422 protein-coding genes, 2 tRNA genes and 3 pseudogenes (2 of these 427 running past the window's edge) are annotated in these 461,373 nt (G+C 55.4%); 187 read left to right on the top strand and 240 right to left on the bottom strand.

Features of this window, described 5'->3' with window-relative positions:
- Positions 1–600, bottom strand: partial view of an autoinducer binding domain-containing protein gene (locus ACEPPP_RS16645; protein ID WP_374088484.1) — the 5' portion only. Its footprint begins 111 nt before the window's first position; 600 of the gene's 711 nt are visible here — the first part of the coding sequence; its start codon is at positions 598–600; its stop codon lies beyond the left edge, outside the window.
- A 397-nt stretch (positions 601–997) separates the two neighbouring features.
- Between ACEPPP_RS16645 and ACEPPP_RS16640 the strand changes: the two genes are divergently transcribed.
- The 5 genes from ACEPPP_RS16640 to ACEPPP_RS16620 all read left to right on the top strand — a co-directional run bounded on the left by ACEPPP_RS16640 (position 998) and on the right by ACEPPP_RS16620 (position 4,157).
- A complete protein-coding gene (locus tag ACEPPP_RS16640) occupies positions 998–1,681 on the top strand; it encodes a class I SAM-dependent methyltransferase (protein WP_374088483.1) in 684 nt (227 codons plus the stop codon).
- Positions 1,682–1,826: 145 nt separating this feature from the next.
- A complete protein-coding gene (locus ACEPPP_RS16635; protein ID WP_374088482.1) occupies positions 1,827–2,312 on the top strand; it encodes a YbhB/YbcL family Raf kinase inhibitor-like protein in 486 nt (161 codons plus the stop codon).
- Between the two features lie 364 nt (positions 2,313–2,676).
- On the top strand, positions 2,677–2,805 hold the full coding sequence (locus ACEPPP_RS16630; protein WP_374088481.1) for a hypothetical protein: 129 nt from the start codon (positions 2,677–2,679) through the stop codon (positions 2,803–2,805).
- Positions 2,806–2,818: 13 nt separating this feature from the next.
- Positions 2,819–3,514: a CTP synthase gene (locus ACEPPP_RS16625; RefSeq protein ID WP_374088480.1), complete on the top strand. Its 696-nt coding sequence runs from the start codon at positions 2,819–2,821 to the stop codon at positions 3,512–3,514.
- A 61-nt stretch (positions 3,515–3,575) separates the two neighbouring features.
- Positions 3,576–4,157: a peroxiredoxin gene (locus ACEPPP_RS16620; protein WP_374088479.1), complete on the top strand. Its 582-nt coding sequence runs from the start codon at positions 3,576–3,578 to the stop codon at positions 4,155–4,157.
- A gap of 475 nt (positions 4,158–4,632) precedes the next feature.
- On the opposite strand, the gene ACEPPP_RS16615 is transcribed toward ACEPPP_RS16620, so the two are convergent.
- From ACEPPP_RS16615 to ACEPPP_RS16600, 4 genes are all read right to left on the bottom strand, one after another.
- Positions 4,633–5,907, bottom strand: a complete 1,275-nt coding sequence (locus ACEPPP_RS16615; RefSeq protein WP_374088478.1) for a hypothetical protein — start codon at positions 5,905–5,907, stop codon at positions 4,633–4,635.
- Between the two features lie 499 nt (positions 5,908–6,406).
- Positions 6,407–9,589 carry an efflux RND transporter permease subunit gene (locus ACEPPP_RS16610; RefSeq protein ID WP_374088477.1) on the bottom strand — a complete coding sequence of 1,061 codons (3,183 nt, stop codon included), beginning with the start codon at positions 9,587–9,589 and terminating at the stop codon, positions 6,407–6,409.
- Positions 9,586–10,767 carry an efflux RND transporter periplasmic adaptor subunit gene (locus tag ACEPPP_RS16605; RefSeq protein ID WP_374088476.1) on the bottom strand — a complete coding sequence of 394 codons (1,182 nt, stop codon included), beginning with the start codon at positions 10,765–10,767 and terminating at the stop codon, positions 9,586–9,588. The genes ACEPPP_RS16610 and ACEPPP_RS16605 overlap by 4 nt, the downstream gene beginning before the upstream one ends.
- Before the next feature lie 62 nt (positions 10,768–10,829).
- Positions 10,830–12,026, bottom strand: a complete 1,197-nt coding sequence (locus ACEPPP_RS16600) for a PepSY-associated TM helix domain-containing protein (protein ID WP_374088475.1) — start codon at positions 12,024–12,026, stop codon at positions 10,830–10,832.
- Between the two features lie 301 nt (positions 12,027–12,327).
- Here ACEPPP_RS16600 and cysC point away from each other — a divergent pair, with 301 nt between their 5' ends.
- Positions 12,328–12,945, top strand: a complete 618-nt coding sequence (gene cysC / locus ACEPPP_RS16595; protein ID WP_374088474.1) for an adenylyl-sulfate kinase — start codon at positions 12,328–12,330, stop codon at positions 12,943–12,945.
- Here the strand turns inward: cysC and ACEPPP_RS16590 are convergent.
- From ACEPPP_RS16590 to ACEPPP_RS16485, 22 genes are all read right to left on the bottom strand, one after another.
- Entirely contained in the window at positions 12,926–13,633 is a 708-nt protein-coding gene (locus ACEPPP_RS16590; RefSeq protein WP_374088473.1) for a 4'-phosphopantetheinyl transferase superfamily protein, read from the bottom strand. The two genes, cysC and ACEPPP_RS16590, sit on opposite strands and share 20 nt — an antisense overlap.
- A gap of 238 nt (positions 13,634–13,871) precedes the next feature.
- Positions 13,872–14,948, bottom strand: coding sequence for a sigma-54 interaction domain-containing protein (locus ACEPPP_RS16585; RefSeq protein WP_374088472.1), 1,077 nt, complete (start codon positions 14,946–14,948; stop codon positions 13,872–13,874).
- A gap of 254 nt (positions 14,949–15,202) precedes the next feature.
- Positions 15,203–15,514, bottom strand: a complete 312-nt coding sequence (tatB, locus tag ACEPPP_RS16580) for a Sec-independent protein translocase protein TatB (RefSeq protein ID WP_374088471.1) — start codon at positions 15,512–15,514, stop codon at positions 15,203–15,205.
- Positions 15,515–15,523: 9 nt separating this feature from the next.
- A complete protein-coding gene (locus tag ACEPPP_RS16575) occupies positions 15,524–15,739 on the bottom strand; it encodes a Sec-independent protein translocase subunit TatA (RefSeq protein WP_374088470.1) in 216 nt (71 codons plus the stop codon).
- A gap of 90 nt (positions 15,740–15,829) precedes the next feature.
- Positions 15,830–17,446, bottom strand: a complete 1,617-nt coding sequence (locus ACEPPP_RS16570) for a PepSY domain-containing protein (protein ID WP_374088469.1) — start codon at positions 17,444–17,446, stop codon at positions 15,830–15,832.
- 32 nt (positions 17,447–17,478) lie between these two features.
- On the bottom strand, positions 17,479–18,144 hold the full coding sequence (locus tag ACEPPP_RS16565) for a cytochrome c (RefSeq protein ID WP_374088468.1): 666 nt from the start codon (positions 18,142–18,144) through the stop codon (positions 17,479–17,481).
- A 2-nt stretch (positions 18,145–18,146) separates the two neighbouring features.
- The gene (locus ACEPPP_RS16560; RefSeq protein ID WP_374088467.1) at positions 18,147–18,734 is read right to left on the bottom strand and encodes a peroxiredoxin; all 588 of its coding nucleotides are present in this window, start codon (positions 18,732–18,734) and stop codon (positions 18,147–18,149) included.
- 6 nt (positions 18,735–18,740) lie between these two features.
- Positions 18,741–19,142: a hypothetical protein gene (locus ACEPPP_RS16555; RefSeq protein ID WP_374088466.1), complete on the bottom strand. Its 402-nt coding sequence runs from the start codon at positions 19,140–19,142 to the stop codon at positions 18,741–18,743.
- Positions 19,143–19,239: 97 nt separating this feature from the next.
- The gene (locus ACEPPP_RS16550) at positions 19,240–20,706 is read right to left on the bottom strand and encodes a DUF1501 domain-containing protein (RefSeq protein ID WP_374088465.1); all 1,467 of its coding nucleotides are present in this window, start codon (positions 20,704–20,706) and stop codon (positions 19,240–19,242) included.
- 27 nt (positions 20,707–20,733) lie between these two features.
- The gene (locus ACEPPP_RS16545; RefSeq protein ID WP_374088464.1) at positions 20,734–23,091 is read right to left on the bottom strand and encodes a DUF1549 and DUF1553 domain-containing protein; all 2,358 of its coding nucleotides are present in this window, start codon (positions 23,089–23,091) and stop codon (positions 20,734–20,736) included.
- Positions 23,092–23,131: 40 nt separating this feature from the next.
- Positions 23,132–23,590 (bottom strand): rhodanese-like domain-containing protein, encoded by a 459-nt coding sequence (locus ACEPPP_RS16540; RefSeq protein WP_374088463.1) that lies wholly within the window; start codon positions 23,588–23,590, stop codon positions 23,132–23,134.
- A 354-nt stretch (positions 23,591–23,944) separates the two neighbouring features.
- Positions 23,945–24,898 carry an SMP-30/gluconolactonase/LRE family protein gene (locus tag ACEPPP_RS16535; RefSeq protein ID WP_374088462.1) on the bottom strand — a complete coding sequence of 318 codons (954 nt, stop codon included), beginning with the start codon at positions 24,896–24,898 and terminating at the stop codon, positions 23,945–23,947.
- Between the two features lie 67 nt (positions 24,899–24,965).
- Positions 24,966–27,713, bottom strand: a complete 2,748-nt coding sequence (locus tag ACEPPP_RS16530) for a TonB-dependent receptor (RefSeq protein ID WP_374088461.1) — start codon at positions 27,711–27,713, stop codon at positions 24,966–24,968.
- A gap of 452 nt (positions 27,714–28,165) precedes the next feature.
- On the bottom strand, positions 28,166–28,885 hold the full coding sequence (locus tag ACEPPP_RS16525) for a hypothetical protein (RefSeq protein WP_374088460.1): 720 nt from the start codon (positions 28,883–28,885) through the stop codon (positions 28,166–28,168).
- A 12-nt stretch (positions 28,886–28,897) separates the two neighbouring features.
- Positions 28,898–30,727 (bottom strand): putative porin, encoded by a 1,830-nt coding sequence (locus ACEPPP_RS16520; protein WP_374088459.1) that lies wholly within the window; start codon positions 30,725–30,727, stop codon positions 28,898–28,900.
- A 189-nt stretch (positions 30,728–30,916) separates the two neighbouring features.
- Positions 30,917–31,588, bottom strand: coding sequence for an energy transducer TonB (locus ACEPPP_RS16515; RefSeq protein WP_374088458.1), 672 nt, complete (start codon positions 31,586–31,588; stop codon positions 30,917–30,919).
- 5 nt (positions 31,589–31,593) lie between these two features.
- Positions 31,594–31,998: a biopolymer transporter ExbD gene (locus ACEPPP_RS16510; RefSeq protein WP_024298153.1), complete on the bottom strand. Its 405-nt coding sequence runs from the start codon at positions 31,996–31,998 to the stop codon at positions 31,594–31,596.
- Complete coding sequence (locus ACEPPP_RS16505; RefSeq protein WP_374088457.1) at positions 31,995–33,821, bottom strand: DUF2341 domain-containing protein; 1,827 nt, start codon at positions 33,819–33,821, stop codon at positions 31,995–31,997. Before ACEPPP_RS16505 ends, ACEPPP_RS16510 begins: the two co-directional genes overlap by 4 nt.
- Before the next feature lie 168 nt (positions 33,822–33,989).
- On the bottom strand, positions 33,990–44,372 hold the full coding sequence (locus tag ACEPPP_RS16500) for a filamentous haemagglutinin family protein (RefSeq protein ID WP_374088456.1): 10,383 nt from the start codon (positions 44,370–44,372) through the stop codon (positions 33,990–33,992).
- Between the two features lie 30 nt (positions 44,373–44,402).
- Positions 44,403–46,010 (bottom strand): ShlB/FhaC/HecB family hemolysin secretion/activation protein, encoded by a 1,608-nt coding sequence (locus ACEPPP_RS16495; protein ID WP_374088455.1) that lies wholly within the window; start codon positions 46,008–46,010, stop codon positions 44,403–44,405.
- A gap of 460 nt (positions 46,011–46,470) precedes the next feature.
- On the bottom strand, positions 46,471–48,153 hold the full coding sequence (locus ACEPPP_RS16490) for a PKD domain-containing protein (protein WP_374088454.1): 1,683 nt from the start codon (positions 48,151–48,153) through the stop codon (positions 46,471–46,473).
- A gap of 10 nt (positions 48,154–48,163) precedes the next feature.
- The gene (locus tag ACEPPP_RS16485) at positions 48,164–49,789 is read right to left on the bottom strand and encodes a hypothetical protein (protein WP_374088453.1); all 1,626 of its coding nucleotides are present in this window, start codon (positions 49,787–49,789) and stop codon (positions 48,164–48,166) included.
- A 670-nt stretch (positions 49,790–50,459) separates the two neighbouring features.
- On the opposite strand from ACEPPP_RS16485, the gene smbP (ACEPPP_RS16480) reads away from it, so the two are divergent.
- From smbP (ACEPPP_RS16480) to ACEPPP_RS16465, 4 genes are all read left to right on the top strand, one after another.
- On the top strand, positions 50,460–50,792 hold the full coding sequence (gene smbP, locus ACEPPP_RS16480; RefSeq protein WP_024298160.1) for a small metal-binding protein SmbP: 333 nt from the start codon (positions 50,460–50,462) through the stop codon (positions 50,790–50,792).
- A 1,016-nt stretch (positions 50,793–51,808) separates the two neighbouring features.
- Positions 51,809–55,207: an SdrD B-like domain-containing protein gene (locus ACEPPP_RS16475; RefSeq protein ID WP_374088452.1), complete on the top strand. Its 3,399-nt coding sequence runs from the start codon at positions 51,809–51,811 to the stop codon at positions 55,205–55,207.
- A 410-nt stretch (positions 55,208–55,617) separates the two neighbouring features.
- Positions 55,618–58,803 (top strand): efflux RND transporter permease subunit, encoded by a 3,186-nt coding sequence (locus ACEPPP_RS16470; protein WP_374088451.1) that lies wholly within the window; start codon positions 55,618–55,620, stop codon positions 58,801–58,803.
- Positions 58,804–58,921: 118 nt separating this feature from the next.
- Entirely contained in the window at positions 58,922–60,127 is a 1,206-nt protein-coding gene (locus ACEPPP_RS16465) for an efflux RND transporter periplasmic adaptor subunit (protein WP_374088450.1), read from the top strand.
- A 517-nt stretch (positions 60,128–60,644) separates the two neighbouring features.
- On the opposite strand, the gene ACEPPP_RS16460 is transcribed toward ACEPPP_RS16465, so the two are convergent.
- The 3 genes from ACEPPP_RS16460 to ACEPPP_RS16450 form a co-directional block, all read right to left on the bottom strand.
- A complete protein-coding gene (locus tag ACEPPP_RS16460) occupies positions 60,645–61,112 on the bottom strand; it encodes a hypothetical protein (protein WP_374088449.1) in 468 nt (155 codons plus the stop codon).
- A gap of 60 nt (positions 61,113–61,172) precedes the next feature.
- A complete protein-coding gene (locus ACEPPP_RS16455; protein ID WP_374088448.1) occupies positions 61,173–61,442 on the bottom strand; it encodes a hypothetical protein in 270 nt (89 codons plus the stop codon).
- A 147-nt stretch (positions 61,443–61,589) separates the two neighbouring features.
- Positions 61,590–62,228: a hypothetical protein gene (locus ACEPPP_RS16450; RefSeq protein WP_374088447.1), complete on the bottom strand. Its 639-nt coding sequence runs from the start codon at positions 62,226–62,228 to the stop codon at positions 61,590–61,592.
- 511 nt (positions 62,229–62,739) lie between these two features.
- On the opposite strand from ACEPPP_RS16450, the gene ACEPPP_RS16445 reads away from it, so the two are divergent.
- The 10 genes from ACEPPP_RS16445 (at position 62,740) to ACEPPP_RS16400 (ending at position 77,986) form a co-directional block, all read left to right on the top strand.
- Complete coding sequence (locus tag ACEPPP_RS16445; protein WP_374088446.1) at positions 62,740–64,212, top strand: MBL fold metallo-hydrolase; 1,473 nt, start codon at positions 62,740–62,742, stop codon at positions 64,210–64,212.
- 513 nt (positions 64,213–64,725) lie between these two features.
- On the top strand, positions 64,726–65,691 hold the full coding sequence (locus tag ACEPPP_RS16440) for an IS110 family transposase (protein ID WP_374087657.1): 966 nt from the start codon (positions 64,726–64,728) through the stop codon (positions 65,689–65,691).
- Between the two features lie 231 nt (positions 65,692–65,922).
- The gene (locus ACEPPP_RS16435; protein ID WP_374088445.1) at positions 65,923–66,567 is read left to right on the top strand and encodes a CerR family C-terminal domain-containing protein; all 645 of its coding nucleotides are present in this window, start codon (positions 65,923–65,925) and stop codon (positions 66,565–66,567) included.
- Between the two features lie 9 nt (positions 66,568–66,576).
- Positions 66,577–67,848, top strand: coding sequence for an MdtA/MuxA family multidrug efflux RND transporter periplasmic adaptor subunit (locus ACEPPP_RS16430; protein WP_374088444.1), 1,272 nt, complete (start codon positions 66,577–66,579; stop codon positions 67,846–67,848).
- 2 nt (positions 67,849–67,850) lie between these two features.
- Entirely contained in the window at positions 67,851–70,985 is a 3,135-nt protein-coding gene (locus ACEPPP_RS16425; RefSeq protein WP_374088443.1) for an MdtB/MuxB family multidrug efflux RND transporter permease subunit, read from the top strand.
- The gene (locus tag ACEPPP_RS16420) at positions 70,985–74,110 is read left to right on the top strand and encodes a multidrug efflux RND transporter permease subunit (RefSeq protein WP_374088442.1); all 3,126 of its coding nucleotides are present in this window, start codon (positions 70,985–70,987) and stop codon (positions 74,108–74,110) included. Before ACEPPP_RS16425 ends, ACEPPP_RS16420 begins: the two co-directional genes overlap by 1 nt.
- A gap of 17 nt (positions 74,111–74,127) precedes the next feature.
- Positions 74,128–75,627 carry an efflux transporter outer membrane subunit gene (locus tag ACEPPP_RS16415; protein ID WP_374088441.1) on the top strand — a complete coding sequence of 500 codons (1,500 nt, stop codon included), beginning with the start codon at positions 74,128–74,130 and terminating at the stop codon, positions 75,625–75,627.
- Positions 75,628–76,004: 377 nt separating this feature from the next.
- Complete coding sequence (locus ACEPPP_RS16410) at positions 76,005–77,117, top strand: Fic family protein (RefSeq protein ID WP_374088440.1); 1,113 nt, start codon at positions 76,005–76,007, stop codon at positions 77,115–77,117.
- 93 nt (positions 77,118–77,210) lie between these two features.
- Positions 77,211–77,492, top strand: coding sequence for a DUF1778 domain-containing protein (locus tag ACEPPP_RS16405; protein ID WP_374088439.1), 282 nt, complete (start codon positions 77,211–77,213; stop codon positions 77,490–77,492).
- Positions 77,492–77,986, top strand: a complete 495-nt coding sequence (locus ACEPPP_RS16400) for a GNAT family N-acetyltransferase (protein WP_374088438.1) — start codon at positions 77,492–77,494, stop codon at positions 77,984–77,986. The genes ACEPPP_RS16405 and ACEPPP_RS16400 overlap by 1 nt, the downstream gene beginning before the upstream one ends.
- 212 nt (positions 77,987–78,198) lie before the next feature.
- On the opposite strand, the gene ACEPPP_RS16395 is transcribed toward ACEPPP_RS16400, so the two are convergent.
- The 5 genes from ACEPPP_RS16395 to ACEPPP_RS16375 all read right to left on the bottom strand — a co-directional run bounded on the left by ACEPPP_RS16395 (position 78,199) and on the right by ACEPPP_RS16375 (position 82,642).
- Positions 78,199–78,510 (bottom strand): YkgJ family cysteine cluster protein, encoded by a 312-nt coding sequence (locus tag ACEPPP_RS16395; RefSeq protein ID WP_374088437.1) that lies wholly within the window; start codon positions 78,508–78,510, stop codon positions 78,199–78,201.
- A gap of 48 nt (positions 78,511–78,558) precedes the next feature.
- The gene (locus ACEPPP_RS16390; RefSeq protein WP_374088436.1) at positions 78,559–79,587 is read right to left on the bottom strand and encodes a hypothetical protein; all 1,029 of its coding nucleotides are present in this window, start codon (positions 79,585–79,587) and stop codon (positions 78,559–78,561) included.
- 10 nt (positions 79,588–79,597) lie between these two features.
- Positions 79,598–80,161 carry a hypothetical protein gene (locus ACEPPP_RS16385; protein WP_374088435.1) on the bottom strand — a complete coding sequence of 188 codons (564 nt, stop codon included), beginning with the start codon at positions 80,159–80,161 and terminating at the stop codon, positions 79,598–79,600.
- A gap of 22 nt (positions 80,162–80,183) precedes the next feature.
- Positions 80,184–81,746 (bottom strand): hypothetical protein, encoded by a 1,563-nt coding sequence (locus tag ACEPPP_RS16380; RefSeq protein WP_374088434.1) that lies wholly within the window; start codon positions 81,744–81,746, stop codon positions 80,184–80,186.
- Between the two features lie 431 nt (positions 81,747–82,177).
- Entirely contained in the window at positions 82,178–82,642 is a 465-nt protein-coding gene (locus ACEPPP_RS16375; RefSeq protein WP_374088433.1) for a hypothetical protein, read from the bottom strand.
- Positions 82,643–83,853: 1,211 nt separating this feature from the next.
- Here ACEPPP_RS16375 and ACEPPP_RS16370 point away from each other — a divergent pair.
- The 6 genes from ACEPPP_RS16370 (at position 83,854) to ACEPPP_RS16345 (ending at position 88,373) form a co-directional block, all read left to right on the top strand.
- Positions 83,854–84,678 carry an energy transducer TonB gene (locus ACEPPP_RS16370; RefSeq protein WP_374088432.1) on the top strand — a complete coding sequence of 275 codons (825 nt, stop codon included), beginning with the start codon at positions 83,854–83,856 and terminating at the stop codon, positions 84,676–84,678.
- Positions 84,679–84,688: 10 nt separating this feature from the next.
- Positions 84,689–85,459, top strand: a complete 771-nt coding sequence (locus tag ACEPPP_RS16365) for a MotA/TolQ/ExbB proton channel family protein (protein WP_374088431.1) — start codon at positions 84,689–84,691, stop codon at positions 85,457–85,459.
- On the top strand, positions 85,459–85,866 hold the full coding sequence (locus ACEPPP_RS16360; RefSeq protein ID WP_024298182.1) for a biopolymer transporter ExbD: 408 nt from the start codon (positions 85,459–85,461) through the stop codon (positions 85,864–85,866). Before ACEPPP_RS16365 ends, ACEPPP_RS16360 begins: the two co-directional genes overlap by 1 nt.
- Before the next feature lie 289 nt (positions 85,867–86,155).
- Positions 86,156–87,046: a dienelactone hydrolase family protein gene (locus ACEPPP_RS16355; RefSeq protein ID WP_374088430.1), complete on the top strand. Its 891-nt coding sequence runs from the start codon at positions 86,156–86,158 to the stop codon at positions 87,044–87,046.
- Positions 87,047–87,065: 19 nt separating this feature from the next.
- Positions 87,066–87,782, top strand: a complete 717-nt coding sequence (locus ACEPPP_RS16350) for a cytochrome b/b6 domain-containing protein (protein ID WP_374088429.1) — start codon at positions 87,066–87,068, stop codon at positions 87,780–87,782.
- Positions 87,783–87,908: 126 nt separating this feature from the next.
- Entirely contained in the window at positions 87,909–88,373 is a 465-nt protein-coding gene (locus tag ACEPPP_RS16345; protein WP_374088428.1) for a cytochrome c, read from the top strand.
- Positions 88,374–88,498: 125 nt separating this feature from the next.
- Here the strand turns inward: ACEPPP_RS16345 and ACEPPP_RS16340 are convergent, their stop codons facing one another.
- The 5 genes from ACEPPP_RS16340 to ACEPPP_RS16320 are packed head-to-tail and all read right to left on the bottom strand — an operon-like array spanning position 88,499 to position 95,876.
- Positions 88,499–90,757: a methyl-accepting chemotaxis protein gene (locus ACEPPP_RS16340; RefSeq protein WP_374088427.1), complete on the bottom strand. Its 2,259-nt coding sequence runs from the start codon at positions 90,755–90,757 to the stop codon at positions 88,499–88,501.
- Between the two features lie 12 nt (positions 90,758–90,769).
- Complete coding sequence (locus tag ACEPPP_RS16335) at positions 90,770–93,967, bottom strand: response regulator (RefSeq protein ID WP_374088426.1); 3,198 nt, start codon at positions 93,965–93,967, stop codon at positions 90,770–90,772.
- Positions 93,964–94,479: a chemotaxis protein CheW gene (locus ACEPPP_RS16330; RefSeq protein WP_374088425.1), complete on the bottom strand. Its 516-nt coding sequence runs from the start codon at positions 94,477–94,479 to the stop codon at positions 93,964–93,966. The genes ACEPPP_RS16335 and ACEPPP_RS16330 overlap by 4 nt, the downstream gene beginning before the upstream one ends.
- Positions 94,480–94,515: 36 nt before the next feature.
- Positions 94,516–94,989 carry a PleD family two-component system response regulator gene (locus tag ACEPPP_RS16325; RefSeq protein WP_374088424.1) on the bottom strand — a complete coding sequence of 158 codons (474 nt, stop codon included), beginning with the start codon at positions 94,987–94,989 and terminating at the stop codon, positions 94,516–94,518.
- The gene (locus ACEPPP_RS16320) at positions 94,962–95,876 is read right to left on the bottom strand and encodes a response regulator transcription factor (protein WP_374088423.1); all 915 of its coding nucleotides are present in this window, start codon (positions 95,874–95,876) and stop codon (positions 94,962–94,964) included. The genes ACEPPP_RS16325 and ACEPPP_RS16320 overlap by 28 nt, the downstream gene beginning before the upstream one ends.
- A gap of 737 nt (positions 95,877–96,613) precedes the next feature.
- Between ACEPPP_RS16320 and ACEPPP_RS16315 the strand changes: the two genes are divergently transcribed.
- Positions 96,614–96,862 (top strand): ComEA family DNA-binding protein, encoded by a 249-nt coding sequence (locus tag ACEPPP_RS16315; RefSeq protein ID WP_374088422.1) that lies wholly within the window; start codon positions 96,614–96,616, stop codon positions 96,860–96,862.
- A gap of 197 nt (positions 96,863–97,059) precedes the next feature.
- Here the strand turns inward: ACEPPP_RS16315 and galU are convergent, their stop codons facing one another.
- The 17 genes from galU to ACEPPP_RS16230 form a co-directional block, all read right to left on the bottom strand.
- The gene (gene galU / locus ACEPPP_RS16310; protein WP_374088421.1) at positions 97,060–97,941 is read right to left on the bottom strand and encodes a UTP--glucose-1-phosphate uridylyltransferase GalU; all 882 of its coding nucleotides are present in this window, start codon (positions 97,939–97,941) and stop codon (positions 97,060–97,062) included.
- A gap of 337 nt (positions 97,942–98,278) precedes the next feature.
- Complete coding sequence (locus tag ACEPPP_RS16305; protein WP_374088420.1) at positions 98,279–99,571, bottom strand: adenylosuccinate synthase; 1,293 nt, start codon at positions 99,569–99,571, stop codon at positions 98,279–98,281.
- A 10-nt stretch (positions 99,572–99,581) separates the two neighbouring features.
- The gene (locus ACEPPP_RS16300) at positions 99,582–100,772 is read right to left on the bottom strand and encodes an ATP phosphoribosyltransferase regulatory subunit (RefSeq protein WP_374088419.1); all 1,191 of its coding nucleotides are present in this window, start codon (positions 100,770–100,772) and stop codon (positions 99,582–99,584) included.
- A 95-nt stretch (positions 100,773–100,867) separates the two neighbouring features.
- Complete coding sequence (gene hflC / locus ACEPPP_RS16295) at positions 100,868–101,728, bottom strand: protease modulator HflC (protein ID WP_374088418.1); 861 nt, start codon at positions 101,726–101,728, stop codon at positions 100,868–100,870.
- Complete coding sequence (hflK, locus tag ACEPPP_RS16290) at positions 101,725–102,945, bottom strand: FtsH protease activity modulator HflK (protein ID WP_374088417.1); 1,221 nt, start codon at positions 102,943–102,945, stop codon at positions 101,725–101,727. The genes hflC and hflK overlap by 4 nt, the downstream gene beginning before the upstream one ends.
- A gap of 235 nt (positions 102,946–103,180) precedes the next feature.
- Complete coding sequence (hflX, locus tag ACEPPP_RS16285) at positions 103,181–104,449, bottom strand: ribosome rescue GTPase HflX (protein ID WP_374088416.1); 1,269 nt, start codon at positions 104,447–104,449, stop codon at positions 103,181–103,183.
- A 111-nt stretch (positions 104,450–104,560) separates the two neighbouring features.
- Positions 104,561–104,800: an RNA chaperone Hfq gene (gene hfq, locus ACEPPP_RS16280; protein ID WP_374088415.1), complete on the bottom strand. Its 240-nt coding sequence runs from the start codon at positions 104,798–104,800 to the stop codon at positions 104,561–104,563.
- A 248-nt stretch (positions 104,801–105,048) separates the two neighbouring features.
- Entirely contained in the window at positions 105,049–105,822 is a 774-nt protein-coding gene (locus ACEPPP_RS16275) for an alpha/beta fold hydrolase (RefSeq protein ID WP_374088414.1), read from the bottom strand.
- A gap of 365 nt (positions 105,823–106,187) precedes the next feature.
- Positions 106,188–106,550 (bottom strand): roadblock/LC7 domain-containing protein, encoded by a 363-nt coding sequence (locus ACEPPP_RS16270; RefSeq protein WP_374088413.1) that lies wholly within the window; start codon positions 106,548–106,550, stop codon positions 106,188–106,190.
- Positions 106,551–106,582: 32 nt separating this feature from the next.
- On the bottom strand, positions 106,583–107,227 hold the full coding sequence (locus tag ACEPPP_RS16265; protein ID WP_374088412.1) for a hypothetical protein: 645 nt from the start codon (positions 107,225–107,227) through the stop codon (positions 106,583–106,585).
- Position 107,228: 1 nt separating this feature from the next.
- Positions 107,229–107,765 carry an ATP/GTP-binding protein gene (locus tag ACEPPP_RS16260; protein WP_374088411.1) on the bottom strand — a complete coding sequence of 179 codons (537 nt, stop codon included), beginning with the start codon at positions 107,763–107,765 and terminating at the stop codon, positions 107,229–107,231.
- 21 nt (positions 107,766–107,786) lie between these two features.
- Positions 107,787–108,908, bottom strand: a complete 1,122-nt coding sequence (locus ACEPPP_RS16255) for a hypothetical protein (protein ID WP_374088410.1) — start codon at positions 108,906–108,908, stop codon at positions 107,787–107,789.
- Between the two features lie 72 nt (positions 108,909–108,980).
- Entirely contained in the window at positions 108,981–109,736 is a 756-nt protein-coding gene (locus ACEPPP_RS16250; protein ID WP_374088409.1) for a FimV family protein, read from the bottom strand.
- A 202-nt stretch (positions 109,737–109,938) separates the two neighbouring features.
- Positions 109,939–110,799, bottom strand: coding sequence for a 23S rRNA (adenine(2030)-N(6))-methyltransferase RlmJ (locus tag ACEPPP_RS16245; protein WP_374088408.1), 861 nt, complete (start codon positions 110,797–110,799; stop codon positions 109,939–109,941).
- Between the two features lie 3 nt (positions 110,800–110,802).
- Positions 110,803–111,597, bottom strand: a complete 795-nt coding sequence (locus ACEPPP_RS16240) for an RMD1 family protein (protein WP_374088407.1) — start codon at positions 111,595–111,597, stop codon at positions 110,803–110,805.
- A 99-nt stretch (positions 111,598–111,696) separates the two neighbouring features.
- On the bottom strand, positions 111,697–112,110 hold the full coding sequence (locus ACEPPP_RS16235) for a hypothetical protein (protein WP_374088406.1): 414 nt from the start codon (positions 112,108–112,110) through the stop codon (positions 111,697–111,699).
- Between the two features lie 361 nt (positions 112,111–112,471).
- On the bottom strand, positions 112,472–115,717 hold the full coding sequence (locus ACEPPP_RS16230; RefSeq protein ID WP_374088405.1) for a fibronectin type III domain-containing protein: 3,246 nt from the start codon (positions 115,715–115,717) through the stop codon (positions 112,472–112,474).
- A gap of 578 nt (positions 115,718–116,295) precedes the next feature.
- Between ACEPPP_RS16230 and ACEPPP_RS16225 the strand changes: the two genes are divergently transcribed.
- From ACEPPP_RS16225 to nhaD, 3 genes are all read left to right on the top strand, one after another.
- Entirely contained in the window at positions 116,296–116,433 is a 138-nt protein-coding gene (locus ACEPPP_RS16225; RefSeq protein WP_374088404.1) for a hypothetical protein, read from the top strand.
- Between the two features lie 160 nt (positions 116,434–116,593).
- On the top strand, positions 116,594–119,410 hold the full coding sequence (gene uvrA, locus ACEPPP_RS16220) for an excinuclease ABC subunit UvrA (RefSeq protein WP_374088403.1): 2,817 nt from the start codon (positions 116,594–116,596) through the stop codon (positions 119,408–119,410).
- Positions 119,411–119,658: 248 nt separating this feature from the next.
- Positions 119,659–121,221 carry a sodium:proton antiporter NhaD gene (gene nhaD, locus ACEPPP_RS16215; protein ID WP_374088402.1) on the top strand — a complete coding sequence of 521 codons (1,563 nt, stop codon included), beginning with the start codon at positions 119,659–119,661 and terminating at the stop codon, positions 121,219–121,221.
- Positions 121,222–121,314: 93 nt separating this feature from the next.
- Here nhaD and tatA read toward each other — a convergent pair whose 3' ends face one another.
- The 3 genes from tatA to ACEPPP_RS16200 all read right to left on the bottom strand — a co-directional run bounded on the left by tatA (position 121,315) and on the right by ACEPPP_RS16200 (position 124,063).
- Positions 121,315–121,524 carry a twin-arginine translocase TatA/TatE family subunit gene (gene tatA / locus ACEPPP_RS16210; RefSeq protein ID WP_374088401.1) on the bottom strand — a complete coding sequence of 70 codons (210 nt, stop codon included), beginning with the start codon at positions 121,522–121,524 and terminating at the stop codon, positions 121,315–121,317.
- Positions 121,525–121,650: 126 nt separating this feature from the next.
- The gene (locus ACEPPP_RS16205) at positions 121,651–122,709 is read right to left on the bottom strand and encodes an AI-2E family transporter (RefSeq protein WP_374088400.1); all 1,059 of its coding nucleotides are present in this window, start codon (positions 122,707–122,709) and stop codon (positions 121,651–121,653) included.
- A gap of 16 nt (positions 122,710–122,725) precedes the next feature.
- The gene (locus ACEPPP_RS16200; RefSeq protein ID WP_374088399.1) at positions 122,726–124,063 is read right to left on the bottom strand and encodes a hemolysin family protein; all 1,338 of its coding nucleotides are present in this window, start codon (positions 124,061–124,063) and stop codon (positions 122,726–122,728) included.
- A gap of 313 nt (positions 124,064–124,376) precedes the next feature.
- Between ACEPPP_RS16200 and ACEPPP_RS16195 the strand changes: the two genes are divergently transcribed.
- The 5 genes from ACEPPP_RS16195 (at position 124,377) to ACEPPP_RS16175 (ending at position 130,549) form a co-directional block, all read left to right on the top strand.
- Complete coding sequence (locus ACEPPP_RS16195; RefSeq protein WP_374088398.1) at positions 124,377–125,483, top strand: FAD:protein FMN transferase; 1,107 nt, start codon at positions 124,377–124,379, stop codon at positions 125,481–125,483.
- A 26-nt stretch (positions 125,484–125,509) separates the two neighbouring features.
- Positions 125,510–128,197 carry an MMPL family transporter gene (locus tag ACEPPP_RS16190; RefSeq protein ID WP_374088397.1) on the top strand — a complete coding sequence of 896 codons (2,688 nt, stop codon included), beginning with the start codon at positions 125,510–125,512 and terminating at the stop codon, positions 128,195–128,197.
- A 39-nt stretch (positions 128,198–128,236) separates the two neighbouring features.
- The gene (locus tag ACEPPP_RS16185) at positions 128,237–128,875 is read left to right on the top strand and encodes an NAAT family transporter (protein WP_374088396.1); all 639 of its coding nucleotides are present in this window, start codon (positions 128,237–128,239) and stop codon (positions 128,873–128,875) included.
- A gap of 16 nt (positions 128,876–128,891) precedes the next feature.
- Positions 128,892–129,956, top strand: coding sequence for a magnesium/cobalt transporter CorA (gene corA, locus ACEPPP_RS16180; RefSeq protein WP_374088395.1), 1,065 nt, complete (start codon positions 128,892–128,894; stop codon positions 129,954–129,956).
- A gap of 167 nt (positions 129,957–130,123) precedes the next feature.
- Positions 130,124–130,549, top strand: a complete 426-nt coding sequence (locus tag ACEPPP_RS16175) for a hypothetical protein (RefSeq protein WP_374088394.1) — start codon at positions 130,124–130,126, stop codon at positions 130,547–130,549.
- 51 nt (positions 130,550–130,600) lie between these two features.
- On the opposite strand, the gene ACEPPP_RS16170 is transcribed toward ACEPPP_RS16175, so the two are convergent.
- Both ACEPPP_RS16170 and ACEPPP_RS16165 read right to left on the bottom strand, forming a co-directional pair.
- Complete coding sequence (locus ACEPPP_RS16170; protein ID WP_374088393.1) at positions 130,601–132,199, bottom strand: FAD-dependent oxidoreductase; 1,599 nt, start codon at positions 132,197–132,199, stop codon at positions 130,601–130,603.
- A gap of 50 nt (positions 132,200–132,249) precedes the next feature.
- Positions 132,250–132,984: a ComF family protein gene (locus ACEPPP_RS16165; protein WP_374088392.1), complete on the bottom strand. Its 735-nt coding sequence runs from the start codon at positions 132,982–132,984 to the stop codon at positions 132,250–132,252.
- A gap of 24 nt (positions 132,985–133,008) precedes the next feature.
- On the opposite strand from ACEPPP_RS16165, the gene bioB reads away from it, so the two are divergent.
- From bioB to ACEPPP_RS16135, 6 genes are all read left to right on the top strand, one after another.
- On the top strand, positions 133,009–134,010 hold the full coding sequence (bioB, locus tag ACEPPP_RS16160; protein ID WP_374088391.1) for a biotin synthase BioB: 1,002 nt from the start codon (positions 133,009–133,011) through the stop codon (positions 134,008–134,010).
- Positions 134,011–134,259: 249 nt separating this feature from the next.
- Positions 134,260–135,426 (top strand): 8-amino-7-oxononanoate synthase, encoded by a 1,167-nt coding sequence (gene bioF / locus ACEPPP_RS16155; protein ID WP_374088390.1) that lies wholly within the window; start codon positions 134,260–134,262, stop codon positions 135,424–135,426.
- A 38-nt stretch (positions 135,427–135,464) separates the two neighbouring features.
- Positions 135,465–136,256 carry a pimeloyl-ACP methyl ester esterase BioH gene (gene bioH, locus ACEPPP_RS16150; protein WP_374088389.1) on the top strand — a complete coding sequence of 264 codons (792 nt, stop codon included), beginning with the start codon at positions 135,465–135,467 and terminating at the stop codon, positions 136,254–136,256.
- A complete protein-coding gene (bioC, locus tag ACEPPP_RS16145; RefSeq protein ID WP_374088388.1) occupies positions 136,253–137,059 on the top strand; it encodes a malonyl-ACP O-methyltransferase BioC in 807 nt (268 codons plus the stop codon). Before bioH ends, bioC begins: the two co-directional genes overlap by 4 nt.
- Before the next feature lie 4 nt (positions 137,060–137,063).
- Entirely contained in the window at positions 137,064–137,732 is a 669-nt protein-coding gene (gene bioD, locus ACEPPP_RS16140) for a dethiobiotin synthase (protein WP_374088387.1), read from the top strand.
- Positions 137,733–137,807: 75 nt separating this feature from the next.
- Positions 137,808–138,107: a hypothetical protein gene (locus ACEPPP_RS16135; protein ID WP_374088386.1), complete on the top strand. Its 300-nt coding sequence runs from the start codon at positions 137,808–137,810 to the stop codon at positions 138,105–138,107.
- Between the two features lie 15 nt (positions 138,108–138,122).
- Here ACEPPP_RS16135 and ACEPPP_RS16130 read toward each other — a convergent pair whose 3' ends face one another.
- Both ACEPPP_RS16130 and ACEPPP_RS16125 read right to left on the bottom strand, forming a co-directional pair.
- Positions 138,123–138,959: an NAD-dependent epimerase/dehydratase family protein gene (locus tag ACEPPP_RS16130; protein WP_374088385.1), complete on the bottom strand. Its 837-nt coding sequence runs from the start codon at positions 138,957–138,959 to the stop codon at positions 138,123–138,125.
- Between the two features lie 2 nt (positions 138,960–138,961).
- Positions 138,962–139,903 carry a YbgA family protein gene (locus ACEPPP_RS16125; RefSeq protein ID WP_374088384.1) on the bottom strand — a complete coding sequence of 314 codons (942 nt, stop codon included), beginning with the start codon at positions 139,901–139,903 and terminating at the stop codon, positions 138,962–138,964.
- Between the two features lie 206 nt (positions 139,904–140,109).
- Between ACEPPP_RS16125 and ACEPPP_RS16120 the strand changes: the two genes are divergently transcribed.
- A complete protein-coding gene (locus ACEPPP_RS16120) occupies positions 140,110–140,511 on the top strand; it encodes a DUF1499 domain-containing protein (RefSeq protein ID WP_374088383.1) in 402 nt (133 codons plus the stop codon).
- A gap of 12 nt (positions 140,512–140,523) precedes the next feature.
- Positions 140,524–141,921 carry a deoxyribodipyrimidine photo-lyase gene (locus ACEPPP_RS16115; protein ID WP_374088382.1) on the top strand — a complete coding sequence of 466 codons (1,398 nt, stop codon included), beginning with the start codon at positions 140,524–140,526 and terminating at the stop codon, positions 141,919–141,921.
- Here the strand turns inward: ACEPPP_RS16115 and ACEPPP_RS16110 are convergent.
- The 10 genes from ACEPPP_RS16110 to rpsU all read right to left on the bottom strand — a co-directional run bounded on the left by ACEPPP_RS16110 (position 141,871) and on the right by rpsU (position 151,462).
- A complete protein-coding gene (locus ACEPPP_RS16110; RefSeq protein WP_374088381.1) occupies positions 141,871–142,728 on the bottom strand; it encodes a type II CAAX prenyl endopeptidase Rce1 family protein in 858 nt (285 codons plus the stop codon). The two genes, ACEPPP_RS16115 and ACEPPP_RS16110, sit on opposite strands and share 51 nt — an antisense overlap.
- A 14-nt stretch (positions 142,729–142,742) precedes the next feature.
- Positions 142,743–143,489 (bottom strand): 16S rRNA (uracil(1498)-N(3))-methyltransferase, encoded by a 747-nt coding sequence (locus ACEPPP_RS16105; RefSeq protein WP_374088380.1) that lies wholly within the window; start codon positions 143,487–143,489, stop codon positions 142,743–142,745.
- Positions 143,490–143,564: 75 nt separating this feature from the next.
- Positions 143,565–144,416, bottom strand: a complete 852-nt coding sequence (metF, locus tag ACEPPP_RS16100; protein ID WP_374088379.1) for a methylenetetrahydrofolate reductase [NAD(P)H] — start codon at positions 144,414–144,416, stop codon at positions 143,565–143,567.
- A 69-nt stretch (positions 144,417–144,485) separates the two neighbouring features.
- The gene (ahcY, locus tag ACEPPP_RS16095) at positions 144,486–145,775 is read right to left on the bottom strand and encodes an adenosylhomocysteinase (RefSeq protein WP_374088378.1); all 1,290 of its coding nucleotides are present in this window, start codon (positions 145,773–145,775) and stop codon (positions 144,486–144,488) included.
- A 25-nt stretch (positions 145,776–145,800) separates the two neighbouring features.
- Positions 145,801–146,961, bottom strand: a complete 1,161-nt coding sequence (gene metK / locus ACEPPP_RS16090) for a methionine adenosyltransferase (protein ID WP_374088377.1) — start codon at positions 146,959–146,961, stop codon at positions 145,801–145,803.
- Positions 146,962–147,032: 71 nt separating this feature from the next.
- A tRNA-Ile gene (locus tag ACEPPP_RS16085) sits at positions 147,033–147,109 on the bottom strand.
- An 11-nt stretch (positions 147,110–147,120) separates the two neighbouring features.
- Positions 147,121–148,935 carry an RNA polymerase sigma factor RpoD gene (gene rpoD, locus ACEPPP_RS16080; RefSeq protein ID WP_374090938.1) on the bottom strand — a complete coding sequence of 605 codons (1,815 nt, stop codon included), beginning with the start codon at positions 148,933–148,935 and terminating at the stop codon, positions 147,121–147,123.
- A 78-nt stretch (positions 148,936–149,013) separates the two neighbouring features.
- A complete protein-coding gene (gene dnaG / locus ACEPPP_RS16075) occupies positions 149,014–150,738 on the bottom strand; it encodes a DNA primase (protein ID WP_374088376.1) in 1,725 nt (574 codons plus the stop codon).
- A gap of 25 nt (positions 150,739–150,763) precedes the next feature.
- A complete protein-coding gene (locus tag ACEPPP_RS16070; RefSeq protein WP_374090937.1) occupies positions 150,764–151,213 on the bottom strand; it encodes a GatB/YqeY domain-containing protein in 450 nt (149 codons plus the stop codon).
- A 15-nt stretch (positions 151,214–151,228) separates the two neighbouring features.
- Complete coding sequence (rpsU, locus tag ACEPPP_RS16065) at positions 151,229–151,462, bottom strand: 30S ribosomal protein S21 (protein WP_374088375.1); 234 nt, start codon at positions 151,460–151,462, stop codon at positions 151,229–151,231.
- Between the two features lie 112 nt (positions 151,463–151,574).
- Between rpsU and tsaD the strand changes: the two genes are divergently transcribed.
- Positions 151,575–152,585, top strand: coding sequence for a tRNA (adenosine(37)-N6)-threonylcarbamoyltransferase complex transferase subunit TsaD (gene tsaD / locus ACEPPP_RS16060; RefSeq protein WP_374088374.1), 1,011 nt, complete (start codon positions 151,575–151,577; stop codon positions 152,583–152,585).
- Positions 152,586–152,609: 24 nt separating this feature from the next.
- Positions 152,610–153,053: a hypothetical protein gene (locus ACEPPP_RS16055; RefSeq protein ID WP_374088373.1), complete on the top strand. Its 444-nt coding sequence runs from the start codon at positions 152,610–152,612 to the stop codon at positions 153,051–153,053.
- A 50-nt stretch (positions 153,054–153,103) separates the two neighbouring features.
- On the opposite strand, the gene ACEPPP_RS16050 is transcribed toward ACEPPP_RS16055, so the two are convergent.
- Entirely contained in the window at positions 153,104–153,952 is an 849-nt protein-coding gene (locus ACEPPP_RS16050; protein ID WP_374088372.1) for a symmetrical bis(5'-nucleosyl)-tetraphosphatase, read from the bottom strand.
- A 4-nt stretch (positions 153,953–153,956) separates the two neighbouring features.
- A complete protein-coding gene (gene apaG / locus ACEPPP_RS16045) occupies positions 153,957–154,334 on the bottom strand; it encodes a Co2+/Mg2+ efflux protein ApaG (RefSeq protein ID WP_374088371.1) in 378 nt (125 codons plus the stop codon).
- A 190-nt stretch (positions 154,335–154,524) separates the two neighbouring features.
- Here apaG and mpl point away from each other — a divergent pair, with 190 nt between their 5' ends.
- From mpl to ACEPPP_RS16020, 5 genes are all read left to right on the top strand, one after another.
- Entirely contained in the window at positions 154,525–155,880 is a 1,356-nt protein-coding gene (mpl, locus tag ACEPPP_RS16040; protein ID WP_374088370.1) for a UDP-N-acetylmuramate:L-alanyl-gamma-D-glutamyl-meso-diaminopimelate ligase, read from the top strand.
- Between the two features lie 41 nt (positions 155,881–155,921).
- Positions 155,922–156,845 carry a hydroxymethylbilane synthase gene (hemC, locus tag ACEPPP_RS16035; RefSeq protein ID WP_374088369.1) on the top strand — a complete coding sequence of 308 codons (924 nt, stop codon included), beginning with the start codon at positions 155,922–155,924 and terminating at the stop codon, positions 156,843–156,845.
- Positions 156,842–157,630, top strand: coding sequence for a uroporphyrinogen-III synthase (locus ACEPPP_RS16030; protein WP_374088368.1), 789 nt, complete (start codon positions 156,842–156,844; stop codon positions 157,628–157,630). Before hemC ends, ACEPPP_RS16030 begins: the two co-directional genes overlap by 4 nt.
- Positions 157,631–157,697: 67 nt before the next feature.
- Entirely contained in the window at positions 157,698–158,843 is a 1,146-nt protein-coding gene (locus ACEPPP_RS16025) for a uroporphyrinogen-III C-methyltransferase (RefSeq protein ID WP_374088367.1), read from the top strand.
- The gene (locus tag ACEPPP_RS16020; protein WP_374088366.1) at positions 158,840–160,102 is read left to right on the top strand and encodes a heme biosynthesis HemY N-terminal domain-containing protein; all 1,263 of its coding nucleotides are present in this window, start codon (positions 158,840–158,842) and stop codon (positions 160,100–160,102) included. Before ACEPPP_RS16025 ends, ACEPPP_RS16020 begins: the two co-directional genes overlap by 4 nt.
- Positions 160,103–160,165: 63 nt before the next feature.
- Here the strand turns inward: ACEPPP_RS16020 and ACEPPP_RS16015 are convergent, their stop codons facing one another.
- The 4 genes from ACEPPP_RS16015 to ACEPPP_RS16000 all read right to left on the bottom strand — a co-directional run bounded on the left by ACEPPP_RS16015 (position 160,166) and on the right by ACEPPP_RS16000 (position 164,283).
- Complete coding sequence (locus ACEPPP_RS16015; RefSeq protein WP_374088365.1) at positions 160,166–160,978, bottom strand: hypothetical protein; 813 nt, start codon at positions 160,976–160,978, stop codon at positions 160,166–160,168.
- Positions 160,979–161,130: 152 nt separating this feature from the next.
- Positions 161,131–161,340: a SlyX family protein gene (locus tag ACEPPP_RS16010; RefSeq protein WP_374088364.1), complete on the bottom strand. Its 210-nt coding sequence runs from the start codon at positions 161,338–161,340 to the stop codon at positions 161,131–161,133.
- 8 nt (positions 161,341–161,348) lie between these two features.
- On the bottom strand, positions 161,349–162,731 hold the full coding sequence (hemN, locus tag ACEPPP_RS16005; protein ID WP_374088363.1) for an oxygen-independent coproporphyrinogen III oxidase: 1,383 nt from the start codon (positions 162,729–162,731) through the stop codon (positions 161,349–161,351).
- 133 nt (positions 162,732–162,864) lie between these two features.
- Positions 162,865–164,283 (bottom strand): diguanylate cyclase, encoded by a 1,419-nt coding sequence (locus ACEPPP_RS16000; RefSeq protein ID WP_374088362.1) that lies wholly within the window; start codon positions 164,281–164,283, stop codon positions 162,865–162,867.
- Between the two features lie 297 nt (positions 164,284–164,580).
- Here ACEPPP_RS16000 and ACEPPP_RS15995 point away from each other — a divergent pair, with 297 nt between their 5' ends.
- From ACEPPP_RS15995 to ACEPPP_RS15960, 8 genes are all read left to right on the top strand, one after another.
- The gene (locus ACEPPP_RS15995; protein WP_374088361.1) at positions 164,581–166,080 is read left to right on the top strand and encodes a phenylacetate--CoA ligase family protein; all 1,500 of its coding nucleotides are present in this window, start codon (positions 164,581–164,583) and stop codon (positions 166,078–166,080) included.
- Between the two features lie 130 nt (positions 166,081–166,210).
- Positions 166,211–166,783, top strand: a complete 573-nt coding sequence (locus ACEPPP_RS15990; RefSeq protein WP_374088360.1) for a hypothetical protein — start codon at positions 166,211–166,213, stop codon at positions 166,781–166,783.
- 148 nt (positions 166,784–166,931) lie between these two features.
- Complete coding sequence (locus ACEPPP_RS15985) at positions 166,932–167,147, top strand: DUF2905 domain-containing protein (protein ID WP_374088359.1); 216 nt, start codon at positions 166,932–166,934, stop codon at positions 167,145–167,147.
- Between the two features lie 192 nt (positions 167,148–167,339).
- Positions 167,340–168,059 carry a rhomboid family intramembrane serine protease gene (locus ACEPPP_RS15980; RefSeq protein WP_374088358.1) on the top strand — a complete coding sequence of 240 codons (720 nt, stop codon included), beginning with the start codon at positions 167,340–167,342 and terminating at the stop codon, positions 168,057–168,059.
- A gap of 90 nt (positions 168,060–168,149) precedes the next feature.
- Entirely contained in the window at positions 168,150–168,476 is a 327-nt protein-coding gene (locus ACEPPP_RS15975) for a hypothetical protein (protein ID WP_024298260.1), read from the top strand.
- A gap of 156 nt (positions 168,477–168,632) precedes the next feature.
- On the top strand, positions 168,633–169,367 hold the full coding sequence (locus ACEPPP_RS15970; protein WP_374088357.1) for a DUF5765 domain-containing protein: 735 nt from the start codon (positions 168,633–168,635) through the stop codon (positions 169,365–169,367).
- A gap of 95 nt (positions 169,368–169,462) precedes the next feature.
- The gene (locus tag ACEPPP_RS15965) at positions 169,463–169,804 is read left to right on the top strand and encodes a hypothetical protein (RefSeq protein WP_374088356.1); all 342 of its coding nucleotides are present in this window, start codon (positions 169,463–169,465) and stop codon (positions 169,802–169,804) included.
- Positions 169,805–169,924: 120 nt separating this feature from the next.
- On the top strand, positions 169,925–170,815 hold the full coding sequence (locus ACEPPP_RS15960) for a carbon-nitrogen hydrolase (RefSeq protein WP_374088355.1): 891 nt from the start codon (positions 169,925–169,927) through the stop codon (positions 170,813–170,815).
- Between the two features lie 87 nt (positions 170,816–170,902).
- Here the strand turns inward: ACEPPP_RS15960 and ACEPPP_RS15955 are convergent, their stop codons facing one another.
- On the bottom strand, positions 170,903–171,466 hold the full coding sequence (locus tag ACEPPP_RS15955) for a thioredoxin family protein (RefSeq protein ID WP_374088354.1): 564 nt from the start codon (positions 171,464–171,466) through the stop codon (positions 170,903–170,905).
- 185 nt (positions 171,467–171,651) lie between these two features.
- Between ACEPPP_RS15955 and ACEPPP_RS15950 the strand changes: the two genes are divergently transcribed.
- The 4 genes from ACEPPP_RS15950 (at position 171,652) to ACEPPP_RS15935 (ending at position 176,134) form a co-directional block, all read left to right on the top strand.
- Positions 171,652–172,830, top strand: a complete 1,179-nt coding sequence (locus ACEPPP_RS15950) for an NnrS family protein (protein ID WP_374088353.1) — start codon at positions 171,652–171,654, stop codon at positions 172,828–172,830.
- A 7-nt stretch (positions 172,831–172,837) separates the two neighbouring features.
- Positions 172,838–173,836, top strand: a complete 999-nt coding sequence (gene pdxA, locus ACEPPP_RS15945; RefSeq protein WP_374088352.1) for a 4-hydroxythreonine-4-phosphate dehydrogenase PdxA — start codon at positions 172,838–172,840, stop codon at positions 173,834–173,836.
- 1 nt (position 173,837) lies between these two features.
- Positions 173,838–174,653 carry a 16S rRNA (adenine(1518)-N(6)/adenine(1519)-N(6))-dimethyltransferase RsmA gene (gene rsmA, locus ACEPPP_RS15940; RefSeq protein ID WP_374088351.1) on the top strand — a complete coding sequence of 272 codons (816 nt, stop codon included), beginning with the start codon at positions 173,838–173,840 and terminating at the stop codon, positions 174,651–174,653.
- 443 nt (positions 174,654–175,096) lie between these two features.
- Positions 175,097–176,134 (top strand): hypothetical protein, encoded by a 1,038-nt coding sequence (locus ACEPPP_RS15935; protein WP_374088350.1) that lies wholly within the window; start codon positions 175,097–175,099, stop codon positions 176,132–176,134.
- Between the two features lie 122 nt (positions 176,135–176,256).
- On the opposite strand, the gene ACEPPP_RS15930 is transcribed toward ACEPPP_RS15935, so the two are convergent.
- The 4 genes from ACEPPP_RS15930 to ACEPPP_RS15915 are packed head-to-tail and all read right to left on the bottom strand — an operon-like array spanning position 176,257 to position 178,478.
- Positions 176,257–177,363 (bottom strand): peptidylprolyl isomerase, encoded by a 1,107-nt coding sequence (locus tag ACEPPP_RS15930; RefSeq protein WP_374088349.1) that lies wholly within the window; start codon positions 177,361–177,363, stop codon positions 176,257–176,259.
- A 3-nt stretch (positions 177,364–177,366) separates the two neighbouring features.
- Positions 177,367–177,639 carry a BolA family transcriptional regulator gene (locus ACEPPP_RS15925; protein WP_024298270.1) on the bottom strand — a complete coding sequence of 91 codons (273 nt, stop codon included), beginning with the start codon at positions 177,637–177,639 and terminating at the stop codon, positions 177,367–177,369.
- A complete protein-coding gene (locus ACEPPP_RS15920) occupies positions 177,636–177,938 on the bottom strand; it encodes a YciI family protein (RefSeq protein WP_374088347.1) in 303 nt (100 codons plus the stop codon). Before ACEPPP_RS15920 ends, ACEPPP_RS15925 begins: the two co-directional genes overlap by 4 nt.
- Before the next feature lie 3 nt (positions 177,939–177,941).
- Positions 177,942–178,478 (bottom strand): septation protein A, encoded by a 537-nt coding sequence (locus tag ACEPPP_RS15915; protein ID WP_374088343.1) that lies wholly within the window; start codon positions 178,476–178,478, stop codon positions 177,942–177,944.
- Positions 178,479–178,863: 385 nt separating this feature from the next.
- On the opposite strand from ACEPPP_RS15915, the gene ACEPPP_RS15910 reads away from it, so the two are divergent.
- The gene (locus ACEPPP_RS15910) at positions 178,864–179,163 is read left to right on the top strand and encodes a DUF1244 domain-containing protein (RefSeq protein ID WP_374088341.1); all 300 of its coding nucleotides are present in this window, start codon (positions 178,864–178,866) and stop codon (positions 179,161–179,163) included.
- 14 nt (positions 179,164–179,177) lie between these two features.
- Here the strand turns inward: ACEPPP_RS15910 and haoB are convergent, their stop codons facing one another.
- The 6 genes from haoB to ACEPPP_RS15880 form a co-directional block, all read right to left on the bottom strand.
- Positions 179,178–180,194, bottom strand: coding sequence for a hydroxylamine oxidation protein HaoB (gene haoB, locus ACEPPP_RS15905; protein WP_374088340.1), 1,017 nt, complete (start codon positions 180,192–180,194; stop codon positions 179,178–179,180).
- Positions 180,194–181,864: a multiheme c-type cytochrome gene (locus ACEPPP_RS15900; protein WP_374088338.1), complete on the bottom strand. Its 1,671-nt coding sequence runs from the start codon at positions 181,862–181,864 to the stop codon at positions 180,194–180,196. Before ACEPPP_RS15900 ends, haoB begins: the two co-directional genes overlap by 1 nt.
- Positions 181,865–182,015: 151 nt before the next feature.
- A complete protein-coding gene (locus ACEPPP_RS15895) occupies positions 182,016–182,516 on the bottom strand; it encodes a YcjF family protein (RefSeq protein ID WP_374088336.1) in 501 nt (166 codons plus the stop codon).
- Between the two features lie 125 nt (positions 182,517–182,641).
- A complete protein-coding gene (locus tag ACEPPP_RS15890) occupies positions 182,642–184,141 on the bottom strand; it encodes an ExeA family protein (RefSeq protein WP_374088334.1) in 1,500 nt (499 codons plus the stop codon).
- Positions 184,142–184,168: 27 nt separating this feature from the next.
- Positions 184,169–184,951, bottom strand: a complete 783-nt coding sequence (locus tag ACEPPP_RS15885; RefSeq protein WP_374088332.1) for an OmpA family protein — start codon at positions 184,949–184,951, stop codon at positions 184,169–184,171.
- Positions 184,952–185,335: 384 nt separating this feature from the next.
- A complete protein-coding gene (locus ACEPPP_RS15880) occupies positions 185,336–186,292 on the bottom strand; it encodes a radical SAM protein (protein WP_374088330.1) in 957 nt (318 codons plus the stop codon).
- A gap of 192 nt (positions 186,293–186,484) precedes the next feature.
- Here ACEPPP_RS15880 and ACEPPP_RS15875 point away from each other — a divergent pair, with 192 nt between their 5' ends.
- On the top strand, positions 186,485–186,961 hold the full coding sequence (locus tag ACEPPP_RS15875; RefSeq protein ID WP_374088329.1) for a hypothetical protein: 477 nt from the start codon (positions 186,485–186,487) through the stop codon (positions 186,959–186,961).
- 141 nt (positions 186,962–187,102) lie between these two features.
- Here the strand turns inward: ACEPPP_RS15875 and ACEPPP_RS15870 are convergent, their stop codons facing one another.
- From ACEPPP_RS15870 to sodC, 7 genes are all read right to left on the bottom strand, one after another.
- Positions 187,103–187,399, bottom strand: a complete 297-nt coding sequence (locus ACEPPP_RS15870) for a hypothetical protein (protein WP_374088327.1) — start codon at positions 187,397–187,399, stop codon at positions 187,103–187,105.
- Positions 187,400–187,427: 28 nt separating this feature from the next.
- Entirely contained in the window at positions 187,428–187,616 is a 189-nt protein-coding gene (locus ACEPPP_RS15865; RefSeq protein ID WP_374088325.1) for a DUF6538 domain-containing protein, read from the bottom strand.
- Between the two features lie 96 nt (positions 187,617–187,712).
- Positions 187,713–187,802, bottom strand: a tRNA-Ser gene (locus tag ACEPPP_RS15860).
- Positions 187,803–187,988: 186 nt separating this feature from the next.
- A complete protein-coding gene (locus tag ACEPPP_RS15855; protein WP_374088323.1) occupies positions 187,989–189,356 on the bottom strand; it encodes an efflux transporter outer membrane subunit in 1,368 nt (455 codons plus the stop codon).
- Positions 189,353–191,305 (bottom strand): MacB family efflux pump subunit, encoded by a 1,953-nt coding sequence (locus tag ACEPPP_RS15850; RefSeq protein ID WP_374088322.1) that lies wholly within the window; start codon positions 191,303–191,305, stop codon positions 189,353–189,355. The genes ACEPPP_RS15855 and ACEPPP_RS15850 overlap by 4 nt, the downstream gene beginning before the upstream one ends.
- Entirely contained in the window at positions 191,302–192,507 is a 1,206-nt protein-coding gene (locus ACEPPP_RS15845; protein WP_374088320.1) for an efflux RND transporter periplasmic adaptor subunit, read from the bottom strand. The genes ACEPPP_RS15850 and ACEPPP_RS15845 overlap by 4 nt, the downstream gene beginning before the upstream one ends.
- Positions 192,508–192,664: 157 nt before the next feature.
- Positions 192,665–193,186, bottom strand: coding sequence for a superoxide dismutase [Cu-Zn] SodC (sodC, locus tag ACEPPP_RS15840; RefSeq protein ID WP_374088318.1), 522 nt, complete (start codon positions 193,184–193,186; stop codon positions 192,665–192,667).
- Positions 193,187–193,484: 298 nt separating this feature from the next.
- Between sodC and ACEPPP_RS15835 the strand changes: the two genes are divergently transcribed.
- A complete protein-coding gene (locus ACEPPP_RS15835) occupies positions 193,485–194,204 on the top strand; it encodes a DUF2490 domain-containing protein (RefSeq protein WP_374088316.1) in 720 nt (239 codons plus the stop codon).
- Positions 194,205–194,212: 8 nt separating this feature from the next.
- Here the strand turns inward: ACEPPP_RS15835 and ACEPPP_RS15830 are convergent, their stop codons facing one another.
- From ACEPPP_RS15830 to ACEPPP_RS15800, 7 genes are all read right to left on the bottom strand, one after another.
- A complete protein-coding gene (locus ACEPPP_RS15830) occupies positions 194,213–196,525 on the bottom strand; it encodes an NADP-dependent malic enzyme (RefSeq protein ID WP_374088314.1) in 2,313 nt (770 codons plus the stop codon).
- Positions 196,526–196,657: 132 nt separating this feature from the next.
- Positions 196,658–197,512 (bottom strand): RNA polymerase sigma factor RpoH, encoded by an 855-nt coding sequence (rpoH, locus tag ACEPPP_RS15825; RefSeq protein ID WP_374088312.1) that lies wholly within the window; start codon positions 197,510–197,512, stop codon positions 196,658–196,660.
- Positions 197,513–197,595: 83 nt separating this feature from the next.
- Positions 197,596–198,600: a permease-like cell division protein FtsX gene (ftsX, locus tag ACEPPP_RS15820; RefSeq protein ID WP_374088310.1), complete on the bottom strand. Its 1,005-nt coding sequence runs from the start codon at positions 198,598–198,600 to the stop codon at positions 197,596–197,598.
- A complete protein-coding gene (gene ftsE / locus ACEPPP_RS15815) occupies positions 198,601–199,257 on the bottom strand; it encodes a cell division ATP-binding protein FtsE (protein WP_374088308.1) in 657 nt (218 codons plus the stop codon). It abuts the gene before it with no gap.
- Between the two features lie 8 nt (positions 199,258–199,265).
- The gene (gene ftsY / locus ACEPPP_RS15810) at positions 199,266–201,287 is read right to left on the bottom strand and encodes a signal recognition particle-docking protein FtsY (protein ID WP_374088306.1); all 2,022 of its coding nucleotides are present in this window, start codon (positions 201,285–201,287) and stop codon (positions 199,266–199,268) included.
- An 8-nt stretch (positions 201,288–201,295) separates the two neighbouring features.
- Positions 201,296–201,892 carry a hypothetical protein gene (locus ACEPPP_RS15805; RefSeq protein ID WP_374088305.1) on the bottom strand — a complete coding sequence of 199 codons (597 nt, stop codon included), beginning with the start codon at positions 201,890–201,892 and terminating at the stop codon, positions 201,296–201,298.
- A 4-nt stretch (positions 201,893–201,896) separates the two neighbouring features.
- Positions 201,897–202,598 (bottom strand): SURF1 family protein, encoded by a 702-nt coding sequence (locus ACEPPP_RS15800; RefSeq protein WP_374088303.1) that lies wholly within the window; start codon positions 202,596–202,598, stop codon positions 201,897–201,899.
- Between the two features lie 89 nt (positions 202,599–202,687).
- Here ACEPPP_RS15800 and ACEPPP_RS15795 point away from each other — a divergent pair, with 89 nt between their 5' ends.
- Positions 202,688–202,969: a twin transmembrane helix small protein gene (locus ACEPPP_RS15795; RefSeq protein WP_374088298.1), complete on the top strand. Its 282-nt coding sequence runs from the start codon at positions 202,688–202,690 to the stop codon at positions 202,967–202,969.
- A 54-nt stretch (positions 202,970–203,023) separates the two neighbouring features.
- Here the strand turns inward: ACEPPP_RS15795 and ACEPPP_RS15790 are convergent, their stop codons facing one another.
- The 5 genes from ACEPPP_RS15790 to ACEPPP_RS15770 all read right to left on the bottom strand — a co-directional run bounded on the left by ACEPPP_RS15790 (position 203,024) and on the right by ACEPPP_RS15770 (position 208,431).
- Entirely contained in the window at positions 203,024–203,896 is an 873-nt protein-coding gene (locus ACEPPP_RS15790; protein WP_374088296.1) for a cytochrome c oxidase subunit 3, read from the bottom strand.
- A gap of 11 nt (positions 203,897–203,907) precedes the next feature.
- On the bottom strand, positions 203,908–204,453 hold the full coding sequence (locus tag ACEPPP_RS15785; protein ID WP_374088294.1) for a cytochrome c oxidase assembly protein: 546 nt from the start codon (positions 204,451–204,453) through the stop codon (positions 203,908–203,910).
- Between the two features lie 147 nt (positions 204,454–204,600).
- Positions 204,601–206,223 carry a cytochrome c oxidase subunit I gene (ctaD, locus tag ACEPPP_RS15780; RefSeq protein WP_374088292.1) on the bottom strand — a complete coding sequence of 541 codons (1,623 nt, stop codon included), beginning with the start codon at positions 206,221–206,223 and terminating at the stop codon, positions 204,601–204,603.
- Positions 206,224–206,295: 72 nt separating this feature from the next.
- Positions 206,296–207,819, bottom strand: a complete 1,524-nt coding sequence (coxB, locus tag ACEPPP_RS15775) for a cytochrome c oxidase subunit II (protein ID WP_374088290.1) — start codon at positions 207,817–207,819, stop codon at positions 206,296–206,298.
- 450 nt (positions 207,820–208,269) lie between these two features.
- Entirely contained in the window at positions 208,270–208,431 is a 162-nt protein-coding gene (locus tag ACEPPP_RS15770) for a hypothetical protein (protein WP_374088288.1), read from the bottom strand.
- 462 nt (positions 208,432–208,893) lie between these two features.
- On the opposite strand from ACEPPP_RS15770, the gene ACEPPP_RS15765 reads away from it, so the two are divergent.
- The 3 genes from ACEPPP_RS15765 (at position 208,894) to ACEPPP_RS15755 (ending at position 211,486) form a co-directional block, all read left to right on the top strand.
- Complete coding sequence (locus ACEPPP_RS15765; protein WP_374088286.1) at positions 208,894–209,364, top strand: hypothetical protein; 471 nt, start codon at positions 208,894–208,896, stop codon at positions 209,362–209,364.
- A gap of 175 nt (positions 209,365–209,539) precedes the next feature.
- The gene (locus ACEPPP_RS15760) at positions 209,540–209,764 is read left to right on the top strand and encodes a hypothetical protein (RefSeq protein WP_374088285.1); all 225 of its coding nucleotides are present in this window, start codon (positions 209,540–209,542) and stop codon (positions 209,762–209,764) included.
- 111 nt (positions 209,765–209,875) lie between these two features.
- Positions 209,876–211,486: an NAD(P)/FAD-dependent oxidoreductase gene (locus ACEPPP_RS15755; RefSeq protein WP_374088283.1), complete on the top strand. Its 1,611-nt coding sequence runs from the start codon at positions 209,876–209,878 to the stop codon at positions 211,484–211,486.
- Positions 211,487–211,506: 20 nt separating this feature from the next.
- On the opposite strand, the gene ACEPPP_RS15750 is transcribed toward ACEPPP_RS15755, so the two are convergent.
- The gene (locus ACEPPP_RS15750; protein ID WP_374088281.1) at positions 211,507–211,860 is read right to left on the bottom strand and encodes a hypothetical protein; all 354 of its coding nucleotides are present in this window, start codon (positions 211,858–211,860) and stop codon (positions 211,507–211,509) included.
- Between the two features lie 157 nt (positions 211,861–212,017).
- Between ACEPPP_RS15750 and cysD the strand changes: the two genes are divergently transcribed.
- The 3 genes from cysD to cysN all read left to right on the top strand — a co-directional run bounded on the left by cysD (position 212,018) and on the right by cysN (position 214,921).
- On the top strand, positions 212,018–212,926 hold the full coding sequence (cysD, locus tag ACEPPP_RS15745; RefSeq protein ID WP_374088279.1) for a sulfate adenylyltransferase subunit CysD: 909 nt from the start codon (positions 212,018–212,020) through the stop codon (positions 212,924–212,926).
- Between the two features lie 93 nt (positions 212,927–213,019).
- Positions 213,020–213,223 carry a hypothetical protein gene (locus ACEPPP_RS15740; RefSeq protein WP_374088277.1) on the top strand — a complete coding sequence of 68 codons (204 nt, stop codon included), beginning with the start codon at positions 213,020–213,022 and terminating at the stop codon, positions 213,221–213,223.
- Positions 213,224–213,298: 75 nt separating this feature from the next.
- Entirely contained in the window at positions 213,299–214,921 is a 1,623-nt protein-coding gene (gene cysN / locus ACEPPP_RS15735) for a sulfate adenylyltransferase subunit CysN (RefSeq protein WP_374088276.1), read from the top strand.
- 96 nt (positions 214,922–215,017) lie between these two features.
- Here the strand turns inward: cysN and ACEPPP_RS15730 are convergent, their stop codons facing one another.
- The gene (locus ACEPPP_RS15730; RefSeq protein WP_374088274.1) at positions 215,018–215,659 is read right to left on the bottom strand and encodes a phospholipid-binding protein MlaC; all 642 of its coding nucleotides are present in this window, start codon (positions 215,657–215,659) and stop codon (positions 215,018–215,020) included.
- A gap of 152 nt (positions 215,660–215,811) precedes the next feature.
- On the opposite strand from ACEPPP_RS15730, the gene hemB reads away from it, so the two are divergent.
- From hemB to ACEPPP_RS15705, 5 genes are all read left to right on the top strand, one after another.
- On the top strand, positions 215,812–216,816 hold the full coding sequence (hemB, locus tag ACEPPP_RS15725) for a porphobilinogen synthase (protein WP_374088272.1): 1,005 nt from the start codon (positions 215,812–215,814) through the stop codon (positions 216,814–216,816).
- 91 nt (positions 216,817–216,907) lie between these two features.
- Complete coding sequence (locus ACEPPP_RS15720) at positions 216,908–217,423, top strand: hypothetical protein (RefSeq protein WP_374088270.1); 516 nt, start codon at positions 216,908–216,910, stop codon at positions 217,421–217,423.
- A complete protein-coding gene (gene aroE / locus ACEPPP_RS15715; RefSeq protein ID WP_374088268.1) occupies positions 217,424–218,260 on the top strand; it encodes a shikimate dehydrogenase in 837 nt (278 codons plus the stop codon).
- Positions 218,261–218,280: 20 nt separating this feature from the next.
- A complete protein-coding gene (gene dinB / locus ACEPPP_RS15710; RefSeq protein ID WP_374088266.1) occupies positions 218,281–219,369 on the top strand; it encodes a DNA polymerase IV in 1,089 nt (362 codons plus the stop codon).
- 297 nt (positions 219,370–219,666) lie between these two features.
- Positions 219,667–221,466 (top strand): ABC transporter transmembrane domain-containing protein, encoded by a 1,800-nt coding sequence (locus ACEPPP_RS15705; protein ID WP_374088264.1) that lies wholly within the window; start codon positions 219,667–219,669, stop codon positions 221,464–221,466.
- Positions 221,467–221,635: 169 nt separating this feature from the next.
- Here ACEPPP_RS15705 and ACEPPP_RS15700 read toward each other — a convergent pair whose 3' ends face one another.
- Positions 221,636–224,380 (bottom strand): NACHT domain-containing NTPase, encoded by a 2,745-nt coding sequence (locus ACEPPP_RS15700; RefSeq protein WP_374088262.1) that lies wholly within the window; start codon positions 224,378–224,380, stop codon positions 221,636–221,638.
- 197 nt (positions 224,381–224,577) lie between these two features.
- On the bottom strand, positions 224,578–225,459 hold the full coding sequence (ubiA, locus tag ACEPPP_RS15695) for a 4-hydroxybenzoate octaprenyltransferase (RefSeq protein WP_374088260.1): 882 nt from the start codon (positions 225,457–225,459) through the stop codon (positions 224,578–224,580).
- 92 nt (positions 225,460–225,551) lie between these two features.
- On the opposite strand from ubiA, the gene arsC reads away from it, so the two are divergent.
- From arsC to ACEPPP_RS15655, 8 genes are read left to right on the top strand one after another with little or no spacing between them, the layout of a single operon-like run.
- The gene (arsC, locus tag ACEPPP_RS15690) at positions 225,552–225,899 is read left to right on the top strand and encodes an arsenate reductase (glutaredoxin) (protein ID WP_374088258.1); all 348 of its coding nucleotides are present in this window, start codon (positions 225,552–225,554) and stop codon (positions 225,897–225,899) included.
- Between the two features lie 2 nt (positions 225,900–225,901).
- The gene (gene wrbA / locus ACEPPP_RS15685) at positions 225,902–226,501 is read left to right on the top strand and encodes an NAD(P)H:quinone oxidoreductase (protein ID WP_374088256.1); all 600 of its coding nucleotides are present in this window, start codon (positions 225,902–225,904) and stop codon (positions 226,499–226,501) included.
- Between the two features lie 5 nt (positions 226,502–226,506).
- Positions 226,507–226,851, top strand: coding sequence for a DUF2069 domain-containing protein (locus tag ACEPPP_RS15680; protein ID WP_374088254.1), 345 nt, complete (start codon positions 226,507–226,509; stop codon positions 226,849–226,851).
- A gap of 3 nt (positions 226,852–226,854) precedes the next feature.
- Positions 226,855–227,556, top strand: coding sequence for a DnaA regulatory inactivator Hda (gene hda, locus ACEPPP_RS15675; protein ID WP_374088252.1), 702 nt, complete (start codon positions 226,855–226,857; stop codon positions 227,554–227,556).
- Entirely contained in the window at positions 227,540–228,511 is a 972-nt protein-coding gene (locus ACEPPP_RS15670) for a ketopantoate reductase family protein (RefSeq protein WP_374088250.1), read from the top strand. The genes hda and ACEPPP_RS15670 overlap by 17 nt, the downstream gene beginning before the upstream one ends.
- The gene (locus tag ACEPPP_RS15665) at positions 228,498–229,016 is read left to right on the top strand and encodes a DUF2380 domain-containing protein (RefSeq protein ID WP_374088248.1); all 519 of its coding nucleotides are present in this window, start codon (positions 228,498–228,500) and stop codon (positions 229,014–229,016) included. The genes ACEPPP_RS15670 and ACEPPP_RS15665 overlap by 14 nt, the downstream gene beginning before the upstream one ends.
- A gap of 52 nt (positions 229,017–229,068) precedes the next feature.
- Entirely contained in the window at positions 229,069–230,673 is a 1,605-nt protein-coding gene (locus ACEPPP_RS15660) for an NAD-binding protein (RefSeq protein WP_374088246.1), read from the top strand.
- Complete coding sequence (locus ACEPPP_RS15655) at positions 230,670–231,365, top strand: NAD-binding protein (RefSeq protein ID WP_374088245.1); 696 nt, start codon at positions 230,670–230,672, stop codon at positions 231,363–231,365. The genes ACEPPP_RS15660 and ACEPPP_RS15655 overlap by 4 nt, the downstream gene beginning before the upstream one ends.
- Before the next feature lie 159 nt (positions 231,366–231,524).
- On the opposite strand, the gene ACEPPP_RS15650 is transcribed toward ACEPPP_RS15655, so the two are convergent.
- The 11 genes from ACEPPP_RS15650 to ACEPPP_RS15600 form a co-directional block, all read right to left on the bottom strand.
- The gene (locus ACEPPP_RS15650; protein ID WP_374088242.1) at positions 231,525–233,066 is read right to left on the bottom strand and encodes a cation:proton antiporter; all 1,542 of its coding nucleotides are present in this window, start codon (positions 233,064–233,066) and stop codon (positions 231,525–231,527) included.
- Between the two features lie 288 nt (positions 233,067–233,354).
- A complete protein-coding gene (gene fliG / locus ACEPPP_RS15645; RefSeq protein ID WP_374088241.1) occupies positions 233,355–234,362 on the bottom strand; it encodes a flagellar motor switch protein FliG in 1,008 nt (335 codons plus the stop codon).
- Positions 234,355–234,969: a FliO/MopB family protein gene (locus ACEPPP_RS15640; RefSeq protein WP_374088239.1), complete on the bottom strand. Its 615-nt coding sequence runs from the start codon at positions 234,967–234,969 to the stop codon at positions 234,355–234,357. Before ACEPPP_RS15640 ends, fliG begins: the two co-directional genes overlap by 8 nt.
- A complete protein-coding gene (gene fliN / locus ACEPPP_RS15635) occupies positions 234,969–235,319 on the bottom strand; it encodes a flagellar motor switch protein FliN (protein ID WP_374088237.1) in 351 nt (116 codons plus the stop codon). The genes ACEPPP_RS15640 and fliN overlap by 1 nt, the downstream gene beginning before the upstream one ends.
- A 60-nt stretch (positions 235,320–235,379) precedes the next feature.
- Complete coding sequence (gene fliM, locus ACEPPP_RS15630; RefSeq protein ID WP_374088236.1) at positions 235,380–236,348, bottom strand: flagellar motor switch protein FliM; 969 nt, start codon at positions 236,346–236,348, stop codon at positions 235,380–235,382.
- 361 nt (positions 236,349–236,709) lie between these two features.
- Positions 236,710–238,155 (bottom strand): efflux transporter outer membrane subunit, encoded by a 1,446-nt coding sequence (locus tag ACEPPP_RS15625; protein ID WP_374088234.1) that lies wholly within the window; start codon positions 238,153–238,155, stop codon positions 236,710–236,712.
- The gene (locus tag ACEPPP_RS15620) at positions 238,152–239,132 is read right to left on the bottom strand and encodes an efflux RND transporter periplasmic adaptor subunit (protein WP_374088232.1); all 981 of its coding nucleotides are present in this window, start codon (positions 239,130–239,132) and stop codon (positions 238,152–238,154) included. The genes ACEPPP_RS15625 and ACEPPP_RS15620 overlap by 4 nt, the downstream gene beginning before the upstream one ends.
- Complete coding sequence (locus ACEPPP_RS15615) at positions 239,122–239,868, bottom strand: ABC transporter ATP-binding protein (RefSeq protein WP_374088230.1); 747 nt, start codon at positions 239,866–239,868, stop codon at positions 239,122–239,124. The genes ACEPPP_RS15620 and ACEPPP_RS15615 overlap by 11 nt, the downstream gene beginning before the upstream one ends.
- A gap of 2 nt (positions 239,869–239,870) precedes the next feature.
- Positions 239,871–241,031, bottom strand: a complete 1,161-nt coding sequence (locus ACEPPP_RS15610; RefSeq protein WP_374088228.1) for an ABC transporter permease — start codon at positions 241,029–241,031, stop codon at positions 239,871–239,873.
- A 33-nt stretch (positions 241,032–241,064) separates the two neighbouring features.
- Positions 241,065–241,670 (bottom strand): NUDIX domain-containing protein, encoded by a 606-nt coding sequence (locus ACEPPP_RS15605; RefSeq protein WP_374088227.1) that lies wholly within the window; start codon positions 241,668–241,670, stop codon positions 241,065–241,067.
- Positions 241,667–242,794: a sorbosone dehydrogenase family protein gene (locus ACEPPP_RS15600; RefSeq protein WP_374088225.1), complete on the bottom strand. Its 1,128-nt coding sequence runs from the start codon at positions 242,792–242,794 to the stop codon at positions 241,667–241,669. Before ACEPPP_RS15600 ends, ACEPPP_RS15605 begins: the two co-directional genes overlap by 4 nt.
- A gap of 112 nt (positions 242,795–242,906) precedes the next feature.
- Here ACEPPP_RS15600 and htpX point away from each other — a divergent pair, with 112 nt between their 5' ends.
- The 11 genes from htpX to pqqA all read left to right on the top strand — a co-directional run bounded on the left by htpX (position 242,907) and on the right by pqqA (position 254,389).
- Positions 242,907–243,782: a protease HtpX gene (gene htpX / locus ACEPPP_RS15595; RefSeq protein WP_374088223.1), complete on the top strand. Its 876-nt coding sequence runs from the start codon at positions 242,907–242,909 to the stop codon at positions 243,780–243,782.
- 200 nt (positions 243,783–243,982) lie between these two features.
- Complete coding sequence (gene cysM / locus ACEPPP_RS15590; protein WP_374088221.1) at positions 243,983–244,873, top strand: cysteine synthase CysM; 891 nt, start codon at positions 243,983–243,985, stop codon at positions 244,871–244,873.
- Entirely contained in the window at positions 244,803–246,935 is a 2,133-nt protein-coding gene (locus ACEPPP_RS15585) for a C4-dicarboxylate ABC transporter (protein WP_374088220.1), read from the top strand. Before cysM ends, ACEPPP_RS15585 begins: the two co-directional genes overlap by 71 nt.
- A gap of 12 nt (positions 246,936–246,947) precedes the next feature.
- The gene (locus tag ACEPPP_RS15580; RefSeq protein WP_374088218.1) at positions 246,948–247,532 is read left to right on the top strand and encodes a YdbL family protein; all 585 of its coding nucleotides are present in this window, start codon (positions 246,948–246,950) and stop codon (positions 247,530–247,532) included.
- Between the two features lie 3 nt (positions 247,533–247,535).
- Positions 247,536–248,870: a 23S rRNA (uracil(1939)-C(5))-methyltransferase RlmD gene (rlmD, locus tag ACEPPP_RS15575; RefSeq protein WP_374088216.1), complete on the top strand. Its 1,335-nt coding sequence runs from the start codon at positions 247,536–247,538 to the stop codon at positions 248,868–248,870.
- Positions 248,870–249,358 carry a L,D-transpeptidase family protein gene (locus ACEPPP_RS15570; RefSeq protein WP_374088214.1) on the top strand — a complete coding sequence of 163 codons (489 nt, stop codon included), beginning with the start codon at positions 248,870–248,872 and terminating at the stop codon, positions 249,356–249,358. The genes rlmD and ACEPPP_RS15570 overlap by 1 nt, the downstream gene beginning before the upstream one ends.
- On the top strand, positions 249,348–250,166 hold the full coding sequence (gene truA / locus ACEPPP_RS15565; RefSeq protein ID WP_374088212.1) for a tRNA pseudouridine(38-40) synthase TruA: 819 nt from the start codon (positions 249,348–249,350) through the stop codon (positions 250,164–250,166). Before ACEPPP_RS15570 ends, truA begins: the two co-directional genes overlap by 11 nt.
- Positions 250,167–250,936: 770 nt before the next feature.
- The gene (locus tag ACEPPP_RS15560) at positions 250,937–252,925 is read left to right on the top strand and encodes a PQQ-dependent dehydrogenase, methanol/ethanol family (RefSeq protein WP_374088209.1); all 1,989 of its coding nucleotides are present in this window, start codon (positions 250,937–250,939) and stop codon (positions 252,923–252,925) included.
- A 22-nt stretch (positions 252,926–252,947) separates the two neighbouring features.
- Positions 252,948–253,835 carry a substrate-binding domain-containing protein gene (locus tag ACEPPP_RS15555; RefSeq protein WP_374088207.1) on the top strand — a complete coding sequence of 296 codons (888 nt, stop codon included), beginning with the start codon at positions 252,948–252,950 and terminating at the stop codon, positions 253,833–253,835.
- Positions 253,836–253,875: 40 nt separating this feature from the next.
- Complete coding sequence (locus tag ACEPPP_RS15550) at positions 253,876–254,238, top strand: cytochrome c (RefSeq protein ID WP_374088205.1); 363 nt, start codon at positions 253,876–253,878, stop codon at positions 254,236–254,238.
- A 76-nt stretch (positions 254,239–254,314) separates the two neighbouring features.
- Positions 254,315–254,389, top strand: coding sequence for a pyrroloquinoline quinone precursor peptide PqqA (pqqA, locus tag ACEPPP_RS15545; RefSeq protein WP_205434686.1), 75 nt, complete (start codon positions 254,315–254,317; stop codon positions 254,387–254,389).
- Positions 254,390–254,762: 373 nt separating this feature from the next.
- Here the strand turns inward: pqqA and gstA are convergent, their stop codons facing one another.
- Positions 254,763–255,371 carry a glutathione transferase GstA gene (gene gstA, locus ACEPPP_RS15540; protein WP_374088204.1) on the bottom strand — a complete coding sequence of 203 codons (609 nt, stop codon included), beginning with the start codon at positions 255,369–255,371 and terminating at the stop codon, positions 254,763–254,765.
- A 93-nt stretch (positions 255,372–255,464) separates the two neighbouring features.
- Between gstA and ACEPPP_RS15535 the strand changes: the two genes are divergently transcribed.
- The gene (locus tag ACEPPP_RS15535; protein ID WP_374088202.1) at positions 255,465–256,082 is read left to right on the top strand and encodes a DsbA family protein; all 618 of its coding nucleotides are present in this window, start codon (positions 255,465–255,467) and stop codon (positions 256,080–256,082) included.
- A gap of 583 nt (positions 256,083–256,665) precedes the next feature.
- Positions 256,666–256,941 (top strand): type II toxin-antitoxin system HicB family antitoxin, encoded by a 276-nt coding sequence (locus ACEPPP_RS15530; RefSeq protein ID WP_374088201.1) that lies wholly within the window; start codon positions 256,666–256,668, stop codon positions 256,939–256,941.
- Positions 256,942–257,089: 148 nt separating this feature from the next.
- On the opposite strand, the gene ACEPPP_RS15525 is transcribed toward ACEPPP_RS15530, so the two are convergent.
- Complete coding sequence (locus ACEPPP_RS15525; RefSeq protein ID WP_374088198.1) at positions 257,090–258,022, bottom strand: ISAzo13 family transposase; 933 nt, start codon at positions 258,020–258,022, stop codon at positions 257,090–257,092.
- A gap of 13 nt (positions 258,023–258,035) precedes the next feature.
- Positions 258,036–258,254 carry a hypothetical protein gene (locus ACEPPP_RS15520; protein ID WP_374088197.1) on the bottom strand — a complete coding sequence of 73 codons (219 nt, stop codon included), beginning with the start codon at positions 258,252–258,254 and terminating at the stop codon, positions 258,036–258,038.
- A gap of 248 nt (positions 258,255–258,502) precedes the next feature.
- On the opposite strand from ACEPPP_RS15520, the gene ACEPPP_RS15515 reads away from it, so the two are divergent.
- The 3 genes from ACEPPP_RS15515 to smbP (ACEPPP_RS15505) all read left to right on the top strand — a co-directional run bounded on the left by ACEPPP_RS15515 (position 258,503) and on the right by smbP (ACEPPP_RS15505) (position 260,514).
- On the top strand, positions 258,503–259,186 hold the full coding sequence (locus ACEPPP_RS15515; RefSeq protein ID WP_374088195.1) for a transposase: 684 nt from the start codon (positions 258,503–258,505) through the stop codon (positions 259,184–259,186).
- A gap of 110 nt (positions 259,187–259,296) precedes the next feature.
- The gene (locus ACEPPP_RS15510) at positions 259,297–259,902 is read left to right on the top strand and encodes a transposase (RefSeq protein ID WP_374088193.1); all 606 of its coding nucleotides are present in this window, start codon (positions 259,297–259,299) and stop codon (positions 259,900–259,902) included.
- 231 nt (positions 259,903–260,133) lie between these two features.
- On the top strand, positions 260,134–260,514 hold the full coding sequence (smbP, locus tag ACEPPP_RS15505; protein WP_374088191.1) for a small metal-binding protein SmbP: 381 nt from the start codon (positions 260,134–260,136) through the stop codon (positions 260,512–260,514).
- Positions 260,515–260,805: 291 nt separating this feature from the next.
- Here the strand turns inward: smbP (ACEPPP_RS15505) and ACEPPP_RS15500 are convergent, their stop codons facing one another.
- The 7 genes from ACEPPP_RS15500 to ACEPPP_RS15470 all read right to left on the bottom strand — a co-directional run bounded on the left by ACEPPP_RS15500 (position 260,806) and on the right by ACEPPP_RS15470 (position 267,407).
- Entirely contained in the window at positions 260,806–262,203 is a 1,398-nt protein-coding gene (locus tag ACEPPP_RS15500) for a DcaP family trimeric outer membrane transporter (protein ID WP_374088189.1), read from the bottom strand.
- Positions 262,204–262,214: 11 nt separating this feature from the next.
- The gene (locus ACEPPP_RS15495; RefSeq protein WP_374088187.1) at positions 262,215–262,679 is read right to left on the bottom strand and encodes a hypothetical protein; all 465 of its coding nucleotides are present in this window, start codon (positions 262,677–262,679) and stop codon (positions 262,215–262,217) included.
- Between the two features lie 204 nt (positions 262,680–262,883).
- Positions 262,884–264,239, bottom strand: a complete 1,356-nt coding sequence (gene chrA, locus ACEPPP_RS15490) for a chromate efflux transporter (RefSeq protein WP_374088185.1) — start codon at positions 264,237–264,239, stop codon at positions 262,884–262,886.
- An 86-nt stretch (positions 264,240–264,325) separates the two neighbouring features.
- Positions 264,326–264,796, bottom strand: coding sequence for a hypothetical protein (locus ACEPPP_RS15485; protein ID WP_374088183.1), 471 nt, complete (start codon positions 264,794–264,796; stop codon positions 264,326–264,328).
- A 172-nt stretch (positions 264,797–264,968) separates the two neighbouring features.
- Positions 264,969–265,487: an O-acetyl-ADP-ribose deacetylase gene (locus ACEPPP_RS15480; RefSeq protein ID WP_374088181.1), complete on the bottom strand. Its 519-nt coding sequence runs from the start codon at positions 265,485–265,487 to the stop codon at positions 264,969–264,971.
- A 111-nt stretch (positions 265,488–265,598) separates the two neighbouring features.
- Positions 265,599–266,210, bottom strand: coding sequence for a hypothetical protein (locus ACEPPP_RS15475; RefSeq protein WP_374088179.1), 612 nt, complete (start codon positions 266,208–266,210; stop codon positions 265,599–265,601).
- Between the two features lie 168 nt (positions 266,211–266,378).
- Positions 266,379–267,407: a hypothetical protein gene (locus tag ACEPPP_RS15470; protein WP_374088178.1), complete on the bottom strand. Its 1,029-nt coding sequence runs from the start codon at positions 267,405–267,407 to the stop codon at positions 266,379–266,381.
- Positions 267,408–267,599: 192 nt separating this feature from the next.
- On the opposite strand from ACEPPP_RS15470, the gene ACEPPP_RS15465 reads away from it, so the two are divergent.
- From ACEPPP_RS15465 to ACEPPP_RS15450, 4 genes are read left to right on the top strand one after another with little or no spacing between them, the layout of a single operon-like run.
- A complete protein-coding gene (locus ACEPPP_RS15465) occupies positions 267,600–267,836 on the top strand; it encodes a TIGR02647 family protein (RefSeq protein ID WP_374088176.1) in 237 nt (78 codons plus the stop codon).
- A 34-nt stretch (positions 267,837–267,870) separates the two neighbouring features.
- On the top strand, positions 267,871–268,605 hold the full coding sequence (locus ACEPPP_RS15460) for an O-methyltransferase (protein ID WP_374088174.1): 735 nt from the start codon (positions 267,871–267,873) through the stop codon (positions 268,603–268,605).
- A 6-nt stretch (positions 268,606–268,611) separates the two neighbouring features.
- Positions 268,612–269,754 (top strand): HupE/UreJ family protein, encoded by a 1,143-nt coding sequence (locus tag ACEPPP_RS15455; RefSeq protein ID WP_374088172.1) that lies wholly within the window; start codon positions 268,612–268,614, stop codon positions 269,752–269,754.
- A 22-nt stretch (positions 269,755–269,776) separates the two neighbouring features.
- Entirely contained in the window at positions 269,777–270,949 is a 1,173-nt protein-coding gene (locus ACEPPP_RS15450; RefSeq protein WP_374088170.1) for a tetratricopeptide repeat protein, read from the top strand.
- Between the two features lie 80 nt (positions 270,950–271,029).
- On the opposite strand, the gene ACEPPP_RS15445 is transcribed toward ACEPPP_RS15450, so the two are convergent.
- Complete coding sequence (locus ACEPPP_RS15445) at positions 271,030–272,148, bottom strand: DUF4331 family protein (RefSeq protein ID WP_374088168.1); 1,119 nt, start codon at positions 272,146–272,148, stop codon at positions 271,030–271,032.
- Positions 272,149–272,392: 244 nt separating this feature from the next.
- On the opposite strand from ACEPPP_RS15445, the gene ACEPPP_RS15440 reads away from it, so the two are divergent.
- Both ACEPPP_RS15440 and ppdK read left to right on the top strand, forming a co-directional pair.
- Positions 272,393–272,830 carry an NUDIX hydrolase gene (locus ACEPPP_RS15440; protein WP_024300065.1) on the top strand — a complete coding sequence of 146 codons (438 nt, stop codon included), beginning with the start codon at positions 272,393–272,395 and terminating at the stop codon, positions 272,828–272,830.
- Between the two features lie 82 nt (positions 272,831–272,912).
- Entirely contained in the window at positions 272,913–275,663 is a 2,751-nt protein-coding gene (gene ppdK, locus ACEPPP_RS15435) for a pyruvate, phosphate dikinase (protein WP_374088166.1), read from the top strand.
- A gap of 58 nt (positions 275,664–275,721) precedes the next feature.
- Here the strand turns inward: ppdK and ACEPPP_RS15430 are convergent, their stop codons facing one another.
- Positions 275,722–276,624, bottom strand: coding sequence for a TIGR01777 family oxidoreductase (locus ACEPPP_RS15430; RefSeq protein ID WP_374088164.1), 903 nt, complete (start codon positions 276,622–276,624; stop codon positions 275,722–275,724).
- 171 nt (positions 276,625–276,795) lie between these two features.
- On the opposite strand from ACEPPP_RS15430, the gene ACEPPP_RS15425 reads away from it, so the two are divergent.
- The gene (locus ACEPPP_RS15425) at positions 276,796–277,470 is read left to right on the top strand and encodes a transaldolase family protein (RefSeq protein WP_374088163.1); all 675 of its coding nucleotides are present in this window, start codon (positions 276,796–276,798) and stop codon (positions 277,468–277,470) included.
- Here ACEPPP_RS15425 and ACEPPP_RS15420 read toward each other — a convergent pair whose 3' ends face one another.
- Positions 277,471–278,511 carry an MJ1255/VC2487 family glycosyltransferase gene (locus ACEPPP_RS15420; RefSeq protein ID WP_374088162.1) on the bottom strand — a complete coding sequence of 347 codons (1,041 nt, stop codon included), beginning with the start codon at positions 278,509–278,511 and terminating at the stop codon, positions 277,471–277,473.
- 173 nt (positions 278,512–278,684) lie between these two features.
- Between ACEPPP_RS15420 and ACEPPP_RS15415 the strand changes: the two genes are divergently transcribed.
- Positions 278,685–278,852 carry a GxxExxY protein gene (locus ACEPPP_RS15415; protein ID WP_374088160.1) on the top strand — a complete coding sequence of 56 codons (168 nt, stop codon included), beginning with the start codon at positions 278,685–278,687 and terminating at the stop codon, positions 278,850–278,852.
- Positions 278,853–278,886: 34 nt separating this feature from the next.
- Here the strand turns inward: ACEPPP_RS15415 and lplT are convergent, their stop codons facing one another.
- Both lplT and ACEPPP_RS15405 read right to left on the bottom strand, forming a co-directional pair.
- Positions 278,887–280,194 carry a lysophospholipid transporter LplT gene (gene lplT / locus ACEPPP_RS15410; protein WP_374088158.1) on the bottom strand — a complete coding sequence of 436 codons (1,308 nt, stop codon included), beginning with the start codon at positions 280,192–280,194 and terminating at the stop codon, positions 278,887–278,889.
- Between the two features lie 14 nt (positions 280,195–280,208).
- Positions 280,209–281,003, bottom strand: a complete 795-nt coding sequence (locus tag ACEPPP_RS15405) for a UDP-2,3-diacylglucosamine diphosphatase (protein ID WP_374088156.1) — start codon at positions 281,001–281,003, stop codon at positions 280,209–280,211.
- Positions 281,004–281,521: 518 nt separating this feature from the next.
- On the opposite strand from ACEPPP_RS15405, the gene ACEPPP_RS15400 reads away from it, so the two are divergent.
- Together ACEPPP_RS15400 and ACEPPP_RS15395 are read left to right on the top strand one after the other, a co-directional pair.
- Entirely contained in the window at positions 281,522–283,498 is a 1,977-nt protein-coding gene (locus tag ACEPPP_RS15400; protein WP_374088154.1) for a diguanylate cyclase domain-containing protein, read from the top strand.
- 145 nt (positions 283,499–283,643) lie between these two features.
- Positions 283,644–284,726 carry a hypothetical protein gene (locus ACEPPP_RS15395; protein WP_374088152.1) on the top strand — a complete coding sequence of 361 codons (1,083 nt, stop codon included), beginning with the start codon at positions 283,644–283,646 and terminating at the stop codon, positions 284,724–284,726.
- A 73-nt stretch (positions 284,727–284,799) separates the two neighbouring features.
- On the opposite strand, the gene ACEPPP_RS15390 is transcribed toward ACEPPP_RS15395, so the two are convergent.
- From ACEPPP_RS15390 to rlmB, 13 genes are all read right to left on the bottom strand, one after another.
- Positions 284,800–286,290, bottom strand: coding sequence for a L,D-transpeptidase (locus ACEPPP_RS15390; protein ID WP_374088150.1), 1,491 nt, complete (start codon positions 286,288–286,290; stop codon positions 284,800–284,802).
- A gap of 719 nt (positions 286,291–287,009) precedes the next feature.
- Entirely contained in the window at positions 287,010–288,245 is a 1,236-nt protein-coding gene (ccmI, locus tag ACEPPP_RS15385; RefSeq protein ID WP_374088148.1) for a c-type cytochrome biogenesis protein CcmI, read from the bottom strand.
- On the bottom strand, positions 288,242–288,700 hold the full coding sequence (locus ACEPPP_RS15380; RefSeq protein WP_374088146.1) for a cytochrome c-type biogenesis protein CcmH: 459 nt from the start codon (positions 288,698–288,700) through the stop codon (positions 288,242–288,244). Before ACEPPP_RS15380 ends, ccmI begins: the two co-directional genes overlap by 4 nt.
- The gene (locus tag ACEPPP_RS15375; RefSeq protein WP_374088144.1) at positions 288,697–289,224 is read right to left on the bottom strand and encodes a DsbE family thiol:disulfide interchange protein; all 528 of its coding nucleotides are present in this window, start codon (positions 289,222–289,224) and stop codon (positions 288,697–288,699) included. The genes ACEPPP_RS15380 and ACEPPP_RS15375 overlap by 4 nt, the downstream gene beginning before the upstream one ends.
- Positions 289,217–291,172: a heme lyase CcmF/NrfE family subunit gene (locus ACEPPP_RS15370; protein ID WP_374088143.1), complete on the bottom strand. Its 1,956-nt coding sequence runs from the start codon at positions 291,170–291,172 to the stop codon at positions 289,217–289,219. Before ACEPPP_RS15370 ends, ACEPPP_RS15375 begins: the two co-directional genes overlap by 8 nt.
- A 78-nt stretch (positions 291,173–291,250) precedes the next feature.
- Positions 291,251–291,463, bottom strand: coding sequence for a type II toxin-antitoxin system HicB family antitoxin (locus tag ACEPPP_RS15365; protein WP_374088139.1), 213 nt, complete (start codon positions 291,461–291,463; stop codon positions 291,251–291,253).
- Between the two features lie 5 nt (positions 291,464–291,468).
- Positions 291,469–291,630: a type II toxin-antitoxin system HicA family toxin gene (locus tag ACEPPP_RS15360; RefSeq protein ID WP_374088137.1), complete on the bottom strand. Its 162-nt coding sequence runs from the start codon at positions 291,628–291,630 to the stop codon at positions 291,469–291,471.
- A 111-nt stretch (positions 291,631–291,741) separates the two neighbouring features.
- Positions 291,742–292,185 carry a cytochrome c maturation protein CcmE gene (gene ccmE / locus ACEPPP_RS15355; protein WP_374088136.1) on the bottom strand — a complete coding sequence of 148 codons (444 nt, stop codon included), beginning with the start codon at positions 292,183–292,185 and terminating at the stop codon, positions 291,742–291,744.
- Positions 292,182–292,346, bottom strand: a complete 165-nt coding sequence (gene ccmD, locus ACEPPP_RS15350) for a heme exporter protein CcmD (RefSeq protein WP_374088135.1) — start codon at positions 292,344–292,346, stop codon at positions 292,182–292,184. The genes ccmE and ccmD overlap by 4 nt, the downstream gene beginning before the upstream one ends.
- Positions 292,343–293,107, bottom strand: coding sequence for a heme ABC transporter permease (locus tag ACEPPP_RS15345; RefSeq protein WP_374088133.1), 765 nt, complete (start codon positions 293,105–293,107; stop codon positions 292,343–292,345). Before ACEPPP_RS15345 ends, ccmD begins: the two co-directional genes overlap by 4 nt.
- 153 nt (positions 293,108–293,260) lie before the next feature.
- Positions 293,261–293,935 (bottom strand): heme exporter protein CcmB, encoded by a 675-nt coding sequence (gene ccmB / locus ACEPPP_RS15340; RefSeq protein ID WP_374088132.1) that lies wholly within the window; start codon positions 293,933–293,935, stop codon positions 293,261–293,263.
- Positions 293,935–294,555: a cytochrome c biogenesis heme-transporting ATPase CcmA gene (gene ccmA / locus ACEPPP_RS15335; protein ID WP_374088131.1), complete on the bottom strand. Its 621-nt coding sequence runs from the start codon at positions 294,553–294,555 to the stop codon at positions 293,935–293,937. Before ccmA ends, ccmB begins: the two co-directional genes overlap by 1 nt.
- Positions 294,552–295,295, bottom strand: a complete 744-nt coding sequence (gene rlmB / locus ACEPPP_RS15330) for a 23S rRNA (guanosine(2251)-2'-O)-methyltransferase RlmB (RefSeq protein ID WP_374088129.1) — start codon at positions 295,293–295,295, stop codon at positions 294,552–294,554. The genes ccmA and rlmB overlap by 4 nt, the downstream gene beginning before the upstream one ends.
- A gap of 176 nt (positions 295,296–295,471) precedes the next feature.
- Between rlmB and mutL the strand changes: the two genes are divergently transcribed.
- The gene (mutL, locus tag ACEPPP_RS15325) at positions 295,472–297,298 is read left to right on the top strand and encodes a DNA mismatch repair endonuclease MutL (protein WP_374088127.1); all 1,827 of its coding nucleotides are present in this window, start codon (positions 295,472–295,474) and stop codon (positions 297,296–297,298) included.
- Between the two features lie 209 nt (positions 297,299–297,507).
- Here mutL and ACEPPP_RS15320 read toward each other — a convergent pair whose 3' ends face one another.
- The 10 genes from ACEPPP_RS15320 to tssA all read right to left on the bottom strand — a co-directional run bounded on the left by ACEPPP_RS15320 (position 297,508) and on the right by tssA (position 308,891).
- Positions 297,508–297,960 carry a hypothetical protein gene (locus ACEPPP_RS15320; RefSeq protein ID WP_374088125.1) on the bottom strand — a complete coding sequence of 151 codons (453 nt, stop codon included), beginning with the start codon at positions 297,958–297,960 and terminating at the stop codon, positions 297,508–297,510.
- A gap of 190 nt (positions 297,961–298,150) precedes the next feature.
- Positions 298,151–300,835, bottom strand: a complete 2,685-nt coding sequence (gene tssH / locus ACEPPP_RS15315; protein WP_374088123.1) for a type VI secretion system ATPase TssH — start codon at positions 300,833–300,835, stop codon at positions 298,151–298,153.
- Between the two features lie 39 nt (positions 300,836–300,874).
- Positions 300,875–301,939, bottom strand: a complete 1,065-nt coding sequence (tssG, locus tag ACEPPP_RS15310; RefSeq protein ID WP_374088122.1) for a type VI secretion system baseplate subunit TssG — start codon at positions 301,937–301,939, stop codon at positions 300,875–300,877.
- Positions 301,903–303,792 (bottom strand): type VI secretion system baseplate subunit TssF, encoded by a 1,890-nt coding sequence (gene tssF / locus ACEPPP_RS15305; RefSeq protein WP_374088121.1) that lies wholly within the window; start codon positions 303,790–303,792, stop codon positions 301,903–301,905. Before tssF ends, tssG begins: the two co-directional genes overlap by 37 nt.
- A 3-nt stretch (positions 303,793–303,795) precedes the next feature.
- Positions 303,796–304,299 (bottom strand): type VI secretion system baseplate subunit TssE, encoded by a 504-nt coding sequence (tssE, locus tag ACEPPP_RS15300; protein ID WP_374088120.1) that lies wholly within the window; start codon positions 304,297–304,299, stop codon positions 303,796–303,798.
- 6 nt (positions 304,300–304,305) lie between these two features.
- The gene (locus ACEPPP_RS15295) at positions 304,306–305,103 is read right to left on the bottom strand and encodes a type VI secretion system accessory protein TagJ (RefSeq protein ID WP_374088118.1); all 798 of its coding nucleotides are present in this window, start codon (positions 305,101–305,103) and stop codon (positions 304,306–304,308) included.
- 115 nt (positions 305,104–305,218) lie between these two features.
- A complete protein-coding gene (locus ACEPPP_RS15290; protein WP_374088116.1) occupies positions 305,219–305,701 on the bottom strand; it encodes an Hcp family type VI secretion system effector in 483 nt (160 codons plus the stop codon).
- A gap of 97 nt (positions 305,702–305,798) precedes the next feature.
- A complete protein-coding gene (gene tssC, locus ACEPPP_RS15285) occupies positions 305,799–307,289 on the bottom strand; it encodes a type VI secretion system contractile sheath large subunit (RefSeq protein ID WP_374088114.1) in 1,491 nt (496 codons plus the stop codon).
- Positions 307,290–307,291: 2 nt separating this feature from the next.
- Positions 307,292–307,819, bottom strand: a complete 528-nt coding sequence (tssB, locus tag ACEPPP_RS15280; RefSeq protein ID WP_374088112.1) for a type VI secretion system contractile sheath small subunit — start codon at positions 307,817–307,819, stop codon at positions 307,292–307,294.
- A 34-nt stretch (positions 307,820–307,853) separates the two neighbouring features.
- Positions 307,854–308,891, bottom strand: a complete 1,038-nt coding sequence (tssA, locus tag ACEPPP_RS15275) for a type VI secretion system protein TssA (protein WP_374088110.1) — start codon at positions 308,889–308,891, stop codon at positions 307,854–307,856.
- 591 nt (positions 308,892–309,482) lie between these two features.
- On the opposite strand from tssA, the gene ACEPPP_RS15270 reads away from it, so the two are divergent.
- From ACEPPP_RS15270 to ACEPPP_RS15235, 8 genes are all read left to right on the top strand, one after another.
- Entirely contained in the window at positions 309,483–311,027 is a 1,545-nt protein-coding gene (locus tag ACEPPP_RS15270; RefSeq protein ID WP_374088108.1) for a DNRLRE domain-containing protein, read from the top strand.
- Between the two features lie 222 nt (positions 311,028–311,249).
- Positions 311,250–312,422 carry a DNRLRE domain-containing protein gene (locus ACEPPP_RS15265; protein ID WP_374088106.1) on the top strand — a complete coding sequence of 391 codons (1,173 nt, stop codon included), beginning with the start codon at positions 311,250–311,252 and terminating at the stop codon, positions 312,420–312,422.
- 285 nt (positions 312,423–312,707) lie between these two features.
- Positions 312,708–314,549 carry an excinuclease ABC subunit UvrC gene (gene uvrC / locus ACEPPP_RS15260; protein WP_374088104.1) on the top strand — a complete coding sequence of 614 codons (1,842 nt, stop codon included), beginning with the start codon at positions 312,708–312,710 and terminating at the stop codon, positions 314,547–314,549.
- Positions 314,539–315,102 (top strand): CDP-diacylglycerol--glycerol-3-phosphate 3-phosphatidyltransferase, encoded by a 564-nt coding sequence (gene pgsA, locus ACEPPP_RS15255; protein ID WP_374088102.1) that lies wholly within the window; start codon positions 314,539–314,541, stop codon positions 315,100–315,102. The genes uvrC and pgsA overlap by 11 nt, the downstream gene beginning before the upstream one ends.
- 85 nt (positions 315,103–315,187) lie before the next feature.
- On the top strand, positions 315,188–315,787 hold the full coding sequence (locus tag ACEPPP_RS15250) for a TetR/AcrR family transcriptional regulator (protein ID WP_374088096.1): 600 nt from the start codon (positions 315,188–315,190) through the stop codon (positions 315,785–315,787).
- A gap of 33 nt (positions 315,788–315,820) precedes the next feature.
- Positions 315,821–316,525 (top strand): TIGR00266 family protein, encoded by a 705-nt coding sequence (locus ACEPPP_RS15245; protein WP_374088094.1) that lies wholly within the window; start codon positions 315,821–315,823, stop codon positions 316,523–316,525.
- Positions 316,526–317,003: 478 nt separating this feature from the next.
- Positions 317,004–319,286, top strand: coding sequence for a bifunctional SulP family inorganic anion transporter/carbonic anhydrase (locus ACEPPP_RS15240; RefSeq protein ID WP_374088092.1), 2,283 nt, complete (start codon positions 317,004–317,006; stop codon positions 319,284–319,286).
- A 117-nt stretch (positions 319,287–319,403) separates the two neighbouring features.
- Positions 319,404–319,802, top strand: a complete 399-nt coding sequence (locus ACEPPP_RS15235; protein ID WP_374088090.1) for a hypothetical protein — start codon at positions 319,404–319,406, stop codon at positions 319,800–319,802.
- A gap of 31 nt (positions 319,803–319,833) precedes the next feature.
- Here the strand turns inward: ACEPPP_RS15235 and ACEPPP_RS15230 are convergent.
- Positions 319,834–320,496 (bottom strand): annotated as a pseudogene (locus tag ACEPPP_RS15230) (ATP-binding protein); the annotation flags it as partial.
- A gap of 118 nt (positions 320,497–320,614) precedes the next feature.
- Here ACEPPP_RS15230 and ACEPPP_RS15225 point away from each other — a divergent pair.
- The 7 genes from ACEPPP_RS15225 (at position 320,615) to ACEPPP_RS15195 (ending at position 328,870) form a co-directional block, all read left to right on the top strand.
- On the top strand, positions 320,615–321,301 hold the full coding sequence (locus ACEPPP_RS15225; RefSeq protein ID WP_374088088.1) for a TnsA endonuclease N-terminal domain-containing protein: 687 nt from the start codon (positions 320,615–320,617) through the stop codon (positions 321,299–321,301).
- Positions 321,294–323,237, top strand: a complete 1,944-nt coding sequence (locus tag ACEPPP_RS15220) for a Mu transposase C-terminal domain-containing protein (RefSeq protein WP_374088086.1) — start codon at positions 321,294–321,296, stop codon at positions 323,235–323,237. The genes ACEPPP_RS15225 and ACEPPP_RS15220 overlap by 8 nt, the downstream gene beginning before the upstream one ends.
- Positions 323,234–324,130 carry a TniB family NTP-binding protein gene (locus ACEPPP_RS15215; RefSeq protein ID WP_374088084.1) on the top strand — a complete coding sequence of 299 codons (897 nt, stop codon included), beginning with the start codon at positions 323,234–323,236 and terminating at the stop codon, positions 324,128–324,130. The genes ACEPPP_RS15220 and ACEPPP_RS15215 overlap by 4 nt, the downstream gene beginning before the upstream one ends.
- A complete protein-coding gene (locus tag ACEPPP_RS15210) occupies positions 324,088–325,221 on the top strand; it encodes a TniQ family protein (RefSeq protein WP_374088081.1) in 1,134 nt (377 codons plus the stop codon). Before ACEPPP_RS15215 ends, ACEPPP_RS15210 begins: the two co-directional genes overlap by 43 nt.
- Positions 325,214–326,650: a hypothetical protein gene (locus ACEPPP_RS15205; protein WP_374088077.1), complete on the top strand. Its 1,437-nt coding sequence runs from the start codon at positions 325,214–325,216 to the stop codon at positions 326,648–326,650. The genes ACEPPP_RS15210 and ACEPPP_RS15205 overlap by 8 nt, the downstream gene beginning before the upstream one ends.
- A gap of 473 nt (positions 326,651–327,123) precedes the next feature.
- A complete protein-coding gene (locus ACEPPP_RS15200; RefSeq protein ID WP_374088075.1) occupies positions 327,124–327,744 on the top strand; it encodes a hypothetical protein in 621 nt (206 codons plus the stop codon).
- Entirely contained in the window at positions 327,713–328,870 is a 1,158-nt protein-coding gene (locus tag ACEPPP_RS15195) for a helix-turn-helix domain-containing protein (protein ID WP_374088073.1), read from the top strand. Before ACEPPP_RS15200 ends, ACEPPP_RS15195 begins: the two co-directional genes overlap by 32 nt.
- Here ACEPPP_RS15195 and ACEPPP_RS15190 read toward each other — a convergent pair.
- The 3 genes from ACEPPP_RS15190 to ACEPPP_RS15180 form a co-directional block, all read right to left on the bottom strand.
- Positions 328,867–329,097, bottom strand: coding sequence for a hypothetical protein (locus tag ACEPPP_RS15190; RefSeq protein WP_374088071.1), 231 nt, complete (start codon positions 329,095–329,097; stop codon positions 328,867–328,869). The genes ACEPPP_RS15195 and ACEPPP_RS15190 overlap by 4 nt on opposite strands.
- 116 nt (positions 329,098–329,213) lie before the next feature.
- Positions 329,214–329,621 (bottom strand): hypothetical protein, encoded by a 408-nt coding sequence (locus ACEPPP_RS15185; RefSeq protein ID WP_374088070.1) that lies wholly within the window; start codon positions 329,619–329,621, stop codon positions 329,214–329,216.
- Positions 329,622–329,862: 241 nt separating this feature from the next.
- Positions 329,863–330,177, bottom strand: a complete 315-nt coding sequence (locus ACEPPP_RS15180) for a hypothetical protein (protein ID WP_374088068.1) — start codon at positions 330,175–330,177, stop codon at positions 329,863–329,865.
- Between the two features lie 220 nt (positions 330,178–330,397).
- Between ACEPPP_RS15180 and ACEPPP_RS15175 the strand changes: the two are divergent.
- Positions 330,398–331,421, top strand: a pseudogene (locus tag ACEPPP_RS15175) (IS5 family transposase).
- Between the two features lie 201 nt (positions 331,422–331,622).
- Here ACEPPP_RS15175 and ACEPPP_RS15170 read toward each other — a convergent pair.
- From ACEPPP_RS15170 to ACEPPP_RS15145, 6 genes are all read right to left on the bottom strand, one after another.
- Positions 331,623–332,153, bottom strand: a complete 531-nt coding sequence (locus ACEPPP_RS15170; RefSeq protein WP_374088066.1) for a hypothetical protein — start codon at positions 332,151–332,153, stop codon at positions 331,623–331,625.
- Between the two features lie 7 nt (positions 332,154–332,160).
- On the bottom strand, positions 332,161–332,661 hold the full coding sequence (locus tag ACEPPP_RS15165) for a hypothetical protein (protein ID WP_374088064.1): 501 nt from the start codon (positions 332,659–332,661) through the stop codon (positions 332,161–332,163).
- A gap of 861 nt (positions 332,662–333,522) precedes the next feature.
- The gene (locus ACEPPP_RS15160) at positions 333,523–333,768 is read right to left on the bottom strand and encodes a hypothetical protein (RefSeq protein WP_374088063.1); all 246 of its coding nucleotides are present in this window, start codon (positions 333,766–333,768) and stop codon (positions 333,523–333,525) included.
- 17 nt (positions 333,769–333,785) lie between these two features.
- Entirely contained in the window at positions 333,786–333,935 is a 150-nt protein-coding gene (locus tag ACEPPP_RS15155) for a hypothetical protein (RefSeq protein WP_374090936.1), read from the bottom strand.
- Positions 333,936–334,295: 360 nt separating this feature from the next.
- A complete protein-coding gene (locus ACEPPP_RS15150; protein ID WP_374088061.1) occupies positions 334,296–334,730 on the bottom strand; it encodes a transposase in 435 nt (144 codons plus the stop codon).
- 2 nt (positions 334,731–334,732) lie between these two features.
- Positions 334,733–335,551 carry a transposase gene (locus ACEPPP_RS15145; RefSeq protein WP_374088059.1) on the bottom strand — a complete coding sequence of 273 codons (819 nt, stop codon included), beginning with the start codon at positions 335,549–335,551 and terminating at the stop codon, positions 334,733–334,735.
- Between the two features lie 1,837 nt (positions 335,552–337,388).
- Here ACEPPP_RS15145 and ACEPPP_RS15140 point away from each other — a divergent pair.
- From ACEPPP_RS15140 to ACEPPP_RS15115, 6 genes are all read left to right on the top strand, one after another.
- Entirely contained in the window at positions 337,389–338,120 is a 732-nt protein-coding gene (locus ACEPPP_RS15140; protein ID WP_374088057.1) for a metallophosphatase domain-containing protein, read from the top strand.
- Positions 338,117–338,797, top strand: a complete 681-nt coding sequence (locus ACEPPP_RS15135; protein ID WP_374088055.1) for a hypothetical protein — start codon at positions 338,117–338,119, stop codon at positions 338,795–338,797. The genes ACEPPP_RS15140 and ACEPPP_RS15135 overlap by 4 nt, the downstream gene beginning before the upstream one ends.
- A gap of 52 nt (positions 338,798–338,849) precedes the next feature.
- A complete protein-coding gene (locus ACEPPP_RS15130) occupies positions 338,850–339,314 on the top strand; it encodes a hypothetical protein (protein WP_374088054.1) in 465 nt (154 codons plus the stop codon).
- Between the two features lie 47 nt (positions 339,315–339,361).
- The gene (locus ACEPPP_RS15125; RefSeq protein WP_374088053.1) at positions 339,362–339,886 is read left to right on the top strand and encodes a helix-turn-helix domain-containing protein; all 525 of its coding nucleotides are present in this window, start codon (positions 339,362–339,364) and stop codon (positions 339,884–339,886) included.
- Positions 339,825–340,586, top strand: a complete 762-nt coding sequence (locus tag ACEPPP_RS15120) for a transposase (protein WP_374088051.1) — start codon at positions 339,825–339,827, stop codon at positions 340,584–340,586. The genes ACEPPP_RS15125 and ACEPPP_RS15120 overlap by 62 nt, the downstream gene beginning before the upstream one ends.
- Positions 340,587–340,896: 310 nt before the next feature.
- Positions 340,897–341,547: a hypothetical protein gene (locus ACEPPP_RS15115; protein ID WP_374088049.1), complete on the top strand. Its 651-nt coding sequence runs from the start codon at positions 340,897–340,899 to the stop codon at positions 341,545–341,547.
- Here ACEPPP_RS15115 and ACEPPP_RS15110 read toward each other — a convergent pair.
- Positions 341,514–341,795, bottom strand: coding sequence for a WGR domain-containing protein (locus ACEPPP_RS15110; RefSeq protein WP_374088043.1), 282 nt, complete (start codon positions 341,793–341,795; stop codon positions 341,514–341,516). The genes ACEPPP_RS15115 and ACEPPP_RS15110 overlap by 34 nt on opposite strands.
- Before the next feature lie 1,119 nt (positions 341,796–342,914).
- Between ACEPPP_RS15110 and ACEPPP_RS15105 the strand changes: the two genes are divergently transcribed.
- Positions 342,915–343,472, top strand: coding sequence for a recombinase family protein (locus tag ACEPPP_RS15105; protein ID WP_374088041.1), 558 nt, complete (start codon positions 342,915–342,917; stop codon positions 343,470–343,472).
- A 543-nt stretch (positions 343,473–344,015) separates the two neighbouring features.
- Here ACEPPP_RS15105 and ACEPPP_RS15100 read toward each other — a convergent pair.
- The 3 genes from ACEPPP_RS15100 to ACEPPP_RS15090 all read right to left on the bottom strand — a co-directional run bounded on the left by ACEPPP_RS15100 (position 344,016) and on the right by ACEPPP_RS15090 (position 345,562).
- Positions 344,016–344,651: a DUF4304 domain-containing protein gene (locus ACEPPP_RS15100; protein ID WP_374088039.1), complete on the bottom strand. Its 636-nt coding sequence runs from the start codon at positions 344,649–344,651 to the stop codon at positions 344,016–344,018.
- Between the two features lie 77 nt (positions 344,652–344,728).
- Positions 344,729–345,019 (bottom strand): hypothetical protein, encoded by a 291-nt coding sequence (locus tag ACEPPP_RS15095; protein WP_374088038.1) that lies wholly within the window; start codon positions 345,017–345,019, stop codon positions 344,729–344,731.
- A 105-nt stretch (positions 345,020–345,124) separates the two neighbouring features.
- On the bottom strand, positions 345,125–345,562 hold the full coding sequence (locus ACEPPP_RS15090) for a hypothetical protein (RefSeq protein WP_374088036.1): 438 nt from the start codon (positions 345,560–345,562) through the stop codon (positions 345,125–345,127).
- Between the two features lie 640 nt (positions 345,563–346,202).
- Between ACEPPP_RS15090 and ACEPPP_RS15085 the strand changes: the two genes are divergently transcribed.
- The 3 genes from ACEPPP_RS15085 to ACEPPP_RS15075 are packed head-to-tail and all read left to right on the top strand — an operon-like array spanning position 346,203 to position 347,306.
- The gene (locus ACEPPP_RS15085) at positions 346,203–346,634 is read left to right on the top strand and encodes a hypothetical protein (protein WP_374088034.1); all 432 of its coding nucleotides are present in this window, start codon (positions 346,203–346,205) and stop codon (positions 346,632–346,634) included.
- A complete protein-coding gene (locus tag ACEPPP_RS15080) occupies positions 346,627–346,941 on the top strand; it encodes a HipA N-terminal domain-containing protein (protein ID WP_374088032.1) in 315 nt (104 codons plus the stop codon). Before ACEPPP_RS15085 ends, ACEPPP_RS15080 begins: the two co-directional genes overlap by 8 nt.
- Positions 346,938–347,306, top strand: a complete 369-nt coding sequence (locus ACEPPP_RS15075; protein WP_374088030.1) for a hypothetical protein — start codon at positions 346,938–346,940, stop codon at positions 347,304–347,306. The genes ACEPPP_RS15080 and ACEPPP_RS15075 overlap by 4 nt, the downstream gene beginning before the upstream one ends.
- On the opposite strand, the gene ACEPPP_RS15070 is transcribed toward ACEPPP_RS15075, so the two are convergent.
- Complete coding sequence (locus ACEPPP_RS15070; protein WP_374088028.1) at positions 347,277–347,726, bottom strand: helix-turn-helix domain-containing protein; 450 nt, start codon at positions 347,724–347,726, stop codon at positions 347,277–347,279. The two genes, ACEPPP_RS15075 and ACEPPP_RS15070, sit on opposite strands and share 30 nt — an antisense overlap.
- Between ACEPPP_RS15070 and ACEPPP_RS15065 the strand changes: the two genes are divergently transcribed.
- The 3 genes from ACEPPP_RS15065 to ACEPPP_RS15055 all read left to right on the top strand — a co-directional run bounded on the left by ACEPPP_RS15065 (position 347,725) and on the right by ACEPPP_RS15055 (position 350,432).
- A complete protein-coding gene (locus tag ACEPPP_RS15065) occupies positions 347,725–348,378 on the top strand; it encodes a hypothetical protein (RefSeq protein ID WP_374088026.1) in 654 nt (217 codons plus the stop codon). The genes ACEPPP_RS15070 and ACEPPP_RS15065 overlap by 2 nt on opposite strands.
- Before the next feature lie 912 nt (positions 348,379–349,290).
- A complete protein-coding gene (locus ACEPPP_RS15060; RefSeq protein ID WP_374088024.1) occupies positions 349,291–350,055 on the top strand; it encodes a hypothetical protein in 765 nt (254 codons plus the stop codon).
- Positions 350,046–350,432, top strand: a complete 387-nt coding sequence (locus ACEPPP_RS15055) for a hypothetical protein (RefSeq protein WP_374088023.1) — start codon at positions 350,046–350,048, stop codon at positions 350,430–350,432. The genes ACEPPP_RS15060 and ACEPPP_RS15055 overlap by 10 nt, the downstream gene beginning before the upstream one ends.
- 412 nt (positions 350,433–350,844) lie before the next feature.
- On the opposite strand, the gene ACEPPP_RS15050 is transcribed toward ACEPPP_RS15055, so the two are convergent.
- From ACEPPP_RS15050 to ACEPPP_RS15035, 4 genes are all read right to left on the bottom strand, one after another.
- Positions 350,845–351,135, bottom strand: coding sequence for a hypothetical protein (locus ACEPPP_RS15050; RefSeq protein WP_374088021.1), 291 nt, complete (start codon positions 351,133–351,135; stop codon positions 350,845–350,847).
- 95 nt (positions 351,136–351,230) lie between these two features.
- Positions 351,231–351,749: a hypothetical protein gene (locus ACEPPP_RS15045; protein WP_374088020.1), complete on the bottom strand. Its 519-nt coding sequence runs from the start codon at positions 351,747–351,749 to the stop codon at positions 351,231–351,233.
- 189 nt (positions 351,750–351,938) lie between these two features.
- Complete coding sequence (locus tag ACEPPP_RS15040; protein ID WP_374088018.1) at positions 351,939–352,340, bottom strand: DUF5071 domain-containing protein; 402 nt, start codon at positions 352,338–352,340, stop codon at positions 351,939–351,941.
- A gap of 274 nt (positions 352,341–352,614) precedes the next feature.
- Positions 352,615–354,216 carry an FAD-dependent oxidoreductase gene (locus ACEPPP_RS15035; RefSeq protein WP_374088016.1) on the bottom strand — a complete coding sequence of 534 codons (1,602 nt, stop codon included), beginning with the start codon at positions 354,214–354,216 and terminating at the stop codon, positions 352,615–352,617.
- 604 nt (positions 354,217–354,820) lie between these two features.
- Between ACEPPP_RS15035 and ACEPPP_RS15030 the strand changes: the two genes are divergently transcribed.
- Positions 354,821–355,312 carry a recombinase family protein gene (locus ACEPPP_RS15030; RefSeq protein WP_374090935.1) on the top strand — a complete coding sequence of 164 codons (492 nt, stop codon included), beginning with the start codon at positions 354,821–354,823 and terminating at the stop codon, positions 355,310–355,312.
- 143 nt (positions 355,313–355,455) lie between these two features.
- On the top strand, positions 355,456–356,655 hold the full coding sequence (locus ACEPPP_RS15025; protein ID WP_374088014.1) for a cation:proton antiporter: 1,200 nt from the start codon (positions 355,456–355,458) through the stop codon (positions 356,653–356,655).
- A 314-nt stretch (positions 356,656–356,969) separates the two neighbouring features.
- Here the strand turns inward: ACEPPP_RS15025 and ACEPPP_RS15020 are convergent, their stop codons facing one another.
- The 7 genes from ACEPPP_RS15020 to ACEPPP_RS14990 all read right to left on the bottom strand — a co-directional run bounded on the left by ACEPPP_RS15020 (position 356,970) and on the right by ACEPPP_RS14990 (position 366,113).
- On the bottom strand, positions 356,970–358,226 hold the full coding sequence (locus ACEPPP_RS15020) for an acetyl-CoA carboxylase biotin carboxylase subunit family protein (RefSeq protein ID WP_374088012.1): 1,257 nt from the start codon (positions 358,224–358,226) through the stop codon (positions 356,970–356,972).
- 43 nt (positions 358,227–358,269) lie between these two features.
- Entirely contained in the window at positions 358,270–358,662 is a 393-nt protein-coding gene (locus tag ACEPPP_RS15015) for a VOC family protein (RefSeq protein ID WP_374088010.1), read from the bottom strand.
- An 18-nt stretch (positions 358,663–358,680) separates the two neighbouring features.
- Positions 358,681–359,811 carry a pyridoxal phosphate-dependent aminotransferase gene (locus ACEPPP_RS15010; protein ID WP_374088008.1) on the bottom strand — a complete coding sequence of 377 codons (1,131 nt, stop codon included), beginning with the start codon at positions 359,809–359,811 and terminating at the stop codon, positions 358,681–358,683.
- Entirely contained in the window at positions 359,789–360,805 is a 1,017-nt protein-coding gene (locus ACEPPP_RS15005; RefSeq protein WP_374088007.1) for a hypothetical protein, read from the bottom strand. Before ACEPPP_RS15005 ends, ACEPPP_RS15010 begins: the two co-directional genes overlap by 23 nt.
- 20 nt (positions 360,806–360,825) lie before the next feature.
- A complete protein-coding gene (locus ACEPPP_RS15000) occupies positions 360,826–361,893 on the bottom strand; it encodes a pyridoxal phosphate-dependent aminotransferase (RefSeq protein ID WP_374088005.1) in 1,068 nt (355 codons plus the stop codon).
- Positions 361,894–361,947: 54 nt separating this feature from the next.
- The gene (locus tag ACEPPP_RS14995; RefSeq protein WP_374088003.1) at positions 361,948–363,372 is read right to left on the bottom strand and encodes a coproporphyrinogen-III oxidase family protein; all 1,425 of its coding nucleotides are present in this window, start codon (positions 363,370–363,372) and stop codon (positions 361,948–361,950) included.
- Positions 363,373–364,391: 1,019 nt separating this feature from the next.
- Complete coding sequence (locus ACEPPP_RS14990; RefSeq protein ID WP_374088001.1) at positions 364,392–366,113, bottom strand: hypothetical protein; 1,722 nt, start codon at positions 366,111–366,113, stop codon at positions 364,392–364,394.
- 461 nt (positions 366,114–366,574) lie between these two features.
- Between ACEPPP_RS14990 and ACEPPP_RS14985 the strand changes: the two genes are divergently transcribed.
- Positions 366,575–367,495: a DNA/RNA non-specific endonuclease gene (locus ACEPPP_RS14985; protein WP_374087999.1), complete on the top strand. Its 921-nt coding sequence runs from the start codon at positions 366,575–366,577 to the stop codon at positions 367,493–367,495.
- Positions 367,496–367,800: 305 nt separating this feature from the next.
- On the opposite strand, the gene ACEPPP_RS14980 is transcribed toward ACEPPP_RS14985, so the two are convergent.
- The 3 genes from ACEPPP_RS14980 to ACEPPP_RS14970 form a co-directional block, all read right to left on the bottom strand.
- Positions 367,801–368,613, bottom strand: a complete 813-nt coding sequence (locus tag ACEPPP_RS14980) for a hypothetical protein (protein ID WP_374087998.1) — start codon at positions 368,611–368,613, stop codon at positions 367,801–367,803.
- A gap of 90 nt (positions 368,614–368,703) precedes the next feature.
- Positions 368,704–368,997: a hypothetical protein gene (locus tag ACEPPP_RS14975; RefSeq protein ID WP_374087996.1), complete on the bottom strand. Its 294-nt coding sequence runs from the start codon at positions 368,995–368,997 to the stop codon at positions 368,704–368,706.
- Between the two features lie 359 nt (positions 368,998–369,356).
- The gene (locus ACEPPP_RS14970) at positions 369,357–370,517 is read right to left on the bottom strand and encodes a PLP-dependent aminotransferase family protein (protein ID WP_374087995.1); all 1,161 of its coding nucleotides are present in this window, start codon (positions 370,515–370,517) and stop codon (positions 369,357–369,359) included.
- 162 nt (positions 370,518–370,679) lie between these two features.
- Here ACEPPP_RS14970 and ACEPPP_RS14965 point away from each other — a divergent pair, with 162 nt between their 5' ends.
- The gene (locus tag ACEPPP_RS14965) at positions 370,680–371,087 is read left to right on the top strand and encodes a MarR family winged helix-turn-helix transcriptional regulator (protein ID WP_374087994.1); all 408 of its coding nucleotides are present in this window, start codon (positions 370,680–370,682) and stop codon (positions 371,085–371,087) included.
- Positions 371,088–371,391: 304 nt separating this feature from the next.
- On the opposite strand, the pseudogene ACEPPP_RS14960 reads toward ACEPPP_RS14965, so the two are convergent.
- The 3 genes and pseudogenes from ACEPPP_RS14960 to speE all read right to left on the bottom strand — a co-directional run.
- Positions 371,392–372,240, bottom strand: a pseudogene (locus tag ACEPPP_RS14960) (YifB family Mg chelatase-like AAA ATPase); the annotation flags it as partial.
- A gap of 18 nt (positions 372,241–372,258) precedes the next feature.
- On the bottom strand, positions 372,259–372,522 hold the full coding sequence (locus ACEPPP_RS14955) for an accessory factor UbiK family protein (RefSeq protein WP_024300020.1): 264 nt from the start codon (positions 372,520–372,522) through the stop codon (positions 372,259–372,261).
- Positions 372,523–372,659: 137 nt separating this feature from the next.
- Entirely contained in the window at positions 372,660–373,511 is an 852-nt protein-coding gene (gene speE / locus ACEPPP_RS14950) for a polyamine aminopropyltransferase (protein WP_374087990.1), read from the bottom strand.
- 83 nt (positions 373,512–373,594) lie between these two features.
- On the opposite strand from speE, the gene speA reads away from it, so the two are divergent.
- From speA to ACEPPP_RS14930, 4 genes are all read left to right on the top strand, one after another.
- Complete coding sequence (speA, locus tag ACEPPP_RS14945) at positions 373,595–375,433, top strand: biosynthetic arginine decarboxylase (protein WP_374087988.1); 1,839 nt, start codon at positions 373,595–373,597, stop codon at positions 375,431–375,433.
- Positions 375,430–376,293, top strand: a complete 864-nt coding sequence (locus tag ACEPPP_RS14940) for an NAD(P)-dependent oxidoreductase (RefSeq protein ID WP_374087986.1) — start codon at positions 375,430–375,432, stop codon at positions 376,291–376,293. The genes speA and ACEPPP_RS14940 overlap by 4 nt, the downstream gene beginning before the upstream one ends.
- A gap of 511 nt (positions 376,294–376,804) precedes the next feature.
- Positions 376,805–377,995, top strand: coding sequence for an HD-GYP domain-containing protein (locus tag ACEPPP_RS14935; RefSeq protein WP_374087984.1), 1,191 nt, complete (start codon positions 376,805–376,807; stop codon positions 377,993–377,995).
- Between the two features lie 289 nt (positions 377,996–378,284).
- Positions 378,285–378,503: an AbrB/MazE/SpoVT family DNA-binding domain-containing protein gene (locus tag ACEPPP_RS14930; RefSeq protein WP_374087982.1), complete on the top strand. Its 219-nt coding sequence runs from the start codon at positions 378,285–378,287 to the stop codon at positions 378,501–378,503.
- Between the two features lie 149 nt (positions 378,504–378,652).
- Here ACEPPP_RS14930 and ACEPPP_RS14925 read toward each other — a convergent pair whose 3' ends face one another.
- The 5 genes from ACEPPP_RS14925 to mtgA form a co-directional block, all read right to left on the bottom strand.
- Positions 378,653–379,345, bottom strand: coding sequence for a hypothetical protein (locus tag ACEPPP_RS14925; protein ID WP_374087980.1), 693 nt, complete (start codon positions 379,343–379,345; stop codon positions 378,653–378,655).
- A 121-nt stretch (positions 379,346–379,466) separates the two neighbouring features.
- Positions 379,467–380,744: a DEAD/DEAH box helicase gene (locus ACEPPP_RS14920; RefSeq protein ID WP_374087978.1), complete on the bottom strand. Its 1,278-nt coding sequence runs from the start codon at positions 380,742–380,744 to the stop codon at positions 379,467–379,469.
- Between the two features lie 35 nt (positions 380,745–380,779).
- A complete protein-coding gene (gene moaA / locus ACEPPP_RS14915; protein ID WP_374087976.1) occupies positions 380,780–381,787 on the bottom strand; it encodes a GTP 3',8-cyclase MoaA in 1,008 nt (335 codons plus the stop codon).
- A gap of 124 nt (positions 381,788–381,911) precedes the next feature.
- A complete protein-coding gene (gene msrB / locus ACEPPP_RS14910; RefSeq protein ID WP_374090934.1) occupies positions 381,912–382,946 on the bottom strand; it encodes a peptide-methionine (R)-S-oxide reductase MsrB in 1,035 nt (344 codons plus the stop codon).
- Between the two features lie 139 nt (positions 382,947–383,085).
- The gene (gene mtgA / locus ACEPPP_RS14905) at positions 383,086–383,817 is read right to left on the bottom strand and encodes a monofunctional biosynthetic peptidoglycan transglycosylase (protein ID WP_374087974.1); all 732 of its coding nucleotides are present in this window, start codon (positions 383,815–383,817) and stop codon (positions 383,086–383,088) included.
- Positions 383,818–384,011: 194 nt separating this feature from the next.
- On the opposite strand from mtgA, the gene ACEPPP_RS14900 reads away from it, so the two are divergent.
- Positions 384,012–384,461 carry a host attachment protein gene (locus ACEPPP_RS14900; RefSeq protein ID WP_374087972.1) on the top strand — a complete coding sequence of 150 codons (450 nt, stop codon included), beginning with the start codon at positions 384,012–384,014 and terminating at the stop codon, positions 384,459–384,461.
- A gap of 105 nt (positions 384,462–384,566) precedes the next feature.
- On the opposite strand, the gene rmuC is transcribed toward ACEPPP_RS14900, so the two are convergent.
- Complete coding sequence (gene rmuC, locus ACEPPP_RS14895; RefSeq protein ID WP_374087970.1) at positions 384,567–385,994, bottom strand: DNA recombination protein RmuC; 1,428 nt, start codon at positions 385,992–385,994, stop codon at positions 384,567–384,569.
- 143 nt (positions 385,995–386,137) lie between these two features.
- Between rmuC and ACEPPP_RS14890 the strand changes: the two genes are divergently transcribed.
- Complete coding sequence (locus ACEPPP_RS14890) at positions 386,138–386,680, top strand: hypothetical protein (RefSeq protein WP_374087969.1); 543 nt, start codon at positions 386,138–386,140, stop codon at positions 386,678–386,680.
- A 106-nt stretch (positions 386,681–386,786) separates the two neighbouring features.
- On the opposite strand, the gene ACEPPP_RS14885 is transcribed toward ACEPPP_RS14890, so the two are convergent.
- The 12 genes from ACEPPP_RS14885 to prmB form a co-directional block, all read right to left on the bottom strand.
- Complete coding sequence (locus ACEPPP_RS14885) at positions 386,787–388,670, bottom strand: potassium transporter Kup (protein WP_374087967.1); 1,884 nt, start codon at positions 388,668–388,670, stop codon at positions 386,787–386,789.
- Between the two features lie 146 nt (positions 388,671–388,816).
- Positions 388,817–389,911: a threonine synthase gene (gene thrC, locus ACEPPP_RS14880; RefSeq protein ID WP_374087965.1), complete on the bottom strand. Its 1,095-nt coding sequence runs from the start codon at positions 389,909–389,911 to the stop codon at positions 388,817–388,819.
- 7 nt (positions 389,912–389,918) lie between these two features.
- Positions 389,919–391,229, bottom strand: a complete 1,311-nt coding sequence (locus ACEPPP_RS14875) for a homoserine dehydrogenase (protein WP_374087963.1) — start codon at positions 391,227–391,229, stop codon at positions 389,919–389,921.
- Between the two features lie 40 nt (positions 391,230–391,269).
- Positions 391,270–392,454, bottom strand: coding sequence for an alanine transaminase (alaC, locus tag ACEPPP_RS14870; RefSeq protein ID WP_374087961.1), 1,185 nt, complete (start codon positions 392,452–392,454; stop codon positions 391,270–391,272).
- A 58-nt stretch (positions 392,455–392,512) separates the two neighbouring features.
- Positions 392,513–393,283, bottom strand: a complete 771-nt coding sequence (kdsB, locus tag ACEPPP_RS14865; RefSeq protein WP_374087960.1) for a 3-deoxy-manno-octulosonate cytidylyltransferase — start codon at positions 393,281–393,283, stop codon at positions 392,513–392,515.
- A complete protein-coding gene (locus ACEPPP_RS14860; protein ID WP_374090933.1) occupies positions 393,280–393,468 on the bottom strand; it encodes a Trm112 family protein in 189 nt (62 codons plus the stop codon). Before ACEPPP_RS14860 ends, kdsB begins: the two co-directional genes overlap by 4 nt.
- Positions 393,461–394,459 carry a tetraacyldisaccharide 4'-kinase gene (lpxK, locus tag ACEPPP_RS14855; RefSeq protein ID WP_374087958.1) on the bottom strand — a complete coding sequence of 333 codons (999 nt, stop codon included), beginning with the start codon at positions 394,457–394,459 and terminating at the stop codon, positions 393,461–393,463. The genes ACEPPP_RS14860 and lpxK overlap by 8 nt, the downstream gene beginning before the upstream one ends.
- A complete protein-coding gene (locus ACEPPP_RS14850; protein WP_374087956.1) occupies positions 394,456–394,893 on the bottom strand; it encodes an ExbD/TolR family protein in 438 nt (145 codons plus the stop codon). Before ACEPPP_RS14850 ends, lpxK begins: the two co-directional genes overlap by 4 nt.
- Complete coding sequence (locus tag ACEPPP_RS14845; protein ID WP_374087954.1) at positions 394,890–395,507, bottom strand: MotA/TolQ/ExbB proton channel family protein; 618 nt, start codon at positions 395,505–395,507, stop codon at positions 394,890–394,892. The genes ACEPPP_RS14850 and ACEPPP_RS14845 overlap by 4 nt, the downstream gene beginning before the upstream one ends.
- Before the next feature lie 59 nt (positions 395,508–395,566).
- Positions 395,567–396,727, bottom strand: a complete 1,161-nt coding sequence (locus ACEPPP_RS14840) for an MFS transporter (RefSeq protein ID WP_374087952.1) — start codon at positions 396,725–396,727, stop codon at positions 395,567–395,569.
- 70 nt (positions 396,728–396,797) lie between these two features.
- Positions 396,798–397,886 (bottom strand): chorismate synthase, encoded by a 1,089-nt coding sequence (aroC, locus tag ACEPPP_RS14835; RefSeq protein WP_374087950.1) that lies wholly within the window; start codon positions 397,884–397,886, stop codon positions 396,798–396,800.
- Between the two features lies 1 nt (position 397,887).
- The gene (prmB, locus tag ACEPPP_RS14830; protein ID WP_374087945.1) at positions 397,888–398,820 is read right to left on the bottom strand and encodes a 50S ribosomal protein L3 N(5)-glutamine methyltransferase; all 933 of its coding nucleotides are present in this window, start codon (positions 398,818–398,820) and stop codon (positions 397,888–397,890) included.
- A gap of 89 nt (positions 398,821–398,909) precedes the next feature.
- On the opposite strand from prmB, the gene ACEPPP_RS14825 reads away from it, so the two are divergent.
- The 3 genes from ACEPPP_RS14825 to ACEPPP_RS14815 all read left to right on the top strand — a co-directional run bounded on the left by ACEPPP_RS14825 (position 398,910) and on the right by ACEPPP_RS14815 (position 402,235).
- Positions 398,910–399,791, top strand: a complete 882-nt coding sequence (locus ACEPPP_RS14825) for an HDOD domain-containing protein (RefSeq protein WP_374087944.1) — start codon at positions 398,910–398,912, stop codon at positions 399,789–399,791.
- 44 nt (positions 399,792–399,835) lie between these two features.
- On the top strand, positions 399,836–400,717 hold the full coding sequence (locus ACEPPP_RS14820) for a globin domain-containing protein (RefSeq protein WP_374087942.1): 882 nt from the start codon (positions 399,836–399,838) through the stop codon (positions 400,715–400,717).
- Positions 400,718–401,269: 552 nt separating this feature from the next.
- Positions 401,270–402,235 carry an IS110 family transposase gene (locus ACEPPP_RS14815; RefSeq protein ID WP_374087657.1) on the top strand — a complete coding sequence of 322 codons (966 nt, stop codon included), beginning with the start codon at positions 401,270–401,272 and terminating at the stop codon, positions 402,233–402,235.
- 23 nt (positions 402,236–402,258) lie between these two features.
- Here the strand turns inward: ACEPPP_RS14815 and ACEPPP_RS14810 are convergent, their stop codons facing one another.
- The 6 genes from ACEPPP_RS14810 to ACEPPP_RS14785 all read right to left on the bottom strand — a co-directional run bounded on the left by ACEPPP_RS14810 (position 402,259) and on the right by ACEPPP_RS14785 (position 406,905).
- The gene (locus ACEPPP_RS14810) at positions 402,259–402,774 is read right to left on the bottom strand and encodes a hypothetical protein (protein WP_374087941.1); all 516 of its coding nucleotides are present in this window, start codon (positions 402,772–402,774) and stop codon (positions 402,259–402,261) included.
- On the bottom strand, positions 402,758–404,062 hold the full coding sequence (locus ACEPPP_RS14805; protein ID WP_374087939.1) for an AAA family ATPase: 1,305 nt from the start codon (positions 404,060–404,062) through the stop codon (positions 402,758–402,760). Before ACEPPP_RS14805 ends, ACEPPP_RS14810 begins: the two co-directional genes overlap by 17 nt.
- Before the next feature lie 142 nt (positions 404,063–404,204).
- Complete coding sequence (locus ACEPPP_RS14800; protein WP_374087937.1) at positions 404,205–404,711, bottom strand: CinA family protein; 507 nt, start codon at positions 404,709–404,711, stop codon at positions 404,205–404,207.
- 33 nt (positions 404,712–404,744) lie between these two features.
- Positions 404,745–405,521, bottom strand: coding sequence for an acyl-ACP--UDP-N-acetylglucosamine O-acyltransferase (lpxA, locus tag ACEPPP_RS14795; protein WP_374087936.1), 777 nt, complete (start codon positions 405,519–405,521; stop codon positions 404,745–404,747).
- Between the two features lie 5 nt (positions 405,522–405,526).
- Complete coding sequence (gene xerD / locus ACEPPP_RS14790; protein WP_374087935.1) at positions 405,527–406,411, bottom strand: site-specific tyrosine recombinase XerD; 885 nt, start codon at positions 406,409–406,411, stop codon at positions 405,527–405,529.
- Positions 406,408–406,905, bottom strand: coding sequence for a methylated-DNA--[protein]-cysteine S-methyltransferase (locus ACEPPP_RS14785; protein ID WP_374087934.1), 498 nt, complete (start codon positions 406,903–406,905; stop codon positions 406,408–406,410). Before ACEPPP_RS14785 ends, xerD begins: the two co-directional genes overlap by 4 nt.
- A gap of 493 nt (positions 406,906–407,398) precedes the next feature.
- On the opposite strand from ACEPPP_RS14785, the gene ACEPPP_RS14780 reads away from it, so the two are divergent.
- Positions 407,399–409,972 carry a hypothetical protein gene (locus ACEPPP_RS14780; protein WP_374087933.1) on the top strand — a complete coding sequence of 858 codons (2,574 nt, stop codon included), beginning with the start codon at positions 407,399–407,401 and terminating at the stop codon, positions 409,970–409,972.
- A gap of 123 nt (positions 409,973–410,095) precedes the next feature.
- On the top strand, positions 410,096–411,970 hold the full coding sequence (locus ACEPPP_RS14775; RefSeq protein WP_374087932.1) for a GMC family oxidoreductase: 1,875 nt from the start codon (positions 410,096–410,098) through the stop codon (positions 411,968–411,970).
- 262 nt (positions 411,971–412,232) lie between these two features.
- Here the strand turns inward: ACEPPP_RS14775 and ACEPPP_RS14770 are convergent, their stop codons facing one another.
- Positions 412,233–412,664: a hypothetical protein gene (locus tag ACEPPP_RS14770; protein ID WP_374087931.1), complete on the bottom strand. Its 432-nt coding sequence runs from the start codon at positions 412,662–412,664 to the stop codon at positions 412,233–412,235.
- A gap of 230 nt (positions 412,665–412,894) precedes the next feature.
- Here ACEPPP_RS14770 and ACEPPP_RS14765 point away from each other — a divergent pair, with 230 nt between their 5' ends.
- Genes ACEPPP_RS14765 through ACEPPP_RS14745 form a run of 5 tightly spaced genes read left to right on the top strand, consistent with a single transcriptional unit; the run spans position 412,895 to position 416,011 of the window.
- Positions 412,895–413,167, top strand: a complete 273-nt coding sequence (locus tag ACEPPP_RS14765) for a hypothetical protein (RefSeq protein WP_374087930.1) — start codon at positions 412,895–412,897, stop codon at positions 413,165–413,167.
- Positions 413,168–413,170: 3 nt separating this feature from the next.
- The gene (locus ACEPPP_RS14760; protein ID WP_374087928.1) at positions 413,171–414,097 is read left to right on the top strand and encodes a malate dehydrogenase; all 927 of its coding nucleotides are present in this window, start codon (positions 413,171–413,173) and stop codon (positions 414,095–414,097) included.
- A 13-nt stretch (positions 414,098–414,110) separates the two neighbouring features.
- Positions 414,111–414,806: a VIT family protein gene (locus tag ACEPPP_RS14755; protein ID WP_374087926.1), complete on the top strand. Its 696-nt coding sequence runs from the start codon at positions 414,111–414,113 to the stop codon at positions 414,804–414,806.
- 7 nt (positions 414,807–414,813) lie between these two features.
- Positions 414,814–415,119 (top strand): GIY-YIG nuclease family protein, encoded by a 306-nt coding sequence (locus ACEPPP_RS14750; RefSeq protein WP_374087924.1) that lies wholly within the window; start codon positions 414,814–414,816, stop codon positions 415,117–415,119.
- Positions 415,112–416,011 carry a carbohydrate kinase gene (locus ACEPPP_RS14745; RefSeq protein WP_374087922.1) on the top strand — a complete coding sequence of 300 codons (900 nt, stop codon included), beginning with the start codon at positions 415,112–415,114 and terminating at the stop codon, positions 416,009–416,011. The genes ACEPPP_RS14750 and ACEPPP_RS14745 overlap by 8 nt, the downstream gene beginning before the upstream one ends.
- A gap of 324 nt (positions 416,012–416,335) precedes the next feature.
- Here ACEPPP_RS14745 and ACEPPP_RS14740 read toward each other — a convergent pair whose 3' ends face one another.
- Positions 416,336–416,821 (bottom strand): hypothetical protein, encoded by a 486-nt coding sequence (locus tag ACEPPP_RS14740; protein WP_374087920.1) that lies wholly within the window; start codon positions 416,819–416,821, stop codon positions 416,336–416,338.
- Positions 416,822–418,201: 1,380 nt separating this feature from the next.
- On the opposite strand from ACEPPP_RS14740, the gene ACEPPP_RS14735 reads away from it, so the two are divergent.
- Together ACEPPP_RS14735 and ACEPPP_RS14730 are read left to right on the top strand one after the other, a co-directional pair.
- A complete protein-coding gene (locus ACEPPP_RS14735; RefSeq protein ID WP_374087918.1) occupies positions 418,202–418,378 on the top strand; it encodes a hypothetical protein in 177 nt (58 codons plus the stop codon).
- A 1,167-nt stretch (positions 418,379–419,545) separates the two neighbouring features.
- Positions 419,546–420,670, top strand: a complete 1,125-nt coding sequence (locus ACEPPP_RS14730; RefSeq protein ID WP_374087916.1) for a LuxR C-terminal-related transcriptional regulator — start codon at positions 419,546–419,548, stop codon at positions 420,668–420,670.
- 261 nt (positions 420,671–420,931) lie between these two features.
- On the opposite strand, the gene ACEPPP_RS14725 is transcribed toward ACEPPP_RS14730, so the two are convergent.
- From ACEPPP_RS14725 to ffh, 9 genes are all read right to left on the bottom strand, one after another.
- Entirely contained in the window at positions 420,932–421,528 is a 597-nt protein-coding gene (locus ACEPPP_RS14725; RefSeq protein ID WP_374090932.1) for a DUF4304 domain-containing protein, read from the bottom strand.
- Between the two features lie 132 nt (positions 421,529–421,660).
- Positions 421,661–422,104: a hypothetical protein gene (locus ACEPPP_RS14720; RefSeq protein WP_374087915.1), complete on the bottom strand. Its 444-nt coding sequence runs from the start codon at positions 422,102–422,104 to the stop codon at positions 421,661–421,663.
- A 97-nt stretch (positions 422,105–422,201) separates the two neighbouring features.
- Positions 422,202–422,567 (bottom strand): hypothetical protein, encoded by a 366-nt coding sequence (locus tag ACEPPP_RS14715; RefSeq protein WP_374087914.1) that lies wholly within the window; start codon positions 422,565–422,567, stop codon positions 422,202–422,204.
- Between the two features lie 59 nt (positions 422,568–422,626).
- Complete coding sequence (locus ACEPPP_RS14710; RefSeq protein ID WP_374087913.1) at positions 422,627–423,049, bottom strand: DUF4279 domain-containing protein; 423 nt, start codon at positions 423,047–423,049, stop codon at positions 422,627–422,629.
- Between the two features lie 270 nt (positions 423,050–423,319).
- Positions 423,320–423,661 carry a 50S ribosomal protein L19 gene (gene rplS / locus ACEPPP_RS14705; RefSeq protein WP_326498894.1) on the bottom strand — a complete coding sequence of 114 codons (342 nt, stop codon included), beginning with the start codon at positions 423,659–423,661 and terminating at the stop codon, positions 423,320–423,322.
- A gap of 8 nt (positions 423,662–423,669) precedes the next feature.
- A complete protein-coding gene (gene trmD / locus ACEPPP_RS14700) occupies positions 423,670–424,413 on the bottom strand; it encodes a tRNA (guanosine(37)-N1)-methyltransferase TrmD (protein WP_374087911.1) in 744 nt (247 codons plus the stop codon).
- Positions 424,414–424,421: 8 nt separating this feature from the next.
- Positions 424,422–424,934 carry a ribosome maturation factor RimM gene (gene rimM, locus ACEPPP_RS14695; protein WP_374087908.1) on the bottom strand — a complete coding sequence of 171 codons (513 nt, stop codon included), beginning with the start codon at positions 424,932–424,934 and terminating at the stop codon, positions 424,422–424,424.
- Positions 424,935–424,942: 8 nt separating this feature from the next.
- Complete coding sequence (rpsP, locus tag ACEPPP_RS14690; RefSeq protein ID WP_326498897.1) at positions 424,943–425,194, bottom strand: 30S ribosomal protein S16; 252 nt, start codon at positions 425,192–425,194, stop codon at positions 424,943–424,945.
- A 253-nt stretch (positions 425,195–425,447) separates the two neighbouring features.
- Positions 425,448–426,806 carry a signal recognition particle protein gene (gene ffh / locus ACEPPP_RS14685; protein WP_374087905.1) on the bottom strand — a complete coding sequence of 453 codons (1,359 nt, stop codon included), beginning with the start codon at positions 426,804–426,806 and terminating at the stop codon, positions 425,448–425,450.
- A gap of 202 nt (positions 426,807–427,008) precedes the next feature.
- On the opposite strand from ffh, the gene ACEPPP_RS14680 reads away from it, so the two are divergent.
- The 4 genes from ACEPPP_RS14680 to ACEPPP_RS14665 all read left to right on the top strand — a co-directional run bounded on the left by ACEPPP_RS14680 (position 427,009) and on the right by ACEPPP_RS14665 (position 429,115).
- Complete coding sequence (locus ACEPPP_RS14680) at positions 427,009–427,803, top strand: inner membrane protein YpjD (RefSeq protein ID WP_374087903.1); 795 nt, start codon at positions 427,009–427,011, stop codon at positions 427,801–427,803.
- Positions 427,803–428,033 (top strand): DUF1289 domain-containing protein, encoded by a 231-nt coding sequence (locus ACEPPP_RS14675; protein WP_374087901.1) that lies wholly within the window; start codon positions 427,803–427,805, stop codon positions 428,031–428,033. Before ACEPPP_RS14680 ends, ACEPPP_RS14675 begins: the two co-directional genes overlap by 1 nt.
- Positions 428,034–428,059: 26 nt before the next feature.
- Positions 428,060–428,668 (top strand): MBL fold metallo-hydrolase, encoded by a 609-nt coding sequence (locus ACEPPP_RS14670; protein ID WP_374087899.1) that lies wholly within the window; start codon positions 428,060–428,062, stop codon positions 428,666–428,668.
- Positions 428,669–428,800: 132 nt separating this feature from the next.
- Positions 428,801–429,115: a hypothetical protein gene (locus ACEPPP_RS14665; protein WP_374087897.1), complete on the top strand. Its 315-nt coding sequence runs from the start codon at positions 428,801–428,803 to the stop codon at positions 429,113–429,115.
- A gap of 106 nt (positions 429,116–429,221) precedes the next feature.
- On the opposite strand, the gene ACEPPP_RS14660 is transcribed toward ACEPPP_RS14665, so the two are convergent.
- The 3 genes from ACEPPP_RS14660 to ACEPPP_RS14650 form a co-directional block, all read right to left on the bottom strand.
- A complete protein-coding gene (locus ACEPPP_RS14660) occupies positions 429,222–429,932 on the bottom strand; it encodes a DUF3313 domain-containing protein (protein ID WP_374087895.1) in 711 nt (236 codons plus the stop codon).
- 184 nt (positions 429,933–430,116) lie between these two features.
- Entirely contained in the window at positions 430,117–430,518 is a 402-nt protein-coding gene (locus ACEPPP_RS14655; protein WP_374087893.1) for a hypothetical protein, read from the bottom strand.
- Between the two features lie 206 nt (positions 430,519–430,724).
- The gene (locus tag ACEPPP_RS14650; RefSeq protein ID WP_374087891.1) at positions 430,725–431,072 is read right to left on the bottom strand and encodes a glycine zipper 2TM domain-containing protein; all 348 of its coding nucleotides are present in this window, start codon (positions 431,070–431,072) and stop codon (positions 430,725–430,727) included.
- Positions 431,073–431,324: 252 nt separating this feature from the next.
- On the opposite strand from ACEPPP_RS14650, the gene rapA reads away from it, so the two are divergent.
- The 3 genes from rapA to ACEPPP_RS14635 all read left to right on the top strand — a co-directional run bounded on the left by rapA (position 431,325) and on the right by ACEPPP_RS14635 (position 436,154).
- Positions 431,325–434,144: an RNA polymerase-associated protein RapA gene (rapA, locus tag ACEPPP_RS14645; protein ID WP_374087889.1), complete on the top strand. Its 2,820-nt coding sequence runs from the start codon at positions 431,325–431,327 to the stop codon at positions 434,142–434,144.
- A gap of 65 nt (positions 434,145–434,209) precedes the next feature.
- Positions 434,210–435,037, top strand: a complete 828-nt coding sequence (locus ACEPPP_RS14640) for a S1 RNA-binding domain-containing protein (RefSeq protein ID WP_374087887.1) — start codon at positions 434,210–434,212, stop codon at positions 435,035–435,037.
- A gap of 88 nt (positions 435,038–435,125) precedes the next feature.
- Positions 435,126–436,154, top strand: a complete 1,029-nt coding sequence (locus tag ACEPPP_RS14635) for a glycosyltransferase family 4 protein (RefSeq protein WP_374087885.1) — start codon at positions 435,126–435,128, stop codon at positions 436,152–436,154.
- A gap of 224 nt (positions 436,155–436,378) precedes the next feature.
- Here the strand turns inward: ACEPPP_RS14635 and ACEPPP_RS14630 are convergent, their stop codons facing one another.
- Positions 436,379–437,959: a peptide chain release factor 3 gene (locus tag ACEPPP_RS14630; protein ID WP_374087883.1), complete on the bottom strand. Its 1,581-nt coding sequence runs from the start codon at positions 437,957–437,959 to the stop codon at positions 436,379–436,381.
- Between the two features lie 140 nt (positions 437,960–438,099).
- Between ACEPPP_RS14630 and ACEPPP_RS14625 the strand changes: the two genes are divergently transcribed.
- The 7 genes from ACEPPP_RS14625 (at position 438,100) to ACEPPP_RS14595 (ending at position 443,146) form a co-directional block, all read left to right on the top strand.
- Positions 438,100–438,366, top strand: a complete 267-nt coding sequence (locus ACEPPP_RS14625) for a DUF4160 domain-containing protein (RefSeq protein WP_374087881.1) — start codon at positions 438,100–438,102, stop codon at positions 438,364–438,366.
- The gene (locus ACEPPP_RS14620) at positions 438,359–438,628 is read left to right on the top strand and encodes a hypothetical protein (protein ID WP_374087879.1); all 270 of its coding nucleotides are present in this window, start codon (positions 438,359–438,361) and stop codon (positions 438,626–438,628) included. Before ACEPPP_RS14625 ends, ACEPPP_RS14620 begins: the two co-directional genes overlap by 8 nt.
- A 202-nt stretch (positions 438,629–438,830) precedes the next feature.
- Positions 438,831–439,031, top strand: coding sequence for a hypothetical protein (locus ACEPPP_RS14615; RefSeq protein ID WP_374087878.1), 201 nt, complete (start codon positions 438,831–438,833; stop codon positions 439,029–439,031).
- A gap of 53 nt (positions 439,032–439,084) precedes the next feature.
- Positions 439,085–439,288 carry a hypothetical protein gene (locus tag ACEPPP_RS14610; protein ID WP_374087877.1) on the top strand — a complete coding sequence of 68 codons (204 nt, stop codon included), beginning with the start codon at positions 439,085–439,087 and terminating at the stop codon, positions 439,286–439,288.
- Between the two features lie 44 nt (positions 439,289–439,332).
- Positions 439,333–440,613, top strand: a complete 1,281-nt coding sequence (locus ACEPPP_RS14605; protein WP_374087875.1) for a hypothetical protein — start codon at positions 439,333–439,335, stop codon at positions 440,611–440,613.
- Positions 440,614–440,618: 5 nt separating this feature from the next.
- Entirely contained in the window at positions 440,619–441,827 is a 1,209-nt protein-coding gene (locus tag ACEPPP_RS14600) for a hypothetical protein (RefSeq protein ID WP_374087874.1), read from the top strand.
- Positions 441,815–443,146, top strand: a complete 1,332-nt coding sequence (locus ACEPPP_RS14595) for an IS4 family transposase (RefSeq protein WP_374087872.1) — start codon at positions 441,815–441,817, stop codon at positions 443,144–443,146. Before ACEPPP_RS14600 ends, ACEPPP_RS14595 begins: the two co-directional genes overlap by 13 nt.
- A 192-nt stretch (positions 443,147–443,338) precedes the next feature.
- Here the strand turns inward: ACEPPP_RS14595 and ACEPPP_RS14590 are convergent, their stop codons facing one another.
- The 3 genes from ACEPPP_RS14590 to ACEPPP_RS14580 form a co-directional block, all read right to left on the bottom strand.
- Positions 443,339–443,797: an RES family NAD+ phosphorylase gene (locus ACEPPP_RS14590; protein WP_374087870.1), complete on the bottom strand. Its 459-nt coding sequence runs from the start codon at positions 443,795–443,797 to the stop codon at positions 443,339–443,341.
- Positions 443,797–444,225, bottom strand: a complete 429-nt coding sequence (locus tag ACEPPP_RS14585) for an antitoxin Xre/MbcA/ParS toxin-binding domain-containing protein (protein WP_374087868.1) — start codon at positions 444,223–444,225, stop codon at positions 443,797–443,799. Before ACEPPP_RS14585 ends, ACEPPP_RS14590 begins: the two co-directional genes overlap by 1 nt.
- Positions 444,226–444,489: 264 nt before the next feature.
- Positions 444,490–445,548: a PHB depolymerase family esterase gene (locus ACEPPP_RS14580; RefSeq protein ID WP_374087866.1), complete on the bottom strand. Its 1,059-nt coding sequence runs from the start codon at positions 445,546–445,548 to the stop codon at positions 444,490–444,492.
- 369 nt (positions 445,549–445,917) lie between these two features.
- On the opposite strand from ACEPPP_RS14580, the gene ACEPPP_RS14575 reads away from it, so the two are divergent.
- Positions 445,918–447,918, top strand: coding sequence for a LamG-like jellyroll fold domain-containing protein (locus tag ACEPPP_RS14575; protein ID WP_374087864.1), 2,001 nt, complete (start codon positions 445,918–445,920; stop codon positions 447,916–447,918).
- 115 nt (positions 447,919–448,033) lie between these two features.
- On the opposite strand, the gene yegQ is transcribed toward ACEPPP_RS14575, so the two are convergent.
- On the bottom strand, positions 448,034–449,374 hold the full coding sequence (gene yegQ, locus ACEPPP_RS14570) for a tRNA 5-hydroxyuridine modification protein YegQ (RefSeq protein ID WP_374087863.1): 1,341 nt from the start codon (positions 449,372–449,374) through the stop codon (positions 448,034–448,036).
- A gap of 198 nt (positions 449,375–449,572) precedes the next feature.
- On the opposite strand from yegQ, the gene ACEPPP_RS14565 reads away from it, so the two are divergent.
- From ACEPPP_RS14565 to ACEPPP_RS14555, 3 genes are all read left to right on the top strand, one after another.
- On the top strand, positions 449,573–450,049 hold the full coding sequence (locus ACEPPP_RS14565; RefSeq protein ID WP_374087861.1) for a putative lipoprotein: 477 nt from the start codon (positions 449,573–449,575) through the stop codon (positions 450,047–450,049).
- A gap of 31 nt (positions 450,050–450,080) precedes the next feature.
- Positions 450,081–452,039, top strand: a complete 1,959-nt coding sequence (locus tag ACEPPP_RS14560) for a hypothetical protein (protein ID WP_374087859.1) — start codon at positions 450,081–450,083, stop codon at positions 452,037–452,039.
- Between the two features lie 218 nt (positions 452,040–452,257).
- Positions 452,258–452,764: a DUF1993 family protein gene (locus tag ACEPPP_RS14555; RefSeq protein ID WP_374087857.1), complete on the top strand. Its 507-nt coding sequence runs from the start codon at positions 452,258–452,260 to the stop codon at positions 452,762–452,764.
- A 59-nt stretch (positions 452,765–452,823) separates the two neighbouring features.
- On the opposite strand, the gene ACEPPP_RS14550 is transcribed toward ACEPPP_RS14555, so the two are convergent.
- Entirely contained in the window at positions 452,824–453,903 is a 1,080-nt protein-coding gene (locus tag ACEPPP_RS14550; protein WP_374087856.1) for a tryptophan 2,3-dioxygenase family protein, read from the bottom strand.
- A 186-nt stretch (positions 453,904–454,089) separates the two neighbouring features.
- Here ACEPPP_RS14550 and hppD point away from each other — a divergent pair, with 186 nt between their 5' ends.
- The 6 genes from hppD to ACEPPP_RS14520 all read left to right on the top strand — a co-directional run bounded on the left by hppD (position 454,090) and on the right by ACEPPP_RS14520 (position 461,175).
- Complete coding sequence (gene hppD, locus ACEPPP_RS14545; protein ID WP_374087854.1) at positions 454,090–455,145, top strand: 4-hydroxyphenylpyruvate dioxygenase; 1,056 nt, start codon at positions 454,090–454,092, stop codon at positions 455,143–455,145.
- A complete protein-coding gene (locus ACEPPP_RS14540) occupies positions 455,145–456,260 on the top strand; it encodes a homogentisate 1,2-dioxygenase (protein ID WP_374087852.1) in 1,116 nt (371 codons plus the stop codon). Before hppD ends, ACEPPP_RS14540 begins: the two co-directional genes overlap by 1 nt.
- A complete protein-coding gene (locus ACEPPP_RS14535) occupies positions 456,230–457,237 on the top strand; it encodes a fumarylacetoacetate hydrolase family protein (protein ID WP_374087850.1) in 1,008 nt (335 codons plus the stop codon). The genes ACEPPP_RS14540 and ACEPPP_RS14535 overlap by 31 nt, the downstream gene beginning before the upstream one ends.
- A complete protein-coding gene (gene maiA, locus ACEPPP_RS14530) occupies positions 457,228–457,875 on the top strand; it encodes a maleylacetoacetate isomerase (RefSeq protein ID WP_374087848.1) in 648 nt (215 codons plus the stop codon). Before ACEPPP_RS14535 ends, maiA begins: the two co-directional genes overlap by 10 nt.
- A gap of 45 nt (positions 457,876–457,920) precedes the next feature.
- On the top strand, positions 457,921–459,153 hold the full coding sequence (locus ACEPPP_RS14525; RefSeq protein ID WP_374087846.1) for an aminotransferase class V-fold PLP-dependent enzyme: 1,233 nt from the start codon (positions 457,921–457,923) through the stop codon (positions 459,151–459,153).
- A gap of 66 nt (positions 459,154–459,219) precedes the next feature.
- Positions 459,220–461,175 carry an acetoacetate--CoA ligase gene (locus tag ACEPPP_RS14520; protein ID WP_374087842.1) on the top strand — a complete coding sequence of 652 codons (1,956 nt, stop codon included), beginning with the start codon at positions 459,220–459,222 and terminating at the stop codon, positions 461,173–461,175.
- A gap of 58 nt (positions 461,176–461,233) precedes the next feature.
- Here ACEPPP_RS14520 and ACEPPP_RS14515 read toward each other — a convergent pair whose 3' ends face one another.
- Positions 461,234–461,373, bottom strand: the 3' portion of a protein-coding gene (locus tag ACEPPP_RS14515) for a hypothetical protein (protein ID WP_374087840.1). The gene runs 763 nt beyond the window's last position; the window shows 140 of its 903 coding nt (coding positions 764–903); its start codon lies beyond the right edge, outside the window; it ends in the stop codon at positions 461,234–461,236.

The raw sequence follows: 461,373 nt of genomic DNA, 5'->3' as shown, positions 1-461,373 counted from the left end.
GAGAATGCTCGCGATCTCGCTAGCCGTCTTGCCGTCGGCCGTCCAGCGCAGCACCGAAATCTCGCGGTTTGACAATTTCACTTGGCTTTCCGGCATCAGTTTCGGCGCCAAGCAGCGCGACAGGCCGGCGTGCGCCACCTGGGTCAGCCAGGCCATTTTGAATGTCTTCGCCGACAGTTCTGTGGCAGAGATCGGCTCATCCGAGCGCGCCAGCGTTAACATGCCTGCCGTGCCATGGAAATCATGGATGGCTTGCGCCCAGCCATAACGCAAGCCATGGGAGCGCGCCTCCTCCCATAGTTCACCCGCTGGACTAAATAGCTCATCCGTCCAGATGACAGGCAGGAGCGAACGCATCGCGTGATGTACGGTCGGGTCGACCGCAAGATAATCTTTGGCTTGATATTGCGCTTGCCAGGCCGTCGGATAATTATTGAGCATGACGGTTTTGGGCTGATTAACCGGGATCGGCATACGCAAACCATAGGCGCAATAGTCAAAGCCCAGCTCCTTGCTGAAGGAAAGCAGGGTTTGAAAAAGCTGCTGCTCGGACTGAATGGACTGCAATGCTTGAAGTTGATTCTCTTGCCAGGTGTTCATGGATGGCGTCGCTTACCAATATCGGATTTTACGAGTGGATCAATGATGAGGCCGGTGACACGGAGCGAAACAGAGGGTAACGAAGCGTAGAGGCAAAGCTTGGTCAAATGCTTTTTCGAATGCACGCCCAGCGGCATCAATGCCATTAAGTTAAGAGCAGCTTCGCTCCTTCTCCCTCCGGGAGAAGGTTGGGATGAGGGGATCAAAATAAAGTATTTTTCCTTATTTTTGATCCTCCTCACCCCAACCCTCTCCAGCAGGAGAGGGAGCTTTCTTCTTAACTTAACGGCATAACCTGTCATTATTCACAGTTGTTTCTGGTCACAAAATCCAGTCTAATAAGACCTTCAGGATAGAATATCCTTATTCCGCCGAACTGCACAGGAGGATCATCCCGATGGGTTTTACACTCGCCAAAGTCGTACCGTGGGGACGTTCATATGACGAATACGTCCGCATGTTCAGCCTGACCGAGGCCGATCTTGGGCTTCGCATTCTTGGCTGCGGCGACGGTCCGGCGAGCTTCAATGCCGAACTCACCCAACGCGGCGGCACTATCGTCTCGATAGATCCGGTCTACGTTTTTGACGCAGAACAGATCAAGAACCGTATCTCCGACACGTATGATACCGTGATGTCGCAAATGGTCAAAAACCAGAGTGATTACGTTTGGGAAGCCATTCCCTCAATCGAGCGGCTCGGGAGTCTTCGGATGTCGGCGATGGAAATCTTCCTCGCCGACTTCGAGGCGGGCAAGCAGGAAGGCAGATATATCCCGGAGGAGTTGCCGTCGCTGCCTTTTGCAGATGAAGAATTCGACATCGCCTTGTCGTCTCATTTCCTGTTTTTATACAGCGCCCACTTGTCAGCCGCGTTTCATCTTCAGGCTCTCCGGGAAATGCTGCGCGTATCCTGCGAGGTGCGCGTGTTTCCCTTGCTGATGCTCGATGGCACGCCATCGCCTCACCTGGCTTTCGTGAGTGAAAGTCTTGCAGGCGATGGCTTCGAGATTGAGGTCAAGCGCGTAGCTTACGAGTTTCAGCGCGGAGGCAATGAAATGCTGGTTATCAAGCATCTCTAGCGCGGGACACAACCGGACTTGCTCAAACCCACGTTCCACGTTATCTATCTCATTTTAACCCGCAAAGGAAATGACTATGCTTCACCCTCGCATCCCGTTCATTATTGGTTTTTTCTTGGCTTCAACGGCAGCGCACGCAGGGAGTTTGACACTTAAAAGCCCAACCCTCAAGCCTGGAGCGACCCTGACTAAGGAACAGGAATTTAACGGATTTGGCTGCGCGGGAAAAAACCAGTCGCCTGCACTCAAATGGACGGCCGGACCGAAAGGCACCCAAAGCTATGCGATTACGGTGTATGACCCTGACGCACCCACGGGATCGGGCTGGTGGCATTGGGTGGTTTACAATATCCCCGCGCAGGTGACCGAACTGGCGGCCGGCGCTGGCGATGCAACCGGAAAGCTGCTGCCGGCGAATGCGATCCAAGGCCGTACGGATTTCGGCACGCATGAATTCGGCGGCGCCTGTCCGCCAGTCGGCGATAAGCCGCATCGCTATATTTTCACGGTGCATGCGCTCAAGATTGAAAAAATCGATGTCCCGGCAGAGTCGTCGGCTGCGTTAGTCGGCTTTATGATTCATGGCAACTCGCTCGGAACAGCCAGTTTCACGGCCAAGTATCGGCGCTAACACATGAGTAAGCATCATCATTTTCATGTAGCACTATGAGCACCCTCACCGTTCGTCAAGCCGTTCTATCCGACCTTGAAGCACTCGCGCCTCTTTTTGATGACTATCGCCAGTTTTACGGCCGCCCAAGCGATTTGCAGGCGGCAACAGCGTTTTTGTCGGCGCGCTTCAATCATGGCGAGTCGGTCTTGTTCATTGCGCATGAAGGCATTCACCCTATCGGTTTTGCCCAGCTCTATCCGAGCTTTTCATCGGTAGCGCTGGCGCGGACATTTGTACTGAACGATCTTTTCGTTTGTGAGAGCGCCCGCAGAAAGGGGGGGCGTCAAAACTGCTGGCCGCCGCCATTGACTACGCGAGAGCATTGGGCTCGGTTCGCGTTTCGCTGTCAACGGCAACCCACAATGAAGCGGCCCAAAGCCTTTATCAATCCGCCGGCTGGAAGCGTGACGAGCAGTTCCTGGTCTACCACGTTGCCCTTCCGTTCCCTTAGGACACCCAGGAAAATGAATTGCACGGTTAAATCAATTGCCTTGCTCGGTGAATACACATCGACATTTCCGCCCCACGCTTACACGAATGCGGCTATCCAGCATGCCCAAGACCTGTTGGAACTGGAAATAACAGCGAACTGGGTTTCAACCGAAGACATAGGGCTCAAGCTGTTCGAACATTATGCGGGCATCTGGATTGCGCCTGGAAGCCCCTATAAAAACATGGAGAAAACGCTATGGGCTATTCGTTACGCCAGGGAAAACAACATTCCCTGCTTCGGCACCTGCGGCGGGTTTCAGCATATGGTGATCGAGTATGCCCGGAATGTCCTCGGTTTCAAGGACGCGCAGCATGCCGAATACGATCCCTACGCTTCAAACCTTTTCATTTCTGAGCTTGCTTGTTCGCTGGCCGGACGCGAAATGCGGCTGAGTCTTGCGCCGGGTTCGCGGATAGCGGCAATCTACGGCGTGAGCTCGGCGCAAGAACACTACTACTGCAACTTCGGAGTCAATCCGGATTACGTGGATGCATTGCAGCAAGGACCCTTGCAGGTTTCCGGCTCCGATGCCGAGGGTGAAATCCGTGTGATTGAGCATCCCGAGCATCCATTTTTCATCGGCACGCTGTTCGTGCCCCAAATGCGCTCTACGCCTGAAAGGCCGCATCCTCTGGTTAGCGCTTTTTTGAAGGCTGTAGGGCTGTGAATGGGTTTTGACATGGGGCGACGGAAATATCCTGGCTACCAAAATCCTAAAGAGAGTGAAAATGCCAAATCATAATGAACTGCCCAAAGATTTTCTTCGCAGCATCCCGAATGACCTCCCCGTTCCGCTTGATGATGGCGCCTGCGACCATCTGGAAGGGCTGATGCTTCCCTCGGTCAACCTGCCTGTAACGACTGGCGGCACCGTCAACCCTTCCCTGCTTAGCGGTTGGATCGTGATTTACTGTTATCCGATGACCGGGCGGCCGGGGCGTGCGATTCCTGACGGCTGGGTTCAGATACCGGGAGCCGCAGGCTGTACTCCCCAAGCTTGCTCCTTCCGTGACTATTATCGCGAGTTGTTGGCTTTGAATGCGACTGTATTCGGGATCAGTACTCAATCCCCGGAAGATCAGCTTGAAGCCGCGAACCGCCTGCATCTTCCATTCGGTCTATTGAGCGATGCCTCTTTTCAGTTTGCCCAAGGACTGCGCTTGCCGATGTTTGAAATAGACGGCATGCGTCTGACCAAGCGCGTGACGCTGATCGCCAAAGAAGGGAAAATCCGGAAATGCTTTTATCCCATATTTCCGCCTGATAAGAACATAGAGGACGTACTCGCCTGGCTACTGAAACATGTTTGATCCGTCCAGTACTTTCCCTCATACGCGGGACATTACCGAAGATCATTTACTTGTCGACTTGATGACTGTCCAGGTATATGATGTTTCCAGCCGGAACTTGCAGATAACTCTGAAAGCTAGTCCTTTCCCGGGCCGCGTGACGAGAGATTTCCAGTTCCTGCTTCAAAAGCCGCGCCTTACGTGCTAACGGAAAAAATCCTGCTATTGTCGTAGAGGCGGTCTTTGTTCTTCGATCTGACAAGCCTTATTAGGAGGTGAATAACATGAAGGTCAAAACGCATTTAAAAGCTGGTTTACCGCCTGGCCCTTGCTAAAGCCGGCAGCCGCCTCAGGGATGAGGCGGCGTTCTCTCAAACAGGCCAATGTAGCCATTACTTTGAAAACCCGATCCAGCATTTATTGAAGAGGTTGTCCGATTTTCCGGTGCCGGCTCCAAGGAACCGCTGCTAGAATCGGAGTGACATCGGTTGGACGCCTAGGGATAAGTCACCCCCGGTCCGGTATCGCCGTTACCGAATGCGGTAAACGCGGCGTAGTGGCCGTAGATCCAGACGTCATCAATTAAGCCATCGCCGAAACCCCAGGACAAAGTGGTTTTCCGGTGGGTCAGATCGGTGTTATACCAACCGGTATAATTGGCCGCGGCCTGCGGATCGTAGTTCGGATTGACGGCATACGGCGATACCGGGGCAACGCTATGGCGATTCAGGCCAGGGCAAGTCATTTCGACCGTCCACAAGCGCCCTATGCCGGGTACGCCAATATCGATAGCGGCCCCTGTCCATGCGGGATGATTGGCCGGCACGTCGTACTGATCGCTTCCCGAACCGGTGCGGTCAGTGGTATGAAAAGTACGAAACGTGATCAGACCGAGCACCGAATTGGGCAATAAGGTCGGCAGTACCGGCAACTTGCGGGTCACCACCTCGCGGATACCTGAAGTAATGGCATTTAAATTCACCGGCGGGATATAATCGATCGCGAAAGCATGGCCCGTACCCGTCGGCGAACTCCCCACGGACAACACCGGTAAAAGGCTGGGACCATAACCCGCGCCACCCGGCGAAGGCTGTGCAGGCTGGCCTTGGCCGAACAGCCCCGCCAAAATCGCTCCGAGCTGACCGCCTCCGGCAGGCAAGTCAGCCGGCAAGGTGCTTACCGGGCCCAAACCGTCCAGTCCTCCGCCAAGCAGCCCGCCCAGATGTTCGGCGACCAGCGGCAAGTCTTCGGCTTGGTCCTGGGGAACACGTTCCGACAACATACGGGTGACCGTCAGCAAGTCGGCTAACACGGCTGCCGATTCAGCCGGGTTCAGGTTTTGCAGTTCCGCCAGCGCGTCGGTAGGCGACTCATCCAGCAGCGCCAACCACTCGGCAAAGTCCTTCCCGGTGGGGAAAAACTGGCTGAGCCGATCGGCCGCGCTGCCAATCGGCACGGGATGGCCCGCCAGCAGATCGAGCGGGCTCAGCACACTGAACTGATAAAGGTTCAAGATGGCCTGTGCATTCGCCTGCGCCTGAGCGGACAAATTCGGCAGCAGCGAGGCTGCGGCCTGCAGATCTGCTACAAGCCGCTGTTGATCGGACTGGCCGGATGAAATTAAGGCAGAGGTTGACGCGGTAGCACTGCTGCCTCCCAACAGCCCGCTGCCTGTCAGGGGAAGACCGAAAAGGCCTTGCGCCGATACGTTGGAGATGGATACGGTTAATGAGGCCGCAATCGCTGCGGCCAGGATCTTAGGTCTGTTCATAAATGCTCTTCGTCGTGATTAAAAAGTGAATAAATCGCCGGGGGAACCCGTGTATTCCAGGAGCGTGAGCCCTCTCGGCCTCGCCGCCTGTCTTATAAATCGCCCCGCAGTTTAGTTTATTAGCAGATACTGTACCTATTACCCAAATCTTCCGACAAATAAATATAATCAACTGATTATATTCATTAAAAATACCTATTAAATGCTGATGGCCACAGGCGCTAGCAGCACCACGCCTGCCAAAGTTGCTGATTTTCCAGCAGCATGTGCTGATGATGTGTTGACATATAAGCAGCCAACAGACGGGAGATCGAAGTCACGCCATGGAAGGCTTTAGACGAAGGAGAGACAGGCACACTACATCGATAGAGCTATCGGCGCCTGTGTTTTTTCTCGTTCCAACACGCCGCGTTGGAATGCAGTCACGACGCGCCGGCGCGCCCGTCCAGGATTCCCACGCGGCGCGCGGGGAGCAGAATTAACGGCCGGGCAATTCCAGCTAGACCCGGCTTGGTTCTTTCGTCTTTAGAGCCTCGACGGGATGTTTTTCCCGCCCGCCCAGAATCGCATAACCCACCGGCGTCAAAATCAGACTGGCGGCCATGCCGATCAGCAGACCGGCCGACAGCGACAAAGTCATCGGAATCAAAAACTGCGCTTGCGGGCTGGTTTCGAGCAGTGTCGGCAAAAAGCCGGCGAAGTTGGTCAGAAAGGCGAGCAGGATCGGCCGGAAGCGCGAGGTGCAGGCCGCGACGATCAGGGTTTCGACCGGTTGCTCCTCATCGCCGTGCTGGCGGATGTAATCGAGCAACACCAGGCTGTCGTTGACCACGACCCCGCTGGCCGCGATCATGCCGACCAGCGACTCCATCGACAACGGCAGACCGGCGGCCCAGTGCGCGAGCACCGCCCCGCACCAGGCCACCGGCGCCGCCAGCAGAAAGATCAGTGGCTTCGTGTAGGAGCGGAACGGCACCGCGATCAGCGCATAGATGACCAGCAAGGCGATCATCGTGTTCTTCCCGAACGCGAGCAGCATCGCTTCCTGCTCCTGGCGCTGCTGGCCGATCGTGATCGTCACGCCCGGAAACGCCCTCTGCAAGGCCGGAAACGCCTCTTTCTCCAAAGACGCATAGATGCCGTTCGCGTCGGCCAGGGTCGGATCGACGCGGGCCTCTACCTTCAACACGCGCTGCCGATCTTCCCGGTTGATGCGGGAATAGCCCTGTATCAGCTTGACCTCGGCCAGATCAGCCAAAGCCGCGCTGGCGCCGTTCGGCAAACGGATCGGCTGGGCTTTCAATTGATCCAGCGAGCGGCGTTCGTCCAGCGGATAGCGCACCATCACCTTGACCTCCCGGCGGCCGCGCAGGAAACGGTGCACTTCCTCGCCGTAATAACCGTGGCGCACCTGGTCGGCCAAGTGTTCCAGGCGCAGACCGAGGCGCTCCGCCTCCGGTCTCAGGCTCAAGCGGATTTCCGGTTTGCCGGGCTCGGAGGAATCGATCACATCGTAGACGCCGGGGAAAGCCTGGATCCGTTGCTTGAGCGCCGCGACGGCCGGCGCCAACACCTCGGGATCGGCAGCCCCGAGCAGCAGTTCGATGTCGTAGGGCTCGTCGCCTTCCTTGAAGATGAAATCGACCTTGCCGCGGCCGATGTCGCCGATCCTTTGCCGCCAGTCGCGGATGAACTCCTCGACCTTGATCCGCTGCCGACCTTCGGCGGACAATTCCAGCCAGATGCCGGCGCCATGATCCCAAACCATCGTTTCGACGCCGACGATCACGCTGCGATCCTTCGCGTGCGCCGCTTCGACACTGTCGGCAGCGGGCTGGCCTTTACCGGCGACGCCGTCCAGTTCGTCGCGCAACGAAAACAAGGCATTTTCGACCCGGGTCGCCAAGGCCTCGGCCTCGCTGTAAGGCGCGCTTTGCGGCAGCTGCATCGACACCCAGAAGCTGTCCTTGGTCACGTCCGGGTTGATCGACCGCCTGACCCGGTCGCTCCAGACCAGCGCGGCGCACAGTATCAGCAAGGCCGCGAACAGGGCCACCGTCAAATAGCGCCAGCTCAAAGCCATGTGCAGGAACGGCCGGTAAACCCGCTCGACGAACCGGTCCAGTCCCCGATTCAGACGGCCGCGCAAGCGTTGCAGACGGGTAGGACGCGATCGGCTCTCGACTTCGGCGACCAAATGCGAAGGCAGGATCAGCAGCGCCTCGACCAGCGAAAACACCAGGGTCAGGATCATGATCAGGCAGATCGGCCGCATCATCTGGCCGGCCCAGCCGGGCAGGAACAGGCCGGGCAGAAACGCCACCAGCACGATCAACACCGACAACGCGACCGGCAACGCGATCGCTTCGACGCCGTGGATCGCGGCCTCCAGCGGCGTCTCGCCGCCCTCGATCTGCCGGCTGTGCACGCTCTCGCCGATGATGATCGCGTCATCGACCAGGATGCCCATCGCCAATAAAAAGCCGAACAGCGACAGCATGTTCAGCGAAATATCCAGCGCCGGCATCAGACAGAACGCCCCCAGCACCGAGGTAAAAATGCCGACGCCCGCCCACAGGGCGACACGCAATCGCAAAAACAGGGTCAACACCAGGCACACCAGCACGAAACCGCTCAAGCCGTCTTCCAGCAGGGTGCCGATGCGTTCGTCATAGGCCTGCGAGTCGTCCCACCAGGTAATCAGGCGCAAGCCTTCCGGCAGCCTGGCGCGCATCGCTTCCACAGAGGCCTTGACCTGGCGCGCGACCGCCACGCTGTCTTGTTCGGTATGGACCTCCCAGCCCTGTGCGGTCTGGCCGTTGTGGCGCCAGGTGGATAAGCGCTCTTCCAGGCCGTCCTTGATCGTCGCGATTTGATCCAGCCGCACCCGGCTGCCGTCCGGCAGCGTCTTGATCACCAACGCGCCGACCGCATCGGCATCCTTGGCGCGGCCGTTCACGCGCAGCAGCAATTCGCCGTCGGTATTCTTGATCAGGCCGCCCGGCAATTCGACCGAAGCCTTGCGGATCGCCTGCGTGACCTCGTCCAGGGTCATCTGGTATTGGCGCAATTGCTCGGGCGCGACTTCGATGCCGATTTCGTAAGCGATCTCGCCGTAGTTGCGGACCCGGCTGACGCCCGGAATCCCCGCCAGTTGGTCCTGGATTTGGTCGCCGTAACGCTGCAAGGTGAAGGCGTCCGTCGCGCCGTGCAGCGCCACCCAGATCACGCCGTCGTCGTCCTTGCGGTCGGCCGGCAGCACGTCGATTTTTTCCAGTTGCTTCGGCAGGCGCTGGACCGACTGCACCCGGCCGCGCACCAGCGCCATCACTTGTTCGCGGTCGCGGTCCGGCAGGATTTCGACGCCGATCTTGCAGGTGTCGCCCCATATTTCGCCATGCAGGTGCTTGATCCCCGGCAGGTCGTGGATCGCTTCTTCAAGCGGAATGCAGACCGATTCCTCGACTTCCGAAGTCCCCGCGCCGGGAAAAACCGCGGAGACCTCGATCTGATGCGGACTGAAACGGGGAAACACCTCCTTATCCACGCCGATGACCCCGAGCACGCCGCCGGCCAATATCAACAGCATCAACAGATTGGCCGCCACCGGATTCGCGGCAAACCAGGCCAGAAGGCCGGCGTTCTTCGGATGCTTTTGCAGCTGAGCGATCATTTTATTCATCGGGCAGTCGACGGTTCGGATCCGGAGAGGCTGACCCGCATGCCTGCGACCGGCACCGGCATCTCCGAAATCACCACCCTGTCGCCTGCTTTCAGGCCGGATGAGACGATGACCCGGTCCGCTTCGGTGCGCAGCACCTCCAACGGGCGAATTTCGAGGCGCAGGTCCTGATCGACCAATTTCGCTTGCTGCAGGCTGTTCAATGCGCTGCGCGGCAACGCAAACAAGCCGTCGCGCCGCACGCCTTCGATTTCGGCCTGCACGAACAGGCCGCTCAAGAGGGGCGGGCGCGGTGGCGTCGCCTGATCGGGATGTTCGACTTGCGCAACCAGGTAGAGCTGGCCGCTGGCGCTGTCCAATACGGATTCGCTGCGGACGATGCGGCCTTGCCAGTGCTGACTTTTGCCGCCGACTTCGGCGCGCAAGGTCACCGCCGGCCAATGCCCCTCCGCCTGCGCCCCACGGCCTAGCGGCAAATCCAGGAAAGCCAGTTGATCGAGGCCGATCGGCAGCCGGATTTCGGCGATGTCGCTGGCGAAAATCCTCGCCGCCACGCTGCCGGCTTGCAGGTATTGGCCGCGGCCGGCCTGCCTCCTCAACACGCGCCCTGCGAACGGGGCTCGCAGTTCGCAGCGGCTGCGGTCCAACCTGGCCTTGGCCAGCTCGGCTTCGGCGGCTTTCAATTTGGCCTCCGCCTCGGCCAATTGCGGCTTGCGCAGGGCCAGATCGCTGGCCTCGCCTTCGCCCAGCGCCTGCCATTCGCTCCGGGCCTGCTCGGCCTGAGCCTCTTCGCTGATCAATGCCCGTTTCGCTTCGGCCACTTTCGCCTGCGCGGCGACGACCGCATAGTCGTAATCGCGCGGATCGATCGTCAGCAGTAATTCGTTGGCGTCGAAAGCCCCGCCGGAAACCAGCGCCGGATGCATTTGGACGACTTTGCCGCCGACTTCCGCGATCAGGTCGATTTCCTCGCGCGGCGCCACTACGCCTTGCGACATCACGTTCAGCCGCAGCGTTTGCGGTTCGGCCAACAGGATCTCGACCTTCGGCGCCGCCGGAGCTTCCGCCTGCGGCATCACGTGCGGGCGCTGCTCGATCAGCGCCCAGGCGGCACCGATCGAAGTCAGTACGACCAGGACCGGCAGCAGGATTTTGAAGAAGGGTTGTCGGTAATTCAAACGGCGCGCCTTGTGACGAAAAAAGTGATACGGTGATGCCAATTGGCCGGCATTGTTCTGCGCTAAACCTGCCGCCGTTTTTTCGACCAGATCACGACCCCGGTCACCGACAACATCACGATGATCAAGCCCAGCAGGCACACAAAGACGCGATAAGGCATGCCGAAGACATTGGCCATGTGCAGAGCCATCAGCCAGGACGTCGCGGTGTTGCCGTTAAACTGACCGCTGGGCAACAGCAGCAGTTTTTGTTCTCCGCTATTGGCATCGAGCACGACCCGGGTCTGGCCGGCATGATCCTGAACATCGGCACTGCTGCGCACGGTGTAGACATAGAAGCCTTTGGCACGGTTCAGCCATATCCCCACCGGCGCCTCGATGCTGAAACCTTGCGCCGCCGCGGCTCGGGCCATCGCCTGATCGCCCAGGCGGCAAGCCGCCTTCAGATCGATCGCGGGATTTTCCAGCGGCTGCGGGAGATCGGCAAACTCGGTCCAGGGCTGATGATACTCGCTGATGGACTGCATCACTTTGTTGTACACGCTGTCGCCGAGATTCATATATACGCTGGACCAGGCGAAAACCAGCAGCACGCCCCACACCCAGAGGCCCCCGGCGCGGTGCAGGTCAAAATTGACCCGCACGGCCGAAGCACCCCATTTGACTCCCCAGGCCCGGCGCCACCGCCGCCAGAACGCCAAGGCCGCCGAGGCGTCTTGTTGCGGCGCCCATAGCTTAGCCGGCAAGGTCAAATAGAACCCGACGAAACAATCGAGCGTCCAAACCAGCGCGGTAATGCCCAAAGCCCACATGCCGACCTCATCCAGGGCCAGATTGAAATGCAGCTTGTAGATGAAAGGCATCAGGTTGATCATGCCTTGCGAGATGGCCCCCCAAAGGCGGCGCCCCAATTCTTCGCCGGTGTAGGGATCGATCAGCAATTGATCGTAATCCAAGGCATAAGGCTGCCCGGTTTGCACATTTTGGCGCGGCGCGACCGAAACTTGCGCGGCATCGGGATTGATCCACAACGCCTCGACCCGAGCCTGTGGCGCAAGGCGTTCGGCACTCTCAATCAGCGCTATCGGATCGAGCGCTTTACGGTGATTCGCCTCGACATATAATTGAGGATTGACGGCCCGTTCCAGTTCGGTGTAAAAAGCCAGCAAACTGCCGGTCAAGCCGACGACGATCAAAAACACGGCCATCGCCAAACCGGTGTAGCGGTGAACGATCACCCAGAATGGGCGGAATTTCATAACGGCTCCCAAAATTTTTAACGACGCTCGTCCTATAGACGAACAAGCCGCCCCAAAACCGCACCTCCAATTTAATAAATTTAACTCATGTTGCCCTACCCCAGCGAACGAACCCGTTTTACAATTGCCCGATTTAACGCTATTGACCTGCCCGAAGCAGATTTTTGTTGTGTGACCGGGGCTGAACAATTTGCCTTGATGCAAGTCCTATGAAAGTCTTAATAGCCCGCGATTTACGACTGGCTTGCCCGACTCAACGCCCTATCCAGTCCCAAAAACTATCGATCAGCTAAGCAGGCTTATGCGCAACGAAAACAACAATGTCGTCTGGCATCAATCGCAAGTCACCCGCGCCTGTCGGGAGGCGCTGAACGGCCATAAATCGGTGATCTTATGGTTCACGGGCTTATCCGGCGCCGGCAAATCCACCCTTGCGCATGCGGTCGAAAAGCGGCTGTACGAACGAAAATGTCACACCTTCGTGCTGGATGGCGACAATGTCAGGCATGGGCTTTCCAGCGATCTCGGCTTTGATGAGGCCGACAGAAAGGAAAACATTCGGCGAATCGCCCAAGTGGCGAAACTGATGCTCGAAGCCGGCCACATTACCCTGACCGCCTTCATTTCGCCTTTCAGACTGGAGCGGAATATGGCTCGGCAAATCGTCGCCGAAGGGGATTTTATCGAAATTTACTGCAAATGCGCCTTGACCGTCTGCGAGCAGCGCGACGTCAAAGGCCTCTATCAAAAAGCCAGGCTCGGACAAATCCCGAATTTTACCGGCATCTCCTCCCCTTACGAAGCCCCCGAAAACCCCGAGTTAATCATCGATACCGATCGATCGAGCATCGACGAATGCGCCCAGCGCGTACTGGATTATTTGCAGGGAAAAGGCATCATCACAGCCGCTTGTACGTAAGCGTTGGCTGGAACCGCCCCGGCACAGTCAAAGCCCCGCTCAGGCCGCTCGCCAATTCCAGATCCAGCAGGCTCCAACCTTCCGGCCCGCCATAGCCGGCCGGCAATGACAAAAACCGGCTCGGCCCGCTGGTTGCGGTCACCACTTGGGCGACATCCAGCCCAAGCCCTAAACCGACCGCTTTAATAAAGCTTTCCTTCCGAGCCCACGAGCGGAAAAAAAATTCCCGTTTTTCTGCCGCGGGCAAAGCCCGCCAAAAGCAACGCTCGGCATCGGCGAAGCACAGCGAGAGCACCGCTTCGTAATCGACCGCATCGTTCCAAACCTCGATATCGACACCGACATCCTGAACCTGGCTGACACCCACCAATAACTGGTCGCCGGAATGCGCCAGATTGAATTTAATGCCGTGCGTTTCATCGTCAACGATATAGGGCTTGCCGTGCGTCTGCGCGGCCAAATCGATCGCTGCCGGCGGCCGTGGCAGATAGGTCGCCAAAATCAGCCTGAGCTTGCCGTGGCTGACCACATAACGCCTGCGGTCCAGCTCGCGCCGGAAACGCTTCGCCTTGGCCTGTTCGCCGCTATCCAGCAGCGCCTCATAATCGCGGACATCATTAGCGTTGACGGCGTCGAGCGGCTCTAACCACAGGTCGACGGCTGCGGCCCGAGGGCTGTCGATTTTCATTGCACATCCCGAGAAAGAAAAGAGTTTGCAAACTTAACCCGATCGGCGGTGAAAATTCAAGCTTGGCAGAGCCCGACGTGCCGCATTGGAACGGAGAGGCGGAATTTCGGGAATAAATTGGCAGGCATGAAAAAGCCGCCGGTCCTGCGGACTCGGCGGCTTATCGACAGCTTAGAGTGCCGTCAGCTTGGCTCTCTTGAAGCAAAAGTCGAAGGCTGCATTGCGCAGCGCGGGATGCCTACGCCACCACCGCTATCGTATCGTCGGCGGTTCTTCTCTGTCCGCTCGGCAGCATGCCGTACATACCGAGTTTATGCCGCAAGACGTTGCGGCTGATATTCAACAGCTTTGCGGTCTGCACCTGGTTTTCCTCGCAAAACTCGAAAGCGGTGCGGATGACCGTCTCCTCGATCAAATCGTACAACTGCGGCGGCGCCTGTTCGCACAAGCGCAATAACGCATTTTCCAGCGACGTGGTCGATATTGACGGCGCGGTCTCGACCGCTCTGACGCCTGACAATTTGAAATCCTCGGGCCGGAGGCGGTTTCCCGGGCAGACCAGGAGCGAGCGGTGAATGGCGTTTTCGAGTTCGCGGATATTGCCGGGCCAGTCGTAATTCAACAGCAACTGTTCGGCGGCGGGCAGCAGATTGATCTCGCCATAGCCCAGGCGGTCGGCATAGATTTTAAGAAAATGCCGGGCCAGCGGCAAAATGTCGCCGGGACGATCGCGCAGCGGCGACAGATGAATGGTCGCGACGTTGAAACGGTAATACAGATCGGCGCGAAAATGCGAGGCCGCCACCGCTTCTTCAAGGTTGACGTTGGTGGCGGCGACGATCCTGACGTCCACCGGCACCGGCTGCCGGGAGCCGACCCTGACCACCTCGCGCTCCTGCAATACCCTAAGCAGCTTGGCCTGCAAACCCAACGGCAAATCGCCCACCTCATCGAGAAACAGGGTGCCTTTGTCGGCGACCTTGAACCAGCCATCCTTGCCGGCCAGCGCCCCGGTAAAGGCGCCTTTTTCGTGACCGAACAATTCGCTTTCGATCAGGTTTTCGCTCAGCGCCGCACAGTTCAATGCGCCGAAAGTATTCCGGTTACGCTTGCTCAGCGCGTGAATGTGACGCGCGACCAGTTCCTTGCCGGTTCCGGTTTCGCCGATGATCAATACGGTGGCATCACTGGGCGCGATGCGCTCGATCTGTTCCAGCAGACGGCGCGAAACCGGATCCTCGAAAACCATCGCGGTTGCCCGCAACGACAGCGAAAGCGAGCGCGACTGCAGCTCGTCAAAAGCCAGTAATGTCATCAGTGTCCCCCTTTATTAGAATCGGCGACGTTGCCACCGAAAAAAATAGTCTTTTAATAAGCCAATCTCTCCAGCGGGCAAATCCGCCCTGACCTGTATGATAGGGGCTTTATCCTCTGCTTAAAAACGATATTATTAGAATTGCATATGCAATTATGGCATATATAAGGATCGCCACACCGCGCTGCGGCTGGGTCTTGCAAGAAAGCCTCAGCGGGGCAAATGTCCGACAAGGCACGCCGCGGCAGCCGCCGTCATGCGACCGGCTTACCGGTATCGCCGCGGGCTGCCGGGGCCGCCAAAGCCTCCATCGCCTCGTTGATGTCGATGATCGCGGCCTCGCCGTCAGCTAACGTTCTTTGTAATTCGTCGGCGATAAAGCGTTGCCGGAGTTCTTCGCCCTGCAACTCAAGCTGCATTTCCGCCTTGACCGCCGCGACCGTTCGGCGCGACTTGCCCAGCCAAAAACCGGCAAGACGCGCGACCGCAGGCAGCTTTTCCGGGCCGATCACGACCAGCGCCACCAGAGCGACCACCAGCAATTCGGATAAGCCGACCTCGAACATAGAGCCGTCTCAGACCTTGGATTTTTGCGGCACGACGATGCCGTCTTCCAGCGCTTCGCCGTCGCGGCGGACGAGGGAGGGGTTCTCCTCGCCGTCTTTGACCGCGTTGCGAAAGCCCTTGATCGCCTCGCCCAGATCGGAACCGACCGTTTTCAGACGCCGGGTACCGAATACCAAAATGATGATAGCCAATACCATTAACAGATGGGGAATACTCAAGCCCATGTTTTTTACTCCAAATTTAAAATGTTGATTTGATGGTTCCCACGCAGAGCATGGAACGATGAAAAACCTGGCAAATTTTCGGAAAATCGGTCAGGCCGCGTTTTCGGTCCGCAGCTTGCCGCCGGCCGCTACGGCCCTCGGCACCGCCTGTTTTTTCGGCGCCAGCGACTTTTTCAGCCGCCGCCAGCCGATCACCACCGAACTCGCGCCGAGCACCAGGCCGAACGAAATCCAGACCAGCATCCAGACATCCCAGATCGGCCGGTAGTACAGCCAGCCGAAATCCCAATGGTGCAAGGCCGAATACAGCCAACGGAAGACGCGGCGGCTGCGGTCGACTTTGCCGATCAGGCGGCCGTCTTGCGGATCGAGGTAGACCAAAGTGCCGCTATCGTCGCCAAGTTTCGCGAGAATCACCGGCAGCGGTTTTTCGGCCAAGCCTTGATGGTGCCGCGGGTAATAGTAGCTGTCGTAATCGTTCAATTCCTCCAAGCCGGCTATCGGGGTCTCGCCCGCCAGCCGCTGCACGGCCGCCCTGATCGCCGCCTCGCCGAAGCGCGGGCTCGCGCCGTTCACTGTTTGCGGCAGACGCTCGCCGCCTCGGGTATTGGCGAGCAATAACGCTTCCTCGCCCAGTCGCCGCCAACTCAACTCGACGACGCCTTCCGCATCGGCCAGCGGCGCCGGCCGCCAGTCGCGCATCGCGGCCGGCACCTCGCCGCCCAGGAAACGGCTCAAGTCTGCCTGGCTGTAATTTTCCTCGGTAAATAATTTCCCCGGATTGGTATCGAGAAAACCGCTGAGGGCCCAGCACAGCGCGACGCTGCCGCCGAGCAGGCCGCTCCAGAAATGCCATTTGGCCCAGAATTCGCGGTAAGGCTGGGTGCGGCCCTGCGAATAAGTCGGCTTGCCGCCGAAGCCCGGCCGCCAGCGCAGCCAGCCGATGATCAGGCCGGTCAGCGACGCGATCGTCGCGAACAAGCCCAGGCCCAGCTGGATGTTATGCCGGTATTCGCCGAGGCCTATCGCCTCCAGCGGCTTTAAGAGATGCAGCCAGTTGCCGCCCCAATAAAGCGCCCGGTCCAGGCGGGTCGAGGCATGCAATACCTCGCCGGTGCGCGCGGAGATCAGCAGTTCCCTGCCGTCCTCTGTCCCGATATGGTGGAACGGACGCAGGGTGTCCTGATTGCGCAGGATGATCGCTTTTTCGACCGCCTCCAAATAGTTCGGAGCAACGGCTTCACTGCCTTCGGCCTCGAACCAGTTCTTGGCGATTATCAATGCCTGCTCGGCCGAGGTTTCGCGCAGCGCTCCGTCTAAGGCGGACAAGGCAAAACGCATGCCGTGCGTATCCTCGACCAGCCACACCGGCTCGCCGGCTATCCTGAGCAGACGGGCCTCGGCGATCGCCAGCGGGATGGGGGCTTGCTTGCCCGGCGCCTCGGCGTTGCCGGCGGCTTTGACCCGGCGCTCGGCCGCCGCCGCTTTCCTTTGCTCGACGCTGCGCTCCCAGACTTCGCCGAGACTCAGCCAGCCGGCCTCCGGCGCCAGGGTTTCGGCATGGGCCAGTTGCTGGGTACGGCTCTGCGTGGTCGGCGTCGAATACATGATCGCGATGCCTGTCGAAAACCACGCTAACATGAACAAGGCCAGCAGAATGCCTAGCCAGCGATGAACTTCATAGAGCAGCCAGTTCAAAAGCTTCATGATTGTGATCCTAAACGTTGGTATGGTGAAAACTACGGCGGCTGGAGGCCAGACAGATAATCGGCCAAGGCGTCGATTTCGTCGTCGCTCAGACGCTTGGCGACTTCGTTCATCACCCCGTCGGGGCTGTTATTGCGTTCACCGAGCTTCCAGCTGACCAACTGGGCGCGCAAATACACCTTGCGTTGGCCGCCGAGCACAGGAACAACCGAGCCGTTGTGATCCGCCCTGCCCTCGCCGTTACTGCCGTGGCATTCGGCGCAAGCCGGAATCTTTCGGGAGGCATCGCCGTGCTCGAACAGCGGGCGCGCCGCCGCCTTGCCGCTGCCGTCGCGGCCCCGCATCGGTTTTTGCGCGGCGAAATAGGCCGCAATATCGGCGATGTCGGCCGCATCGAGATCCTCGGCCATCACCGACATCACCTCATGTTGCCGCGTGCCGGTCTGAAAATCGAAAAGCTGCTTGGCCAGATAGCCGGCATGTTGACCGGCATGGTTCGGAATCCTCGGATCGCCGCTGTTGCCGTCGACACCGTGGCATTCCTGGCAGCGGCCGGCATCCGACTTGTCCTTGCCGGCAGCCGGATTGCCGCTGCCTATGCGCGAAGACAATCCCTCGCCGCCAGCCTCGGCCGAGGCGGCCTGCATAGCCGCCCACAACACGATCATGCCCAACGTCATCCCTTGCGAAAACCGCATCCTCAGATCGCCTTCTGCCCGGCCTTCAGTTGCTGCACGATTTCCAGGGCCTTGGCGACGTTTTCCTTCGGTTTCAGGCCGCCGATAGCCGCCGCGATCTTGCCGTCCGGGGTAATGATGAAAGTGGCCCGCTCGGCGAAACCGTGATGGATTTCGACGCCGCGCGTGTCGGTCTTGCCGGGCGCCGCATCACGCACGGCCACGTCGAAGGCCTTCGCGATCTTGCCGTCGGCATCCGCGACCACCGGAAACTTGCCGGCGCAATACTCAGGGTCGGCGGAAAAATCGTTCAACCTGTCGATGCTGTCCAGCGAGACGCCGACGATGCTGGCGCCGGCCGCGGCGAACTTGTCATGATCGACCGCGAACGTGTGCGCCTGGATGTTGCAGCCGCCGGTATAGGCCGACGGATAGAAATACACCACCACCGGGCCCTTTTTCAGGGTGTCCTGCAGCGAATAATTCAGGGCCTTGCCGGCCAGCGACGCCTGCGCCTCGATCGCCGGAGCCGGGTGGCCTTCGGGTAATACGGCCAGCGCCGGCACGGCAAGCAACTGGGAGAGCATAATTTTCAAAAATAAGCGTTTCATATTCGTTTACAGAGGTTTGTATTTGTCGTGGCAGGCGCCGCGGCATTGTTTGGAAAAATCGGCCGCGACAGTGGCCGCGGTATCGGCGTCGCCGGCGCTCAGCGCGTTCTGAATCGCCTCGGCTTTTTTCTGGTAATCCTGCGCATTGGCTACCGCATCGCTGGCATCGCCGCGTGCGGCAAAATAGCCCTCGACCAGCTGGAAAGCGTCTTGCAGTTCCTTGGATTCCTTGCTGGCGGCAGCGAAGTCCTTGGCTGCGATGTTGTTCTGCACGTTTTGCGTCTTGGTTTCGACGTCGTTCATCAATTCTTCGAAATCGAAATCGCTCTCGGCCCGCGCGGCCCCGCCGGCCAGCGCGAAGGTGAGTGCAAGGGTAATCATGGTGTTGCGCATCTTGAATGTTCTCATCCTTTATTCCCTGCCGCACCACCGGCCGCCGGCCCAACCCGAAGGGCTGAACCGGCCTTGATCGACCGGCAGCGCAAGCTTTGTTTTGGCTGCGTCCTCAGGCAATCAATTCCTTGATCACCTTGCCGTAAACCACGGTCGGCCGTTCGGAACGGCCCTGGTATTTGTAGATCAGTTTCAGGTGATCGAGCCCCAGCTGGTTCAGGATCGTCGCATGCAGGTCGTAGGTATCGACCTCGGTACCCTTGACCGCCTGCACACCGAGTTCGTCGGTGCCGCCGTGGGTATAACCCGCCTTGATGCCGCCGCCGGCGATCCACTGGGTATAACCCCAGGGGTTGTGGTCGCGGCCGTCGCCCGATTCGCTCCACGGCGTGCGGCCGAACTCGGAAGTCCAGACCACCAGCGTCGAATCCAACAGGCCTTTCTCCTTCAAATCCTTCAACAGGCCGGCGATCGGCTTGTCGACGATCTTCGCATGCTTGCTGTGGTTGTCCTCGATGTTCTGATGAGCATCCCAGTCGCGGCTGTCGCCCTTGATGTCGGTCGGGCCGGAGACCACCTGAATGAAGCGCACACCGCGCTCGGCCAGACGCCGGGCACGCAGCAGCAGCTCGCCGTAAGGCTTGGTCAGTTCATCGTTGATGCCGTACAGTTCCTTGGTCGCATCGGATTCCTTGCTGTAATCGACCGCTTCCGGCGCGGTTTCCTGCATCCGATAGGCCAATTCGTAGGATTCGGTGCGGGCTTTCAGTTCGCTGTCCTGCGGATACTGCGCGCCGTGTTTTTGATTCAAGTGCTTCAGCAAGTCCAGCGCATGGCGTTTTTCCGCGACGGCCAGGTATTCCGGGTTGTTCAAATGCAGGATCGGCGAATTGCCCGGACGGAACGGGGTGCCCTGATAAACCGCCGGCAGGAAGCCCGACTCCCAGTTGGTGACGCCGCCCCGGGGTTCGCGCTTGTCGTTGTACAGCACCACATAGGCCGGCAGGTTCGGGTTCGCCGAGCCCAGCGCATATTGCACCCAGGCGCCGAGCGTCGGACGGCCGGGGTTCAGGCCGCCGGAGTTCAGTTTCATGATCGAAATGTCATGGGTCGCGCCGATCGTGACGCTGGATTTGATGAAGGCGATGTCGTCGGCGTGTTGCGCCAGATTCGGCAAGAAGTCCGAGAACCAGGCGCCGCTCTGGCCGTGCTGTTTCCAGGTGCGCTTGGTCGCTATCAATTTGGTCACGCCGCCCTGGGTACTGGTTTTGATGCCTTGCAGAAACGAAGCCGGCACGCCGGTTCCGGCCAGCTTGACCAGTTTCGGTTTGTAATCGTACAAATCCAGGGTGCTCGGCGCGCCCGCCATGTGCAGCCAGATCACGGTCTTGGCCTTGGCCGCGAAATGCGGCGCTTTCTCCGCCAGTGGACTGGCGGCACCAGCCAAAGCCTGCAGCCCGGCATCGTCGGCCAAGGCGCTGGCAATCACCCCGCCGCCCGGTATCATGCCGGTCACGGCCAATCCGCCCAATCCATAGCCGGTGTTTACTAAGAAATCTCGACGCGATTTGTTTTTCATGTGGTAAACCTCTTCAAATAATTTTTTTTAAAACCGGTAAATGAACTCGTTCGAATTGGCCACCGCATGCACCAAATCCACGAACGCCGCCGCCCGGATAGGATCGTCCAGTTTCTTGTCCTTCAGGCCGGTCGGCACGTTGATCTCGAACTTGCCGTCCGCCGCTTTTTCGCGAATCACGCCTTCCTGCTCCTTCAAAAACGTCAGCAACGTCTCTTTTTCGGTGTCGTCCGCATTGCGGGAGAACAGGATCTGATACAGACGATCGATCCTGGCGGATTCATCCTTGCCGCCCTCGTTGATGACCCGGCCGGCCAGCGATTTCGACCAATCGAAAATCAGCTCGCTATTGAACAGGGTCAGTGCCTGCAACGGGGTCGTGGTCACCTCGCGCTTGCTGTGTGCCTCCTGCGGCGACGCCATGTTGAACGAATCCAGGATCGGATACGGGATGCTGCGGCGCGTGAACACATACAGGCTGCGGCGGTTGTGGTCGTGAACGTCCTTGGAGGTTTTCCAGGCCGGATCGTTGTTGAAATTGGCATCGGCCGTGTTGATCACCTTGGGCAGCGGCGGATACACGCTCGGCCCGCCGACCTTGTCTTCCAGCTTGCCTGCCGCGACCAGCAACGAATCCCGGACCTGTTCGGCTTCCAGACGTTTGCGCGGGAACACCGCCAGCAACTGGTTGTCGGCGTCGGCCTGTTGGACGTCCTCGCGGTAATCGGACGACTGGCGGTAAACGCTGGACAGCAGGATCTCGCGATGCAGTTTCTTGACGCTCCAGCCGTCCTTCACGAATTTGTCGGCCAGATAATCCAGCAGTTCCGGGTTCGTCGGTTTTTCACCGGCCTTGCCGAAATCGCTGACCGTGGCGACGATACCCTTGCCGAAATATTGATCCCACACCCGGTTCACATAGACGCGAGCGGTCAACGGATTGGTCGGACTGGTCAGCCATTTGACCAGGGCGGCGCGGCGGCCGGACGAGAACGGCAACGGCTTGATGTCCGGTTTTTCGTCGGTAATCGCCGCCGGGAACGCCGGCTGCACTTCTTCCTGAGGTTTTTCGTGATCGCCGACCGCAAAGACATAGCTCGGCGGCGCGTCGGGATGGCCGAGTTCGGTCATCGCCGAAATGGTGTCCGAACTGGTGGCTGGTTTCAGATCGTTGAATTTTCTGAGCTGTTTCTCCAGCTTGTCCAACTCCGCCCATTGCGCGGCGATCTTCTTGTCATAGGTTTTAGGATCGGTGCTTTCGCCTTTTTCCTGGAAGAAAGACTGCAAGCTGCGTTCGTCGGTCACGTTGGCCAGGCGATGATTGACCCAACGATCCTGCGCGTTCCATTTTTCTTTCGGTTTGAAAATCGCTTCACGCGAATCGGTCAGGTAACGTTCCTTGTGATACTTCAGCGCTTCTTCCCGGTGGGTGTCGATGATCGCTTTTTGTTTGGCGCGAATGTCCTTGGTCGCCTCCTCCCATTTGGCGTACTGCTTTTCGTATTCGCGCTCGACGTCGCCTTTCCTGGCCGGGATGTTGTCGACCGGTGCGACGTTCGCAAAGAACGCTTGCAGCGAGAAATAATCCTTTTGACTGATCTTGTCGAACTTGTGGTTGTGGCAGCGCGCGCACTCGACCGTCTGCCCCAGCACCACCTTGCCGACCGTATCGGTGATGTCGGTGGTGATCTGGTACTTGCGCTGCACCAGGTCGCGCGAGTTCGCGTTGTCCGGGAACTGCGCCATGAAACCGGTCGCGATCAGGGCCTGCTCGTCCCCCGGCCACAACTCGTCTCCCGCCAATTGCTCCTGAATGAAGCGATCATAGGGTTTGTCCTGGTTGAACGCGTTGATCACATAATCCCGATAACGCCACATGTTCAGCCGGTTGTTGTCGTTCTGAAACCCGGTGCTGTCCGCGTAGCGGGCCAAATCCAGCCATTTCCGTCCCTGGCGTTCGCCGTATTTCGCCGAGGCCAACAGGCGGTCGACCAGTTTCTCGTAAGCATTCGCCGACTTGTCGTTCACGAAGGCATCGACTTCTTCCGGCGTCGGAATCACGCCCCAGGCGTCCAGGGTCGCGCGGCGGATGAACGCGGCCCGATCGGCATCCTTCGACGGCTGCAAACCCTTGGCTTCCAATTTAGCCAAAATATAGGCATCGATCGGCGTCCTGACCCAATCCTGCTGCTTGACGGCCGGAACCGCCGGCGCCTTGACCGGCTGATAAGACCAGAATTTCGACTTGGACTTCGCCGCCGGCGCGTTTTCCTGGGCGGGCGCCGCTTTGTCCGCGGCCGCGGGTTTGTCGTCCGCCGTCGGGGCATCGATACTGAGCGCCACCGCAACCCCCCAAACGGCAAGGTAAGATAATTTTCTTTTCATAGATCTACTCCAAAACTAACGAAGACGGTGCGTCAGGGTTCTACTTGGCTTTCGGCGCCGGCGGCACGATTTTGGTAATCTTGCCGCCTTCTTCTTCATAGTTTTGCGAGCCTATCGCGCCGACCACCTTGAAGCCTTTCTCGGCCAAAAAATCCGCCGCGGCTCCGGCACGGCCGGCATGATTCGAAACGGTCACGATTGATCTTTCCTTAGGAATGGAGGGCAGCGCCGCTTCCAGTTCCTTGGCCTGAACGCTCAGATAAACCGGAAAGCTGCCGATCTTGCTGACTTCATCGGGGCGGCGCACGTCGATAATCAACAACTCCTCCGGCTTGGCCAAGAGGGCATCGATTTGCGCACGGTTAAGCTTCGGTGTTTTGTAACTGTAAGGTTTGGCTTCCGGTTTATTGCCGTGCGCGTGTTCCGCCGCGGTCGCCAAACCGAACGGACCGGCCAGCATCACAGTCAGCAGAAATAGTGTGGTGGTATTCTTGATCATCGCTTTCTTCTCTTTTCTTTTTGGGTTCTTGGCAAAAGCGCGCCGAGGTGGAGCGCAGGGATCGTGTTGTACTCAGATCATTTTGCAACATGCGTGCCAGACTCACCGACTCTCGCCGACCTGAAAAACAAAATAATTACCTATTGATTTACAAAGGATTTTTCACGGACACACGAAGCGAAAGATCGCCACATGCTGATTTGAAGGATGGGTACGCCAGCGCAGTGATGAAATAACAGCAGCCCGACAACACCCCCTGTTGCTGGGCTAGCAAGCAAAAAAAACGGGTCAAGGAATCAATCCTCGACCCGCCAAGAGAGCACACTACGGGACTAAAAAAACGATGCCACGGGATTACTTGGCCCGGCTGCTGATGCCTTGCGCCAACAACGGTATCTTGTAAGCGGCGCCGCGTCCCACCACGTACAGGGTTTTCTTGTCCTTACCCGCAAATGCCAGATTTTGCGGCTTCTTCGGCAGAGGAATCACACCCAGCGCTACGCCCTTCGCATCGAACACCTCGACGCCGGCATTCGAGGCCACATACAGCCTGCCTTCGTTATCCAGGGCCAAGCCGTCGGCGCCGCTGGACCAAGTGTTGTCTTCACCTTTTGCCCAGCCTTCCAGCTTGGCGAAATTGCGCCGATTCGCAATCGAACCGTCGGCCGCGATATCGTAGGCCAGTATGTGTTCGCCCAAGGTATTGGCGACATACAGCACCTTTTCATCCTTGCTCAGCTGAATGCCGTTCGGGCGTTCGATGTCGTTGGCCAGACGTTTCAACTCGCCGGAGGGGCTGATGGTGAACACACCGGGATGCGACGGCGGCGGATTCGGTTGCTCCTTGGTCGGGCGGGTGCCGCTGTCGGTAAAATAAATCGCGCCGCTATTCGCGCGCACCAGATCGTTGGGGCGCTGGAATTCGACGCCTTCGAATTTTTCGGCCAGGGTCTTTTTCTTGTCGGCCGGATAGACGATACCGACCTGGGTTTTCACCGTCTGCACCGCATACAATTCGCCGCCGGCACCCCAGGCCAAGCCGTTGGCGCCATTCGAATTTTTGAGAAACACCGAGACCTTGTCGTCAGGCCCGATACGCACGATGTTGTTGGCCTGGGTTTCGGTGAACAACAGGCTGCCGTCGCTATGCGCGATCGGCCCTTCGGTGCCCTTGAAGCCGTCCTTGATCAGTTCGATCACCACGCCGCCGGCCGCGACGCCGGGAATCGCCGGGGTCACCGGATCATCGGCCTGAGCGGCGGCCGCAAACAATAAAACGCCTACCGTCGGAATGAATTTGCGTAACATGAAAAATCTCCAATTGCTGTTTGTCTGAATAGGCTTGGGCGGCATCAAGCCGCCCAAGCCGAAAGTTTTAGAATCTGGCTCTGAAATGTACGCCGTAGTAACGCGCTTCGCCGTAAGTCGCGCTCGACGCGCCGGTGCTGGACCAGTTGCCGACGTTGGTCAGATAGAGGGTGTCGAAGATATTTCTGCCGACCAGATCCAGGTTGTATTTGCCGTCCTTGGTGCCGAGGCCGATACCGCCGTCGGTCACGTGATAAGCCGGCTGTTTGCCCGATGCGGAGAGGCTGGCGTTGTAGTTGGCCTGGGATTTGAAACTGTCCACCAGGAAAGCGTGCCATTGCAGGCCGTAATCGTCGCCTACGCCGAAGCCTAAAGGCACCCGGTAATCGAAACCGAAGTTGGCGGTAAATGCCGGTGCATTCGGCAGGGTCAGGCCGGTTTGGTCGCAAACCGGCTTATTGGCTTCAGGCGGGCAAGGCGCGTTCTTGAAGTCGGTATAAACCGCGTGGTTGTAGGAACCGTTCAGGAACAGATTCAAACCGCGCGCGACATCCCAACTCGTCTCCAATTCGATACCGCGCAGCTGGATGCCTTCGATATTGCCCAGCGTGGTCCGGAACTGACCCGGACGCGCTTCATCAGGCAACACCAACTGGGATTGAAAGCCATTCACGTCGGTTTGGTATAGATTCAAGTTGACCACCAGCTTGCGGTCGAGCCAGCTGCTCTTGATGCCCAATTCGTAATCCATCACGTCCTCGGGATCGACGTTTTCGACCGCTCCGGTATTGGAGTTGAACTGCGCGGCGCCGGATTTTTGTCCGCCGGCCACCGAGAAATAAGCCATGACATCCTTGGTAATCTTATAACTCGGGTTAACCAACCAGTTTTGCGAGTTCTGATCGAAACCCTGGCGGTCGGCCGTCCAATTCGGCGTTATCCGGCCGTTGCGAATGGCCTGCGCATCGGTCAGGTTTTGCGCGCTGGCACCGATCGAGGAAGCCAAGGCAGCCAAATCGGCGCCGCCATACGAACGATGGTTTCCAGAGTTCGATCGCTGTTCAAAGGTATTGCGCAGACCCAAGGTCAGCGTCGCCGCGTCGGTAATATGCCAGTTCAGCTGGCCGTAGCCGGCATAACTGTCGGTGGCCGGATTCAGGGCAGCCGTATCGAACACTTCGCGTAACGAGGCCTGCATCATCTGCCGGCCAATGGCCGACGAATTCAGGCGGCCGTATTGCGCATTGGAGGCATAGAAAGCGCCCGCGTCATCGCCGTAATGGTTTTGGCTGAAGGTATCCGCGGTGCTGCGCATCGTAAAGAGACCAGCCTGATAATCGATTGGCCCCGGCTCCTTGGAAGCGATACGAAATTCCTGCGACCATTGTTCGTTTTTGACGGTGACCCCGCCGATGCGCATGATGTCCGCCACCGAACGGTCGCCGTCATGATGCGGTTCGAACAACGAATCCCGGTACGCCGAAACCGAGGTGAAGCGATGCCCCAGCACATCCCAGTTGATTTCGGCGGACACGCCCTCGCCATCGGCGCGGGACACCTGCTTGTTGTCTTGCGCGACTTTCCGCGGATCACCGATTATGGTAACCGGTTGCCCGGAACGCTTGAAGATATCGAACCAATCGCGCCCGAGACGAGAGCTATAAGTGATTGGCCGCGCCGTACCATCGGCAAATGTTGCAGGATCGTCCAGGTTCGGGTTAACACTCATACTTTGCGTGGACGAGCTGCGATCCACGATCAGACGCGCGGACAATTCGTCGCTCGGCGTCAGCAAGAACTGCAAGCGGCCGCCCAGCGCATTGGTTTCCTGCAGCTTGCCATTGGTGATCGCCACATCGAGGTTTTCGACCCAGCCGTCGCGCCGGTCGATATAGCCGGAAGCGCGGTAAGCGAGCAAGCCAGGGAGAATCGTGCCGGTCGCACCGAACTTGCCTTGCAGCGAGTTGCGATTGCCGGCAAAGCCGTCAGCGTAATAACTTGACTTAAAGCTAGGCGCCTGGCTCACGACGTTCACCAAACCCAGGTTGCTGTTCTTGCCTTGCAAGGTTCCCTGAGGCCCCCGCAACACCTCGACGTGATCGATATCGGCATAGTTGGTCCAGGTCGAACCGACCCAGGACTGCCAGACGTTGTCGATCATCACGCCGACGCTGGATTCCATCGATTCGTTGCCGCTGTTCTTGCCCAAGCCGCGCAAGGCGATACTGGTCTGCCGCGCATTGGTGCTGGTCACGCCGAGGTTGGGCACCCGGCGCGCAAAATCCGCAACGCTGACGATGTTGTCCCGCTTCATCTGCTCCCCGCTGATCACCGCGACAGGGATCGGCACTTCCTGCAATTTTTCTTCCTTACGCCGCGAGGTGACCGTCACTTCCGCCAGATTCTTCGGTTCCTCCTCCTTCACTTCCTCGGCTTTGACCTCCGGCTCGGCGGCCGCCACGGCATTGCCCGGCGCAGCCCCGCCGGGAACGGCGCTGGCTGCCGCCGGCGTATCCAATGGCGCTTCGGCGGCGCCTTGGTTAATCAATTCCTGCTCGCGCTGCTTGGAAGCTTCCAGTTCACGGGTCAAGCGCTCGACCTGGGCTTTCAGGTCGGCAACCGAGGGATCGCCGCCGGCGGCCTTGTTTTCCGCCTGATTCACCGGGGCCGCGGACACCTCGTGAGCCGCCAGCAGGGATGCGCCGGCGACGGCCAACGCCACGCAGGACACGAGTTTGCGATGGCGGCTGATCGAGGGCGGAACACCCGGCCGCTCGGCGCCTATCGAAGGTACGCCTGTTCCATGTTCTTTCACTAATTCACCTATGCGTTAAAGGTTGATAAAGCCATTAATCGCCAAGGCAAACCGTGTCTCGATAGACTCCCGCGTCCTTGGCTGTTATGAAGCTTTATCGCAAACGTCGTGCCAATCGCCGTTCGATGCGCGAACGAGGCCGGTAAAAACAGGTAAATGAATGATATTGAAATTATTTTATTCGTTGATCAGGCATTGAAGGCACGTTTGCCGCAATAGACCGCATGGCCCTGCTCTGCTGATTTGCCCGCATACCCTGTTGCCAATCTGCACTTCAAACAACAACAGCCGTCCTATTCCCCACAGCGCCAAGGATGTTTTGCAGATCGTTGGTATCGGTCCTGCCACTTCTACACCTACGGCTGCAGGATAGTGAGCTGTAAGGCAGGCAAAAAAAAACGGGTTGAGGAAAATTCCTCAACCCGCCACAAGAGCACAGGCTTTCTTCGACTCTATTCAGGCACGGATCGAGGATCGCCATTGGCCTCGCCCGCCGCATTCGCCTCGCTTTCGAACGGCGTCACCTTCAGGTCTTGCAGCCGGAATTGATAGGCCTCGGCCACATTCTCGGCTTCAACCTGCCCTATCCCGGTAAACGGCTCGGCCTCGGCGAGCTTGTCCCAAAAGCCCTGGTTCCGGTATTTATCGAGAATTTCGCGATTGACCCCGATCAGCGCTTGATTGTTGGCGCTGCATTGTCCGATCCATTTTTCACGCTCCTGCACGGCCGCCACCAACAGTTGATTGTCGTTTTGAATCGCTTTGGCCTGTGCCACGATCTCCTTGAGTTTGTCCTGCAGATTGCGCTCCCGCGTACCGGCCCGCTGCAATTGCTCCTGCAGCGAGCCGTTGTCTCTCCGCGAGTCTTCCAGTCCGGCCCGATACTGTTCGACCTGGCCCTTCAGGGGCTCAAGCTGCGCAACCTCGCCGCGCAGCTTTTCCGCCTCGTCTCCGAGCGCTTTTTTTTCCGCTTCGAGCGCGGCTTTTTCCTCGCTCAATTGCCGCAGCATGCCCTGGGCTTTGCGCAAGGCCTGCGCGGCCGCATCGCTTTGCTTGGGCGCCGCCTGGAGTTCCAGGCTCCAGGCCATAGCCGCCAAACACAGCAGCCACGGCAAAGCGCCCCTGGCGGCCCCCTGTTGCCGCCTGTTTTCAGGATTCAAAAATAGGCCCATCAGATGTCACCCTTAGAAACGCACATTCAAATCGACCGCGGCGGTGTCGATACTCAACTTCGGCCCGTCGATCGAATCGGTGCTGCTCCAGCGCAGGTTGACCCAGGTATTTCTCGCCAGCCCGTAGCTGCCGCCGATCCACCAGCCTTTGGCGTCGGTGCCGCCGCCATGAAACAGCGACTCGGTAAACGCATCCAGCACCGCATCGCGCTCTATGTACCGGTAGGAGAGAAACACGTTCCAATCCATGAAACGCCTGATGTCCGGATCGCCGACATCCAGCCGGATCTGAAAGGCATCGGTTTGATCGGTATTATCCGCCAGCAGCCCCGGAAACTCCCGTTCGATGCGTGCCGCGTCATAGCCGACGTTTTTCGCGTAATCGGCCGTCAGCACGACATGGGTGCCCGAGAAATCGATGTCGTAGATGCCGGTGAAGTTGAATATCCTGAAATCCGAGGCGAGGCCATACAGGCAGCCCTGGCCGATCGCGCTTTGCGCATTCGTGCAACGAGGGTTGAAACCGTCGTTGACATTGATCGGCACCATCGAATTGCCTTTCTGGATAAATTCGGGCGCCGTCCAGTCGTATGCGAAGCTGCCGTTCGCATTACGCCGGGCGCGAACGTTTTTGTAGCCGTAATAAGCGGCGGCGACCTTCAGGCGGGAGGCGTCCTGCACCAGCCAGTCGGCGCCGATTTGGCCGCCGTACAGCCATTTATCGGACGTCGAAAGATTGATTTCCTGGATCGGAAAGACGCCCAATGTCGCGAAAACGGTGTCCGGCGTTTGCGGGCCGAAGTTGATGCCGGAACGGCCGCCAAGATCGTTGGTCAGCGCCGCCTTATAGGTCTTGACCCTGGTGGAGTCCTGGTTGAAGCGATAACGGAAGGTTCCGGCAAAACCCTGGAAACTCAAATCGGGATCGTATACCACGTCGGTGGAAACCCAGGGATTCGCGAAACGGCCGCCATAGAGCGTAAACCAGTCGTTGCCCTTTTTATCGACGAAGTCATATTGCAGAAACCCCCGATCGATCGCAAATTCGAAGGATTGCCCGGTATTGCCCAAGGCCTGGTCATTGGAGACCGGGTTTCTGATGTTGCTGGTCGCCAGCCGGAGGCCCGCTTTCAAATGATCGGCGATCTTCATGTCCAAACCGAGGCGAAAGCGTTCCGAGAAGCGAAACCGGTCCTTCGTGGTATTCAGGAATTCCTTGCCATGGCTGCGCGCCGGCAGATGGCCGCCCTCCTCGTTGATGGCCAGGTAATCGAGGAGCGCCCCGTTATCCTCCTGGAAGAAATCATCGGCCCCGCGCACACGCATGTCGAAAGTCAGTTTGGTATTGGCGACCCATTCCGGCAATGCTCCGGGGATTCCCCATTTCTCGTCCTTGGCGTCCGCCTTGACCTCCTTGACCACCTCGTCCTTCAAGTCGGCGCGCACCTGCTGGCGGATTTCTTCCTTGACGAATTCAGGCACATAACCGACATACACCGATTTGGATTTGCCGGCCCCAGCCCCAGGACCTTTCTCGGCAGCCGCGGCATTGTCCGCCAACGTCTCCTCCGCTTGTTCCTTGACCAGCTGTTGTTTGGCTTCCGTTTGCGCTTTTGCCTTCGCCTTGTTCAGCAACCGTTCCGCCTTGGTTTTATCCAGCAAGCCCTGTTCGACGAACAGTTCGACCAGATTGACCGCGGTGTTCTTCAGCTCCAGCAACTCTTCGCGCTCACCGTCCATCTGCTTTTTGAGTTTCAAAAGATCCTCTTTGTCATCGGCCATCGCAGGCGACAGAAAAGCGCCCGCCAATACGGCGGCCAGGGTGTTTCTTACAACAATCATCGTTATTCTCGGTGATACTTAAAATTATTGATTTGCTCGTTCCCAAGCTCCAGCTTGGGGATGCCGAACGCGGGACGGAGTTTTTAACTCCGTCCCCATCGTTTTGGCGTTGCTGCTATGTTGAAGCTTCGTTGAAACCTTGCGGACGGCGCAGCATGCCCCGCCCGGCGAGGCGCTTCGCTCAATTTTTCATATTCGCGAAGTGACCTTGATCTTCAGCGGTTGCGGCATGTTGTCCGGCGGCGATTTCGCTAAGGAAAAGTGCAGTTTCGGCAAGGCCGAGCGAATGCTTTGGTCCACGTCGGACTTGCCGCTGCCGGAGGCGAGTTCGGCGCGCTCGACCCGGCCGTCCTTGCCTATCCAGACGTTCAGCAACACGCTGTAAGCGGCCTTGCCGGCGCTGGTGTCGGCCAGCAGCCCCTGCATCTCGTCGTCCAGTCGGCGTTTGACTTGGCCGCCGTACCAGAGAATCGCGCTGCCGCCGCTGCCGCCCAGGAGCCCTCTGCCTCCCTTCTTGCCGACCAGTCCGAAACCGTCCGACCCAGCCCCGCCCTCGGCATCCACGCCCAACTCCTCGCCCGGCGGCTGTTCCGCCTCGTCGGGCTCGGGCGCGGGTTCCGGCTCGGGCTCAGGTTCCGGGAGTTTTTCCGGCTCGGGTTCGGGCTCCGGCGGTTTCTGCTCCGGCGGCGGGGGCGGCGGAGGCGGCGGCTGAAGCACGGTGATCTGTTGCACCTGCTTCTTCGCCTGCAGCGGTTTTTCGAACAGTCCCTGGATGTAGTAGACGCCGACCGCGATCAGCAGGGTCAGCACGCCGCCGATGATCAGCGGCAGCCGTTTCAGCCATTTCTTGCGTTGATCCATAACCCTTACTTCACCAGTTTCTGTGTGACCAGGCCCAGCTGGCTGATTTCGAGCCGCGTCACCACATCGAGCACCTCGATGACTTTTTCATACTGGATCGAGGCATCCGCCTTCAGCACGACAGGCAGGTCCGGCGTCGCCGCCTTGTATTGCGCGAGCCGGGTTTCCAGTTCCTGGATCGAGACCGGATAGGTGTCGAGATAGATCGTGCCGTCCGGGGCAATCGAGATCGCCTTGGTTTTCGGCTTCGACAACGACGGCGTGCTGCTGGCTTTCGGCAGGTTGACCGTGATGCCCTGCACCGTCGCCGTCGTCATGATGATGAAGATCAGCAGCAGCACGTAAGCCACGTCAAGCATCGGCGTGATGTTGATGTCATCGTAGACTTTGCCTTCCTCTCCTACTTTCATGACTGCGTGGCCCTTTGCCTGTCGGCGCTGCGTAACGAAACGATCGCCAGAAACTCGTCGGTGAAAACGTGCATATCGGCGGTGACATCCTTGATCCGGGTCAGCAGATAGTTGTAGGCGAACAGCGCCGGAATCGCGACCGCAAGCCCCGCGACCGTCGCCAGCAGCGCGCCCGAAATGCCGGGCGCGATCGAGTTGATGTTCACGTCGCCGGACGCGGCGATCACCGCGAAGGTGATCATGACCCCGAGCACGGTGCCGAGCAGTCCCAGAAAGGGGCCGCCGGAGATCGCGATCGTCAACAGCACCATGTTCTTGTTCAGTTTCTGACCTTCCCTGACGACCGCCGCATCCAGGCGGGCACGCACCACGTTCAGCGCTTCCGCGCTCAACACCGCGTTGGCACCGCCGAAATGCTGGTTCAGCTCCTGTACGCCGGCATGGTAGATGTGGTAGATCGGCGAACCCTGAAAATGATCGTGTTTGCCGGCGACCGCCGCCAGAAACTCCGATTGCCCGTTCTCGCGCTCGTCCTCGGTTTCTTCCGCGTCCAGTTTTCCCAGATCGGAGGTAGAAATCGTTCGGTATTGCACCAGGAAATCTTCGTTTTCCTTGCGGGCCCGGTTCAGGGTCAGGGTCTTGCCGACCATTACCAGGAGGCTGATCACGAACATCACGCCGCACAGGGCGATCACGACCCAGCCGTCGACGGTCAGGCTTTGCAGGATGATCGCGAAGTAATTCAGATCGTCGCCTGAACCTGAGGACTCGTCCTGGCCGAAATTGAGCACCGCGAAATCCGGGCTCTGGCTGCGGAATTGCAGCTTGATCCAGTCCGCGCTGCGCGCCTGCTTCGCGACCTGCGCCTCATCGAGAAGACCGCTCAAGTTCTGGCCCTGCTCGTTGCCGCCAAGAGACACGGACGGCGTCATCGCGGCCAGCTGGATCGGCGCCGTGCCGACAGCTTGCCCGTTCAGGTAAAGCTCCAGCGCATCCTTTCTGGCGATCAGCGCCAGATGCTGCCACTTCGCCGGCTCGACATTGGCCGCGGCGGTCTGCTGGGCAGCGCCGCCCGCGCCCTGGTAGCGGGCGATAGCGGATGTGCCCTGCACGGCCAGTTCGATGCGTCCGGCCGCATCCTTCGCCTCAAACAATGTGGCGTTGGTCTGGGCCTGATCGATCTTGACCCAGGCGCTGAAAGTCAGGCCGCTGTCGGGCGTGACCTTCAGCGCCGGGTTCGCATTGACCGTAATGCCGCCCTGGCCGTCGAATTTTGCCGCGGCGCCGATGAAACCGGCCGGATCGACCGCCGCCTTCGAGCTGGCCGCATGCAGCGCATAGGCGGTCGCATCCTGCGGCAAGGCCTCGCCTTCCCGGAAATGGAAGACCAGGGCCTGGTTCACGTCATAGAGGCCCTGCGCATCGGAGCCGTCCGCCGCGTTCGCGTTGCCGTAATACATCGAGAAGCTGTCGGTGCTGACGCCGCCGCGCACGACCGGCACCTTGACCCAGACCAGGCCGAGTTCGGTCAAGGTATCGATCTTTTCGACCTGATGCTTCAGTGCGGTCTTGTCGTCCAGCATGAAGCGCACGTCCTTGCCGTTCTCCGCCAGATCGAGAAAGAAGCCGAAATTGCCGGTATGGAGGCGCACCAGCAGAGGGAAGTCGTTCACCGTTTCCTGAATATCGGCGCCGGTCGCTCCGGCATCGACGCTGAATTGCTTGCGCGATTTCCATTCGTCGTTCCACCACGCCTGTGCGCACAGCGGAATCAGGATCAGGGCCAGTCCCAACCGGAAGCGGCCGATAAGAGATTTGTTCATCGAAAATAAACTCATAAAAATTGAATGCTCGTGAAATTGTGAACCGGTACAACTTCCGTTTATGGTTCCCACGCTCTGCGTGGGAACCTGCTCAAGGACGCTCTGCGTCCCGAACCGCAGGAACGGTTCAGTCTGCATTCCCTCGCGGAGCGTGGGAACGATGAAACCCTAAGTCCCGCAGCCCGGCTTGCCGTCGCGGATTTCGGCGACGGTACAATCGCCGTAACCGACCACATCGGTGCTCAGGATGCTGACGACCGACTTCTGTTTCTCCTTTTGCTCGTCGTCTTGCCCGCCGTTGCTGCCGGCATTATCGTTGGCCGATTTTGCCGCGCTGGTCGCGGCGCTGTCGGCACCCGAGGGCACGACCGGCGCCGGCGCCGCCGTGGGCACGCCCACCGTGCCGCCTGAGGCCTGAATGTTCGAGGCGCCGACTACCGCGGTCGCGGCAATCACGATCTGGCCGCCGCTGATGCCGGCCTCGCCCGCGTCGACGATGCCTTGCGGCGCCGCCAAGGTGACCTGGCCGTTGCCGATCGCCTGAATACCGCTGCCGGAAACGATCGGCGGGAAGATCGTGACGATGTTGCCTTTCTCGTCGACCAGCGTGACCGGCGGCGGCGCGGCGATCGCCGATTTGGCCCCCTTGCCGGCGTCGATGCTGCCCTTGGATGACCAGACGGTAATGTCGCCGCCTTTCAGGGTGAACACACGCGACTGATTGACGTTGAAATCCCGCTCGATCAGCGCGTTCAAATCGCCTTCCTGCTGCACGACGATGCCGAGCTCATTGGCGGCCTTGCGGATACCCGCCAATTGCCCCGCCAGACCCACGTCGATCTTGCCGCCGGGAACCGCCATGTTGATGCCGCCGCCGTCCAGCGTCTTGATCTGGCTGAAGACGAGGCTCAGATCGCCGTCGTAGTGATCGCCCGGAAACAACGCCTCGATCGCATCGAAGCCGCGTTGATAAAGTTCGACCCGCTCGCCTGCCGGCGCCGCCGCCGCGGCGGCGGCCGACTGCTTGATCTCCTCGAACAAAACCCGTAAAAACGTGTGCAGATGTTCACGCTGCCCCTGCTCGTCGAGACCGGCCAGCGCCTGCAGTTCCGCCCGGTATTCGGGGTTCGCTTGATAGCGTTCGATGAAGCCCGCGTAATCGATCGCGTCGGAAAGCCCGGCCAGAACGTTGATCGCCGCGCCGTTAGGACTCAGGGCCGGATTCACGATGTTGCCGATCGTCCGGATGCCCGCGGAACTGCCGAGATTGATGTCGCGGCCCGCCAACACCTGCAACTGGCCGGGCCCTCCGACCTCGATCTTGTTCGGATTGGAGAGCACGACCCCGTCCGGGCTGATCTGGGTGTTGAACGCAATATCCCGGCCCGCCTGAATCAGCGTCATGTCGTCGCTCGCCAGATTTTGTCCGGACAGGCTCAGGTTCTTGATGTCCCTGCCGGCGCTGAATTCGGACGCCTTCGGCAGGAAGAAGATCACCTGCGCGCCGGGAGTGAACGCGATGTCGCCGAGATTGGCCCTGATCACCGGTTTGCCGGCGCTGCCTTGATGCACCGGCGCCGCGGCATGGATGATGTTCGCGACAGGACTGAACGGATCGAGCCGCTCCCGCGTCCTGATCAGGCCGTCATGCAGACTGCCTTCCAGCGACCGGACCGGCGACAGCATGTTAGGCAGTAACGAGACATCGGCATCGGACATGTTGATCGCGACCGTCTCGCCGGCGACCGCCGATGACCGGACGTTGCGTCCTGCCAAGAGCTCCAGTTGCCCTTGCGCCGACGGAAACAGCGTCATCGAGCGGTTGATGCCGATGTCGCCGGACAGCGCGGCCGCCTTCACGGTGCCGGGATAAACCGAATATTCGAAGCCGGCGCCGGCCGTGTTCTGGAAGTTGATGTTGCCGGCGGCCGCCAGAAAAGCAACCGAGCTGTCCTGCCCATAGGTGAAGAACCGCGATTCTCCCCCGACGATCTGGGTCTGTTTCAGCAGGGTCGGATTGTAGACGCCGCCGATATTGATATCCTGGCGCGCCCGGATGTCGAAGCGGGCATCGCCGAGCTCGAAGACCGCGCCTTGTCCTGCGCCATTGTTCGCGATGCCGCCGCCGGCCTTCAGGGCGGCCGTGCCCTTACCGGTAAAGAATTCGCCGCCGACGATGTCGTTGCCGGCTGCAAGCGAAAGATCGCCGCCGCCGTTGACCGCGATGCCGTTCTTGACCCACTGATTCGGCGTGCTGCCGACCGTGCCGAGCGGCTTGCCGGTGGTCGGGATCATCACCGAAAGGTTCCGGATGTCGCCGCCGGCTTCGACCTTGACATTGCCGCCACCGAGCGCGCCGACGTTCTGGTTGAAGTTTCTGATACCCTTCGCGGCAGGGATGCTGCCGGTCTGGCTGCTCCGGTCGCCGCTGACATTGATGCCCCAGAGCGTCGGCGTTTTATTTTCCGTCAGGGTGCCGCTCCGGACCAGCCAGTCGGTCATCTTTTGCCCGGTGTTTACACCTTCGATATTGCCGCCCGCCCGCAGGGTGATGTCGCCGCCCTGCGTCGGAAACTCGGCCTTTTGAAACAGCGTGCCTATCCGCGTTTCGTCCAGATAGCCGAAACGAAGCAGCTCGTTCATCAGTTCCGGGTCCTGGCGGTTCAGGTAATCCGCATCGCTCTCCCCGTCCAGACGCGCCGGCAGCCCCGGTATTTCGCCGCGCAGCAGTTGATTGCGGGTGTATTTCGCGGTCGTGCCGATCGTATAAACGGCCGCGGCCGCCGACGCATCGGACGGATCGGCGACAAAGCGCAGATCCTTGCCCGCGTCGATCCCGATCGAACCGGTGCCGGTTCTGACCTTGACCTGGGTCTTGATCAAGGTATTCGAATTCGGCGTTGTGGGATTCCGCGCCAGGTAGGAACTGGCCAGATTGACGTTGCCGCCCGCGACCAGGTTATAGCTCCATGACTGCCCTTCCTGGAGCATGTCCTGATAGACCCGAGTGGGTTGGCCCGGAAGCGAGGCGATCGCGAAAGCATCGCTCAGCGAGGCATTGAGGTTCAGGTCGTTGCCGGCGCTCAGGGTCAAAAATCCCGGCAGGGCGGCTTTGCCCTCCGCATCGCGATAACGCCAGTCGATTAAATCCCAGGCATCCGCCAGGGTCAGGTTTTGCCCGCCGCGAATTTCGAGGCCCGGCAACAGATCGATCGCGGCGCCAGAAAGATTCTGGATGCCCGGCGCGTGATTCATGAAGTCTGCGGTATCGGCCTTCCAGGACGCGATACTCGCGCTCGTGATCACCGATTGATTGTCGTAAACCCGGGTTGCCTCCAGCACGCTGCGGTCCGCACCGACACCGGTAATCGCGGTATTGACCGCGGTGATGTTTACCGCATCGCCGTCCCTGCCGGTACGCAAATGCAGCGCCCCGCCCTGGCCGACTTCGCCGCCGGCCACATCGATCGCGCCGCCTGCGGCAAGATCCAACAACCCGCTACCGGTGTCGTCACGGTGGACCGTATCCAAGGTGACACGGCCGCCCTCGCTGCCTTGCAAGGAGGAGCTCGCATCGATTCCTGCACCGCTGCCGAGGGTAATGCCGTTTCTGCCGTAAACCGCGACATCGCCGCCCTGGCCGCCGCTGACGTCGACCGTTCCGTTCAGAGCCACCTTGCCCTGATCCGCCGCGAGGTTGAATTGACGCGCGACCACGTTATCGCCGGCCGCGACGGTCACATCGCCGCTGCGCTGACGCAAAGACACTTCGCCGGCAATTCCGGAAGCCGCGAGCTTGCCGTTCAGCTCGGTAAAGCCGCCAGCCCCGAAGGTGTTTACGTCCAGACGCAGGCTTCCCTGGCGCTGTTCGGCATTCGCGACCTCATCCCCCAACGCGCTGACCAACCCGTTCCAGACGAATTGCCCCTTCGCCGCACGCACGTCGAGCAGACCCGCATCGCCGGCCTGTTTGCCGCCTTCGACCGCGCCGGCGATATGTATCTCGGCGCCGTCGGCCAGATTCACGTTGCCCGCGCTCGACGCCAGCACGACGGTGCCGGCCGGCGAGAACTGCTCGATCGTGCCGAACGGGATAGTTTTTCCGGCAACATCGATCACCGTGCCCGCATTCAAATTCACATTGCCGCGCAAGGCCTCGAGTTCCAGAATCCCGGACGGCAGATCGAAGCGTCCCGAACTGTCTATCGCATCGGCCGTAATCGACCAGTGCGCGCCGAGTCCGCCTGGCGCAAGAGAAGTCGTGGTCGCCGGCGAAGCCAAGGTGACGTCATGCCCTGTCGCATCGATCCGGGTCGTGGCGCCATTGCCGCCGATAAAATGTCCTGCGTTCAGGGCCAGGTCGCCGTCGACGCGCCAACTGCCTGGCGCCGCCAGAGTGCTGTTGCCGGTCACGGGATCCAGGGTTTGTCCCAGGCCCTTGACCGCAGTGTCCGCGTTGACCGTCACCTGATTGAAGCCATCGACCGCATAGTTGCCGCTGCCGAGTTCGAATTCGCGGGTATTGAACACCAGGCTGCCTGAACCGGTTCCCGTGTGCGCCGAGCTTGAACCGCTATTGAACAGGCGGATGCTGTCGGCGGAGAATTCGGCGGTAGATCCGGCATTGTTGAAGCCATTGATCGTCTCCGCGCCGATCTTCAGCCGTTTCGCCTGGATGCCGACCGCGCCGTAAATATCCAGATCGCTCGCGCTGATCAACTGTAATTCGTCCAGGTTGAACGCGGTGTTAGACAGCACCAGGCCCGGCGTGTTGACCGGCGCCTCGCCGAGGCTGATGCGGCTCGATTTCAATGCCAGCGAACCGCCCTGCATGTCGATGTCGCCGTCGAATACGGTATTCCGGGTCGAATCGAGCAGCATCGAACCGCCGGCGGCGAGACGCACGCCGTCTTCGACCACCAGCGTGCCTGTGTTCCCGGTCACGGCCTTGTCGCGCACGACATTCGCCTGGCCAGAGGAAGATACCCGCAGCAGGGCGCCGTCGCTATTGGCAGGCGCATTCGGCGCCAGCTGATTGTCCACCAGCAGATCGAGACCCGGCTTGCCGGTGCTGCCGGTGCTCTCGATTACCGCGCCGCTGTCCAGTTTGATTTGATCGCGCGCGGCCAGAATCAGCTCCTGCCCGCTCAATTGCGCGTCGCCGGCCACGTTCAGCGTCTGCGTCGACACCTTCACCCGCTGCCCGTTCTTTTCCTTGCTGCGCACGCCGCCCAGCAACAGGCTCGGTGCGTTCAGGTTATTCAGGTCCTCGTCGAAAAGACTGACCGTGCCGGCCGGGCTCGATGCGGCATCCTCGCGACGGCCGACCACGCGGAGACGATCGGCGCTGATGTCCACCTGTCCGCCCAGGCCGTTCAGACCCGGGGCCGCGGCCAATTCGGCGCCCAGCACCAGACTGTTGCGCACGTCGATCGACAGGCTGCCGGCGTCCTTCGGCAGTTGCGGCGCCGCGGTGCCATCGGCGGCCGCCTTGTCGGCAAAAAACGTATTGGCCGAATAATCCTTGAACTCGGACCGGGTCCGGGCGATATCGCCTTGTTCGACCGCAAAACCCTGCCAACGCACATCCTGGATGCCGGCGCTCGGATCGCCGTAGCGTCCGGCGACGATGGTCGCCCCGGCAAAGTCCTGCTGAACCTGTCCGGGCTGCAAATCCCTGAATCCCTGCCTTGGAGTGACCAGATAGGCGCCCGGCAACAGGGCGTAATGCGCCGGCAGCAAGGTGTACCAGCCGGCGCTGACTCCCGAGCCTGCGCTCAGATAAACGCTGTCGCCGACGTTCAGGCCGCTGCCCGGAAACTCCAACGGGTCGAAAGGCGTCAAGGCATTGCCGAGCCCCGGCATGATCGCGAATTGCTCGGTAAAGCCGGCGCTGTTCGGATTCAGCACATCGGTGCTGCCGCCGGGTCCCGGGATGAATTCGTAAGCGTACAGGTCGCCGCCGCCCGACAAGTCGACCTTGGCGCCGTCCTTAAGCGCGATGTCTTTCCCAGACAGCGTCAACCGCTTTTCCGGCGGCGTGTCGATCAACAAATTGATCGAACCGGTCGCATCCAGGGGATAGAGCCAGTTCAGTCCGCCCGACACCTGGCCGAACGGCACGGTCAAATCGCCGCCCGCGACCGAGGTCAGGCTGCCCGGCGCGAGTTCGAGCGTCTTTTCGGCATTCAGCGCCAAGGTGCCGAACGGCGCCTTCAGCGTGCCCGCCTGGATGATGTTCGGCGCATTGACGGTCAGATTGCCGCCGGCCGAAAGCACCGGCGCCGAGGCGCCGCCGCTGTTTTCAATGCGTACGGTCTCGTCGCCGCTGCCGCCGACGTTGATCGTGTAATCGGTCAGGGTGGCCGGATACACTTGGCTCGCCGCGATCGTCAAATCGCCGGCCAGCTTCAATTCGCCGAGAAAATCCTTGGTATCCTTGAGGCCCCGAATGCCGATAGCGCGCACGTCGCCCGCGCTGGCCAGCTTGACCTGGCCGAATCCGTTGAAGCTCAAGCCGCCGACCAGATCGATGCCCTTTGCATTGACGGTCAATTGCCCGCTGCCGCCCACCGCATCCGGCGCCAGTTTGCTTGAAAACAGCCCGTTGCCCAGCTGCGTGTCCAGGCGGCTTTGCGTGGAGCCGAGCGCGGCGTAAGCGGTATTCAGGGTCACCTGTCCCCCCTCGGTCTTGAGGCTTGGGGAATCCAGGAGGATGCTTCTCGCGGCATCGAGGCGGACATTGCCCTTGAACAGGATGCTGCCGGTATGGGTATTGCCGGCGACCGCATCGGTCTTGAATTCCAGGTTCGCCGCGCCCGAACGGTTCAGTTGGGCGCTGCTCAGCAAGGCGCGGCCGTTGAAGGCGCTATCGATCGCATCGCCGAGACTGAGATCAGCCGGAATGGACGCCGTTGCCGACTCGCCGATTTCAAGCGCGCGCGCCTTGGTCACCGCCTTATCGTCCGGAAAACCGCCACCCGGAATCGGAAAATCCGGCTTTTGGCGGAGGCCTCCGTTCAGTTCGACCGCCAGCGTTCCGCCGGGGGCGCCGTTGCCGCCTTGCGCCTTGAACGCGCCGTCCGCCAGGATGCCTTCGCCCGCCTTCAGGCGGATCGAGCCGCCGGCCGATGAAACCGCCTTGGACACCACCTCGATCTGGGTTCCCCTATCCGGGATTTCCCTGAAATCCAGCTTGCGGGTCGTTCCGGACACATCGATCTCCGAACCGGCGTAGGTCACGATATAGCCGCGATTCGCGGTCAGCGTCACCTGGCCGCCCGCCAGCACGTCGCCCATGCGCAGGCCATAGGGATTCAATTCGGCCTTATAGACGCCGCGCGCCGCCAATCGGCTTTCGGGCCCCAGCCAGATGCCCTGGGAGGCGAAGAACCCCGAATCGCCGGCGGACGGAATGTCCAGGGTCAGAAAAATATTACCCCCCGGCGCGTCGATCGCGCCGTCGACGAATATCGAGGTATCCGAATGCAATGCTACATTACCCTGCATGTCGGTCTTGATCGAAGCGCCCTTGCCGATGCTCAATGCTTCATTCCGATTCTGACTTGCCAATTGGGTCAGAGACAGCGTCAGATTCGTCGGGGTGCGCAAGAATTCCGGCAGGGTCACCACCGAACTGACCTTTGTGATCGGGGTTCCGGTAGGCTTCAGGTAAGCGGTGCCCTTCAGCTGCAAATTGCTTTGCAAAGGCCGCACTTGCACGTTATCGGCCACCTTCAGGCCGTTAACATTGGAGGTGATGTGGTAATCGCCGAAGCCGCCCTGCTGAAAAAATTCGGGGTTCAGCACCAGGGGCGTCGCCGCGGAATCCGGGCGACTGGGCACATCGTCGGCGGAACCGATGACCACCTCGTGGGTGCCGATATTCAGTTGGCCGCCGTGATGCAAGGCCCATCCCGCCAGACTGCCGTCCAGCGTCAGGCTTGAAACCTTGCCGCCCGCCTCGTGCGTTTGTGCGAGTAAATCGATGGTGCCGCCCTTGCCGTCCACCAGCGAACCATCGGTCTGCATCCAGGCGCCGCCGCTGACGTCGATCTTGCTGCCCTGGCCGAGGTACAGATCGCCCTGCTCGGTGATCAGGGAGACATGGCCGCCGTCTATCGATACCGGCGCCAATGCCTTACCGTCCCGGACAGTCAGCCAGTCATTGACCCATAAGCCGCTCACGTCGATCGAGGCATGGGGCCCCAGCGTGATGTCGCTCGGCAGCAATCCCGAAGTACTCAAGGCTATCGGTTTGACAGTCACCTTGCCGGAACGGCTGGAAATCGATCCGAACAGCTCAAACCCGGTCGATGCCAGGCTCAACGCCGCCTGATCGACCATGTCGATATGGGCGTCTTCGTCGATCCGTATCGCACCGTTGGTTTTGATATCGATGTTCCGAACGCCGGCGCTTTTGAACAGGCCTGGGTCGATGTTCAACGCGATAGGATCCACCGAACCGTCGGCTTTCCTGGGCAGGGGATCATCCCTACCCAGGGTTGATGCGAGCGGATTGTGGCCGAAAACGATATCCTGCTTGCCGAAAAGATTATCGTTGTTCAAATCGATGCTCAGCGCACTGCCCGGAGCGCGCTGTTCGGGCGTTCTCTGGTAGGGGCCATCGACCGTGGTGCCGTCGAGCACGCCGTCCAGCAGCGCTTCATAAGCGCTGATGTTCAATTTGCCGCCTGCCTTGCCTTCGACGTACCCTTTTTCGTAGCGCTGCGTCAGAGACGCCGCCGGCCAGCGTTGCCTGATCGCCCAGGGCGCATATTTGACTTTATCGCCATTCAGCATGGCTTCGTAATGTCGGTTCGGATCGGCTGCTGAAATATCGAAAACCTCCCCGTCCGCCACCAGTTTGGTGGTGCTGATGAGCCCGTCCCGGTAACTGACCGAGCCGCCGGAAAAATCGAGCACGCTGCCCTGCTTGGCAACGACATCTCCGCTCGACTTCAGATCGATGGTGCCGCCCGAGGTGCTGCGCTCGTCGATATTACGGGCGATGCGGTCCGCCGCGCCTTTGATGTCCGCAATCGGGATACTGGCCTGGGTCAAGGCGCCGGTCTCCGGATCGTAGGCCATGTCGGCGTCGCGCAGATCGACCGAGACCTTCTCGCCGGCCAGAATGCCGTCGCGCTGCAACGGCGAGTCGCGCAGCTCGTTCTTGCGCAGTTCCACCTCGACGACATTCCGCTCCATCGCCAGACTGACGTTTTTGACGCCGGAAACGTCGACCTTGCTGCCGGCTTCCAGATAGATCCTGGCATTGCCCTTGACCGTGGGATTCGCCGGATTGTCCTCCGCCTGAATCGAGACATTTCCGGATTTCGCCTGGACCACAGACTGGTCGCGCAGCCTTACCTGATGCCCGCTGATTTCTATTTTCGAGCGCGGCTGGGCCTGCGCGTCGATAGCGGTCGCGGTTTTATCGGCGTCCAGGTCGACGCTGGTCAGGCTGCCCTTGTCCAAGGTCACGGTCGCCCGGGTGCCGAGGCCGTCGCCCTGATCGGCAGCCCTGACCGTGGCTTTGGGCAACAGCTTGCCGCCGGTAGCCGAGGGGCTTTGGATGCCTTCGCGCGCCAACAGCCTGACGGTGCCGTTCAACTGCACCGAGGTGGTGGCGGAGGCGATGCCTTTCTGGTTGACCGCGAAGCCCAGCAGGCTGGCGTTGCCGCGTTCTGCCAGCACCTTGCCGACGTTATTGACTTCCCCGCCTTTATTGACTTCGACCAGCAAACCGCGCACATCCGAATCGCCGCCGGCTTCCTGCAGATAAACCTTGTCCTGCGCGCCGGCAAGTATCGTTTGCCCGTCCGGCGTTTCGATCGTGCCAGCGTTGGTCACGCTTGGCGCGGCGATGATCACCCGGCCGCCTGCGCCTTTCGTTTTGATTTGCGCACCCTGGTCGATGAATATCTGAATCTTGATCTTGTCGCCGTTCTGATCGCGCAGGTATTGGCCCTGATCGTTTTTCAGGTAAATTTCGCCGCCGCCCTGCAACGCGGCGCTATTGTCGATATCGAAAACCTTGGTGATGCCGCGCTGAAACACCTCGTCGCTGATGCCCAGCGTGGTCGCGACCAGCGAGTTCACGTTGACCTGCGAGTCCTTGCCGAAGACGAAACCGTTCTGATTGACCAGATAGACCTGGCCATTGGCTTCGAGCGAGCCCATGATGCGGCTCGGACTCTGGTCATGGATGCGGTTCAGCGCGATCGAGGTCGAACCGGGCTGGTCGAAACGCACGCTGCTGCCGGCGTCGATGTTGAAGCTTTTCCAGTCCAGCGTCGCCTTGTCGGTGATTTGCTTGATGTTCAGGGCATTGCCGGCAATGGCGCCGGTGGCCTGCCCCTGGGTCGCAATATCGATAGGCGTCTGAGTCAAAGGCCCGGTGTTCAGCGGCACGGGCAACTCGGCGCGCACGGGCGGCACTTTGGCGCCAAACGCCAAACCGCCGGCGATCAGCATCCGGATCGCCAGCACCAACGGCTTGAGCCGAAAAGCCTGTTCATTGATTCGGGGAGTAGAATAATGTTTCATCATCCAATACCTCGGGTAAGCCGTGGTGCCCTGTTAAAATTCATAAGCGAAGCGAAAATCGATGCGCTGATTGCCCACATCGACCGTACCCTGCCGATACAGCGGATAAGCCCAATCCAGCTCGCCGGTCAAATGTCTGAATAACTGCGCGCGAAGGCCCAGCCCCGCGCCGGCCAGGCGGTAGTAATCGGGGTTGCCTTCCAACGGCTTCTGAATCCACAGATAGGCATAATCCATAAAGGCATGCAGGCGCAGATTATCGACGGCATCCCAGCCTTGCCGTTTCAGCATCGGCGATTGCAATTCCAGCGATAAATTCACACCGTCATCGCCCAGCTGTTGGGTCTGAAAATAGCCGCGCACGCTTTGCTGGCCGCCGGCCGAGAACTGCTCGTTACTGATCAGGGGACTGTAAGACAACTGCCCCGCGGCCCGGGCGGCGAGGCGGAAATCCCAGAACAAGGCGCGCAGATGTTTCAGATTGCCCGTCAAATAGGCATAGTTGGTCGGCGCATCCTGACGCCGGCTTTCGAACTCCATCTGATTATTTCCGAGCCCCCGGATAGAAAAATTGCCGGCAACGCCGAGGGTGGTGATCGCGCCATCCTGCCGCAAGCTGCCGTCATAGCCGATCTGGAAGGCGGGATAAGTGACCGGAGTCGGCTCCATGTCCTGGCCCTGCAAAGTCACGCCCTGATTGAAATTTTTGTAATCGAAACCCAAGGTCAGGCTTTGGGTGATATTCTCCTGCAGGCCAAATGGCTTGACCAAACGGGCGCCGTAGATGCTGCCGCTGCCGACGACCGTCAACCCGCCCACCGTAGTACCGGTCTGCACATTGGAGCTGATACCTATCCCGTATAAGGCCAGACGCGTATCGGCCCAACCTGTCGGCAGCACATAGGTGCCCGACCAGACTTCGACTTCGTCATAATTTTCGGGAGAAACCTGGTATTGCAGCGAGGCGCTATGGAAGCGCTGCCACAAGTTATCGTAACGCAGCGAGCCGATCAGGCGCGTCCGCGTGGTGTTTTCCGGGTTGCGGCCGTTCACCTCGAGACTGCCGTGCAACGGCACCTCGTCCTTCACGCGCAATTCGACCTCGGTTTTGCCCGGCGTGGCGCCGGCGCGAAAGACCGGCGTCACCTGGCGGTCCGGCGCTTCCTGATTCAAGGCGGCTAATTGTTGCTGCACCTCGGGCATGTGGGGCACCTGGCCGGCAGCCAGGGCGGGCACGCCGGTTCGAATCTTGCCCAAGGCGTAATAGCGGGAACCGGAAATTTTTAGCCGCTCGACCGTGCCTTCGACCACTTGCAGGCGTACCGAGTCGTTGACCACGTCCTGTTCCGGAATCTCGACCACGACCGTCGGATAGCCGTTTTTCCTGTACACTTCTTCGAGCGTTTGCCGGGCTTTCTCGACATCGGCTATCGATTTTCCGGGCCCGAGAAACGGGTACACGGTTTTTTCGATCAACTGTTGATCCAGCACCGTATTACCGTCAACCTGCAACATCAACAGATCGAATGCCGGCGCTGCTTCGGCGGTTTTGGCGGGCTCGGCATGAACTTCGGCCCCTGCCGGCGGGAATAATGAAAAAACGCTCCATGTCAGCAATGTGCGTCCAATGAATTTATGCATAGATTTCAAATAACCATAATATATGAGTCATTTAGCACATTGCGTGCCAATATCTATTTAACTGATAATCAATGAGTTTTGTAAAAAGCACCCGACTTTTGTGCTGATACAACAACAGCGACTGTTGGCGAGCTGTTGATGAAGCAGCAACTCGCTAATGATTTTTGGCTCCTCGCGACGGCTGAATCGGCCGGCAAGATATGAAGCGGCGATGGCATCCGGGTCGCAGGGTCTCGACTCCGGAATGCCATGCATGAGTGATAAGCTCCGGCCATTGCGGCCGGAGCGATAGAACGAATTACCTCCTTTCCTGCATGCCACCGCGGGGACCGAGGCGGGAAGCCCCGCGGCCTAGCTACACTCCTTCATGCCGCGACCTTGCATCGCGGCCTTTGACTTTCATTGAGTCCCAGATGCCGATGCAATCGGCAATGCCGCCGGACATCCTGTCCGGCCCGTGCTAATTGACGCTCGGCTGCTGACAATCCACCAGCGGCGCATCCACCGGATTCACCGTCACATTCGCGGTCAGCGTCTTCGTATGAGAGTCCGCGTCGGTAATGGTTGCGGTGATCGTATAAGTTCCCGGCTGTTCATAGAAATGCTCGCCGGTCGCCGATACAACGCCTTGATTGAGCGTGGCCGGGTTGTCGCTCAGACCATCACCCCATGCGAATTTAACGGTATAGGGCTGCGCGCCGCCTGTAATATCGACCTTCGGTTTAACCGCCGTATTAAAGGCCACGACCGCTTGCGTCAGACTCAGCGTGCCGTCCAATGCCGGCGCTTGCGGCTCGGAAACGGTAACTTGAAACGTTTGCGCCTTGTTGCCGCCATCGTTATCGGCCACGGTAATCGTCAGACTGTATTGCCCCGCTACGGCATAGACGTGATTGGCCGATTTGGCGACGACGCCAGCAGCCAACGTCTCCTGCTCGCTCTGGCTGCCGTCGCCCCAGTTAAATGTGACCGTGTAAGGGCTCGTGCCGCCGGTGATAGTCTCGGCTTTCGCAGTGATCTGTTCTCCCTTCACGACCGCGTTCGCGCTGACGCTCAACGCGGCATCCAAAGCCGGCGCGGTCACCTGAATGGTTTCAGCCGTACTGGATTTTTGCGTGCCGTTCGCGTCGATGACCGTGACTTTCTGGCTAAAGCTGCCGGCATTCAGGTATTGATGGCCGACTGATTTCGCGGTCACGCCGGCGCCCAGTTGCACCTCTTCGGCAGCCGAGCCGTCGCCCCATTCGAACTTGACCTTGTACGGACCCTTGCCGCCGCTGATGTTGGAGGCTCCGGCGGTGGCCGTGCCTCCCTTCGTCAGCGCTTTTTTATCCAACGCAAACGCCGCATTCAACGGCTGTACGTCGGCGACCTTCACGGCGACCCTATCGCTCGCCTTGGCCTTGTCGTTGTCGGTCACGGTCAACTCAAATTCCAACTGCGCAGCCTGAGACGGACTGACAAACGACGCTTGCGCGGTTTTGGCATCGAGCAATTTGACTGTCGGATCGCCGGGCTTTTTTACCTGCTTCCACTGGTACTTGACGATCTGGCCGCCGCGCCCGGCATCCGGATCGGTGCTGAGGCTGGCCAGCGTCACGTTTTTGGAGTATTCCGCTTCGATGTCGGACCCGGCATTCGCGACCGGCGCCGCATTCTTCGGCTTGACTGTCAGGACGGTGGTCTTGACGGCGGTCAACCCCTGAGCATCGGTGACCGTCAGTTGGAAAGTGAACTTGGCGGGCTTGGTCGGTTTACCGGTCTTTTGGATCGAAGGCGCCGTGAAGCTCGGCTTCGAGGTATTGGCGCCGTTGACCGTGATGGCCGGCGTCCCTTTGGTTTGCGTCCAGGCATAAGTCAGGCCTCCGCCTTCCGGGTCCGCGCTGAGACTGCCGTCCAGCGCGACCGGCGATCCTTCATCAACCGGCGCAACCTTGACGATACTCGCCTTGGGCTTTTTATTGCCTGCGGCTTCCGCCAAGGGCGAAAGCGCCAGCGCAAATACCAACAGCCAAAGTCCAATCGCCAATCGGCCGCCCCAGCCAAAACCGGGGCGAGAATCGCCATCGAGACGACCCGACGGCGCATTGTAGAGCGACGGGAAAACCCGCTCGCTAGGATGAGCATGAAAAAATAGCGACATGTTGAATTCCTTATTTCAACTGAATTTGAAGACCACCCGTGGCCTGATCATCGGCAACCGGCACGATTCCGGTTTGAGTCGAACCGGTAGCCGTGCAGTAATGGGTCAATGGAACGACTGGCTCGTCAGGATTGAAAGGAATGGATGCCTTAAAGCCTCTAGGATCTTTGGTCGTCGCAAAGATGCCGCTGAGGCCGAACGGCAACTGCGTATTCACGGCTTTGGCGACGGTCGGACTGCCCAAATCGTCGGCGAACGCCTTCAGCAGCGCCTTTTTGTCGGCCCACTGCGCATCTCCGGCTTTATCGGTACGATAAAGCACGACGCCTTCCGCCCAATGCGGATAAACCCCCGCCGCAACGTTTTCGATCGTCGGCGCATAACCGTCAATCCGCACATAGCGCCACGGATTCGTACCGGCATCCTTGTCGCCGCTGTTGACCGCAATACCCCAGATTTTTTGCAAGCCAGGATTCAAGCCGGAAGCATTGGTGCCGTTATTCCAGTCTTTCAGCAAAGCATTGGTCGCGTTGACGCCGCCTGGAGACTTGACGACCGGCGCCGCAAGCGCTTCATCGCCATTCGGGGTGTTATCCGCCGGCTTATTGGCGTTGGCGGTGCCCGGATAATTAAGAAACTTCGCATAAGCGACCGCGCCGATCGCGGCGCCTTTGTTACGCCGGCCGACCCCGACAGGCGTTTTCCCATCTTCATTTTTGAACGGCGCGGCAATGCCGGCATCGAAAGCGACATCGATCAGGCTAACCGCTTGGTTGGTAGTTTTGTCGACGATCTTGACCTGCTCCCAATTGCCGATTTTGCCGGCCAGAATGGAAGCCACGAAGTTCCGGTTCAGATTGGGCAGCGAATTGGCATCGTAAGCCCCTATCGTTACCGTGCCGGGCAATGAGCCTGCTCTTTTTTGCGCCGCCTGCAACACCTTATACAGATCTTCGGTCACCGCGATGCCATAGACCAATCCACCGGTAGAAACCTGAGTAAATCCTGCCGGCACTTGGTTCAGATTGAGCGGCCAATTCGGCTCTGGCGCGCCGGTCGTCAATTCATTGACTTGTTCAGGGTAATTTTCGGTATTGGGTTTCAATAGAATATCCGGGTCCACGCCCAAAAATCCGCCATCGGAAACCACTTTTGTTAAATAAGCGGCTGCATTGGCACCGCTGATGGCTTTTTTCCATTTCTTGCCGCCGGCCGCGCCATCAACTTCCCAATCCGCCTCATTTAACCCAACGATTTTGAGGTGCTCCAATGGCAACCCTTCGCCGTCATTGGCAAACAGCGGCACCACACCATAGCCTGCGGCCCCGTAGGACCGTTTTTCGAAAATAATCTTCTTGCCAGCCAGACCGCCGGGAAGATTGGCATTGCCGGTAAAGTAAAACGCCTGCCAGCGCCCGCCGATGCTGGCCCCGTTAACATCACTGAAGGTATCCAGAGACCCCGGCGCCGCCAGAGTTTCAGAGACAACCCGGGTAATGGCCTGGTCCTGTGCAGCGCCGCCGGAGGTATAAACGACCAAATCCGGCGCGCCATCCGTCCACGGCGTCAAGGCGCTGGCGGACTGAGCGCCGCACAGCATGGAAACGGCCAAGGCCAGTTTGTGTGATTTTTTCATAAGGCATACCCTTTCAAATGCAATTAATACGGAAAATAGATGCAGACCTCAAAAACAAGAGTCAGCTACCCGATTAAGTCTTATGAAAGAATCATGCCAATCTATAACGTACTGTTTGTATTAAATATTTATTTGAAATACCTCTACGACCTGTTGCCGTACAGACATCCCCTGCTGATCTCCTGCTGATATGCCAGCAACTTTTCATCGCGCACTGTTCCGGCAAAGCCATCTGCCCTCGATAGAAACCCTATAAAATCAACTAGTTGAATATTTGTGACGGCTTTCACACTTCATCCATGCCATTGGCCTGCCGTTAAATTGGAAAGTCAAATGCGATCGCGCAGATCGCTCCCGTCAACACATTGACCTCAAGACACTGCGTTCGCGCACCTCTTCCGCCCCCTGCTGCTGCTCCGCATACAGTCATCCAGCAAACCCTGTTCGAGACAAAACAGCACACTCGTCTTGATAACCCTATTTTTCATTAAAATCATGCCTTTAAATGTTGGCATACAAATTGAATAGCTAACTATAGACAGCAAGATATGCCCTTAGCCTTTGATTGCACTCCGCGAGTCAATTTTTAAAACCGACCGCTTCCATTGATAGGCAGTATCTGACGTCTAGTGATTTTTGAATTAACCCCACAATCCATAGAGGTGATTTTATGAAAAAGAATATCGCGATGATTTGCGCCTTGTTATTTGCCAGCACCGGCGCGTTTGCCGAGGAACATGCCGCCGAAGCCTTGAAACACGCAGGCCACGCGGTCACCCATGGCCAAGCCGGACATGCGCCGCAGTTGGTCGAACATGCCGAAAAAGCATTGAAGCATGCACAGTCAGCCGAAAGCGCCGCGAGCGGCGAAGCCAAGACGCATGTCGTTGCCGGCATTAAAGCCTTGGAAGAATCCATCGCCCACGGCAAACAAAACCATGCCGAGGTTGCGACCAAACACGCCGAGGAAGCGGTCACCCATCTGCAAGCCGGTAATAGCTGAGCATTACGGGTTAAAACCTGTTGATGCGCTTGTCGAGTTAAACCTTCAAAGTCTCCTTCTCCCCACGGGATGGGCTTTCTCCCATCCAGAAGCTTTCAATTCAGCCTCACGCTGCCATAAATCTTGCGGACGGGTTCGCCCAACCCGTCCAGCCAAAGCATCACAACTAATCAATAATCACCGCCTGTATTCGCTCATGCCCCCAGGTCTCGGGCCTTCAGGACCAATTGCCCACCCTTGGGGCCATTCAAGGCAGCCTGTATGCCGGCGACGACCGCCAGGGCGATTTCTTCCGGCGCTTCCGCGCCGTTGCAACTCTGTAGCCCCGATTAGCGATAGCGTAACCGGAGGAATGTTGTCACCTCACATGCGTGCGATTACGCTACACTAATCGCACCTATGGCCCTGTGACGCCCCGTATCATGTTGACGCCTATCCCAGCACGACGATCAAGGACAAGGGCTACGGCGCTAGGCAAACCGACGGCACTTTAGGCGCGGCGGTGTTAACCGACGTGATCGAGCGTTAACGATTGTTGAGTCAAAGACACCTTCTGCTTCCCGACTGCTGATCCTTCAGCAGCCGCATTTTTCGCGAATTCGACCGCACTCTTAGCACTGCCAAACGGCAAAAACACAAACCGACAAATGTTATGAAACTTGCCTTGTCGCCCATATATGCTTTTTCCTCGCATCACTGCGTACGCTCTCGTACAGACCCCGCCGTCTAATTGGCTTAAGCTTCAAGTTTGGCTCACATAACATTGTGTATTGTAACTTTCGATACCTTGTCGATCTGCGATTGTATGATCGAAAAATAAACCTAATAGAGAAAACGGCTTTGCTCTATTAAGTTTGTAAATTACAACAAAGCCTTAAGTTTATTTATATAAGCGCTTAGCAACAACCTAACAGGCATCCGTCGCTCAAGAATCTTGCGTTTAAAGGATTAGTCAGAAATATGAATACTGCCTGACTTGCTGTTAAGCGTTTAACTTTAGAATTCAGGAGTACGTCATGAGACGCTCTATTCTTCTTGCAGCTTTTTATTTTGTGTTCGCTCAACCGATATTTGCGGCCATCGGAATCGATGTAAACAAATCCACAGATCGAAGCACTTCCAGCACGACCATCTCTTCACCCACATTTTCGACAACGTCAACAAACGAATTGCTGCTGGCATTCGTCGCTACTGATGCACCGAATTCCGGCAATAACACAACAGTCTCCAGCATTACCGGAGGCAGCCTGACGTGGGTATTGGCGCGCCGCACCAACACCCAGCGGGGTGCGGCCGAAGTGTGGCGTGCATTCGCTCCCAGTATGCTAGCCAATGTTTCCGTCACGGCCAACCTGTCTAGGAGTACGGCCGCGTCCATCACGGTTGTGACCTTCACCGGCGTGGACACTTCAGGCACAAACGGCTCAGGAGCGATAGGAGCCACAGCCAGTGCGAATGCCGCCTCAGGCGCGCCAACGGCAAGTCTGACTACGACCCGCAACGGTTCATGGGTGTTCGGAGTCGGCAATGACTGGGACAACGCGATCGCTCGCACTGTCCCCCCAAATCAAACCATGGTGCACCAGTATTTGGCTACCATTGGCGATACCTATTGGGTACAAAGCCAGACATCTCCGACTTCGACAAGCGGAACGGTAGTTGCCATCAACGATACAGCACCGACCGGAGACCGGTACAATCTGAGCATCGTCGAAGTCCTTCCGCTTGTGAGCAGCGGCGGATCCACCTTCAGCCTTTCGGGAGCGATCAGCCCGACCGCCAGCGGCAGCGGAGCGACGGTGACACTATCACAGAGCGGAACGACGATCGCGACGGTGACGGCGGATAGTTCGGGTAACTACAGTTTCGCAAATGTAGCGAATGGCACTTACACAGTGACGCCGAGCAAAGCGGGATTCACATTCAGCCCGACGAGCCAGCAGGTCACGGTCAACGGGGCCAATGTGACCGTTCCTTCTTTCACGGCTACGCCAGTGGCAGTGACTTGGAGTATTTCAGGAGCTATTACGCCGACTACCAACGGCAGCGGAGCGACGGTGACACTGACCCAGAGCGGAACGACGATCGCAACGGTGACGGCGAATAGTTCGGGTAACTACAGTTTCGCAAATGTAGCGAATGGCACTTACACAGTGACGCCGAGCAAAGCGGGATTCACATTCAGCCCGACGAGCCAGCAGGTCACGGTCAACGGGGCCAATGTGACCGTTCCTTCTTTCACGGCTACGCCAGTGGCAGTGACTTGGAGTATTTCAGGAGCTATTACCCCGACTACCAACGGCAGCGGAGCGACGGTGACTCTGACCCAGAGCGGAACGACGATCGCAACGGTGACGGCGAATAGTTCGGGCAACTACAGTTTCGCAAATATAGCGAATGGCACTTATACGGTGACGCCGAGCAAAGCGGGATTCACATTCAGCCCGACGAGCCAGCAGGTCACGGTCAACGGGGCCAATGTGACCGTGGCAACCTTCACGGCGCAAGGAACGCCGTCTTCCCTGCTCTATCCGGATCTCTCGGTCATCATCCCGACGACGGGCACGAAGGCGATGACAATTGCGGGAACCGGAAGCAGTAGGGAGTTTCGATACACCCATGACACCTTCAATGGAGGACCTGGTCCGCTTGTTATCCAGCCTGCCTTTAATTCTGCCTCCGGTAATTACCAGGGGACCCAGTATATCTATTCACTCAGCTCCTCCAATGTCTGGTCGATCGCCAGTGAAAACCCCGTGGCGGGGGCATTCATCTTCCATGCGGCCCATGGACACTTTCATTTTCCTTTAGCGGCCTTCGGGCTCTACTCGGTAGACCCGTTAACTGGCGGCCTGGGGGCTTCCGTGGCACCCAGCGTGAAAGATGGATTTTGTATCAATGACTCCTTCATCTACGACGCATCGCTTCCCCATGCAGGAGAAACCGGCACTTTTGGATCGTGCTCGGATCCGACTACACTGCGCGGGCTGCATATCGGAGCGGTCGACGAGTACGATTTAAACGACCCGGGCCAATCCATCCCCATCCCGAATTTGCCCGACGGTACCTACTGGTTTAAGGCGCTGGCTGATCCAGAGAACTATCTGGCGGAGAGCGACAAGACCAACAACGAAACCGATGTGAAAATTACAATCACCGGCAACAATGTCCAAGTGCTGGAGAGTCGTACCCCCGTTTTAAATACACCGCCGGCCATCACATTGTCTTCACCTTTGTCCGGCATCCTTGTATCCGGCACCGTTACACTGACGGCCAGCACGGCGACGACGAGCGGCGTACAATACCTGCTCGACGGCCTGCCTTTTGGTAACATCGTTTCCGGCGGTCCCTCGTACAACCTGTCCTGGAATACAACAACCGTGCCGGACGGGGCCCACTGGCTGGCCGCCCAAACCACAGACTCAACCGGCATCATAGGCACTTCAGAAGTTGCCGTGGTGACTGTTAACAACGCGGCCAGCAGCGTGCCTGTTGTACAACTTTCAGATCCGGTGAATGGCTCGGTTCTATCCGCGACTGTCACTCTTAATGCGACTGTTGCCAGCAGCCAGCCCATAGCAAGCGTAGCGTTCTTTGTTGACCCGGTGGAAGGCGCCGTTAATGAACCTGTGGGTACAGTAACTGCCTCCCCCTACATGATTTCCTGGAACACAACCACGGTGCCGGACGGATCGCATGTGATCACTGTTACAGCCACCGACAATCTGGGTAACGTCGGCAGCTCGGCACCGATTACGGTGAGCGTGAATAACAGTCATCCAGCAAACACGATCACAAAAGATGTTTCGGTTTCCGTGGACGGCCAGGGCGCCATGACTACACCGTCTTTCTCTACTCCTACGGCAAATGACCTGCTTATCGCCTTCCTGGCTTACGATGGCCCCTCCAATTCTCTGCAGACTGGCAATGTAACCGGCGCCGGTCTGACCTGGACACTCCTCGAACGCAGCAACACCCAGGCAGGCACGTCGGAAATCTGGTCGGCTCGGGCAAATGGAACGCTCAGCAACGTGACCGTCTCCGCGCAACCCGGAAACGGCAGCGGCTTTCATGGGTCTTTGACCGTGATCGCGTTTACCAGCGCCTCCGGCACCAGTGTGGTAGGCCGAGCCGGTGCGCCGTCGGGCGAACCGGACATTTATGTTCCCGGCGTAATCGCCGGTGACTGGGTGTTTGCCGTCGGCAACGACTGGGACCGCGCGATTGCCAGGACTCCAGTGAGCGGCCAGGAGCTCGTCCATCAGAGAGTTGACACGGCGGTCGGCGACACCTTTTGGGTGCAGTCGACAACGGCACCATCCACCGCCAACGGCTTGGTCGATATCCACGACACCCAGCCAACAAATGACCGATGGAACTATGCCGTCGTCGAGATCGTGGCAACGCACCAATAATGCCAGCCGCACCGAACATGTATTTTGTGCCTAAATTTTTCATGTGTAGAGATGCTCACGACTTTTGAATTCGACGGTTAACACTGTTATCGGATGCGGCTCGGTTAAGAAAAAGCTGGCGGCTTGCCGTGAAGACACGGGCCCGCCGGCTTTTGTTTATATCGATTTGATATTACTGGCGCTTGCCCAGCAAACAACACAGATATTGTTGGTTCACGAACACCTTCTGTATCCCGCCTGCTGCTTTTTCAACAAGACCGCTCTTTCGATAACCCTCCCCTCCGCCAAATCACCGCCAAACGGCAGACAATAAGGCCCAATCCCCCGCTTGGTATGTAATTTGCGTATAGATAAAGCACAAGCTTTTTCAACTCAGGCTCAATCACAACGGATCGTTCAAGCCCTCCTTCATGTGGATCGTTCAAATCGGCCTCCGCCGCCCCTATACCTTCGTGGTGGCGGCCCTACTCATTCTTTTGTCCACGCCTTACGTACTGCGCAAGATGCCGACCGACATTTTTCCGGCCATCGACATTCCGGTCGTCGCGATGCTGTGGCAATACAACGGCATGCCCGCGAAGGAAATCGCCGACCGGCTGACCGGCTCGGTCGAACGCTCGATGAGCCTGATCGACGGCATCGAGCACAGCGAGTCGCTGTCTTTCGCCGGCGCGGCGGTGATCAAGGTGTTCTTCCATCCGGACACCGATATCCGGACCGCGATCGCGCAGGTGATGTCGAGCAGCAACTCGGTCTATCGCTCGCTACCGACCAATGTCGCGCCGCCGCAGGTGATCCAGTATTCGGCCTCCGATCTGCCGCTGGTGCAGCTCGGCATTTCGAGCAGCACGGTGCCGGAAACCGAGGTGAACGATCTGACCAACAACATCGTCCGTACCGAGCTGCAATCCAAACGCGGCGTCGCGGTGACCAATCCGTTCGGCTCGAAGAGCCGGCAAATCACCGTCGATACCGACGTGCCGGCCCTGCTGGCCCGTGGGCTGACGCCGACCGACCTGTCGGATGCGCTGGCCGCGCAGAACCTGATCCTGCCGACCGGCACGATCAAGATCGGCTCGACCGAGTACGATGTGACGCTGAACGGTGCGATCGCGGCGATTCCGCGCCTCGGCGAGCTGCCGGTGCGCACCGATCACGGCGCGACGACCTTGATCCGCGATGTCGCGATCGTCCGCGACGGCCCCGCGCCAACCACGACGATCGCCCGCCAGAACGGCGAGCGCGGCATACTCAATTCTGTCTTCAAGATCGGCAATGTGTCCACGCTGGATGTGGTCGAGCATGTCCGGCAAGCGATTCCGAAGATGCTGGAACTGATGCCGGAAGGCATCAACATGCGGTTGATGTTCGACCAGTCGCTGTTCGTGAAGGCGGCGATCGGCAACGTACTGCACGAGGCGCTGATCGCCGCCGCCCTGACCGCGGCGATGCTGCTGCTGTTTCTCGGCAACTGGCGCACCACCTGCATCATCGCGGTCTCGATTCCGCTGGCGATCATGGTCTCGCTGATCATGTTGTATCTGATCGGCGAAACGATCAACCTGATGACGATGGGCGGCCTGGCGCTGGCGGTCGGCATCCTGGTCGATGACGCCACCGTCGAGATCGAGAACATCGAGCGGCAGATGCTGCTGGGCAAGAATCCGCAGCAGGCGATTCTGGACGGCGCCGCCGAAATCGCGATGCCGGCCTTCGTCTCGACCCTGTGTATCTGCATCGTGTTCGTGCCGATGTTCTTCCTGACCGGCGTCGCGCGCAGCCTGTTCGTGCCGATGGCCGAGGCGGTGGTGTTCGCGATGCTGGCGTCCTATATCCTGTCGCGCACGCTGGTGCCGACCCTGGTGATGTATGTGATGGCCGGCCATCACGGCCGCCTGGACGCGCCGCCGAGCAATGCGCTGGCGCGCGCTTTCAGGAGCCTGCATCATGCTTTCGAGCACGGTTTCGAAAGCTTCCGCGGCCATTACGTCGTGCTGGCCAGCCATCTCTTGAACCATCGGCGGCGTTACGGCACGGGGATTCTGGGATTCTGCCTGTTATCGCTGGGCCTGACGCCGCTATTGGGCCGGGACCTGTTTCCGGCGGTGGATGCCGGCCAGATCAGGCTGCACGTGCGCGCGGCATCGGGCACCCGGATCGAGGAGATGCCCCGGCAGATCGACGCGGTCGAGGCGTTCATCCGGACAAGCATCCCGCCTGGAGAGCTCAGCGACATGCTTGACATCATCGGCGGCCCGTACAGCACCCGCAACACGCTGTTCGGCAACTCCGGCACCGTCGAGACCGCCGACACCGAGATCATGATTTCGCTGACGCCGGGCCGGCATGCGCCGAGCGCCGACTACATCAAGGCCCTGCGCGCCGAATTGCCGCGCCGCTTCCCCGCCCTGGAATTCTTCTTCCAGCCGGCCGACCAGGTCAGCCAGACGTTGAATTTCGGCGTGCCGGCGCCGATCGACGTGCAGTTCATCGGCGGCAAGCCCGACGAGGTGATACCGCAGGTGCGGGCGTTTCAGAACCGGCTGCGGCAGATCCCCGGCATCGTCGATGCGCATATTTACCAGCGCCTGGGCCGGCCGGCCCTCGACCTGGAGATGAACCGCCAGCAACTGCAACAGCTCGGCCTGTCTCCGCGGGACGTGGCGCAAAACCTGCTGCTGACCTTGAGCGGCAGCATGCAGACCGCACCCTCCTACTGGTTGAATCCGGCCAACGGCAACACCGTCAACATTGGCGTGATGGGCAATCCCTTGACGCTGGACAGCCTGGACGCTCTGCTGCGCACGCCGGTTGGCGGCGGCAGCGACGGCCAGCCGCAACTGCTCGGCAATCTGGTCAAACTGAAACGCTCGCAACTGCCGGCCATGGTGACCCATTACAACGCGAACAATGTCTTCAATATCTACGCCAGCGTCGAGGGACGCGATCTCGGCTCGGTCAGCAACGACATCGACAGACTGATCGCAGAAAGCCGCGCCGCCCTGCCCCGCGGCGTCGAATTGACGGTGCGCGGCCAGATCGAAACGCTGAACGGCTCCTTCATCGGCCTGGCCTCCGGTCTCGCGGTCGCGATCGTGCTGCTGTATCTGTTGCTGGTCGTTAACTTCCAGTCCTGGCTCGACCCTTTGATCATCGTCAGCGCCTTGCCGGCGGCTCTGGCCGGCATCGCCTGGACTTTATACCTGACCGGCACGACGCTGAGCATACCGGCCTTGACCGGCAGCATCATGGCGATGGGCGTCGTGACCGCCAACAGCATCCTGCTGGTGTCCTTCGCCCGCAGCCGGCTGAGCGCCGGGGTGCCGCCGACGACGGCCGCCCTCGAAGCCGCCGCGACCCGGCTGCGGCCGGTGCTGATGACCGCCTTCGCGATGATCGTCGGCATGCTGCCGATGGCGATCGGCTGGGGGGAAGGCGCCGAGCAGAACGCGCCTCTGGGCCGCGCGGTGATCGGCGGCCTGACCTTCGCGACCGCCTCGACTCTGCTGTTCGTGCCGATCGTTTTCGCCGCGCTGCACCAATGGCTGCAACCTGTCCATCCGCACCTAATACCCATTTATTCGGAAACAACCTAATAGCCAACCCCGTAGGATGTGCCGACGTAAGGAGGCGCATCAATCGCGAATGATGCGCTTCGTTCCTCAGCACATCCTACGAAGCTGACCGAGTGCTCATTTAATAGGAAATAATCTTATGCCTAGTCACACCTCGCCCGCATTCGCCCTGCCGCCCACGACCCATCCCCGGCGCACCCTGAATATCGCCGGCAAAGCCGGATCGGCCCTCCTGTTGCTGCTGCTCGGCGCCGGCGTCTGGCGCTATGCGGTGAATCAGAGCGCAGCGGAAAGCCTGGCTCAACGCACCGCCGACAGCCTGCAGCGTAGCGTGATCGCGGTGCATCCGCGTCCCGGCGAGGCCTCGCGCAAACTGGTATTGCCGGCCAGCCTGAAAGGCTATACCGAAACCCAGGTTTTCGCGCGCACGAATGGCTACCTGAAAGCCTGGCACAAGAACATCGGCGATACGGTCAAAAAGGGCGATCTGCTGGCCGAGATCGACGTGCCGGAACTGGAACACGAACTGGCGCAGGGCCGGGCCGCACAGGCTCAAGTCAAGGCCCGCCTGGAGCTGACGCGCTCGACATGGGAACGCTGGCGGCAGCTGAGCGAGACCGACGGCGCGCCGAAACAGGAGGTCGACGAAAAACGCGCCGCCTTCCTGCAGGCGGAGGCCGACATGGCCGCCGCTACGGCGAATGTGAAGCGCCTCGAAAACATCGAAAACTACCGCCGCGTCGTCGCGCCGTTCGACGGCGTGATTACCCGCCGCGCGGTCGATGTCGGCAGCCTGATCGGCGCCGGCACCCAGGAGTTGTTCGCGCTGACCCAGACCGACCCGCTGCGCCTGAGCGTCTGGGTGCCGCAAGCCTATGCCGACGACATCGAGGCCGGCCAGAGCGCGTCGGTGCGTCCGCTCGGAACGCAAAGCCAGGCCATCAGCGCCCGCATCGACCATGTCGCAGGCGCTCTCGATCCAGTCACCCGCTCCCGGCAGGCCGAGATCAGCCTGCCGAATCACGCCGGTCAATTGCTGCCGGGCGCCTATGTCGAAATAGCGATCGACATCGCGCAGAAGGCAAGCCCGCTGCTGGTACCGGCCAATGCGCTGGTGATGGACAAGGACGGCACGCACACGGTCATCGTCGATGGCCAAGGCAAAATCGATCTGCGCCCGGTAAAAATAGGCCGCGATTTCGGCCGCGAGGTCGAGATTATGGAAGGCATCGCCGCGAACGACGTGTTGGTCGCGAGCCCGTCGGATCTGTTGACCCAAGGCGAGACGGTCAGCGTCGTGGAAGCCGAGGGCAAGTCCAACGAGAAGCTGGCGTCGAGATCGTGATGACTTTACCCTACTGGAGAGGCTTATGCTCGTTCCCAAGCTCTTGCTTGGGAATGCCGCCCTGGAAGCTCCAGCTTCCAGTCTTTCGTGATACGGGAAGCTGGAGCTTCCAACACCAGATTCCCAACCTGGAGATTGGGAACCAGATTTGTAGGTCGGGCACGCTTTTTTGTGCCCGACATCTCAAAGCCAGTTTATTGCAACGTTGTTTCCTGACTGATCACCAGAACGTCGGGCAACGATAAAGCTGTTGCCCGACCTACCAGGCTGTTGGCGTATGTCCTTGATCGGCGGTTTTATGAGACATTGCAGACGGTGATGCTTGTGTCAGAAGGTTATTGGCTTTAAGGGTAATATACAAATTTAGGGTAACTAGTACCCCAATCTCAGGGGGAATCCTCCGATAAAAGCTGATATTTCGCAGTATTAGCCTTGAAAAATTCACTCCTAACTGGGTAGTGGAAATTTAGAGGAGTTTTTCGCCATCCTGCTAGGCCCGATAAACCATGTAACCATCTTACACTTGTTGCAGGCTTGGAAAATCGGAAGAATTTATATGTAGTTCTTGTAAATTTTTTTTAGATTTATTTTTTTTCTTTAATTTGTCAATGAAGTTATTGTGATAATTTGCCATCCATGTATATTTTTCTGTAAATTTATTGTGCTCATTCAATCCTGCTATGGACTCCAAAATTATTTCGCGATGTTTTTTTAAAAACACCAAATAAAGATCAGGATTCTCATATTCAGTTACAATTGCTCTTAAGTAGTCAATGAAAAATAATCCATCATCGCTCTGTCGAATCATGTCTTTGATATAAGAAGATTCCTGTTTCAATGAGTGACTGACATTTCTAAGTAAATTGTTATTTTTAAATTCACTAATTAGTAAGGGATCAACAACAACTCTCGGATAGTTGGCAAATTTACTTTCTAAATCGTAGGCTCTTATAAACGCAGGCCCAAAAATTTGGTTGACATCCATATAAATATCACCGAAAGTTATTCCGCCGCGTATTAAAATATTGCTACAGATTAAATCAACTTAGGCATGTAAAAGGTCAAGCAGCTCATAAAAAAGCAAGCCAATCTGAAAGCGAATGTTCTCCTTGGTGTTAATTTTTCTAACACGAATTATGGAGTCAGAAAAAACCTTTGTTTCTGGCGCATAAAGCCACTTATCTGGATTATCCGGTGTTGCTGCCTTTTCAACAATCTTTAATATTTCGTGAATTTTTTGTGAGCTTTCACATTTTACAAGCTCTCTAAAACCTAAAATATCTATAAAGGTTACAATCGCTTTTTCATACTCCATAATTTTATCTACAATATTAGAGTGTTAGGTTATTTCTATTTTACTTTAAGCGTAGTGGCTTTACCGCACAATTCAGTAAGTTATTTATTTTGATAATTTTTTTGACAAAATATGATTTTTTCTAATTAAATAAAAAAATGACAGTCTTTATTTATGCAACAAAACCACATACACTGTGTTTTCCCATATGATGCATAGTAGCCCAATAAAGCCACCAGCATAGAAAATCGTACATATATATAGCCAATAGGGCCTTGTCGAAGACAAGATCAGCCTGAACGACGAAAATATATCTGGTAAATTGTCCCTAGAGGAGTGTTTTAGCGAATCCATACCTTTCCACCACCTATCTATTAGTTCAGTCCTCTGCCACGAATCTGATATATCATCATCAGGGGTATATCTCACTACCGTTTCTTTGAGTGCAGTGTCTGGAAAATAGTCCTTGATCTGACGCAACTCTCTTTTGGTTGCCTCTATCAGAAGGTACAAGCTGCCTTCTTGCTCCTCGAAATCTGCATAATTCCTGAAACGCTTTATGATCTCCGGAGCCCGGAGGCTATAAATTAGATTGCCGACAGCAAAGCAAAGTGAGCAATAGAAGAATACTTTCCAACTAAAGGGAAGCGCGAGTGGAACATTGACGCCTGGCGCAATAGAGCCAAGCGAGATGTGATCGACGGAGCCAAGTAGTTTTGCTGCAATAGGAGTGAGCAACATCCATACAGACATAGATTGAACCAACTTGCTCCTGCCCACCGACGAAATCTCAAGCCATCCCCACATTGATGTTTCTCCTAGTTTTAATAAGTGATTAATAGTTTCATTAATTATCTAACTCTGGTCAATTGACTTTGTTGAACTTCACCGGGACACTAACTGTATAACTTACTGTTTCATATGATATACGGTTTCTTTTTGTCTTGATGACAGTCAGCTATGTGAGATCAATTTGCCAATCAAATTATGACTGTAAAAGACTAGTTTGGGTCGAACTCGAACATTCGATGTAAGATTCCGTCGGGACTTATTTTGGAAGCTGCCAGATCAAGTTCATATTTTTACAGATAAATTCATTTCCGTAAATCCCCTCTATTGCTGTCTCTACAGAAGCAACCGCCCAACAGCTTCTGCTGACAATTCATCAATGGTTCGCCGCTACCGGCTTAACGCATCCAGCTTCCCTGCCGGCACATAAGGCTACTCGGCAACCAGCGCCTTCTGGTACGCGTCTTGCTACAGGAGTGTTTTCACTTTCAATTTTTCCTTCGTCCTTAAATCCCCATCAGGAGATTCCATGTCCAAATCGTTACACGCAGTTGCCGCCCTGACGACGGCACTGGCCGCGGCCGGCTGCGGCACGCAGCAGGCCCAACACCTCGATCTGGCCACCGCCGCCGGCTCCGACGCGATCAAATCGATCGAATTTTCCGGCACAGGCCGCTGGTATCAATTCGGCCAGGCGCCGAATCCCGGCTTGCCGTGGCCGCCGTTCGAGGTCCAGAACTACAGCGCCGACATCGATTATCAGACCGCCAGCGCGAAGGTAGAGATCAGCCGCAAACAAATCATCGAACCCGGCCGCCAGCGTCCGGCGCCGACCCTGCAAAAGATCGATCAATACATCAGCGGCGCTACGGCCTGGAATGTGACGCCACCAGCCGCGAATGCGCCGAATCCGGCGCCGACTGTCACCGCACAACCGGCCGCCGTTGAAGAACGCGCGGCCGAAATCTGGGCTAGCCCGCAAGGCTTTTTCAAAGCGGCGCTGCAGAACCACGCCCAGCAGCAGTCCGTCAACGGCGGCACCGAGGTCGCGTTCACCACCGGCGGCAAATACCGCTATGTCGGCTTTATCAACGGCCAGCACCAACTGGAGAAAGTGCAAACCTGGATAGACAATCCGGTGCTCGGCGATACCCTGGTCGAGACCCGTTACAGCAATTACAAGGATTTCGGCGGCATCCAGTTTCCGGGCCACATCTCACGCAGCCAGGGCGGCTACCCCGTGCTGGACATCGACGTGGCCGAGGTCAAGGCCAATCCGGCCGTCAATATAGCAATCCCTCAGGAAGCTGCTACGGCGCCTGCCGTCAAGGTCGCCGTGAACAAGCTCGCGGACGGCGTGTACTATCTGACCGGAGGCACCCACCACAGCGTCGCGATCGACCAGAAAGACCACATCGTGCTGGTCGAAGCGCCGCAGAACGAAGCACGTTCGCTCGCGCTGATCGCCAAATTGCAGGAAGTGATTCCGAACAAGCCGATCAAATACCTGATCAATACCCATGCCCATTTCGACCACTCCGGCGGCCTGCGTACCTTCGTGGATGCCGGCGCGACGATCGTAACGTCACAGCCTAATCAGGCTTATTATCAAACGGTCTGGGCGGCGCCGCATACGCTAAATCCCGATCGCCTGGCGAGATCGAACAAGCCGGCCCAATTCGAAAGCTTTAACGGCAAGCACGTGCTGTCGGACGGAAAACGCAAGATCGAAATTCATGCGCTAGCCGGCAATAGCCATAACGATGCTTTCGCGGCGGTTTATCTGCCCAAGGAAAAAATCCTGATCGAGGCCGACGCCTATACCCCGACCGCGGCGAACGTACCGCCGCCGTCATCGCCGAATCCGTACTCGGTCAATCTCTTCGACAACATCCGCAACTTGAAACTGAATGTCGAACGGATCGCCGCCCTGCACGGACCGCGCATCGCCACACTGGCTAATTTGCGCGCCGCTATCGGCCTGCAAACCAGTTCGAGATAAATTGACGCCTCGGCCATCACTCTGGATGCTTAACGCTTCCGGAGTGATGGCCTTTTTTTATATTTCGCACGGTCAAGATTGACCTTGTTCCCAAGCTCCGGCTTGGGAACAAGGTCCGGGAAGCTCCAGCTTCCCGTCTCGCCAAGCAGGAGCTTGGCGAGACGGGTTCCCAACATTGACGTTGGGAACCAGAAAAAATGTAGGAGCCAAAAAAGGCGGGTTCGGCGCACGGAAAGATCTGCCGAACGCGAAAGATAAGAGCAGGCGCGCCGAACCCACCCTTGTATTATAAATCCCGTGTTATTTAAACGGGTTTAAGCTATAAAAGCACCGTGTAACACACCTGAGGGGCACCTCAGGTTTGAGTAGCTGGATGCCGTACCCAGCCTTGGAAAACCAAGTCCGTGACGTAGATCATGCAGCAGCTACTCGCCTCGATCAACGATCGGACAGTATCTTTGGCCCGGCTTGCCGGTAGCCCGCATTCACAAGGTAGATCATTTGAGGTTTTCTATGTCTTTGTTTCATCTCGGCATTGATGTTGCTAAAGCCAAGTTGGACTGCGCCTTGCGCTTGCCCAACGGCAAGTTTCGCAGCAAAGTCATTGCCAACTCCAACGCCGGCTTTGCTCAATTAACCGACTGGTTGGCGTCGTATCAAGCAACATCCGTCCATGTCTGCATGGAAGCCACTGGCATTTACTGGGAAGACGTTGCCCAGTGCCTGGCGACGGCAGGTCTCACTGTCAGTGTCGTCAATCCGGCGCAAATTAAAGCCTATGCCGCCTCCCGGCTCACCCGTAGCAAAACCGATGCGGTCGATGCCCGGCTGATCGCCGATTTCTGTGCCGAGCGTCGACCCGAATCTTGGCAGGCTCCAAGTCAGGAGGAAATCGCTTTGCGTGCTCTGGTACTGCGTCTGGAGGCGCTGCAGACCATGCGTACACAGGAAAGCAACCGTCTTGGCGTTTCCCGCGATGCCGTCCATGACGATATTCAGCAGCATCTCGATTGGCTCGACAATGCTATTAAGCAACTGATTAAAAACATTAACGAGCACATCGACAAATACCCTGATCTCAAACAAAAACGAGATTTGCTCGACAGCATCCCCGGTATCGGCGAGCGCACCAGCGCCATCATACTGGCGTTTTATGCCAACACCGACCGCTTCGCCAACGGCCGCCAAGCTGCTGCTTTTGCCGGGCTCGATCCACGCCAATACGAGTCGGGTAGTAGCGTGAGAGGCAGACCCAGGTTGTCCAAGGTCGGCCATGCCTTTCTGCGTAAAGCGCTTTATATGCCTGCGATGGTCACCCTTTACAAAACCGCGTGGGGCAAGCGTTTTAAAGAACGCCTGACCAGCACCGGAAAGCCACCTAAGCTCATCATTGGCGCCATGATGCGTAAGCTCGTTCATGTCGCATTCGGCGTCTTGAAATCAGGTAAATCGTTCAACCCTGTTCTTCATGACGCTTGACTCGAATAACAGTATCTACATTCTAGTCACTCATTTTCGCAAACTGTTGCTCAGGCAACACCCTTCCGACAGCCGCTGCTGCCCCGACAGCAGTTTTCCGAATGCAATTAGAATAAAAAACAATCAAAAACAAAAGTTTAATAGATGGCACGAAGCCTGCTTAGTCTAAAGCTGATTTGAATTTCAAATTTCAATTATCTGCCTCAAGCTTTATGACTCTATTCAATCCGCATGACTGATCTGAAAAAAAAATCGGAGCGCACGCGCAACCGACTGTTGACCGCCGCCTGCCGCATCTTTGCCGAGAAAGGCTTCCAGGAAGCGACGATCGCGGAAATCTGCGAACAGGCTCAAACCAACATCGCTTCGGTCAATTACCACTTCCGCGACAAGGAGACCCTGTATCTGGAATCCTGGCGTTTCGCTTTCACCCACGAACTGACCCGGCATCCGCCCGACGGCGGCGTCGCCGGGGATGCCGCTCCGGAACAGCGTCTGGCCGGACGGATATACTCGCTGATTCAGCGCGTCGCCGACCGCGACGGCTATTCATTCGCGATCATGCATAAGGAAATGGCCCGCCCGACACGTTTGCTGGCGGACATTCTGGAAAAGGAAATCGATCCGCAGCGCCGGCAACTGTTCGGCCTGCTGAGGGAGTGTCTGGGCCATGCCGCCGACGACCGCCATTTGCAGTATTGCCATGACAGCATCATGGGCCAGTGCTTTCAATTATTGCGCTTGAAACAAATCCAGCACGTTCGCCCCCAGCCCAGCCCCTCTGCCGATTTGAGCGACATCCAGGCCTATGCCGACCATGTCGTGCAATTTTCACTGGCCGGCATCGAAGCCATTCGCACCCACACTCACAACTAGCCGATACCTATGAACACCCTCGATGAGCCGCTGTTATCGCCGCCCGGCAGCCGCTTGCGGCGTTTACTTTTTCCCGCCACCCTGTTGACGATCGCGCTGACTGCCGCCGGCTTTTATATAGGGCACAGCACGGAGAGCAAGGCGGCCACACCCGAAAGCGGCGCCGGCAAGCCCCAGCGCGGCGGCGAAGGCGGCGTACCGGCGGTGTCGGTCGAGACGGTCACGCAAGCCGATTTCCCGGTGTATCTGAACGGTTTGGGTACGGTGACGGCCCTGCGCACGGTCACGGTCAGACCCAGGGTCGACGGCGAACTGGTGCGCGTCGTCTTCAGCGAAGGCCAGATGGTCAAGCAAGGCGATCTCTTAGCGGAAATTGATCCGCGTCCGTTTCAAGTGCAGTTGCAGCAGGCGGAAGGCCAGTTGCTGCGCGATGAAGCCTTGCTGAAAAACGCTGAACTCGATCACGCGCGTTACCAGACGCTCTTGGCCCAGGACTCGATCGCGGCCCAGCAGGTGATGGCCCAGGAAACCCAGGTCAAGCAATACCGGGGCAGCGTCGAAATGGACAAGGCCCAGGTCAACAACGCCAAATTGCAGCTCGGCTACGCCAGGTTGACCGCGCCGATCGCAGGGCGCGTGGGCCTCAGGCAAATCGATCAGGGCAATCAGGTCAGGGCCGGCGATGTGAACGGTCTGGTCGTGATCACACAGCTACAGCCGATCAACGTGGTCTTCACCCTGCCGGAAGACAAGGTGCAGCCGTTGGTCCGGCGCCTGCGTTCGAACCAGACGATTCCTGTCGAAGCCTATGACCGCGCCGGCAAGGTCCGGCTCGCCGTCGGTAAATTGCTGGCGATCGACAATCAGATCGATCCTGGCACCGGCACCCTGAAGCTGAAGGCGCAATTCGACAACAGCGAAGGCACCCTGTTCGCGAACCAGTTCGTGAATATCAAGATGCTGCTGGACACCCTGCATGATGCGGCGCAGGTATCCAGCGCCGCGGTGCAATACGACAGCCAGGGCGCTTTCGTCTATGTGGTCGGCCCGGATGCCGGCGTGCAGCAACGCCGCGTCACCTTGGGCCCGAGCGCCGCCGACAAGGTCGCGGTATTGAGCAATCTGAAAGCCGATGAAGCGGTCGTGGTGCAAGGCTTCGATCGCCTCCGCGACGGCGGCAAGGCCGACATCGCCGAAAGGGACGGCCAGGCGGTCGCCGCGCGCCAGGAGTCGTCGATCGCCCCGGAAGCCCAGCCCGGTAAACGCGAGCAACGCAGCTGACGATGAATCATTCAGGCCAGGGCTCGCCCACCTTCAACCCGTCGCGGCCCTTCATCCTGCGCCCGGTCGCGACCTCATTGCTGATGGTCGCGCTGCTACTGGTCGGCATCCTCGCCTATCGGCTATTGCCGGTCTCGGCCCTGCCGCAGGTCGATTATCCAACCATCCAGGTCGTGACCCTGTATCCCGGCGCCAGCCCGGACGTGATGACCTCGATCGTCACCGCTCCCCTGGAGCGCCAGTTCGGGCAGATGCCGGGCCTGACCCAAATGTCCTCGACCAGCTCCGGCGGCGCCTCGGTGATTACCTTGCAGTTCGCGCTCGAACTGGACCTCGACATCGCCGAGCAGACCGTGCAGGCCGCGATCAATGCGGCCGCGACCTTTCTGCCGGACGACTTACCGCAGCCGCCGATCTACAGCAAGGTCAATCCGGCCGACACGCCGATCGTGACCCTGGCGGTCAGCTCGAAGACCCTGCCCTTGTTCAAGGTCCAGGATCTGGTCGATACCCGGATCGCGCAAAAACTCTCGCAGTTGCCCGGCGTCGGCATGGTCAGCCTCAGCGGCGGCCAGCGCCCGGCCGTACGCATCCAGGCCAATCATCAGGCGCTCGCCGCCTACGGCATCAGCCTCGAAGACCTGCGCCGCGCGATCGCGGCGACCAACGTGAATCAACCGAAAGGCATGTTCAACGGCCCGCTGCGCTCGGCGATCATCGACAGCAACGATCAATTACGCTCGGCCGCCGAATACCGCGAATTGGTGGTCGCCTATAGGAATGGCGCGCCGGTGCATCTGGCCGAGGTCGCCAACGTGATCGATGATGCCGAGAATACCCGGCTGGCGGCATGGGCCAATGCGTCGTCGGCGGTGATCGTGAACATCCAGCGCCAGCCCGGCGCCAACGTGATCGAAGTCGTCGAACGCATCCAGGCCTTGCTGCCGCAATTGCAGGCAGCCTTGCCCACCAACGTCGAGGTGCTGCCGCTGACCGATCGCACGGTCACGATCCGCGCCTCGGTGCATGACGTGCAGTTCGAGCTGCTGCTCGCGATCGCGCTGGTCGTGATGGTGATCTTCCTGTTCCTGCGCAACGTGCCGGCCACGATCATTCCGGGCATCGCGGTGCCGCTGTCGTTGGTGGGCACCTTCGCTGTGATGTATCTGGCCGATTTCAGCATCAACAACCTGACCCTGATGGCGCTGACCATCGCGACCGGCTTCGTGGTCGACGACGCGATCGTCGTGATCGAGAACATCTCCCGCCATATCGAACGCGGCGAATCGCCGATGAAGGCCGCGCTGAAAGGCTCGGAGCAGATCGGCTTCACGATCATCTCGCTGACCTTTTCGCTGGTCGCGGTGCTGATACCGCTGCTGTTCATGGGCGACGTGGTCGGCCGGCTGTTTCGGGAGTTTGCGATCACCCTGGCGGTCGCGATCCTGCTGTCGGCGGTCGTGTCGCTGACCCTGACGCCGATGATGTGCGCCCGCTTGCTGCGCCAGGGCCTCGAGCACGATCAGGGCCACGGCGACGGCTGGTTCGATCGCCTGATCGCCGCTTACGGCCGCAGCCTGGCCTGGGTAATGCGGCATCAGGCCCTGACCATGACCGTATTCGCCGCGACCGTGGCATTGACCGTGGCCTTGTATGTCTTCATTCCGAAAGGCTTTTTTCCGGCGCAGGATACCGGCCTGATCCAGGGCTTTTCGGAAGCGCCGCAAAACGCCTCGTTCGCCGCGATGAGCGAATACCAGCAGGCGCTCGGCAAATTGATCGTAGAGGACCCGGCGGTCGAGAGCCTGTCGTCGTTCATTGGCGTAGACGGCATCAACACGACCCCGAACGCCGGCCGCTTCCTGATCAATCTGAAGCCCCGGGACGAACGCGGGGTCAGCGCGGCCGAGGTGATCGCCCGGCTGAAGCCGAAGCTGGCCGAAGTCAGCGATGTGAAGCTGTACCTGCAAGCGGTGCAGGATTTGACCATGGAAAACCGGGTCAGCCGCACGCAATACCAGTTCACCCTGGAAAGCCCGAACATCGACGAACTGAACCTCTGGACTCAGACATTGGCCGCGAAACTGTCCGCCCACCCCGAATTTGCCGAGGTCGCCAGCGACGTGCAGGATCAGGGCCGGCAAGTCTATGTGAACATCGACCGCAGCACCGCGAGCCGCCTCGGCATCACTCCCGCCGCGATCGACGACACCCTCTACAGCGCCTACGGGCAACGCCAGGTATCGACCATCTTCACCCAGTCGAACCAGTACCGGGTAGTGCTGGAAATCGATCCCGAGGCCCAGAAGGGCCCTGCCTCGCTGAACGATCTGCGCATCCCCTCCGGCAACGGCAGCCAGGTGCCGCTGTCGGCGATCGCCGAAATTTCCGAACGGCCGACGCCGCTGGCGATCAACCATCTCGACCAGTTTCCGGTCGCAACCCTGTCGTTCAATCTGGCGCCGGGCGCGGCGCTCGGCGATGCGGTGCGCGTGATCGATCAGGTCAAAGAGGACATCGGCCTGCCGCTCGGCATCCGCACCCGTTACCAGGGTGCGGCACAGGCGTTCAACGCCTCGCTCGGCAATACCCTGTGGCTGATCCTGGCCGCCATCGTGACCGTCTACATCGTGCTCGGCGTCTTGTACGAGAGCTACATCCATCCGTTGACGATCCTGTCGACATTGCCTTCCGCCGGCGTCGGCGCCCTGCTGGCCTTGATCCTGTCCGGCGGCGACCTCGGCATCATCGGGATCATCGGCATCATTCTGCTGATCGGCATCGTCAAGAAAAACGCGATCATGATGATCGACTTCGCGCTGGAGGCGGAGCGGAAGCACAAGATGCCGCCCGGCGAGGCGATTTTCCAGGCCTGCCTGCTGCGCTTCCGGCCGATCCTGATGACCACCTTGGCGGCGCTGCTCGGCGCGTTGCCGTTGATGCTGGGCAGCGGCGTGGGTTCGGAATTGCGCCATCCGCTCGGCATTACGATGGTCGGCGGCCTGCTGGTCAGCCAGTTGTTGACCCTGTACACCACGCCGGTGATCTATTTGTGGATGGACACGCTCGCCCGGCGGGTGAATGCCGTCTTGCGTCCGAATCCGGTCGAAGCGATTGAGAACGACGGGGGTCTGTGATGAATTTTTCGGCCCTCTTCATTCGCCGTCCGGTCGCGACCACGCTGTTGACCCTCGCGGTCGCGCTGGCCGGTGTGTTGGCGTTTCTGAATCTGCCGGTCGCGTCCTTGCCGGAAGTCGATTTCCCTACGATCAGCGTCAGCGCCGAAATACCCGGCGCCAGCGCCGAAACGATGGCCGCAACGGTCGCGACACCGCTGGAGCGGGCGCTCGGACGGATCGCCGGCATCACCGAGATGACCTCCGAAAGCGGCATGGGCAGCACCCAGATCACCCTGCAATTCGACCTGAGCCGCGACATCAACGGCGCGGCCCGCGACGTGCAGGCCGCGATCAATGCGGCGGGCAACCTGTTGCCGAGCAACATGCCGAGCCTCCCGAGCTATCGCCGCGACAATCCGGCCGACTCCCCGATCATCGTCTTGACCCTGACCTCCGACACCCTGGATCTCGGCCAAATCTACGACGTGGCCGCCACGCTGCTGGCGCAAAAAATCGCGCAGACTCCGGGCGTTGGCGGCGTCGACATCCGGGGCGCATCGATGCCGGCGGTGCGCGTCGAACTGAATCCCCATGCGCTGAACCAGTACGGCATCGGCCTGGAGGATGTCCGGAATACGATAACTCAAAGCAATACGACCCGGCCGAAAGGTGAGATCGAGCACGCGGACCGACGCTGGCAGGTCCAGGCCAACGACCAGGCGCGGAAGGCGGCCGATTATGCGCCCTTGATCGTCAGTTACCGTAACGGCGCGCCGGTCACGATCGCCGATCTCGGCAAGATCGAGGATTCGGTCGAAAATCTCAGCAACACCGGCGTCAAGGACGGCAAGCCGGCGGTGCTGCTGGTGGTCAAGAAACAGCCTCAGGCCAACGTGATCGAAGCGGTCGACCGGATCAAGGCGATGGTGCCGCAGCTCAGGGCGTCGATTCCGGGCGCGATCGACCTGCAAGTCGCCTCCGACCGCTCGTTGACGATCCGGGCATCGCTCGTCGAAGTCGAGCACACGATGCTGTTTGCGATCATCCTGGTGATTCTGGTCGTGCTGTTGTTCTTGCGCAATTTGCGCTCGACTCTGATCCCGATCATCGCGGTGCCGGTGTCGCTGCTCGGCGCCTGCTCGGTGATGTATCTATGCGATTACAGTCTGAATAACCTGTCGCTGATGGCGCTGACGATAGCGACCGGCTTCGTGGTCGACGATGCGATCGTGGTGCTAGAAAACGCCAGCCGCCACATCGAAAAAGGCATGGCGCCGTTCAAGGCGGCGCTGCTGGCCGCCAGGGAAGTCGGTTTTACCGTGCTGGCGATGAATGTCGCGCTGATTGCGGTATTCATTCCTATATTGCTGATGGGCGGCTTGGTCGGAAGGTTATTCAGGGAGTTCGCGGTGACCTTGTCGGCCGCGGTGCTGGTCTCCCTGCTGGTGTCGTTGACCGTGACGCCGATGCTGTGCGCCCGCTGGCTCGGCAAGGAAAGCCCGAGGCACGGCCGCATCTATCGGGGCATCGAACGCGCCTTCGTCGGCCTTCAGCGTTTTTACGGCCTCAGCTTGAGTTGGGCCCTGCGTCATCGCCGGGTGATGCTGGCGGTCTTCGTCGCCATCCTGGGGCTGAACGTGTATTTGTACAAGATTATCGACAAAGGCTTTTTTCCGACTCAGGACGGCGGCAGGCTGATGGGCGTCGTGCAGGCCGATCAAAGTGTTTCGTTCTGGGCCATGCAGGACAAGTTTTTCGAGTTTGCGAAACGGGTACGGGCTGATCCCGCGGTCACCAACATCAACGGTTTTTTCAGCAGCCAGCGCAGCCTGAATAACGCGATCGTGTTCATCGACCTGAAGGATCATGACCAGCGCGATTCGATCGACAGCATCATGCGCCGCTTCCGAACCCAATTCAACCGGATTCCGGGCGCCACCTTGCAGGTTTTTCCGGCGCAGGAATTGCGCATCGGCGGGCGTTCATCCCCGTCGCTGTTCCAGTTCAGTTTGCAGTCCGACGATCTGGATTTATTGCGCGAGTGGACGCCGAAAGTGCAGAGCGCCCTGTCCGAATTGCCCGAGCTGAACGATGTCAGCAGCAACCAGCAGGAAAAGGGCGAGCAGATCGGGCTGGTGGTCGACCGCGAACTGGCGGCCCGATACGGGGTCGATCCGGCACTGATCGACGCCAGCCTGAACGACGCTTTCGGCCAGCGCCAGGTATCGGTGATCTACGAGCCGCTGAATCAGTACCGGGTGGTGATGGAGTTGGCGCCGGAATACTGGCAGAGCCCGGAGGCGCTCAAGCACCTGTATGTCAGCGTGCCGGGTCAAACACCGGCGAACGGCGAGGCCGTCCGGCCCCGGCAGGTGCCGGTATCGAGCCTCGCCCATTTCGCGCCGAGCAACACGCCGTTGACGGTCAGCCATCAGGGCCAGTTTGCCGCGACCACCTTGTCCTTCAACCTGCAACCCGGCGTCTCGCTGTCCGCCGCGACGCAGGCGGTCAACCAGGCGATGCGCAAAATCGGGGTGCCCGATGCGATTCAGGGCAGTTTTCAGGGCGCGGCCAAAGCCTTTCAGCAATCGCTGAACAACCAACCCTGGCTGATCCTGGCGGCCCTGTTGAGCATCTATCTGGTGCTCGGCGTGCTGTACGAAAGCCTGATGCATCCCTTGACGATCCTGTCCACCCTGCCCTCGGCCGGCGTCGGCGCGCTCCTGACCCTGATGGCCAGCGGCACCGAATTCAGCATCATCGCGCTGGTCGGGGTGATTCTCTTAATTGGCATCGTGATGAAGAACGCGATCATGATGATCGATTTTGCGTTGCTGGCCGAGCGCGAACACCATCTGGATTCCCGCGCCGCGATTTTCGAGGCCTGCATGCTGCGTTTCAGGCCGATCATGATGACCTCGATGGCCGCGCTGTTCGGTGCGCTGCCGTTGGCGCTGGGCAGCGGCTACGGCGCCGAGCTGCGTCAGCCGCTCGGCATCACGATTATCGGCGGCCTGATCTTCAGCCAGTTGCTGACCCTCTACACCACGCCGGTGGTCTATCTGTATCTCGACCGCCTCCGCTGCGGCTTCCTCGCCCGATTTATTAACCGTCCCGCCGAGAAAGCGGGAGAACCCGCTTGAGTTTGACTGAGATTTGCATGAATTTGCGCATTAGCTCCTTGATGATTTTACCCCTGATCAGCCTCCCGCTTGCCGGCTGCATGGTGGGTCCCGACCATGTCCGCCCGGAGGCGGCCGTTACCGACGCGTTCAAGGAGGCGAAGGGCTGGAAGCCCGCGCAGCCGCGCGATACCGCGCTGCCGCAAAAATGGTGGCAGATTTTCAACGATCCGAAGTTAAATGAACTGGTCGAACAGGTGGCCGGCGCCAATCAGTCGGTGGCTCAGGCCGAGGCGCAATACCGCCAAGCCCAGCATCTGGTGCAATCGTCGCAATCGTCCCTGCTGCCGGTCGCGACCTTGACCGGACAAGTCAGCCGCTTCCAGGCCGCCTCGGGCCAAAGTATCGCGGTGCCCGGGATCAGAAACCTGTTCGGCCTCGGCGCCGGCGCAGTCTGGGAGCCCGACCTGTGGGGCAGGATTCGCCGCCAGGTGGAGGCCAACACCGGCAGCGCCCAAGCCAGCGCCGCGGCCCTGCATGGGCTGATCCTGTCCAGCCAGGCCACACTGGCGCAGAACTACTTCCAGCTCAAGACGCTGGACGCGCAGAAAGCCCTGTTCGACGAAACCGTGGCCGCTTTCGCAAAGACGCTCGAAATCACCAAAAACCGCTATGCGGTCGGCGTTGCCGGCAAGACCGATGTGGTGCAGGCCGAGGCGCAGCTCGAATCGGCCCGCGCCCAGGCCGTCAATCTCGGCGTGCAGCGGGCCAGGCTCGAACACGCGATCGCGGTGCTGATCGGCAAGACGCCGGCAGAGTTATCGCTGCCGGCATCGCCGTTACAGGTCCAGCCGCCTTCGATTCCGGTCAGCTTGCCGTCCGAACTGCTCGAACGCCGCCCCGACATCGCGGCCGCCGAACGTCAGGTCGCCGCCGCGAATGCCAAGATCGGCGTCGCCAAGGCCGCCTATTTCCCGACCTTGAATCTGGCCGTCAGCGGCGGCTTTCAATCCGGCGACACCGACACGCTGCTCACGATGGCGCGCCGCTACTGGGCGTTGGGACCGGCCGGCGCGGCGCTGACCATTTTCGACGGCGGCGTCAAGAACGCCCAGTACCAGCAGGCCATCGCCGCCCACGACGCTACCGTCGCCGGCTACCGGCAGACCGTGCTGACCGGCTTCCAGGAAGTCGAGGACAACCTGGCCGCCTTGCGGATTCTTCAGGAAGAAATCCAGGTGCAAGACAAGGCCGTTCAGGCCGCCGAACAGGCAGTGGCGCTGACGCTCAATCAGTACAAGGCCGGCACCGTCAGTTATCTGAACGTGATGACCGCGCAGACCGTCGCATTGTCCAACCAGCAAACCGCCGCGCAACTGAAGGGCGAACAATTGAACGCCTCGGTGTTGCTGGTCAAGGCCCTGGGCGGCGGCTGGAATGAGCGTTTGCTGCCGACGAAGGATGAGGCCGATGGCGACCGCGAATGGACCGATTATTTGATCTTGCCGGTGGATTTATTGGGATTCAGTCAAAAATAAGGAAAAATACTTTATTTTCACATCATTCCCACGCTCCGGCGTCACTGCCATTAAGTTAAGGGCAAAACTCCCTCTCCCACCGGGAGAGGGTCGGGGTGAGGGGAATAAAATAAGGAAAAATACTTTAATTTTATCCCCTCGGCAATAGCTCCTGCATTGCTCTACCTCCTGCATCCTTGCAGTCGTCATCCTAGCCTTCTCCTTTATGCCCTGTGGGTGCGGAGGGAGAAGGAACCGGCAATCCTTAACTTAACAGTGACGCTCCGACGTGGGAACGATGCAAGGGTTGTCTCACGATGAAGGCATGAGTTATAAAACTTCTTTCTATAACTCACAATTTTGCATATGATGAGTTATAGAAAAAGAAGGTATAACTCATGACGTGGAACTGGCAACAACCCGACTGGCCTGATTTTAGCTATGACAAATCCCGCATTCAGGAAAGCGAGAAACATCTGCTGTTGGGTGCCGGCCTCAGGTTCGGAGCCTTCAAGCACCTCGATGAAGAAGACAAGCAGCAATTAACCGTCGAGCTGATCAGCAATGAAGCGTTAAAGACTTCGGCGATCGAAGGCGAATCGCTTGACCGCGATAGCCTTCAATCCTCCATTCGCCGCCAATTCGGACTGGCGACCGACCATCGCAAAATACCCCCTGCCGAGCAAGGCATTGCGGAAGTGATGGTCGATTTATATCGGGGTTTTGAGATTCCCCTGTCCCATACCCTGCTGTTCGATTGGCATCGAATGCTGACCCAAGGCCGCCGTGATTTAACCGACATCGGCCGCTACCGGACTCACCCTGAGCCAATGCAAATCGTATCCGGCGCCGTCTATGCCCCGAAAGTGCATTTCGAAGCCCCGCCATCGCAGCAAGTGATGGCGGAGATGGAACGATTCATCACCTGGTTTAACGACACGGCGCCGAGCGGAAACCGGCCGTTGCAGGCTTTATTGCGCGCCGGCATTGCCCACCTCTATTTTGTCAGCATCCACCCCTTCGAAGACGGCAATGGCCGGATTGCGCGGGCGCTTGCCGAAAAAGCACTGGCCCAATGCCTGGGGCAACCGACGCTCATCGCGATAGCCGCCACCATCGAACGTAACAAAAAAGCCTATTACGAGGCCCTTGAACATGCGAACCGGCGCAACGAAATCACCGGCTGGCTGATCTATTTCGCTGACTTGGTTGTCACCGCCCAAGCCTATACCCAAACCTGGATCGAGTTTCTGATCAAAAAAGCCAAACTGCATGATCGCTTACGCGGCCAATTGAACCCGCGTCAGGAGAAGGCGCTGTCCAGGATGTTCCGTGAAGGACCGGAAGGTTTTACGGGCGGGCTCAGCGCCGAAAAATACATCAGCCTGACCGGCGCAACCCGGGCCACCGCGACACGGGATTTACAGGACTTGGTCGGCAAGGGTGCGTTGTTACGCACGGGGGAAAGGAAGCATACTCGCTATGATCTGAATCTTGAATTTACCGTATAAATTTCAGCACGTCTGATGAGTTCGAAACAATCCTTCTTGCAATGTACTCACATCCGGCGTACAACTATGCCATAAACCCTTATGGAGTGTCTGATGGAAAATTCTACCGCCAAAGAAAGTCGCCTGAATATTCGCTGCGATGCCCGTGCGCGCGAACTGCTCGACAAAGCCGCCACTTACGCCCATGTCAGCATTTCAGAGTTTGTGTTAACCCACGCCTTGGCCGCCGCCGAGAAAATCGTGCAGGCTCATGAAAACATCACGTTACAACCGGAAGATTTTCATGCCTTTCTGGCAGCGCTCGATACACCAACAGAGCCCAATCCGGCATTGAAAAAGGCATTCAAACGCCATGCGAAGCAGGTTTCGGGGTGATGATTTTCAGTATTCGTCCGTTAGACAAAACGGTTGATACGGCTTCCTTTAATTGTGGACAACCCGTACTTGACGAATACATCCGACGCTATGCTTCACAAGATATTAAACGCAATGTTGCCAGGGTGTTTATTGCCACGCCGGAGCATGACAACGCCCAATTGGCAGGATTTTATACCTTGAGCGCAGGCAGCGTCAGCTGCGCTGATTTGCCGCCGTCATTGAGTAAAACACTGCCAAGGTATCCCGTGCCGGTCGCGCTTATAGGACGGCTCGCCGTCGACACCCGCTTTCAGAGAAAAGGTTTGGGATCCATTCTTGTAGCGGACGCCTGTCAGAAAGTAGCAAAAGCCAGTATATCGTTGGCAATGGTCGGAATCGTTGTGCATGCTAAAGACACAACGGCTGCCGGTTTTTATCGGCATTTCGGCTTCAAGCCCTTGCCGGGCGGGCCTGATTGGTTGCTGTTGCCGGCAACAGCATTTCGAGCCTAAGCGATTTACGGAAATTAGTTTAAGCGATTTGAGATTTTTGCCGTTGGCCGGTCGGAGCCGAAGTCAGCAGTAAAGGTTGGGCAACGGCTTTATCGTTGCCCAACCTTTACACATGGGTAACGATGTCAGCATCCAAATCTATAAAGGCTTGGTATTTCAAAGCATTAATAAAGTCGGGCATTAAAAGCATGCCCGACCACAGCTGATCCCAGTTATTCCGGTGATTCAGACCTTGATGCGTTTTTCTGCTGCGTTTGCAGAAGTTCGCAGACCTGAAGATTCAGCATGACGAACTCATCCCAGGTGTACTGTCGGGCATAGTGAAGCGCATATTGCCTATCTACTCGGCAGATGTCAGGGCGTTCGGAGTAAATGCTGCAACCCTTGCTGACGGCGGCATAGTGCCGACAGGTGCCATCACCGCGATCAAGGAAACGAGTTTCCTCGGCCAAATGAACATGCTGGCAGCACAGGCCGCATTGTGTACAGGGAAAGGTCACGGCTGATTGGGCGTGGCAGGGCATAGTAGTGACGGGCGAAGGCGGCCCGCACGAAAGTGCGGGCCTGGCTTTTCAGGATGCAGAGGCGTCCAGAGCAGGCTTCTGGCCGTTCGTCACGGCCGCGATGTCTTGTATGCGTTTCTCGGTAGACAGAACCAGGTTACCATCCTGATCGAGGATCGGGGTGTCGATCATGGCCTTGAGCAGTTGGGCGAATTTGACCGAACTGAGTACGGTCTGTTTGTCCTCATCAGAAAACGTCCGAAAGTTTTCACCACGGTTTTCGATCGCCGCTTTCATGTCATGCACTGCATGACGCAAGTGAGCGGTGATATAGGAGAAGGTGCTGTTTGCTAGCGAAGTGACCTGCTCAATGGCCTGAAGCTTGCCAGCCATCAGTTCCGACTGATCGCGAATAGTTTTGGCCTGCTCCAGATTACTGCGCGCATTGTTCAGTGCTTCCTCACCCTTGTTGCCCAGGATATGGCCGAAAATGGCCAGGGCAGGGCCGGCAACGATACCGCCCAACACCATCATGCCGCCGGCCATGCCGTAGCCGCCGGCAGCCAGGGAGCCTCCGCCCAGCCAAGCCAGTGTCGCGTTGGTGGCCGCGACGCCGCCGAGCGAGGAAATGGCGGTACCCGTGCTGGCGGTTGCCAGCAGCATGGTGCCATTGTAGGCACCGAAGGCCAGTGCAGCCCCGCTACCCATGCCGGCTCCCAAGCCAAGTCCGGCATCCTTGAGTGCCTGATAATCCTGACGCAGGCCATTCAAAGTGGTTGTAGAGAAGTCGCCTGCGTTGAGTTTTTCCAGCTCTGGAGTATTCGTCACTTCGACATTCTTCAGGCGACCGAAGGTGTCGATGAAGTCCGCCACGACGCCATTGAAGGCGCGCAGCTTGCGTTGTCCGTAGTCTTCCAGCGTCTTGTTGGTGGACTGGCGGTGCTGTTCGACCTTGCGGTTGGCGGCATTGACCATGCTCTCAGCATCATTGTTCATGTCTTTCGCGTTGCTGTGGTCGATTGCACCGCTGACGCCTTTGGTAACACCGTAGAGTCCGGCTGCGGCTGCGGCTGCGGCGATAAGGATTGGAATGGGCATGTGTTTTCTCCTATTCTAGAACGATGGAAATGGTTTTGCTGATTTCGTTGTTTAGTGCTTCGGCGCGTTCCAACAGATCGTCGAAGATGAAGTCTTCCAGCTGGCAGTGAAGTTGCACTTCTTTGAGCAGAGCCTGTTCAATGTTGGAAATGTTGCCGTCGCGCAGGGCTGCCAGAATCAGCTCGAAAAGTATGATTCTGGCGGTGGATGGAAAGTTAAAACTCTTTCCTTCGAGATGCTTTTTCAAGACAGTTGTGGCAGCATGCAGTCGGCTTTCTGCTTGCTCGATCTTGCTGATGGGGAGCTTTTTCAGCTCTTCTATCAACTGCCGTTCAACTCGTTCTGATTTTCTGGCCGACCAGAACGAGCTGAACCCGGCAGAGCGTTCGAAGTCGGCGATCAGTTCGTCTTCCTGTTCGTCTTTCTGAATGCTGATGTCAGTGAGGTCGGAATTGGACGTTAGTTCATCGGAGGGTTTCCCTCCCCAGAGTAATGGATTGTCAGAAAGTGTCAGCAGTTTGGTCAAGTCCAGCAGCAGCTCTTTTTCGGATTCCGGCAGTAATTTGATGAGCATGGTCAGGTTTCTCGCTTTCTGATTACAGGGCCAAGGGTTGGTCGGAGTCCATGAAATCTTCAAACTCCGACATGGATTGGAATTGCAGTTTTTTTCCCAGCAGGGTGGCGTATTCGTTGATGGCGGCGGCCAGATCGTCAACATGGCTGGCACCATTCGACACGACGGCAAACAGACATTCGGTTTCCTGGCGTAACTGCGGAATTTCACGGCGGGTGAAGGCATCCAAGGCTGCCTGCTCTGCGGCAATACGGTCACGGGCGGCAGCTTCGATGGCTCTGATGCGCTCCAGTTGCTGGCGGGAAAGTTCCACGCCACGCGCAGCATCCAATGCGCTTTGATAAAAGAAAGAAGAAAGGGTGTAGCCGATCATCCCGCCAATGGCAGCGCCGACGAAGGGAACGGGAATCGCCAGTTGCCCCAGTGCGGCCATCATGCTGCTGGACAGCATACCGGCACCTTTTTCTCCTACTTCGCTCAGAAGTTGCGCTTCGCTGATTTCCCCGGTGACGTAGCGTTTGACGGAATTGCCTAGCGACAGACAGATATTGACGGCCAGTGCCGGGGCATTGGTGCCGGCCAATACGCGCAGGGTCTGATTGCTCGACTGTTGCAGGCCACTCTTGATCGTCGAACCGACAAAGGCGGTGCCATAACCGAGTGCGCCAGCCTTGGCAATATCCGTCGTGACATCCAAAGCCGCTTCACTGAACTGTTTCTTCTCCTGGGCCACGCTGAACGCATTGGTCAGTAGGGAGATGGCGCCGCCGATAACCGCGCCATATTTCGCGCCTTCGACTCCGGCGCGATGACTGGTACGGGCGATGTCCAGCGCAGTGGCCATCTTGGGATGCTCGCGATAGAAGATTGCGTCTTCAGTGGTTAGGCCGGAGTCGAAAACATTTTCGGCAAGTTGGTCATAATTGTCGGCATTCCTACGTAACCGCTCGACTACTTCGGGTGGTGCATCTTTCCCAGCTGCCATTTCAGCCTGATCCCGCAGTTCCTGTGCTTTCTTTCGGCAATATTCGGCGGCGTCTCCGTACTGTTCTGACGGAAGTTCCAGCTTGATGCCGCGATAGCGGGCAAATTCGCCGTCGCCATTTTGAGTATCTTCTGCGATTTTCTTGAAAAGAGCATTGCGGTCGCCGACAAACTTCATCTGGCTTTGCGAGCCTTCGATGATATTTCCATCAAGAATTTGTACGCGATCTACAATATTGTGATTTTTTCCGTACTGCGGGAGATCATCACTGCGCGTTGTTCGGATTTTGGAGCCGTTGATGATGGCTTCGGAATTGTCACGGCTAGTGGTAGCGACTTCGGCCGAAAAGCCAGCCTGCTGCTTGATGTTTCGTTCGGCATAGTCCGGGTGAACCTTGCCTTCGGAGATGTCCTTCAGACCTTTGGCAAAACGCTGTCCGGTTTCGTTGTCGATGCCCGTATAGCCTTTTATGTATTCCGCATTGGCGTTGCCGTAGCGCGCAACGGTTTCACTAGTGGACAGTGCAACCGTGATGCGCTCCTTATCTCTGATGATTTCATCGTCTTGTTCGGGAGTGTTTTTTTCACATGCGTTACTCATTGCGAATCCTTTGGTTGGGGTAAGCCGCATAGGGTACGCACCGCGTACCATTTTCAAAGCTTTCCGATGAGCCAAGCCTTCAAAAGGTACGCGGTGCGTACATTGCTTATTGAGACATCGCTCTCTCCATAAAAAAAGCCTAGCGTTAAGTATAGACATCTATCCGGGTGTATATGAAATTTCCGTTATCTGTGCATAACGACACTTTAGCAACCAACCAAACTAGCCAAGGGGCGCATTGCGCCCCTTTTTTGATGCCAAATCACAACAAAAACTTTGGCAACCGAATAGATATTTAGCTTTCGGATTTATTGAATGGTGCGCGGTGCGCACCCTACCGGGCTGAGGTGTTCTGCTCGGTCAAATCTAGAACGATTCTCTGGATTCCACAAGTTTTTTTTCAATTGCCTGGCTAGCCCTGCTGGGAGCAATCATTGACCGCCACGATTGAAATTATCACGATTGATATTATATTGATGCTCAATACCTTCGTTTAAATTATAACCTTCTTCATTGAATAGCTCGCAGGTAAAAAATAAATGCATATCTATAATCCGAGCAATTTTTTTTATCTTGTTACTTTCAATGATAATGGTTGAAAGTCTACGATTGTTATCAACAATCTCAACTACAATTGTTTTCGGGTTAGTAGGGTCTTCTTTTAGCGCGCCAGACACGATATGCTGAGCAGATTCCATTGTCAGCACTGGATTCGTAGTAGGCAGCTCAGCAATTTTATCATTTTCAAGTGACTGCGCGTCAAAATAACCAATATCATAGACAACCTTAAACATCAGACCAAGCATAATACCGCCAAAGAAAATAGAAAGAGCAATTTTCAATCGCCTTCTAATGCGAGGATTTGATAGTCTTTTTATAATAACGCGAATTTTCATATTAATTTATTTATATTTTTTCCATGCATCATCAATTATCGCCTAATTCTAAACAATATACTCACGGTTTCCCTATAAACGATCACAGTTTATCAGCCATATAGACTGATATACATTTAACAATCGTCTGTTGTCCAGAACTAACCAGCCCATCAAGAAACTGCCTTGGAGGGCGGGTTAGAGTCGGTCTGAGCCAGTAGGTTAAATTCTAATTTGGAATCCGTGGATAGCTGCTTTGGACTTTCAGTGCGCAAAGTAGCTCCTGGCCCAATGCCGTTAAGTTAAGAAGCAAGCGCCCTCTCCTGCTGGAGAGGGTTGGGGTGAGGAGGATCAAAAATAAGGAAAAATACTTTATTTTGATCCCCTCGGCAATAGCTCCTGCATTGCTCTCGATCGCTGTTCCGTACGCGATTCTACCTCCCACCTCCTTGTGGTCGTACCTCCTGCATCCTTGCTGTCGTCATTCCAGCCTTCTCCTTTATGCCCTATGGGTACGGAGGGAGAAGGACACTGCCATTAAGTTAAGGGCAAAACGCCCTCTCCTACCGGGAGATGGTCGGGGTGAGGGGAATAAAATAAGGAAAAATACTTTATTTTGATCCCCTCATCCTAGCCTTCTCCCGGAGGGAGAAGGAACCGGCAATCCTTAACTTAATGGCATTGGCTCTTAGCCCGGCCGTCAGAATCCAATGGAATCAGAGTGTAACCGAAGGGCACCGGGTTTCCTATACCCTTTGTATTCAATTGAATACGCTAAACGCATTGGAACTCGCCTGTAAGTCGTATTCGCCGCCCATTCCATGATGTTGATTTATCAACACCATGCCAGCAACGGCTAGGGAAAAACTGATGCTAAGCAAGCAGTTTAATATCATCGAAAGCGAAAAAACCCAATCCTGCTGAGCCGCACGCAGCACAACAGACCCCGTCACTCATAAAAAACCCCTTAAACAACAAAACATTACAGATTTACTAAAGCGCACTACCCAACGCAATGCCCAAGCTGGCACGTCTCGTGCTTTAACTCTACGCATAACGCCCGAATCAAGACCGACAGGCACATAGATAAACGGCGTTGTTAATTTTGTGTTTGCACAGCGGATTCGGCCAAGCCGAATCGACTTCAGCCGGGAGCTACTGCCCGATGGACATCGGGGCGATCGGAACCGACGAATCCCTGTGCAACAGTTACTTAAACGAGGAACATCGCAATGAGCAGTCCTTTAGCATTTAACAATCCATTCGTACCACCCGCACCCTCGCTGGATTGGGAGCCGGCCGGCGCTGCTGCGCTGAAACCCGCCGCGCCGTCGGTCACGAATTTTTCGACGACACCGCTGGCTACGGCGCTGGCCGATTTCAAATACACCGGCGACAACCGCGACCGCAAGCCGTTTGACTACCTGTTGCTGGGGCTGCTGTCGATCGCCATCCATACCGGCGTGGTCCAGCGTTTCGATGGCGCCTCGCTTGGGCAGGAGATCGTCGAGCCGGCCAAGCCATTGCCGACCAAAGTCCAAATCACCCTATCCAGGCCCAAGCCGGTAGCCCCGCCACCGCCAGTCGCAAAGCCCAAGCCACCGGTAGTTAAACCTAAAGTCGTGCCGTTAAAGCCGAAGCCGCAGAAACTGAAACCGACGCCGAAAGTGGTCGAACAGGCCCCCATTCCGGACCCGACTCCGGTGATCTCCAACGCGCCGCCCGCACCGATAGCAGCCCCACCCGCGCCGCCGGCGCCGGTCGTGCAGGAGAAGATTACCGCGCCGACCGCCGGAGCGGACTACCTGCACAACCCGGCCCCGGAATATCCTGAAGTCGCTATGGAAAGAGGCTGGGAAGGCAAGGTGCTGATGAAGGTTCATGTTCAACCCAACGGCAAACCGGACAGTATTAATGTGATCAAGTCCAGCGGCCAAAAGGTGCTGGACGATGCGGCGGTGAAAACCGTCAGGCAATGGTCTTTCGTACCGGCCAAGCGCGGCGACACCCCGATCGCCGGCTGGGTTACCGTTCCAATCAATTTCAATTTATCCTAAGGAGACTTCCATGTCCGATATAGCAACCGGCTTCATCGTCGACGCCACACTAAACACCTTGATCGGCGCATCCGTCGTGACCTGGGCGCTGATCCTGATCAAGGGCATCCAGCATGCGCGGATTTCATACCACAACCGCCGTTACAGCAAGGAGTTCTGGAGCGCACCGAGTATTCAGGCCGCCGCCCAGCTCGATCATCAGAAAGGCCCTGCCGCGCGGGTCGCCGGCATCGGTTTTTTGACGCTGATCGAAACCGAGTCCGGCGCCTCCACCCATGACCTCGAACACACCTGGGACCGGCAGGAACTGCTGGACCGGCGTCTGCGCCAGCAAATGCAGAAGGAACGCGGCTCCCTCGAAAGCGGCCTGGCGATCCTGGCCACCATCGGCAGCATCTCGCCGTTCGTCGGCCTGTTCGGCACGGTCTGGGGCATCATGGGCGCCCTGACCAGCATCAGCAAAAGCGGCTCTGCCAGCCTGGAAGTCGTGGCCGGTCCTATCGGCGAAGCCTTGATCGCGACCGCCGTCGGCATCGCGGTCGCGGTGCCAGCCGTCGTCGGCTACAACTTCTACATCCGCCGCAACAAAGTGGTCTGGGCCTTCCTGGATGACTTTGCGATCGACTTCGTGCATCTGGCGTTGAAAGCCTCGTTCATCATCGAACGCTCCGGCAGCAAACCGGCGCCAAGTGCGCGCCTGACAGAAATCAGCGGCGGTAAAAAAGCGTCAGCCAAAGACATCCATGATGATCTGATCGCGGCTAAGGAGGCGCACGCCTAATGGCCTTTAAAACTCAAGAAGACGACGGCGACGTGATGGGCGAAATCAACGTCACGCCGCTGGTCGATGTGATGCTGGTGCTGTTGGTGGTATTCATCGTGACCGCCCCCCTGTTAACCAACGCGGTGCATGTGAATCTGCCGAAAACCGCCGAAACCGCACCGCCGGAAGAAAAAGACCCTGTCTATCTGAGCGTGGATGCGCAAGGCAAGGTGTTCATCGACAAGCGCGAAATCGCGGTCGACGCGGTCGAGAACGAATTGAAAACCCGGCAGGCGGCCAACCCGGAGCTGGCGTTGAATCTGAATGCCGACGACGGCGTGCAATACGGCGTCGTCGCGAAGGTGATGGCGGCGATCGAACGCGCCGGCGTGACCAAGCTGTCGGTTCTGACCGCGCCGAGTTGAAACGAAGGCGCTGCTATGCGTACCTTTTCGCTGTAAAGGGTACGCGTGGAGTGTCCCATACGATTCATCAGTATCATTAAGGATTCGCTCAAAAATAACTTCCGCTTATGGTTCCCACGCTCTGCGTGGGAACCCGCTAAAGGACGCTCTGCGTCCCGAACCGCAGGAGCGGTTCAGGCGGCATTCCCACGCAGGGCGTGGGAACGATGAGGGCAAGTTTCGGGAAGTTAATTTCGAGCGAATCCTTAATGACAGTGATCCGACTCATTTAATATTCAAGGAGATTTTCATGGCGCGCAAAACAGCCAACGACTTCCACCCGGAAGCGCTAAAACTGTTCGACAAGTACGTTCACGGCGACATCTCGCGCCGGGATTTTTTAGCTTCAGTTCCGAAGTACGCCCTCCTGGGCTTGAGCGCCGAGGCGCTGCTGGAAGCGTTGAATCCGCGCTTCGCCCACGCAGAGCAAGTGCCCGGAAACGATCCGCGCATCGTGACTCACTTCGTCGAATACCCCTCCCCGCTCGGCAACGGCAAGATCCGCGGCTATCTGGCCCAGCCGGCCAAGGCCGAAGGCAAACTGCCGGTCGTGCTGGTGATCCACGAAAACCGGGGACTGAATCCGCATATCGAAGACATCACCCGCCGGCTGGCGCTGGACAACTTCATCGCCTTCGCACCGGATGCGTTGTTCACGCTGGGCGGTTATCCCGGCGACGAAGACAAGGCGCGGGAACTGTTCAAAAACCTGGACAAAAGCAAGATCCAGGCCGATTTCCTGGCGGCGGCGCAGGAACTGAAAAAACTGCCGGAAGGCAACGGCAAGGTCGGCGCGGTCGGTTTCTGCTACGGCGGCGGCATCGTCAACTACCTGGCCACCCAACTGCCCGACCTGGCGGCCGGCGTCCCTTTCTACGGCGCGCAGCCGTCGGCGGAAGAAACCGCCAAAATCAAGGCGCCGCTGTTGCTGCATTATGCCGGCGCCGACGACCGCATCAATGCCGGCTGGCCGGCTTATGAAGCGGCCTTGAAGAAGGCCGGCGTGAGCTACGAAGCCTTCGTTTACCCGGGCGTGCAACACGGCTTCAATAACGATACCACCCCGCGTTACGACGCGGCGGCCGCGAAGCTGGCCTGGGACCGAACCCTCACTTTCTTCAACAAACATTTACGCGGCTAATCCGGCACGGGAGGATGTCATGAAAATCGAAGCGCAAATCTGGGATTGGCCGTTGAGGCTGTTTCACTGGCTGCTGGTCGCGTCGGTCGTCGGCGCCTACGCCAGCGGCAAGGCCGGCGGCGAATGGACCGACTGGCACGGACGCTGCGGCAGCATGGTGCTCGGCCTCCTGGTGTTCCGTCTGCTCTGGGGCTTCGTCGGCAGCCGGCACGCCCGCTTCAGCGACTTCTTCCCTACCCTGCCGCGGCTGATCGCCTACCTGAGAGGCCGCTGGCAAGGCGCCGGCCACAATCCGCTCGGCGCGCTGGCGGTACTGGCCTTGCTCGGCATCCTTGCCGCACTGGCCGGCACCGGCTTGTTCGCGAACGACGACATCGCGTTCGAGGGACCGCTGTTCCACCTGATCGACAAGGACTTCAGCGACAAACTGAGCGGCTGGCATATCAAGATCGTGAATGGGCTGATCGTCATCGTTGGCCTGCACATCACCGCGATCCTGTTCTATCAGCGCGTCAAAAAAACGAACCTGATCCTGCCGATGCTGACCGGCAAAAAACAACTGCCGCAGACCCTGGTTCCGGCAGTTCCCCAAACCGCCGGCGCCCTGCCGCTGATCCTGAGCCTGCTGATCGCGGCCTCGACCGTCTGGGGCGTTTGGGGCGGCAATGTCATCGAATACCTGGCGCCGCTGGCCGGCGTACAAACCGCTACAGCCGATGCAAAAACAGCAAATTAACCCACAGCTGTAATCTCACCGCGCCCCAGGAATCACTCTTTGGGGCGCGTCTTTATCTTATCTCTAACCACCTTTGCACATCATTTTTAACCTCAAATTTTGAGTCCATCACAAGGAGTTATCTAGATGAAAATCAAACTGGCAATTGCCCTGGCGCTCGGCGCCGCCACTGCTGCGGCATGGGCGGGAGACGTCGAAGACCAGATCCGCTTCCGCCAATCCGCCTACTCTTTCCTGAGCTGGAATACCGCGAAAATCAAGGCTCAGGCCTCCGATCATCCGGAGACCTACAACAAGGATGAAGTGATCGCCGCCGCCAATGCGATCGCAGGGGTCGCCAATTCGGGTGTCTTCGAGAAACTATACGGGGCCGGCACCGATAAAGGCACCGGCTGGAAGACTAGCCGGCTGAAGCCGGAATTTTTCGAAAAACAGGACGAAGCGAAGGAATTCAATTCCAACTTCATCAAGGAAGCGAACGAATTGCAAAAGGTCGCGGCTAGCGGCGATGTGGCCGCGATTAAAACCCAGTTCGGCAAGCTCGGCGCCACCTGCAAAGGCTGCCACGACCTGATCCGCATCCGCGAATAACCCCACCTACCCGCCCTTGCCGATGCAGGGCGGGTATCCTTCACTTCGCACCTATCTTTTCAAACTATGCCGCCGCAAGATGCCTAAAGTCGGCGGCAAACCTTTCAAACAGCGGAAGCCGTTGCTCAGGCAATTACCTCGTCGGCCTTGGGCAAGATAAATACCCCGACGGATTGTAACAGGCCGCTGGAATAATCGACCAGTCGTTCGGTTTGCTGGCCCTGGTCCTGCAAGTGCTCGAAAGTTTGTTCGGTGCTTTTTTGAATCTGGATCGCGCGCTCCCGCAGCTTCCGGGTCGTTTCGACCTGAGTCTTCGAGTTCGCCGCGATCCTCTGCACCAGTTGCACCAGATTGGCGGTGGTTTCGCGGGTCTCGCGCATTTCATTGCCGGCCTGCTGCGCCAGCGTCGTTCCCTGCACCACCTGGCTGATCGCATCGTTCATCGTGGTGATCGTGTCGGCGGTTTCGATCTGGATATTATTGACCAGACCGGAGATTTGCGCGGTCGCCTCGCGCGCGTTTTCGGCCAGCTTCTGCACTTCGTTCGCGACCACCGCGAAACCCTTACCCGCCTCACCGGCCGATGCGGCGTGCATCGACGCGTTCAACGCCAGAATATGGGTCCGTTCCGCGATGCCGTTAATAATACTGATCACGCTGCCGATTTCTTGCGAACGTTCGCCCAGCCGTTTGATCCGCTTTTCGGTCTCGCGGATGGTATTGCGAATGGTGGTGATGCCCTGCACGGTGCCCAGCACGGTTTCTTGCGCCTTGTCTGTCGTTTGAATCGCTTTTTCGGCGGCCTGATTGCATGACATCGCCAGCCTTGCGATATTCAACATCGTTTCCGATGCATGATTCAGCTCGGAAGCCGCCTGCTCGACCTCGCGTTTTTCTTCGGCGGCGATGTGAATCACGCTATCGGACTGTGCTTTGACCTGCTTCGATACCTGCGAGACGTCTTCCGCGATGCGCAGGATGCGGTTCAATACCTGGGCCGTTTCGCTCGACAGCAGATTCAAGGCGTCGCCGACCGGGCCGGTCACGTTTTCGGCGACCGGCAGCCTGATGGTTAAATCCCTTTGCGCAAGCTTGGCCACACCTTGCAGCAAATCGATGATCGAGTCATTCAGAATTTCGTTCTCCTGCCGAATTTGGGCGCTGACCGCTTCGCGCTGGTCGATCATGATGTCGAACTGGCGACCCAGAACGCCGATTTCATCGAAGGTCTCCAGATTGGCGCGCACGTTATTGTCGCCGCCCGCCAGCTGTTGCATCACGCCGACCAGGTAATTAACCGGATGGGTGATGGACCTGACGATATAGAAGACAATCCCTGCCGCGACAAGGATGAATCCGAGAATCATGCACGAAACCATCATCAATTGCTGTTTCGCCGAGTCGATTTGCGTGGTGAACAGATGATCGAGTTCAGTGAATCCGACGTCCATCGTTTTGAAAACTTCCTCGATGGCTCTGGAATACTGGTTGTAATAATCGGTCGAAGCATAGCCGATCGTCTGCTGACCGATGATCTCCTCGTCGGAGAGCTTGAGCACCTGATCAACCAGACCTGCTGCGGCCTTGCGTTGTGCGTCCAAAGCCTTGCTCGGTTGCTGGGTCACCTTCAACGACTTGGCAAAGTTCCGGTCGGCGCTGATCCAGTGCGCATTGGCGATGTTGGTCATGATGCCAAGGCGGGCACGGTCCTGTAGGGTGACAGTCTGATCTGCCCTGTTTTTTTCCTGCTCCCTGGCCTTGGCCGCCTTGGCCAAAAGCCCCGTTCCCCAGCCCCTCGCCTGCCCCAGGTATTCGGATAGCGTGGGGCTGTCCACCAACACGGCCTGCACCAGAAAATGGGTTTCCGCGTTCGGGTCCTGCGACAATCCGTAATAATCGATGGACAGATCCAGGATGTCCAACACCTTCGCGATCAATTGGGTATGGGCCTGGAAATTTTCCTGCGGCGTGACCGAGCGGCCATCCACCGCTTGCGCGATGTTCGGCCAGTTATTTTTGATGCTGCCCCAGATTTTCAGCAGCTCCTGATCACCGATAGCCTGGCTCATCGCGTCGAACGCCACGAGGTGCTGCGCGGTGAGCGCCTTCGTAGCCCTTTCTTCGGCCGCCAGCGCGCCATTGCCGTTTAGCAGGCCCGTCGACGAGCCGCGATGTCTCGGCACCGAATTGACCAGGCCGAGCAATTCCTTGACGACCTTCAGGCCTTGCTGCTCGCGCACGGCCACCTCGATGCGCTGTTGCTGTTCGTTCACGAAATAGGTGAATCCCGCGCCCACGAGGGTCAGTGCAATCGCACCCAGAACGGCGAACTTCTGCCACAGGAGAAAGCGGCCGAATACATTTAGCTTGGCTATTTTGATCATAATGCTTCCCGATTAGATTAAGGAGGGATTCGATGGTAATAAATGCATGATGTGGGTCAACAAGTCGTCGTCTCGCACCGGCTTGGCGAGATAGGCGTCGATGCCCGCTTCTTCGGCCATTTGCCGGTGTTTTTGCGTGGTTCTCGAGGTGATCATGATCACCGGCAGCCGTGTTTGGCCTGTCTGCTTGCGGATATGCGCGGTCAATTCGATGCCGTTCATGCGCGGCATCTCCAGATCGGTCAGCACCAGTTGCGGCTTGAACTGCCGTAGCAATTCCACCGCTTCGATGCCGTCGCGCGCGCTGCGAACCTTGTAGCCGGCATCAACTAACAGTTGCTCCAGAGCACGGCGTTGACTCAGCGAATCGTCCACCACCAGGATCGTCGGCAGCGCCGCTTCGGTCACCGCGCTCTCCAGCGCCGCGAATTCGATAGCGTCGATCGGCCTGATCGGAGCGCGCAATAATTCAGGCAGATCGAGCACCGGCGTCACGGCGCCGTCGCCCAGAATCGTCGCGCCGATGAAACCCGGAATCTTGCCGAGGTAATTGCCCATGGGTTTGATCACGACTTCCGCGGTATCGATGACCGAATCGACCAGTACTGCGGTAGTCTTCTCCTCGTGTTGAATCAACAGGACGGCGCCTGGGGGACGCGGTGGTTTGCGCTGTTCAGGAATATGCAGCAGACGGTCGAGCCTTACCGACGGGTAGGATTGACCGCCTAAAACGAGAGTATCGGAGTGATCCTCGGCAAGACGTTCGCAATCGCCGATATGATGGACTTGCGCGATGCCCTTGCCGGCAATCGCCACCCGAAACCTGCCCGCGTTGACCAAGAGCGCATGGGTCAGGCTCAGCGGCAGCGGCACCCTGAGTTCTACCGTCATGCCCTGCCCTGTTGCCGAGTCCATCGTCATCGTTCCGCCCAGGGCGACGATCCGGGCGTACACCGCGTCCATGCCCACGCCTCGGCCGGAGGTTTGGGTCGTCACGGTGCGCGTCGAAAAATTCGGCCGCAGAATGAAGCGTTGCAATTCCGCTTCGGAAACCGGCTGTCCGGGCGTCAATGCGCCGCGCTTTTCGGCCGCCGCTTGAATCGCTGCGTAATCCAAACCGCGGCCGTCATCACGGCAACGGACCCGAAGCCTATTGCCTTCCTGGGCAAAATCGATCACAAGCCGGCCATTCTGCGGCTTACCGCTCGCCACGCGGGCTTGCGCATCTTCGATGCCATGATCGACCGCATTGCGGATGAGGTGCATCAAGGGTTCGACGAGCGTATTGAGCAGGTCGCCGTCGATCAGCACGCTCTCGCCCGTCAGCGTCAGATCGCATGACTTGCCGGTCAGACGGCAGGTTTGCCGGAGGCCTCTTTGCAGGCGCGACGCAATCGAGGAAACCGGCGCCAGACGCGTTTGCATGATCGTTTCCTGCGCATCGATCGCATCCCGTTGCTGATCTTCGAGCACTTCGCCGAGCAGGCCCAATTCCTTTTCGATGTCCTGGCCGATTTCCCTCGCATCGAGCGCGGCCTCGGCCATGCGGCGGCTGACGGTATGGAGTTCGTTATACTGATCCATTTCCAACGCATCGAAACCCGCATCGGCCGCCACGGATGTCCGTCCCGTTAAATCCTTCAGATCGATCAAGCGTTCCAGTTCCTCCCCCAGTTGCCTGAGCAGGGTAAACTGCATCCGCATGCCCTGTAACTGCTTGCTGAGCCGGCGCGAGCTTTCTTGCGCCTGGCCGTTCAGGATGATGCTCTCGCCCGAGAGTCTGAACAGCTTTTCGATCTGGTCTGCGGCGACCCGCACCATGGCCGCCTGCGCCTCCGAATTGTCAATGCTGGGACCTGCATCGACCGAAGCGGCCGCGCTTTCGGCATAGGTCTCTTCGGAGGAGGCATCGGGCAGGCCATCCAGATCGATGCGGTTCGCCCAATCCAATATGTCCTGGAGTACGGCTGTGGCGTCGGCCGGCGGCGCGCCGAGTCCCAATAGCGCTTCGCTCATGCCTTCGAGGCAGTCGGCGGCATGCATCAGCGCATCGGTCAAGCGCCGGTCTGGCAACTTTTGCTCCCTGGCGCAGGCGATCAAAATATCTTCCAAATGGTGGGTCAACACCGCTATTCCCTTGACGCCTACCGTGTTCGCAGAACCCTTCAGCGTATGCGCGGCACGCTGGGCAAGGTTGACGTCTTCTTCGCCGCCGCCCGCCTGCAGGCGCCGCACCGCTTCGGAAAATTGCTGCGTATGCAGCGGCAACTCTTGCAATAAAAGTTCCAGCAGTTCCGAATTGACATCGTCCGGCAAGTCCAGTGCAATATCTTCGGCGGTGGCGGCTTGCGGACGGACGGGCACGGAATCCGAGATCACGGAAGCGCCTTCGGAACGCATTTTCAGCAGCATCTCGGCCACCGCTTCAAACGACATCGGCAAAGGCCACTGCCGATCCGCTAATCCTGCCACGAGCAATTGCCCGGCATTATCTTCATTGAAAACGGGTAGATAATCCTGAACCTGGCTCAGCCATCCGAACAACAGTTCGAGAGGCTCATCACCAAAGCTATCGGCTTGTTCCAGAAATCGCCCGATGTTTGCATTCACATGCGCGCAAATCTGCGCCAGCCCGGTAAACCCTGCGGTATTGGCCGCATTGAAAAAACGCTCCAACGCCTCTCCGGCTTGCTGCAAGCCCTCCGCCACCGAAGCGCTATCGTCTTTCGCGATGTCCAGCAGAGAATTACGAATCGTTTGGCATTGCAGCAACAATAAATCGATGATTTCCTGCGCGACGGCCGACAAATTTCCGGAAAACTCCACGGCCATTTCGGAGGCCATTGCGTGAATATCCGCCTCATCATTGGCGCAAAGTTGCAATTCGAGATCGTTGAATTCATCTTCCACCAGCGGAACTTTCAATTCCGGACGGCGCAGATAGTGAATGATCGCTTTTGCCGTTCGCTTGCAATCAGTGCGGTATTTTTCGACCAGATCGGACCAATCGGCCAACAGTTGTTCCACTCCGCCGCCAAGATCTAAATCCTGGTCTTGCCGAAGCTCCCGCAGCGCTTCGGCGAGGATTAAATTGGCATCTTGCAGGCCAAACCAGCCCTCCTGTGCCGACTGATCGGCAAGGTGTTCAAGCAGGCAGACTGGGTCGCCGGCAAGTAGAGTTTCCGCTACGCAGGGAGTTGTCGGGGTCATTCCGTACTTTCCTCCACGGCATATTGGTGACCGCCCAAGGCCTTGAACAAGTCTTCAAAGTTGATGTTGAACCAAACCTGTCCGTCTTGTTCATAACCGCCCGACACGAATCGCCGCTCAATTCTCGAAAGCGTCGAAAGGTCGCTTGCGGTCTGAAAGCATGCGCTGCTCTTTATCACCGGCAAACCGTCTATCCATAGCGCCGCCGTGGTATCTCCCCTGCCCAGCACAAAGAGCCGCCTTTGTTTGGGATCTGAGACTTCCTCACTTAACACGGTGTGTAAATCGAAGACCGGCAGCAGATTTCCGCGCAAATTCAACAGGCCGCTTAACCACGGGGCGGTATTTGGCAACGGATTGACCGGTGTTTTATCCAGCACTTCACAATAAATCGACGGGGATACCAGAAAGCCGACGCTGCCTATCCGGATACCGAAAACGCATTTGTCTTGCGCCGTGGGCAATGTCGGATTCGCATCGCCCTCGTCGACCATGATAAATTCTGTTTTCATTGCTTGTTACTCCGTTCATCAGGTTAAGACACTGCGTCAAATGGAGAGCGCCGCCAGTTTTTCAGTAATCTCCTTGGGCTCGTAAGGCTTGGCAATCAAATCTTTCGCGCCCTGCATTTGCGCCCAGACTCGGTCGGCTTTTTGGTTCTTGCTGCTGACGAAGAAAATCGGAATGTCTTTGGTTTCCGCATCGTTGCGCAAAGCACGGCAAGCGGCATAACCGTCCATGCCGGGCATCACGATATCCATAAAAATCACGTCGGGTTTTTCGGCTTTAGCTTTCTTCAGCGCTTCATCGCCGTTATTTGCAGTAACCAAAATGCAATCCGAATGTTGCAAGGCGTTTTTCAGATGGGCGAGGTCTGTGATCGAGTCGTCACAGATCAAAATTTTTAGAATGGACATGCTGACTCCTTGGGTTTGAGTGTTGAAAAATGAATCATTGCAAAGTTTGAATGGCCGGAGCGGTCGCCGAAGACGTGTTAGGGTCTCGCCTGCCTTTCCAGCCAAGCCAGTACCCTGGCCCCGAGTTTTTGAAATGCTTCCGCCTGCACCGGCTTGGTTAAATAAGTCGTGCAGCCGGCCATGACGCCCTTGACCTCATCCAGGGGAGACGTTTTTCCGGACACCATGATGATGGGCGTTTTTTTGTATTGCGCTTTCTTGCGCAGTTGCGTGCAGGTTTCGTAGCCATCGATCCCCGGCATCATCACATCCAGAAATATCAGGTCGTATTGAGCCGTCTCGGCTTTCGCGAGCGCGGCTTCTCCGCTGTCCGCAAATTCAACGGCTCCAATCTGAGGTAATGTGGCGAGATTCAATTCGAGCGATTTTTGGATGGCGGCGCTATCGTCGACGACCAGGGCGCGATAGCCGGCATGGCCGGAAAGCGAAGGCGAAGTTGGGGTTTCGCTTAGACCGGACTCTGCCGTCGACCTGTCTTGCGGGTCAACCTGCCGCGAAAGGGAATCATCGTCCGCCGTCGGTAGACCGGCTAAAGCCGGTTCGATAGGTTTAGGCACGCTCACCTGATCGAGCACCGCGAGGACTCTGGCGGCGCTCAGCATCCCGCGAATATGACGAGCGGGAGCATCCTGAAGAGGCCCCCGGCTGACCGCGACCACCTGCGCTTGAGGATACGAGGCCAGGATCAGGTCTTTTTCCTCCCGTGCGCCGGGATTGTCATAATTCACCAGAAGAATATCGCCCTGAATCTTGTCGCCGCGGCTAACGGCCATGTACTTGCGCCCGTCCGGCCGCTCCATTTGCAAAACTCGCTTGAGCTTTTCTTCATCGGCTGTTTCGAATCCCAACAGCGCGACGCTCAACCGACTTAAACCGCACGGCTCTTTATTATCGGGCGCTGGATCGTTTTGCTCGATGAATGCAATCGTCATTAGGCCTGTCCTCTTGCGAAGTCTTAAATCGAAAATTGCCTCATTGCCGAGGACATAGCCAGCACTTTACCTATGCCTGACAAGCATAATGTGATTTTTGTGGTATTAAATTTCCTGGCGTTTTGTTTTTCAGTCTAGCTTGTATAATTATTCTTTTTTGAAGCACGACTCCATTCTGAGAAGTCGCTCACAAAAAACATTAGCCGGATTCGATGTGCAAAATGATTATTGAAAGCCATGGGGCTCAAGGGGCTGTCAAGAAGATGTGATTTTCCCGAATGCATCGATGAGTCAGCGAACGACCACAGAGGTCAACGGAAAGCACCGCCTGCCGACAACCCGGTGAAGGCCCACGAAAAATTAAAGCAATATCGGCGCCAACCTCAACTAAATTCATAACAAATTGATTTTACAATGATTTATTTTTACAAATGAATCTATAGCCTGAAAAACTAGAGCTACAGTGGTGCATCGTTCCCATGCATTGCACCATGCTAATGCAAATCAACCTCCGTAGGCCGCCATTCCACCATTTTTGCCTATTTACCGAGCTTGTGTCCGAACAGTCTGGGGGCCGAAGAGTACAAAAAAAATGTGACGCGGTTGTAATTTTTTGAGCAACTTATTTGAAAATCCAGCACAGGTTTCTACACTCTTTCTTGAGTGGCTTATCGGTCGTGGCTTTCCCGGTCAACCAGCCATTCTTATTTAACTTTCAATTATTTAAGGGGAAATTTATGAAAAGAATCTTGCTTCTGATGACTGTATTTTCCTTCAATGCGATGTCTGCTCCCGTCAACATCAACAAGGCCGATGCAAAGACCATTTCGGATTCGCTGACCAACATTGGCCTTAAAAAAGCGGAAGCCATCGTCAAATATCGCACCGAAAAAGGGGCTTTTAAAACGGTCGAGGAGTTGACCAATGTGACCGGTATCGGCGAAAAGACGATCGAAAAAAACAAAAAGGATATTCTGCTGCAATAAGCTGAATCCCTGGCCAATTGCAGTATAAGGATATGTCTTTGGGAAATCGGCGTTATCTGCCAACTCAACCTAATTGTAAGATAACGCCACCTTTTTTACAGAATGGATCTGTCTGGGAACAAAAGCATAAAGACTGTAGCGATTCCCGTGATCCCGTTATTGAGGGTGGTCGGAAACTGGCCGCCCACCCGATACCCCTACAAATTTCGCGAAAGGTCTTTCAAATAATCCAAAAACCCGTCTTTAAGCTCGGGGTGCAAGAGTCCATATTCGACCGTCGCGATCAAAAAGCCGAGCTTGGAGCCGCAGTCGTAGCGTTTGCCTTCGAACTCGTACGCCAACACCTGCTCGTCGGCCATCAGCGCGGCGATGCCGTCGGTCAGCTGAATCTCGCCGCCGGCACCGCGGCCGGTGGTTTCGAGTTTTTCGAAAATCTTCGGCCTCAGAATATAGCGGCCGACGACGGCCAGATTGGATGGCGCATCTTCGGGTTTCGGCTTTTCGACGATCAGTTCGATCGGGCTGGAGGTGCCGGACGTCTCGCCGGTTTTGACGATGCCGTAGCTGCCGGTTTCTGAAGGATGCACGCGCTCGACGCCGAGGATCGAAGTCTGTTTTTCGTTAAACAGTTCGACCATTTGCGCCATGCAGCCGCGCGTGCCGTCCTCGATCAGGTCGTCCGGCAGAATCACCGCAAACGGCTCGTCGCCGATTACCGGCTTCGCGCAATGCACCGCATGACCGAGCCCCAACGCTTCCGACTGGCGGATGAACACGCAGGACACATGCGACGGCAGAATGCCGCGCAGCGATTTCAGGATTTCGGTCTTGTTTCGCGCTTCGAGTTCTGTTTCGAGCTCATAGGCCTTGTCGAAATGGTCCATGATCGCATTTTTGGTACGTCCGGTCACGAAGACCATCGTGTCGATGCCGGCCGCGATCGCTTCCTCGACCGCATATTGGACCAGCGGCTTGTCCACGATCGGCAGCATTTCTTTCGCGGTGCTCTTGGTCGCAGGCAGGAAGCGCGAGCCCAATCCGGCCACGGGGAATACGGCTTTGGTAATTTTTTTGTTCATATAACTCCCGAATTAATAATCAAAGTATGTACAGGGTACCGGCTTTCGGCGTATCAAGATGAGTCAACCCGCATTCGATCATACCCATCACATATGCATGCTTTGCTTGGCAACGAGGCAAGATCCAAGTTTACCGGCTGACCGTCCCCTAAAAACAGAGGTCATGATAAGCTGAGTTTCCTGAATCGGAACTTAATCGAAATAAGGGAAGAAGATGCGCTCACTCATGGCAACGAATCGATCCCATCGGCCATTTTATCGCGAACGGAATGGCACGGAATTTAGGCAAGCTTTGACGGGCCATTCCTTTCGGCTTGGCGGAACGGCCCGCAATGCCTTAAGCGAACGGATGTTCCAGAATGATCGTCTCGTCACGGTCAGGGCCCGTGGAAAGGATCGTCACCTTCACGCCGACCAGCTCTTCCAGGCGTTTGATATAGGCTTTGGCATTTTCCGGCAATTTGGCATAGTCGGTCACGCCGGCCGTGGTGTCGGACCAACCCGGCATTTCCTCGATCACCGCCTCGCATTGCTGGTATTGATCCGCGCCCAATGGCGCCGTTTCGGTAGTGCTTCCGTTCAGGCGGTAGGCGGTACAAATACCGACCTTATCCAGGCCGTCGAGCACGTCCAGCTTGGTCAGGCAGATGCCGCTGATGCTGTTCAGGCGGACCGATTTCCGCATCGCGACCGCGTCGAACCAGCCGGTGCGGCGTTTGCGGCCGGTCGTAGCGCCGAACTCATGGCCGACCGTGCCCAGATGCTCGCCATAGGCATCGTGCAGTTCGGTCGGAAACGGGCCGTTGCCGACCCGGGTCGCGTAGGCCTTGGTGATGCCGAGTACATAATCCAGGTCGAGCGGGCCGACGCCGGAGCCGGTCGCGGCGCCGCCGGCGGTCGTGCTCGATGAAGTCACATAAGGGAAGGTGCCGTGATCGAGATCGAGCAACGCGCCCTGCGCGCCTTCGAACAACAGATTCTTGCCCTGGTCCTGATATCGGTAGAGCGCTTCGCTGACATCGGTCAGCATCGGCTTGACCTGTTCGCCGAGCGCCAGCGCCTCGTCCAAGGTCTTCTGGAAATCGACCGTGTCGGCATGATAGTAATTAGCCAGCATGAAATTGTGATATTCGAGCAATTCCTTCAGCTTGTCCGCAAAATCAGCAGGATTCAACAGGTCGCCCGCCCGCAAGCCCCGGCGTCCGGCCTTGTCTTCGTAGGCCGGACCGATGCCGCGCCCGGTCGTGCCGATCGCTTTCGCGCCGCGCGCCTTTTCGCGCGCCTGATCGATCGCGACATGGACCGGCAGAATCAGGGTGCAGGATTCGCTGATCAATAAGCGATTGCGCACCGGGATGCCGGCTTTTTCGAGCAATTCGATTTCTTCGATCAAGGCGTTCAGCGACAACACTACGCCGTTGCCGATCATGCATTGCACGTTGTCTCTGAGGATGCCCGAAGGAATCAGGTGCAGGACGGTCTTTTCGCCGCGAATGACCAAGGTGTGTCCCGCATTATGGCCGCCTTGAAAACGCACCACGGCTTCCGCTTGCTCGGTCAGCAGATCGACCAGCTTGCCTTTACCTTCATCGCCCCATTGCGTGCCGATGACTACGACATTTTTTCCCATTTTTATTCCACTAAGCTAAGTTTCTGACGAACCAGGTTCGATTGTCTTGTTCAAGGATCGCGGTACAGCCCATCGCCGCGCCGTCGCCGGCCTGCCCCGGCAATTGTTGGATCACCGTATGTCCTGCCGTGCGCAAATCGCGGATTTTCTCGGCCAAGGCGGCATCATCGAGACAGGGCGCGAAAATTTTGCGTTCCGGCGCGACATTATCGTTTGCGCTGCTCAGCGCCGCCAATAATTTCAGGTCGGCGCTGAAACCGGTCGCCGGCCGAGCCCGCCCGAACACGCCGCCGATGTTGTCGTAGCGGCCGCCGCGCGCAATCTCGCGGCCGACCGCCGGCGTAAAGGCCGCGAAAACGACGCCGGTATGATAATGATAGCCGCGCAATTCCGCCAGATCGAAGCTGACCGGCAAAGACGGAAACAAGGTCGATAGCCTTGCGGCAATCGTTTCGAGATCGTCCAGCGCCTGTTTCAATTCCGCGTCCGCTTTCGTAAACACCTGACGAGCCTGAGCGAGGATTTCAGTGCCGCCGTTCAGCAGCGGCAAGGCCAGGAACATCGCTTTCAGATCCTGATCGAGCGCGTAGCTGTCGATCAATTCGGCAAGTTCCGGTCTGGCTTTGCGCTGCAGCACATCGAACAGTTCGCTTTCCTGCGCCGAACTCAAACCGGCCTGGCGGGACAAGGCGCGGTAAATACCGACATGCCCCAGATCCAGATGCACATTCAGCAATCCAGTCAGCGCGAGCATTTCCAGCATCAGCCGGATCACCTCGATATCGCTGTCGATGCCGGCGTGGCCATACAATTCGGCGCCGATCTGCATCGGGCTGCGCGTTTTTTCCAAAGGATCGCCGCGTGTATGCAGCACCGTGCCGTAATAGCACAACCGGGTCGGCCATTCGTGCTTCAGATGATGCGCGTCGATGCGCGCGACCTGCGGGGTCATGTCGGCTCTGACGCCGAGCATCTCGCCGCTGATCTGGTCTGTCAGCTTGAAAGTTTGCAGGTCGAGATCGTGCCCGGAACCGATCAATAACGAATCGAGAAAATCGATGAACGGCGGGATCACCAACTCGTAACCCCAGCAGGCAAACCTGTCGAGCAGCCGGCGTCTCAGACTTTCCAGGTGTTTGGCGTCAGCCGGCAGGATTTCTTCGATACCGTCCGGCAGGAGCCAGGAGTCTTTTTGTTGCATGTTTTCTAAGTCCACTCAAACAAAACGCCCCGCACGGGCGAGGCGTTTGTTAATGTTATCGATGCCGTCGTAGCGGCCCTGTTCAACCCAATCCGTTATTTCTGTTGCTTGAAATAGCGGAAGAAATCGGAATCCGCATCCAGCACCAACGTCGAGGATTTGTTGAAGGTCTTTTTATACGCATTCAGGCTGCGGTAAAAAGTGAAAAACTCGGGATCGGCTCCAAACGCTTTCGCGTAGATTTCGGCCGATTTCGCATCGCCTTCACCGCGCAATTTTTCGGCTTCTTTAAACGCATTCGCTTTGGTCACGACGCTTTGCCGGTCCGCATCGGCGCGAATCTTTTCGGCCGCTTCCGAACCTTGCGAGCGGAATTCGCGCGCGATCCGGTCACGTTCGGCTTCCATACGGCGGAACACCGAACTGCTGACTTCCGGCGGCAAATCGATGCGCATTACCTGGATGTCGATGATTTTCAACCCCAGGTTTTTGGCCAAGGCCTGCGAGTTGTTGATCAAGATGTCGCGGATCACTTTACGATCGGTCGAAACCAATTGCTTGATGTCGCGTTTCGCGAATTCGCCGCGGAACGCATCCTTGATGATCGGATCCAGCCGATTGTTGGCCTGATACACGTCACCCGCCACCCGCTGATAGAAGCTGCTGACATCATCGACGCGCCATTTGACGAAAAAATCGACAAATACGTTTTTCTTTTCGGCGGTCAAAAAGCCTTCCGGCTTCGAAACCATCGTCTGAATACGCCCATCGAATTTTTTAATGTCGTTGAACGGAAACGGCCATTTGAAATGCAGGCCCGGCGCAAAGTCGTATTCAACGATTTCGCCGAACTTGAATTTGATCGCTTTTTCGGTTTCGTTGACCGAAAACACGAACATCGCGCCGATCAAGCCCAGCGCGGCGATACCGATGAAAATCTTATTGAATGTCGTCATTGGCGTCCCCTTGCGTCGCGTCCACGGCTTGAAGGCCTTACCGTGATCGGTTCTTCCGCTTCCGCGGGTGCAGACTCGGCTTTTGCCGGCGGAGGTGTCACGCTCTGGGTTTCGATTTCGGGTAACTTTTGCGCCATCTTATCCAACGGTAAATAAAGTATGTTATTGCCGCCTTTCGCATCGATCATCACCAGATTCGATTCTCCCAATACCGACTCCATCGTGTCGATGTAGAGGCGCTTCCGGGTCACTTCAGGCTGTTTCAGATATTCGCCGAGCATTTTCGAGAAACGGTTGGTTTCCCCTTCGGCCTGGGCAATCACCCTGTCCTTGTAACCTTCGGCTTCCTGCAGCATTCGGGCCGCCGCGCCGCGCGCCTTCGGTACGATGTCGTTCGAATAAGCCTCCGCTTCGTTGATCAGACGCTGCTTGTCTTCGCGCGCCTTGATCACGTCCTGGAACGCCGCCTGCACCTGTTCGGGCGCTTGCACATCCTGCAGGTTCACACTGGTAATCTCGATGCCGGACTCATAACGGTCCATCACTTCCTGGATTTCCTTTTTGACCTGTGCCACGACCTCGGTGCGGCCTTCGGTCAACACAAAATCCATGTCCGAACTGCCGATCACGCCGCGTTCGGCGCTTTCGGTGACTTGTTTCAGAGTCGTTGCCGGATCGACGACATTGAACAGAAACTTTTTCGCGCTGTTCGACAGATTGCTGACCTTATACTGGACGACCAGACGCACATCGACATAGTTCTCGTCGCGGGTCAGCATCAAGGCTTCTTTCGGCTCGGACCTATCCCCGGCCTCGCCGAAGCTCGAAAAACCGACCGCCAAGGTGCGGTTTTGCTCGACATTCACTATATCGACCCGCTCGATCGGAACAGGCAAATGCCAGTTCAAACCCGGACGGGTTTCTTCGACGTATTTGCCGAAGCGAGTGACCACGCCGATATTGCCGGCATCGACCTTATAAGTGCCGCTGAGTATCCATATCGTTGCTACGGCGCCCGCCGCGAGCAAACCGAGATTTTTTCCCGGACCTCCCGCCGATTCCTGTCCCTCGCCGCCGCCACTGCCACTGCCGCCGAAAAGATTGTTTAACTTGTCCAGAGCCTTGCGTATGGCCTCATCAAGATCGGGCGGGCCCTTTTGATCGCCCCGACCGCTCCACGGGTCTTTATTGTCGCCTCCAGGTTCATTCCAGGACATATGTTTGCTCCATAACAGGATATTTATTTTAAAATTAACGACTTATCACGATAACAGATAAACGCCGAGGACAAAGCCCAGCCGAGGGTTTTCCGAGGTAACTGGGCAAGCCGATTCCTTGCGGCCGCCGATATGAGGGGCATTTTAACGTAATTACGGAAAAAACACGAAAACTTCAAGGAAGATGAGCCCGTCAACCCGCGCGGCCGGCCTCCCGTTTTTCGGTTTGCGCGGCTCAGGACGATAGCACTTCCTTGCTCACCGCCGCCAGAAACCCGGAATACTTGGGGTCGATCTCGATAATCAGTACAGACTGTCCATCCTCTTCGATCTGTTGCTCAAGGATCGTCGCGTAAGCATGGATTTTTGCCCGGATATCCCCCTGCTCCGGCCGTAAATGACAGCGCAGCCTGATTTTATTGACGGCAAAAAGCTCGGCCAATGCCTGAAACAGCAAATCCGATCCTTCGCCACCCATCGCGGACAGCCAAACCCGAGCCGGCCGGCCCGATGCATCGCGGTCGATCCGGGGACGGGCGCCGTCGAGTAAATCGATCTTATTGTAAATTTCCAGCTGGGGAATTTTATCGGCGCCGATTTCCTGCAAGACCTGATTGACCTCTGCGATTGTATCCTCGCGGTCCTCCGCGTGCGCATCGATCACATGCAGCAGCAAATCCGCTTCGCTGGCTTCCTGCAAGGTCGATTTGAACGCCGCGACCAGCTCGTGCGGCAAATGCCGGATGAAACCGACCGTATCGGCCAGCACGATTTCCGAATTGTTCGGCAAACGGCAATTGCGCAAGGTTGGGTCGAGGGTGGCGAATAACTGATCCGCCGCATAAATATTCGCCCCGGTCAGCCGATTGAACAGGGTCGATTTGCCGGCGTTGGTGTAGCCGACCAACGATACGGTCGCAATCTCGGCCTTCTTGCGTTTACCTCGGCTTTGGTGGCGCTGCTTCTCGACTTTTGCGAGACGCGCCTGAATCTGTTTGATGCGCTCGCCGATCAAGCGGCGGTCGGTTTCCAACTGAGTTTCGCCGGGACCGCGCAGGCCGATACCGCCTTTTTGCCGTTCCAAGTGTGTCCAGCCGCGCACCAGGCGGGTCGAAAGATGTTTGAGTTGCGCCAATTCGACCTGCAGCTTACCTTCAAAGGTCTGGGCGCGCAGCGCGAAAATATCGAGAATCAGGCCGTTTCGATCGACGACGCGCACACCGAGCGCGGCTTCGAGATTGCGTTCCTGACTCGGCGTTAAGGGATGATTGAACAGGACGATGCCGGCTTCATGGTCGGCAATGGCCTGCTTGATCTCTTCGACCTTGCCGGTGCCGACAAAATATTTCGGATCAGGGTTTTTGCGGCTACCCGTCACCACATGCACCGGTTCGGCGCCGGCCGATTTGGCCAGTTCCTTCAATTCCAGAAGATCTTCCTGCCCGGAATGCAGGATCAGATGAACAAGTATGGCCCGTTCACCCGAATCGGGGCGATCAAACAATCAACAACTCCAGCGCCGGAAGGACCAACTGACGGCAGACAACATGGCACACGACAACGCTTCGTAAAATTCGCGTGATACGAAACGACTCAACACCGAAGCGAACAAGGATTACTCTTCTTCGCTTTCGGCTTCAGGAATCATCTTAACGGCTTTTCCGGGCACGATCGTCGAAATGGCGTGCTTATAGACCATTTGGCTGACCGTATTTTTCAGCATGATCACATATTGATCGAACGAATCGACCCTGCCCTGCAATTTGATCCCATTGACCAGGAATATCGACACAGGCGTATGTTCTTTCCGTAACGTATTCAGAAAATTATCCTGTAGATTTTGGCCTTTTGACATCCGATTTCTCCTTATTATGTTTATTAGATGATATTTAAGATAACGGTAAATACAAATCAACACAATGGATAATTTAAGAACATTGGTGTTCCTAATGATTTTTTTCCAAGATGATGCACCCGTATGGCGCCCGATGATTGAAGGGCTTACATCATCTCTTGCTATTTTATCCTAATTATCTGGTCATATTATGGCATTTTTACCGTTTGCGCCGGCACAGGGCCATCAGCCAAGCCACGGGCAACCCTTCATGCGCATAAAAAATCCTGCACTGCCGCCAAAAAACTTCCCGGCTGCTGGACATGCAACCAATGCCCGGCACCTGCCAGTGTCTTCAATTGTGCCAGAGGAAACAGCGGAAACACGGCCTCCGCTTTCACAAAATTCGACTCCGCGCCGGCAATGAACAGGGCGGTTGCCTGATAGGGCGCCCGGTTTCCGGCATCCGGGAAAGCCGTGATATAGGGCGCCGAACGATCGAAAATATCCAAGTCGACGCGCCAGCGATAATGACCGTCGAGCAGCACCAGGTTTTGCAATAAAAATTGCCGGTAACTCAAGTCGGGGATGGCCTCAGCAAGCTTTTCCTCCGCCTGTTTCCGGTTACTGAGTGCAGCCAACGGCAGTGTTTTCAATGCCGACAGGATCTTTTCGAAGCTATGCGAGTAAGCCACCGGCGCAATATCGGCGATGATCAGTTTATCGATCACATCGGGAGCGTTCAGTGCCAGCCACATCGCGATCTTGCCTCCCATGCTGTGCCCCAGCAGGCTGGCACGGGTTAATCCGCGCTGTAGCATAAACCGGCGCACATCTTCCGCCATGGCGGGATAATCCATCAGCGGATGATGGGGCGATGCGCCATGATTGCGCAGGTCGAGCAGAAACACGCGATGCGAGTCCGCCAGTTTATCCGCGATGAATTTCCAGTTACGCGAGGAAGCGAAAAACCCGTGCAGTATGATCAGCGGTGCGGCGTCAGGGCGGCCCAATTCACTGTAAGCTAAGTCGACAACTGCCATCAAAACACCATGAAGCGGAAGCCAGAGAGCCTGACCGGCCCGGAATGTGAAATGACGCGCGGGTTAATCATGAAAGACAGCAGAAACCTAATGCGCTTTAGTAAACCAAAGAAATTATCCGCAAGCAAGCAAATCCTGTTGCGGCCCGCTAAATAGTCGAGGCAATCGCCCCAATCCGGGGATTTCCTCCAGAAATGACAGTGCATGTGAAGCGTATCCCGAGCCACCTCCCTGTGGCACCCCATGGACTCATGCGAAGCAGGAAACTGCGATGAAAATCAAGAAATTCGAGATTAGCGCCGCCTTCATCGGACGACGGGGGCGCACGATACGCAATCGATTTCTTGGGCCGCCAGGATTACCGGCTAGAGTAAAGCGGTGATGCTTTCCGCCGCGCGTTTTACATCCAGGAAAATCAGACCCAATTTTGCATTCGGCTTGGCCAATACGGTCAATACCGCATCATCACCGGCATAGGTCATCAAGACGTAGCCCTTTTCACCTTTGATCAGCACCTGCTCGAGAGTGCCTCTGGATAATTCATGCGCGGTCCGGTCGCCTAGCGAGAGCATCGCGGCGCTCATCGCGCCGACCCTATCCTCATCCATTCCGGCCGGTAAAACCGACGCCATCATCAGGCCATCCGTCGAAATGATGCCCGACGCCTCAATATCCGCTGAAGTTCCATTCAAATCTGTCAAAACAGATGTAAGCATGTCTGCCCGCATTTTTCTTCCTCGTTAACGATAAAAATAAATTATTAAGATGCCTTGGCCGCGTAACGGATTGCCAAAGCCCAAACCAAACTCACAAATTCCGGCTGATTGAAATGAGGGATGCCGGAAATGACTAACACAAAACGATTTTTGCCGATGAACAGCGGCCAAAAACCCATTTGGCTGTTGCCGAACACATCGACAATCGCCCAAGCCTGACTCGCCTGCCCGAGGTTATTCACCAAAACCCCGGAGCGGCGCGCATGCACAGTGGCAATCTCGGCGCTCAATGCCGACAACTCTTCTGCCACTTCATGCGGAAACCCATGGCTGGCCAGATAAAATCCCTCCATATCGGCCAGCAGCACCTTACCGTTCTCGGTAATCGTGCTTAGCATATCCGGCAGAATCTTGTCGAGCTGATCCGCCGGATAGGTCAATTCTTCGTTCAAGCCCTGCACCCATCCCAGCTTTTGGCAATGATGCAGCAATTCGATGCATTTTTCCGCGTCGTCGATGCCGGTCAATAACTGAAGATTTTCGATCGTCAGCGCCTTGGTCGCCGGCTGTAACAGCATCTGCCGGATAAACTGGCGCGGCTTGTCCATCTCGTTCGAAGCCACCGCATAGTAGGCGCCCGACGGCGTTGGGTACAAAAAAAGCCCTTCTGTTAAATGATAGCCGCTCATATTATTCAGCCAAACCCGGATCCAGTGAATAAAGCAGGGATTGCACCAGCAGCGACACATCGTTTCTGACTCTGGCATCCACGGCAAAAATCGGCGGTTTAAAATCCGCATCCTTTAACTGCATATGATAATCGGCTATCGTCGGCTTACTGCTCAGGTCCATTTGTGTCACGCCGATCGCCACACCGGTCTTCGAGATAAAATCGCCGAAGGAATCGAGGAAGAATTTCATATCTTTGAACGGGTCCGCACGGGTATTATCCAGCAACAGCACCAAACCGATGCCGCCGTTGATCAATATATCCCACATAAAGTCGAAACGCTCCTGCCCCGGCGTGCCGTACAAATGGATTTTCTCTCCATCCGCCAGGTTCATCACGCCATAGTCCATCGCCACCGTCGTGGCGGCCTTTCGGGTCTTAGTCATGTCGCTGGCGGCAGCATCGGTCTTGACCGGTGGAATATCGCTGATCGAGTGAATTGCCGTGGTTTTGCCGGCGCCTACCGGCCCTGTAAAAATAATTTTGTACTGACTCATGTTCGTGTCGTTCCGTTGTGCTTAGTTACCACGCAATTTATTCATGATACGGCTCAATAAGCCCTGCCCCTTGCTCGGCTTCACCGCCGGCGGCTGAATCAAATGATCGGCTTCTCTCTTTGCCTGTCCCATCAGGCCTAAGGCACAGGCGGCGCTGGCGAATACAAACACATATTGCGGCTTGATATTGAGCACCTGTGCGACATTGGTCAACGTCCTTGGCCCTTGTATCAGTAAGGCTGCGATTCTGAGCGCATGCGGCGTAATCAGCAACCGCGTAAAATTGGGCCAACTTTTCAAATAGACCGGCTGAGTATAGTCTATTGTCCGCGGATAACGGCCTTTTGAAGTCCAGCAGGCCAATTTCCATAAAAAGGCATCCATGCTCTGAAATTTGTCCAGCGAGCCGCCGAGGCCCATCGTGTGCGAATTGACCGGAGTGATCGACATCTTGGATGTCGAACTCGAATTCAACTTGATGCCCGCGAACGCCCGCAACTGCGGATCGTCAGCGTCAAGCCAAACCTCCAGGGTATGCGGAAAAATCATGATCGGTTTCCAGCCCGATTGCAGTTGTAAAATCTGTCCCTTGGCCCGGCAAACCATGAAGGCCGATTGAATATAACCCTGAAAATAATCTTTCGGGTCATACGCCGCATTGGCAAATTGTGCCGGATCGTTCACATCAATGTCCGGAAGCGAACCGATATAAGCCTGAAAGCCTTTTTCATCGAAGCGCATCGCCGTCTGATGCTTGGACGTTTTGTTGCGTTCCTCCTGATCGATCACATAGGTCTTGAGCGGTGGCGGTTCTGACTCCTCTTCTTCTTCGGCGTCAACCGTGACCGGAACGGCTTGTTTTACGGCTTTTTTCCTGGCAAGATCCTCCTGCAACAATTTTGCTTCTTTCAGCGCCGACAACATGTCATCGGTCTTCACCGGTTTTCTGACCAGAAGCGCTCCGTCGTGCTTGAAATCCTGCAGCGACAGCACGATCGTCGGCCTTTGCCTTTCTGCCTGCAGGTGCTGGGCCAATAAAATTTTTGCAGGCGGCGGGTCGCCGTCAAAAATATCAACCTCAGCCTCGGCTTCGCTGACAACGATCGCAGCTCCCCGGCACGGACCTTGCAAAAACATCATCATGGTTTTGCAGCTACGGCTATCCATGCCATGCAGGGCAACTTTTAATGGTCTCTTATTATGTTCCGACATTGATCAAACCTTTAAAAAATCTTGCAACTGCGCCCACTCAGGCGGCAGACTCGCGCCAAGACGGTTCAGCTCGTCCTGCGTTCGCTTAAATCCTGTCCGGTCGCGGGTCGATCGGTACAGCGACAATAATTCGTCGTGCAACTCAGCGTGCTCCGGACGCATCAAAATGGCCTGTTCAAGCACACGGGCCGCTTCATCCAACTGGCTAAACTCGATATAGTCCCTGGCCAGTTGCAAAGGATCAAGCTCGGTTTCGCCTGCCTCCTCGACCACTTGCACGAGAGGCAAGGAAGACTGCAATCCCTTGGTAAACAGTGAAAAACGGTTGCGGGGCAAGGTTTCGATGGCGGCGTCATCGCTTTTCAGAAAATACCTCAGGGTTTGAAACTGACTTTCGGTCAGCCTTGACCTGGACCCGAATATCATGCGCTTGCTCAGTTCGCGGCCCGCGTTGTTCAGCACGATCAGCAAATCGATCAGCGCGGCATACAACTGCTCATTCATATAATGGTTAAAGCAATAATGGATGCGTTCCACATGCGCCCGCAACGACTTGGGCGCTCTAGAGACGCGGAAAGCCAAACGCTCCAAACGTTTATCCGCCGACAACTCGGGCCACTCGCGGAATCCGGCGGTAAATTGATCAAAAATAAACTCTAACACTGGAGATTCTTCAAAACTGTGATCGCTAACGGTAATCAAGGCAGACCTCATCACATGGACAACTGTGTTATCAAAAGAATAGTCTGATATTAACAATTTTCAATTCAGCTACCGATAAAACACCCGGCCGCCATGGATGTTGCGAATTCGATCACAGAAATTAAATCTTAATTTGTTACTCTCTCGGTTTTGCCTATGCATTCAAGCTCTGTCGCCATAAACCTGGCAGCTAGGACAAGAATCGCTCGCCCCATTGAAAGCGCAGGCAGATTTGAAAATTTTGGACTTATTTTTCGCGCTATGGCGCCGGCTCGACGCCTTCCTGGGCCAGACTGACGATCCGGTGACCGCCCTGGCCTTCGGCGCCCAATAGCTCGGCCAACCACGGCAATGCCAGGCGCATTTCGGACGCCAGCGTCCATGGCGGATTGATCACGATCATTCCGCTGGCCGTCATGCCATGACCCTTGCTGTCCGGAGCGACAGCCAGCTCAAACAGCGTCATATCGGCGATGCCGCTGTCCTGCAGCGCCCGTTCCAAACGAAGGATACGCTGCCGTTCGACGACCGGATACCAGAGCACATAAATTCCGGTCGCAAAACGTCTGTGCATCTTCTTCAGGGTTTCGACGACCAAGCGGTAATCATTAGAAAGTTCGTAGGAAGGATCGATCAGCACCAGCCCGCGCCGCTCCTTCGGCGGCAACAAGCCCAGGGATTCGGTCAAACCGTCGGCATGAAAAGTCCTGATACGGCGGTCTTTTTTGACCAACTCGTGCAGAAACTTGAATTCGGTGGAATGCAGATCGTATAAGAACAGCTTGTCGTCCTTGCGCATCAAACTGGCGGCGATAGAGGGGGAGCCGGGATAATGCAGCAATGCCTTCCCCTGGTTAAACTGCCCGATCAGCTCGACATAGCGCCGCACGCCTGCCGGCAAATCGTCCCGCCGCCACAATTTCGCGATGCCGCTGTCGAACTCGCGGTTCTTTAACGCCCACTCGCTGTCCAGCGCATACATGCCCGCACCCGCATGCGTATCGATATAGCAAAACGGTTTATCCTTCTTTTTCAGATGCTCGATGCAGTGCGCCAGCACCAAATGCTTCAGCACATCGGCGAAATTGCCCGCATGGAAGGCGTGACGATAGCTCAGCATGGCTTACAGCACCTTGTCGTAAATGGTCATGCCGATCTCGAATGCGATCAGCCAGATGATGATCCATTCCAGCCGCGAAGAATGGCGATGGTTTTGCTCATCGGCCAGCATTTCGAACAATTCGTGAATCGTTTCGAGCTTTTTCGACAGCACGTCGGTACGGGGCGCAATTTCCAAATACTTGGCCGCGATCGTGTAATAGTCTTCGTATTCCGGGTACTCCCAGAAAAACTCCGGAATATCGAGCAAATCGTAATTGACGATGATGTCGCTCTTGGTTAAAAACAACTGGCCGCGGATTTTCGCAATGTCGCGGCGACTGATATTGATGCGGCCTTCCTCGGCCAACGACTTCGGTATGTAACTGGTGTTTTCGATCGTGCGCAGCGCCTGGGTTTCGAAGGAAGCCAGCTTGATCGACTGCGCCATGCCCTGCGACAAGGCAAACATCAAAATCGGATCGGACGATTCGAGTTCGATGTGGTCCTCGACGATCCGCGTGACCGGACAATCGAAGGCAAAAGTAAAATGATCCTCTTCGACTGACGGCAACGCCTGCTCCGCGTTGGCCAGCAACAGCCGATGGATCACCGCCTGGCGTTCCGGGCTGACATTCCAGTGCACTACCGCGCCGTAGCCCAAAATGACCGTGTAGGTGTCATTCTCTTCGACCAGCAAGGCGCCCTTGATCAGACGAATAAGACTCGAATCCGAAAGCACTTTCGCCAGCGCATCGATATGAAAGCGGTGCGCCAGGCAATAGGCGACGCACCGTCTGACAGGGGGATTAGCCGACATCGGAATTTCTCATTGGCAAGTAAACCCGGATAGATTAGCCGAGTGCCGACAAATCGGCAACTTTTGCGCACGAGACTACACGCCAGATACGAATGCTTGTCATTCGATGATCACGAGCCAGCCTTTCGCTTCTTCGCAATGCGAGGATTTGGCGGAAGCCTTCACATCGATGCGGGCCGCCGTGTTGGTCAGATTGGCCGGCAGCCTGCCCTTGACCAGAAAGTAGGGTTCCTTGAACTCAGCGGTCAACTCCACAGGAATTTTTTTGACCGTCGCGGACAACTGCTCGGGGCTGTCGATATTGAAGGCATAAAAAGAAAATTCAGAACCCGGAGCGACCTTCGCCAGATGCGGCGGATTAAAACGTTCCAGGCTCGCTTTCTGGCACTGGCTCGCACTGCCACCGCCGCCTGCCATACTGCCATGCCCGCTATGATGCTCCGACGCCTGCACTGCGGGAATAGAAAGCCAGGATGAAACGGCGATGACTCCTAATAATCTCAATGACTTCATAAGTTTTCTCTTTTATTGTAATTATAATGCCGATAGTTCAGCTGAAATGGCAGGATTACCGTAAACGATCATTCCTTCGCAGCAATTATAATCCCAACCTCCCCTTTAACCGATACAACTTATTAAAATCCTCGGAAATACAGGTGCTGAACAGAGAACTCAGCGCCATCCCTCAACTAAATACCGCCTAGTTTTGGCAGTCATGCGGAGCTAACCGTCATCTAGCAATAGTCTTGACGCGAAGCGAGTGCCCTGACGAACATGCAAAAAAAGGGCGCATTTAAAAAATGCGCCCTTTAACTCCAGACGGATCAGCTTTTTGGCAAAACCGTCCGACGATCAAGCCCTCAGTCAGACGGGCTTATTTATTTTCACCCTCTTCTACTATTTCATTATCCTCATAACAACTCAAACTCCGCAGGCTTGCAGGATTCTGGCCTTGGAACCACAATTGCCCATGGACATATTGCTCATACTGCGCATCAAAGAACAGAGTTGATACAAACACATTAGCATGCTTGTTCTCAGCATCCTTTGAGTCGTCTTCGACTACCCTTAACTTACAGTTTGCAAACTCGGTTACGGGAGTAGACAGGACACTAGCATCTTTTCTCTTGGCAACCGCCTTATCCACGCTGTATGGATGATCCAACTGGTCACTCATGATCAACACACCGCTGCCTGGCTGATCGCGTTTGTTGCTGTTATCAACAGACGGAGTGTAGATAGCGAGATAACCAATTGTTTCAGCCACATGTTCACGCTTGCGATTGGCTTCCTGCTCCTGCAACACGGCAACAAATTGTTTCTTGTTGACAGATTTCAGACGCGCAGTCACCGCATTTTCCCCGTTTGCCGTTTGTACGGTTAAGAACACTTTTGGCGCTTTATCAAATGGCGAGATAAAGGTTTTTGTCGCCTTGTTCCCTTCCTTGCGCGAAACGCCTAAATTAAAGGTGCCCACCTCCCAAACACTGCCATCGGCCAGTACATGGCGTCCCGATTCCAACAGCAAGGCCGACGCCGATTCAATTTTGGCATGCGCAGGATCACCGTCACCCCAAGGCTGGAACCGAATGTCAAAGCCGGAACCCACGTTTCTCACACGCACCACACCCGGCTGGGCATCGCGGTTAGAAGGCGGCGCCACGATAATAACCGGCTTGTCATATACCTCATTGGAAGCATAGTGCTGCCACTCGGAACTTAAACGCGTCGGTATGCTTTCCGATTTGAAGTCCGGGGTCAGGCATGGAATGTTAACGACTTCGGTGCTTGCGGCATCGGAATCCAGGTGATCGCTATTCCTCGTTGCCTTCACGACAAAGGTGTGATCACCGCACGCAATGGGTCTGAATACGGACGAGGTGACATCTGCTGCGGTTTGAACCGCCGGCGTTTCGCCGCCATCGACAAACACCTTGAACAGGTTTTCGTCGGTGCTGTTGTCTTGCCAGCTCAGGTAGACTTTGCCGGCATGTTTCTTGACCGCGGTCACCGGTGTCGGCGCGCAAGGTGCCGTTTTCACGGTCATCGTGGTAGCGCCCAACGATTCAGACTCAAGATAAGCCGTGACGGTATACTGGTATTCCGTACTGCAGCTTAAGCCGGGGATGACCACGCTGGTTTCATTCGCTCCGACCGTCGCAATAGGGTTTTGCGGGTCTGCGCTGTTGTAAATCTTAAAGCCGGTTTCATTGGTGCTGTTGTCTTGCCAGGAGACGGTCACTTGGGTGCTGTGCACTTCGGACGCGGTCGCATTGCTAGGTTCTGTTGGGGCGATGCTCACCGCAACGGTTTTGGCGCCGGTGAGGGTGTTGGCTTCGCCTTCGAAACCGCCGTATTCGACAGCATAACCAGAGCTTCCTGAAGTTTCATTATTATCATTGGCTTTACCACCCAGATTGCTCCAGAAATGAGCAACATTTTCAGTACCCCCCCCAGTATTAGGTTCGCCATCTCCCCACGGTGAATATTGCTCGTTCACCGGGCCTTGCCCCGCAATGTAAAACTCGGTGCCCGCTTTTGCATTCGCCTCCCCTTCCGGCCCGGTCACCCAGAACCAATCGCCGAGTTTGGCTCTGGCACTTGCGCCTATCCAGACGATGTCTTTACCGGCGCTATGCCCTTCATTGAGGGCAAATTCGTGTTCAGCTGCACAGCCGACAGTGGTCAAATAGCCTTGCAAGCCAAAATGCGTTTGTGCTTCGGCGCGGTTTTTTGCATCCAGCCAAATGCGGCCGGGATCGCTCACAAAATCATAATAATGGTATTCATTATGGCCGCACGGTTTAAAGGGCGGCAAACTACCCAGCGAAAACAGGATTTCACGGTTACCGCCGGTTCCGCTGGTGGTGGTGAACGTTACCGAACGCAAAACGTCTTGATACTCGGCTGTCGAGCCTTCCCCGGTAAGAGTCAAAACACCTTTTTCCGCATCATACGAACCGGTAATTCCGCCTGCCGCTGTAAAACCTAAGGTATCGCCGGCGACGAACCCCGAACCGAAGTTCACCACCGCCCCATCGAGCGTCGTCTGGCCGTTCTCCGAGACGGTTAAATTGGCATCGACGACAGCATCATAAATGCCCTTCGACGGGGTAGCACCGCCGCTTGCGCTTAAGGCGGCTGACGGCGGAACCAGTCGTTTGGCTGCGGTAAAGGAGTCTGTGTCGCCCTCAAAACCGCCGTATTCAACCAGATACCGTGAAGTGAATCCTGCGCCACTTTCAGGCAAATCATTCCATTTAGTTGGCGGATTACCCAAATTAAAAAAGGCCTGGGCATAATGTTCTGTACCACCCGACACGTTATCCGGCTGGCCGCCAAAATCGGGGCTCCATTCGGCAAATCGTCCCTCCACCGACGCACCGCTGGCGCCTTGGCCTCTGTAGAAAAGCGTACCCGCTTCGGGGCCGGTCACCCAAAGCCAATCACCCTCAACCGCCGCATCGCTGGCGCCTATCCATGCGCCAGTATTAGGTAATTTGCTTACCGTAAAGTCTTGCTCATCCTGGCAGGTGATGGTTGTCAAATAACCCGCCAAGCCCTGATTGCTTCTAGCCTCGGCAGCCGCTTTTGCTGCTGTCCAGCTTAGGTTCTCCGCCACCGACTCATAGTAATGGTAGGTCGAACTGCCGCATGGTTTAAATGGCACGGCGGTCCCCAGCGAGAAGACGATCTCGCGCGCTTCACCCTTTGTATTACTGCTGAATTTGACCGAACGTAAAACGGCTTGATACGCAGTATCCGTGCCTAAACCTGTAAAAGTCAAAATACCTGTATTCGAATCGTACGAACCGGTAATACCTTCTACCGCTGTAAAGCTTAAGGCATCACCCGCAAGAAAACCCTTGCTAATGACAACAACCGCGCCATCGAGAGGGACTTCCGGATTATTATTCGTTACCGTTAAACCGCCATCCACGACAATTTCAGGTCCGCCGTTGAGTACGGTATTGCCTTGAGACAAGGTCAAGACTGGCGCATCTGCAACCACCGCATTAGCACCCGCGGAAAAACCCGCCAAGGGCGCCGCCAGCAAAGCGGTAATCGCGGCGACTAAATGCCGCTTCTTACCTTGATGTTTTTGATCAATGCTAGACATATTTCAATCCATAAAAAAATTAATTGAAAGATAAAAATTTTTATCCATTCCCGATGCTTGATTCTTTAATTCCTCTGGGTAATAAAGAATAAACACTTAAGTTCTCACAAAAGGCCGACAGGTGTTCTCTAGAGAATCCAGTCAACCGAGGCTCAGGAAGCCACGAATACCTGCTTAATTATTATTAAATGCTTAAATCAGCAAAAACACCCTAGCAACTATTCTTCTAAGTTATTGAATTTATTGACTTACAATCAAAACTAGCGTGAAAACTAATTCTGATATGATTATTCTACGTTATTGGGGACGACAACTCCATGCCTAAATAAGTAATTTTCACCTTAAATAAAACTTAATTTACATACACTTATATGCGCCACCCCTCACAAATCCAGCATTCTTCCTGAACAGGAGGCCACATATGATGTGTGATAGCAAAATACAATTCGTTCTATGCCAATACTTGATTTTAACTTAAATTAATCAAGTATTCCCGAAAGGAATTCTTTGTCCTCGCTTAACAATAAATCGCCATGCTTTTATAATCACGGCATTTTCAAGGACAGCAAAGCGCCGGAATGAGAGTCGTATGCATCGAACTGAGTCAAAGCGATCGGGAGTTGTTACGCAACCTCATTGCCGAGCGTTTCGAGCAAGCCCGGCTCGAAATCGCCGACCTGAGGATTCGACGGAAAACCACGGTTCCTACACACTGAGATCATCCTTAGAATTCGAGCCCGTCCTTCCGGGAGTGCCGGAATTCACGACGGATATCACTGCGGCATCCGCAAACTCATTTCCCCGCTGCCAGCTGGTTTGAATTAGCCCCCTTTTGATCGTATAGTATGAGGCTGACCAGATACACGGAACTACTTGATGGACACCATTAGCATCCGCGGCGCCCGTACCCATAATTTAAAGAATATCGACCTCGACCTGCCTCGCGATCAGTTGATCGTGATTACCGGGCTGTCGGGGTCCGGCAAATCGTCGCTCGCATTCGACACGATCTACGCGGAAGGCCAGCGGCGCTATGTCGAATCGCTGTCCGCCTATGCCCGGCAGTTCCTCGCGATCATGGAGAAACCGGACGTCGACCATATCGAGGGACTTTCGCCGGCGATCTCGATCGAACAGAAATCGACCTCGCACAATCCGCGCTCGACGGTCGGCACGATCACCGAAATCTACGATTATTTACGGCTGCTGTATGCCCGCGCCGGCACGCCGCGCTGCCCCGAGCATCAGGTGTCCCTGGAGGCGCAGACGATTAGCCAGATGGTCGACCAGGTGCTGGCGCAGCCCGAGGAGCAGCGCTGGATGCTGTTGGCGCCGGTGATCAGCGAGCGCAAAGGCGAGCACAGCCAGCTGCTCGAAGACTTGCGCGCGCAAGGCTTCATCCGCGCCCGTATCGACGGCGGCGTATATGAACTGGAAGAAGCGCCGGCGCTGGATCTGAAAAAGAAACACACGATCGAGGTGATCGTCGACCGCTTCAAGATTCGCGGCGACATCGCCTTGCGGCTCGCCGAATCGTTCGAGACCGCCCTGCGCATCGCGGACGGCATGGCGATCGCGGCCTGCATGGACGACGGCACCGAACTCTTGTTTTCCGAGCGTTACGCCTGCCCGCACTGCGGCTACAGCCTGACCGAACTCGAACCGCGCATCTTTTCGTTCAACAATCCGAAAGGCGCCTGCACCAGCTGCGACGGCCTCGGCGTCCGCGAATATTTCGACCCCGAACTGGTCGTGCACAATCCGGACATCAGCCTGGCCGGCGGCGCGATTCGCGGCTGGGACCGGCGCAACGCCTATTATTATCAGATCATCTGCGGACTCGCGAAGCATTACGGCTTCGACCCGGAGGTACCGTTTTCGCAATTGCCGAAAGAAATCCAGGCGATCATCCTATACGGCAGTGGCGACGATGAAGTCGAGTTCAAGATGGTCGGCGAATTCGGCTTCTCGAAAAAGAAACGCCACCGCTTCGAAGGCATCATCGCGATCATGGAGCGCCGCTACCATGAAACCGATTCGCAAATGGTACGCGAGGAGCTCGCGAAGTATCTTTCGCAGAAGCCGTGCGCCGTCTGCGACGGTGCGCGGCTGAATCTGTCGGCGCGCAATGTGTTTGTCGAAGACCTGCCGATCCACCACCTGACCCGCTTTCCGATCCGCAAGGCGCTGGCTTTCTTTGAACAGTTGAATCTGCCCGGCAAGCGCGGCGAAGTCGCGGCCAGGATCATCAAGGAGATTCAGGAACGGCTCGAATTCCTGGTCAACGTCGGCCTCGACTATTTGACCCTCGACCGCAGCGCCGACACGCTGTCCGGCGGCGAAGCCCAGCGCATCCGACTGGCGAGCCAGATCGGCGCGGGCCTGGTCGGGGTGATGTATGTGCTCGACGAACCGTCGATCGGACTGCATCAGCGCGACAATCAGCGCCTGCTCAATACGCTGTTTCGCCTCCGCGACCTCGGCAATACGGTGATCGTGGTCGAGCACGATGAAGATGCGATCCGCGCCGCCCAGCATATTGTCGATATCGGCCCCGGCGCCGGCATCCACGGCGGCCGGATCATCGCCCAGGGCACACTCGAAGACATTCTGGCCAATGCAGCCTCGCTGACCGGGCAATACCTGTCCGGCAAGATCGGCATTCAGGTGCCAGAAACGACCACCCCGAACGACAAGGACAAACAGATCGTGGTCCGCAACGCGCGCGGCAACAACCTGAAGCATGTCGACATTGCGTTTCCGATCGGCCTGTTGACCTGCGTGACCGGCGTCTCCGGCTCCGGCAAATCGACGCTGGTGAATGACACGCTGTATTGTCAGGCCGCGCGCCTGATCAATCGCGCCGGCGCCCTGCCCGCGCCTTGCGATGCGATCGAGGGACTGGAGCATTTCGACAAGGTCGTCGACATCGATCAGAGCCCGATCGGCCGCACGCCGCGCTCGAACCCGGCCACCTATACCGGCCTGTTCACGCCGATCCGCGAACTGTTCGCGGGCACCCCGGAAGCGCGTTCGCGCGGCTATACCGCCGGCCGTTTCAGTTTCAACGTGAAGGGCGGCCGCTGCGAAGCCTGCAAGGGCGACGGCGTGATCAAGGTCGAAATGCACTTCCTGCCCGACATTTTCGTGAACTGTGAAATCTGCCACGGCAAGCGCTACAACCGCGAGACGCTCGAAATCCGCTTCAAGGGCAAGACGATCCATGAAGTGCTGGACATGACCGTCGAGGACGCGGCGCAATTTTTCAGCGCGATTCCGTCGGTTTCGCGCAAGCTGCAAACCCTGACCGAAGTCGGCCTGAGCTACATCACGCTGGGCCAGAACGCGACCACGCTATCCGGCGGCGAGGCGCAGCGGGTCAAACTGGCCAAGGAATTGTCCAAGCGCGACACCGGCAAGACACTCTATATTCTCGACGAACCGACCACCGGCCTGCATTTCCACGACATCCAGCAACTGCTGACCGTGCTGCACACCTTGCGCGACCACGGCAACACCGTGATCGTGATCGAACACAACCTGGACGTGATCAAGACCGCGGACTGGGTCGTCGACATGGGTCCGGAAGGCGGCGACGGCGGCGGCACGCTGGTCGCCGAAGGCACGCCTAAAGACATTGCCAGCAATCCGGCCTCTTTCACGGGGCATTATCTGCGCCGTTTTTTCGAGTGACCTGAGCAGGACCTTCCCTCGTCTTACCTCTCTAAACAAACCCTAGTTTACGACTATTCACGCGCAGACAAGCGTCCCGTTAGCGCGATGACGCACACGCCGCAATTTAATATAATAAACCCAGCATTTCTGTCATTTATCTCGGACCTATGTATTCTGAAATTTTATTCCGTTTATTTGCCTTCCTGACAAATTCGAATACTGGCGCCAACTCACTCCCCCGCTGTCGCCAGAGTAACCGGCCCGGAATGGTTGTCCGCTTTTCATATTCTGCCAAAGCGCTCCTGATCGTTATCGGGATGTTGTCGCCGGCGCTCGCGTTCGCCGCCGAACAAAATGCCGAACAGCCATTGGATCTGACCCATCACTGGGCCGGCTACATGATCGTGCTCCTGTTCACGATCGCTTACATCCTGGCGATGCTCGAGGAGGTGACCGAGCTGCGCAAATCGAAACCGATGGTGTTTGCAGCCAGCCTGATCTGGGTGATTATCGCCATCGTTTACGCCGGCGGCAGCATGACCGAACACGCGGCCACCGCGTTTCGCACGACGCTGGAGGCCTATGCCGAACTGTTTTTGTTCATCCTGGTGTCGATGACTTACCTGAATGCGATGGAAGACCGCGGCGTATTCGAACGCCTCAGGGTCTGGCTATTGAATAAAAACTTCAATTATCGGCAATTGTTCTGGATTACCGGCTTTCTGGCATTCTTGATTTCCTCGGCCTGTAACAACCTGACCACGGCCTTGTTGATGGGTTCGGTGATCCTGGCGCTGGGCAAGGACAATCAACGCTTTGTCGCCCTGTCCTGCGTAAATGTCGTCGTCGCCGCCAATGCCGGCGGCTCATTCAGTCCTTTTGGCGACATCACGACGCTGCTGGTCTGGCAAAAGGGCGTCGTTCCGTTCGGGGATTTCTTTTCGTTATTGATTCCGGCAGTGATCAATTTCGTGGTACCGGCCGCAATCCTGTACTTTTGGATACCCGAGGCCTGCCCGGTGCCGATCGAGGAATCGCAACCGATGCAGCGTGGCGGCATCGTGATCATATTCTTGTTCATCCTGACCATCATCACCTCGGCCTGTTTCGAAAACTTCCTGCACCTACCGCCGACCGCCGGCATGATGATGGGACTGACTTACCTGAAGTTCTTTAGCTATTACCTGCAAAAAATCCCGCCCAAACTCACCACGGCGGAAAAAGACGCCGAAAAATACGAAACCGAGAAGCAGCACGAACAAGAACTGGCGGTCAAAAATCTGACCGTGGTCAAGGAAGGCTATATCGATTATTTCGGCCCGATGAAAATCATGAACCGTATGGAAGAATGGGAACACAAGAGAGAACGGCATTTTGATCTGCCCTTTGATGTTTTTTCGAAGGTTGCCAATCTGGAATGGGATACGCTGCTGTTTTTCTACGGCGTGATGCTTGCAGTCGGCGGATTGAGTTTTGTCGGCTATCTGGAGCTGACATCGCAGCACCTGTACACCGGCATGAACCCCACCATCGCCAATATCCTGGTCGGCTTCGCTTCCGCCTTCGTCGATAACGGCACGATCATGCTCGCGGTGTTGACCATGGCGCCGGATATTTCGCAGGGCCAGTGGTTGTTGGTGACGTTGACCGCCGGCGTCGGCGGCAGCATGCTGGCGGTCGGCTCGGCCGCTGGTGTCGGTCTGATGGGGCAAACCAAAGGCTTATATACATTCACCAGCCATTTAAAATGCACTCCGGCCATCATGCTCGGCTTTTTTGCGAGCATAGCTGCGCACTTCCTGATTAACGCCCGTTACTTTGTAGAGTGACCTCTACTCTGTCGGGTTCGGCTCAGGCCTCGGCAATTGCTCCTGCATTGCCGAGGAGCAAATCTCTGCCCATGCAGAAGAACCCGACACCAATCATTCGTCTTTCTTGCGATCGGTCACTTCACCATCGAGCTCCGAACCCGATCCAGCTTCGTCCTTATCACTTTCGCCGTCCTTGATCGCCGAACGGAAATTTTTGATTGCGGCGCCGATGTCGGAGCCGGCGTTTCTGAGGCGCTTGGTACCGAATAAAACGATCGCGATACCCAGCACGATCAACAATTTGGTAACGCTGATTCCCATCTTTTTATCTCCTTCGTTTAATTAAAAAGTCCTCCACGACTCACTGTTCTTTGCTCCCTCACTGCACCGAAACAACGTGGATTGTTTCTGCTTTATTTTACCGCATCAGCCGATTAACGCGCTGCGTTATGCATCAGGCTGCTGCCTGATCCAGGCCTGCCAGACCGACAGCAGCACCGCCAGAATCACCGGTCCCAAAAACAAACCGATCGGCCCGAACGCGGACAAGCCGCCGAAAACGCCGAACATCACGACCAGGAAGGGCACCCGACTGGCGCCGCTGATCACCAACGGACGAATCACATTATCGACCGTGCTGACAGCCATAAATCCCCAAGCCAAAAGGCCCAGCCCCTGCCAGAGTTGATCGGAGGCGATCAATCCTAATCCCAACGGCACCCAGACCAAGGTCGCGCCCATCGGCACCATGGCCAAGAGCGCCGTCACCGCGCCGAACAGCACGGGCGCCCTGACGCCGGTAAAGGCATAGCCTATGCCGGCCAGGATGCCCTGCCCCAAGGCGGCCAGCACCAGGCCATAGACGACCGCACGGGTCGTATGACCAGCCGCCTGCAGATACACATGCTGGTATTTGCCGAGAAAACGCACCAGGCCCTGGTGCAGTTGCTGGACCGCCTGATCGCCGTCGCGGAAGCAAAAAAACAGCATTACCAGCATCACGCAGAGCTTCAGCACGTATTGACCGATGCCGCCGATAAATTGGGCCGCTTCGCCGAGCCACTGCTGCGCCCAAGCGGAAATCTGCGCGGCCATGCCGGCCTGATCGCCGAGCAGCTGATCAAACTGCTCCTGCAGATAGGGTCCAAGCCAGGGTATCTTGACCAGAAATGCGGGCAGACGGTAGGCGGGGTCCTTAAGATTGCTCACGACCGCCTGATAGGCCACCTTGATTTCGCCCTGGAGCAGATCGGCCAGTCCGTACAGCGCGAGCAGAATGATCGCCGAAATGACGCCCGACATGACCGCAGCGCTCAGCGTGCTGCGGTGATCGAGCCTGCGCCGCAACCAGCGGTAAGGAGGCCACATCACATAGGTCACGATCAAGGCCCAGGCGATCGTCTGCAAAAACTCGCGCAGCACCAGGTAACTCAGCCACACGAGACCGGTCAGCAAAATGCCCGGTATCAGGAAACGGGTCGGCTTGTCGGGTAGCAAAGCGTTCATCACTAGACTGCCGGCTTCATTCCGGCGGATGCTCAAGGCTATCCGGCGTATTCGGAAAGATATGGATTTGCAGGATACGCGATTCCTGCATTGCGTCGATCACCACCTCGAACTGGCGGAACTCGACGCGCTGGCCTTCGACCGGAATATCGCCGAGTTGGGCCAGAATCAGGCCGCCGACCGACACCTCGTTGTCGAGTTCGAGTTCCTCGTTTTCGATATCGATACCCAAAATCCGTTCGAGAGAAAAAATCGCCAAACTGCCTTTCGCGACGATCGAACCATCGTCGAGCCTCGTCCACTCGGCGTCGCTCGGACGGAACTCGTCGCGAATCTCGCCGACCATCGCGCTCAAAAGATTGTCCAGCGTGATGAAACCCTGCGGCATGCGGTTTTTCTGGCCGACGATCGCGAAATGCGCGGCGCCGGCGCGGAAATCGCGGAACAATTCGAGCGCAGGGGTGTGCGCTGAAACATAGTGTACGGGACGGAGATATTGGCGCAGGTCGTCGATCGTCTTGCCTTCCTGCTGGGCGAAAAATAAATCCTTCAAATGAATCACGCCGAGCACATCGACGCCATTCATATCGAAATAAGGATAGCGGCTAAACCGCTTTTCACAGACCGCCCGCAGATTGTCGTCCATGCTCATCTTCGCATGCAGCGCGGCCAGTTCATGCAGGGGACGCATCAAATCGGAAACCTCCAATTCGCTGAAATCGAGCGTGCTCGCCAAAATATTCCATTCGTCCTGGGTAAACATGCCGCTCTGGCGGTTGCCGCGCAAGATCAGCTTCAGTTCCTCGGCGCTATAATACGGATCGTGGCCGTGCATCTGTTTGATGCCGAACAGCCGTAGAGTAAGGTTCGCGCTCGCATTCAACATCCAGATCGCCGGATACATCAGCAGGTAAAAGCCGTAGAGCGGCGCGGCGCTGATCAGTCCGGTCTTTTCGGGACTACGGATCGCGAGCGACTTCGGTGCCAGTTCGCCGACGACGATATGCAAAAACGAAATGACCGAAAACGCGACCAGGAAAGCGATGCTGTGCAGCAACTCCGGAGAATGGATGCCGAGGCGGCTCAGCGCCGGCGCGATCAATTCGGCGAAGGCGGGCTCGCCGATCCAGCCGAGACCGAGCGATGCGAGTGTAATCCCGAGTTGGCAGGCGGACAAATAGGTATCCAGCCGCGCATGGACTTTCGCGAGCATGCGCCCCTGCCAGCCTTGCATCTTCGCAATCGCGCGAATGCGCGTCGGACGCAGCCGGACCAGGCCAAACTCCGCCGCCACGAAAAAACCGTTCAGGGCGACGAGCAAAATAGCGACGGCAATCAACAGCAGATTATTCATAGTCGGATAAAAACTCATGCCGAGTTTTTCAGAATGCCGCCCTCGAACGATCGATAAGCAAGCGGCTTGAGGTCAAGAGGAATGGCATCCTGCCATGCTATAAAAACGGATGATCCATTGACGACGCGCGGCAAATTCCGCGTGTTCAATATTTTAAAAAACCTTAATACTGTTCGGATTATAATAAACCCTACGGCCAAATGCGAGGCCTCAGTCGAAAAGCATCCCGATCCGGCATGGATGAAAGCATGCCGGTTTTGTTTGCGTCCGCCGAAAACTCGCATTCAACCCCATTTCGAAAGACAATCCACCCATGATTAAACCAGCACGCGACGATTTTGCCCCGACACGTTTCGCCGCAAAATCCACGCTCGATCGACATCGCTCTTCATTGAACCCCGATATTTCGTCCGTCTTGTCCCGCATCGCCGCGGCGCTTGCGCTCGCCGCACTTGCCGGCTGTACGAAAGCACCGTCCGTGCAGCAGTTGAAAGGCTTCGCGCAAGGCACCAGTTACCATATCAGTTATTGGTCCGCCTCCCCTATCGATGCGCCAGCGGTCAAAAAGGCGGTCGACAACGAATTCGCCGTTATCGACAAGCTGCTGTCGAATTACCGGCCCGATTCGGTGATCGAGTCGTTCAATCGTAACGAGACTCAGGCAGTCGGCCCCGAAATCGTGCAATTGGTGCGAATAGCGGAATCCGTGCATAAAGCTTCGGAAGGCTGCTACGATCTGACGATCAAGCCCTTATTCACACTCTGGGGTTTTAACGGCGAAACACCTTCCATTCCGAACGACAAGGCGATCGCCGATACCTTGCAGCTGATCGGCATGCCGCAACTGACCGTCGTTGACGAGACCCATCTGAGCAAGAAACAGGCTTCGCTGCAAGTCGATCTGTCGTCTATCGCGCAAGGCTATAGCGTCGAAAGCCTCAGCCGCGTGCTCGAAAAACACGGCATCACCGATTATATGGTCGAGATCGGCGGCGAGCTGAAAACCCGCGGCCAGAAGCCGGACCAAACCGCCTGGCGCATCGCGATCGAAAAACCGCTGCCCGGCGAACACAAGCTGCATAAAATCCTGACGATGCCGAAGGATGCGCCGCTCGCGATCATGACCTCGGGCACCTACCGGCATTTTTTCGAAGCGAACGGCCAGCGCTACGGCCATATCCTGGATGCGCGTACCGGCCGTCCGGTTACGCATGACTTGGTCGGGGTGACGGTCGCGCATGCCGACCCGACCATCGCCGATGCCTGGTCCACCGCGCTCTTGTGCCTCGGCCAGGAACAGGGACTCAAATTGGCGAATGCCGAACATCTTGCCGCACTATTCATCCGGCTGCAAAACGATCAATTGCTCGAAACCCGAAGCGAAGCGTTCGAGCGTTTAAACCTTGTCACCCGTCCATAATTGCCTGGATCTAGGATAACTGCTTCATGTCTTCTGTAAATAGCGTACAACACATCATCGCGTCGGTCGGAAACCGCATCCTCGGCAACCCGTTTAAAACCTTCCTGATCATCTGCCTGCTGGTGGGAGGGACCATACAATACACTGCCAACCATTTGAGCATCAATACCGACACGGCCGAACTGATCGCGCCCGATGCGCCGTTTCAGCAAAACCGCCGCAAATTCGAACAAAACTTCTCGAAAGATTTGCATACACTGTTGCTGGTGGTCGAGTCGGACACGCCCGAACTGACCAAATCGGCGACCAAACGCCTGGGCCGCTTGCTAGCCGCGGACAAGACCAATTTCGATTCGGTCTATGTGCCGAACGACAACGAGTATTTCCACCGCAACGGCCTGCTCTATCTCGAACAGGACGATCTGCAAACCTTGTCGAACAGCCTATCGCAGGCGCAGCCCTTCATCGGCCGGATTTCGAAGGAACCGAATCTGACCGGTTTTTTTTCGATCCTCGAAGATGCGCTGACCTCCGCGAACAAGGATCAAAGCGTACCGATCGACCTGACTTCGCTAATCGATAAGATCAATGCCTCCCTGCATAAGCGAATCAACGGCCAGAATAGCCTGTTGTCCTGGGAAAACCTGATCGCCGAACAGAAAATCACCCAGGCGAGCGCGAACAAAGGCTTCATCAACGTGCTGCCCAAGTTCGATTACAGCTCGATTCGGCCGGCCGAAAACGCGATCGAAGCGATCCGGAAAGCCTCGGCCACGATTCAGGAGCCGAACCTGCCTGCGGTCAAAGTCTGGGTGACCGGCGAAGTCGGCCTGGAAGATGACGAACTCTTGGGGATGAGCAGCGGCACCTTCAATGCGAGTATTTTCTCGGTGGTGCTGGTTTTCGTGATTCTATTGAAGGCCTACCATTCGCTCGCGCTGACCTTGACGACCCTGTTCACGCTCGCCCTGGGCATGGTGTTTTGCGGCGGCTTTGCCGCGTTTTCGGTCAAGGAGTTGAATCTGATTTCGGTTGCCTTCGCGGTCTCGAATATCGGTCTCGGCGTCGAATATGCGATCCATTTCTGTTTGCGCTACCGCGACAACCTGCTGCATCATGTCGACAGGGTCCGCGCGATCCGCAGCACCCTGCTCAGCACCAGCCCATCGCTGTTATTGTGCGCAGGCACCACCGCAATCGGGCTGTATGCCTTCATTCCGACCGATTATAAGGGCGTCTCCGAGCTGGGACTTTTGGCCGGGACCAGCTTGTTCATCTGCCTGCTGGTCACCTTGACCGTCTTGCCGCTGCTGCTCAAGTTCGTGCCGGTTTCGGTGCCGACGGATGCCGATTCTACGCACCCGCTACTGGCGACGCTGGCGGAAAAATTTGCCCATCTGACCCTGCATTACGCGAAACCGATTGCGATCGGCACCGTGGTGCTGAGCGTGGTGTCGATCATTCTGGTATTCAACGTCAAGACCGACTTCAATCCGCTGAACCTCCGCGATCCGAAAACCGAGTCGGTGATCGCATTCAAGAGCCTGATGAAGGACAAGGACACCTCACCGATGACCCTGACGATTCTCGCGGAAAATGCGGACAAGGCCAAGGCCTTGCAGCAGCAGCTCGCCAAGATCGATACGGTCGACAAGACGATCAGCCTGTTCGATTTCGTGCCGGACAATCAGGAAGACAAACTCGCGATCATCGATGAAATCGCGCTGATGCTCGGCGCGCAACCGCAACGCTTCCCCGAATTGCAGCCGGATCTGGCGCCGGAACCGGGCATCGTCAAACTGATCAAGGCGATCGACACGGTGCTGCCCGGCAAAACGAACGCGAAGGAAATCGCGTCGCTGACCCAATTGCGCAAAGAATTGAGCGATATTCTGCTCGAACTGGACGCGCGCCAGGAAACCAGTCGCCGCCAGTTCATCGAACAGGTTCAGATCACCCTGCTCGGCACCTTGCCGAAGGTGATGAACGAACTCTACGGCAGTTTGAACGCGAGCGAAGTCACGCTCGAAGACGTGCCGCAGGACATCAAGGACAGATGGCTCAGCAAAACCGGCCTGTACCGGATTCAGATCGTGCCGAAGTATGATCTGAACGATCTCGACAAAATGGCCAAATTCATCACCGACGTGCAGGCGATCGCGCCGGAAACGACCGATTTGCCGATCATGTATTGGGAGTCGATGAAGGAAGTGATCAACGCCTTTCAACAGGCGATCATCATCGCGCTGATCACGATCGCGCTGCTGCTGTTGGCGATTCGGCGCAACCTGACCGACACCCTGCTGGTGATGACCCCGCTGATTCTGGCCGGCCTCTTTACGATGGCCAGCACGGTGCTGACCGGCACGCCGATCAATTTCGCGAACATCATCGCCTTGCCGCTGCTGCTCGGCCTCGGCGTCGACAACGGCATCCACATGGTCGAAAAACTGCACCACTCGCTGTCGGAGGAACAGAACATCTACCAGTCGAGCACCGCGCGGGCGATGTTCTACGGCGCCTTGACCACCGCGTCGAGTTTCGCGGGCCTCGCGTTTTCGCCGCATGAAGGCATAGCGAGCATGGGTCTAGTGATCACGATCGGCATCTTCTGGATCATGACCTGCACGTTCGTGGTGCTGCCGGCGCTGAGCAAACTGGTGTTCAAGCACAGAGTCAATCACCCGGCCGCCAAGCGGTCAAAAACGGCCTAGGGCAACACAGCGGACTGCTATCTGTCGGCGCAAGAAGACATGATCGAATACACGGACTACATCAAAATCCTCATCGCCCTGATCGCCGTGGTCGATCCATTGGGCGTGATGCCGATCATCGCCGCGCTGACAGCCGGCAAACCTGCGGAGATGAAGTCGATTGCCGGGACGGTCGCTTTTTCGGTCACCGTCATCTTGCTGCTTGCGTTATTTGCCGGAGAAAACCTGCTGTATTTTTTCGGCATCAGCATCAGCTCTTTCAAAGTCAGCGGCGGCATTTTGTTGATGTTGATGGCGATTTCGATGCTGCATGCGAAGACCAGCGAACTGGTGCATAACCGGGAGGAAGCCGAAGCCAGCGCAAACCGCCAGTCGAGCGCGGTCGTTCCGATCTCGATGCCGCTGTTGGCCGGCCCCGGCGCGATCAGTACGGTGATCCTCTATGCGCAAACGGACGATTCGCTCTGGCATTATCTTTTGATTAGTTTGGACATCGTGACGGTCGCCCTGATCTTATGGATCGTGATTCGCTTCATTCCCTGGCTGACCCAACATCTGAGCCGGACCGGCATCAATATTTTCACGCGCCTGATGGGTTTGGTGCTTTCCGCGCTGGCCGTCGAATTCATCGCCGGCGGCTTGAAAGGTTTGTTTCCGATCTTATCCGCCAACCCCTAATCCACACGCTGCCGACATGATTGAATCGCTCAGTTACGCCTCCGAAAAAGCCGGCATGGAGCCGGGCTCGCTCGTGCATGTCGGCGATGTGCACGATCACGTCTCAAGCATCACGGTGATCAATTACAACGGCTCGCTGCTCGAAAAGCGCACCCTCGCCTCGGTCGACGAGATACCGCCTTACGACACCCCCGAAACGGTCACCTGGGTGATCGTGAACGGTCTCGAAAATGTCTCGGTGATCGAGGCGATCGGACGGCATTTCAACATTCACGCGCTGGTGCTCGAAGACATTCTGAATACGCATCAGCGGCCCAAATTCGAGGAATTCGAGAATTATCTGTACATCGTGTTCAAGGCGATCGCGTTGCAGAACGGCGATGCCTCGGTCGAATACGAACAAATCAGCCTGCTGCTGTTGAACAACATCGTGTTCACCTTCAAGGAAAAACCCGACGACATTCTGGACCCGATCATCAACCGGCTGAACGTCCCGCAAAGCCATATTCGCAGCCAGGGCGGCGACTACCTCGCCTACGTGATCATGGATACGGTGATCGACGAATATTTCGCCTTGCAGGACACCTTCGACGAATTGATCGAAACGGTCGAAGACGAATTGTTGACCAACCCGACCCACCGCACGATGACGGCTATACAGAAGATCAAACGCGAACTGATTTTTTTACGCCGCTCGATCTCGCCGCTGCGGGAAATGCTGGCCGCGATCCATCGCAGCGAATCGCCGCTTCTAAACGAGCGCACTCAACATTATTTCACCGATGTCTACGATCACACGATACGCATCATCGAAGCGCTGGAATCCTACCGCGACCTGATTTCCGGCATGCTGGACATCTACCTGTCCAGCATCAGCAACAAAATGAACGAAACGATGAAGGTGTTGACCGTGTTCTCGACGCTATTCATCCCGCTGACCTTCATCGCCGGGGTGTACGGCATGAATTTCGACTACATGCCCGAGCTGAGATGGAAATGGGGTTATCCGCTGTTATGGGTGATTTTCATCGTGATATCGGGTTTCCTGCTGATGTTCTTCAGGAAACGCAAGTGGCTTTAACCTCGTTCCTGCGCGCCGCGTAGGAATGCCGTTCGCACCGCGCCTGCGGTGCGAACTGTTGAGGATGACTAGAAATCCAAAACCGATGCTTTTGTCGCAAGGCTTGATGAGGCCTTTTATCCCGCCCATCCTTGCTGGTTTAACAATGGTATAAAAGTTGCGCGCCCATGAAATTAGTCAACCTATTTTTCGAATCAATGCATATGCAACCCGGGGATCAACAACGATATGTGATATCTGAGTTTTCAAAACGGGTAGAGGATAGCGGCTTGAAACTTTGGAAGCCAGGTGATCCAATACAAAATCGAGGAAAAAGATTTTTAGTCAGTGTTGCAGAATTTAGTCGAGAGGATCTTGAATTGCTGGATGCACTTTCTGAATTGTCTGATAGAAGTCAGCTTGACATATTTATGCTGAGTAAATGTAAATCTCAATCTGACATTGAACTTTATGTTCCTGATGTGGGGCCGGTTTATCAGTCTCCAGTTGTTGGGATTTGGGAGGACGGGGTTCTCGTAGCAAAGGCATCTGGCTGGCAAGCTAAGCAAATTTTAACAAAAGAGATCAACGCGATAAGGCTTGCTAACTTATAGGATGCTGCCCATTAGATCGATTGGTTTCGGCTAGCGCCTCTACCCATCCGTTTAGCTGCCTCCTAAACTGTAGGCTTGCAAAACACGCCGGCACTCCGACTCGATCTTTTCCTGACTCCAGCCCAATTCGGGCGCGACCATCCCCGCAATCCGCCGCAGATCTTCCGGCTTCAGCTTCGCCAGAATCAGCAAAGGCAGCCGGCGCCGCAGCAAATCATCGAGATGCACGATCATTTCGCTGCGCGCGCAAAACAAGAGATCGGTCACGATAAAGGGCGCCTCCGGCACGATCCGACTCGCCGAATCGGGATGACTTTCGCATAACGCTAAGACATCCGTGACGCGGCTGCCGTGGCGAAAAAGCAGCCAATACGCGCTTTCCTTGTCTATCCCCAACGCCAGGGCGCGCCGGGTCATCGCTTCAGACCAGGCCGGAACATCGCCCCCCGGCGACCACGGCAGCGGCTTGCCGAAGGTTCCGCATGCCTGCCGCACGCCAAGATTCTCGCAGAGTTTATCCACGATATGCGCCGCATCGCTTCTGGCCGAGGTCAGCTTACCGCCGATCGAGGTCAACAGGCCATTGCCCGAGGCATGCAATTCCCAGTCGCGGCTGACCGCGGACGGGGAAGACCGATCGCTTTGCTTCAACACACGCAGCCCCGCGAAACTGCCGATGATGTCTTCCCGAGTCCAGCTCACGTTCCCGGCGACACCGTTCACCTCACTCAGCAAATAATCGATGTCCTTATTTTCCACCCTCACCGCATCGAGATCGCCGTCATAATCGGTATCGGTCGTGCCGACCAAGGTCCTGCCGTACCAGGGAATCATGAAAAACACCCGGCCGTCGGCCTTCGCGGTCAGCAGTAAAGCCTCCCCGTCCAGGATGTTCGGCAGAATCAGATGCACGCCCTTGCTCAGGCGGTAATTGCGCTTACCGTGCTGCAACAGGCCGGCCCATTGCCCGGCCGTATTCACGAACTGTTCCGCCTGCACCGCAACGCTTTCACCGGTGAGTTGATCGGTCACTAACGCCGCGGAAAGCTTGTCGTTCCGCTCGATAAATTCAGCCACCCTGCAATAGTTCAGGCAGACCGCGCCGGCGCTTTCGGCACCTGCGACCAGTTCCAGCACCAGGCGCGCATCGTCGGTTTGCGCATCGAGATAGGTAAAGCCGGCTTTCAGACCTGCGGTTCGCAAGAACGGAAAGCGCGCAGAAAATTCACTGTTATCGTAACGCTTAAAACCTTGTTCATCATTGATCGAGCCAGCCAGTCCGTCATACAGGGTCAAGCCGACAGCCAGCCGGAAACTGCCGAGCCGGCTATCCCGGTAAACAGGCACGCCGAAGCGCAAGGGCCGCACCCGATGCGGCGCCGCCGCCAGCAGCATCTGCCGTTCGGCCAGCGTTTTGCGCACCAGCTTGAAATCGAAATTTTCGAGATAGCGAAGGCCCCCGTGCACCAGCTTGCTCGATGCGCTCGATGTCGCATTCGCGAAGTCGCCCCGGTCGACCAGCGCGACCTTGAGGCCGCGCAAGGCCGCATCATAAGCGGTCCAGGCGCCGTAGATGCCGCCGCCGCAAATCAGCACATCGAAAGTCCGATCATTCAAACGGGAAAAATCGCGCCGCATCATTTGGCTCATGTCCTCTACGTAAATTGCGTGGTTTTGCTCATCATAATACAGATGCCGAATCAGGCGCGTGCGCAAACCCAGACATCGACCCGCTCGACACCCTGATTTTTGAGCAGCACCGCCATCTCATGAACGGTCGACCCGGTGGTCATCACATCGTCGAGAATAGCGACATGAGGGCATGGAACCGGCCTGACCAGCTCGAACGCATTCTTGATGTTCCGCCGCCGCTGCTTGGAGGTCAGTCCGGATTGATGCGGCGTATCGCGCCGCCGACGGCAGCTGGTCAAATCGAGCGGAATCCCGGTTTCGGCGGCGACATTCCTTCCGATTTCGATCGCCTGATTGAAGCCGCGCTCGCGGTAGCGCGCCTTGTGCAAAGGCACCGGCATCAGGCAATCGGGCCTCTGTGCATTTTGACCGACGTGCTCGGTCAGCAATTGGGCGAGCAAACGCGCATTGGCATGGCGGGCGCTGAATTTCAAGCCGGTGATCAGATAACGGATGCCGTCCTGATACAGGAAAGGCGCATGGACTTTATCGAAAGCGGGCGGACGGCCGATGCAGCGTCCGCAGGACCGATCGGCCTCGGCAGCGACGGCGTCCATCGGATTTGCGCAGCACGGGCAGCAGCACGCATTGGCCGGCAATTGCAGCCGGCAGTGCGAACACAGATCGCGCCCCGCCTGTCCCGGATTCCCGCACAGGATACAGGTTGGCGGAAACAGCAGTTGCTGTATAATATCGAGCCAGTTGTTCACCATTTTTGCCCGAATGGGTTGATCAGTTTTCAATTTACCACCCCGGAGATCTCTCGCATGACCGCCCATCCAGCCGCCAGCGCCCTCGAAGCCGCCGCGCCGATCCGCCATGACTGGCAACTCGACGAAGTGCGGGCACTGTTCGCCCTGCCTTTCAACGACCTGATCTTCAAGGCGCAATGCGCGCACCGGGCCTATTTCGATCCGAACGAAGTGCAGGTCAGCAGCCTCCTCAGCATCAAGACCGGCTCCTGCTCGGAAGATTGCGGCTATTGTCCGCAGAGCGCCCGCTACGACACCGGCCTGAAACCGGAGGCATTGATGCCGGTCGAGGACGTGCTGAAAGCCGCCGAGCGGGCCAAGGCCGAAGGCGCCAGCCGTTTCTGCATGGGCGCGGCCTGGCGCAAACCGAAGGACAAGGATATTGAGAGAGTAGTCGAAATGGTGCAGGGCGTCAAAGCGCTGGGCATGGAAACCTGCGTGACCCTCGGCATGCTGACCGACGAACAGACCGCGCGCCTGAAGGAAGGCGGTCTTGATTATTACAATCACAATCTGGATACCTCCGAAGAGTATTATTCCGAAGTGATCACGACCCGGACTTATCAGGACCGCCTCGATACGCTCGCGCGCGTTCGCGACGCCGGCATCAACGTCTGCTGCGGCGGCATCGTCGGCATGGGCGAGGGCGACGGCGACCGCGCCAAGCTGTTGCTCGAACTGGCCAACCTGCCCGCGCACCCCGAGAGCGTGCCGATCAACATGCTGGTGCAGGTCGAAGGCACGCCGTTGATGGGCACCGAAGCGCTGGACCCGTTCGTGTTTATCCGGACCATCGCGGTCGCCCGGATCATGATGCCGAAATCGCGGGTGCGCCTGTCCGCGGGCCGCACCAGCATGAGCGACGAGATGCAGGCTTTGTGCTTCCTGGCCGGCGCCAATTCGATCTTCTACGGCGAAAAACTCCTGACCACCGACAACCCGATGACGAACCACGACAAGGCCTTGTTCGACCGGCTTGGCGTGCGTATGGGCGGATCGAGCTACGCGCAGCAATAATATCGCATCGTTCCCACGCTCCGCGAGGGAATGCCGTCTGCACCGCTCCGGCGGTGCGTGACACAGAGCGTATTACGGCCGGACGGGATATTCATCCCGTCCGTAACGTTTGAGGCATGGGCACGCCTGATGAATTGCGCCCATGAGCGCTTCGAAAAGTTTGGGCCGGGGTTGCAAACCCCGTCCCGCTCAGAAGCCTCTCAAGCACGCCCCCGTTACCGAAAAACGCCAGCCTAGCCTGATTTTCCGATGAACACTTTTCAGACCGATGCCGAAAACACGCTCGAAGCCGTCGCCGCGCAGGGCCTGTACCGCAAACGGCGGATCATCGCCTCCCCGCAGGGCGTGCATCTGACGGCCGACGGCCGCGAGCTGATCAATTTTTGCAGCAACGATTATCTCGGCCTCGCGAATCATCCAGACGTGATCCGCGCGTTCAAGAACGCCGCAGGCCAATACGGCGTCGGCAGCGGCTCGGCGCATCTGGTCTGCGGCCATAGCGCCGCGCATCACGCACTCGAAGAGGAACTGGCCGAGTTTTGCGGCCGCGAACGGGCGCTGTTGTTTTCGACCGGCTACATGGCGAACCTCGGCGCGATTTCCGCGCTGGTCGGCAGCGGCGATACGGTGATCGAAGACCGGCTGAACCATGCCTCGCTGATCGACGGAGGCCTGTTGTCCGGCGCACGCTTCAAACGCTATCGGCATGCCGATCTCGAACATCTCACGAACACGCTCGCTGAAGCAAGCGGCAAAAAACTGATCGTGACCGACGGCGTCTTCAGCATGGACGGCGATCTGGCTCCGCTGCCGGCCATCGCGAGGCTCGCGCAAGCACAAGATGCCTGGCTGCTGGTCGACGACGCGCACGGCCTCGGCGTGCTCGGCGAAAAGGGCGGCGGCGTGCTCGAACATTACGGATTGGATCAAGGCGACGTGCCGGTCTTGGTCGGCACGCTCGGCAAGGCTTTCGGCACCTTCGGCGCCTTCGTGGCCGGCTCCGATGCCCTGATCGAGCTGATGATCCAGAAGGCGCGCACCTATATCTACACGACCGCGCTGCCGCCCGCGGTGGCGGAAGCCACGCGCGCGAGCTTGAGAATTGTCCGCGCCGAAAGCTGGCGGCGGGACAAATTGAAGCGATTGACCGCACGCTTCCGGCAAGGCGCCGAGCAAATAGGCCTCGAACTGATGCCGTCGCCCTCGCCGATCCAGCCGATTCTGCTCGGCGACAGCCGGAAAGCCAGCGCGCTCAGCGAAGCCTTGCTGGATGCCGGCATTCTGGTCGGCGCGATCCGGCCGCCGACCGTGCCGCAAGGCAGCGCGCGGCTCAGGGTGACTCTTTCGGCCGCGCACGAAGAAGCGCAGGTCGACAGATTGCTGAATGAACTGGACAGACTCAAAAGCTTGGCATGATTCCCCTATTGAGCGGGCACCGACACTGAAATGCTTTGATGACACACATTCATACCGAAACCTACGGCCACGGCAAACCGATCGTGATGCTGCACGGCTGGGGCATGCACACGGGCATCTGGCGGCCCTTCGCGGAAGCGCTGGCCAAAGACTACCGCGTCACCTGCATCGACCTGCCGGGACACGGGCGCAGCGGCAGGCTTGCCGCTTTCGATCTGGAGCATCTGGGGCCCGCGCTGCTGGCCGCGGCCGGCGACGCACCGGCCTGCTGGCTGGGCTGGTCGCTCGGCGCGACGATTGCGCTCGACATCGCCTCCCGCTTTCCTGATCACGTGGAGCGCCTGATCCTCTTGGCCGGCAACCCACGCTTCATCCGCACCCATGATGCGGCCGATGATCCCGACCATTGGCCGGGCGTCTCGCCCCGCGTCCTGGACGCCTTTTCCGGCCAGTTGACCGAAGATGCCCAGCAGACGCTGCTGCGCTTCCTGGCGCTGCAAGTCCATAGCCTACCCGATACGAAAGCCCTGTTGAAGACATTGAAAACGGCCATTTTCGAATGCGATCCGCCCGACAATGCGGCGTTGCAGCAAGGCCTGCACATCCTGAAAGAAGCCGACTTGCGCCCGGCATTGGCGGCGTTCGACCGGCCCGTCTCGGCGATTCTGGGCGGCAGGGATACGCTCATTCCGCATGCGGTCGGCGCGCAGTTGCAGCACCTGCAACCGGACCTGCAATTGCACCTGATCGATAAAGCCGGGCATGTGCCCTTCCTGAGCCATCAGGACCAACTGATCGAGATCATTGCAGGCTTCATGGAGTCCAAATGAACGCGGCGCTGCTCGACAAACCCCGGATCAGGCAATCCTTCGCCGCCGCCTCGGCGACCTATGATCAAGCCGCCGCGCTGCAACGGCACAGCGCGAACGATTTGATGCGAGAGGCCGAGAATGAAGCCATTCGGGGCTGCGTGCTCGACCTCGGCTGCGGCACCGGCAATCTGGCCGAGCTGTTGTTAGCCGCCGATCATCAACCCGATAGCGTGATAGCACTGGATGTTGCAGCGACGATGCTCGAAGCCGCGCGTTGCAAGCTGAACCGAAAAGACGGCGCGCAGCCTGCGCTGCATTATGTCTGCGCCGACGCCGAACGGCTGCCGTTCGTGGCCCACAGCCTGGACGGCGTCTATTCGAATCTGGCCCTGCAATGGTGCGAGCGGCTGGAGTCTGTGCTCGCCGATTTGAAGCGGGTGCTGAAGCCCGGCAGCCCGCTCCTCTTCGCGACCTTCGGCCCCAGGACCCTGCAAGAACTCAAAAGCGCCTGGTCGGAGGTCGACGAGCTGCCGCATGTGAACGCCTTTCACGGCGAACAGGAACTGATGCGCTTCCTGCGGGCGGCAGGCTTCAGCGCCTGCCGGATTCGGCAAACCCTGCATACGCCGCGCTATGCGTCGGTCATCGAACTGATGCGCGAACTGAAACGGATCGGCGCGCATAACGTGCACCTAGACCGCCCGAAAACCCTGACCGGCAAGGCTCGGATGCAGGCGATGTATCGCGCTTACGAGCGCCATCGCAGCGAAGGGACGATTCCGGCCACCTTCGAAATATTGAACGTTTCCGCAAGAGCCTGACCGCATGCAACAAGGCTATTTGATCACCGGTACCGACACCAACGCCGGTAAAACCTGGGCGACATTGGCGTTGATGCAGGCCTTCAAGAGGCAAGGCAAAACGGTCGTCGGCATGAAACCGGTCGCATCGGGCTGCCGAATTGAAGGCGGCAAACTCAAAAACGAAGACGCCCTGCTGCTGCAGGCCCATGCGAGCATCTCCGTCGATTACGAGCTGATCAATCCCTATGCCTACGAACGACCGATCTCGCCGCATCTGGCCGGCAAGGACAACCCGGTCGATTTGGCGCTACTGAAGTCACGCTTCTTGCAATTGCAAGCGCTGGCCGACATCGTCTTGGTCGAAGGCGCCGGCGGCTGGTATGCGCCGATCAATGCGCGGGAAGACATCAGCGACCTCGCGCTGGCCTTCGGGCTACCGGTGATCCTGGCGGTCGCGGTCAAACTCGGTTGTATCAATCACGCCAAATTGACCGCACAGGCGATCGCCTCGAAAGGGCTCCGATTTGCCGGCTGGATCGCGGTCTGTAACGACCCGGACATGGTTTGCGCGGAAGACAATGTCTCGACGATCCAAAGCGCGCTGGATGCGCCTTTGCTCGGCGTCATCCCTTATCAGCCATCCGCCGACTTAAACGCCCTGCACCGTTTTATCAACCTGGATGCGCTTTAGGCCCGCCAATGCGGCGGATTCGTTTTTGCTAACCCTTCAAGGCCTCGCTCAACTCGAAAAACAGCAGTCGACTCCATGAAAAAACAAATCACTCACATTTCTTATCATCAGACCGGCAAGATGATGGCGGCGCTGTTCGCCGCGTCGATTACCCTATTTTTCATCGTGCTGGTGCTTATTTTGTTCCTATCGCACCCGGAAAGATTTAGCGAAGGCAGTCAGTTATTGCTGCGTCTAGCAGTCGCCGTGTCGGTCATGCCGGTGGTCAGCGGTTTGTTCGGCTATGTCTTCACGCTGCTGGTCTGTTTTTTATACAATCAAATCGCCAGATGGGTCGGCGGGATCGAATTCACCGTCGGCGAAAGCAAAGAGTAATGACGCGATTCGGGCTCAATCCTGCGCCGGCTTGACCCAGCGATAACCCTCCTTGTAACCCGGATAGCGGAAGCGGTAGCCCAACGCTTTCAAGCGGGCATTATCGCAGCGCTTGTTCATCGATGCGTCATCGCCGACGGGTTTGATAACCGGCGGCGGACAGTGCTGGCGTTCGGCCAGCCAGGAGACGACCTCCCACATCGGCGCGGGGTCGTCGTCGCTGGCCAGATAACAGCTCTCCACCGGCATTCCTGCCAAGCGGCGGGAGCACAAAAATTCCAATACGCCGACGCAATCGTCCTGGTGAATCCGGTTCGTGTAGTAAGGCGGTGTTTGCTGGATTGCTGGAGTCGCCGCCGCCAATCGGACCAGATGTTCGCGGCCCGGCCCGTAAATGCCGGAAAAGCGCACGACGATATTGGCCGGATTCGCCGCCAGCACCTGCTTTTCCGCCTGCCGGATCAGCCGGCTGTTCAGATCATCCGGTTCCGCAGCGGATGTTTCATCGACCCACTCGCCGCGCCACTGCGCGTAAACGCTGGTCGATGAGACGAATAGCATCGGCACGCCGGAAAATCGCTCCAGCACGTTGTTCAAGCCGGTTTGGTAGACCGCGCGGTAGCTTTGCTCGTTGCGGCCGTCGGCCGAGACGATGAAAAACACCTGGTCGAAATCGGCTTCCAGCTTTGCCAAGGTTGCAGCCTCGGCAATATCCGCCGCCAAATAATGGATTTCATCGTCAACCGCCGGCGGCTGCCGTTTCAGGCCGGTCACACGATGGCCCTGCCCGGCCAGCTGACGGCCCAGCGCAGCGCCGATGCCGCCGCAGCCTATGATTAAAATTTTGGCCATCGTCATAACGCGTTGATCAGCCGCAATTCCTGCGGATAAGGCGACATATAGTAGGACTCCTCGATGTAAGGGTCGGGGGCTTTGCGGAAATGGTGCTTCAGCAAGGTCAGCGGCACGATCAGCGGAATTTCGCCGTGCCGGTAGCGCTCGATCACCTCGACCATTTCGGCCTTGTCGTCCGCGCTCAGTTCCTTTTTCAGATATCCCTGGATATGCTGCAAGACATTCACATGCTGGCTGCGGGTCGGCACATGCTTCAGCATTTTCATCAGCCGGGCGATATAGCGTTCGGCGACTTCGGCCAGGTTCTCCTGGCCCAGGTCGGCCAGCATTTGCCCGAGTTCGCGGTAATCGCCGTGGCTCATGATGATCAATTTGTGGCGGGCATGGAAACGGGTCAGGCTTGGCGCGCTGATGCCTTCGGCGACCAGCTTCTTCCAGCGGTAAAATACATAGACGCGCTGAATGAAATTTTCGCGCAATCCCGGATCGCCGAGCCTGCCCTCCTCCTCGACCGGCAGCAAGGGATTCAACCGCATCATCGCCTCGGCGAAAATGCCGACGCCTTCCGGCCGCGGCGGCTGGGCTCCTCCGGTATAAACCTTCACCCGCTCCATGCCGCAGCTCGGCGAGCCTTTTTTCAGGATATAGCCGCATAACTCGGCATACCGCTCTTTGAGCTGATCCGCATAATCTCGCAAGCGCTCGGTCACGTCGCGCTCAGGGTCCTTGACGCCGACGCAGCGGATCTTGCCTTCGATGTTTTCCAGATGCAGGGTCGGCCTCGGCACGCCGAGCCCGATCGCGACTTCCGGACAAAACGGATGAAACTCGAAATATTGGCCGAGCGTGCCGGTGATATACGAGTCGTGCTTGTGGCCGCCGTCGAAACGCACTTCCTGGCCGAGCAGACAACTGCTGATGCCGATAGGGATTTTGTTCATTGCGAGTACCGGTAATTTGCAAACGGGAATGGTTCGGTTACATTATGTTCAGGACATTATACGCGATGGAATTTCTTTGTCCGCTTACGCTACCATAGCCGCTCGAAAAGGCGATTTTTGGCAGCACCACAATTTCCCTCGCCGAGCGAATATAACGCCTGAACCTTATGCCACTCAAATTATTATTCTCTGTAGGATTGATCATCATGACACTAAGCATGCCAACCGAAGCGAAAGAAGCCGAAAAAACACTGCCTCCGTGTCCGAACAGCCCGAACTGCGTGTCGAGCCAGGCGGCGGACAGCGATCATTTTATCGCGCCGTTCAAGATCAAGGGCGGACCGGAGGACGCCTTTTCGGCGCTCAAAAAGGCGCTGAGCGAACAAAGCCGCACGGTGGTTACCGAAGCGACCGGCACGACGCTGCATGCGGAGGCGGCCAGCCTGATTTTCCGCTTCGTCGATGACGTTCACGCGATACTCGACGCCGACGCCGGCGTGATCCAGATCCGATCCGCATCGCGCGTCGGCTACAGCGACTTCGGCGTGAACCGCCGGCGGATCGAGGCCTTGCGCACGGCACTGCAACAGGCCGGCGTGATCGAATAGCCAAGCCGTTCGATGCCCCGCTACCGGATCTCGCTGTTCATTTTTCGGCGCGACCTTCGGCTTGAAGACAATTGCGGCCTGAACGCAGCGTTGCAGCTGTCAGAACGAGTGTTGCCCGGTTTCATCTTCGATCCCCGGCAAATCGAGCCACATCCCTACCGGAGCCTGCCGGGCCTCCGCTTCATGCGACAGGCGCTCGCCGACTTGCAGCGGCAATGCCTTGCCATAGGCGGCGAACTCGCCCTTTTCCATGGCGAGCCCTGTGGGGTGATTCGAGAGCTTTTCGCCAAACAGAAGATTGAAGCGGTATTCCTCAACCGAGACTACACGCCGTTCAGCCGCCGCCGCGACGATGAGATCGCAGAGACTTGCCGTGAACTCGGCATCGTCCTGCATGTGCTGCCGGATGTGCTGCTGAACGAACCCGAAGACGCCGTCAAAAGCCACGGCACGCCCTACAAGGTATTCACCGCCTTTTATCAAAAGGCGCGACAGATTCCGGTCGAGCTGCCGAGCGCCTTGGCCGGCTCGAACTTTATGAATCTCGATACCGGCGTAACGCTCGAACAATGCGTTTTACCTGAAGAGCAAACGCCGAATGTGATACCCGGCGGCCGCCGCGAAGCGCTGGCGCTGCTGAATCAACTCGGCCGGCTCGCCGATTATCAACAGTCGCGCGACGTCCCTGCGCGGGAAGCTACGAGCAAGCTGTCGGCCTATCTGAAATTCGGCTGCTGTTCGGTACGCGAAGCGTATTATGCGATCTTGACTCAATTGGGCGGCGAACATCCGCTGCTGCGCCAGTTATACTGGCGCGACTTTTTCACCCATATCGCCTATCATTTTCCATTCGTGTTCGGGCGGGCCTTTGTGCAGAAATTCGAAGCGGTCGAATGGGATGATCACCGCGACCGTTTCGAGGCCTGGCGTGAAGGCAGGACCGGTTTTCCGATCGTCGATGCCGGCATGCGCGAGCTGAATACGACCGGCTTCATGCACAACCGGGTCAGGATGATCGTCGCCTCGTTCCTGGTCAAGGATCTGCATATCGACTGGCGCCGGGGCGAACGCTATTTTGCCCGGCATCTGGTCGATTACGATCCCTGCGTGAACAACGGCAACTGGCAGTGGGCGGCCTCGACCGGCTGCGACGCCCAGCCTTATTTCAGGATATTCAACCCGTGGACCCAGCAGCAGAAATTCGACCCTGACTGCCGCTATATCAAGCGCTGGCTGCCTGAACTTCGTCAGTTTCCGACCGAAACGATTCACCGTTGGGATAAAAAACACAGAACCTGCGGCTACCCGGCGCCGATCGTCGACCATGCGCAAGAGAGCCGCAGCGCGAAGGCAAGGTTTCTAAAGGCCGCGAAAACGCCGATAAGCCCAATAAGCGAGCAGGACGAGTGACAACCAGCCGGCGACCAGCCAGCCGATCACGTTGTCGTAATGGCCGACCAGAAAACCGTAAGGGGATTTGAAATGGGTGAGGAACAAGGGTTTGCTGATTTTGATCTGCCAGACCCAGGCCGCGTGACAGCCGATGCACAGCCCCAGATTTGCGGGCGCGCGCGTCCTGATGATGCCTAAAATAATGCCGACCATCAGCAGGGACAGCCAGTCCGGCAAATAGAGCGGCATGAACAGGCTGCCGAAGGCTTCGGCGAGCAGCGTGAAGCCGCTCGCCAGGGTCGCCTGAGCGCTCGGAATCTCAGAGTGGCTGCGCAAGAAATGCAGCGAGGCGTAATAGAGCGCGCTGACCAGAATCGCAGTACAGAGCGGCATTTTTCTGCGCATCGAGCAAATCAGCAAGCCGCGAAACAGCGGCTCTTCGACCAACGAAATCAGCAAGGCCAACAGCAAAGCCAGGCCCATTTTCTGGGCGAGCAACAAGCCTGTCCAGTGCTTGGCCGGATCGAGGCTATGGATGCCCAGCTGATATTCGAGCCACAGCACCGGCAGCAGCGTCAGCAAACCGAACGCGAAGCCTTGCGGAATTTGCTTGAGTAATGTTTTCCCTGAGGCGAAACCCAAATCGGCTCGGTTGATCTTGAGCCAGCGCATCGCCGGAAAGATGCTCAGCACCAGGAAGATCAGCGTGGTCTTCGAGATGACTTTGGATAGGGTAAAGCGGTCGCCGACGATCTGGATCAGGAAATAGCCGAGCAGGCAGGACAGTACCGAAACCGCCAGCAATACCGCCAGCGGGACGAGCATATAAAGACCGCGCTTCAGCATCCTTTCGGACCGAGGCGGAAATCTCCCCACAGCATCTGCACCGCGGACAGGGCCGCCAGCGAGGCGGTTTCGGTGCGTAAGATCCTGCCGCCGAGCCGTACCGGAATGAAACCGGCGGCCTTCGCGGCCTCCCGCTCATGTTCGGCGAAGCCGCCTTCGGGGCCGGTCAACAGGGTCACCTTCATTTCTTCCGGCTGCAAGTCGGCCAGTGTGACTTCCGCATAAGGATCCAGGAACAGTTTCAACCCTTGCTGTTCGCCGACCCATTGATGCAGCCGGGTGATCGGCGACAACTCGGGCAGCACACTCCGGCCGCTCTGCTCGGCCGCATGCTGGATGATGCGCCGCCAGTGCGTAAAACGCTGGATGCGCTTGTCGCCCTTCAACTGCACCAGGCAGCGCTCGGTCTCGATCGGGGTCATTTGATTCACGCCGAGTTCGACGGCCTTCTGCACCGACAAGTCCATTCGGTCGCCGCGCGCCATGCCGAGACCGAGACAGATCGTCAGCGGCGATTCGACATCGCGCGGCTGCCGCTGTTCGAGCGCGACCGCCACCCGGCTCCGGCTGACTTCGAGCAGCACCGACAGATAATCGGCGCCCGAGCCGTCGAACAAGACGATCTTGTCGTCCTTCGCGAGCCGCAGCACGGTTCTGACATAGTGCGCGCTGTCATCGTCGAGTTCGATGTGCTGGCCGCAGTTTAACGCTTCGGAAACATAAAGTCGGGAGATTCGCATCGCAATCAGGGTGAGCTTGGCTACGGTTCGGCCGGTCAGGCGCGCCGCCCGATCAAGGGGCGGCCCGGATTATGGCTAAGGCCAGAATTTCAGATTTTCGAGAATCGCGAGCGTCGGCCCCGATTGATTCATCGTATAGAAATGCAGGCCGGGCGCGTCCTGCTCGAGCAGTTTCTGGCATAACTCGGTCACCACGTCCAGACCGAAAGCCTGGATCGAGGCGCGGTCGTCGCCGAGACACTCGAGGCGTTTCCGCAGCCAGCGCGGAATGTCCGCACCGCACATTTCCGAGAAACGGAACAGCTGCGCATACTGCGTGATCGGCATGATGCCCGGCACGATAGGAATATTGATGCCGTTTTGCTCGCAGCGGTCGCGGAAATAAAAATACGCTTCTGCGTTGTAAAAATATTGCGTGATTGCGGCGTTCGCGCCCGCATCGACCTTGCGCTTGAAATTCACGAAATCGACGTCTGCATTCAGCGCCTGCGGATGTACTTCCGGGTAGGCCGCGACATGAATTTCGAAGGTGTCGCCGGTTTCCTTGCGGATGAACTCGACCAGTTCGTTCGCGTAGCGAAATTCGCCGGCCGACAGCATGCCGGACGGCAAATCGCCTCTCAGCGCGACGATCTTGCTGATGCCCTTGGCCTGATAATCTTTCAGAATCGTGCGGATATTGTCTCTGGTCGAGGCGACGCAGGACAGATGCGGCGCGGCCGCGATACCCTTGGCCTGAATTTCGACGACCGTCTCGAAAGTCTTCTCGCGCGTCGAACCGCCCGCGCCGAAGGTGACCGAAAAAAAGCCCGGATTCAGCCGGGCGAGCTTTTCGTGAACGACCTTCAGGCTAGCCGCGCCCTCTTCGGTCTTCGGCGGGTAAAACTCAAAACTTAATACCTTCGGATGCGTATAGCGTGGTTTCATTCGATGCGCCTGGGCGAAGACGGGCTGCAGAAACTGCGGCGGCCCGTCCTACAGTGGAGAGAGAATGGATCAATAACGGTAATAGTCGCCTTTGTACGGACCTTCGACCGGTACATTGATGTAGCGGGCCTGTTCCTCGGTCAAGCGGGTCAGATGCACGCCGATCTGCGCCAGATGCAGGCTCGCGACTTTTTCATCGAGCTTCTTCGGCAACACGTAAACCTTGTTTTCGTATTGGTCGGCATGCTTCCACAGTTCGATCTGCGCCAACACCTGGTTGCAGAACGAATTGGACATCACGAAGCTCGGATGGCCGGTCGCGCAGCCGAGATTGACCAGGCGGCCTTCTGCCAGCACGATCAGGCGCTTGCCGTCCGGGAAGATCACATGATCGACCTGCGGCTTGATGTTTTCCCAAGTGTATTTACGCAGCGAAGCGATGTCGATTTCCGAATCGAAATGGCCGATGTTGCAGACGATCGCCTGATTCTTCATCGCCAACATGTGCGCGTGCGTGATTACGTTCACGTTGCCGGTCGCGGTCACGAAAATGTTCGCATGCGGCGCGGCTTCTTCCATCGTGACGACCCGGTAACCTTCCATCGCGGCCTGCAGGGCGCAGATCGGATCGATTTCGGTGATCCAGACCGTCGCGCCGAGACCGCGCAGCGATTGCGCGCAGCCCTTGCCGACATCGCCGTAACCGCAGACGACCGCGATCTTGCCCGCGACCATCACGTCGGTCGCACGCTTGATGCCGTCGACCAGCGACTCGCGGCAACCGTACAGATTGTCGAACTTGGATTTGGTGACCGAATCGTTCACGTTGAAGGCCGGCACTTTCAGGGTGCCTTTCGCGACCCGCTCGTGCAGACGCAGGACGCCGGTCGTGGTTTCCTCGGACAGGCCTTTGACGTTCACCATCAGCTCGGGATACTTCTCGTGCATCATCAAGGTCAGATCGCCGCCGTCGTCGAGAATCATGTTCGGACACCAGCCGTTCGGGCCTTCGATCGTCTGCTCGATGCACCAGTCGAATTCGGCTTCGGTCTCGCCTTTCCAGGCGAACACAGGAATGCCGGCCGCGGCGATCGCGGACGCGGCATGATCCTGCGTCGAAAAGATGTTGCAGGACGACCAGCGCACTTCGGCGCCGAGTGCGGTCAAGGTTTCGATCAGTACCGCGGTCTGGATCGTCATATGCAGACAACCGGCGATACGCGCGCCCTTCAGCGGTTGCTCGGCGCCGTACTCGGCGCGGAGCGCCATCAGGCCCGGCATTTCGGTTTCGGCGATAGCGATTTCCTTGCGGCCCCAATCCGCAAGTCCGATATCGGCGACTTTGTAATCTTGGCTCATGTCTCGCTCCGTTACCTTGTTGTGATTAAATGCCGGCCGCGTCGAGCAATGCCTCGACCTTGTCGGTTCTTTCCCAGGTGAAGGTGTCCTCGGTGCGTCCAAAATGGCCGTAAGCCGCGGTCGGCTGATAGATCGGCTTCAACAGATCCAGCATCGCGATCAGGCCCTTCGGTCTCAGATCGAAAATCGAGCGGACGATGTCGACCAGGCGGTCTTCGCTGATCTTGCCGGTGCCGAAGGTTTCGATCGTAATCGAAGTCGGCTCGGCGACGCCGATCGCATAAGACACCTGAATCTCGCAGCGCTCCGCGAGCCCCGCCGCGACGATGTTTTTCGCGACATAGCGCGCCATGTAGGCCGCCGAACGGTCAACCTTGGAAGGGTCCTTGCCGGAAAACGCGCCGCCGCCGTGACGCGCCATGCCGCCGTAACTGTCGACGATGATCTTGCGTCCGGTCAGGCCGCAGTCGCCGACCGGGCCGCCAATCACGAACTGGCCGGTCGGATTGATGAAAAATTTGGTATCCTTATGGATCCATTCCTTCGGCAACACCGGCAGGATGATTTCGTCCATCACCGCTTCATGCAAGGCATTGTTGCTAATTTCCGGCGAATGCTGGGTCGATAAGACCACCGCGTCGATCGCCACCGGCTTGTGATTTTCATAGCGGAAGGTGATCTGGCTTTTCGCGTCCGGACGCAGCCAAGGCAGCGTATTGTTCTTGCGCACTTCGGCCTGGCGCTTGACCAACAGATGCGAATACTGTATCGGCGCCGGCATCAGCACGTCGGTTTCGTTCGACGCATAGCCGAACATCAGGCCTTGATCGCCGGCGCCCTGTTCATGATTTTCGGCCTCATCGACACCCATCGCAATATCGGAGGACTGTTTGCCGATCGCATTCAGAACCGCGCAGCTATTGCCGTCGAAACCGATGTCGCCGTGATCATAGCCGATGTCGCAAACGGTCTTGCGCACCAAGGCTTCCAGATCGACCCAGGCGTTGGTCGTGATCTCGCCGGCGATGATCACCATCCCGGTTTTTACCATCGTCTCGCACGCGACGCGTGATCTGGGATCCTGCGCCAACAGCGCATCCAGTACCGCATCGGAAATTTGATCCGCGACCTTGTCTGGATGCCCTTCCGAAACCGATTCCGAGGTAAAAATGAAATTGTTGCTCATAGAAGTGCCTATTAAAAAATGATATGTAGCCTGATACGCAAAAAGGCTGCAAGGCAGCCTTTTTAATGATTTGGTGGGCCCTGTAGGACTTGAACCTACGACCTGCCGATTATGAGTCGGACGCTCTAACCAACTGAGCTAAGGGCCCGTGTCCGTTTTTTAGTCGCCGTCGAGGAAGCAGCGCAGCTGTTCCGACCTCGATGGATGCCGCAACTTACGCAAAGCCTTGGCTTCGATTTGGCGTATTCTTTCACGCGTTACGTCAAACTGCTTGCCGACTTCCTCGAGCGTATGATCGGTGTTCATGTTGATGCCGAAACGCATCCTGAGCACCTTCGCTTCGCGCGCGGTCAGTCCTGCCAGCACATTTTGTGTCGATTCACGCAAGCCGGCAATTGTAGCAGATTCGACCGGCGATAGCACCCTCGAATCTTCGATAAAATCGCCCAGATGCGAATCTTCGTCGTCACCGATCGGCGTTTCCATCGAGATCGGCTCTTTCGCGATCTTCAGCACCTTGCGCACCTTGTCCTCGGGCATTTCCATGCGCACGGCCAATTCTTCCGGGGTCGCCTCGCGGCCCAGCTCCTGCAGAATCTGCCGGGAGATACGGTTCAGCTTGTTGATCGTCTCGATCATGTGCACCGGAATCCGGATCGTGCGCGCCTGATCCGCGATCGAACGGGTGATCGCCTGGCGAATCCACCAGGTCGCATAGGTCGAGAACTTGTAACCGCGGCGGTATTCGAACTTGTCGACTGCCTTCATCAGTCCGATATTGCCTTCCTGGATCAGATCGAGGAATTGCAGGCCCCGGTTGGTATATTTTTTCGCGATCGAAATCACCAACCGCAGGTTCGCCTCGATCATTTCCTTCTTCGCGCGCCGCGATTTAGCTTCGCCGATCGACATGCGCCGGTTGATGTCCTTCAGGCCGTTGATCGTCAGGCCGAATTTGGCTTCGATCTCGCTCAGGCTCTTGATCGCCTTGCGCAGGTCTTTCTCGTAAGGCTTCAACGCCTCGGCGTATTTGCCGCCGTCCGCCAGACAGCGCTCCAGCCAGGCCGGGTTGCTCTCGTCTTCGGTAAACAGCGCGATAAATTCAGGGCGCGGCATTTTCGCATGCTTCGTGCAAATTTCCAGTATCGTCCTTTCCTGATCACGCACGCTTGCTACGCCGTCCGGAATGATGCCGGACAGTTTTTTCAAGTACTGCGGCGTCCACTTGAACTCCATGAACAGATCGGCCAACACATCGAAGGCCTGCTCGGTTTCCGCGCTCGCGTAGCCGTATTTTTTACAGGCAGCGGTCGCGACCTGCAATTGCGCCCGGAGCTTGTCGACCTTCTCGTTGACTTCTTCGAGATTCAGGCCTTTCAACTCTTCGTCGGCGGCCCCGGCGGCGTCTTCGACATCCTCCGCGCCGGCCTGCGCCACACTCAAGTCATCGGTTTCGCTGTAATCGGCAAAGCCGGTGATCAGATCGTTCAGGCGAATGCCGCCCTCTTCGGTCGAAATCGAATCATAGGATTGCAGGAAGTCGTCGACCACGACGCAGGAGCGCGCCAAGGCCTTGACCAACTGTTGCTGGCCTTCCTCGATCCGTTTGGCGATTTTCAATTCGTCCGCGCGGGTCAACAGTTCGACCGAGCCCATTTCGCGCATGTACATGCGTACCGGGTCGGTGGTCCGACCGAACTCGCTGTCGACCGACGCCAGCGCGGCAACTTCTTCCGCATCCTCGTCATCGCTGGTGACCGCCGCCGCATCGGTAATCAATGAATCTTCATCGGGCGCAACCTCATAGACCTGGATGCCCATGTCATTGATCATGCCGATGAAGTCATCGATTTGTTCAGGATCGACGATATCGCTCGGCAAGTGATCATTAATCTCGGCATAAGTCAGGAAGCCCTGAATTTTGCCTTTGGCAATCAATTGTTTAATCTGAGACTGTTGCTGTTCTTGATTCATCATTCACTCACCGGATATGTAATTCAGCAGAACTACACGTAACTATTAATTCTACTATATAAATTTATGGCTTGGCATCTACTTTTTAAATGCCAATAATTTCCGCAAAGACTCTTTTTCATCGGGGGTCAACATCTTTTTGGACAAGAGCCGCTCCAGCTCATTTTCCGCCGACTGCTTGATCAAGCTCGCCAAGGCATCGCAAAAAACGCTCTCGATGTTATCCGGAGCGATCAACAGATCCAGAAAAGCCAGCGCCTTGACCGACTTTTCCTCGGACGAGTCGCGGTAGGACTCGAGCAATACCGCCGTGTTGGCAGGTTTTTGCGCCAAAATGGCCTCTACGATATGCCGAAACAATTCGACGCCGGGAAATACCAACGTACTCCAGTCGATTTCCTGTAATTCGGGGCGCATCGCCAATTTTGGATTTTGCACCAGCAGCGCAATCGCCATCCGTGCTGAGGTCATTCTGCCTTTCGCATGCGGGTTTGCAGGCCGAACATTGCGATTAAGTGTAGCTTCATTCTGCAAAACATCCAGATGACTGATGTCGGACAAAGTTTTGAGCCTCGCAAACATCATCTCCCGAAAAATCCCCGCCGGCAGCTTTTCGAGATACGGACGGGTCTTGCCGACCAATTGCGCGCGCCCTTCGAGACTGGTCAACTGCAAATCCCTGCCAGCCTCGGCAAAAAAATAATCGGACAAGACCTGAGCCTCTCGCATCCGCGCACGAAAGCGCTCGACGCCCTCCTTACGCACCAGCGAATCCGGATCCTCATCCTGCGGCAACAGCATGATGCGTACCTGTCGCCCGTCGCGAAGACAGGGAAACACCGCATCCATCGCCCGCCAGGCCGCCTCCCTTCCGGCCCGATCGCCGTCGAAGCAAAATACCAACTCCGCCGAGAAGCGGAACAGCAGCTCCGCATGCGCCTGCGATGCCGCGGTACCCAACGCGGCCACCGCATTGTCAATGCCGTATTCGGCCAACGCGACCACATCCATGTAGCCTTCGACCAACACAATCTGTGCCGGTTTGCTGTTTTTTTTCAGCAGCTCATAAAGACCGTAAACCTCTCTGCCTTTATGAAATAGGGACGTTTCCGGAGAATTCAAATATTTCGGCAAAGAATCGTCCAACACGCGTCCACCGAAGCCGACGATGCGGCCGCGTTTATCGCGAATCGGAAACATCACCCGGCCGCGAAAGCGGTCATACACATGACCCGCCTCATTCTTGACCGACAAGCCGGCATCCAGCAGGGCCTGTTGATTGAAGCGCCCGGACAAGGATTGCCAAGCATCGGGCGCATAACCCAACCGATAATCGCGCAACACCTGCTCTCCGACACCCCGACGGCGCAAATAATCCTGCGCGGCGGCGCCCGCTTTCGCATGCAGCTGCTCCGTATAAAACTGAGCCGCCTGCTCCATCAGCTGATACAGATTATTCAGATCGTCTTTTTTTTGCGGCGAAGTTTGCGCCGAAAAGGACTCCCTCGGCACATCGACACCGACAAACGCGGCCAGATCTTCGATCGCTTCGACAAAGTCGAGCCGATTGAATTCCATCAAAAACGTAATCGCGTTACCGCTGGCGCCGCAACCGAAGCAATGATAAAACTGTTTGTCGCGGTTAACTGAAAAACTCGGCGTTTTTTCGGTATGGAAGGGGCAACGGGCGACAAAATTCGCCCCCGTTTTTTTGAGAGGAAGGTGCGCATCGATAAGATCAACGATATCAACCCGCACCAGAAGGTCATCAATGAACTGACGAGGTATGCGTCCCTCGGACATAGAATAAAAGGGTTGAACGAGAGGATTAGCCTCCCAAACCAGCCTTGATTTTTTGGCTGACCACCGCCATGTCGGCGCGCCCCTGCATTTTCGCTTTCAACAGCCCCATCACCTTGCCCATGTCCTTCACCGATTCGGCGCCGGACTCGGCGATCGCTTCCCGAACCAGGGCGTCGATCTCGGCATCGCTCAGCGCCTCGGGCAGGAATTCCTGAATGATTTTGACTTCCGCTTCTTCCGCATCCGCCAGATCGTTGCGGCCGGCATCGCTGTACTGCTTGATCGACTCGCGCCGCTGCTTCAGCATCTTGTCCAGGACCTGAATGGCTCGGTCGTTATCGAGCGTGATGCGCTCGTCGACCTCGACCTGCTTGAACGCCGCCAGAATCAAACGGATCACGCCCAGCTTGAATTTGTCGCCGCCTTTCATGGCAGCTTTCATTTCGTCCTTGATCCGATCCGTCAATAAATCCATCATCCGAACCTGCAATTAAACAGCAGGACGGCCGCGACGCAGATTTTTCAACGCATAACGCTCGCGCGCCAGCTTTTTCAGGTGACGTTTGACTGCCGCCGCCCCTTTACGTTTACGTTCCGTGGTCGGCTTTTCATAAAACTCGCGGCGACGGACTTCGGCCAAGACACCGGCTTTTTCGCAAGCGCGTTTAAAACGGCGAATGGCGATATCGAAAGGTTCGTTTTCTTTAATTTTGACTGACGGCATTATACGTTTCCAGATTTCCAGTTGTGTTAATATGAATAAAACAAGGGCGTTAGCACACCCGCTCTAGTAAACTCCTAATTATACCTTTCTTTTGACCACTTTTCAAAATTCGATGATCGTTTTAGGCATAGAAACCTCCTGCGACGAGACCGGCGTTGCGCTTTATCACTCCGAACGCGGCCTGCTGGCCGACCTGTTGTACAGCCAGATCGATCTGCACAAGGAGTATGGCGGCGTGGTGCCGGAACTGGCCTCGCGCGATCATATCCGAAAACTGGCGCCGATGGTCCGGCAGGCGCTGCAAGACAGCGGCCTGACCCGAAACGACATCGACGGCATCGCCTATACCGCAGGCCCCGGCCTGATCGGCGCCCTGCTGGTCGGCGCGGCGACCGCGCGCGGACTTGCCTGGGCCTGGCAGGTGCCGGCGGTCGCGGTGCACCACATGGAAGGCCATTTGCTCGCGCCGATGCTGGAACCGAAACCGCCCGAGTTCCCTTTCGTCGCGCTGCTGATTTCCGGCGGCCATACGCAGCTAGTGAAAGTCGAAGGCATCGGCCGCTACGAAATTCTCGGCGAATCACTCGACGACGCCGCCGGCGAAGCCTTCGACAAGACCGCCAAGATGCTGGGACTCAGCTATCCCGGCGGCCCCAAGCTGTCCGCCCTGGCCACCCGCGGCCACACACGCCTTCACTTTCCGCGCCCGATGACCGACCGTCCGGGCCTGGATTTCAGCTTTAGCGGCCTTAAAACCTTCGCCTTGAACACGCTGCAAGCCAGCGAACGCAGCGCACAGGACAAGGCCGACATCGCCCTCGCCTTTCAGGAAGCGGTGGCCGACACGCTGACGATCAAATGCCGGCGCGCCTTGCAGCAAACCGGACTCAAGACGCTGGTGGTCGCCGGCGGCGTCAGCGCGAACACTCAAATCCGCGCCTCGCTGAGCGCGATGGCCGCGCGCGAGAAGGCCGCGATCCATTTCCCAAGACCCGCATTCTGCACCGACAACGGTGCGATGATCGCCTATGCGGGTTGCCAGCGCTTATTGGCCGGGCAACGCGAAGCGCTCGCGATCAAGGCCAAACCACGCTGGCCGATCAGTGACTTATCGAGTATTTGATATTTCACCTGAGGAAATCATGAAATGAAAAATAGATTATTTTTCTTATTGGCCTCGACCGTTATCGGCATAGCGTTTATCGGCCCGACTTCTGCATACAGCAATGCAAAAAAACCGCTCCTCAAACAAATCAAAGCCTCAGGAAACGTTTCTCCTCTCTATCAATACAGCACTGAATGCACGATTTATCCCAACAAGATTGTTTTACAGAAAAGCACTGGCGGCATTACCAGCCTATCGACAATCAAACATGCATTAAAGGGCAATATTCGTGAGTTAATTACCGCGGCAAGTGCCGGAGAAATTACTCAAGAACCCGGCCCTACTGATGGTCCGACCGAAAATGATATTGCCTATAATAAAAAGGGAGAAGCTACGCTTCTTAAACAAACAGGTTCTGTCATGCATACGAACAATGCGCCGGAAGCCGACACACTGATAAATTTCCTGAATATAAGCTGCGAGTAAACACTCCGCAAAAGCGAGTAAATGCGTTCAACCTTTTATGTTTTCACGTCTTAAATAATGCCGGCCGCATCCGAATAGGCCTTGCCGGGCCGTCGGTAGCCGGGACAGGCGATGCCGATGCTTTCGACAGGATCGCCGAGGCGCAGCGCGGTCAATTGCCCTCCCCACAGACATCCGGTATCGATCCCGTAACAATTGTGGCCTTCGTAATAACCGACTTGCGACCAATGTCCGAAGACGATCCGCAAATCGGCATTCTTGCGGTTTGGCGCGGTAAACCACGGCATCAGGTGCGAAGGCTGCGAGCCGGGCCGGCCGTCATGGGTAAAATCGAGACGTCCGTCCGCATCCAGAAAGCGCATCCGAGTGAAGCAATTGACGATGAAGCGAAGCCGCGGCACGCCTTCCAGATCGTCCGACCAAAGATCCGGCTGATTGCCGTACATTTCCTGCAAAAAAAGCCGGTAATCGTCGCTCCTCAGGGCCTGTTCGGCCAGCGCGGCCATCGCTTGCGCCTTTTCCAAATCCCATTGCGGCGGCAGACCCGCATGCAGCAGGCAGAATTCGCCGTTCGTATGGAACAACGGCTGACGCCTGAGCCAGTCGATCAATTCATCCGCATCGGGGGCTTCCAAAACCGGCCGAAACGTGTCTTTTTTGTGCACGATGCCGGAGGCATGCGCGGCCACCAGGTGCAGATCATGGTTGCCGAGCACGGTCACCGCCTGCTCCCCGAGCGACTTCACGAAGCGCAAGACCTCCAGCGATTTGGGCCCGCGGTTGACCAGATCGCCCGCCATCCAGAGCGTGTCGGTTGCCGGATCGAACTGGATGGTGTCGAGCAGTCTTAACAGGTCGTCATAGCAGCCCTGCACATCGCCGATTGCGTATATCGCCATCGGCTTAATGCAGCGTCCGTGGAATCGACAAGGTAAAACGCGGAATCGGCGCATTGAAATGATCGCCGTCGTCCGTACGCATCGTGTATTCGCCCTGCATCGTGCCGACCGGCGTTTCGATCATCGCGCCGCTGGTATAACGGAACGACTCGCCCGGTTTCAGATACGGCTGCTCGCCGATCACGCCGTCGCCGCGGACTTCCTGAATTTTGCCGTTCGCATCGGTAATCAGCCAATGTCGGGTCAACAACTTCGCAGGCGCCGCTCCTGCATTCGTGATCGTGATCGTGTAGGCAAACACATAGCGGCTTTCCGCCGGCGCGGACTGCGCTTCGATGTAATGCGGAGTGGCTTCAACAAGAATTTTATTTTTTTCGCTCATGTTCGGATCATCATTGACATCATGACCGGCAAGCCGGTTTCGCTCGGGAATTGGCGTTATTTGATCTCAACTTGGCCGCTAACGCAAGCCTTGAGACGACAAAGAAGTCAGCGCGGTTTTACCAATCCGCCCTCACTACAGTATCATAAGCAGTCTTAACCCTCGGCAAAACAGCGATCAGGACAAAACCTTGCACATTCACATACTCGGCATTTGCGGCACTTTCATGGGTGGCTTGGCGGTAATCGCCCGGCAAATGGGCCATCGGGTCACCGGCTCCGACCACAACGTGTATCCGCCGATGAGCACGCAGCTGGAATCCCAGGGCATCGTGCTGATGGAAGGCTACCGGGCCGAAAATCTCGATCCGAAACCGGATCTGGTGGTCATCGGAAATGCGCTCTCGCGCGGCAACCCGGAAGTCGAGGCGGTGTTGAACCTGGGCCTGAACTATGTCTCCGGCCCCGAATGGCTCGCCAAACATGTCTTGCAGGACCGCTGGGTGCTCGGCGTCGCCGGCACGCACGGCAAGACCACCACGAGCAGCATGCTGAGCTGGATACTCGAACATCAGGGTTTCAAGCCCGGCTTCCTGATCGGCGGCATTCCGCTCAATTTCGGCGTGTCGGCAAGGCTTGGCGAGTCTTCTTTTTTTGTGGTCGAAGCCGACGAATACGATTCGGCGTTTTTCGACAAGCGCTCGAAATTCGTGCATTACCGGCCGCGCACCGCGATCCTGAACAATCTCGAATACGATCACGCGGACATTTTCCCGGACCTCGACGCGATCAAAAAACAGTTTCATCATCTGGTCAGGACGATTCCGGGCCAGGGTCTGATCATCGCGCCCGAAAACGAACACAATATTCGCGACGTGCTGGCTATGGGCTGCTGGACGCCGGTCACAGAGACTTCGATCAACGGCCAATCGGCATGGAATGCGGCGCTGATCAAGGCCGACGGCAGCCGCTTCTCGGTGCTCCACAATGGCGATAAACAAGGCGAAGTCGATTGGACGCTGACCGGCGAACACAATGTCTCGAACGCGCTGGCCGCAATCGCCGCCGCGCACCACGTCGGCATTCTGCCCAAGGATGCGATCAATGCGCTGGCCCAGTTCCAAAATGTCAAACGGCGCATGGAAGTGATCGCCAAACTGCACGGCGTGACGATTTACGACGATTTCGCGCACCATCCGACCGCGATCGCGACGACGCTGGACGGCCTCAGGAAACAGGTCGGCCAGGAGCGCATCATCGCGATCGTCGAACCGCGCTCGAATACGATGCGGCTCGGCATACACACCGAAACCCTGGCCAAATCATTGAACCAGGCCGATCAGGCGCTGATCTATCAGCCGAAAGAACTGAGCTGGGACTTGAGCCAACTGAAACGGTACGCGGCGAATATCGAGATCTGCGAAAGCCTCGAGCAAATCATCGACAAACTGAAGCGCGAAGCGCGCCAAGGCGGCCATTTCGTGTTGATGAGCAACGGTAGTTTCGGCGGCATTTACGCGAAGCTGCTGGCGGAACTGAGCCGGTAGCTTTTCAACGCTTTTACACTCAACAGAATTTTTCCCGAACCATGAAACTGATCCGAATCGCAACGCGCAAAAGCCCGCTCGCACTATGGCAGGCCAATCATGTCGCCGCACTTCTGGAGCAACACTTTCCGGACATCAAAACCGAACTGGTGCAAATGACCACCAAGGGCGACAGGATTCTGGACGCGCCGCTCGCGAAGGTCGGCGGCAAGGGCCTGTTCGTGAAGGAACTCGAACAAGGCATGCTCGAAGGCGAGGCCGACATCGCGGTGCATTCGATGAAGGATGTGCCGGTCGAATTTCCGGAAGGCCTGCATCTGGCGGCCATTCTGCAGCGCGAAGACCCGACCGACGCCTTCGTATCGAACCGTTTCGACCGTCTGAACGACTTGCCGGCCAACGCCCGGATCGGCACCTCGAGCCTGCGCCGGCAATGCCAGATCAAGCAGCGTTTTCCCGATGCCGAAATCCTGCAACTCCGGGGCAACGTGAACACCCGGCTCGCCAAGCTCGACGCCGGCGATTTCGACGCGATCATCCTGGCCTCGGCCGGCCTGATTCGCTTGGGTATGAAGGCCAGGATCAAGGAGCGCCTCGATCCGGCGATCAGCCTGCCGGCGATAGGCCAGGGCGCGATCGGCATCGAATGCCGCAGTAACGACGAGCAAATCAACGCCCTGCTCGGCGCCCTGCACGATGCCGACACCGCGCTCTGCGTGAAGGCCGAACGCGCGATGAACGCCCGCCTGCAAGGCGGCTGCCAGGTGCCGATCGCAGGATTCGCCGAAAAACACGGCGAACGCCTGTTCATGCGCGGTCTGGTCGGTGCGCCGGACGGTTCGGTGATTTACCGCAGCGAAGGCTGGGATGATTTGGATCAGGCCGAAGCCTTGGGCAGAAAAATCGCCGAAGACCTGCTCGCGCAAGGCGCGGATCGAATTCTCGCGGCGCTATACCAGGAATGAAATCGCTGAACGGCGCGCACATTCTGGTGACCCGCCCAGGGCACCAGGCGGGCAATCTTTGCAGCCTGATCGAACGGCAGCACGGCGTCGCGGTCGCGTTTCCGACCCTCGAAATCGTTGCCGCGAACGACCGCGACCGGATAACCGCGACGCTGGCAAACCTGCATCGATTCCAATGGCTTGTTTTTATTAGCGCAAATGCAGTAAATTTTGCACTGCTCGCGAATGATGGCAAAATAGACCAATTTCGCGGCGTGCGGATTGCCGCGATCGGCCAGGCGACCGCAAGAGCGCTCGCCGCCGCCGGCTTGAAGGCCGATCTCTTGCCCGAACACGGCTCGGATAGCGAGGCCTTGCTGGCGATGCCGCCGATGCAGTGCGTTGCGGGACAGCGCCTCCTGATCGTGCGCGGCGCCGGCGGCCTCGAAACGCTCGGACAGGAACTCAAGCAGCGCGGCGCGGAGGTCGACACGCTGGATGTTTATCAAAGAAGGGTTCCGTCTGCCGATCCCGCGCCGGTGATCGATTTACTCAGACAAAACCGGCTCGACCTGATCACCGCGACCAGCGGCGAAGCGTTGCGTAACTTATTGATCATGCTCGGTGAAAAAGACCGGAGCCAGGCATTGGCGATCCCGCTGGTAGTCGTCAGCGAGCGCATCCGGCAGATCGCGAAAAACAGTGGATTTGGACGAATTTATGTAACGGATAGCCCTTCGGATACAGCAATTCTTGAAAAAATAATAACTTGGGCAACAGGTGAGAAAAGTGGCCGAACTGAATGAACAAATAGAAGGGAATGCGGAAAATTCGAAAAAAGCGCGGAGATCCCGGAGCGGATTATGGTTTGGCGTGATTATCATCCTGATCATCTTCGCAGTCGCCGGCGCCGGCTATTATTTTCTGATGCAGCTCAGAGACCGCCAATCCAACCTGGGCGGCGAAGTCAAGGGCGAGATGGCGAAGAAAATCTCCGACTACCAAGCCCAGCTTACCGCGATCCAGGAGCATTTAGCGACGCTCGAATCGACGATCGCTCATAAGGACGATCATTTCACCGCAAGACTGGACGAGATCTCGAAGCAACAGAGCGAGAAACTGGCCAGCACGCGCAAGGATTTGAGCGAGGAAATCGCCCGCCTGCAGCGCCAACTCGGCAAGACCCGCGGCGACTGGCTGATCGCGGACGCCGAATATTTGCTTGGCGCGGCCAATGAGCGCCTGCAATTGGTCGGCGACGTGAATACCGCGCGCGAAGCGCTCGAAGCGGCCGATCAGCGCCTGCGTGAAAGCGGCGACGCGGCCGTCTTCAAGGTGCGCGAGGAAATCGCGAAAGAAATCGCCGCGCTCAAAAGCGTGGCCGCGGCCGATATTGTCGGCCTATACGCCGCCTTGCAAAGCCTGCAGGATACGTCCGAAAAACTGACCTTGCTGCTGCCCTATGCCGGTAAAACGCTGACACCTTCGACCGAAATCCACAGCCACGCCGACAGCAAGGAACCTGCCCATGAACTGCTCGATTCGGCGATCGAAAGCCTGCACGGCATCGTCACGATCCGGCATACCGACCAGCCGATCAAGGAAACGCTGACGCCGGAAGAAGCGCAGTTCATCCGCGAGCAATTGCGCGCGAAGCTCGAAACGGTCAAGATCGCGCTGGTGCAGCAAAACGAAGCCTTGTATCGGGCCGGCCTGCAGGATGCGAAAAAATGGACCGAGCTGAATTTCACGCCGAACCCGGAAACGCGCAAATTCATCGGCGAGCTTGGCCGCTTCCTGGCGATCAATATCCGCAGCCATTTCCCGGACATCAGCACCTCGCTGAAACTGCTCAGAGACATCACCAAATTACGGGTCGAAACCGACAAAGCCCTGCTGGCGGCGCCGGCCGAAAAGCCGAAAGCGCCTGAAGCGAAACCGCTTCCGGAAGCCCCGGCGGCGGCCACACCACCGCCCGCGCCGGCCGCCCCCGCCCAACCGGAACCGACTAAAAAATGAAAAAGATCCTTTATTTTCTAGGGCCGCTGTTCATTACGGTTGCCGCCGCGTTCGCGGTTTATTATGGCTTCAAGAGCCTGGAAACCCCCGGCTATGTGCTGGTCGGCATCGGCCACTGGTCGATCGAGACGACGCTCGCCGCTTTCGCGGTCGCGCTGGTGATCGGCTTTTTTCTGTTTTATGTGCTTTTCCGTTTCCTCGGCTGGCTGGTCCGGCTGCCGGGCCAACTTAAACAGCGCGGCACCCACATCAGATTCAACCGCTCGCAGGAAGCCTTGATCGCAGGTCTTGTCGATTCGGCCGAAGGCAACTGGGAACAGGCCGAAAAAATCCTGATCAAACATGCCTCGCACAGCGGCGCGCCGTTGATCCATTATCTGACCGCCGCGCGCGCGGCGCAGTCGCGCGGCGCTTTCGACAAGCGCGATGAATATCTGCAAAAAGCCGCCGACCAGGCCCCCGGTTCGAATATCGCGATCGGCCTGACCCAGGCCGAACTGCATCTGTCCGGTAATCAGTTCGACCAGGCGCTCGAAACCCTGACCAAGCTGCACTCGATCAATCCGACCCACGCCAGCGTATTGAAATTGCTGCATCAGACCTATCAGAGCATCGGCGACTGGGAAGCGATCCGGAAGCTGTTGCCGTCGCTGAACCAGAACAAGGTGTTGATGGAAGCCGAAGTCAAGCTGCTCGAAACCGAAACCTTCAGCCGCCTGTTGAAACAGGCGGCCGAGATGGGCGATGCGAAGCAGATCGCCCTGCTCTGGTCAGAAACCCCGACCCACATCAAAAAAATGCACGGCATGGCGGCGATCTATTTTGCCGCGATGATCGAGGCCGGCGCCGGCAACACGATCGAAGCCGAACTCGCGCACACCTTGTCGGTCAACCTGGACGATACCCTGCTGGTTTTATACGGCAGCGTGCAATCGCACGATGCGGCGAAACAACTGGCGAACGCCGAACAATGGCTGGTCGCGGGGCCGAACAACGCGGTGTTGCTGTCGCTGCTCGGCAAGCTCAGCCTGCAACAGGGCGAGCATGAAAAAGCCGAAGTCTACCTGAGCCAAAGCCTCGCCAGCGATCCGACCGTACAGGCCTATCAGCTGCTGGGCGATTTATATTTCGCACAAAACGAAAAAGACAAGGCCTGCGCGAGCTATAAATCCGCGCTGGAATTGTCTTCGAGTGAAATCGTGACGCGCCTGGATCAAATCGCCGAATTTGGCGAGCAGGCAGCCGAACCGCTAAGCTGAATTCGTCCCCACCAGGGTCACGTCACCGTCAACTCGGCGACGCAACCCTGGCGCGCAACATCCTCAAGCCGACGCAATCCGGTTTTTACCGTCCCAGAACGGCGATTTCTTGATCTCTTTCGACAAGAATTCGATGAATTGCCTGACCAGCTTGCGGTTATAAGCGATCAGCTGCTTTACCTGCGCCTTCGACGCCCCGCCGACTTCGTCCGTCAACCGAGGAAAGTCATGGATGAAGGCCAGCCAGGGCTCGACTACCCGCATCTGAAACAATACCGCAATATCCGACGGCAACTCTTTTGCCAGATGCGCGAGGCGCTGGTAGTTCCGAACGCCCGGTCTTAACACGTCCTCTTCCAGTTGCTGGACAACCGCCGCGTAGCGAATCGCGGTCTGCTGACTGACGTGATGCAGGGCGAAACGCGTCGGCTCTATGATCGTTTCCTCGAGATAGCCCATGGCCCGATCGGGAGAGCGCTGAATCAGATTGACCGTGGCCTGGCTATTCTCCCGAATCAAGCGTTGCTTCTGCTTGATGATCTCCCGCGTCTGCTCGACAAAACCCTGCAGCACACCGATGTTGCGCCGGATTTCGATCAATACCGGCCGGACCATTTTGTCGTCGATGCCGTTTCTGATTTGATCGCGCAATTCGTAGATCTTCTCCAGCGTCGATTTTTCGAGCTCCTTTTGCGCCGCGGCCAGCTTCATTTCGAGATCGCTGATATAGGAATCGCGCTCTGACAAGGTCGTTTTTAAAAACGCGATGGTTTCTTTGTTCAACTCCAACTGCATGGTCAGCGTCGAGACTTGATCTTCCAGCCGGTTCAATTTGACCAGCAAGTCGCCCTGGACGGTGTCGCCATTCGATTCCATACCATTCCCCCCTCTGTGATGATGATGTTGTTATTATATTTTTTGTTCGGAACACCGGCATTGATAACAAGCGCCCCCAAAAAAGTCAAGCCGTAATAAACAATTAGCGTCGCAGCGAACCAAATCAAGGCTTGCCGGGACTTGGCCTGGCCTCAATAATGCGGAGGGATTTCATGCACCGTTTCGCCGGGGCTCCGGGCTTCGGTCAGCAGGTTTTGCATCTTGTCGTTCAGTTGGCGGTAGGCCGCTTCGAGCCGGTCGATTTGCTGCTGTTGCTGGCTGACGATCTGATTCAAGGCCTGGAGTAAGTCATCCTGATAGGCGACCTTGATTTCGAGTTCTATGATCCGTTCTTCGTTCATCGTTTGCTTCATATCACCTTGGAAAATTGCTGCTGCGTTTTTTGCGCCAGATAACGGTCGAACACCATGCAGATATTGCGGATCAGCAAGCGGCCTGCCGAGGACACGGTGATGCCGGCGGCCGACAGCATGAGCAAGCCGTCGGCCTGCATCGGCCGCAAGGCTTCGAGTTCGCGCGCGAAATAGCCGGCAAAATCGATCGCGAATTCCTTTTCGATCGCGGCGAAATTCAGGCCGAAATGACAGATCAGTTGCGTGATCACCGCACGGCGCAGTTTGTCGTCCTGATCGAGATCGACGCCCTTGAATACCGGCAATTTTTGATGGTGGATCAGCCGGTCGTAGGTTTCGAGGTCTTTCACGTTCTGAATGTAGGCATCCCCTACCCGGCCGATCGAGGTGATGCCGAGGCCGACCAGATCGCAATCCGAATGCGTCGAATAGCCCTGAAAATTCCGGTACAGCTTGCCTTCGCGCTGCGCGACCGCGAGTTCGTCGCCGGGTAGAGCGAAATGATCCATGCCGATATACACATAACCGGCCTCGGTCAGCCTGAGGCCGACCATTTGCAGGATCGCGAGCTTCACTTCCGGCGACGGCAGCTCGGCATCATTGATCTGGCGCTGGGTTTTGAAGCGCGCCGGCATGTGCGCGTAATTGAAAACCGACAGCCGGTCGGGCTCTGCGGCCAGAATCTTGTCCAACGTTTTGGCAAAGGTCGCGACCGTTTGCAGCGGCAGGCCGTAGATCAGGTCGATATTGGTCGAGCGGAAGCCTTCGGCGCGCGCGGCTTCCAGGACACCGAGCGTCTGCTCCTCGCTTTGCAGCCGGTTGACGGCCTTTTGCACATCAGGGTCGAAATCCTGTACGCCCAGACTGATCCGGTTGAAGCCGAGCTCCCGCAGCAGCCTGATCGTGCTGTCATGGGTTTCGCGCGGATCGACCTCGATCGAATATTCGCCGCCGTCGTCGTCCCGCAACTTGAAATGCGCGCGCGTGACATCCATCAGCCGCCGCATCTGCGCATCGCCCAAAAAAGTCGGCGTGCCGCCGCCCCAATGCAGTTGATTGACGACCCGGCTGTTATCGAACAGCGCGCCCTGCATCGCGATCTCCTTGCAGAGATTGTCCAGATACGGCGCCGCGTGCCCGCGATTCTTGGTCACGATCTTGTTGCAGGCGCAATAAAAGCAGACCGTATCGCAAAACGGCAGATGGAAATACAGCGACAGCGGCCCGCCCGCCTGATTCGACTTGGCGATGTGCCAGCGGTAATCAGTATCGCCGAAACCCTCGTGCAGTTCGAGCGCGGTCGGATAAGAGGTATAACGCGGCCCGGCCTTATCGTAACGGTTGATCAGGTCCAGGTCGAAGATGATTGATTGATCCATGAAAGAGAAGTCTGGTGGCGGTGGGCGAAAAATGCCGGCAATGAATGAACAACCCGAGAAGACGTGTGCCTATTGTAGACGCAGTCGTTACCGAACGTCCACGCTCAAAGCAAACGACTATCGAATACACTTATCAATTGGCCTTCACCCGATTGCGCCCGGAGGCTTTCGCAGCGTAGAGCGCGGCATCGACAATCTTCAGGAAATCTTCCAGAGACTGACTATCGCGGTACTCCGCCACACCGAGGCTGACGGTGATGCGTTGCGGTATGCCGAAATCAAACAGCTGAACCTTCAACCGTATCGTTTCCGCCAATCGCAACGCCCCTTCAAGGTCCGTTTCGGGGCACAGCAGCAAAAACTCCTCGCCGCCCCAGCGCCCAAGCAGATCATTTGTCCTGACCGTATAGCCAATCAATGTCGACAATTCTTTCAGCACCTGATCGCCGGCATGATGGCCGAAATTGTCATTGATCGCCTTGAAATGATCCACATCGAGCATGATCACCGAAAAATTGGAATGATAGCGCCGAGCCCTGGCGATTTCCTTGGCAAAGACATGATCCAGAAATCGCCGGTTCGCAATACCGGTCAGCGCGTCGGTATTCGATAACTGCTCAAGCTCCTTGTTCAAAGCCTGCAATTTGGTCCTGTAGCGACGGACGACACATTCCCGTACAATCAAAAGCACGACCAAAACGCCGAAACCCAAGACAACATAGCCGAGCAATCGGTGATCGCGCTTCTTTTCATAGGCGATGGCTATCCATCTGTTCAAAATCGTCAGTTTATCCGTCTCGGTCAGCGACGCGACCGCCTTTTCGAAGATGCGCAGTAACAGGGGCTGATCGTTTCTGACCGCAACCGACATCGTATAAAGCACATCGGTGACGCCGGCGACTTTGATGTTCAATATCCCATGTTTTTGGCTTTGATAGGCGATCGTCGCGACCGTATCAAGATAGCCAAACACCTTGCCGCTGGCGACCCATTCGAGGCCGCTACGGGCATCACTGGCTTCGAGAATTTGCATACTCGGATATTTTTTCTTCAGTAGATCGAGTGCGGCAAAACCTTTAACGGTGACGAAGGTCTTGTGCAGAATAGTCCGAAAATCGGCAATGAACGGCTGATCGTTGCGCGTGGCGATCACGATCGGATAGACATTGAACGGGCGCGTAAAAGCCAGATACGCCAGGCGCTGATCGGTCTTCGTCGCGCTGGACAGGATAGAGCATTTCCGCTGCTGCGCATAGTCCAGCGACTCCTGCCAATCCGCCGTTTTTACCAAACGAATTTCTTTGCCTATCCGTTCGGCAAAAATTTTCTGGAAATCGGCGTTGATGCCGATATAGTCGCCCTGGTCAGTCACAAAGTCATAAGGCATCCAATCAGGATCGACACAGACGCCGATATAGTCGATATGTTGCAAAAATTCGATTTCGCCGGCATCCAAGGGCAATGTGGAAACAGCGTTTTTCGGCACAAAGCGATCGGCCGCCCACCCGGGAAAGCACAACGCAAAAATCAAAATCAGAACCTTGATGCGCATTTTTGAATGCCGTGCCTTAAGTTTCAATTACGACAGACAACTCAGTATAGCCGATATTCTTTGCGCTTGCACCCGCAGCCCGAGGACTGGAATTCGTGGCGGCCTTGCGGGTCTATCGATACCAACGCACGCGTAACGGCCGTCCTTGACAAAAACCCAAGCCCCCTATTTGATATAGCCGCGCAATCCAGCAAGCGCCTGTGGCGCGACTGTCTAGGGCGCATGTTTTCCAGCCACCGGATGACACTTTGTCCGATAAAACCCTTTTCCCGCTGCCGCCGAATTTAGGAGAGCCTGATGCAGACCAACCGTCCCGCCGCCGTAATCGAACGGCTTTCGGCCTTTTTGAACACCCCGCTCGATACGCTCTTGCAGCAGCGACTGGCCACCGATCCCCGGCAACAGGCGCTGCATCTATTCAAAAAGACGGTCGCCAACGTGCCGGCTTACCGGCAATTTCTTCAGGACCAAGGCTCCGATCCGAACGGGGTCGCAGGTTTCGAAGACTTTGCAAAGCTGCCGCTCTCGGACAAGGCGAACTATATGCAGAAATATCCGTTGCCGTCGCGCTGCCAAGGCGGTCAGATCACCGCCTGCGACCGCCTGGCGGTCTCTTCGGGATCGACCGGAGTTTCGACTTTCTGGCCGCGCGCGATGACCGACGAACTGGACATCGCCCTGCGCTTCGAGCAGGTCTTCCGCCACAGTTTCCGCGCCGATCGGCGCGACACGCTGGCGGTCGTCTGCTTTCCGCTGGGCAACTGGGTCGGCGGCGTGTTCACGACCTCGTGCTGCTGGCACCTCGCGCAAAAGGGCTATCCGTTGACCGTGGCGACGCCGGGCAACAAACCGGATGAAATCCTGCGCGTCGTGCGCGAATTGGGGCCTCATTTCGAACAGACCGTGCTGCTCGGCTATCCGCCCTTCGTGAAGGACGTGATCGATGCCGGTGCCGCGCAGGGCATCGATTGGCGACTCTACAAAATCAAGTTCGTCTTTGCCGGCGAAGTGTTCAGCGAGGAATGGCGCAGCCTGATGCTGCAACGCGTCGGCTCGACGGCGCCCCGCTACGACTCCGCCTCGCTCTACGGCACCGCGGACGGCGGCGTATTGGGTAATGAGACGCCGCTCAGCATCGAGATCCGCCGCTTCCTGGCCGAGCATCCCGCCGTCGCCCGCGAACTGTTCGGCGAATCGCGCCTGCCGACCCTGATCCAATACGACCCTTGCAGCCGTTACTTCGAACTGATCGACGGCGCCACCCTCGCGGTCACCGGCGACAACGGCGTGCCGCTGATCCGCTATCACATCGCCGACCGCGGCGGATTGATCGGCCACGCCGACTTGCTCGCTTTCCTGAAAATGCGCGGGCTGCCTGCACTCGAAGACGAAGGCCTCCCCCTGCCCTTTGTCTGGGTATTCGGCCGCGCCGATTTCACCGTATCGTTCTACGGTGCGAACATCTATCCGGAAAACGTGGTCGTCGGCCTGGAGCAGGCCGAGTTGACACGCTGGGTCAGCGGCAAATTCGTGATGGAAGTCAAAAACGACCGCGACGGGGCCGAATTCCTGGCTGTCGCGGTCGAACTGCTGCCCGGGGCCGCGGCGGACACGGACAAAGAAGCCGCCATCGCCGCATCGATTCGCAGCCAATTGCTCCGGCTGAACAGCGAATTCGCGAACTATGTACCGCCAGCCAAGCAAATGCCTCGGATCGCATTACGGCCTTTCGGCGATCCGGATTATTTTCCTGTCGGCGTCAAGCACCGCTATACGCGGCGGAATGCGGCTGGATGACTCCATCCTCAGGGGCGTAATCATGACCCCAGCGAGGTTCACCCTGCACAATAAGCAAAGTAAAAGTTTGCATTCCTCTGCTTTGTCATTATAATATCGATTCGATACCTATAATGCTCGGAGGTCACTCATGCAATTTATCAAGACTATCACTCTGCTGGCCGCTGCAACCGGTTTGTGCCTGGCAAGCAGCGCGGCGATGTCCGAAACCGAAGGCTATCTGTCGATCTGGCGCTCTTCGGTCAAAGTCGCGGGAAAGGGTGACAATAAAACCCTGGCACTGGAAATCCAGACCGCGAAACCGATCCCGGTGGACGGCAAATCCGGCGCCTTCGGCTATGCGGCGTTGACCGACAATGCGAATAATCTGCTCGTCGTGGTCACTCACCTGCCGATCGACGACAGCTCGCACGAAAATCAGGAAAGCGGCTTCCACACCCATGTGCTCGATTTAAAACAGCCGACGGCCGCCTGCGCGGGCGCCAACTTCGAAGTCGATCTGGAAAACTCGGGTAAAAATGCCGCCTTCGACGCCGATTATCAATGGAAGGTGAACGGCAGCAAAATTTCGGTCGAAAACGTGCCGGTCAAGGATTTAGGCGATGCCGGCGTTGACACGATCGTTGCGTTTACCCTGAAACCGGTGCTGAATGCCCAGCAAAAACCGACCAACCTTTGCGTGACCGTGACCGATAAAGGTTAATTGTCGCCCCGACCGATGGCGGTATGAGCATCTGACTCAGGATTTCAGGTAAGATAACGCTTGTCCACGGCAAAAACAGCCAGCCGATGTCGCTGGCTGTTTTTTCGCGCCGCCGTTTTTACCGCCTGTCATTCTTGCGAGGGTCTTTATGCCGATCGGTAAATTGTTCACGCTTATCGGTATCGCGCTGACCGTGATCGGACTTGTCCTGACTTATCTGCCCGGCCTCTTCGCCTGGTTCGGCAAATTACCGGGCGACATTCGTATCGAAGACGGCAAAAAATTCATCTTCATTCCGATCACCTCGATGATCGTGATCAGCCTGCTGCTGACGCTGCTGGCCAATTTATTTTTCCGCAAATAACACCTTCCCCGCCGCCGGGAAAACCAGCGGACACTTCGACATCCATCCTTATACGCCCGACTTCGAGAACCTTGGCGCGCCATCGCTTTAACGATTGAATTCGCCATCTTGGCCGAACGGGAACTTTATCCTCTCATCAGCGGCCTTTTGCATTACTATATCAATTATCAGTAGCATTCACGGAGTTAACTCATGATTCCCATTCGAGATACCGCTCCCTGCCTTACCCGCCCCGTGGTCACCTGGGGACTTATCGTTGTCTGTTCAGGCATTTTTGTCTGGCTGCAGTTTTTGCCCTATGCGGTCAGCAATCCGCTGATTGCCCGTTTCGGCATGGTGCCGCTGCGTTATTCGGATCCGGCATGGGCGGAACGGGTGGGCTTGCCTTTCGACGCTTACCTGTCGTTTCTGACCAACCTGTTTTTGCACGGCAACTGGTTCCATTTGATCGTGAATATGTGGTTTTTATGGATCTTCGGCGATAACGTCGAGGATAGGATGGGACATTGGTCTTTTTTGGTCTTTTATTTGCTGTGCGGCCTGATCGCCACGGGCCTGCAATGGTATTTCGATCCGCGCCTGGAAATTCCGGTGGTCGGCGCCTCCGGTCCGATTGCCGGCGTCCTGGCGGCATACTTCTTTCTTTATCCGCTGGAGCGCGTCATTCTGTGGTTGCCTATCTTCTTGTTGCCGATCGTGGTCAGCGTCCCCGCCATCGCCTTTTTGGGCGTCTGGGTGATCATTCAATTGAATGAAGCGACGACGTCGCTCTTGTTCGAAGGCGGCGCGGCCAAGATGGCGTGGTGGGCGCATCTGGGCGGCTTTATTGCGGGCTTCCTGCTGTATCGGTTTTTCCTGAAGAAGCCGCAGGGCGGAATAAAAATGGATGATTCGAGCAGCTTTAAGATATAATTCCCGATTAAAAAAAGAAAGCGCGTCGATGCGCTGCGGATTCTTTTTTGACTAAAGCTTACTTAGTGGAATCAGGAAATTACGAGTCATATGAAAAAGATTAATGTCGCCTTGGTCAGGTTGCTCCAGTTCGTGGTGTTCGTCGTGTTCACCTTCGTGGTCATCACCTATTTCGGGGCGATGATTTTACTGCCTCTGGATGCGGTCACCCTGCTGATCAAGCTGTTCGGCCTCGTCGGCCTGCATGGCTTCATCGGCGCGGCAATCGCGATTCCGGCCGTCGCCTACCTGGGCTTGATCGTCTATCGGACGCCTGGCCTGTGCCCGATGATCATCGAAACCGGCGTCGATCTGGTCAAGATCGGCAAAGCCAAAGTCGAAGCGTTCAACGCGATCGCAAATTCGGTAAAAGCCTAGTTTTTCACCCCTTGCCCGGGGGAAAAGGCGTGACGGAGTTGTCCGCCACGCCTTTTTTATTGGGCGCATCAAAAAACATTACCACTTCAGGGGAATAAGATATTCTCCGCGCCGTTTGCTTTGCATTGTATCAACTCTTAATTGATGAGGATCGTTATGTGTTTTAGTGCAAATATGTCGTTGGGCCTGGGCATCATCGGCTTCGCCGCCTCGGGCGTCACGTTTATGGATAAAAGCGAAACCTTGCCGGTGCGCGCGGCCCGGGCCTTCGCGATCTTTCATTTTTCGTTGATGGAACTGATCCAGTATTTCGCCTACCCGGTCGCCGGCCAATGCGGCTACGGCACCAACCAATTGCTCAGCGAATTATCGACCTATCATATCGCCCTGCAATCCTTCGCGATCATGCCGGCCCTGGCGACCTATTCGACCGATCCCGGCGCCCTGAAACGCGCGACGATTGTCGGCGCGACCCTGAGCGGCTCGTTCATCCTGTTCAGCTTCCTGCCGAAGGAAATCCAGTTGTTCGACATCGAACCGAACTTCATCGGCAACATGATTTCCTGCCTCTACATGGGCACTTACCATGTCGCCTATGCGATTCAGAGCGCTTTGGGGCTTTTGGTGACCTGGGGCTCGTTGTTCGCGCTCGCGCTCAGCGCCTTCGTCTGGCCCAACAACTGGCGAATCGGCCTCTATCACGGCGTGATGGCGCTTTTCACCCTGTTCGTGCCGCAATGGCTGTTCGGCGTTTCGACCGGCGAAGCGGCCGCGATTTATTGCTTCTACTCGATACCGATCACCGGCAGCTTTGTGCCGGCCTTCAAAAAATATTTTACGCCGAGCCCTGCCGAAGCAGAGGCTGCCTTCGATCTGCGCGGCAGCGCCTGAGAATCGGATAGATCCCTGCACGAGGCAGGCGGGAAATCAGCCGCCTGCCTCGGCAAGAACGCGACCTTCCCTTCGATTTGTTTGAGGAAATCCTGATGAACGACACACGCTGGAATCTGGAAAAACCGGCCATGATCATCGCCCTCTGCGTGATCGGTCTGATCAATGCGATACAGATGATCAATCTGGTATTTTCGCCGATGTCCAAACAGGTCGGCGCGATCTACCCGGCCTATTTTGCGTTTTCGGTGGCGTTGAGCCTGGTCTGCATCGCCGGCTTGTGGCTGCTCAGGCGCTGGGCGGCATTCGCCTATACCGTCTTGCTGATCTGCAATCAGCTCGTGCTGATGAAGATGGGTTACTGGGAGATCACCGCCGCGATCATTCCGGGCGCGATCATCCTGTTGCTGTTCAAGCATCTGGACAGCTTGCGCTAAGGAAGCGCTCATTTTCTATAGGGGACGGAACCCCGGTCCTGCCCCGACTATCTCCTGCACACCTGTCAGACAAACCGTTATAAAATAAGCGGATTGAGTCAACCTTTTTTGAATCGTTTTATGAAATCGCCGATCATCGTTAGCGCCGTACAACAGCCCTGCCACCTCGACAGGCAAAGCAACCTCGACTTTTCGATCGAGAAAATCCATGAAGCCGCGGCCGCCAAGGCCGACCTGGTGGTGCTGCCCGAACTGCACCTGGGGCCTTATTTCTGCCAAAACGAAGATTACCATAACTTCGACCTGGCCCAGCCGATTCCGGGCCCGACCACCGAGGTTTTGTCCGCCGCCGCGAAAAAACTGAAAATCGTGATCGTTTCGACGATCTTCGAAGAAAGAGCGCCGGGCCTGTACCACAATACCGCGGTCGTCTTCGACAAGGACGGCAGGATCGCCGGCAAATACCGCAAAATGCATATTCCGGACGATCCGGGCTTTTACGAAAAATATTATTTCACGCCCGGCGACCTCGGCTTCACCCCGATCGAGACCTCGATCGGCAAGCTCGGCGTGCAGGTCTGCTGGGATCAATGGTATCCGGAAGGCGCTCGGCTGATGGCATTGGCCGGCGCGGACCTGTTGATCTATCCGACCGCGATCGGCTGGGACCCGAATGACACCGACGAAGAACACCAGCGCCAGCTGAACGCCTGGATCACGATCCAGCGCGCGCATGCGGTCGCGAACGGCATCCCGGTGATTGCCTGCAACCGGATCGGCTTCGAGCAGGCGCCCGATCAGGAAGCCGGCGTCGGCATCAACTTCTGGGGCAACAGTTTCATTGCCGGGCCGCAGGGCGACATCCTGGACAGCGCGGATGCGAGCGAAGTCAAGGTCCTGACCACGACGCTGGACCCGGCGCGCAGCGCGCGCGTCCGGCAGATCTGGCCCTTCCTGCGCGACCGCCGGATCGATGCATTCGGCGACATCACCCGGCGTTTTATCGATTAAGGTGTTTTTCTCCTGTGGGGTGCGTATCGCGCACCTTAGGCCTAAACAAACCGTTGCCTCCAAGGTGCGCGATGCGCACCCTACGCCTCAATCCGCCTTCCATTTGATATTGCAGCCCATGCTCGGAATCTGCTGCGGATCGATCGTCCGGCCCGCGAGCAGATTGTCGAGCGCGGCGCGCAGATCCGCCCCTGTCAGCGGCACGTCATTTTTCGGCGTGGAGCCGTCGAGGCGTCCTCGGTACACGCAGGCCAGCGCCGCATCGAACAGATAAATATCGGGCGTGCAGGCGGCCTGATAGGCCCTGGCGGTGTCCTGGCTTTCGTCGTACAGATAAGCCGCGAAAGGCCTTCCCCACGCGTCCATCAGCGCCTTCATCTTATCGGGCGCATCGTCGGGATAATTCTTTACGTCGTTCGCGCTGATCGCGATCGTCGCGATGCCCTTGTCCTTGTATTCCTTGGCGATTGCGATCAACTGGCCCTTCACATGCAGCACATAGGGACAGTGATTGCAGATGAACATCACGATGGTGCCCTTGTCGCCTTTCAGATCCTGCAAACCGAAAGTCCTGCCGGTCACCGTATCGGGCAATAAAAAGTCCGGCGCGATCGCGCCGAGCGGGATCATTTGGGATAATGTTTCCGCCATGGTCGAGTCTCCTTTAGATAGAGTTTGAAGTTCCCTCGATTATAAATCGATCCTGATAACGGATAAACCTTTGCTTGCGTTCACGGTTTGACCGTCGATGGGCAAAGCATAAGACCCTTTCACGGATAATTGCGTATAATAGCCGGGTTTATGGAGCCGAACCGGATCGGATGGAGCACTTTTCTATGACCTCACCCAAACTTTTCGATTACCCGCTTTTCGCCTTAGGATTCAGAGCGTTCTTCGTACTGGCTGGCCTTTCGGCACTGCTGCTGATCGTGCTGTGGAATGCGATCTATAACGGCAAGCTGAGCGCGGCCAACTATTTCGGCAGTGTCAACTGGCATGCGCATGAGATGCTGCTCGGCTATTCGGCCGCGGTAATCGCCGGTTTTCTGCTGACCGCAGTCAAAAACTGGACCTCCTCCCGATTGACGCCGACCGGCGACCAATTGGCGACCCTGTGCCTGATCTGGCTGTACGGACGCATTGCGCCGTTTTATGCGGGGCTCTTGCCCGATGCGGTGATCGCGGCGATCGATTTTGCCTTTTTACCCGCGCTGGCCTATCAGATCGCCAAGCCTATCCTGGCAACCCGGCAATACGTCAATCTGATCTTTGTCGGCATCTTGCTGTTATTGACCGCTGCGAACGGCCTGATCCACGCCGGCATACTCACATCGGCCCCGCATCTGACCTGGCTGGGCCTGCAATTGGCGGTCGCGACGATCGTGCTGCTGATCCTGGTGATCGCGGGGCGGGTGTTTCCGTTTTTTACCGAGCGCGGCTTGCCGGGCATCCGGGTCAACAGCCAGCCGCTGTATGAATACGGCGCGATCGGCAGCGCGGTGCTGGTTTACGGCCTGTTGCTGGCCGGGGTTTCGGGAACAGTGTTGGCGCTCGCCTCTAGCCTTGCGGTGCTGTTCAATTTCGCGCGCGTCTGGGGGTGGTATGTGCAGCGCGTCTGGTATGTGCCGTTGCTGTGGGTCTTGTATGCGGGTTACGGCTGGATCATCTTGGGCTTTGGCCTGACCGCGCTTTCGGCGTATGGAAAGGTGTTGCCTTCCCTGCCCCTGCATGCCTTCACGGTCGGCGGCATCGGCGTCTTAACCCTGGGCATGATGGCGCGGGTCTCCCTCGGTCACACCGGCCGGGCGCTGCGCGTTTCGAATGCGATGGCGATCGGCTTCATCCTGTTGAACGTCGCGGCTCTGATCCGGGTATTGCTGCCGCTTGCCTTGCCCGACTGGTACGGCACGCTGGTTTATGTATCGATGCTGTTCTGGCTGGCCGCATTTGCGCTGTTCTTCTATGTTTATTCTCCGATCCTGACGGCGCCGCGTGTCGACGGACAGGCGGGTTAAACGGACGATGGCGCTTACGACCGCTTTGGCGCGGATTGCCCTGACGCCCGGCGAACCGGCCGGTATCGGCCCCGATCTTTGCATTCAGCTCGCGCAACAGGATTTGCCTTGCGACGTGGTCGTGGTCGGCTGCGAAGCCTTACTGGCCGAGCGCGCGGAACGCTTGGGCCTCCCTATCCGGCTGAAGCGCTTTGACGGTGCGTCGAATCCCGCGCCGCACCGGCGCGGGGAATTGTCGGTCCTGCCGGTCGATCTGATCGAGCCTGTACAGTGCGGACGCCTGAATCCGGCCAACAGCCCTTATGTGCTCAAAACGCTGAACAAAGCGGTCAAAGGCTGCATCGACGGCCTGTTCGACGCGATGGTGACCGGTCCCGTGCACAAAGGCGTGATCAACGATGCCGGCCAGGCGTTTACCGGCCATACCGAATACATTGCCGGCATCACCGGCGGCAACCCGGTGATGATGCTGGCGACGCCCGGCCTCAGGGTCGCCTTGGTCACCACCCATTTGCCGCTGGCCGATGTCAGCCGGGCGATCACGCACAGCCGCCTGCGCCAGGTCATCTGCGTGCTCGAACACGATTTACGCTGCCGTTTCGGCATCGAAAGGCCGAAGATCCTGGTCTGCGGACTCAATCCGCATGCCGGCGAAAACGGCTACCTGGGCCGCGAGGAGATCGACGTGATCACACCTGTGCTCGACAACCTGCGCCGACAAGGCATGAACCTGCACGGCCCGATGCCTGCGGATACCTTGTTTACGCCCAAATATCTGCTTGACGCGGACGCGGTGCTGGCGATGTATCATGACCAGGGCTTGCCGGTGCTGAAACACATGGGCTTCGGTCAGGCGGTCAACGTCACCCTGGGGCTGCCGATCATCCGCACCTCGGTCGATCACGGCACCGCTCTGGACTTGGCCGGCACCGGCAAGGCCGAGACCGGAAGCCTCTTCTATGCACTGCAAACCGCCGCGCAAATGGCGATGGGAAGAGAGAAATAAGATGGCGCATATTGCACGCAAACGTTTCGGGCAGAATTTTCTGCATGACCAGTCGGTTATCCGCCAGATCATCGCCTGCATCGGCGCCCGGCCCGGCCAGCATTGGGTCGAGATCGGCCCCGGCCAGGGCGCATTGACCGGGCCGCTGCTGCAAGCCGGCGTGCGTCTCGATGTGGTCGAACTGGACCGCGATCTGGTGGCCTTATTGAAGCAAAAATTTGCCGGCCGAGAGAATTTCAGCATTCACAGCGCCGATGCATTGAAGTTCGACTTTTCGGCACTGGCAAAGGAAGGCGAACGGCTGCACATCGTCGGCAATCTGCCTTATAACATCTCGACGCCGCTGATGTTTCATCTGCTGAGCAGCGCGCCTTGCATCGAAGACATGCATTTCATGCTGCAAAAGGAAGTCGTCGAAAGATTGTGCGCGGAGCCCGGCAATAAACAGTACGGCCGGCTCAGCGTGATGATGCAATATGACTGCGAGGCGGAACATCTATTCGACGTGCCGCCGGAAAGCTTCGAACCGGCGCCGAAGGTGATGTCGTCTATCGTTCGGCTTACGCCGCACCGCCAACGGACGGTTCAGGTCCATAGCCGGGAAAATTTGAATCGCGTCGTCACGCATGCCTTCTCGCAACGCCGGAAAACCTTGCGCAACTCATTGAGAGACCTGATTTCCGATGACGAGATGAATGCATTGGCTATCGACCCGAAACTCAGGGCGGAAAATCTGACGCTGGAAGACTTTGCGAAACTGAGCAATCTGCTGGACATTGAGCCGCAAACCGAGCCCCCGGAAGGGGGCGAAAAATGATGCGACAAAATGCCACATTCCCATCTTGACAAATCTGATTAGAATATTAACTAACTCCTGAGATGCAAGATTCCCGACGGGAATCCGGAGTTAGTTATCCTTCTCTGATGCGGTCTAATCCACCGCATTTTTTTTGCCCGCCGTTTTTTGTCTTCCGCTTTCGCCTGACCTCCTCCTCTAATTTTATTGCTCCGCCGCGGGGACAATCGCCGTCAAAATTTGTCTTACTCTTGTGTTTTCAGCATCCCCGGCTAAAAACGCGATGGGCTAAGCATGAAAAATAATTTATTAGAAAATCGTTGGAGTTTCTGATAAATTTCAAGCATTAAACCCAGCCACTTGATTCAAGCTGCAAAAACTTTCGCCTAACTTAATTATCGAGGGCTGCCGGCAAGAATTGCCGTGTTTGATGATGATTTTTTAAATAACAAGTAGGAGGATTTATGGCTATTTTAGATTCGATCGCTATAGAAATTCAGGCAACGGTTGCCGGCGTGCTGATCCTGCTGATCATCACCTTATTCGAAATCATCAATTTGCAGCGTGCAAGGAAACTGCATCGAAAGGAATTGCATGCCCTCGCAAACGGCGAGATTCCGGCGCAGAAACACCGCCTGATCCCGCTGTTCAGCTTGAGTTTACAGTTTGTTTTCGGCTTCGTCGCCTTCGCCCTTTTCGTTTGGTGGATGATGTATCTGATCATCCTCGAAAAGCTAGGCCTGGCCGTGGTCGCCGGCGTCTCCGCATTTATCGGCGTGATAACGCCTTTCATCGTCTGGAGCGCCTGCCGCAAATCTGGCCAGGAAACGGCTGCTGCCATCCAAAGCGCCGGGCAACGCCGTCAACAAGCCGCGCACCAGGAAAGGATTCCCGAAACGTCGACTGTGCAAACCGTCGCCGCCAGCGTTGTAGAAGCATCCGTAGCCGTCCCGGCCGAAATCGCGACCGCGGTGATCGATCCGCCTCCGGTTGCCGAGCCTCGGCCGGTAGCGGAACCGGTGCCGAAAGTCAAAGCGGAAACCCGGCCTACGACTTCCCCTAAGCCTGGCCCTGCGCATGATCTGCCCCAGGACTCGATGCTGCGCCGTCATTTCATCACCCACGTGGCCGCAGCAGCCAAGCCTTCAGAGCCGCCCCTCCCGACTGGCTCTAAGCCTTATGCGCCGACCCGTCCAAGCGACTCGATGCTGGCCCGCCATTATGATGCGACGCTGGCGATGCGGACGACTGTGGATACCGCCCGGCCGATTGCAACACCTGCTGCACCTGCTGCACCTGTTGCGCTTGCAGCCGTAAAGTCATGCCGCAGCCAATGCTCTGATCATGTCAAGCTGCCCGAAGACTCGCTGCTCAGACGGCATTTCTTGGCGACATTTCCGATGAACATTGAAGCGCAATTGTCATTGCCCGAGCGCCCGACCGATTCGATGCTGGGCCGGCATTTTGATGCCTTCAAAGAAGCTTTGCTGGCTACGGACTGAATAAAACCCTGGAGAGGTTGATACGAAGATCAGGATGGACGGAAGGCATAGTTTCCGTCCGTAGATTTGAAGGACGGGGCGAATGCCCCGTCCCAAATGCGGTCAGGATCGAATCATCCTGATTATTTCTTTTCAGCAGCCGGGGCAGATGCTTCCGGCTTGGCTTCTACCTTTGCTGCAGGTTCGGCGGCCGGTTTCGCCGCTTCTGCTGGCGCCGCAGGTTCCGCAGCAGGAGCCGGAGCGACCTCGGTTACCGGTGCTTTTTCTTCCGCTGGTGCTGGCGCAGCCGGTGCCACTTCTTTGGCGGCAGCGCCTTCGGCAGCCGGTTTTTGTTCCGCACCCGCAGCAGCCGGCGCTTCGGCTTTCGGTTTCTCTTCGGTCAGCGGCACCAGAATCTCGACCTTTGCCTGCTGACGCATCGTTTCGATCATTTTTTGGAATTTTTGACGTTGCAGGTAAGGCGTCAATTGATCCTTGACCGCTTCCAGCGGAGGAGGCGTTTGCTTGCGGGAATCTTCACGCAGAATCACATGCCAGCCGAATTGGGTTTGCACCGGCGCGGCGGTGTATTTGCCTTTTTCGAGCTTGGCGACCGCATCGGAGAAAGGCTTGACCATTTGATCGGAGACAAACCAGCCCAGATCGCCGCCGTTTTGTGAATCCTTCGCGTCGATCGAATGCTTGTTGGCCAGCTTCGCGAAGTCGCCGCCCTTGTCGAGTTCGGCGATGATCTTTTTGGCTTCATCTTCGGTCTTGACCAGGATATGACGCGCCTTGTATTCGGTGCCGGCTTCGGCAGCGACCTTGCTGTCGTACTCGGCCTTCACTTCCGCATCGGTGACCGGATTGGTCTTGAAGAAGTTTTTCAGTTCGGTCTGGGTCAGGATAGATTTTTTGGCGTCTTCCAGTTGTTCCAGATATTCAGGCGACTTGTCCAATTGTTTTTGCAGCGCATCCTGAACCAGCAATTCGCGTTGAATCAATTCTTCGACCAGCTTTTCCTTGGGAAAATTTGCGCCATGCGCGCGCGCGGCGATTTCTTTTTCCAGGGCTTCCAGTTGCGCCTTGCTGATGTATTTGCCGTTGACCGAAGCGACCGCGTCTTCTTTTTTGACAATGCTTTCGATCGGCGCCGCGGAAGAAGGGGCCCCGGTATCACCGGATTGTTGTTCACAACCGGCAACCAGGCCGGCGCCTGCGACGAGCAGAGGGATGATTTTTTTATTCATCGTTTAATTTCCTTTGGTTTCTTCTGAGGGGGTAAGAGCATTGATGCCGAGGGCATGAATTTGTTGCTTCATCAGATCGCCGAGCGCCTGATAAATCATCTGGTGTCTTTGCACCATCGACTTGCCTTCAAACTGCGGCGATACAATCGTGACATGATAATGGCCGCCGCCTCGGTTGCCGGCGTGTCCGGCATGAGCGGCGCTGTTGTCGATAATTTCGAGTGTTTGCGGAGCGAGGGCTTCGGTGAGTAATTGCTTGATCAGTTGCGCTGTCATTGAGGAAAGACCTTTTTAAACGGTTTGACGATAACCTTGGCGTAAACGCCGGCTTCGATATAAGGATCGCTGTCGGCCCATTGCCGCGCGGCCTCGAGGCTCGTAAATTCGGCAACGACCAGGCTGCCGCTAAAGCCGGCGTCGCCCGGATTTTCGCTGTCGATCGCGGGATGCGGACCGGCCAACACCAGCCGTCCCGCGTCCTGAAGTTCCTGCAGCCGTTGGAGATGTTTCGGGCGGACGGCCAACCTTTTGGCCAGACTATTTTCTACATCTTCACTGATGATCGCGTATAACACGGATTATTCCTCGCCTTCCGGCAGATGCTTATAAATCAACGCGACTTGCCCGAGCAGGAAAACGACCATCAGCCCCGGCACCACGAAAGTTTTGAACATGACCCAATCGTCGGTGCTGTAGTGATACATCACATAGACATTGATGAAGCCGACGCCGAGGAAGAAAAGCGCCCACAGCGTGTTCAGGCGCCGCCAGATCGCATCGGGCAGAGTCAGATTGGCCGACAGCATCCGTTCGATCACCGTTTTTTTACCGACAAACTGACTGCCCAGGAAGACCACGCCGAACAGCCATTCGATGATCGATAATTTCCATTTGATGAACTGTTCGTTTTGCAGAATGATCGTGGCTCCGCCCATCACTAGGATTAAGCCTAAGGTTATCAACTGCATCGTGCTGACCTTGCGGGTCTTATACCAACTGATGGCAACCTGCAAAATGGTCGCGACAATCACGACGCCGGTGGCGACATAAATATCGTAAAACTTATAGGCGATAAAAAATAAAACGATCGGAAAAAATTCGAGTATCGGATTCATGCGTCTGGTGCGATGGAGGGCGCCGTGTTTTCGTTAGTGTTGGATTTAAACTCTGATAATGCGGACATGACCAGAAAGAGCCCGAGCAAAGATAATGGGGATGGCGACGGCTGAATTCAAGGCCGCCTTTTCCGCTGTCATGAAACGGCCCCATTTGCCTTCAACTTTCGCTGTTTTCGTCGCATCCGCTGCCGGAGAAAAAGGTTAATACAGCTGGGATCGCCGTGGCCGCCTTTCGCGGTTGGGGCAGGAACCTGCAAGTTCCGAGGTCGTGGACTGTCCGTCCATCAGGAATGGGTTGATATTATAATGGCCGCGCGGTCAAATGTACATCATTCGACTTTTGGATTCTGATAAAATGGTTTTGAATTACAGGAGAATAGACATGGATAAACAAACACAGACAGAAATCGAAGCAGCGGCCTTTAGACGGCTGATTGCACATTTTCAACAGCATACCGAGGTGCAGAATATCGATTTGATGCTGCTGGCCGATTTTTGCCGCAACTGCCTCGCCAAATGGTATGCGGCGGCCGCACAGGAACGCGGCGAAGCGGTCGATTATGAACAAGCCCGGACGATCGTCTATGGCATGCCTTATCAAGAATGGCGTGATAAATATCAGCAGGAGGCAACGCCCGAGCAATTGGCGGCGTTCGAGCAGAAGCAGAAACAAAAAACCTGAGCTTCTGACCCTCGCTATTCTCCACGGTTGCAAGCGTTAACGCATTGGCGGTGATCGACTTTATAAATGGACAGAAACCCGCCCCAATGACTCTGGTACACCAGGCTGACGCCCGCAGGCATTTGCTTTAGCGAATCGACAAAAGGCAGGAGCCGCACCAGCAGCGCGTTTTTCGCTTTCGCATCGGGCGTGGACCAGACGCGGTAATAATTGCCCTCTTTCTGCGCCAGATAATTGCCGTCGCCGGTTTCTTGAGCCCAGCGCTTGACCTGGGCGATATCCCCATGCAAGTCACTGCCCGCCGGGATATTTTTGGAATCGAGCGCCAAGGGCGCGCCGCCGTAGGCGGAAAGCTCGGCCAGATGCAACAGCAGGTCATTATTCACCAGCAGATAGACGGGCCGAGAGGCGCCGAAATGCGCGGCAATCTCGGCCAGGGCTGTGTCGCCGTCCATGGTCAGCCAGCGCGCCATTTGCTCCAAGCGCGCGCCCTCCTCGGCCGATGCCGCGGGCAGATTGTCCTTCAACGCCTTCCATACCGGATTGACGAAGGTCTGCCTAGCCGGCCTCTGCAGCCAGGGCTCCTTGCCGCTCAGGTAACGGATGCGCTGGCCATCGTCCCACCAGCTCAGGAACAGGGCGTCTTCCGGCGCCTTGCGGGCGATGACATCGGCGGCGGACTGCCAAACCTCATGACGCAAGCCGGTCGGAGTCGAAGCAATCTCCCGCATGTCCTTCGGAAACAGCACCGCGCCCTGAGTCTTGCCTTCATTATCCAGATAGCGAGCCAGCAGCAGATCGAATAGATCCTTGCCATCCTGGCTGAAGGTATAGCGTTCGACCGACTGCGCAGGGAAACGGCCCTGCGCACCGGCCGGCGCTTCCGGCGCATGGCGGACGTTGAGTTGTTCACCGCCGTCCGCCGGCATCGCAGGCGAAGATGCCCATTGCCGGTATAGCATCGTGCCGCCCGTTGCGAGCAGCACGATACTCAACAACCCAAGCAGTCCCTTCCGTGTTTTTTCAGACATCACGGTGATTTTTCGCCCGGTTCTGTGGCTTCTGCTTTTTTGAATCGAAAAGGGCCAAACACCTTATAGGCGACGCCGAGTCCCAACGCGATCAATAACAGGCCGGTGAAACTCAGGCCGCTGCCGCCTGCTTCGCTCTTTGCCGTTGATGCCGGAGCGACGGCCGCCTTGCTGCCGGCCGCTGACTGACCGGCCTTCTCGCGCAGACGGGTGTCTTCATCCATGATTTCGGCATAGTCCTTCATCAGATTCGACCAACCTTCGGTGTAGGTGAAGCCGCCCGGATTGGTATGGAACATGCCCTTATAGTGCTTGATCAAATCATGCTCCCACATGTCGGCATGGATACGCTCGACGCGGCTGGGGTTGTTGCCTTTCGCCCAGAACAATTGGAAGAAGCCGCCCGGCGCGTCCTTTTCCGGCGCCGGCGGATTGGGGCGATTGGTTTTCTGGCCGACCAGGAGGCCGTCGTCATAAAGCTGAGTGACGACTTTCTTGGCTTCCTGCTCCACGGCCAGGGCTTGCACGGTGCCCTTGTCGGCCGCATCGAGATAAGCCTTCGCGAAACTGGCCGAATGGCACAGGCTACAGGTGTCGACCCAGGCCTGTTTGCGGTCCTCGAACCAGGAATGGCCGAGATTGTCGGCGATGGCCGGCGTCGGGTTGAAGGCCCAGCGCACTTTGCGCACCAGATTGTGGGAATAGCCGCCCTGGTATTCGAAGTGGCAGACCTGACAGGTCGGCGCCGTATAGCCGCCCTTGGCGAGCGCGTCTTTCAGCGGGACTTCGAAATTCCACTTGGCTTTGCCCTGCGTTTGGTACACGGTGCCGTGCTTGGACATCATGAAGTTTTCAAACTCGTTGTGGTCCGCGCCGTTGTGACAGGTGGAGCAGGCTTCCGGCTGCCGGGCCTCGGCGGCGGAGAAGCTGTGGCGGGTATGGCAGCCGTCGCACTTGTTTTGCTGGTAATGGCACATGTCGCAGCCTTGCGCGACTTCCCGTTCCGGCATGGCCGCCCAGATGGTGTTTTCGACGTTCGCTTCCCAGTCGACCGCATGCGAAGGATGGCCCTTACCCCATTGCTTCTGCGGCCACTCCTGGCTTTTTTCCGACTCGGCTTCGGCGAACTCATCCAAATGACAGGTGCCGCAGGCGGCGCGGTCCGGCATCACCAGATTTTCGGCGTGATTGATTTTTTCTTTACCGACACCGCCGTGGCAATCGATACAGCCGACCTGATCGAGCGGCTGGCCTGCTTTCAGGAGCCCCTGTTTGACCAAATTGGCTTCCACTTCGGCCAGCTTTTGCTTCTTGTAGGCGCGCACATCGCTGTCGGGCAGGTTACGAATCGCGGAGAGGTTACTGTGTGCGCTGTTTTTCCAGGCATGGAATGCGCCCGGGGTGGAGGCTTCATGGCAAGTGGCGCAGGCATCGCGGCCGAATTCGCCCTGAACCGTTTTGGGCGGCTTGTAGAAATTCTTAGGATTCCAGTATTTCTGGATAGGAATCGGTTCCCAATAAGCGGCGTGCGATCCCTTGCCGGGATGCCCGTCATAATAACTTTTCTTGAGCTGTTCAAAATCGGGTTTGTCGGTGCCGGCAACCCCGATGCCGCTGAACCCCATCAGGCTGAATAACAACATCAGCAAAGCAAGCATCTTATCTCTCATAATGCACCCCTGTGTCCGACCTGGATTATTATATCGAATCGAAACTAAAGTCTAGCGCAATACGCGCCAGAATCAAACAACTATTACAAAAGGGAGCCGAAGGCTTTCAGAAGTAAAGGGGCATGATTAACGCCGATGGTCCCGCTTCCTATCAGTAAGGACGTTTCTTGTCCTGTCGTCTTTGCCGGACCGGAAGATCCGATACGCTCGACACCGCGGCATCCTGCAACCAGGCGCCGCTCTCGAAATGCTGAATAAAAAGTTTACCGATGGAGTAAGTAACCCCGGCCGCAACGACCGGCCGGATAACAGGATGGCCGATTGCCGCCAAACCGGGTAGGATTTTTCTGATGCTGCTTCCCAGATAAACGCTGATCCACTCGGAATGCGCGCCGCCGAGAACCGAGGCAACAATGGCTTTGTTCTTTTGCCGTGTCATGCTGGTGCCGTAAAGCCCGCAGAGATCGTAAAGCATCTTGCCTAATAGCCCGCCCACGGCGGCTTGATATAACAAAGGCGTCGGAATCAGCCCCATGCCGCCCGATAACCATGTATGGCGGTTGACGATTTTGAGCGCCCGCCGTCTTAACTGTTGTTGTTCGATCTTTCTCGATCGCGAGCGGGATAGGCGGATTCGATCATCATTAACCATGACACAGCCCTCTGGAATGTTATTATCGAATATACCCGCCGCATCTGGAATGACAAGCCTTTACTTTTACCATCGTTTGCCTATAAAAAGCCAAGGAATACAAAGTTAAAACGTCGAGTTCACGCTCACATGCTTTCGGTATAAAACAAAAGACTCGCTGCCAACAATAAAAGGGAGCCCAAAAGCAGCAATATCGTAAACAACCATGAGGATTTATCCTGATGTGTAGGCGCCGATTGGACTTTGCCAACAGGCGGGCTTTCCATTCGTCTTGTATCGGACTCGACCGTGTCGGCGTTATCCTTTAAGGACGATGCTTGCAGCGCAACATTTTGCTGCGCTTCCTCCCCGCGACGATTCACCAGCCGCAGAAAAACTTCGCCGCCTAAGCCTATTTCATCGGCTGCCTGTCTCACGCTATCCAGATCAACGATCGTTTTATTGGCTTCATAGCTAATACGAAGCGCCCTGTCGCAAAACGTATTGATTAAGCGAGGCGTGCCGCGAGCCGCATAGATGACGGTTTCAAGGGCATCGTCAGTAAAAATGCTCGACTGGCTCCCCGCGACTTTCAATCGATGCAGGATATATTCATACGTTTGCAAAGGAGTCATTTGGCCAATCGATTCCAACCAGGCAATGCGCTGTTTGAACGACTCCAGATTCGGCCTGTTCAATTTAACAAGGAAGTCATCCTGCCCAACCAGGAGTATTTGAATAAGCTTGAAACTGCCTTGTTCCAGATTATTCAAAAGCCGGACACACTCCAGCACATCGTCGGATATTTTATGCACCTCGTCTATAATCAACAGGCAGCGATTGCCCTCATTGAGAAGCTTGAGCAAAGACTCCTTAATATCCTTTAAAACAAAAACTCTGCCGGGCAATTGAGGGCTGATATGCAATTCCTGGGTCAGAAAAAGCAGCAATTCTTCACTGGTCTCGGGTGGCTCGCCTAGCCAAATGATTCTGGTTTGTTCGGGAACGGATACTATGAGTTTTTGACTCAAAGTGGTTTTCCCTGCGCCGATTGGCCCCGCCACCACCATCAAGCCTTTGCCCGCCGACAAACTATCGATCATGCGGCTGAGCACACGGCTATAATCGCCCTGGTTGAAAAAACATGCCGGATCAGCAACGTTTTCAAACGGCATGTTTTGTAATGCAAAATGATTGGTATACATACTACCTTGTTCCAGATTGTTCAAAAGCCGTACACATTCCAGCACATCCTCGGAAATTTTATGCGCTTCCTCCATAATGACCAGGCAACGATTGCCCTCGTTATGGAGTTTTAACACATACTCCTTAATATCTCTTAAAACAAAAGTCCTGTCGGGCGATTCGGGGCTGATATGCAATTCCTGTGTCAGAAAAAGCAAAAGTTTGTCACTGCTAGCCGGCGGCACCGCTAACCAGATTATCCTGGTATTCTCGGAAACAGACGCCATGAGTTTCTCAGTAAAGGCGGCTTTTTCCGAACCACTCGGCCCCGCCACTATCATTATACTTCTTCCCGCCCATTGGCTTTCCATCATTCGACCAAGCAAATACCGATAATAGTCTAGGTCGAAAAAATATGCTGGATCAGGAAGATTTTCAAAGGGTAAGCTTTCTAAAGACAAATAATTTCCAGGCAAAGTGCAATTTAACTATTTCTGTCGAGGAGGCGAGAGTTTTATCTCCACCCGGCGATTCTTCGAGCGCCCCGCTTTTGTACGGTTGGATGCCAGCGGAACGGCATCACCAAGCCCCTTAAAAGTGATTCTGTCGCCGGCGACCCCTTTTTTCTTCAGTAGTTGGGCAATGGACTGTGCCCGCAGCATCGAGACGATTTTATTCCACTTTGAGGCTTGCATGGGGGTGAAGCCATCCGGTATCGATTTATCCGCATGTCCTTCAATGATGACTTTATCCAAAGGCTGCGCTTGAATCAGAGGGATAATTTTATCGATTGCTTCTTGTGCGCTGGCTTGGGGTATCGCCACGCCTGGAGAAAACGAGCCATCACCCAGAACGAGCAGCGTCATCGGCCTGCGTTGAGAAGAAGGTTTTTCCTCTGCCGCGATTGAATTGACTGACTCTGGCGGTTTTTCATCGCGTGGCGGGATAGGTGCCTCCGGAGCGGCTTGTAGTGATGGCATAGTGCGCGAATCCTCCCGGCTTGCATCAATTACATTATCGTTTTGCTCAACCTTGCCTTCAACCTGCGTGATGGATGGCTCCCCCTTGCTAGTGGCCTCGTAACTCTGCGTTTGTTCCTGCGCCGGCTTTTCGATAGGCTGCTCGAGTGATTCAGGCGATGCGTAGGCCTCCGTATTGCTTACTTCTCGCGGAGTCGATTCTCTCCGCAAAGGGCTTAATAAGGCTGAAATAAAAATCAATAGGGAGGCCCCATACAACGTAAATGAGATCACGGTAATCGCTCTGCGCATTGCAATGCTCCAAATTGTTGTTCCCGTAGAATCCACTTCGACCAGCGTAAATCACCTTTAATCCTACCATAAGTTTTTATGCAAATTTCATTAATTTCTTTACGCGATAGGGTTCTGGCATCACTCAGGATTTGCGATTTTCCTGCTACTGTCGTGCCGGATTGGCCGGTATCTCTATAGAGAAAGAGCTAGACTTTAGTCTTTGGCTTGTGAAGAGGTGAGTCTGCGGCAATTCCATATCATCAATACCTTGGTTGTTAGAGTAGAATTGGGCGAAAGAGGTTTCAATCCGTATCCAATATCTGTTAGGCTGGCTAATCTTGCCGAGAGTTAAGGCACGCAGCCCAGCAATCGCGAAGACTGGACTTCCTTCGTTCGTCCATTCTATACGCCGGACAGACGATTCAGGCCGAGTCGCCGGGCAATAGCCAGCGCTTCCTGATACTCTGCCGCGTTAACAGGCCGGGACAGCTCCGGGATGCCGCCTGCCCGGTAGCAGGGATAGTACTGGTCCATCAGATTCAGATAAGTGTTCGTGGAAATCTCGCGGGCGATGAACTCCAGCACCTTTTCGGTCCCGGCCAGTCCATTCGGTAGAACCAGGTGCCGTACCAACAAACCCCGATAGGCCAGGCCATTCTCATCCCATTGCAGATCGCCGACCTGGCGGTGCATTTCCTTGACCGCCACATGATTGACCTCCCAATAATCGCGCACATGGGAATAGCGGTGGGCTAGCGCAGAATCGCCGTATTTCATGTCCGGCATATAGATATCGATGATGCCATCCAATAAGGCGAGTGCCTCGGGACTGTCATAGCCGCCGGTGTTGTAGACCAGAGGCCGCCTGAGCCCGTGACGGGCCGCGATCAGAGTCGCTTCGAGAATCTGCGCCACCACATGACTCGGACTGACGAAATTGATGTTGTGGCAACCTTGGACCTGCAAATCCAGCATCATCGCCGCGATTTCCTCGGCGGTCGCTTCGCGCCCTGCCCGCTTCTGGCTGATCTCCCAGTTCTGGCAAAACTCGCAGCGCAGATTGCAGCCGCTGAAGAAAATCGTGCCCGAGCCGTTCCAGCCGCGCAGCACGTCTTCTTCGCCGTGATGGGAGCCGTAGCTATAAACGACGGCGCGCGCGCCGATCCGACATACCGCGCCCTGCACGGTTCGGAGACGATCAACGCGGCAATAGCGCGCGCAGAGGTCGCAGTCTTGCAGGTGCTGCCGGGCAATACGGGCGCGCTGTTCCAGTTCGCCGCTTTCAAGCAACGTCAGATAAGCGGCCTGAAAGCCAGCATGGGCTTTTTGAGTGGGATTCGTCGCTGGGTTACTCAACATAAAGCACTCCTCTCATGCTTGGCGTCAATGGGTCTGAACTCGCCATTGCGATACGCTTTCTAATATGATGTAGCGAAACGAGATGAGTTTCGGTTTGACTGTCATTCCATGCAAAATCACTGCAGCTGCCTCTGGGAAACAAAGCATCCAAAAAAGACGCAATTGGCAGAACTCTGGTTTTTTTGAATAAAAATGCGGGGGAATCCCATGAAAATACTCTCACTTTTTATCGCCATTGCCGTCGTGCCAGGCATCGTGAACGCCCTGTCTATCGAGCATGAAAACGCGAAAAGGCGTCAGCCAGAGCATTACAGCTACAATCAGAAAACTGATTCAGAGATACAAAGCGATATGTATTACCAACGCGCCGAGCAAGAGCGCTTAGAACAGCAGCAGCGCGAGCAGCAACGGAAAGAACGGCAGCGGCTAGATCAACAGCGGCGACAGTTGCAAATGGAAAATCAGCGTAAGCCAAGGCCTAATTACGACGACTATCAGGACTATGACTCGCAGAGGCAAAGCATGGAGCAACAACGCAGCATGCGGCAGCGGATGGATCGGCAACGGCTAGAGCAGCGGCAGCTTGAGCTGCAAATACAAAATCAGCGGATTCAAAACGAGATGGAGCAAGAACGCCAGCAGCAGATTATTCGGGAGTTTTATCACTAGATAACGAGGTCACTCGTGCCGGCAATCTCTATTAGCTTGCATCCTGGCGCAATTGAAGCACAAAACATCAATACGGCAGCGCGCCCCGCTTCGCTCCCAATCTGCACCTAGACGATATTCGCTTGATCATCTCCCGTGCCGTCATGCCGCAAATATTTTGGCGTGATGCCAAAGTGGCAAGCTCTGAACTTCATCAAAATAGCCGTTTATGTCGGCTTGCAAAAGCTGATTGATGAGCCTGTCGCCAACCAGATCAAGAAATATCGGCAGGGTAACAACAAGCTTTGTGAAATTGGCTTTCTTGTTTTGATCGTGTCGTTTCAAGAAGCCGAGAATGACGACCGACAGCAGCGGCGGCGCAGCAGACGATTTGATTTGAACGGTAGGGATAATGGGCGGCGTGATGGTCAACTTATCTACTGGTTCGGATAAAACCAATTGACCGACTTCTGAACCTTGCCAGTTTTTAAATCATGCAGAGCCGCTTGTAATGCGCGGCAAGTTTTAACGCTTGAAGGGTTGTCTCTTTCCGGCATTCGGTTTTAAGGCTTTGGGTAAACTCGCGAACTTTAGCCGATTCGCGAAGACCGGAGGGGACAACAAGACGAAAATAAAAGACGTTTTTTCGCCTTATCAAGTAGGGGATTTTAGCCATGACAACGACCCTTTTTGTAGCAGGTTTTTGCAGCAAAAACCGTTTTTAAAATAGGGTTATGTCGACTTTTTACTTATATTTCAATAAGCTAAATGATGGCGGAGAGGGAGGGATTTGAACCCTCGATACGGTAAACCGTATACCAGATTTCGAGTCTGGCGCATTCAGCCGCTCTGCCACCTCTCCTGCTTGAAGACGCCATTATAGCACAGAAAACGGCTCGATCGACTGGCACGCTTGCCGGTTAGATAAAATTTGGCCAAACATCTTTGATGCACCCTTAACTTCTAATGTCTAAAGCCTTCAAAATCCACAAGATCATTCAGAAGCTTTCGGATGGCCTGAATATCCCAAAGGTAAGCACCGCGCACGCTACAAACGCCGCCAGCCGCCGCCCAACGCCTTGTACAGTAACACCGACGCGGTCAACACATCCGTATGCGCCTGTACCTCGCTATCCTGCGCGTTCAATAAACTGCGCTGCACATTCAGCAAGGTCTGATAATCGGTCGCGCCGGCCAGATAACGCTCCAGGCCCAGTTCATAAGCCTGTCTTGCGCTGTCGACCGACAGCAATAAATCCTCGCGGCGGCGCGCGGCCTGGCGGCCGAGCGCAAGCGCATCTTCTACCTCGCGGTAGGCGGTCAAGATCGTTTGCCGGTAAATCTCGACCAGTTCGCCTCGCCTCGCCTTCGTGCGTTCGAGTTCGCCTTCGAGGCGGCCGCCCTGGAAGATCGGCTGGGTCAGGGATGACGCCAGCGCGACGCCGATACCGGCCGGCTGCGACATCAGCGCGGCGGTGAAGATGTTGTCCGCGTTGAGCTCAAGTTTCGGATAGAAGGCCGCGCGCGCGACGCCGATGTCCGCATGCGCGGCGATCAGTTCGGCTTCGGCGCTTCGGATGTCGGGCCGCTGTTCGAACAAGGCGGCCGGGCGGGCGGGGTCGACGCCGGGGATTTGGATGCCTTGCAGGCTTTGGCCGCGCGGTTCGAACTGTTGCGGCGGGCGGCCGAGCAGCACCGCGAGCGCGTTTTCGGCTTGCGCGATGTCCTGATCGAGCCGAGCCACCGCGGCCGCGGCATTCGCGCGCTCGGTCTGCTGCTGCGCGACATCGAGCGCGGTCGCGCTGCCCGCCTCGAAACGCGATGCGATGATGTCCAGCACGTCACTGATGTTTTTCAGATTATCCAGCGCGATGCGTCTGCGGTCCCTGAGGCCGAGCAGCGTAAAATAGGATTGCGCGACATCGCCCATCACGGTCAGGCGCAAGGCATCGTAAGAAAAGCGGGAGCTGTCGAGTTGCGCGCGGGCGCTGTCGCGGCCGGCCCGGAGCCTCCCCCACAAATCGACTTCGTAGGACAGGTTCCACTGGCCTTCCAGGGTGTTCTGACCAGGACCTGCACGGGTGCTGTCGGTGTAAATATGACGACCAATGGCGCCGACGGCCGGCAAGAGCGGCGCGCCGGCGATTTTCGCGAGCGCTCGGAATTGGTCGATGCGCTGGATCGCCGCGGTCAAGTCGCGGTTATTGACCAACGCTTCGTTCATCAGACGATCGAGCTCGGCACTGCCGAACAGCGTCCACCAGTCCGGAGAAATCGTTGCCACAGCGGTCGGTTTCGGCGCCTGATTCTTCCAGGCCTCGGGCGCGGCAGCGGCCGGACGCTGGTAGTCGGGCACTAAAGAGCAGCCGGCAAGCAGCAGAAAAACGCCCAAAATGCCTTGTTTGATCCGCATCATTCCGCCGCCAGCGCCACGACCGGGTCGAGCAGCGCCGCTTTGCGCGCCGGCAAAAAACCGAACAGCACGCCGGTGCCGAACGCGCAGGAAAACGCCAGGATGGCCGGCAGCGGCGAAAAAATTACGCGCATCTCAAACATCGAAAGCGTCTTGCCGGTGCCGTAACCGAGCAGGACGCCCAAAATGCCGCCCAAGGTACAGACCACCGCCGCCTCGGTGTTGAATTGCAGCAAAATGTCGCGGCGGCGCGCGCCGACCGCCATCCGGATGCCGATTTCGCGGGTGCGTTCGGTCACGCTGACCAGCATGATGTTCATCACGCCGATGCCGCCGACCAGCAGCGAAATCGCCGCGACCGTGCCGAGCAAGGTGGTCAGGGTATTCTGCGTCGCGGTGGCGGTTTGCAGGATCGACGCCATGTTGCGTATCCGAAAATCCTCGGTCTGATGACGCGACAGCAAGAGATCGTTAATCGCGGCCTCGGTGTCTTCGATCGCCGACACATCGCTGACGCGCACGGTGACGCCGTTCAGGTAATTTTGCCCGAACAGGCGGATCAGGCCGGTACTGATCGGCACGAACACCGTGTCGTCCTGGTCGCCGCCGAAGCCGGACGCGCCTTTCGGAGACATGATGCCGATCACTTCGAACGGGATATTGCCGATCAGGATATAGCGACCGAGTGGATCGAGTCCCTCGGGAAAAAGAATCTGCGCGACGGTCTGGCCGAGCACGACGACCGGCGCATAGCGGCGGATATCGCGCTCGGTGAAAAAATCGCCCTCCGCGACCGGCCAGTCGCGGACCCTGGGCAGGGCCGCGCCGACGCCCTGAATGCTGGTCGCATAATCGATATTGCCGAAACGTACCGTTTGCCGGCTGCTGCGTTCGGCGAGCGCGACCTCGACATTCGGCAATTCCTGGATCGCCTCCGCATCGTCGGGCGTCAGGGTAATCACGTCGCTGGCGCCGCGCAGACCCGGCGCGCCGGGGCGGATAGACAACAGATTGGTGCCCATCGAGCGGATCTGATCGAGCACGTCCTGCTGACTGCCCTCGCCGACCGCCAGCATCGTGACCACCGCCGCGACGCCGATGATGATGCCGAGCAGGGTCAACGCGGTGCGGAACAGATTGACTCGCAGCGCGCGCAAGGCGGTCTTGACCGCTTCTCCGATGTCCGCGAGGATGCCGGCCTTGCCGCCGGTGTCGATTTTCACTTCCGGATGCGGCGTATTGCCGCCTTCGGGGGCGGAATCGGCGCTGATTCTGCCGTCGCTGATGTTGATGATCCGGTCGGCATGCGCGGCGACGCCGGCATCGTGCGTGATCAACAAAATCGTGCGCCCCGACTTGTGCAGTGCGCCAAGCAAGGCCATCACTTCCTCGCCGCTGCGGCTATCCAGCGCGCCGGTCGGCTCGTCCGCGAGCAGCACCGGCGGATTGTTCATCAAGGCCCTTGCGATCGCGACCCGCTGCTGCTGGCCTCCGGACAGCTGCGAGGGCCGGTGGTCGCAGCGGTCGCCAAGGCCCAGATCGGCAAGCAGTTTGCGCGCACGGGCCATACGCTCAATCTTGTGTTCGCCTGCGTAAAGCGCCGGAATTTCGACATTTTCTTCCGCGCTGGCCGAGCCGAGCAGATTGTAACGCTGAAACACGAAGCCGAAGGTGGCCCGGCGCAACGCGGCCAGTTCGTCGGGATCGAACAGGGAGACGTCCCGCCCCGCGACCCGATAGCTGCCCGATGTCGGCCGGTCGAGGCAGCCCAGGAGGTTCATCAATGTCGATTTTCCGGAGCCAGACTGACCGATGATCGCGACGAACTCGCCGGCCCAAATCTTCAGCGACACGTCGTCCAGCGCCCGAATCAGATTGTCGCCGCTTTTGAAGGTTCGGCAGATATGTTCGAGGTTCAGCAACGGCTCGGCTGTTGCAGGACTTGCGCTCATAGACGCGGCATGCTCGGCGGCCGGTAGGAGTCCCTACCCCCATTCTTCTTGGCGGCCGCCAGCGTCAGCTTGACCCGGTCGCCAACCGCCAAGCCTTCGCGGATCTCGGCGAAGCGGCGGCTCTGCAAGCCGACATGAATCACCTTTTCCTGCACCTGGTTGTCGGCAGCGATCATCTTGACCTGATACGCCCTGCCCTGTGGATTGTCCTGCTCGTGCAGGCGTTTACCCAGCGCATTGACCGGGATCACCGGCACGTGTTTGGCATCGCCGAGCACGAAGAAAACCTGCGCGCTCATGCCGCTCATCAGCTGCCCGTCCGCATTGTCCACATCGATCAGCACATTGTATAGAACCACATTGTTCACGACTTCCGGTGTCGGCAGTATCTGACGCACGATGCCCTGCCAGCGACGCTGCTCCGAGCCGAGCGTCGTAAAATAGACCGGCATTCCGGTCTTGATGCGCATGATGTCGGCTTCGGCGGTCTGCGAACGTACGGTCATTTTATCGAGCTTGGCCAGTTGCATGATGTTCGGAGTCTGCTGATTCGCGTTCAGGGTTTGACCGGCGCGGGCGGTTTGCTGCACGACGGTGCCGTCCATCGGCGCGAAAATCTTCGTGTAGCCCAGATTGGTACGGTCGCCGGAAAGCGTCGATTCAACTTGCTGTATTTGCGCCCGGATCGAATCGGCGAGCGCCATGGCAGCCTTGTAATTCGATTCACTGTTTTGCAGCGTTTCCTGGCTGACCGCCTTGGTCGGATACAACTGCTGGTTACGCGCATACTGGCGTTTTGCAAACAAGATCAGCGCTTCCTGCTGAACCAGTTGTGCTTTCAGATTATTGATACTGGCCTCATCGGCTTGCACCCTGGCCGCATAGATGCGCGGGTCGATTTGAGCCAGCTGTTGCCCGGTTTTGACGACATCGCCGATCTCGACAAACAGCTTCTGCAATTGGCCGGTGACCTGGGCGCCGATATCGACATATTCCTTCGGTTCGAGCTTACCTTGCGCAGTCACGTTTTCCTCGATGTCGCCGTAGACGATCTGGACGGTCGAATCGGCCAAGAACGCCTGCTTCGATTCGGCGTCCCTTTGCCAATAAAAACGCAGCGCCGCGCCAACCGCGAACAAAACAACGAATAGGCCGACAAGCCAGTAACGGCTGCGGCCGGAAAAAATTTGTCTTGTTTGCATCAATAAGGAATCGTGGATAAACTTACAAAAAATTAGGCTGAAGATCAGGTGACCAGTCCAACTTAACTAATCGAGTTTAAGGTTTTATGATGGACACGATGGCAATGGTTTGCTTGAGACGGGTAACATTGGGGCGGCCGAAGCCACCCCACGATATTTAGCCTTTGATTATACCGCAGGCAATGCGCGCCTTGCCGCCGCCAAGCGGCTCGGGCTCGTCCGAATAATTGTCGCCGCCGGCATGGATGATCAGCGCGCGGCCTTTGACATCCTCCAGCTTCAGGCGCGGCGCCAGAACGCTATTACCGGCTTTGCCGTCGGCGCCGACGACCAATTTCGGCAGGTCACCCAGATGCCCGTGTCCTTCCGGGCCTTCGTGTTTTTTGGTGGCTTGCGGGTCGTAATGGCCGCCTGCCGCCAATGCCGGGGTCAACTTGCCGTCCTTTTCCTTTGCATCGCAGCTCGGGTTCTCATGCACATGAAACCCGTGCTCTCCGGCAGGCAGGCCTGCGAGAGACGGGGTAAAAAGCAGGCCTTTTGGGGATTCGCTGATTTTGACGCTGCCGATCGCCTTTACCACACCCTGGTCGCTGACCGTATTGATCGGGACGACGACATCAGCCGCTACGGCGCAGCCGACCGATGAGGCGAACAGCGCGATTGCATAGGAAATTTTCATTTGACGCTCCGTTGACGAATTTAATGGAAAAACTGAATCCATAGTAAAACTAGCCGCCAGGTAAATCAACACTAAATAGATCGGTTATTTTCCACCACCGGCTTTGCCTTCAGCGGTTTTTCTCAACGTCATCGCGATAATTTGAATTTGTCTAGATTAACAAAGTCATTGATTTAAAATAATAATCATAAATGGCCTACATCTTGCTGAATCTCCAGCGAATAGAGTGATACGGCCGCACGATGAGCCGTCGCTCGTTTTTTGAGACAGTTTTAGGTTTTTGGATAAGGCAAACGCTATGAAAAAGAAAGTAATGCATCGCCTCGGATTGACGGCAGTCATTTTAAGTTCGGTGAGTCTTGCATCGACCGCAAACGCGGCCGATGATTTATTGCAGGATGCCGGCAGCTGGCTGCAAGTCGTCGGCGAAGGCAGCCTGAAGGTGATCGACCCGAGCCTCGAAAAGGGACGCATCTGGCTGGAAGGCCAATCCCGTTTCGACGACAACTGGGATCATTGGTACCAAGGCATGGTGCGTGCGGCGGCGGGTTATTCGTTGAGCGACCGCGCCACGATCTGGGCGGGCTATACCTGGCTGCCTACCCAAAACGTCGGCAAGGACTATGTCTCGCAACAGGATGTATGGCCGGCGTTCCGTTATGTGTTGCCGACCGACTTCGGCACTTTCATGTTCCGGACGATGGTCGAAAGCAATTTCCTAAAGGGTGACGAGGTGCGCGTTCGGCCGCGCCAGATGATCCGCTTCATGCATCCCCTGGATCTGGAACCGCGTCTGAGCCTGATCGCCTGGGATGAATTTTTCATCCGCGCGAACTCGACAAAATTCGGCGGCCAATCCGGTTTCGATCAGAACCGTGCGTTTGCGGGCCTCGGCTGGACTTTCAATAAAAACTTCCGGGCCGAAGCGGGTTACCTGAATCAATATCTGGATGACGCGACCCACACGAATAACACCATGCATCACTTGATCATGGGATCGTTGTATATCAACTTCTGAAATGCCGCTTACGCCGCTTCGTTCGCATCCACGACGCAAAACGCAGTCATGTTCACGATCCGCCGCACCGTCGCGGCCGGCGTCAGGATATGCACGGGCCGAGCGCAGCCAAGCAGCACCGGTCCGATTGCGATGCCGTTGCCGGATGCGGTCTTGAGCAGGTTATAGGCGATATTGGCCGCATCGATGTTCGGCATCACCAGCAGATTCGCGCTGCCCTTCAGCTTCGTCTCCGGCATCATTTTTTTCAGCATGTCGTAATCGAGCGCCGTGTCGCCATGGATTTCGCCTTCGACCTCCAGGTCCGGCGCCTGTTGCTGAATGATCGCAAAGGCGGCGCGCATTTTTTGCGCCGATGCGCTGTTGCTGGTGCCGAAATTCGAATGTGACAGCAAGGCAACGCGCGGCGCCAATCCGAAACGGCGCATTTGTTCGACTGCCAGCAGGGTAATTTCAGCCAGTTGCTCTGCGTCAGGCTCATGATTGATATGGGTATCGACCAGCACGATCTGGCGATCGGGCAGGATCAGCCCATTCATTGCCGCATACACATTCGCGCCGCTGCGCTTGCCAAGCACCTGGTCGATATAGTGCAGGTGCGACGCCGTCGTGCCGAACAGACCACAAATCATCCCGTCGGCGTAGCCCTTATGCACCAGCATCGCCGCGATCAGGGTATGACGGCGGCGCATTTCGAGTTTCGCGTATTGTTCGCTGACGCCCTTGCGCACGGTCATCTCCAGATAAGTCTTCCAGAAATCGCGGTAACGCTCGTCTTGCTCGGGATTCACAACCGTAAAATCGACACCGGGCTTGATGCGCAAACCCAACTTTTCGATCCTGTGCTGCAAGACTGCCGGACGGCCGACCAGCGTCGGAAAGGCGATGTTTTCATCGACCAGCATCTGCACCGCGCGCAGCACGCGCTCTTCCTCCCCTTCGGCGAACACGATGCGTTTCTTTTCGGCCGGCGCTTGCTTGGCGATACGGAACACCGGCTTCATGAAGGTGCCGCTGTGATACACGAACTGCTGCAGGCGCTCGACATAGGCCGGCAGGTCCTGAATCGGCCGCGTCGCGACGCCGGAATCCGCGGCGGCCTTCGCGATCGCGGGCGCGAGCGTGGTCATCAGACGCGGATCGAAAGGCTTCGGAATCAAATAGTCCGGTCCAAACGTCAGTTCGTCGATCCCGTAAATGCTCGCGACGATTTCGGATTGTTCCGCCTCGGCCAATTCGGCGATCGCCCTGACCGCGGCGATTTCCATCGCGCGGGTAATCGTGGTCGCCCCCGAATCCAGCGCGCCGCGGAAAATATACGGGAAACACAAGGCGTTGTTGACCTGATTCGGATAGTCGGAACGCCCGGTCGCGATGATCGCATCGTCGCGCACCGCCTTGACCTCTTCGGGCAGAATTTCCGGCGTCGGATTCGCCAGCGCCAAGACCAATGGCCGCGCCGCCATCGTTTTGACCATCTCCGGTTTCAATACGCCGCCGGCCGACAGACCGAGAAAGATGTCCGCGTCCTGTATCACATCGCCGAGCGTGCGCGCATCGGTCTCGCGGGCGAAACGGGCCTTGTTCGGGTCCATCGCCTCTTCGCGGCCCTTGTACACCACGCCGTGATGATCGGTCACAGTGATGTTTTCGATCGGAAAGCCCAGGTCGATCAGCAGATCCAGACAGGCCAACGCCGCCGCTCCGGCGCCGGAAACGACCAGCTTGCAACGATCGAGCGCCTTGCCGACGATCTTCAACCCGTTCAGAATCGCCGCGCCGACGATGATCGCGGTGCCGTGCTGGTCGTCATGAAACACCGGGATCTTCATTCGCTCGCGCAGTTTGCGCTCGATGTAAAAGCATTCGGGCGCCTTGATGTCTTCCAGGTTGATGCCGCCGAAGGTCGGCTCCAGCGCCGCGATGATGTCGCAGAGCTTGTCCGGGTCCTTCTCGTCGATCTCGATGTCGAACACGTCGATGCCGGCGAATTTCTTGAACAACACGCCCTTGCCTTCCATCACCGGCTTGGCGGCCAACGGACCGATATTGCCCAAACCCAGCACCGCGGTGCCGTTGCTGATCACCGCGACCAGATTGCCGCGGGCGGTATATTTGAAAACGCTTTGGGGATCGGCCGCGATTTCCTCGCAGGCCGCCGCCACGCCGGGCGAATAGGCCAGAGACAGATCGCGCTGATTGGCCAAAGGCTTGATCGGCGTCACGCTGATCTTGCCGGGGGCCGGAAATTCGTGATACTCAAGCGCGGCTTCGCGCAGTTGTTTGCGAAGTTCGTCTTTTGTACGGTCTGATGCAGTCATTGGCGCCGCCATCCCTTTCTTGAGTTCCGGAACGGTTCCGATTTTAACAGAGTTGATGCCGGGCCGCAGGCAATAAAAAAGGCTTAACGGAAATCCCGTCAAGCCTTCGAAGTGTTCAATGGGTATCGACGATCAGGCCGCCAGTACCGCCGCCCGCAATTTCTTCATCGCATTCTGTTCGAGTTGGCGGATCCTTTCGGCCGATACACTGTAGCGCTCCGCCAGCTCATGCAGGGTCGCTTTATTCTCGCTCAACCAGCGGCTGGCTAGAATGTCCTGGCTGCGTTCGTCGAGCTCGGACAAGGCTTCCGTCAGCAAACCCTGCTCATGGCCGGACCATTCCGCATTTTCGAGCAAAACGGCCGGGTCGGCGCCATGTTGTTGCAGATAGTGCGTCGGCGCGGCGTAGGCCTGCTCCTCATCGTCGTCTACCGGCATGTCGAACGAAACATCGCGATTGCTCAGGCGTTGTTCCATCTCATAGACCGTGCTGACTTCGACTTCGAGATCCTCCGCGATCGCCTTGGCTTCGTCGTTCGACAGCCAACCGATATCCTGTTTCGATTTGCGCAGATTGAAGAACAATTTGCGCTGCGCCTTGGTGGTCGCAACCTTCACGATGCCCCAGTTTTTGATCACATATTCGTGAATCTCGGCTTTGATCCAGTGCACCGCGAATGAGACCAGACGCACGCCGACATCCGGATCGAAGCGTTTGACCGCCTTCATCAGGCCGATGTTGCCTTCCTGAATGATGTCCGGCATCGACAGGCCGTAACCGCTGTAGCCTCTGGCGACATGCACGACGAAACGCAGATTGGTCATGACCAGCTGCCGCGCGGCTTCCAGGTCGCCGTGATCCCTAAACCTTATCGCCAATTCGCGCTCCTGCTCGGATGTCAATCTGGGCATTTGCCGGACCAGATTCAGATAGGCATCGAAGGTTCCGGCCGATAAATTAACGGGTAAGGTTAATGCATGACTCATGATGTAATGTACCTCGGGTAGTCAACTTGATTTAATTTTAGCACTCTGCTTTTAAGAGTGCTAATCATTTTACAAGTTCAATCTTACTCGGGGCGCAATTGCCGCAGCTGATAAACCAGAACCGCCCAAGAACCTATCACGCCGAGGCTCGACGATAACAGGATCAGATACATCGATTCGCCGTAGCCAAGGAAACGCAGATGAAAACTGCCTTCGTAAAGCAGCGACAAATTCTCGACCGAACGCCACAAGAGCAGCATGATCACGGTCACGATGAACCAGGCCGCGACGCCGGACAAAAAGCCGATCCAGAAGCCGCCGTATAAAAAAGGCCTCTGTATGAAGCGATTGGTCGCTCCGACCAATTTCGCGATCACGACTTCCTCGCGCCGATTATGCAACTCCAGCCGAATCGTATTGCCGGTAATGAACAAGACCCCGAATCCGAGCAGGATACTGATACACTGCGTCGCCTGTTCCGAGAGTTTGATGATCGATTGCATCCGTTCCAGCCACTGCATGTCCATCTGCGCCTCATCGACTTCGGGAAATTGCTGCAAGGTCTGCTGGAGTTTCTGCAACCCCTCGGGGTTCGTTTGCGCCGGCAGGGGCAAGACTTCGAGCACGACCGGCAACGGATTGCCTTCGAGCGCATCGAGCGCGGCATCGAGACCGCTGTTGGCCTTGAATTCGGCCAGTGCCTCGTCCTTGCTGATCAATTTGATCTCGGCAACCTCGACATTTTTGCTGATCTTTTGCACCAGCTTTCGTGCCTCGGCTTCGCTGACCGTGTCTTTCAGAAACAGCGAGATTTGATTGCTCGTCTCGATCGTACCGGTCAATTGCTCCAGATTCGCGACCAAGAGATAAAAACAGGCGGCCAGCGCGATTGAAATCGCCAGCACGCCGATCGTCAGCGCGGTCGTGAACGGCTTGACGAGCAGCCGGCCCAGGCTCGAAAAAAACGCATGCGCATGCAGATCGCGATAGGCATGCAATTTGTCGAAAAAATCGCCGCCGGCGACTTTGTTGTGCGGCACTTCCGGGCGAGGCGGGGTTTTAGTTACGGCGCGTTTGCGTTTCATCATTTATCCTGCGATCAGCCGGCCATGGTCGAGCGTCAATACGCGCCGGTCCATTTTGTTGATCAGCGCAATGTCATGAGAAGCAATCAATACGGTAGCTCCCAATTGTTGAAATTGAGTAAACAAAGTCATGATTTCGGCGGCCAGATCGGGATCCAGATTGCCGGTCGGCTCGTCGGCCAGAATCATCGGCGGCTTGTTCACCACCGCCCGAGCGATGCCGACGCGCTGCTGTTCGCCGCCGGACAGGGTCAATGGATATTTTTTTTCCTTGCCCAGGAGCCCGACCTTATCCAATGACGCCCTGACCTTCCGGGCGATTTCATGATGCCCGTAGCCTGCGACCGCGAGCGGCAACGCCACGTTGTCGAAAACGGTGCGATCCTGCAAGAGTTTGAAATCCTGAAAGATCAAGCCCATTTTGCGGCGCAGAAAAGGAATCTGGTCATCCTGAACACGACTGACATTGTGCCCGTCGAAAAAAATCTGGCCGCGGCTGGCGCGCTCGATCAGCGCGATCAGCTTGAACAGGGTGCTCTTGCCGGCCCCGGAATGGCCGGTCAGAAAGGCCATTTCGCCGCGCTCGAGATGGAAGCTGATACCGGCCAGCACATCGCCGGCCCCGGAATAGCGTTTGCTGACGTTATCGAACTTTAACATGGCTTCCGTCAATCCCTGGCGAACAGTGCCTCGACGAAGGCGTCGGCATGAAAATCCTGCAAGTCGTCGATGCCTTCGCCGACGCCGATGAAACGGATCGGAATGCCGATTTGCTTGGCCAGCGCGAAGATCATCCCGCCTTTCGCGGTGCCGTCCAGCTTGGTCAACACGAGCCCTGTCAGCCCCACCGCATCGTTGAACTGCTTGGCTTGCGACAACGCATTCTGGCCGGTACCCGCATCGATCACCAAGAGCACTTCGTGCGGCGCGGTTGCATCGAGCTTGCCCATGATGCGTTTGACTTTTTTCAGCTCGTCCATCAGATTGGACTTGGTGTGCAGGCGGCCGGCGGTATCCGCGATCAGCACGTCGATGCCCTTCGCCTTGGCCGATTGCAGGCCGTCGTAGATCACCGAAGCCGAATCGGCGCCGGTATGCTGCGCGACCACATGGATGTTGTTGCGTTCGCCCCAGGTTTGGAGCTGCTCGACCGCCGCCGCGCGGAAGGTGTCGCCGGCCGCCAGCATCACACTGTGGCCCTGCGCCTGCAGGCGTTTGGCCAGCTTGCCGATGGTCGTGGTCTTGCCGACCCCGTTCACGCCGACGACCAGAATCACGAAAGGACCATCCTGCTCGGGAATCTTCAGCGGTTCGCTGCAAGGCTCGACGATGGCCAACAATTCCTGTTTGACCGCAGAGGTCAACATGTCCGCGTCGCTCAGTTGATGACGTTCGAGGCTTTGGGTCAGATGATTGATGATCTTGGTCGTCGCGTCGATGCCGATGTCGGCCATCAGCAGGGTCGCCTCGATGTCTTCGAGCAAGTCGTCGCTGACGCCTTTTTGGCCGAACGTCAGACTCGCCAGCGCGTCGCCGAGTCCCGAACGGCTCCGTTTCAGCTGCGATTTAAGGCGCAGATACAGCGATTCGGGCGCCGGTTCGACATAAACTTCTTCGCCGGCCTTTTCGACCGCAACCGGAACCCTTTTAACTTCTTTTTCTTCCGGCAGCGGCCGAACGCGCCCGACCGGGATTTCGACTTCCTTCAGGCCGAAACGTCCGTAGAAACTGATCGAAATCAGCGGCATCATCATCAGCGCCGCGAACGCATTGTGCAGCACTGCCGCCCACAGCGGCGCGGTCAGTTTCACGATCGCGATGCCGAGGCCGATCTGAACGATCAGCAGGATGGAGAGCTTCAGGCCGGCCCGTCTGACCTGCTTCGGATTCTTGGCCGAGGTCGCCAGCAACATCACCAGGCTCAGCACAAGGAAGCTGACCAACGCGAAGATCCGGTGCAGCCAATGCGCCGCGACTTGCGCCTCCGGCGACAAGATGCCGGTATTGCCGGTCACAAGACCATTCAAGAGATTCAAAGCGGCGTTGAAATCGGCCGATTCGGGCAGCCATTGCCCGTTGCACAACGGCAGATCAACGCCGCAGGCGAGCGCCGCCAGATTGGTGCTGGTCCAGCCGCCGAGCAGAATTTGCAGCAGCACGATGATCATCGCAAAGCGTGCCAGATTAACCGGTCCTTGGCGAGCCGGAAGCCGCGTCATATTCGGTTTCACGCGCAGGTACAGGCCGTTCAGCAGCCAGAACGTGAGCATGCCGAGCAACAGATGCGCGGTCACGATCAGCGGCATCGTATGCAGCTTGACCGCCCACATGCCCAGCGCGGCCTGGAGCCCGACCAGGATCAGCAAGAGGAAGCTTCCCGTCACCGCGGCCAGGCGGTTGGTCTTGACCCAAGGCGACAGCAGCGCGAGCAGCAAAATCACCATACCGAGTCCCGCAGCCAGGTAGCGGTGCGTCATTTCCTTAATGGCCTTGGCATGCTCGAAAGGATGCCCCGGAAAAGCCAGATCGGCCTCGGCCTTGAAATCCGGGGTATCGGCAATCACGGCCTTGCCGTAGCAGCCGGGCCAGTCGGGGCAGCCGAGGCCCGCGTCCGATAAGCGCACATAGGCGCCGAAGACGATCACGATCAACGCCAGAAAGACGCCGAAGAGAGCAAGTTTTTTATACATCGCGGTTCCTAACCAATTTGCGAGATTTTTAACAGATGCGTCAAATCGCTTTTGACTTTATAAGGGTCGAATCCAGGTTCGTATTGCATCATCAGATTACGCAAAGGATCCATCAACAACAACGCCCCATCCGGAAAGCCCTCGGGCCTGATGCCGTTCAGTTTGCTCAGGAAGGACGCACTCGGTTTGACGCGCAACAAGGCTTTCTCGTCCTTCCACCAGGCTTCGGCAAGCTTCGGATCGGTATTGCCGAGCAGCAGCGCGACGCGCCGGGTTCTCGGCAAATCCTTGTTCAACATCAGTTGTATCTGCTTGGTTTTATGCAGCGCATCCAGGCAAACGGCGTTACAGTCCTGCTGCGGCATCACATTCACGATCAGCCAATGCGCGTTCAACTCCTGGATATTGTCACTGCTGAAGGTATCGAAACCGCTCAGCTCGGATGCTTCGGTCGTGATGGGCGGCGTAATCAACCGACCGTAATTGGTCTGGCCTTGCAGCCATTCCGGCTTGACCTTGAACGCCACCGCGATCAGGAAGGGTAAGAGCGACATCGCGAACAAGGTCAGGATGAGCAGACGATTTTTTTTCTGTTGAGCATTCATTTTTTTATTTCACACGGCTAAACCAGAGAAACAGCAGCACCAGCGCCAGCGCGAGGCCGAACCATTGCACCGCGTAAGCGACATGTTGTTCCGGCGGCATCACACTGACTTCGCGCCACTCGCGCCGATAGCCTTCGGGCGCCTGTTTGTCGAGTTCTATCATAAAAGGAAACACGGGATAACCGAGCCTTGCGGACAGGATCGCGCTGTCCGCGACCTGCACGACGGCCGGCCAGCCTGCGCTCGGCTGATCGGCGCCGGCCAGCTTGATGCCGACGCCTGGAAAGTGATTGATCCGGCCGCTGATTTGCGCCGGATTCTGTTGCAGGGCCGGATCGGGCAAGGTCTTCCGGTCCTGATGGGCCGGAACCCAGCCCCGGTTCACCAGCACGGCCTTATTGCCGTCAGCCAGAATGAACGGCGTCAGCACGAAATAGCCGACCTTGCCGCCCGCGATCTGGTTGTCGATCAAGATCTGATGGTCGCCGTCATAATGCCCGCTTGCGACAGCGGACCTATAGCGCAATACGTCCTTCTCATCCGCGGTTGCCGCGGTCAATTGCAATACAGGAGCCGCCATGCCATTTTTTTGCGCCGCAAAAAAAGCGCGCTTCTGCTCGGCCCGGTCCAATTGCCAGAAGCCCAGGGCGATCAATATCGGCAGTATGCACAACACTACCAGGGTTGGGATTTTTTCAAATTTCATCGGCCACAATAAATTTGCATTTCCGCTGACAAAGATATAATTTCCGTTGTTTATCCATTTCAGCACTCAGCCAGCGGCGCCATTCATCCATGATTATCAAAACCATCGTCATCATCGCGTTCATCCTGATCATTATAAGTCTCGGTTCGGCGCTTTTACACCTCGTCAAACACCGGAGCGATGAAGACTCGAAAAAAACGGTCAGGGCGCTGACCTTCCGGATCACGCTGTCGGTCGTGCTGTTCGTTTTCGTTTACATCATGATCGCGACCGGGCTTTATACGCCGCACGGCATCGGCGTCAGGATGCACGCGCCGAAACCGGCCGCCAGCACCGCGCCGGCGCCGCCAAACACCTCAAAATCCAATTGACAAAAAAAAAGCGTTGCCTAAGCGGCAACGCTTTTGCAGGCATCAAAATCCCGATTATAACAAATAAACGAAAACGAACAGGCCCAGCCAAACCACGTCGACGAAGTGCCAATACCAGGCGGCCGCTTCGAAGGCAAAATGGTTTTCCGGTTTGAAATGGCCTCTCCAGCTGCGGAACAACACCGTGCTCAGCATGATCGCGCCGACGCAAACATGGAAACCGTGGAAGCCGGTCAGCATGAAGAAGGTCGAACCGTAAATGCCGGTACCGAGAGTCAGGCCCATTTCGCTGTAAGCCTCATGGTACTCGTAAGCCTGTAAGCCGACGAACAGGAAGCCCAGGCCAACGGTCGCGATCAAGCCCTGGATCAACTGCTGGCGTTTTCCCGCCAACAGGCCGTGATGCGCCCACGTGCAGGTCACGCCGCTGCTGAGCAGGATCAAGGTATTCAGGAAAGCCAGACCCCAGGCGCCCATCGCTTCGAATTCGCCGTCAGGCGTCGGCTTGCCATCGATCAGATGGCCAGGACCATTGGTCGGCCAAACCGCCTCAAAGCCCTGGTGTAAGATCTTTCCGGTTTCTCCCTCGGCCAGCCAAGGCACCGACAGATTCCGGGTGTACCAGAGCGCGCCGAAGAACACCGCGAAGAACATCACCTCGGAAAAGATGAACCACATCATGCCCATCCGGTACGAAATACCGACCTGGGTATTGTACATGCCGTATTCGCTTTCGAGCGACTGCAGAGTAAACCAGCCGGTCAGCATGAAAATAAAAACCAACAGTCCCAGAACCATCATGCCGGGTCCGATCGACGAACCGTTCAGATAATTCGCGAAACCCGCCAGCGTGATGAACAGCCCCACCGTGCCTATTATCGGCCAGGTCGCTTTATGCGGGATGTAATAAGCATTGTGTGTGGACATAATGTTCCCCTTTATTGTTTCTCTGCTTTTTCAGTATTGTCAAAAAATGTATAAGCCAGCGTAATCGTTTTGTGCTCCGGCGAGATTTTGGGATCGACGACGAAACGCACCGGCATCGACCTGCCTTCCCGCGCCTTGAATTTCTGCTCGGTAAAGCAGAAACACTCGGTCTTCTTAAAATACTCGGCCGCAAGACCCGGCGAAATGCTCGGTATCGCCTGCGCGATCATCGGCTTGTCGGTCTTGTTTTCCGCATAAAAATTCACCGTATAAAACTGTCCCGGATGAACCTTCAATTTCGGCGTTTCCGCGCGGAACTCCATCGGCGCCGCTTCATTCAAGGCGGTCACGAATTCGACGGTCAGCTCCCGGCTCAAGTCGGGCTGATAGCCGGTTTCCTTCGCGGCCGTGCTTTCGACCTTGCCGTTCAACCCCGTCACCTGGCACAACACATCGTACAGCGGCACCAGGGCAAAACCGAAGCCGAACATGACCACCGCCACCAGCAACAGGGTGCGCACCAGTTTGGCGTTTTTTCGCTGCAATTCGTCGGTCATTGCGAGATCGCTTTCAGCACTGCGAAGACATAGATCGTCAGCGCAATCGCAACCAGGATCAATGCCGTCAAAATATTTTTCTGTTTAATAGTCATCTTGATCAACCGATACGCTGCCTTGGGCAGCGTATCTCTGGTTTCGACTCGATTAAGAATGTTCGCTTGGAACAGTTTCCGGCGGCGTCGTGAAGGTATGGTAAGGCAGCGGCGACGGCAACGTCCATTCGAGGCCATGCTTGCTCGCATCTTCCCAGACTTCATCGGTCACTTTTTCGCCGGTGCCGCCGCGGATCGTGTCGATCACGATGTACAGGAACAGCAATTGGCTGGCGCCGAAGATGAAGCCGCCGATACTTGAAATCATGTTCCAATCGGCAAACTGCACCGCATAATCCGGAATACGGCGCGGCATGCCGGCCAGACCCAAGAAATGCTGAGGGAAAAACAGGATATTGACCGAGATCGTCGACAGCCAGAAATGCAGCTTGCCGATCCTTTCGTTATACATGTGGCCGGTCCACTTCGGCAGCCAGAAATAGCCTGCCGCCATCAGGATGAAGACCGAAGCCGGCACCAAGGTATAGTGGAAATGCGCGACGATGAAATAGGTGTCGTGGTATTGGAAATCGGATGGCGCAATCGACATCATCAGACCGGTGAAGCCGCCCATCGTGAACAACACCACGAACGCGATCGAAAACAGCATCGGCGTTTCGAAAGTCATCGAACCTTTCCACATGGTCGCGGTCCAGTTGAACACCTTCACGCCGGTCGGAATCGCAATCAGCATCGTCGCGTACATGAAGTACAACTCGCCCGCCATCGGCATGCCGACCAGGAACATGTGGTGCGCCCAGACGATAAACGACAGGAAAGCGATCGACGCGGTCGCATAAACCATCGAGCTGTAGCCGAACAAGGGCTTGCGCGCGAATACCGGAATGATTGTCGAAGCAACACCAAAGGTCGGCAGAATCATCACATACACTTCCGGATGCCCGAAGAACCAGAAAATGTGCTGATACAACACCGGGTCACCGCCGCCAGCCGCATCGAAAAAGCTGGTGTCGAAGAAACGGTCGGTCAGCAGCATGGTCACCGCGCCGGCAAACACCGGCATGATCGCGATCAACAAAAACGCAGTGATCAGCCAGGTCCAGACGAACAATGGCATTTTCATCAAGGTCATCGCCGGAGCGCGCATGTTGAAGATCGTTGCGATGATATTGATCGAGCCCATGATCGACGAAATCCCGAGCAAATGCACCGAGAAAATCGCGAACGGCAACGCCGCGCCGGTTTGCAGCACCAACGGCGGATACAAGGTCCAGCCGGCTGCGGGCGCGCCGCCTTCCATGAACAAGGTGCTGGCCAGCAACAAGGCGCCGGCGACCAGCAGCCAGAAGCTCATGTTGTTCATCCGCGGCAACGCCATATCCGGAGCGCCGATCATCAACGGAATCATCCAGTTCGCGAGACCGACGAAAGCCGGCATCACCGCGCCGAAAACCATGATCAGCGCGTGCATCGTGGTCATCGAATTGAAGAACTGCGGGTTCACGAACTGCAAGCCCGGCTCGAACAGCTCGGCGCGAATAATCATCGCCATCCCGCCGCCTAGGAAAAACATCGCGAGCGCGAAAACCAGATACAGCGTGCCGATATCCTTGTGGTTGGTCGTGATGATCCAGCGAAGCCATCCCTTCATCGGGCCGTGGTCATCATGATGATCATCGTGGTGATGATCATGGGGTGCTATGACAGCGGACATAAGTGTTATACCTCAATAAAGTGTAAAAAAAGAAGCCATGGGTCCAGGTAAACGTCTTACCGTTCGTCTGCCTTAGTGCAGCGCCTCGATTTCGGAAGGCGTGATCTTGTCGTTTACCGAATTACCCAGCGCATTGCGGGTATAGGTGACGACCGCCGCAAACTCTTCAGCGCTCAAGGTTTCGCCGAATGCCGGCATCATGCCCTTGCCTGCCTTCATCAGATTGACCTGTTCCTTGATGTCGCCGGTTACCACATCGCTGCCGCTCAATGCCGGGAAGGTAGGCGGCAAGCCCTGGCCATTCGCTTGATGGCAGGACGCGCAGTGGCTTTCATAGACGGTCTTGCCTTTCGCAATCAAACCCTCTTTCGACGTAGGGTCGGCTGGAGCGGCCTTGGCCTCTTCGGTCTTTGCCGATGAAGCCTCTTCTTCATTATCTTCCTCTTCGTCAGCATCCGAAGCGGCGGCCGCGCCTTCCGGCAACAACGCCTGCACCGCTTTCGGCTGGATTTCATCGCCGACCGCGTTGCCCAGGGCGTTACGGGTATAAGTAATGACCTCTGCCAGTTCGTCGGCTTTCAGCATTTTGCCGAATGCCGGCATCGCGCCTTTGCCGTTCAACACCAGATCAGACTGCTTGTTGATGTCGCCGGTCACGACCGCGCTGCCTTTCAGGGCAGGGAATGCGCCCGGTACGCCTTCGCCGTTCGGCAAGTGGCAGGTTGAGCAGTTCTTTTCATAGACGGTCGCGCCTTTAGAAACCAATTGCTCGTGGCTCAGATCGCTCAAATCAGGGCCCTTGGCCGCTTCTGCCTTGGCTTTTTTGAGCCAAGCATCATAATCGGGCTGATCCATCGCGATCACCACGATCGGCATGAAGCCGTGATCCTTGCCGCACAGTTCGGTGCATTGGCCGCGGTAAGTGCCTGCTTGGTCGACCTGGGTCCAGGCCTCGTTGATGAAACCCGGATTCGCGTCCTTCTTCCAGCCCAAATCAGGCACCCACCAGGAGTGGATCACGTCGGCGGCGGTAAACAGGAAGCGGATTTTCTTTTTGGTCGGAATCACCAACGGCTTATCGACATTCAGCAGGTAATTCGGCACGGTGCGGGGATCGATGCCGGAACCCAGCTGACGGGCCTTGTTGCTTTCCTCGTCCAGGTTACTGAAGAACTTCAGGCCGCTGTCCAGGTATTCGTATTCCCATTTCCATTGCCAGCCGGTGACCTTGATCGACATGTCGGAATCCTGCACATCGTCGAGTTCGAGCATCGTCTTGGTTGCAGGAATCGCCATGCTGATCAGAATCACGGTCGGGATGATCGTCCAGATGATTTCGACCGTCGTATTTTCATGGAACTGCGCCGCCTGATATCCCTTGTCCTTGCGGTGATGGAATATCGAGTAGAACATCGTGCCGAATACGCCAACACCGATGGCTACGCAAATCCATAGAATCAGCATATGCAGGTCATGAATATCATGACTGATCTTGGTAACCCCTTCGGTTAAGTTGAGCGTGTAATCCGCCCGCGCTGACTCTTGTCCGATAGCCGTCAAGATCGTGCCTGCGAATAGTTGCTTGGTTTTGTTCACGGAGCAGCCCCTTCGTAAGTAATGAAAAACCTTGAATGCGTCATTTCATTTCGTAAGTCATGGGCACAGCCAAAACGGCGCGCACCAGTCTACGTAAAAAATTTCACAATATAACTGTGTAATTTTACCCTATTGAGCCTTTCTAAGCCAGATTTCTATAGCGCTAAAGCATGCGAGGCGGAACTTGGGATGCCGATCAAGACTCTCCTGTCGACATTTTCCGTGAAACACGCCGCATCGCAGCCGAAACGACGGGGAAAATAGACAGGGCTCTTTACGCATAATTCGTAAAGTTATTAAGATTCACCCCAACCATGAGCAAGGACTCGCCGGTTCCGCGTGATGAATATCGATCATTTGAAAATGGTTAAGATGCAAATGAACTGCGAGATGGATACTGCGCCACTCTCTTCGGGCTTGGCTAATTTGCGGCCGCCCTGCCCCAAGGCGTTACTTTTTCCGGCCGTATATTAAGAACAATACAGCAAGAACCACCGCCGCCGCAATTTGACCTTCCGGCGTGCGCAAAAAATGGATCATTGCAGCATACACTTGATGCAAAGTTGGCATAACGCCGTTCCCTTCAAGCAGCCCCCCATATTCACCGAACATACGCCCTCCTCAATCACACTATTAAACAACCAGATCACCCGAATAGAGATGACGGAACCCAAAAATGGCACTTCAATTTGCTAGCCGACCCCATGCAATGGACTTGAAGCATCCTAACTATCCAAGCTAGATCAATAGAATCATAGCCTTAAAATAGCCCTTCTGCCGACCGAACCGCGCCCTCAATTTTCATCAACATAACCGATCCGAACGAACATCTGTAAAAAACCGATAAACAGTCCGGATCGTTAAAGTTTTGTTTGAATGCATTGAACCGACACCGTGTTCGCAGAAATACATAATCGGTGAAGACGGGTGAATAGAGAGGCGCTCGGGGGCTTGCGTAAGTGTTATTCCTTGAGCAAGACCCGCATCAAGCCTAACATCAAAAATTTATCGCAATCACAACACCGCTTAAGTAGTACAAAAGCAAAACCTGTTAGCTTAACGAGGAAGTGAAAAATGTTTTCCATCACACAATTTCCCTCTCGGAACGAGGTAGAAGGTTATATGATTATCTTCCTAAGAAATATACCCCTAGATACCAAGAAATATGAAATAGCCTCTTTCATCGAGCCGATTTTTAATGACTGCTTCCTGGACAAAGCGACGACCACAGTATCGCTGCAAGACATTGAAATCCTGTCGATTCAGGACATTGATTCGACTGTCATGGAAAAACACGCGCTGATCAAGATTCTTCCGGATGCAGTCGGAAAACGACTGATCAAGCGCATCGATGGCGCCGTATTCAAAAATGCGCCAGTTTCGGCGCGCGAATATGTCAACCGCTCCCCATCTAACGACCCGAGAAACTCAGCTTTAAATGAGGCGACGACACTGCTGGACCGACGCATCATCTTGGACAGAAGGAGAAAGCCGTTGCTGAACTCCTGGCAAAAACATCCGATTCTGGTTCACGCCGTACGATAAGCCCTCCCTCAAAGCGGCCCTGCCCATCCCCGGCCAGACCGCAAAAATATGCAACCGTTCAGTTGCTCCCCAAAAAATTCTCCGCGCATGATGCGCTACGGCTCGGGTATAATATCCCCGATACGACCCAACCCGAGAAGCCACCGATTCTGTGCCTGTCGATTACAAGCCCATTTTGGACGAAATCAAAGCCGGCCATTGGGAGGCCGCGCACCAGTTGATTCAAGCTCATTCCGATCCCTTTGCCTCTTTGATACACGCTTACCTGCATCGCGAGGAGGGCGACCTCGACAATGCCGCCTACTGGTATGCCCGCGCGAATAAGCCGATGCCCGCCGGCAGCCTGGCTGACGAACTCGACTGCCTTTATCGCATGGCACAAAACGAAACCTTAGACTGAGATTTTGCTGCCCCGGCTTCCGACTGGACTTGCTGCCGACGTTTAACCTCCACTATTTTCCAATGACAATCCTGCCTGACCCAGGCATTGCCAACTCCTACTGCTGAACCGATGCTGAGAATCACCGAACTCAAGCTGCCGCTCGATCATTCCGAAAGCCAGCTGCAATCCGCCATTATCGAACGCTTGGGCATCGCTGCCGAAGCCTTGAAAAGTTATACGATTTTCCGCCGCGGCTACGATGCGCGGAAACGCGACAGCATCGCGCTGATTTACACGCTCGATGTCGAACTGGCCAACGAGTCCGCCGTATTGAGTCGCTTCCAGGCTGATCCTCATGTTGCGCAGACGCCGGACACCCGCTACCAGCATGTCGCAGAGGCGCCCAAAGGCCTTACGATGCGCCCGGTCGTGATCGGTTTTGGCCCTTGCGGTCTTTTTGCCGGCTTGCTGCTGGCGGAAATGGGCTTTCGTCCGATCATTCTCGAACGCGGCAAACCGGTGCGCGAACGCACGAAGGACACCTTCGGCCTGTGGCGCCGGCGCGAATTCAATCCCGAATCGAATGTGCAATTCGGCGAAGGCGGCGCCGGCACGTTTTCGGACGGCAAGCTGCATACGCAGATCAAGGACCCGCACCATTACGGCCGCAAGGTGTTGACCGAATTCGTGAAAGCCGGCGCGCCGCCGGAGATCCTCTATGTCAGCAAGCCGCACATCGGCACCTTCAGGCTGGTGTCGATGATCGAGGAAATGCGCGGCACGATCGAAGCCCTGGGCGGCGAAATCCGTTTCGAAAGCCGGGTCGAGGACGTGCTGATCGAAGACGGCGCCGTGCGCGGCGTGACTCTCGCCAATGGCGAAACGATCGACACCCAGCATGTCGTGATCGCGGTCGGCCACAGCGCCCGCGACACCTTCAAAATGCTTTACGAACGCGGCGTCTATGTCGAAGCGAAACCGTTTTCGATCGGCTTCCGGATCGAACACCCGCAATCGCTGATCGACCGCTGCCGTTTCGGCAAGTACGCCGGCCATCCGTTGCTCGGCGCCGCCGATTACAAACTGGTACACCACTGCAAGAACGGCCGCTCGGTCTACAGCTTCTGCATGTGCCCGGGCGGCACGGTGGTCGCCGCGACGTCCGAACCCGGCCATGTCGTGACCAACGGCATGAGCCAGTACTCGCGCAACGAACGCAATGCGAACAGTGGCATCGTGGTCGGCATCACACCCGACGACTACCCGGGACACCCCTTGGCCGGCATCGATCTGCAGCGCCAACTGGAAAAGAAAGCCTTCGAACTCGGCGGCGGCACCTACGATGCCCCCGGCCAACGGGTCGGCGATTTTCTGGCCGGCCGCGCCTCGACGCAATGGGGCTCCGTCACCCCGTCCTATACGCCGGGCGTGCACCTCTGCGATTTGAGCACAGCCCTGCCCGCTTATGCGATCGAGGCGTTTCGCGAAGCGCTGCCCGCCTTCGACAAAAAAATCCCCGGCTTCGCGATGGCGGACGCGGTGCTGACCGGCGTCGAGACCCGCACCTCATCGCCAGTCCGGATCAAGCGCAACGAACATTACCAGAGCATCAACACGCGCGGATTGTTTCCGGCCGGCGAAGGCGCGGGCTATGCCGGCGGCATCATGTCGGCCGCGATCGACGGCATCGAGGTCGCCGAAGCGGTGGCATTGAGCATCGTCGGAATCAGCAAAAAATGAGCCGCGCCGAAAGCCGGGCCTTATTTGGAACGCTTGGTCGTATTGAAGACGTAAGACGCTACGACGCCGCGATTATCGAATTTGATCACCAGATCTTCGGTTTCGCCGTCGCTGAACAAGCTGTAATAGTAGCGGCCGTAAGTCCAGGTCTTCATGCCGTTATCGATGCCGGTGCGCCAGGGCGCGCCGAATGTGGTGTAAATGTCGTTCTGGGTGGTCTCGCCGATGCGGATCGAGGTCACCTGGCCGGCAGGAAACTCATGCCCGATCGACGCACACCCCGACAGCGAAAGCAAACCGGACAAGGCCAGAGCGGCAGCGGCCCGGCGTAAAATCCTCACAGAATGGTTCGAGCCAGAGAAAGCGCTTTTCATCAAAAATAATCCTTATTAAAAATCAATGCCGCTAAATCATAGAATAAACGCATCGGATTTTCCCGTTTTTTTGCCGGCTTTCGGCTGGCAATCGGCCGAGATACGAATTAAAATAAACGGTTACACTTACGCCTACCGATATTAACTGGCCAAATCAATGACTGATTATAAACTCACGCATCTGAAACAGCTTGAAGCTGAAAGCATTCACATCATTCGGGAAGTCGCCGCCGAATTCGAGCGTCCGGTGATGTTGTATTCGATCGGCAAGGATTCCGCCGTGATGCTGCATTTGGCGATGAAGGCGTTCTATCCGGGCAAGCCGCCGTTTCCGTTGATGCACGTCGACACCACCTGGAAATTCAAGGAAATGATCGAATTCCGGGACAAAATGGTCAAACAACTCGGCCTCGAACTCCTGGTTTATATCAACCAGGACGGCGTCGATCAAGGCATCGGCCCCTTCACCCACGGCAGCAAGAAACATACCGACGTGATGAAGACCGACGCATTGAAACAGGCATTGGACAAATACAAGTTCGACGCGGCCTTCGGCGGCGCCCGCCGCGACGAGGAAAAATCGCGCGCGAAGGAGCGGGTCTATTCGTTCCGCGACAAAAACCACCGCTGGGACCCGAAAAACCAGCGCCCGGAACTCTGGAACATCTATAACGGCAAGATCGACAAGGGCGAAAGCATCCGCGTGTTCCCGTTGTCGAACTGGACCGAACTGGACATCTGGCAATACATCCATCTCGAAAACATCCCGATCGTGCCGCTGTATTTCGCGAAGGAACGCCCGGTCGTGAACAAGGACGGCATGTTGATCATGGTCGACGACGAACGCATGCCGATCGGCCCCGACGACAAGATCGAGATGAAAAAAGTCCGCTTCCGGACCTTGGGCTGCTATCCCCTGACCGGCGCGGTCGAGTCGAACGCGACGACATTGCCGGAAATCATCCAGGAAATGCTGCTGACGACGACCTCCGAACGCCAGGGCCGTCTGATCGACCACGACCAGGCCGGTTCGATGGAGCAGAAGAAGCGCGAAGGTTACTTTTAACTCGCATCCGCCGTGTTTGCATGATTAATTGCGTTCGGCAAGTTTCGGTTCTCTGGCTGGTCTTGACTGGCAAAATTTTGACAGGAATTATCCATGCAATTACATGAAGAGATACAACAGCACCTTGTGAGACTAGAGCCCCGTCTGCAAGCCGAGGTCTTGGATTTTGTATTGTTGTTGGAACAAAAACAACAGCAATTGCTACCCAAAACAGCGACCGACGAAGAAGACGCTTTAAAGATTCATCAACAATTGATGGATCAATACGCCGACGCCTTTACAAAATTAGCGCAGTAAAAACAGCATTGCAAGTAAGCGCTTTATAAAAAGCGGAGCACCCTTTATAACAAATAAGGCAATTTTAGGAACCCCATGTCCCACCAATCCGACCTCATCAGCACCGACATCAACGCCTATCTGGCGCAACACGAACGCAAGGAACTGCTCCGATTTTTAACCTGCGGCAATGTCGATGACGGCAAAAGCACGCTGATCGGGCGTTTGCTGCACGATTCGAAAATGATCTATGAAGATCAGCTGGCCGCGGTGCAGGCGGATAGCGTCAAATCGGGCACCACCGGCGCCGGCAAGATCGACCTGGCGCTCTTGGTCGACGGCTTGCAGGCCGAGCGCGAACAGGGCATCACGATCGACGTCGCCTACCGCTATTTTTCGACCTCGACGCGCAAATTCATCATCGCCGATACCCCGGGCCACGAACAATACACCCGCAACATGGCGACCGGCGCGTCGACCTGCGATCTCGCGATCATTCTGATCGACGCGCGCTACGGCGTGCAGACCCAGACCAAGCGGCACAGCTTCATCGCCTCCTTGCTCGGCATTCAGCATATCATCGTCGCGATCAACAAGATGGACCTGGTCGGTTACAGCGAAGAAACATTCAATAAAATCAAGCAGGACTACCTGCAGTTCACCGCCTCGTTAGCCTTGCATGATGTCCGCTTCATCCCGATTTCGGCGCTGGACGGCGACAACGTGGTCAACCGCAGCGGCAACATGCCGTGGTTCAGCGGCGAACCTTTGATGGACGCACTGAATAACGTCAAGATCGCGAATGACCACAATTTCGCCGATGCGCGTTTCCCGGTGCAATATGTGAACCGGCCGAACCTGGATTTCCGCGGCTTCTGCGGCACCGTCGCGGCCGGCGTGTTCAGGCAAGGCGACAAGATCACCGCCCTGCCCTCCGGCAAATCGAGCCGGATCAAGGCAATCGTGACCTACGACGGCGAACGCGCGGAGGCCTTCCCGCCGATGGCGGTCACCTTCACGCTGGAAGACGAGATCGACATCAGCCGCGGCGACCTGATCGTCGGCAATGAAACCCAGGCCGCAACCGTCGCCGACAAATTCAGGGCCAAAATCGTCTGGATGCACGAAAAGGCGCTAACGCCGGGACGCCAATATACGCTCAAACTCGCGACGCGCAGCGTGTCGGGTTCGGTGTCGATGATCCATCACCGGATCGACGTGAATACGCTCGAACACCATGACGCCAGCGAATTGAAGCTGAACGAAATCGGCAATTGCACCCTCTCGGTCAATGCGCCGGTCGTCTTCGATCCATACAAAACCAGCAAAGGCACCGGCTCTTTCATCATCATCGACCGCCTGACCAACGGCACGGTCGGCGCCGGCATGATCATCGGCACGACCGAGGACGAAGTGTCGCGCCCTGTCAGCATCGAGGAACGCGCGGCCCGCTTCAGCCAGCAAGCGGCGGCGATCTCGATCAGCGGCACGAACGGCAAGGAGATCGCCTATCAACTGGAAAGAAAACTGTTCGACAACGGCCATGCCGCGACCGTACTGGAAGCTTCGGATGCAGGCTTGATCCAGGCGATCAAAAACGCCGGCTTGATAGGCTTGTGTGTGAACGGCAAGGAAGGCTGCGACAGCGCCTTCGACAGCGATGAACTGCCGATCGATGACATTTACAACAGCCTGAAAGACAGGAAGATTATCTACTAAGAGGATAGCCCGGGCGGAAAGCTCAGCGTTTCCGCCCGGTCAACAAAGCCATCAACAAGGCGGCGGCATCAGATACCGTTCCGCCTTCATTTTCGATCAGGATGCGGCTTTGGCCGACAACGCTTCCGCATTACGCTTGGCCAACCCGTCGATCACCGCCGCCAGCGAGCCTTTTTGCTGCACTTCGTTCGTGAAGGTCGTCCGGTAGTTGGTGACCAGGCTGACGCCTTCTATCATGATGTCATAGACCTTCCACTGTCCGGTGTTGCTCGAAAACATCCGGTAATTGACGCCGACCGGCTGGATGCCAGGCTGCAGCACTTCGGTTTTGACGATCACCTTGTTCGCGCCGGGCTCCATGTCTATCGGCAGGAAGCGAACCGACCATTCCTTGAATTCGACGAAGGCGCGCGAGTAGGTCCTGACCAATAAGGTCTGGAATTCGCGCTTGAAGCGTTCGCGTTCATCAGGGCTCGCCTCTTTCCACAGCTTGCCAAGCACCAGCGCGGAAATCTTGTCGAAATCGGTATGCGGATAAATTACCTCATTTACGAATTGGGCGATTTTCGCGAAATCGTTTTTAAATGCTTGATCCTGTAACCGCAGTTTTAGCTTATCGGAGGCATCCTGGATCGCCTGCTGAGGCGGCAGCAAGTCTTGCGAATACGCCCCCGAAACCGGCAGCAACGTCATAAAGAACAGACATAAACCGAAAATCGTAAATTGTTTGAACTTCATAATAAACCTCGGAAAAATAGAAATCTTTTGCCTGTCATTTTCAACTGCCGAAAATGACTTTCCTGATACAATAAAAACCCGCGAAGCCACTGCGGCCGGCGCGGCCTATGGTGCTCGATTGAGATTTTTCCAACCCCAAGAGCTCTGACAAGATGTCCTATCATACCATCAATTTCCCTAAAACACGCATGAGAAGAATGCGTTATAACGATTTTTCGCGCCGCTTGATGCGCGAACATCGTTTGACCGTCGACGATCTGATTTATCCTGTTTTTGTGACCGAAGACAGCAATCAAAGAGTCCCGATCGCGTCGATGCCGGGCATCGAAAGACTGTCGCTGGACCTGCTTGTCGAAGAAGCCTACGAGCTATTCAGCCTCGGCATTCCGGCCATCGCGCTGTTTCCGGTCATCACCCCCGAGAAAAAATCCGACCTCGCGAAGGAAGCCTTCAATCCGGAAGGCCTCGTACAAAGCACCGTCAGGGCCTTGAAAGAAGCCGTGCCGGAACTCGGCATCATTACCGACGTGGCGCTGGACCCTTATACCTCGCACGGACAGGACGGCCTGATCGACCAAGACGGCTATGTGCTGAACGACGAAACGATCGAAGTGTTGGTCAAACAGGCCCTGTCGCACGCCGATGCCGGCGCCGACATCGTCGCGCCCTCGGACATGATGGACGGACGCATCGGCGCAATCCGGCAGGCGCTGGAAGAAAACCGTCATCGCAACACCCGAATCTTAGCCTATTCCGCAAAATACGCATCGAGTTTTTACGGCCCGTTCCGCGACGCCGTCGGCTCGTCGGCCGCCTTGGGCAAGGCCAATAAATATAACTACCAGATGGATCCGGCCAATTCCGACGAGGCGCTGCGCGAAATCGCGCTGGATTTGCAGGAAGGCGCCGACATGATCATGGTCAAGCCCGGCATGCCCTATCTCGACATCATTCGAAGGGCCAAGGACGAATTCGGCGTGCCGACCTTCGCCTACCAGGTCTCGGGCGAATACGCGATGTTGAAAGCGGCCTCGCAGAACGGCTGGCTCGATGAAAAACAGGTCGTATTGGAATCGCTGTTGGCGTTCAAACGCGCCGGCAGCGATGCGATTCTGACTTATTTTGCCAAATCCGTGGCAGAATGGCTGCAAGATTGATCCACCGCTGATTCGATCGGCTCGCCGAACCGATAGCCGATTGGCGGCGACCGCCGTATAAAGCATAAAAACAATAACCGGAGCCCTGTACATGACCGACGATTCCATGATTTCCGCCAGACGCAAGCGCCAAATTGAAGCGATCATCCTGATTATATTGTTGGTATTATCCCTGACCGGCATTTTCATCAACGATTATTCGCCCGCCGACGGCTTTGGCTATTGGGTCATGATGGTCTTTGTGTTCGCGTTTTTCGCGATCGTGCTGGGCTGGCTGCAGTCGAGGCAGAGCGGCGAGGACTTCATGACCGTGTTGCGCGATCAGGCCCTGCACTGGCTCTTCTCCCTGCTCGTGGTCGGCGGTGCGTCGATCGTGTTGAAGCCGGAAGACGACTCGGGACTGATCATCCTGTTGATCCTGTCCTTGGCAACCGCTTTGGATGGTTTGCGCGTCGGCTGGCGTTTCTGCATCGTCGGCATCTTTTTAGGGGTTTCCGCGGTCATCCCTGTCTATACGGAGCATTTTTTCTGGGTGGAATTGATGATCGTCGCGGCCATCGTCACCCTGACCATCATCAGAAGCTTTTGGCTGAGGAAAAACAATTAAATGAGCACAACGGACCGCTACGCCGTATTCGGCAGCCCGATCAAGCACAGTAAATCCCCCCGCATTCACCGCCTGTTCGCCGAACAGACCGGCCAAGCGCTGAGCTACGAAGCCCTGGAAGTCACGGCCGAGGCGTTTCCTGACGAAGTCGGCGGCTTCTTCGCGGCCGGCGGCAAGGGGCTGAACTGCACGGTGCCGTTGAAAGAGCTGGCCTACCGCTTCGCGGGCGTCAAGACCGAACGCGCCGAACGCAGCAAGGCCGTCAACACGCTCGCGCTGCAAACGGACGGCACCGTTCTCGGCGACAACACCGACGGCTGCGGCCTGGTCACGGACCTGTTGTCCAATCATCAGTTGACCCTGGCCGGCAAGCGTGTGTTGATTCTCGGCGCCGGCGGCGCCAGCCGAGGCATCATCGGACCGATCCTGGAACAAGCGCCAAGCCGGCTGGTGATCGCGAACCGCACCGCCGATAAAGCCGTGTCGCTTGCCGAGGAATTCAGCACAAGGGGCGACATATCCGGCTGCGGCTTTGAAGCGCTCGCTCAATCGCAATTCGACCTGATCCTGAATGCGACCTCCGCCAGCCTGAGCGGCCAACTGCCCCCGCTGCCCGATCACCTGCTCGCCGGCCAGGGCAGCTGTTACGATCTCGCCTACGGCAACGAGCCGACCGCCTTCGTGCGCTGGGGCATAGCGCACGGCGCGCGGCTTAGCCTGGACGGCCTCGGCATGCTGGTCGAGCAGGCGGCCGAAGCCTTCTTGATCTGGCGCGGCGTGAGGCCGCAAACGCGGCCCGTGATCGAGCTGCTCGACCAGGAAAGAAAAAAACCATAGCCGTTCACCCGGCACATGTGATGACGATCGACCGGCCTCAACGCAAAATCATTCATATCGACATGGATGCCTTTTTCGCAGCGGTCGAGCAGCGCGACAACCCGGCCTATCGGGGCAAAGCCATCGTCGTCGGCGGCCGGCCGGATGCGCGGGGCGTGGTCGCGACGTGCAGCTACGAAGCCAGAAAATACGGCATCCATTCGGCGATGCCGTCTTCCCACGCTTACCGCCTCTGTCCTCAGGCCATCTTCGTGAAACCGCGTTTCGAGGTGTATAAGGAGGTCTCGGCAGCCATCCGCCGCATTTTCTCCGACTATACCGAACTGTTCGAGCCTCTGTCGCTCGATGAAGCCTATCTGGATGTGAGCGCGGTATCGCGCTGCCAGGGTTCTGCGACCCTGATCGCGAAGGAGATCAAGGAGAGGATTCGCCGGCAAACCGGACTGACCGCCTCGGCGGGCATTTCCTACAACAAATTTCTGGCGAAGATCGCCTCCGACATCAACAAACCCGACGGCCTGTATTTGATTACGCCCGAGCAGGGACCGGGATTCGTCGAACAACTGGCGATCGGAAAATTCCACGGCATCGGCAAGGCCACAGAGCAGAAAATGCATGCCCTCGGCATCCGTACCGGCCAGGACCTGAAACAGTGGCCGCTACCGTTGTTGGTGCAGCATTTCGGCAAGTCCGGCCAGCACTATTACGACATCGCCCGCGGCATCGACGAACGGCCGGTCCGCAATTTCCGGCCGAGCAAATCGGTCGGCGTCGAAATCACCTACCAGGAAGACCTGGAAGACCCTGCGGTGATCCTGCAACAACTGCTCGACCTGATGCGCAAGGCACTGGCCCGGCTGGCCGCCAAGCAAATGACCGCGCATACGCTCACGGTCAAACTCAAATATCACAACTTCGTGCAGATCACCCGCAGCAAAACGCTGTCCCAGGCGATTACCCGCGTCGAGGGATTCGAGGGGGTCCTGGCCGACTTGCTGAAAGACACCGAGGTCGGCGCGAAGAAAGTGCGCTTGCTCGGCATTGCCCTCTCCTCCCTGGACTCGGCGGCGCCATTGAATTGGCGACAACTGGATCTGTTCGATTATTAAAATCGGCGCGGAGCTTTATTCACGCTGCTTTTGCACCGTTTTTTCATGATGATTCGGATCGTGTCGATTTTGCCCTTTGGTATTTTCACATCCCGCAAGAAAACCCAGAATGAAAAGTATCAGAATGGATGACTTCATCATGCCCTCCTCAATCGCTTAGCGGTGAGGTTATACAATAGCAAATTCCGCTGTCATGTTCCGAAGAGATTCTCAGTAATTCCCCCTCGCGAATATTTTCTCGTTTCGACTTCCGAAGCCATGAGAAAATGAATCCAGTCCCTCAAACACCGGCTGCGGATGTCACTCTCGAAATCGATCAAAACCGACTCCTCTCGACGCCTGTCTTCCCTGAAGACTTTGTGGCCTTTCCTGCGCCCCTATCGCGGCAGAATCTCGCTGGCATTCGTGCTGCTGTGCCTCGGCTCGGCCACCATCCTGTTGGTTCCGCTGGCGTTCCGTGACCTGATCGATTTCGGTTTCGGGCAACGGCAACACGCCGGCGCCGGCTTGCTCGGTTCGCTGAGCCTGAACGGCCGCTTCGCGGTCCTGTTCGGATTGGCGTGCCTGTGGGCATTGGCCGTTTCGGCGCGTTATTACACCGTGACCTGGATCGGCGAGCGGGTCACGGCGGATCTGCGCACGGCGGTATATGCGCGGGTGCTGGTACAGTCCCCGCAATTTTTCGAGACTTTGCAAACCGGCGAGGTGCTGTCGCGCCTGACCGGTGACACCATCCTGATCCAGACCGTGGTCGGCAGCTCCGTTTCGATGGGTCTCAGAAGCCTGTTCCAGTTTATCGGCGGCATGATCATGCTGGCGGTGACCAGTCTGCATCTGTTCTCTCTGAACCTGGGTCTGATGGCTTTATTGACGCTGCCCATCTTGGCGATCGGCCGCAAAGTGAAAAAGCTCTCCCGCGAATCGCAGGACAGAATAGCTGATGCCTCGGCGCTGGCGGGCGAGATTCTGAACGCGGTGCCGACGGTCCAGGCCTATACGCAGGAAACGCGAGAAACCCGACGCTTCGCCGAGCGTGCGGAAGTCAGTTTCAAGACCGCCATCCGGCGCACCCGGGTGCGTGCGGCGCTGACGGCGCTGATCATCATGGCCGTGATGGGCTCGATCATTTTCGTGCTGTGGGTCGGCGCGAACCTGGTGCACGAGGGCGGCATGACGGGCGGACAGCTGGCTTCCTTCGTGCTGTATGCGGTCCTGGTCGCGGGCGGGGTCGGCACCATGGCGGAAGTCTGGGGCGATATCATGCGGGCGGCCGGGGCAACCGGGCGCCTGCTGGAACTGCTCCATGCCAAGCCCGCCATTGTCGAAGCCAACGTGCCGGAACCGCTACTGCGCCCCGAAAAAGCCGAGATTCGCTTCGACCATGTCTCCTTCCATTACCCATCGCGGATGCAGACAGCCGCACTCGCTGACATCACGCTCGCTATCGCTCCGGGCGAAAGCATCGCGCTCGTCGGCCCTTCCGGGGCCGGCAAGTCCACCCTGTTCCAGCTGTTATTGCGTTTCTACGAGGTATCGGACGGCACGATCCGTTTCAACGGGCAGGACATTCGCGAACTTTCCCTGCAGGAATTACGCAACAGGATTGCGATCGTGCCGCAGGACCCGGTGATCTTCTCGGCCAATGCCCTGGAAAACATTCGTTACGGCCGCCCCGATGCCAGCGATGAGGAAGTCATCGCCGCCGCCAAATCGGCGCAAGTGGAAGAATTCATCCACCGCCTGCCGGAAGGTTATCAGACCTTTCTGGGGGAACGCGGTACCCGCCTGTCCGGCGGACAGCGCCAGCGCATCGCGATCGCGCGGGCGATTCTGAAAAATGCGCCGCTCCTGCTGCTCGACGAAGCCACCAGTGCCCTCGATGCGGAATCCGAAATCCTGGTGCAGGAAGGCTTGAACACGGCCATGCAGGGACGTACCACCCTGATCATTGCGCACAGGCTGGCCACGGTGAAGAAGGTCGGCCGTATCATCGTCCTGAACCAGGGACGTATCGTCGAAACCGGCGCACCGGAGGATTTACGCAGACAGAGCGGATTGTACGCCAGGCTTGCCAGCCTGCAATTCGATATTCAATAAGCGAAGCTCATTAATGGCAAATGGGAGAAAAGTCTTCCTACAATAGCATCGTTGGTTGGGTTGGCGAAGACAACCCAACTTTTCGACTGATCCGTACGTCAGGTGTTGGGTTGCGGTACTCCGCAACCCAATCAACCTACGCCGATTGTTGTTAGGAGCTTATCACGTTTTATGTGCTCACTGTTAGCAAAGCATTATCACGCTTAACTCTCAGTTCCGACACAAAACTTCGAACATTAGTAATCAAGATTTCATCAGTAACCCACTTTTGTTGAATAGCGGTTTCTAGATCATGTAGAAACCTATCTAGTAAATCGAAATTCTCCTCACCGCGATAAAGCCCAAAATCATATTCGCGGGTGAGCTGCAACCAGTGGGGAGTTACTTTTTCGCTACGCAAAGTTTCTATTGCTTGAAGCGTGTTTTGAAAAAACTGCGGTTGCGAAAATTGTGAAATAATCTTATTCCATTTAACCCTATTAATAAATGAGCCGATTAAGAAAAATACTAGTTCTCCAGAATGTTCCGGTACAGTTTGTAGCAAAATATCTAGATATTGAAGCAAAGAAACACCCTCAGTTCTGTGGGCCGCCTCCTCAGTTCCCCAACTAAGCGGGAACAGTGCCCAATTTTTCGGAAGTTTATTTGTCTCCATAGATAAGGCAGAATGCAAATCATCAGGAGTTCTTGGTTCCGTAACAAAAAATAACCATACCTGAAATAATAGGGACTCATGGCAAACAGAGGCTTGACTCCAAGTAAGGGGACTTATCCTCAAACATTCACAAAGTGCTTCGCGGAAATTAACTTGATTTAGTGTTCTCAGCTCTGGACTGAAGCTAAAATCAACCGTTCCATCTAAACCAATAGGAAGCGGACTACAAAATACCCCCGATACTGGTGGACCGTCCTCAATATTAACCCCTTTCTTAAGAAGTTTTAGCAATTGCGCACTCAGCCAAGACTCAGTCAGGCGGTGTGGCAGTAGCTGATCATAGATGAGACTTATGGCCAAAACGAAATCCTCAACTTCTGGTTCGTCAATTACCTGCTCGATATAGCTTTGTAAATCCCCCGGCGCAGTAAGACCCGCCCAGAAAAATAGAACGGTATTCCAGCGGTCATGATGCCGCTCTCTGAACAAGCGAAGGCGATCCACCCTTTGCCCATCTCCATCAATTTGGTCGCCATCCCTTATTGCCGCCGCGACGAGGAATTCCCCAACGCTTTTATGCACGAAACTCCAGGTCCCCGGTCCTACTAATAAACCTGTTCTCTCTCGAAGGTGGTCCAGCACTACTTCGGGTTCATAGGCACAGCCCAGATTGGACAGGTTATCAGAGAACCATTGCTGAATTTCAACATCACCAAGCTGTTCGATCTCTGTCAAATGCAAATATAAAGCCAATCTCGTTAGTACCCGCTTTTTCAGATCGGGATTAAGGTCAATTACCGAAGGGATCCCCCAGCGACTATCCCAGAGCCCAAGCATGCCATCAATATAGCGCTCATAGAGTTTGGCCCGCCCGCGAGGCAATTCACCGTCTATATGATGAACCATCAGGAGCGTCGCCAACATTAACGGTGTACCAACCAACGGTTTAAGTACAGCATCCTGTAGCCAATGTCTGGCAAGCTCATTCGCGTCAATGTTGTGTGACTTCCCCGCCAACAAAGGCGCATGGTCATACCAACGTTCAATATAATCTACTATTCTGGGTTCATCGAATGGCTGCATATCCCAACGAACCCAGGGTTTGTAAAGATCCTCTAAGTGACAGGAGGTCAATGGCCTGGAAGTAAGAATTAAACCGGCTCTGTCTATTGCAGCACCTAAATCCTTAATCCAATCGAGAATGGAATCTCTTCGTGCCGGAGGAATCTCATCAAAACCATCGAGAATAAAGGTAATCGCACCTGACTGACACCATTCTCTAACCGCTATAGCATCGACTTCTTCACGAAGGTGGGTACCCGCAGCATCACGGACAATATCAAGGTAGGAGGGTAATGGCTCCTGTTTTACCAAGTCTCGAAGACGGATTAGCATTGCCAATCGTGGTTCACTTTGCGTAAGTTGCAATTTCTGCAACCAACGACTCCAAGTGCTTTTGCCGGCACCTGGCGCGCCAATAACAAGTGCCCTTATGCCTAGCGTAGTGAAACAATCAGCAATTTCGGTTTCGGTGCTGATCGTTATCTCTTTTCTATATTCTTTGGAATCAATCACCTCTACAGAGGTTCGCCCCAGTTCAGGGACGACAAAGCATTGCTCAATTGGAACCGCATCGGGCCTCTCACCTCGTAGCCCAGTCAAATCTAATTGAAATTCAACACGCTGCGCCAAGGACTGGCGAACGCGGATAATTAATCCATCAGCAGCATCGACGTCTTTAGAAAGAAGCGAATCTATATTTTTCGCTACTGTTCCCAAAGTTATTGCAATGTCATCGAGACGGCGGAATCCGTCTCTGAAACCTTCGATTTTCCATGCTTCGACTGCAGTAGGATACATACAAATAAGATTGGCAATCTGTGGAAATACAAGCGCGTATAGATCCTGTAAGCTTTCATTACGAATAGATTCAGGAAGTTGACCGTTAGCATAACGTTGATCAAAAAGTTTTTGCCCATCCAATGATGCCGCGAAAAATTCTTGCGGTTTAGTCAAAAGATCGGCTAACTCTGATTCACAGGTAGCGATAAGAATTCCTCGTTTGTATTCTGCTATTCGCTCACTATCAAAGAAAGGCACAAGTTGTTCAACGACTTGAGCAATGGAATCATCGATACGGCTTTCGATTTTTCGCTTCGTCAGAAACGGCTCAACCGTAACATTGACTCGTTTTGAAATTGCTTCAAAAACAAGTTTTTTAACTAATTCAAACAAAATGGCGCTGATTTCAATTGCCATAGATAGCCTTTAGAAACAAGAAAGATAGAGTGTTTGTTTGGCATGAATTCTTAATTACGCCAAACTCGGTAAGGCGAATCGGTCGGGTTCCGCCTGATGTTAAGTTTGGGTTTCTTCTTATTTTGCCGGAACGCCTCGGTAACTACTCCCTGCGTTGCCCTACCTCCTGCATCCATGCAGTCGTATCGGCTTCCGCCCTACACAAACAGATAATCCAATACCAACCCGATAAAAACCGCCAACCCAAACCAGTTGTTATTCAAAAATGCCTTGAAACAGAGCGTTTTTTCGCGGTGAAAAATCAGTTTCTGCTGATAAACCGCAAGCCCCGCCGCGACCAGAAGCCCCATGTAATAAAAGAATCCCAGCCCTTCTATACGCCCGACGATCACCAACAGGCCAAGCATCACGATCTGCAACGCCCCCATGATATGGCGGTCATAGTCGCCGAACAGGATCGCGGTCGATTTGACGCCGATCTTCAGGTCATCGTCCTTGTCCACCATCGCGTACATCGTGTCATAAATCAGCGCCCAGAGCAGCACGGCCAGGTACAAGATCCAGCCGACCAAAGGAATCGTGTTCGTCTGCGCGGCGAATGCCATCGGCACCGCCCAGCCGAAAGCGGCTCCCAGATAAGCCTGCGGCAGATGCGTGAAGCGCTTCATGAACGGATAGCTGGCCGCCAGAAAGGCGCCGATGAACGACAGGCCGATCGTGAACGGGTTCATCAGCAGCACCAGCCCGAACGACACTAAAGTCAGCACGGCGAACAAAATCAGCGCCTCCTTCGGCTGCACGCGGCCGGCCGCGATCGGGCGCTGTTGGGTGCGTTCGACATGCGGGTCGAAATCGCGGTCGGCATAATCGTTGATCACGCAGCCGGCGGCCCGCATCAGCACCACGCCAAGGAAAAACACCGTAAACACCAGCGCATCCGGCTTGCCCCGGCCTGCGATCCAGAGCGCCCACAGCGTCGGCCATAATAGAATCAGCGTGCCGATGGGACGGTCGAAACGGGCGAGCAGCCAATATTGTTTAACGCGATCGGCGATGCGATCCGAAATGAGTGTGGTCAAGAGATAACCCCTTTTTCAGCGAGAGTTTGGGCAAGAAATGTTATTATAACTTTTTTAATTGAAAGAGCGCCGAAGCGCCAAGAGCAGCCGTTATGAAGGTTAAAATTTATCATAATCCGCGTTGCAGCAAATCCCGGGAAACGCTGCAGTTGTTGCGGGACAAGGGTATCGAACCGGAGATTGTCGAATATTTGAAAAATCCGCCGAGCGCGGAAGAACTCGACGCGATTCTGCAAAAACTCGGGATCGAACCGCGCGACCTGATGCGTAAAAAAGAGAAGCCTTACGATGAATTGGACCTGTTCGACAAGTCGCTGGACCGGCAGACCTTGATCCGCGCGATGGTCGAGAACCCGATCCTGATCGAGCGCCCGGTCGTGGTGATCGGCGATAAGGCCGCGATCGGCCGGCCGCCGGAAAACGTGCTCGCGATCCTATAGCGATGACCAAGATCCTAGTGCTTTATTTCTCTCGGCACGGCGCGACCGCCGGCATGGCGATGCAGATCGCGCGCGGCGTCGAATCGGTCGACGGCGCGGAGGCTATCATCAGGACCGTGCCCGACGTGTCCGCGGTGTGCGAAAAAACCGCCGAGCGGATTCCCGCGCAGGGCCCGGTGTATGCGACGCTGGACGATCTGAAAAACTGCGATGGCCTGGCGCTGGGCAGTCCGACCCATTTCGGCAACATGGCCGCGCCGTTGAAATATTTCCTCGACGGCACGACCCCGATCTGGTTTTCGGGCGCGCTGGCGGGCAAGCCGGCCGGCGTGTTCACCTCGACCGGCAGCCTGCACGGCGGCCAGGAGAGCACGCTGTTGTCGATGATGCTGCCGCTGCTGCATCACGGCATGCTGCTGGTCGGACTGCCCTACACCGAGGCGGCGCTGCGCGAGACCACCTCGGGCGGCACGCCGTACGGTCCGAGCCATATGGAAGAGAAGAATTCGCTGCTCAGCGACCCCGAAAAGACGTTGTGCCGGGCGCTCGGCAAACGCCTCGCGCTCACCGCAAAAGCGCTGAAGGCGGGCATGCCGGTTTGAACAAGATGGCGCAGACCTTTCGTTATCTGACGCTCACCGGTTATTTCGGGCTGTTCGCGCTGATGATGCTGTGGCCTACCGTGCTGGCGGCTGCACCGCAAATACCGGTCGCTCTGGTGCTGATCGTCACGGTGACGCCGCTGTTGCTGCTGGTGCGCGGCTTGCTGGCGTTCAATCCGAAAAGCTATGCCTGGGCCGGCTTCATCAGTCTCCTGTATTTCGCGCACGGCGCGGTCGAAGTTTACGCGAATGCCGGCGCCCGCTGGCTGGCCGGGTCTGAAATCCTGTTCAGCCTGCTGCTGTTTTTCGGGTCGGCGCTGGCGCTCCGTTTTCGCCGGCAAGCCCCTTGAAGCATGGCAAAACAGCTACCGTTGCAGTTCGTATTCAGGGCCAACCAAACGTTCCAGGATTTTTTTCCGGGCGCGAACTCGGCCGTCTTGAATCATCTGCAACGCTGCGTCGCCGGCAGCGGCGAAACGTTCATTTTTCTCTGGGGACAGTCAGGGCTCGGCAAGAGCCACTTGCTCCAGGCTTGCTGCCACGAGGCGCAAAAGCTGGGCCTTTCGAGCTTCTATTTCGACCTGCAGCAAGCCGCCGGTGCTTCCGCCGAATTGCTGAACGGTCTCGAAGCCTTAGAACTCGTCTGTCTCGACAATGTCGAAAAGATGGAGGGCCTTGCCAACTGGGAACTGGCCTTGTTCAATTTTTTCAACCGGCACCGGGACCTCGGGCATAGGCTGATCATCTCGTCCAATGTCGGTCCGAAAGCCTTGGCGATTGAATTGCCCGACCTGAAAACGCGCCTGAATTGGGGGCTCGCCTTGCACATAGCGACGCCGGACGATAAAGGCCGTATTGCCGCGCTGGAGTATAAAGCCCGGCGCATGGGCCTGGAGATTTCGCCGCAGGCCGGGCGCTTCCTGTTGAACCGCGCCGACCGCGACATGGCGTCCTTATGGCGTCTGCTCGACAATCTCGACCAGGCCTCCTTGTCCGCCAAGCGCAAATTGACCATCCCTTTTTTGAAACAGATTTTGGATGAAAACCCCAGCTAGCAAAGTACTGGTCGTCGGCGCCGGCGCGATCGGCGCCTTTTACGGATCGCTGCTCGCGAAGGCCGGCGCAGAAGTGTCGGTGGTCTGTCGCTCGGATTACGACACGGTCAAACAATCCGGCTTCACGATCGTCAGCGCCGATCTCGGCAGTTATCGCTTCATGCCGGAACAAGTGCTCAAGGACGCCGCGGACTATCAAGGGCCTGCGGACTATGTGCTGCTCTGCACCAAAATACTGCCCGGCGCCGATCGGGCCGCGCTGCTGCGCCCCGTGGTCGCGCCGCAAACTTCGATCGTGTTCATCCAGAACGGTGTCGATATCGAACAGGAAATGCTCGCGGCCTTCCCCGATAACGAAGTCGTCAGCGGTCTCGCGTTCATCTGCTGCAACCGGATCGGGCCGGGAGAGATCGCGCATCTGGCCTACGGCCGTCTGGCGCTGGGCAACCTGCCGGGCTCGGTCAGCGCAAAAACCCTGGAATTGTGCCGCCTGTTTCGAGAGACCGGCATCGACTGTAATGCGAGCGCTGCGATCGTCGCCGAACGCTGGCTCAAATGCGTCTGGAATGCGCCGTTCAATCCGTTGTCGGTGCTGTCCGGCGGTCTCAGCACGGCCGAAATCCTGCACAGCGAAGAGCCTTTCGTGCGTCATATCATGCAGGACGTCTGCCGGATTGCCGAAGCCCTGGGCCACCCCTTGCCGGTCGATGCGGTGGAGCAAAACATCGAAAAGACCTACCGGATGCCGCCCTATAAGACCAGCATGCTGCTCGACTACGAACAAGGCCGGCCTTTGGAAACCGAGGCGATTCTCGGCAATGCCGTGCGCGCGGCCGAACGCGCGAACGTGTCCTGCCCTTACCTGGAATCGCTTTATGCGTCGATCCGCTTGAAACTGCTGGCGGACGCCAAACGCCGGCACTCCAACACAGCTTGCAGCCATGCGCCGTCATAAACCGGCTTCAGGCTGCCTGTTGGCGTTTTTGCTGCTGTTTGCGGTTTACAGCAGCGCGGCGCCCCGTATCGCGGTGCTCGATTTTGAACTGAAGGATTTAACCCCTGCGCCCTCTATTCCGGCCGAAGTCGCCCGCACGGCCAGCATCAAACCGCTGCTGGAACAGGAACTTGCGAAAGCGCACTACCCGATCGTCCAGATCGATCGCCGCGACATCGCCGAGGCCGCCGCCGGCCCCGGCTACCTGTTCAATCACCACGACCTGGCCGCCGAACTGGGAAGAACGGTTGGCGCCGACTATGTCGTGGTCGGCAGGCTGCACAAGCCCAGCTACCTGTTCGCCTATCTGATGGCGCATCTGGTCGATGTGCGGCAGGGCAAACTGATCGGCGATTATATTTCCGAGATCAAAGGCGGCGACAAGAAGTTGACCCTGAAAGGGGTCGAAAGCCTGGCCCGGAAAATCACCGCAACGCTTGCCCCAGATGCCTCTCGATCCAGGTGAACCCTGAATGCCGCAGCCAGTCAACGGTTAATCTCACATTCTCCCTGCCGACATGCTGACGCGACTGCTGATCTACCTCGCCTACTTCCTGAAAACCTCGGCACGGTATCAAAGCACCAAACATTTTTTCCGGCGTTTGTTGGTGATCCCGCAGAGCCGGCCGAAAGCCTATTTCGATGTTTTCATGATCGTGATCGTGATCATCAGCGTGTTCCTGCAGATCGACAAAGTCAGCCATCAGCCGCCGCACTGGCATCTGGTCTTTGAAGATTGCATCGTCGCGCTGTTCATCCTCGAATATCTGTTGCGCGCCTGGATCCACAACGACAGCCATCAAATCGTCCTGGATCATTACGAGCGCTCGGAATACCTGGACATTCCGTTCAAACTGCACAAGGTGTTGAGCGCGATCGCGGCGAGAAAAATCGACTATGCGTTCAGCCCGCTGGCGTTGATCGATTTGCTGGCCATCCTGCCCAGCTACCGGCCTTTGCGCTTCTTGCGGGTGTTTCTGATTTTCCGCCTGTTCAAGCTGTTCCGCTACATCAACAGCATCAAGCTGTTCACCCAGATTCTCTCGAACAAGCGCTTCGAGCTTTATACCCTGGCGGTATTTTTGGGGCTGCTGCTTTTTATCGGCAGCACCGCCATTTTTCTGTTTGAAAATCCGGGGAGCGGCGGCGATGTCCATGACCTCTTCGATGCCTTCTATCTGGCCGTCGTGACCATGTCGACGGTCGGCTACGGCGACATCGCCCCCCAAACCGCCGGAGGACGCCTGGTTGTGATGGGACTGATTTTTACCGGAGTCGGCGTATTGTCATTCTTCACCTCGATCATCGTCTCGGCCTTTAACGATAAAGTGAATGACCTCAGGGAGAATCAGGTGTATGCGGAATTGCACCAGCTCGAAGGGATCGTGATCATTTGCGGCTTCGGCCGGGTCGGCATGCACATCGCGCGGCAGCTTGCTGAGCATCAACAGCCTTTCGTGATCATCGATAAACTGGATCATCATATAGAAGGCGCCAGACACCTCGGTTATCTGACCATCCATGGCGATGCGAGCAAAAACGAGGTGCTGACCCTGGCCGGCATCAACCGTAACGCCTCGGCGATTTTATGCACGACCGGCGACGACGTCAGCAATGTTTACATCACACTGACCAGCCGTCAGTTGAATCCCGCGATTCGGATCATTTCGCGCGCCTACCTGCATGACAATGTCCGTAAACTGTATCAGGCCGGCGCGAATCATGTGATCGAGCCGTTCGAAATCGCCGGCATGGCCGCCGCCGAATATGTCGGGCAACCGGTCGCCTTCGGAGCGATCGTCGGCATCATGCACGAAGAAAAAGAATTCGTTCTCGACACGGTGTGCGCGCATCCGGGCTCTTCGATCATCGGCAAAAAAATCGCCGACATCGATTTCGGTCACAGCAAGCTGATGCTGATCGGCGTGATCAGCGCCCATCCCGAGCATCTCAAACAACATGAGCGTTATCCCATGCAGGACCGGCATTTTTATTTCAACCCGAAAAACACTTTCGAGGTGCAGGAAGGTGATTTGCTGGTCGTTTTAGGCAAACAGATCGGCATTGAGTATTTTCGCTATCAGATCGAAAAAAGCCGCTTCAAACTGGGCAGGAAAAAATGAAAAAAATTGCGGTATTCGGCGACCCCCGCATGGCGCTGGAAGCGCTGTCCCGATTCGACAAGGAAACCAGCACCGTCATTTACGCCGCGCAAAATCGTCACGATGCCGAGTTCATCGCGGACCAGGGTTTTGCTTCCGAAGTGATCGATTTTCGCGATGACAGCGCGCTGCATGCGCTCGGTATCGGCGTCGACATCGATTATTTATTCTGTTTTTTCGCGGCCGACTCGGACAATGTGTTTTTGACGCTGTCGGCGCGCGCGCTCGACGAAAACCTGAACATCATCGCGACCATCGATGCGCCTGACTCCGCCGAGAAATTATTGGCCGCCGGCGCCAGCAAAATCATCGATCCCTACGAAATCAGCGGGCGCAAAACCTATGAAATTCTGACCAAGCCCGAAATCACCCACATTCTGGATCAGACCGTGCACCGGCGGCACAATCTGAATATCGCCGAAATCGAAATTCCGGAAGGCTCCTGGCTCGAAAACCGCAAAACCAGCGCGCTGAAACTAAACGAGCGCCATAACCTGATCCTGCTCGGCGTGGTCGATAAGGAAATCGGCGAGCAACTGCATTTCGCGGTCGGCGACAAGGAGCATATGCTGAATGCCGGCGATGTGCTGGTGGTGATGGGGCCGGCCAGGGAAATCAAGGCATTCAAGGAATGCCTTGATGACTCGGGATAATGTTTGACTCAATTATCGATGAACTTTTTTATTAGCTTGCTTTGGGAGCGCACATGCCCAAGAAAAGACCTATCGGTAAACAAGTAATCAATTGGCACGAACTCGAAGCCGACGACGTAGTTGAACGCCTAAGGATTTCGGGGCTTCCTTTATTTATTCCTAAAACTCGAACTTGTCGCCCAGTATGTGCCGAGCCAACTGGTTTCCGGCTTCGACCAGCGGTTGGATCATAAAATCCGCTCCGAGCTGCCCTAATTGCTGCTGCTCTTCTGGATCAAAACAAATCGTACCTATCTGTCCTTTATAGCCCCTTTTTCTGAGCTGGCGTACGGCCGAGCAGCGCGCATCGAATTCGGGCAGGGTCAGGAGAATGCCTTTCACCCTCTCCAACGGCAGTCCTGACCAAAGTTCGGGGTCTTCGGCATCCCCGTAAATCACCCGCCGTCCCTCGGCCAGCAGGCTTTCCAGCACGGTCGGATCGGCATCCAAGCCGACGACACGCTTTTCCCGTTGATGCAAAGCCAGATAGGCGGCTTGTCCGGTACGACCCATGCCCACGACCAGCCATTCGGCGACACCGATCGATTCGGGCAGCCGGTCCGGATGCCAGGATTTTTTCTCGAAACGGATCAAGAACGGCTCGCACCATGAAAACAACTCATGCGAATACCGGTTCAAAGGCGCCGCGACCGCAAGCGATCCAGCTACCGCCAGGGCGATAGTGGAATTCCATTCCGGCGACAGCAGATTCGCCTTCACTATCGCGCCGGTGGTGATCAACGCAAACTCGCTGTAGGTCATCAATGCCAGCGACGAAATAAAGGCGGTGCGGGCGCGCAGACCCGCCATCAAGAACAGCCCAAAGAACAAGATGCCTTGCAGCGGCAACATGCCCAGCAGCCCGAGCGCATGGAGGACTTGATCGTAATTCGGCAGGCCGGTCAGACCGATTTGCAGAAAAAACGCAACCAGAAAGACTTCCTTGAGGCTCCAAAGTTTGTCGGAAAGATCGTCGATTTGAGGATGAGCTGCCAGCATCACCCCCATCAGCAGGGCACCGAGGTCGGGCGAAACGCCGACGTTTTGCGCGGATAAACCGCCGGCCAGCGCGAGAGAAACACCCAGCAGCAGCTTTAATTCGTCAGCCTGGCTTATCGTGAGCAAACGATGCGCCAAGGGACGCAGCATGGGCAACAGCAATAAGGCGAAAGCCCAGTACGAGGGCTGCCTGCCGTCGGCGAAAGCCAGCAGGACGATCGCCACGACATCCTGCAGAATCAGGATGCTGAGCACGTCCCGGCCATGCAGGGTGGACAATTCGCCATTGTCATCCAATACCTTGATCGCCAGCACGGTACTGGAAAAAGCGAGGCTCGCGCCCAATATCAAGCCGCCTGCCGTTTGTTCGCCCTGCAGCAGAAAAACGATGCCGGCGACGCCGGTGACCACAAACAAATGCCAACCGCCGACGCTCAACACTTCCTGACGCAGCAAAGAGCGCAATTTGATTTTCAAGCCTACCGTGAACAGCAAGAGTTCGATGCCGATGTCGGCCAGATGCGTCAAGGTTTGTGCGGACTCTACACCGAAAGCGTGCAGAATATAGCCGGCAGCTAAATAGCCGACCAACGGCGGGAAAGACAGACGGCTAGAGATCAAACCTACGAGGTAGGCGGTGCCAACCCAAACTAATTCCATCATGTATTGATTGTCCTGTTGTATTCGAGCTGATCAGTTCAAACAAATAGAGAGAAAGTCGTGGTGAATTCACGATGTAACTCAATCATTCAACAATGATTCTATAAGAATCGACCCCATCATACAAAATCCAGCACGCACTCAATCGAGATTTCCGATGCGGAAACCGTCTCTACACTATTCTGATAGGAGGCTTGAACGTCTTTCTTCCGACGTTATTTAGGAATTGGATGTCTTTGAGAAATATGCCACTTCAAACTGTCGAGTTCGGAGGAGAAAAAGCTGAGTGCGCTAATTGAACTCCCCCTCGTCCCCGCCAAACACGACCGCCCCCGAATCGGCCAGGCTTCTGACGATCAGCAAAATTTCTTTTTGCGCCGCAGCGACTTCGCCAGGACGGGCGGGCGGCGCGGCTTCCAAGTCATCGCGCAGCATTTCCGCGGTACGCCGGGACATATTGCTGAAGATTTTCTGCTTAAGGCTTTCGCTCGCGCCCTGCAGCGCCAGCAACAGCCGATCCGTCGCCACTTCGCGCAGCAGGCTTTGTATGCCGCGGCCGTTCAGATTGATCAGCTCCTCGAAGACAAACAGCTTGTCCTGTATCTTCTGCGCCAGTTCGAAATGGCTGGCGGAAATAGCGTCCAGCACCTGATTGCCGATAGGGTTATCCAAATGATTCAATATATTGGCGGCGACATTGATGCCGCGAACCCGCGAGGATTTGTCGTTTGGCTTGCCGTCCCATTGTTCCCTTATCACTTCGTCCAGTTCACGCAAGGCTTCCGGCGACACCCCCTCCAGCGAGGCGATCCGCATCAAGAGGTTCGGACGAATTTCCTCGGGTAAGGCCATGATCACGTCCGCCGCGCGCTGACCGTCGAGCAAGGACAGCAGATTGGCGGCGACCTGCGGATGCTCCGAGCGAAGCCAGTCCGCCAGCGTCCGGGCATCCATCCGCTGCAAGCGCTGGATGCCTGCATTCCTGCCGCCGAGCAATACCCTGTCAATCATCGCTTCGGCTTTTTCGGTGCCGAGGGCATCCGCCATCACGCCACGAACATAGTCTTCGGCATCGCCGCCTATGGCCGCCTGTTTTTGCCGGGAAGTCATGAATTGATCCAATACGCCTTCCACCCTAGCCAGTGAAACCGCCTTCATCGACGCCATATGGGAGCCTAGCAGCTCCACGTCCCTGACCTCCAGATGTTTCAACACTTCGGAAGCTCTTTGCTGCCCTAACGCCAAAAGCACCAAGGCGGCGCGCTCGACTCCATTAAATTTTTCCGTCACGCTATTCATCTCTGATCCAGGCTTTCAGGGTTTGCGCGGCTAGTTTCGGATCCTGATCCACCAGGCTCCGCACCTGTTCGAGGCATTTTTCGTATCTCTCCGGCGAAAACGCGCTTGAAGGCACCTCCTCAACGGCTGATGGCGCCTGGTTGACCGTTTGTTGCTCGGCAACGTGGGCGGCAAGATCAGTCTGCGCGCGCAGCACCGGATGCTTGGCTTCGGCTAATCCGGGGTTTTCGTGATCGGTGCCCTGAATCCTGTCTGCCTTGTTCAAACCGTCATCGCCTTCCAGCACATGCAAGGTTTGAATCCTGCCCGGCGTCACGCCCAACACCAGCTGTTTCCTGCCCACCTGCAACAGCACGACCTTTTCCCACAGCCCCAAGGATAGTCCGCCAGCCACGCGCATTTTGTCCGCGCCTTCCGCATTAACGCCGCCGAGCTTGCGGAAGCCCCAAAAACCCAGCAACACAACACCCAGAATCGCCAACAGGCTCACGCTCCACAGCGCAATGTCTTCGACGGCCAGATTTCCCGTTGGCGCACTCGCCGGCCACGCCTCGCAAACCGAGAGCCGCAAGCATAAAGCAACGGAAAGGAGGATTCTTGCCCGCATCAGGCTAGTCTTTTGACGCGTTCCGACAGGCTGATGATGTCGGTCAGCCGAATGCCGAATTTCTCGTTGATCACGACCACCTCGCCGCGCGCCACCAGGGTACCGTTCACCAGAATATCCAGCGGCTCGTCCGCCAGACGATCCAGCTCGACGATCGAGCCTTGATTCAACTTCAACAGATTGCCGATGCTGATCCGGGTGCGGCCGAATTCCATCGCCAGTGTCACCGGAACGTCCAGAATCGCATCGAGATTCAGCCCGTCCTGGACGGCAGCCGACGTTTTTTCACTTTCAATTTTGCGGACTTCCTCCTCGCCGGCCTTCACGCTAACACCATCGCTCTCAGTCATTTTTTCCACACTCCTTCATCTGATTCTCAACACCCGAACCGCTTCAGACGGCCTCGGTCCTTATATTTTTTCGATGACTTGCACTGCACAATGCCCTTCCGAGGTGCACGGCCTGCCGGTAAACACAGGCACGCCTTCGACCTGCAGCGATAAGATCTGCGGCATCTCGATCGGAATGATGTCGCCTATTTCCAAACGCATGAGATCGCCGACGGACAGACTTTTTTCCGCCAGCACGCTGCTCACGTCGACACTCGCGTCCGTCACCCGATTGCGCAGCGCCATCCGCCACTGCGGATCGGCTTCCTCGCCGTCACCGTAGGAGGCCTCCAGCACGCCGCTGATCGGTTCGATCATCGCATAAGGCAGCAGCAAGGTCAGATCGCCGCCGTTGCCTTCCAGGGTGATGTTGAGGGTGGCGGTCATCACATAGTCATCCCTGCCGGCGACAGCCGTATAATTCGGATTCGTTTCCGATTCCAAATAGTCAAAATCGACGGACAACACCGGCTCCCAGGCGTCTTTCAGGCCGTTAAAGACCCTGTCCAGAATTTTCCGGATCACCCGCATTTCGGTCCGGCTAAACTCGCGGCCTTGCGCTTCCGGGCCAAAATGGCCGTTGCCGCCGAAGACATGGTCGACGACGGTAAACACCAACCGGGGATCCATCACGATCAAGGCCAGCCCCCGCAACGGGGCCATCCGGACACTATTCAAGCTGAGGGGAGAGCGCTGCCGGTCCATATAATCGGCATATTTTTGCAGTTGAATCCCGGAGACGACGACATCCGGAGCCCGTCCCAGCCACTGGAATAAAGACGTGCGTAAAGCGCCGGCAAAGCGGTCATGGATCATCTCCAGGGTCCGTATCTGCCCGCCCCCAATCCCGCGTTCCTGACTGCCGAAATCATAGGGCTTGATCTCGCCCTGCGGCAGAAACTCCAGGTTTGCGCTTGCAAAATCGCCGCCCTCGACGCCGTCCAGCAGCCCCTCAATGTCTTCCTGCGAAAGCCAATCTGCTGTGCTCATAATGGATTTTGCTTGCCCGATGAATTAAAAAGCCCTGCGTTGGCCTGAAAGCATAAGTTTAAAAAAATATAGTTCAAGTATAGACACTGGCTTCGGAAAGCGACGAAAACGCGGCATCGAACACAAATTGGCAATACCGGGTTGACAACAGTATGGTGAACTGTGCGGAGCCGAAGCCAACGGAAAAAATATCAACTGGGGATGGGGTCAAAAATAAACTCCCAAAATAATCAGAAGCGAAGTGGGAGCGGTTTTCAACCGCGACTCAAGGCCTTGTTCTCAGCCCCCGTCGCGCTTAAAAAGCGCGCCCACATTGGATGCATAAAGTATCAAATCAGGGAAATTATTTGTATCCAGATCCTTAACCGCCTTTCGGACTAAAGGAAGTCTCCTTGATCTGCCAGCCGCCGCCCAATGATTTGTAAAGGGCCACTCTTTGTCCGGCGAGCTTGGCTTGACTATCGATCAAAGCCAACCGTCTAACAAGCAGCGCGCGTTGGGCGATCAGCACGTCCAAAAAAGCGGTCAAGCCGTTGCGGTAGCGTTCCTGCGCAAGCGCGAGCGCCAGCCGGTCCGCCGCTTCGGCTTTCTTCAATTGTTCATGGCGCTGCCGCTCCTGTTCGAGAGACGCCAGCGCATCTTCGACTTCCTTGAACGCATTCAGTACAGCCGCCCGATAGGCGTACAACAATTCTTGATGACGGGCTTTTTTACCTTCGATATTGGCCTTGATGCTGCCCCAGTTGAAAATCGGAAACGCGAGCGTCGACGCCATCGACCAGGATTTGCCGAGCATCGTGAAATCGGTGATGTCGGTATTTTGCAGGCCGATGAAGGCGGCAAGATTGATGCGCGGATACTGCGCGGCGACCGCGGCGCCGATCTCCGCATTGGCGGCGGCGAGTTGTCTTTCGGCGCGGCGAATGTCGGGTCGGCGGCGTAACAATTCCGACGGCAGATCGGCGGCGACCGGCGTTGCCGGAAGCGGGATGGCGGCGGTTTGTTGCAGGCGTGCGGTCAATTCGCCGGGCGTTCTGTCCAACAATACGCTCAAGGCGTGCATCGCCAGCTTGATCTGGTTTTCATAGAGCGGCCGCTCCGCCGCGGTCGCATCGACCTGCGCCTGGGCCTCTGTCACGTCGAGGTCGGAGGCAAGGCCGGCTGTTTGCCTTTCTTGGGTCAAATGCAGGGTGTCTTGTTGGGTGCTCAGATTGTCATCGACGACCGCAAGCAGTTGCTGATTGGCGCGCAGGGTAATGTATTGACTGGCCACTTCGCCGAGCAGACTGACCTGCAAAGCTCTGCGATTTTCGGTTTCGGCTTCGATCGTGGCCTCCGCCGCTTCAACGGTCCGCCGTATCCCTCCGAACAAATCGAGCTCCCACTGCGCATCGAAACCCGACTGGAAGATATTGATCAGCCGGTTGCCGATGCCGAAGGCGCCGCCGGCCGTACCCGTCGTGCCGGAGGGCGATGTGATGCTGTTCAGCCGCCGCGAGACCGTGCTTTGGCCGGAGAGCGTCGGCAGCCCCGCCGCGACCGCCTGCGTCCTTTGCGTGCGGGCGATGCGGATGCGCTGGAGCGCCTGTTTCAGGTCCAGATTGACCGTGATCGCTTCGTCGATCAAGCGGTCCAAAACCGGATCCTCGAAGGTTTTCCACCAGATATGAGAATCTTCAAGCTTGCCTGGAGCCCTTTGCCTTTCACTCCATTGGGTGGGCGCTGGCCCCTCGGGACGGACATAGTCCGGGCCGACGGTGCAGCCGGCGATGAATCCCAAGAGGCAAAGCGTCAGGATTCTGTTCATGCCGGCGGCAAGGGACTGGCATTGGCCGGGGCCGAATCGCGATCGAAATCCGGCGCTTCGATGAACACATCGAGCTGCTGGCCGACATACACCGGCATCTTGCTGCGGTTAAAGCTGTACAGTGCCTGCAAGACCCGCGTATCGACGCGTTCGGTGCTGTCGCCGGTCAGCGATTTTTTCGGTACCACATAAGGCTCGACCCAGACCAGCGCCAGGTCGGTCTGAAACCTGCGGTTGCCGCGCAAATAGGCGACGGCCTTGCTTTCGGGGCGGAAGCGCCAGGCGTCGTTCTCGTCGATGTCGACTCTGACATGAAGCTCGTCCAGATTGCCGACGATCATCAATGGCGTACTGAGAGGCCCCGCCTGGGCGAACTCGCCGGGCCGCACATTCACTTGCAGCACTTCGCCGTCGACAGGCGCCGCGACCCGCAGTAAATCGAGCGTGGTCTGGCTCGCCTTGACTGCCGCTTCGGCTTGCAGCACCTCCGCCCTGGCGCTGTCGAGCTTGCGCCTTGCGATCAGCGTCGCATTGTGGCGCCGCTCCAGTTCTTCGGTGCTGATCGCGCGCCGGTCCTGGACCGCGTCGGCCAAGCGCTGCAATACCTCGGCGTCCTTGACCCCCGCCTCGGCTTCGCCGACCGCGGCTCGCGCTTTCGCGAGATCGGCCTCGCGCACGGCTAGTTCGGCGAGGGCGGCGCGGTCGTCGATCAAAAACAGGATGTCGCCGAGTTTGACGCGATCGCCGACTTTGACCTTGACCGCTTTGACCAGGCCCGCCAAGGGAGCGCCGATCGCGATATTCTGGCTTTTCGCCTCGACAATGCCGGCCCCGGCGATGAAGGTCGCATAGGGCGAGGTGGCGGGCTCGGCCGCGGCCTGCGCGACCGGCGCCGGCTGATTGCTGCTGACGACCTGGAACACGCCGAACAGGAAGCCGGCGGCGGCCAGTGCGGGCAGCGTATATTTAGGTAACATCGTGGGCTCCTTGCTCGGTGCGGCCGGGATTGTTCGAAGGCTGGGATTGCTGCACCCGGACAATTTTTCCGTCATCCATTTGCGCGATCCGGTCGGCGAAGCCGAAGATACGGGCGTCGTGCGTCACGATCACCAGCGCCCTGGAATGGTCGACCGCGACCGCTTTCAGCAATTCGAGCACATGCATTCCGGTTTCATGATCGAGCGCGCTGGTCGGTTCGTCGCAGACGATCAGTCTCGGGCTATGGATCAACGCGCGCGCGATCGCGACCCGCTGCTGCTGGCCGCCGGAAAGCTGGGCGGGCAGCGCGTCCGCGCGATCCCCGAGACCGACTTGTTCGAGGACAGCGGCGGCTTTACGAACCGCTTCGCGCCGCTTCATGCCGTTGATGATCAGCGGAATCGAGACATTTTCGGCCGCATTGAGCGTCGGCAACAGATTATAGGCCTGGAACACGAAGCCGATATTTTGGGCGCGAAATTTGAGTTTTTGATCATTTTTCAATTTCAGCAAATCCTCGCCGAACACCCGGCATAAGCCGGAGTCCTGGTCCAGAATGCCGGCGATTACCGAAATCAATGTCGTTTTGCCGCATCCGGACGGTCCGACCAGCATCATCAATTCGCCGACATGGACTTCGAGATCGATGCCTTGCAGCGCGGTAATTTGCTGTGAGCCGGTGTCGTAGGTCTTTACGACGTTTTGGCACAAAACGGCCGGCGTATTATCGCTCATGCTCAGCCTTTGAATACGACCGCCGGTTCCAGCATGATCACCTTACGGATACTCAATAAGGCCGCGAAGACGCAGATCATGCTGACCCCCATGCCGCTGAATACCAGCAATTGCCAGGGGAACTTAAAGGCCAGGATCGTATCGCGCATCGCATAGCCGAATAAGGCGGTCAGGCCGACGCCCATGCCGTAGCCGATGCTGCCGACCAGCACCGCCTGCAGCAGGATCATCCGGAGCAGCACCCAGTTGCTGGTGCCCATCGCCTTCAGTACGCCGAACTGCCTGAGATTTTCGAGCGTGAAGTTGTAAAAGGTCTGGCCGGCGATCGCCGCGCCGACGATGAAGCCGAGCGTGACCGAGATGCCGAAGTTGATCGGGATACCGGTATTTTTCAGGAAATAATTGTAAGTCAGCGCCTTGAATTCTTCCTGAGTATAGGCGGCCAGTCCGGTTATCCGTTGAATCCTTCGGGTCAGTTCTGCGATGTTTTGGCCTGGTTTGGCCTTGACCAGAACGAACGAGAGCAGCTTCCTTTCTTTCGGCGCGTAGAGCAGCGCGCGGTTATAGGTCGTATAGATGACCGGCTGGGATTGAAAGGTGCGCGTGACTTTCGCGATGCCGACGACGATCGCCCGGCGGTCGTTCAATTCGAGGGTGTCGCCGATCGTCAGCGGCACGGGCTTGCCGCCAGGGGTTTGCGGCGCCTTGGCCAGCTTGGTTTTCGCGCCTTCGACATCGACGAGCACGCCGTCGCTGCGGCGCAAGTCTTCGAGTTTTCCGCTCAGCATAGCGGGAGGCCCACCGATCAAGGTCGCATCGTCCAGTCCGATCAGATTGCAGGTTTGAAACGTGCCGTCGTACAGGCGCGCCTTGATCAGCCCCTTGTATAAAGGCACCGCCCAGCCGACGCCGGCCACGCCGCGCACCCGGTAGAGTTCGGTGTCCTGCATCGGCTTGACGTCGTCGATGAACTGAACCTTGGGGTCCATCACCCAGATGTCGGGCAGTCCGACATCCGAGACAAAACTGTACGATCGCGCCATCAGGCCGAGAAAAATGGCGGGCTGCTGGGTCATGATCAAGGAGGCGAAGGTCAGCCCCATCACGATGCCGAGATACTTGCCCCGGTCACCCATCAGCATGGTCAGCGCGATGTAATTCATTGCGTTATGTTCCTTTCAGTCAGCCCCTTGTCCTTATGCCTCACGGCACCATCTTTGTCTCAGCTTATCCCGGTTCAGCGCCAGCCACTGCAGCGCCAGGATCGGAATCGCGGACTCGATCTCGCCGCTTTCGAGCATCCGATAGGCTTCGTCGAACGGCGCCGGACGCACCAAAATGTCTTCGTCTTCATGATCGAGGCCGTGAATGCCGCCGACCTGGCGGCTGTCGATCTTGCCGCAAAACAGCGTGATCATTTCCGCGCAGCCGCCCGGGGTCGTGTAGAACTGCATCACCTCGATCAACTCCTCGATAGTACAGCCGGCCTCTTCCTCCGCCTCCCGGTGCGCGACTTCCTCGGCGGTCTCGCCCTCCTCGATCGCGCCGGCGACGATTTCGACCAGCCAGGCCCGTTCGGGACAGCCGATCGCGCCGATCCGGAACTGTTCGATCAGCACGACCTCGTCCCGTTCCGGATCGTAGAGCAACACCGCGACGCATTTGCCGCGTTTGAACAATTCGCGTTCGATCTCGCCGCTCCAGCCGCCTGCAAACAGGGTGTGCCTGAGCCGGTATTTTTCGAGGCGGAAAAAACCCGCATAGCCGGTTTCCTTGCTGATGATTTCGAAAGCCTTGTTCATATTTTCGCTGGGTATTGCACTCTGTAGATCACGCCGAGATGGTCGTCGCTGATCAATAAGCTGCCGTCCGGCAGGGTCAGTAGGTCGACCGGCCGTCCGAGCACGGTTTCGTCCGGAGTCAGCCAGCCGTCGATGAAGACCTCTTCGCTGACCGCTTTGCCGTCTTTAAAATTGACCAGGGCGACCCGGTAACCGTCCGGCTCGGAGCGGTTCCAGGAGCCGTGCTGGGCGACGAACAGCTGGTTATGATAATGCGACGGAAACTGCGTGCCGCGGTAGAAACGCAGGCCCAAGGGGGCGATATGTGCCTTGTATTTCCATACCGGCGGCGTATAGTCGGCGCAATTCTTGCCGTTGCCGTACTCCGGATCGATGACCTCGCCGCCGTGGCAATAGGGATAACCGAAATGCTCGCCGATCCGGCTCCAGCGATTCAATTCCTCCGGCGGCAGATCGTCGCCGAGGTAATCGCGGCCGTTGTCGTTGAAAAACAAGGCGCCGGTGCCGGGTTGCCAGTCGAATCCGACCGTATTGCGGATACCGCGCGCGATGATCTCGAAATCGCTGCCGTCCGTATTGACCCTGACCAGAGAAGCGTAGATCGGCTTTTCCGGCTCGCAGATATTGCAGGGCGCGCCGACCGCGGTATAAAGCTTGCCATCGGGACCGATACGCAAATATTTCCAGCCGTGATGGCGGTCTGTCGGCAGCTTGTCGTAAACCGTCACCGGTTTCGGCGGCTTTTGCAGGTGTTGCAGGATATGGTCGAAACGAACGATCCGGCTGATTTCGGCGACATAGAGCGTGCCCTGACTGAAAGCGACGCCGTTCGGCATCGTCAAGTCATCTGCGATCACAGCGCGCGTTTCGGCGCGGCCGTCATTGTCCTTGTCCTGGAGCGCGTAAACCTTGCCTGAAACGCCGGAACCCGCAAACACGACGCCGTTGTCGCCGAGCGCGAGGCTCCGTACATTCGGCAAATCGCTCGCATACAGCGAGATCGTAAAGCCCGGCGGCGCATGCAGCTTCGCGATCACCTGTTCGGGCGCCTGTTGCCGCGCGCAGGCGGGAAAGACCACGCTGCCCAGCAGGACCGCAAGCCCGATTAATTTCGTCTTGTTCATAACGCCCTCACTCGTTAAACTTTATTTGTATATTATCACTCTGACCCGTATTGAATTCATTTATTCAATCCCTATTTTGTCAACATCCCAACTTGTCATAAAGGCAAACACCATGATGCGAATTTTTCTGTTTTTAGCGACCAATGTCGCGATACTGATCGTGGTCAGTATCGTTTTCAACGTGCTGGGTTTAAGCGGCGCTCTCGATGCCCGCGGCGTCAATCTGAACCTGAACGCGCTGTTGATCATGTCCGCGGTGATCGGCATGAGCGGCTCGTTCATTTCGCTGGCGATGTCCAAATGGTCAGCGAAAAACGCGATGGGCGTGTATGTGATCGAACAACCGCAAAATCAGACTGAAAAATGGCTGGTCGATACGGTCGCCCGCCTCGCCAGACAGGCCAATATCGGCATGCCCGAAGTCGGCATGTTTCAGCAGCATGAAGCGAATGCGTTCGCGACCGGCATGAGCAAAAACAGCGCCCTGGTCGCGGTCAGCACCGGCCTGCTCGAAACGATGAGCGCGGACGAGGTCGAAGCGGTCCTCGGCCACGAAATCAGCCACGTCTCGAACGGCGACATGGTCACGATGGCGCTGATGCAGGGCGTCGTGAACACCTTCGTGTATTTCTTCGCAACGATCATCGGTCATGTGGTCGATCGGGTCGTGTTCAAGACCGAGCGCGGCTACGGTCCGGCTTATTATATTACGCAGATGGCCGCACAGTTGGTGCTCGGCATCCTCGCCTCGATGCTGGTGATGTGGTTCTCCCGCCGCCGCGAATTCCGGGCCGATGCGGGCGGCGCAGCGCTGGCCGGACGCCAAAAGATGATCGGCGCCTTGCGCGCCTTGCAGCGCAGCCATGAGCCCTCGGCGCTGCCCGACCAGTTGGCCGCGTTCGGCATCAACGGCGGCGGCGTGATGCGCCTGTTCATGAGCCATCCGCCATTGGAAGAACGGATCGCGGCATTGCAAAACAGCCGTTGATCTGAAAAAACGTTACGGGCGGGTTGAATAACCCGTCCGGCATCACGCTCCCCGCGGGACGGGTGATTCAACCCGTCCTCAACTTTTCAATTCACCGGCCAGCCTCAGCGTCCGCCCGGACGCACCTTTAAATTCCGATCGGCCGTGCCGGCCATTTTATGGGATAATTCGGCGAATTTTTGCAATTGATCCCATCACACATGACTTACCCCACCATCGAAGCCTTCGTCGGCAATACCCCGCTGGTCCGCTTGCAGCGCCTGCCAGGATCGAACAGCAACACGATCCTGGTCAAGCTGGAAGGCAACAATCCGGCCGGTTCGGTCAAGGACCGTCCGGCCTTGAGCATGATTCAACACGCCGAAGAAAGAGGCGAAATCAAGCCCGGCGACCGCCTGATCGAGGCGACCAGCGGCAATACCGGCATCGCGCTCGCGATGGCCGCCGCGATCAAGGGTTACAAGATCACCCTGATCATGCCCGACAACATGAGCGCCGAGCGCCGCGCGTCGATGAAGGCCTATGGCGCGGACATCATTCTGACGCCGGCCGCCGGCAGCATGGAAGCCGCGATCGATCTGGCCCGCCAGATGGAAGCGAAAGGCGAAGGACGCATACTCGACCAGTTCGCGAATCCCGACAATCCGCGCGCGCATTACGAAGGCACCGGCCCCGAAATCTGGCGCGACACCCAGGGAACTGTGACTCACTTCGTCAGTTCGATGGGCACGACCGGCACGATCATGGGCACATCGAAGTTTCTGAAGGAAAAAAATCCTTCGATCCGGATCATCGGCGTACAGCCGGAAGGCGAATCGAAGATTCCGGGCATCCGCCGCTGGCCCGAGGAATATCTGCCGAAGATTTACGACCCGAGCCGCGTCGACCGGATCATACTGGTCGACCAGCCGTCGGCCGAACAGACCACGCGCGACCTGGCCGCGATCGAGGGCATTTTTGCGGGCGTCTCCTCCGGCGGCGCGGTGTATGCGGCGCTGCAACTGGCGAAGGAAGTCGAGAATGCAGTCATCGTCGCGATCATCTGCGACCGGGGAGACCGGTATTTATCGACGGGCGTATTTCCAGACTGAGCGCCGGAGGGCCTCGCCAAGGCTACTGATCCTCGCCGGATGGCTGATCCTGCTGGGGTTCGGCGCCAATAGCGGCGCGCTCGACAACATCGCGCTCGACATCGGCGCGCTGAACGCTCAGGGCTGGAAACTCGAAGGCGTAAAAATCGCGTTGAGCGACCTTCCCGAGCGCCGCCAGCAACTGGTCCTGACGATCGGCAAACTGAGCCTGCCGAAACCTTTCGACGACTTGAAACTCGCCGACATCCGCTGTACCTCATTCACTTGGGGCGACAATCAAGTCGTCTGCGAGCGCGGCAAGGCGCGAATCGATTCCAAACGCTGGCGCTCGCCTGGAGCCGATTTTTCGTTTCGGCTCGGCGAAAAATCCAGCCGCGCCAAGATCACCGATCTGCGTCTGTTCGGCGGCACGGTCGATGCCGAATTAAGCGAACAGGCGATGCGCTGGCAGGTCAGGCTGAAGGCGGCAAGGCTCGACGGCGTGCTGCTGCAAAAACAGCTCGGTTTCCTTCCCGCCGAGATCAAAAGCGGCGAGATCGGTCTGGCGCTGAATATGTCAGGCAGCCAAAGCGAAATCGACGACATCGACCTGAACGCCAGCACCGACCGGCTGACCCTGCAATCGGCGGACGGCAAGACCGCGACCGAAACCCTGTCGTCCACCGGGCAGCTCCATGCCGCCCATACCGACGGGCTCTGGCGTTGGCGCTTCAGCGAACAATTGACCGGCGGCGCGCTGTATTGGGAGCCTATCTATCTCGAGGCGGGCAACAAAACGATCAAGCTGACCGGAGAAGGTGTCTGGAATCCGGCGCAGCAGTACGCCAGCATCGAATCCTTCGCCTTCGATCATGCGGGCACCGCCCTGATGACCGGCCGCGCCGAGCTCGCACTCGGCGCGCAAGCGAAGCTGGCCGAAGCCGCGGTGTCCGTACAAACGGACGATTTGAAGCAGTTTGCGTCGGTGTATTTACAGCCTTTCGCCGCCCAAACCGCGCTCGAAGGCCTCTCGCTGCAAGGCAGGGCAAAGGCCGATGCGGCGTTGACCGAGCTGGGATTGACGAGCCTTACGGCAAGCTTCTCCGATCTTGCGGTCCAGGACGAAAGCGGCCGCATCAAAGCGGAAGGCGGCAAGGGAGCCATCCATTGGGCAAACGATCCCGCCGTTTCGATCCCATCGACTCTGGGCTGGCAGGCATTATCGCTGTATGCGCTGCCGATCGGCCCGGCCGAACTGTCATTTTTAAGCCGCGCGAGCCAGATCGAATTGCTGAAAAAAACCCAATTGCCTTTCCTCGGCGGCTCGATCGCGATCAAACGCTTCGACTACCAAGGCCACCCGGAGGCAGAGCCCGACGTGTATTTCGAAGGCAGCCTGAACCATGTCTCGCTCGAACGCCTGTCCAGCGCGCTGCACTGGACGCCGCTGTCGGGCACGCTCAGCGGCAACATTCCGGGCATCGAATACCGCGACAAGGCCTTGAAACTGGGCGGCGAATTAGTGATCAAAGTCTTCGACGGCGTGGTCAGAATCGCGAACTTGGCGTCCTCGGGCCTGTTCGGCGATTTACCGAAGCTTTCGGCCGAGATCGAGCTCGATCATCTGGACCTCGACCAGTTGACCCGCAAGTTCCAGTTCGGCGGCATTACCGGAAAGCTGTCCGGCTTCGTCAAGAATCTGCAACTCGAAAACTGGCGGCCGGTCAGTTTCTATGCCTGGTTCGGCACGCCGGACGACGACGATTCCCGGCACCGGATCAGCCAGAAGGCGGTCCAGAATATCGCGAACATCGGGGGCGGCGGCGCGGCGGACCTGTTGTCGCGCAGTTTTTTGCAATTTTTCGAGACTTTCGGTTACGACAAGATCGGCCTCGGCTGCTACCTGCATGACGGCGTCTGCCAGCTGATGGGGATCGAGGCCACCGCAACCGGCTACAGCATCATCAAGGGCGGCGGCCTGCCGAGAATCGACGTGATCGGTTATAATCCACGGGTTGACTGGAGCGTATTGATGGAGCGCCTGGAGCGCATTACCACATCGGAAGAAGTCATTATCAAATAATCAGGTGAAACCATGAAAAAATTTTCGCTGTTCGGCGCGCTGCTGCTCTCCGCCTGCGTCACGATCAATATCTATTTTCCGGCCGCCGCGGCCGAGAAAGCCGCGGATGAAATCATCAAGGACATTCAGAATGTCGCGCCGGCGAAGCCGGAGCCCAAATCGAGCCTGGACGCGGATCATGCCGAACTTTATCGCTGGATCGATATGGCGATCGGCACGTTCATTGCGAACGCCGAGGCCGCCGAAGCCGATTTGAGTATCGACAGCGCCGAAATCCGGCAGCTGCGCGCATCGATGGAAAAACGTTTCGCCGCCTTGCAGCCTAATTACGCTGCAGGCTACATCGGCATCAAGTCCGATGGCTTTTTGACGGTCCGGGAAGGCGCGAATGTGCCGCTGAAAGAACGCAATCAGGTGACCAAGCTGGTCGCGGCCGAAAACAAGGACAGGCAGACGCTGTATCAGGCGATCGCGAATGCGAACGGCCATCCCGAATGGCTGGCGCAGATCAAATCGACCTTCGCCGCACGCTGGATCAGCAACGCCCAAGCCGGATGGTGGGTTCAATCTTCGAACGGAAGCTGGAAACAGAAATAAACAATGGCAGGCAATAGAGCAAGAAAGAAAACCTTACCGGAAACCCCGGTCCGGGTCACGATCGAATCGCTCGCGCATGACGGGCGCGGCGTTACGCATGTGGACGGCAAGGCCGTATTCATCGACGAGGCCCTGCCCGGCGAGGATGTCGAATTCGTTTATACCGAAATCCGCCGCGATTTTGCCGAAGGCAGGGTCGTAAAGCTGATCACCCGCAATGAGGCGCGCAGCGAGGCGGCCTGCCCGCATTACGGCGTCTGCGGCGGCTGCAGCTTTCAGCATGTCGAAGCGGCCGAGCAGATTCATATCAAGGAGGACTTGCTGAAGGAACAGTTCAAACGCATCGGCAAGGTCGCGGTGCCGGAACTCTGGCAGCCCTTGACCGGACCGCATTGGGGCTACCGGCGCAAGGCGCGCATGGGCGTCAAATATGTCGCAAAGAAAAACCGGACCCTGGTCGGTTTCCGCGAACGCCGCCACCCCTATCTGGCCGAGATCGACAACTGCATGGTGATGCATCCTGTCGTCGGCGAGAAAATGATCGATCTGTCCGAGATGATCTCGGGCCTCAGCATCCGCGAAAAAGTACCGCAGATCGAGGTCGCGATCGGCGACGAGCAATGCGTGCTCGCGGTGCGCGTGATGGAACCGCCGACCGAGGCCGACAAGGAAAAGATGCGCGCGTTCGCGCGCGAGCATGGCGTGTCGATCTGCCTGCAACCGAAAGGCCCCGATTCGATCGTGCCGCTCGACGGCGAGCCGGAGGTGACGCCGACCTATGCGCTGCCCGATCAGGCGATCGAATTCAAATTCCGCCCGGCGATGTTCACCCAGGTCAACTATGAGATCAACCGGCAAATGATCAACCGGGTGCTCGACACCTTGGAACTGAACGAAAACGACACGGTGCTCGATCTGTTCTGCGGACTCGGCAACTTTACCTTGCCGATGGCGCGTTATGCCGGCCGGGTCATCGGCGTCGAGGGCGATCAGCCGCTGGTCAACCATGCGAAGGACAATGCCCGCCACAACGACATCGAGAATGTCGAATTCTACGCGGCCGACCTCAGCAAGGACGTCTCGGACCAGCCCTGGTTCAACCGCAAATACAACAAGATCCTGCTCGACCCGTCGCGGGCCGGCGCCTCCGAAGTGCTGAAGTATTTCAAGAAATGGCAGCCGGAAAAGATCGTCTATGTATCCTGCAACCCGTCGACCCTGGCGCGCGATGCGGGCATCCTGGTCAACGAACTCGGCTACAAGCTGGTCAAGGCCGGAGTGATGGACATGTTCCCGCAGACCGGGCATGTCGAATCGATGGCCCTTTTTGTTAAATAATGGCCGATTCTTACCTCGACGTTTCGATCGCCAAGCAATGTATGGCGCTGATCGAAAACGGCCGCCCCTTGAAAACCTATCCGGTCTCGACCGCCAAGAACGGCCCCGGCGAGCAGAAAGGCAGCGAATGCACGCCAAGAGGCTGGCATAGAGTCCGCGCGAAAATCGGCCGGGGTGAACCGATCCATACCGTGTTCAAGGGCCGCCGTCCGACCGGCGAAATCTACAGCCCCGAACTCGGCCGGCTTAACCCCGAGCGCGACTGGATTCTGACCCGCATCCTCTGGCTCGGCGGTCTCGAACCCGGCCGTAACCGTTACCGCGAAGTCGACAGCGCCTGGCGCTATATCTACATCCACGGCACGCCGGATGAACTGATGCGGGGCAGCCCCGAGTCGCACGGCTGCATCAGGATGTTCAATGCCGATGTGCTGGAATTGTTCGACCGCGTCGAGGCGGGAATCAAAGTTTATATCCATGAAGACTAATTACCGCCGCATCGCCCTCGGCGTCGAATACGACGGCAGCGCTTTTTGCGGCTGGCAGGCTCAAGCCGAAAAGCGCAGCATTCAATCCACGCTGGAGCTGGCGCTGGCGAAAGTCGCAAACGAACCGGTCACCGTGATTTGCGCGGGCCGGACCGACGCCGGCGTGCATGCCTTCGAACAGGTCGTGCATTTCGACACGACCGCCGACCGGGAACCGTATTCCTGGGTCATGGGCGGCAATACCCATCTACCCGACGACGTGCGCATCCTCTGGGCCAAGCCGGCGATCGGCGACTTTCACGCGCGCTACAGCGCGATCGCCCGCTTCTACCGCTACATCATCCTGAACCGGCCGGTCAAGTCGGCGCTGACACCGACGCAAACGACCTGGTGCTATAACTCTTTAGACGCAGACAAGATGCATCGGGCAGCGCAATCCCTGATCGGCCACCACGATTTTTCCTCGTTCCGCGCCCAAGGCTGCCAATCCAAGAGCCCTTTCCGGCAAGTGCATTTCGTCGAGGTGACCCGCGAGGGCGACCGCGTGATCATGGACATCGCCGCGAATGCGTTTTTGCATCACATGGTCCGCAATATCGCCGGCACCCTGATCGCGATCGGGGCCGGCAAGCAGCCGGTCGACTGGACGCGGGAACTGCTGTCGGTCAAGAAGCGCGCCCTGGCCGGCATCACGGCGCCACCGCACGGCCTGTATCTGGGCGGCGTTTTCTATCCCGCAGGCTATCAACTCGCCAATCACCCGATCTTCGCCAAACTGCCTGCGGATGCGCAAAGGCATCAGGATTGAATGCCTGGTCCCAAGCGGCCGATGGCAATCAGCTTTTACGCATGGCCGGTAATTGACGGCTAAATTCTGGCCTCTCTCAGCCGACCTTTCCGGAGTCGGAACTATTGGTTCCACACCGGCGTCGCGGATTGCGGTTCCTCTCCTTTCTGCATGACAAACCTCCGCTCGCCCTGCAATTTACTAACCAAATCGGCTACGCAAAGACCATCCCCAGTTGAAAAACCAAAATCGACGCCTAATACGTATTAAACATCGCGAAGGGTTATCGGATTGAAGCCGCAGCGGCATACCGGGAATACCGGCTACGGCAAACCCTTTCTGACACCTCTACCGCACGCAGTAAAACAAGCCTATTCATCAAGTTGGACGTTGTATCATCTGATTTATTCGCCAGCAATCGAATCATACTTCCGACGCGAGACCTGCAGGGAAATCATCGCGCTTCGCAAGATGCCTCCGCCCCTGAAGGGAAATGTGATAAACCTCACAAGAATATTAGTCTTTAATCTAATTCTAATCAGATCCTAATCCAACTGTAATATAACCACAAGAAAAACGGGCTAATCTTTTCTTGCTTCACTTGCAATTCAGACGCCATTTGGAAATTGCATGCTGGAGCACTATGCGAGTCGGAACGACTGAGCCTTAAGCGTTCATGAATAAGTTTGTAACGCAGTTAATAATCAGTTTTTTATTTTATTCAAACATTATTTTATACATTATAAAGGCTTACCTTTCCGATCTTTCACTTTTCTGAGGAGACCCCATTGATGACAGTCAAAAATAAGGTTAGATATAACAAAGAGCTGCTTCATCGCTCAAACGCACGGCCAACACCGATTTACGCGGGCGTAACGCTGGCGCTGATGCTCGGAGGCGGAGCCATGTCGGTAGAGACCGCATCGGCAGATGTCGCTACTGCGGCGGCCGCCACAAATAACTGGACCACCGCCGGTGGAACGCTTCAAGGCACCCGTTATAGCGCTCTCAGCGACATTACCCGCCAAAATGTCGGCTCGCTGAAAGAAAAATTCTCGTTCAAGACAGAGGCCAGTGGCAGCCACATGGGCGAGCCGCTCGTCGTTGGCTCGATGCTCTATGTCGTCACCCCCTATCCTAACAAACTCATCGCCTATGATCTCGCTAAGGGTGAGCGCAAATGGACCTACGAACCCGGCGTAAGCGAATACGCGAAGGGCGTCAACTGCTGCGACGCGATCAATCGCGGCGCGGCCTATGCCAAGGGAGCCCTCAACGGCGTAGGCATGGTCGTCTTCAACACGCTCGACAATAAGACGGTAGCGGTGAATGCGGCGACCGGCAAGGCGGTGTGGCAGACGAAGAATGCGGACGAACATACCGGCGTCACGATGGCAGGCGCGCCGATTATTGCCGAAAACAGGGTGTTCGTCGGCAGCGTCAGCGGCGAAATGGGAATTCCAGGCTGGATCCAGGCGCTCGATCTCGATACCGGCAAAAAACTGTGGCGGGCCTATAACACCGGGCCGGACATCGACCCCGACGCCTCCCATTTGGAACCCAACCGGTTTGAAGTCAAGATTAATAACGATCCGTCGAAAACAGATATTCCCTTGTTTAGCCCCTTTTACGCCAAGGATAAAGGCGAAAATCTGGCCACAGAGAAGACCTGGTCGGGAAGTACGTCCTATAAGCAAGGCGGCAGCTCCGTCTGGGCATATTTGACCTACGATCCAGCCACCAAAACGCTTTTCTATGGCACCAGCCAGCCCGGTGTCTGGAACCCTGACATGCGCTGCGACAAACAGAAATACATTAACGACCCGCAAACGCAAAGCTGTGATAACAAGTGGGGTGCCTCGATCTTCGCCAGGGACCCATTCACGGGCTATGCGAAATGGGCTTATCAGGTCACCCCGTTCGACAATTGGGACTATGACTCAATCAGCGAGAACATCGCAGTGGATCAAAAGGTGGATGGGGTCGATCGCCAGCTTCTGGTCCATTTCGACAAGAACGGTTTTGCCTATACCTTCGACCGGGTGACGGGCCAGATTCTAAACGCGCCCAAATTTGTCGACGACCAAAACGTAAACTGGGCGAGCGGGATCGATAAAGAAGGTAAGCCGTTAGTCAACTCAGACAAGCTCACCCACCAGGGCGAATTGGTAGAGGACATCTGTCCGTCAGCATTGGGTGCAAAAGGATGGGAGCCCGGCGCCTTCTCGCCCAAGACGGGTTTGTTTTATATGCCTACGTTTAACCTGTGCATGAGCATGCACATGTTACAAGCCGATTTTGTTGCTGGCGCCCCATTCATGGGCATGGATATGGGGATGGGCCCCGGCCATGCTCGCGTGGATGAAGATCGTGCGAAACTCAACCCGACTCTTAAAATCGGCGACCCATTCCTGAGCGAGTTGATCGCCTGGGATGCCGCAACAGGCAAGAGGGTATGGGCAATTCCGGAAAGCAAAGCCATCTACGGCGGTATCCTCGCCACCGCGGGCAATGTCTCAGACCCCGCTGACAAAGGGCTAGTCTTCTACGGCACCCAGGACAAAAAGTTCAAGGCGATCGATGCGGGCACGGGCGTAAAACTGTTCGAAACCACGTTTGAATGCAGCACCGTCGGTAACCCCATCAGCTTCAAAGGCCCCACCGGCAAGCAAATGGTTGCAGTGTTCACCGGCGTAGGCGCGATGGCCGGCGGACTCGGCGGCGGCGGTAAATGTCTGGGTGACGGCGGCGGTCGGGTCCATGTCTTGGCGCTGCCGTAATAAAGGCAAGGAGAGGCGCAGTATGTCTATGTATGCCGAAAAATCCAAACCCTTACTGAGTGCGGGAGTAATTGCTGCCCTCTTGGTGTTCGCGACATCAGCCGCGGCAGCAAGTGAACTTAGAGTTTGCGCGGACCCGGATAATCTGCCCTTCTCCAATGATAAACAGGAAGGCTTCGAAAACAAGATCGCAGAGCTACTGGCAAAGGACATGCACGCGAAGTTGAGCTACACCTGGCAAAGGCAACGGCAGGGATTCATCCGCCATACGTTGAGGGCGCAGCGCTGTGATGTCGTGATGGGCGTACCCTTCGGCTACGAGCGGGTGCTCTCTACCCAGCCTTATTACCGCTCGGGCTATGTCTTTGTCACGGTAAAGCGTCGCCATATCACGATCAAATCCTTTGACGATCCGCTCCTGCGCGAGTTGAAGATCGGCCTGCATTCCATCGGCAATGACGGCGCCAATTCCCCGCCCGCGCATGCCCTCGCTCGTCGCGGCATGGTCAAAAATGTCGTCGGCTACTCCATGTGGGGCGAGGCTTCGGTGGAAAATCCTCAAGGACAGGTTGTGGATGCCGTCGCTAACGGGGATATCGATGTGGCGATCGTATGGGGGCCGATTGGCGGCTATTTCGCAAAGAAGTACGGCAAAGCGCTGCGGGTGACGCCAGCCCCTGTCGATGCGGACATGCCGGAGCAGCCGATGGCCTTCGACATGGCGCTCGGGGTCAGGAAAGACGATAAGGCTTTCGCCGCCCAGCTGGAAAAAAGCCTCAAAAGGAAACAGCGCGCGATCACGAAGATTCTGACTGCTTATAACGTACCAATCATCAAATCAATTAAAGGAGCAACCGTATCCCCATCAGATAAGGATCGGCCGGCCCCTCATCACCATAACAAGAGGTAAATCGAATATGCGAGTACTACCGAGTATTATGAGCACCGCTATGAGCATTATCCTGCTCGCGGGCGGCATAGGCGCCGCCCATGCGGCGGAGACACCGACACGCACCTGCGTTGACCATCCGGGCATGAACGCAGTCGACAAAGGCCGTCTAGCCTATATGCGGCTGAATTGCTATAGCTGTCATTCTGCGAACGGTCATGGAGGCACCATGGGCCCCAGCCTGATCGGCGAGGGTGAAGAAACAGCCAGCGCCGTCACCGAGGGAAAAGATGGCGGCATGCCTTCCTTCAATAACTCCCTGTGTCCTGGTGACCTTGACAACCTGACCGCCTATATTAATACGCTCGGCACCGGCACAGAGCCGACCTGGACGCATTGGTGGGAGGCTTATCCTAGCCAATAACCGGGACGCGCTGCATGCCGATGCAGCCTATTCCATTAACAAAATAACGAATTTTTTATTTATGAGGCATGCCGTTATGAAATGGGAAAAACCAAGCTACAACGACCTGCGCTTCGGCTTCGAAGTGACGATGTACATCTACAACCGCTAATACGCGGTTAACTCCCTAAACGGGGCCCCACCGCAATGTCAGGGCCCCGTTTTTCATCTTAGGGCTCGGAGACAATATCGGCGACGCGGTAATTTAGCCCATAGGCTGATGATATGAACTCCTCTACTCCCTGCGGACGCGCAAAGGCATTAGGATTGAGTGTTCCAGTTCAAAGTTACCAACTGGAATTATGTAAATCAGCCAGCGGCAATTTCTTTATACATAAACAACAATCGGCCAATTGCGGACCGCTAGGTTGCGGTCGTGAATGACAGCACTTGAATAGATACCTGCCTTCCAGCTTAGCTAAAAATGCTTGATTGCAAGACTTGGCCCTATCTTTTTCTATCTTTTTTGTTTACGCCGGTTGGACTTACCGACAAAGCCCTTCTGCCCGCATTGCCTCTTCCACCGATGGTCTGGCCGCTACCTGTGTGATGTAATCCTGGAGTCTTGACCATTTCTTTAGATCGACTTTAAGTAAGGAGCTCCAATTAAGTACGGTAAAGAGATAGGCGTCGGCGACGGTGAACTGGTCGCCTGTAAGATAAAGCTTTCCGTTGAGCTGTTCTGTCAGATAGTTGAACCGTCGGCCGAGTAGTTCCAACTGATTTTCCCTCCATTCCGCCGGGATTTTGGAGTTGAATAGTGAACCGAACGGCTTGTGGATCTCCGAAGACACGAAGTTCAACCACTCCATCAAACGATAGCGCTCCTTCGTCCCCAGTTTAGGTGCTAACCCGGACTCAGGTTTTTGATCAGCGAGATACTGAAGTACGACGGCCACTTCCGTCAGAACTTCCCCATCATCGAGCCTCAGTGCAGGCACATAGCCCTTGGGATTGATGTTCATGTAGTTCTCTCCACTCTCGGTCTGCTTCCTGGCCAGATCAACCTTTTCCAGTTCGAAGCTGTAGGCTGCTTCACGCAACACAATATGCGGAGCCATCGAGCAGGCACCCGGTGCAAAATAAAGTTTCATTACACTTCTCCTCTTGCTGGAAATAATCTTATTACGCTATAAGGCTCATCGGCGATAAAATTTTGATTACTAATCACTCGCACAGGTTCACTTATGTCTCTTACTCTTTTCTACTTTCATGACCCTATGTGCAGTTGGTGTTGGGCATTCAGGCCTCGCTGGCAAGAAATCGTTGCGGGCCTTCCTGATCTTGTGCGCAGTCAACGCGTTCTGGGAGGCCTTGCTCCGGATACGGATCAAGCGATGCCAACAGATATGCAGGACAAGCTGAGGAGTATCTGGCAAAAAATCCAACAAACGGTTCCCGGTACTCCGTTCAATTTTGAATTTTGGGAAAGATGCGTTCCTCGACGGTCAACTTATACGGCCTGTCGTGCCGTCATCGCCGCAAGGCGACAAAATCCCGGATGCGAAGAGAACATGATCCTGGCGATCCAACAGGCATACTATTTGGAGGCAAGAAATCCTGCCGATAGGAACACGCTGATTGAACTGGCCAATGAAATCGGTTTGGATAGAGCGCTCTTTTCTGCGGATATGGAAAGTCCAGCCGTCCATGAGGAGTTGTTAAAAGAGATTGAATTCACACACAGACTGGAAGTAAAAGGTTTTCCAACACTATTTTTGGAAAAAGAGGGGGTTTTTACCGGCATCCAACATGAATACAATGATGTCAAGGCTGTACTTCATCGAATCAAGCGCCTAAGTTAGTCAATTAGCATCAACAATTTTTTAGTTCAGTGTTATCTCAAAGTGATATAGGGGTACCGGCAAATGCTATTCCTTTTGCGGGTATTGAATACGTGATCCTACATACGTGCTCGCACGTATTTCATCTCGCGCTGATATCCGCTTTAATGTGCCCCAATGGCGAAGCCACTCGACCCAAACGTGCCCCAAAAAGAAGCTGGCTGATCGTTAAGATCGAATCCACTTCTTAGCATGGAGAGGAAAATAGACGATTTTTAACCAAACCACTATAAGCGGACTCGCCTTCATCAAGAACCATTCGCAAGCGCAGATCTTAGCGATCTGAATCCGATAAAATAAAAATAACCAATTTCCACCTCGGTAAGGTGGATCATTAAGTCTCGAGAGAACTCGATAAAATAAAAATAACCCATTTCCACTTCTGTAAGATGGATCATAAAGTCTCGAGAGAACTTGATGCCTTAACAAAGCCGGGCCCCCCCGGCTTTTTTTTATCCCTGTGCAAACGCCACCGAGATCACGATAGAGTCAAATACGGAAAGATAAAAAGTTCAACAGCAAATTTAGACGCAAGTAAATAAAAATGAAATTCATCGCCATTATCCAAGCAAGCAATAAAGGGTTAGCAAAGAATTATTCAGCTTATTGCCCGGATATTCCCGGCTGCATAGCTTACGGACCGACGGAGGAGGAAACCCTGGCCGCCCTGCAGGCAATTCTCGCTCAACAGATAGGACATCTTGAAAAACTTGGAATCGAACCGCCAAACCACCATTGCACCGTTAAAATCTTCGAGGTGGAAATCCGAGAAGAAGAGCAAAATGCGCCTGAATTTGCCAACTTAAACCGCCTGTACTAGCTGAATAAATTGGCCGTGGACGGGTTCACTGTCTTTTTGCAGAGCACAAAGAACGACAGCAGACATGTCTGCGAGACTCAGGTTCGAAGCTAAAACGTATCGATAAGAAGAATTAAGGATTCGCTCAAAAATAACTTCCCGAAATCCCCTACGGAAAAGCCCGATAATTCCAACGAGGAAGATGTTCATCAAAAACAATCCTGATGTTTTCGAGAAAATCCGCGGCGCATTTTTTCCCGGTCTCGTAAACACCCGCCAACACTTCCAGCGTGACCTTCAATCCGGTGGAAGTTCTTGCCTGTTCCATGAACTGCTTGGCAATGGCGAGCGAATGAAAGACGACGCCCTGGCAGGCACGGGTGATGTGCGGAAACAGGCGATGCTCAATCGGATTGTGTTTTGAGCAATACGGCGGATAATGCGCAATGCGAATTTCCAGCCCCAATTGGGTCGCCAGCGCCTGCAACGCTTCCTTGAACACATGGCGATTGGCGGCATTACTGCCGCCGCCATCGCAGAGGATAAGCAACCTGCGCGCTTCGGGATAATGCCGACTGCCGTGGCGTTGCCACCATTGGGCAATACTGGCGCAGCACAATTCGCTGGTATCGTGGCTGGTGTTGAGGTGTATCGTGCCTTCGTTCCTCGCCAAATCATAGAGGCCATGCGGGATCAATTTCCCGCTGCCGGCGCTGGGAAAGTCATGATCCAGGGTGTCGACCGGCGCCTGTGTGTAGGTGTAACCATCGCGGGCGAAATCGCCCAGCAGCTCTTTCTTTTTGGTATCGATGCTGAGCACGGGATCGCCTGCGCGCAGATACGCGTCTTTAAGCCGGGCGATGTTTTCGAACTGGGCATTGCGGTCAAGGTGGGCCCCCAACGCCTTTTTCTTGCGCGCTTTACGCCGACCTAATTTATGTTTTTTCAACAGCTTGCGCACCGTGTTTGGGCTGACCGGCGTCGCTTTCGCGGCCAAGCGCCGACTGATTTCGCCACACGACAGATTCGTCCACAAGACGCCTTCGCGCATCGGGTCGCCGGCGGTGAAGTCCGCCAACAGGCCGAGAAAGTGAGTCTCCAACTGCGCTGATTGCTCAAGCGCCGTTTTCCGGCCCCCACCTTTTTTTTCGGACCCGATCCGCTGCCGGGTCATCGGTCGCGTCGAGTTCCAACTGGCCCCGGCGGATGGTCTTCGGGTCCAGGGCAAATAGCCGGGCGATATAATCAATGCCGCCCTGCCCCAGCTTGGCGGCTTCTATGCCGGCATAGCGGCGCCTATCTTTCTCGGATAGGCTCGCAAAAAGGCGTTGCATTTTGACTTCTATTGCGGGCTCGTAACCGGTCATGTCCTGTTGAGATTTGCGTTGTCGATGACGTGTTATTATCCGCTAATTCGCTTTCATTTAGGGAAGTTGTTTTTGACGAAATCCTAAACACAAGTGGCGGTGCTGTCCTCATAGCCCAACACAATGAAGACGTCAGCAATGACATGATTTCGAGACTCAATCACACAGCTTCAATACCTACTGTCTACGCTTCACGAAGCCTGTTACCAGACCCCATGCAAGACTCGTTTCCGGCTGGCTGGCTAACCTTTGCCGGGAGGGAGTCGAACCCTCTGGATTTCACTAAAGGTTCAGTTATTCACTTCCTCCTTTTCCGGACTTACCCGGACGCAAGCTGGGCCCACACACGCCGTTACTTCGTCGAAGCGGAAGCAGCCATCCCCAATGCGGCACGCGGACCGCAGCAGCCCGCGACACAGTTTATTGCGGCGATTGGCGAACTGTACGCGATTGAGTCCCGGGCGAAAGAACTGAGCCCCGCGCTGCGTGGACAGCTGCGTCAGGCACAAAGTCGGCCGGTGCTGGCCCGCATCGAAGCGTTGCTATTGCAGTATCTGCATGGGGCTTTGCCCAGCAGCTTGCTGGGCAAAGCGCATTACCTGTCGTCACAGTGGCCTAAACTGATCCGTTTCGTCGAGAACGGCGCTTGGCCCATCGACAATAACCTCTGCGAAAACGCGATTCGTCCGTTCGTGGTAGGCCGCCGAAACTGGTTGTTCTGCGACACGGTTGCCGGCGCCAATGCCAGCGCTAATCTCTACTCGCTCATCGAAACGTGCAAGGCCAGTGGCATTGACCCGTATACGTATCTGGTCGACGTGTTCCGGTGTCTACCCTTGGCAAAAACCGCCGACGACTTCGAGACACTACTGCCCTGGCACTTCACCAAGGCCGCCTGACCCCTTCCGATCGCCTACCACCTCGTCACACCAAGCTCAAGGACGTCCTTTAAAGAGCGCTTACTTTTGTTCAGCGCCTGAATAAAGTCGCTGATGTGTTTGCGCCTTTGTTGGAACAGATCCAGCAGGAGCAAGAATGTAGTCACTCAACGCAGGCTTGGCTTATCGACTCGTTCCCCGTCGCGCTGGCCAAGCAGGGCCATCGTTTTAAAGCCAAAGTGGCGCCGGAACTTGCAGACCACGGTTACTGTGCAACCAAGAAATTGTATTATTACGGGGTTCGTATCCATGTCGTTGGCCGATCCCGGGCAGGCACCCTACCCAGCCCTGAGTATATCGGCGTCACCGGCGCCAGTGAGCATGACGGCAAAGTCTTCGATTACATTCGCCCGATCTTGGCGAATAACGTGCTCTATGGTGACAAAGCTTACCAGCGTCCCGATGCGGGCGAAGTGCAGCGTGATCAAAGTCTTAGCGTATTGACGCCGGTGAAAAAGCAGAAAGGGCAGCAAACTTTGGAAGCACACGAGCAATGGCTGTCCACTGCGGTTTCTCGCGTACGCCAGCCCATTGAATCGCTTTTCCAATGGATTGAGCAACAAACCGGCATTGAATCCGCTTCGAAGGTGCGCTCATATCAGGGACTCATGGTTCATGTGTTCGGTAAATTGGCCGCTGCTATGTTTTTCTGGAATTTTTTACGCGTTAGCGCTTAATTCGCATTTAAGTATATGCTGCAAAAGGTATTTTTAAAATTACCAGCTTGCCAATCACTGAAAAAAATTCAACGCAGGTTAACACTTTTGAAAATTCAGAAGCAAGAATAAGAATGGGCTGAATTTTACTTCGGCGGATATTGTCTTAACTTTTGCCTAGCTAGTTGCTGCGGCTGATTGTCTCAAATCAACAATTCAATGTTTAGATTCAAACTGTTCAAGGTAAACAAAATGAAAATCAAGTTCTATATCTTTACAGGATTATCGGCTTTCGCGAGTATCGCAACTTCGGTTTACGGCGGAACGCACGGTGATGAGGCCATCAAACAATTGGAAAAAGCGATAGAAAGCGCAAAGGCAGGTGATAACAAAGCTTCGATCGAACATGTTGAAACGGCAAAGAGGCATTTACGTTTGGAAAATAAAGAACATCCCTACACAAAATCACTTAAAAAAATCACCGGGGAAAATCCAAAGCAAGAACATGATGAAGCAGCGGTCGATCAAATGAATAAAGCGGAAGCGCATTTAAAAAAAGGCCAGTTTAAGGACGCCGAACAGCACGAAAAAGATGCTGAAACGCATGTAATAGAAAAAGAACAAACGAAATAAACCTTTATCATGACTACAGCCAGTTCAATCCTGAGAATGTTGATTACTCGTTTAATATGAGGGTCGATTTGGGGATGTTAAGCAGACGATCATCGAGAAGGTGCGATAGACAGCAAAGGGTCGTACTGAGACGATCAAACTCTGTCATATTTGCAGTTGCCAATGGCTGCTTTCGTGTAACTACATCGGGTTGGTTTCGCATAATTCTTGCTGACCTATTTGACTGGAACACACATCATTAACTTCACCGCTTTGCCCTATCGATTATGCCGAGCCGTCTTGTCTCGATGCCTAAAACTGGAACATCGCCGAAAACTGCACGCGGTGCAAATCGCCGTTGGCGCCACTTTCGATTTCGCGCATCGCATAGGTGTATTCCAGGCCGAAGGTGGTTTGCAGCAAGGGGCTCCATAACAGGTTGATCAGCCCCGACTGCGCCCATTTGGAGACTGTGCCGGGAACGAAGTGCGGGTTGTCGGCATAGGCAAAGCCATAGCCCACGGTCGAGCGCCATTCCTGTCCCCACCAATGCCGGTAGGCGAGATAACCGCTGTAAGCGTCGAGCAAGTGAATTTTACCCTCCGCATCGAGCGCGGCGTCGTTGAACAGATTGTTCGACGAATAGCGTCCTAGCGCATTGCCGTAAGCCAGCATGAAACGGACGTCGTCGCGGCCGTAAGCGTTGATTTTTCCGGCCAGGCTGACCGCGCCGCCGAAGGCGCTGTCGGTGGTTTTGTCCGCGATACGGATATCGCGCGCCATCGCCGCCAGCGACAGCGTTCCCCACGGCTGGGTCGTGCTGAAGCGGGTCACGATATCCGGCGCACGGTCGTCATCCGGCGTTAGCCGGATGCCTTGCGCATTGGTCAGCGTGCTTTCCGGCGATTCGAGCGCGACATGCCAATCGATCGGATTGTTGCCGACCATGAACGGTTGCGTCCAGCGCACCTGCGGCTGGCGCACGAAGATTCTGCCGAGCGGCCCGCCGACGAAATCGTTCAATTCCGGCAAGGCCTGCGCGTCCATGAACGTGGTCCAGGTCTGGCCGGCGAGGAAACGGCCCAATTGCCCGTAGGCATGGCGCATGCGCGGCGCGTAGGAATTGCTGACTCTTTCGTCGCCGGGGGACTGGAAGGCGAAAAAATCCATTTCGAGATAGGTGTTTAAATCGCCGAGCCGCGTCGGCGTGAAACTTTTCAGCCAGAACCGGCTTGAGCGGGCATGAAAATTGATCTGATTAGCCTCGGCTTGGCTGTCGTCGACCGGAATCGAGCCGGGCACCAACCACTGGTCGCCCTGGTTCGTGCGGCCGTTGTCGCCTGTGCTCTGGCTGTTATAGATCGTGTCCAGCTTGACGAAACCGCCTATCGCCAGCGAGGTATCGGTGCCCGGAATTTTGATCGAACCCTTGGTCGCGCCGGTTTCGACCGGTTTGGCGAAGGGCTTCTGTGCCGTCTCCGGCGTCGCCGCGGCGGTTTGCGGGGTCTTTGCAAGCGCGACCTGCACGGGCGCCGCGCTTGCCGCGAGTTCTTTTTCTTCGAGTTTTTTTTCCATGGCCTCCATGCGCGCGGTCAATAACTTGAGTTGTTCCCTGAGATCGTTGACGGTTTGCTGGAGATTTTCCTCGGCATGCGCGAACGGCATCAGAAAAAATGCCAGCAGCGTAAAAATGGCGATACGGTTCAGCATGATGCAAGCACTCAATGGGACAATTGTCGGAACGAACGATGGCATTCATTGCAAATCGCAACGATTTGCTCAATACGCTTCGGAATGCCGTCGACATAATTTTGTTCGGCCTCCACTTTTAGCCGCGTGACTTGCTCCTTTAAGCGGCCGCTCAAATCCAGAAAGGCCTGCCTGTCTTGCGCATTCAACGCGAGTGAAGGCAGCGCGTTGGGTATTTCCTGCACCGCTCCGAGCATCGCGCCGGCGGCTTCCGCCATTTCCTGCAGGCGTAGACGGCGCTCCCGATCCAGTTCCACCTCGGTCAGCAGATGTTCAAACATCAGATCGTTCAACCGGTTCATCAGATCCTGCAAACGTTCGCTCTGAATGGCATGCAGCGCCGGTTTGCCGGTGTCTTGGAGGGTTGGCGAGGCGTGTCTTTCGACGCCGCAGGCGAGAAGCAATAAGGCGCAAAGGCTTGGAATCGATCGCTTCATAAGGTTTTTCTCGTTAATAAATGCGGATGGCGAGGAGGAAACAACTATACAGATGAATTTGCATAGGCAGTGGTGCCCACGACGAGGGGATGCTTCGAGCCATTGGCGGCAAAGTGTCAGGGAACGCTGCTGACCTAGGCGATGAAGGATTGCAGCGAAAATCCGAAGGGGGCCGCTTCTACAACAGTCTGAGCGCCAAAGCCGTCAAACCAGCCAAATACGGATAAGCGTAACGGCCAAGCCCGCCGCGCCGCAGGCCGCGATCACCGGAATCACTCCCACCTTGTAGCGCAACAGCACCAGCAGCGCGCCGGCGCCGATCAGCGCCGAGATGAAGTCGAAGCGTCCGGAAAGGCCCTGAGGCCAGAACACATGGAAGGCGAAGAACAAGGCCAGATTCAGGATCACGCCGACCACCGCGGCGGTGATGCCGGTCAACGGCGCGGTGAATTTGAGATTGCCGTGCGTCGACTCGATCAACGGCGCGCCGGCCAGAATGAACAGGAAGCTCGGCAGGAAGGTGAAATAAGTGACCACGAAAGCCGCCGCGGCGCCCGCGAGAAAGCGCTGTTCGGGCCCGAACAACATCTCGCCCCAGCCGGCGACGAAGCCGACGAAGGAGACGACCATGATCAAGGGTCCCGGCGTGGTTTCACCGAGCGCCAGGCCGTCGATCATTTGCTCGGGGCTGAGCCATTGAAAATGCTCGACCGCGCCCTGATACACATAAGGCAGCACCGCATAAGCGCCGCCGAAAGTCAGCAAGGCGGCCTTGGTAAAGAACCAGCCCATTTGCGTCAACGCCCCGTCCCAGCCGTAGCGCGCGCACAAAAACCCCAACATGCCGCCCCATAGGATCACGCCGGCAATTATCACTCTGCCGAGACGCTGCCAGCGAAAACGCGCGTGTTCCGGCGTCGGCGTGTGATCGTCGATCAACGCCGGGCCGTAACTCCGCTGGGCGGCGCCGTGGCCGCCGACCGCGAATTTTTGCGGCGCCCACTTGCCGCCGATCGCGCCCAGCACCGCCGCGCTCAACACGATCAACGGAAACGGCGCATGCAGCAAGAAAATCGCCAAAAACGCCAACGCCGCGATCGCCCAGAGCAGCGCATTCCTGAGCGCCCGCGTCCCGATCCGGTAGGCCGCGAACAGCACGATCGCGGTCACCGCGGGCTTGATGCCGTACAGCATTCCGGCCACCGCCGGGACTTGCCCCCAGGTCAGATAAAGCCAGCTCAGCCCGAGCAGGATGAACCATGAAGGCAGCACGAACAGCGTGCCGGCGATCACCCCGCCCCAGGTCCGATGCATCAGCCAGCCGATGTATGTCGCCAATTGCTGCGCTTCGGGGCCGGGCAGCAGCATGCAGTAATTCAACGCATGCAAATAGCGCCGCTCGGAAATCCAGCGCTTGTTCTCGACCAAATCCTGATGCATGATCGCGATCTGACCGGCGGGCCCGCCGAAGCTGATAAAACCGAGTTTGAGCCAATAGCCGAAGGCCTGACGCAGCGTCACGGACTGGGGCGGCGTCTGGGCCGAATCGGGTGAATGCATGATGCACTTCCTGAAGCATAGTTTGATCAATAGAGGCGGCATCGCTCGGGCGGCTCAGAGCGATACCGCCGGCTCGAATCCGGAGCTTATGCTTTTCCGCCGTCCGAAGGCAAATTTCCCGCTGTTTGAGTTACGGTTTGCGGATATCTTTCTTCCATCAATTTTTTCAAGCGGACATAGACCATCGGCCAGCCGAGACCGACCATCACGGCCGTTTGCGGCTCGGTTGTGAAAAACCCGGCAATCACCGCCAGATAACCGACGATCGCGGCGGAAGCAAACCATCCGAGCAGCGGCATGGCCTGATTCATGATTTCCTGCTGCGGGGTATTTAGATTGGTCTCGTCGATCTGATTGGCGATCACATAATCGACGATCTTGACCAGAATACTGACGAGTCCGCAGAACAGCGCATAGAGAACAATATGATCATGCCAGATTAAATCCACAAACTCCTGGCTTTGCGTTACGGCGGCCTCTTCCGCGTAAGCGCCTTGCCATCCTGAGAATGCAAGCAAAAACGAAATAACGCCAACTTTATAAATTATTCTTTTCATTGTTATTTCCTGAATTGTGGGTGAGTTTGGAACGTGTCTCTTGCCCGGTACGCACGCAGGGTTTCGTGCAGCGCAATCAGCCGCCAGCGCCGATAAACGCTTGCACTTTCAATCGAGTTGGGCAACTGATTCTATCGGCATATCCCGAAGCAGGCAACGGGCTTGCCGCAATTCAGGCGGGAGTTGACGAAATCAGCTTTTGATAAACGGCCAGATCGGCCGCCGAGAAACAGCTGAAAATAACTTCCTCGATCGAAGGCAACCGGAATACAGCCGCCGAGACCGTCCGATAAGCCACTTGCGCGGCCAAATCGACCGGATAACCGTAAACGCCGGTGCTGATGCCCGGAAACGCGAGGGTGCGCAGCCGATGTTCGGCGGCAAGCTCCAGCGCGCGCCGGTAACACGAGGCCAGCAGTTCGGGTTCATTGCGGTTTCCACCATGCCAGATGGGGCCGACCGTATGGATCACATAACGGGCCGGCAGGTTGTAGCCCAAGGTCAGCTTCGCATCGCCGACCGCGCAGCCGCCCAGCGTCCGGCATTCCCGCAGCAATTCGGGCCCCGCCGCGCGATGAATGGCGCCGTCAACGCCGCCTCCGCCGAGCAGGCTGGAATTGGCCGCATTGACGATCGCATCGACCGCCAGGGTGGTGATGTCGGCCTGTAAGGCGATCAGTTTTGCAGTCATCCGTCACTCCGACAATAAATACACGCATGAAACCGGCTCAAGAATACCCACCCGATTTCCCCATCCATTTTTTCGTGCCTTTCGGGTTTTTCGTCGAAATTAATCGTGCGCCTACCAGCCGCCGCCCAAATCATAGATCGCATCCATCACCAGGCCGGTGCCGATCGCGATCATCAAAATATCGGACGCGACCCGCACAAAACGGTAGCCCGGAGGCGGATACCCGAGCCCCGCCAGCACGGGCGGCGGCACATCGTAAAAAATCACATTGCGCGGCAAGGGCCGGCCGATCGCCCATTTTCTTGCCTGGCCGGGCGGCATGCAGCCGTTGTGTTTCTTGGCCAACCCCGGAGGGCAACGGCCGCCGCGGTATTCGTCATGGTAATAATTGTAAACGCTTGTGCGGTGCTGATCGATGAAGTAACGGCCTCCGCTATAGTGTGCCCCCTCGCCGTACCGGTCATCATGATGCTCCGCATGATGGCTATCCTGCTGATCCCGATAGCGGCGGTCGCCGTTCCAATCGCGCCGATCATTTTCCCTATCGTAGCGCCCTCTGCCCGAATAATCCCGCCTATCCGGCCAAGGCTGATCTTGCTGATTTTTCCCTCCGTGAGGATTACCGGCCCATGACGGCTTGTCCGCGAGTACAGGATTTGCGGCCAACGCCGAAGCGGCCACGACCATCGCAAGGCATTGCGTTTGAAAAACCGATGTAGCCATGATTTGTCCCCTCACTGGATTTGAAACATTGAATCGTTAGACCGATTGCCGGCTTGTCTCCCCGACGCCTGCGCGCAACGGCCTTTTGGCTTGAGTTTCAGCATAAACCTCGGCGATGAATATTCGCTTAAAAGCCGCGTTTGTTGACTGTTTGCTTGCGCCGTCGGTTCAATCATCCTCATCGGGTATTTGCGCGCGGAATTCCTCGGACAACAGCATTTGCCCGCCGACCGTCACGATTTCTTCTCCGGGCTTTAGCGCGCCCCTGACAAAATAGCCTCCGGCCATCGGGGCATAATCCGCGAGCAAGCGCCGGCTGAAGGCGTCCTGACCGGTTTTGACATAGACGAACGCCTGATCCAGCGACCAGATCAGCGCGGAGCCGGGTATCGCAACGCCGGCTTCCCGGGCGCGCCCTTCCGGCAGCCACACGCTGACCGTCATGCCGGGCCTAATCCGCTTACTGCCGGTGCGGAAAAAATAGCTCGCGCCCTGCACGATCTGATCGATTTGCGGCGCGGGCGAAATATAAACCGCCTTCGCCGCCTGGCTTCGATTGCCTTCCGGATCGACAAAAACGGCCGCATCGGCGGCGGGCATCTCCTTGCCGGCCGGCAACGTAACCAGCAACAAGGTCTCATTGCCTGACACGAAATCGCCGAGGCGGTCCTTGTCGGTCGCAAACGCCCAGTCGGCAAGCTCGCTTCCCCAGGTCACCCGCGCCTCTTCGAGCACCGCATCGCTTTGCGCGCGCCGCGCCGCGAGCTGCGCCTTGTCGGTCTGCCAGAGCGATTGCTGCTCCTGTACGATCCGTTTCGCGGCAACCCCATGCCGGTATAAGTCTTCGGTGCGCCGGATGCTCTGGCCGGACTGCGTCAGCCTTGCACTGGCGCTCTGCTGCTCGGATAAAGCGACCCGATACTGGCTTCTGATCGCCACCAGCGGCTGAACGTTGATCGCCTTGCCGTAGGCGGCGAACTCCGGCTGATAAACGGCCGGCTGCACTTTGATGATCTCCAATCCGGCCCGTTTTTGCTTATCCTGATCGAGTTCGACTACCGGCAGCCCGGCCTCTGCCTCCGACTTGACCGGGACCGCATCACCGTCACCCTCGGCACCTACATCGGCCGACAGAGAAACGCCAGAGGAAACCATCACAACGATGAGCAGAAACAGGCGGAAAACGGGAATCGACATCAGGCAACGGTTGGGCTGGAAACAAGGCCCATAGCATAGCCGGTATACCGCCGGGCGTAAACCTGAGGGGAATACTCGAGATCGTGTCTTGAACGGTTTGAACAGGCATAGCAAATTCGGGTTACAATGCGAAGACAAATTGATCGCTGCGGCAAGGCAGCATTTCCCCCTACTGAAAAAGGAGCGTTTCCCGTGCTTTACACCCCAGAAATCGTCGAAGAGCTGAACGTGCTGGTCCGTTACAATCTGACCACCACCCAAGAAGGCATCAAGGTTCATAAAAACGCCGACCCGAACGTGATCGCGGCGACCCTGCGCCTGTTTCATAAAGGCCTGGTGACTCAGGAAGACGGCGGCTATCTGACCGCGCTCGGCCGCGAAACCGCCGAACACGTGCAGGCAGCGCTGGATATTCTGACCGCAGCTTGATAGAGTAATCAGGCCTTAGCGTGAAGGGGGGATTATGAGCCCCCCTTGTTCCGTCGATCATTTGAATCACCCACTGCCGATGCCCGATCATTCATCCCCCAAATCGCCCTCCTCGATCGCCTTGGTGCCGGTCGATCCCGCGATCGAAAACTATATGCGCGGCCTGCTCGGACTTACCGACGCTCCGGTGCTGCACGAAATGGAAGCCTTGGCCGCCCGGAGAAATTTCCCGATCGTCGGTCGTCTGGTCGGAGTGTTTCTGGAATCGCTGGCCAAGTCTGTCAACGCAAGGCGCGTGTTTGAGTTCGGCAGCGGCTACGGCTATTCGGCTTACTGGTTTGCCAAGGCGGTCGGCCCCGAAGGCCGCGTCGTCTGCACCGACGGCGATCCGCACAACCTGGAACAGGCCGAACGCTTTTTGCAAACGGCCGGCTTATGGGACCGGATCGACTTCCACACCGGCTTCGCGCAGGACATCTTCGCCCGCACCGACGGGCTCTTCGACATTTGTTATAACGATGTCGACAAGGGCGGCTACCCGGAAGTCTGGCGCCTGGCGAAAGACCGCATCCGCCCCGGCGGCCTCTATATCGCCGACAATGTGCTCTGGCACGGCCGCGTCGCGGTCGAGGAATTTACCGACGTCGCGCCCGGCTGGACCGAAGCGATACGCGAACATAACGCCCTGATCTTCGACGATCCCGAATTCGATGCTTACATCAATCCGACACGCGACGGCGTGATCGTCGCACGCAAAAAAACCGGCTGAATCCCTATGCTGGCCCGCCTCGCTTTGTGCTTGCTGGTCCTGGTTTACACGCCGGTCCTGCATGCGCACAAGGCCAGCGACAGCTATCTGACCCTGAAAGTCGCGGGCGACCGCATAGCCGGGCGCTGGGACATTGCGCTGCGCGATCTCGATTTCGCGCTCGGCCTCGACAGCGACGACAACGCCGAAATCACCTGGGGCGAGGTGCGCCGCCGCCGCGATGCGGTTTTCGACTATGCGCTGAGCCGACTGATCCTGAGCGGCGGCAATCAGCCCTGCCCGCTGCAAGCCGGCGACACTTTGATCGACAGCCATACCGACGGCGCCTATGCGGTGCTGCTGTTTACGGCCGTTTGCGGCAAGGAATTGTCCACTATCGGCGTCGACTATTCGCTGCTGTTCGATCTCGACCCGCAGCACCGCGGCCTCTTGCGCGTCGAATACGGCCAGGCGACGCATACGGCGGTGCTGAGCCCGACCCATCACAATCAGCCCATCGAACTGGCCGAAGTCAAACCCGGCGCCGCGTTCCTGCAATACCTGAAGGAAGGCGTCTGGCATATCTGGCTCGGTTATGACCACATCCTGTTTCTGCTGAGCCTTTTGTTTCCGGCCGTGCTGATCCGCCAGGACCGGTCCTGGCGGCCGGCCGAACAGTTCCGCCCGGTGCTGCTCGAAGTCGTCAAGATCGTGACCGCCTTCACCGTCGCGCATTCCTTGACCCTGAGCCTTGCGACGCTCGGCGTGATCGAATTGCCCTCGCGCTGGGTCGAATCGGCGATCGCCGCCTCGGTCGTACTGGCGGCGCTGAATAATGTGTATCCCTTGATCAGCAAAAAACTGTGGCTGGTCGCCTTCGGTTTCGGACTGATCCACGGCCTCGGCTTCGCGAACGTGCTGAAAGACCTGGGGCTGCCGAACAACATGCTGATCCTGGCCCTGCTCGCCTTCAACCTCGGTGTGGAGATCGGCCAGCTTGCGATCGTATCGGCGTTTCTGCCCGCCGCTTTTTTCTTGCGGCGCAGCTGGGGCTACCGCCAGCTGTTGGTCCATGCAGGATCGGTGCTGATCGTGTTCGTTGCGCTGATCTGGTTCGCGGAGCGGGCGATGAATACTCAACTGGTCGACTGGGAGTCTTTGTTCAAATGAACGGCCGGAGCACATACGATCGATGAAACGCAAACTCGTCGCCGCGATCTGCGCGATCCTGCCCCTCCATCTGGCCCTTGCCACCCCCTATCGGCCCGATCATGACGCCCAGGTACTCGAGCGTTTGCCGGCGGCATCCGGCCCCGCCAACCGGGAACTGCGCGCATTGCGCCAGCAATTGAAGGACAATCCCGGCCGGACCGAACTCGCCCTCGATCTGGCCGAACGCTATATCGCCCGCGGCAAGGCCGAGGCGGACCCGCGCTATTATGGTTATGCCGAAGGTTTGCTGAAAGCCTGGTCGCAAATGCCGGAGCCGCCGCCGAAAGTGTTGCTGCTCGGCGCGCTGATCAAACAGCACCGGCACGACTTCGACGGTGCCCTGCAGGATCTTGATAGTCTGCTCCGGCGGCAGCCGGACAATGCGCAAGGCTGGCTGACCCGCGCGGTGATCCTGCTCGTGCAGGCCCGTTACCCCGACGCGCTGCAAAGCTGCGCCCCGCTGATCGAACTCGACGACGCCTTGCTGGCAGGCACCTGCCTGGCAGAGGTCAACAGCCTGATGGGACAGGCGCAAAAGAGTTATGATTTTTTGCAGGAGGCCTTGGCCGATCAAGCGGAAGCCGGCGCCGAACAGCGGCAATGGAGCCTGACCGTGCTGGCCGACATCGCCGCCCGTCTCGGCAAGCCCCTGGAGGCGGAAAAGCATTTTTCCGAAGCCATCCGCATCGATTACCCGAATGTTTACCTCTTCGGCGCCTATGCGGATTTTTTGCTCGATCAACACCAGCCGCAGAAAGTGCTGACGCTATTGCAGGACAAAAGCCGGATCGATGCGCTGTTTTTGCGCATCGTAGAGGCCAAACAGCAGATCGGAAGCAGCGATCTGGCACAGGCGACCCAGGAACTCGAGGCCCGCTTTGCGGCCAGCCGGATGCGCGGCGAAAATCTGCACCTGGGCGATGAAGCGCGCTTCATGCTGCATCTATTGAACAAACCCGAAGACGCCTTACGGCTGGCCAAAGCGAACTGGCAGGCGCAACGCGAACCGAAGGATGCGCGCATTTTGCTGGAAGCGGCATGGGCCGCGCAGGATGCCGAAGCCGCGAAGCCGGGGCTCGATCTGTTGAGCGCAAGCGGAATGGAACACCCGCAATTGCGGCAATTGGCCGCAGAAATCAGGCAACTGCGGTAGAGGGCGGCAAGAGATGGACGAAAGCGATAGAGTATGAGGGGACGGAGTATGGGTCCCGTCCCCAGTTTTATGCAACCGGATCAAGCATGCTGATGCTTGCAGCAGCGCTTGCGGCACCAGATTACCAGTCCTGCGATGAGGCCGACAAGGATCATGCCCGGAATCACCACGAACTTCATGATATAAGGCCAGCAGGATGGCGGCGGCGTTTGCGGTCTGGCCGGCCAGGGCTCTGCCAGGTACGGAAACTCGCTCAATAAGGGCTTGTCGTTGACGGTCGCACGCGGCCACTGTTTGGTATCGATGAACGCGTTTTCCTGCAACGGACAATCGCCCTGGTTACAGGTCAGCAAGGCCACATCGTCGGTCAAGCGCCGACCGTTCGGAAAGCCCGGAGCAAAGCGGTTCGTGTAAACCATCACATCCGGCACCATGTCGTAATGGCGGATCAGCAAACCGCTCAACTGATTCAATTGCGCCAGCGCAGGAATGCATGCCAGGAAAAAATCCTGCAATTTCTTCCGGGATACTGCCTTTTCCTTGATCAAGGCGACATGCTGATTCGGATGCACCGTATTCAAAATGTCGAAGCGGCCCAATTGCGTCCGGTTCGAGCGGCCGACATGATCGATCTGCTTGCCGTCTTTAACGCTCTTGGAGGTTCCCCACAACAGCCAGTCCTGTTGATTGGCCGGAAACGCGGTTTTCGGGATTTTCATCACCATCGAGACCACGTTCACGTTAAAGAAGCGTGGAAAAATAAACGGATCGTCGCGGACACCGGCATAAAACACGATGCTTTCGGGATTCTTCAGGCCTTTGACGGTCTTGTCTTTCAACGTCCCGTCGTCGTTCAGATGGATCGTAACCTGAGCATCGGCTTCGATCGTTTCGGGATTCACTATCGTGCCGCCGTAACGCGCCCTGTCCTCTTCGTTATCGAATTTGAGCTTGCTGTGCAGGTCGAAATGAACCGTATATTCGTAAGGCGCGAAATCGTAAGGCGGCGCCGCCGTCAGGGCACGTCTGACATTGAAGACGACGATCATGTTGTCGCCTTCCGGATAGAAGAACAAGCCGGTGATATTCGGCTCCTGGGTCTTGGGATCAAGACTGATCGGATCGGCATGATCCGAAGCGATAGACACGGAAGACACCAGCGATAGCAGCGAAAGCAATAGAATGCGCGCGTATAACATAACAACTCCTTTATTTTGTTAAAAATTTGGGTGGAGACTGCATGCGTCCGCGGCAGCTTAATACGGAATTCCTTATGCTTTGTTTAAACCATGACGACACGGCTTAGTGGCTAACTTGGGGCGCATGGCGCGAATCATATACCCGATCAGGTAATGATACAAGCATACAGAGACGACTTGACCGCGGACGGATTTAACGCGTTACAATGACCGCCATTCCCATCCACTTGACTCCGGACACACCATGGCCAAACCCGTCACTCCCCTGATTGCCGCCGACATCCTCATCGAATTGATCGATCTTCCCGAACGGCCCTTCGTATTGATCGAACGCGCGTTTCCGCCCTACGGCTGGGCGATACCGGGCGGCTTCGTCGATGTCGGCGAAACGGTCGAACATGCGGCGATCCGCGAAGCGAAGGAAGAAGTCGGGCTCGATGTGCGCCTGACCGCCTTGCTCGGCATCTATTCGGACCCGAAACGCGATGCCCGCGGCCATACGGTCACCGCCTGTTATGTGGCCGAAGCGCACGGCATGCCGAAGGCCGCCGACGATGCGAAGAACTGCGCGATTTTCACATTTGCGACCCTGCCCGAATTATTGGCCTTCGATCACGCCGAAGTGCTGGCCGATTACCGGAATTATTTGGCGACCGGCAAGGTCACACCGTTGCGCCAGTAGCGAAGCAAGGCGGCACAACGCCGCCCCATTAGATACCGGCGCATCCTATCCGCATCGAAACGACCCAAGGGAGACCCGCCACATGGCAACGCAATACATCTTTTCTTTCCAAAACGGCGACGGCAAAAACAAGGCGCTGCTCGGCGGCAAGGGCGCGAATCTGTGCGAGATGACCCAAATCGGGCTGAACGTGCCGCCGGGTTTTGTGATTACGACCGCGGCCTGCCTCGATTATCTGCGCGACCGCCGTCTGCCCGACGGCCTGATCGATGACGTCAAACGCCATATCGAAGCCATCGAACAGACGACCGGCAAACGCTTCGGCGGCAGCAACCGGCCGCTCTTGGTATCGGTGCGTTCGGGTTCGGCGATCTCGATGCCGGGCATGATGGACACGATCCTGAATCTCGGCCTGAATCGGGACACCTTGCATGGCCTGATCGAGGAAACCGGCGATCCACGCTTCGGCTACGATGCCTACCGCCGTTTCATCCAGTTGTTCGGCAAGGTCGCGCTCGGCATTGCGGACGAAAAATTCGATGCGCATTTCGACCACGTGAAGAAACAGGCCGGCATCAAGGCCGACGTCGCGCTGGATGCCGATCATCTGAAAGAAATCAGCAATCTGTTCCTACAGGTCGTCAAGGAAGAGACCGGCCGGCCGTTTCCGGAGAACGTGTACGAGCAGCTCGAACTCGCGATCAAGGCGGTGTTCGAATCGTGGATGGGACGGCGCGCGGTCGATTACCGGCGCGAATTCCGGATCACCGAGAAGATGGCCAACGGCACCGCGGCGAACATCGTCACGATGGTGTTCGGCAACATGGGCAACGACTGCGCGACCGGCGTCGGCTTCACCCGCAATCCCGGTACCGGGGCGAACGAAATGTACGGCGAATATCTGGTCAATGCGCAGGGCGAGGATGTGGTCGCCGGCATCCGCACCCCGAAGCCGGTGCAGGAACTGGCCAGGGAGATGCCCGACCTGTACCGCCAGCTGACCGAACTGCGCGACAAGCTCGAACAGCATTACCGCGAGGTGCAGGATTTCGAATACACGATCGAACGCGGCGTGCTGTACTGCCTGCAAACCCGGAACGGCAAGATGAACGCGGCCGCGATGGTCAGAACCTCGGTGGAAATGGTCAAGGAAGGCTTGATCAGCAAGGAGCGCGCGCTGCTGCGCATCAACCCTGAACTGCTCGAACAGTTGCTGCATCCGCAGCTCGACCCGCACAACAAGATACCGCCGCTCGCCCAGGGCCTGCCCGCATCGCCGGGAGCCGCCTGCGGCAAATGTGTCTTCGATGCCGACACCGCCGCGATGATGGGCAAGGCCGGCGAAAAGATCATCCTGCTGCGCGAGGAAACCAAGCCGGAAGACATTCACGGTTTCTTCGCCGCCCAGGGCATCTTGACCAGCCGCGGCGGCAAGACCTCGCATGCGGCGGTGGTCGCGCGCGGCATGGGCAAGGCCTGCGTGGCCGGCGCCGAGGACATCCAAGTCGACGTGCGGTCGCGGCGCGCGCTGGTCGGCGACGTGCTGATCCGCGAAGGCGACATCATCACGATAGACGGCGGCAGCGGCCTGATTTATCTCGGCGAGATTCCGACCGTCGCGCCGACCGTATCGGCCGAATTGCAGACCTTGTTGTCCTGGGCCGACAGCTATGCGGAACTGAAGGTGCATGCGAACGTGGACACGCCCGAAGGCGCGAAGAAGGCGCTCGCTTACGGCGCGGCCGGCATCGGGCTGTGCCGGACCGAGCGGATGTTCAACGCGAAAGAGCGCCTGCCGCTGGTCGTCGACATGATTCTGGCCGAAGACCCGGAGAGCCGCGCCGCCGCGCTCGAAAAACTGCTGCCGATCCAGCGCGAGGATTTCGTACAACTGTTCACCGCGATGACCCCTCACCCGGTCACCGTGCGCCTGCTCGATCCGCCGATGCATGAGTTCCTGCCCAGCGAACATCAACTGGAGGACGAAATTCAGGCCCTCGGCAAATACGCGGCGATGATCAAGGGCCAGCGCGTGACCCTCGAAACCCTGTCCGGGCACGAGGTGCTGCCGGCGCCGTTCAACCTGCTCAGCGAGGACGTAATCGGCAAGGCGATCGCGAAGAAGGAACTGATGCTGAAAAAGGTCCGCGACCTCTCGGAAGTGAACCCGATGCTCGGCCATCGCGGCGTCCGCCTCGGCATGTCGTATCCGGAAATCTACAAGATGCAGATTCGCTCGGTGCTGGAAGCGGCGGCGCTCTGCACCCAACAGGGCCTCGTGATCGCGCCCGAGATCATGGTGCCGCAGGTGATCACGGCCGAGGAACTGAAGCGGGTCAACGAGTATGTCGCCGAAGTCCGGCAGGAAACCGAAAGCCGCTACGGCCTGGTATTGAATTTCAAATTCGGCACGATGATCGAGACCGTGCGCGCCTGCACGCGCGCCGGCCAGCTGGCCGAAGTGGCCGAATTCTTTTCGTTCGGCACGAATGACCTGACCCAGGCGACCTTCTCGTTCTCGCGCGAGGACGCGGAAAACAAGTTCTTGCCGCTATACAACGAAGTCGGCCTGCTCGAGGACAACCCGTTCGAGGTGCTCGACGTCAAAGGCGTCGGCCAGTTGATGAAGATGACCGCCGAATTCGGCCGCCGCACCCGGCCCGGCATCAAGATCGGCATCTGCGGCGAACAGGGCGGGCATCCGCAATCGATCCGCTTTTGCCACCATATCAAGCTGGATTATGTGTCCTGCTCGGCCCCGCGCATCCCGATCGCAAGACTGGCGGCGGCGCATGCGAAGCTGCTCGAACACGAGTTTTCCGGACACTCGTGACTCGATGCGGCGCAGCGGAATCGAGGAATTTCGAAGCCCTCGACTCCGCAAGACGGCTTTATTTCGCCGCCAACGCCGCCCGCAGCGCCCCGTCCAGCTCGGGATAGTCAAATTTGAATCCCTGCTGCAACAACCGCTCCGGCAACACGCGCTGGCTGCCCAACACCAGCTCGGACATCTCGCCGAGCAGGCATTTCAACACGATCGCCGGCGCGGGAAACAGCGCCGGGCGGCGCAGACAGCGCGCCAGCGTGCAGGTAAACTCCCGATTCGTGACCGGGTTCGGCGCGGTGGCATTGTAGGGGCCCTGCATCGATTCATCGGCGATCATCGTCAGCGCGACGTTGATCCAGTCCTGCCGATGAATCCAGGACATCCATTGCCTGCCGCTGCCGAGCCTTCCGCCGAGTCCGAAACGGAAAGCCGGCAGCATGCGCTGCAACAAGCCGCCGTCGTCCGCGATCACCAAGCCGGTGCGCATCAGGCAGACGCGCACGCCGAATTGCGCTGCCCGCCTGGCCGCCGCCTCCCAATCCGCGCACAAGCGATGCGAAAAATCGGGACAGCCGAGGGATGCTTCTGTCAGTTCCGCATCGCCCTGGTCTCCGTAATAACCGATCGCGGAGCCGCTGATCAACAGCTTCGGCTTGACGGTCATCCGTTCGATGCAATCGACCAGCTGCTCGGTCAGACCGATCCGGCTTTTTCGGATCAACTGTTTGCGCGCCTCGCTCCAGCGCGCGTCGAAGATCGGTGCGCCGGCCAGGTTGATGATCACCTCGAACGACATTTCCGGCGCCAGAAAACCCAAATGGCCGAGCCCGAACACTTCCGGCCCGCACAACGCTTCGACATGCTCCGGCGTCCGGCTCAGCACGGTCACATGATGGCCTCCGCCAACCAGGGTCTTGACCAAGGCCTTGCCGATAAAACCGGTGCCGCCGGTGACTAGAATTTTCATCTGGGTGCCCTCCTGATCAAATGGATGCCGAAACGCAATCCGACTTCACCTCAATATACCAGAATCGCTGAAGACGCCAAGCCCGACGCGAAAAATCGAAATCGCCGATCAGGCTTTGCCGGAACAGCCCGCTCCGTTAAAATCTCCCCTTCTTTGATCAGGACTTTTACCATGTTTGAGCTCTATCTCGATACCGCCGACCTCGGCCAAATCGCGCGTTTCGGCGCCTCCCTGCCGGTGCGCGGCATCACGACCAATCCCTCGATCCTGGCCAAGGCGAATAGCGGACTGGCCGAATTGCTGCCGAAGGTCGCCGAGGTCTTGGGAAAGGAGGCCAGAATTCACGTGCAGGTGGTCAGCGAAAGCGCGGATGCGATGGTCAAGGAAGCCTTGAGCCTGCAGGAGCTGCCTTACGACATCGTCGTGAAGGTGCCGGCGACCGAGACCGGCCTGACCGCGATCAGACAAATGAAGGCGCGGAACATTCCGGTGCTGGCGACCGCGATCTACAGCGTGCAGCAGGGATTTCTGGCCGCGTTGTGCGGCGCCGATTATCTGGCGCCTTATGTGAACCGGATCGATGCGATAGGCGCGAACGGCGTCGGCGTGGTCGCCGACTTGCAGCACCTGCTCGACCGCCATCACCTGGCCAGCAAGCTGCTGCCGGCCAGCTTCAAAAATACGCAGCAGGTGCTGGAAGTACTGAAGGCCGGCGTCGCGTCGATCACGCTGCCGGCCGACATCGCCGCCGAGCTGTTCGCGCATCCTTCCGTAGAGCCGGCGGTGAATCGCTTCAGCCAAGACTGGCAAGCCGTCTTCGGGCAAACCTTATCGTTTGAAAGCTAGCTAATCGTTCAATTGCAGGACGTTGACCTGGCTCCAGCTGGCCTCGATGAAATCCTCATCGACCGGCGGCATGCCGTCCAGCATCCAGCGCACCAGGATGTGGGCGACATTCGGATAAGTAACCCTGACCCGGTGCGGATTTTCGAGCCAACGCGCGATCGTCTTCGCATCGAGCTCGTGCATGATGCGCCCGTAACCGAGCTGTTTTAGCGCGGCGGCGTTCGAGATTTGCTCCAGCTGCGAATGCAGCGGTTTGATCAGGATTTTCTTGCCCAGGTGCAGCGCCTCGCTGACCAGTTCGAAGCCGGCGTTGCTGATGATGCCGGCGCAATCGTAGAGATCGTTCTGGAAGCCGTCGCGCGACAAGGGTTTGACTCGAATATGCGCCGAAGGCGAGGTGATCGCCGCCGGCGTATAGAGCATAAAGTCAAACGCCTTGAACGGCGTCAGCAGCCTGACCACATCAGTAGGATTCTCGAACGGCAGATACACGACGATCTTGTTCGCGACGGATCGCGGTGGCGGCTCATGCGGCGCGATGATCGGCGGCAGGATAGGCTGGCCGAAATGGTGCCAATGCAGGCCGATGTTCCGCCGCGTCGGCGCGAAATATTTCATCACGCTCGTAGCGATCACATCGCCGCCTTCCCGCGGTATGCGGTGATTGAACGCATATTGATGGCCGATGCCCAAAATTTTTTTGTTGCCGAGCTTGGCTGCCCAGGCGGTGACCGGTTCGAAATCGCTGAGCACCAGATCGTAACCTCCGAGATCCAGCGCCTTGACCTCCTTGATGAAATTGATCGGGCGGGCGTCGAATGCGGTTTTCAGATAACTGACATCGCCGTTTTGGGTATGAAAGGTTAGCCCCTTCATGACTCGGTAACCGTTGAAGATCTCCATATCGAAATACTTGGCCGCATCGCGGCCACTGAACAGATAAGTCACCTCAACGCCGGCCTCGGCAAAGGCTTTGGCCATTTCGCGCGCGCGCGTGATATGGCCGTTGCCGGTGCCCTGCACTCCGTAAAATATTTTCATGCGGTTTTATTTTCCCTTTGCATCAAAAAATCCTTCAGCTCCCCGGCTTTTGCGGCCCGGGTTCCCAGTGCGTCACGGTCGTGTAATGCCATCTCTTTGCTCATGTCGGATTGTTATCCCGCGTAAAATAACAAGCGTTGATGACAAAACGTTAACCGTTCGATGACGGTTTGATGAAGACAATGGGAGCGCATAAGGCGCGGATGCGGAATTACCTGAAAGCGACAGGAATGCGCTTGGGTTTGTCGGTCAACTTTGGCTGTTATCCGAAAGTAACGGTTGAACGGGTTGGACTAAGAAATTTTTCGTGCCTTTCGTGTTTTTCGTGGACCCTGCGGTAAGTCGATGAGTCCACGCGAAGTACAGCCGGACGGTTTACGGATTCAAATCCTGGTCATGGCGATGCCGATGGTGGATCACGCCCATGCTAAACGCGATAAACAAGCCGAATACGATCACGACCGTGTCGATCGTAAAGCCGGCCCTGATCATCAGCGAGTACGCGCCGAGCAGAAACAGAATGCTCAGGTTTTCATTGAAGTTTTGCACCGCGATCGAGTGGCCTGAACCCATCAGCAAATGCCCGCGGTGCTGAAGCAAGGCGTTCATCGGAATCAGAAAACTGCCGGCCAGCGTGCCGATCAGGACCAACAGCAAAGACGCGATCCGCCAGTCGCTGACCCAGACCATCGCCAACACGACCAGCCCCATCGCGATGCCGAGCGGCAGGACTTTCACCGCATGCGTGACCGGAACCGCTTTGGCCGCAATCACCGAGCCGATCGCCAGACCGACCGCGACCAGCGCGGTCAATTGCGTCGCCTGCTCCAGGTCGAACTCCAGCGCGGCGGCGGCCCAGGCGAGAATGATGAAGCGCAAACAGGTGCCGGCGCCCCAAAACAGCGAGGTGACCGCGAGCGACACCTGCCCCAGGGGATCTTGCCAGAGCATTCCGAGGCTCAGCCAGAACTCCTTCACCAAAGACGCCGGATCGCGATGCGTCAACGCATGCTCGATCTTCAATTTGGGGATGTAATAGTTCAGAGCCGCTGCAACCAGGTAAATCCCGAGGATCACCAGAATCGCGAATTCGGGCGCGGTATCGATACCGCCGTTGAACGCCAGTTCACCGAGGTGCTGCACGATCTGCGTCTCGACCCGAGGACCGATCAGCACGCCGCCGAAAATCGCGCCCAAAATGATCGCCGCGACAGTTAAGCCTTCCATCCAGCCGTTGGCCCAGACCAGCCTTTCGAGCGGTAGACACTCGGTCAGGATGCCGTATTTCGCCGGCGAATACAGCGCCGCGCCGAGACCGACAAAGCCGTAGGCGATCAAGGGATGCAGGCCGAAGAGCATCGCCAGGCAGCCGACGATCTTGATACTGTTGCTGATGAACATCACCTGGCCTTTCGGCAAGGCATCCGCGTATGCGCCGACGAACGGTGCCAAAAAGATGAACGCGAACACGAAAAATTGTTGCAGCACCGGAATTTGCCAGGCCGGCGCCGCCATCGATTTGAGCAGCGCAATCGCCGCGAACAGCAGCACGTTGTCGCCGAGAGAGGAAAAAAACTGCGCGGCCAGGATGGTGTAAAAACCGCGCGTGATCGGATGCGCTGCGCCCGGGGGAATCGCGGCAACAGGATTGACGGCGGCAAAAGGGTTCGAGGATTTATGCATGGAGTCCCAGCCGGTCAGTCATGAACATTCGTTTCAAGAGGCTTTTGCGCTATCAGCACGGACTCTTCCTGCTTGAGCCAGTGCACCAATTCCAGTTCGCCATTGAAATGTTCGACGATCGCGGTGCAGCTTTCGACAAAATCGCCGGTATTGACATATAAAAAGCCTTCGAGCTGCTTGATTTCGGCATGATGAATGTGACCGCAGATCACCCCGTCCAGCCCCTTGTCGCGCAAGGTACTGACGATACTGGATTCATACTCGGAAATGAATTGTACGATATTCTTGACCTTGAACTTCACAAACGCGGCCAGCGAGAAATGCGACTGAATCCCGAGCCAGCGCCGGATCACCCGCAAAATGCGATTGGTCCACAACAGAAAGTCGTATCCTGCGCTGCCCAGTTTGGCGATCCACTGATGGTATTGGGCGATCGTGTCGTATTCGTCGCCATGCACGACCAGGAACTGCTTGCCCTGGGAGGTTGTGTGCACATCCATGTTTTTGACGACGATATCGCCGAACACATAATTGTTGTAGTCCCTGACATTATCGTCATGGTTGCCCGGCACATAGATGATCTGCGTGCCGTGCCGCGCCTTTCTGAGCACTTTCTGAATCACCGTATTGTGATCGCGCGGCCAGTACATTTTCTTCGACAACGCCCAGAAGTCGATGATGTCGCCGACCAGATACAGCTTTTCGCTGTCGTTGTGTTTCAAAAAATCGAGCAGCACATCCGCCTGGCATTGGGTGGAGCCGAGGTGAAGATCTGAAATCCAGATGGTTCGGTAGGAGATGTTGTCCATAAGCCAATTATGTTTCGTGTTATCTCAGCGCAGACCGATGCGGTATTGCCGATGCCACGCTGCCGCATCGCCTCCTCAACGGTTTACAGTCTGCGGGATGCTAGCAGAGACAAATGAAAGTTATGTGACAGACGGAACAGTGAGACTTCGACGGGCTCAAAAGACGCCCAGGAAACCGGTGAAGGTTTTATCGAAGCAGGATATTCGCTGGAAATTAAGCCGCCTATGTGTTAAAAATAACTTAACGGCTTAAACCTTCTGCCGCGGATGCGCGAAAAAATACCGGCCGCCAACCATCAAAGCATTGACCCATTTTTGCTACCCGCTTTTTTCATCGGCGGTTCTCTGCGACAACCTGACGACGGCAGCACGAAGATTAACGAATTCTTTCGCATTCTTTTGAACGCCGAAGCCGGTTATCTATCTTAGTAGCAAAAGGAACAGAACCGGTTTTTTAACAATTTCCAAGCAAATTTTTTGGCGGCATGCCATTTCAAATCAGATCGCAACTTATCAAAATGTTTTTTCTCATTGCATTGTGCCTGCTGGCCAATAGTGCATTTGCTGGCACATCCACCGAACTGCGGGCGAGCAGCCAGGCGTCGGCGCCTTATTCGCTAGAGCTGAGCGCAAAAGAAAAAGCTTGGCTTGCACGCCATAAAACAATCCGGGTCGCTTTCGACGACTCCCTGCCGCCTTACAGTTTTGTCGACCAAAGCGGAAAGTTCAACGGCATCGCGGTCGACATTTTCAATGCGCTGAGTCAAAAACTCCCGATCCGCTTTGAACATCAGCCGAGAAAAAGCTGGAATCAAATCTACAGAGCCGTTGCCGAACGCCGCACCGATGTTGTGGCGACCATGGTGGACCGCCCGGAACGCCGCTTATTGTTCAATTTCACCCATCCCTATCTGACCAAATCCCTGGCCATCATCACCCGGGAAAACGACACGGCGATCAAGACACCGAGCGATCTTGCCGGTAAAACCGTCGCCTATGTCCTTAACTATCAATATGGGGAAGGCATCAAAAAAAATCATCCCAACATCAAACCCCATGCCGTCAAGTCGATGCTGGAATGTCTGCAAGCGGTCAGCGCGAAAAAATCGGATGCCTGCATCACCTTTGTCGGCACCGCCAGTTATTTACAAACCCAACACCCATTAAAAGGCATCAAATTCGCGGGCTTTTATGAACGCCGCACCGCCGATGAAAGCATTGCGGTGCGCGGCGATTGGCCGATATTGGCCGGCATCATGCAAAAAGGGCTGGATGCCTTGAGCGAAGCCGAAATGAACGCGATCTATTTCAAATGGGTGCCGCCGCCCTCCCCGCCCCCCGTCACGGCCAAAGAAAGCGCGGCCCAAGAAAGCGTCGTGCACACCATCAAGACCGTCCCCGTCCCTCCCCGCCACGAAGAGAATTATTGGCTATCCGCCTGGCCATTGTTACTTGTCCTCGGCGTTGTCGGCTTGTGGACTCTGCGCGTCCGGCTCCATCACCGGCATCCGGTACCGCCGCCTCAGAATCCCCCCTCGCCAGACACTCAGACCGTGACGGCCTCTCCGAACGATTTTGAAGAGATGCTGCTGAAACGTGCAACCGAACTGAAAAACCGCGATACCCGATTTCGCAACCTGATCGAAAACCAGAGCAAAAACTATTTTTTCTTTCAGTGCGACAAGCAGAGCAAAATCACTTATGTCAGCCCCTCCGTCACGGCGATTCTCGGCTATAAGCCCGAAAAATTCATCACCGATTTTCAGAGCCGCATTACCGACCATCCGGAAAACATAAGGATCAGCAGGTTGCTGGAATTATGCCGCCAAGGCAAGCCCTGCCCGCCCTATGCGCTTGAAGTCTATGACAGCCACAACGAGCGACGCTGGCTGGAAATCACCAGCGAACCGGTTTATGACGAGTTCGGCAACTGCGTCGGCGTGGACTGCCTGGTATTCGAAATCACCAAACGCAAGCAGGAAGACGAACGCCTGATCTGGCTGTCCTTTCATGACGAACTCACCGGCCTTGCCAACCGCCGAATGTTGGTCGATCACTTGCAACAGGCCATCACGATGGCGCATCGTACCCGGATGTCCTTGGCGCTGCTTTTTCTGGATTTGGACGGATTCAAATCGGTGAATGACAAGATGGGCCACGCGGCGGGCGATTACGCACTGAAAGAAGTGGCGATAAAGCTCTCGGGAATAGTGCGCGATTCCGATACCGCCGCGCGTTTAGGCGGCGACGAATTTGCCTTGCTGCTCCCGGACGGCGACGAGACAGCCGCGGCGGCGGTCGCGAAAAAAATCGTGAACAAGCTGAACGAGCCGATCGCTTACGGGGAGACCGCGATACAATTTGGCGTCAGTATCGGCATCGCCCTCTACCCTCGCCACGGCACCGACTGTGACACATTGCTGCACTATGCCGATGCAAGCATGTATTATGCCAAACAAAAACGGCTGGGCTTTTCGTTTCAGGCGGGTACTTAAGAACCGATGTTACCTATTGTCCACAAAAAACACGAAAGGCGCGAAAAATTCCAAAGCACTCTTCGTTCAACCTGATGTGTCGACATTGCGGTGTAACTTTGCGGGACAAGATTGGATTCCCCGCTATTTTTTGACAGGCCTTATCATGAAAAAGAGCGTGAACCTTCGGCCCCTGATGCTCTTGCTACTGTCGCTGGGTGCGGCGGATGTTTACAGCGACGCGTATCATTCGAAGTCTTGCGGTTCCTTTGCCGGCAGATTGAGCGACCTAAATCTGCAGCGGCCGCAGCGGGTGCTGCTGATTCCCTTATTGAGCAGGGATCCGCATTCGACCGAGAGTCCAAGGTGGTCCGAACAGCCGGCCCGCACGCTGAAAGCCTTTTATAGAAACCAGTTCCATGCAGACGTGACCGTGCTGCGCGATCTATGGAGCTGGTCCGATTATTATCGGGAGGTCGAGCAAATGACGGCGCAAGCGCCGCCTTTCGACCGGGTGGTTTTCATCAGCCACGGCGGTTTTGACGGACCCGTCCTCAAAAATGCAGTGTTTTGGCAAAACCTTGAGATCACGGGGAACACAGGCAAATTGCTTCAGCTTTCCGAGGCGCAACCGGGGCTTGAGAATGCGATGTCGATCACCTACGACACCCGCAAAAACACCGCCTTCAGCGACTATATGGCCACGCGCTGGCCGGAAATGGCGCCGATGAAATCGAGCGACACCTTCCATCTGCTGAAAGGGCTGGAAAAACAGCTGCAACCCCTGGATCCCGTCTGCTACGCGCGTTATTGCGCGCCGGAACGGCTGGCTAGCCAACCGGAACGACTGCGGTCCTACCTGCTCGATAGCTGCCAGCTGATTTGCCGGGAACCCTTGTTCGAGCAAAAAACCGCCTCCGAAATATCCGAAGAAAGGTTCTTTCGCTTCGCCAAATCGCTGACTTCTCTGGCTAAGGAAAACGGCCTGATATTTTTCGGCGCCTGCAACCCGGGCAGCGCGGCTTCGATGAAAACGCGCGAACATGACGAAACCGAACTGCTGATCAATTCAACTCTCGCAGGCGGCCCGCACCGGAGTTACGTGCATCTGGTCAGCGCGGCGACCGGCCGCATCGCCGCAGGCCCGATTGGACAAAGCAGCGCCGATGACATCGTAAACCGTGTCATGCTGTTCGAGAACAACCGTGCACAACGCAATCTCTGCATCGCCTCGCCTCCGGCACGGTGAGCGCCGGTCAAGATGCTTGCCGTTGGCTGAGCAGAGTCGAAGCCAACAAGATAATGGCAATAACTATGCCTACCTACCTGGCAACGACTCTGCCGGGATTCTCTTGCCTAACCGCCGTCTCGGCACGGGCCTGCTGATTCGCGCCTTTGCTGTCTTTGGCCGGCACATGACCGGCCTGCATCGGCTCGGGCGCCTTATTCATCACCGTCACCGGCAGGCCCAGCGCCCCCCACTGATAAAGCCACCCGGCATCCTCGGAGACATTGGGCCAGCGCTTGTTTTGGTCTTTGGTGGCCATGTTGATGCAGCCATGGCTGGCGGGACGGCCGAAACTATTGTGCCAAAACGCGCCATGGAAGGCATAGTCTCTGTGGAAGAACTGCGTATACGGGACGTCTTCCACTTCATAGAAACCGGGCTGTCCCTTGGCGACATCGCTACGCATTCTCTTGTGGCGGTAACGGTCATAGATATAAAAAGAACCCGTCACCGTGGGGGTTTTGCTTTTGCCCGTGCTGACCGTGAAGGTGCGGACCACTTTGCCGTTTTCCACGGCCTCCACACGCTGGCGGTCCAGGTAGACGAAAAGCCTCCGGTCGGTGCCGGTGCTGAATTGCTCGACCAGGGCCTGCTTCAGCATCCCGCCGCGCTCGCTTCTTAAATGTTGCCCGTCGTCGCTGACTTCGATGGTGCTTGAGGCCGGCCATGCAGGCTGGGGGGTAAATCTCAGTTGGCGCGGCCCGATCCAGCGCCATTTTCCAGAGATGGCTTGGCCATCACGGGTTTGCACCTTGAGCTTGCTCGCCGCGCTGGCTCGATCGGCCAACGCTTCACTAAAAGTCACTTGCAGCGGCAACATCAAGCCTAAATTGCTCAATCCCTTGACATTCGTCTCGGCGGCAAGGGGTGGCGCGGTTGTCAATTCCAGGTCGAGCGGCGGCAGGGATACGCCCGTGGGGGTTTTATAGTTCACCTGGACCGCATACTTATGGTCTTGCTCGTAAGCGCTCGCCAGCAGCCGGATGTTCTGGCCCGTGGCATCGTGTTCCGCTGTCAACGTCAAGCCGCCGGTGGCCTGCACCTCCCCCACGGGCCGGTCGAAATGCAGGGTCACCGAGGCGTCCGGACCTACCATTGTCAGCGTGGGCCCTTCCAACTTCGGGATCGCGGCTGTTGTGAAGTTGATTTCACGGGTTTCGGACTCTCCCGACCAAGACCGCTCCGCCGTCACCTTGATCTTATAGCGAGTCTCGAAGGCTAAAGGCGCGGGCAGGCTCAGGCGGGTTTGATCCTTCGCCGCAACCAGGACTTTTCCTGTGCCGTCGAACAGTTCAACCTTGGACAAGCGGGCGCCCAAGCCCACCGCCTCCAGGGTAATGGCTTGGCGCGGATCGACTTCGTTGCCGCCTTGCAAGGATGTCATCGAAAACCCATAGGGCAGCAAACCTTGGCTAACGAAGGTTTCGTTCGGACTGGCTTGCACGACTACCGACAACGTCATGATCGCCGCGACCGACCAGAACAGAATCGGTTTGATCGAACCCAAATAAGTGGCCATTTTCATCGAGTCACTTTGCACACAATTAGGTGTATTGATTAAAAGCTGGGCATACCTGTAAGCTTCAAGTCATCCCTTTCGGGATGACCAGACAGAAGACCGATCCTTGGTTCGCCGATACAATCCGTTTTGCCCATTTCATTGCCCTCATTATACTAAAGATAGCGCCTCCAGAAGAAAACCTTGACAAATCAGCCCCAACGAAACAGGGTAAAATCATTGCGGGCAGGCAGTAGGTTGTTCACTATTCGAACAAGGCAGTGGGCAAAAAGTTTCACCTAAGCTCGCTGTGCGGTTTCGCGCACGAATGCAGGAGGTAGAGCAAAGCAGGGAGCAGTTTCCAAGCAAACCGCCATGGCTGATGCAATCACAAAGATTCGATGCAAATAAAAAAAACCAGCCAGCAAGGCTTTTGACAACCACGGTTTGAGAGACTTCGATAGGGTGGATTACCTGCGGCGAATCCACATTACGGGTCAAGCAGGAAGATGCGGACATTTTAGGATCAGCTGACGAAGGAAGCCCATCGTTCGCGATAGATGGGCTTCGTACCTCGTCCCATCCTATGCACTACCTTACGGGTTGTCACGAGTAATGAAGCAGTTCCGACCCAGCGGGCCGAGGTTTGCTCCCCAGCCTACGTTTCAGGCCAACTTCAAGGCCTCAAGAAAATGTGCGGACGGGTTTACAAAACCCGTCCGGCGTTGAGTCCAGAGTTTTACAGATTATTCAACTCGCTGGTTAATCACGACTTTATAACCACCCGAACCAGATACGGACGCTTTTTCTACCATCCCTATCAAATCCCCCGGCTGCGAAATAGCCTCTCCGGATTTGGAGATGCGCGCCAGCAACCTCACCTCGCTGAAATTCGACAATTTCATCGCCGGCATCATCGCCGTCGTGTCGTCGAGCGTGACCTTGAGCGGCAGGTCGGAGACCTGTTTGCGCACGATCGCGAGCGGCATTTTCGGGCCGGTCAGGGCCTGGGCATAAATGAATAAGGTGTCGCCGGGACTTGCGGCTTGCTGGAGTTCCGGAGCCAGACTGACTTCGACGCTAATCGAAGCGGCCGCGGCAGCCGGTTGTTCGGTGGCTTGCGGTTCGCTTGCCGCCGCCTGCGCCTGGCCCGGGAGCCCTGCGATGATGTTCTGCATTTCCTTGCGCGGTTCGGAGCCTTCCGGCAGCAGCGATTCGAGCTTCCGCCACAACGTCGCGGCGCCCTGCGGGTCGCCTTGCTGCACCTTGGCGAGGCCGGCGAGCCAGAGGCCGTTCGGGTTTTCGGGTTCGAGTTTCAGCGCCTTGAAGATCAGCTCGGACGGTTTGCCGGCCAGATTCTTGTTCGCGGCGAAGGCCAGCGCTTCCGCGTAGAGCAGCATCACGTCGGGCTTATCGCCCATCAGCCGGTAGGCATTTCCGAACGCGTCGGCGGCTTTCGGGAATTGTTCGAGATATTTGTAGGACTTGCCGAGCATCAGCCAGCCTTCGGCGTCGTCGGGGTTCGCCTTCATCTTCTCGGCGAGGCCCGCGACCATTTTCTCGATGTCCGCGGGAGTCGGCATGCCCGCCGGCGCGGCTTGGGCAAGCTCTGCGCCGTGCTCGACTGCATCGAAGCGTCCGAGCGCAAGATACAGGGAACCTGCCAATACCGGCACCGCCACGGCGACTAGATAAACCATCCAGCGGCCCTGGGTATTGGCGGCCTTGACCTGGCTTTCGATCGAAAGATCGTCGCTGAGCGCGAGTTCCAGTTCGGCGACCTGCTCGTCGAATTGCGCCTGGCTGATGCCGCCGGCGCGCAGATTGTTTTTAAGTTCGGCCAGGCGAATCCTGGCGATTTCGATATTGCGATGATCGAGATCGGCCTGTTGCAGTTCGCGCGCGCGCCATAACGGAGGCAGGACAAACGCAAAGGCGACCAGGATAAATGCGGCCGCGATCAGAAAAAATACGATGTTCAAGAGCGGTCACCTTCATCCAGTAAGCGGCGAATCTTTTGCCGTTGTTCGTCGCTGAGCGACGGCTTCGGGCCGGTCTGTTTGCGGCGGATCAACACGATCACGCATAGCGCGCCGATCAGAAAAAACAGCACCGGGCCGAGCCAGAGCAGCAGCGTCTTGACCTTGAACGGCGGGTTGTATAACACGAAATCGCCGTAGCGCTCGGTCATGAACTTCAGGACTTCGTCCTTCGACTGGCCTTTTTCCAGCATTTCGTAAACCTGCCGGCGCAGGTCGGCGGCGAGGTCCGCATTCGAGTCGGCGATGGTCTGGTTCTGGCAGACCAGGCAGCGCAGTTCCGAAGTCAGCGATTCGTAGGCTTCCTGCTGCTCGGGATTCTTGAATTCGCGGTATTCGACGCCGGCGCAGCTGACGTCAGCCAGCAGTAAAAGAAAAATCAGCGTAATCGGTTTCATTCGGCTTGCAGTTTGGCGATCAGAGGCAAGAGGGTTTGCTGCACGGTTTCGGGCGTCACCGGGCCGGTATGTTTATGACGGATGATGCCTTTCTTGTCGACCACGAAGGTCTCCGGCACGCCATAGACGCCCCAGTCGATGCCGATCCTCCCTTCCTGATCGCTCACGCTCATGTCGTAAGGATTGCCGAGCTGATTGAGCCAGTTCAAGGCATCTTTCCTCGCGTCCTTGTAATTGAGTCCGATGATCAGCGCCGCGTGCTGCTGCGCCAATTGATTCAGCACCGGATGCTCGGCGCGGCAGGACACGCACCAGGATGCCCAGACATTGAACAGCCAGACCTTGCCTTTCAAGTCCTCGGGCGACAGCTTCTGCTCGGGATTATCGAGCTTCGGTGCGCTGAACGCCGGGGCCGGCTTGCCGATGAAGGGCGACGGGATCTCGGTCGGGTTCAGTTTCAAGCCGATCGCGAGAAACACGCCCATCACGATGAAGATGATCAGGGGGATCAGGTATTTAAGCATTGGCGCCTTCCTTGTTTTTCGCGTTGATCCGGTAGCGCCGATCGAGCGCGGCCAAGAGCCCCCCGGCCGCCATCAAAATCGCGCCAAGCCAGATCCAGCGGATGAACGATTTGTAATAAATCCTGAGACTCCAGGCGCCCTGATTGCCGAGCGGCTCGCCGATCGCGACGAACAGGTCGCGGAACAGGCCGGCGTCGATCGCGGCCTCGGTCATCGGCATTTTCTGCACCTGATAGACGCGTTTTTGCGGCTGCATCTCGGCGACTCTTTTGTCATCATGGTCGACCGTAACGAACGCCTGCTCGGCGACATAGTTGGGACCTTGCGTTTGCTTGACGCCATGGAAACGGAAGCTGTAGCCGGACAGATCCAGCGCCTCGCCCGGCGCCATGCGCACGTCCTTCTCGACGCTGTAGGATGTCGTCAGCGTGATGCCGATCACGAACACCGCGATGCCCGCATGCGCGAGCGTCATGCCGTAAAAACCGGAAGGAATGCCCGCGAGCCGCTGCCAGGAAAAACCCTTCGCGCCCATGCGGTCGTAAAAAGACAGCCCGGTGCTGGCCAGGGTCCAGAGCGCGAGGCTCAAGCCGAACACCGCCGCCCAGGAATAAAACGGCATCAAAAGCGGCAACAGCAAGCCCAGCACGACACAGGCCAGCGCGATCCAGCGCACCCGCAGCGCCAGCGCCCCGAACAGGTCGCGCTTCCAGCGCAGCAGCATGCCGAGGCCGACCGCAACCGCGAGCGGCGCGGTCAACGGGATGAACACCGCATTGAAATACGGAGGCCCGACCGAAATCTTGCCGAGTCCCAAGGCATCGATCACCAACGGATAGAGGGTGCCGAGCAGGATGCTGGCCGCAGTCACAACCAGCAGGATGTTGTTCAACAGAATCACCGATTCACGCGACACCCAATCGAAAGTCGCGCTGCTCTTGACGGTGGGCGCCCTGACCGCATACAGCAGCAGCGAGCCGCCGACCACGACGCCGAGGAAAACCAGGATGAACAGGCCGCGCGCCGGATCGCTCGCGAATGCATGCACCGAGGTCAACACGCCGGAGCGGACCAGGAAGGTGCCGAGCAGGCTCAAGGAAAAGGCGAAGATGGCCAAAAGCACGGTCCAGGTCTTGAACACGCCGCGTTTTTCGGTCGCGGCCAGGGAGTGGATCAGCGCGGTGCCGACCAGCCAGGGCATGAACGAGGCGTTTTCGACCGGGTCCCAAAACCACCAGCCGCCCCAGCCCAGTTCATAATAGGCCCACCAGCTGCCGAGCGCGATGCCGATCGTCAAAAACATCCAGGCAATATTGGTCCAGGGCCTCGACCAGCGCGCCCAGGCCGCATCGAGCCGGCCTTCGAGCAGCGCCGCGATCGCGAATGCGAAGGCGACCGAGAAACCGACATAGCCCATGTACAGCATCGGCGGATGGATCGCGAGGCCAGGGTCTTGCAGCAGCGGATTCAAGTCGCGGCCTTCGGCCGGCGCCGGAAACAGCCGCTCGAACGGGTTCGAGGTCAGCAGCAGAAACAGCAAAAAGCCGATAGCCACCAGCCCCATCACGCCGAGCACCCGAGCGACGGTCGCCTCCGGAATGCTACGGCTGAAGCGCGCGACCAGACCGGTCCAGCACGACAGCACCAAGGCCCAGAGCAACAGCGAGCCTTCATGCGCGCCCCAGACCCCCGAGATCAGATACAGGGTCGGCAGCGCGGTATTCGAGTTGGTCGCGACATAGGCGACCGAAAAATCGTGCGTCAAAAAACTCGTCGTCAGGCAGCCGAACGAGATCGCCATGAACAAGAGCTGCGCATAAGCGGCGGGCCGAGCGACGCCGATCCAGCCGGCTATCGCGCGCGCGGAGCCTGTGATCGGCAAAGTGGCCAAGACGACCGCCATGCACAGGGCCATGATCAGCGCGAGGTGTCCTATTTCGGGTATCATTGGGGTTGACCTTTTTTGTTGCCGTCCATGGTGGATTATTTAACTGGCCCGCTTACGGGATTGCATCAGTACGCGAAGCTAAGCCACAAGTTCACAATATTCAACAGCGGTTGAAGGAATTGGAATTGGCAGACCTTCTTCTCGTAAACCTTCAATATGAAAGGCGATGGCTTCACGAATATTCTGTTCTATCTCGACAAGGGAATTTCCGGTGGTAATACACCCCGGCAAGTCAGGCACATAAGCAGAATAATTACCTTCGGCTTGCTCAATAATCACCGCATACCGCATATATCTTACCTTTTCAATTGTGCCTGTTTAAGAATGCTATTCAAAGTACCGGGGGCCAAATCATCGTTAGGTTTACCGAGAACCGTAACACGTCCTGGCTTGATTGGGTGCTTAAACTGGCGGTGACTGCCCCGCGTACCGACAAGAAACCAACCATCAACAGCCAACAGACTTAAGACTTAAGACTTAAGACTTAAGACTTCCGAGACCTTCATTGGTTTTGTTGATCACTTGATAGGTAAAAATGCACGTTTTAGCGGACATTTTTCTCATTAAACCTATTTGCCTTCGGCAGGCGCATCCTGCTTTTTCAGGCTCGCCTTCACTTCCGGCGGCATGTAGTTCTCATCATGCTTGGCCAGCACTTCTTCGGCGATGAAGATACCCTGGTCGTTCAATTTGCCGTGCGCGACGATGCCCTGGCCTTCCCGGAACAAATCGGGCAGGATGCCGGTGTATTCGACGACCACTTCCTTGCTGAAATCGGTCAAGGTGAAGCGCACGGTCAAGCCGTCGCCGGGACGCGACACCGAGCCTTTGACCACCATGCCGCCGAGCCGGAACAAGGCGTCCTTCGGCGCCTTGCCGGCCACGACATCGGTCGTCGAGAAAAAATACATCAGGTTGTCGTTAAATGATTTCAGCGCGAAAAATGTCGCCGCGCCGATACCGACCACCATCAGGCCGATCAGCAGCAATCGCTGTTTTCTAGCGGGTTTCATCCTTCCTTCCGTTTATTCTTCAAAAGTTGCCGGCGCAGCCACTGTTTGCGCTGCATGACCGGAATCATGATGTTGGCGGCGAGCACCGCCAGGGTAATGCCGTAGGCGGTCCAGACATAAAAGCCGTAGCCGCCCATCGCGAAAAATTCCTTCACACTCATGACGCCGTCCCGAAAAATTTGTTGCGAACCCATTGCGCCGAGCGTTCGCGCTGCAAAACTTCGACGCGCGCGCGCTGCAGCATCGCGATCAAGTAATAGAATTTGAAAGCGAGCGCCATCAACAGCAACGGAATCAGCATGCTGACATGAATCGACGGCTTGTCCATCTTGGTGACAGTCGGCCCCTGATGCAACGTGTTCCACCATTCGACCGAATAATGAATGATCGGAATGTTCACCACGCCGACCAACGCCAAAATCGCGACCGCTTTCGAGGCGACGCGCTTGTCGTCGATCGCGCCGTAGAGACCGATCACGCCGAGATAGAGGAACAACAGGATCAGCTCGGAAGTCAGCCGCGCATCCCAGACCCACCAGGTTCCCCACATCGGCTTGCCCCACAAGGAGCCGGTCACCAGGGCGACAAAGGTGAAACCCGCGCCGACCGGCGCGCTGCTGATCGCGACCACCTCGGCCAGCTTGATCCGCCAGACCAGGCTGATCGCGCCCGCCGCCGCCATCACGGTGTAGATGAACAAGGACATCCAGGCGCTCGGCACATGGATGTAGATGATCCGGTAGCTGTCACCCTGCTGGTAATCCGCCGGCGCGAGATACAGGCCGCCATACAGGCCGGCAGCGGTCAGCAGGATGAAAATGGCGGTCAGCCAGGGCATCAGGCGCTCGGTCAGCGCATAGAAATGCGGCGGCGAGGCCATGCGGTGAAAAAATCGGACGAAGGAATCAGGTACTAAAAACATTGCATGCAAAGTACAGAGTTTAAGGCGAAGGGTGGCTAAGCGAAAGCATCCACTATTTCCGACGCTCTAATATTACACACCGCCGGAGCGGTGCAACCGGCGTTCCCGCGCGAAGCGTGGAAACGATAAATCGAAATATTTTACGGGATATTGCTAATTAATACTCATTTTTAATGCCGCCGCGGTCGGCCAGGGCGCCAGGACCAGGGACAACAGCAGGATCGAAATCAATATGCTGATCTGCGCATCGACCGGCAAACCGCCGGCCGCCATTTGCACCGCATTACCGGCGAAGATCAGCACCGGCACATAGAGGGGCAGCACCAAGAGCGACAGGATCATGCCGCCGCGCCTGAGACCGACGGTCAGCGCAACCCCGATCGCGCCGATCAGGCTGAGCACCGGCGTACCGAGCAGCAAGGTCAACAGCAACACGCCCAGGGCATGACCGGGCAAGCCCAAAAATACCGCGAGCAACGGCGCGACCAAGAGCAACGGCAAGCCGGTCACCAGCCAGTGCGCGATCACCTTGGCCAGCACCAGGAGCGATGCCGGATGCGGGCTCAGCAGCATCTGTTCGAGCGAGCCGTCGTCGAAATCGGAGCGGAACAGGCTGTCCAGCGACAACATCGCCGCGAGCAGCGCGGCGACCCAGATCACGCCCGGCGCGATCGCCTGCAACAAATGCGGCTGCGCGCCGATGCCGAGCGGAAACAGCGTAATCACCAGCACAAAAAACAGCAAGGGATTGATCATTTCCGCGCGCCGCCGGAATGCCAGCACCAGGTCGCGGCGGATGATCGCCAGAAAAGCGCGAGTCAGTGTCATCAGGATAAATGAATACGCTGCACGACCGCATCGTACAGATCGATGTCGTGGTGTGAGGTTAAAACGATCATGCCGCCGTCGGCGCAGTGTTCGCGCATCAACGATTCGATCAGCGCGATACCGGCCCGATCGAGCGAGGTAAACGGCTCGTCGAGAATCCACAGGTGGTTGCCGGTGATCAACAGACGCGCCAAGGACAGGCGCCGCTTCTGCCCGGCCGACAAGGCTTGCGCCGGCACATCGTCATAGCCCGCCAGATGCACCTTCTCCAGCGCCTCGGCGATCGAAAAACGGCCGGGCCGGCCGAGGGCCAGAGACACGTTCAGATTTTCGCGCACGGTCAGTTCCTTCTTGATGCCGTCCAGATGGCCGACATAGGCCATGTCCGCATAATAGCGGCTGTCGTCGATCGCCTCGCCGCGCCACAGCACCTGGCCCGCATCGGCCTCGCGAAAACCGCACAAAATTCTCAGCAGCGACGTCTTGCCGCTGCCGTTCTTGCCTTCGAGCAACAAAACCTGCCCTGCATGCAGGGTAAAATTCAGTTCCTCGAACAGCACGCGGTCATCGCGAATGCAGCTCAAATCACAGCCTTCGAGCATCATCGGTTTAGCTATCATGCCGTCGTCCGCTGCCGCAGAACCTCATATAACAGCACGCCGGTCGCCACCGACAAATTCAGGCTTTCGACGCTGCCCCGCATCGGCAGCGCGACCAGCATGTCGCAGGCTTCCTGGGTCAGGCGCCGAAGGCCCTTGCCTTCCGCGCCGACCACCAGCGCCATCGGCACCTTGAAATCGGACTGAAAGGCGCTTTGCGCGGTGTCGCCGGCTGCGCCGAACACCCAGATGCCTTGCTCTTTCAGCCAGCGCAAGGTGCGGGCGAGGTTCGTCACCTGATACACCGGCACCGTTTCGGCCGCACCGCTTGCGACCTTACAGACGGTCGGGGTTATGCCGGCCGCATTGTCCTTGGTGATGATCACGCCATGGACGCCGGTCGCGTCGGCGGTTCTGAGACAGGCGCCGAGATTATGGGGATCCTGCACATGATCGAGCACCAGGAACAAAGCCGGCGCGGTCAGGTTCTCCACCGCCGTTTTCAGATCGTGCTCCGGCAACTCGCCGGGCATCTCGACCTCGATCACGATGCCTTGGTGTTGGCCGCCCTCCGCAAAGCGATCCAACTTCTTGCGCTCGGTCTTCTCGGGCCGGATGCCGAGCGCTTCCAGATCGGCGATCACCCGCGCCAGGCGCTGATCCTGCCGTTGGCCATCGATCCAGGCCTGGGTAATTTTGTCCGGCGAATAGTGCAACGCCGACTGCACGGCATGCAGGCCGAAGATTTTGCTTAATTTCATCAGTCGTAAGGGTGCGCATCGCGCACCTTTTCTGGGTTAGGTATAGTCGAAGGTGCGCAATGCGCACCCTACCCGAAAAATCGTCCAATTATACCAGTATGACTTTGATTCGGGCGACTGTTGTACGCTTTCCGGCCGATCAACGGTAAAATAGGATTTTGTTTGAACTCACGCGAATGCGCATTCATTTACTCCCAACCCAGCTCGTCAATCAGATCGCGGCCGGCGAAGTGGTCGAAAGACCGTCGTCGGTGGTCAAGGAACTGGTAGAAAACAGCTTCGATGCGGGCGCCCGGCAAATCCACATCGACATCGAACAAGGCGGCGCCCGGCTGATCAAGATCCGCGACGACGGCAGCGGCATCGACAAGGACGATTTGCCGCTCGCGCTGTCCCGCCATGCGACCAGTAAAATCTCGACGCTCGATGACCTCGAACACGTCGCCAGCATGGGCTTTCGCGGCGAAGCGCTGCCGAGCATCAGCTCGGTCGCCCGCCTGACGCTGATTTCGCGCACCGAAGGCGCCGATTGCGCCTGGCAGGTCCGCGCCGACGGCACCGAAAGCAACTTCGATCCGCAACCCGACCCGCACCCTAAGGGCACGACCGTCGATGTGCGCGACCTGTTCTACAACACGCCGGCGCGCCGCAAGTTTTTAAAATCCGAAAAAACCGAATTCGACCACATCGAAACGCTGATCAAACGGATGGCGTTGAGCCGTTTCGACATCGGCTTCAGGCTGACGCATAATCAAAAGGAAATCCTGAACCTGAAACCGGCCCTGGCACCCGCCGAACAGGAAAAGCGCATCGCGAGCATCTGCGGTTCGGCCTTCATCGACCAGTGCGTCAAGATCGATTTTGCCTCCTCCGGGCTGGAACTGACCGGTTGGGTGGGCCTCCCGACCTACTCGCGCAGCCAGCCGGACATGCAGTTTTTCTATGTGAACGGCCGCCTGATCAAGGACAAGCTGGTTGCGCATGCGATCAAGCAGGCCTATCAGGACGTGCTGTATCACGGCCGCCAGCCGGTGTTCGTGTTGTATCTGACGCTCGACCCGGCACTGGTCGATGTGAACGCGCATCCGGCAAAACTCGAAGTGCGCTTCCGGGAAGGCCGTCTGGTGCATGATTTTCTGTTCAGCGCGTTGCACCGCTCGCTGGCTGAAGTGCGTCCTGGACAGCAGCAGAATACCGTCACGCTACCGATGGTGGAATTGCCGGCCGAGCCGTTCGCCAAGCCGCAACTCACTGAAGAACGCCGGCCGCCGGCATTTCAGCCACGCCCGCCGCAGCAGGCGAGCCTGCCGTTGTCGGTGCAGGAAGAAGTCCGGGCTTATGGGGCGCTGCACAGCACGCCCGTTTCGGCTCCACTGACGCCCTCTCCCGCCCCGATGCCGGCCCCGGAAAAAGCGGGCGTGCCGCCACTGGGCTACGCGGTCGCGCATCTGCACAACATTTATATTTTGTCCGAGACGCCGACCGGGGTGATCCTGATCGATGCGCACGCCGCGCACGAGCGGGTCAGCTACGAACGCCTGAAACGGCAATACGAACAAGGCGCGGTCGCGCAGCAGCCGCTGCTGTTGCCGATCAAGATCCAGGTCAGCACGCGCGAGGCAGACCTTGCCGAACAGTCGCATGACTATTTTACTGCCCTGGGCCTCGAAGTGAATCGGTCCGGCCCGGAAACGCTGGTCTTGCGCTCGGTGCCTGCCTTGCTCTCGGGCGCCGATGCCGAAACCTTGTTGCGCGATGTCTTGGCCGATCTTTCGGTGCATGGCGTGAGCCAAAGGGTGCAGCAACAAGCGAATGCGGTCCTCGCAACGATGGCCTGTCACGGCTCGGTCAGGGCGCACAGGCGCCTGACCGTCAGCGAGATGAATGCCTTACTTCGGGACATGGAACAGACCGATCGCAGCGGCCAGTGCAATCACGGCCGCCCGACCTGGATCGAACTCTCAACCCAGGAGCTGGATAAATTTTTTATGCGGGGGCAATAGATATTAACCGGCCGGTTTGAAACTTAAAGGAAACCCAGAAAGAAATAAAATGCGTCCGATTACGCTGCGCTAATCGGACCTCCGGGCTGACCCCGTTTTTTCCCATACGGTGAAGAGGCTTGGCTTGATGCGAACGGGTTGTAAACCCCGTCCGCATCAAGGATAGTTCTTGAGCACCCTAGATGGCTCTGTTTATGATGATGTTGTTCTTAACCCGGTCTAGTCCATTTAAACTCGGTTCCGTCATGCCACATCAACTCGTATTTTTTCATATCATCTCCTGGATGATACCCCAAGGCATAAACATGCATTATGTTTCCTGCCCATTTGAAGAATACAGATGCATGATTGTTTGTTCCTGCCCCGCATGTGTCATGGCTAAGCATAACATTTTTGACACTGTATGCTCTTGACGCCCCACCAGGCCCCTTGCCGAGGAAATTTTCAATGGCTTTCTGATACAGATGCTCAGAAGCGCGGCTGGCAAATGTTTGATCAACATCAGTCGTCCCTCCCTCCGGTATAAGGCAAAACCCATATACTATTCTATTTACGGGGGCCTTGCCGCCGTGTTTAGAGCATAGCCCGGTACCGCCGATGTCTGGTTTGCCACATTCCCGCGGTTTTTTTTCGCTACCTATGTTAAAAACGCAAGTTCCCATAGCTCTACACCTCAGCAACAAATAGATTGGATTTTAAAAAAACCACTTAAATATAAGCGGGTCTATTCAAGAAGGAGTACATACTCCAGAAAAAAATGGATTCAGGTCTTGAATTTTGCATATTTACACGCCGACTTAGCTTTAAAGATTGAGCAAACGATGAAGCTGTTTGCATTCCACCCTTACGAACTTATTCAAACCCATACCCAAAATCTCCATCCTGCACACTCACATGCACCCGCTCGATCGGCTTGCCTTCCATCATCCGCGTTAAAAACTCCTCGCTGATCCGCGGCAACACGGTATTGGTCAGGATCGCGTCTATCATTCGGCCTCCGCTTTCCAGCTCGGTACAGCGGCTCGCGATCAGCTTGATCACCTCGTCGTCATACGTAAACGGCACCTTGTGGCTTTCGGCGATGCGTTTCTTGATGCGTCCGAGTTGCAGGCGGGCGATCGCGCCGATCATTTCGTCGCTGAGCGGATAATACGGAATCACGACCAGACGGCCGAGCAAAGCCGGCGGGAACACTTTCAGCAGCGGTTCGCGCAGCGCCTTCGAAATGCCTTCCGGGTCCGGCATCAGTTCCGGATCGCTGCAGAGGCCGGCGATCAGGTCGGTGCCGGCGTTGGTGGTCAACAGGATCAGGGTGTTCTTGAAGTCGATCACGCGGCCTTCGCCGTCTTCCATCCAGCCTTTGTCGAACACCTGGAAGAAGATTTCGTGCACGTCCGGATGCGCTTTTTCGACCTCGTCGAGCAACACCACGCTGTACGGACGCCGGCGCACCGCCTCGGTCAACACACCGCCCTCGCCGTAGCCGACATAACCCGGAGGCGCGCCTTTCAGGGTCGAGACGGTATGCGCTTCCTGATATTCGCTCATGTTGATCGTGATCACGTTCTGCTCGCCGCCGTAGAGCGTTTCGGCCAGCGCTAGCGCGGTTTCGGTCTTGCCGACGCCGGAGGTGCCGGCCAGCATGAATACGCCGATCGGCTTGTTCGGATTGTCGAGGCCGGCGCGCGAGGTCTGGATGCGCTTGGCGATCATTTCGAGCGCATGGCGCTGGCCGATGATGCGCTGTTCGAGCAGGTCCGGCAGCTTCAATACCGTTTCGATCTCGTTCTTGACCATGCGGCCGACCGGGATGCCGGTCCAGTCCTGCACGACCGCGCCGACCGCCTGCTGATCGACGGTGGGCAGAATCAATGGCGATTCGCCCTGCTGTGCATGCAGTTGCGTTTGTAGATCTTTCAATTCGGCCAGCAGCGCTTCGCGGTCGCCGGCTGCCTCGGCCGGGGCTTCCGCGGCATTATCGACCGCGTGGCCGGCGCTGCGCAGCTTCGCGCGCAGTTCGAGGATCTTGCCGACCAATTCTTTCTCCGCGTTCCAGCGCGCTTCGAGTTCAGCAAGACGGGTTTTCTCGGCTTCCAGTTTTTCGTTGGCCAGCTGTTCGCGCGCCGACACTTCGACGCCGACCGTTTTCTCGCGGCCGATGATCTCCAGCTCGGTATCCAGAGCTTCGATGCGTTTCCGGCAGTCGTCCACTTCGGCCGGCACCGCATGCTGGCTGATACCGACCCGCGCGCAGGCTGTGTCGAGCAGGCTGACCGCCTTGTCCGGCAATTGCCGGGCCGGAATGTAGCGGTGCGACAGTTTGACCGCCGCTTCGAGCGCCTCGTCGAGCACCAGCACCTGATGATGCTTTTCCTGTACCGACACCACGCCGCGCAGCATCCGGATCGCTTTTTCCTCGCTCGGTTCGATCACCTGCACGACCTGAAAGCGGCGAGTCAATGCCGGGTCTTTTTCGATATGCTTCTTGTATTCGGCCCAGGTGGTCGCCGCAACCGTGCGCAAGGCGCCGCGCGCCAGCGCCGGTTTCAGCAGGTTCGCCGCATCGCCGGTGCCGGCCGCGCCGCCGGCTCCGACCAGGGTATGCGCTTCGTCGATGAATAGGATGATAGGCTTCGGCGAGGATTGCACTTCCTCGATCACCTGACGCAGACGGTTTTCGAATTCGCCCTTCATACTGGCTCCGGCCTGCAGCAAGCCGACGTCCAGGGTGCGCAGCGTCACATCCCTCAGCGACGGCGGCACGTCGCCGGCGACGATCTTCAGCGCGAAGCCTTCGACCACGGCGGTCTTGCCGACGCCGGCCTCGCCGGTCAAAATCGGATTGTTCTGGCGGCGGCGCATCAGAATGTCGATCACTTGGCGGATTTCTTCATCGCGGCCGACGATCGGATCGATTTTGCCGAGCCGCGCCTGTTCGGTCAGATCGACCGTAAATTGTTTCAAGGCTTCCTGCTTACCCATCGCGGCCGGGGCGATCGCGCCGCTGGCTTCGCCGGGCGCCGCGCCGGCCTGGAAGCCGTCGGTCGCAGCCAGGCCGTCTTCCGGTGAGCCGGCGACGATCTTGGCCAATTCCTCGGTCAGCGACTCGGCTTTGATTTTTTCGAACTCGCGGGAGATACCGACCAACTCATTGCGCAGGCCTTTGGTCTTCAGCATGCCGACGACCAAGTGGCCGCTGCGCACCTGGCTTTCGCCGAACATCAGCGTGCCGTACACCCAGCCGCGTTCGACCGAATCCTCGATATGCGGCGAAAAATCCGAAATCGAGGTCGAGCCGCGCGGCAAGCGGTCCAGCGCATTGGTCACGTCGCGGGCGAGCACCGAGGCATCGAGACTGTAATGCTTGATCACCCGGTGCAGATCCGAATCGGGCAGTTGCAGGAGCTGGCTCAGCCAGTGCACCATCTCAACATAGGGGTTGCCTCTGAGTTTGCAAAACACCGTCGCGCCCTCGACGGCCTTGTAGCAAACCCGGTTTAATTTTCCAAACAGCTTTACTCGGCTAATTTCTGCCATGGTTCGTTCCCGTTTATGATTGGTTTTTTGGTTTGTTCATCAAGCCGCGCCCGGTTTGACGAACGGATCGAGCATCAAGTCATCGGCATCGCCCCGGCCCGTCCGCGGCCCGAGCCACATGCTCCAGCCCAACTGGGCTGCGCCGTTCATGCAGGAGGCATGCGCTTGCTTCGGCTGTCCGAGCGACAGTTCCTGCGGCACCTGATCCTGTTGCAGAATCAGGTTCACATCCCAAACGAATTCATCGCCGACATAATTGCGCACGATCGCGGTCAATTCCGCCAACGCGTCGGCGCCCGGCAAGAGCGCCAGATACTGACGCAGCGGCAACGGCCCCAGGATCAATCGGAATTTGTGCTGACAGCCCCAGACATAGGCGCCGAGCAAGGCCGATTGACCGAGGGTCGCGACCTGCGGCGAGAAGCCCAGGCGGGTATGCTCGTCTCGTTGAATCTGCATCCATTCGCCGACAAACTCCTCGATTTGCACATTCACCGACAAAATGTCCGCGATGATCGCCTGCAAACCGTCGGGATTTTTGGCGTGCTGGGAGAAGCGTCCGGCATAAAAGCGTTTGGCCCGGTCGGGCAGCGCGTCGCGGCCATGGAAGGCTTTGCCGCCGAGACCCAGCAACGCATCGACATAAAACGGGAAACGGTCGGAGTCGGGCCGGCCGTAGGCCACTTCCGGTCGGGAATCCGCCCAGGCGCGGTAAAACAGGCACAGCATCCGGTGATGAAAGATGTCCGCAAACGCGGCAAAGGTGGGGTCGTGATGGTTTCTGAGCCGATCCCTGGCATATTCGGTCAGATGCAGCGGCAAGGCGCCATGCGGACCGAATAAACCGAAAAAATTCACCGCCAGCCGCGGTGCGCCGCCGCCATCGGCCCCGTAGGAAGACAAGGCGGAGGGCGGAAACTGCAGTTCCGGCACCTGGCCGAGGCGTACCGGATCGTCGGCGGCCTTGAGGCTGGTGCCGAGTTTGGGCTTGTCGGGGTTTTGCGCTTCGAGCAAACGCAGCGCTTCGAAAAAATCGAAACGGTACGCCGCTTGTTCAAGCTCCTCGATCAGAAAATGTGACGTCGTCCGATTCTCGCCGGCCATCTGGCCACCTCGCCGCGGTCGGTTGAATGCACCACGGTTTCGACAAACGAATTGATCGAAACATGGTTCGCAAAGAATTGTTCCAGCACCTTGCCCATCAAGAAATAGCCGCCGCCTTCAAAGGCCGACTCATCGAGCAACAGCGAAACCTCCAGGCCCCGCCCGAAGACGATGGGTCCTTTCGTGTCGATGCGCCTGACCACGTTTTTCGCGTTGACCGACACCACGCCTTCGATCTGTTTTCTTTTCGCCGGATCGCGCTGATCGGCGTAAAGGCTCAATAATTCGCGCAACGCGACCGCGCCCTGTTTGGCGTCGGTATCGATCAGCGACAGATAGTTCAGTGACAGATGGCTGATCAAGCGCCAGACGCTATCGCCTTCGTAAGCGGCGGGCAACGGCCGGGTCGGCCCCGCGATGCAACGGATCGCTTGCACCGGCGCGCTGATTTGTAGAAAAAAATCGGTGTCGCCGATGCCGACCGGCATGACCAAGGGCAAATCGCGATTCGTGCACAGCGTCTCCAGGCCCAGCATCGTAATCTCCGGTGAAAACGGCGCCTGCGCCGCATCGACCAGGGACACGAACAATTCGCTGCCGATGTAGCTGGAACGGATGCCTTCGCGGCGTTGCTTCGAAGACAATACCCGTTTCCTTCGGTTCAGTGTATAAAAAGCCTTTTCCGACTGGCTTTGATAAGCGCTGCGCGAGCCGTAAAATGGCAGAAAAGCTTGCTCGCTGTATTGCTGGTTACCGTAACCGGCGACTTGCTCGACGCTGAAGATTTCATAATCCATCGGCCGGGTGCGGTCCACCACGACATGGTATTCGGACTGGCGCGGATCGACGTGGATACGGTCGGTGCGTTTCGGGAATAGGTTGATCGCCGGCACGCAAAACAGCGCCAGATTGGATTTATCCAGCGCATGAATCAGGTTCGCGTCGCTGCGGTCCAGCAGCACGAAAAGTTCCAGCTCATTGCCTTCGCATTGTCTTACCAGGGGTTCCAAACCGGACAATTCGACAAACAAATAGCGCTCGGGAAAAGCAAAATATTCCTGCAGCATCCGGTAACCGTCGAACGAACGCGGCGTGTTGCGCAGCATCGCTTCGTCCTCCCTGAACCCCAAGCCGCGCGCGAGTCCCGCGCCGCTCGTGTAGGCCACCTGCGCAGAGCCGTTTTGCTGAAACTTGCAGGCGATTGCCTGGGTGTTGGCCAAAAACTGCTCATACAAGCGGTAAGGAATGCCGCCGGTGCCGCGCAAAAACAGCGAGAGCTTGTCCAGCGCCATTTTATTGAAGCGCACGTCGGCGGTACTGCGCAGCACGATACGGATCGCGGCCTTGACATTGGCCAGGTGTTTGGCCGAAGACAGGCCGCTGGCGGAAACCGCGGCCAGCGTCGGCAGGTATTCGACCTGTTGCACTTCCAGCGGAAACAATTGCAGCGGATGCGCGGTTTGATATTCGCAGGCGGTCTGCTCGCCTTTGCCGATCTGGCTGCGCAGGGTCGTCCCCTTGGGGATCGGAAAGCCTTCCGCCAGACCCGACTCGGCCAGATCGGGCTTGAATTCGACTACGGTCATCGACGGCGTCGTTGCCAGGTAATGCGGGTAAACGATCTCCAAGAGGTTCTGGGTAAAAGTCGGAAACTCCGAATCGATCTTGAGTTGCACGCGCGCGGCCATGAACGCGAAGCCTTCGAAAAGACGCTCCACATAGGGGTCGGCACACTCGAACGTATCCAGACCCAAGCGCGCGGCGATTTTCGGATATTCGGCCGCGAATTCGGCGCCGATTTCACGGACATGCTGCAATTCGCGGTTGTAGTAATTCAACAAGCGGGGATCCATGCCCTAACCTCCCAGATCCTTGACCGTCACTTCTCCCGTCTCCAGGTCGAAGCTGCTGCGGATGAACAAATGCGTCGGCAACGGCTGCGCCCATAACTCGCCTTCTATCGTGAAAAATACCGCTTGTTGATTCATTTTGCCTTCATCGGACACCAATTTGACCGTCAGCGAATGGGCAAGGATTCTCGGCTCGAAATCGAGTATCGCTTGTTTGATCTTGCGCTCGATTTTAACCGTATCCATGCTGCTGACCGACGTGCCGGAGGAGAGCGGCGTGCCATAGTTGATCACCGAATGCTCGACAAAAGGATAGGCCGCCAGATCGACCATGGTATCGAGAGAGGAAGCGCTTAACAGCCAAGCCAAATCGCGCAGAACGCTTTGCCGCAACTGACGTATCGACAAGATCCGTTGTTCCCGGCTCTCGATCGATTTGTCGGGCGTGTCGTCGGTCAACCGGTCCAACAAAGACGGCTGCAAACGCTCTTGATGGGTCAATTCGGCCATGCTGCTTTAATTGTCCGAAGGGTTGAAAACCAGCTCGCGGATTTCAAAAAGCGCATAATCGCGATTGTCCGTAGTCAAGACTTTTTGACCGAGACCGAAAGCATGGCCTGGAGACGGCTCTAGCCATTCGGTTTTGCGTGCCAAGCGGATCGCGGGGTCTGCCGACGTTTCCGACCCAGGGTAACGTGCCGGGATGAAAGCAACGGCAGCACCGCCGTTTATCCATGTCACTTGCGCCGGCAACCAAACCAAGTCGCGCAAATCCACCGGCGTTTCGAGCACCAACTTTTGGATTGCCGTGCTTGGCACCCAATAATACTTGCCGTTCACGATCAATTCCAGAACCGGACCCAAGCGGGTGTCGGTGTCGGCCAACCAGGTAAAAGGTTCGCCGTTGATCGTGCCGCCGACCGTCGGCGCCAGTTCATAGGCCTGATCCCTGACCTGCAACGCCTCTTCATACTTGCCCGCCGCCGTCAGCTGCAAGGACTCCAGCAACAGCGCCTGCCATTGTTGCGGCTGGCCGAACATGATCGGCGTCGTTTGCGCCTTGAACACCTTCTCCCGCAGCAGCTCGCAGCGTATCGTTTCGCGATAGGTCTGCACCATCGGCAAATTGGCCGCGTCAAGCTCTCCTGACACGTTCAGCTGGTTCAATGCCCGCTCCCAATTACCAATGACCGCCAGCAACTGAAAGAGAAAAACCCGGTGTTTCGGATTGGCGGAATCTTTTCTGATCTGGTCCTGTAATTGTTTCAGCGATTCATCCAAATCGCCCATTTGCAAACTTGACTCAGCGCTCACGTCGATTGTCCTTAAATGGCAGCAATATCCCCCGACTAAACGGGGGCTTTAGTTTATAAGCCGCAAGTGCGCTCGCCCAAAGGGCGCACTTGCGGCAATACAGCCCACGAAAAAATCACTCGTTGACGTTCGCTGCAATGTCCCACACTTGGGTTAAGGTCTTGTCCGCCGAACCGTCCGCTTTTTGCGGCGTGTATTTGAATGTGACTTTGGCAAAATTCAAACTTATGTTTTCGGTCAAACGATCTTCTCCGCCGGAACCGCCAGTAGATAGACTGTTAATCAACACTTCCTCCATTTCGATAATAATATATTCAAGCGGAGTAGTCCCTGCTTTCCTGACGGTCAACGTCGCTTTTGTGAAATGTTTACCGGCACAACACGCCGCAAACAACTCGGTACTTGCCTTGTCGACATATTTGGTAACGGACAGATCCTGTATGTTGACCTTGCCGGCACCGGCACCGCCGCCCAAATGGGCCGTGCCTGAATTAGAAGCGCCCCAACTCCACGCCAATACATCTATCTCTTTACCATGTGTTTTATCCCTGGACTCGCCTTCAATAGTCTCGATCTTTAAAAACATGTCTACAGCCATTGTCGATCTCCTACTTAAAATTAAAATGTGGTTAAAAAATACTCCGGATAATAAGCCCTTCCACCATCAGACCCCGGACAATCCAAGGTTGAAAAAACTATACGCCCTTGGCCGAAGGCAACTTTGAGACCAGGCGCAACGAAACGGTCAAACCCTCGAGCTGGTAGTGAGGCCTTAAAAAGAACTGCGAACGGTAATAGCCGGGATTGCCTTCTACTTCCTCTACGCGAACTTCTGCGTCCGCCAGCGGTTTCATAGCCTTAGTGGTCTCGCTGGAAGTCGCCGGGTTGCCGTCGACGTATTGCATTATCCAATTATTCAGCCAGCGCTGCATGTCGTCTTTTTCCTTGAACGATCCTACCTTGTCGCGGACTATGCATTTGAGGTAATGCGCAAAGCGGCAGGTCGCAAACAGATACGGCAAACGCGCCGCCAGATTTGCGTTCGCGGTCGCGTCCGGATCTTCGTATTCGGCCGGCTTTTGCAGCGATTGCGCGCCGATGAACGCCGCAAAATCGGTGTTTTTCTTGTGGATCAGCGGCATGAATCCGCTCTTGGCGAGTTCGGCCTCGCGCCGATCGGTAATCGCGATTTCGGTCGGACATTTCATGTCGACGCCGCCGTCATCGGTCGGGAACGCATGCACCGGCAGGCCTTCGACCGCGCCGCCCGACTCGATGCCGCGAATCCGCGAGCACCAGCCGTACAGCTTGAACGAGCGATTGATGTTGACCGCCATCGCATAAGCCGCATTGGACCAGGTATATTTGCTGCTGTCCGCGCCGGCCGTATCCTCTTCGAAATCGAACTCCTCGACCGGATCGGTTTTCGCGCCATACGGCAAACGGCTCAGAAAACGCGGCATCGCCAAACCGAGATAACGGGCATCATCGGATTCGCGCAAGGAACGCCACGCCGCGTATTCCGGTGTGCTGAAGATTTTCGTTAAGTCGCGCGGGTTCGCCAGTTCCGACCAGCTCTGCATTTGCATGACGGTCGGCGCCGCGCCGCTAATGAACGGCGTATGCGAAGCCGCACTGACCTTCGCCATTTCACCGAGCAACTCGACGTCCTGCGGACTGTGGTCGAAATGATAATCGCCGACCAGACAACCGAAGGGCTCGCCGCCGAATGTGCCATATTCTTCTTCGTAAAGTTTTTTGAATAACGGACTTTGATCCCAGGCAGTGCCCTTGAATTTTTTCAGCGTTTTGCCCAACTCATTCTTGTTGATGTTGAAAACGCGAATCTTCAACATTTCGTCGGTTTCGGTGTTATTGACCAGATAATGCAAGCCGCGCCACGCGCTTTCCAGCTTTTGGAAATCGGGATGATGCATGATCAGATTCAGTTGTTCCGAGATCTTTTGATCCAAACCGGCAATGATCGACTGAATACTGGCGAAGACATCATCGGAGATTTTGGTCACGTCCTGCAGCGCATATTGCGCCAGCGTGCTGACCGCCGTATTGACTTGGTTGGCCGCCTCGGTGCCGGGCTTGAATTCCTTGGACAGCAGAGCCGAAAACTCGTCGAGCTCCAAAGTACCCGCCGCGCCTTGTTGACTTTGACTTTCTAATTCCGCCATGATCAGCCCTCGCTGCTTTCTGAATTACTCTTGGACTCGGCCGGTTTCGCCGACGCCACCAGCGACTGTAACAAAGCCGGATCGTTGATCAATTTACCGATCAATTCTTCCGCGCCGGTTTTGCCGTCCATATAGGTGATTAAATTCGCCAGTTGCTGTCTGGCTTCGAGCACCTTGTCCAATCCGGCGACTTTCTTGACGACCGCGGCCGGCGAAAAATCGTCCATGCTTTCAAAGGTAATGTCGACGCTCAGATTGCCTTCGCCGGTCAGGGTATTCGCTACCGGAAAAGCCACCCGCGGCTTCATCGATTTGAGCCTGTCGTCGAAATTATCGACGTCGATTTCGAGCAATTTACGATCGGCGACTGCCGGCAAGGGTTCGGATGGCTTGCCGGACAAATCAGCCAGCACCCCCATCACGAAAGGGAGCTGCACTTTCTTCTGCGAACCGTACACCTCGACGTCGTATTCAATCTGCACACGCGGCGCGCGGTTTCTTTGGATAAACTTTTGACTGCTTTCGGCCATACCCTACCCTCCACTTCTGTTTGATAAAAAATAATTATTCATTCGCTTCCGGCCCCTTGATCAGGCCCATTTGGGAAACCGCATCCGGCAATAAATTCTGCAGGATTTCCATAAAGTCCGCCGTCACCAGATGCTTTGCGCGATGCAATAGTATGGGCACCGGGCTCGAAGGCTCGGATTCCGCATAATATTTGCAAATCAGATCCAAAGCTTTCAGTACATCCTGCCGTGAATTGATGCCACCGACTCCGGCGGCTTGTTTACGCGGCGCGGCGCCTTCCTGAGCCGCTTGCTCATCGGTTGGCTCTTCCTCGCCGGACGTTTCTTCCGCGGTCAGCGCGCCAATCGTCGAATAGTGGTCGTAAGCATAGCGCATGTCTTTCAAGGACGCGGCCAGGCCCGACAAGTCCGCACCGTTGCCGACCCCCACCTTGCCATTCACAAAGGACTGGATTTGCGAGACCAAGTCCGCGCTGTCGTTGATTGCCTGATACATGGACTTGAGCATTTCGGGGGACAAATCCAGGAAAGCGGCTTTGATCACGCTCAAATCGGGCTTTTCTTCTCCCTCAGGCGGACTGATCTTGTCGGTGGCGATCTGAATATCGCGCAGGCTATAGCGGCCGACCGCTTTTGAATCCACCAACGGCGCCAGATTCAAGGGCTTGAGAACGGAATCGAAATTGCTCAATTCTTCGAGGATGTTGATGCGCGCGGTCGGATCGAGATTGTCGTCCGGGTCCAGCACGGGGTGAATGTCGTCCCAATATTTCTCCAGCAAACCCCGCAATAACGCCAGGCCGTCCCGGAAGCCCGGCACGCCTTCAAGCGGAATCAGCGCTCTTGCCAGATAAACGGCGACTTGTAGGTCTTTGCTCCGCTGCAAGATTGCCAGCGCGGCTTTTTGAATGTCGCGCCAGTTCGGCGGCTGCGCCTTTTCGCCGGTGATCGGATCTTCCGGTTTACCCTGGATAGCCTTGGCTAACTCCATGTATGCAGGGTCATACTCCAAATAATCCCCGCAAGGATTGTCCGGTGAAACCTCTTTCAGTAACTCTTCCAATTCAGCCATAAATCGCCTGTGCAGTTCATTAAGACGGTAAAGCGCCCTCAATAGTAATCGAGTCCATTCTCAATTAAAAGGAAAAAATTTAGGCTGCATAACCACCGAAGACTAGCTCCTTACGGCCCGATAAAAATCAAACCATCCCCTCATCCGCAACGCCTCTCTTTTTCAAGCCCGGACATCGAATTAAGCAGGAGACAATACTAGTATGTTAGGCTCAGAGAGCCGGCTAGTAAAAATAGATATTCAACTAACCGGCCCAGGTTAAATACTAAAGTTGCCAAGAGTCAGCGCAGGACTAACATCGAAAAACCGTTTAGCAAGGGCAGCCAGTTAATGTGTTCTTATGGAAATCTTCAGGCTGGGAAAAGCTTCTCACTGTAAAGTGGGAAAAACCGCAGCAGTTTTTCCGTTGGCCGACAGGACCGGCTTGTTCCACCTTGCTTACAGGACACTGCCGGCGCAAGAGATACGTAGGCGAAAACGCATCTTCCGCGCCAGAGTGATTGGCGTGATTTATCTTGGCAGGCTTTAGCCATTTTTGACGATTGAGTTACCCAGTTTTTTCATCAATCTTTAATGAATTGCGAGTTCATCATGAAAAAAAATAAAAAACCACACGGTGCGAAGCATAGTACAAAATACCAAAGCGTCAAATCACTGACCCTCGTCGGTTCGCTGGCCGCGGCAGCGGCTTCCCCGATGGCATGGGCCGATTCGACGCTGCTGGACGACGCCTATGTGCAGATCGGCACTAGCCAAAACGCAAATTTCGGCACAAAAAGTACGGTTGCGGTAACCGCGGGCAAAACCACCCGCCGCGGCTTTCTCAAATTTAGACAGGATACGTTTGATCCGCCCGCGACCCAGGACGCAGTTACCAAGGCCACACTGAAGGTGTTCGTGTCGTTCGTCAAGAATGGCTCCGCGGGTGTCGTAAGAGTGCATCCGATCGACCTGAATCCCAACAATACCTTCAATGAAGCGACGATTACCGGCAATTCGGCGCCCGCTTTCGCTCCTGTTTCGATCAGTGATAGCGCTACGGTCAATATCCAGTATCTCAATAAATGGTTGGAGTTTGACGTCACCGAATATGTTAAGGCCAATGCCGGTAATAGCGAGCTCGCGTTTGCCCTGGTTGGCGACGGCACACTGAATATCAAATTCGATAGTAAAGAAAGTAAAACCACAGGCCATGCCGCGGTGTTGGACATCGTTTATGCAACGAACGGCTCAGATAACGGAGGCGCTGTTGGGGCAACGGGGGCAACGGGAGCTACCGGACCAACCGGTCCTGCTGGCACCGGCGCAGGTACGACAGGCCCTAAAGGGGATACCGGGGCCACCGGGCCAACCGGCCCCATCGGACCAACCGGCCCTGCTGGCACCGGCGCCGGTGCGACAGGCGCAACAGGCCCTGCTGGCTCTGCCGGCGCAACCGGCCCTGCCGGCGCAACCGGCCCTGCCGGCGCAACCGGCCCTGCCGGCGCAACCGGTCCTGCTGGCGCAACCGGTCCTGCTGGCGCAACCGGCCCTGCCGGTGCTACTGGTGCCGCCGGTGCAACTGGCGCGACCGGCCCTGCGGGCGCCACTGGTGCTCCGGGCGCCACCGGCGCACCGGGAGCTCCAGGCGCCACTGGCGCACCAGGAGCTCCAGGCGCCACTGGCGCTCCGGGAGCTCCAGGCGCCACTGGCGCACCGGGAGCCCCAGGCGCTACTGGAGCACCGGGTATCAATGGTACAAATGGCACCAATGGCGCTCCAGGTGCCACGGGAGCGACCGGTGCCACTGGCGCGCAAGGCGCTACAGGAGCAACCGGCCCAGGTCTGGCGAAAACTGTGGTCAGAGCAACCTCCCAGGAGTTTTCTTTGGGTGGAGTTCTCAGCACTCTGTTGACAACGCCATTGCTCGTCGCCGAATGCCAACCCGGCGAAAAGGTTGTCGGCGGGGGCGCCGTGGTGCCGAACGCATTGCTGGGCCTGGCGCTTCCGACCGCCACGGGACCAGTCGCCGGCAACGCGCTGATCACCACAACCGGCGTCGAACCTACCGGCTGGGGCGCACAATTCAGCGTACTCAATGCCTTGGTGGGCATCACCGGATCCTATACCGTTACCGTCGTTTGCGCTCAACCGTAATGACGGAGCAGTCAATGCAACTCGGTTAAGATCCATGATCCACAACAACTAACCGAAAGACCGATGACCCCGCCCGGCTTCTCGCCGAGCGGGGTTTTTTATATTAAATAACTCAAGGCGTTATGCAACATAATTAACAGCCCATCCTGGGTTGCCTTATATGCTAACTCCGAGCCCGAGATTTTTTTGCGATCAGCTGTACACCGGAGTTAACTCCCGGTTTTGCTCAATCCTTGGAAAAATTACGAGATCATTATGAAAAACACCAATAAACCCCATCATACCAAACCAAGATACCAAAGCGCCAAAGCACTGCCCGTCATCGGCTCATTGGCCGCGTTGGCGGTTTCGCCGGCCGCGTGGAGTAATCCGACCTTAGTGGCGGATACCTATCTGAAACAGGGCCTATCCAAAAATTACGGCAAGCAAACCGCGATTCTGGTGACGGCTGGCAAAACCAAAACCGATGGTTACCTTAAATTTAATCTGAAAGATTCAACCCCCACCCCCAGCGATGTTTCAAAAGCCGTACTGAAGGTTTTTGTCTCCGGCATTCCGAAGAACCAAAGCGGCATGCTGACCGTTCGCAAGCTGGTCTCAGAGGATACCTGGACAGAAGCAAACCTTACCTCTACGATTACCATTGATGCCAGCAACGATCCTGTTCCGTTGCCGCAAGCCACTGTCAATAATGCCCAATCCGTCAATCAATGGCTGGAATTCGACGTCACCAAATACGTTCGCTCCAGTTTAGGTTTGACTGGGTCTCATTTGGGCACTGCCGACAACACGATCGGCTTTTTGCTGACCGGCAGCTCCGGGTCGTTTAACGCTAAAATCGTGAGCAAAGAAAGCAAGGCTTTGGGCAATGCGGCGGAACTGGACATCGTTTATACGACCGCCGGCATACCCGGCGAAACCGGTCCGACAGGACCGCAAGGCCCAGCTGGAACCCCAGGATCCGCTGGAGGCTCGGCCATAGGCGCTACAGGACCGCAAGGCCCGGCCGGGGCCACTGGCCCTCAAGGCCCTACCGGACCCGCTGGAGGCCCGGCCGGAGCCACGGGCCCTCAAGGCCCCCAAGGTCCTACCGGACCTGCCGGTCTACCCCAAAAGACGGTAGTGAGATCGACTTCCGGAACCGTATCGTTGCTTACCGACACTGTCGTAAGCAAGAATTGCGACCCAGGCGAGTCTGTTGTCGGCGGGGGCGTTTCGGCAGAAAATACGTTGCTGGGACTGACCTTTGCAGTCACTTCCGGACCCACCGCGAATGGAGCGCTGATCAGCAGCGGCATACCGACAGGCTGGGGCGCCAAGTTTGGCACACTCACTAGCCTCTCATCTATATTAGGCGCAAATTACACCGTTAACGTAATCTGCGCGACTAATTAAAACCGTCGCGCCTCTGCCATCAAATGATGGCAGAGACGGATTTAAACGGCAGCATCAAAAACCCCGCCCGGAATTGCCCGTGCGGGGTTTTTTATAGCAAGAAATTAGCGCTTCCGCCACTCGAATCGAGCGTCATTCGACCGATAATTTTGCATCGCTAAATTGCCGCGCGTTAAGATAGCGCCGGTTGCCGGCCGCTGAAACCCATGCAAATTTATCCATGGCGCGCATTCGGCCGCCGTTGTCAAAAAACTATCGCCCTCGTCGATTCGAAATATACCCCCGATGCATCCTGAACAAACTGAAAATGCCTTCGATGCGAAGGATTTCATCAAAAACCTGACCACCCGCCCCGGCGTTTATCAAATGCTCGACGCCCAGGGCGAGATCATTTACATCGGCAAGGCGAAGAATCTGAAGAACCGCGTTGCGACCTATTTCAACAATAAGGCCGCGTCGATCAAACAGCACACGATGGTTTCCAAGGTCGCTTCGATCACCGTAACCGTAACCCATACCGAAGGCGAGGCGCTGCTGCTCGAATCGCAATTGATCAAGCGCCACAAGCCGCGCTACAACATCTGCCTGCGCGACGACAAATCCTATCCTTATATCTATCTGTCCAGCGCCCACGATTTTCCGCAAATCACCTTTCACCGCGGCGCAAAAAAGCGGCCGGGCAAATATTTCGGGCCGTATCCGAGCGTCGGCGCGGTCAGGGAATGCCTGAAACTGCTGCAAAAAATTTTTCCGGTCCGGCAGTGCGAGGATTCGGTGTTTCAAAACCGCACCCGCCCCTGCCTGCAATATCAGATCGAGCGCTGCACCGCACCCTGCGTCGGCCTGATCGACAAACCCGGCTATGCCCAGGATGTCGAAAACACCATCCTGTTCCTCGAAGGCAAGGGCGGCCTGCTGATCGAACAATTGATAACCAAAATGGAACAGGCGGCCGCGGCGCTGCAATTCGAACGCGCCGCGCAATACCGCGACCAGATCGCCAAATTGCGCGCCGTGCTCGAAAAGAATTTCGTGCACGGCGAACGCGGCGACGTCGACATCATCGCCTGCGCGACGAAGGCGAGCATGGCCTGCATCCAGGTGTTTTTCATCCGCGGCGGCCAGCATCTGGGCAATAAACAATTTTTTCCGAAGATGTCCGACGAACACGATCCGGCATCTATCCTGCAGGCGTTCATCGCGCAATATTATCTGGAACGGCCGCCGCCGCATGAATTGATCGTCAGTCATCCGCTCGAAGAAAACGATCTGATCGCCGAGGTACTGGCCAATCAGGCAAAGCATCAGGTCGCGATTTCGGCGAATGTGCGCGGCGAACGGCTCAAATGGCTGCAGATGGCGACCGAGAATGCGGCAACCTCGCTGCAGAACAAACTGGCCGACAAACAGGGCCTTTATGCGCGCTTTATCAGCTTGCAGGAAGAGCTCGGATGCGCCGAATTGCCGAAGCGCCTCGAATGTTTCGACATCAGCCATCATCAGGGCGAGCAGACCGTCGCCTCTTGCGTGGTATTCGACCGCGAAGGCCCGGTCAAATCGGCCTACCGGCGTTTCAATATCGAGGGCATCACGCCGGGAGACGATTATGCGGCGATTCATCAGGCGGTTTCGCGGCGATTCAAGCGCCTGAAACAGGGCGAACACGAAGCGCCGGACATCCTCTTTATCGACGGTGGCAAGGGGCAAGTGCATGAAGCGCAAAAGGCATTGGCGGAATTGGACATAAACAATGTTATGATAGTGGGCGTTTCGAAAGGTCCGGACCGAAAACCGGGCATGGAAAAGCTGATCCTGGTCGATCAAAATCAGCCGCTCGCGGTCAATCCGGGAGCCGGCGGCTTGCTGCTGATTCAGCATATCCGCGACGAGGCGCACCGTTTTGCGATCACCGGGCACCGGCAACGGCTGGGCAAGGTCAAGAAACGCTCGGTGTTGGAATCGATCGAAGGATTGGGGCCGAAACGGCGGCAATTATTATTAAAACAATTCGGGGGGCTGCAAGGCGTGACCCAGGCGGGTGTGGATGCGCTTTCCAGCATAGACGGCATTAGCCGTCAATTGGCGCAACGTATATACGACAGCTTTCATCAAGCAGATGACCATTGAATTCAACATACCGACGAATCTGACCCTGTTGCGAATCGCGCTGATTCCTTTATTGATGGTCGTGTTCTACTTGCCCTGGGCCTATGCGAATATCGCCTGCACCGCGATTTTCATCGCGGCCGGCATTACCGATTGGCTCGACGGCTATCTGGCCCGGAAGATGCAGCAGGAGACGCCGTTCGGCGCCTTTCTGGACCCGGTCGCCGATAAATTGATGGTGGCTTTCGTGCTGGTGCTGATCGTGCAGCAACAGGCCAACCCGTATCTGGCGGTGCCCGCCGCTATCATCATCGGCCGTGAAATCACGATCGCCTCGCTCCGGGAATGGATGGCCGAAATCGGCCAGCGTGCGAAAGTCAAAGTCTCGACGCTCGGCAAATGGAAAACGACCGCGCAGATGGTCGCGATCGGCATGCTGCTCTACCGCGAGGATTTGTTCGGCGTTCCGATCAATGCGATCGGCTATGTCTTGCTGTATATCGCGGCGGTATTGACCTTGTGGTCGATGATCAACTACTTGTGCGCGGCAATCACCGCCATCAAGGAACACTGAATTTTTTAATTCCGGGCTTTGTTTTTGTTCCGGGACACAATCAACCCAAGATACAGCTCATTGAATCGGCTGTGAAAGAATAATAATGGATCAGGAAAAAGAAGATACTCAGACCAAAGCCGACGCGCAGGATGAGATTTTGCTCGCGGCACTGAAGCTGTTCGCCGAAAAAGGTTTTTTCAACACCTCGCTGACCGACATTGCCGATGCGGCCGGCGTCAAGGGAACCAGCGGCATCTACCAGCATTTCAAAAACAAGCAGATGATCGCGGCGGCGCTCTATGCGAACATTTTCGACAGTTTGAACGTGTCGATCGACGATATTCGCCGCAAGAATCAAAAGCCCGCGGAGCAGCTGCGCGGCATCGTCGATTTGTTGTTCAGACTGACCGATGAAGCGCCGCATGTGATGCAATTGCTATTGGTATTGAACATCAACGAGATATTGCCGGAGGAAAAACCGCTGCTCGAAACGCCGCCGTTTGCCAAAATCCTAAAAATCTTCCAGGCCGGCGCGAAAAGCGGAGAAATGCGTAATCTGTCGCCGCAATTGTGCTTCGCCTATTTTTTCGGCATCATCGATCAGACCCTGCGGATGGTGTTGACCGGCGAACTGGACAAGAAAGCCGACACCTACCAGTCGCAAACCTGGCTGGCCGCCTGGAACACGATCGCCAAAAAATGATCCGTCACTGAATCCACCCAGAGGTAAAGCCCCATGGCCCAATTCACCGTCACCGGAGATGTCGATCCCTTTCTGCATGTCAGCCTAGCCGGCGGCGAAAAGATCTATTGCGAAGCGAACGCGATGGTGATGATGGAGGATACCCTGGAACTGAAGGGCAAGATGACCGGCGGACTCGGCGGCGCCTTGATGCGGCGACTGGCCAACGACGAATCGTTTTTTCAACAGCATATCGAGGCGGTACGCGGCGCCGGCGATTGCCTGCTGTCCCCGACCCTGCCCGGCGCGATTCAGGTGCTGGATGTCGGCGAGACCAACTACATGGTCAGCGACGGCGCTTTCGTCGCCGCCGACTACGGCGTCAATCTGAATGTCCGCGCCCAGGGAGTCGGCTCGGCGCTGTTCGGTCAGACCGGAGGCTTTTTCATTTGCGAGGCGTCAGGCCGCGGCAAACTGGCCGTTTCCGGCTTCGGCTCGAGTTTTGTGCTCGATGTCGAACCGGGCAAGGACATGATCATCGACAACGCCCATGTGGTCGCCTGGGATAGCCGCCTGCACCACGAAATCTCGGTCACCACGCGCCAGGGCGGCGGCTTGCTCGGCCAACTGGTCAACAGCGTGACCAGCGGCGAAGGCATGGTGCTCAAGTTCTCCGGCAAGGGCAAGGTCGTGATCTGTTCGCGCAACCGCGAAAACTTTCTCAGCTGGCTGCTGAAAGGCATGCCAGCCAATCGCTAGGGATTTAACTTGTTAAGCCCCGCCAGATTTTTAAACCTGACGGGGCGGTGTCGACTGAAACGACGTTGTTTTTGACCGAGTCCTGAAGACGGCGCGCAACACTGTTTCAGTTTCCTGCCAGACGGCGCTCTAGCCTATGCCCATACAGTCCCTTAAGCATTACCCTTCGTTAATCCCTCCCCCGCAATGTTGCTGTGTTTAACCGGCATGACATCGCTGCTCAACCTTACTCGATGATTTCCCCGGAGAAACGACTGGATGCGAGGGAACACGGATGGGCAGCAGACACTCTTATTTTCTAATTCCACAACTAGGGGGATCTTTACCAACAAATTACGCCGTAGACTCCGGAAACTTACCTTGGCTTAGGTCTTTATTGACAAATCGTTTATCTCAGGCAAAATTGTATCGATTCGATATTATTTTGCAGCTGACCTTAACGCACCTTCGCGACTCAACGATTCTCGGGATAAAAATAATGCTTAATTCATTCTCAAAAAATTTGAAAGACGATATTTCCGCCGGCATCGCCGTATTTTTGGTTTCCGTCCCGCTTTCCCTGGGCATTGCGATGGCATCGGGCGCGCCGCCCCTGTCCGGCTTGATTAGCGGCATCATCGGCGGCTTGATCGTTTCGCAGCTTAGCGGTTCGACGCTCGGCATCAACGGCACGGCCGCCGGGCTGACCGTGATCATCCTCGCGGCGATACAACAACTGGGCTTCAATGCGTTTCTTCTGGCGATAGTATTGGCCGGTTTGATACAGGTCGGCATGGGAATTTTGAGAGCCGGCGTGATCGCCTATTATTTCCCTTCCTCGGTGATCAACGGCATGCTCTACGGCATCGGCCTGATCCTGTTTTTGAAGCAAATCCCGCATGCAGTCGGCTACGACCGCGATTACGAAGGCGATGTCAACTTCATCCAGAGCGATCAATATTCCTCGTTCTCGGAATTGAGCCATATGCTCGGCAGTTTATCGCCGGGCGCGGTACTGATCTCTTTGCTGTCGCTGGCGAGTTTATTGATTTGGGAGTTCCTGATCAAAGACAAGCATCCGCTCCTGCGCTTGCTGCAGGGCGGCTTGGTAGCCTTGCTGGTCGGCGTGCTGGCCAATCTCCTGCTCGCCAACTTTTATCCGGCCTGGGAACTGAAAAACGCACATTTGGTGATGATTCCTGTCTTCGAGCATCCGTCGGATATCCTCAGCCAGCTTTATTTACCGGATTTTGCGCGGCTTTTTGATCCGAAAGTCTATTGGTTTGCGCTGACGATTGCGCTGGTCGCGAGCCTCGAAACCTTGCTGACGGTCGAAGCGGTGGACAAGCTGGACCCCTTTAAACGCATCACCCCGACCAGCCGCGAGCTGATCGTGCAAGGCATCGGCAATATCTGCGCCGGCTTCATCGGCGGCCTGCCGATGACGCAATTGATCATCCGCAGTTCGATCAATATCGAATCCGGCGCCAAAAGCCGGACAGCGGCGCTCGTTCAAAGCCTACTGCTTTTGTTTACCATCATTTTCATCCCCGGCGTATTCAACTTGGTGCCGCTGGCGAGTCTGGCCAGTATCTTGCTGCTGGCCGGCTACCGTCTGGCCAGACCCCAGGTATTCGAAAACATGTACATGGCGGGCAAGTACCATTTCATTCCGTTTTGCGCGACGGTGCTCGGCCTCGTGCTGACCGATCTTTTGACCGGCATCGCGATCGGCATGTCGTTCGCATTGATTGCGATCCTGATCGAAAATTACCGCGGCTCGTTCTATCTGCGTGAAACACACCTTGGCAACAAGACCGTGCTGCGGCTTTCCGAGCAGGTTTCGTTTTTAAACAAGGCCAACGTACAACGGACCCTGAAACAATTGCCGGCGGGTTCCGAGGTCGTGATCGACGCGACCCGGTCGAAATTCATCGATTATGACATTTTTGAAATCATCCAGAATTTCAGATCGGAAGCGCAAATCAAGGGCATCAAGTTGACGGTCGAGAACCTGCGCGGCTACGGCACCTTGCCGCCGCTCGAAACGGCCAGGGCGCAAACCTATGATTCGCAGCAGTCGCTGACGCCGGCCGAGGTATTGGCCATTTTAAAGGATGGCAACGAGCGTTTCGTGAACAACCTGAAGTCGAATCGCAATCTGCTCGAACAGGTCAACGACACCCGCAAAGGCCAGTTCCCGATCGCTATCATCCTGAGCTGCATCGACTCCAGAACCTCGGTCGAACTGATCTTCGACCAGGGCCTCGGCGACGTGTTCAGCGCCCGGGTCGCGGGCAATGTCGTGAATGACGACATTCTCGGCAGCATGGAATTCGCCTGCAAACTGGCAGGATCGAAATTGATCGTCGTGCTTGGCCACAGCCTTTGCGGCGCAGTCAAAGGCGCCTGCGCCGATGTCGAGCTCGACCATTTGACCGGCCTGCTGCAAAAAATCAAGCCGGCAGTCCATGCGGTTCGCGCGGAATTCGACGCGAAAAACCCGCCCGAACAGCCGGTGCTGGTACAGAAAGTCGCCGAACGCAACGTTCACTTGAGCGTCGAACAAATCCGAAAGCAAAGCCCGTTGCTGGACGGCATGGCGAAGGCCGGCCAAATCGACATCGTCGGCGCGATGTATGATGTGGAGACCGGATACGTCGAATTTTATACCGATACGCAGGCCGCCGCCTGCTGTCAAGCGCACACGGCCGCCGTTGCGCCGGCGGTTACTAACGTCATACCCATCGGGCTGCAGGCTTTGGGCAAATCCGCAGTATGAGGTAAAATGGCCGGCTAACCGCAGCCATCGGAACTCACGGCAGCGGAAGATCCGGCCGGATGCCGTTGCTACCGGCCCTGAACCTACGAATCCACTCACTCAAAAAGAGATAACACCATGAAAAAATCTTTGTTTCTGGCGGCCATGCTGGCTTCCGGCTCTGCGTTTGCAGTTACCGACCATTATTTGCTGCGCGACGGCAATCACGTCCATCACCTGAAAATCACCCAGCTGAACGATGAAATCACCGTCAGCACCGATGTCGATTTCGAGCCGAATGCCAATGAAAAAGACGCCAAGGCCTGTTCGGCCGATGTTTCAGGCGAAGCCAAGAAGACAGGCGAGAACCAATTGCTGATGAAGAAGCATATCGAAGGCCAGGCCGATTATTGCGAACTGAAGATCCAACTGAGCCCGAACGGCGCGAAGATCGAGCAATCGGAACATTGCAGCAATTTCGCGGCGGGCATTTGCCACTTCAATAGCGACGGCAAAGAACTGGTCAAGATCAAATAAGCCAGGCCAACCCGCTCGATCGGCGGCACAGTCATGACCGCCGATCCAGCTTCCGGTAGCCGATCGCCTCGCTCAAATGCGCGATCTCTATCGTTTCCGAGCTCCCCAAATCGGCGATCGTGCGCGCCAGCTTCAAGATCCGGTGATAGGCGCGATTCGACAGGCCGAACTTGTCCATCGCCTGCTCCAGTAAGCGGTGGCCGGGCTCGGACAAATTGCAAAACTGTTTGACTTCCTTCGCGGTCATCGCCGAATTGGCCTTGCCGGTGCGCGCGACCGCGAGCATCCGCGCCGCGGCGACGCGCTCCCGTATCACCGCGCTGCTTTCCTCCCCTTCGGGCGAGCCTTTGCGCAGCACCTCATGCGGAACCCGCGGCACTTCCAGATGCATGTCGATCCGATCGAGCAACGGCCCCGAAATCCGGGCCCGGTAGCGCATCACCTGCTCGGCCGTGCAGTGACAGCGGCCCGACGCATCGCCGAGATAACCGCAGGGGCACGGGTTCATCGCGGCAACCAGTTGGAAACGGGCCGGAAAATCGGCCTGCCGGTTCGCGCGCGAGATCGTGATGTGACCGGTTTCGAGGGGTTCGCGCAAGACTTCGAGCACTTTCCGGTCGAATTCGGGCAGTTCGTCCAAAAATAAGGTGCCGTTATGCGCGAGCGAGATTTCTCCTGGCCGAGGATTGCTTCCGCTGTCATCTTCCATAATAATTGCGACAGGCATTACCATAAATCAATGAGTTATGGTATATTTATGCATAATTAATGCGACGTTTTTTACCATAATAGGTGCGACTAAATAGCATTTTATGCAAAATAACCGCGACTGTCTACGCAAAGGGCAAACCCGTAAATTACGACCGACGCGCCGCAGTGTTTCTGGGGTCTATGCCTTTCGGGGAAAATCGGCTATACAGTTCGAATCTACCCTGGAGCGGGACTTTTTAATTCGGAAGGAATTCGAGTTAGACGTGCTTGATGTAATACCTCAGCCTGTTCGGATACCTTTTACCAAAAATGGGCTGAATTACACCTATACCCCGGACTTTCTTGTGTACTACCGCCCCTGCCTGCCGTATGGCGAATATCCAAAACCGATGCTGGTTGAAGTGAAACCGCTCGCTGAATGGCGAGAGCATTGGCGAAGTTGGCTTGATAAGTGGAAAGCGGCTTACCGGTATGCCAAGGATCAAGGCTGGGAGTTCCACATACACGACGAATCGCGCATCCGTAACCAGGCTTTAGCCAATATCAGATTTCTTGAGCGCTACAAAAGAATGCACTTCTCTGAAGCTGAAAGCCGTCGGTTAATCGATAACGTAAGCCAACTGGAAAAAACCCTGTTTCACGACATATTGGCCCGGCATTTTATGGGGATCTACGCAGCCGAAAGCATCAGCCACATCTGGCATTTGCTCGCAACACGACAATTGGATTGCGATATTTCTCAACCATTAAATGACTTTACTGAATTGTGGGTGCCGACTAATGAGTAAAGAACACGATGATGATATCGATAACACAAATCCGGCATATGAGCCCATCAAGAAGCGTGTAGACATTCAAGTGGGCAGTTTCGTACAAAACGCCAAAGTCGTTTATCGAATTACCCAAATTCTCGATTTTGAAACAGTCATCGGGGTCAATGTCGAGACTGGACGTAACCAGCCGCTTCGAATTTTAGAGTTAACCCCGCTCGCTAGCCCTAGCTCGATCGATAGCGACACGCATCGTGATTTGGACGATATCGTCGATGATGACTGGAATATTGCCGAGAAGCGGTTTGCTATTATCAAACCGCTTCTCGATGCCAAATCACCTGGCCGCAAAGAAGTCGAGCTGCACGCCAAGTCGGTCGGCATTGACACTGCGACACTTTATCGATGGATAAACAAGTATCAATCGCTTGAAGTCATTTCCACTCTCATTCCCAAAAAGCGTGGCTGGAGAACAGGCAATAGGCGGATAGCTAAAGTCGCAGATGCCGTGATAGATGAAGTCATCCAAGGATATTACTTTACCTCTGAGCGCCCCAGCCAATCCGATGCCATAAAAGAAGTGCATAGGATTTGTGAACTTCGTAATTTAGAATTTCCTCACGCCAGTACCATTAGACGACGATTACTTGAAATATCAGAAAAAGACTATCTAAAAGGGTGCGGCCAAAAAGAGAAAGCTAAAAATAAATTCACACCGGTGCCCGGCAAGTTTCCCAACGCAGATTTTCCGTTAGCCGTTATTCAAATCGATCATACGCCGGTTGATGTGATATTGGTGGATGATGTGTATAGAAAGCCAATTGGCCGCCCTTGGCTAACCGTCGCGATTGACGTTTATAGTCGGATGATAGCCGGGTACTACCTGTCATTTGACCCGCCATCCGGCACATCGGTTGCTATGTGCGTAGCTCATGCAATCTTACCTAAGAAGGATTGGTTGATATTGCACAATGTAGAGGCGGAATGGCCAGTCTGGGGTGTCCCCAAAACCATTCACGTCGATAATGGTGCCGATTTTCGATCAAATTCGTTTCAACGCTCGTGTTTGATGTATGGCATTAACCTCGAATTTCGCCCAGTTAAACAACCGCATTACGGAGGTCATATCGAAAGATTGCTGGGTACTTTTTCTTCCATAATGCATACGCTACCAGGCACGACATTTTCTTCTATCGAAAAGAGAAAGGGATACGATTCCGAAAAAGAAGCCGTGATGACCAAGGATGAGTTTGAACGGTGGTTAGTGAAGCAAATATGTAAAATCTATCATCCCGATAAACATAATGGCATTGGTATGCCACCGATTAAAAAGTGGACAATCGGTATTTTCGGCAATGCGGAAGTCCAAGGTGTTGGCCTGCCACCAGTTCCCTCTGACCGTTTGGCTGTGTTACTCGATTTTTTGCCGTCCATCCATCGCTCCGTACAGAGGGCTGGCGTTGTTATTGATTATTTGCAGTATTATGATGAAGCTTTGCGCCCATGGATTAACGTAAAGGATCCCGATAACCCGGAAGAAAAATTAAAGATGATTTTTCGACGGGACCCGCGAGATATCAGTGCCCTTTGGTTCTACGATCCAACGCTTAAACAATATTTTAAAATTCCCTTTGCTGATCAATCTCTTCCAGCCATGAGCATTTGGGAGCATAATTTAGCTCGCGCAAAACTCAAACAAGAGAATATTGATGAGCCTACAACACGTCAAATTCTCCGTGCTCTTACCGAACTGCGTAATGATATCGAAGAGTCCAAGTCGAAAACTAAAAAAGCTCGACGAATGAGTCAGCGTCGTATCGAGCATGAAAAAAAAATAACCCCTGCCGCACCTTTACCTCCATCTCCACCATCATCTCTGTCTCCCGCCAGACCTTCGACCTTGGTGGATGGGTTGATCGAGGGTGATATTGATACCTTCGGGGACATTTCATGAATATGAACAGTTACAATCATATACACCCTGATTTTCGTCATATTATGAAAATGTCAGATAAGGAACGGATTGAATTTATGGACCTGCCACGGTGGATCGGTTACAAGACAGCATCTCAAATGCTGGATACGCTGCAAGGGCTACTCCACAAACCATCTCGTCCCCGAATGCCGAACCTTTTGATTGTAGGTGAATCGAATAATGGCAAGACAACTATTATTCGTCACTTTTACGACGCTTGTGGACAAGGTTATGTTAATGACGATGCTGAACCTATCAAACCGGTTATTCTTGCCGAAGCCCCTCCGAGTGCCGACGAAAAAGGGCTGTATGCTTCCATTCTGGAACGTTTTTTCACTCCATATCGCGTAACCGATCCTGTTTCTAAGCTGAGATACCAAGTGATTCATCTTTTCAGGACGTGCCGCACCCGGATGCTAATCATTGATGAATTTCATTCACTTTTAACCGGCACCCCCATGAAGCAACGGGAAATCATGAATGCCTTAAAACTCTTATGCAATGAATTATCCATTCCTATTGTCGCCGTTGGAACTCGCGATGCTGTGCGTGTGTTGCATACTGACCCACAACACGCGAGCAGATTTGATGTGATGACGTTGCCGATATGGGAGTTAAACCAAGACTTCCAACGTTTGCTCGCTAGCTTTGAGAAAGTTTTACCTCTCAAAGAGCCCTCGGCGTTACATACACCTGAGCTTGCTCAATTGCTACATTCTATTTCAGGTGGGAATTTAGGCGATCTGCATCACTTGTTAGTGGAGTGTGCTAAGGAGGCAATTACCCAGGGTAAAGAAAAAATCGACAAGCCCATCGTAGAGAGCAAAGCATGGCTAAGACCTACTCGTGGCATCCGGGAAGTGATCGGGTAGTCTCGACATGGGCTGTCTCAGTCCCCATACTTTTCGATGAGATTATTTCATCCTGGTTAGTCAGGGCCGCCCTGACTCAGGGCTGCGATCCGCTTGTATTGACCGGCGAACTTTGGCCAAAATGGCGTGTATGGACAATAGATATCGACCGATCAATCCCTGAAGAACGACTAAAAACACTTTGCGTAATTTCTGGTATTTCGGCGGAAATTTTCCATTCGGCAATGCTGTATCCGATTATTCAGCAAATTTATCGAGGAAGCCCACCGGTAAAAGCAGTTTGGCCCTGGATTCTATCCCTCGGGAAGAGGAATACCAAACTTAGGAGTGGTTTGCAGTATTGCCCTAGCTGTCTTGCGGAAGATAATAATCCGTATTACCGTATCCAATGGCGGTTTGCTTGGCATACAGGATGTGAGACGCACCAATGCAGATTGCATGATTGTTGTTGGCATTGTGGTGCTCCGATAGAGCCGCATCGTCTATTAGCCGAAAATCAAACGGTTTCGATTTGTGCTTCCTGTAAAGTCGATTTAGGTCGGGCCGATACAATATCCTGGAAAGATGAGGCAAAATCGTTTCAATTGGAAACAGACCGCATTCTTCAGGGCGAATGTGGTGTCTATCTTGGCGAATCGATCAGTTCTCATCATTGGTTTGAGTTGGCAAGTTTTTTCGAGTCCTTCATTCGCCGTGTAAATAGAAATGGTGATGAGAAATTGCTTGGGTTTATTAACGAGATAGGTATAGTCTTGCCCGAGCACATTCCCATTATGGCAGGAGCAGGTATTGAATGGTTAAACGTCCAAATGCGCGAATGCCTCCTGGGCGCTGTATGGCGGTTTCTAACAGTGGATAAAGATCGGTTTTTGCAGGCAATGAAAACAGCCGATCTCTCAAGGCAAGGGTTATGTACCCGAAAAGAATCAGTGCCGGACCTACTTTCCGGAATAATTGACGGCTTGCCTGATCATTCTGTGACGCGAACAAAATCGCAAAAGACCCATTTGTCAGGCCCACGACCACGCCACGAGGTCATACGGATGATGAAGCGATTGGAACGGAAATTGGCCTTGTTAAAGAATGAGTGAAGCCAACAAGCGAGAAGTGGTCGTGCAGGATTGCGACGAATGCGGCAAGCGCGCGGTAAAAATCTGGCGAATTATCAAAGGGCATCGTTATTGCTCGACGTGCTATGCAAGGATTTTCAAGCGTCGAATGTGCCCTGCATGCGGAAATTTTGCTCGTTTACCCAGAAATGATCCTAAAGCTGTGTGCCGGCTTTGCCAATCGCATAGTCCATGCGTCCGGTGCAATAAAACGGATTATGAAATTGGGAAGATGACGGCTTATGGACCGGCCTGCAAGGTTTGCGCGCCTTATTTTAATGAACCAAGGCCCTGCGGTTTGTGTGGCAAGCCTTCAATTTGGCTGTCTAGGGTCCATCGGCTTGGGATTGAGGTTCAAGTTTGTCCGCAATGTGGAAGACAAGATCATGCTCCCTGCGAAGCATGCGGTCGCTATCGCTTATTAACGGAGGCGCCGGATGGGCATAGGTTGTGCAAGAAATGTCTTGAGCAAGGTGAAGTTCCGTGCCCAAAGTGCGGTGCAAAAATGCCTGCCGGTTACGGTAAGCAATGCCAAAAATGTTATTGTAAAGCACTATTGGAGAAACGAATCCAAATGGATTGCGCTTCATTTTCGTCGCAGGAAATGGCGCATCATTTCGCGGCATTTGGACAATGGCTGGCTCATAAGGTGGGCGAAAATAAAGCCGCTTCGACTATACATCGGTATTTAGCATTTTTTATCGAGATTGAGCGGCAGTGGAAATCGATTCCTGAATACAAAGCGCTTTTGACATATTTTGGACCCTTACGCCTCCGACGTGTTTTGCTTCCCATGCTTTGGATGCAAGAACAGAAACTGGTTGTGCGAGATGCAAAGGCAAAAAAAGAGGAATCAGAATCGAGGCGTATTGCGGTCATCCTGGGTAAATTACCGAAAGGCTCTCAAGAATCGATTATTCTGGGCGACTACCACAAAAAATTACTAGCTCGAATAAATTCCGGCGAAACAACGCTGTCTTCAGTTAGACTAGCGTTGACACCAGCATTCGCCTTATTGCAAATTGCAGCAAAAATGCAGTGTTTACCGCCTAATCAAAAAGTTCTGGATGTTTATCTTAGACATAAGCCTGGGCAAAGGGCGGCAGTGTCGGGTTTTGTGGGATTTTTACGTGATAAATATAAGGTAGATATCGTATTGCCGAAAGCTGACTCAGGAAAAGCTCATCGGCAACGAAAAAAACAGCTTGAGGCCGAAATGCTGGAGCTTATGAAGGAGATAGATAGCGAAGATGATCTCAATCGTCGATGGCTGTCTGTTGCATTGGCGTACTTTCATGAATTGCCGAAGAGTGTTGGCAAAAAGGTTGATAGCAGCGAAATTGTTAATCATGACGATGGCAGTTGCACGGTTACTTGGCGTAAACAACAATTTTGGGTGCCTAAAAGGTGAATTTGATTTGATTCAAAGGGAAGGAAAGCGGGGAGTCGCTATTTTTGCGAAAGCTTGTTTTGGTGGCCTCCCAGCCTCCGGCACCTGCTCTGCCCATAGACCACCCTTGTGGCGTTTTCCTACCTCCCTCCTCCATGCGGTCGAAGCAAGCGGTAAAAACTTAACAGGACCCCTAATGCCTTCGGCGCCCCAACCGTTTCGAAACGGGTCGTCAATGACCCCTACACATGCACCGTTTTTTGCTTTATCTTTGCTCATCGCGTCTCTCGTTTTTGCTGTTACTCGATCTTGACAATCTTATTTCAGCAGAGGACGCCGTCTCACTTCAAGTTCGGCTGTACACCAGATTTAGTTATAACTCTCTCCATGTCAATGCTTTCCAAAAAGTATGTTTTATACGATTTTACTTGACATTTTAACCATTTTTACTAAAATACTTGCATAGAAAACATTAAGTAATTGTGGAGACACAAATGGATAAATTTTTTTCGAAGTACCTGGATGAGTCTGATTTGCACGCCTTATCAAGCGCGGTTCATACGGGCTATTGGTCTGTTGAGCATCTATTTGAGGTGAATACGATACTTGGCAGATTTCCACCTGGCCTTGACCAAAGGCCGAGACTAATTAATGTTTTTGTTGAATACTATTTAACAAAAATTAGCAATAAAGGATTTCGTTCAGAAATCAAAAAAAATCATGCGAGAAATTGCAATCATGTGCGTTTGTACAAAGACGATTTAACGATTACACAGCATTTCTTGGGAAGCACTTCCCCCAGAAGTATGGCGCGGAAAGCAATTTATAGAGGCGTTCTAACCGCACTAAACTACGATTTGTTTAGCTCATTTGAAGAAGAAGAAACTGATCATGACTTATATGGACATCTTTATCATTATGGCCTTAAAAATCCAGAGGTAGTGATGTTAGCTGTCCCGGACACTAATCAAGGAAAAATTCTTGGCAAACCTTTGCTTTTGCCAAAAATAGAAAAACAACAAGAAAAAGAAAGCGTAGAAGAAATCAAGGACACGATTGAACACGTACTTAAAGAGGCACTCCATGAAGATCAGCGCAAGGAAAAAACAAGTTAACTTCCAACCATTCAGATTATCTCAAGCTCGAATGGCGAAGGGATGGTCAATGGTCGATCTTGCTCGGCAAATTAACTTAACAAGACAGGCCATATCATCTTTTGAAAAAGGTGAATCTAATCCTTCATATGACACATTACGAGAACTGGCAAGATCCCTTGGGGTTAAAGAAACATTTTTTTGCCTTCCGCAAAATGAAGGATTTTTAAAAAAAGATTCCGCTATAAACTTCAGGACTTTAAAATCCGCATATTCAAGAGAAATAGACCAGGCTAAAGTATTTCTTGAATTGTTTGCTGAACTATGCGGATTGTTACAACAAGAATATGTTGAATTTAGCCCTATAAAACTTCCAAAATTTTCTATTGATGATTTCGAAAATTTAACCCTTGAAGAAATACAATATTTTGCTGAACAAACTAGGCGTTTCTTTGGCCTAGGTGATGGGCCTATAAGTGATCTTACTCTTCTTTTAGAGAATCACGGTTTATTAGTAGGATATTTGCCATTACCTCAAAAGATAGACGGAATATCCGCATGGATTGATAGGCGCGCCTATACCCTCATCAATAGAAACGCTTATGCTTGTCGCGCAAGGCTAGATTTGGCTCATGAATTAGGGCACCTAGTTTTGCATACTTCATTGGCGCAAGAAGATTTAGACCATAAAAAAACATTAGATTTAGTTGAAAAACAAGCATTTCTATTTGGGATGGCGTTTTTAGCCCCAGAAAAGGCCATTGCAAAGGAATTTTATAGTATGGATATAAATGCTTTGCAGAGTTTAAAGAAAAGATGGGGAGTCTCAATGCAGGCATTAGCAATGTGGCTAAATTCAATTGAATTAATTGGTGATAGACAAAAAACTAATTTTTTCCAGAAGATGTCTGCTGCTGGGTTAAAAAGAAAAGAACCGCTTGATGGAGAAATGATTCCTGAAAAATCAAGATCAATGAAGCGAATAATTGAGTTATTAGATAGTAACGGGATTATTCAGGCAGGGGATTTTTTAACAGAATTATCTTTTCCGGAATACTTAGTAAAGCCGATATCAGGGTTGCCCGATGACTTCTTTGCTCGTAAAGCTATGGCAAACAACATAGTTCAATTGCGTAGAATTAATTAAATCTTAGTATCCCAACGAGCCTTTGCCGCCTTCCTGGCAATCTCTGGCCTTTCTTCCGGCGTGAGCTTTTCGGCTCGCGCCTTCCCTCCCTTCAATCCGCCTTTTTGACTATCAGCCTTCTTGCCGGTCAATTCTTCATCAGGCTCTTCTATTTCTCCCGTTGCTTGCTGGAAGACATCGAAGGCGATCTGGGTAAAATCTTTGCGTGGGTTTGTTTTCTTAGTCATACCGATAAGATAGCATAGGCACGAAAAGAGTTCATCTACCTGAAATTTCAAACTGAACCACTACCGACCGCCGGACAACGAAGAAACTGTTTCCGAACACTGCTATAATACCAGGATTATATATCCAACCCTCTAGCCAAGCGTTTTACATAATCATCCACGGTCTTAATTGAAGCTAGATCAATAGTAAGCCCTCGAAGCTTCGCACGCTGTTGAGCTGCTGTACTGAGAATATCAAGCTCTTCGCTAGTAATCCAATATGTACCTATATCTTTTCCGAATTTGTCGCTTGGCCGCATACGCTCGGCAGGAACGCGTAAAATCTCAGCAATTTCATGCCATAACTCAATCACTTCTGTTTTATTAAGGCCAAGAGATGCATAGAATCGCCTGTATATTTCTTCATCTGTTAAAGCTTCGCGAGCAGCAAGGGCAGTATCAATATTGCGTTTTTTTGTGGCTCTGACTATCAAGCCTAAGCTTATAAGCAGCACGACAATAGTCAAGAAAATCCATAATTCCATAGTATCGTTCTCCTAGTACGCACAATTATTATTGGCGCATGCGGCGGCACAATATCCCTCTGCCCCAAAAAGATAGAGTCCATACCCAATCCAAACAGGCGAAGCAATACGTCCAATGCTTCGGATGAAGCCGCCAACTGTTCCTGCTCCGCCACCGCCTAAAGCGTGAACAATGGCGCTTGGAACTGTCGTCAATGAGCTAGTGCCCCCTAAGCCTGCCTGATCCAGTATCCTCCAAACCTTATACGATTGCTACAACCTCTCCTTCTCCAATCTTTCTGCTTTCCCAAAGATCAAATTTTACCCCTTTCTTAATATGAGAAAAAACATCATCTGGTGATAAGAAAGCAATTTGAATTTCTTGTACTATATCTCCAGGATGAATTTCTCTTCCATATTGTTTGACTAGAATTCGACAGTCATATCCATGTTCTGCCAATTCAGGAATATTTTTAAAAAAAACCGGACAACTAAAATCTCTAAGATGAACAATGGGCAAACTTCTCCCCCCTTGAGCGGTAGATAATAACGACAATTTCACTATAGCAGTTTTCATCTTTAAACCTATGAAATAGGTGAATAATTTAAAATCTCTGGCTTTAGTCCAAAAAGAAATTCGTTGGGAAGTTGATATGCTTTAATTCCTTTTTCAATCGTCGCAGAAATACCTGGAGTTTCAAGAACACTTTGGGGCACCTGGGTTTTAACAATTGGGAACCTCGAAAAACCGAGCATCATGAGATAATAATCGCATAATTCACCGCCTTGAAAATCTCATGATCAAAGAAAGTCTATTTGCTGCGGAAGAACGTGAAACCGAGCTGGATAAGCTGGGTGATGTGCTACAAATTCTGGAAAAGCATGTCGATTTTGCCGCCTTAGCCGCTGCGATTGATGCAGCAGCACCCCGACCCAGTCGAGAACGCGGCGGCCGTCCGCCGTTCCCGACCGAGATCATGGTCAGGACACTGTAATTGCAGCAACTGTATAACCTCAGTGATGAACAACTGGAATTTCAATTGCTGGATCGCTTGAGTTTCCAGCGCTTTGCGGGGCTACGGCACAGCAGCCAAATCCCTGATCGCACCACGTTCTGGACGTTCCGTGAGCGGCTCATGGCGGCGGGCGCCAGTGAAACGATCTTTGAAGCCGCGAATCGGGAATTGGACAAACACGGTTATCTCGCTCGTGGCGGTCAAATGATTGATGCCAGCACCCAAGCAGCATCTGCCTAAAGACGAGAAAGCCCTGCTCAAAGAGCAGGCTATGCCTATCGACTGGTCACCTGCCAAGCGTCGGCAAAAAGACATGGATGCCACCTGGACGAAAAAGCATGGCAAATCCTACTTTGGCTATAAGGTATCGGCCAACGCCGATAAGTATTACAAGCTAATTCGCAAGATCAAAGTCAGCACGGCCAGTGAACACGATACCCTGCATTTAGAAGACGTCTTAGACCCCAGCAATACCCGCCAAGACCTGTATGCAGATAAAGGCTATGTGGACAAAGAGCGCGAAACACGACTCAAGGCCACGGGTTTACGGGTTCATATCCAACGTAAAGCCGCCAAAGGCAAACCGCTGTCAGACTGCCAAAAGGGGCGCAATACCCGAATCGCCAAAACACGCGCCAGAGTTGAGCATGTGTTTGCCAGCCTGGAACAGATGGGCGATAAAGGCTTGCGTTGTATCGGACTGGATCGGGCCACTCTACAATTGAATTTCAAGATGGCTACCTATAATTTGCGCCGTCTTTGCAGTTTAAAGACCTGTGGCATTAAACCCGCTTTTGCCTGTTGACAGGCAAAGTGCGCCTGAAATCGTCAAAAATGGCAATTTCAGGATAAGAAACAACCCATGGCAGGGCAAGCATGCGCCTCCAGATCGGATTTCTGTGGTGGCATTGAACTGGAATCCCCTTTTTTGGCAATTTTGCCAGTATTTCGAGGCTCCCAACTGTAGGAGTAGTTTTTCAAACATCAAGAAACCTCCCTTGTCCCGCTAAATCTTCACATTTGAGGTAATTTTATTGTTGATATGTGAACGGAGATCTATTACTAAAAATGCGCACTGCATATATAACTTCAATATTTTGACATCTTGGTTACTTTCCCCACCTAAGTCAATATCCTCTTGTCTCGCTTTAATAAAGAGCTCTTCAGCCGCGCTTGCTAACTGCCTAACAACCTCATCATCTTTATAAATATTCCCTTCATTATCCAAGTACTCTTTAGATTTATAATACATCAATTTTGTAATATCAAGTACGCTTCGCAACAAGTGCCCTTCCATTTTTTTCAAATGATCGTTCTCTACCGGGGTAGATATATATCTGAATAAATGATCTAAAGCGTTTCTGTATTCGTTCCATACTTGAATTGGAATTTCCGCATACAGCACTTCATACATAGACACAAAAAAGCGCGCTATGAAATACAAATAGGTTGAATGCTGTAATCTTTTAGGAGCGTTTTTTGAGCACTTAATTGCTGAGCGCTCAAGCTCATCAAATGTTTTAAATAAATAATCCATATCTTAATTAATCAGTTAGATATTTGTGTGCACTTTTGGCTTTATGTAAGATCACGCTCCCTTGAGCAGGCACAGCAATATGGCCGCCAATTTTCATCTCTTCTAAAGGTTTTATCTTTAGATCACTTTCAATTTGGCTAATATTAGCTTCCCAAAACTTAGAAGCAGAACTCTCATTAAATTTTTCATAATCAAAAGAAAATAATTGTTTTATTATTTTATTGTGATACTTATTTAAAACTAATGAATTAAATTGTTGTTCAGATTTATTAAACAAACGCCTATCTTTATAGGACTTGATGCCCTCATAAATTATATCAAGTGGCTTAATACGATCAATAAAGTAAAAAACAAATGGTGATACTAAAGCAATAAAACCACTTATAAAGTAAACATATTGCTTTGAAATACCAAGAATTCCGCCCACAATCACCACAAATGCAATAACTATTACATTTGTAGCAATGCTACTTTTTTTCTCTAATGTTTTCTGATAATCAAAATTCATATCGTATTACCTCCTATAAATGCGGCTTTTAACTTTTCCAAGAAAAGTAAAAGATAGACGACTAATACCTATAAAATACATCAATGAAATTATTAAAATAGTGCCCTGAGTTCTCAAGTTTTTTACAATTTCATCGTCTATCAAATATGTCGAGACAAAAGAAAACGCACCAATAACCAACGAAAAGTAAACAGCCTCTTTTATTGTATGAGAGATCATTTCCAAGTACTCCGGGCCATCACTAAATGATGATTTAGACACTGACCAATATATAACATTCGCGCAAAATATAATAAAAAATAATATCGAAAATAAAATATTAGCGATGTGATGAATATAGTTGTACTCGCTTAAAAAAGAAGTAGGCAACGATAGCTGATTAACAATTGAATGCATCCACTTCCCAATATATAAATAATACACAATCATTAAAAAAATATCCCTTAGAATAATTTGCAATAAAAAAATCATTTTTTACAGAAAAGATATGTATTTGGAGGCAAATCAGCCATTATATATCAAAAAAATATTGTGCAATAAATAAATTAACGCCACGAGTCTATCTTAATTTTATGCGCATGATTTTAATTGATTAATTTTTTGTTCTTGGTGATTTTTCACGAGAAAATTGACAAAAACCACCAAATAAAAACTATAAGCCATTGTTAACAAAAAGCATTAAAAGTCAGACTTAAAGCAGTACTTTAACAGCTTGGCATAACTCATCTAAATCACAATAAAATTCCACTACTCTATATAGAGTGATCTTGAAAATTAAGCCACCATATATAGATTAAAGATTAAAAAATGAAAGTTGGGTATCACGCTGAGCTCTTCGTTCACCCACATAAAGGCATCTCGTTATACACAATTCTGAATTTCTTGCAACGCGCGAATCCCCATAGCAGAGTCCATCACGCGCTGAAGGCCGATCCAAAGTGTTTTTGCGCCGGGTTCGCCATCGCCTCTTGGCGTCCTGGGAAACCGCCGAAACCGGCGATGATCCGCACGACTTCTTTCAGTGTCGGCGGCTTTGCCGGCAACGGCTTGCGAGAATGCTCCAGGCTGCCGCCATTCTTCGCGTTCGACCGCCGTGTCGCAATCCATTGCCGGGCAACTCCGTCCTACCGTCCTAAACGCATCATCGACTGGCCATTAAAATCAGTTACATGATATCTGACAGGCACAATACCACCGTATGCGTTTGGCTGCCGATCAATGTGCAATCGATAGGCGGCCAATGTCTCGCTCCAACCCCCACACGCCGCCGGGATACTCGCGTTCAGCTTTTCGGCAAAGCTCTCCAGCAGTTTGACCGAGCTTTTGTGTTCACTCGCCCTCTCCCAAATTGATTACTGGCAACGCCTGCTTTGCCCAGCCCATGCACCTTACCCATCCTTGGCTTGTAAAAAACCATGAGATTACAGGATGTGGCAAGTTGTGTAACGAAATGAATAAAGGAGCCTCTAACCCCCCCCCTTCAAGTGGAGCAAAATTAGCACAAATTTACCAGAATTTCAGGGATATTTCCCTGTTTTTATGGTTTTTGGAAGGGCATACTGTATCTCCAAATCAAGGTTATCCTTCATTATCATACTAATGAGATACTCGTAATCGTTTAGCCCCTATTTCCATCACACCAACACCGGCATAGGCAAACGAGGGGTCGGTTGGTTTTTACGTCGTTCAGCCAGTACCTGAGCAATTGAATCCCATGGATTCAATTGCCTCAAGCGGGCGGTACCAATCACGCTCGCCAGCAATGCGATCACTCGGCTACCTTGTGCCGTACGCGAACCAAAGGTGATTTTCCGCAACAAGACCCAATGCCGCAAACTGCGCTCCGCTAAATTAATGGTCAATGGGTGTGAGGGCGTTTCCACCACGCGCACGATGGCGTCCCAGTCATTGAGAAATTCGCCCGCTAATTTTCGGCAGTCTTCATGCGGGACGGCTTGATGCGTTTCACACAATGCGCGCAATAAAGTCAGCAGATTCTTATTTTGCGCCCGTAGCGCATCGGCCTCCTCTGGCGATTCGCGGAGTCCATGAATGTTGCGCATCAACATGATCAAACTAGCAACAAGGCTTCGCCAAAGGTTTGGCCTTGGATATCCAGGCATTGATGCAAGGCTCTGGCTTTACGCACCGAGTGGGCCCAACATCGCAAGCGCTGGGGAAAGATGCGATAGACACTGAAGCCATCGGTCATCAGAAAGCCGTTGAATACATCCCCTAAGAGTTGTTGCACGACAAGACGATGACGCTTGCCCACTTGATAAACCACCCTCTGCGCGCTGACAAAGACCCATAGCCAAAACAATTGCCCGACTTCTTTCCAGGGCGTTTCATCAATATGCAATAGGTCGCCGGCTTTGAGTTCGGAAATTAATTGACCGTCGACGACAGGCGCTACTGCCCGTCCCGCTTCATGAATGCATTGGTTGATCGTGCCGGTGCTCAAGTCAATCCCCAGCCAATCACGTAAAAAACCTTGAATTTTGTGGCGAGACACACGCAGAGATAAGGCGAGACAGACCAGAAAACTGACCAAGCGCGGACCGCACAGATGCCATTCAGTCAAGGCGACACCCCAGCCGCTTTCATCCACGCAATGCCCCGGCATTGCCTGCGTTTTATAGCCACAGCCGCAGGTCGCCGATAGGTATTCATGCCGGCGGTGTTCGATCTGTAACTTCGAGGCTTCCGCTCTGTCGACTTCGAGTTCCAGCTCATACCGTGCCGTCCATATCCGATAGTCGGTGCCCTCGGCAAAGGGCTGTCCGCAAACGTTGCAGCAAGTCGGGTGATGCGAAACGGTCTGCGTCACCGCCAACGCCAGGTTGCGGCCTGCCCACCCGTCGCCCGGCTTTCTTGGATTGGTCGGCATTACCGGTCGGCGCTGTAGGCTCTCCCGAATCCGGGCGTGGTAACTGTAATTCATCCGCTACCGGCGCTTCTTCTGGAGTTACCTCGCAGGGCTCGCTCGCCTTCCAAGGTTCCCGCGATGAAAGCGGACGCGAACTCGTTTCCGGGGTTTGTTTTAGCCGTTCCCGCGCCTCTTTAAGATCCTTCAACAACTGCTTACTCAATGAGCGCAACTGACCCTCTGGCAAATCATCCAGATAATCCGTATCCATTTGACTAAGATCTCGGTCGCTCAACGTCATGCCCTATAGCTTTTCATTTTTTGGCTTAAATTGCTACTTTTTGGGAGGGGGCTAAACGATTACGGATCAAGAGTCATTACGTTGTGAGATAAAAGCTTGGCAAGATCAACGTAATCACCAGGGTGCTCATGTAGATTTGCATTTTACAACTCAGGACGCAAGGGTGAAATTAAAATCTCTTTATCCTGCAATATAAAATTGGTGGACTACTTGGGCTGGCAGCGCTTTACTGCCCTGCTAAAGATATTTATAAATTGCCAAAGAAAGAAAATAACAAACTAAGCTATTATGAATATAATCAAGTGCTAAACTTACTTAAATCCAGATGACTTTTGAGGTTATTGACTTCGGATTAGAAAAAGATGGGGCGTCCAAAGAAAAACATAAGCTAATCAGGATATAATTAGCCGTTAGACTTTTTTTGTTTAAAAGACGTGAGGTGGTTGTGGCTTTTAGATTTAGACAACGGATTAGATCTACCAAAGGAATTAGGCTGTATTTCGGCAGCAAAGTGATAAGTTTGTCACTGGGAGGCAGGGGGCGGACTATGAGTATCTGGTAAAAAGCTGAGGACTTCGGGCGGTAAAGGCTTGATAGGACGAATGCCTTGTAGTCGAACAGATAAAAACACAAAGCGTTAAGACTTTAATAAAAGCAAATACACCTGTTAGAAAAATATGTCTTCATTAGAATTTTTTAAATATTTCGATTATTACTCGGCTTCAGTTCTTTTGAGATTTGGCGTCACAGCGATAGCAGGTACTGTTATAGCTATGTTGCTGGCCCTTTTCTTTGGCAGAAAATCATTCGTTATACGGCAAGCAATTTTTGGCATGGCCAATTTTGGCAACCTATGCGCTTCTGCTTATTTCGCTTTTCCACACTGAGCAGAGGCTGATAATACGCAGGGCCTGGGACACTGGGCCCATCGTTTGCGATTGATGCACCATAAAGATAAAGAAGCCTTCTTATCTGAGATCGTCGGTCTGGTCTCATCGTCAAGCTTGAAAATATCTCATTGGCGCCGTGACAGGATTTTTTATCGTCAAATCCAAATATTAAACTACCGAAAAGCAAAACTCAGTCCACTAGCGACAGCGGTAGATGCGGCTTCAAGCAGCGCCACGCGCCATCGCTCATCTTACTCGGATAGCGCTTTTTCCGATTTTTTGAGTAGTGTTCATTCCTAGTGATAGCAAAATTTCGATACTCTAAACCGAAAAATCAGAATTTCCAAACAGCCTCTTAGCAAAATTCATTGCGTTTCCTGAAAAAAGGCAAGATAATCCGACTTAAGGGCTTTGATCGCAAGATCCGCTTGACTAACAATTTCAATCATCACTAACCGGGAGGGCATAATGGCTATTGCAAACAGTCGCATTGATCATGCTGATGCCACCCTGCGCCCCTCGATTACCCCGACCACGACTGCCGTCTGATCGTCCCCCCAACTATACAACTGGGGCGTGACCTCAGTGTTGGTATTCTGTTTTTCTGAATTTCGAAAAATCTTTACTACAGTGATGTTCATGCTCCGCTCAACAAGAGAAGAGAGTCATGCACATGCATCGAAAAAACCATCGATTTCGACAGCCTTTAAAACATGAAGCACATCAAATCGCAACCCCCAGTAAGGGCATGCGCATCGTCTGCCTATCCGACACACACTGTCAGACCAACTCTATCGATGTTCCAGACGGCGATGTCCTGATCGTTGCCGGCGATGTTTGCCTGAACGGTCGTATGCATGAATTACAGCAGTTCGATGAATTTCTCGGGCGACTGCCCCACAAGCACAAGCTGTTTGTGGCAGGGAATCACGATATTCCCTTTGATTGTTTCACCACCGAAAAGGCCGCTACGCTACTAAAAAACGCGACCTGTTATCTTGAAAACAGCGGCGTCGAAATCGAAGGAGTAAAGTTGTGGGGCTCGCCTTGGCAGCCCGAGTTTTTCGACTGGGCATTCAATCTGCCTCGCGGGCGACAACTCGCTGAGATGTGGGCGCTGATCCCTGACGACACAGATGTATTAATCACTCATACTCCGCCCTATGGCATTCTGGACCGCGTTGATGGTGATGGTGGCAAGCATGTTGGCTGCGAGGATTTGCGCCGCGCGTTGCAGCGGGTCAAGCCAAAGGTTCATGTTTTCGGTCATGTCCATGAAGACCGGGGCGTGATAACCCAAAACGGCACAACCTTCATCAACGCCTGCATCTGCAACAGGCATTACATGGCTGTCTATGATCCGATTGTGTTCGACCTTCCAAAACGAGAAAAAGCATGAAAGAAGAGCTTAATGAAAAACTGTTCCATGAATTCCCAGCCCTTTTCGAGAGCTGCTATGGAAGCAAGCCCAAAGACCCCTTGTATTATTGGGGGATTCAGTGCGGTGATGGCTGGTACGAGCTGGTTCATAGCGTTTCAGAATTATTGACCCGACATAACCCTGAGATCGAGTCCGAGCAGATAAAAGAGAAATTCGGAGGCCTGCGCTTTTATCATACCCATGGCGACGATTATGCCAGCGGCGTGGTGGAAATGGCCGGCCATATTTCCTTTCAGATATGCGAAGCCTGCGGGGATCCCGGCATAAAAAGGGATCACGACGGTTATATCTCAACCCTATGCGAGAAACACAAGGGCAGGAAATCCAAAGCCATCGGGAAAGACTTGGCGGCGACAACGCCGATTGACGACGACATCGGGAATGGGTGGCTCAGATTGATCGTCGCCCTCAAAAAAATCATCAAATGGGATGTCGAAAAAAACGGGATGCCGCCCGTGGTGGACCTCACAATCAAGAAAGACAACGGGCAATTGCACGTTGAATTTTCCGGGGGAGATCAATCGACAAAAGGCATGGTGGACCTGATAATCCACTATTCCAAAAAAATCGATGAGCACTCGGGGCACATAATAACCGCAACCATTCGAGAAAAATCCAATGAGATTGGATCTTGATAAAAAATTATGCAGCGACTTCCCAGGTCTCTATCGGGACCGCCATGGAGACATGAAGAAAACACTGATGTGCTGGGGGTTTTCCTGCGGGAATGGCTGGTATGAGCTGATCCATTCGATATCTGTCCTGTTGTCTAATCACACCCCAGACATCAGGGCTGTTCAAGTCAAGGAAAAGTATGGCGAGTTACGTTTCTACCTCGATCGCGACGACGACTACACCGATGGCGTCGTCGGCATGGCTGAATATATCTCATCCCATACCTGCTCAGCCTGCGGATCCCCTGGTCAAGAGTACGATCGAGAAGACTGGATTATTACCTCGTGCGAAGAACATAAAGATCAAAATAGCCGGGGCCGGAAGGCTGAACCCACCGGAAATAACTCGCTCTCGCTAACAAATATCCAACCGATAGAAGGCATAGGCCAAGGCTGGATGCGCTTGATCGCCCTTCTAAAAATAAAATCCGATTGGGACATGGAACACAACAGAATGCCGCTAGTACTACAAACCTAAAAAATGAAGGATAATAGCAAGCCCGAAAATCATCCCGCAAGGAAGCGATGCGCCCACTCACTCCGCTTATTTTGACGCAAGCCCAACAATCGACGCTGGAAGCCATTGTTCGAAGTCGGCAACTGCCGCACAGTTTAGTGCAGCGGGCGCGCATCGTCTTAAATGCGGGAGCCGGCCGTCGCAACAAGGCCAGCGCGCAGGGTCTGAACATCAAGGAAGAGACGGTCGGTTTGTGGCGTCGTCGTTGGCTGTCGGCCCAAGAGGCGCTGGCTGCCTGCGAAGATGATCCCGAACGTTTACGCCGGCAGATCGAGACGATTCTGGCGGATGCGGAACGTCCGGGTGCACCACAGACCTTCAGCGCCGAACAGGTCTGCCAACTGCTGGCGTTGGCTTGTGAAACGCCGCCTTCACCCTTGACGCATTGGACGCGCAAAGATTTGGCACGGGAAGCCGTTAAGCAAGGCATTGTCGACCGTATCTCAGCGACCAGTATTGGTCGTTTTTTAAATGCAGGGTCAGCTAAAGCCGCATCGAACGCGCTATTGGCTGAATCCCACCATCGACGATGAAGCCACCTTCCAGGTCAACGTCGAAGCGGTATGCGACCTGTATCGGCAAGCCCCGGCGCTGCATGCGCAAGGCATTCACGTGATCAGCATCGATGAAAAAACCGGCATTCAGGCCCTGGAGCGCATTCACCCCGCACAGCCCATGCAACCCGGACAGCCGGAACGGATCGAGTACGAATACCGGCGCCACGGCACCCAAGCCCTGATTGCCAACTTCGAGGTGGCAACAGGCAAGGTCATTGCGCCCACTGTTCAGGACACACGAACAGAAGCTGACTTTGTCGCCCACGTGCAGCAAACCGTCGCCACAGACCCTCAGGGGCAATGGCTGTTTGTGGCCGATCAGTTGAACACCCATAAATCCGCGACGCTGGTGGAATGGATCGCCAAAGCCTGCGGAATTGACGAGGACTTGGGCGTGAAAGGGGAACGCGGAGTACTACGGGATATGAACTCCCGCGCGGCTTTTTTGCAGGACGAAAGCCATCGCATTCGCTTTGTTTATACGCCCAAGCATTGCTCGTGGCTGAATCAGATCGAGATTTGGTTTGGCATTCTATCCCGTCGCTTGCTCAAACGGGCAAGCTTCACCTCGAGAGCAGATTTGAAAGGACGTATTTTTCAGTTTATCGATTTCTTCAATGAAACCCTCGCTAAGCCTTTTCGCTGGACTTATACCGGAAGGCCTCTGGTGGTTTAAAAATTATTCGGAGAATTTCCGGTGCGTTGTACTAGTGACTTTCCAGGTCGTCAAAGATGAAAATGGGCTGCTGCACGTTGGATTTTCGGGGGGCAATGCTGTAACTCAAGGCATCGTGGACTTGGTAAACCACTATGCGGGAAAGATTGATGAGCACTCGGGGCACTTGCTGACGAACGCGTTGTGCAACAAAATTTAAAACTGTTGCACAACATAACCGCAACCATTCGAGAAAAATCCAATGAGATCAGATCTTGATAAAAAATTATGCAGCGACTTCCCAGGTCTCTATCGGGACCGACATGGGGACATGAAGAAAACGCTGATGTGCTGGGGATTCGAGTGCGGGAATGGCTGGTATGAGCTGATCTATTCAATATCTGCCCTGCTGTCTAATCACAACCCCGACATCAAGGCCGTTCAAGTGAAAGAAAAGTTTGGCGATTTACGTTTCTACCACGATCACCACGACGACTATACCGGGGGCGTGGTCGGCATGGCTGGATACATATCGTCCCATACCTGCGAAACCTGCGGGGCGCCGGGGCAAGAGTACAGCCGAGAGGGCTGGATTATCACCGCCTGCGGGGAACATAAAGATCAAAATAGCCGGGGCCGGAAGGTTGAGCCCACCCCCAATAACTTGCTCTCGCTAATAGATACCCCACCGATAGAAGGCATAGGCCAAGGCTGGATGCGGCTGGTCGCCCTCCTAAAAATAAAATCCGATTGGGGCGTGGAACACAACGGAATGCAGCCTGTGACTTTCCAGTTCACCAGAGATGAAAATGGACTGCTGCACGTTGGATTTTCGGGGGGTAGTGGCGTAACTCAAGGCATGGTGGACCTGGTAAACCACTATGCGGGAAAGATTGATGAGCACTCGGGGCGCATTTTGAGTGAACTGACTATTCGATTTGCGCCCGGCTATACGCCGTTAGCCCCACCGAATGCATCGTGAACCTCATAACCCACCCCGATTCTCTTCGGGGCGGATTCCCGGCGTTTCAGCGCTTTTTGCACATGATTGATTGCCTCATCTTCATTGTTTACTACAGTAACGATGGTTCGCCCTTTGCCGCCAATTCGTCCGTAAGTGGTTTCCACAATCCAGTTGCCAAAGAGGTCTTGTCCGTAGGCGATCGAATAGGCGCGGTGAATGTTGCGGGCCGGATCACGCGCTTCGAGGTAGACAACAGGCTTCAGCATTGGCCGTGCTCCATGGGTGGTTTAAGGTATTATCGTATGAAGCGACTTGACCTTGGCACAGAAAATTTGAAATATCGCAAGGGAGGAAACTTGGTTGTCTCGGATCGGAAGTGTTTTTAAACAAAACCGCTGTCTTGTAAGCGTTTTTACACAAAAACAAGGATTCGTAATTAAATTTAAACAAAAGTAAGTGTTTTTACACAGAATAATGCATGCGTTGCATGCATTTTTATGAGGTAATTCTATAGAGCTATGTCATAAGACAATAGGCCGATTTTGTCGCATAAATCAGCTTATCTCCCAGCTTTCAAGGTCATAAAACACTATTTTCAATCCGGTTTCGGCCTGAAAATTGGCTTTTTATGATGGCTTTCTATGTCAAAAGACAATATATCTATGTCATAAAACAACAATTCATACCATTCATCTTCGGCGTTGGCTAAAGAGCTATGTCATAAGACAATAGGCCGATTTTGTCGCATAAATCGGCTTATCCCCCAGCTTTCAAGGTCATAAAACACTATTTTCAACCCGATTTCGGCCTGAAAATTGGTTTTTTATGATGGCTTTCTATGTCAAAAGACAATATATCTATGTCAAAAGACAACAATTCACACCCTTCATCTTCGGCGTTGGCTAATTTTTGGTCATCTTAACTAAACCGCATATCTTCCAATGCGTTATCTGATATTTTGGCGAGTTGTTAGCAGGGTTATCCACAAATTTTGTGGATACCTTAACTTTGTATTTCTGGCTAAGAAATACGATAAAATCGGATTTCATTACTCAATGACTTGAACTCCTTTGGTAATTATCGTGGAAATTGTTTGTTCGATGAGGTCAGGAATAATCTCTTCAGTTGGGATAAACGATTCTATGCACATTTTTGAGACTCAGTTAACGCCGATTTCGGCTCGTATTCCATTTTAGCGGACCCCCATTAATTGCAAATGAAGTTCGGGATTAGATGGGCTTGCCGGCAATGCGGCAACGAACATCCAACACTGTTCAACAAACGGTTGTTTTCTGAACAATTGCCACAGCCGCCTTTTCTCCCCTACTTTTTACCCCAAAATGTGTTAATATTTATGTCAATTTATCTACGTCCATAAAGTGTCAATGAATCAAAGAATAGGATACGCCGGAGTCTCCACCGACGACCAGCATTTAGACCTTCAGCGGGACGCGCTAAAAAAATCCGGATGCTCGATCATTTATGAAGAAAAAGCCAGTGGGAAGAGTGCCAACCGAGTCGAGCTGGGGAATTGTTTAAAGGCGCTTCGGGCCGGCGATACTCTCGTCGTTTGGCGGCTGGACCGGCTGGGCCGTTCCTTGCAAGATCTGGTCAAAATCGTAACTGATCTTGAGCGGGCTGGAGTCGGGTTTGAAAGTCTCATCGAAAAAATCGAAACTACCAGTGCGACTGGCAAGCTGACGTTTCATGTGTTCGCGGCTCTGTCTGAGTTCGAGCGCAACCTGATTCGTGAACGCACCCAGGCAGGTCTCGCCGCTGCCAGGGCCAGGGGGCGAAGCGGCGGCAGGAAGCCAAAGCTTGATGCCAAGCAGATTAGAGAAATCAAAACCCTATTGAAAGATCCATCGATTGCGGTGTCTACGGTGGCGAAGCGGTACGGGATATCGAGAACGACTCTTTATAAATATGTAGGCGCCGCATGAATGAAGCCTAACTTTTGTGCCGCCACTAGTTATAACGGCTCGCATTTTAAACTGATCGAGCTCGCATTTAACGCTATTTTGGGCTCAAAATAATTGAAAATGAATAACAGCCGAGCTCACATTATCTGCAACTGAGCTTGCATTTATGCTGCACCGGCTCGCAATTCATCTTCGCGGGCTCACATTAATTGCAAATATCAGATGAGCCAAAATCCGTCTCATTAGGGTTTAGGCTTTCAATTTGAAATGCCTCAAATTCTAAAATGGTATCCTATTGATACACGGAAACTGTCTCAATGACGGTGTCTCTGATGGGTATACCTAAATGGGACACTGACAGCAGTCGGCAATAACTTGCCGATTAAAGAGAGAAAATAAACGGCTGGTCACTCTCCTAAAGCTGCCTGTTGTAACGTTCGAGTTTAGGTGCGGCGGCGCTCCTGCCGATGTCGGCAGGAGCGCGTTGTTATGCAGCGTTGAAACTAACGTTCTATGTAAGGCGCTTCTTGCGCCTTGGCGCAAGACGTCCCCTTCACGGAGGGGTTATGCGTCACCATGTTTCAGGAACGTCTGAATTTCGGCTTTGATGAGGATCGCCGAAGAACCCGCACTTTGAAAGGCATGAGCAGCGAATGCGCGAGAGTCATCCAATTGACCTTGAGCTCTGCGCAAGCGTGCCAAGGCAAAGGCCATTCGACATTCTGTTGAGCCGAAGCCAAGAAAGTTGAAGTTGCCTTTTGCAAATTCGGATGGCGTAACTGTATTGAGATCGGCGTCCTTGGCGGTTGCATCGTTCAGCAGATGTCGGCCTACTTGGGTGTATGTTGCTGTCGCGTCTTGAACGGCTGATGCCATGCTCGCATCCGTGGAGTCATGCTGCCACCATCTATCTTCCCGCTCCTGAGACTCTGACATGCGACGCCGAAACTCACAGAGTTCCTCTGTAATCTTCTTTGAGTCTGGCGTGTTGCCGCACACCTGGGGAATTGCCATGGGTTGCACCGCGAGGTTGACGGCGAACTGCCCGCCGTAACGCCAGACCTGGATGTTGACGACGTGAATCCACTGTCCAGCGACGCGGCGAAAGGTCCGTCCAGAGCCTGCGAAGCCATCTGCACGCAAGACCGGGGCGAGGTGCTCGCGTATGGCCGACTCAATACGTGGTGTGCATGTATTCATGACGCGTAACTCCAATATTCAGTGGCTGCCTCGCCGAAGGCGAAGACGTCCACTGCAAGCATTTGTTGGGCGGCAACTCACTCGTAGACCTTCCCGCAGTAGAGGAAGGCCGCAAATTTCCTCCAAGGATTGGCCGACGCTAATCCTTGCTGCGAACCAAAATTGCTGTCCTCCGCCCATGCCGCTGCTGATTCAAGAAACGACTCAATAGAAGTGTTTTCCCAACCCCCGGCGTCTGGGCCATAAGATGAGCCGGGCCTCTTCATTTCGGCTTGAACAGCTGACGCACGATCTTTTGCTAGCGCACGCACAAAGGCCAAGAACGATGCTTGGTCTGTAACTTGCTCAAGCTGCTCATGAAGTTCCATTTGCTTCTGCCTTTGACGCCTAACGCTGGCCATAACCGGACGCAAAAAGCAGAGCGAAGCGATGCTTTTTGCGGTCCGAGTTTATAGCACTGTTAGCTTTCAACCTCAAAATTTCCACCATGGCTTCTTAGCCAAACCTGGTTCTGGCTCAGCATTTCCTCGAAGTTCCTGCCAATTTGATTGACCTTTTGAGTCATAAATTTCACCCTCATCACCTTGGACTTTTGCCCCAAGCGCTGATGCTATTGCATACATTTTGATGAGTATTTCTTCATCGGGGTTTTTAACTGTGATTCTATCTTCAAAGTGATCGAACCATGCCATGTTTCCGTTTTTCTCATGTCCTGAGTAAGCAAGCCATACTGAAAGACTAGGACTTTCTATTCTCAATACGCTGCCGTCAGGTGTGGTGGCTTCGGCAAAACCATCCAACCGCATTTCAGGGTCGGTTGCAACATAGTTTTTCCATTCTTCAATGGTTATTTCTGGGCCGTCTTCCTCGGACCACTCGTCCTTTCGAGTTATATGAACTTCGTAACCCATGGGAATTCTCCTTGAAAGCTAACGTTAAGTAGACACCTATTTAGGTGTATATTAATTTACGATTATCGGTGTACAATGCCACTCTGGCAATCTGTTAACATGAATGCTACGGTATTTTATTATTGATATCAACCTCTACCTCTACTGCTAAAGAAAAATACCCTTCCTGAACAAGGGGCCGCACATTGATATTGAACAGACGTTAAATGAGTAAGCCGTGAAAGACCGAAAAGGGTCGTTTTTTACCGTTAATGAGAGAGTGACCATCTGAACTTGAGCGGTTGTAGCCTGCTTTCATTTGCAGATAAAGTGAGCCTGGGAAAAATTGAATGCGAGCTTGGCCAGATAAATGCAAGCTCATTTGCAGATAATCTGAGCCGGACTGTATTTTCATTTTCACTTAATTTGAGCCGAAATAGGCGATAAATGCGAGCCCGGCCATTTTCAAATGCAAGCCGTTATAACTAGTTACGTTAGATCAGCCGGTATGGGATGATATCCAGAATTTTTCTAAAATCTTAGTGGATTGCAAGTCGATATGTCGCACCTCGAAACACTGATAGCTGAGTACCTTGAATGGCAGGGGTTCATGATCCGACAGAATATTAAGGTGGGACGCCTAAGCCATGGAGGGTGGGAAATGGAATTGGATATAGTCGGTTTCCACCCCCACAATCAGAAGCTGGTTCACTACGAGCCGTCCATTGATGCGCTTAGCTGGGATAAACGAGAGGCGCGATACCAGAAGAAATTTGAGGCCGGAAAGAAATACATACTGACCGAGCTATTCTCGTGGCTTCCTCCAACGACCGAGATTGAGCAGGTCGCGGTATTTGTGAGTCACCCGACGGGCAGAGATACCATCGCAGGGGGCGCAATTGTCTCAATTGATGAGCTGATTTCTGAGATCAGGGCGGGGGTTATTGCTTGCGGACCGATGGCCCGCAATGCAATTTCAGAACAATATCCGTTGTTACGGACTATTCAGATGTCCCATTCCGGATATTACCGAACCATCCAGCAAGTCGCTTCAGCCAATGTCCAGCACGTTGCGGAGGCCGGGATTGACTGATCTTGTGCCACTGAATGTGTTTGCAGGCCAACACTGGGTAGGCTCTCTGACTAAAAATGCGTCTTATCGCCTGGTCTTTACCTATGCGCCCCACTGGCTAGCGAACGATGACGCCATACCCTTGACGCCCCAACTGCCTCTTTCTAGGCAGGTTTTTGATGGCGATCCGGTCGAGACTTTCTTTCAAAATCTCTTGCCAGAAGGCGATATCCTCGACTTTATCGAGAAGGCTTGGCACATTTCAGCCGGCAATACGTTGTGCTGGTGGGAAATCGGGATGATCACGCTAAAAATTTATCTGTTATGACAACGGCTGAAGGAACGCAACTAGCGCCCTTTTACGACCTGCTTTGCACGGCGGTTTATCCGCATCTGACGCAGAAGTTTGCCCTTAAAATCGGCGGCGAGAATCGGTCGCGTTGGCTGATGGCTCGCCACTGGGAACGGTTTGCTGTCGAAATTGGCAGCGATACTCAATGCATCGCCAAGACTCAGGTCAACCTCATGAACCGGATCGAGTCTGCCTTGCCTTTAGTCATCGAAGAGTTGGTGGACATACGGAACGATCCGGCTGGCCGGGCCATGATCGATAAGATCCATGATGTTATCATGCAGTCGATCGAGCAAATGAGATCGAGGCTGTCAGACCAGCGCTTCATCGATCCCACTTAAAATATCCCTTGCCTTTGATTTATCTGTGATAACCAATGCTAAACCCAGTTGATCCAAAATATTTAAGACTTTATCAACACTAACAGACCGACCAGAATTTCTCTCCAATGCAGACAATAGCGACACTGAAACCCCACAAAGTGCCGCAGCATCATCAATTCGGATTGACTGTTTGTTGCGCATTGCTTTGATCATCAAGCCGATGTCGGCTTGAGTGGTTACAAGATTTGTGCTTTTATGAGGTGGTATTTTGAAATTTCTCGCCATATATTGTTTCTCCTTTTCAAGAAACAATACATGGAATAACGCATTTTTGTCAAAAAGTTTCTCGTATTCAGGAAACAAAAGCGTGAAATCAACTCCCCAGCCCCGCTTTCTCGACATCGAGGCCAGCCCTTTATAAATACGTAGGCGCCGCATGAATGAAACTGAATATCTCTTGGCTGAAAACAACGCAGAACGGTTGCGGGAATCCATCGAGCAACTTAAAGCAGGCAAAACCGAACGTCGAGAGTTGATACGCCATCTCCTTCCTCAACCTATGCCTCGCTTTCTCGACATCGAGGCCAGTTCGCTCAGCATGGACAGTTACCCGATCGAAGTCGGCTGGTCAGATCCGGAAGGCAACATCGAGAGCCATCTGATTAATCCGTATGCGATCGAGGCATGGACCGACTGGGATTATAATGCTCAGCAAGTCCACGGCCTCAGCCGGGAGCAATGCCGGCAGGAAGGCATTCACCCTGAATGGCTTTGCCAGCGTATGAGTGAGTCAGTCCCAGCCGGCGAGATCCTGTATGCCGATGGCGGCGGCTTTGATGAGAGCTGGATAGATGTGCTTTTCAGTGTGAGCTCTGCTTTCGATCACCCTCCCTTTCGGGTTGTCCATACGGATGCCGTGATGCTGCCCCTGCTTATGAAGGTGGAGCCCGACGAGAAAAAGCGATGGCAGTTATACGAAAACCTGATATTGCAGGCCAGGGCGACCGTGGGCGGGCGACATCGAGCCGGAATTGATGTGCGGTATCTTATCGAGCTTTGGCGGCTTTGCCTGAATCAAAGCCAGGCTTAAAGTGTGTCGGCGGAGATACCGCCGCAGGAATTGTCACCCTCCGGAGGTGGGTGCGTACTTACGTATCTCGACGACAAATTCACATGATAGATATCTATCCTAATTAAAATTTGTGCGCATATCTTTTAATAACGATCTTCCTTATTAAAGGATAATCCCGGCAAAAAGTGATTTTGGGGCTGTTTTCTGGTTTTGAACATGGAAAAAATTGCACATAAATAAGCAGGAACATTGCAGTTATAAAATATTGATAGCTATCAATAGGGGTCGTGACAGAAAATGGAAAAAATCGTACGCCAAGGGTGTAAAGTGTCAGGTTGAAGCCATAGATGCCGAGCCAGATGTGTCAGGAAGGACCTAAATCGACTCCAACCTGACGATCTTTGCTTGGTCTGTCTGACGCCAAGTTGAGGTATGGCTCAAATTGACATATTCATTGGTCATCGGCAGAGGTCGGCCATTTTCTGCCGATCGAGGTGTTCTCTGGAATGACTGGGTGATGCCAGAGACTGCTACTCGTAACGTTTGAGTTAACCTGCTAGCGGAAGCTACCAAAGGCGACTGTAGCGAGTCGGATGCAACGAAGGGTTATCTCCATCGAAAAAGCGCATCAAGGCGATGCGCTCGAAGTCGAGTCTCTTCGCAATGTCGCCTATAACGATGTCATTCTAGAGATCAATTGTTTGTCTGCTAGTTGAAGCATAGCCGATAGGCGGAAAAGCGCGCCCACCCGGGCCGGGAAGCCCATCTACTGGCTTCATCAGCATATCCTACAGGACATACTCCTTCCAAGAGTGAACAAAGTTAACTATAATACGGTCCACACTGTGGTTAAACAAAATAAATCCACTGTTTTTCACAAGAGATTAGGGTTTAGAGCAATTATCAACGCTTAGCTAACTCTTAAAACTTATGACACCTAAAGCAGAAACTAAGTCAAATCAGCTTGTTGATGAAATTTCCATATTGTTTGCTGGAAATAAACAACTTGATCCATTCACATTGGCTCGCTTGAAACGAGAAGCGGAGAAGGTTGTAAAAGTTGAGCCAGACTACGGGTATTGCATATTAGGAATGCTCGCATGCCTTGAAGTAGATGCTGAAGCTTGCAAGAAAAACCATGAGCTATCTATAAAATTGAGCTATGATCCTGCGCATGATCTTATTTATCGTGAGAACTATTCAAGATCTCTTAATTATTTAGGGATGTCGAATGAGGCTTATCAGGAGATTAAAAAAGCAATAAACCTTTACGAGAACAATCCTGATTTACTTGAATTAGCCATAAATACAGCTATTGAGTCCGGGCATTCAAGCGATATTTATCGTTACTATGAAGTGCTTTGTAAAATTCTGCCTAGAAATGCAAATAACCAAATCATTGATATCTTAAAGGTTGCTGGTCATTTCAAAGAGTCTGGAATTAATGATGATATAGCGTCTTCATTAGTAAAAGTGGCAGATGAATTGGTATTCAAAAATAAATTAAGGTGCGGTTCAAGAGTTTTTTTTACAGATGAGTCTGAATCGGCAAATAATATTTATTGCTTTATAGATGTTAATGCTGATTTTTCTAAAGTGGTAGAAATGAATATGGATCTATGTGAAAAAATATCTAAAGATCATTATTTTTTTGACAAAAATACCTTTTCAATTTCCTATCGCTCATGGCTATAAATCACGTTGACTTCCTCGATTTCGCAAAATCATTGCCTGAAGCAAGTGAAATTAACTTGCGAAACGCCATGAGCCGAGCATTTTATGCTGCATTCCATGGGTGTGGCTTAAAATATAGCTCAGCCTTTTCAAATGCAGATGTTGGATCGCACGAAAAACTTATCCAAGCATTGCAAAAAAGTCCCGCTTCTGAAGATAGAGCAATTGGATATATGCTTTCTCAATTAAAGGGATTTCGAGTAATAGCTGACTATAAGCTAACTTTAGATGTAACTATTGCTGATAAAAATACATCTCTTTTACAAACTGAAAAGCTTATGCAGAAAATTAATGCTTTTAGTAATCCTTCCATTTATAAAATACAAATCAATAATTAGCGATACTGATTGGCAAAAAAACACAGCCTACCCTACTGGGCTAACCCAACGATCATATGATGTGCCGACAGAGGTGGCCCCAAACCTTTGAACAGCGATCATCGATTTTAAAGTGAAATCCCTGCCGATGATTACGCTGCCTGCGTATTCCGATCAAAACAGCCACTGATTCCGATTTCAAAACCACCGGGCATTCCAATCGCAAAACGGCCACCAATTCCGATACGAATCCAGCCAGATTTGAACGCCTTGGATCGGCCAAAACCTGCCGATTAAAGAGAGAAAATAAACGCCTCGTCAATCTCCTAAAGCAGCCTGTCGTAACGACAAGCTCAGTCGATGCCAAAAGCGCGTTAGCGTTTTGGATGTCGAATGGCGCGACTGGTTATGGGTTGGGTCATTGTGCACGGTATTAAACTCCCAGGTTCACTTTTTCTCGAAGCACGAGGCCAGCTACGCGCTTTGCATTTTCAGCATTCCCAGCTAACCCCATGCGTTCTTTTTCAAACGATAGCAGGCACTGCGCGATAACTTCCTCTTCCTTTCCTTCAAGCACAAGGCGAAAGACGATTGGAAGATACCCGTAGTATTCGTCTCTAGCCTCAGTGATTTCCGAGACTCCTATTGGGTCCCACTCGCGCCAGAGAATCTCGTCGATTCGGCGGTACAAGTCCATTTGAGCCGGAGGCAGTTTTTGTCCCATTTCTTACCTCTAACGTTCCACTTGAGCTGCGGATTGCCCTGGAGCGCAACGAAAGGGTAAGCCGTCGGGCTCAAAGTGGCTGTTAGCTGCGTAGTTCATTCGAGCCCAAGTGCCCACTCTGGAGCACCCTGTAATGACCCTTGTTCCACGGGATCGAACTCAGAGAGCAGTTTTCCCGTCTTAATGTCCCGAAGCTCATAGTGGTCAGGCGTAGAGCCATGCGTTGGGCTTTGCCTAAGGGCGATCTGGCTAGAGGCGCCTCTAAAGCCCCACTGCCAAATTGGCAGACCGTTGCCTCTGAACTTGGCGATCACCTTGCCGTTCTGTTGCAGTACGACCTCTAGCGGAATAGGGTATGACGTGCAACAGCTCGGATAAAGCGATAACCAACCGGCCATCGTCTTATCTTCTGAGATTTTCGGATTTGCGAACCCCACCTGATCTTTATCTGCCTCTTCGTGTCCCGTATCCAGTGGCGCCAAATGGACAGCTCCGTCTTCAGTTAAGACGAGGAGGCAGCTCTCTTCCGGCAGTTCAATCGAGACATACAGTGGCGATGCGGCTACGGTTTGGCACGTGAGGAACAGCGCAAAAAACAGAATCGAAAGGTTCATAAGCAGCTAATGTTTGAATTCACTGCTCTGGCGCGGCTTGCCGCGACAGGTCCGGTGGAAGGATGGGCCGGCCCTCGTCACCAGAACTTCCACCACGGCGAGCGGGAACGTTTGTACCGAACCAACGGAATTGACTCAGGTTCAAGCAGAAAGGCATCGATATAGCCCTCAAGCTGATAACCTTATTCGTTATGCGTCTTTGCTGCCATAGCGCATGATGATTTCGTAGGCATGAATATTCAACTCTTCTTCACGTTCGCCGGCAGTTGGAAACGACACAAGTCTCTGGAGTTCTGGACTTAGCTCGCCGGCTAGAGGGGCGGACTCGGCCACTATGCCGGCAAGAAGCGAATATTTCCAGGTGTCATCGTTTGTTTGAAGGATGCGGCGGATAGGTGGTGCAAGCGGAGTGCCGATAGATGCCAGAAACGGACATAGCACTCTTGCCACAGGCCAATTGAGATCTTGGACCCACTCAAGAAGCGACGGAAGGATTGGCTCGACTGCCGGGTAACCCAAAGCGACAAGGGCCTCGGCTTTCGCAGTGTCGTGCTTGCCAGCTGGCAGAAGGGAGACGAGGTCAAGACGCATAACGTTAAGTAGATACCTATTTAGGTGTATATTAATTTACGATTATCGGTGTATAATGCCACTCTGACAATCTGTTAACATGAATGCTACGGTATTTTATTATTGATATCAACCTCTACTGCTAAAGAAAAATACCCCTCCTGAACAAGGGGCCGCACATTGATATTGAACAGACGTTCAATGAGTAAGCCGTGAAAGACCGAAAAGGGTCGTTTTTGCCTGTTCGCTGTCTAATGACATCCGACCCAAAAGCCGGCGATCTCAATTGCCGTATTCAACGAAGCAGGGTCATTTTTTCCAGAGCGAGAGTGGCAGCCAATCTCCCAGTTTGAGCCCCTCCTTCCATAAAACCATAGTAAGCATCGCTGAGATGCTCCCCGGCAAAAATCAAATTGCCAAAACCGACTTGTTGCCGGAATGGTTTACCGGCTTCGATCCAGAAATACTCGGCAAATTTAGTTAACTGCCCCGGTGTGAAGTTGGCGTAGCCACCTGAGGTATAACGGTTTTGACCCCAACTACTTTTAATAAAAGTCCCGGTTGCGGCATCAATCGCTCCTGGAATAAAGCCGTCCAACTGGGCGACAAATAGTTCACCTAGCGGTTTGATATTGTTGATCTTGTTTAATTGTCTCGCCTGATTCCCACCAAGGAAAAAGTTGAGCGCTCCATCGTCACGTTCAGGTTGCCGTTGGGTTTCGTCCCAGACTTCGGCAAATCCCAGATCGCTCCATGCCGCCAAACTAAAGCCATTGGACTGATGCCAGAAACGCTCGGTAAAACTGGCGATCACTTTTTCGTTGGCGCCCAAGCCGGCCTCCTTGATAAAGTCACGGAATAGTTCTGGTAGCGGAACATTGAGAATGACGTGGCGTAGCGCCGGAAAAGGCAGCGTGATAATCACGATATCTGCAATTTCCTCGGTTTTATCGACAAATTTCAGTCGATACTCAGCGCCTTGACTTTCAACCGCCAGCAAGGCTTTATTCATATGAATTTGCCCAGGTAATGCATTGGCTACCGCATCAGTGATTTGCGCTGACCCACCCCTCACAGAGTATGCCTCGTCACTGTAACTGAGTAGCTCAACGGATTGACCATTCACCTCGGGGAGTATGAACAAGAGCTGGAGAGCTGACGATTCATTGGGTTCTGCGCCGTACTCGGTTCGGATGGCACTTTCCAGCAGGGCGCGGATATAAGGTGCTGCTGCGAATTTATCCGCATGCTGATTTAGATAATCGCTGACTGACCATTGATCAAACAGTGGCGCATTAGCCTCCCAATCCAGATAGAGCCGTCTGGAATCGTCGCTAATCTGTGCCGCAATAGGACGTAAATCGTCCACCAATTGTGCTTCGCTGTAGCTGACTCCATCGAACCAATAGGCTTCTTTAGGATAGGGTGAGAGAGCGGCATCTTTGAGTTTGTTGAACAAACCGATATTGAACTCCTTCACCAAAGCCAGCATATCGGTGTGATCCGTATTGATCAGTTCCGCGCCGAGGTCGATGACCAACCCGTCATCAAGGCGAGTCGAAAGCATTCGGCCTCCCACACGGGATCTGGCTTCATAAACCGTCGCGGAAACTCCGGCTTGTTTGAGCTGATAAGCGGCATTTAACCCAGCGATTCCCGCCCCAATAATGGCCACGCGTAGGGCGGATTTCGACGGATCAGCCCGGACAGGAAAGGCTAAGTTCTGGCCAATGACCCCGGCAAGCCCGGCAACGGCACTGGTTTTCAGGAATCGGCGTCGACTCCAGTCAGTCACGGTATGAGGAACGGGTTCAGGTAAATTTTGTTCTTTCAAATGTTCTCGTCGGGCTGCCTGCAAGGCAAGAACTACCCTACGAAAAAACAACGTATGTGCCATAGTGAACCCCTTTGTTTAATTAAGTTAAGTCATCGCGACTAAGATTTTTGAACACCTTTTGGCCTTGGAAGCGATTGGGCCTGCTAGGGTGCTGTCTACGTTGATATGGATAAATTTAGCCAGGAAAAAAGTAATTTACAACTATCATCGCTGGTTATCGATAGGTAGACAATAAGCTAAATTTCTGGCGTTTTTAACTCTCCTTCTTTTTGTCTCGGAAGATAACGTCTTCTTTCTGGGTAATAATTTACACGGAGGAACTCACTGCCCACTCAATGGGTGATCGTACGCCCCCCGGTTAGTGTCTATAGGAGTCGTTACCTTACAATCTGGCGCTATCGGCCAAAACCTGCCGGTCGCGACTGGCCGCTTTATGGCGACGAATATGGCAGAATGAAGTTCGGCAATGTGCCAGCAGACGGTAAAATGTTAGGTGGGCAACGCTTTTTATGACTTCCAGTGTGTTTAAAAAACGAAGTTTTTTAGACCTGACAAGAAACCATGAAAACGATGACTTGTAAGGCTAACAATTTTGTCTAATAATAAGACCATGAAATATGGCTATGCGCGGGTTTAGACCGACGACCAAAAAGCGGATTTACAGATTGCCGCCCTGAAAAAGGCGGGCTGGGACTTTATCTTTATGGACACAGCTACCGGCGCATCAAGCACGCGACCAGAACTAACTCGCTGCCTTCAATTCTTACGGGCAATGGATACGCTCGTCGTCTGGAAGCTCGACCGGCTGGGGCTATCACTATCACAACTTAGTTGTCATGGTGTTGGCCGAACTACAAGGGCAGGGGCGCTTTCTGTCGCAGACCGAAGCCATATAGGCACCGAAAGCGTGACGGGGCGATTGTTGGGGCACATACTTGGGGCGTTGGCGGAATTCGAGCGCGTTTTGATCGTGGAGCACACACAAGCCGGTTTAAAGGCAGCGAAGAAACTCGGCGTAAAGCTGGGGCGCAAACCGTCATTTTCAGACATTAAACATAAACACCTGCGAATTCTCATCAAGGGCGAGAGTCAGGCGGCAGTCGCCAAATTGCTCAATGAATGCCGTGCAACGCACTACAACAGCTTTAAAGATTAGGTAGCTCGGGCTTGGTTGTTCGTTTTGTTTAATGTTTGTGAGTATTGTAGCCTCTGAAAGCCACGCCGCGCTTGGGATATGCTCTGCGGTATTGGAGATTTTGTCTAGTTATAAAAGCACTCTATTTATGGTTAACATGTAAAATGATCATCACCGAAATATTTCTGATCGCAATGACTCTTATTTTCACCATCCCATATCTGATCTGGAGAATAGGAAAGACAGAGTACTATGCTCCTCTAGTGGTGGTACAGATTATTACTGGTATTTTGCTTGGCCCAGGTGTTTTAGGGACGGTTTTTCCAAACTATTACGGATTTGTTTTTACTCCATCTGTGATCCAGTTGTTAAATGGTATTGCTTGGTGGGCGGTCATGTTATTTGTTTGGATTGCTGGTATTGAACTGGATTTACGCAAAGCATGGCAACATCGCAGGGAAAGCATTGTTACCGCAGGACTGGCTCTAGGAACGCCGTTGGTATTCGGCAGCATTGCTGCAACAGGATTATTAATGTTCGATGGTTGGATTGGTCAAAATGCTATGTCATGGCAATTTATTATGGGAGTTGGTATGGCCTGTGCAGTCACTGCACTTCCAATTCTGATCCTGTTTATGGAAAAACTGGAAATCCTGCGATTACCTATAGGCCAGCGTATCCTACGTTACGCTAGTTTGGATGATGTGGTCATTTGGGGCATCCTCGCACTGATTTTGATGGATTGGGAGCGGGTTGGTAGACAGGTCGGATTTCTACTTGGATATACAGTTATTGGTTACATTTTTCGGAAGCTTATGGTAAGGCTCCCAGAAAGGGACCGATGGTATGTGGGGTTGATCTGGCTGGCTGGTTGTGGCTTTGGTGCCGATTATTCGGGGCTGCACTTTATGGTCGGAGCCTTCCTTGCAGGAGCTATCATGGATGGAGATTGGTTCGACCAGAAGCAAATGGATTTTCTGCGGTTCCACGTTTTATTAGTCATGATGCCTGTGTTCTTCTTGAGTACTGGTCTGCGAACCAACTGGGCGTTGGGTGGAGCAACAGTATCTATGGCTGCAGGCGTATTACTTGCTGCCTCTATCTCGGGAAAATTGTTAGGTACTCATATCGCAGGGAGAATTCTCAATTGGGAGCCTGGCGAAGGATCGCTTATTGGCTGGTTACTTCAAACCAAGGCACTGATCATGATCATCTTTGTAAATGTGCTGCTGGATAATGGCATTATTACTAGCGAAACATTTACCGCACTGCTGCTTATGGCCATCGCCAGCACTATGATGACTATACCTATAGTATCTCCAAAACTGGCTCGTATGGATTCGATTATTTTTAGGTCAAAGTAATGAAGGCCAAGGATTCCACAGCATGAGTCATGATTGGTAATATAGTCGCTACATAAGAAACAGGGTTATAGATTGGTATGTATCTAAAGATCATCCTTAGCATTTTCTGTGGGTTTTGAAAACCAACCCAGCATCAAGTGAACTGGGTTGGTCTACATTATTTTATGCCCCTATTGCTACCCAACTAACCATGGCCGCCTCCCTAAGTAAAAGTGTTAAAATTACCTTTGATTCTTTCAATACAAGCCCGTAAGCTTGATCAAGTTTAATCCAAATTAAGAAAAGTAAATTCACTTTTTTTGGATCATGTGTGCTCAGACAAAGCCGAGTTGATTGGCTAGCGACACCATAGTACCTAAAGCCAAATCCTCTGAGTTTGCACCGACACACAATGAGAGCGCCGCCTCGGATGTAAGAGGACCAGCGCCAAAAATAAGATTTGAATCTAAATTGAAGCCCGCAACATACGGCTCACTTTCGATAACATCAATTGTCTTTTTTATATCACCTGTGCTAACTGGTGCGCTCCTGCCCCAATAGAATGCTCCAATAGCGCTTGCATTGACTAACGGCTTAGCGCTTGAAATTAAACGAGATACATCATCAATTTGCCCGGCACAAATGTATGCATATGCTAACCGGATATCAAGACCGGTAGCCAATTTCACGGCATCAGGTATAAATCCACCTCCTGGCCTCAACGCGGCATCAATTAGTACCACGCCATCCTTCGTCGCTCTAGCCTCTAAATGAAAAACCACATTTACGACACCGATAGCTTCCAATGCTTGCTTTGCCAATAGTCGAAAGACCCCTTCTTTATCTTGCAAAGTAACCATCGCCCTATCTCGGAATTCCGGCACCTCATCAATTTTCTCTTTACCAAGAACTGAGCAATGAGCAACTTGTCCATTTAAGAAAACCCCATCCAAGCTAAATTCAACGTAACCATCGAATTTTTCACTCACATATTGCATTACCATGAAACGTTGAGTGTGAGGTTCGGTTATAACCCTACGAATAGCTACTCGAAGCTCCTCTTTTGATGTCTCGATACGCACAACTCTGGAACCACTACCGATGACAGGTTTGACAATATATTGACAGACATCATTCGATAGGTCATCCAACAGATCTTCGGAACTCATTCCAGACAAGTCCACAATGCCATATGGAATGGGCATTAAGCCGACAGCTTTGAGCTTGGCATACAGGCGCTCTTTATTCCAACATAAATCAATCGCTTGATGATTAAAGTCCAGTTCGGGCAAAAAAGATCCCTTTGCTTTTGCTGCTGCTGACTGCAGGCTATCAGCAAAAGAAAGCAAAATGTTAGACTCCGGTGAGGTGTTTTCAAAGCCTAACGCAGAGTCAGTGGCCGCAGCCCAACCTTGACTTTGTACCATACTCCATGTGGTCTCGACTAATGGTTGATACCCACTACTTGGGTTAGACATCAACTCATTGAATGTAGAATAACTACTATCTATAGGTAGCCGAAGTGAAAAAACTCCAGAATTCGGATTTGCTCGTTTAGCAGTAAATCCTCTAGTTGTTGGTTTTGCTGGCATAACTCCCCCTTAATTTATTAATTCATCACTAACCCAATAAAAATTAACTCGACAAACACATTAACTCCAACTTAATGCCGTCTGGATCCTCAAAAAATACTGCGTAGTAATTTTCTGCATATTCTGGATACTCGCGTGGATCATCCAGAATATGATAGCCATTAAGTTTAAGGTCTTTCCACAATTTATCTATAACTTCACGTTCATCAACCTGAAAGGCAATGTGATGAATGCCAGGATCATAAGTTACGTGCTTTCGATCTAACTGATCAGTACGTGCCTGATAAATCAATATTTCAGGGTTTGGACCGAGCCAAACTGCAATTCGCTTTTCATCGTAATGAGAAAGAGCATAACCTACTCCCTCTAGAACTAAACGATAGAATGCCATCGAAGTTGGCAAATCCGAAACAGTAATCGCGAAGTGATGCAGCATTTTATAGGCCTCTGATGTCTATATTATTTTATGATTGGTCAATCTATTTAAAGTATTTTCCCATCGATTTTCTCCAACGGCAAGGCAATAACGCATTGCCTCTCGTTGATCAGAAAAAATGTTGCCGGGTACGCCAATCAAACCAAGGTTAACAAGTATAGAGCTGTCTTCCACAAATTCATAAAATCCTCTAGCGTTGGGAATCACTTTACAACAAACTCCCACCTCTGAAATTGCGTTTCTAAACAAGGAATGTCTGTGCATCAATAACTCCATTCGCTTTGTTATACTTGCCATGTAATCTTTATCTGACCATAGTTGTAAAGCCAAATTTTGGCTTAAGTAGCAAGGCTCAAAACTAGAATGACGCTTTAACTCACAAATTGCTCTGAAAATGTTCGATAGATTTGTGGCTACAAATCCTAGCCTAAGGCCTGGCAAAAAGAGCAATTTTCCAATACTCCCAACCATAACCAGTCGATCCTCTAACCGACTTAACACTTCCCGTGTATTACTATCCATTAAGTCAGTAAGGGGATAGGTTAAATCCAGAATCAGAACTGTACTGTGACGATTCGATTTAGATAATATCTCCTCAATTTTCTTCAAATCGATGACCCTTCCAGTTGGATTTTCCGGCCAACCCACAACAACCAAATTTGGCGCACCCTCCGTCTGAGTAAACAACGCCAACAAGTCGTCTACGTCGTGATAGTTAACACAGGTCCCCCCACAGAACTCTACTAAACGCCAATATGCAGGAAACGTCGGGTATGGCAAGGCAACCACTGTTCCCAGCTCAACAAGCACTTGCATTACAAGATGCAGCCCCTCGCTTGCCCCTGAAGTGATTTGTATTCCATTATTTGCCACCCCAATCATCTGGGAGATATGGGATAGTAAAGCAGGTATGCCCTGAACACCAGAATACTCGCCAAACGCAGATAATGAAAGCGTAGGAAGCGAACTCAATGATCGAAAAAATGCGCTGTCAAACGTTCGTAAATCAATAATTTCGTCTTCGCATTGATTATATTCAAACACATTACCGAGTTGGGATTTCAGCAAATGCCGTGCACGATTCGTAAGTGGGTAGTTAGCAAACTGATTCATAGTCGTAAGAATTTCAAATTTTATGAAGCGCAACATTCAAATCGGTGCACTCTTGGAGCAAATCAATGAACACTTGGCAAAAAACAGCTTGATTTTTTGTATCACATTTTGACCTAAGCAACTCTTCTTCCGGCGGTTTTAAATTTAATGATCCACACAAGATCGAAATCAAATCTGGAACTTGTTTCGCACCAATACGATTTGTGATGACTTGGTGTGCTCGCGCTAACCTTCGAAGTTGCAAACTTTTCATGAAATGGAGTCGTGTAGCGGCTTCCCAGAGCTCAAGGCGCAAATTACCAGCCCCACGGCCGATCCCAAGTAGTGATACATCAATAATTTGGGCCCCAGCATCAACTGCCGATAAGCTGTTGGCTAATGCTAACGAGAGGTAATCGTGAGCATGAAAACCAACCATAGAAGATGTTGCATTAACACATGTTCGCACTACCGTAGAAACCCTATCAGGGAACATTGCCCCACATGTATCAGCCAAGCAAATAATATCTGGTATTGCATCCACGCGATTGTTAAGACTCTCCACTACTCTGAGTAAGTCGCCTAGTGAAATATGGCTTAATAATGCAATATTTACAGATGTCTTCAATCCTGCATCTTTCGCCGCTTGATTAAGCAGAGTCAGTTTTTCCCGCCAAGATTTATGGTAGACAAATCGAACGAGGTCAACTCCAGAGGTTTTTAAGTCTTCAAAATTCACATGACCGCATAAGGCTCCTGGGTGAACCATGACACATATTCTTGCATCTAATAAATAATGCCGGAGTGCTTTAATAGACGCATTAGTAAGGTTGGCCGCAGATCCAGGTTTTGCCACACTGTGTAACTCAGGCAGTCCTCCTACATATCCAATTTCCACAAACTCAACCGGAGCACAACTGGTTGCTGACACAATAGTTGTCATCTCATTAAACGACCAATTAAAGTCGCAACAAAAGCCACCATCACGAAGCGTTACATCTATTAGGGAATGACTCTTGACAAAATTCTTATTTTCGACGGAATCATACATTGTGTGACTTTAACCAAAAATTATGATTCGCTTGAAGAGCGATGAGCATGGAGAACCGTTTGCAATCTGGGGTTTCCCGTGGCACAAAGACGGAAATGTCCAGGTAATCCATATCGATCTCCAGGTTCCCCAATAAGAATATTTTCTCTAAGTTTTATCGAATGCATCGTTCCTCGCAGCCATACGTAGAGCGTCCCGGAACTAATAACTTCAGCTCCGGCATTGATAAGAGCATCGACTAAAGAATGTCTAGACTCACCTACGAAGTCGCGAACCTGATGTAGCCGCTCTAGTCCAGATTGATTCCCTAACAAGTGTTTAGCAAGACACTGTGTTATCGGTGGTAAGCACGAAGAAGATAATGCCCGGAATTTGAGTGCTTTTGATATATTCTCTTGGGACGAAATAAGAAAACCAACTCGCAATCCCGCTGCGGCAAACCTCTTAGATACTGAGTCCACGACACAAACTCGCTGCCAATCTGACATCATCAATAGCAAACTTGTCAGAAAATAATCCTGGCTATCGATCCCTGCATACACCTGATCGACAATTATTCTAGTTGCTGAATTTTCAATAAGATTGACTAACTCAACTGTTACCGACTTTTCTATGGAGATTCCAGTCGGATTATGTGGGGAATTAAGAACAACTACATCTGGTTGTTTGTTGCAAATTGAATCTAACAGCTGCGACGTGTGGTTTGGGCCCTTTACCTCATAAAAGATGGCTTTACCTCCAAGCAAATTGACCCAGTGCATATATGGTGGCCAATAAGGAATTGGAAGGAGAACCGTATCGCCCGGCTTTACGAACAGTTGAAATGCAAACCAAAGAGCCTCTTTCCCTCCCATAGTTACAAATACGTTGCTCTCGGTGAGTTCACAAGCACCCACATGAGTTAAAAACATCTGTCGAAGCTCTTGGTCGCCCCATGGAGAACTATACTTAACCAACCGCTCTGTAATCTCCAATTCATATGCGAATGACATACTGCCAGATGGAAGGACTACCTCACCCATCGTGCAGTCAATATGATCACGATTAGATGGCTCTATATTTTCTGGGTCTTTAAAGAAATAGTTCATGTATAAAAATACATAGCACTAAATTAGCATTGAATTGGCTGAATATCATTGACACTATGTGCGCCGCAAGGCGTTCTTAGCAGCAAAGCCTCTTATTTTTGCTGCTTCCGAGTTTGAAGCACCTTCGAATCCCCAACCAAGATCAGAACAAAGTCTATCGCAGGCTCGTTGATATAGTCTTCGATGATGATCTGGAAGAAACCCAACCATGATTTGAGCATATTGCATCTCACCGGCCGGAGTGAGGGAAATTTGATCGCCATTCACTAGGATAAGACCTTCGATTTGCAAAGCTTCAACCTTTGGCAATATACTTTCCTGAATACCAAGGCGCTCAGCTTCTGATAATTTAGCAGTTAGTCGCTTTGGAAAGTAAACAAACTCTTTCTCATAAGCGTGTCCTGGACTACACCGCTCGATTGGTAGTCGCTGGCTGTTTATGGCGGCAATATAATCCCGCTCAGACTGGATATTGTGATAAGCCAGTCCTTTAATCATCGAATAAGCCCCAACGCCAAGCCCTATACATTCATCGTCGTACCCGCCATAAACTGTCTGAAACATATACTCACATCCCGGAGTATTTTCCTCCCCAAAGGAGTACATGCTGAACTGCCGATACGATTTTTTTATTTCTGACTTTGCCGAGTGAAACAATTCCCATCGTTCTGGTCCGGCAGGAGCCGGTGGGATCTCACCAAATCTAATTCTATCTAAGAATTTTGGTTGAGCAACGACATAGTCGAATGGATATATTGCTATACTTGAGACTCCAAGGGTACATGCATTCTTTGCATCTTCTATTGCATCTTCTATTGATTGGCCTGGGAATCCGGCAATCATGTCTATATTCACCTCGCTAAACAATTTTTTGCCGGTAGCAATTACCGATTCTATCTGCTCGAGCGAAGCTGTTAAGTTCACTTGATCTCTTAATTTCTGGGAGAGTGTTTGTACTCCAAAACTGATTCGACTTACACCAGCGTCGCTAAGTGCGTACAAGAGCTCTGTAGATGCTGACTTGGCTTCTACTTCGAAAGTTATCTCCGGTGTTTGGGAAATCGAAAAAATTTCACGAAGGTGTCTGATCAGGCTAACTGCCTGCTGTGGAGATAGAACCGATGGGGTGCCTCCCCCAAAATAAATTGAATTAAAATTCCAGCTCTTTACTAAGGCGGTTTGCGATATTGCCGATGCTTCTGCAGTCAATGCATTTAAATAGGCTGAGATACGTTCATCATTGCCGACTGACTTAACGAATGGACAAAAAGAACAAATTGTGTCGCAGAAAGGTATATGAACATATAAGCCCTTTCTCCCCGTCACAGAACTGACTGGCGGCGTCTCCAAGAACGCTTGTGCAACCAATCGATGATTCGCAGAGTAGTTCAAATCAAAGAATGGATAAGTAAATGACTCGAATATAACGTCTTGCGGCAAAAATCCTAATGAGTTATTTGGCTTTTTTTCAACAGACATAGCTCAGTACTCCCACTAATTGCGGTTGCTCAAAACATGTCCACCGCGTTGCTAAAATGATACCGTACATGTAGCGGCCTGTAAAAATATTTTGTGTGAAACGTCGCCTATTTTCCTGAGCATAGCGTATTCTGCGCTATGGCAGCAAAGGGCAAAATCAACACTACAACTACTAAAAGAAGGTTTTTTCTCCGGTATCAGCTCATCTATTTTGGCTGGTCAATTTGAGTCGGTAGTGCTAATTACTTTACCTATGACCGGTATCGGGAAGCTTAAATCCATACCCGAATGTCTCAAAGGGGTCGATTGCGACAATTCATCTCGTCCAAAAGCCGTCATTCAATACTGGCGTAATCATATCGGAATCGATGGTCTGTATCGCATAGGAATAGGTGGCGGTTTTCAATCGAAATGGGTGGCTGATTTGAGGTGGAATATGCACTGCCATTTTAACCTGTGGCAACATGCCCATATAATCCTGATACAAGGGTGTTTTTCAATCCAGGCTTTAATGTGGCCTAGATCGATTGTACCAATTATTGCATGATCGAGGCTCTCGCCTGCGCAACCGAATCATAAGCGTGTAGATAAACTAAACACACTCGCATTTCATCGATCGCCACATGCGTTCGGCAAAGACATTAAGAGCCTATCCCAATAGGAACATCTGGCTGATTCATGAAATCTTATAGAATAAGCGCTAACGCGCAAGAAGTTCCAGTAAAACATAGAGGCGGCCAATTTGCCGAGCACATGAACCACAAGACCATAGGGGCCTGCTATGGAGGGGGAGTCGTGTCTTTCTCAATAGTTTAAGGTGGCCTATGAACTGGCGCCCATGCTCTTAATTCGAATTTAAGCCCAGTACAAGAGCGTAAACATAGGGATTCCTTATCCAGCCAATGCCCTGAGCCTAAGTCTCACGGACTCAAAAGAACCTGAATGGTTGACGTTGTAGGAACTTTCCGAAAACCATCCGTTTCTGGATTTGAGCAATTTGGCTTTAAAAAAGTGGATAGTCATTTCAGCCCTACCTTCTTTAATCCATTTGAAATAGCTCTCTCCATCCCTCCATCTTCATCAGATACGTGATTAAATGTGGCAAAACCAGAATGACCATTAATACACTTGTCAAATACTCCTTTGGATTTCACGATTTTAATCAATAATTGATCAAGTTGATTGATGAAGTCACGGTTGTGGTCAGAACGAACAACAAGCCCCTTGAAGCTATCTGTCTCTTCTGATGCTCGACCAATACGTCTTTCTATTTCCAAAAGATAGCAATTGCCGTTGGTTGTTCTGAGATGTGCGATCAACAGTTTACGTGGGACGTCACTATATGGCCCCATATATAACCAATTGATAATCTCTTTACTTAGTTTTACTTTATCGGGAATGCCTTGCGTTGGAAGACTAATCAAGCCTGGCATTTCATCTGATCCGATTATATTTCCAGCCGCGTCTATACTATAGGCAGACATGATCTTTCCGTCGGCAGCCATTTTCCGCAAGCTATTCCATATGTTTATAAACATTGTTGGAACAATCTTTTGCGGTGTTTCCAATGACGCGGATTGAATATGAAGTTTCGATCCATATTCGTCACCACCAGAATAATGACTAATATCCGTCTCGTTTCTCAAGATACGTATTTCACCTGTTTCCTTTTCAGAACGAATAACGCGATTTATCTCTCTTGGGTCACCAATAATTTCAATCGGCTCGTTAAATATCTGGATTGTCTCTTGATTTCGGCCTGGCTCATCTCTACTGGTAAGCTTTATTTCATCCGTTAAGAATCTAGTTCGCTTGTAAAGATAGGCTGTTCCGCCCTCTTTTTTCTTGATTTCCGACAGATTGGTATTTTCACGGTCCAAATAGATGTCTGGACCTAGAGGATCACTACAACCTAAGATTTGCAGACCTAGGAACCTTGTTTTCTTTTTATCTAACCAGAGCCCTTTCACTTTAAGCTGTAACTTTCCTGAAAAACAAGGTGGGATTACAGGAAATGCAAGTTTTCGGTCCGAGTCAGTATAGGATTTCTGAAGCGAATGCCATATTCGATTGGTTCTAGCGTAAGTGATTGGATCATGCTTGAGATGCGCCAAGTAAACCGCGTCATCGTTTAAGCAATCTCGTGTTACGGTTAATAGCCAAGTATTGGGGATTTGTGGTTGGACATCCTTGTAGATCAGTTTTTCCATTGCCTGCTCTAATGGATAGTTGATCAAAGTTTTTTTAAGGTGTTGCGAACGGCCATACATCCTGGAAAATACTTCCATACAAGGAATGATAAGCCCATTTGGATTACCAGCAACAGAAAATTTTACAACCTTTGCAGATGCACAATTCTCTTTATCACCAAGACCGTATGTTAGATTTGGTATTAACCAAGTATTATCGTCCTTGCTGACAGAACTCCAAGTATTAGCAATCTGCCAACCGTTATCGTTGCCATCCACCTCGAATAAATGTTCTTCGTAGTTATTTTCCTCGATTAATTGTTGGTTTTTCCAGACGGTTCCAATTCTGAGTTGACCAATATGAGTAATCCCAACTTCGTGAAATTCGAGTTTAGTTATTAAACTAGAAAAATGTTTAAAACAAACCACTACTGTTGGTTCTGAAGGAGCCAAATTGTTTCTCTTCAAACCGCAGTACCACATTACTGTGAGGCGTTTGTCATTATTTGGCAGGTCAGTAATGACAATCGGTTGTTTGTTGATGACTGACATGGAAGTATTATTACAGTGGAGCTGGAATTTCGCAGTAGTGTAAACTGAATGAAAGAAAATCATGTTTATTGCAGATTACTGCTCAAAGCCGCCGCCTAAGATTTTATAAACCAGCCAGTTCGTTCCTCTTCAAAAGAAGGTACTTCTAAAGGCTATAACTTTAGTTAATCGTCTGCTTCAGGTCGTGATAGACTTTGCTGCACAAATAAAGCCTATCAATTTGTTTTTATTGGAAAATTACAAATTTTTACTTTAAAGAAGCCAATTAAATTCAATGAGTTACCGATCTATGCAACAAAGCCGTCGTGATAAGCTAGCTATTATACTGATTCTTCCGTTTCAGTTAACTTAAGATGGCTCCCAGGCATACTTTTATTGATGGGTAGAAAGCTAGCTTCCAACAGAGCTCAATGCTTTTTGAATCTATAATGGTGTTTTCCTTCTTACTTACGACAAAGCCCATGAAAAAACTTACATCACTTCAGCGCATTTTCTTGATCCTTATCGGGCTTGGTCTAAGTCATTATTCGGTTGCTCATCCTGGCAGGCTGAATGTGGAAGGCTGTCATAATAACCGCAAAACGGGTGAATATCATTGCCATCGAGCAGCAGAAAAAGCTAGTACCACGAAGCGCTCAACGCCATCCGTTCTGTTAAGTGAGGAGGACAAACAGTCGATAGTCCCTCTAACGACAGGAACTGAAAAGGCCAATCGGCAAGGCGATCTCATCCAACTCGACTATGAAGGTTTCACGGTTTGGGTGGATTGCGCAAAAAGGGGACCGGTCAAGTTTCGTTATACGGCCCAGCATGATGAGGGCAACTCGAAACGTTACGATAAATTCATGCTGGATACCAAGGTACCAGCAGAATGCCAGCAAATCTCAGCGAAAGCCTATGGGCATGGCTATGACCGTGGACATCAGGTGCCGGCCAATCATCTGGATGCCTCCGAAGTGGCGATTAAGCAGTCAAATTTTATGACCAATATTCTGCCGCAAACTTCGCAAATGAATCGCGGCGCCTGGCTGGAAACGGAAGAGATAGTCGAGTGCTACCGAGACATTGATGAGCTTCTGGTCATCGGTGGCGTAGTGTGGGGCAATAATCCGGCCGATGACTTCTTTCTACAAAGTCATGGCTTGGAAACCCCTGACGCTTTCTGGAAAGTAATTATCCGCGGCACCGGCCAAGATGAGCGGGCAATCGCCTGGATCGTGCCGAATACGTCAGAGGCGACACGAAAGAACCTGGACCGTTATCTCGTCAGCATTGAGGAATTGGAACGCGTAATCAGGGAGAAAATACCGACCGCAGACTATGTTAAGCATGACAAACCCTCGGCTTCGTGGCTGATTCCGATGGGATGCAATAAAAGTTGACGACAGACGGTTTTCGGCACTCTGTGAACTTCGACAGTTTATGGACTCCAGATTTTCAAGGCACCCATAAATATCAATAACTTAACTATTACGCTATTTCTATTCCAAAGCAGTTACCGGATTTTAGCTATATACATCGGCAGCCATCGGCCAATAGCACCAGTTCAATCACCATCGAGTGCTGTCGACCACCTTCTGCCATTCATATCACATTTTCGAACGGCTAATATGGGTCACAAACTGCTCGTTCAACGTGGAGTTGAGGCGCCCGCGCGAAAAGCCGCACAGGCCGCCTCGAACGAAAATTAGGTTTCTCGGCGTGCAATGAGTTGTTCCTCAATTTCTGCAACAAGGTGGGTGCACTGTTTTACAAGCTCGATGATGGCCCCGCTTTCTATTTTTTGCTGATTCCCATCCTTGTCAAACCCGTTGCGGTGAACACAATCGTGGCGGACAATAATGGCCTTGAAAAGCCAAGCGACATCACCGAAGTCGATATCCAAGACGAATAGATACATTGGCTTGACCTTCTTGAGGTCGTGGAAGATCAAATCCCTGAGATAGCGTGCAACTAGGCGCTTCAGATCTTCCCATTGGGTGAATATCTCCCTCAATGAGAATTGCCTCTTCGCCAACTCAGGGTCGGTTTCGACAAGGCGTCGAATAAGTGCGTCATCATTAACGACCGTCGAAATGAAGCTGCTCGAAAGATAGGCTTCCGTAGCAGTTACTACTTGGGCGAAAAGCATGTTGTTCAAAGTTGCCTGGACCTCTGCGGGATGCGGATGCCGCAACAGCGAAATAACGTCCGTGGATACTTTGCGGTAGACATCCAGTTGCCGGGTACTCTCGATTTCCGATACCACGTCCTCTTGCTCGAAGAGCTTGTGAACATCGAAGTTAAGATCGACAACATTTGGCACGAAAATGTTGGTATCGGAAAGCGTGCAAACGATGTGAGTATCGTAATCCTTCCCGCAACCTTCGCAACTGATGGTTTCCCAGTAGTCACGAAGGCTAGCTGGATCATTCTCGGGATCGACATCAGGGCCATCACATGTGATCGTTTCATCGACGAAAGCGCCACACTGACATGAGAAAGTGATGTCGATTTCCATGGAAGAAGCCTAGCGCTGTGCGTAACCGGCATCCGAAAGCGGCAGAACGAAGCGGCTCCGCTTACGGCTGACGCACTTGATAGGCATGCGCTATTTAGAGTTACTAAGCAGACCTTCTAAACAATCTAAAAGGTCTTGCGTTTTAATTTTTTCCCCTTTTTTATAAGCCATTATTTTATTAAGCGATTTTTCGTAGTTGCTAGGACTGTGCTTCAAGTTGCAATGTTTGTAGTACTTCAGGATAAAGTCTCTAACTTCATAACCTTCACTACGATTGATATATAACCTGTCTAGTTTTACTGGCGGTTCATCTCCACCAGATCTTGTCCATGAGAGGGCCGTATTTTCTTCTAGCCACTTGGTCAGGGATTGTTCATTAGTCATAAGTCTTCCTTATTGTATGGATATTGCAGAATGGACAGCACTTAACCGGCCTAATAAAAAATTAAGTGGTTTCGGTTTATCTTCCCGCTTTTAGGCAATTTTACAACAAATCTTTGACGTTAGCCAGGTTCGCTAACGGCCTATCATCCTAAAACGGGGTGATAAACAGATCCGGATATCATGAGACGCAGTTGGGTCCACTCGAAAAGTGCAAATTCGACGGGGGATATCGTGAGTCCGCTTATTGACAGCGAGCAGAACTCAAGGAATAGTGCTTGAAAGACCGAAAAGGGTCAACGGTCATTCAGTAGTGGTCTCCAAAGCGGACAAAGCCTCTTCCAGGCTTACTGCCAGACTATTCAAGTGAAACTGTACACCAACGCTGCCAGCTTTCTTAAACCTGAATCAGCCTGCTCCTCGCTTGCGTGACTGAAGTTGAGACGCAGTTGCCCGCAGCTAGTCACTTGCATAGGCAAGAATGGTTCACCGGGCATGAAGGCTACACCTGCTTCAATAGCCTTGGGCAAGAGTAGACGAGTGTCAATGCACCGATTGAGAGTAATCCAGAAGAACAGACCACCGGGCGGAGTCTGCCAACTGGCTATGTCGCCAAAATGGCGACATAGCGCTCCTTCGAAAGAATTTCGACGTTGCCGATAGTTTTCGGCGAGTTCCTCCAAACGCTTGCTGTATTCCGAATCGTTCAATTGTTGCAATACCAGCCACTGGCTGACGCGGTTACTGTGCAAATCTGCCGCCTGCTTGAGGCGTGTCAGGAAAGGCAACAAATCCGGAGATGCAACAAGGTAGCCGAGGCGCAATCCTGGTGCCAGACTCTTCGAAAACGATCCTTGGTAAATCCACGGTGCCTGCTGAAGCAGGGCACACACCGGAGTTCGTTCGCATTGGTCATACACCAAGTCGCAGTAAGGGTCGTCCTCAAACAAAGGAAGACGAGCGGTATCGCATGCGTCAGCTAGGGCATTGCGTTGACTTGCATCAAGACAACGACCGCTTGGATTCTGAAAAGTTGGAATGGCATAGGCAAAAGATGGCTTTTCGCGCAGCAATGCTTGCACATCTAGCGCCTCCGCATCGTAAGCAACGAAGCGGGCACCGAAATAGCTGAACACCTGCAATGCCGCCAGATAGGTTGGCGACTCCACCGCTACTACAGTGCCGGGATCGATGAACAGTTTGGCGACAAGATCGATGCCTTGCTGCGAACCAGAAAGAATCAACACCTGCTCAGCTGTGCACTGAAACCCTCGCTCGTGCAGTTCTTCGGCAATCCGCTGCCGGAGTTCCCATTCGCCTTCACTGGGACCGTATTGCAGGATGTACTGCGGCATGGCGTCCAGGCTGAATTGAGGGAAACTATCGACCGCCGGTAGGCCGCCTGCAAAGGAGATCATACCCGGACGATTGACGACGGACAGGATTTCCCGGATCGGTGACGGATGCAGATCGTGGGTACGAGAAGAAAAATGAGTGCTGTGGTGCGGTAACGTAGAATTCATGGCGACCTATTTACAAACGTCAATAAAGTTGACCTATAGCCATACTAATAGCTAAACGTATATAATGTCAATATGGTTGACCAAATATCCTCTGTCGAGACCCCACCCAATGATAATGCTACAGCTGCTGACACACTCTCGTCTAAGCCGGACGAAGCCTCATTGCGCCTAGCCATCGAGCAGTTTTACTTCGGCTACCGTGCTTTCACTGTACAGCCCGACCGCATTCTCGATCAGCGCGGCCTAGGTCGGATTCACCACCGCATTCTCTATTTCGTCGGTCGAAATCCGCAGATTTCGGTCAATGCCCTGCTGACCATGCTAAATATTAGTAAGCAGGCGCTGAATGCGCCCTTGCGTCAGTTGATCGAAATGAAACTGATAGCGATGAGCACCGCCGAGCATGACCGGCGGGTGCGGCAATTGTTATTGACCTCGACTGGGGAAAAATTAGAGGCCCAGCTAACCGGTACACAGATGAGGCAGCTACAAGCGGTATTCGAAGAGGCTGGGGCAAGTGCTCAGACTGGGTGGCATCAGGTTATGCATAGATTGAGCATGCAAGGTTGATGCTGTGATGGTGCCCAACAAGTACTTGCAGCGGCTCGTCAAAAAGCTATGCTTTTTCCCTTTCGCTGAAGTTTCACGTTCAATGTCGGTTTTGTAGAAGAGCGACTGTCTTGGGTCGATAGCACCAATTTGGTCTCATCAAAAGCTGACATTCACTACTAACGTAATCTTATTTGGAATCGGTGGATAAATTTGTGCCGAAACTGGTGGCGATTTTAGTGGACAGCATTAAATTAGATGGGGAAAAGTTGGTATATTTGTCGCATCTATTTTGAAAATGTCGCACTTATTATGAAAAATGACATCCGCCACCGACCAACGCCGCAGCCGAGGCGGTATGATGCGGCGCACGGTAAGGCGGCCTCAGCCAGTTCGCGACATCGAGTCCGTGATCGCTGACCGAGGCGATCGCGGCGGTTTCCTGCGCCTGCTGTTCGGTCAGCAGCGGCAATATGGTCGGGAGGCGCGAGGCCAGCATCGATTTGCCGGTGCCGGGCGGGCCGAGCATCAGAAGATTGTGCGCTCCGGCCGCGGCGATTTCGAAAGCGCGTTTGACGTGATACTGGCCGTGCACATCGGCAAAATCGAGATCATCGCTAGGCCGCTCGGGCGCGCTGCACTCAAACTCGGCCGCGATCGATTTCTGCCCGGCCAGATGCGCGCACACCTCGAGCAAATGCACGGCCGGAATGATTTCGATGCCCTTGACCAGCGCCGCCTCGGCGGTGTTGTCCCTGGGCAGGATCAGCTTGCGTGCATTGTTGCGCACCTGAATCGCAACCGGCAACACGCCGTTGACCGGCCGCAGCTCGCCGCCGAGAGAAAGCTCGCCGATGCATTCGAACTCCAGCAGCTTGGCGCCCGGAATTTGACCGGAAGCCGCCAGAATGCCGAGTGCGATCGCAAGATCAAAGCGCCCGCCTTCCTTCGGCAAATCGGCCGGCGCCAAATTGACCGTGATGCGCTGCGCCGGAAATTCGAAGCGCGAATTCTGAATGGCGCCGCGCACCCTGTCCTTGCTTTCCTTGACCGCCGCTTCTGGCAACCCAACGATATTCAGCGCCGGCAGGCCGTTCGCGACATCGACCTCGACCATCACCAGCGGCGCTTCGATACCGGTGCGCCCGCGGCTATAAACGACCGCTAGAGCCATCGAGCGAGGCCTGCGCGCTTACAACTCTTCCTTGGACAGCACCTGCTGTTCGAGCGCGGCGACGCGTTTTTCCAAGGCTTCGAGGTTCGCGCGGGTTTTCGCCAGCACCAGCTTTTGCACTTCAAATTCTTCGCGGGTAACCAGGTCCAGTTTGCTCAAAGCACCCTGCAGCACCGCGTGAAAGTTCTTTTCGAGATCTTCTTTAATATGATTCAGACCCGGTGGAATGGTATTGGCCAGTTTGCTGGCAATTTCATCGATTGACTTTGCATCAAAAAACATCGGTAAACTCCGTAGGAATATCGCGGTAGCGAAATGGGCGGCTGAAAACCGCCGAGGATGAGAACGGGGAAACTGGGGCCACCCCGCCCTGCCTTATCTTAAGTATAGACGCAGGTTTAGACAATAAAAATCAGCGCTCAGCCGCCGAACGCCTTTTTGAAAAACTCCGGCTGCGCCAACGCGGCCTTGTGCATATCGACGTTGTAAAAAGTCGTATCGAAAGGCTTACTCGCCGCGTCCTGCTCGCGGAACTGCTTCAGGCTGCTCTTGCCCGCGATCGTCGCGCTCCACCAGCCGGACGGATAGATGCATTGCGGGAAGAACAGGGTCTGCAAATGGGCAAAGCCTGCGGACTGCATCGCGCCGCGCATTTCGCCGATCAGCTTCATGTAAAACAGCGCCGATTCGCTTTGCTGCACGACCATGCCGTTTGCGGATAGACAGTTAAAGCAGTCGCGGTAAAACGCCTCGCTGAACAAGCCTTCGGCAGGACCCGCCGGGTCGGTGCTGTCGACGATGATGATGTCGACCGAATTCGGCTCGGCGTCCTTGACCCATTGGATGCCGTCGATGAATTTCAAATCCGCGCGCGGATCGTTGTTCGACTCACACAGTTCCGGGAAATAGATCTCGGCCAGGCGGGTGACGCGCTCGTCGATGTCGATCTGCACCGCCTTTTCGACCGACGGATGTTTCAAGACTTCCCTCAACGTGCCGCAATCGCCGCCGCCGATGATCCAGACCCGTTTCGGATCGGGGTGGGTATAGAGCGCCGGGTGACTGATCATCTCATGATAAAAAAAGTTGTCGCGCGTCGACACCATCGTGCAGCCGTCGATCACCATCAGGTTGCCGAAGCTTTCAGTTTCGTAGATTTCCAAATGTTGAAATGGCGACTGCTCTTCGTGCAGCTTTTTCTTGATTTTCAGCGAAAAGGCCGAGGCGACGCCGGGCGCTTCTTCGGTAAACCATTCGTTGGGATTGATCATTTGCGTTCCTGTAAGAATAAACGGGTAAAATAGCACGCATTATATATTAGAATTCCGCACATACGTCATCTTGGAGATCAACTTTGAATTCGACTGCTTACCCATACTGGACCCTCCGCGATTCCGCGGAAACCTATGCGATCGACAGCTGGGGAGACGGTTATTTTACGATCAACGCGGCGGGGCATGTCAGCGTGAAGCCGAGTTCCGACCAGAACGTGGAGCTGGATTTATACGAAATCGCCCACTCGCTGCATGAAAAAAACCTGTCGCTGCCGGTGCTGGTGCGCTTCACCGACATACTGAAGGACAAGGTCAACCGGCTGAACCGGGCGTTCGAGAAAGCCTGTGCGAAATACGACTACCAGGGCCGTTACACGCCGGTATATCCGATCAAGGTCAATCAGCAGCGCCAGGTCGTCGAGGGCATCCTGAAGGCCGATCACATCGGCCTCGAAGCCGGCAGCAAACCGGAACTCCTGGCGATCATGGCCTTGTCGAATCAAAAAGTGGTGGTCTGCAACGGTTACAAGGACAGAGCCTATATCCGCCTCGCATTGATCGGACAGAAAATGGGCCTCGATCTGTATCTGGTGATCGAAAAGCCGATCGAACTGGAATTGATCATCGAAGAATCGCGCAAACTGAACATCAAGCCGAATATCGGCGTGCGCGTCAGATTGTCGAGCATCAGCGCCGGCAAATGGCAAAACAGCGGCGGCGAAAAATCCAAATTCGGCCTGCACGCGCACGAACTCCTGCAATTGGTCAAAGGCCTGAAACAGGCCGATCTGCTCGATTCGCTGAAACTGATGCATTTTCACATGGGCTCGCAGATCGCGAACATCCACGACATCAAAGTCGCGTTGAAGGAAGCCGGCCAGTTCTATGTCGAACTGCGCCGCCTCGGCGCGCCGATCCGCATCGTCGATGCGGGCGGCGGCCTCGGCGTCGATTATGACGGCAGCCGGTCGCGGCGCGAATCCTCGATGAATTACAGCGTCGACGAATACGCGCAGAACATCGTGCGCAGCTTCTCCGAGATTTGCGCGGAAAAACAGGCGCCAGAGCCTGACATCATCACCGAGTCGGGACGCGCAATCACCGCCCATCATGCGGTCTTGATCACCAACGTGACCGACATTGAGTCGCCTTACCGGGACGGCGAGCCGCCGGCCCTGGCGGAGCGCATCAATCCGGTCGAACTGTACCATGACGCGCAGTTCGAGCTCGCGGAAGCGCGCGCGCGCTTTGCGCAGGACAAACTCGACATCGAAGGCCTCGCCAATGCCGAAAACGCCTACGCGCTGCTGTGCCGGCAATTGCAGCACCGGCTGAATCCGAACACGCAGAGCGAAGAGGCGATTTTGCAGGAATTGAACGAAAAACTGGCCGACAAGGTGTTCTGCAACTTTTCGCTGTTTCAGTCGATGCCGGACATCTGGGGCATCGACCAGATCTTCCCGATCATGCCGATTCATCGACTCGATGAAGAACCGACCCGGCGCGCGGTATTACAGGACTTGACCTGCGATTCGGACGGCCGCATCGACCAGTATATCGACGGCCAGAACATAGAAAAAACGCTGCCGGTGCACCGGATCGACAGCCGCGAGCCTTACCTGATCGGCTTCTTCATGGTCGGCGCCTACCAGGAAATCCTCGGCGACATGCACAACCTGTTCGGCGACACCCACTCGATCAATATCGAGCTGGACGAACACGGCTATCATTTTTTCGATTTGCAGGAAGGCGAGCATGTGTCCGACCTGCTCGATTACGTGCATATCAGCCCCGAGGAATTGAAGGACGCCTACCGCGACAAACTGGCCGCCAGCGGGCTCGGCGAACAGGAACGGCGCGCTTACGAACAGGAACTCAGCGCCGGCTTGACCTCCTACACCTATCTGGAGAAAGCATGAGAGCAGGCATGATCGGACTCGGCGGCATGGGCGCGGGCATGGCCCGGAATCTGGCCAAGGCCGATTTTTTGACGGGCGTTTACAATCGTACCCCGGCGACCGCCGAAGCGCTCGCGGAAATACTCGGAGTCACCGCGTTCAGCAGCATTGCGGACCTGGCCGGCGCGGTTGATGTCGTTTTGCTTTGCGTCTCGGCCGACCCGGATGTGCTCGCGGTCGTCGACGCGATACGGCAAACGGTCAGGCCCGGAACGATCGTGGTCGATATGTCGACCGTCAGCCGCCGCACCGCACAAGAAGCCGCCCGCAGGCTGGCCGAGCAGCAGGCGTTCTTTCTCGATGCGCCGGTGTCGGGCGGTGTCGAAGGCGCGAAGAACGGCACGCTGGCGATGATGATAGGCGGCGATCAAGCCGTGTTCGAAAAAGCAAAGCCGGTACTCTCGGCAATGGCGACGCGGATACTCTACATGGGGCCGACCGGTGCCGGCCAGGCGACCAAGGCGGTCAATCAGATCATGTGCGCGGGCATTAACGAGGCGGTCACCGAGGCCCTGGCCTTCGCCGAAGCACAAGACCTGCCGATGGACAAGGTGATCGAGGTGATCGGAGGCGGCGCGGCCGGCAACTGGTTTCTGGACAAGCGCGGCCTGACGATGACGCAGGGCATTTTCAAGCCCGGCTTCAAGCTCGCCCTGCATCACAAGGATCTGAAAATCTGTCAGGCAATGGCGGCCGAAGTCGGCGTCGAAATTCCGCTCAGCGACATGTCGGTCAGGGATTATGAACGGCTGATGGCCGAAGGTTACGGTGATGAGGATATTTCGGCGATGTATCGTCTGAAAAAAAATGATCGCCGATGAATGCCCACCGGCTCCTTGCAAATCGATCTATAGAATACGCCGCAGAGAGTCCGGATAAACGAACCGTTAAGGATTCGGTTGTGAAAATTTTTTATCATTCAAGAGAGTCGGGTAGGATGCTCGTTTAAGGACTATTCTTATATACTTCCTCCGGATGCCGGAATCCACGACTGTAAGGAAGCAGAAGATGCGGCCACAAGGAGGTGGGAGGTAGAATCGCATACGGAACAGCGGTCAGAAGCGCGCCACCACGTGGGGGGTCTCTGGACAGCGCCGTTGCCGAGGCAACAAGAGGGTTTTAAGCTCGTCGCCCTTGGCCCTGGAAGCCAGCTTCCAGCCAGGTATGACGATAGTTGTGTATAGCGCTAGGCTATTAAGGCTAAATGCGTCTTTTTCCTGCATCGATCACACAGTTTGAAACGAGTCCATTATGTTTGACGACGATGATAATATTTTTCTAGATACCCAGAGCTCTTTACTGAAAATACAGGCGAGTGACCTCCGGGTAGGAATGTATGTATCAAAGCTCGATCGGCCGTGGCTGGAGACGCCTTTTTTGTTTCAAGGCTTCGAGTTAAAAAATCAGGCCGACATCGATGCCGTTCAGCAGCACTGCGACTATGTATTTATCGATGTCATCAAACAAAACAATTTAATCCGCGAATCACCCGGTACGCCTTATAGCAAGGGCTGGCTGGAAAGCCGTACACCGCCGAAGAAGAACGCTAGTTTTGAACAGGAAATCGAGCGGGCGGGCACTACCTACCGAAAGGCCAGCCATCTGATCAAAAGCTTCATGGATGAAGTCCAGCTCGGCAACAGCATCAACGTTCAAATTGCGGAAAAGTTCGTCGCGGAATGCGTAAACAGCATTTTGCAGTCGCCGGATGCCTTGTTATGGATGACCCAGCTTAAAAATAAGGATCTGTATACTTCTCAGCACAGTATGAATGTTTGCATACTGGCCATTGCGCTCGGCAGGCATCTGAACCTTTCGGTCCAGGAATTGAATCATCTCGGCCTGTGCGGCATGATGCACGACATGGGTAAAATGCGCGTGCCGCTGCCGATTTTGAATAAACCGGGCAAACTGACCCCTGCCGAACGCAATATCATGCAGAGCCACGCCGAATTAGGCTGGAAGCTATTGATGTCGAGTTCCGACATGTATGCGGGCGCGATCGATGTGGCCTATTGCCATCATGAGAAATTGGACGGCACGGGCTATCCGAGAAAGCTGAACTCCGAGCAGATCACGCCTTATACGCGCATGGTAGCCATCGTCGATATGTATGACGCGATGACGAGTGACCGTATCTACCAAAAGGGGCGAACGCATATGGATACGATCAATACCATGCTCAAGGCTGGCGGCACACATCTGGATTCGGGATTAATCTATAAGTTTATTCAATGCCTTGGCATCTACCCGCCCGGCAGCGTTGTGGAAATGAATAACGGAGAAGTCGCCATCGTCGTCGAAGTGAATCCGAAGCTTAAAATCAGGCCGAAAATCATCCTGTTGCTGAACGAAAACAAAAAGCCGCGAAGCCCGCGCATAATAGACTTGGCGAAACTCGATCTGGATGCCAGCGGAAAACCTTATACGATCAAGCAAATCGTCAGACCGGAAACCTACGGCATCGATTTGAACCGGCTCTATCAAATGGGGCTGATTCAGCACGCCGTGGCTGCGGCTTGACGGATAGCCTATCCAGCCGTTTGCAAACGATTGCAAAACGGCGCGACACCTGCGGGTAAAAATCTTTGTTTTTGGCTTTGACCAATTTTTAGCTAATCAACATGGAAGCCGCGTAGTAGCTACTGTTAAGGTACCGACTAAAAAGCCAGAACCTGTTTTAGTTAAAATTTTTGGGATTTTCTTTGAATGGTCCGGTGTCAACTGTTACAGTTATACAAAAATATAACCCAGGTTATCTGAGGGCGATTTCATGCATACCACAACAGTTAGAAAGGTGGGAGGTTCAATAATGTTAGCCTTGCCGCGCGCATTTCTTGACCAATTACATATCAAAGTCGGCTCCCAAGTAGCCATGGAAATAGATCGCGGCCGGATTATTATCGATCCCAAACCCAAGCGTAAATACACGCTTGATGAGTTGCTCGCCCAATGCGACACAACGGCAGCCATGTCTGCTGAGGACGCCGAATGGCTCAATTCTGATCCAGTGGGTGGCGAGCTGATTTAATGGGTTCAGCCGTTACAGGCGCATTTGGTTAAATTGCGCGGAATGATCGGGGCCAGGTCTTGAAGCCAAGCAATAATTTAGCATCTATTGCCATTGCAAAACCTGCCCCCGCAAGTGATGTCGACAGTAAGCGATTTGCCCCCGCTCTTTCAAGCGTCGGCTGAAGTTTTGTCTTCTTCCGTTTCAGACGCCTCATCGGCAACCGTTTCTTCTGCCGGCTGAGCCGCTTCTTCCGGCTTCTTAGTCCGGGATTCCAAAAACTCGACAAACCAGGCCTGGTTCTGCACGCTCGCCATGTCCGGATCGCTCGCGATGCTTTGCGTCTCGGGCAGGTAGCCCTTGTCGCGTGATGTTTCCAGGGCTTTCAGGCAAGCCTCGCCCTCTCCGCGCAACGCATGGATGCAGGCGAGGTTGTAGGAGGCCGCGCCGGCCTGAATCGAATTGGCTATTTCGAATTCGTGTTGCGCCTTCACATACAGTTCGGAGTTTTTCGCCGCGTTTTGCAGCCTCGCCATATCCATATAGCAAACGCCGCCGTCGATCGCGGCCGCCAGATAATTCGGGTCCAGCGTCAGACAAAAGGCGAATTTCAAAATCGCATCGCGGTAAAGAGCCAGAGACTCTTCGCCGGTCTTGGTATTGGCTTGGAGAAATAACGCATTCCCCCAATTATAAAGGGCTTCCGCCCGCAACGGATCGTCATGCACGATGTCGGCATAGTCTTCATAGACTTTCTTGAACAGATACTCCGCTTTGCTGCCTTCGCTCTTGCGGGCTTCCTTGGTTTGCTTGATTGCGGAATTCAGGCGCGAGCGCTTGGTTAGCGAATTCAAAATCGACATCAGTTGGCTCCTCGGTAATAGTTATTAAATTCCGATAGCATAGCAACTTGCTTTCGGAAAGATCAAGATGAAATGCAGGCCTTTGGCGGGGACGAGAACGCGACTTCCCCGCCCTGCCCCGCTACTTGGCCGGAGCGCGCCGCGGCGGTTTGCCCGCCGGCTTGCCGCCGCGATTCGGCGTTTTCTTGTGGTGCCGGTAATCTTTTTTGCCGGACGGATTCTTGGGCGCCTTCGGATTCGAACGATTCTCTACTTTCAGCGATACCGGTTCATAACCGGTGTCGGCAACCCTGGGCAGTTCGCGTCCGAGCAGTTTTTCGATCTGGGCAAGCTGATAGGCTTCCTCCGGACAAACCAGCGAAATCGCCTCGCCGTTCGCGCCCGCGCGGCCGGTGCGGCCGATCCGGTGAATGTAGTCTTCCGGCACCTGCGGCAGATCGAAATTGATCACATGCGGCAAGTCGTCGATGTCGAGACCGCGCGCGGCGATGTCGGTCGCGACGAGGGCGGCGACCTGGCCGGCCTTGAACTGTTCGAGGGCCCTTGTCCGCGCGCCCTGCGATTTGTCGCCGTGCAGCGCGGCGGTGCGGATGCCGTCCTTGATCAACTGCTTTTCGAGCCGGTCCGCGCCGTGCTTGGTGCGCACGAAGATCAGCACCTGTTTCCAGTTGTTGCTGCCGATCAGATAAGACAAGAGCTCGCGCTTGTATTCCTTGCCGATGCCGTAGCACAGCTCCTTGATATTGTCCGCGGTCGTATTGTGCGGCGCGACCGACACCTCGGCCGGTTCATGCAGCAACTGCTTCGCGAGCCCCTTGATCTCCTCCGGAAAGGTCGCCGAAAACAGCAGGCTTTGCTTCTGTTTCGGCAAGTGGCCGATGATCCTGCGGATGTCCGGCAGGAAACCCATGTCGAGCATCCGGTCGGCCTCGTCGAGCACCAACATTTGCAGATGCGACAGGTCGATGTGTCTTTGCAGCAGATGATCGAGCAAGCGCCCCGGCGTCGCGACGACGATGTCGCAGCCCCTTTGCAGGCTGCGGATCTGGCCGTTGATGCTGACGCCGCCGACGATCACTTCGGCGAATAACGGCAAATGCTTGCCGTAGGCCCTGACGCTGTCATAGACCTGCGCAGCCAGTTCGCGGGTCGGTGCCAGAATCAGCGCACGGATCTTGCGCGGTTTTTGCGGTTTAATATCGGATTCGGCCAAAAGCTGCAACAGCGGCAGCGTGAAGCTGGCGGTCTTGCCGGTGCCGGTTTGCGCGCCGGCCAGTACGTCCCGGCCGTCGAGAATCAAGGGGATCGTTTGCTGTTGGATCGGGGTCGGGGTCAGATAGCCCTGTTCCGCGACCGCTTTGAGAAGCGGCGCGGCAAGGCCGAGTTGTTCAAAAGACATCAAAAAGCTCGATTAATAGAGAAAAGGGGACGGGCCTAGCCGCCGGTCATGTTCATGTAGCGCAGGATCACCGGCTGTTCTTGCAGGTTGAATTCGTGCTGGGCCGGTTTGATCTGCATCGCATCGATCAGGGTTTGTTTCAACAGGTCGATATCGCCCGGATGCGCGCGCACCACTTGTTTCAGATCGACCGAATGTTCGTTGCCTAGACAGAGCAGCAGGCGGCCTTCGGCGGTCAGCCGGACCCGGTTGCAGGTGCTGCAGAAATTGTGGCTGTGCGGCGAGATGAATCCGACGCGGGTAAGGGTGCCTGCGACTCTAAAATAGTTCGACGGGCCGCCGGTCTTTTCGGTCGTCGCGAGCAATGCAAAGCGCGCCGCCAAATCCTTCTTGATCAGATCGCTCGAATAATAGGCTAGCGAACGGTCGTGGTGTTCGACGACGCCGAGCGGCATTTCCTCGATGAAGCTGATGTCGATCTCGCTGTCGACCGCAAACTGCACCAGATCGCAGACTTCGGTGTGATTGCTGTCTTTCAGCACGACCGTATTGATCTTGATCCGCTCGAACCCCTCGGCTTTCGCGGCCGCGATGCCGTTCAGCACGGTTTGCAGATTGCCGGTGCGGGTGATCGCCTTGAATTTTGCAGGGTCCAGCGAGTCGAGGCTGATGTTGATCCGTTTGACGCCGGCTTTTTTCAAGGCCGGGGCCATCGTTTCGAGCTGCGCGCCGTTGGTCGTGATCACCAGTTCCTTCAGTCCCTGGAGCCTGCCGAGATGTTCGAACAAGTCCAGCGCGCCTTTCCTGACCAAGGGTTCGCCGCCGGTAATGCGGATTTTTTTGACGCCGAGTTCGGTAAAGGCGGCCGCGATCGTCTCGATCTCTTCGAGCGTCAGGATCTGCGCGCGCGGCAGGAACGTCATCTCCTCGGCCATGCAATAGACGCAGCGGAAGTCGCAGCGGTCGGTGATCGAGATGCGCAGGTAGTCGATCTTTCTGCCGAAACGGTCTATCAGTTGATTGGCTTCAGAAGCTGGGGTCATTGAGGCGCTAAACTCAGGCTTGCCGGCGCCGTCCGCCTAAGGGGCGTGAACGCCGCAACATTGTCATAAATGCTGGATTTTATCATAGTTCGGGCCGGCGGTTGCGCCGCGCCTCGGCAATTGATTATTTTCCGAAGGCAGGCAAAAACTTGCCATAGCCTTGTTTTTCCATGTCTTCTACCGGAATGAAGCGCAGCGCGGCCGAATTGATGCAATAACGCAACCCGGTCGGCTCTGGGCCGTCGGTGAACACATGCCCGAGATGCGAGTCGGCGGCGCGGCTGCGCACCTCGGTGCGCGGAATGATCAACAGAAAATCCTTTTTCTTGACGAGATTGTCTTCGACCAAGGGTTTCGAAAAGCTCGGCCAGCCGGTGCCGGAATCGTATTTATCCTTCGACGAAAACAGCGGCTCGCCGCTGACCACATCGACATAGATGCCATCATGCTTTTCATTCCAGTAGGGATTATCGAACGGCGTCTCGGTCGCTTCTTCCTGAGTGACTTGATATTGCAGTTCGGTCAGGCGCTTGGCCAATTCTTCCTTGGAAGGCTTGGTAAAGGAGCCTGCCTGTGGTTTTTGGGCAATTGCCAAGTGCAGATCGGCGCCCCAGGTTTTTTCGAGATATTGATCGCGGCCGGACCGGTAGCGCCAAAATTTGTAGATCAGCGGATTGTTTTTGTAATAATCCTGATGTTTATCCTCGGCCGGATAAAAATGCTCGAACTTCCGGATTTCGGTCACGAGCGGCGCCGAATAGCGTTTCGATGCGGCCAGTTCCGCGAGGGATTTTTCGGCCAGGGCTTTTTGTTCGTCATTATGATAAAAAATCACCGAACGGTACTGATTGCCGCGGTCGACAAACTGGCCGCCGCCGTCGGTCGGATCGATCATGCGCCAGAAGCCTTGCAGCAGCGTCGCATAATCGATTTCGCCCGGATCGAAATAAACCTGCACGCTTTCGACATGACCGGTCTTGCCCGTGCTCACCTCTTCGTAGGAAGGATTGGCGACCTGACCGCCGCTGTATCCCGAGACGACTTTTTTGACGCCGGGCAGTTTTTCAAAGCCGGCTTCGGTGCACCAGAAACAACCGCCCGCGAAGGTCGCGACGGCCCATTGCGGATTGTCTTCGGCCCGGCTCTCGCCGCCTCGCATCAGGCTGGCAAACAGCATCGTCAACATGACAAACTTTTTCATATAAATTTCCTCTGCGGGTAAGACCCAGGGCTAAAACCGATGTTCAATGGAAGGCCGTATCGTGCATTCAACATAAAGTGCAACCATTGAAGCGGCCTCAACGTGGATAGGCGATATGGCGCATTTGCCGGAGAATCCATTGTTGCCGCGCATGCACGTAGGACGACGGACGCGCCGCCTTCAGGCGCAGCGGATTCGGCAGCGTCGCCGCGAGCAGGGCCGCCTGCGCGCGGCTCAATTGACTGGCCGGGCTGCCGAAATAGCGCTGGCTCGCCGCCTCGATGCCGAACAGATGATCGCCGAATTCCGCGATGTTCAAATAAACGGTCAAAATCCGCTCCTTACTCCAGAACGTCTCCAGGAGGAGCGTAAACCAGACCTCGAAGCCTTTGCGGATGAAGCTTTTGGACGGACTTAAAAACAGGTTTTTCGCGACCTGCTGCGAAATCGTGCTGGCGCCCCTGAGGCGGCGTCCCTCGGCATAGTTATCGACCGCCGCCTGAATCGAGCGGAAATCGAACCCCGCATGGTCGAAAAAACGCTGGTCCTCGGACGCGATCACCGCCTGGTAAGCGGCTGGCGAAATCCTATTGGCGCCTACCCAACGGTAGTCTATCGACTTGAAGGTGGTCTCGTAACGGAAATCCTCGACATGGCGGTTCAGCATGAACGCGGTCGTCGGCAGCGGCAGCCAACGAAACAGCAGACAAAATCCGACCGATGAAGCCACGAAGGCCAACAGGGCCTGGCAAGCGAATTTGTAGAGGGTGGCCCGAAGCGCCGGCGGCGGGGAGTGCCTGTGTTTTGAGTGGCGTTTTTTTCTGGTCAAGCGAGAGATGGGGTCTGGGTGGCCGAAACCTATAAGCCCATATCATAAAGCCTTTGCGCGGACTTGAATACCCGCCGCCGTTTTTTTGCAGGAAAGCGCTAGGTAATCATACCAATAGCCAATCACAAGGCTTCCGCGCACAATAATCAGTGTTGACTCCAGACCCCCATTAATCAATCATTGAGGATACACCTATGACCACCTGGGTAGTTGTTGCAGATCATACGCGCGCGCGTTTTTTTCAGACCGAATCGTCTTCCTCGCCATTGGAGGAATTCGATACCCTGGTCCACGAGGAGGGGCGCATGCATGACCGGGAGATGACGTCGGACCTGCCCGGTAAAATCAAGAATCCGGGCGGACTCGGCGGCGGCCATGCCTTCGAACAAGAGACCGATCCGAAAAAGCACGAGGCCGAATTATTCGCGACCCAAATCGTGCATTACATCGAACATGCGCATAACACCAACCGCTTCGACCGATTGATCGTGATCGCCGACCCGTCCGTTTTAGGCTTGATCAGGCAGCACACGCCGAACCATGTGAAAACGCACATCTGCCTTGAACTGGACAAAAATCTCGCCAACCTGAGTCCGGCCGACATCCGGTCGCACCTGCCGGCCATTTTACCGCAACAACCCTAGCCGGCACCGGGAACTGGCCTAAGCCGCGGATAACGTGCGCCGCACCGGGTCAGTCCCCGCGCTCATTTCAAGATCGGTGGCCGGTCAAATCTCAGCGGATATGCTTTAATCCGGCTCCGGCAATGCGATCGGCGCCACATCGCTCTCGACGCCCAGTATCTCGACGCCGCGCAATTTTCTTTCCATCGCCGCGGTGCGCGTCGTTTTGAGCCTTTCCAGTGAATTCGATGCGGTCGTGATCTGCTTGTAGACGGTATCCAACAACTCCGAATATTTGCCGAACTCGGTCTTCACCTCGGCCAGCACCTTCCAGACCTCGCTGCTGCGTTGTTGCACGGCCAGCGTCCGAAATCCCATGTGCAGGCTGTTCAACAAAGCCGACAAGGTCGTGGGTCCGGTAATCGTGACCCGGTAAGTGCGCTGCAGCTTTTCGAACAGCTCCGGAGAACGCAGGACTTCCGCGTACAAACTTTCGACCGGCAAAAACATGATCGCGAAATCGGTCGTATGCGGCGGGTCGAGGTATTTGCCGGCGATGTCCTTCGCGAAACTTTCGATCGCCTTCAATAACTGTTTTTGCGCCGCATCGACCGCCACGGGATTGCCTTCGTCCAAGGCACCGAGCAGCAGCTGATAGCTTTCGAGCGGAAATTTCGAATCGATCGGCAACCAGACGGTCTTGTCGTCGGCCTTACCCGGCAATTTGACCGCGTATTCGACATTCGCCTGACTGCCTTTCTTGGTCGCGACGTTCACGTCGTATTGCTCGGGCGCCAGGATTTGCTCCAGAATGTTGCCGAGCTGGTATTCGCCGAGGATGCCGCGCGTCTTCACATTGGACAGCACCTTCTTCAGGTCGCCGACGCCGACCGCCAGTGTCTGCATCTCGCCGAGTCCTTTGTGTACCTGATCCAGCCGGTCGCTGACCAGCTTGAACGACTCTCCGAGACGCTGCTCCAGCGTATTGTGCAGTTTTTCGTCGACGGTCCGGCGCATCTCGTTCAACTGCCGGGTATTGTCCTCCCGGATCGCCTGCAACTGCTTTTCGATCGTTTCCCGAATTTCGTTGATGCTGGCCTTGGCCAATTGATTCGCTTCCTGCTGCTGGCGGTTCAACGACTCGCCGGTGGCCTGAAACGACCGACCGACGCTTTCCCTGAACTCGTTCGCGTTATTGATCAGCCTTTCGGATAGGTTGTTCAGACCCGTCTTGAACGCATCCATCTGTACATGCTGGGTGCGCTGGTTTTCGGCGATCCGGTTCAGCAAGGTATCCTGGAGATTTTTAAACGCCTCCTGCAACTCGCGCCGATTGTCCGCGCTAACCTCCCGGAGTTCCTTCCTGAATTCGCTTAAGCCCTGCCTCAAGGCGGCGTCCTGGTCTTTTAACGCCCGCATCAGCGCCTCGGCGTCGACGCCCTGCGCCGTCGTCAGCAAAGCCTGCAAACGCCGCAACGCGAGCCACTGCATGATCACGATGATCATCCCCAACAAAGCGGCGACGATCGCCACCGGCATCCAGTCAAACGCCATACAATTCCTCTACCGTCGATGAAGTCAATTTGCTTGAAAATGACAGGATGGCGGCACTACAATAGCCAGCCGCAGCCGACTCATTTTGTTAGCCAGTTCAGTCCTGCGCGAATTCCACAATAAAAATAACCCGGGGGTACATCATGCCAAAGCAAGCGCTTATTCCAGCGGCGATTCTAACGCTATTCTCTCTCGCCGGCACGCCCGGCATTGCCGCACCATCCGACACCGATGCGGGGACGCCTTCCGCCAAGGAAATCAGTCCGGTCGGCAAAGTCCCTTATCAAAACGACAGCTGGACCGACACGCAATTCATTCAGGGCGACCGTTCGCTGGTATTGGAAATGCAGAAGGTCCCGCCGGGATCGCGTCTCGTGGTGCAGCAAGTTTCGGTGGTCGCCGAAACCGACGACTCCGCGATCGACGTCAGTTGCTTCGTTTATGCCGGCACACCGGACCAGCGCATCACTCAGGTCAGCCCCAGCCACCCGCTGATGTTGGGAGCTCAATCCCGCATTGCTTCGCCGGCACACACCCGAATCGCCGCGCGCGCCGCCAGCCAACCCCTCACCCTCTATGTCGAGTCGGGTTTGGTTCCCGAAATCAACTGTAGATTTTCCGACCCGCTGCAAGGCCATGCCGCGGCGATCTCCGGCACGGTCACCGGCTATTTGATTGCCGAATAAAAACAGCCGCCTGAAAACGGCAAGACCTCCGAGGCTTTAAAAAACCCAGAGGTCTTGCAGAACCACATCCTGATAGCGGGCCCGCCCCGCTCACCCTAGCAAAGCGCTATAGCTCAACCCTAACCCCCAGCTCGACCACGCGGTCCACCGGAATCTTGAAAAAGTCGATCGGGCTGGTCGAGTTGTCGAACAAGAAACAAAAGATACCGCGCCGCCAGGGCGGCATCGGACTGCGCATCCGGAATGAGACACGCTCGCTGCCGATGAAAAAAGACGCCTTTTTCGGATCGAAGACCAGGCCTTCCCTGTTCAGCAACTCCAGTGCCCGGCGCACATCCGCGTTTTGCTTGAAACCGTAATACAGTTTCACCCGGTAGAATTTGCGGTTTTTACCGAACATGCGAATCTTGACCCGGTGCTCCTCGTCCACATAAGGCTCGTCCTTGGTGACGATGGTCAGCACGATCACCTGCTCATGCAGCGCGTGATTGTGTTCGAGATTGTGCAGCAGCACCGGCGGCACGCCTTTGAGCGTTCTGGCGAGATAAATCGCGGTGCCCTCGACCGTGACCAAGTGGCCGGTGATTTCCTGTTCGAGTTCCTCGAACAGCAAATGCTTCTCTTCCATGTATTCGTGCAGCAGCGCGCGTCCCTGGATCCAGGTGGTCATCGCGATATAGACCAGCGCCCCTACCCCCAGCGACACCCAGCCGCCGGTCTGAATCTTCAGGCTGTTCGCAAACAGAAACTGGAAGTCGATCGCCAGGAATATCGCCAGGAAAGCCAGGCCCTTGATCCGTTGCCAGTGCCAGAGCGCCTCGATCACGATAAAAGCCAGCACCGTATCGACGATCATCGTGCCGGTCACCGCGATGCCATAGGCGGACGCCAGCGCCGAGGTCGACTGAAAATTGAACACCAGCGTGGTGACCGCGATCATCAAGAGCCAATTGACGGCCGGCAAATACACCCGGCTCTTTTCGCCGTCCGAGATGTGCAGGACGTTCAGGCGCGGGCAATAGCCGAGCTGAATCGCCTGCCGGATCACCGAGAAGGCGCCCGAAATCACCGCCTGCGAGGCGATCAGCGCCGCCAGCGTGGCCAAAATCAGCAGCGGAAAACGCGCCCAAACCGGCGCCAAAAAATAAAACGGATTTTGCACCGCCGCGGGATTGTCGAGCAGCAAGGCGCCCTGGCCGAAATAATTCAGCAGCAAGGCCGGAAAGACATAGCCGAACCAGGCCAGACGGACCGGCTTCAGGCCGAACGGCCCCATATCGGCATAGAGCGCCTCGGCCCCGGTAATCACCAGCACGATCGCCCCCATGACCAGAAAGCCTTTCCAGCCGATCTCGCACAAAAATTGCACGGCGTAAACCGGGTTGACCGCCAGCAGCACATCCGGATGCTCTAGTAGATTGCTCAATCCCGTCAACGCGAGCACGCCGAACCATAACACCATCACCGGCGAAAAAATTTTGCCTATCCTGCCCGTGATCGAGGATTGAAAGATGAAGAGGCCACCTAAAACCAGCAACGCGACCGGCAAGGCCTCCCCCCTCAGCGACGGTGAAACGATTTGCAGCCCTTCGACCGCGCCGAGCACCGAGATCGCCGGCGTGATGATGATGTCGCCGAAAAACAGCGAAGCCCCGAGTATGCCGAGACTGACGACCGCCGCCGTTTTCCGGGGATCGTCCCGGCAGGCGTTTAGAGCCAGAGCCATCAAGGCCATGATGCCGCCTTCGCCATTATTGTTCGCGCGCATGATGAACAGCGTGTATTTGCAGGCGACGACCAGCGTCAGCGACCAGAAGATCAGCGACAGCACGCCGAATACATGGACCCTATCGACCGTGATGCCGTCCTGGAAGACTTCCTTCAGCGCGTAGAGCGGGCTGGTGCCGATGTCGCAGAAAACGACGCCGACGGCGCCAAATGCCAGGCTGGCCAGAGGTTCACGAACGGGGGGATGGGAATCTGAGGGCATGACGGTATCCTCAAGAAAAAGAAGCGAGCCGGATGGGTAAATGCAACCGGGAAAATTCAAAAGGCCGGACCGCCGACAACCGGCAATCCGACCTTCGCGAGTGGATAACAAGCCAGTTTTATGGCCTTGAATTAGGTCCGGCGATTTTACATATGATCCAGAATCGCGCGCTTGACCGCATCGAGTTCGGCATCGATCGTCAAGGTGCGCGCCGCCGCGCATTGCTTGATCGCGGTATCCGGGTCTTTCAGACCGGTGCCGGTCAGCGTGCAGACGATCTTGCTGCCCTCCGGAATCTTGCCGCTCTTGATGTCGCGCCAGGCGCCGGCCAGCGAAGTCGCCGAGGCCGGCTCGCAGAAGATGCCTTCATGTTGCGACAGCAGCTTTTGCGCTTCGAGAATCTCCTCGTCGGTGAATTTGTCGAACCAGCCGCCGGATTCCTTTTGCGCGGCCCAGGCAAAGTCCCAGGATTGCGGGTTGCCGATCCGGATCGCGGTCGCGATCGTTTCCGGATGCTCGATCGGATGGCCTGCCAAGAACGGCGCGGCGCCGGCCGCCTGATAACCGCACATGACCGGGCGCTTCGAAGTCACCGCCTTGTGCGTGTCGCTGTCGGTCGAATATTCCTTGTAGCCTTTCCAGTAGGCGGTGATGTTGCCCGCGTTGCCGACCGGAAGGCAATGATAGTCGGGCGCCTCGCCGAGCGCGTCGATGATTTCGAAGGATGCGGTCTTCTGGCCGTCGATCCGGTACGGATTGATCGAATTCACGATCGTGACCGGCGCCAGCTCTGCGACTTCCTTGACCAGATTCATGCCCTGATCGAAATTGCCCCGGATCTGGATGATCGTCGCATCGTACATCAGGGTTTGCGCGAGCTTGCCGAGCGCAATCTTGCCTTCCGGAATGATCACGAAGGCCTTGATGCCCGCTCGCGCGGCATAGGCCGCCGCCGCGGCGGAGGTGTTGCCGGTCGAGGCGCAGATGATCGCACGGCTGCCTTCCTCGACCGCCTTGGTGACCGCCATGGTCATGCCGCGGTCCTTGAACGAACCGGTCGGGTTCAGGCCTTCGAATTTGACGTAGATGTCGACATCCTTGCCGGCCAGGCGCGGAATGTTCTGCAGCTGAATCAGCGGCGTGTTGCCTTCGTTCAGGCTGATCACGCGCGTCGAGGCCGAAACCGGCAGACGATCGCGGTAACGGTCGATCAGACCGGTGTAATGTTTTGCAATAGACATGTGTTATTTATCCCAAGGTTTCCAGGCGAATCCGGCAGACTTGGCCGGTCACGGTTGGCAAGGCTTCGATCTTCCGGATCGCATCGTTCATTTCCTTTTCGAGCGTGATCTGCGTCAGCAAGATGATCGGCACCGCGGTCTCGTTTGCCAGCGGCTCTTTTTGAATGATCGCTTCGATGCTGATCTGATGGTCGGCCAGGATTTTGGTTACGTCGGCCAGCACGCCGGGCTTGTCTTCGGCATTCAGGCGCAGGTAATAAGCCGACTTGAAGCGGTCGGGTGACAGTATCGGGATGTCCTTGATCGCATCGGACTGGAAGGCCAGATGCGGCACCCGGTTTTCCGGGTCGCTGGTCAGGGCCCGTGTCACGTCGATCACGTCCGCGACCACCGACGAGGCGGTCGGCTCGGCGCCCGCGCCGGCGCCGTAATACAGGGTCGGGCCGACCGCATCGCCCTTGACCAGCACCGCGTTCATCACGCCGTTCACGTTCGCGATCAGGCGGCGTTCGGGGATCAGGGTCGGATGCACGCGCAGCTCGATGCCCTCGGGGGTCTTGCGCGCGATGCCCAGATGCTTGATCCGGTAGCCCAACTGCTCGGCATATTCGACATCGAGGCGGGTGATCTTCGTGATGCCTTCGGTGTAGACCTTGTCGAACTGCAACGGAATGCCGAATGCGATCGAGGCCAGGATCGTCAGCTTGTGCGCGGCGTCGATGCCCTCGACATCGAAGGTCGGATCGGCTTCGGCATAGCCCAGAGCCTGCGCCTCGGCCAGCACGTCCGCAAAATCGCGGCCTTTTTCGCGCATCTCGGTCAGGATGAAATTGCCGGTGCCGTTGATGATGCCGGCCAGCCATTGGATCTGATTGCCGCTGAGCCCCTCGCGGATCGCCTTGATGATCGGAATGCCGCCGGCGACCGCCGCTTCGAATGCGACGATCACGCCCTTCTCGCGGGCTTTCGCGAAAATCTCGTTGCCGTGCAGCGCGATCAGCGATTTGTTCGCGGTGACCACATGTTTGCCGTTCGCGATCGCGGCCAACACCATGTCCTTGACGGGGCCGGCGCCGCCGATCAATTCGAGCACGATGTCGATTTCGGGATCGTTGATCACGTCATAAGGATCGGCCGTGACCGTGATGCCTTCGGTGCTGCAAATGCGCGGCTTGCCGAGATCCCGGCTCGACGCGCGGGTCACGATGATTTCGCGCCCGGCCCGGCGGGCGATTTCGACTGCATTACGCGTCAGGACATTGACCGTGCCGCCGCCGACCGTCCCTAGCCCCAAAATTCCGACTTTTACCGGTTTCAAAACAAACCCCCGATCCGTTTTTCAATAAAAAAAACGGGCATTATACAACCTTGTCATTCTTCATCATATGGCGAATGCCGCGTATCGCCTGCCGGGTGCGGTGTTCGTTCTCGATCAGGCCGAAGCGGACATGGTCGTCGCCATACTGGCCGAAGCCGATACCGGGCGCGACCGCGACTTTCGCCTCATGCAACAGTTTTTTCGAAAACTCGAGCGACCCCATTTCTTTGTAAGGCTCGGGGATCGGCGCCCATACGAACATCGTCGCCTTCGGCTTCTCGACCGGCCAGCCGGTGGCGTTCAAGCCGTCGCAGAGCACGTCGCGCCGCCTTTGATACATCGAGGCGATTTCGTGCACACAGTCCTGCGGCCCTTCGAGCGCGGTGATCGCGGCGATCTGGATCGGCGTGAAGGTGCCGTAATCGAGATAGGACTTGATCCTGGCCAATGCACCGACCAGCTTCTTGTTGCCGCACATGAAGCCGACGCGCCAGCCCGGCATGTTGTAGCTTTTCGACAAGGAGAAAAATTCGACCGCGATGTCTTTCGCACCCGGAACCTGCAGGATCGAAGGCGCCTTGTAGCCGTCGAAGACGATGTCGATATAGGCGATGTCGTGCACGACCCAGATCTTGTGTTCTTTCGCGAGCGCGATGATCTTTTCGAAAAAGTCCAGCTCGACGCATTGACTGGTCGGATTGCCCGGAAAATTCAAAATCAGCATCTTCGGCTTCGGCCAGGTTTCGACGATCGCGCGCTGCAACTCCTCGATGAAATCGACGCCCGGAACCAAGGGCACATGGCGGAGGTCTGCGCCCGCGATCACGACGCCGTAAGGATGGATCGGATAGGCCGGGTTCGGCACCAGCACCACGTCGCCGGGGCCCAGGGTCGCCAGGGCCAGATGCGCGAGGCCTTCTTTCGAGCCGATCGTCACGATCGCCTCGGTTTCCGGGTCCAGGTCGACATCGAAACGGTTCTTGTACCAGGTGCAGATCGCCTTGCGCAGGCGCGGGATGCCTTTCGACATCGAGTAGCGGTGCGTGTCCGGCCGTTTCGCGGCTTCGAGCATCTTGTTCACGATATGATCCGGCGTCGGCTGATCCGGGTTGCCCATGCCGAAATCGATAATGTCCTCGCCCGCCGCTCGCGCTTTGGCCTTCAGTTCGTTCACGATATTGAAAACATAGGGGGGCAAGCGGCTGATACGGGGAAATTGGTCCATTTATTCAGATCTATACAAAAAATAATTGAAAGGGTCCGTCGCCGGGCGACGGCATAGTCTAGCCCGCCGAGACGAGAAACTGTTCGACGCGCTGCAAGTCTTCCAGCGTATCCACGCCGGCCGGCGGAATCTGATCGACGATGCTGACCGCGATCGCCTCGCCCTGCCACAGGATACGCAGCTGTTCGAGCGACTCGGTTTTTTCGAGCGCCGAAGCGTCCCAGTTGCAGTAACGGCGCAAGAAATCGACCGTGTAGGCATAGAGGCCGATGTGCCGGTAATAAGGCATGTTGCCGGACAACGCCCAGTTGCCGGCGGCAAAGCCGTCCCGGTCCCATGGAATCGGCGCGCGGCTGAAATACAGCGCGCAGCCGTGCCGGTTCAGCACGACCTTGACCGCATTCGGATTGAAGATTTCCTCGCTGTCGTGGATCGCGGCCGCCAAGGTCGCGATGCCGGCCTGCTCTTGTCCGGCCAACACCGCTGCGGCCGCGCGCAGGTACTTGGGATCGAGCAAGGGCTCATCGCCTTGCAGGTTCACGACGATGTCGTCGCCCGCCCATCCGAGCTTTTCGGCCACTTCCGCGATGCGCTCGGTGCCGCTCTGGTGATCGGCGCGGGTCATCACCGCGTCGATGCCCAAGTCGCGGACAGCGTTGTATATCCTGTCATCGTCGGTCGCGACCACGATCGCGTCCGCGGCGGCCTCGCGCGCGCGTTCGCAGACATGCGCGATCATCGGTTTGCCGGCGATCGCCAGCAAGGGCTTGCCGGGCAGCCGGGTCGAACCGTAGCGCGCCGGAATCACGACCTTGAAGCGAACGCTCATCTGTAGGCTTCGACTTCTTCGAAACTGAGCGTACGCGCCTCGTCCTCGAGCATCACCGGAATGTCATCGCGGATCGGAAACGCCAGCCGGTCGGGCTTGCAAATCAGTTCCTGCCGGGCCTTGTCGTAAACCAGCGAACTCTTGCAGATCGGACAAGCCAGAATGTCGAGCAATTTTTTATCTATCATGGGTCTCACTTAATAATTCGATTAACCGCGCCGCAAAAGCCGGGTCCAGATTAGCCTCTACTGGCACGGCCCAAAGCCTTGCGTTGGCAAATTGTTTACATTTTACCGCATCCTTCTCGGTCATTAGAACCGGAAGCGTATCGCCGTAGTCGACATCCTGGGCCTGAAAGGCAAAATGATCCGGAAAATCATGCGTAATGCAGGTCAGCCCCGCCCTTTCGAGGCCCTGAAAAAACCGCGCCGGATGGCCGATCCCGGCCACCGCATGGCAAGGGGCGGACCTGAATTCGCCAAGCGGCTTGCGCTCGCCGCTCATCAGGTTGACTGCGTCCTGCAGCGCCATCCGCATCGCAAACTCGCCGGGCCGGGGCTCGCCGCCGTTCACGACGATCAGATCGACTTCCTTGAGCCGGGTGACAGGCTCCCGCAAAGGCCCTGCCGGCAGACACCAGCCGTTGCCGAAGCGCCTTTCGCCATCGATCACCGCGATCTCGATCGACCTGCCGAGCGCGTAGTGCTGCAAACCGTCGTCCGACAGCAACACATCGCAAGGCGCCTTGCCGAGCAGCGACCTGCAGGCCTCCGGGCGCCGCGGCGACACCGCCATCGGGCAGCCGGTTCGGGTCGCGATCAGCAGCGCTTCATCGCCGACCGCGCCGGCATCGCTTGCCGCATCGACCCATTGCGGCCATCCATCAGGCTTGCCGCCGTAGCCCCGGCTGACGATGCCGGGATGGTAGCCTTGCGCCTTTAAAAACTGCGCCAGCCAAAGGATCAACGGCGTCTTGCCCGCGCCGCCGACCGTGATATTGCCGACCACGATCACCGGCACCTTAAAGGTCGCGGTTTTTCGAAGCCCCAGGCGGTAGGCAGTCCTCCGCAGCCAGACAATCGCTTCGAACAGCTTGCTCAAGGGCCAGAGCAGCGCGCCGACGGCGGATTTTTGATACCAGACCTGCGCCGCCAGCCGCGACAGCCGTTTTGTCATGGCCCAGGCTTCGGCTGCTGCGCTTCGAAGGTGATATGGGTAAAACCGGCGCGGCCCGCCGAATCGAGCGCGCTGATCACCGCCTGATGCGGCGTCTTGCCGTCCGCGCTGATGATGAACGGCAGGTCGGTGCCATTGGTCGCCATTTTTTGCAGCTCGCGCAGCAAGGTCTCCGGTTTTTGATCGACCAATTGGTGCAGCATACCGTCAGCGCCCTTCACATAATACAGGCCGTCCGCATCGATCACCAGGGTAATCGATTTTGGCGGCGCTTCCGCCTCGGCGGCGTTGGCTTCGGGCAATCTGATTTTGACTTGAGTCTGCCGATTGAACGTCGTGGACACCATAAAAAAAAGCAAGAGCACAAACAGCACATCGATCATCGAGATCAAGGTGATATCGATTTTTCGCCTTTTTTTACGATGGAAATTCATAGCACGGCCTCGCGCTCGCCGTGCATCATCTCAATCAGCCGCAACGCTTCCATTTCCATGTTGATCACGAATTCATCGACCCGGCGCAGGAAGTAGCGATGGAACACCAGGCTGGGAATCGCGACGGTCAAGCCGGTCGCGGTCGTGATCAGCGCGACCGAAATGCCGCCGGCCAGCACCGTCGGATCGCCGGCGCCATGCTGCAACAGTTCGGAAAAAATCTCGATCATGCCGAACACGGTGCCCAGCAAGCCGAGCAAGGGCGATATTTCCGCGATCGTACCGAGGGCGTCCAGAAAGCGCTCGAGATCGTGCGTCACCTGACGCCCGACGTCTTCGATCGATTCCTTCATCATCTCGCGGCCATGCGCGCTGTTCGCGATGCCGGCCGCGATGATGCTGCCCAAGGGCGAACTGGTTTTGAGCCGGCGCAGCGTCATCTCGTCGATCCGGTTTTCACGATGCAGCTTCCAGACTTGCAAAACCAGATCCTGCGGCATGATTTTTTTGCGCTGGAGGGTCCAGAACCGTTCCGCGACGATGCCCATCGCGCCGATCGAACAGATCATCAAGGGCCACATCATCCAGCCGCCGCTTTTAATTATTTCAAACACATTACACCTTATTATTCAAAAAAGTTTGCGAAATCACGAAATCGACTAAACCTTGTATTTTAGCCTTGCCGCGACGATTTCGCCATGCTTCCGCGCATCCCTGCGGCGGCGACCACAAAAGCCAGAAAACACGCCAGCGCCGCGACCGAGAAAATGATGCCGGCGCCGAGCCGATCCCAGTAATAGCCGCTGTACAGGCTGCCGAGCATGCCGCCGATGCCGAAACTGAAACTGCTGTACAGCGCCTGCCCCTTGCTCAGGTGCTGTTCGCCGAAATACTGCTGCACCAAATGGATCGCCGCAATGTGCGCGGAACCGAAACTCGCCGCATGCAAGAGCTGCGCCGACACCAGCAGGGCCGGGTTAGTGGCATACCAGCCGATCAGCCACCAGCGCGCGGTCGCCAGCAGCAGACTCCAGAGCAGAATGCCGCGCAGGCTGAAACGGCCGAGCAAGGGCCGCATGAAAATGAACAGGATGATCTCCGCAAACACGCCCAACGCCCAGAGGCTGCCGGTCGTCGCGGCCGAATAGCCGAGTTGCTGGAGATAGATCGAATAAAAAACATAATAAGGCCCGTGCGCGGCCTGCAACAGCATCGACACGACCAGGAAGGCCAGCACCTCGGTTTTCCTCAATACCGACAGCACGCCGGTCGACTCCGCGTGCGACTGGCGGGGAGCGGCTCCCCCTAGCATCAGCGTCACGATCCAGTTCAACAGCAGCAGCGTGACCAGGAACAGCGGCAACTGCGCAATCGGCTGGCGGTCGAACCACCAGCCGAGCCCCAGCACCGTCACGATGAAGCCGATCGAACCCCACAGCCGTATCCGGCTGTAACGGTGCGCGTCGTCGCCGAGATGCGCCAGGGTGACCGCCTCGAAAAGCGGCAACGAGGCGTTCCAGAAGACGCCGAAACCGAAGGTGCAGGCCGCCAGCTCGACATAACCCCGCACGGCCAGAAAGCCCGAAAAAGCCACAGCCGAGCAGAACAGCGTCACCCGGATCAGGCGCAGACTCCTGCCGGTCCGGTCCGCGATCCAGCCCCAGAAATTCGGCGCGATGATCCGGGTCCCGACCAGCACCGCGGACAGATTGCCGATCTGCACCGCATCGAGACCGAGCTGTTTCAGGTACAGGTTCCAATAGGGCAAAAAGCCGCCGAGCGTACCGAAATAAAACAGATAGAAGCCCGACAGGCGCCAATAGGGAACGGACATCAAAGCGGTCTAGGAAAAAAGGGCTTCCCGCCCGGACGGGGCCGGCTCCAGTCGCAAACGCCTTGCGAGCCTATCGTAAAATCGGCAGGCCGGAGCGCACATCGCTGTTCTGCGCCCGCTGCCGGAGATAATGATCCATGATCACGATCGCGACCATCGCCTCCGCGATCGGCGTCGCGCGGATGCCGACGCAAGGATCGTGGCGGCCTTCGGTGACCACTTCGATCGGCTCGCCGCGCACATTGATGCTCCTGCCGGGCAGGCGCAGGCTCGAAGTCGGCTTCAGCGCGATGCTCGCGATCACGTCCTGACCGCTCGAAATGCCGCCCAGAATGCCGCCGGCATGATTGCTCAGAAAGCCTTCCGGCGTGATCTCGTCGCGGAACTGGGTGCCCTTGCTGTCGATGCAGCCGAAACCGTCGCCGATTTCGACGCCCTTGACCGCGTTGATGCTCATCAACGCATGCGCGAGGTCCGCATCGAGCCGGTCGAAGATCGGCTCGCCAAGACCCGGCGGCACGTTCGTCGCGACCACATTGATGCGCGCGCCGATCGACTCGCCTTCCTTGCGCAGGGCGTCCATGTAGGCTTCGAGCTCGGGGACGCGCTCCGCATCACCGCAAAAGAACGGATTCGTGTTCACGACCGACCAGTCCAGCTTGTCGATCTTGATCGGACCCAACTGCGCCAGGAAGCCCCGAATCTCGATGCCGGCCTTCTCCTTCAGGTATTTTTTCGCGATCGCGGCCGCCGCGACCCGCATCGCGGTTTCGCGCGCCGAAGAGCGGCCGCCGCCCCGGTAATCGCGAAAACCGTATTTTTGCTGATAGGTATAATCGGCATGGCCGGGCCGGAACGACTCGGCGATTTTTGAGTAATCCTTCGAGCGCTGATCGGTGTTTTCGATCAGCAGGCCGATCGGCGTGCCGGTCGTCTTGCCCTCGAACACGCCGGACAGAATCCTGACTTCGTCCGCCTCGCGCCGCTGCGTGGTATGCCGGGAGGTGCCGGGCTTGCGGCGGTCGAGATCGAGCTGGATGTCGGCCTCGGAGAGTTCGAGCCCCGGCGGGCAGCCGTCGACGATGCAGCCGAGCGCGGGTCCGTGGCTTTCGCCGAAGGTGGTGACGGTGAAAAGTTTTCCGAAGGTATTGCCAGACATATTAATCCAAAGCCGCGATGAATTGGTCGTGATAGAGCGCGAGTTGCTCGCCGGTCAGCAAAAACACCCCGTCGCCGCCGCGCTCGAAATCGAGCCAATAAAAAGGAATGTCCGGAAAGGTGTCCTGAAGCGTTTGCGCGCTGCTGCCGACCTCGACGACCAGGATGCCCTGTTCGGCCAAATGGTCTTTCGCTTCGGCCAAAATGCGCAGCACGAGGTCGAGCCCGGTCTTGCCGCCGGTGAAGCCCATCTGGGGTTCGGCATGGTATTCGGGCGGCAGGCTCTCCCATTCGGCGACCGCGACGTAAGGGGGATTGCTGACGATGATGTCATAGCGCTTATTCGGCAGCGCGTCAAACAAGTCGGACTGGTACAGCGAGACCGAATCTTCGGCCTGATGCTTCCTGACATTGATTTCGGCCACCGCCAACGCATCGGGCGACAAATCGACCGCATCGACCGAAGCGGCCGGAAACGCATAGCCGCAGGCGATCGCGATACAGCCGCTGCCGGTGCACAAATCCAGGATGGCATCGACGCTATCCTCGTCGACCCAGGGCGCAAAGCGCTGTTCGATCAGTTCCGCGATCGGCGATCTCGGTACCAGTACCCGTTCATCGACATAAAACGACAGGCCCGCGAAAATGGCTTCATGGGTCAGATATGCGGCCGGCTTTCTTTCGTTGACCCGGCGCTCGACGATGTCGATCAAGGCCTGCCGTTCCGAATGCGTCAGCACCGCCTCCAGGTAAAACGGCGACACGTTATATGGCATATGCAGCGTGTGCAATATCAGGCCGGCCGCCTCGTCGATCGCAGTCAGCGAGCCGTGGCCGAAATAAACCTGGGCATCGCTAAAGCGGCTGGCCGCCCAACGAATATAGTCCCGTATCGTGGTTAAGGTCGCGATGACCTCGGTCGATGTATCCTGCATGATAAGAAAATCTTGGCCGCTCGGCCCTTGCACAAAGAGGCGAATTTTAAACTAAACTTGCCTCATTGTCCGAATTTTAAAGCCATTCCATGCCAGTTGCCGAACCGATCACCCCAGCCTCCGACACCATCCCGACCGAAAACAGGCTGCTTGAGGCATGCCGCCGGCATCTCGAAAACAACGAACTGGTCCTGCCGACGATCCCCGAGGTCGCCTTCAAAATCCGCCGCGCGATCAATGATGAAAAAGCCAACAGCACCCGGATCGCCCGCATCGTGCAACTCGATCCCTCGCTGACCGCGCGCCTGATCAAGATTTCGAACAGCGCCCTGTATCGCGGCCGCAAAACGATCGAAAGCTGTCCGGAAGCGATCACCCGGCTCGGACTGAAAGCCGCGCAAGACCTCATCACCGCCCTCTCGCTGAAAACGGTCTTTACCGCCAGGTCGCCGTTCATCCGCCATAAGATGATCGAGCTATGGACGCACAGCAGCTTCGTCGCCTCGATCAGCGCGGTGCTCGCGCATCAGGCGAAAGGCTTCGATCCCGACCGCGCGATGCTGGCGGGGCTGATCCACGACATCGGCAAGGTTCCGATACTGACCTTTGCCGATCAACACATCGAACTGGCCTTGAACGCCGATCATCTGAACGAAACGATCGACAGACTGCACGAACCGGTCGGCCTGAACATCATCCGGCAATGGAATTTTCCGGCCGATTTCGACGATGTCGTGATCCACTCGGAAAACTGGCAGCGCGATACCGGCGCACCGGCCGATTACGCGGACATCGTGATGCTGGCGCAATTACACAGTCTGATCGGCAAGGTCGGCTTCAAAACGCTGCCGAAGATCGACACCCTGCCCGCCTATCGAAAGATCGCCCGTTCGCTCGACGCGGACGGCAGCATCACGATCCTGGACATCGCCAAGGATGAAATCGAAATGGTTCAGCAAATGCTCGGCTGAAGCACGCGGCCTCCCTTCTCTTTATTAAAGAATACGATTGAACCATGAAAACCCAAAGGTTGTTAGTCAAAAACTGCATCGACGACATCGCGGACAGCCGGGAAGAACTTTCGCGCCTGTTCTACCGCGAACTGTTCCATCTCGACATCAATCTGAAAAAAGTCTTGCCCGGCAACACCGTGTTTCTGAACCGGAAGTTTTTCAACATGCTGGCCGCTTTGCAGAACGTCAAATATCTCGAAAACATCGCCGAATCGGTCGTCAAACTGGGCGAGCGCCATCTGGTGAAATACGGCGCGCAGATCGAGCATTTCGACACGCTGAAACAGGCGCTGCTGAAAGCGCTCGCAGAGCATCTCGGCGACCGCTTCACCCCGGAATTACAAGCTGCCTGGAACGGCGTTTTCGACGACGTCGCCCGCGTGATGAAACAGGCGATGACGGCCTCCGATCGCCGCGCCGAAGCGCGCCCTCTGTATGACGAAAGCACCTACGACCCGAATCTGCTGGATGAAATCGGCGGCGAGGCAGGCGTTTACCGTGTGCACGAGCGTTTCTACGACGTGATGTTCAACCATCCCTGGCTCGGACAATTCTTTTTCGGCAAGTCCGAAGAGGTGCTGATCACCAAGCAAACCCAGTTCATGGTCGCCGCCTTCAACGGCCCGAACCACTACACCGGCGACACCCCGGCCTTCGTGCACATGCACATGTTCATCACCGACGAAATGGCCGATCTGCGCGAACGGATCCTGCGCGAGGCGATCCTCGACGAGGGCCTGTCCGAGTCGATAGCGGAACGCTGGCTGAAGGTCGACCAAAGCTACCGCTCGGCCATCGTCAAAAAATCGATAGATGAGTGCGTATTGAAATGCGTCGGGCAGGTGCCGGTGACGGCCGAGAAGCCGTTAAATTACGAGGCTTGATTTGATTCGATGTGCTCTTTTACCTTCGCTGAACTCCAAGCCTGCTTTTTAGTAGGGGTCAGCGTGAAAAAGACCAGCAGTAGGCTGGGTTGAGGCACGAAACCCAGCATAGCCATTCATATCACATAACCTTGCTATTCATTGCCGAATGCACACCTATAACTGCTTACGCGTCCCTACCGGCTGTTATTTTGTTTACTGTTATAACTTTGCCGAACGCCAGCATGAGGTGTATATCCTGAAAATTGGACGGGATCAGCGGAAATTGAGCATTGCAATCGGGAATAGCGGAAGCGCTGGGTTTGTGCCTCAACCCAGCCTTGTATTATAAATCCCGTGTTATTTAAACGGGTTTAAGCTATAAAAGCACCGTGTAACACACCTGAGGGGCACCTCAGGTTTGAGTAGCTGGATGCCGTACCCAGCCTTGGAAAACCAAGTCCGTGACGTAGATCATGCAGCAGCTACTCGCCTCGATCAACGATCGGACAGTATCTTTGGCCCGGCTTGCCGGTAGCCCGCATTCACAAGGTAGATCATTTGAGGTTTTCTATGTCTTTGTTTCATCTCGGCATTGATGTTGCTAAAGCCAAGTTGGACTGCGCCTTGCGCTTGCCCAACGGCAAGTTTCGCAGCAAAGTCATTGCCAACTCCAACGCCGGCTTTGCTCAATTAACCGACTGGTTGGCGTCGTATCAAGCAACATCCGTCCATGTCTGCATGGAAGCCACTGGCATTTACTGGGAAGACGTTGCCCAGTGCCTGGCGACGGCAGGTCTCACTGTCAGTGTCGTCAATCCGGCGCAAATTAAAGCCTATGCCGCCTCCCGGCTCACCCGTAGCAAAACCGATGCGGTCGATGCCCGGCTGATCGCCGATTTCTGTGCCGAGCGTCGACCCGAATCTTGGCAGGCTCCAAGTCAGGAGGAAATCGCTTTGCGTGCTCTGGTACTGCGTCTGGAGGCGCTGCAGACCATGCGTACACAGGAAAGCAACCGTCTTGGCGTTTCCCGCGATGCCGTCCATGACGATATTCAGCAGCATCTCGATTGGCTCGACAATGCTATTAAGCAACTGATTAAAAACATTAACGAGCACATCGACAAATACCCTGATCTCAAACAAAAACGAGATTTGCTCGACAGCATCCCCGGTATCGGCGAGCGCACCAGCGCCATCATACTGGCGTTTTATGCCAACACCGACCGCTTCGCCAACGGCCGCCAAGCTGCTGCTTTTGCCGGGCTCGATCCACGCCAATACGAGTCGGGTAGTAGCGTGAGAGGCAGACCCAGGTTGTCCAAGGTCGGCCATGCCTTTCTGCGTAAAGCGCTTTATATGCCTGCGATGGTCACCCTTTACAAAACCGCGTGGGGCAAGCGTTTTAAAGAACGCCTGACCAGCACCGGAAAGCCACCTAAGCTCATCATTGGCGCCATGATGCGTAAGCTCGTTCATGTCGCATTCGGCGTCTTGAAATCAGGTAAATCGTTCAACCCTGTTCTTCATGACGCTTGACTCGAATAACAGTATCTACGGCCCTAAACGCGCCACTCATCAGGTATATATCCGCCATCGGTTATAAGCCCAACAAGTGAATCATGGGATTCAGTTGGTATCACCCAAAATAAACCGTTCAGGGACGTAGATTGCCCTGCAATAAGGCAAAATACTTGACGTGCTCTTCCATCATTTGATGCGATAAATTTATTAGTTGCAAGGGCTAAATCTACGATGTGAGCGTCTTTTTCAGCAATCTGCCGTTGTGATTCAGAAATAGATGAATTTTGTATTTCAATGACAGTTACAGTATTTGGTTTGATACGTAAAACCCTCTTGCGTGCAACCATTGACGAAAACCACATTGTTGCAAATTTAGATTGATGTTTTTTCCATTCTGTTGCCAATATAGGGCAAAAAACAACGTTTATATTTGATTTCAAAATAGCCTGGAGTAACTCTCGTGAGCTACTTGATACCGGATGCTCAGACAAGCCGGATGACCTTGCAATATCGGCATCTATAACGACATGTGATGCGTTAAACTTCATTTTCAAGGGCCTCTTCCACTGAATCCAAATACATTGTTTCTACTTCAAGAGATACGCTGTCGAAGTCTTCAGGCCAATCGCCAAATGCACCATATTTATCAAGCTTTGCTTCTGTTATATTGGTCTGACCGCTTTGAGGGTCTTGCGTAAACCAATTCAAAGAAACTGATTTAGCATCTAACTGCCTCTTTGCAACCAATATTTGTACACCACGAATAAGAATCGAGCTGTGCGTCTCAATCACCACATTAATATTTCGCTCTGCTACAGCATTTGCAATAATTGTTGCAAGATTAAATTGTGCTCGCGGATGCAAATGAAGCTCCGGCTGCTCAATGTAAACTACTTGGTCTTTGTTTGCAGCCAAAAGAGCAACAAGCACCGGAAGTGTTTGTGACACCCCAAAACCTACATCGGCTATATTGACATGATCCAAGTCTGTTGAAGTGCTACCGCTGTGACGAGAAATACGAATCTCTAGACTGGTATCATTGATACTAACTGTTTCGATTGAAGAGGCTAACCCAAGAAATTTCAATTGCTCTCGAAGCGTTTCAAATTTAGCCTTCTCACCCTTACTCTTAGAAAATTTCCATTTGTGTATAATACTGGCCACATACTTTTCAAATGACCCTGGATAAACAGATTCAGATATAGCTACCTTATAGGATCGTTCTGGATTGCCTCGCAATCCTGGCACATGTATCAAACGCCTAGACAAAAGTTCAAGATTCCTTGCTGGAGTGAATCCACCCCCAAAAGGAAAAGATTTCGCACCTACTTGCATCTGGAGTTCGAGGAAGCAACGATCACGCACCACCTTCCACGTAACTTTTTTTTCCTTACCTAAAATCTGCTTAATTTGCGTAAAATGTTCACTGATAAATAGCGATTCTATTTCTGATGGCTTCAAACCTAAATGAATACGAATTCCGTCCTTAAATTCATCGCTTCTGTGAACAATGCTATCAATATGAATTCCACGTTTCTTCCAAAATTTATAAGAAGCAATCGTTTCAGTTTTTTCGTTTGAGATTGATACAGTGAAAAAGCCTTGTTCTTCCGACGGAACTCTTGAAATTATTTGACTTGAATCGGTTAATTTTACATTAGGTCCATCAAGCATTAGAGACCCTGCATCGAAATCATTCTCTAACGTCTGTTTAATTAATAGAAGTGGTTGCATAAAGCTTGATTTTCCTGAACTATTAGCGCCTGATAAAATAGTCAGCCCGCCAATTTCAAGACATCTTTTTTGAGCTATCGATTTGTATCCTTCGATTGATATTTTCACTGAATATCCTTGAAAATGTTTATGAATGATTAGGACAGTAGGGCGGATTCGCGTTAGCAATCCGCCGGGAACGGAGACAGGCTTCGAAATGGCGGATTGCCTTCGGCGAATCCGCCTTACAAATAAAAAACTGTTCGCCGCATCAGGAATCCGAAATATAGGCCTGTACATATTCATCAAGCAAACACTGCAATGCTTTCTGCACGGTCTGCCGGCGCACCGCATGACGGTCGCCTTCGAAATGCTGTTCGATACAATGGCAGGGCTGACCGCGCCGTTGCCAGGCGATGAATACCAGGCCGACCGGCTTTTCCGCCGTGCCGCCGCCGGGCCCCGCAATACCGGTCACGGCCAACGCAATATCCGCATCGCTATGCCTCAAGGCACCGGCAACCATTTCGGAGGCAGTCTGCGAGCTGACCGCGCCATGGGCTTGCAAGGTGCTGTCACTGACCCCGAGCATCGCGATTTTCGCGGCATTGCTGTAGGTCACGAAGCCGCGATCGAACCAGGCAGAACTGCCGGCGATTTCGGTCACGCTTTGCGCGATCCAGCCGCCGGTGCAGGATTCGGCCAGGGCCAACAAGTGGCCAGCCTTGCTCAGTTGCTGCCCCAACTGTCCGGCGAGCGCTAGTAAATCGTCCTGCATACTCATCACCTCAAGCTGCCTCGACCTCTATGCCTAATCGGCCGAAACATCGACAAAGCCGTGCACGCCGCGCTTGGATTTGACGGCCAGCCAGTCCTTCAGAAACTTCAATTCCTCGGTTTCCTCCAGCACATCCAGACTTTTTTTGTGCCGCAACAGACGAAACGCCTGCGACAGCACGTTGTAACGCTCGCCGGTAATTCCTGCCCTTTTCAATCCGACCGTATTCAGCCGGTAATGCCTGGCCGGCCGGCCGCCGACCAGCGTGAACGGAATCACGTCCATGTTCAGGCCGGTGGTGCCCTGCACGATCGCGAACGATCCGATCCGACAGAACTGGTGCGCGACGACCGCGCCGCCCATGAACACGTTGTTGCCGACTTCGACATGGCCGCCGATCGCGACATTGTTCGCGAAGATGGTTTTGTCGCCGATCGTGCAGTCATGCGCGACATGGCTGTTGTTCATGAAAAAGCAGCCGGAGCCGATCTTCGTCTCCCCGTTTTCCTTGGTCGAGCGGTGCGCGGTGAAGCCTTCGCGGAATACGTTGTTGTCGCCGATGGTCAGCCAGGTGACCGTTTCCGGCTTGAAGCCGATATCCTGAGGCAGGCCGCCCAACACCGCATGCGGGTGCAGAATGTTGCCCGCCCCCATGCGAACATGGCCGTGCACGACCGCATGCGCGCCGACCTCACAGCGGTCGCCGAGCACCGCGCCGCTTTCGATCACCGCGAACGGACCGACGATGATGCCGTCTCCGAGCGTGGCTCCGGGGGCGATATAAGCGGTCGGGTGAATCTGTTGTGTCATGTGTTTTAGCCTCTTGGATGAAATTTGGAATGTAAATCTTTGAGCCGTTCGCGCGCGATATGGGTGTAGATTTGCGTGGTCGACAGATCGGAGTGGCCGAGCAGCAATTGCACCACGCGCAAATCGGCGCCGTGGTTCAGCAAATGCGTCGCAAACGCGTGGCGCAAGGTATGCGGAGACAATTCCTTGCCGATGCCGGCCGTTTTCGCATGACGCTTGATGATATGCCAGAACGCCTGCCGGGTCATGCCTTCGGCCCGGTTGGTCACGAACAGGTAATCGCATGGCCGCGCGCCGAGCAGGTCCGGCCGCGCCTGATTCATGTAGGTTTCGAGCCAGCTCATCGCGACTTCGCCGACCGGCACCAGCCTTTCCTTGTTGCCTTTGCCGGTGATGCGGACCACGCCCTGACGGAAACTGATCTGCTCGAACTTCAGCCCGACCAGTTCGGATACCCGCAGCCCGGTCGCATACAACATTTCGAGCATCGTCCTATCGCGCAGGCCGAGCGAGTTTGAAACCTCCGGCGCCTCGAGCAGCCGTTCGACATCCTTTTCCGACAGCGACTGCGGCAACGGCCGGCCGATGTACGGCGACTCGATCAGCGCGGTCGGATCGGCTTGAATCCGGTTTTCGCGCAAATAATACCCGTAAAAACCGCGCAGGGTCGAAAGAATGCGCGCGGTCGAGCGGCTGCCGATGCCCTGCTGGTAGCGGAAAGCGAGGAAACGCGAGAGTTGCTCGCCGTCGGCTTCGAGCAGCGACTTGCCCTTCAGCCAGGTCGCAAAAATCCGCAAGTCGCTGCCGTAGGCGGCCAGCGTGTTTTCGCTGAGCCCCTGTTCGGCCCAGGCCGCATCCAGGTATTGGTCGATCGCATCCGCGGCTTTCATCGGCAATGCTCCGCCTCGAAGCGCAACAGTTTGATCTTGATGTCGAGCAAGGCGCCCCCGGTCGCGCCGCAGTAGCCGCCGAGGCCGGATGCCGAAACGACCCGGTGACAGGGGATGATCGGCGCGTACGGATTGTCGCGGCAGGCATTGCCGACCGCCCGGGGCGAGGAGGCCAAATTTTTGGCCAGGGCCGCATAGCTTCGAGTTTCTCCGAACGGAATCCGGCACAATTCCGCCCATACCCGGCGCCGGTAAGGAGTGCCCTGCATCAGCAGTTTAACTGCGATAGGCTTATCCCTATCATGCCAATAAGCGTCGAACAGGTTTTGCCATTGATTATCGCTGGACATGGGACTGTTGCTGTCAACGACCCAATCCATGTTTATGATCACGTCGCCGCACACCGTTAACAGCAACCGGCCTGCCGGAGTCTCTACAACAATACTCCGTGCAGTCTCTTTACACTGATCGACCCAATCTATTGCAATCGGCATCGGTCTAAGCCCCTTGCCGTTGAGGCATCGAAAAAGGCCGGTTTTGCGCTCTCATGGCACATAAGAATTCAATTATAAGCTTGTGAAATATCACACTAATTTTTAATCGCCTCATCCGATACCTCGTAATTGACAAAGTTTACCAGTTCGGTACACAATTCAAGAAATTAACCTTGCCGGCCATAAACAACTCAATATTGTCGTAAGAATAAAAAAGAAGATCGCCCGATAATCTGAGCGCGTTGTGTTAAAAACTTAACAGATATTCTAACGAAGTTAGGAGCATAATCGCCGAAAACTGATCAGGTGCGGATCATGCACTCCATTGGGGTTGAATGGACAGACAGGACCACAATAAGAACAATAATCGATCGCCTGAAAAAAAGAAAATTTTAATAATCAATTGCTTTATCGAAGGAGGTTAATCACACAGAGCGCAGTTCAATCGTGCAACCCATTTGCATGACTTTCAATATTATTGGGGAGAATACATATGAAACTGAAAAAATCAGCCCTTGCGCTGATGCTGTCCGGCGTCGGGTTTATCGGCCTGACCGGCTACAGCGGCGCGAGCATGGCGGTGCTTTTTACCAGCAAGGCCTGCAAAAACGCAGCCGGAGAAATCCTCGACGAGGCCATGTGTGTCGGCCGCAGCGCCGACAGCTTGAAAGGCGCCGACGAGGATTACTTCAAGGACATGGATTACGGCATCACCAAAAACCCCGAGGAACTGGCCAAGACGCTGGCGCCTTTCGTGCCCGGCATCACTCCCGAAGAAGCGGTCAGACGCGTCGCGATTGGGCGCAACAACTGGAACGTTTGGACCGCCGGCAACGACCGTCTGTGGGACACGATGAGCTACCGCAGCGTCGGCACGCTCGACTTTCTGAAATCATTATCCAACCATCCCAGCCTGAAATTCAGCCGCAGCAACCGCTGGAACTATTTGGGCCTGGTCAACGAACCCTGCTTCGAAAAACCGACCGGACCGCGCAAGGACCGCTACGGGCTCTGGCTCGACGTGCGCTCGAAAGACTGCGCGCCCGACCCGTTTGAAAATGAAACCAAATACCCCGGCGTAAAATACGGCGCCCGCGGTAAAAACATCCCTGCCGGTTCCTACTACGGCTATGCGACCGGCATCGTCGGCGTGCGCCTGTTTCCGAACCCTGACTTCGACGCCGAAGCCGAAAAAAAATGGGATCCTGAACGTTACTATACGGACCCGACGTATTACAACAACAAGGACTTGGTCCGGCCTTACCGCGTCGGCATGGCCTGCGGCTTTTGCCACGTCGGCCCGAACCCGACCAATCCGCCGGCCGATCCCGAAAATCCGAAATGGGAAAACCTGAATTCGAATCCGGGCGCGCAATATTTCTGGATCAACCGGATCTTCTCCTGGGAAGCCGACAGAAGCAGTTTCCCTTATCAACTGTTCACCACCTCGCGTCCCGGCGCACTCGATACCTCGCTGATTTCGAGCGACTACATCAACAACCCGCGCACGATGAACGCGGTCTATAATCTGGTGCCGCGCCTACTGAATGCGCAAAAATTCGGCGAGGAAAAACTCGGCGGCGGCAGCTTGAACAACAAGCAGCTGAATGATTTCGTGCCTGCCGATTCGCCGCTGGCCGGATTCTACAAAGCGCCGGATACCGTGTTTACCCCGCGCGTCTTGAAGGACGGTGCCGATTCGGTCGGAGCGCTCGGCGCCTTGAACCGCGTCTTCATCAACATCGGCCTGTTCAGCGAAGAATGGCTGACCCACTTCAACCCGCTGATCGGCGGCAAACCGATTACGCCGATTCCGATCAAGCAATCGCGTAAAAACTCGTCCTACTGGCAGACCAACGAAGCGCAAACGCCGGACCTGGCGCTGTTCTTCATCGCCGGCACCCGCCCCGACCTGCTGAAAAATGCACCGGGCGGCGACAAGCACCTCAGCACCGATGCGGCGGTAGTGACCCGCGGTAAGGAAGTGTTCGGCGAACGCTGCGCGCGTTGCCATTCCAGCAAGCTGCCGGAAAAAGCCTACAGCTTCTTCCCGAACGGCGGCGTCGGCAAGAACTATCTGAAGTACTGGGATAATTACTGGAAATGGACGCAAACGGACGAGTTCAAAAAGGCGATCGACGCGATCGTCAAAAAAGACGACTTCCTGCAGGACAACTTCCTGTCCACCGACCTCCGCGTCCCGGTCACGCTGCTCGAAACGAATGCGTGCAGCCCGCTCGCGACCAATGCGATCGAAGGCAACATCTGGAACGATTTCTCGTCACAATCGTACAAGAATCTGCCGTCGGTCGGTAAGTACACCGTACATTATCCCGTGCCCGACGCCAAAGGCGTCGTCCCTACTCGGCAAATCGACATGCCGGGCGGCGGCCTCGGCTTTACCCGTCCGGCTTCGCTGGTCAGCGTATGGTCGACCGCGCCGTTCCTGTTGAACAACGCGGTCGGCGAGTTCAACCCGAGCCCCGCGGTCGAAGCCAGGCTGCAATCGTTCGACAGTTCGATCGAGCAAATGCTGTGGCCGGAAAAGCGTAAGGGCAATGTCCAGTACCAGACCGCTAACGGCAAGATGCTGCCTGGCTGGATCGACAGAACTTACGACACCAGCTATCTCAGGGTTCCATCAGGCTATCTGCCGGATCTGTTGAATAAACTGGTCGGCAAGATCGAGGGCGGCAAGTTTGCAGGACAAGACGGTCTGGAACTCGGTCCGATTCCGAAGGGCACTCCGGTCAACCTGCTGACCAACATCGACCTGGATCAACGCACCGGTTTGTGGAACAAACTGACCCACGGCGCCAAGCTGGTCGATGTTCTGTTCACGCTCAAGCGTGACCTGAAGAAGCTGCCGAAGGATGCGACTGACGAGCAGGCCGCGAAGGTATTCGCGAACGCGGTCGAACCGTTGGTCAACGCCAGCAAATGCTCCGACTACATCGTCAACCGCGGCCATTATTTCGGCACCGATTACTTCAAGGAAGCCAACAAGGAGCCGGGCCTGAGCGATGCCGACAAGAAAGCGCTGATCGAATTCCTGAAGACCTTCTAAGCCTTCGTTTCGATCGGGAGCGGCACGACGCCGCTCCCTCCGGACAATCAGGGACAGAACAGCAAGACCGCCCGACCGTAACCGATCGGGCGGTCTTCATTCATTAGAGCAGGAGAACAGATAATGAGCGATAACTATAACTCTGCAACATACGATTACATCGTCGTCGGCTCGGGTGCGGGCGGCGGTACCGTTGCCGCACGGCTCGCCGAAAAGGGCAGGAAGGTGCTGGTGCTTGAGGCCGGCGGCGACCCGAAAAAACTGCAAGGCGACAACCTGGCTTTCCCCGGCGAAAAACGGCTGCCCGATGACTACGACGTGCCGGTCTTCCACCCGTTTTCGACCGAAAACGAAGCGATGCGCTGGGATTTCTTCGTGCGCCACTATGAAACCGAATCGCTCCAGGCCCTCGACCCGAAATACACCCCGACCGAGAAAGGCGTGCTCTACCCGCGCGCCGGCTGCCTCGGCGGCTGCACCGCGCACAATGCGATGATCACGGTCTATCCGCACAATGCCGACTGGGACGACGTGGCCAAATTGACCGGCGATGCATCCTGGAACGCCGACAACATGCGCAAATATTTCGAGGGGATGGAATACTGCCAGCACCGGCCGATCCTGAGAAAACTCGCCACCTGGCTCGGCATCAATCCGTCGCGCCACGGCTTCAATGGCTGGTTCCAGACCGAAGCCGCGCTGCCGCTCGAAGCCTTGGCCAAGGACAAAAAACTGGTCGCGGCGATACTCGAATCCGCCGCCAAGGTGGCCGGCACGCTGCCGAACTTTTTTGAGCGCCTGAAGTGGCAGATCGAAGGACTCGCCGACCCGAACGACTGGCGCCTGGTCAAGGAAAACGCGACCGGCCTCCGCTATCCGCCGCTCGCGACCCAAAACGGCAGCCGCCACAGTACCCGCGAACGCTTGCTCGTGGTGCAGCAAAAACATCCCGACAATCTGACCATCGAACTCGATGCGCTGGTCACCAAGGTGATTCTCGACGAAAACAACCGCGCGGTCGGCGTCGAGTATCTGAAAGGTGCGAAGCTGTACAAGGCGCACGCGAATCCGAGCATTAAGCCCGGCGAGCCGCGCAAAGTCTATGCCGCGAAAGAAGTGATTCTGGCCGGCGGCGCCTACAACACGCCGCAGTTGCTGATGCTCTCCGGCATCGGCCCGAAGGAGGAACTGCAAAAGCACGGGATTCCGGTCAAGCATCACCTGCCTGGCGTCGGCACCAATTTGCAGGACCGCTACGAAGTCGGCGTCGTGAACAAAATGAACCAGGACTGGGAAGTGCTGAAAGGTGCCAAATACGCGCCCGGCGACCCGCAATACAACGAATGGAAGAACGAAAACAAGGGCGTTTACACGACCAACGGCGCGGTATTGGCGGTGATCAAAAAATCGTTCGAGGAACGGCCGCTGCCCGATTTGTTCTGCTTCGCCCTGCTCGGCAATTTCCGGGGCTACTTCCCCGGCTACTCCAAGCTGATCAAGGAGGGCCTGAACTATTTGACCTGGGCCGTGCTGAAGGCGCACACGATCAACCGCGCCGGCGAAGTCCGGCTGGTCTCCAGCGATCCGCGCGACCGGCCTTACATCAACTTCCGCTATTTCGAGGAAGGCAGCGACGTCGAAGGCCAGGATCTCGATTCGGTCGTTGAGGGCGTCAAATTCGTGCGCCGCATCACCAAACCGCTGTTCGAACAAGGCATCTTGACCGAAGAAGTCGCGCCCGGCAAGGACTTGCAGACCGACGAGCAAATCCGCGATTTCGTCCGCTACAATGCCTGGGGCCACCACGCCTCCTGCACCTGCCCGATCGGCGCCGACAACGACCCGATGGCGGTATTGGACAGCAAGTTCCGCGTCCGCGGCATCCAGGGCCTGCGCGTCGTTGACGCGTCGGTATTCCCGAAGATTCCGGGCTTCTTCATCGTGTCTTCGGTGTACATGATCGGCGAGAAAGCGGCCGATGTGATATTGAACGGTTGATACACACAGCCGCCTCAAGGGATTGAGACGTTCGCGGGGGATCGGATCTATCCTATCCCCCGCTTCCAAACCCCACGAAGTATCGAACTGCGTCCAAAGCCGGTTGAAATCCAGGAGTCCAACAACATATCGATAGTCATGCGGAAGCCTAGTCGCAGCCGCCACAGCCATTCCCGCTGTCGCTGCTGTCACTACAACTTGCGAAGCCTCATCATCAAATAAAGGCGGGTAGCCCAAAGGGTCGCTTTTTCACCGTATCCCCTTAACAGTCTTGAGTACCGTCCTTCTTCGAAAGAGACCAGGTGAGAACTTTCTTGGACGGGTCATAGGTCGCCATGCCGACACAGGTTGCACTCTCCAGGAAAGTCAATTCCAACGGCCACAGTAGCAATTCGGCCAGCCCCGCCGTAAAGACGTCTGCTGCCAGATAAGGAATGATGCGGATTTTTGACGCCTGAGGAAGCCCGGACTGGAATTCGAAAACATCCTGCTTCTTCCCTGTTTTGTCGTCATCGACAAGTTTTGGCGCGCCTAATTTTGCAATCAGTTCGGATCGCGGCGAGCCGATGCCGATGCCCGTCAAGTCGGCCGGACCCGGCTGTGTTGCGGCTTTGTACACCGAACAGGCGGGCAGAGAAAAAATGAACACGAACGCAACGGCGCCTAAGGCTGAAATGTAATATTTACGACACATGATGGCTCTCCGAAAAATGGGGATTCAACTTGCGACCTAACCACAGCAGTTGCTTCGCAAGCTTGGCTTCATCATAAGAAAGCGCATTCGCCTCAGTCTCGATCGCTTCGCAAAAGGCCGGATTCAATCGTCGAAAACCGGCTTTTGCGGGGCTAAAGGACTGAAAACCTTCCGCCTTGCCGTATAATCTAACGCATGAATCGATGCCCTATCCGATGCTGGAATTGTCCATGAATGCTTATCTGCACGCCGTCAATAACGCGATTGAACTGGCGCAGGGGATGAGCCTGCTGACTGTCGCGGCCTATCTGGCGATGCGCTGGACATGGCTCAGGGAATCACCGCAGACCAAGCCCGGACGAATTGCCGGTCGGCCCGAATTATCTGCACTTATTGCGGACGGTGCTGCTGGGCGATATTTCAGGATGAATATCGATGGCATTAGTCTTGATTCACTCAATACGTTATCCTACCTAAGATCAAACCACCCAGGAGTTCGGTGACTCATGAAAATTGCCATCATCGGCACCGGTCATGTCGGCTCGGCGATCGCTTATGCGCTGGTACTGAAAGGTCTCTGCGATCATCTGGTCCTGGCCGGCAGGAATCTTGCCAAGGCACAAGGCGATGCGCTGGATTTACAGCATACGCTGGCTTTTTGCGAGCGCTCGATGCTCATCGAAAGCGCCGCGCTCGAAGAGGTTGCCGATAGCGACATCCTGGTCGTGACCGCCTCGATGCCCACTTCGGGCCCTATGTCTTCGCGCCTCGAACTGGGTCCTGCCAATGTCGAGTTGTTCCGGCAACTGATCCCGATGCTGGTGCGCAACAATCCGAATGCGCTTTTGCTCGTCATCACGAATCCGGTCGACATCATGACGTATCTGGCGACGCAGATCTCGGGATTTCCTACCGCAAGAATCATGGGGATCGGCACCCTGGTCGATTCGGCCCGCTTCCGGTCGCTGTTGTCGCTGGAGGAGCAGATCCATCCCGACGATTTGCGCGCCTATATCCTCGGCGAACACGGTCCGAATCAGTTTCCGTTGTTCAGCACCGCATCGGCCGGCAGCGAACATATCGACGATAATCCCGCGCGCCGCGATATTTTCAACGCCGTGCACAGCGCCGGTTTCGATGTTTATAACGCCAAGGGTTACACGAATTATGCGATCGCCGCGGCGGCCTGCGAGGTGATCCGGGCGATCGTTTATGACTCGCGCCGGACCATTCCGCTCAGCACCTACCTTGATGATTGGCTCGGCATTCAGGATAATTGTTTCAGTATTCCGGTCGTGGTCGGCCGGCGCGGCATCATCCGCCATCTACATCCCGACCTGAACCGATCGGAAAAAAAAGCGCTGGAAAAGGCCGCTAGATTGATCAAAGACCAGATCGATCGCCTGCTTTTGCCTGAAGACAACTTGAGTTAACCTGGAAACCCACATGCAAGCCCATCAACCCGAATCTCATCGCACCCATCGCACCGGCTGGCTGCGCGCCGCGGTATTGGGCGCCAACGACGGCATCGTCTCGACGGCCAGTTTGATCGTCGGGATCGCGGCCTCGCAGGCCACGCAGCACGATATTTTGCTTGCCGGCGGCGCAGGATTAATCGCCGGCGCGATGTCGATGGCGGCCGGCGAATATGTCTCGGTCAGTTCGCAGGCCGATACCGAAAAGGCCGATCTGGCGCGCGAACGCAAGGAGCTCGCGGAAAACCATTCATATGAGCTGAACGAGCTGACCGCGATTTATATCCAGCGCGGCCTCGATCCCTTGCTCGCCGAACAAGTCGCGGTCCAGTTGATGGAGCATGACGCGCTCGGTGCGCATGCGCTGGAAGAATTGGGCATTTCTGAGCAAGGCTCCGCCCGTCCGCTGCAGGCCGCCCTGACCTCGGCAGCCACCTTTGCGGTCGGTGCGGCGCTGCCTTTGCTGGTCGCGCTGTTTTCGCCAGTCCCCATTCTCGCCGTCACGGTGTCGTCGTCATCGCTGCTGTTTCTGATGCTGCTCGGCATCGTCTCGGCCTATACCGGCGGTTCGAGCCTGCTCAAAGGCGCGGTTCGGGTCACCTTCTGGGGCGCGCTCGCGATGGGCCTGACCGCCGGCGCCGGCGCTCTGTTCGGCACGGTGATTTAATCCGGCGATGTGGTTTGTCTATATCATCCTCTGTAGCGACGACACCTTGTATACCGGCATCACCAATGACGTGCTAAGACGCTTCGAGCAGCATGCGAGCGGGCGCGGCGCGAAATATTTCTACGGCCGCCGGCCGCAGCGGCTCGTTTACCTGGAATCCGGCCATGACCGCAGTTCCGCGACCCAACGCGAACTGCAACTGAAAAAACTGAGCAAGCGAGAAAAAACGCGGCTGATCGAGTCGGATTGCAACCGGATCGACGATTACCTGACAGAATCCGCCCTGCTGCATCCGACGGAAGACCATGCCTAATCCCTCACTGATCCATATCTTCGGCGAAGTGCTGTTCGACCATTTCCCGGACGGCAGCCGCGTTCTGGGCGGCGCGCCGTTCAATGTCGCCTGGCATTTGCAGGCCTTCGGGCAAGCGCCGCGGTTGATCAGCCGTATCGGCGATGACCCGGAAGGACGGGAAATCGCCCAACTGATGCAGAATTGGGGCATGCGCGCCGATGCGCTGCAAACGGACCCGATGCATCCGACCGGCAGCGTGCAAGTCTCGATTGCTCACGGCGAACCGCGTTACGACATCGTCGCCGATTGCGCCTACGACTTTATCGACCAGAACCCTTTGTCCGAACAGCCCAGCGCAGGCATTCTCTACCACGGCTCGCTGGCGCTCCGTAACCCGGTCTCGCGCGCCGCCTTGCAAACGGTCAAGGCCAGGCATCGAGGCAAGATTTTTATCGACGTGAATCTGCGTCCACCCTGGTGGGAGCCCGACACGCTGCTAACGCTGCTGCACGATGCGGACTGGATCAAGCTGAATGAAGACGAACTGCTCACGCTATGCCCCGGCCATACCGATTTGGAAAGCGCGATGCAGGCGTTCTCCGATCAGTTCGCTCTCGAAACCTTGTTCGTGACCCGAGGCGCACAAGGCGCTCTGGTTTACGACCTGCAGCATCGGTTTGTCTCTGTCAAGCCGCCTGAATCAACCTTCGTGGTCGATACCGTCGGCGCGGGCGATGCGTTCGCCGCGATACTCCTTTGGGGCCTGAGCCGGCAATGGCCTCTGCCTACGACAGTGGAGCGAGCGCAGGCGTTCGCAGGCGCGCTGGTGGGCAGACGCGGCGCGACTGTGGCTGACGAGAGCTTTTATCTTGCCTTTGCAGCCTCATGGCGCATATCCCAATACCTTTAGGGCGATTAACAAACCGCCTGCGGTTTCCCGCGGGCGGTTCCAATTAAATATTGGAAGTACGGGACATATCCAACTTACTGAACGTTGATCACATAGTCCTTGACTTGCCCATCTTCAACGCACATGACATTACTGGTGGTGGTGTCGGCGTCGGTCCGGTTGACCCAGATCTTCGACTTGTTAACACCACTGAAAGGTCTCGCAAATACCGGCGAGAAGCACCCAGCGAAACCGAGTTAAGAATAGCAACTCGAATGACAGCCCCGAAAGTCTCCCGCGCATGGAGAAAATTGCTGCGCGGGAGACTTCATAGAAAGTTACTGATTAATTTGGCTTTCTATAGTATGACTCGTCATAGTCTACATGGCAGTCTTTGTTTTCTTTTCCAGAATATTCATAAGAAGTGCCGTATTCATCGAAACCATACCCGTCCATACTGTGCCCATCGTCCTTCGATGTACCGTACATGGAGTATCCGTAGTCATAGTCTGACGTGCCACTAGCAATCCAAGTTCTCTCGTCCGAATTCATATAAGCATGGGCATATTTGAAGGTATGACCAAGCCTGTGGCTTTTAACGTATCCAGGGGAGTATTTATCGAATTCATAACAATCCTTAAACTTCTTCCCGTAGTAGTTTTTGACTTCAACTTCGTAGATTCTTCCATTTACCCCCTTGTCGTAGTATTTTTCGAAGTCACCGCCATCATCCGCTAATGCAAAATTCGTGCAGCCGAGCGCGATCCCAATACTAACGGCAAAGCCGAGAAAGTAGCGCTTAAAGCAATCTCTATTATTTAAGTTACTCATGATTATCTCCTGCTAAATAGATTAAAATGCAACGACTAATATTAAATTATCGGTATTCCGTTGCTCTTAATGGCGCCCTGTCGAGTACAACGTGTTGGCAAAGGCACCCGACACCTGCCACCAAGGCCCGGCAATACCATAATAAATACCACCGAAGAAGCCCAATCTCGACGATTATATTTTTACCTAATAAAACATAGGAATACCATCGTACTAAAGTAGGGAATTTCATAAATATATCAACAAACATCATTAAATATAAAATCATCCATATGATTTTTATACAAATTTTACAAAACAAACATCCAATAAAAACAATAATTACACATCAATACAATAGTGAAAAAAGAACGCATTACATAAAACACTCTTTAAAAGACACTAATTAACTCCATACAAAACAGACAAAGCACCTATTTTTCACCACCCATAAAACACATTAATATATTATTTTATAAAAACAGCCTATTACCTTAGGATTTCGTCAAAAATAACTCCCACTTATGGTTCCCACGCTCTGCATGGGAACCCGCTAAAGGACGCTCTGCGTCCCGAACCGCAGAGCGGTTCAGGCGGTATTCCCACGCAGAGCGTGGGAACGATGAGGGCGAATTTCGGGAAGTTATTTTTGAGCAAATCCTTAATATAACCAACACCATAAATCAAAAACCATGATGATAAAATAAGCAATACCACGCATCGACTTTAAACAACTATTCTGAGTATCATGGATAACTTGGCATTTAGAAATTGTTGTCATGACAAGAGGTTTTTCCCTTTGAACCTTTTCCGGCCAACACGAAATGCACTATAAGATTTATTTACGGGAAGTAGTGATTGATGGACCATTGTATTTGCTTGCCCCAGCATCTCCTGGAACGCATCAACTGTCTGTATGAGGCTTCTGACATTAGCGATATGGCTTGTGCGCTGTTCGATGGTTCGCGCCCAGCAATTCCCTTTCACAACGCTATGTTCCTCTCGGTCGATCAAGGAGGTACATTCGAATTGCAGCAGGGATACGATTGGAATTGCGTAGCGAAGGATATCAGTCTTTATCTGGAAAGATACATACCTTTAGCGGCGCTCAGGTTATACCGCGGTATTCAAGGAGGGGATTTCAAAGTAGTGATTAGGTCGCGATAAGTCGTCGTATCGGTCAGCATCAGAGGGGAGAATAATCCGAAAACCTCCCGCACGCATGCAGAGAATATGCTGTGCGGGAGACATGCTAGACCACTATTTATTGCATAGGTTGGTTATCCTGAGTAGATGGGACATCCGGGCTGGATGGAGTATCCGAACTGGATGAAACATCAGGGCTCGATGGAGTATCCGGACTGGATGGAACATCAGGGCTCGATGGATTATCCGGACTGAATGGAACATCAGGGCTCGATGGAGTATCCGGACTGGATGGAACATCAGGGCTCGATGGAACATCAGGGCTCGATGGAGTATCCGGACTGGATGGAACATCAGGGCTCGATGGAACATCAGGGCTCGATGGAGTATCCGGGCTGGATGGAGTATCAGGGATGTTTTGATTGTCTTTAGTGCACGTGTCTAAGTCGGTTTTTTTTCCCTTAAATACGAAAGTGTCGCCGGGCTGGGTGACGCCATTCCCCTTGATTCTTTCTCCGTGATGACGTGTTCTGCCGTGAATGCCAACGCTGAACTCAGGTACCGAGCTGCTAGTATCGGAAGGTAGCAAGCCGGCTGAATTAGAGGATACCAAGCCGCTAGCCTGCCAGTCCTCCTCGTCCATATTCAGTTTATCGTGTGCGTAAGTTAACGGCTCGTCCAGCCCTAGGATTTCAAGGGTTCCAGGGGAGTCTTGATCGAAGGTAAAACAAGTATCAAACTCATCCTCCTGATTACTCGACTCGGTCTTATCACCGCTGATAAATTTGACATGAACAGTATAGGTAAGCCCCTCTGGCCCATCGTTTTCATGCTTTTTTCGGCCCCCTTTATCATCGTGCGCTAACGCTAGATTAACGCAACCTAGCGAGATACCTAGACAACAAGCAAGACCAAGGCAGCTACGCATAAAGCTACCTCTAACATTCTGACTGAGACCAGTATTTTTGGTCTTAAAATATTCGCTATTTAATAAACTCATAAATATCTCCTATCAATAGGTTAAAATGAAACTCTCGATATTTAACTATCGGTATTCCGTTGCTTTTAATGGCGCCATGTCGAATATAACGCGCGACAGGGGAGCGCGATAGCTGCCGCCCCCGCGATACCATAAAAAATATCGCCTGTTATCATATTAAGGCATCCTCTGCAAAAGCGGGCGTGGACGTAATAAATACACATTCCAATATTTTTTACTCCCAATCCCAACGCACCCAACCCGCCCGATCTCGACAGTTATATTTTTACAGCATAAGACATTAAAATACTATCCGACTAAAGTAGGAAATTTCACACACAAACATCAATAAGTTATCTTATTAAAACAGACTATTATATTAATATAACCGATACTACAAAACCAATTCCCTGCAAACAAAATAAGTATTACCTCGTATAGACTTTAGACAAATAGCCTTAGTACCATAGAAAATTTTTATATCAAAAACTATTCCATGAAACCCATGAAAAAAGATTTTTTCCTTTGAACCTTTTCCTGCCGATACGAAATACACCATTAAGATTTATTTACGGAGGGCAGGATTGATGGCTCGTTGTCTTTGCTTGCACCAGCATCTTTTGGAACTCATCAACCGTCTGTACGAGGCTTCGGACGTTAGCGACATGACTAGTGCGCTGTTCGGTGGCCTACGCCTCATGGTTCCCTTTCACAATGCCATGTTCCTCTCGGTCGATGGCGGCACTTTCGAATTGCAGCCCGGATACGGCTGGAATTGCGCAGCGGAGGATATCAATCTTTATCTTGAGCAATACACCCCTTTAGATCCGTTTGTGACGGCGTTGCCATTGCCGGAGCGACTCAACCGGGCGATCCGCCTTTCGGACTTGACCTCCAGGGCTGATTTGGCTCGAACAGGGTTTAGCGACTTTCAGCGCCAGCTGCCTTTTCGGTATGCCTTGAGCGTAGTGGCCGCGTGGAACCGGCAACCGATGGCGGTGCTCAGGTTATACCGCGGTCTTCAAGGAGGGGACTTCAAAACTGAAGATCTCGATCTGTTGAGCAATCTGGCGCCTCACATTGCCCATGCCCTTTTTTTGCAGAAAGCGCAGATTGATGAGGATCAGCACCTTTGCACGGAAATACTCGTGCTAGCCGCCGACGGGCGGATCATTTTCCACAGCGAGACCGCCCAGGATATCCCGCCGGAGGTTATAAATGAATTGCTCCTGCTGGATGAACAGGATGGATCGCTATGTCTCAATCATGACTCGAAATTCTACCGAGCGCGGGTGATAGACTGGCGACCTCCCAGTTTGCTCACCTGCTTTGCGAAACGCGCCGGTGTAACGCCAAACCGGCAAGGGACGGAGGGGGCCTTGCTATCGGACGGCAGCGGCGATGATGCCTTCAATTCAGTGAGCCGCAATCTCAACATCATCGCGCTCGAGCCCTTTCGTAGGCGCGAAGACATTGCCAGCCGGCTGCAATACACCGGCATGTCGTCTCGGGAAATCGAGGTAGCCCTAAGAGTCATGTCAGGGTGTTCCAATGCCGATATTGCCCACGCCCTGTTTATCGACGAGAAAACGGTAAAGGACCACTTAAGCCACATCTACCAGAAAATCAAGGTACGCAGCCGAACGCAGTTGATCTCCCAAATATTCGGGCTGAATTTCATATGGCGAAGCGCAGATAAGTCAAGCTGGACTTGCGCGGAAACACAGACAGAGGCTCGCCTATAAAACGGCGCTTTTATTTCCTTAACATATAGACCGGGTGAAACGCAATGTTATCAGGGATCATAGAAGCTCGTGCTTCCCCGGATTCCGCTGCGCAGCATCCGGGCTACTTGCTGAAATCGCAAGAGCGGGGAAGCCATATCAGTACTAACTCCGCAGTTGAGCTGCGGCGCGCTGCGCTGTCCAGCGCGCCGCATGTGCATAATGAAATGGCGCACTTGCGGCGCGCCTGCGATGACGTAGACCGTCCGCTCCAACTTCTTGTTAGCCGTCCACGCGACCAAGCGATAGCTCCCTAGCGAGCTTGCGTACGTATTCGGGATGCCCTGGATTCTGGGTTTCGAGCACTTGCTGCGCGAGCAACTGACGCGCTCTCTCATTTTGCCCCCGCCCCGCGAGGATTATCGCCATGACTATCCGCGGGGGATTGCTCGCGCCCATGTTCTTTGACCGCCCATGCCATTCCGACAGAATCTTGTCGCGGGTCGCGAACCGCTCAAGGAAAGGAAGCCCGAAACGTTCGATACAACTTCTGACATCCTCTATCACCTCGTCGGCCAGCTGAGCGCGCCACCAGATGTCCTGTGTTTCGCCAGCTGCATCACCCAGGCGTGAACGCACGCAGCAGTGAAACTCCTGAACCCAAGCCCGCGCTTCCCTGCTACCGTGGTACTTGGCTACTTCGGGGACGTACACGCCAAGGTTAACCGTGAAGAGCCCGTGGAGGTTTTCGCGCAGCCCGGGAAAGTACGTCGTTCCAGGCGGATCGGACGCACCCATCTGCAGGTTAACTACTTGGGTCAAACCGTCTTCTGTGAGGCGATTGAACGTTCGTCCTCGAACCTTAAAGCCACGCGACACCAAGAGAGGCCGAATAGTTTTCTGGATCGAATCGACGGCTACTGCGAACTCCGACTTTGGCACAACCTTACCCGGCACGGCTAACGCTAAGCTAAGGGACGCGGAGCGTCCCTTTGAGCGACGTGTTAGCTTTCAACTCCAAAATTTCCACCATGGCTTCTTGGCTACGACTGATTCTGACCCAGTATTACCTCGGAGTTCCTGCCAATTTGATTGACCATTTGAGTCATAAATTTCACCCTCGTCACCTTGGACTTTTGCCTCAAGCGCGGATGCTATTGCGTGCATTTTAATGAGTATTTCTTCATCTGGATTCTTGACCGTGATCCGATCTTTATAGTGGTCGAACCACGCCATATTTCCATATTCTTCATGTTTCGAATAAGCGACCCATACTGATAGTCCTGGACTTTCCACTCTTAGGATGCTTCCGTCTGGTGTGGTGGCTTCAGCAAAACCATCCAGGCGCATTTTAGGATCTGATACGACATAGTTTTTCCATTCTTCAATGGTTATTTCTGGACCTTCTTCCTCGAACCACTCTTCTTTTCGAGTTATATGCACTTCGTAACCCACGGAAATACTCCTTGAAAGCTAACGCTAAATATAACTTGACCCAAAAAGTGTTGCAACGATAGGAGCGGAGCTTTTTGGGGTCAAGTTGATACGAGGGTTATACATATTCGGACTCATGGTTGACTATGTACTCATCTAGCTTCTTGTAATTGGCTTCGCTGTTTGCCCAGAGCACAGCATCTAAAGACTCAAAGTCGGACAAACCTTCCCTCCAGCGCGTCAAGGCGACCTGAAACGCCTCGGCAGATTTTGCAGCCCCAACAGCCTCATATACTGCGATGAAATCCTCCAAGCGAGTTTCTTGGTGGAAAGGGTTCCCAAACAGGTATTCGAAACCTCCGTTGTCAATGATTCCCTGGGCCGTCACGAGCATCACCGCAACTTTATGCGCAAACGGCGACCGCATGGGGTCAAAACCTCGTCGTATTAGCTTATCCACTGTCGTATCAATAAGGTCAGCCATACGTATAACGTGTAGCTAAGGGGCTGCGCGCTTTTGCGCAGTCCCGCTTGAGCGTAGGGTTAGACATGGTGTTCGTAGTCGTCAACATAGTAGAAATCAAGATCGAATGCCAAGCCAAGTTGGGCAGCCTGTCGAATATGTTCGCGGTTGAAATGCATGCCATGACCGCTAGCTGGGAAATAACCTACGCACTGGAGAGTAAGGTCATAGTCAAGCCACAGCAAGCGAAGGACATCGGCTTTGGTATTTAAGTAAAGGAATAAATTTTGGACGTGCATATCAAGAGGCCGCGTGTCATCCAAACCGCTACTCAAACGCCAACTCATGAACTTGCGGGGTTTGCCGTTATGTGAATTTATGTCGCCGACGTTCCAAGCCTCTGAAGGTTTGAGTCCCAAAATTTCAGTGACATGTTCATGCGTTCCGGGGCCGGAAATATGAAAATATGCGTATTCTCGATTGGTGAGTGGCGGTGATGTCATAAATGTCTAATTACAATTAGGCATCATAAATGACGCAAAACATTGCGCCACCCAGTTGCCTAATAGATTTAGAAATTCCGAAACTGGTTTATTTTCACTCATGTGCGCGAAAATATCACATCCTAATCAAAATGCAACGCCCTTCAGGAAATTTATCTGGAGAGCCGACCAAGTTAGTAACAAAATTCGCCTGCAACCCAGCGGATAAAATTTCACGCAAAAAAAAAGGCGACCCGAGGTCGCCTTTTTCTCTTCTGCAAAAAAAACTTTTTACAGTTTTTCCTTGATTCTCGCTGCCTTACCGGTCAAATCGCGCAAGTAGTACAGCTTCGCTCTGCGTACATCGCCGCGGCGCTTGACTTGAATTTCGCTGATCAACGGGCTGTGCGTCTGGAAAACGCGCTCGACGCCGGTGCCGTGCGAGATTTTTCTGACGGTGAAAGCAGAGTTCAAACCGCGGTTACGCTTCGCGATCACGACGCCTTCGAACGCCTGAATTCTTTCACGCTCGCCTTCCTTGACGCGGACTTGTACGACCACGGTATCGCCGGTCGAAAAGTCCGGGATCTGCTTTAATTGTTCTTTTTCCAATGCTTCAATAATATTGCTCATTACCACACCTAATAAACATCAACTTCAATTTTAAATTCGTTCAGCAGGGCTTGCTGTTCCGGGCTTAGCTGCTGATTTGCCAGCAAGTCCGGGCGTCTCTGCCAGGTTCTGCCGAGCGCCTGTTTCATCCGCCAGCGCTCGATTTCGGCATGATTGCCGCCCAACAACACCTTCGGCACCGGATAACCATCCAGATGCTCGGGCCGGGTAAAATGCGGACAATCCAACAATCCGTTTCGATGCGAGTCCTGCTCCGCGGAGGCTTCATCGCCGAGCACGCCGGGCAGTAAGCGCGTAATGCCGTCGATTACGATCAGCGCCGCGAGTTCGCCGCCGCTGATCACATAGTCGCCGAGCGACCATTCCTCGTCGCAATCGAGCTCGACGAAACGTTCGTCAACGCCTTCATAACGCCCTGCGACAAGAATCAATTGACTGAGCTGACTGGCCTCGACCAATAGTTCCTGGGTCAATAACTTGCCTTGAGGACTTAAATAAACCACTTTGGCGGGGCTTGCACCCGCCGCTTTCGCCGCCGTCACCGCATCATGCAGGGGCGGGTATTTCATCACCATGCCCGGGCCGCCGCCGTAAGGCCGGTCATCGACGGTCCGGTGCCGGTCTTCGGTATAGTCCCTGGGGTTCCATACGTTCAGACTGACACGCTGCCGTTCGATCGCCCTGCCGGTCACGCCATAGCTGGCGGCGCCGGTGACCATGTCCGGAAAGATCGAGACGACATCGAAACGCATGTCGGCTGTTAAAACTCGGGGTCCCAATCGACGACGATGCGGCCGCCTTCGCGGTCGACCTTGACGATCACCTGACCCTTGATAAACGGCACCGCGCGTTCGCGTTCGCCCTTCACGATCAACACGTCGTTCGCGCCGGTTTCGAGCAGGTTGTCGACTACGCCCAGCACCACGCCGTCGGTCGTCACGACCTCCAATCCGATCAGATCGGACCAGTAATATTCGCCTTCGGACGTTGCGGGCAGTTGCTCGCGGCGAATGAAAATATCCCAACCGACCAGGGCTTCCGCCTGACTGCGGTCGTTCACGCCCTTGATCTGGGCAATGATGCCGCCGCCTTGCAGGTGGCCCTCGACGATTTCGATCGTCTTCGTCTCACCCTTTTTGGTCAACAGCCAGGGCGAGTAATTCAGGATGTTTTCCTTCGGGCTGGTGTAAGAAAAAATCTTCAGCCAGCCTTTGATACCAAAAACGCCGGAAATTTTGCCGACGCTGACGGTATTATCGTGTTCTTTGGTCAAAACTGGGTTTAGGCGGTTGCCTTAGCCGCGTCTTTGATCAGTCTTGCAACGCGGTCGGAAGGCTGCGCGCCATTGGATTTCCAGTATTCGACGCGTTCGCTGTCCAGACGCAGTCTGACTTCGCTGCCGCGAGCCAGCGGGTTGAAGAAGCCGACGCGCTCAATGTAACGGCCGTCACGGCCGCTTCTGCTGTCGGCAACGATGACGTGGTAAAAAGGACGATTTTTCGCGCCAGTTCTAGTAAGGCGAATGGTTACCATTAAAGTTCCTCAAAACATTTAATTCAAAAAAATTAATCTGCCTATTCTACGCGATTTTACTGATATGTAAAGCGCTGAATCGACACAAAATTAGGGTTTATTGATTTTGTTGCTTGGCGGTTGTGGGCCGGGATGAAGCAGAAAGCGGCGGACAAAGCCTTTTCCCTCTCCAGGAAGCAAGCGATCAAAATGACATAAGCCATTTCGATCGCCCTCACCCTGCCCTCTCCCGGAGGGAGAGGATTTTCAAACCTCAGCGCCGCAAGCCGCGCACGTTGCTCTTGATGCCGCGGATCATGTTCGCCATGTTGCCGCCGGCCTTCAGCTTCTTCATCATTTTTTCCATCATCATGAACTGCTTCAGCATCCGGTTGACCGCGTTCAAATCCTGGCCGCAGCCGTCGGCGATCCGTTTTTTGCGGCTGCCTTTGATCAGGTCGGGGAAACGGCGTTCTTGCGGCGTCATCGAATTGATCACCGCGATCTGGCGGGCCAATTCCTTGTCGTTGACTTTCTCTCTGACTTCTTTCGGCACCGTGTTCATGCCCGGCAGCTTGTCGAGCATCGTGCCGACGCCGCCCATGTTTTGCATTTCGACCAGCTGTTCGCGGAAGTCTTCCAGGTCGAAGCCCTTGCCTTTTTGAATCTTGCGGACCAGCTTTTGCGCTTTTTCCTTATCGACTTTCTGCTCGATTTCCTCGATCAACGTGAGCACGTCGCCCATGCCGAGAATACGGGAAGCCATCCGGTCCGGATGGAAAGGCTCGAGCGCGTCGGCTTTTTCGCCGACCCCGATGAACTTGATCGGCTTGCCGGTGATGTGGCGGATCGACAACGCCGCCCCGCCACGCGCGTCGCCGTCGGCCTTGGTCAAGATCACGCCGGTCAACGGCAAGGCGTCGTTGAATGCTTTTGCGGTAATCGCGGCGTCCTGACCGGTCATGCTGTCGACCACGAACAAGGTTTCGATCGGCTTGACCGCGGCATGCAGTTCCTTGATCTCGCCCATCATCTCGTCATCGATGTGCAGGCGGCCCGCGGTATCGATGATCAACACGTCTATAAATTTACGCTTCGCGGCGTCGATCGCGGCATTGGCAATATCGATCGGTTTCTGGCTGGAGTCGCTCGGGAAAAATGTCAGGTTCAGATCTTGCGCGAGCGTTTCCAGCTGCTTGATCGCGGCCGGACGGTAAACGTCGGCACTGACCACGCCGACTTTTTTCTTTTGGTTTTCCTTCAGCCAACGGCCCAGTTTGGCGACCGTAGTGGTTTTACCGGCGCCCTGCAAGCCCGCCATCAGCACGATCGCCGGCGGCGTGGTGCGCAGGTTCAGCGCTTCGTTGCGCTCACCCATCACCTTGACCAACTCGGACTGCACCAGCTTGACCATCGCCTGACCCGGCGTCAGACTGCTTTGTACGGTCTTGCCCAAGGCGCCGGCTCTCACGCGATCGATAAAATCAGTCACCACAGGCAAGGCGACATCGGCTTCCAGCAAGGCCATGCGCACTTCGCGCAGGGTTTCCTTGATGTTGTCCTCGGTCAGGCGACCCTGGCCTTTCAGTTTTTTGAGGGTATCACTTAATCGATCGGTTAAATTATCAAACATGGCGTAAACTTATTGGGTGACAAGGAAAACTAGACCCGCGCAAATGCGCTAGGATCAGGACACGCTAACAGGCTATACTAACATACCTTGAGCGGTCCTGTAATCTTCACCGTTTTTCTCAGAGACAATGGCAGGCGCGAGCCGCGTTCAAAGCCGCGTCATCGATCCAAATCAAGCCCATTTTCGACCACGAAATTGTTTAATGACCACTATCCAGCTTGCTCTTCTTGCCATCGGCGCCTATGTCTGCAATGCGCTGTTGATTGCCCGGCATTTTCATAAGCATCGGAGCGAAAAAGCGCCGCTGTCGCCCGGCTGGATCGCGGTCATTGCGCATTTCGCCTATATCGCGGTCAATTTCACACGCTACCAGGGGTTTAATTTCAGCTTTTTCAGCACCGCCTCCTTGGTGTCGATGATCGTCGCCCTGCTGCTGTTGATTGCGACCCTCAACAAGCCGGTCGAAAAACTCGGCGTGATTCTGTTTCCGATCACTGCCCTGATGCTCGGGCTGGATTTGAGTTTTTCCGAAAAGCCGCACCCCTTGCACATTCATAACTGGCAGATGAGCACGCACATCCTGACCTCGATCATCGCGTTCAGCCTGCTGAACATCGCCGCATTGCAGGCGATATTGCTCGCGGTTCAGGATCAGCAATTGCGCAGCCACCCGCCGAAACGCTATATTCAATCGCTGCCGCCGTTGCAGACGATGGAATCGCTGCTGTTTCAGATGCTCAGCGCCGGTTTGTTTTTTTTGACGATTTCGCTGATCAGCGGCTTTATTTTCGTCGAAGATTTGTTCGCCCAGCATCTCGTGCACAAGACGGTGCTGTCGATTCTGGCCTGGATCAATTTCTCCGGCCTGATCCTCGGCCGCATCCGCTATGGCTGGCGCGGACGGACCGCGATTAAATTGACGCTGTGCGGTTTTCTGTCGCTGCTGCTCGCCTATTTCGGCAGCAAGCTGGTTTTGGAACTGATTTTGCACCGCTGATGCCGCGTCCCTTTTCACAACAACCCCGAAATACTATGAACTCTTGCCAGGAAGCACCCGCCTCGCCTTGCGTCAACGTCTGTTGTCTTGACCAAAGCAATCTCTGCGTAGGCTGTTTTCGCACGCTCGACGAAATCAAAGGCTGGAGACAAATGGACCCGGCCGCACGAGCGGCCATTCTGCTGCAAACGGAAAAGCGGCGCCAGCAATACCCCCACGCCGAGCAATGATGCTCTAATCCACCGGAAACGCAACCATGAAACAACTCCATCGCAAAGAGCTATTCGGCTGGTCGGTCTTCAACGAGGAACGCAACCTGGATTTTCACAGCGTGCTGTGGGTCCGCCCCGAAGGCAATGTGTTGATCGACCCATTGCCTCTATCCGAGCATGATAGCGCCCATTTACGCGCCTTGGGCGGCGCGGAATACATCGTGATCACCAATGCCGATCACACTCGCGCCAGCTGGCCGCTTGCCCAGGACAACGGCGCCAAATTGTACGGACCGGCGGGCGATAGGGACCTGATCCCGTTTGCCTGCGACGTTTGGCTCGACGGCGATGCAGACATCGTGCCCGGATTGACCGCCTTCCACCTGGCCGGCTCGAAAACGCCCGGCGAACTGGCGCTGCTGCTCGAAAACGATACCCTGATCACCGGCGACCTGATCCGCTGCCATGTCGGCGGCGAATTATGCCTGCTGCCGGATGCCAAATTGCAGGACAAAAACCGGGCCATTGCCTCGGCCAAACGAATGGCCGCCCTGCCCGGCATCACAACCGTCTTGCCCGGCGACGGCTGGCCGCTGTTCAATAACGGAGGCGACGCCTTGAGGCGTCTGGCTGCTTCCTTCGGTGACCGATGATTCCTAATAATGTGAAAAATATACCTATAGAATCCGGGCGGTTTTTATTCTATAGTTAGTCAATGGAAAAAATGCCAATCGCAGCATTTTTAGGTCAAAATACCGCCATCACCAACCAGAGTCACTCACACAATGAATATCATCAATTTACGCAAAAACGTGCGGCGCGCCTCCGATACGCGCCCAAATGAGGATCGCCGGAGCGCCTCCAGTCAATTCAGCGCGGCCGAGTTGCAGGAAAAAATAGCAGGCAGAGAATCGACATTTGCCAAATTGAACCGCCGCAAAGCGGAAAGGCGCCAGAAGGATCGCAGAAACCCCGTATCCGACGCACAGCAAGGCCATGAAATTTTGCCGCCCGGCACCCAATATGCGCGCTTCAAGCTGACCCATGGCGAGCGGAACCTGATTCAGGATATGTTTTTGAGCGACCTGGAAAACGAATAAGCCGTTTTATCCGCATCCGACAAAAAAAGGGGGCTTTAACCGCGTTTGGTCGCAGTTAAAGCCCCTTTTTTCAAAAGACACTGTTCTCTAAAGTCCCGCCAAAATCTTAGAAGCCAAACAACGAATCATCCGGCGCCTGGCAATTAGGATTCCCCGCCTTCTCGCAAAGCTGATAACTCAATTGTTGAGCCCAGTATAGATAAGCCTGCTCGACATCATCCCAATCATTGAATGATCCCGCCAAGGTTTTGCCGCCAGCCCGGCAGTCGGCCGAGGCCATCAGCAATTCGCCGGTCGTCGAATCGGTCACTTTTCTTTCGATGCTGGCCTTGCCGACAAACGACTCGGTGCCCAAAACCAGATGCTTCAACAACGATGACGCGCGCGCCGAAGGGTAAAGCGTGGTGAACTGATCCAACAACAAGGTCGAGGTTTCCGCGTCGGTAATCGCCAACTGCACCCGCAACGTATCCGGCCCCGGCTTAGTGACCAATTTGAAGTCCTTTTTCAGCGCTTCGCGCACCCGGTATTCGAACAATTCCTTCAGCCGGCTGCTTTCAATCTGCGGCCTGTCGTTCAAACCGGAATCCTTGGTTTTACGGATCAGGACCGGGGCGACGATGATTTTCTTGTAATGCGACCAATCCGCGCCCTGTTTCCAGTAACTCAACAAGGCATCATCGTCGCGATCTTCCTTCAGAATCGAATAATCGCTCAGAAAATCGCTGGTATCGACATAGCGGGCCTGGTAAGTCCTGGCGCAGCCGGCAGCCGATAAAAACAGCAGGATTGTGACAAGACGCGGAAAGATAGCCATGACATCCACTCTAAACCGGTTGAAAACAAATGAACAACACGGCTTAAAGTGTAATGCAATTTTCCGCTTTGACTACGCCGGCTCGCTAAAGCCGACGCATGGAGGCGCGAAAAAACTCAAGACCTGCCCGCCGACGGCGAGAGGTCTTGATGTCTGCTTGAGAAACCGAAGAGAAAATTGGCGCTTAGTAACCGCCGAAGCCATTGCCCAGATAGGAGCCGGCCGCGGCGCCGATGCCGGCCGCCAGGGGATCGCCCGAACCGAACTGATAACCCAACGCACTACCGATGACTCCACCCGCCAAGCCGTTCGTGGACGGCCGACCGCCGGGATAATACGAGACCGGTGGTGGCGGAGGCGGCGCCTGATAAACCACAGGCGGCGGTGGCGGCGCATAATAGCTTACGACCGGCTGCGGGTAGTAATAGTGCACTTCAGGAGCCGGGTAATAATCGACATGATGGTCATGATGATGGTGGTGCCCCCAGCCATGACCATGGTGGTGTCCCCAGCCGTCGGCCAGGGAAACCCCCGGAAGCATCATTGCACCAACCGCCAAGGAGATGAATAACAATGATTTTTTCATAAATCGTTCTCTATGATGTTGATCAAACGTTAAAAATAAACTGCAATCTTTTTTGTTGGCTAAATTATGCATGCTGTAACTGAATGATGCCTTAACGAAAAAGATAATTTGATCGGAGCCGGAGTTACTGAAAAATCGATTTTTTCGCCCCGGCGGAAGCTTCACGGGTTCCCGGCTGTTACCCCGGAAACCCGTATCAATCAAGGCTATCTGCCGATTTCGTTGCCGATCAGGGAGCCAGCCGCCGCGCCTACGCCGGCCGCGAGCGGATTGCCGTTGCCGACCTGATAGCCCACGGCGCCGCCGACCACACTGCCCGCCAATCCCGATGTCGAGCGGCGATCCGGGGCATGATAAGGTTGCGGAGCCGGCGCCGAATAGTAACGGGGGGCCGGAGCAGGAGGTTGCACAGGCACATAATAATGCACGACCTCCTCACTGTGACCATGCTTGTGATGACCTTTGTGCTTGCCATGGCCGCCGGATGCATCGGCCGCGCCCGCGAAACACAAGGCCACCGCAAATAGGGGTAATGCGATCAGTAATTTTTTCATAGTCGTTTCGGATGGTGAGTTAAAAGATGATGGCTGCCTTAAAGCTATTTTTCCAGAATAGCATATGCCGCATGAACTGAACAGAGACTTAACGGACAGTCCTCCGCGCCTCAATTATGCCTGGTAATGCCTCGGGATACATTGATCGATCTCCCTATTTCAGCATAATTTACCCGTAACTTTTCTCTACAACGCTTATACAACGCTTATAATAGTCACCCTCTTCTATACCAAATATGAGCGAATCGATAAATGGAAAATTTCATTCCGGGACAACGCTGGATCAGCAACACCGAATCGGAATTGGGACTGGGGCTGATTCTCGAAGCCGCCTACAACCGGGTCACCGTGCTGTTTCTCGCGACCGGCGAAAAAAGAATTTATGCGAGCGACAACTCGCCGCTGACACGGGTCAAATTTTCAGTCGGCGACACGATCGAAGCGATCGACGGCGCCAAAATCACCGTTCATCATCTGGTCGAAAACAACGGCCTGATCACTTACATCGGTAAAAACAAGGCCGGACTGGAAGTTCGCCTGGAGGAAATGGAACTGAACCACCATATTCAGTTCAACAAACCCCAGGACCGCTTGTTTACCGGCCAGTTCGATCCGCCTTCCTGGTTTTCGCTGCGCTACGAGACCTGGCGCCGGCTGCGCGAACATCACCAGTCGCCGGTCAAGGGCCTGATGGGCGGCCGCACCAGCCTGATCGCGCATCAAATCTACATCGCGCACGAATGCGCGAACCGGCTCGCGCCGCGCATCATGCTCGCGGACGAGGTCGGCCTCGGCAAAACGATCGAAGCCGGGATGATTCTGCATCACCGGCTGATCAACGGGCTGTCGAGCCGGATATTGATCATCGTGCCGGAAACCCTGCTGCATCAATGGCTGGTCGAAATGCTGCGCCGTTTCAATCTGCGCTTCAGCATCATCGACGAGGAACGCTGCCGGAACGTCAACCTGGAAAACGAACTCGCCGACGATGAAGCCGGCGAAGAGCCCGGCGAAAACGAAGACGTGTTCGTCAACGAACAGCTGGTCTTGTGCAGCCAGTCGTTCTTCAGCCGCTACCCGAACCGCCAGCGCCAGGCGCTCGAAGCCGGCTGGGACATGGTGATCGTCGACGAGGCGCACCATCTGGAATGGAGCGAAGACCACCCGAGCCCAGAATACCTGTTCATCGAACAGCTCGGCCTGCAAACCCCGAGCCTGATTTTGTTGACCGCGACGCCCGAACAATTGGGCAAGCTGAGCCACTTCGCGCGTCTGCGTCTTTTGGACCCCGACCGTTTCTACAGCTACAGCCGTTACCTCGAAGACGAACACCTGTTCGAGCCGGTCGCGAAGGCGGCGCAGGCGCTGCTCGCCGAGCGGACCCTGACCGAAGAATCCGCCGCTGCCTTGCGGGCCTTGGTCAAGGATGACAATGTCGAAGGCCTGTTGAAAAACCTGAGCCATCCGGAAAAATCCGCGCATGCCCGCGCGCAATTGATCAACGTCTTGCTCGACCATCACGGCACCGGGCGCATCCTGTTCCGCAATTCCCGGCACACGGTGCAGGGCTTTCCGGACCGCGAACGCTACGGCTATGCGCTGGAGGGCCGGGAAAACCGGGACGATCTCGAACAGGACCCGCGTTTCGCCTGGCTGGTCGACACGATCAGACAGTTCGCCGGCGACAAGGCGCTGCTGATCTGCAAGGAAGCGCAAACCGCGATCGATCTGGAAGAGACGCTCAGAAACCGCACCGGCATCGCCGCGGCGGTGTTTCATGAAGGCATGACGATCATCGAACGCGACCGCGCGGCCGCCTATTTCGCCGATCAGGAAAGCTCGGCGCGCCTGCTGATCTGCTCCGAAATCGGCAGCGAAGGCCGCAACTTCCAGTTCGTACATCAGCTGATCCTCTGGGACCTGCCAGCCAACCCGGATTTGCTGCAACAACGGATCGGCCGTCTCGACCGTATCGGCCAAAAACACATCATCCGCATCCATGTGCCGTATTTGCGCGGCAGCGAACAGGAACTGCTGTTCCGCTGGTACGATGAAGGCCTGAACGTATTCCGCCACAACAACACCGCAGCCCAGCACGTCGCCGACGAACTCGCGGGCGAGTTGAGCTCGCTGCTGGCGGCGAGGGACTTCGCGCCGCTCGACGCCTTCATCGCGCATACCCGCGAGCGCAGCGCCGCAATCGAAGCCGAACTTCATCAGGGCCGCGACCAACTGCTCGAATTGAACTCCTGCCGCAAGGAAGTCGCCGACCAATACATCGACGCCTTGCAGCGCCACGAACGGCAAAGCCATCTGTGGCAATACATGGAAGACGTGTTCGAAAGCTACGGCGTCGATACCGAATTCCATTCGCTCGACTGTTTCATCATCAAACCGAGCGAGCATTTACGCATCTCGCATTTTCCGAACCTGCCCGAAGACGGCATGACGATCACGATCGACCGTTCGATCGCGCTCGCCCGCGAGGACTTCCAGTTCCTGACGATGGAGCATCCGATGGTGCTGGGCGCGATGGACCTGGTGATTTCGAGCGAGACCGGCAATGCCTCGATCAACGTGATCAAGCATCCGAGCCTGAAGGCAGGGCAATTCCTGCTCGAATGCCTGTTCGTGGTCGAATGCAGCGCGCCGCCCGAATTGCAACTCGGACGCTTCCTGCCGCACACCCCGATCCGTGTGCTGATCGATCAAAACAAGCAGGACCTGACCGATACGATCGACCATGACGACCTGATCGATGCCGGCGTCAATTTCGACAAGAGCAAGATCGTCACGTTTATCAACAACCAGCGCAATCACCTGAATCAGATGCTCGGCGCAGCCGAACATCGCGCCAAGACCGACATGCAGACGCTCGTTCAGGACGCGACCCGCGCGATGCTCGAATCGCTGGCCGAGGAAATCAAACGCATGATGCGGCTGCAAAAAGTCAATCCGTCGATCAAGCCCGAAGAAATCGAGCACTTGAAGGAAATGACGATGCTCGCGCATGACAACATCGAATCGGCCGAGCTGAAACTGGATGCCGTGCGGTTTATCATCACCAATTGATTGGCAAACCGAAGGTCGTTTACCAAACAGACATTACAAAACTTCCGGCACAACCTTATTCCCCCATGATCAACATCGGCAAAACCAATCAACTCAAAGTCGTCAAAGTGCAAGGCCCGAACATTTACCTCGGCCTACCCGGATCTCCCATGGTGCTGCTGGCCGACAAAAAACCGCCCAAACCCTTCCAGTTGGGCGACAGCGTGACCGCCTTCGTCTATATCGACGGCGAAGGCCATCTCGCGGCGACCCTGCAAAAACCTCTGGCCGAAGTCGGCGACATCGCCTGGCTGAAAGTCGCCGCGGTCAATTATTACGGGGCGTTTCTGGACTGGGGCGTGCCGAAGGATTTGCTGGTGCCGTTCAACGAACAAACCTCCGAAATGCAGGCTGGACGGTCCTATCTGGTCAAGCTGGTCGAAGACGCCAAAGGCCGCATCGTCGCATCGGCCAAGCTCGACCGTTTTCTGTCCGACGCAGGCCCCGACTTCAAAACCGGCCAGCAGGTCAGTCTGATGATCGCGGAACATACCGAACTGGGCGCCAAGGCGATTGTCGACAATACCCACTGGGGCATGCTGTATCAAAACGAAATTCTCCGGCCGCTGCGCAAAGGCCAGAAACTCACCGGCTATATCAAGAAAGTCCGCGACGATCACAAGCTCGACCTGACCCTGCATGAACCCGGTTACGGCAAGATCGAGCCCTTGGCCGACAAGATTCTGGCCGAACTCGACAAAAGCGGCGGTATGCTCGCCCTGGGCGACAAAAGCCCGCCCGAAGCGATTTATGCGGCCTTCGGCGTCAGCAAAAAAGCCTTCAAACAGGCAATCGGCGCGCTTTATAAAAAACAGCTGATCGTGATCGAGGAGCATTCGATCCGGCGGATTTAGCCGCCTTGCCGGCGAGGCGTTTTCTGTAACAAAGCCGTGTTAGGCTGGGGGACTCAATCGAACGCAGACTCAAGCAAGAGAGGCCCCCTTGAAAATCGCCTTGATCACCGACGCCTGGCATCCGCAAATCAACGGCGTCGTCACGACCCTGACCCATACGACGGAGATTCTGCACCGCCTCGGCCATACGGTCGAGCTGTGCGCCCCGGACCGTTTCTATACCTGGCACCACCCCGGCCACCCAAGCGTCGGCCGGGCTTTGTTGCGCGGCCCGCGCCTCCTCCCTACCCTTGAGGCCTTCAAACCGGACGCGATCCATCTGGCCTCGGAAGGTTGTGTCGGTTTCGCGGCCAGACGTTACTGCCACGAAAGGGGCTACCACTATACGACCTCGTTTCACACCCGCTTTCCCGAATATTTCAAGATGCGCGTCGGCCTGCCGCTGTGGATCAGCTATGGCTATATGCGCTGGTTTCACAGCGAAAGCGAGCGCGTGATGGTGACGACGGAATCGATGCGGCAGGCCTTGTCCGCCAAGGGTTTTGACAGGATGGTGATCTGGTCGCGCGGGGTCGATACCGACTTGTACCGGCCGCGCGGCAAAGACTTCCTGCCCGGCGAGCGCCCGATCTTCGCCTATGTCGGCCGCGTGGTGATCGAAAAGAACGTCGAGGATTTTTTGAAGTTGAAACTGCCCGGCACCAAGTATGTGATCGGCGACGGCCCGATGCGCGCGGAACTGGAGCAGAAATATCCCGAAGCGCGCTTCGTCGGCTTTCAAAGCGGCGAAGCATTGGCCCGCTATATGGCTGCGGCGGATGTGATGGTGTTCCCAAGCCATACCGATACGTTCGGCCTGGTGATACTCGAAGCGCTCGCCTCCGGCGTACCGGTTGCGGCCTTTCCTGCGCCCGGCCCGATCGACATCATCGGCAACGCGCAGGTCGGCGTGCTCAGCGCCGATCTTAAGCAGGCCGCGCTGGACGCGTTAAAGCTGAATCCCGCCGATTGCCGCCGGCATGCGCTGAATTACTCCTGGGAGCAAAGCGCTCGCCAGTTCGTCAGTCACTTGACGCCGATGGTTCGCATCAATGGCGAGACGCGTTTTGAATCCTAAATGATGCAGCGCAGCGGAATCGAGGTATTCGAAACCCAAACTCGATGTCTCGTTTCCGCGCGCCGCGCGGGAATGCAGTCACGACGCGCCAGCGTCGCGAGACGGGACGCCGGCGCGTCCGCCCAGGGTTCCGACGTGGCCGCGGGAACCAGCCCCCCCTATGCACTCATGCAGTCGACCGGCAATTCACTTGTGCCCTAAGGGTGTGCCGGTATGGCGACGAATCACAACTCCCGCGTCGCGCTAAACTTGATATCCGGCCAGCGTTCTTCCGTCAGTTGTAAATTCACCCGGCTGGTCGCCAGATAAACCAAAAACCCGCCGCCGTCCTCGGCCAGATTGTCGAACGCCTTGTTCCTGAACTCTTCCAGCTTGGCCGGTTTGTCCGACGACACCCAACGCACGGTCGACACGTTCACCGCATCGTAGACGCATTCGACGTTGTATTCGTTCTTGAGTCGGTGCGCAGTCACATCGAACTGCAACACGCCGACCGCGCCGAGGATCAGATCGTTGTTCTTCAGCGGCCTAAACAACTGCGTCGCACCTTCCTCGGTCAACTGCACCAGGCCCTTTTGCAGGGCCTTGGCACGCAGAGGGTCCTTCAACACCACCCGTCGGAACAGTTCGGGCGCGAAGTAAGGAATGCCGCCGAACTTCAGCGTTTCGCCCATCGTGAACGTATCGCCGACCTGAATCGTGCCGTGGTTGTGCAGGCCGATGATGTCGCCCGGATAGGCTTCCTCGACCGCCTTGCGGGTGTCCGCCTGGAACGTGATCGCGTTGGCGACCTGAATGGCCTTGCCGATCCGCACATGATGGATCTTCATGCCCTTGTCGAACTTGCCCGAACAGATCCGCATGAAGGCGACGCGGTCGCGGTGCGCGGGGTCCATGTTCGCCTGAATCTTGAACACGAAGCCGGTGAATTTTTCCTCTTCGGGATGCACGACGCGCTGCTCGGCCTCGCGCGGCAACGGCGGCGGCGCGAATTCGGCGAATGCGTCGAGCAATTCGAGAATACCGAAATTGTTGATCGCGGAGCCGAAAAAAACAGGCGTCTGCGCGCCGGCCAGATACGCGTCCAGACTGAACTCATGGCTCGCGCCCTTGACCAGATCGATCTCGATGCGCAGTTCCTCGGCCTGATCGCCAAGCAGTTCGTCCAGCTTCGGACTATCCAGCCCCTTGATCACTTCGGCTTCCGCGATACGGCCGCCGTGCTGCGGGCTGAACAGATGAATCTCGTCCTTGTAAAGATGATAAACGCCCTTGAAGCGCTTGCCCATGCCGATCGGCCAGGTCATCGGCGCGCATTGAATCTTCAACACATGCTCGACCTCGTCCAACAGTTCGATCGGCTCGCGCCCCTCCCGGTCCAGTTTGTTGATGAAGGTCAGGATCGGCGTCGTGCGCAGGCGGCAGACTTCCATCAGATTGATCGTCCGTTCCTCGACGCCTTTCGCCGAGTCGATCACCATCAGCGCCGAATCGACCGCGGTCAGCGTGCGGTAGGTATCTTCGGAAAAGTCCTCGTGGCCCGGCGTATCGAGCAGGTTGATGATCGCGTTCTTGTGCTCGAACTGCATCACCGAGGTCGTGACCGAAATCCCCCGCTCCTTCTCCATCTCCATCCAGTCGGACGTCGCGTGCCGCGCGGCCTTCCGTCCCTTCACCGATCCCGCCAGCTGAATCGCGCCGCCGAACAAGAGCAGCTTTTCGGTGATCGTGGTTTTACCGGCGTCAGGATGCGAAATGATCGCAAAGGTGCGGCGGCGTTTAAGTTCTGAAAGGACTTCGGACATACTCTATGAGTGACTGCAAAACCCCGTATTGTAACGCATTTTTGCCAGAAACGCATGAGCCTGATGCGATCAGAAAACCCGACCCTTGTTTTTATATTACAATCTGACCTTACCGTTACTGAAAAATAATGGGGTATAAAATGCCCGTAATCTCCTACTTTTTCGGCATCTATGTCCGCATGTACCATGACGATCACAACCCGCCTCACTTTCATGTGGAATATCAGGGTCACGAAGCATTGATGTCGATTGAAAGCGGCGAGATTTTGGCAGGCTCACTACCGAGTAAAGCGATTAAACTGGTGCGGGAATGGGCAAAAGAGCATCAACAAGAATTAATGATTAATTGGCAGTACGCCATTGAACTGAAACCGCTACAGCGTATAGCAGGAGCCGACAATGATTAAAATCATTCGAGCAGAGTACATCCGCCAAAAAATTTTGCGCCTGTATTTTTCCGATAGCTCATGGGGAGATTACGACCTGCAACCTTTGATCGATCGACAGACCGAATTGACGCATCCCTTAAATGACGATTCGTATTTTCAACAATTTTTTTTGGAATTAGGTGCATTGTGCTGGCGTAACGGCTTGGAACTAAGCCCTGGCAGCATCCATAAAAAGCTGGAAGAACGTCAACAATTGCATTATGAGACGAAGGTAGCTTAACTGGAGGGATCACACGCTTTTTCGATCTTGGTGGATTGCTAACGCGAATCCACCCTACGAGTTCGGCATGAGTCATGCTGATTTTTTTCAATGCAACCGAAGCAAAAAATCTATCAATAACGGTTGCGGCGCGACTGACGAACTAATGCTATAGCTAATTAGCATTGCACATAAAATCAAGTTTACTCAATAGGTACATACAATGGATGCTTTAAGCGCGATTATGACTGCAATTATTTCAGGGGCCGTTGCATCGGCAAAGCCTACGACTGAAAAAGCCATCACCGATCTTTACGCCGGTCTAAAAACGATGATTCAACGTAAACACAGCGGCGTCTCACTGGAAGCTGTGGAAAAAAGCCTGAATCCGAAGCAAAACAAGCTTCCTTACGAGAGGATTTAATAGAAGCTAAGGCCGCAGAAGATAACGATTTATTACAGCAAGCTCAAGCGTTATTGAAAGCGATTGCGGAACAACCGCCGCAAGTTGCGCAAGCGATTGGCATTAAGCTAGAAGATGTGAAAGCCGCTAATGTGCGTTTGCAAGAAATTATTGTCAGTGGTGAACACGCTGCTGGCGTGCATATTAAACATGGAGAATTTAGCGGCGATATTGAAATCCGCAAAATTAAAGTAGAGGCAAACTCCGAAAAAAAATAGTTACCGCAATAGAGGAATGTTCTTCTGTTGCGGCATCTATTTCCTTGCAGGATGTTCGTGCAGGACAAGATATTCATCTTCATCATGAAGAGCATCATCATTATCCAGCCGAACAAACCAAAATAGAAATCATTCCAGACGTTGACATAGGTCATCTTGCAAACCCGACTACCGCCTTAATCGGTCGCATAACCGAACTCGCCCAACTCACCGAAGCCATTAAAAATCCCAACAAACGCTTAGCGATTATTGTCGCGGCGGGCGGGATTGGAAAATCAGCATTAACCGATGAATGGTTACAACAAATTGCCCAAGAAAATTATTACGGTAAAGCCCGCGTATTTGGCTGGTCGTTTTATTCGCAAGGCTCGCACAGCACCTTTACCAATTCGCAACCATTTTTCAGTGCGGTATTGCCGTTTTTAAGCATTACCGAAATTCCCAAAGATGAGATTGAAAAAGCGCGGCTGTTAGCAATGTGTTTGCAACAACAGCCGTGTTTGCTGATACTCGACGGTTTAGAGCCGTTGCAATATGCTGAAAATCTGCAAGCAATGAGTGGCGAATTACAAGACAGCGCGTTAAAAGAGTTTATCGCCTGTTTTCGGAGAGCAGCGGGGAAAAGTTTTGTCTTGATTTCGTCCCGTCAACCTTTGGTGGAATTGAAAAAATGGCAGCCAGAGCATTATTTATCATTGGATCTGAAAACCTTGCCGCATCAGGACGGCGCGGATTTGTTGCATGCGTTAGGTGTAACGGGCAAATCGGCAGAACGGCAAGCGATTAGCCAAGATTTAAACGGTCATGCCTTGAGTTTGGTGTTAATGGGGCATTTGTTAAGCGAACATCATCAAGGCGATTGCCGTTATGCCAACGAGTTGCCGCCGTTGACTTCGGCGCACGGCGATAGTGATGCCGAAAAAGACAGTCGTCATGCGTTGCGGGTGTTGGATTATTACGATAGTTTGCAAGATGCCGCCTCACGCTGTTTTTTGCAGTTGTTGGGTTTGTTTGACCGTCCGATGAATGCGGCAGAAAAAGTGGTTTTGATTGCCAATGCTAACCACGCTGAACCGTTACGTTCTTTAACGGCAATACAGTGGCAAGCGGTAGAGCAGCGGTTAGAAAAAAGCGGTTTGTTGTTGGGTAAAAAAGGCACATTTGAACGTTTGGAATGGGATACACATCCGATTATTCGCGCTTATTTTGGGGAGAAGCTTAAAGAAAATTATCCTGAAAATTTTAAGCAAGCACATTTTGTTTTTTTGATTTTTATCAAAAACTGCCTGAAAAAGAGTTTGGAAAATATCTTCCCGAATCCATAGAAGAAATGCAACCACTTTATCGAGCGGTGATACATGGTTGCTTGGCAGAAGAATACGAACAAGCATTAAATATGGTTTATAAAGGACGTATTTTACGTATGGATAACAGAGGTTTTGTTAAATACTATAGTCGACATCAACTCAATGCGTACTCACAAGACCTGACAATCTTATCTGTTTTTTTTCCTTTGGGCTGGCTAAAGTTATCAAAAACTGGTTTATCTGAAACTGAACAAATATGGTTGTTAGTTGATATTTCTTTTTGCTTGATGTCCTTGGGACGTATACAAGAAGCAATCGCACCAAGAATAATAGGTGTAAAGTTTTATGAAAAATCAAAAAGTTGGGAGTTCGCATCAACTTGTGTTCAAATTTTAGTAAGCCTATATCTTCCTTTAGGACAACTCAAACAAGCAACCGAAGCTGCACAAGAAGCGATAAAATACGCCTTATTCGCTGACGTTATGAACCAATATGCAATAAGTTCAAGTTATTTAGCAACTGTTTTGCATCGCAAAGGCGAATTAAATGAAGCGCATGGTCACTTTCAAGAGGCAGAATCTATATTACGATTAATGAGCTATGAATATCACCCTTCTTTATCTGGATTTTGGTATTGCAATCTTTTGCTAGATTCCAGCACTGACAATACTATTTATTCAGAAGTAATACTGAGAGCAAAGTACAGTTTGCAAAACTGTACTTCATCAGTAGATAAAGCATTAAATAACCTTACTTTAGCGCGTGTACATGCGGCAATAAACTTATCTGCTGAATATTATTTTGCTCAAGCAGTAGATAAAATACAAAAAGTAAACAAAATAGAATCAACTCCACCGTTTTATCTATACCGCGCCGACTTCTACCTCACCCAAAACCAACTCGACCCAGCACTAGCCGATTTAAACAGCGCGTGGGAAATCATCGAACGCTGTGGTATGAAACTGTATGCAGTTGATTACCTATTAATACACGGACGTTACAGCCTTGCCACCGCTGACTTTGAGACCGCTTTAAGTCACTACGAAGAAGCCAAAAACCTAATTCAAGAAACCGGCTATCACCTGCGCGATGCTGAATTGGACTTATTCGCCGCGCAACTGCGCGGGCAATGCAGCGAGGCATATAGGCATCTCGTTATACACAACTTGCCTAATCCTGTAAGCTACGCGATTTTTTCGAACCAAGGACAAGAAGGCAAATGGAGTGGGTGAAAAAGGAATTATCTGGAATCAAACTGGGAGATGAGCGTTTGAACAAAAGATCGGCGAAGCTGTTGAAAAGTTTTGCGTCGAAGCCGAGCGCGAGCATACCGACAGCCTGTGGAGGTTGGAGTGAGACCCTGGCGGCGTACCGGTTTTTCGGGCAAGAGGGGATTGCGTGGAATGACATTCTGCAGCCGCATATCGATTGCACCTTGATACGCAGTCAAGCCTATCCGGTGGTGCTGTGCCTACAAGACACCACGGAGCTGAATTTTAACGGACAGTCAATCGAGGGATTGGGGCCGTTGTCATATGAAGCGCAGCGAGGGATGTACTTGCATCCGACGTATGCGGTGACGCCAGAACGGCTGCCGCTGGGCGTATTGGATGCCTGGATGTGGGCACGGGAGCCGAAAGACGCCGATGGCGAGCGGCGTGGAATCTGTGAGAGCGCGCGCTGGCGGGAAGGTTACGAACGCGTAGCAGAGGTTGCGGAGGCACACCCGGACACGCGCTGGGTTTATGTGGCAGACCGCGAAGCCGACATCCTGGGACTAATGCAACGCGCCCATGCCCTGAAGAATCCAGCCGATTGGCTGATCCGATCCCAGCACAACCGCAAACTTGGGAAGGATGAGGCCAAGTTGTGGGAGCAGGTCGAACGGGCGCAGGTCTTGGGCGAGATTCGCTTTCATCTGCAGCCACGCCCGGGACAGAAAGGGCGCGAGGTAAGCCAACAGCTACGCAGCCTGCGTGTCGGCTTAGCCGATGGCAATGGTGGAACGTTTGAAGTGAGCGCTCTGTTGGCGCGCGAAATCGCCCCGCCTGAAGGCGAAAAGGCGGTGGAATGGCGCTTAATGACAAATCTTCCGGCGTCGACGTTGGACGCAGCGAGGGAGTTAATCGATTGGTACCGATGCCGGTGGGAGATTGAGATGTTTTTCAACATTCTCAAAAACGGCTGCAAGGTGGAAGCCTTACAATTGTCGGCGATGCCCCGCGTCGAGTTGGCCTTGGCTTTCTATCTGATTACCGCTTGGCGGATCGGTTACCTGATGCGTTTGGGGCGAAGCTGCCCGGAGATGGATGGCGAAGCGGTGTTCGAACGGGAAGAATGGCAGGCGGCCTGGCTAGTGGCGCGCAAACCCCTACCGGATAAGCCGCCGACTTTGAACGAGATCATCAGAGTGATTGCCGGTTTCGGCGGCTTTCTCGGACGCAAAGGCGATGGTGAGCCCGGCGCCAAAATACTTTGGATCGGTCTTCAGCGCGTCATGGACTTCGCCATCGGCATTCGCGCGATGCGGGAAGCTCAGAATTGTGTATAACGAAATGGCATATAGGAGCACCAACCCAAGTTTATATTCTCAAACGCCAGACTATTACCTGCAAAAAGCCAGATATCGCATCAAAGAAATCGGGCAATGGGGACTTTTGCGGGTAATTGAACGGGACTTTCCGGGCATGTAGATGTCTTGTTAAAAGGCAATCAACATTGCGTTTTGCCATCGCAATAGCGCCTACAGTCTGCCGAAAATCCGTTTGTCCCAATCGATTTTTTCGGCTGAGGAAACGATTAGTTTTCTGGCGTCATGATGATTCGGATTGACCAAGGCGTTTGCATCCAGGCGGGCGATTACGGAAGGTACGATCAGGATGGCCGATCTTTCTTCCTGTAGCCATTGATCGCCGAAAGATCTGGCGTAGGGGCTGTTTTCGCGGTCCCACCCTGGCGCCAGCGAATCCGCGTCCTGCGTTTCAATCGAGATGCCATCTGGCACTTCGGCGACCACGTAAGCGTGCATAACCGGTATGCGACCGATATTGGCATGGGCCAATATTTCGAGCATCGCGCAGGAATAGCTCAACGAGCCATAGATGAGCGGCCGGCCTGGGCTGTTCCAGCGGCCGCCGACCAGGGCCGCGCCGGTGCCGTCCCAAATCGGGAAGCGGCTGTCGCCGATCCGGAAAATCCGCATCAGGCCGCAATGCCGTAAAACAACTTCCAGAGCAGTTCCTCGACGCGGCGCGCGCCGATTTCGGTCAGCGACACTTCGAGGGGAGATTGATTTTCCAGCATCGGATGGGGTGTGTGCAGAAACGTCCTCGCGGCATCGTCGGAGCTCCAGACATATTGTGCAGTCGCGTAAACTCTGGCCAGACGTTCGGCACGTCCTGATTCTTCCGCGGTCAGTTTGGTGCGGCGGCGCTTGTAGGTCGCCTCGGGCACGATTTGATACAACAGCCGTTTTTTTTCTTCGAGGGTCGAACAAATGCGTTCGACGCTGGCCTTCAGTGCTTTCTTGGGCAGGCCTTCGGCAACCAGATGATCGAGCTCGGAAAACGAATGCGGAACAACGTCCAGATCCATTACGGAGGCAATGTTTTCAGGGGTAACGAGTAACATGACGAAAGCTCACGAGCATCATTTTTCCCCATATTTATGGATCAAGTGATACTTTCTGTCAAGCTAAAAATGGGGGTTGTACAAGTTCCATACCTTGAATGAACATACACGAACTTCGAAAAAGCCTCCCCTTCATCGCTACTTCGTTGACCCGATTGGAATGACCCGCCAACGTCCGCCGCCCTACCCCATTCTTGATGACGATACGCACATTGACCCTGGACGCGCACCCGGACAAGCCGGGTACGGTCCGGTAATAGGCGCCTAAGGAATGGGGTGCTCTTCGAAAAACTCCCAGCTCAAGCGGGTAGCGTTGGGTCCTTTAGGATCCACTAACGGGTCGCAGTCGCAGCCGCCCGGGTAGGTGTGCTCGGCGCCATCGATCAGGTATCGCTCGATGAGGGTATTCCCAGCAGAATCCTGGTAGGTTTGGTGGATGTAAGCGCGCCCATTGGGAACCTGGCCGTACTCGGTGGTGTCCGCGATGTCGTCGATGCCGTCAATGGTTGCCCATTGACCGATGATCCTGTCGGACGTCGGCGCCGGCACAACGGTGTCTGCGGTACCCTGCCAGAGGATAGTGGGCACGGCACGCGCCCGTACGCTCATCTCGATCAGAGCAGCCTCTCCCGACTCTTCCGGGGTCCTCACTGCATTCGGGTCGCAGAGGTATTCGCAGCCGGCGATGATGCTGGAGGCGGCATATACGTCCGGGTAGGCAACGGTCATGATGTTGGCCATGACGCCGCCTGCCGATGTGCCGGTGACATAGATGCGGTTCGGGTCCACTGTGTAGCGGCTGCGGACATAATCGGTGATACCGGCGATGAGGGCGGGTTCACCCCTGCCGCGATGCTGATTTTTGGACAGTTGCCAGTTCCAGCAGAGAAGGAGGTTGGACAGGATGCTCTGGCTCGGGTAGACGACAATGAATCCCTGTTGCTCGGCCAGTTTGCTCCAGCCGGTCCGCTTCTCGTAATGGTAGCTGTCCCGAGTGCAACCATGCAGTGCCACGACCAGGGGCATCGGAACGCCCTGCTGGTAGGAGGAAGGAACATAACCGTGGAAACTCCGGATGCCATGGCGGCTGGTGTGCACGCCGGAGAATGTAGTGCCTGTGGCGGCGTGTGCCGGGCTTAGGATAACAAGGGCAAACAGATAAAAGGCTAGCCGCATAGTGAACTTCATCGAAACTCCATTTGATTGTCTGGACAGGACCGCAATTATCAACTCATGATAAATGAATGTCAAACAGTCAAATTCAGTCATTTTTCCCGCATGGAAGAAACGCGGTAAGCTGTCCTCGACAGTACGTTTACTCATTGTCTGGTTTCCTGCAAAACCCGATGCCCTCCTCACCGGAATGCCCACAAGGCATCGCCGTCTATTAGATTAGAGACCCGCACAACAAATTGCGTACCGATTGAGCTTGTCGAAGTCCTTGTTCGATCGGATTTCGGCAAACTCTGCGGTTGAAAGGATTTTTCGCCAACGATCTGATAAGCCGTTCAGTCTTCCATGGAGGAGGAGGGAAGCCCATTACAATTTATTACCATGCAGGATCAGTTGCCAAGGAAAAGTCAAGACGTGCCCCCCCCCTATTTTCTCGATCCTGTTCACAAAATTTATAAAACTCCCAGCTAAGCTTTAGCACCGATTCTTACTTTTTAAGAGAGGACTAAGCTGAATTTTATGAACACTTTTCTTTCTATTTCGCGCGCGCACTGCCAGCGCATTTTGTTGCCCGTACTTGCACTGGTTTTATTCAGCGGCAATTTACTGGCGGGAACTATAAACCTTGCCTGGGATCCGAGTACCTCATCCAATGTAGGGGGCTATAAAGTCTCTTACGGCACCAGCCCCGGCAATTACACTTCAACCGTTGACGTGGGCAACCAGACCAGTTACTCGGTTTCGGGGCTACCGGAAGGCTCCACGTTCTATTTCGCCGCGAAGGCCTACGATACGACCAAGGCCAGCGAAAGCGCTTATTCCAATGAAGTCAATTTGACCGTTCCTGCCACGACGACGCAATTAACGGCGGATTTCACAGCCAGTAAAACCGGCGGCGATTATCCTTTGGTAGTCAGCTTCACGCCGGTTACAACAGGGACTGTCACCGCCTACAATTGGGACTTTGGCGATGCCTCGATACCCTCTGCGACAAGTCAGTATCCCACGGTGACCTATCCGAATCCGGGGACGTATAGCGTCAGTCTGACGGTCACCGGGCCCAGCGGCAGCGCGACTAAAACCCAGTCGAACTTCATTACCGTGACCACGCCGCCACCTGTGGCCAATTTTTCGGCGACCCCGACCTCCGGTGTAGCGCCGGTCGCGGTCAATTTCACCGATACCTCGACAGGCAGCATTAGCAGCAGAACGTGGAATTTTGGCGATGGCTCGACCAGCACGGAAGTCAATCCGAGCCACACTTACAGCGCGGCCGGCTCCTACACGGTCAGCTTAACTGTCACAGGCGCGAGCGGCAGCGATACCCAAACCAACAACAATTTCATCAACGTCTCCTCTTCACTGGTTACGACGAATCCGCCGACATCCCTTGACAATGGCCTCGTGGCGGCCTATGGCTTCGAGGAAGCCAGCGGCAAAACGGTTCAAGACGTCTCGGGCAACGGCAATAACGGCACGATCAAGGAAGCCGTCAGAATTACCGCCGGGCGTTATGGGAAAGCCTTGAAGTTCGATGGCGTCAACGACTGGGTCACGGTCAATGACAGCGCCTCCCTGGATCTTTCAGCCGGCATGACGCTCGAAGCCTGGGTGTATCCGTTGTCACAGACAAATGGCGGCAATACGATCCTTTTGAAACAAGCATCGGGGGCTGAAGTTTATGCCCTCTATTCCGAGGAGGACGCCAATTTGCCTGCCTCTTATTTGAATGACGGCAATTACCGTGGCGTCACCGGCCCCAACCGTTTGCCGCTGAAAACCTGGACCCACCTCGTAGCGACCTATGATGGCTCTTATCAAAGGTTGTATGTGAATGGGGTCGAGGTCGCCCAGAGTGCACTGAATACGCTGATTAAAACCTCCAGCGGCGTGTTGCGCATCGGTGGCAATAGCCTATGGGGCGAGTATTTCCATGGTTATATCGATGAGGTGCGGATCTACAATCGCGCCTTGACGGCAAGCGAGGTCAACGCCAACTTGGCAACCGCGGTAACCGCCGTAACTGCTGCAACCGCGATGAGTAGTGCTGCCGAGCTTCCGCAGCTGGTTATGGGTAACCCAAACCTGGAGCCTTGGGTCGATTCCAGGGCTCAGGGCACTGCCGAGGCATTCCAGACGACACCCGCAACGTCCGGCGTAGTGACTACGGTGGAAGTTTATCTGGATGACAGCTCAACCGCAACGGAGTTGGTTGCCGGTATCTACAAGGACAAAAAGGGACACCCTGGGGCGCGTATCGCGACAGGCAAGACAAGCGAACTTACGGCGGGGGACTGGAACTCCATATCGATCCCTGCAACTTCCGTGAGCGCGGGTCAACCCTATTGGATCGCGATACTGGGATCGAAAGGGCAAATGGCCTTCCTTGACCAGGTGGGTTCGTCAACCGGCTTAATGGAAACCAGTGCCTCCAAAAAACTGAAGAAATTACCGCGCACATGGAAAGGCTCTGCAACCAAGGCTAATGCGGTAATGTCCGTTTATGGGGGTGGCAATTAACCTTCGGATCACAAATCCCTAAGAGGGTATGCCGACGGACCGCGGGAAACCCTGTGTCCGTCGGCATTTTTTTAGCTGTTTGTCACCCGCCAATGCAGCTCGTCCGAAGCAAGATTTAGAAATACCGCGCCATCAGCCCGTAGCCCGCATTCGCCGCCGGAATCGGTATTTTCACTTCATAGCCGGCGCCCGGCGCTTCCCGCATGTCCTGCCCGTGCATGTCCTGCATCCGTTCGACGACGATGTCGCGGTTGCCTTCGGGCAAAATCAGCTCGATGCGGTCACCGACCGCGAACTTGTTTTTCACCTCGATTTCCGCAAGCCCGGTCGCGCTGTCGTAATTTCGGATTTCGCCGCAGAATTGCTGCTGATGGCTAAGCGAATAGCCGGTGATGTAGTTCTGGTAGTCCTGGGTGTGATGCCGCTGATAGAAACCGTCGGTATAACCGCGGTTGGCGAGGTTTTCCAGCACGCCCAGCAGTTCCGGGCGGAACGGACGACCAGCCACTGCATCGTCGATCGCCTGGCGGTAGGTCTGCGCGGTGCGCGCGACATAGTAATGCGACTTGGTGCGGCCTTCGATTTTCAGGCTGTCGACGCCGATCTCGACCAGGCGCTGCACGTGCTCGATCGCGCGCAGGTCCTTCGAGTTCATGATGTAGGTGCCGTGCTCGTCTTCCAGCACCGGCATCAACTCGCCGGGGCGGTTTTCTTCCTGCAGGAAATAGATGTTGTCGGCGAGCGGGTGGCGTTCGGCGCCGCCGCAACTGGCGGTGCTCAGATCATTCATCGTCAAGGCGCCGCCGTTCAACACATAAGCGCCCTCGGCATTTTCATGCGCCGGCAGCGTGTCGTATTTCCAGCGGCAGGAGTTCGAACAGGTACCCTGATTCGGATCGCGGTGGTTGAAATAGCCGGACAAGAGGCAGCGTCCGGAATAGGCGATGCACAGCGCGCCGTGGACGAATACTTCCAGTTCCATGTCCGGGCATTGCTGGCGGATTTCGGCGATTTCGTCGAGCGACAGTTCGCGCGACAGGATGATGCGTTCGACGCCAACGCTTTGCCAGAATTTGACCGTCGCGTAATTGACCGTATTGGCCTGCACCGACAGATGCACCGGCATGTCCGGCCAGGTCTCGCGCGCCAGCATGATCAGGCCGGGGTCGGCCATGATCAGCGCGTCGGGCCGCATCGCGACGATAGGCTCCAGGTCTTTGATGAAGGTCTTGACCTTGGCGTTATGCGGGATCACATTCGTCGCCAGGAAAAATTTCTTGCCGAGCCGGTGCGCTTCGGCGATGCCGATGCCGAGATTTTCGGTGAGGAAATCGTTGTTGCGCACCCTGAGACTGTAGCGCGGCTGCCCGGCATACACCGCATCGGCTCCGAACGCGAAGGCATAGCGCATGTTTTTCAGGGTACCGGCGGGAGAGAGAAGTTCGATTTTTTTCATGGGGTTAAAACTGGATTGAGCAGTCGATCATTTTAACTGATTCCCGGACCATGAGTCCGGGAATTGTAGGAAATTACCGCTACCGCGGCCTCAACACGGCTTGTTTTTATCAGCGATAAAGGGTCTAATTTAGCGAAAATACCAGGCAATATCCGGTATGTTTTTCCACTAAATCGGCATAATTTAGCGAGGATCATCATGCATTCCATTTTAAAGGGCTTTCATCATACCCGTTTCCAGACCGCATTTCTGGCGCTGCCACTGATTGTGGCCGGCTGTTCGTTCTCGGATAGCTCCAAGAGCATTTCGAATAGCGTCGAGAGCGTTTCCGATAGCGTGGGGAGCGTCTCCGATTCATCAGATTCGAGTGAGTCTTCAACGTCGAATAAAGAAAAGAAATACCAAAATGAAGTGTCAGACTACACGGTGGCTTATGTGAAATCTTCCGCCGCGGAGGCCGATTACACGAGTTATCTGAAAGGCTTGAGCGATATTGCAGCCAAAATCGGCATCGTTAATTGGGACCAGGAACCCAAAACCTACCTGGCGATCGGCAAAGGCCTGAAGAAAGCCGGTGTCGAGGGCATCGCTTACGAAACCTATAAAAAGAATTTTGCAGGCTCCGATGCAGAGAAGATGCAAAATATCCAAAAGGGTTACGAGTCGGAAAAATAATCCCTTCTCAGGCTCCGGCCGGCGCCCCGTCATGATGCGCACGAAGTGGCAGTCGCTCGGCGTACTGGCGGCCTTGGTTTTACCGTCACCCTCCCCTGCCGCTGCGACCTTCAATTACCTGTACATCGAAGCCAGCGAAGGGAATTCGAGCGGAGGGCATGCCGCGATTCAATTCGCTGACGACATCTATCATTATCAGCATGTCGATTCCGGCCTGATCCGCCTGTTCCGGCAGGAAAAAGCCGACTTTCATTTTTTATACCGGTATCTGCAGAATCGCCCGCTGCATCTCAGCCGCATCGAGGTCGGCGAAGACACCCTGGATCTCTTGAAAGATCAATTCAAATGGCAGTTCTTGACGCAGGAAAGGCAGTTCAAACTGCTCGACGATCTGCATCGGGACAGGATCTTTATCCGGCACTTGCTGCATCGTTTGACGGCCGAGCCTGCTTGGCTGGACACCGATGCGGCCTTGGTTTTGCGCTTGAAAGGCGTCGGGCTGTTTTATCCGGAACCGGGCCATCAACCTCAATACACCGACAACGAGTTAGCCAGGCAACAATCGCTCGGCATTCAAAGCTTGCGCCGGAAAATCGAGCAGCGCCATGGCACGGGCTTTTTGCAAAGCCGGCGCGCACAGGTCGAAGCGCAAATCAAAGCCTTGGCCCCAAGCCGTTGGCCTGCGCTCAATACGAATTCATCCGCCGAAAAATTCCCGGCCTCCCTCTATTCCTTCAGCGAAAGCTACGCGGACTCCCTGACCGCCTTATTTGCGCTCAAAGCCCTGCTCGATGCGCGCCCGTTGCAATCCGCTGCGCTGGTGCTGACGCATCAACCCGCCTTCAAGATTTCCGAAGCGGAAAGACGAAGTTTACGGCAGTTGCGTGACGACCTGGAAACCGGGCTGATTAAAGCGATCGCTTCCAACCGGCCGGACTGGGGCTATGCGGCCTTAGTCAATCTGGCGAGGTATCTCGCGCTTGAGTCCTCGTTGCAGTCAGGCTACTGGGCTTTTATTGACGATTTTGCCGAAACCGGCGAATGGCTCAGCCCGGATCAATACCTCGACCATCAGGCTCAGCTACGGATTCTGATTCGCGACGCCGGGGCGTCTTGGCAGAAAATCCGCCAATCGGCAGCGTCCCGCCCACGCTTGGGCGAAGCCGAATACAGCCAGATCGAGATGGCGGCCAACCGTTATAACGAGTTGCTGAAGAGCGAGCAGCCGCGTGATTTCCGCTATCAAGGTCAGCAAGCCCTGCCCTCCAAGAGCATCGGATTTCCGGCGGGGCCGCTGCCGAATCTGACGAAGGCACAATTGACGACGGCGCTGTCCGCACTGGATAGACTTGAACACAGCCTGTTTGAAACATTGAAGCAAAGCCATCGCTATGACCTGATCACCCGCAATTGCGTCACCGAATTGTTCAGGACCATCGATCAGGCGATGTCAGCACCCCTTCGAGCAGGCGATAAATCTGCGATCCCGGAAGCCTTAACGATCAAGGAGTCCGAAAAACGCCTGGGGGGATATGTTCCGATACCCTATCACTTCATCCCTTTCGTTTCCTACCAAGCTGTCCAGAATCGTTACCGCGTGCTAGAGAGCCGTGACCTGGATTCTTACCGGAGCATCGAACTGGCAAAGCTCAAGACGCGGCAAAACGAGCTGCTCACAGCGCTCAGGGAATCGAATATCGTGTCCAGCAGCTTATACCAATACAATCCAGACGATGCCTTATTCGTGTTTTTTACCGACGATAATCTGCTGCTGAGGCCCCTGTTCGGTGCTGTCAACACCGCCGCCGGGATCGGCCAAAGCGTCTATGGACTTTTCAGCTGGCCCCTGGATTCGGGAAAAAATTTGCGCTCGGGTGCCACCGGTATCTTAATGAGCCTGCCCGAAATATTCTTTTTCAATATGCGCAAGGGCAGTTACAAGTATTTGTCCTTCAAGCAATTGGCCGATGCGGACTTGCCGGACGATTGACATCATCGCCGGCCGGATAGGGAACAAACGGCGCAACTCATCACTCTCAGGGCTGCCGCCCCGTATCAATACGCTTCGCTTTAATGTTTGAAATTTAGCGGAGGCCGAAAGCGTTGCGGGTTAGGCCGGCTTCGACCGATGCCATTGCTTTTTGTGAACCGGAAACTAACAACGGTTATAATTACACTTTTTCCCGACGCCTTTACCGGAGATTCCTCATGTCACTTTCGATGTACCAAGCTTCTGTCCCCGTCTTCGTCCGTATGCTGGATAACTTGTCGAGAATACTCGAACTGGCGATTCAGTACGCCGACGAGAAAAAAATCGATCCGGCCGTTTTGATCAATGCGCGCTTGGCGCCCGACATGTACCCGCTCTCCCGGCAAGTGCAAATCGCCACCGATATGGCGAAAGGCTGCGCCGCGCGTCTGGCCGGTCTGGAAGCTCCCATTTACGACGATAACGAAACCACCTTTCCGGAGTTGCTGGCGCGCATCGCCAAAACGATCGCGTTTGTCCAAAGCGTCGGCCCCGAAAAAATCGACGGCAGCGAAGAGCGGAAGGTCACGCTCAAATTGCGCAACCAGGAAGTCAGCTTTTTGGGCCAGCCCTACCTCGTGCATTTCGTGCTGCCCAATTTTTATTTCCACATTACGACCGCCTATGCGATTTTGCGGCATAACGGCCTGGCGATCGGCAAAAAAGACTTCATCGGCGGCCTTTAAATCAGGGCCATTACCGTAAAAATGGATTCTAATGATCGGGTGGAGATAAGCGTAGCGCATCAGTGTCGATCCTGTTGAAACCCCAGGTCGCGCAGCAAGGAGTTCGGCAACGCCGGCAACAGCGAGCGGGGAATCAGGAAGGTGGATAAATTGAACAGGTCGGCAAAGATGCGTTTAGCGCTGACGGTCGCCTTCAGATAATCATGGCCGCTGGAGCCGCCGGTGCCGATCTTGCTGCCCAGCATCCGTTGCGCCATCAAGGCATGGCTGCTGCGCCAATGGGTCAAGTGTTCGTCGATGTCCATCAGGCGGCTTAATACCCGGAAAGGCAGTTGCAGTAGCGGCTCGTCCCGGTAAAGCTGAATGAAAAGAGCCGCCAAGGTGGCTTTATGGCTCAATTGAAAGCGACCCTGCTGCCGGTATTGTTCGTAAAGCCGTTGCTCGAACAGACAGTCAAAGCTTTGCCGGGTGGACTCATGCTCGGTAAATTGCTGCTGTTTTTCCTGGTCGCTCAATAACGGGTTGTTTCGAATGATGTCGGCGTCGCTGGCGAGCATTTGATCGACCGCCCGGCGATAGCAGGCCCAGAAACTAAAGCCCTCGCATTCCAAAAACGGCGTCCGGGCCAGCCAGGCGTCCACCCATTCGAAAAGCGACGGCTGCTTGGCGATCCGTTCCAGATAGGCGCTGTCCTCCGGGTTGAAACGCCCGAAACTGGCGTTGCTAAAATGATGCGACAGGCCCAGACGCAATTCGATTTCGCGAAACTGCCTGCTTTGAAATCCAGAGGCCGGAATCAAATAATTCCTGAAATCCAGAAAATCCAACGGCGTCATCGTTTCGATGATGCCGATCTGCTGATTGATCACCGCCTGGATGCGAATGATCCGGTCGAGACGCACCGAGATGATGTGCAGCCTTTTCTCATCCAAAGGCGTTTTGGAAAATAGCTCCAGCACCGAAAGCAGTTCGTGAAGAATTTGTTTGAACCACAATTCATAAGTCTGATGGGTGATGATGAATAGCATTTCATCGTGCGCCGCCGGGCCGTGTTGGCCGCTTTCGGGAACTTGCGTATTCAGCAGCGTGTCCAGTTGCAGGTAATCGCTGTAATAAAGCGGCTTGGAATGCTGGCTCATGGCTTGATCCTCTCTGAGTCGGAATGGACTTCCAGTATCTATCCAAAATAATGCATAACCTTCATTTTAACAATCCGTTTCGATAAGCCAAACTCTGCCGGAAAGACGGGGCAATCCAGTTGCCGAGCTGAAACTTAATAGTAGGGATCGGGTCTGACGATTTATCAATCAAACGGAGAGCATGCAATGGTTACTGCATCGAATCCGGCCGGAACCGATGGTTTCGAATTCGTCGAATATACCGCGCCGGATACCCGTAAGTTAGAACAATTATTCAAACAACTGGGTTTTGCCGCGGTCGCCAAACACCGCTCCAAGGATGTGGTGCTTTACCGGCAAGGCCAGATCAATTTTGTGATCAACCATGAACCGGACAGTTTCGCGCAGGCCTTTGCGAAAGTGCACGGCCCTTCGATTTGCGCGTTTGCGATCCGGGTCAAAAATGCCGCCGAGTGTTTCGAAAGAGTCGTCAGATTGGGCGCACAACCATACCATGGCGATATCGGCCCGATGGAATTGAATATTCCAGCCATCCGCGGCATCGGCCGCAGCCTGATCTATCTGGTCGATCGCTATGGCGAGGAGCGTTCGATCTATGATGTGGATTTCAACCCGCTGCCGGGCGCCGAGTTGAGACCTCCGGGCGCGGGGCTGACCGCGATCGACCACTTGACCCATAATGTTTACCACGGCGGCATGGACAAGTGGGCGGACTTTTATCAACGGCTGTTCAAATTTAAAGAAATCCGTTATTTCGATATCCACGGTAAAATCACCGGCTTGAAATCCCGCGCGATGACCAGCCCCTGCGGCAAAATCCGTATTCCGATCAATGAACCGAGCGATGCCAAATCGCAAATTCAGGAATATCTGGATGCCTACCATGGCGAGGGCATCCAGCATATCGCCTTGGCGACCGACGACATCTACGCCACGGTCGAAAAGCTGCGCGGCAACGGCATACGCTTCATGGACGTGCCCGATACCTACTATGAGACGATCGCTGCCAGGGTGCCCGGCCATCAGGAGCCCTTGGCGCGCTTGCGGCAGGACAGGCTATTGATTGACGGCGCTCCTGCCCGCGGTGCCGGTTTACTGCTGCAAATCTTCACCCATACCGTGATCGGCCCGATTTTTTTCGAGATCATTCAGCGCAAGGGCAATGAAGGCTTCGGCGAAGGCAACTTTCAGGCGCTCTTCGAGGCGATCGAGCGCGATCAGATCAAAAGAGGAGTGATCTAATGCCGTGGATTCAGCTACCCAGAGTGGAAGGCAACGCCTCGCGGCAAGCCCATGCCGATCTTCCGGCCGGCACTTTCGAGCGGGAACTCGGCAAGGAAGGCTTTTATGGCCCCTCCACGCAGATGCATCACCGTCACCCGCCAACCGCCTGGACGACGATCGAGGGGCCGCTGCGCCCTCACGCCTTCGACACGCAAAAACTGGCGCCGCAGGAAGCCTGCCCCTGGCAAGCCGCCTTGCTGTTCAGCAATGCCCACACCCAAATCCGCTTCCTGAAACTCGAACACGACATGGATCATCTGGTGCGGAATGCCGACGGCGATGATTTGATCTTCGTGCATCGGGGCGCGGGCGAGCTGTATTGCGATTACGGCCATTTAGGTTTTCGCGAGGGCGATTACCTGCTATTGCCGCGCGGCACGATGTGGCGCATCGACGTGAAGGAAGCGGTCAGCGCCCTGCTGATCGAGGCGACCGATCACAGCTACACGTTACCGGACAAGGGGCTGGTCGGCCAGCAGGCGATCTTCGATCCTGCGGTGCTGGATGCGCCTAAGATCGATGAAGCCTTCATCGCCCAGCAAAACGAGGCCGAATGGCGCGTGGTCGTTAAAAGAAGACACCTTCTCAGCACCCTCACCTATCCGTTCAATCCGCTCGATGCGGTCGGCTGGCACGGCGCGCTGATGCCGGTGCGACTGAACTGGCGCGATATTCGGCCGCTGATGAGCCACCGCTACCATGTGCCGCCTTCGGCCCATACCACTTTCGTCTCGAACCGTTTCGTGGTCTGCACGTTCGTGCCAAGGCCTTTCGAAACCGACCCGAATGCATTGAACGTGCCTTTCTTTCACAGCAATGACGATTATGATGAACTGATTTTCTACCATGCAGGGCAGTTTTTTTCCCGCGATCACATCTATCCGGGCATGATGACCCTGCATCCCTCCGGCATTCCGCACGGCCCGCATCCGAAGGCGCTGCAGAATGCCGAGAGTAAGCGCGGCACGATGACCGACGAGGTCGCGGTGATGATCGATACGAGGGACGCGCTGGAGGTCTCCGAACAGGCGGCAGCGATCGAATGGCCCGGTTATGTGGATTCCTGGAAATGAAGCTCGCGACGCTCAAATCGGACAGCCGTGACGGTAGCCTCGCGGTCGTGAATCGCGATCTGACCCGGGCCAAAACGGTTCCCGGCATCGTCCCGACCTTGCAGGACGCCCTGGACGACTGGGCCGGGGTCGAGCCGCAGTTGCTACGGGTTTATCGGGCGCTTAACGCAGGTGACTGCGAGGCTATCCCTTTCGATCCCTGCCGCGCGGCGGCGCCGTTGCCGAGAGCCTATCAATGGCTGGACGGCAGCGCCTACCTGAGTCATGTCGAACGGGTCCGCAAGGCGCGCGGCGCCGATTTACCAAAGAGCCTGCTCGACGACCCGTTGATGTATCAGGGCGCCTCGGACGTGATGCTCGGCCCTTGCGATCCGGTCGAAGTCGCCAGCGAAAGCTGGGGCATCGATTTCGAGGCCGAAGTCGGCGTGATCACCGATGATGTCGAATACGGGATATCGATCGATAAGGCCGCTGCCCACATCAAGCTGGTTCTGCTGATCAACGATGTGTCATTGCGCCATCTGATTCCGGGTGAACTGGCCAAGGGCTTCGGCTTTCTGCACGGCAAACCGGCCAGCGCTTTTTCGCCGGTCGCGGTGACCCCCGACGAACTGGGGGCGGCCTGGCAGGATTCCAGACTCCATTTGCCGTTGACGGTGCATTGGAACGGGCACTTATTCGGCGAGGCGAATGCCGGATCCGACATGCAGTTCAATTTTGCGCGGCTGATCGCGCATGCGGCAAAGTCGCGCAAACTGACGGCCGGCACGATCATCGGCTCAGGCACGGTCAGCAATTATGATTTAACGACAGGCTATTCTTGCATCGTCGAAAAAAGGGTCGTCGAAATCATCGAAACCGGCGCGGCCGCGACAGAATTCATGCGCTTCGGCGACCGTATCCGGATCGAGATGCAGGACAGACAGGGACAGTCGATCTTCGGTGCGATCGAGCAGGAGGTCAGGCCGTGTCGTTGATCCTGTACAGCTATTTCAGAAGCTCCGCCGCGTACCGGGTGCGCATCGCATTGAACCTGAAAAATATCGACTACCAGATCCGCCCGGTTCACCTCGTCAAAAACGGCGGCGAACAATTCAACGCCGATTACCTGGCGCTGAATCCGCAGGGACGGGTGCCCGTTCTGGTCGTGCAGGATCAGGTTCTGACCCAGTCATCCGCGATCATCGAGTATCTGGAAGAGATCTACCCGGACCCGCCACTCTTGCCTGCCGATCCGCTTGCGCGCGCCTATGTCCGCTCTTTGGCGCAAATGATTGCTTGCGATATCCATCCGCTGAACAATTTGCGGGTGCTGACCTATCTAAATGACATGTTTGATCATGATCAAAAACAAGTCTGGTACCGTCACTGGATAGTGGAAGGATTTTCCGCGCTGGAAATGCGGCTGCAAAAAAGCGTTTACCCGGGGCTGTTTTGTTTTGGCGATACTCCGGGCATGGCCGATGCTTTTCTGGTTCCGCAAGTCTACAATGCCCTGCGTTTCAATTGCGAAATCGAAAGGTTTCCGTTGATCAGCGCCATTTATCACCATTGTATGCAGGAGACGGCCTTTCGGAATGCCGCACCGGAAAATCAGCCGGATGCGGAACCATAGCGACGGCGCCAATATCGTCCTCTTGTCGACCACCAAACCTCGCGCATGAATCTAACGCACACCCAAGTCGATTCGCTCGAACAACGCGTCCTGGCGCTCGGTTCGGATGAACTGGATGAAGAGCGCATCAGCCAGCATCTGCGGCCCTTGTTTGCGCGCTCGCTGCGCCATTCCCGGGACGTGATCTATCTGGCGAATCACTCGCTCGGCCGGGCGCTGGATCAGACCGAACACGACGTGAGCGAAGGACTCGGGCATTGGTATGCGGACCGCGAAAACGCCTGGACGATGTGGCTGGATGAAATGGCCGCCTTCCGCGGACGGGTGGCGGCACTGATCGGCGCGCCGCGCGCCGATTGCGTGGTGCCGAGAGCCAGCGCGGGCCAAGGCCTGCGAACACTCTTGAATTGTTACGCTAGCCCGATCCGGGTCATCACCAGCGCCGACGAATTCAATTCGATCGACCACATCCTGAAGACCTATGCCCGCCGCGGCCGCATTCATTTGACGCGTATCGCCCCAAAAAACGGCCGCCTGTATCGGCTTGAAGACTTTCTCGATGCGGTCCGGGAAGGCTCCGATCTGCTTGTGCTCTCGCAGGTCGTGTTCACCACCGGGCAGCATTTATCCTTTTTACCGGCCTTGGTCGATGCCGCCCATCGCCAAGGCGCCAAGGTGCTGCTAGACCTGTATCATGCGGCCGGCGCCGTGCCGGTCGACGTCGCCGCGCTGGACATCGATTTCGCGCTCGGCGGTAGCTATAAATATTTACGCGGCGGCCCCGGCGCCGGCTGGTTATATCTGCACCCGCGCCATCTGGACGGCACGCTGGAAACGCTGGATAGCGGCTGGTTCGCGGAACCCGAGCCCTTCGCTTTCGCAAGACCGCAAGCGCCCGAATTGGCGGCCGGCGGCAATCGCTTCCTGGAGTCCACGCCCGCCGTCCTGCCCTTTTATCAGGCCCGGGCGGGACTGCTGCTGACGCTTTCGCTCGGTGTTGAACGTCTGCGCCGCTACTCGCTGAAACAACAGCTTTTCCTAGAAGAATCAATGCGGCGATATGGCATTCCCTGCCTTGGCCGGCCCGAAGAACGCGGTGCCTTTATCGCAATCCCGCATCGACACGCCCAGGTCGTCGCGGAAACACTCGAGCAAGCCGGTGTGATCTGCGATGCCCGCGAAGGACTGCTGCGCTTTTGTCCGGATATGCTGAATACCCGAGAAGAATTGACGATTGCGGTCGATAAATTGGCTGAAATTTGGGAGCCCTTGCAATAGAAGCTGCATGAACTAACCGAAACCCTTTCCGTTCTAACGTGACGTATTTAGCCATCGGGGAACGACGTGAATTCAGTGCTTTGGCAGCCTTCGACGGCGCGAAGGGAAAACGCCAACATGACCCGCTTCATGAAACGGGTCAAGAACGCATATGGCACCGATGTTAGCGAGTACCCGTCGCTTTACCGATGGTCTATCGAAAATCCCGCCGCCTTTTGGGATTTGCTGTGGGATTTTGCAGGCATAAAAGCCGCCCGCAAAGGGAAGGTCATTGTATCGGATCCGGATAAAATGTCCGGCGCCAAATGGTTTCCCGATAGCCGGCTCAACTACGCGGAAAACTTATTGAGTCATTGCGATAAACGGGGCTTCGCGATCAGCTTTCGCGGAGAAAACGGCGACACTTGCCGGCTTTCCTATCATGATCTCTGTCGGCAAGTAGCGCAGCTCCAACAAGCGCTCAGAAATGATGGCATAGAACCCGGCGACCGCGTCGCCGGCATTCTGCCGAACCTTCCCGAAACGATGATTGCGATGCTCGCGACGGCCAGTCTCGGTGCGGTCTGGAGCAGTTGCTCGCCGGATTTCGGTGTTCCCGGCATCATCGATCGTTTCGGCCAAATAAGCCCGAAGGTGCTATTCGTCTGTGACGGCTATTTTTTCAACGGCAAGGCATTCGAGCGCACGGATCAGATCGAGCCCTTGCTGAAGGCGCTGCCGTCGCTGCAAAAGGCCGTGCTGATCCCTTATTTAAACAGGAAAGCGCGCAGCGACAGCCATCGGACCACACTGTGGCAAAACTATCTGGCCGATTTTCCGGAAAACCATCCCTTAGAATTTGCGCCGATGGCGTTCGACGATCCGTTGTTCATCCTGTATTCCTCCGGCACCACGGGGCCTCCGAAATGCATCGTTCACGGCGTCGGAGGAACCCTGATCCAGCACCTGAAGGAGCATTTGCTGCATGTGGACGTCCATCCCGGAGAGCGCCTGTTTTATTACACCACCTGCGGCTGGATGATGTGGAACTGGCTGGCTTCCGGACTGGCATCCGGAGCAGAGCTGATACTTTATGACGGCTCGCCGCTTTATCCCAAGGCTGACGCGTTATTCGACCTGATTGACGAATTCCGGATCACGATCTTCGGGGTTTCCGCGAAATATATCGACGCACTCAAAAAATCCGCGGCTGTCCCTAAAAAAACTCACAAGCTGTCATCGCTGAAGACGATTTTATCGACCGGATCCCCTCTGGCGCCGGAAGCGTTCGATTTTGTCTATCAATCGATCAAGCAGGATGTCTGCCTGTCATCGATGTCCGGCGGCACGGACATCATTTCCTGCTTTGTGCTCGGCTGCCCTCTCCTGCCGGTGCGCCGGGGAGAAATCCAGTGCCGGGGGCTCGCGATGAACATCGATGTTTACGACGAGAACGGCCAGTCGCTGCGAGAGGAAAAAGGCGAACTGGTCTGCAAGGCGCCGTTTCCTTCGATGCCGGTCGCTTTCTGGAATGACCCCGGGCAGAGCCAGTATCATGCGGCCTATTTCGAAAAATTTCCGGGCCTGTGGCACCATGGAGATTATGTGGAGCTGAGCGAAAACGGCGGCATGATCATCTACGGACGCTCCGATGCGGTGCTGAACCCCGGCGGCATCCGCATCGGCACCGCCGAAATCTACCGGCAGGTCGAGCAGGTCGACGAGGTACAGGAAAGCCTGGTCGTCGGGCAGGACATCGGGGGCGACTGCCGAATCATTTTGTTTGTGATTCTGCGTGACGGCGCGGCGCTATCGAATGCCTTGAAGACGAAGATCAAGCAACGGATCCGGCAGAATGCCTCGCCCCATCACGTGCCGGCGGAAATCCTGCAGGTGACCGACATTCCCCGCACCCAAAGCGGCAAAATCGCCGAGTTGGCGGTGCGCAACATTCTTCAAGGACGTCCGGTAAAAAATCAGCACGCGCTGGCCAATCCCGAGACGCTGGAACAATATCTGCGAATGAAAGAATTACTCACTTAATCGCCTGTTCGCTCGTTTAGGCTCAACAAATGCCACTGCCGCAGCGTGCATTGAGAGTTCAATGCACGGCCGCCAATTCGCGCCTTTGCGCATCCAATCCGTCCCAGAATGCGGCGACGCCGTCCAGCATCTGATTGCCATGGCGAATAAATTCGTCCTCATCCAGTTCCAGCGTGAAATAAAGCTCCTCCAGTTCTT

This window comes from Methylomicrobium lacus (assembly GCF_041897535.1).
GTDB classification, from domain to species: Bacteria; Pseudomonadota; Gammaproteobacteria; order Methylococcales; family Methylomonadaceae; genus Methylomicrobium; species Methylomicrobium lacus_A.
This window is presented reverse-complemented; position numbering and strand designations above follow the sequence as displayed.

Excerpts from the sequence above, each read along its gene's own strand:
- ACEPPP_RS16640 (WP_374088483.1), top strand. The coding sequence starts at position 998 with ATGGGTTTTACACTCGCCAAAGTCGTACCGTGGGGACGTTCATATGAC.
- ACEPPP_RS16625 (WP_374088480.1), top strand. The coding sequence starts at position 2,819 with ATGAATTGCACGGTTAAATCAATTGCCTTGCTCGGTGAATACACATCG.
- ACEPPP_RS16620 (WP_374088479.1), top strand. The coding sequence starts at position 3,576 with ATGCCAAATCATAATGAACTGCCCAAAGATTTTCTTCGCAGCATCCCG.
- ACEPPP_RS16615 (WP_374088478.1), bottom strand. The coding sequence starts at position 5,907 with ATGAACAGACCTAAGATCCTGGCCGCAGCGATTGCGGCCTCATTAACC.
- ACEPPP_RS16610 (WP_374088477.1), bottom strand. The coding sequence starts at position 9,589 with ATGAATAAAATGATCGCTCAGCTGCAAAAGCATCCGAAGAACGCCGGC.
- ACEPPP_RS16600 (WP_374088475.1), bottom strand. The coding sequence starts at position 12,026 with ATGAAATTCCGCCCATTCTGGGTGATCGTTCACCGCTACACCGGTTTG.
- cysC (WP_374088474.1), top strand. The coding sequence starts at position 12,328 with ATGCGCAACGAAAACAACAATGTCGTCTGGCATCAATCGCAAGTCACC.
- ACEPPP_RS16590 (WP_374088473.1), bottom strand. The coding sequence starts at position 13,633 with ATGAAAATCGACAGCCCTCGGGCCGCAGCCGTCGACCTGTGGTTAGAG.
- ACEPPP_RS16585 (WP_374088472.1), bottom strand. The coding sequence starts at position 14,948 with ATGACATTACTGGCTTTTGACGAGCTGCAGTCGCGCTCGCTTTCGCTG.
- tatB (WP_374088471.1), bottom strand. The coding sequence starts at position 15,514 with ATGTTCGAGGTCGGCTTATCCGAATTGCTGGTGGTCGCTCTGGTGGCG.
- ACEPPP_RS16575 (WP_374088470.1), bottom strand. The coding sequence starts at position 15,739 with ATGGGCTTGAGTATTCCCCATCTGTTAATGGTATTGGCTATCATCATT.
- ACEPPP_RS16570 (WP_374088469.1), bottom strand. The coding sequence starts at position 17,446 with ATGAAGCTTTTGAACTGGCTGCTCTATGAAGTTCATCGCTGGCTAGGC.
- ACEPPP_RS16565 (WP_374088468.1), bottom strand. The coding sequence starts at position 18,144 with ATGCGGTTTTCGCAAGGGATGACGTTGGGCATGATCGTGTTGTGGGCG.
- ACEPPP_RS16560 (WP_374088467.1), bottom strand. The coding sequence starts at position 18,734 with ATGAAACGCTTATTTTTGAAAATTATGCTCTCCCAGTTGCTTGCCGTG.
- ACEPPP_RS16555 (WP_374088466.1), bottom strand. The coding sequence starts at position 19,142 with ATGAGAACATTCAAGATGCGCAACACCATGATTACCCTTGCACTCACC.
- ACEPPP_RS16550 (WP_374088465.1), bottom strand. The coding sequence starts at position 20,706 with ATGAAAAACAAATCGCGTCGAGATTTCTTAGTAAACACCGGCTATGGA.
- ACEPPP_RS16545 (WP_374088464.1), bottom strand. The coding sequence starts at position 23,091 with ATGAAAAGAAAATTATCTTACCTTGCCGTTTGGGGGGTTGCGGTGGCG.
- ACEPPP_RS16540 (WP_374088463.1), bottom strand. The coding sequence starts at position 23,590 with ATGATCAAGAATACCACCACACTATTTCTGCTGACTGTGATGCTGGCC.
- ACEPPP_RS16535 (WP_374088462.1), bottom strand. The coding sequence starts at position 24,898 with ATGTTACGCAAATTCATTCCGACGGTAGGCGTTTTATTGTTTGCGGCC.
- ACEPPP_RS16525 (WP_374088460.1), bottom strand. The coding sequence starts at position 28,885 with ATGGGCCTATTTTTGAATCCTGAAAACAGGCGGCAACAGGGGGCCGCC.
- ACEPPP_RS16520 (WP_374088459.1), bottom strand. The coding sequence starts at position 30,727 with ATGATTGTTGTAAGAAACACCCTGGCCGCCGTATTGGCGGGCGCTTTT.
- ACEPPP_RS16515 (WP_374088458.1), bottom strand. The coding sequence starts at position 31,588 with ATGGATCAACGCAAGAAATGGCTGAAACGGCTGCCGCTGATCATCGGC.
- ACEPPP_RS16510 (WP_024298153.1), bottom strand. The coding sequence starts at position 31,998 with ATGAAAGTAGGAGAGGAAGGCAAAGTCTACGATGACATCAACATCACG.
- ACEPPP_RS16505 (WP_374088457.1), bottom strand. The coding sequence starts at position 33,821 with ATGAACAAATCTCTTATCGGCCGCTTCCGGTTGGGACTGGCCCTGATC.
- ACEPPP_RS16500 (WP_374088456.1), bottom strand. The coding sequence starts at position 44,372 with ATGATGAAACATTATTCTACTCCCCGAATCAATGAACAGGCTTTTCGG.
- ACEPPP_RS16495 (WP_374088455.1), bottom strand. The coding sequence starts at position 46,010 with ATGCATAAATTCATTGGACGCACATTGCTGACATGGAGCGTTTTTTCA.
- ACEPPP_RS16490 (WP_374088454.1), bottom strand. The coding sequence starts at position 48,153 with ATGTCGCTATTTTTTCATGCTCATCCTAGCGAGCGGGTTTTCCCGTCG.
- ACEPPP_RS16485 (WP_374088453.1), bottom strand. The coding sequence starts at position 49,789 with ATGAAAAAATCACACAAACTGGCCTTGGCCGTTTCCATGCTGTGCGGC.
- smbP (WP_024298160.1), top strand. The coding sequence starts at position 50,460 with ATGAAAAAGAATATCGCGATGATTTGCGCCTTGTTATTTGCCAGCACC.
- ACEPPP_RS16475 (WP_374088452.1), top strand. The coding sequence starts at position 51,809 with ATGAGACGCTCTATTCTTCTTGCAGCTTTTTATTTTGTGTTCGCTCAA.
- ACEPPP_RS16470 (WP_374088451.1), top strand. The coding sequence starts at position 55,618 with ATGTGGATCGTTCAAATCGGCCTCCGCCGCCCCTATACCTTCGTGGTG.
- ACEPPP_RS16465 (WP_374088450.1), top strand. The coding sequence starts at position 58,922 with ATGCCTAGTCACACCTCGCCCGCATTCGCCCTGCCGCCCACGACCCAT.
- ACEPPP_RS16460 (WP_374088449.1), bottom strand. The coding sequence starts at position 61,112 with ATGGATGTCAACCAAATTTTTGGGCCTGCGTTTATAAGAGCCTACGAT.
- ACEPPP_RS16455 (WP_374088448.1), bottom strand. The coding sequence starts at position 61,442 with ATGGAGTATGAAAAAGCGATTGTAACCTTTATAGATATTTTAGGTTTT.
- ACEPPP_RS16450 (WP_374088447.1), bottom strand. The coding sequence starts at position 62,228 with ATGTGGGGATGGCTTGAGATTTCGTCGGTGGGCAGGAGCAAGTTGGTT.
- ACEPPP_RS16445 (WP_374088446.1), top strand. The coding sequence starts at position 62,740 with ATGTCCAAATCGTTACACGCAGTTGCCGCCCTGACGACGGCACTGGCC.
- ACEPPP_RS16440 (WP_374087657.1), top strand. The coding sequence starts at position 64,726 with ATGTCTTTGTTTCATCTCGGCATTGATGTTGCTAAAGCCAAGTTGGAC.
- ACEPPP_RS16435 (WP_374088445.1), top strand. The coding sequence starts at position 65,923 with ATGACTGATCTGAAAAAAAAATCGGAGCGCACGCGCAACCGACTGTTG.
- ACEPPP_RS16430 (WP_374088444.1), top strand. The coding sequence starts at position 66,577 with ATGAACACCCTCGATGAGCCGCTGTTATCGCCGCCCGGCAGCCGCTTG.
- ACEPPP_RS16425 (WP_374088443.1), top strand. The coding sequence starts at position 67,851 with ATGAATCATTCAGGCCAGGGCTCGCCCACCTTCAACCCGTCGCGGCCC.
- ACEPPP_RS16420 (WP_374088442.1), top strand. The coding sequence starts at position 70,985 with ATGAATTTTTCGGCCCTCTTCATTCGCCGTCCGGTCGCGACCACGCTG.
- ACEPPP_RS16415 (WP_374088441.1), top strand. The coding sequence starts at position 74,128 with ATGAATTTGCGCATTAGCTCCTTGATGATTTTACCCCTGATCAGCCTC.
- ACEPPP_RS16410 (WP_374088440.1), top strand. The coding sequence starts at position 76,005 with ATGACGTGGAACTGGCAACAACCCGACTGGCCTGATTTTAGCTATGAC.
- ACEPPP_RS16405 (WP_374088439.1), top strand. The coding sequence starts at position 77,211 with ATGGAAAATTCTACCGCCAAAGAAAGTCGCCTGAATATTCGCTGCGAT.
- ACEPPP_RS16400 (WP_374088438.1), top strand. The coding sequence starts at position 77,492 with ATGATTTTCAGTATTCGTCCGTTAGACAAAACGGTTGATACGGCTTCC.
- ACEPPP_RS16395 (WP_374088437.1), bottom strand. The coding sequence starts at position 78,510 with ATGCCCTGCCACGCCCAATCAGCCGTGACCTTTCCCTGTACACAATGC.
- ACEPPP_RS16390 (WP_374088436.1), bottom strand. The coding sequence starts at position 79,587 with ATGCCCATTCCAATCCTTATCGCCGCAGCCGCAGCCGCAGCCGGACTC.
- ACEPPP_RS16385 (WP_374088435.1), bottom strand. The coding sequence starts at position 80,161 with ATGCTCATCAAATTACTGCCGGAATCCGAAAAAGAGCTGCTGCTGGAC.
- ACEPPP_RS16380 (WP_374088434.1), bottom strand. The coding sequence starts at position 81,746 with ATGAGTAACGCATGTGAAAAAAACACTCCCGAACAAGACGATGAAATC.
- ACEPPP_RS16375 (WP_374088433.1), bottom strand. The coding sequence starts at position 82,642 with ATGAAAATTCGCGTTATTATAAAAAGACTATCAAATCCTCGCATTAGA.
- ACEPPP_RS16370 (WP_374088432.1), top strand. The coding sequence starts at position 83,854 with ATGAGCAGTCCTTTAGCATTTAACAATCCATTCGTACCACCCGCACCC.
- ACEPPP_RS16365 (WP_374088431.1), top strand. The coding sequence starts at position 84,689 with ATGTCCGATATAGCAACCGGCTTCATCGTCGACGCCACACTAAACACC.
- ACEPPP_RS16360 (WP_024298182.1), top strand. The coding sequence starts at position 85,459 with ATGGCCTTTAAAACTCAAGAAGACGACGGCGACGTGATGGGCGAAATC.
- ACEPPP_RS16355 (WP_374088430.1), top strand. The coding sequence starts at position 86,156 with ATGGCGCGCAAAACAGCCAACGACTTCCACCCGGAAGCGCTAAAACTG.
- ACEPPP_RS16350 (WP_374088429.1), top strand. The coding sequence starts at position 87,066 with ATGAAAATCGAAGCGCAAATCTGGGATTGGCCGTTGAGGCTGTTTCAC.
- ACEPPP_RS16345 (WP_374088428.1), top strand. The coding sequence starts at position 87,909 with ATGAAAATCAAACTGGCAATTGCCCTGGCGCTCGGCGCCGCCACTGCT.
- ACEPPP_RS16340 (WP_374088427.1), bottom strand. The coding sequence starts at position 90,757 with ATGATCAAAATAGCCAAGCTAAATGTATTCGGCCGCTTTCTCCTGTGG.
- ACEPPP_RS16335 (WP_374088426.1), bottom strand. The coding sequence starts at position 93,967 with ATGACCCCGACAACTCCCTGCGTAGCGGAAACTCTACTTGCCGGCGAC.
- ACEPPP_RS16330 (WP_374088425.1), bottom strand. The coding sequence starts at position 94,479 with ATGAAAACAGAATTTATCATGGTCGACGAGGGCGATGCGAATCCGACA.
- ACEPPP_RS16320 (WP_374088423.1), bottom strand. The coding sequence starts at position 95,876 with ATGACGATTGCATTCATCGAGCAAAACGATCCAGCGCCCGATAATAAA.
- ACEPPP_RS16315 (WP_374088422.1), top strand. The coding sequence starts at position 96,614 with ATGAAAAGAATCTTGCTTCTGATGACTGTATTTTCCTTCAATGCGATG.
- galU (WP_374088421.1), bottom strand. The coding sequence starts at position 97,941 with ATGAACAAAAAAATTACCAAAGCCGTATTCCCCGTGGCCGGATTGGGC.
- ACEPPP_RS16305 (WP_374088420.1), bottom strand. The coding sequence starts at position 99,571 with ATGGGAAAAAATGTCGTAGTCATCGGCACGCAATGGGGCGATGAAGGT.
- ACEPPP_RS16300 (WP_374088419.1), bottom strand. The coding sequence starts at position 100,772 with ATGCAACAAAAAGACTCCTGGCTCCTGCCGGACGGTATCGAAGAAATC.
- hflC (WP_374088418.1), bottom strand. The coding sequence starts at position 101,728 with ATGACGACATTCAATAAGATTTTCATCGGTATCGCCGCGCTGGGCTTG.
- hflK (WP_374088417.1), bottom strand. The coding sequence starts at position 102,945 with ATGTCCTGGAATGAACCTGGAGGCGACAATAAAGACCCGTGGAGCGGT.
- hfq (WP_374088415.1), bottom strand. The coding sequence starts at position 104,800 with ATGTCAAAAGGCCAAAATCTACAGGATAATTTTCTGAATACGTTACGG.
- ACEPPP_RS16275 (WP_374088414.1), bottom strand. The coding sequence starts at position 105,822 with ATGGCAGTTGTCGACTTAGCTTACAGTGAATTGGGCCGCCCTGACGCC.
- ACEPPP_RS16270 (WP_374088413.1), bottom strand. The coding sequence starts at position 106,550 with ATGCGGGCAGACATGCTTACATCTGTTTTGACAGATTTGAATGGAACT.
- ACEPPP_RS16265 (WP_374088412.1), bottom strand. The coding sequence starts at position 107,227 with ATGAGCGGCTATCATTTAACAGAAGGGCTTTTTTTGTACCCAACGCCG.
- ACEPPP_RS16260 (WP_374088411.1), bottom strand. The coding sequence starts at position 107,765 with ATGAGTCAGTACAAAATTATTTTTACAGGGCCGGTAGGCGCCGGCAAA.
- ACEPPP_RS16255 (WP_374088410.1), bottom strand. The coding sequence starts at position 108,908 with ATGATGATGTTTTTGCAAGGTCCGTGCCGGGGAGCTGCGATCGTTGTC.
- ACEPPP_RS16245 (WP_374088408.1), bottom strand. The coding sequence starts at position 110,799 with ATGCTGAGCTATCGTCACGCCTTCCATGCGGGCAATTTCGCCGATGTG.
- ACEPPP_RS16240 (WP_374088407.1), bottom strand. The coding sequence starts at position 111,597 with ATGTCGGCTAATCCCCCTGTCAGACGGTGCGTCGCCTATTGCCTGGCG.
- ACEPPP_RS16235 (WP_374088406.1), bottom strand. The coding sequence starts at position 112,110 with ATGAAGTCATTGAGATTATTAGGAGTCATCGCCGTTTCATCCTGGCTT.
- ACEPPP_RS16230 (WP_374088405.1), bottom strand. The coding sequence starts at position 115,717 with ATGTCTAGCATTGATCAAAAACATCAAGGTAAGAAGCGGCATTTAGTC.
- ACEPPP_RS16225 (WP_374088404.1), top strand. The coding sequence starts at position 116,296 with ATGAGAGTCGTATGCATCGAACTGAGTCAAAGCGATCGGGAGTTGTTA.
- uvrA (WP_374088403.1), top strand. The coding sequence starts at position 116,594 with ATGGACACCATTAGCATCCGCGGCGCCCGTACCCATAATTTAAAGAAT.
- nhaD (WP_374088402.1), top strand. The coding sequence starts at position 119,659 with ATGGTTGTCCGCTTTTCATATTCTGCCAAAGCGCTCCTGATCGTTATC.
- tatA (WP_374088401.1), bottom strand. The coding sequence starts at position 121,524 with ATGGGAATCAGCGTTACCAAATTGTTGATCGTGCTGGGTATCGCGATC.
- ACEPPP_RS16205 (WP_374088400.1), bottom strand. The coding sequence starts at position 122,709 with ATGAACGCTTTGCTACCCGACAAGCCGACCCGTTTCCTGATACCGGGC.
- ACEPPP_RS16200 (WP_374088399.1), bottom strand. The coding sequence starts at position 124,063 with ATGAATAATCTGCTGTTGATTGCCGTCGCTATTTTGCTCGTCGCCCTG.
- ACEPPP_RS16195 (WP_374088398.1), top strand. The coding sequence starts at position 124,377 with ATGATTAAACCAGCACGCGACGATTTTGCCCCGACACGTTTCGCCGCA.
- ACEPPP_RS16190 (WP_374088397.1), top strand. The coding sequence starts at position 125,510 with ATGTCTTCTGTAAATAGCGTACAACACATCATCGCGTCGGTCGGAAAC.
- ACEPPP_RS16185 (WP_374088396.1), top strand. The coding sequence starts at position 128,237 with ATGATCGAATACACGGACTACATCAAAATCCTCATCGCCCTGATCGCC.
- corA (WP_374088395.1), top strand. The coding sequence starts at position 128,892 with ATGATTGAATCGCTCAGTTACGCCTCCGAAAAAGCCGGCATGGAGCCG.
- ACEPPP_RS16175 (WP_374088394.1), top strand. The coding sequence starts at position 130,124 with ATGAAATTAGTCAACCTATTTTTCGAATCAATGCATATGCAACCCGGG.
- ACEPPP_RS16170 (WP_374088393.1), bottom strand. The coding sequence starts at position 132,199 with ATGAGCCAAATGATGCGGCGCGATTTTTCCCGTTTGAATGATCGGACT.
- bioB (WP_374088391.1), top strand. The coding sequence starts at position 133,009 with ATGACCGCCCATCCAGCCGCCAGCGCCCTCGAAGCCGCCGCGCCGATC.
- bioF (WP_374088390.1), top strand. The coding sequence starts at position 134,260 with ATGAACACTTTTCAGACCGATGCCGAAAACACGCTCGAAGCCGTCGCC.
- bioH (WP_374088389.1), top strand. The coding sequence starts at position 135,465 with ATGACACACATTCATACCGAAACCTACGGCCACGGCAAACCGATCGTG.
- bioC (WP_374088388.1), top strand. The coding sequence starts at position 136,253 with ATGAACGCGGCGCTGCTCGACAAACCCCGGATCAGGCAATCCTTCGCC.
- bioD (WP_374088387.1), top strand. The coding sequence starts at position 137,064 with ATGCAACAAGGCTATTTGATCACCGGTACCGACACCAACGCCGGTAAA.
- ACEPPP_RS16135 (WP_374088386.1), top strand. The coding sequence starts at position 137,808 with ATGAAAAAACAAATCACTCACATTTCTTATCATCAGACCGGCAAGATG.
- ACEPPP_RS16130 (WP_374088385.1), bottom strand. The coding sequence starts at position 138,959 with ATGGCCAAAATTTTAATCATAGGCTGCGGCGGCATCGGCGCTGCGCTG.
- ACEPPP_RS16125 (WP_374088384.1), bottom strand. The coding sequence starts at position 139,903 with ATGAACAAAATCCCTATCGGCATCAGCAGTTGTCTGCTCGGCCAGGAA.
- ACEPPP_RS16120 (WP_374088383.1), top strand. The coding sequence starts at position 140,110 with ATGACACTAAGCATGCCAACCGAAGCGAAAGAAGCCGAAAAAACACTG.
- ACEPPP_RS16115 (WP_374088382.1), top strand. The coding sequence starts at position 140,524 with ATGCCCCGCTACCGGATCTCGCTGTTCATTTTTCGGCGCGACCTTCGG.
- ACEPPP_RS16110 (WP_374088381.1), bottom strand. The coding sequence starts at position 142,728 with ATGCTCGTCCCGCTGGCGGTATTGCTGGCGGTTTCGGTACTGTCCTGC.
- ACEPPP_RS16105 (WP_374088380.1), bottom strand. The coding sequence starts at position 143,489 with ATGCGAATCTCCCGACTTTATGTTTCCGAAGCGTTAAACTGCGGCCAG.
- metF (WP_374088379.1), bottom strand. The coding sequence starts at position 144,416 with ATGAAACCACGCTATACGCATCCGAAGGTATTAAGTTTTGAGTTTTAC.
- ahcY (WP_374088378.1), bottom strand. The coding sequence starts at position 145,775 with ATGAGCCAAGATTACAAAGTCGCCGATATCGGACTTGCGGATTGGGGC.
- metK (WP_374088377.1), bottom strand. The coding sequence starts at position 146,961 with ATGAGCAACAATTTCATTTTTACCTCGGAATCGGTTTCGGAAGGGCAT.
- rpoD (WP_374090938.1), bottom strand. The coding sequence starts at position 148,935 with ATGAATCAAGAACAGCAACAGTCTCAGATTAAACAATTGATTGCCAAA.
- dnaG (WP_374088376.1), bottom strand. The coding sequence starts at position 150,738 with ATGTCCGAGGGACGCATACCTCGTCAGTTCATTGATGACCTTCTGGTG.
- ACEPPP_RS16070 (WP_374090937.1), bottom strand. The coding sequence starts at position 151,213 with ATGGATTTATTGACGGATCGGATCAAGGACGAAATGAAAGCTGCCATG.
- rpsU (WP_374088375.1), bottom strand. The coding sequence starts at position 151,462 with ATGCCGTCAGTCAAAATTAAAGAAAACGAACCTTTCGATATCGCCATT.
- tsaD (WP_374088374.1), top strand. The coding sequence starts at position 151,575 with ATGATCGTTTTAGGCATAGAAACCTCCTGCGACGAGACCGGCGTTGCG.
- ACEPPP_RS16055 (WP_374088373.1), top strand. The coding sequence starts at position 152,610 with ATGAAAAATAGATTATTTTTCTTATTGGCCTCGACCGTTATCGGCATA.
- ACEPPP_RS16050 (WP_374088372.1), bottom strand. The coding sequence starts at position 153,952 with ATGGCGATATACGCAATCGGCGATGTGCAGGGCTGCTATGACGACCTG.
- apaG (WP_374088371.1), bottom strand. The coding sequence starts at position 154,334 with ATGAGCGAAAAAAATAAAATTCTTGTTGAAGCCACTCCGCATTACATC.
- hemC (WP_374088369.1), top strand. The coding sequence starts at position 155,922 with ATGAAACTGATCCGAATCGCAACGCGCAAAAGCCCGCTCGCACTATGG.
- ACEPPP_RS16030 (WP_374088368.1), top strand. The coding sequence starts at position 156,842 with ATGAAATCGCTGAACGGCGCGCACATTCTGGTGACCCGCCCAGGGCAC.
- ACEPPP_RS16020 (WP_374088366.1), top strand. The coding sequence starts at position 158,840 with ATGAAAAAGATCCTTTATTTTCTAGGGCCGCTGTTCATTACGGTTGCC.
- ACEPPP_RS16015 (WP_374088365.1), bottom strand. The coding sequence starts at position 160,978 with ATGGAATCGAATGGCGACACCGTCCAGGGCGACTTGCTGGTCAAATTG.
- ACEPPP_RS16010 (WP_374088364.1), bottom strand. The coding sequence starts at position 161,340 with ATGAACGAAGAACGGATCATAGAACTCGAAATCAAGGTCGCCTATCAG.
- hemN (WP_374088363.1), bottom strand. The coding sequence starts at position 162,731 with ATGGATCAATCAATCATCTTCGACCTGGACCTGATCAACCGTTACGAT.
- ACEPPP_RS16000 (WP_374088362.1), bottom strand. The coding sequence starts at position 164,283 with ATGCGCATCAAGGTTCTGATTTTGATTTTTGCGTTGTGCTTTCCCGGG.
- ACEPPP_RS15995 (WP_374088361.1), top strand. The coding sequence starts at position 164,581 with ATGCAGACCAACCGTCCCGCCGCCGTAATCGAACGGCTTTCGGCCTTT.
- ACEPPP_RS15990 (WP_374088360.1), top strand. The coding sequence starts at position 166,211 with ATGCAATTTATCAAGACTATCACTCTGCTGGCCGCTGCAACCGGTTTG.
- ACEPPP_RS15985 (WP_374088359.1), top strand. The coding sequence starts at position 166,932 with ATGCCGATCGGTAAATTGTTCACGCTTATCGGTATCGCGCTGACCGTG.
- ACEPPP_RS15980 (WP_374088358.1), top strand. The coding sequence starts at position 167,340 with ATGATTCCCATTCGAGATACCGCTCCCTGCCTTACCCGCCCCGTGGTC.
- ACEPPP_RS15975 (WP_024298260.1), top strand. The coding sequence starts at position 168,150 with ATGAAAAAGATTAATGTCGCCTTGGTCAGGTTGCTCCAGTTCGTGGTG.
- ACEPPP_RS15970 (WP_374088357.1), top strand. The coding sequence starts at position 168,633 with ATGTGTTTTAGTGCAAATATGTCGTTGGGCCTGGGCATCATCGGCTTC.
- ACEPPP_RS15965 (WP_374088356.1), top strand. The coding sequence starts at position 169,463 with ATGAACGACACACGCTGGAATCTGGAAAAACCGGCCATGATCATCGCC.
- ACEPPP_RS15960 (WP_374088355.1), top strand. The coding sequence starts at position 169,925 with ATGAAATCGCCGATCATCGTTAGCGCCGTACAACAGCCCTGCCACCTC.
- ACEPPP_RS15955 (WP_374088354.1), bottom strand. The coding sequence starts at position 171,466 with ATGGCGGAAACATTATCCCAAATGATCCCGCTCGGCGCGATCGCGCCG.
- ACEPPP_RS15950 (WP_374088353.1), top strand. The coding sequence starts at position 171,652 with ATGACCTCACCCAAACTTTTCGATTACCCGCTTTTCGCCTTAGGATTC.
- pdxA (WP_374088352.1), top strand. The coding sequence starts at position 172,838 with ATGGCGCTTACGACCGCTTTGGCGCGGATTGCCCTGACGCCCGGCGAA.
- rsmA (WP_374088351.1), top strand. The coding sequence starts at position 173,838 with ATGGCGCATATTGCACGCAAACGTTTCGGGCAGAATTTTCTGCATGAC.
- ACEPPP_RS15935 (WP_374088350.1), top strand. The coding sequence starts at position 175,097 with ATGGCTATTTTAGATTCGATCGCTATAGAAATTCAGGCAACGGTTGCC.
- ACEPPP_RS15930 (WP_374088349.1), bottom strand. The coding sequence starts at position 177,363 with ATGAATAAAAAAATCATCCCTCTGCTCGTCGCAGGCGCCGGCCTGGTT.
- ACEPPP_RS15925 (WP_024298270.1), bottom strand. The coding sequence starts at position 177,639 with ATGACAGCGCAACTGATCAAGCAATTACTCACCGAAGCCCTCGCTCCG.
- ACEPPP_RS15915 (WP_374088343.1), bottom strand. The coding sequence starts at position 178,478 with ATGAATCCGATACTCGAATTTTTTCCGATCGTTTTATTTTTTATCGCC.
- ACEPPP_RS15910 (WP_374088341.1), top strand. The coding sequence starts at position 178,864 with ATGGATAAACAAACACAGACAGAAATCGAAGCAGCGGCCTTTAGACGG.
- haoB (WP_374088340.1), bottom strand. The coding sequence starts at position 180,194 with ATGTCTGAAAAAACACGGAAGGGACTGCTTGGGTTGTTGAGTATCGTG.
- ACEPPP_RS15900 (WP_374088338.1), bottom strand. The coding sequence starts at position 181,864 with ATGAGAGATAAGATGCTTGCTTTGCTGATGTTGTTATTCAGCCTGATG.
- ACEPPP_RS15895 (WP_374088336.1), bottom strand. The coding sequence starts at position 182,516 with ATGGTTAATGATGATCGAATCCGCCTATCCCGCTCGCGATCGAGAAAG.
- ACEPPP_RS15885 (WP_374088332.1), bottom strand. The coding sequence starts at position 184,951 with ATGCGCAGAGCGATTACCGTGATCTCATTTACGTTGTATGGGGCCTCC.
- ACEPPP_RS15880 (WP_374088330.1), bottom strand. The coding sequence starts at position 186,292 with ATGTTGAGTAACCCAGCGACGAATCCCACTCAAAAAGCCCATGCTGGC.
- ACEPPP_RS15875 (WP_374088329.1), top strand. The coding sequence starts at position 186,485 with ATGCGGGGGAATCCCATGAAAATACTCTCACTTTTTATCGCCATTGCC.
- ACEPPP_RS15865 (WP_374088325.1), bottom strand. The coding sequence starts at position 187,616 with ATGGCTAAAATCCCCTACTTGATAAGGCGAAAAAACGTCTTTTATTTT.
- ACEPPP_RS15855 (WP_374088323.1), bottom strand. The coding sequence starts at position 189,356 with ATGATGCGGATCAAACAAGGCATTTTGGGCGTTTTTCTGCTGCTTGCC.
- ACEPPP_RS15850 (WP_374088322.1), bottom strand. The coding sequence starts at position 191,305 with ATGAGCGCAAGTCCTGCAACAGCCGAGCCGTTGCTGAACCTCGAACAT.
- ACEPPP_RS15845 (WP_374088320.1), bottom strand. The coding sequence starts at position 192,507 with ATGCAAACAAGACAAATTTTTTCCGGCCGCAGCCGTTACTGGCTTGTC.
- sodC (WP_374088318.1), bottom strand. The coding sequence starts at position 193,186 with ATGAAAATTTCCTATGCAATCGCGCTGTTCGCCTCATCGGTCGGCTGC.
- ACEPPP_RS15835 (WP_374088316.1), top strand. The coding sequence starts at position 193,485 with ATGAAAAAGAAAGTAATGCATCGCCTCGGATTGACGGCAGTCATTTTA.
- ACEPPP_RS15830 (WP_374088314.1), bottom strand. The coding sequence starts at position 196,525 with ATGACTGCATCAGACCGTACAAAAGACGAACTTCGCAAACAACTGCGC.
- rpoH (WP_374088312.1), bottom strand. The coding sequence starts at position 197,512 with ATGAGTCATGCATTAACCTTACCCGTTAATTTATCGGCCGGAACCTTC.
- ftsX (WP_374088310.1), bottom strand. The coding sequence starts at position 198,600 with ATGATGAAACGCAAACGCGCCGTAACTAAAACCCCGCCTCGCCCGGAA.
- ftsE (WP_374088308.1), bottom strand. The coding sequence starts at position 199,257 with ATGTTAAAGTTCGATAACGTCAGCAAACGCTATTCCGGGGCCGGCGAT.
- ftsY (WP_374088306.1), bottom strand. The coding sequence starts at position 201,287 with ATGTATAAAAAACTTGCTCTCTTCGGCGTCTTTCTGGCGTTGATCGTG.
- ACEPPP_RS15805 (WP_374088305.1), bottom strand. The coding sequence starts at position 201,892 with ATGAATGCTCAACAGAAAAAAAATCGTCTGCTCATCCTGACCTTGTTC.
- ACEPPP_RS15800 (WP_374088303.1), bottom strand. The coding sequence starts at position 202,598 with ATGAAATTTGAAAAAATCCCAACCCTGGTAGTGTTGTGCATACTGCCG.
- ACEPPP_RS15795 (WP_374088298.1), top strand. The coding sequence starts at position 202,688 with ATGATTATCAAAACCATCGTCATCATCGCGTTCATCCTGATCATTATA.
- ACEPPP_RS15790 (WP_374088296.1), bottom strand. The coding sequence starts at position 203,896 with ATGTCCACACACAATGCTTATTACATCCCGCATAAAGCGACCTGGCCG.
- ACEPPP_RS15785 (WP_374088294.1), bottom strand. The coding sequence starts at position 204,453 with ATGACCGACGAATTGCAGCGAAAAAACGCCAAACTGGTGCGCACCCTG.
- ctaD (WP_374088292.1), bottom strand. The coding sequence starts at position 206,223 with ATGTCCGCTGTCATAGCACCCCATGATCATCACCACGATGATCATCAT.
- ACEPPP_RS15770 (WP_374088288.1), bottom strand. The coding sequence starts at position 208,431 with ATGTTCGGTGAATATGGGGGGCTGCTTGAAGGGAACGGCGTTATGCCA.
- ACEPPP_RS15765 (WP_374088286.1), top strand. The coding sequence starts at position 208,894 with ATGTTTTCCATCACACAATTTCCCTCTCGGAACGAGGTAGAAGGTTAT.
- ACEPPP_RS15755 (WP_374088283.1), top strand. The coding sequence starts at position 209,876 with ATGCTGAGAATCACCGAACTCAAGCTGCCGCTCGATCATTCCGAAAGC.
- ACEPPP_RS15750 (WP_374088281.1), bottom strand. The coding sequence starts at position 211,860 with ATGAAAAGCGCTTTCTCTGGCTCGAACCATTCTGTGAGGATTTTACGC.
- cysD (WP_374088279.1), top strand. The coding sequence starts at position 212,018 with ATGACTGATTATAAACTCACGCATCTGAAACAGCTTGAAGCTGAAAGC.
- ACEPPP_RS15740 (WP_374088277.1), top strand. The coding sequence starts at position 213,020 with ATGCAATTACATGAAGAGATACAACAGCACCTTGTGAGACTAGAGCCC.
- cysN (WP_374088276.1), top strand. The coding sequence starts at position 213,299 with ATGTCCCACCAATCCGACCTCATCAGCACCGACATCAACGCCTATCTG.
- ACEPPP_RS15730 (WP_374088274.1), bottom strand. The coding sequence starts at position 215,659 with ATGAAGTTCAAACAATTTACGATTTTCGGTTTATGTCTGTTCTTTATG.
- hemB (WP_374088272.1), top strand. The coding sequence starts at position 215,812 with ATGTCCTATCATACCATCAATTTCCCTAAAACACGCATGAGAAGAATG.
- ACEPPP_RS15720 (WP_374088270.1), top strand. The coding sequence starts at position 216,908 with ATGACCGACGATTCCATGATTTCCGCCAGACGCAAGCGCCAAATTGAA.
- aroE (WP_374088268.1), top strand. The coding sequence starts at position 217,424 with ATGAGCACAACGGACCGCTACGCCGTATTCGGCAGCCCGATCAAGCAC.
- dinB (WP_374088266.1), top strand. The coding sequence starts at position 218,281 with ATGACGATCGACCGGCCTCAACGCAAAATCATTCATATCGACATGGAT.
- ACEPPP_RS15705 (WP_374088264.1), top strand. The coding sequence starts at position 219,667 with ATGTCACTCTCGAAATCGATCAAAACCGACTCCTCTCGACGCCTGTCT.
- ACEPPP_RS15700 (WP_374088262.1), bottom strand. The coding sequence starts at position 224,380 with ATGGCAATTGAAATCAGCGCCATTTTGTTTGAATTAGTTAAAAAACTT.
- arsC (WP_374088258.1), top strand. The coding sequence starts at position 225,552 with ATGAAGGTTAAAATTTATCATAATCCGCGTTGCAGCAAATCCCGGGAA.
- wrbA (WP_374088256.1), top strand. The coding sequence starts at position 225,902 with ATGACCAAGATCCTAGTGCTTTATTTCTCTCGGCACGGCGCGACCGCC.
- ACEPPP_RS15680 (WP_374088254.1), top strand. The coding sequence starts at position 226,507 with ATGGCGCAGACCTTTCGTTATCTGACGCTCACCGGTTATTTCGGGCTG.
- hda (WP_374088252.1), top strand. The coding sequence starts at position 226,855 with ATGGCAAAACAGCTACCGTTGCAGTTCGTATTCAGGGCCAACCAAACG.
- ACEPPP_RS15670 (WP_374088250.1), top strand. The coding sequence starts at position 227,540 with ATGAAAACCCCAGCTAGCAAAGTACTGGTCGTCGGCGCCGGCGCGATC.
- ACEPPP_RS15665 (WP_374088248.1), top strand. The coding sequence starts at position 228,498 with ATGCGCCGTCATAAACCGGCTTCAGGCTGCCTGTTGGCGTTTTTGCTG.
- ACEPPP_RS15660 (WP_374088246.1), top strand. The coding sequence starts at position 229,069 with ATGCTGACGCGACTGCTGATCTACCTCGCCTACTTCCTGAAAACCTCG.
- ACEPPP_RS15655 (WP_374088245.1), top strand. The coding sequence starts at position 230,670 with ATGAAAAAAATTGCGGTATTCGGCGACCCCCGCATGGCGCTGGAAGCG.
- ACEPPP_RS15650 (WP_374088242.1), bottom strand. The coding sequence starts at position 233,066 with ATGATGGAATTAGTTTGGGTTGGCACCGCCTACCTCGTAGGTTTGATC.
- fliG (WP_374088241.1), bottom strand. The coding sequence starts at position 234,362 with ATGAATAGCGTGACGGAAAAATTTAATGGAGTCGAGCGCGCCGCCTTG.
- ACEPPP_RS15640 (WP_374088239.1), bottom strand. The coding sequence starts at position 234,969 with ATGCGGGCAAGAATCCTCCTTTCCGTTGCTTTATGCTTGCGGCTCTCG.
- fliN (WP_374088237.1), bottom strand. The coding sequence starts at position 235,319 with ATGACTGAGAGCGATGGTGTTAGCGTGAAGGCCGGCGAGGAGGAAGTC.
- fliM (WP_374088236.1), bottom strand. The coding sequence starts at position 236,348 with ATGAGCACAGCAGATTGGCTTTCGCAGGAAGACATTGAGGGGCTGCTG.
- ACEPPP_RS15625 (WP_374088234.1), bottom strand. The coding sequence starts at position 238,155 with ATGAACAGAATCCTGACGCTTTGCCTCTTGGGATTCATCGCCGGCTGC.
- ACEPPP_RS15620 (WP_374088232.1), bottom strand. The coding sequence starts at position 239,132 with ATGTTACCTAAATATACGCTGCCCGCACTGGCCGCCGCCGGCTTCCTG.
- ACEPPP_RS15615 (WP_374088230.1), bottom strand. The coding sequence starts at position 239,868 with ATGAGCGATAATACGCCGGCCGTTTTGTGCCAAAACGTCGTAAAGACC.
- ACEPPP_RS15610 (WP_374088228.1), bottom strand. The coding sequence starts at position 241,031 with ATGAATTACATCGCGCTGACCATGCTGATGGGTGACCGGGGCAAGTAT.
- ACEPPP_RS15605 (WP_374088227.1), bottom strand. The coding sequence starts at position 241,670 with ATGAACAAGGCTTTCGAAATCATCAGCAAGGAAACCGGCTATGCGGGT.
- ACEPPP_RS15600 (WP_374088225.1), bottom strand. The coding sequence starts at position 242,794 with ATGAACAAGACGAAATTAATCGGGCTTGCGGTCCTGCTGGGCAGCGTG.
- htpX (WP_374088223.1), top strand. The coding sequence starts at position 242,907 with ATGATGCGAATTTTTCTGTTTTTAGCGACCAATGTCGCGATACTGATC.
- cysM (WP_374088221.1), top strand. The coding sequence starts at position 243,983 with ATGACTTACCCCACCATCGAAGCCTTCGTCGGCAATACCCCGCTGGTC.
- ACEPPP_RS15585 (WP_374088220.1), top strand. The coding sequence starts at position 244,803 with ATGCAGTCATCGTCGCGATCATCTGCGACCGGGGAGACCGGTATTTAT.
- ACEPPP_RS15580 (WP_374088218.1), top strand. The coding sequence starts at position 246,948 with ATGAAAAAATTTTCGCTGTTCGGCGCGCTGCTGCTCTCCGCCTGCGTC.
- rlmD (WP_374088216.1), top strand. The coding sequence starts at position 247,536 with ATGGCAGGCAATAGAGCAAGAAAGAAAACCTTACCGGAAACCCCGGTC.
- ACEPPP_RS15570 (WP_374088214.1), top strand. The coding sequence starts at position 248,870 with ATGGCCGATTCTTACCTCGACGTTTCGATCGCCAAGCAATGTATGGCG.
- truA (WP_374088212.1), top strand. The coding sequence starts at position 249,348 with ATGAAGACTAATTACCGCCGCATCGCCCTCGGCGTCGAATACGACGGC.
- ACEPPP_RS15560 (WP_374088209.1), top strand. The coding sequence starts at position 250,937 with ATGACAGTCAAAAATAAGGTTAGATATAACAAAGAGCTGCTTCATCGC.
- ACEPPP_RS15555 (WP_374088207.1), top strand. The coding sequence starts at position 252,948 with ATGTCTATGTATGCCGAAAAATCCAAACCCTTACTGAGTGCGGGAGTA.
- ACEPPP_RS15550 (WP_374088205.1), top strand. The coding sequence starts at position 253,876 with ATGAGCATTATCCTGCTCGCGGGCGGCATAGGCGCCGCCCATGCGGCG.
- gstA (WP_374088204.1), bottom strand. The coding sequence starts at position 255,371 with ATGAAACTTTATTTTGCACCGGGTGCCTGCTCGATGGCTCCGCATATT.
- ACEPPP_RS15535 (WP_374088202.1), top strand. The coding sequence starts at position 255,465 with ATGTCTCTTACTCTTTTCTACTTTCATGACCCTATGTGCAGTTGGTGT.
- ACEPPP_RS15530 (WP_374088201.1), top strand. The coding sequence starts at position 256,666 with ATGAAATTCATCGCCATTATCCAAGCAAGCAATAAAGGGTTAGCAAAG.
- ACEPPP_RS15520 (WP_374088197.1), bottom strand. The coding sequence starts at position 258,254 with ATGCAACGCCTTTTTGCGAGCCTATCCGAGAAAGATAGGCGCCGCTAT.
- ACEPPP_RS15515 (WP_374088195.1), top strand. The coding sequence starts at position 258,503 with ATGCAAGACTCGTTTCCGGCTGGCTGGCTAACCTTTGCCGGGAGGGAG.
- smbP (WP_374088191.1), top strand. The coding sequence starts at position 260,134 with ATGAAAATCAAGTTCTATATCTTTACAGGATTATCGGCTTTCGCGAGT.
- ACEPPP_RS15500 (WP_374088189.1), bottom strand. The coding sequence starts at position 262,203 with ATGCTGAACCGTATCGCCATTTTTACGCTGCTGGCATTTTTTCTGATG.
- ACEPPP_RS15495 (WP_374088187.1), bottom strand. The coding sequence starts at position 262,679 with ATGAAGCGATCGATTCCAAGCCTTTGCGCCTTATTGCTTCTCGCCTGC.
- chrA (WP_374088185.1), bottom strand. The coding sequence starts at position 264,239 with ATGCATTCACCCGATTCGGCCCAGACGCCGCCCCAGTCCGTGACGCTG.
- ACEPPP_RS15485 (WP_374088183.1), bottom strand. The coding sequence starts at position 264,796 with ATGAAAAGAATAATTTATAAAGTTGGCGTTATTTCGTTTTTGCTTGCA.
- ACEPPP_RS15480 (WP_374088181.1), bottom strand. The coding sequence starts at position 265,487 with ATGACTGCAAAACTGATCGCCTTACAGGCCGACATCACCACCCTGGCG.
- ACEPPP_RS15475 (WP_374088179.1), bottom strand. The coding sequence starts at position 266,210 with ATGGCTACATCGGTTTTTCAAACGCAATGCCTTGCGATGGTCGTGGCC.
- ACEPPP_RS15470 (WP_374088178.1), bottom strand. The coding sequence starts at position 267,407 with ATGTCGATTCCCGTTTTCCGCCTGTTTCTGCTCATCGTTGTGATGGTT.
- ACEPPP_RS15460 (WP_374088174.1), top strand. The coding sequence starts at position 267,871 with ATGAGCCCCCCTTGTTCCGTCGATCATTTGAATCACCCACTGCCGATG.
- ACEPPP_RS15455 (WP_374088172.1), top strand. The coding sequence starts at position 268,612 with ATGCTGGCCCGCCTCGCTTTGTGCTTGCTGGTCCTGGTTTACACGCCG.
- ACEPPP_RS15450 (WP_374088170.1), top strand. The coding sequence starts at position 269,777 with ATGAAACGCAAACTCGTCGCCGCGATCTGCGCGATCCTGCCCCTCCAT.
- ACEPPP_RS15445 (WP_374088168.1), bottom strand. The coding sequence starts at position 272,148 with ATGTTATACGCGCGCATTCTATTGCTTTCGCTGCTATCGCTGGTGTCT.
- ACEPPP_RS15440 (WP_024300065.1), top strand. The coding sequence starts at position 272,393 with ATGGCCAAACCCGTCACTCCCCTGATTGCCGCCGACATCCTCATCGAA.
- ppdK (WP_374088166.1), top strand. The coding sequence starts at position 272,913 with ATGGCAACGCAATACATCTTTTCTTTCCAAAACGGCGACGGCAAAAAC.
- ACEPPP_RS15430 (WP_374088164.1), bottom strand. The coding sequence starts at position 276,624 with ATGAAAATTCTAGTCACCGGCGGCACCGGTTTTATCGGCAAGGCCTTG.
- ACEPPP_RS15425 (WP_374088163.1), top strand. The coding sequence starts at position 276,796 with ATGTTTGAGCTCTATCTCGATACCGCCGACCTCGGCCAAATCGCGCGT.
- ACEPPP_RS15420 (WP_374088162.1), bottom strand. The coding sequence starts at position 278,511 with ATGAAAATATTTTACGGAGTGCAGGGCACCGGCAACGGCCATATCACG.
- ACEPPP_RS15415 (WP_374088160.1), top strand. The coding sequence starts at position 278,685 with ATGAAGACAATGGGAGCGCATAAGGCGCGGATGCGGAATTACCTGAAA.
- lplT (WP_374088158.1), bottom strand. The coding sequence starts at position 280,194 with ATGCATAAATCCTCGAACCCTTTTGCCGCCGTCAATCCTGTTGCCGCG.
- ACEPPP_RS15405 (WP_374088156.1), bottom strand. The coding sequence starts at position 281,003 with ATGGACAACATCTCCTACCGAACCATCTGGATTTCAGATCTTCACCTC.
- ACEPPP_RS15400 (WP_374088154.1), top strand. The coding sequence starts at position 281,522 with ATGTTTTTTCTCATTGCATTGTGCCTGCTGGCCAATAGTGCATTTGCT.
- ACEPPP_RS15395 (WP_374088152.1), top strand. The coding sequence starts at position 283,644 with ATGAAAAAGAGCGTGAACCTTCGGCCCCTGATGCTCTTGCTACTGTCG.
- ACEPPP_RS15390 (WP_374088150.1), bottom strand. The coding sequence starts at position 286,290 with ATGAAAATGGCCACTTATTTGGGTTCGATCAAACCGATTCTGTTCTGG.
- ACEPPP_RS15380 (WP_374088146.1), bottom strand. The coding sequence starts at position 288,700 with ATGAAACCGATTACGCTGATTTTTCTTTTACTGCTGGCTGACGTCAGC.
- ACEPPP_RS15375 (WP_374088144.1), bottom strand. The coding sequence starts at position 289,224 with ATGCTTAAATACCTGATCCCCCTGATCATCTTCATCGTGATGGGCGTG.
- ACEPPP_RS15370 (WP_374088143.1), bottom strand. The coding sequence starts at position 291,172 with ATGATACCCGAAATAGGACACCTCGCGCTGATCATGGCCCTGTGCATG.
- ACEPPP_RS15365 (WP_374088139.1), bottom strand. The coding sequence starts at position 291,463 with ATGCGGTATGCGGTGATTATTGAGCAAGCCGAAGGTAATTATTCTGCT.
- ccmE (WP_374088136.1), bottom strand. The coding sequence starts at position 292,185 with ATGAAACCCGCTAGAAAACAGCGATTGCTGCTGATCGGCCTGATGGTG.
- ccmD (WP_374088135.1), bottom strand. The coding sequence starts at position 292,346 with ATGAGTGTGAAGGAATTTTTCGCGATGGGCGGCTACGGCTTTTATGTC.
- ACEPPP_RS15345 (WP_374088133.1), bottom strand. The coding sequence starts at position 293,107 with ATGTTTTTAGTACCTGATTCCTTCGTCCGATTTTTTCACCGCATGGCC.
- ccmB (WP_374088132.1), bottom strand. The coding sequence starts at position 293,935 with ATGACACTGACTCGCGCTTTTCTGGCGATCATCCGCCGCGACCTGGTG.
- ccmA (WP_374088131.1), bottom strand. The coding sequence starts at position 294,555 with ATGATAGCTAAACCGATGATGCTCGAAGGCTGTGATTTGAGCTGCATT.
- rlmB (WP_374088129.1), bottom strand. The coding sequence starts at position 295,295 with ATGAAATTAAGCAAAATCTTCGGCCTGCATGCCGTGCAGTCGGCGTTG.
- mutL (WP_374088127.1), top strand. The coding sequence starts at position 295,472 with ATGCGCATTCATTTACTCCCAACCCAGCTCGTCAATCAGATCGCGGCC.
- ACEPPP_RS15320 (WP_374088125.1), bottom strand. The coding sequence starts at position 297,960 with ATGGGAACTTGCGTTTTTAACATAGGTAGCGAAAAAAAACCGCGGGAA.
- tssH (WP_374088123.1), bottom strand. The coding sequence starts at position 300,835 with ATGGCAGAAATTAGCCGAGTAAAGCTGTTTGGAAAATTAAACCGGGTT.
- tssG (WP_374088122.1), bottom strand. The coding sequence starts at position 301,939 with ATGGCCGGCGAGAATCGGACGACGTCACATTTTCTGATCGAGGAGCTT.
- tssF (WP_374088121.1), bottom strand. The coding sequence starts at position 303,792 with ATGGATCCCCGCTTGTTGAATTACTACAACCGCGAATTGCAGCATGTC.
- tssE (WP_374088120.1), bottom strand. The coding sequence starts at position 304,299 with ATGGCCGAATTGACCCATCAAGAGCGTTTGCAGCCGTCTTTGTTGGAC.
- ACEPPP_RS15290 (WP_374088116.1), bottom strand. The coding sequence starts at position 305,701 with ATGGCTGTAGACATGTTTTTAAAGATCGAGACTATTGAAGGCGAGTCC.
- tssC (WP_374088114.1), bottom strand. The coding sequence starts at position 307,289 with ATGGCGGAATTAGAAAGTCAAAGTCAACAAGGCGCGGCGGGTACTTTG.
- tssB (WP_374088112.1), bottom strand. The coding sequence starts at position 307,819 with ATGGCCGAAAGCAGTCAAAAGTTTATCCAAAGAAACCGCGCGCCGCGT.
- tssA (WP_374088110.1), bottom strand. The coding sequence starts at position 308,891 with ATGGCTGAATTGGAAGAGTTACTGAAAGAGGTTTCACCGGACAATCCT.
- ACEPPP_RS15270 (WP_374088108.1), top strand. The coding sequence starts at position 309,483 with ATGAAAAAAAATAAAAAACCACACGGTGCGAAGCATAGTACAAAATAC.
- uvrC (WP_374088104.1), top strand. The coding sequence starts at position 312,708 with ATGCATCCTGAACAAACTGAAAATGCCTTCGATGCGAAGGATTTCATC.
- pgsA (WP_374088102.1), top strand. The coding sequence starts at position 314,539 with ATGACCATTGAATTCAACATACCGACGAATCTGACCCTGTTGCGAATC.
- ACEPPP_RS15250 (WP_374088096.1), top strand. The coding sequence starts at position 315,188 with ATGGATCAGGAAAAAGAAGATACTCAGACCAAAGCCGACGCGCAGGAT.
- ACEPPP_RS15245 (WP_374088094.1), top strand. The coding sequence starts at position 315,821 with ATGGCCCAATTCACCGTCACCGGAGATGTCGATCCCTTTCTGCATGTC.
- ACEPPP_RS15240 (WP_374088092.1), top strand. The coding sequence starts at position 317,004 with ATGCTTAATTCATTCTCAAAAAATTTGAAAGACGATATTTCCGCCGGC.
- ACEPPP_RS15235 (WP_374088090.1), top strand. The coding sequence starts at position 319,404 with ATGAAAAAATCTTTGTTTCTGGCGGCCATGCTGGCTTCCGGCTCTGCG.
- ACEPPP_RS15225 (WP_374088088.1), top strand. The coding sequence starts at position 320,615 with ATGCAAAATAACCGCGACTGTCTACGCAAAGGGCAAACCCGTAAATTA.
- ACEPPP_RS15220 (WP_374088086.1), top strand. The coding sequence starts at position 321,294 with ATGAGTAAAGAACACGATGATGATATCGATAACACAAATCCGGCATAT.
- ACEPPP_RS15215 (WP_374088084.1), top strand. The coding sequence starts at position 323,234 with ATGAATATGAACAGTTACAATCATATACACCCTGATTTTCGTCATATT.
- ACEPPP_RS15210 (WP_374088081.1), top strand. The coding sequence starts at position 324,088 with ATGGCTAAGACCTACTCGTGGCATCCGGGAAGTGATCGGGTAGTCTCG.
- ACEPPP_RS15205 (WP_374088077.1), top strand. The coding sequence starts at position 325,214 with ATGAGTGAAGCCAACAAGCGAGAAGTGGTCGTGCAGGATTGCGACGAA.
- ACEPPP_RS15200 (WP_374088075.1), top strand. The coding sequence starts at position 327,124 with ATGGATAAATTTTTTTCGAAGTACCTGGATGAGTCTGATTTGCACGCC.
- ACEPPP_RS15195 (WP_374088073.1), top strand. The coding sequence starts at position 327,713 with ATGAAGATCAGCGCAAGGAAAAAACAAGTTAACTTCCAACCATTCAGA.
- ACEPPP_RS15190 (WP_374088071.1), bottom strand. The coding sequence starts at position 329,097 with ATGACTAAGAAAACAAACCCACGCAAAGATTTTACCCAGATCGCCTTC.
- ACEPPP_RS15185 (WP_374088070.1), bottom strand. The coding sequence starts at position 329,621 with ATGGAATTATGGATTTTCTTGACTATTGTCGTGCTGCTTATAAGCTTA.
- ACEPPP_RS15180 (WP_374088068.1), bottom strand. The coding sequence starts at position 330,177 with ATGAAAACTGCTATAGTGAAATTGTCGTTATTATCTACCGCTCAAGGG.
- ACEPPP_RS15170 (WP_374088066.1), bottom strand. The coding sequence starts at position 332,153 with ATGGATTATTTATTTAAAACATTTGATGAGCTTGAGCGCTCAGCAATT.
- ACEPPP_RS15165 (WP_374088064.1), bottom strand. The coding sequence starts at position 332,661 with ATGAATTTTGATTATCAGAAAACATTAGAGAAAAAAAGTAGCATTGCT.
- ACEPPP_RS15160 (WP_374088063.1), bottom strand. The coding sequence starts at position 333,768 with ATGGATTGCGACACGGCGGTCGAACGCGAAGAATGGCGGCAGCCTGGA.
- ACEPPP_RS15150 (WP_374088061.1), bottom strand. The coding sequence starts at position 334,730 with ATGTTGATGCGCAACATTCATGGACTCCGCGAATCGCCAGAGGAGGCC.
- ACEPPP_RS15145 (WP_374088059.1), bottom strand. The coding sequence starts at position 335,551 with ATGCCGACCAATCCAAGAAAGCCGGGCGACGGGTGGGCAGGCCGCAAC.
- ACEPPP_RS15140 (WP_374088057.1), top strand. The coding sequence starts at position 337,389 with ATGCACATGCATCGAAAAAACCATCGATTTCGACAGCCTTTAAAACAT.
- ACEPPP_RS15135 (WP_374088055.1), top strand. The coding sequence starts at position 338,117 with ATGAAAGAAGAGCTTAATGAAAAACTGTTCCATGAATTCCCAGCCCTT.
- ACEPPP_RS15130 (WP_374088054.1), top strand. The coding sequence starts at position 338,850 with ATGAAGAAAACACTGATGTGCTGGGGGTTTTCCTGCGGGAATGGCTGG.
- ACEPPP_RS15125 (WP_374088053.1), top strand. The coding sequence starts at position 339,362 with ATGCGCCCACTCACTCCGCTTATTTTGACGCAAGCCCAACAATCGACG.
- ACEPPP_RS15120 (WP_374088051.1), top strand. The coding sequence starts at position 339,825 with ATGCAGGGTCAGCTAAAGCCGCATCGAACGCGCTATTGGCTGAATCCC.
- ACEPPP_RS15115 (WP_374088049.1), top strand. The coding sequence starts at position 340,897 with ATGAAGAAAACGCTGATGTGCTGGGGATTCGAGTGCGGGAATGGCTGG.
- ACEPPP_RS15110 (WP_374088043.1), bottom strand. The coding sequence starts at position 341,795 with ATGCTGAAGCCTGTTGTCTACCTCGAAGCGCGTGATCCGGCCCGCAAC.
- ACEPPP_RS15105 (WP_374088041.1), top strand. The coding sequence starts at position 342,915 with ATGAATCAAAGAATAGGATACGCCGGAGTCTCCACCGACGACCAGCAT.
- ACEPPP_RS15100 (WP_374088039.1), bottom strand. The coding sequence starts at position 344,651 with ATGAATACATGCACACCACGTATTGAGTCGGCCATACGCGAGCACCTC.
- ACEPPP_RS15095 (WP_374088038.1), bottom strand. The coding sequence starts at position 345,019 with ATGGAACTTCATGAGCAGCTTGAGCAAGTTACAGACCAAGCATCGTTC.
- ACEPPP_RS15090 (WP_374088036.1), bottom strand. The coding sequence starts at position 345,562 with ATGGGTTACGAAGTTCATATAACTCGAAAGGACGAGTGGTCCGAGGAA.
- ACEPPP_RS15085 (WP_374088034.1), top strand. The coding sequence starts at position 346,203 with ATGGAATTGGATATAGTCGGTTTCCACCCCCACAATCAGAAGCTGGTT.
- ACEPPP_RS15075 (WP_374088030.1), top strand. The coding sequence starts at position 346,938 with ATGACAACGGCTGAAGGAACGCAACTAGCGCCCTTTTACGACCTGCTT.
- ACEPPP_RS15065 (WP_374088026.1), top strand. The coding sequence starts at position 347,725 with ATGAATGAAACTGAATATCTCTTGGCTGAAAACAACGCAGAACGGTTG.
- ACEPPP_RS15070 (WP_374088028.1), bottom strand. The coding sequence starts at position 347,726 with ATGCGGCGCCTACGTATTTATAAAGGGCTGGCCTCGATGTCGAGAAAG.
- ACEPPP_RS15060 (WP_374088024.1), top strand. The coding sequence starts at position 349,291 with ATGACACCTAAAGCAGAAACTAAGTCAAATCAGCTTGTTGATGAAATT.
- ACEPPP_RS15055 (WP_374088023.1), top strand. The coding sequence starts at position 350,046 with ATGGCTATAAATCACGTTGACTTCCTCGATTTCGCAAAATCATTGCCT.
- ACEPPP_RS15050 (WP_374088021.1), bottom strand. The coding sequence starts at position 351,135 with ATGGGACAAAAACTGCCTCCGGCTCAAATGGACTTGTACCGCCGAATC.
- ACEPPP_RS15045 (WP_374088020.1), bottom strand. The coding sequence starts at position 351,749 with ATGAACCTTTCGATTCTGTTTTTTGCGCTGTTCCTCACGTGCCAAACC.
- ACEPPP_RS15040 (WP_374088018.1), bottom strand. The coding sequence starts at position 352,340 with ATGCGTCTTGACCTCGTCTCCCTTCTGCCAGCTGGCAAGCACGACACT.
- ACEPPP_RS15035 (WP_374088016.1), bottom strand. The coding sequence starts at position 354,216 with ATGGCACATACGTTGTTTTTTCGTAGGGTAGTTCTTGCCTTGCAGGCA.
- ACEPPP_RS15025 (WP_374088014.1), top strand. The coding sequence starts at position 355,456 with ATGATCATCACCGAAATATTTCTGATCGCAATGACTCTTATTTTCACC.
- ACEPPP_RS15020 (WP_374088012.1), bottom strand. The coding sequence starts at position 358,226 with ATGCCAGCAAAACCAACAACTAGAGGATTTACTGCTAAACGAGCAAAT.
- ACEPPP_RS15015 (WP_374088010.1), bottom strand. The coding sequence starts at position 358,662 with ATGCTGCATCACTTCGCGATTACTGTTTCGGATTTGCCAACTTCGATG.
- ACEPPP_RS15010 (WP_374088008.1), bottom strand. The coding sequence starts at position 359,811 with ATGTTGCGCTTCATAAAATTTGAAATTCTTACGACTATGAATCAGTTT.
- ACEPPP_RS15005 (WP_374088007.1), bottom strand. The coding sequence starts at position 360,805 with ATGTATGATTCCGTCGAAAATAAGAATTTTGTCAAGAGTCATTCCCTA.
- ACEPPP_RS15000 (WP_374088005.1), bottom strand. The coding sequence starts at position 361,893 with ATGAACTATTTCTTTAAAGACCCAGAAAATATAGAGCCATCTAATCGT.
- ACEPPP_RS14995 (WP_374088003.1), bottom strand. The coding sequence starts at position 363,372 with ATGTCTGTTGAAAAAAAGCCAAATAACTCATTAGGATTTTTGCCGCAA.
- ACEPPP_RS14990 (WP_374088001.1), bottom strand. The coding sequence starts at position 366,113 with ATGTCAGTCATCAACAAACAACCGATTGTCATTACTGACCTGCCAAAT.
- ACEPPP_RS14985 (WP_374087999.1), top strand. The coding sequence starts at position 366,575 with ATGAAAAAACTTACATCACTTCAGCGCATTTTCTTGATCCTTATCGGG.
- ACEPPP_RS14980 (WP_374087998.1), bottom strand. The coding sequence starts at position 368,613 with ATGGAAATCGACATCACTTTCTCATGTCAGTGTGGCGCTTTCGTCGAT.
- ACEPPP_RS14975 (WP_374087996.1), bottom strand. The coding sequence starts at position 368,997 with ATGACTAATGAACAATCCCTGACCAAGTGGCTAGAAGAAAATACGGCC.
- ACEPPP_RS14970 (WP_374087995.1), bottom strand. The coding sequence starts at position 370,517 with ATGAATTCTACGTTACCGCACCACAGCACTCATTTTTCTTCTCGTACC.
- ACEPPP_RS14955 (WP_024300020.1), bottom strand. The coding sequence starts at position 372,522 with ATGTTTTTTGATGCAAAGTCAATCGATGAAATTGCCAGCAAACTGGCC.
- speE (WP_374087990.1), bottom strand. The coding sequence starts at position 373,511 with ATGATCAATCCCAACGAATGGTTTACCGAAGAAGCGCCCGGCGTCGCC.
- ACEPPP_RS14940 (WP_374087986.1), top strand. The coding sequence starts at position 375,430 with ATGAGAGCAGGCATGATCGGACTCGGCGGCATGGGCGCGGGCATGGCC.
- ACEPPP_RS14935 (WP_374087984.1), top strand. The coding sequence starts at position 376,805 with ATGTATGTATCAAAGCTCGATCGGCCGTGGCTGGAGACGCCTTTTTTG.
- ACEPPP_RS14930 (WP_374087982.1), top strand. The coding sequence starts at position 378,285 with ATGTTAGCCTTGCCGCGCGCATTTCTTGACCAATTACATATCAAAGTC.
- ACEPPP_RS14925 (WP_374087980.1), bottom strand. The coding sequence starts at position 379,345 with ATGTCGATTTTGAATTCGCTAACCAAGCGCTCGCGCCTGAATTCCGCA.
- ACEPPP_RS14920 (WP_374087978.1), bottom strand. The coding sequence starts at position 380,744 with ATGTCTTTTGAACAACTCGGCCTTGCCGCGCCGCTTCTCAAAGCGGTC.
- moaA (WP_374087976.1), bottom strand. The coding sequence starts at position 381,787 with ATGACCCCAGCTTCTGAAGCCAATCAACTGATAGACCGTTTCGGCAGA.
- msrB (WP_374090934.1), bottom strand. The coding sequence starts at position 382,946 with ATGCGAGGCGGCGAGAGCCGGGCCGAAGACAATCCGCAATGGGCCGTC.
- ACEPPP_RS14900 (WP_374087972.1), top strand. The coding sequence starts at position 384,012 with ATGACCACCTGGGTAGTTGTTGCAGATCATACGCGCGCGCGTTTTTTT.
- rmuC (WP_374087970.1), bottom strand. The coding sequence starts at position 385,994 with ATGGCGTTTGACTGGATGCCGGTGGCGATCGTCGCCGCTTTGTTGGGG.
- ACEPPP_RS14890 (WP_374087969.1), top strand. The coding sequence starts at position 386,138 with ATGCCAAAGCAAGCGCTTATTCCAGCGGCGATTCTAACGCTATTCTCT.
- ACEPPP_RS14885 (WP_374087967.1), bottom strand. The coding sequence starts at position 388,670 with ATGCCCTCAGATTCCCATCCCCCCGTTCGTGAACCTCTGGCCAGCCTG.
- thrC (WP_374087965.1), bottom strand. The coding sequence starts at position 389,911 with ATGTCTATTGCAAAACATTACACCGGTCTGATCGACCGTTACCGCGAT.
- alaC (WP_374087961.1), bottom strand. The coding sequence starts at position 392,454 with ATGGACCAATTTCCCCGTATCAGCCGCTTGCCCCCCTATGTTTTCAAT.
- kdsB (WP_374087960.1), bottom strand. The coding sequence starts at position 393,283 with ATGAGCGTTCGCTTCAAGGTCGTGATTCCGGCGCGCTACGGTTCGACC.
- lpxK (WP_374087958.1), bottom strand. The coding sequence starts at position 394,459 with ATGACAAAACGGCTGTCGCGGCTGGCGGCGCAGGTCTGGTATCAAAAA.
- ACEPPP_RS14850 (WP_374087956.1), bottom strand. The coding sequence starts at position 394,893 with ATGAATTTCCATCGTAAAAAAAGGCGAAAAATCGATATCACCTTGATC.
- ACEPPP_RS14840 (WP_374087952.1), bottom strand. The coding sequence starts at position 396,727 with ATGTCCGTTCCCTATTGGCGCCTGTCGGGCTTCTATCTGTTTTATTTC.
- aroC (WP_374087950.1), bottom strand. The coding sequence starts at position 397,886 with ATGTCTGGCAATACCTTCGGAAAACTTTTCACCGTCACCACCTTCGGC.
- prmB (WP_374087945.1), bottom strand. The coding sequence starts at position 398,820 with ATGCAGGATACATCGACCGAGGTCATCGCGACCTTAACCACGATACGG.
- ACEPPP_RS14825 (WP_374087944.1), top strand. The coding sequence starts at position 398,910 with ATGCCAGTTGCCGAACCGATCACCCCAGCCTCCGACACCATCCCGACC.
- ACEPPP_RS14820 (WP_374087942.1), top strand. The coding sequence starts at position 399,836 with ATGAAAACCCAAAGGTTGTTAGTCAAAAACTGCATCGACGACATCGCG.
- ACEPPP_RS14815 (WP_374087657.1), top strand. The coding sequence starts at position 401,270 with ATGTCTTTGTTTCATCTCGGCATTGATGTTGCTAAAGCCAAGTTGGAC.
- ACEPPP_RS14800 (WP_374087937.1), bottom strand. The coding sequence starts at position 404,711 with ATGCAGGACGATTTACTAGCGCTCGCCGGACAGTTGGGGCAGCAACTG.
- lpxA (WP_374087936.1), bottom strand. The coding sequence starts at position 405,521 with ATGACACAACAGATTCACCCGACCGCTTATATCGCCCCCGGAGCCACG.
- xerD (WP_374087935.1), bottom strand. The coding sequence starts at position 406,411 with ATGAAAGCCGCGGATGCGATCGACCAATACCTGGATGCGGCCTGGGCC.
- ACEPPP_RS14785 (WP_374087934.1), bottom strand. The coding sequence starts at position 406,905 with ATGCCGATTGCAATAGATTGGGTCGATCAGTGTAAAGAGACTGCACGG.
- ACEPPP_RS14780 (WP_374087933.1), top strand. The coding sequence starts at position 407,399 with ATGAAACTGAAAAAATCAGCCCTTGCGCTGATGCTGTCCGGCGTCGGG.
- ACEPPP_RS14775 (WP_374087932.1), top strand. The coding sequence starts at position 410,096 with ATGAGCGATAACTATAACTCTGCAACATACGATTACATCGTCGTCGGC.
- ACEPPP_RS14770 (WP_374087931.1), bottom strand. The coding sequence starts at position 412,664 with ATGTGTCGTAAATATTACATTTCAGCCTTAGGCGCCGTTGCGTTCGTG.
- ACEPPP_RS14765 (WP_374087930.1), top strand. The coding sequence starts at position 412,895 with ATGAATGCTTATCTGCACGCCGTCAATAACGCGATTGAACTGGCGCAG.
- ACEPPP_RS14760 (WP_374087928.1), top strand. The coding sequence starts at position 413,171 with ATGAAAATTGCCATCATCGGCACCGGTCATGTCGGCTCGGCGATCGCT.
- ACEPPP_RS14755 (WP_374087926.1), top strand. The coding sequence starts at position 414,111 with ATGCAAGCCCATCAACCCGAATCTCATCGCACCCATCGCACCGGCTGG.
- ACEPPP_RS14750 (WP_374087924.1), top strand. The coding sequence starts at position 414,814 with ATGTGGTTTGTCTATATCATCCTCTGTAGCGACGACACCTTGTATACC.
- ACEPPP_RS14745 (WP_374087922.1), top strand. The coding sequence starts at position 415,112 with ATGCCTAATCCCTCACTGATCCATATCTTCGGCGAAGTGCTGTTCGAC.
- ACEPPP_RS14740 (WP_374087920.1), bottom strand. The coding sequence starts at position 416,821 with ATGAGTAACTTAAATAATAGAGATTGCTTTAAGCGCTACTTTCTCGGC.
- ACEPPP_RS14735 (WP_374087918.1), top strand. The coding sequence starts at position 418,202 with ATGGAACATCAGGGCTCGATGGAGTATCCGGACTGGATGGAACATCAG.
- ACEPPP_RS14715 (WP_374087914.1), bottom strand. The coding sequence starts at position 422,567 with ATGGCTGACCTTATTGATACGACAGTGGATAAGCTAATACGACGAGGT.
- ACEPPP_RS14710 (WP_374087913.1), bottom strand. The coding sequence starts at position 423,049 with ATGACATCACCGCCACTCACCAATCGAGAATACGCATATTTTCATATT.
- rplS (WP_326498894.1), bottom strand. The coding sequence starts at position 423,661 with ATGAGCAATATTATTGAAGCATTGGAAAAAGAACAATTAAAGCAGATC.
- trmD (WP_374087911.1), bottom strand. The coding sequence starts at position 424,413 with ATGCGTTTCGATGTCGTCTCGATCTTTCCGGACATGGTCACCGGCGCC.
- rpsP (WP_326498897.1), bottom strand. The coding sequence starts at position 425,194 with ATGGTAACCATTCGCCTTACTAGAACTGGCGCGAAAAATCGTCCTTTT.
- ffh (WP_374087905.1), bottom strand. The coding sequence starts at position 426,806 with ATGTTTGATAATTTAACCGATCGATTAAGTGATACCCTCAAAAAACTG.
- ACEPPP_RS14680 (WP_374087903.1), top strand. The coding sequence starts at position 427,009 with ATGACCACTATCCAGCTTGCTCTTCTTGCCATCGGCGCCTATGTCTGC.
- ACEPPP_RS14675 (WP_374087901.1), top strand. The coding sequence starts at position 427,803 with ATGCCGCGTCCCTTTTCACAACAACCCCGAAATACTATGAACTCTTGC.
- ACEPPP_RS14670 (WP_374087899.1), top strand. The coding sequence starts at position 428,060 with ATGAAACAACTCCATCGCAAAGAGCTATTCGGCTGGTCGGTCTTCAAC.
- ACEPPP_RS14665 (WP_374087897.1), top strand. The coding sequence starts at position 428,801 with ATGAATATCATCAATTTACGCAAAAACGTGCGGCGCGCCTCCGATACG.
- ACEPPP_RS14660 (WP_374087895.1), bottom strand. The coding sequence starts at position 429,932 with ATGGCTATCTTTCCGCGTCTTGTCACAATCCTGCTGTTTTTATCGGCT.
- ACEPPP_RS14655 (WP_374087893.1), bottom strand. The coding sequence starts at position 430,518 with ATGAAAAAATCATTGTTATTCATCTCCTTGGCGGTTGGTGCAATGATG.
- ACEPPP_RS14650 (WP_374087891.1), bottom strand. The coding sequence starts at position 431,072 with ATGAAAAAATTACTGATCGCATTACCCCTATTTGCGGTGGCCTTGTGT.
- rapA (WP_374087889.1), top strand. The coding sequence starts at position 431,325 with ATGGAAAATTTCATTCCGGGACAACGCTGGATCAGCAACACCGAATCG.
- ACEPPP_RS14640 (WP_374087887.1), top strand. The coding sequence starts at position 434,210 with ATGATCAACATCGGCAAAACCAATCAACTCAAAGTCGTCAAAGTGCAA.
- ACEPPP_RS14630 (WP_374087883.1), bottom strand. The coding sequence starts at position 437,959 with ATGTCCGAAGTCCTTTCAGAACTTAAACGCCGCCGCACCTTTGCGATC.
- ACEPPP_RS14625 (WP_374087881.1), top strand. The coding sequence starts at position 438,100 with ATGCCCGTAATCTCCTACTTTTTCGGCATCTATGTCCGCATGTACCAT.
- ACEPPP_RS14620 (WP_374087879.1), top strand. The coding sequence starts at position 438,359 with ATGATTAAAATCATTCGAGCAGAGTACATCCGCCAAAAAATTTTGCGC.
- ACEPPP_RS14615 (WP_374087878.1), top strand. The coding sequence starts at position 438,831 with ATGGATGCTTTAAGCGCGATTATGACTGCAATTATTTCAGGGGCCGTT.
- ACEPPP_RS14600 (WP_374087874.1), top strand. The coding sequence starts at position 440,619 with ATGCAACCACTTTATCGAGCGGTGATACATGGTTGCTTGGCAGAAGAA.
- ACEPPP_RS14595 (WP_374087872.1), top strand. The coding sequence starts at position 441,815 with ATGGAGTGGGTGAAAAAGGAATTATCTGGAATCAAACTGGGAGATGAG.
- ACEPPP_RS14590 (WP_374087870.1), bottom strand. The coding sequence starts at position 443,797 with ATGCGGATTTTCCGGATCGGCGACAGCCGCTTCCCGATTTGGGACGGC.
- ACEPPP_RS14585 (WP_374087868.1), bottom strand. The coding sequence starts at position 444,225 with ATGTTACTCGTTACCCCTGAAAACATTGCCTCCGTAATGGATCTGGAC.
- ACEPPP_RS14580 (WP_374087866.1), bottom strand. The coding sequence starts at position 445,548 with ATGAGTAAACGTACTGTCGAGGACAGCTTACCGCGTTTCTTCCATGCG.
- ACEPPP_RS14575 (WP_374087864.1), top strand. The coding sequence starts at position 445,918 with ATGAACACTTTTCTTTCTATTTCGCGCGCGCACTGCCAGCGCATTTTG.
- yegQ (WP_374087863.1), bottom strand. The coding sequence starts at position 449,374 with ATGAAAAAAATCGAACTTCTCTCTCCCGCCGGTACCCTGAAAAACATG.
- ACEPPP_RS14565 (WP_374087861.1), top strand. The coding sequence starts at position 449,573 with ATGCATTCCATTTTAAAGGGCTTTCATCATACCCGTTTCCAGACCGCA.
- ACEPPP_RS14560 (WP_374087859.1), top strand. The coding sequence starts at position 450,081 with ATGATGCGCACGAAGTGGCAGTCGCTCGGCGTACTGGCGGCCTTGGTT.
- ACEPPP_RS14555 (WP_374087857.1), top strand. The coding sequence starts at position 452,258 with ATGTCACTTTCGATGTACCAAGCTTCTGTCCCCGTCTTCGTCCGTATG.
- ACEPPP_RS14550 (WP_374087856.1), bottom strand. The coding sequence starts at position 453,903 with ATGAGCCAGCATTCCAAGCCGCTTTATTACAGCGATTACCTGCAACTG.
- hppD (WP_374087854.1), top strand. The coding sequence starts at position 454,090 with ATGGTTACTGCATCGAATCCGGCCGGAACCGATGGTTTCGAATTCGTC.
- ACEPPP_RS14540 (WP_374087852.1), top strand. The coding sequence starts at position 455,145 with ATGCCGTGGATTCAGCTACCCAGAGTGGAAGGCAACGCCTCGCGGCAA.
- ACEPPP_RS14535 (WP_374087850.1), top strand. The coding sequence starts at position 456,230 with ATGGCCCGGTTATGTGGATTCCTGGAAATGAAGCTCGCGACGCTCAAA.
- ACEPPP_RS14525 (WP_374087846.1), top strand. The coding sequence starts at position 457,921 with ATGAATCTAACGCACACCCAAGTCGATTCGCTCGAACAACGCGTCCTG.